The organism is Halomonas sp. N3-2A, assembly GCF_002216165.1.
In the GTDB taxonomy this organism is placed as follows: Bacteria; Pseudomonadota; Gammaproteobacteria; order Pseudomonadales; family Halomonadaceae; genus Vreelandella.
On the sequence record NZ_CP022286.1, the window covers coordinates 871,298 to 1,332,670 of the forward strand.

Genomic DNA, 461,373 nt, shown 5'->3' on the forward strand with positions numbered 1-461,373 from the left:
CTGTCCTGCGGCGCCGTGACGGTCAACTTCACGCTACTGTCGAAGTCCTCGATCTCGAAGGTGTCACTCTCGCCTGTAGAGGTCCAGGTTTGTTCACTACCTTCTGGCCCATAGGTGATCACGGCACCGGCTGGCGCTCCGGAAAGCGTGACTGTGAAGCTCTCGTTGGGATCTGAACTCTGTGGCCGAATACCCAGCGAAATCGGCTCATCTTCGTTGCCCTCGGCGGGCGAGGTGACGCTCATGGACACCTGATCGGCCACCGGTGTATCGATAAAGATGCCGTCAAGTGTCGCATTTCCCGAAATGGCCGATACCTCTTCCCCTGTATCTGGATCGGTATCCACCGTTTTGGCCTCGACGCGAATCTGGAACTCGCCCTTCTGGTTGCGCGGTGCCTTGAACTCCAGGGTGTCCAGGTATTCCACCGGCACTTCGATGGGCGAGCCGTTATAGGTTTGCTCGACCCAGGTGGCGCCACCATCCGTGGAATAGCGGAAGCTGGAGCCGATGGCGCTATTACCCTGGCCTGAGACCCGTTCTGGCGTCAGCAGCGCAAAGGTCTGCTCCGAGCCATCGGCGTCCTGGTTAGCCCAGCCGTCCGCCGGATTGAAGCCATCGGCGTTGAGCGCGAACCACTCGTCTTCGATACCGTCCACGCCCTTACCATAGGTATGGTTACCGTTCATGGTCAGATCGGGTTGACTATCGCCATCGCTATCGCCGCCGACCTTTTCGGCGACCGGTGTCACAGCGATATCCGCCGTGACGTTGTGGGTCTGGGTATCCGAACCGGTCGAGGCGGTGTCCACCACTTCCACCTGCAGCGACAGGCTTGCGTCCTCGCTGCTATGGGCTGGTGGCGTAATGGTGTAGCCGGTGTAGCTGCCGTCGGCCACATCGTTTGGATCGATCGTGAAGCCACCGCTGCCGTCACCGGTATGCAAGACAGTGCCGTCGCCATCCTTGATCACCCAGCCATCCGGTACGCTGTCGATACCGATGGCCGTGACCGTCTCGCTGCCATCGGTATCACTGACATCGAGATCCGCCAGGAAGGCGATCTCGATATCTTCAGGCCCCTCGGCGCTGATATCGGCCGGCTTATCGGCGACCGGCAGGGTGTCGATATTCAGCGTGACCGAGTCTTCCTCCACCGTACCGTTGTTATCACCCGCATCGCTGTCATGATCCTGAGCCTTGAGGGTGACGGTGATGCCATCAAGATCGCCACTGAAATCGGTCGGCGGTGTCAGTGTCAGGGACGACGGAATCTGCGTCGATGTGCCGGCGCCGAAGTCACCAAGGTCGCTTGCCGGAATAACGATTTTGCCATCGGCTCCCGCGGTGATGGTGCTACCGTTCACCGTCACGGACGTGCCTTCCGGCACACCGCTGATTTCAAGCCAGCGCTCCTCGCTGCCGTCGAGATCCTCGAAGCTGGCGCCGAGCAGGTTGCCAAGGTCCAGCGCACCGTCCTCGTCGACGGAGGCGGTATGGGTAACCCCGCCGTCGATGGTTAGATCGACACCGTCCGTCACCGCCTGCACACCAACCTCCACTTGGGCGGTGCTTTCCGCACCGTCCACGCCACTCAGCGGGTTACCGCTGGTGTCGACCTCGTAGCTGGTCACGCTGACATCGACGGTAAAGTTCTCGTGACTCTGGGCAAGCGGATTGACCTGCAGCGCCTCGTACTGCGCCTTGGTCATGGTCAGGTCACCAGTAGCCGTGGCGATATGATCGCCATCGGAGAGAACGATGGTGATATCCCTACCATCGCTTGTCCACAGCATGTTGCCGCTGCCATCCAGCAGCTCGGTGCCACTCGGAATACCGCTCAGGGTAATCTCGCTCAGCAGTTCCGGGTTGTCGCCAGCGGTGCCGGCACCGTTCTGGTCCATGGTATCGACAGGGCTCGGTGCTGCCAGATTCAGCGCGACCGCAGTGTCTTCATTGGTCTGGACATTGCCACCTTGCAGATCCGGCGCATCGGCAACCGGATTGACCGTCACGTTAACCGTAAAGGTCTTGGTTTCATTGTCGGTCGTCGTGGTGTAGGTAAAGGAATCCTCACCGCTGTAGTGTTCGTTTGGCTCGTAGGTAATGGTGCCATCGTCGTTTACCTTGGCCTTACCGTATGTCGTTTCTACCCAACCATCTGCATCCGGTGTGCCACCGTCAATGCCGGTATTGGTGCCCGTCGCATCGGCATTGGTATTGAAGGTATTCTCAGTCGACCCGACGTCCGAATCCTCCTCCACCGTGATGGCTTTAGGCGCAACGCTGGGATCATCATCGACAACGGTGATGGTGAAGTCGGTTTCAACCGTATCATTGTCACCGTCGATGACTGTCAGATGCTGCAGGTTGATATCGAGAGTCTCGGCCCCGCCGTCATGATCCAGCGGCCGATGCAGCGTGAACTCATAGCCAGGTGTTGCCGCGGTCGGGTTGAGTATCTCGACCGTGAAGACCTTGCCGCTTTCACTATGATCAGCACCGCGATAGCCCGTCAGGGTGTGGCCATCGTTACTAACGACATATTCTAGATCTTGTCCATCCGACGTCAGCTCGGCAGCTTCAAGAGCCGATACGGTCGAATCGACACCCCCTTCACTGAACTGGACATCCCCTGCACCATCGGTACCAAAATCCACTGCAAAGGTATCGGATACGCTAGTCGCTGGCACATCAGGATTACTACCCAGGGCCAGATTGGCTTCATAGACCGAGGCGCTAGAAGGCGGCGTTGTGATGGCAGGACCATCGTCACGGAAAGTGAACTGGCCACCGACATCGACGGCATCGCTGTCGACGCTATCACCATCGCCATCGACGGCAGTTGCCACCAGTTGGAGGGCACCGTCGTTCAGGGTGATCGCATCATCGTGATCACTGCTATCCGGGTGCTCCAAAGGACGAGTCTGCGTCAATGTCACGGCACCGCTATCACCATCAAGCGCGATACGGAAGGCGATCTCGCCAGCGGGATCATTGCCCACACGACCGACCACATCGTCACCGTCCATAAAGAGATGAACGGCTTCACCCGTGGCGGTATCCGTTACGCCGGATGCCACGCCATCGGTGACCTGCAGGCGATAGGTGGTGCTGTCTTCGCCATCGGCACCGTGATCGATCGCGAATACGCCGTCGATAAAGTCGGCATCGGTGGCGCTGACTTCCCCAGCGGAGAAGTCGCTCTCATCGACTTCAACGCTGCCCAGCTGGCCACTGTCGACGCTGATCACCGGCTGATCATCGACGATACCGATGGTCACGGTGTTGGTGACGGTATTGCCGTACTGATCGACTGCGGTGTACTCGAAGCTATCGGTCGGCGGCGTGCCGGAGTGATCCGCCTCATTGTTCAGGGTGTAATCGAAAGTGCCATCGGTATTGACCGTCCAGCTACCCCACGGCGTCGAGCCGCTCTGCGCTGACTCTACCGTCCAGCCATCCTGAAGATTTAGGTCAGCACCGCTGATGATCTCGCTGTCGGCGGACGCATCGGTACCATCCACCAAACCTGCCTCATCCACGCTGCCCGTGGTGTCGGTCGGGGTACCGGTGACATCGGTAACGTCGATGGTCAGGGTCGCGGTGCTTTCGTCACCATCGCCATCGCGCACCGTGTAGGTGAAGACATCCTGAACGTCGGCATTCGTACTATTCGGATCGGCTACGTAGGTGTAACTGCCGTCGGCATTGAGGGTCAGCGTGCCGTATTCACCCTCGATTACCAGCGTGCCATTGGTCTCGTCGGCCGTATTGCTTGGCACATTATTGCTGGTCACCGCGAAGACTGTGACGCCGTCGGCGCCTTCGGTGTCGGCGACATCCCCCGGCGAGACACCATCGCCGCCGATCACGTTGCCACTCGTATCGGCACCTTCGGTCACGGCGTTGGTATCATCTTCGGCGGTCGGCGCATCATCGACTATCTGGATATTCAGATCGCCGCTGTCGGTCGAGCCATCCTCATCGGTGGCGGTGACCTTGATGCTGTCCATCAAGCTATCGACGTCTTCCTCCGGCGCATTGGTCAGGAGGTAGTCATAGTCGAGGGTGATGGTGCCGTCAGCGGCCTGGCTGTAGCCGTTCAGGGTTAGCTCGCCGTATTGGGTGGTCAGCGTTTGCGGATCGCTGCCCAGCGCTTCCACCTGTGCCTTGCTCAGTTCGAGCGTGGCCTCGTCCCCATCCTCATTGGTGTAGGTCAGGCTGACAGCGCCATCTTCCTGCAGGCCGTCCAGAGCAGTCAGCGTCAGGCTGGATTCGACGCGGATGTCGGCGGCGTTCGGGCTGGAGCCGTCCGCCAGGCCGCTTTCGAACACCACCTGGTCGGTGATGTTGCCATCTGGCGTGGTGGCGTCATTGTTGTTAGGCACATCAACGATCACGCCGTCGTCGCTGCTGTTGACCGTGATGGTCAGCGTGGCGTCGTCGGCATCACTGTCGCCATCCGTCAGCGTATAAGTGAACGTCTCGGACAGCGTCTCACCGTCGCTTAGCCCCTGGACCTCTAGGTTGGCGTTGTCGAGCACGTAGATATAGCTGCCATCAGGATTGAGCGTCAGGGTGCCGTACTCACCCTCGATCACCAAGGTACCGCCGCTGTCGGTGGCGTCGTTGCCCGGTACGTTGTCGCTGGTCACGCCGGTCACCGTGGCACCGTCGGCGCCTTGGATATCGGCCACATCGCCCGGCGAGGCACCGCTATCGCCCAGCACATTACCGGTCGTGGTGAGAACGCTGTCTTCCGTCACTGCGTTGGTGTCGTCTTCGGCCACTGGCGCGTCGTCGACGATTTTGATGTTTAGATCGCCGCTGTCGGTCTGACCATCACGGTCGGAGGCGGTCACGGTGAGGCTGTCCACCAGGTCGTTGAGGTTCTCACTCGGTGCCGTAGTCAGCTCATAGCTGTAATCGAGAGTGATAGTGCCGTCAGCGGCTTGGCTGTAGCCATTCAGGGTCAGCTCGCCGTACTGGGTGGTCAGGCTCTGTGGGGTATCGCCCAGTGCTTCTACTTCGGCTCGGCTGAGTTCGAGGGACGCCTCATTTCCATCCACATCGGTGTAGGACAAAGTCACCGCACCCGTGTCTTGCAAGCCATCCAGGGCGGTCAGCGTCAGGCTGGACTCAACCCGAGTGTCGTCGGTGTTCGGGGCAGAACCATCGGCCAAGCCGCTTTCGAATACCACTTGGTCATTGATGTTGCCATCCGGCGCGGTGGCGTCATTATCGTTGGGCACATCGACGGTCACGCCGTCATCGCTGCCGTTGACCGTGATGGTCAGCGTGGCATCGTCTGCGTCACTGTCCCCATCGGTCAGCGTGTAGCTGAACACCTCGTCCAGTGTCTCACCGTCGGTCAGGCCTTGGACCGTGAGGTTGGCGTTGTCGAGTGTGTAGGTATAGCTACCATCCGCATTGATCGTCAGCGTGCCGTATTCACCGTCGATCACCAGCGTGCCGTCAGTCTCAGTGGCTTCGGCAGCGGGAACATTAGTGCTGGTCACCGCGGTGACCGTGGCACCGTCGGCGCCTTGGGAATCTTCGACATCACCCGACGAAGCATCACTACCACCGATCACATTACCACTGGTCTCGACAGTACTGGTGGTGTCATCGCCTTCGGTCACAGCGTTGGTGTCATCGGTCGCCGTCGGCGCATCATCGACGATCTTGATGTTCAGGTCGTCGCTGTTGCTCTGACCATCACGGTCGGTGGCGGTCACGGTGAGGCTGTCCATCAAGTCATCGACGTTCTCGCTCGGTGCCGTGGTCAGCTCATAGCTGTAGTCGAGAGTGATGGTGCCGTCGGCGGCCTGGCTGTAGCCGTTCAGGGTTAGCTCGCCGTACTGAGTGGTCAGCGTTTGCGGATCGCTGCCCAGCGCTTCCACCTGCGCCTTGCTCAGCTCGAGAGTCGCCGGATCACCGTTCTCGTCGGTATACGCCAGCGTCACCGCGCCCGTGTCCCGCAGGCCATCCGGGGCAGTGAGCGTCAGGCTGGATTGGACGCGGGTGTCATTGGTGTTAGGCGCGGAGCCATCCGCCAAGCCGCTTTCGAATACCACTTGGTCATTGATGTTGCCATCCGGCGCGGTGGCGTCATTATCGTTGGGCACATCGACGGTCACGCCGTCATCGCTGCCGTTGACCGTGATGGTCAGCGTGGCATCGTCTGCGTCACTGTCCCCATCGGTCAGCGTGTAGCTGAACACCTCGTCCAGTGTCTCACCGTCGGTCAGGCCTTGGACCGTGAGGTTGGTGTTGTCGAGCGTGTAGGTATAGCTACCATCCGCATTGATCGTCAGCGTGCCGTATTCACCGTCGATCACCAGCGTGCCGTCAGTCTCAGTGGCTTCGGCAGCGGGAACATTAGTGCTGGTCACCGCGGTGACCGTGGCACCGTCGGCGCCTTGGGAGTCTTCGACATCACCCGACGAAGCATCACTACCACCGATCACATTACCACTGGCCTCGACAGTACTGGTGGTGTCATCGCCTTCGGTCACAGCGTTGGTGTCATCGGTCGCCGTCGGCGCATCATCGACGATCTTGATGTTCAGGTCGTCGCTGTTGCTCTGACCATCACGGTCGGAGGCGGTCACGGTGATGCTGTCCACCAGGTCGTTGAGGTTCTCACTCGGTGCCGTAGTCAGCTCATAGCTGTAATCGAGAGTGATAGTGCCGTCATCGGCCTGGCTGTAGCCGTTAAGGGTTAGCTCGCCGTACTGAGTGGTCAGCGTTTGCGGATCGCTGCCCAGCGCTTCCACCTGCGCCTTGCTCAGCTCGAGAGTCGCCGGATCACCGTTCTCGTCGGTATACGCCAGCGTCACCGCGCCCGTGTCCCGCAGGCCATCCGGGGCAGTGAGCGTCAGGCTGGATTGGACGCGGGTGTCATTGGTGTTAGGCGCGGAGCCATCCGCCAAGCCGCTTTCGAATACCACTTGGTCATTGATGTTGCCATCCGGCGCGGTGGCGTCATTATCGTTGGGCACATCGACGGTCACGCCGTCATCGCTGCCGTTGACCGTGATGGTCAGCGTGGCATAGCGGAATACCGAAGCGGTCGCGGAATTTACGCAACGCCTCGTACTCCATGCTCTTGACCTGGTGGGACTCGTTGGCGGCTTCGCCATCGCCGCTGCCCATGCCGTAGCCTTTGACGGTGTGCGCCAGAATGACCGTGGGCTTACCGTTGGTCTGGTTGACCGCTTCGTGGTAGGCCGCGTAGACCTTGAACGGGTCGTGGCCACCGCGGTTGAGCTTCCAGATGTCTTCATCAGACAGATCGTTGACCATCGCTTCGGTTTCGGGGTACTTACCGAAGAAGTGCTCACGGGTGTACGAACCACCGTTGGCCTTGTAGTTCTGGTACTCACCGTCGACCGCTTCATCCATGCGCTTTTGCAGGATGCCTTTCTTGTCCTTCTCGAACAGCGGATCCCAGTGACGTCCCCAGACCACCTTGATGACGTTCCAACCGGCACCACGGAACACGCCTTCGAACTCATCCATGACGCGGGAGTTGCCGCGCACCGGACCGTCCAAGCGCTGCAGGTTGCAGTTGATAACGAAGATCAGGTTATCGAGGTTTTCACGCCCGGCCAGGGAAATCGCGCCCAGTGACTCTGGCTCATCACACTCGCCATCGCCCATGAAACACCAGATCTTACGGTCGTACATGTCTTTCAGCTCACGGTGATGCAGGTACTTCATCACGTGGGCTTGATAGATGGCCTGAATCGGGCCAAGGCCCATGGATACCGTGGGGAACTGCCAGTAGTCCGGCATCAGCCACGGGTGCGGGTAGGAAGACAGGCCATCGCCGTCGACTTCGCGACGGAATTTATCCATCTGCTCTTCTGATAAACGGCCTTCCAAGTAGGAACGCGCGTAAATCCCCGGGGCAACGTGGCCCTGGATGTAAATCAGGTCGCCTTCAAAGTCGCCTTTGGGGGCGCGGAAGAAGTGGTTAAAGCCGACATCGTACAGCGTAGCCGACGACATAAAGCTGGCAATGTGGCCGCCCAGCCCGGGGTTGGCGCGGTTATTACGGATGACCTGGGCAATGGCGTTGTAACGAATCAACGACCGAATGCGGCGCTCCATAAACAGATCGCCGGGCATCGGTGCTTCGCGATGCACAGGGATCGTATTCCGGTGCGGGGTTGTCACCGAGAAGGGTACCTTCATCCCGTCCCGGCGCAGGCGATCCGCCAAGCGGGTCATCAGGTAGCGGGCACGATCTTCGCCCTCACGATCCAGTACTGATTCCAGGGATTCCAGCCACTCCGTGGTTTCGAGCGGATCGAGATCTTCTCTTGTCTCCAGACTCATAGAGGTCTCTCCGAATGACGATAAAAGGTAAGCCTCACAGCCTGAAGGGCCGAGCACCACAGGTCAGGCTGAAAGGAAAATAGAAGCGCTAAGCGCGTGAGAATTACGCTGCCTCGGCCGCACGCATGTGCAGGCGAAAGCGCGCTATCTGGATGATTTGCTCAATAGCGGTTTGACGCTCGGTAGCGGCGTCGTTTTCAAGGCGCTTTTCGAACGCATAAAGGATGGCGTGTCGATCAAGCCCTTTAACAGCAATCACAAAGGGGAAGCCGAACTTATCTTGATAGGCCTGATTCAGGCGTTGAAAGCGTTCAAACTCTTCGGTTGAGCACTGATCTAGCCCCGCACCAGCCTGTTCGCGAGTGGAATCCTGGGTTAGCTCACCCGCGAGAGCTGCTTTCCCGGCAAGGTCTGGGTGAGCGCGGATGACAGCAATTTGCTGATCAATATCAGCACCCTTAAGCACATTGCCCATGCAGTCAGCTAGCACATCCGGGTCATCGTGTTGGTCGGTAAACCCTTGTTTCCAGGCGATTTTGGCTACCCAGGGTGAATGTTCAAAAACGTCCCCGTAATGCTCAAGAAAGGCGTCTGAGCCAAGGCGGCTGGGGCGAGCTGCTTCTAAAGTACGCGACATTGTATTCTCCGTTTGTATTTGTTTATCTGTTTTATTGTATACAATAAATATTGCTAAATGTACTCTAAGAAGTGCCGTTTCCGCAAAAAAATAGCTATCGCACCCGCGAAAAGCAGGCATAACGGCGTTAGGAAGGTCCTTATAGAAAGGTCTTTATAGAAGGGCCTTGATAGAGGGGCACTTAGAAAGATGTCTAAAAACAAAATCAAACAACAAAGGGTTTTGCATGTTGAAGAGCAATCGAGCAGTGGCAACGTATCTGGCGATAGGCGCTTCTCTTGGCACTATCTCGGCAGGTGCCCAGGCAGCGACATGGAGCGATACGTTCGTGGGGTATCGCTATGGAACGCAGTTTACCGAGCCGAATAACCCAGAGAACATAGAGAAGCACATTCTCCAGTTCACCCATGTTAGTGGTTACTCACTGGGCCAAAACTTTTTAAATCTGGACGTGCTTCAGTCCAGCAGCCAAGACCCGGCCAGTAACAGTGATTCAGGGGCGACGGAAGCTTATCTGACATACCGTCATCAACTCCATGGGGGCGGCGTATTCAATGAGCCCATCGCTTTCGGGCCCGTCAAAGACATGGCGCTGACGTTTGGGTTTGACCTAAACACCAAAAATACTGGCTTTGCACCACGTAAACGCCAATTAGTGGTGGGGCCAACGTTTAAATTTGATGTGCCGAGAGGCTTTGTGGATCTGAGCCTGTTCTATAGCCGTGAGTGGAACCACTGCGGCTTGCCACCTTGTGGACTGCCAGAAAATCAGAACAGCATTTCGTTTGATCCCTATTACCAAATTAACTTGGCCTGGGGGCTGCCGTTTGAAGCGGCGGCGTTACCGCTAAAATTCCAAGGGTTCTATAACTACAACAGCGAAAAAGGAGACGACTACTTTGGGGAAGCGACCGAGCCTGAGCAGTTAATGCGCACCTCGCTGATGCTAGACGTCGGGCAAGTTGCCTGGGGCACGGAAAATTCCTTATGGATGGGCGTTGGTTATGAGTATTGGCGCAACAAATTCGGAAACCACAGCCAACCGGGTGTCGATACCGATGCCATGACCTTTAATCTGGAATGGCACTTCTAAAACCAACCACTGCTACTGGCTTAACCGATACCCCTTGGCTCGAAAGTGCCAAGGGGTATTTTTTAGGTGAGCAGGTACGCGCTGTGTTCAATCAATAGGCACTATCAAACTGTAAAAGCGGATCAGCTTTTGCGGCAAATATCGCATTGATTTCTGATTTTATTGAATCACCACATATCAATCATGCGGTACGTCGACTATCGCTCTCCATGGTATTCTGACGTTATTACGATTAACAGGGACGCGTTATGGCGACTCATCACCATGATACGGGCTATAAAGAGCTATTTAGCCACCCCGAGTTCGTTGAGCAACTGATCGAAGGCTTTGCCCCGCCTGAAATTGCCGGGTTAATGAACTTCACGACGCTCAAGAAGCACAGTGGTCATTACATCTCACCGCTGTTCGAAGAGAAGATCGAAGACGTGGTGTGGTCGGTGGAAGTCACCTGGAAGGGCATGACGCAGGAGGTATTTTTGTACATCCTCCTAGAGTTCCAGTCAGCGGTTGATCGCAGCATGCCGATTCGGCTGATGCACTACGTCGCCTGCTTTTACAGTGAACTACTCAAACAGAAGGTCATTACGCCCAGCCAGGGCCTTCCACCGGTATTTCCGGTGGTGCTGTACAATGGCTCCAAGCCCTGGACAGCTCCGTTGGATATTTACGAGATGGTACAGCCGGAACCGCCGAGTTTTCTGCAGGTCTATCAACCGCGCCTGCGCTATTTTCTGGTCGATGAAGGGCGCTATACTAACGAAGAATTAGGCTTACGCCAGACACCGCTTAGCGGTGTATTCGGTGTGGAAAACGCCGGAGAAAGCTGGGAAGCGTTACAGAACGCTGTGGACCGGGTCGTCGCCATCATTCAGGCTGACCCCAATAAGGAACGCATCGACCGGATTATCACCCGCTGGCTCAAGCGGCATTTGTACCGGCTGGGCGCCGAGGTCAACCTGGATCGGCTCGACAGTCTGATGGAGGACAAAGATATGTTGGCAGAGAACTTAGAGAACTTGGTCAAGAAAGAACGCCTGGAAGGGCGGCAAGAAGGGCGTTTAGCTGAAGCACGTGAAACTATGCGCACATTGCTCACCTTAAAGTTTGGTGACGTGCCTGACTGGGTAGAAGCACAGCTTGTGAAAGCTGATCACGACCAACTGAAAGGCTGGATGCGCGATGTACTGTTCGCCAATCGCCTGGATGATATGTTCAAGCGCTAGCATTCTTACAGCCTGTAAGCCATCGACCGGGTAGTAGGCCTGTGCGTCGAACTGAAAAACGAGGCGATGTTGCTGACGTAACCGGTACCCCTTGGTTCGAAAGTGCCAAGGGGTATTTTTTTATGCCTCAGATGCTGTTATGTCGAATCCGAGCTTGCATGGCCTGGACATTGGTTTTGTGCTGTTAACATCTTCTCAACTAAAACCATTGCTTGGGGTACGGTTGCCCTGAAACAAACCGGTGATAGACGTATCCGAATCCCACAATTAAAAGGGCTCCAGACGCTACGGGAGTGATCAAAAAATGCCAGTGTTCTCCCGCTAGCATAATCAGTAGGGGATTAGCACCTGCAGGCGGGTGGATGGTGTGGGTAAGCATCATAGCGACTATCGATAAACCGACTGCCAAGCCCAGCGTCCATTCGTGCACGCCAAAGAAATGCGCCACCATCAGTCCTAATGCCGCCGTTATTAAGTGACCCGCAATCACGTTGCGTGGTTGGGCTAATGGGCTGGCGGGTAATCCAAACAGTATCACCATGGTGGCGCCAAAGGGGGCCATTAGCCATAACGCGTCACTGTGTGAACTTAGAAAGCTGAGTGCTGTGATGCATCCAGTCGCTCCAATGCCAGCGAGCAGGGCTGCTTTCTGTTGAGCAGGTAAATACAGGGAAATTCTCATAAATGCATCCTTGGGCGAAAGAGTTGAGGCAATGGAGACCGATCTGTCTCCTTTTTTGGCTATGGTAGACAGATCGGTCTCGGCGCGTCAATATTATGCTGCTCGTAAAATGAAGGTGAGGTTGTGCTGTGGACAGAAGAGAGCAGTTAGTTTCGGTCGCCTTTGGGCTGTTTTACCGCCACGGGGTGCATGCCATTGGTATTAACCGGATCATCGCTGAATCAGGCGTGGCAAAAAAAACGCTGTACCATCATTTTTCCAGCAAAGAAGCCCTGATCGCTGCAACGGTTGACTATCGTGATCGGCAATTTTTTTCCTGGGTTGAAGGGCGCACCCAGGGTGCACCTGATGGACAAAGCGCAATTTTTGCTTTGTTCGATGCGTTGGATGATTGGTTTAATGAGAGAGAAACGCTAATTTATCCTTTCCATGGCTGTTATTTCATCAATGTCAGTGCTGAATTCAGTGACTTAAATCATCCCGTACATCAACAGTGCGCTAGCCATAAAAGAGCCATGCTTGGCTTAATAAACCGGTATATGTCACAAATATTCGTTGATGAAAAGACGGTGACTACGTTGTCGGAAGCGGTAGCTACTTTAAAAGAAGGGGCGACAGTTCAGGCCCACGTGATGGGGGATTTAGCAGCTGCCGTAAAAGCCAAAGCAATCGCTAAGGAGTTGCTGAGAACAAGATTGGAGCCTTAGTGTTTTGGTTTTTTCAAGGCCGTGAGTAAGTAGCTTACTCGTAAACACTCTCTTGCAGCTCATGCGATAGTAGCTTTGCCTTGGGTTTTAAACGCTCTATTTCTAGGAGGTCTTGTGGCACTTCGCGCAATTTTGCTAGATCACGATGGGACAATCGTCAGTTCTGAACACATCCATTTTCAAATGTGGGTACACATTCTGAGTCAATATGGCTTGGAATTGTCTGAGCTGCAGTACAGAACCCACTATGCAGGCCTGCCAACGCGCGCCAATGCCCTGGATATGGTGCAGAGGTTTGGGATTGATGCGTCCCCTGATCAACTTATAGAAGCGAAGAACGCCGCGACGCAGGACTACCTTGCTAGCCAGGCATTCCCGTTAATGCCTGGCGTACGAGAGGCGATTGCTTACTTCCACAGTGCGGGTTTGAAGCTGGCAGTGGTGACAGGCGCTAGTGCAAATGGTGTTCAAAAAACACTGCAGGCCAATGGGTTTGAAGAGAAGTTCTCTACGATTGTTTCTAACGATGATGTCCGAAACAGCAAGCCCGCACCTGAATGCTATCTCCTGGCTCTGCAACGGCTTGGCGTTGCTGCTGATGAGTGTCTCGCCATTGAAGATACACAACATGGTCTTGAAGCCGCCTTTCGAGCTGGCATAAGCTGCTTGGCACTACCCACGGAAATGTCTCAACAGCAAAACTTTCATTCAGCGACAGCGGTGCTTAGTGGCATGGCTGAAGCCGTTGAGTATATACGCCATGGCTATGGCGTAGAGAGCAACTCTGCGCCTGTTTAAATCGAATGGGTAGTTAAAGCGCTGTTTGTCAGGAGAGCATAAGTGCATTTTCAAGCCATTCCGATTATACGAATTTTTGATGAATCTAAAGCCAAGGCGTTCTATCTTGAGTTTTTGGGGATGTCGCTTGATTGGGAGCATCGCTTCGAAGCAGACTTTCCTGTCTATATGCAGGTATCCCGAGGTGATCTGGTTTTTCATCTCAGTGAACATTCTGGGGATTGCTCCCCCGGCGCTAAAACGTTTGTGAATACTGATGATCTTGAAGGCTTGTACCGCGAGATCCTATCCCGTGGTTACAAGTATAGCCGCCCGGAAATAACCACAGCTCCGTGGGGCGATAGGGTGTTTGAAGTGGTCGATCCGTTTTCCAACAGAATATTGTTCAATGAGCCTACAGCAGCCTAACATTGGTTGGCATCACGATAGCGGCTGTCATGGGGGCTAACGGTAAAGGAGTTTGCGATGAAAGGCACATGTCTTTGCGGTTCCATCGAAGTGACTGCGCCTAACCACGAGCAGGTCAGTGTTTGTCATTGCTCACTATGTCGGCGCTGGTCGGGTGGGCCTATGTTCGCCGTGCATTGCGGTGGTCCGGTAGAGTTCTCTGGTGCTGAGCCTACCGCTTACCGCTCATCTGATTGGGCGGAGCGGGGTTTCTGTGCAACCTGCGGGACGCATCTGTTCTATCACCTGCTACCCAGCAATGAGTATATTCTCCCAGCAGGCCTGTTCCAGGATCAGACGTTCCAACTCACTAGCGAAATATTTATTGATGAGAAGCCCGATTATTACGAGTTTAACAACCAAACAGAGAAAATGACCGGACAGCAGGTCTTCGAGCAATTTGCGCCGGATTAATTTAGGCGGCTCGGGGCTTCTGATTGCCTTCAACCAGTGTCGATACTGGCATCAAAGATCAAACCAAAAACGCCTTGGCTGAAAAGCCAAGGCGTTTGTTTATCTAACGTTTACCCAACTCTCCGCTTAACGCTTCTTCCTAGCAGGCTTTTTATCAGCGCTGGCTGGCGCGCTTTGCTTTGCGCTGCTGTCGCCGGGAAAGTGGGCGCGTACCAGCTTCAGTAGACCTTGTGTTGAAGTGTCGAAGTCGGCGGCGTTGGTGTCGATGCGCTCACTGATTTCACCGGCAATGCGTTTGCCAAGCTGCACGCCCCACTGATCAAACGAGTTGATGTTCCAGATAACGCCCTGCACAAACACCTTGTGCTCGTAGAGGGCAATCAGCGCGCCTAGGTTTTTTGGTGTTAGCTCGTCCAGTAGTAGCGTGCTGGAAGGGCGGTTGCCGGGGCAACTGTAGGGGTCATGCTGGCTAAGCTCTTTGCTGTCCCCTTGGCTGCCTTCCATAAAGGCATTGGCCTGGGCGAGCATATTAGTCAGCAAGGCGAAGTGATGGTCTTCCACGCCGGGCTCGGGTTTCAGCGAGGCAATAAAATCAATCGGCACGTAGCGGGTGCCCTGGTGTAGTAGCTGGAAGAAAGCGTGCTGACCGTTGGAGCCTGTTTGCCCCCAGACAATCGGGCCGGTTTTGTAGTTAACCGGATGGCCGAAGATATCGACTGACTTGCCGTTAGACTCCATATCCAACTGCTGCAGGAACGAAGGTAGTTGGTTCAAGGCTTGATCGTAGGGCACGATGGCCTGGGTTTCGGCGCCAATAAAGTTGATGTACCAGATACCAATCAGCGCCATCAGTACTGGCATATTCTGCGCGAAGGGCGCTTCGATAAAGTGGCGGTCCATCTCATGCGCGCCTTCCAGCAGCTCGATAAACCCTTCAAAACCAACCGAAAGCGCAATCGGCAGCCCGATAGATGACCACATGGAGTAGCGGCCGCCCACCCAGGCCCAAAACTCGAACACGTTCTCCTCACGAATGCCGAACTCCATTGCCGCTTTGCGGTTAGTAGAAGCGGCAATAAAGTGGGCGCCTACGTCGGCATCTTCACCGGCATTTTCCACGAACCAGCGCCGTGCGGTTTTGGCGTTAAGCAGGGTTTCCTGGGTAGAGAAGGTTTTGGTGGAAACGATAAATAGCGTGGTCGCCGGGTCTAGTCGTGAAAGCACCTTCTGAATATGGGTGCCATCAACGTTGGACACGAAGTGGAAGTGCAGTTCCGGGTGGCGGTATTTGAGTAGCGCGCGTACGGCCATGTTGGGGCCGAGGTCTGAGCCACCAATGCCAATATTGACCACGTCTTTGATGCGTTGACCGTTATAGCCTTTCCACTCACCGCTTCTAACCGCTTCTGAGAACTGCTTGATTTGTTCCCGGGTGCGATTGATTTCCGGCATCACGTCGTTGCCGTCTACATGCACCGGTTCATCGCTTAAATTGCGCAGTGCGGTGTGGAGTACCGGGCGATTTTCGGTGACATTGATAATGTCGCCAGAGAACATCTGCGCTCGGCGCTGAACCAGGGCAGAGTGGTCGGCCAACTCAAGCAGCTTGGCGAGTACCTCATCAGAGACGTGATGTTTGGAGTAATCCAGGAACAGGCCACCCACCCGTAGGCTCATTTTTTCAAAGCGCTGCGGGTCATTGGTGAAGTAATCACGAATGCGGTCGTTGGCGGTTTTGTCGCGCAGGCGTTCAAGTGCCTGCCAAGTAACGCTGCGGGTGAGTTGAAACATAGAAGGCGGTCCTGTTGTTTTAGATCATTATTAAGTGACGAGCGCTATGTTGCTGGCTCGTGCTTTGTACTATTTATGGGTCTATTTAGGTAAAAATACTACATAAAACCCCAATTTAAGCAACTATTAAGCGATTGGTGGTTAAAAAATTAGTAATAAACCGTTGTTGATGTGGGGTTGAGGAGGGAGATGCGTAGCAAAAGAGGCGCTGAGCAGGTAGCCGCCTGCTCAGCACTGACGTTCAAGCGTTTAGCTGGTAACGGCGACGTGGGCGGCGCCGCGTTTGATAAAGGCATAGCCTAAACCGGTTACCAGCGAGCCGATGATAATCGCGCCAAGGTAGAGTAGTGCAGGAGTGATAGCGTTGGGAATCAGCAGGACAAAGATACCCCCGTGAGGTGCCATTAGTTTCGCGCCTACCAGCATGGAAAGCGCACCGGTGATCGCACCGCCCACCATGCACGCGGGGATAACCCGCAACGGGTCTTTCGCCGCGAAGGGAATGGCGCCTTCACTAATAAAGCAAAAGCCGAGTACAAACGAAGCTTTGCCTGCTTCCCGTTCTGGTTCAGAAAATTTATTGCGTGCTACGAAACTGGCAATACCCATGCCAATCGCTGGCACCATGCCTGCCGCCATAATGGCTGCCATTGGGCCGTAGGTTTCTGAAGCCAACAAGCCCACGCCGAAGGTATAGGCTGCTTTATTGACGGGGCCGCCCAAATCGAAGCACATCATGGCGCCCAATAGAATGCCCAGCAGCACTGCGTTAGTAGAACCCATTGAGGCCAGGAAGCTGGTCAGCGCATTCAGCAAAGCAGCGACAGGCTCGCCAATCACATAGATCATCGTCAGGCCGGTGACCAGACTGGCCACCAGTGGGATGATCAGAATAGGCTTGAGCGATTCAACGCTGGAAGGCAGCTTAACGTAGCGAGTAACCGCTAGGGCCACGTAGCCTGCCAGGAAGCCTGCCAAAATGCCGCCGATAAACCCGGAGCCAATGTCGGCCGCCAACATACCGCCAATCATACCTGGAGCAATACCGGGGCGGTCGGCGATGGAGTAGGCAATGTAACCCGCCAGAACAGGAATCATTAGCGCGAAGGCGGTGCCGCCGCCAATTTGCATGAGCGCAGCGGCCAGCGTGCCTTCCTGCTCAAAGGCTTCAATGCCGAACACAAACGAGAGCGCAATCAGCAAACCGCCCGCTACCACCATAGGCAGCATGAACGACACGCCAGTGAGGAGGTGCTTATAAACGCCTTTCTCTTTAACGCTCTTATTGGCGTTGCCCGAACCGCTGTTGGCGTTTTCTACGCTAGCATCAACAAGGGCGGCTTCCAGCGTGGGACGTGGCTTTTTTAGTGCATTGCCGGTTGAGGTGCGGTAGATACGCTTGCCTGCAAACCGCGCTGGGTCAACGTCGATATCGCAGGCCAGTACGACCACGTCGGCGTCGGCGATCTCTTGTTCGGTTAAATGATCCTGAGCGCCCACTGAGCCTTGGGTTTCCACGCGAATGTTATGCCCCATGGCTTTGCCTGCTTCGGCTAGCGCTTCAGCGGCCATAAAGGTATGGGCAACACCGGTGGGGCAAGCGGTAACAGCGACAATCTTCTTGCCACCCGTGTTGCTCGCCGGAGTAGCGGCGGCTGTAGGGATTGCAGGAGCAGTGTAAATCGGTGCTTCACGCTTGGCTTGAGTTAAAAAGGCGCTGGGGTCGGGCAGGGCGCTGGCAATCGGCGCCAGGAAAAGTCGTTTGCCTTCAAAACGTTCTGGGGCAGGAACGTGATCGGCAGCCACTACAATTAAATCGGCATTAGCAATTTGCTCGGCGGTGGCAGCCTGCAGCGGCGCAATCTCGCCGTGCATTTCCACATGGGCGCTCCAGCCCATCCGCGTGGCTGCTTGCTCAAGGCGCTTGGCGGCCAAAAAGGTGGTCGCCATGCCGCTGGGGCAGGCGGTAATTAGAATCAGGTTCATCGCGTGGCTCCCTCGGTGATGGTGTCGTCAAGACGCCGTACCAAAGTCTGTTGTTGGAGTAAGTCAAAGTCGTCGGCGTGGGGGGTGCCTACGCCGACGTGGCGAACCGCTTCGGCAGAGAGTGCCGTTGCGAAGCGAAGGGTGTCTGGTGGGGCGAAGTCGCTGAGCAGCCCATGAAGCATGCCAGCCACAAAGGTATCGCCCGCACAAACGGTATTGGTGGCGTTTACGCTAGGCGGTGTGGATTGCCAAGTGCCCTGTGCACTAACCCATAAAACGCCCTCTGAGCCTGCGGAGATCAGTGCGTGTTCGATGCCGCTGGCGTGCAGTCGCTCGGCGGCGAGCTGGCGCTGTTGATGTGAATCTAGCGCGCTGCCAGCCCAGTCGGCGAGTTCCGTTTCGTTAGGTTTTACAGCCGCAGGCTGAGCGGCAATGGCGGTCAGCAGTGCCGGGCCACTGGTGTCTATCCAAAGTGGTACGCCATAGCTTTTTAGGGTGGCCAGTAGTTCAGCAAACAGCGGCTGATCAATACCCGGTGGAAGACTACCGGCAACGACGACCGCTTGGGGCGGAGCGGAGCGCTGAAACAAATCGTCTAGGGTAGTTCGTAAGGCATTTAAGTGGGCAGCCTCAATCGGCATGCCGGGGCCGTTAATATCAGTGACGCGGCCACACTGTTCCGCCAGCTTGGCGTTAATGCGCGTGCTGCCGGGTACTCGTACAAAGGCATCTTCCACGCCGTAGTGGGGGAATGCCAAGCTGAACGGCGCGTCGTTATCCTGGCCGAGAAAGCCGCTAACAATCACTTGATGGCCTAAGCTGGCCAGCACGCGTGCTACGTTAACGCCTTTGCCCGCAGCTTCTAACTGGGCGCTGTGGGGGCGGTTCACATGACCGAGTGTCAGCGTTTCAAGGTTGAACGCTAAATCCAGCGCGGGGTTGAGTGTAATGCACACTACCTGAGCCATTAGCGGGCCTCCAGGGCGTCACGCACCTCATCGCTGGTGGCTTTGCTTAGCGCTAGCTGGGCAGTGGCTTTTGCATCGGCAAGATCAAATTCACGCAGGCGCGCTTTGACTAGCGGAATTTGTCGCGCACTGACGGAAAGCTCATCAACGCCTAAGCCTACCAGTACTGGCACGGCCATGGCGTCCGAGGCAAGCTCGCCACATACGCCGACCCATTTGCCGTGGGCATGGGCGGCATCGACGGTCATTTGAATCAAACGCAGCACGGCGGGGTGCAAGCCATCGGCCTGGGCAGAAAGCTCTGGGTGGCCGCGGTCGATGGCCAGGGTGTACTGAGTTAAATCGTTAGTGCCGACGGAGAAGAAGTCCACCTCGGCCGCCAGCGTAGGTGCTAGCAGTGCGCTGGAGGGCACTTCGATCATCACGCCTAGTTGCACATCAGTGGCGCGCTGCTGTGGTGGGATTTCGCTAAGCAGGCGGTCATAGATGACTTTGGCGGCGCGGAATTCAGCGACATCCTTAACCATCGGCAGCATGATGCGTAGCGGACGGCCGACAGCTGCCATCAGCAGCGCGCGGATTTGTGTTTCCAGCACTTCCGGCTCGGTCAGCGCGAGGCGAATGCCGCGTAGGCCAAGGAACGGGTTGTCTTCCTGGGGAACCGGCCAGTAGGGCAGCGGCTTGTCGCCACCCACATCCAAAGTACGCGCGACCAGCGGGCGGCCATCCAAGGCATCGGTGGCTTCGCGGTACTCGGCAATTTGGGTGGCTAGGTCCGGAGCGCTTGAGTAGGCCATAAACAGGAATTCAGTGCGCAGCAGGCCAACGCCTTCAGCACCGCGTTCAACCGCATCGGCGGCGTGGGCGGTGTTACCAAGATTGGCTGCCACTTCTACCCGATGCCCATCGCGGGTTTGGGCTTGCTCAAAGCGTAGCTCCCAGGCATCGGCTTCGCGCTGTTGCTGGTCGAGAAGCTGTTGTTCCGCGCGCTGCAGGCGCTCTTCGGAAGGTTGGGAGGTAACCCGCCCACGCTCACCGTCAAGAATCATCATGCCGCCGTTATGCAGTACCATCACGGCTTCACCAGCACCGACAACGGCTGGAATACCCAGCGCACGAGCCAGAATTGCACTGTGCGCGGTGGCGCCGCCGCGTACGGTCAGCAGGCCGCGTACGCGTGAGGTATCCAGGCGGGCAACGTCGGAAGGGCCGATGTCATCCATCACCAGAATATACGGGTGGTCAGGCGGCTCGGGCAGTTGGACATCGCACAATACCCCCAGCACGCGGCGGCCTACGTCGCGCAGGTCAGCGGCGCGCTCGGCCAGCAGGCGGTCGGCGAGCATTTCCTGGGCGTGGGCGGCGGTTTCAATGGCGTTCCACCAACCGGCTTCTGCTGAACGACCTTCACGAATCGCATCAATCGCAGCGTGATGCAGTTCGGGGTCGTCGAGCATCTCTTCGTGCATCGAGAGAATATCGGCCACTTCGCCGCCAGGGGCGTTGTGCACCAGTGCCTGTAATTGAGCGGCGCCTTCTTTGAGTGCCACTTCCAGGCGACTAATTTCATGTTCGGGGTCGTTGGCGTGTTCAGCATAGTCGAACTGCATCGGGCGAATCACAAACACCGGCGCAATGGCTAAGCCCGGCGAGGCGGCAACGCCGGTGTGGGGCGCATCAACGACTAACGGCTCAACGGGCTTGCTCGTGTTAGTCACCGACTTGGCATCAAAGCCGCCGTCGAACGGCGTTACTTTCTCGCCCAAGCCCTCTTCGATCGCAGCGGAAACGGCGTCCAGTGCAGCCCTTGCTTGCTCACCTTCGGCAGAAAGGATCAGCCACTGACCACGCCGTGCTCCTAAGCCGATCACTTTGGTTAGGCTGGCGGCTGAAACCGTGGAAGCACTGCCTTCTTCAAGGCGTACATTAATCGGCATTGATTGCGCGCGGGCGATCTGTACCAGCTGTTTTGCTGGGCGGGCGTGCAGGCCATGGGGGTTCAAGACGCGCACGCGACGAGTCTGAGTGTTGGCGGTTTCGCCCGCCAACGTGGCCAGCAGCTGTGCGCTGCTTTTGCCTACCAAGCTGTCGCTCTCGCCGTTCTCCAACACGGCTAATAGCTGTTCCAGCAGTGGGCGATGGGCATCGCCGCTGGCCGCTAAACAGAACAGCGCGTGGACAGGGTGGCCGCTATGCTCAAGTTTAGGATCGGCTGGCGTGGCAACGCCTAATGCGGGTTGTGTCACCCCTTGGGCGTGGCTTGCCAACCAAAATCCTTTGCCCAGCCATTGGGGGGAAGCACTGGCAATGGCGCTAATAAAAGCGTTATCAACGCAGCCACTTTGGCGCAGCCGAGCGGCAGCGGCCAGGGCGAGCTCTTGAGGGTCACGAGCAGGAAAGTTAATGCACAGCGTATCGGCATCCAGGCGTGGCTCAAGCGCTGGTTTGGAAAGTAAACGCGCTACCTCGACAGCCGAGCTGGCGCTGGCGAGCTGGTTGGCGACGCCTTCGCGGTCTAAGACGTGGGTTAATTGACGCAGGATGTCTAAATGTTCGTCATTTTGCGCGGCTATCGTCACCAAAACATAGACCGTCTGGCCGTCATGCCACTGAACGCCTTTGGGGAACTGCAGCACCCTCACGCCGGTATGTTTTACGTGCTGACGGCTTTCCGGCGTGCCGTGTGGAATGGCAATCGCGTTACCAAGATACGTGGACGACTGCGCTTCACGGGCATGGAGGCCATCACGGTACTCGGCCTCAACTAAGCCCGCATCCGTTAGCGCCTTAGCGGCGATGTCGAGTGCAGCTTGCCAGTCGTCCGCATGGCGGTCGAGCAAGATGTCATCTGGGCCGAGAGTTAACATAGGGTTCTCCTGTAAACGCTGTCAGCCAAGGGTAATGTCTGCAGCGTGATCATGCTTAAACGTTGGTCGTAGAGCGTTGAGCTTCGCTGGATGAATCGTGTCATCTGTGGTTAGTTGGCTATGCTGAATCGATTCACTTAAAGACACAAGGGTTGTCTTTCTAGACTTTAGTCTGGGTGGGGAGAAACGGCTGATAAACTACACCGGCAACCAGAGGGAGAATTGCATGACACTTGCCGACATTGCCCGGCTTGCGGGCGTATCGCGCACCACGGCGAGCTATGTAATTAATGGCCAGGCCGAGCAACGGCGTATTAGTAATGCCACCATTGAGAAAGTAATGGCGGTCGTGCGGCAGTATCGCTATCACATTGACCCGCAGGCAGCGGCGCTGCGTCGTGGGGCAAGTCGGCTGATTGGATTGATCGTGCCGGACCTTGAAAATATCAGCTATGCGCGGCTCGCGAAGCGCTTAGAGTGTGGCGCGAGAGAGCAGGGCTATCAGCTGTTGGTGGCTAGTTCAGATGACTGTGCCGATAGCGAGCGCGCCTTGGCATTGGCGCTTCGCGCGCAGCGTTGTGAGGTGCTTATTACCGCCAGCTGCCTTGCCGAAGAGGACTCCTTCTATTCTGATTTGGTAGATGAAGGTTGGTGCGTTGTGGGAATGGACCGTGGGCTTGCGCCGACGCGTTTTGCCAGTGTCGTCAGTAACGATCAAGACGCGGCATATGCGCTAACGCGCTCGGTCATTACGGGTAGCACGCGGCGGGTGGCGTGGTTAGAAGCGATGCCTAGCTTGTCGATCAGTCGCGAGCGGAGGGTGGGTTTTCAGTCAGCACTACAAGACACCTCTATCGAACCGGTTTTACTTAGCGGTACGCACTACGAGCGTAGCGAAGGCGCCCGTCTTGCCGCTCAACTGCTGGATGAGAAGGGCGGCGCTGATGCGTTGATCACCGCGTCTTATGTGCTGATGGAAGGGGTGTTTGACGTGTTTCTGGAGCGCGGTGGGCTACCAGAGAATATGCGGTTGGCCACCTTTGGCGACCACCGTTTGTTGGATTTTCTGCCGCAACCGGTGAATTCAGCCTTGCAAGATTATGATCGCATTGCTGAACTCACCCTACGCTGCGCCCTGAATGCCATGAACGGCGACTATCAGTGTGGGCAGCAGGTTGTGGCGCGCCACCTGCGTACCCGATAAGCCCCATTGATTCGTTCAGAACTTGAGTTGTTAAGAGCTTGAGTTGTTAAGAGCTATACCGTGCGGGCTTGAGCCCAGGCCTGTGCATCCGGAATAGACATATCGTAGCGTTCACTGAGGTAGGGCGACGACAGTAAAAAGTCGGCGCTCGCCGCATTGCATGCCACCGGCACGTTCCATAGCGCGGCTAAACGCAGCAGCGCTTTGACATCAGGATCGTGGGGCTGAGGGGCAAACGGATCCCAGAAGAAAATCAGCACGTCTAGCTGTTGTTCGGCAATCCGCGCACCAATTTGCTGATCACCGCCCAGCGGCCCGCTCATCAACCCCTCGACCTCTAGGCCAAGCGTATTTTTGAGCCGCCCTGCGGTAGTCCCCGTACCAATGAGAGTGTGCTGGCTGAGCGTTTCCTGCCAGCGTGTTGCCCACTCCAGCATTTCGGTTTTTTTGCCGTCGTGGGCAATTAGCGCAATGCGTTTACGCGGTTGCAGCGTACGAACGGCTTGGCGGGGTGGACGTGCATCGCTCATGGCATGGCTCTCCAGTTAACATTCCGGCTATTTCAGGTCACAGTTAGATTTACGCTTCTTCAACGGCCAGCACTTTCATGGTGTTAGTGCCGCCGTGGGCGTTCATGTGGTCGCCGCGGGTAAGAATGACATGATCGCCAGGGTGTGCCAAACCATGCGCTTGCAGTAGCTTGACGGCTTCTTGGTTGAGCTCTTTAGGGTCCATATGGGTGGTGTCGAAGGGGATCGACACGACGCCGCGATAAAGCGCCATGCGCCGTTGGGCAATCGGGCTATGTGCAAGTCCCACAATCGGCAGACCAGAGCGAATGCGTGAGGCAATCAGTGGCGTATAACCTGTCGAGGTCATACAGGCTATGGCGCGTACCCCGGTGAGGTGGTTAGCGGCATACATGGCAGAGAGGGCAATGGTTTCATCAATGCGCTCGAAGCCTTCATGAATGCGGTGGCCTGATGACTGAGCAATACGTTCGCGCTCAGCGCCGAGGCATACCCGATCCATCGCTTGAATAGTTTCTACCGGGTAGTCACCCGCGGCGGTTTCCGCAGAAAGCATGACGGCGTCGGTGGCATCAAGTACCGCGTTAGCCACGTCGAATACTTCCGCGCGGGTGGGCAGTGGCGACTCAATCATCGACTCCATCATTTGTGTGGCGGTAATGACCGCGCGGTTAAGCGTGCGAGCATGCTTGATGATGCGTTTTTGAGTGCCGATCAGTGCGGCATCGCCAATTTCTACGCCTAAGTCGCCTCGGGCGACCATCACGGCTTCAGAGGCTTCGATAATGCCATCCAGTGTCTCATCATCGGCAACCGCTTCGGCGCGCTCAAGCTTGGCAACCAGACCTATTTCCTTGCCTGCTTCGCCGAGCAGGTCACGCGCTTCTTGCATATCAGCAGCGCTGCGTGGGAACGATACCGCCAGGTAATCCACCCCGATATCGATCGCGGTTTTTAGGTCTTCTTTATCTTTTTCGGTAAGCGCCGGGGCGGATAGTCCGCCGCCTTGCTTGTTGATGCCTTTGTTATTGGAAAGCTTGCCACCTACGTGAACGCGTGTGTGGACTTCTTGACCAATAATCGAGGTGACGTCCAGCACGACACGGCCATCATCCAGCAGTAGCCGGTCACCAGGGGCGACATCGTCAATCAGCGACTTGTAATCACAGCCGACGCGCTCGGCCGTGCCGCTGTTGGCATCTAGCGCCATGTCGAGCACAAAGGCCTGGCCAATGTCCAAGTGAACGGCACCTTCGGCAAAGCGCGATATACGGATTTTTGGCCCTTGCAGGTCACCCAGGGCGGCAACGCTGCGATTTAGTCGCTGGGCGATCTCGCGTACCTCTTTTAAGCGGCGGCGATGGTCGTCTGCAGCGCCATGGGAGAAATTTAGCCGCACGACATCAACGCCCGCTTTTAGCATGGCTTCCAGCACGCCAGGGCGATCGCTTGCCGGGCCAAGCGTCGCGACAATCTTGGTGCGGCGAAGGGGAGTGGGAGATGTTGAGCGAGTCATAAACGTTACTCCTGTTGACCATCTTGGCGGTGATTGATTATTGGACTACGATAGCCTTTATATAGTAATTTTACTACATATTGGGATGTTATTAGCCTTTAAGGGCCGCTTGGGCAGCTAAAAATTGACCTAAAGGTGAATAAATACGTATTTTTAGTAATTTTTTTACTGGATACGCCATCGACTACCACTGCTTGATTGAGGTGCCATCATGACAATAAGAGTTGCTATTAACGGATTTGGACGGATTGGTCGTAACGTACTACGTGCGCTGTACGAAAATGGCTATCGGGATCGTGTCCGAGTGGTTGCGATTAATGATTTGGGTGATCCTTCCCTAAACTCGCACCTGCTGCGTCACGATACGGTTCACGGCCACTTTCCTTTTGCCGTTGAGCATGATGCCGAAAGTATTCGTGTGGATGGCGATCGCATCGCGATCTCTTCTGAGCGTGATCCTAGTCAGCTTTCTTGGGCATCCATGAACATTGATCTCGTCATGGAGTGCACAGGCTTGTTCACTAAGCGAGAAGCCGCTGCCAAGCATATAGAAGCGGGTGCTAAGCGTGTGTTGATCTCTGCACCCAGCCCCGATGCTGACGCTACTATCGTATATGGCGTTAATGACGATATTTTGACGGCTGAACACACGGTGGTCTCCAATGCGTCGTGCACGACTAACTGCTTGGCGCCTGTCGCCAAAGCGTTAAACGATGCTGTAGGCATTGAAAATGGCTTGATGACCACGGTTCATGCCTACACCAACGATCAGAACCTATCGGATGTTTATCACTCCGACCCTTACCGCGCGCGTAGTGCGACGCATTCGATGATTCCGACCAAAACAGGCGCAGCAGCGGCCGTTGGTTTGGTCTTGCCGGAGCTGGCAGGTAAGTTTGATGGGTTAGCCGTACGCGTGCCGGTGATCAACGTTTCCCTGGTAGATTTAACATTTACGGCAAGTCGCGATACCAGCAAAGAAGAGATCAACGCCATTGTTGAAAAAGCAGCGGCGAACTCGTCTGTGCTAGCGGTTAATGCACAACCGCTGGTGTCTATTGATTTCAATCATGATGCGCATTCATCTACTTTTGATGCTAATCACACCCGTGTGAATGGCCGCCTGGTGAAAATTATGGCGTGGTACGACAACGAGTGGGGTTTCTCCAACCGTATGTTAGATACCGCCCTTGCCATGCAGAAAACGGCCAAATAACACCTGACTGACCCTTATGGGCAAGTGTCGCCCAGCAGCAACTCTGTTTTGAGTAGCTGCTGGGTTTTGGGTATCCGTCCTAGAATCATTTTTGCCGCCACGCGGCCCTTGCCCGCACTGTCCTGGCGCACGGTCGTTAAACGCGGTGCTCTATATTGCCCTTCAGCAATGCCATCAAAGCCGGTAATTCTTAGCTCCCCCGGTACGTGAATGCCACGCTGTTCGGCCAGCGTCAGCGCGGTAAGTGCAATGCGGTCTGACATGCATAGCAGCAGATCCGGGCGCTGCGTGGCAGGCAGGTCGAGGATTTCTGTGATCACCGGTGAGCACACATCAAACACGTTCTCTTCGATATTCCATAGTGGGATCTGTTCAGCATCAAAGCCATGTTCGGTGAGTGCAGCATGAAATCCGGCCAGGCGCGCACGGCTGATGGTGCTGCTGTCTGGAAGTAGGGTGTGCTGATTGCTTATTCGGCCGTTGCAATACTCTTTTGTCAGACGAAGATTAACCACCGCAGGCCGCTGTGGACGCGTTTTTAACGCGTGCTGGGCAAGGTGGTAGCTCGCGTCTTGGTCATCGATATGCACAGTCGGGCTGCCATCAATGTCGAAATCCACAGACACCAGTGGCCGCTGCGCAGGCAGCTCGCTTAGCAGCTTGTTATTAGGCATCAGGCCGTAAACGATAAAGCCATCGGCAATGTTTGCAGACCCTGGCGGCTGGGAGGCATGACCCCGGCCAGGCAGTAGCAGCATGGTATGACCATGAGCATCAAGTACTTCAGCGACACCGGATAAAAATTCACTGGCGACAGCATCATTGAGGCTGTAGGTCAGGCTTTCGGCAAGAATAACCGCAACAATGCTGGAGCGCCCAGTACGCAGACTACGGGCCTTGGCATCAGGACCGTTATACCCCAGGCGTTTGGCCTCGCTTAAAATACGATCGCGTAGCAGAGGCGAAAGCTGGTCGGGGCGGTTGAAAGCGTTTGATATTGTCGCGGTGGAAACGCCGAGTTCTGTGGCAAGATCCTTGAGAGTCATTCGACGATGGGCAGTCACGGGTTTCCTATCCTGTTTAATTATTTGGGCGTTATTTTACATCGCAGGCTAATGAATTGAATCTGGCGCACAAAAATACGGCCTTGACGTTGTTTCCACTACCGTTGCTATACAGGTAGTAGCATCAAAGGCCGTTGTTCGCTCAGCAACAGCGCAGTCGATAGCGTTCGTTAAGCCGCAGAGCGTGCCTCAGAAAGCATCAACGCCTCACCGCTTTCATCAAATAGATGCACATGCTCAATGTCAGGCACCAGGGATACTTTTTGGCCTTCTTCCCACTTGCTTGGGGCTTCGCTGCGGTGGATAAGCAGTGTATCGCCCTCTTTGGGTTCTAGGTAGACATAGACCTCATTACCCAGGTACTCAACATTGAAAATTTCAAAGCAATTATCGCCCTTGGGTGCCTCTAAACGTAGGTGCTCGGGGCGTATGCCTAAGGTAAGCGAGCTGCCTGTGCGATAGCTATCTGCGGCTTGGGGAAGTGCGACCTCTCCCAAGCCTTTTGCAGTCACCCGGCAACCATCTGTTGAACCGCTGGCAAGCTCCGCGGGCATAAAGTTCATCGTCGGTGAACCGATAAAACCGGCGACAAACTTGGTGGCTGGGCGTTGATAAAGTTCATGTGGGCTGCCTACTTGCTCGATATGGCCGCCTTTTAGCACCACGATTTTATCTGCCAGGGTCATTGCTTCGACTTGGTCGTGGGTCACATAAATCATCGTAGAGCCCAGGCGATTGTGCAGCCTAGCGATCTCGTTGCGCATTTGTACTCGCAGCGACGCATCCAGGTTAGAAAGTGGCTCATCAAAAAGCAGAATGCGAGGTTCCCGAGCCATCGCACGGCCCATTGCAACACGCTGGCGCTGACCGCCCGACAGTGCTTTCGGCTTGCGGTGTAACAGGTCTTCAAGCTGCAAAATTTTAGCGGTACTCATTACCCGTTCATGGACCGTCTCTTTGTCTGTTTTGGCAAGCTTCAAGCCAAAGGCCATGTTGTCATAAACGGTCATGTGCGGGTAAAGAGCATACGACTGGAACACCATGCCCACACCACGTTCACGTGGGGGAAGGTCATTGACCAGCGTGTCACCAATGTTTAAGTCACCGTCGGTGATTGACTCAAGACCCGCGATAAGGCGCAGCAGCGTGGATTTGCCACAGCCGGATGGGCCAACAAAGACGACAAATTCACCATCGCCAATGGTCAGGTCAACGTCTTTAATAATGTGATCGCGACCAAATACTTTGTTGATCTTTTCAAGCGTAACACTTGCCATGGTTAGCTCCTTGTCGGCCTCAATGCTGCATTCCTCGTATCGGGCCGACTATCGTTATTGAATGTTGTTATTGAGTATTGCCATTGATTTGACTAAGCAACGTGCATGAAGGCGGCTTGATAGGCGGGCAGCGTCAGCACATTATCTTGACGTGCCGTAGTGAAGCCGTGTCCTTCTAGGTCACCGATGACGTCTAAGGGGAGTGCTGTTTGCAGCTCATTCCCCGTCAGGTTAAAGACACACAGCACTTTGTCTTGGTCATTTTGACGAATAAAGCCCAGTAACTCCTCGCCAACCTCAATCAGCTGTAAATCACCGTCAAACAGCGCGGAGTGCGCTTGGCGGAAAGCCAGCATCCGGCGCACACCGTTAAGCGTTGAGTCTGGGTCCGTTTGCTGTCGGCTAACCGCCAATGGCAGGTGGCGTTTTTCTACCGGGAGCCATGGCTCAATGGCCGAGAAACCTGCCTGGGTGCCATCGGTCCATGGCATCGGCGTGCGGCACCCGTCTCGGCCTTTAAACTCTGGCCAGAGCACTTTGCCGTAAGGGTCTTGAATGCGCTCGAAGGGCACGTCGGCTTCTGGCAGCCCTAACTCTTCCCCTTGATAAAGGCAGACGCTGCCGCGTAGGGAAAACAGCATGGCGAGCATCACTTTAGGATAAGCAATGGGATCTTCTTCAGCACCCCAGCGTGATGCGCTGCGTTCAACATCATGGTTGGATGTTGCCCAGCAGGGCCAGGCATCGCCCGCTAAGCGCTGAAAGCGCTCAATAACATGACGAATATAGCTGGCGGAGCGTGGCTTATTGAGCAAGTCAAAGGTGTAAGCCATGTGCAGTTTGTCACCGCCTGCGGTGTACTCAGCCATGCGCTCAAGTGGGTTGTCATCGCCTATTTCGCCCACGGTCGTAGTGCCGGGATACTCATCCATCAAGGCGCGTAAGTCTTTTAAGAAATCTACGTTTTCAGGGCGGCTAATATCGTAGACATGGCGCTGCCACGTGTAGGGGTTAGCCTCTGGGGCGCCCAGGGTTTTGGATTCACCTTTGGGCACCGGTGGGTTGTCACGCAGCTCGGTGTCGTGGAAGTAGAAGTTGACGGTATCAAGGCGGAAACCATCAACGCCAAGATCCAGCCAGAAGCGCATGTTGTCCAGCTGTGCCTGACGGGCTTCCGGGTTGTGGAAGTTGACATCCGGCTGGCTGGTCAAAAAGTTGTGTAGATAATACTGCTGGCGGCGTGAATCAAAGGTCCAGGCAGGGCCGCCAAAAATAGATAGCCAGTTATTAGGGGGTGTGCCATCGGGCTTAGGGTCTGCCCATACAAACCAATCGGCTTTGGGGTTGGTACGATTCTGGCGGCTCTCTTTAAACCAAGCGTGCTGTTCAGAGGTATGGCTGATGACTTGATCAATCATCACTTTCAGCCCAAGTGAATGGGCCTTGTCGAGCAACGCCTTGAAATCATCCAGGGTGCCAAACATTGGATCAACGTCACGGTAGTCGCTGACGTCATAGCCGAAATCGAGCATGGGAGACGTAAAGAAAGGCGACAGCCAGACACCGTCAACATTCAAAGAAGCGACGTAATCGAGCTTTTCGGTAATGCCTTTCAAGTCACCAATGCCGTCGCCACGGCTGTCTAGGAAGCTGCGCGGGTAAATTTGATAGATAACGCCGCCGCGCCACCAGGTCAGGTTGTCTTGCATGAATAAATCCTTAATAAAACGTAAATAACACCCACGCTTAGCCTTTAACTGCGCCCGCAGTTAAGCCTGAAACAATGCGACGTTGGAAAATGATGACCAAGATAACCAGGGGCACGGTGACGACGACCGACGCGGCCATGATTGGCCCCCAGGGCAGCTCGTAGGCGCTACCACCTGACAGCAGGGCAATGGCAACAGGCACGGTGCGCTGTGCATCAGTGAGTGTGAAGGTTAAGGCAAACAGAAACTCATTCCACGCAGCAATAAAGGCGAGCAGGCCAGTGGTTGCCATGGCGGGCCACATTAGCGGTAGGAAAACTTTAGTAATCGTAATCCAGGGCGTAGCGCCATCCATAATGGCGGCTTCTTCCAACTCCATGGGCAGTTCTTTCATGAAGGTGGTAAGTACCCAGACGGTGAAGGGCAGCGTGAAAATGGTGTAGCTCAGAATGAGACCAGCGGGATTGTTGTAGAGATTTAGTGCGCGAATCACCTCAAACAAACCTGAGAGCACCGCAACCTGAGGAAACATGGAAACCCCAAGAATGACCAGCATGACGGTCGAGCGACCACGGAAGCGAACTCGGCCCAGCGCATAGGAGGCGGTGATCCCCAGTAGCAGCGCGATGAAAACAACGCTAAATGCTACGACTATTGAGTTAAAAATCGCACGGATAAAGCTCGACTGGCTAAAAATCTGCGCATAGTTATCCAGGTTCCAATTTGAGGGCCAAAGTTCAACCCGGAAAAGCTCGCTGGAAGGTTTAAGTGAGGTAATGACCGCGTAATAAAATGGGAAAACGGCGTATACCATAATCAGCGCAATTAAGGCCCAAAAGCCGACGCGCTTGGCAATTTTGGCTAACTGACGTTGGTTCATCAGTCACCTCCTAGTTGTATTTTGTTACGGCCTAAATAGAGGTAAGCAACGGTGGCCAGGGCAATAATCAAGAACAACAGGGTAGAGGCAGCACTGCCGTAACCAACATCCTGGAACTCAACCAACTGCTGACGCGCATAGACTGACATCGACATCGTGCTGGTCGAGTTAGACGTCAGTACGTAGATCACGTCGAACACTCGCAGGGCATCTAGAAGGCGGAAAATCACCGCCACCATCAAGGCAGGCGTAATCAGCGGCAAGGTAACTTTGAAGAACACACGCACGGGATGAATGCCGTCTACTTCTGCGGCTTCGTAGCAGTCTTTTGGCAACATCTGTAGGGCGGCTAATACCAACAGAGCAACAAACGGAATTGTTTTCCAGACATCAACCATGATGACGGCCCACATTGAGTAAGTCGCGCTAGCCGTCCAGGCGATAGGATTATCGATAATCCCAACCGTCATTAGCAGGTGGTTGATGATGCCGAACTGATCGTTGAGCATCCATGCCCACATTTGCGCGGAAACGATAGTAGGGATTGCCCACGGAATCAGCACTGCCGCGCGAACAATCGTCCGACCTTTAAACTCCGCATTTAGAATCAGCGCCACAATGACACCGAAAATGACTTCTAAAGAGACAGATACCACCGAAAAATAAACCGTATTCCAAACAGATTGCCACCAGACTGGGTCAGCAAGCACCCCGAACCAGCGGCCATTGTCGTAAACCAGATAGTTTTCAAACCCGATTAGATTAGCCGCACCCAGGTCCGACAGTGAGGCATCGGTAAAGCTTAGAAAAAATGTTCGCATTAACGGCCAGCCAGCCACCAATGTTAATGCGATCAGCATGGGAGCCAAGAACAGCCAAGCCGCTTTGACCCGCTGACGGCGTACTTTAGTGCCGCGATGCCGACGCGCTGGCGCTGCGGCTGAGCGCGCCTCCAGGGGCGCGCTGTTGTTAGAAGAGGTCGACATAGGTATCTCCGCGGTTACCAGTTGCGACGCTTCAGGCGGAGTAAATCGCCTTCGAGGTCAGCGACGGCGTCAGCGCCAGTTTTAGTGCCCGAAAGCACATCATGGGAAGTGCTGAAAAAGGCATTGCTAACACGGCCATAGGCATCCCCGGTAGGTGCTGACGGACGGGCGACGGCGTTGGTGAAGGTGTCGTAAAGAGTGCCAAAGAATGGCACGGCTTCCAGTACCTCTTCATCTTGGTAAAGCGCATCGATGGTGGGGTTGTAGGACGCTTGGATAGCACGACGCTTTTGCTCTTCTTCACCGGTTAAGAAAGCGACCAGGTCAGCGGCAAGCTCGGGATGTTCGCTATAGCGGGATACTGCTAAGTTCCAACCGCCTAAGCCGGCTGCACTTCGACCGTCTTCTCCACCTGCGGGCAATTGGGTAACGCCGACGCTGCCACGTACATCGCTATCTTCGCTTTGAGCCAGTGACCAGGCGTATGGCCAGTTGCGCATAAATACGGCATTGCCGCCCTGGAAGACACCACGGGCTTCTTCTTCGGTATAGTTCAGCACGCCTTCCGGAGAGATATCGCCAATCCATGAGGCTGCTAAATTCAGCGCTTCAGCAGCTTTCTCGTTATTGATGGTGACTTCGCCATTCTGATCTACCACGGTGCCGCCACCGAAGCTTGATACCCACTCCAGTGCATTGACGGTAAGTCCTTCATAAGCACGCCCCTGGAAGACAAAACCCTGCATACGATCATTGCCTTCTGCGCGCTCGGCATCTTTGATATCACGCGCGATGTCGGTCAGTTCTTGCCACGTAGTCGGTACGTCATGGCCATGTTTCTCCAGCAAGTCCTCGCGGTAATACAGAACACCTGCGTCGGTAAACCAGGGCATCGCAACTAGGCGGCCATTGATAGTGTTGTTGGTGACAATGGTGTCGAAGTGGCCTGCCGCGGCGTCTTCACCAAGCACTTCGCTTAAATCAAGCAGGTGATTAGCGAGTAGGCCGGGCCAGACAACATCGATCTGCATGACATCAATGTCGCTAGAATTGGCGGATAAAATTTGTTGGTAGAGTGACAAACGTTCAGTAGATGAGTTTGGCGTTGAAACCACATCGACACTGTGGCCGGTCTTCTCTTCCCAGGCGCTCACACCTTCTTGGCAAAGAGTAAGTTCCGCACCAACAGCTCCACAAGAAATGGTTAACTCAGCCGCCTGGGCAGAGCCTGTGGCGCTAGCGAGACTAGCCAAAGCAATGGCAGAAGTGAGTAGTGTCTTTTTCATAGGGCGTTCCTCGGCATTTGTTGTTATGGGTAATGAGTGTTAAAAGCGCTTGTAGTGCCTACTTAAACGATTAAGTAAGGTGCCAGTTAGCCGTCTCCTCGTGACAAGTTCAATAGCGACTTTTGTCTAATGCCATTGCATCACTTTTTTCTAACCTAATGAACAGTTTAGACATTGGTCGATAATTAGTGATTTCTTGTTGGTTTACTACCTCTTAATCGATTAAGTTCTTTCTACCGTTATCTAGCGGGATAAAACGTAGTTGCTTTGCAACATAATCTGCTGGATTCGGTTCGCAGAACAGCGTTTAGCGCCACTCAGTGGGAGAGTCGTTGGGCGTGTTGATGAGCGTGGGCTATCCGTGCAGTAAAGCGACAGACTGATGGCTTTGGCTCGAAGGAAGGTTTAAAGCAAAAGCATCAGAAACTTACGTTTTCAACAAAATCTCAAAAATAAAAGATTTAAAGCCAAGTTTTTAAAGCGATTTTTAAAACGCTTTTCTTAAAGCATAGCTCTTAGGAACACAGCTCCTTGGAATACAGCTCTTAGGAATACAGCTTTTAAGAGCATGGGTTTTAAGGGTGTGGCTTTTAAAAACAAGGGCTTAATAAATTAGGGTTTAAAACAATGCACAAAATGACATTCAAAACACCTCTCGCCATTGCCATCGCCGCTGCCAGTTTTGGGCTGTGTGGCACTGCTAGCGCCGACACAACATTGGAAGAGCGATTTGCTCAGTTAGAAGCAAGAATTGCGGCTGCCGAGCAGCGGGCGGAGGCTGCAGAACGTCGCGCGGAGTTAGCTGAGCAGGGACATGCTGCACCATCGTCAAGTGCGCCCGCCACCAATGCTGATATTGAAGAACGCCTTGCCCGTGTAGAGCGCCAATCCAGCGGTGAAGAGGGATTCTCCTTTAATGTCTATGCGCGTTCCGGCCTGCTAATTGGTGAAGATGGCAAAAGCGCACCAGCTGGTCCTTATCTAACACCCGCGGGTGGCAATGGCGGTGCCGTTGGTCGTTTGGGCAACGAGCCGGATACATACTCTGAAGCCATTCTTAACTACCGCATGCAGTTTGATAACGGTGCAAAAGCCCGTTACACCACGATGTTGGCTGCTGGTACTAATTCCAGTAACGATTGGGTAGGTGACGATACCAACCTAAACGTGCGCCAGGTGTATGCCGAATTTAGTGACTTACCAAGCTTTACCGGCGCGTTTGAAAACGCTTCCATTTGGGCCGGTAAGCGTTTTGACCGCGATAACTTTGATATCCATTGGCTAGATAGCGATGTTGTCTTCCTCGCCGGTACCGGTGGCGGTATATACGACATGCAGCTAGCCGATAACTGGAAGAGTAACCTTTCAGTTTATGGCCGCAGCTTCAGCGACTATCCGATCGTCAACCGTGAAAATCCCGGTTTAGATGGAGAAAATAGCGATACGGATAACCTCGTGCTGACCTCTAATAATTACTTCGGTAACTGGCAGGTCATGGTCAACGGCATGTCTGCTGCTGATAACGATGAGCGTGATATTGGCGTGGGCCAAACCGCGGCTGATACCGGCTGGCATACCATGGTGGCTTACCACGGCGACAGTTTCTTCGGCATGGGCGAAGGTAACTTTAAGGCCGCTGTACTGCACGGCCAAGGCTTAGGGGCCGAAGTTAAAGGGTTGGGTAGCAACGGCGACCTGACGGATGATGCGACCGCAACGCGGCTGGCGCTATACGGAACGACCTATATTGCACCGACGTGGCGTATTGCACCGTCGATACTGGCTGAAACCAGTGAAGATCGTTTCGCTAACGGTGACAGCTATGATTGGGCTACGCTAAACGTGCGTCTGGCCAATGAAATCAATCAGAATTTCGAAATGCAGTACGAAGCTAGCTATCAGTGGATGGATTTAGATCCACAGGGTTACAGTGACCGTAACGCGGTTGATGGTGACTATATGAAGTTCACTATCGCACCGACTTTCAAGCCGGAAGTCGGTGGTTTCTGGAAGCGTCCTGAGATCCGTTTATTCACGACTTACAGCGACTGGGACGAGAGCCTTAATAGCTACGGTGCCAGCTCTCTAGGTAGCGATGGATTTACTGGCGGTGAATTTACCTTTGGCATACAAAGCGAGGTATGGTTCTAAGAAGAGGTTCTAAGCGTAAGCCGCTGCTCGCTAGCGAAAACTGTTTCTCCAATGCTGATTGCCCGCGACGTGTCGCGGGCTTTTTGTTAGGTAAAAGCACTGATATCGGGAGGCGCTGATGTCGTTACTCCAAGAAAAGCTAAAGGCTCCGCCGCTGCCGCTTAGTGTGGTGGCCCGGCCACGTCTAAATGATCATTTCGCCTTAAACGAGCGTACCCGCCTGCTAGTGCTGGCAGCGCCCTCGGGTTATGGCAAAACGACACTGTTGGCCGAACGGTTACCCGCGCTGGAGCAGGAGGCCGCTTGGTTACGATTGGATCAGCGTGATAACCAGCCAGCTCGCTTTCTAACCTACTGGCGGGCAGCGTTGAACAAACTGTTCGATGACACCTATGTGCTTTCGCCCATGGCTGACAATGCTGACTGCATCGAGCAGCTTGAACGCTGGTTGGGAGAGTTACCCGAACAACGTTCCCCGTGTCGTTTCGTCGTCGATGAATTTGAACACGTGACCCATCCCGATATTTTGGCGGGTGTCGCTCACTGGCTGCGTCATCAGCCGCCTTGGTTGACCTTGACACTGGCGAGCCGCTCGCGACCCGCGCTTGGTTTGGCGAGTTTGCGATTGAGAGGGGAGCTTGAAGAGATCGACCTTCATGGATTGGCCTTTGACAGCGAAGAAGCACACACCTTGTGTGCCGAACAGCTAAGTTTTCCGCCCACCCGAGTAAGCCTTGAACGTGCGTTGCGTAGAAGCGGTGGCTGGATTGTAGCGCTTAACTGGCTGGTTGAGCGAACCACCACGCGTGCGGGATTTGATGCGCTGGTAGAGCGTTTAGGCGGTGCGCATCCTGATTTTGTCGCTTGGTTTGATGAACTGCTCGCTGCCGCGCTTCCTGCTGAAGAGCGCGAGCTGATGCTTCAGTTGGGAGTATTAGAACGCTTTTCGCCCGAGCTAATGGCGCGCCTTTTGGAAGGGGAGCGATTAACTCAGCGCTTGGAAGCGTTTGAGCAAGCTGGGCTATTCATTGAACGCCCCGACCCGCATAGCCAGTGGTTTCGCTTTCAGCGACTGTTTGGCGAGTATCTTCGCCACCGCCGCCACGAGCTTGATTTAGCCACCCAGCGAAGGCTACACCAGCGTGCAAGCCAGGCGTGGTTAGCGCTAAATGATCCGGTCATGGCGCTGCGCCAGGCAATCTTAGCCGAGGAGCAAGAGGACGTTGCCAGCTTATTGACCGCGCAGGGCCCTGCATTACTAGCCAGTGGAGCTTATGCGTTATTAGCGCAAGGTTTTGCGCTGTTGGGCGAACCGCGACTTTCAAAACGTCCGGAGCATACGCTGCTCTATGGCTGGGTATCCCATGGGCAATTTCAGTTTGATATCACGGCACGAGTGATCGGATGGATAGAGGCGCAGCTGGATGAGCCCGAATGGCAGGCATTGAGTGCTGAATTTGCCACATTGCGTGCCCAATTGGCGATTAACCATGGTGATGCTGAGCGTGCAGCGCCACTGGCTGAGCAAGCGCTCGCGGCGCCTGCTCGCTATCTGGCGTCAACACCGCTAACCGCCACCGCTATTCTTAGTGAAGCACGCTTTGTTCTGGGTTATCTGGAAGAGTCGCTTCAGCGCGTTAGAGAAGTAGAGCGCCAAGCTCGTCAGCGTAACGATCATCAACTGCTGCTGTGGTCATACTGTCATCAGTCTGAAACCCTGGTGGCTCAGGGACGCTTGCAGGCCGCCTACGATATTCAAGAGCGCGCCTTTGCTCATCTAGAACGCGCCGAACTTGAACATTTGCCGGTCGCGGAGTTTTTGTACCGCATTCGCAGCCAGGTGCTTTGGGAGTGGCATCGCTTAGACGAAGCCGAGCAGGCAGCGTTGAAAGGTATTGCGGTGTTAGACAATCAAGGCGAGCGCTGGACACTTCAGTGCCATATTCAGCTCGCTAAAGTCGCCCAGAGCCGGGGAGACCAAGCGCAGTGTGCCGACCACATTCGTAGGCTGCGTAAAATTCTCTCAGAAGGGGATTACCACATTGATTGGGTAGCCAATGCCCATGCAACGCTGTTGGCGTGGTGGCAGTCGACACACGATATGGATGCGGTCGAGCGTTGGCGCCAAGAAGCGCCAGAACCACTTACCGAGCATGCCACCAATCACTTTTCCCAGTGCAACGTGCGTAACCATGCCCGTGCATTAACACTATTGGGGCGCTATGAAGAGGCCCGCGAACTGCTGGATGCCCTTGAAGAGCACACCCAGCGGCTGGGATTAGTGACTGATGCGAATCGCAACCAGCTGTGCTTAGCGGCGGTGGCTTGGCATCAGGGGAAAACCACTCAGGCAAGTAACCATATACAGCAGGCACTCCGTTTAGCTTCCCGCACCGCATTGGTAGGCAGCTTTTTACGGATAGGCAAACCACTTGGGGAGCTGCTGTCGACGTTATTAGCAAGTAACAGCTTAGCCCCCCTTGAACAGGCTCGCGCGGAGCGGTTGTTGACCTTAGCTGGCCGCCAAAAAGATTTTGGCAGCGCCCGGCGCTTGATGCTGGACGAGACAGTCATTGCCAACATTGTGGCACGGCCCGATGTGCCTGAACTTATCCGTACGTCGCCACTCACTCGCCGAGAGTGGCAAATCTTGGGGCTGATTCATGCTGGGCTCTCTAATGAGCAGATCGCTGAACAGCTATCGGTGGCGCCCACCACCATCAAAACGCATATCCGCAGCCTTTATCAAAAACAGAATATTCGGCGGCGGGATGAAGCTATTGCGCTGGCGGGGCAATTATTGGCGCATATTCAAGGAGAATAAGAGGCGAGTAAACAGTGCTTAAGGGCGGCGGTAGCGGCTACTCCTAACACCTACTCCTAACACCTACTCCTAATACCTACGCCCACCGCTACCTCTAGGGGAGGATTTTATCTTTCGATCAACGCTGCATCATGCCAATCAACAGGAAATGATAAGGACAATATAATGATGCAGGCATCTTCTACTTCCCACTACGTTGGCAGCCAAGGCGCTGACTGGTGGCGCGGCGCAGTGATTTACCAAATTTACCCGCGCAGCTTTATGGATAGCGACGGCAAGGGCGGCCAGAGCGATGGGATTGGTGACTTAAAAGGGCTGATCGATAAGCTGGATTACATTGCCTCGCTAAACGTCGATGCCATTTGGCTGTCGCCGTTTTTCACCTCGCCCATGAAAGACTTCGGCTACGATATTAGCGATTACCGTGGTGTTGACCCGATGTTTGGCACCCTGGAAGACTTTGAGCGCCTGGTTGAAGCTGCCCATGCCAGAGGGCTGAAGGTGACGATTGATCAGGTAATGTCACATACCTCTGACCAGCACGCCTGGTTTGAAGAGAGCCGCAAAAGTCGTGATAACCCGAAAGCAGACTGGTATGTCTGGGCCGATCCCAAACCTGATGGTGCGCCACCGACCAACTGGCAGTCGGTGTTTGGTGGTAGCGCCTGGCAGTGGGATACGCGCCGTTGCCAGTACTATCTGCATAACTTCCTGGCCAGTCAGCCGGATCTCAATTTCCGCACTCCCGCCGTGGTGGATGCCATTCTGGAAGAAGCGCGCTTTTGGCTGGAGCGGGGCGTCGATGGCTTCCGTCTTGATGCTGTGAATTTCTGCACCCACGGCGAGCTCAAGGATAATCCTCCGCGCGCAGCAGTAACCGAAAGCTTTTTAGGTGTTCGCCCGGACAACCCTTATGGCTACCAGCTGCATCAGCATGATAAAACCCAGCCGGAAAACGTGGTGTTTTTAGAACGCCTGCGCGGCCTGCTCGATGAGTACCCTGGCTCGACGAGCGTGGGAGAAGTTGGTGACGATGACGCCCTGGGCGTGATGGCGGAATACTCCCAAGGCGGCAATCGCCTGCACATGTGCTACTCCTTTAACCTGCTGACCGACAAAGCCGATCCTGGTTATTTGCATAAAACGCTCACCGAAATGGAAGCTCGGATTGGCGATGGTTGGCCCTGTTGGGCACTAGGAAATCACGATGTCACCCGCCTTGCCACCCGCTGGCAGGCTGAAGGACAGCTGGATAAGCTACGGCTTTATATGGTGTTTTTGCTTACCCAGCGGGGCAGTGTGTGCCTTTACCAAGGTGAAGAACTTGGTTTGCCAGAAGCCGAACTGACGTTTGAGCAGTTGGTTGACCCGGCGGGCATCACCTTTTGGCCTGCCTATAAAGGTCGCGATGGTTGCCGAACGCCACACCCTTGGCAAGCCGATGCGCGACACGCTGGCTTTAGCGATGTCACGCCCTGGCTGCCAGTGCCCGATTCGCACGCCAGTCTCGCCGTTGATCAGCAAGATAACGATGCCGGTTCGTTGCTCAATGCCTACCGTGATTTTTTAGCGTTTCGCCGCACCCAGCCTGCGCTAGTAAAAGGCCAGGTGCGCTATCACGCCGTGCATGATGAGGTGCTCTGTTTAGAGCGTACCTATCAACACTCACGTCTGCTGATTGCACTGAATTTTAGCGACCAAACCGTCACTCGCACGGCGCCTAAAAGCGCTGAATCTCTCAAGGGTTCGCCTGCTTGGCTAAACGGCGAGTGGCAGGATGGGCAACTTCGGCTGCCACCTTACGGCGTGGCGATTGCCTGCTGCCCACAGTCCGAGGAGGATGCACCATGGGACGTTTAACGCTTAGCGGTATTGGTAAATCCTTTGACGGTGTGGAAATCTCTCGGGATATCGATCTTACGATCGAAGATGGCGAGTTCGTGGTCTTCGTTGGCCCCTCTGGCTGCGGAAAATCCACCTTGCTACGTATGATCGCAGGCCTGGAAGACATCACCGAAGGCGATATGCAGCTTGATGGTCAGCGGATCAATGAGATTCCGCCCCAGGAGCGGGATATCGGCATGGTGTTCCAATCTTATGCGCTGTACCCGCACATGAGCGTGGCGGAAAACATGGCCTTTGGCTTAAAGTTGGCGCGCACTGATAAAGCCGAGATTCGTCGTCGCGTTCAGCATGCCGCTGACATGTTGCACTTGACTGAACTGCTGGAACGCAAACCTAAAGATCTTTCCGGTGGCCAGCGTCAGCGGGTAGCGATTGGCCGTACCTTGGTAAAAGAGCCCGCGGTTTTTTTGTTCGATGAGCCGCTTTCTAACCTGGATGCCGCGCTGCGGGTGGATATGCGGGTGCAAATTGCGGCGCTGCATAAGCGCCTGAACGCCACCATGATCTACGTGACCCACGATCAAGTGGAGGCGATGACGCTGGCTGACCGTATTGTGCTGCTTTCCCGTGGCCGTATCGCCCAGGTCGGCGCGCCGCTTTCGCTCTATCACTTCCCTAAAACCCTTGAAGTGGCCGAGTTCATCGGCTCGCCGCGGATTAATACCTTTCCCGTCACGGTGGTAGACCCAGGTGAACGTCAAACAGTCGTGCGTCTGCATAGCGGTGACACGCTGGCAGTGGCGGTCAATGGCAAGCATCTTCAGGCAGGGGATAGCGCAACGCTTGGGCTGCGGGCAGAAGATTTTGTCGCAGCCGAACAGGCAGAAGCCACACTGAGTGCGACCTTAATGGTGGCGGAAAAGCTGGGTTACGAAACGTTGGCGCATTGGCAGGTAGCAGGTATTAGCGTTCCGCTCACCCAGCGTTTAGATGGTTTGACCCATCTGGAAGAGGGCCAAACGGTGCGTTTGGGGCTTGCAGGCCAGCATTGCCACCTGTTTGATCACAGTGGCAATGCCTGCCCCCGGCAGGTTGCAGTAGATGGCGTTAGCCAATAATTAATCAGCTGATTTATATACATAAAAAGCGCCTCAAATTTTTTAGGCGCTTTTTTCTTAATTATTTTCTATAAAGAGTGCATCCAAAACGTCTTCTCGTGTGTATCCCCTATACAGCCACACTTTGTAGTGGTTGATACAAAACCCAAGGAGACTGAAATGACTATCCAACCTCTTACGCGTGCAGCACTCGCCGCTACCTTGATTGCATCCTTCAGTCACGTTGCGCTGGCCGATATGACGCCTGCCGACGTTCAAGTGCCCGATGGCAATACCGTCGCTCTGGAAACAGTGGGTGTGGGTGCGATTACCTACATGTGCGAAGCTAAAGGTGACGGTACTATGGGCTGGGTATTCAAAGGCCCCCACGCTGCGCTGAACGACAGTAATGGTGCTCAAGTTGGCAGCTACTATGGCCCGCCTGCTACTTGGGAAGCGTTGGATGGCTCCAAAGTTACCGGCACTCAGTTGGCAACTGCCGCGAATGGTGATGGCAATATCCCGTTGCAGCTCGTTGAAGCCAATCCTGCGGAAGGTGAGGGCGCAATGACTGGCGTTAGCTACATTCAACGCCTGAACACTCAAGGTGGTGTCGCACCCGATGTGGCTTGCGATGATGGCCATGACGGTGCCACTGCAGTCGTCACCTATCAAGCAGATTATATTTTCTGGACAGCTAACTAAGTCCTTTTATTGCTTAGTGGTAAGTAGCACTTTTGCTAAGCAATGTTTTTCTCAAGAAACACATCTAAGTAAGGCTAGAGGCTCGTCTCGCGAGTCTCTAGCCGCTATGCTAGCCAAAAGAGCGGCGATAACAGTAGTGGCGACTGTATCGGCGCGTCACCAGGGAGCTAGCAAGTGTCTGATATAGGCGTGTCTACGATAGCTAACGACTTCGATTATGCTGATGCACTTGCCCGCTGCGCGCGTGGTGAGCAAGCGGCACTACATCAGCTTTATCGTCAAGAGGGTGCCAAACTGCTTGGCGTTGTCATGCGCATTGTGAAAGACCGCGGCATGGCTGAGGACATTGTCCACGATGCTTGCCTGAACATCTGGCAGCGAGCCGATAGTTTCGACCCCGAACGGGGCTCTGCCCGTACCTGGATATTCAGTATTGCCCGCCACTTAGCATTAAACGCTATTCGCCAGCGCGACCGAGAAATCAGGGTGGATATCAACGACCCAGGCGAGCTAGCCGATGATGACACCTACCAACAGTCATTATCGACAACGGCGGAAGCCTTTGACTGGCAGACTGGCCAACAGATGGATGAGTGCTTGCAGCAATTGGAAACCGAGCGCCGCAACTGTGTGCTACATGCCTACGTGGATGGGTTAAGTCATGCCGAGATTTCTGCACACACTGGCGCGCCGCTAGGCACTGTTAAAGCCTGGATTAAGCGAAGTTTGCTTCGCCTGCGGGAGTGTATGTCATGACGCGTTCAAACGAAAATGATGACCTTTATGCACTTGCAGGGGAGTACGTGCTAGGTTCGTTACCCATCGCTGAGCGAGAAGCCTTTGAGGCACGCTTGGCCAACGATCCAGAATTACAAACCATCGTGGCTGACTGGGAAGAGAAGTTTTTCCCCTACACCGCGATCGTTGATCCTGTTACCCCATCAGATTATTTGTGGCCGCGCATAGAGCGCAGCATGCACGTCGCATCGAAAAGATCAGCGCGTGTTCCAAGGGTGGCACCAACGCCACGCCGCTTGGTGCACAGCCTACCATTTTGGCGCACCGCTACCGGCCTTGGTTTGGCTGCCGCGGTGACCATGGGCGTGATATTGACCAATGTCTCCACTGCACCAACAACGCCGGAATATATGGTGGTGCTGTTAGCGCCGCAAACTCAATCAGCCGGGTGGGTCGTACAGGCCGCCAACCGCCAGGAAATTCAACTGATCCCGTTAGGCGCTTTTGAAGTGCCCGAAGGCAAAGCACTGGAGTTCTGGACCAAGGCGGATGATTGGCAAGCGCCGGTTTCACTTGGTCTAGTAGAACCAGGGCAACCGCTGCGCCTGCGTTTAGACCAGTTACCGCCGCTTGAAAATAACCAGCTCTTTGAACTCACGCTAGAAGAGGACACCGGTTCGCCCACTGGTTTACCAACTGGCCCGATAGAGTTTATTGGCCGCGCGGTGGAGATTTAACGCATAGCATTATGAACGATGCTAACGACATCACAGGCGAGTTCCGGGTGGCTTAAAAGAACGTTAATCCCACTTGGAACAGCCGCTCCACGTCACGAATGCGCCGCTTATCAATCACGAACAGAATGACGTGGTCGCCGCTCTCTACCATCACATCCCCATGGCCAATCATGACCTCTTTGCCTCGCACAATGGCACCAATGGTGGTGCCTTCAGGCAGATTGATCTCAGCAATGGTCCGGCCCACCACTTTGGACGACTGCTTGTCACCGTGGGCGATCGCCTCGATGGCTTCCGCAGCGCCACGGCGCAGTGAGTGTACATTGACAATATCGCCGCGGCGGACGTGAGTAAGCAGGCTACCGATGGTTGCTTGCTGGGGTGAAATGGCGATATCGATTTCGCCCCCCTGAACCAAGTCCACGTAGGCAGCGTTGTTAATCAGCGTCAGTACCTTCTTGGCGCCCAAGCGTTTGGCCAGCAGCGACGACATAATATTGACCTCGTCGTCGTTGGTCAGAGCACAAAAGATATCGCAGTCTTCGATGTTCTCTTCTTCCAGCAGCCGCTTGCTGGTGGCGCTGCCGTGTAGCACCACCGTTCGGTCAAGCCGCTCGGAAAGCGCAGTACAGCGCTCTAAACTGTGCTCGATAATCTTGACCTGATGGCTGTGCTCCAGGTGTTCGGCTAAACGTTCACCGATATTGCCCCCACCGGCAATCACCACCCGCCGGAAATCCCGTTCAACGCGGCGTAGTTCGCTCATTACCGCGCGAATATCACGCCGTGCCGCCAGGAAAAACACCTCGTCGTCGGCTTCAATCACCGTATCGCCACGGGGAATAATCGGCCGATTGCGGCGATAAATTGCCGCCACGCGTGTTTCCACATTGGGCATGTGCTTGGCTAAAAAGGCTAAATCCTGTCCCACCAACGGGCCACCATAGAACGCCTTGACCGCCACCAGCTGCACCAAACCACCGGCAAACTCCAACACCTGCAACGCACCGGGGTGCTCAATCAGGCGGCGAACATGATCCGTGACCACTTGTTCAGGGCTGATCAGTACATCAATAGGGATCGCTTCGTGGGCAAACAGCCCCTTACGGGTGAGGTAGGCGGTTGAGCGTACGCGGGCAATTTTGGTAGGCGTGCGAAACAGCGTATGGGCGACTTGGCAGGCGATCATGTTGATTTCATCGGTGTTGGTCACCGCAATCAACATATCGGCGTCTTCACAGCCCGCCTGACGCAGCACAATGGGATATGACGCCGAGCCCGTCACGGTGCGGATATCCAGTTTGGTGTGCAGTTCGCGCAGTTTTGCGCCGTCGGTATCGACAACGGTGATGTCATTCTCTTCGCGGGCAAGGTGCTCCGCCAGGGTGGCACCAACTTGGCCGGCACCCAAAATAATAATCTTCATCGGTGGTTAGATCACTCTGGCGACATGTCACTGAAGATAGTCACCTATCTATAGGGAAGCTGTCGAGTGCAGCAATGGCAGGCAGCTCTCTTAATGGGCCAAAAGTTGTTTTTTTTACATCTTTTTGACGGCTAACGCCTTAAACGCCATCGATTTTTTACGCAGGCAATCTCTAAGCTCTGGGGGCCAATCAAAGGAGGCACATCGATGAATATTGCACTGTTGATAATCGCCACCGGCACAGCAGCGTACTTGTTTTACGCGCTATTTTGCCCCGAGCGTTTTTAGGAGATTGCCATGAACGACATGATCGCCATTTATGCCATCGTGGCATTACTTGGTGTGCCATTAGGGATATACATTGCCCGCGCGCTAAGTACTCAGCCCAGTCGAATCGACACGCTATTCAGAGTGATAGAAACGCCTATCTACCGATTAGCAGGCGTTAATAGTCAAAGCGTAATGACGTGGCAAGTCTATGCGCTAGCTATTCTGAAACTGCATGTAGGCTTGATACTGCTGGCATGGCTGGTGTTTATGTGTCAGGGCTTATTGCCCCTGAATCCTGACGGCATACCTGGTATGAAGTGGGATACAGCGCTGCATACGGCGGTATCGTTTGCCACCAACACTAACCAGCAGCACTACTCGGGCCAGGCGCAGCTTTCCCACCTAAGCCAAACCTTTGCCATTGTAACGCTGCAGTTTTTAACCCCCGCTACGGGGCTCGCTGTGCTAGTCGCCATAGCGCGTACTTTGCTAGTGGCTCGGCCTGCGGGAACGGTAAAAGGGGTTGGCAATTACTATCATGATATGACCCGCACGTTAGTGCGCGTTATGTTGCCGCTGGCAGCAGTGGTGGCGCTGTTACTGACCTCGCAAGGAGTACCTTCTAGCTACCAAGCGGCGCATCAGGTGGAAATGCTGGATTCGCAAGTGGAAGAGGTGCAGTCGATTCCCTTAGGGCCGGTTGCATCAATGGTTGCGATCAAACAGCTAGGCACCAATGGTGGTGGCTGGTATGGACCAAACTCTAGCGTTCCGCTCGAAAATCCAACGCCGTTGGCCAACGTGATTGAAACCGCTTCGCTGACGATTATTCCCTTCGCATTACTGATTGCCATCGCACTTATTATTGGCCGACGCCGATTAATGATGGGTATTGGTGCTGTGATGCTGACGTTTTCGCTGATTTCCACCTCGGTTGTGGTTTCTTCGGAACGTATGCCGAATGCTGCGCTTGTCGAGCTTTCCCAGCCCGGCGCTAATCTGGAAGGCAAAGAACTGCGTTTTGGTACCGATCTTTCCGCTTTGTGGGGCAGTTGGACGACACAAACATCGAACGGCTCAGTTAACGCCATGCACGACAGCTTCAACCCCATGGGCGGCATGATGGTGTTGATGGATATGTTTGTGAACGTCACCTTTGGTGGCATCGGTGTTGGGCTTATCGGTTTCTTTCTCTATCTGATGTTGGCGGCTTTCGTTGGCTCATTGATGGTTGGTAGAGCGCCTGAGCTGTTTGGCAAACCGCTAGAAACCCGTGAAATGCGCTGGATCTCTCTAGCGATCCTGGTACAGCCGTTAGTCATTCTTGGTCTCTCCGCGCTTACCGTAGCGATGCCTAACGCTGCTGGAACCTCAAATCCTGGTTTTCACGGCCTAACCCAAGTGCTTTACGAATTTGCCTCTGCATTTGCCAATAACGGCTCTGGTTTTGAAGGGCTTGGCGATGATACGCCGTGGTGGAACCTTGCCTGTGTTATCACCCTGATGGTCGGTCGATTCTTGCCCATGCTGGTGCCATTAGCGGTGGCCGGATGGCTGGCAGCGAAGCGCACTGCACCCGCGGGACGCGGCACCTTGCCGATGGATAGCCCGGCATTTATGGGATTGACCGCCGGTGTGATTGTGATTGTTAACCTGCTGGGCTTCTTACCGGCGTTAGTGCTTGGCCCGATTGCTGAAGCCGTGACGCAAGGCTTCTAGGAGAAACGAGATGTCACATACTGAGCTTGCTAAACAGCCGCGTCGTCCGCTACCCATTGGCCAGGTCGTCGCTGGGGCTGTGAAAGGACTTGCGCCTCAACAACTTGCGCGAAACCCCGTGATGGCCGTGGTCGCCATTGGTACCGTAGTGTGCTTTGGGCTGACGCCCATTGCTTTCGCCCAGGGAGAAAATGGCGGTTTTGCGTTGGCTATCGCGTTGTTGTTACTGGCCACCGTTCTGTTCGCCACGGGTGCCGAGTCGCTGGCAGAGTCACGTGGTAAAGCCCATGCTGGGGCGCTGCGTAAAACCAAGGGAGAGTTGAAGGCAGTTAAGCTGAACGCTGATGGTACGACGAGTAATGTTACGGCCGACTCTCTCCGCAAAGGCGATCGTGTGAAGGTTGTCGCGGGGGAGCTGATTCCCGCCGATGGCGATATCGTTGAAGGGGCTGCCTCGATCAATGAGTCGGCTGTCACCGGTGAATCTGCGCCCGTACTGCGTGAAGCGGGCACTGATAACAGCGGTGTCAGTGCCGGGACCAAAGTGCTGTCAGATCATCTGATTATTGAAGTTAGCGCTAACCCTGGCGAATCGTTGTTAGATCGCATGATTGCCTTGGTTGAAGGCGCCAACCGTCAGAAGACACCTTCCGAGCTGGCGCTATCGGTACTCTTGGCAATGCTAACGCTGGTGTTTTTGATCGTGGTCGTCACGTTGGTACCCATGGCGGCTTTCGTGGGCGTTGAAACCTCCACGGTTATGCTCGTGGCATTGCTGGTCTGTTTAATTCCGACCACTATTGGTGGCCTCTTGCCTGCTATCGGTATTGCGGGTATGGAGCGCGCTATGCGGGCTAACCTGGTGGCTAAATCAGGTAAAGCCGTCGAGATTGCTGGCAGCATCGACACCTTGCTGCTGGATAAAACCGGCACGATAACGCTTGGCGATCGCCGTGCGACGGAGTTTGCTCCTTGCCAACAGATTCCGCGTCAGCGAGTCCGTGACGTGGCGTTTTTAACGTCCCTGGAAGACCCTACGCCAGAAGGGCGTTCAATTGTGGAGCTAGCCACTGAGCAGGGCGTCGATGTCCAGCTTAGACAAGAAGCCGATGGTGCAACCTTTGAAGCGTTCAGTGCTGAAACACGCCTGTCAGGCGTTGATCTGTCCAGCGGTAAAAAGCTGCGTAAGGGAGCACCGAATGCGATTGCGGAATGGGTAAAAGCCCAGGGCGGTGATATACCCAGCGATTACGAACAGGTCATTGCGCGTATTTCACGGGATGGCGCAACCCCCATTGCGTTGGCTGAAGGCAGTCAGATTTTGGGCGTGGTGGCGCTGTCTGATGTGATTAAAAGCGGTATCGCGGAGAAGTTTGCTGAACTGCGTGCCATGGGTATCAAAACCGTAATGATTACGGGTGACAACCCGATTACGGCGTCGGCTATTGCCGCGACGGCAGGCGTGGACGACTACATTGCCGAAGCCACGCCAGAGCGCAAGCTAGCGTTGATTCGCGAAGAGCAGGCCAGTGGTCGCTTGGTTGCCATGGTGGGTGACGGTACTAACGATGCTCCCGCTCTTGCTCAAGCGGATCTAGGGTTGGCAATGAACTCAGGCACCCAGGCAGCCCGTGAAGCGGCCAATATGGTGGATCTGGACTCTGATCCTGGCAAGCTGATTAGTGCGGTGGAAATTGGCAAGCAGTTGCTGGTTACCCGAGGCGCGCTGACGACGTTTTCGCTGGCGAATGATGTGGCTAAATACTTTGTTATTTTGCCAGCGCTGTTTGCCGCCAGTTTCCCTGCGCTTGGCGTGCTCGATGTTATGAATTTGCACTCTCCGACCACGGCGGTGCTTGCAGCCGTGCTATTTAACGCATTAATCATTCCGGCATTGATTCCCTTTGCCTTGCGCGGTGTGTCTGTGAAAGCGGCATCGGCGACGGAGTTGTTACGTCGAAATCTGCTGATTTATGGCCTGGGTGGGCTGCTACTGCCATTCCCCGCCATCAAGCTTCTCGACATGCTGATTGCGTTATTTATCTAGGAGAAACGTGATGAATGTAGATATGAAACGCCAGATCGCAGTGAATGACGATGTGCTGCAGGCAAAGGCCTCCTGGGGCAATGCACTTCGCTTTATGGTGGTAATGGCCGTTCTTCTAGGGCTGATTTATCCGCTGGTTACCACAACACTGGGTGGCTGGTTATTCCCCGAACAGGCGCAAGGCAGTTTGGTTCGAGATGCCTCTGGTCGGGTGGTCGGGTCAAGCCTGGTATCTCAGACGTTTGTCAGCGATGAGTACTTTATTGGTCGTCCATCAGCGGCGGGCAATGACGCAGGTGGCGTCTCAGGTTCTAATCTGGCGCCGAGTAATGTATCGCTGCGCGAGCGTGCCCAGGCAGATGCAAATGCCATTGCTCAACGTGAAAACGTAAGTGTCGATCAAATCCCTGTTGATCTGATTACCGCGTCTGGCTCCGGTATCGACCCGCATATCTCCCCCGAGGCGGCTGAGCTACAGGTTGCCAGAGTAGCGCAAGCACGTGGCATCGACGAAGCTACTGTGACGGCGCTAATTGATCAAGCACTTGAAAACACAGGCTGGCTGGGCTCGCCGGTGGTGAATGTGTTGCGGCTGAATGTCAGTTTGGATGATCGTTTTCCAGTATCATCAACCACCGCAGCGCCATTAACCTCAGCACCCGTCACCCCGATGGCTTCAGACACCATGGAGTAAACCAATGTATTCAGCGGATCAGCGACCCGATCCCAATACATTGCTAAAAGCCGCGCGCCGAGAGGCGCGCGGCTGTTTGCGTGTATTTCTGGGAGCCGCACCCGGTGTCGGTAAAACATACACCATGCTTCGCACCGCCCGTGAACGGGCAGAGGAAGGTGAAGATATTGTCATTGGCGTGGTGGAATCGCACGGTCGCGCTGATACCGAAGCCTTGTGTGATGGGATGGCACGGCTTCCGCTAGCGCCTTTAAAGCACCATGGCCGAACCTTCTATGAGTTTGATATTGATGCCGCCCTGGAGCGGCGTCCCAGTATTTTGCTGGTGGACGAACTTGCCCACCGTAATATCCCCGGCAGTCGGCACCCGCGTCGTTACCAGGATATTGAAGAGCTGCTGGATGCAGGTATTGACGTGTGGACAACCGTTAACGTCCAGCATCTCGAAAGTTTGAATGATGATGTCGCGCGGATTACTGGGGTTCGCATGCGCGAAACGGTGCCTGATGCGCTGTTAGAGCGCGCCCGAGACGTATCGCTTGTTGACTTAACGCCCGACGAGCTCCTTGAGCGCTTAAGGCGTGGCAAAGTCTATATACCCGAACAAGCCCGTGCTGCCATGGAAGGTTACTTTAATGAATCCAATCTCAACGCGCTGCGTGAGCTGGCAATTCAAACCATGGCCGAGCGGGTGGATGCGGATGTTAAAGTGGCAATGGATGCGGGTGGTAGGGCAGGCCCCTGGCCGGTAAGACCGCACCTGTTGTTGGTGATTAATGGCAGTGAAGACGACGTATCGCTGGTTCGCGCGGCTCATCGGATGGCAGAGCGGCGCTTGGCGGTCTGGCGAGCGGTCTATGTTGATAAAGGAATTGCCTCCCCAGAGCAGCAACTGGCCATTGAACAAGTTTTCAGCCTGGTTACTCGGCTGGGTGGCGATTCAATACGTTTACAAGGGCATAGTCAGCTAAGCGAAGTTCTCAACTATGCACGTTCAATTAATGCGACCACCATTGTAGTCGGCCGCGAAGCGAAGCGTCGCTGGTGGAAGTGGTCACGGCCACTGGCCCAACGTTTGATGGCGCATGCCGAGGCGTTCGATATTGTTATAGTGGCACAAGGGGCCTTAAAACAACGTGCCAATAAATGGCGGCATGGCTGGAAACTGCATCCTCCCCAATTACTGGCCACTAGCTTGGCGGTAATGGCATCCCTAGGGGGGGCTGTCATGCTAGAGCCCTGGCTTGAGCTGGCCAACTTACCCTTAGTGTTTTTAGTGGCCGTACTGTTTAGTGCCGTATGGGCGGGTACCGCTATGGCGATGTTCAGTGCCATCGCGAGCTTTTTAGCATTCAACTTCTTCTTTACCGAGCCGCGTCTAACCTTTGCCATGGTGGAGCGTGGTCAACTGCTGACCGCAGTGTTCTTCTTGCTCGTCGCCGTGGTGGTTGGGCAGCTTGCGGGTAGGGGACGGCGGCGTTTAATTGCACTGCGCGCTAGCCGCGATCAGACCCAGCTTTTGTTGCGTTATGCCGAACAGCTATCAACCGCGACAGACAGCGCCAGTGCAGCAAAAATTGGCGTTGATACATTGGTGCAGTGCTTTGCGGTGCCCACGGTATTTATTGAAAGCGCCGAAAGCGCGAATGAAGTGCGAGTTGTGCAGGCGCTGCCGGATTCGGTGTGCTTAGACATGGCCGCTAAGCAAGCGGCGGTATGGAGTTGGCAGCATCAAAAGCCCAGTGGCCAGGGTACAGACACCCTGAGTCAACAGGCTTGGCGCTTAATACCCCTGACAGTGCAGGGCGAAAAAGTAGGGATGCTGGCGCTTAAACTGTCGGAAAGCCTAAAAGCGCTCACCTTCGAACGAGAGTCGTTAATGGATACGCTGGTGCGTCAGCTTAGTATGGCGCTAGAGCGTACCCGGCTAGTGGCAGAGCTGAATACAACCCGTGTCTCCGAAGAGAACGAACGCCTGCGCTCTGCGTTACTCTCATCGGTGTCTCATGACCTACGTACACCACTCTCTTCTATTATTGGCTCAGCCAGTTCGTTAATCGAACTCAAACCGCAGCTAAGCGATAGCGACCAGCGTGAGCTGCTTGATGGCATTTTGTCCGAAAGTGAGCGCCTCAATCGATACATACAAAACTTGTTGGATATGACCCGGCTAGGCCACGGCACGTTAAAAATTGAGCGAGACTGGGTAGCGTTTGACGACGTTATTAACTCAGCGCTCAAGCGCTTGGGTCAGTCGCTTAAGCATGTCGTTGTCCGCAAGTCTTGGCCTCCTTCGTTACCGCTACTTTATGTCCACCCTGCGCTGGTAGAACAAGCGTTAGTGAATGTCTTGGATAACGCTCAACGTTTTTCACCACCAGGGGGGGAATTGAGCATAAAGGCGCACTTTGACGAAGGTGACCCCGCAACGTTGGTGATTACTGTTGAAGATCAAGGCCCTGGTATTTCTCCCGAGCTGCGCGAGCAGGTATTCGATATGTTTTACAGCGGTGGCGACGGCGATAGAAGTGCCCACGGCAGCGGCCTTGGTTTAGCCATATGTCGTGGCATGATTGGTGCCCATGGCGGCACTATTATGGCCGGTACGGGCGAAAGTGGGCGAGGTACCGCGATTATTATAACGCTGCCACTGTTAGGTGCAGATATTAGGAGGAGTGATGAAGAGTGAAGGCAGCGGTCGCATTCTAATTGTTGATGATGAGCAGCAGATTCGGCGATTTCTGCGTATCAGTTTAGCCTCTCAGGGCTATGCAGTATTGGAAGCAGAGAATGGCGAGCAAGCGTTAGCCATGGTGTATACCCAAGCCCCTGACGTCGTGCTGCTCGATTTAGGCTTGCCGGATATGGATGGCCACGAAGTACTGCAGGGTATACGTGAGCACAGTACCGTGCCGGTCATTGTGGTATCTGTTCGTGATCGGGAAGAAGAGAAAGTCTTTTCGTTGGATAACGGTGCCAACGATTACGTTACTAAGCCCTTTGGCATTCAAGAGTTACTAGCGCGTATAAGAGCGGTATTGCGCTTGGCCCAGAAAGCTCGGGGAGAGCAAACATCAAGTTACTATGTCAGTCAGGGGTTAGCGATTGATCTGGAACTAAGGCGGGTCACACTACAGCAAGACGATGTGCATTTAACGCGCAAAGAGTTCGCTGTGTTAGCGCGCCTGTGCCGCTACGCCGGGCGGGTCGTTACCCAGACCCAGTTGTTAAAAGAAATTTGGGGGCCAACGCATGTTGATGATACGCACTATTTGCGCATCGTGATCAGCCGACTAAGGCAGAAACTGGGGGATGACCCACAAACACCCACCTTGCTTCAAACAGAAGCAGGCGTCGGATATCGATTGCTGGTAGAAGCCGCGCTACGCCCTGAAACGTAGCACGGTTCTAACAAGGTTAGCGTCGCCAGAACATCGGTGTGAGCAGCACCACGACCGTTAAAATTTCCAGGCGGCCCATTAACATGCCAAGGCACAGTAGCCATTTAGCGGCATCGGGTAGTGTTGCAAAGTTACCTGCCGGGCCAATGGTGTCACCGAGACCCGGGCCTACATTCGCCACCGCAGTGGCCGCACCGGAAAGGGCAGTGACTAAGTCCAGTCCCAATGCTGAAAGGCTCAAGGCAAGCACTGCAATCGTGATAAAAAAGAAGAAAGAGAAGGCCACTACGCTACGGGAAATATCGTTGGTCACCGGCTGCTGATTATAGCGCGTAGTGAAAACACCATTAGCGTGAATCAGATAGCGCAACTGATTACGCAGCATCAGCATAGCGATTTGGAACCGGAAAACTTTCATACCACCGCTGGTAGAGCCGCTACAGCCACCTATAAACGTAAGATAGAAGAACGCCGCGATGGGTAATGAACCCCACAGCGTATAGTCGTCGGATGCATAGCCAGTGGTGGTTACAACTGAAATGACGTTGAACGTGACGTGGGTGAGCGAGACAAACCAATCATCGCCTTGTAAAACGCGCCATGTGCTAAGAACTAAAATTGCCGCTAGCAGGAGTTTTAACAAACCACGCACCTGTTGGTCTTTCCACAGGGCGCTGCGGGAGGTGCGAATAAAGCGAATATATAAGACAAAGGGTAGCGCACCACTCAGCATAAAAAGACTACCCATCCATACCAACCACGGTTGCTCAGCGTAGGCACCAAACGAGGCGTCAGAGTTGGCAAAGCCACCGGTCGCCAGTGATGTCATCCCGTGAACCACGGCATCTAGTGGCAGCATTCCACCGACCCAATAGCTCAACATGGCCAGTAGTGTCAGCCCCACATAAATAGTTAGCGTCGCTTTTGCAATTCCTCCCGTACGGGGCATTACTTTATCGGACCAATCCGAAGATTCAGTATGGAATAGCCGCATGCCGCCTACTTTAAGAAACGGCAGAATAGCGATGCCCATGACGATAATGCCGATACCACCCATCCACTGCATTAAGCCTCGCCACAGCTTTAATCCGTCGGATAACTCTTCGATCCCCGTTAAAATGGTGGAACCGGTAGTGGTAATCGCGGAGACCGACTCAAAGACGGCATTCGTAACGCTAAGCTGGGGCGCACCTAAAATAAGTGGAAGGCTGGCAAAACAGCTAATGCTGGTCCAACTGCCCGCCGTCAATATAAACATTTGCCAGGGCTTCAACTCCAGCGATACTCGACGGGTTAGCAACCAAGTGATCAGCGTGGCGCTCAGAATAATGAGAAGCGACATCCCGAAAGCAGGAGCGTCAGGATCTTGTTCAATAACCAGAACAATCCAAGGCAGTGCCATAAACATGGCAAGCACTAACCATAGCACTGCCATGATTTTAAATATTTGTGCCCAATTGCGGTAAGCGTCTCGATAGTAAATCCCGCTGGGAAAGATGGTCATAGATCCGCTCTTAAATTGCCCTAATGTTTATCGCGATATAACACCATGGCAACCACAAAAAGTCCGTAAAATTTCTCTAAAAAAATACTCAAGTAATGAACACAATGATGAAAAAACCGGCCCCATCAATAGAGCCGGTGACGAGCAAGGTGCTCAAGCGAGGAATCGGGAGTACTGCACTTAGTAGTTAAATCCAGGAATTTAGCCTTTGACGCCCCCAGCGGTTAATCCGCCAATAATCCAGCGTTGGCAGATCAAGAACGCAACGGTAATGGGCAGGCCGGAAAGCACAGCAGCGGCGGCAAAGTTGCCCCAGCGCTGGTTGTGGTCGGCAAGGTATTGTTGGGCACCTACCGCCAGGGTGAGTTTGTGTTCATCCACCAGCAGTACTGAGGCCATGGGGTATTCCATGATACTCATCACGAAAGCCAGAATGAAAACCACCATCAAAATGGGAATCGACAGCGGCAGCAGAATGTAGCGGAACGCCTGCCAGGTGCTGGCGCCATCAACCATAGCCGCTTCTTCCAGCGAGCCATCAATCGACTCAAAGTAGCCTTTAATGGTCCAGATATGCAGCGCGACCGCGCCCAGTGATGCCACGATCAGCGCGCCGTGGGTGTTAATGCCTAACCAGCCAACAAACTGTCCCAGCCGATCAAACAGGGCGTAGAGCGCCACGAGTGACAGTACGGCTGGGAACATCTGGAAAATCAGCATGCCTTTCAAAAGCGGTTCTTTGCCTTTAAAACGCATGCGTGCGAAGGCGTAAGCGCTCGTCGTCGCGAGCATTAGAATCAGCACGGAAGACACCACCGCCACTTTTATCGAGTTCCACAGCCACAACAGCACGGGAAAGGGCGGTTGAACAATACTGCCATCCGGGCGTTCCCAGGGAATTCCCAGTGCTAGCGACCAGTGTTCCAACGAGAAATTCTCGGGAATTAAGCTGCCAGAGGCAAAGTTACCCTCGCGAAATGAGATTGAAATCACCAGCAACAGTGGGAAGACAATCAGCGAAACAAAGCAGATCAGTGCAAGGTGTGCGCCCAAGCGGCGCGCGCCCACAGAACGCGGTTGAACCATGGCCATGAGTAACCTCCTAAACCTTAACCTTGGAAAGGCGCAAATTAAGCAACGACATACCCGCGACCAAGAGGAAAATGAGCGTTGCGATGGCGGCTGCCAGCCCAAAGTTCTGTCCGGCATCCTGGAAGGCAATGCGGTAGGTGTAGCTGACCAATAGATCGGTGGTGCCTGCTGGGGTGCTGGCGCCCAAAATATCAGGGTTGCCGCCGGTTAATAGCGCAATTAGCACAAAGTTATTGAAGTTAAATGCAAAGGCGGCAATTAACAGCGGTGTTAGCGGTTTAATAATCAGTGGTAGGGTAATCTTGAATAGATTGGTAATGGGGCCGCCGCCATCGACTGCCGAGGCTTCGTAGAGATCTTGAGGGATAGCTTGGATTAGCCCCATGCACAGCAGCAACATATAGGGGTAGCCCAGCCAGGTATTAACAATCAATAGCATGGAGCGCGCTAGCCACGGGTCGGTAAACCACTCTGGCCGAACACCAAACAGCGTGTCCAGAATCATGTTCACTTCACCGAAGTGCTGATTAAACATGCCTTTAAAAATCAGAATGGAGATAAAGGCGGGCACGGCGTAGGGCAGAATTAACAGCGTGCGATAAACGGCTTTGCCCTTGAGTTGGTCCCACTGCAACAGTGACGCCAACACAAAGCCAACGGCCAGGGTGAAGACCACCGTCAGTGCGGCAAACACAAAGGTCCACACAAAGATCTGCATGAAGGGACCGCGAATGTCGGGATCGGTGAATATCTTCGTATAGTTGGTAAATCCTACATTGACTGGCCATCCAGGCGTGATGCTTTCGCCGTTATCAGCGACAAAAAATCCGCTAGCGGGGTCGGGGGTAAGAACGCGGTCATCGCGGCGATCATAAAGCGCGCCGTCTTCACGTGCTTCATAGCGATCTACCATAGGAGCAAACTGGCGTAACCCTGCCATACGCAGCTCCGCGCCATCCGGTGTCAGCAGCCTAAGCCCTTGCAGAGAATCACGTGCCTGGATAATAGCGCGCATTCCCAGTGGCTCTTGGGCAGGCGAAGCGTCTACTGCCTGAATGCCTATTTGGCGGGTTTCATGGTTGGCGAAGTTGAGCGGTGAAGAAACGAAACGCTGGGTCGTGTCTGCCTCACTGTTTTCCAGGTACAAGCGGACAAGCTCACCTGCTTGGTAAAGAGTTAGCTCAAACGCGTTGCCTTCCTGTTGATAGGTTTGGCTCATCAACTGGCCGCGCACGCGCTCTTCCGATAACAAGTTGCTTGAGCTGTAATTACTAAAGCTAATGCCGATGGTGTAAAGCAGCGGGAAAATAACAAATACACCCAGCCCCGCCACGGCAGGAAAAATATACCGGTGGCTCATTAACGTGCGTTTGGTAAACACCACGCCCAGCGAGGCGCCCAGCACTAGAAAGAGCAGCGCGAACATCCACTGGCCATTAAGGTGAAAGGCGACTACCAGCCATAACAGCGCGATTACCAAGGTGGCAATGACGCAGCGAAGTGTCCAGCGGGTGTAACGTTCGGTGAGATGGCGAGAGCGGTGGCGGGGAAGGCCACGAGAGGCGTTAGTGGTATACATAGTGACATCCTGAAAGCTGCCTGGTGGCATTGGCTACCGGGCAGAAGGGCAGAAAAAGCTTACTGGCGCATACGCCGCGCAGCGGCATCCAGCGCTTCTTGGGGCGATTGGCGTCCACTGCCGATGTTTTGCAGGGCGGGCTCCATGGCTGCCCAGAAAGCACCCATTTCAGGAATATTTGGCATGGGCATACCGACTTCGGCATTTTCAAGCGTCGCGGCAATGTTGGGGTTATCAGCAAGCTCAGCCTGATAATCGATATGAGCAACCGCTCCCAGTGAGCCGTCGCTGTTGAATGTGTGCATGCCCTCTTCGCTAAGCAGATAGTTTTCTAAAAACTCCACGGCGAGAAAATCATTGGGTGTGGCGGAGTTAATCATTGCCGTCATCACGCCAAACATGGGTTTAGCACGTTCATCGCCCACTTTCGGCAGTAGTGCGACGCCGTAGTCAATTCCGCTACGCTCCAGGTTCGGCCAAGCCCATGGGCCGCTAATCATGGTAGCCACTTCGCCCCGGTTAAAGCGGGTGTCCATCAAGTTGTAATCAGTGCCGCGGGGGAGTACATCGCTTTCGATCAACTCAACCAGCAGTTCTGCCCCTTGTAAGGCACCTTCGTTGTTAACGCCTATATCGCTGACGTCATAGCCGCTGTCAGTCTGCTTGAAAGGGTAGCCGCCGTTGGCCGCTAGCAGGGTCCAGCCGTAATACGGCTCACTATAATCAAATAGGATGGCCTTTTTGCCATCTTGAGAGAGCGTTTCGTCAAGCTCCATCAGTTCAGCAAAGCTTTCTGGTGGTGTTTCTACCAAGGCCTTGTTGTAAATGAGGCCCAGTGACTCTACCGATATCGGGTAGCCGTAGGTTTCACCATTCCACAGCGCAGCTTCCCAGGTGAAGTCGTAAAACGCCTCGCGGAAGCTGTCACTTGGGGCGACTTGTTTCAATAAGCCGCTTTGTGCCCACTCGCCCATGCGGTCGTGAGCCCAGATGACGATATCCGGTCCCTGGCCACTTCCCGCAGCCTGCTGAAAGCGGTCGGTAAGGTTATCGGGAAATACCACCTCAACTTCGATGCCGGTTTCTTCAAGAAACTGCTCGGCAACTGCGCGAATGCCTGCTTGACCTTTATTATCACCCATCCAGATAGTCAGGCGGTCGTCCTCAAACGCAACGGCGGGAAGGGCGGCACTGGCAGCCAGCGTGGCGGTTAGCAGCGGCATCATAATGGGGCGAGACGTTGCCATAATGTAAATACCTCACTGTTGTTGTCGTAGATTGTTGTTGTCGTAGAGTGCTGCGAATATTTTGATGAGCAGCGCTTTAGTCAGTGCCAGCGTCGCCAATTACGCGCAACGTCACCTCATCCTCAAGGGGCGTAGCGATGGCGTATCCAAGGGGCGTAGAGTGGAATGAAAGGTAACAATAAAGCGGTATAACGTTAGGTGTCGGCATCGGTACTGCTCAGGGTCGACACTGCTCAAATAGAGACGTAAATAACGTTTAAAGTTGTAATTGGGGAGGCAGTGCTATTTTTTTGTAGTAAAATTACATGTAATGTTGCGTATAATGCCCGATATCAGATAGATTTTAGGTAATCTAACTACATTAGATCATCTAATTATAAATAGGAGCTGAGATGAGCCAGTCACATTCCCCGCTGGGCGATCAGAAACACGCTATTGATTTAGCGCTGTTTGGGGCGCTGGGCGATCTTGCGATGCGCAAGCTGTTTCCTGCGCTTTATCACCTTGACCGTGAGGGCTTAATGCCCGCAAGCACGCGGATTATGGGGCTGGCACGTCAAGCGCATGACACCGCTGCATTCCGCCAATTGGTCAGCGGCGCGCTGCAAAAGCGGCTAAAAAAAGATGAGCAGGATAAAGAGAGTCTCGAGCGTTTTCTAAATCGGCTTGACTATTGCCAGCTGGATTTCAAAAAAGCTGAGGGCTTTGAGCAAATACGTGAATGGCGCGAAGGCTCTGATCGCCCCATGGTGGTTTACTTATCCGTTGGCGCCATGATCTACGGCGATATTTGCCGCAACCTTGAGGCGAGTGGCAGCCTGGATGAGCAAACGCGGGTCATCGTTGAGAAGCCCATCGGCTACGACTTAGTGTCATCAGAAGAAGTTAACGACGCTATTGGGGCCGTTTTTCCTGAGTCGCGTATTTACCGTATTGACCACTATTTAGGTAAAGAAACGGTACAGAACCTGATTGCGCTGCGCTTTGCTAACCCGTTATTCGGGACGCAATGGAATCAGAACCACATTTCCCATGTAGAAATTACCGTTGCAGAAAAGGTCGGCATTGAAGGGCGCTGGGGCTACTTCGATGATGCCGGGCAGCTTCGCGATATGGTGCAAAACCACTTGCTCCAATTGCTATGCTTGATTGCCATGGACCCGCCTTCCAACCTGGATGCCGACGCGATTCGTGATGAGAAAGTAAAAGTGCTTAAAGCCCTAAAGCCGTTTACCGGTGAAGCGCTGGGGCGTGATGTAGTACGTGGGCAATATACCGCGGGCACCAATGATGGTCAGCCGGTACCCGGCTACCTGGAAGAAGAAGGGGCGAATACCCAGAGCCAGACCGAAACCTTTGTGGCAATGAAAACCGAGGTTTCAAATTGGCGCTGGGCGGGTGTGCCGTTCTACCTGCGTACCGGTAAGCGCATGCCTGAAAAACTGTCCCAAATCGTGATCCACTTCCGCCAGCAGCCGCACTATATTTTTGATCCTGATCAGCGGGGGATTGCGTCTAACAAGCTGATCATTCGCCTGCAGCCGGATGAAGGGATCGCGCTTCAGGTGCTCACCAAAGACAGCGGTTTGCATAAAGGCATGCGCTTACGCCCTGGCCCGTTGCACCTGGACTTTAACAGCGCGTTCCCCAAATCACGTATCCCAGATGCCTATGAGCGCTTGCTGCTGGAAGTTATGAAAGGCCAACAGTATCTGTTCGTGCGCCGCGACGAAGTTGAGCACGCTTGGCGTTGGTGCGACCAGCTCATCGACGGTTGGAAAGCCCGTGAAACCCCGCCGCGCCGTTACCCGGCAGGCTCTTGGGGGCCAGTCGCCTCCATCGCCATGATTACCCAAGATGGCCGCAGTTGGTACGAGGACTATTAATATGAGCGAAGCACGTCAAGCGCTAGCACAACAGCTGGCAGAAGCGGTCTTCCAGGCATTGGCCGAAGACTTGAGCCGCCAAGAGCGCGCGCTACTGGTCGTCTCGGGTGGCTCTACGCCGGTGCCTTTTTTTAAAGCGCTGGCAGCCAAACCGCTGCCTTGGGAGCGCATTGATATCACCTTGGCCGACGAACGCTGGGTGGATGAGGGAAGTAGCGATAGCAATGCCAAGCTGGTGCGCGAAAACCTGCTTCAAGGAGCGGCGGCGAACGCCAACTTCGTACCGCTAACCTCGGATGCCTCGACGCCGGAAGAGGGGGTTGATGAGGTTGCCAAACGCACGGCATCTCTGCCTTGGCCCGCCAGCGTTGTGATCTTGGGAATGGGCGGCGATGGCCATACGGCGTCGCTGTTCCCCGACAGCCTAGAACTAGGTTTAGCGCTCTCTACCGATGAGCCGCTTGTCGCGGTACGCACGCCTAGTCAGCCGCAGCCGCGTATTACTTTCTCAGCAGATCGCCTGCATCAGGCGCATCGACATATTTTACATATTACTGGCGATGATAAGCGCAGCGTATTGGCAAACGCCATGAATGGTGATGATGTCCGTAAGCTACCTATTCGCGCGTTTTTATCTTGCCCGTTAGCGATCTACTGGGCGCCGTAACGCCTGGGCTTTCGCCAATAAACGTTTGCCAGTAACACCTGCTTGGAGACTCACTGATGACAATCGATAAACAGCTACCCTCAACACGTACTGCCGAGCTTGACAGCATTTGCTTAAAGGCTGAGGTCATTCCGGTGATTACCGTTGAGCGTCTTGAAGATGCGGTACCGCTAGGTCGCGCCTTGGTTGAAGGTGGCTTAAGCGTGTTGGAAATTACCTTGCGTACCGACTGCGCGTTGGAAGCAATTAAACGCATGAAAGAAGCGCTGCCGGGAGCCAGCATCGGTGTTGGTACCGTGTTGACGCCCGCGCAATACCGCCAAGCTGAACAGGTAGGTGCGGATTTTGTAGTGACACCTGGCGCGACGGAAGCGCTTTATCGCTATGGCGTAGAGAGCCCGGTGCCGATGTTGCCCGGCGTATCAACGATCTCTGAGCTGATGACAGGCTGGCAGTACGGCTATCGCCGCTTCAAGTTTTTCCCGGCTGAGTCCAGCGGTGGTGCCAAAGCCATTAAAGCCTTTGGCGCGCCGATTCCCGAAGCACGCTTTTGCCCAACCGGCGGTATCACGGTTGATAACGCTGAAACCTACCTGTCACTACCCAATGTTATGTGTGTAGGCGGTTCTTGGCTAACACCGAAAGCCATGGTTGAAGCAGAAGATTGGGACGGTATTCGCGAGCTGGCCCGTCAGGCCGCTGAGCGTTTTCACCACTAACGAATACGATGTAAATCGACACGAGCACTCTCGTTACTTGCCTCACTGATATCGGGTCGTGTGGGTAAGTCATTTGCCCGAGCATATTGCCATGCTCGGGCTTTTTTGTGGTGCGCCAGGTAGGGGCTACCGGCGCGACCTTTCCCAACCCGTGGCGAGTAGTGCCGTGATGGCACACAGTAATGCACTCTGGCCCATATTATTTAGCCAACTGCTGGCTCCGAGCCCTACTCCTATTAGCAGGTAGTAGCCGAGGCCGAATAGGGCGCCCGCGCTGCCCAATTGCTGCTGGTAGTTTTTAAGTGCTCGGCTGAGGATATTGGGAATAGCCACCGCAAACGCTGCTGCTATACCCATCATCGGTAACAGGAATAGCAAGGAAGATTGCAGGGTGTAGACGCCCAGGGCGCTGACCATCGCTAGTTGACAGGCTCGGACGATAAGTTGATGGGGGCTCCTGCCATTCTTCAGTAGCGTCTTGTTAGCATAGCTGCCAAGTATGCTGCCGGTTGCCAGCGCTAACCCGCTGTAACCGAACGCCTGCGCTCTCAGTCCAAGCCTATCAAATAGGAATGGGCCCTGTAGATAATAGCCAAACAGCAGCACGTTAAAGCAGGCCACCAGAATGACATCGCGCCATAGCGCAGCGTCTTTCACCATCTGTTTTCCTAGCGTGACTAGGTCAACAGGCACCTGTACCTTACGGGTTTCTGGCAGTATTTTAGCGGTGATGGCAAGCAGCAGGAGTGCCAGCACAAGCAGTGCGCTGAACACTGCCTGATGACCACCAAAGTTGACCAACTGCCCGCCAGCAAATAGACCGACCACCGGACTAAGGGCGATACCCATTCCCATGTAAGAGAAAATCTGCGCCAGTTTCGCTCCCTGCCAACGGTCACGCAAGATTGTCTGGCAGACCACTGAGCCGGTCGCTGCGCCAAAGGCGCTTAGCGCTCGGGCTAGCAGTAGCCAATGAAAATCGGGAGCGTAGATAGCAATGCCGGAACCGAGTGCGTAGCACCCCAGCCCAAGCAGCATAGCCGAGCGACGACCTAGCTTGTCCGCCATCATGCCCCAGAACACTACGCCGAAGGCGAACACTAAAAAATAGCAGGAGAGGGTCAGACCCGCAGTGGAGGCTGATACGCCGAAAAAGCTCGCCATCGACGGTAGTGCAGGGCTGTAGATAGTCTCGACCACCTGGGGGAACATCATCAGTGCCAGGATCAAATAAAGTAGCGGGTTCATCGTGACGATTCCATGTCTCTTGAAACGTGGTGCTAGCTTACTTAGTCTTGTGTTGTTCAAATAACGTTATTCAAACCAAATATGTCGAAAATAAGACAGTGGCACTGATCAACCAGCAGCAGTCTTTTGACCCGGACTTGGTAGTAGGCAACGTGGTGGGAATTGCCGCCGAGGTCGGTCGTCATGATTCAGGTATGCACAGTCACGCCAAAGGGCAGCTGTTGTATGCCCCACGTGGGTGTATGCGCATTGTGCTTGATGGTCAGCGATGCGTGTTGCCGCCAACTCGAGCGGCGTGGATCCCTGCTGGGGTTAAGCATCAGGCGATGATGACCAATGTGGTGTCATATCGCTCCGTCTACTTCAGCCTCGAGGTGTCTCAGTTACTTGGCCAGGAGGTGAAAGTGGTCGTGGTGAATGAGCTTTTGCGCGCACTGATCGAACGTATGGCCTGGTGGCCTTGGGATATAACGGATGTTAGTACGCACAACACGCTGGCATTGTTTATAGAAGAGATGCAGCAGGCTGAGCGTGAGTCACTGCAACTGACGCTACCGTTACACACGCGTTTGAAGGCGCTGGTTGAACGCTGGAGCCCTGAGGGGGAATTACCCCCAGCTCTGATCCCGCTTGCAGGACAGTTTGGTGCTAGTGCTAAGACAGTCAGCCGGATTTTTTGCCGTGAAACCGGGATGAGCTACCAGGCCTGGCGCCAGCAATGGCGTCTGCTTGCGGCTATCGAACTGCTATCAATGCAACGTCAGGTTAACGATGTGGCCTACCTGTTGGGGTTCTCTTCGGACAGCGCCTTTATTCATTTCTTCCGTCAGCACACAGGGATGACTCCACTGAAGTATATGCACGGGCAGTGGGAGGCTGAGCCTGGCAGGTCCACTGTCGACATTGCTTGAAGAACCTCTCGTGCCATGTCGACGTTTGAGTCTTTGAATCATCGTAAAGATCGACCCGGCTAGATCAACCTCTATTCAGTGCCATCGAGGAAGTGCAGGAATAGGCAGCGTGATGGTTTTTTGTTAATTTTTCCCTTGTTTAGCCTCCTTTAGCCGAGCTTTCGTACTAAACCTAGAGCCGGGAAGAAAAAAGCGTGATAGCCTCAACTTAATCGATTAAGTTAGGGTTTTTTACATTGAATCTCGTCAAATTTACTCCTCTTAGGCCAACGCTGCATTTTACGCCGTCTACTGGCTGGATGAATGACCCCAACGGGCTTGTATATTTCGAAGGGGAGTATCATCTCTTTTATCAATACCATCCCCACGGCACGGTATGGGGGCCCATGCACTGGGGGCATGCGGTAAGCACCGATCTCTGCCGTTGGGAGCACTTGCCTATTGCATTGATGCCAGACGCCCAAGGGGCGTGTTTTTCAGGTAGTGCCATCGTGGATGAGCATGATGTGACGGGCCTGTTTGACGGCCAGCGGGGGCTGCTAGCGTTTTATACCTGCCACCGAGTGCTTTCCGATGATCCTGAAGATTATGAGCAGTCACAGTGTTTGGCTTATAGCCGCGACAAGGGGCGCACTTGGCATCAGTACGCCAATAACCCAGTGCTACCCGCGCCAGGGTTTAAAGATTTTCGCGACCCAAAAGTGTTGTGGCATGCCGCTACCCAGCGTTGGGTAATGGCGCTGGCTTGTGGGCAGGAAATTCATTTTTACACCTCGCAAAACCTATTGGACTGGCAGTTTGCCAGTGCGTTTGGCGAGGGCCACGGCGCGCATACTCAGCACCCCTGGGAATGCCCCGATTTGTTCGAGCTACCAGTGGAAGGCGCTAGCAATGGGCAGCTATCTAGCCGCTGGGTATTAATCGTTGGCATTGGGGCTACGCCAGATAATGCCTTTGGCTCGTTCACGCAATATTTTGTGGGCGAGTTCGACGGCCAGCGTTTTACTAACGACCACTCGCCTGATGACGTCATGATGATGGACGAAGGACGTGACTTTTACGCTGTGCAGAGCTGGTCGAATACTTCGGGGCGCCGTTTAGCCGTGGCTTGGCTGAATAATTGGCAGTATGCCAATCATGCGCCTGAAGCTGGCTGGCGGGGAATGATGAGTCTGCCCAGAGAGTTAACCCTGCGTGCGACATCGAGCGGCATTCAGTTTTGCCAACGTATCGCCAGCGAGTGCCATGAGGCGCTGACAGCCGTACCGCATACTATCCCGCCACAGGCGATGCTGAGTGTTGGGCAATATAGCGTCTTAACCTCGTTGCCACCGGTAAGTCGTGGTGTGCTTGAACTGACCTTAACGGCTGGCAGCCGAGTGGCGCTGTCGCTTCAGCAGAGAGATCATCAACAGCTTACTCTTGAAGCGGGAGAAGAGGGCGTTGCACTTCGCTACACGCGTAACGGCGTGAACGGACAAGCAGCTTTCGATGACCATTTCGCCTGTGACCATGCAGCGGGCAGCGTTGATGGTTTAACGATCACGCTAGAGTGGTGGTGTGATCATGGCTCGCTGGAGATCCTGGTGAACGGTGATACGCAACAACGAGCGATTACTCAGGTGAGCTTTACAACTCAAACAACAGGCTCGATTGAGGTCAACGTATTGGAAGGCAGCGCAGGGTTGCTCGGTGGCAGTGTGGTATCGAGTAAAGGTGCGGTAGCGCGTTAGTAGGATTTAGCATGTAATTACATAGTTAAGGGGCGTGCTGTTGCACGCCCTTTTTTGCTACAGACGTTACGTATTTCTTAGCGCTTCAATATCACTATGGGTCGGCAGTGCGGCGTAGGCGCCTGGGCGTGTTACTGCGTGAGCACCACAGCGGCAGGCAATATCCACCGCGCGGGTTAGAAAGGCACTGTTGTCCTGGTACCAGTTCTCATCAATGCCGTGCCGTGAAAGCTCAGCCAGCAGGCCGCCAATAAACGCATCACCGCCAGCCGTGGTGTCAACAGCGGTCACCTGGGGTGGTGTGATGGTGTGGTCAAGGCCAACACCTTTCAGCACCACCTTGTTAGGGCCGTCGGTGATTAAAATTACTTTTACCCCGGCGGCTAGCCGCTGAGATATCCACGCTTCCTGAGAGTGCCCGCCACGAAGATAATCAAGCTCATCTAATGAGACTTTAACGAGCTCGGCGCTATCCAATAGCTCGGTTACCAGCCAGAGGTCGGCTGACCCTTCGGTCCACAGATTGTGGCGGAGGTTGGCATCCACGCTGACTAAACAGCCCGCGCGCTTTGCCATAGCGGCAATCGCTAAGGTGGTATCGGCAATCTCAGGGTCAGTCAAACTGTTGCTGCATAAGTGAACAATCGCCGGTTGTTCAAACACGCCGTGGGGCAGGTGCTCTAAGCGATAAAGCAGGTCGGCCGCCGGTGGGCGATAAAAATCAAACGTGCGCTCGCCGCTGCTGTCCCGAGAAACAAACGCCAGCGCAGTGCGTGCTTCTTTGGTCAACACCACACCCTGAGTATCCACACCATGGCTTTTTAGCTCACGAATCAGGAAGTGGCCAAACGTATCGTCACCCACCATGCCTAAAAACTGGCTGGGTACGTTAAGTCGGGCACAGGCAACCGCGACGTTAGCAGGCGCGCCGCCCGCGTAAGGCGTGAAGGTTTCTTGGCCAGTGTCATCGCCTAAGCGGCTGGACAACATATCAACCAAGGCTTCACCGAAAGCAATCACCGGCGTCATAAGTCATTCCTTGTCATTATATTATTAATTGATGAAGGGGTTACGCGACGCAGTGGCCTCGCGCGGCCTCTAATAGCTCGTACCATGTCTCTCTTGAGAGCGTCTCAGGCCCGTCGAGCATGTCAGCAATACGCTCAGGCTTCACACTGCCCACAACGGGAATCGGCCGACCAGGCAGTGACCGCAGCCAAGCCAGCGCTAACGCGTTAGAGGTGCCGTTTTGCTCTCGAGTTACGCGGTTAAGAACGTTACCGACGTCGCCTTGCATTAGTGTGCCGCCCGCTAGCGGTGACCACGCCATCGGCCAATGGCCGTCGGCGCATAGATCGTCAAAGCTACCATCAAACAGGGGGGCGTTATGGTTAATGGAAAGTTCGATTTGGTTGGCACGTAAAGGGTGGTGCATGGCGTTTTGCAGCCTACGCCACTGACTTGGCAAATGGTTAGAAATGCCCGCAGCGCCAATTTTGCCTGCATTGATAGCGTCATCAAGGGCACGGCCAGTTGCTTCTGCGTTCATTAATATGTCAGGGCGATGAATTAAAAAGTGATCTAGCCGCTCGACGCCAAGGCGGTTAAGTGCATTGTCAATGGCGCGGCTTAGATAATCCGGGCTGGCGTTGTAGTGTTTCACCTTGCCAGAGCCGTGGGCTGGGTTATCGTTGGCGATACTCGCTTTGGTCACCACCTTAAGCCGTTTTGACAGTCCGGGGCGCGTGTTTAGCGCGTGACCAAACAGCGTCTCGCACGCACCGTTCCCGTAAATGTCGGCATGGTCAAACCAGTGCAACCCCTGCTCGATACGGGCTTCGATCCAGTCGGCGAGATAACTCGCCTGGTGCATCTCTGGTGCTTCATGCAGGCGCATCATGCCGAGAACAAAAGGCACATCGAAGGTGTGAGCAGGCATGGACATTCCTAATAAGTTAAAAGACTTCTTCGTTATGCAGCGCTTCGGCGGCGCCGAGCAGCCCTGTCCACGGGTGAGTAACAATCCACACGGGAATATCGGCGTTATACGCGCCCATCCGGCCCTTGTTCGCAAAGCTATCACGCAGTTCGGATTTGGGTAGCCACTCCAGTAGGCGCGGTAAAATCCCGCCGCATAGATAAACGCCGCCTCTTGCGCCCATTGTTAGGGTCGCGTCGCCGCATACATCGCCGAGGATTTTTAAAAAGCGCAGTAGGCTGGCGGTGGCGATAGAGTCACCCTGGTTAGCGGCTTGGGTAACCTCGGCTGGCGTCGCGCAGCTAGGCGTTTGCTCGTTCAGAGCACAATGGGCCTGATACAGCTCCAGTAAGCCCTGGCCGCATAAAATACGTTCTACGCTGACCCGTTGGTAGCGCTGTAGAAAAACATCCAGCAGCGCCCGTTCGGTGCTGTCAGTGGGGGCGAACGTGACGTGGCCGCCCTCGGTGGGAAGCGGTATCCAGGCGTGTTGGCCGGGAAAAACGCCAGCAACGCCCAGGCCTGTGCCGGGGCCAATCACCAAGCGGGTAGAGTGAGACTGAGCCACACCTGCTTGCACTTCCACCAGATTGTCGGCGTCTACATGGGGTACGCCCAGTGCCTGTGCGGTAAAGTCATTAATCACTTTAAACAGCGATAGGTTCAGCGCCTGCTGAACATCGCTTTTCATAAAATCCCAGTGATTATTGGTCATCTTGACCCGCTCGGCGTGAACCGGGCAGGCAAACGCCAAGCAGGCTTCCACCGGTGCATTTTCACCCGTGGCGCCCACGCGCTCCAGGTAGTCCTGAATCGCGTCGATAACCCCAGGGTAGTCCGCGCAGGGAAGATTAATAATATCGTGGGGCGTCACCTCACCTGGCGTGACGAGCGCCAGGCGGGCATTGGTACCGCCAATATCACCAATTAAGGCCGGTCGCATTAGGCATCCTCTTGAAGAATCTGGCCCTGTTGGCGAGCGAGATCATCGGCTTCAAAGCCGCCCAGCGAGCCTGCGCCTTCTTCACCACGCATGGCCAGGTGGCGAAAGCCGCTAAACAGTTCGCGGCCTAGGCCAACGTGGTAGTGATCCAAATTCGCCACTACGCGCTCACGATCGGCCCAGGTAGCCGCCTCTACTTTGGCTTCCAGCGTACCTGCGTTGGCGTCCAGGCGCACAATGTCGCCGTCACGCAGTTTCGATAGCGGGCCACCGTCCAGTGCTTCTGGGCTGATATGAATCGCAGCGGGCACTTTACCTGACGCGCCAGACATACGGCCATCAGTCACCAGTGCCACTTTGAAGCCACGGTCCTGCAGTACGCCCAGGAACGGCGTCAGTTTGTGAAGTTCCGGCATGCCATTGGCTTTTGGCCCCTGGAAGCGCACCACAACGATGACATCGCGATCTAAATCGCCGGATTCAAACGCAGCCTTCATTTCGTTCTGGTCGGCGAAGATTTTCACCGGTGCTTCTACTACACGATGTTCGTCGGCAACGGCGGATACTTTGATCACGCCGCGTCCCAGGTTGCCTTTCATTACCGTTAGGCCGCCAGTCGCTGCGAAGGGGGTAGCGACTGGGCGTAAAACGTTTTCATCTAAGCTGCTTTCTGGACCTTCGCGCCAAACCACTTTGCCATTTTCCAGGAAGGGCTCTTGTGTGTAGGCCGTCAGGTCGGTGCCGAACACCGTCGGGATATCGCCGTGCAGCAAGCCAGCGCCCAGCAGTTCGCGGAACAGGTAACTCATGCCGCCTGCCGCCTGGAAGTGGTTAATGTCTGCTTGGCCGTTAGGGTATACCTGCATCAGGCTGGGCGTTACGGCGGAGAGGTCGGTGAAGTCGTCCCAGTTCAGCGTAATGCCCGACGCAGCGGCCATGGCAATCAAATGCATCGTATGGTTGGTTGAACCGCCAGATGCCAATAAACCTACCACCGCGTTGACGATGGCGCGTTCATCGATCTGCTTATAGAAAGGGCGGTAGTCGCCGCCAGGTTCAGTGTTGCGAATAGCCTGTTCGGTCGCGTAGCGGGTCAGGGCTTCGCGCATTTCCGTGCCTGGATTCACAAACGAGGTGCCTGGCAGGTGAAGCCCCATCACTTCCATCATCAGTTGGTTTGAGTTGGCAGTGCCGTAGAAGGTGCAGGTGCCTGGGCTATGATAGGAGTCAGACTCTGCTTGCAGCAGCTCTTCGCGGCCCACTTTGCCTTCTGCGTATAGCTGACGGATGCGCGCTTTCTCTTTGTTCGGCAGGCCGCTGGGCATTGGGCCGGCGGGTACGAACATAGCAGGCAGGTGACCAAAGCGTGCCGCTGCGATAAACAGACCAGGGATAATCTTGTCGCACACGCCCAGATAAAGGGCAGCATCAAACATGTTGTGTGAAAGCCCAACCGCAGCAGCCATCGCAATCACGTCGCGGGAAAACAGCGACAGTTCCATGCCCGGTTGCCCTTGGGTAACCCCATCACACATGGCAGGAACACCACCGGCAAACTGGGCGGTTGAGCCCATGGCGCTAGCAGCGGCTTTGATGGTTTCCGGAAAGGTTTCAAACGGCTGGTGGGCCGACAGCATATCGTTGTAAGAAGAAATGATCCCCAAGTTGGCGCTATTCATTAGCTTCAGGGAGTCTTTCTCTTGGGGGCTACACGCGGCAAAGCCGTGGGCCAGGTTACCGCAGGATAGCTCTGCACGGTGCACACCACGCTTATGTTGGTCCGCCATGCGTTGCTCATAGAGAGCACGCCGCTCAGCAGAGCGCTCACGAATGCGTTGGGTAACCTCAGCAACGGTAGGATTTAAAGTAGCGGGTGTTGAGCTCGGCATAGAGACCTCTGCATGGTAGAGACGGTGAGTCAAGTTTGTAGTTATTTTACATCTTTTTGTGTCGATATAAGAGACTTTACGGCAATAAAAACCATATTTGTAGTTTTATTACCCCTGGTTAATAGCAACTATCGTCGTAAATGATGATGCTTTTATGAACATTACCGCTAACAGGGCAATCCGTCCCCGGATGGGGTTGTTGCGTGTTGAAGCAGCTTAAAGCGCAAGTATAGCAGCCGCGCTTTTGCTACCATCTGGCGCAAAATGAATTCGATTGCTGCCCTGGAGCTGCTATGCATCCCATCGTTAACCAAGTCACGCCACTTGATAGCCACACTGGCGCATTAACGCTTCGCTATATTGATACGCTCACTAAGCCGCCGGGCAGCCTCGGCCAGTTAGAGGCATTGGCCGTTACGCTTAGTGAGATCACTGGTGAATGTCAGCCAAGCATCACGCCACCGGCGATCATTGTCTTTGCTGCTGATCACGGGGTTGCTGAAGAGGGCGTGTCGGCATTTCCACAAGAAGTGACGGCGCAAATGGTGGCTAACTTTGCCCATGGCGGGGCGGCGATCAATGTCTTTGCCAGACAAATTGGTGCCCAGATTGAGGTTGTGGATGTTGGTGTTGCGTCACCGCTGGCAATGCCTGGCGTGATTGATGCCAAAGTGCGCGCGGGCACCGCCAATATGGTGCTTGAAGATGCCATGAGCCGTGACGAAGCGCTGGCTGCGTTACAGGTAGGCTGCGAAGCCGTTGAGCGAGCCGTTCAGGCGGGAGCGAAATGCATCATTGTTGGTGAAATGGGCATTGCTAATACCACGGCAAGCAGCGCCATGCTGGCGGCGCTAACCGGTAAGCCAGTGGCCCAGTTAGTGGGCGCTGGCACCGGTATTAACAGCGCCCAGCAGGCCCATAAAGTAGCGGTGATCGAGCGGGCGCTAAAGGCACGCCAAGCCAATGCCGAAGACCCCATGGAGGTGCTAACCAAGCTCGGCGGGTTAGAGATTGCTGCCATAACAGGGGCTTATTTGGCCACGGCGGCAAACCGACTGCCTGCCATTGTGGATGGCTTTATTGCTACGGTAGCCGCCCTGACGGCCTGCCGTTTATGTCCGGCGGTGCGCGGTTATTTGATTTTTGGACATCGCTCTGAAGAGCCCGGCCATGCCACGGCCCTTGAGGCACTTGATGCCTCGCCGCTGTTAGCCTTGGGAATGCGCCTGGGAGAAGGCAGTGGCGCGGCATTGGCGTTTCCGTTATTGCAGGCTGCCGCCGCGATGCTCAGTGAAATGGCCACCTTTGCCGATGCGGGTATTCACGATAATAGTGCCCTATGAGTGAGCAAGAAACGCTTTCATTTAGCCAGCCGCTAACGTGGTCGCAAAGCGAGCACTGCTTGGTGGTGTCTGCTGCTGAGCCACTGTATACCCTGAGTAGCGCACTCGTGGGGGGCGGGTTTGGACATCGCCAACACTTCGCAAATTTTCACGTCGATAAAGATTACGATGGCCATCACCCAAAAGATGACCTGATTCGCTGGCTGGACAATCAGCGGCTACCGCTATGTGCTGTTGCGATGATGACGGCAGTGCGCCTGCGCAACGCATGTGTCGCCAGTGTGCCGCTAGTTAATACAGCCAATGGTGTACTGGCATTGGTGACAGCAGGTGTTGGCAATGCGGTAGATATTAGCGTTTCAAGTGATTCAGACCCCCGTTTAGTGCTGCGGAGCATATCCAAGGTGGGCACGATTAATACGTTCCTTTTTTTAGATGCCCATTTGACCGACGGTGCGCTGGTTAATGCTTCTCTCTCGGCAACGGAGGCGAAAGTTCAGGCGCTGAGAAAAGTGGGCGTTAATGATCCATTCAGTGATACGCCTGCAACTGGAACATCAACTGATAGCCTGTCTATTGCTGCTACTCAACGCGGTTGTCAGACCTCTTATGCAGGCTCTGGTACGGCGCTTGGACGGGCGATTGGACAAGCAGTGTATCGAGCAACGCTAGATTCGCTGAGCAAATCGCAGCAGGTTTCACCATGCTAGGGGTAGATACTGTTGGGTTAGTCGCGATGGCGATTGTCATTGATTTGATCGTGGGTGACCCGCGCCCATTGCCGCATCCAGTCGTCATCATTGGGCGTGCCATCAGCGTACTTGAGCAGCGCTGGAACCAGGGCAGTGACAAGCGCCGTCGGCTCTTAGGCTTTTTACTCACCGCCACCATTGTGCTGGGCACGTTTAGTTTCGCTTGGCTGAGTTTGGAGCTACTGACTTGGGTGCACCCTTGGCTTGGGCTAGCTGCCGAGCTTTGGTTGCTGGCGACAACGCTGGCTATAAAAGGCTTGGCGGAAGCGGGGCGCGCCATTGCCGTGCCGCTGGCTAGCGGTGATTTAGTATCGGCGCGAAAGGCACTTTCCATGGTGGTGGGGCGTGATACCGAGCAACTGGATGAAGCGGAAATTACCCGAGGAGCGGTGGAAACCATTGCAGAAAATACCGTGGATGGCATCACCTCGCCGCTATTCTTCGCGTTTATCGGCGGTGCGCCGCTGGCGCTGGCTTATAAAGCGATTAACACGCTGGATTCCATGGTGGGGTATCAAAACGAACGCTATAGCGACTTCGGCTATGCCTCGGCGAAGCTCGATGATATGGCTAACTGGCTGCCCGCCAGGCTGACCGCGCTCTGTTTGTGGGCTGCTGGGCTGCTAATCAGCTGGCAATCATCGACGCTCTATTGGCGCCGGGCCATATTGGCCACCTGCCGCGAAGCGCCCCGTCACCCAAGCCCTAATGCGGGGTGGCCAGAAGCCATGGTCGCGAACTTGTTAGGTGTGCAGTTGGGCGGCACTAATGTTTATCAGGGGGTGGTTTCCCATCGAGCAACCCTTGGCTCGCCACTGGAAACGCTGAGGTATTCGCATATCAACGCCACTATTAAATTAATGCACGGCGCTTGGCTGCTGTTTTTCTTGTTAATGGGCGTATTAACGGGCTTAACAAGCGCGGGGATTTCATGGCTATGAGTCGTCAAACCACTGTTCACGAGGCGACTGATTGGCCAAGCCATGGTGGCCAGGCCGCAGCGCTGCTGAAGCGTTTTGGATTAGCTGCCGATCATGTGATTGACGATGTAAGCGCTAACCTTAACCCGCTTGGGCCGCCCGAATGGCTGGCAGGCTGGTTGGTAACACGACTTGGTGGGCTTAGCCGCTATCCCTCGCCGGATTACGCCTCAGCCCGGCAGGCCATTGCGGCGCACAACGGTGTTCAGCCAGCACAAGTACTGCTGACCAATGGTGGGGCAGAGGCCATTTTTCTTGCCGCTGCGCTGCATGCCGGTGGCCGAGCCTTATTATTGGCTCCCAGCTTTGGTGAATATGCCAGAGCCTGTTCTGCCCACCGGATTGAAATGACCGAGCATGTATTGCGCGAGCCGCATTTCGCTTGTCAGATGGACGACCTGCTAGAGAACGCAGCAAACGCCGACGTGGTGTTTCTGTGTCGTCCGAATAACCCGACTGGTACGCTGATAGCCATCGATGCAGTAGAGGCACTGCTAGCACATACGCAGGCTACCGGAACCCAAGTGGTGGTCGACGAAGCCTTTATCGATCTATCAATAGGCGTCGAGGCGCTGACGCTGCTGCTTAAGCGTTACTGTCATTTAGTACTGCTACGCTCAATGACCAAGTTTTATACCTTGCCTGGGTTACGCCTAGGCTACGTGCTGGCTTCGAAAAACATAGTAGACACCATGAGTCACCACCAACCGCCTTGGAGTGTGAACCATCTTGCTGCTGAACTGGTGGCACCGCTGTTAGCGGATAGCGAGTTTGCACGGCTCACCCAGCAGTGGCTGGCCAGTGAGCAGCCACGCCTGGGCAAGGCGTTGCAGGCGCTAGGGCTTGAGGTGGTGCCCAGTCACAGCTGCTTTTTCCTTGTGCGGCCAGGTGTTTTACAGCGTGAACGCGGCGTGACCAGCGCAGACCTGTTTGAACGTATGCTTTATAAAGGACTACTGGCGAGGCATACCCACAGCTTTAAAGGGCTTGAGGGCAGTTGGTTACGTTTGGCACTGCGTGATGAGTCGGCAAATAACCGCTTGCTAAAGGTGCTGCATGATTGTCTTTGTTAGTGGGGGCGCTCGCTCAGGAAAAAGCCAAGTAGCGGAGCAGCGTGTGCTCAGCGCGGCGGGTGGCGCCAGCTGCTACTACATTGCCACCGCCAATGTTTACGACGCCGAAATGGCCGACCGGGTATCGCGCCACCAGGCACGCCGGGCAGGCCAATGGGTGACGCTAGAGGCGCCCCTGGCAATTGACCAAGCGATTGCACAAGTACCCGATCACCACGCGGTGCTACTCGATTGTTTAACTCTCTGGGCAGGACAAGTGCTGTTTGGCGCTGGGCCAAATGAAGAATTCAGTGATGAGCAAGGCCTAGCGCCGCTGGCTCGCTGCCTGGGTGATGCACAAGCTCGGGGGCTGACATTAGTAATTGTGTCGAACGATCTCAACGAAGAGCTGATTCCTGATCACTCCGCTACCTGGCACTACGTTGAGTTTATCCAGTGCTTACACCGTTGGTTAGCGCTGGAAGCTGACTCAGTGCTTGAAGTCATCGCGGGCTGTGCCAAGGAGTGGAAACGATGAAAAATGCGCTGTTCGGCCTAATACTCGCGCTGCAGTTTCTAACCCGAATTCCGCTTCCTGTTGCCTGCCCATGGACACCTGCCACCCGTCGCTGGGCAATTCGCGCTTATCCGTTGGTAGGGTTATTAATTGGCAGCGTGCTGGCGTTAAGCGCGCTGCTATTAAGTTTCATAGCGTCACCAGCGCCAATAACTGCGTTGCTACTGCTAAGCCTATGGGTAGCGCTTTCGGGTGGTTTGCATCTTGATGGCGTAATGGACCTTGCCGATGCGTTAGGCAGTAACCAGCCCCTTGAGCGGCGTTGGGAAATCATGAAGGACGCTCAGATAGGCAGTTTCGGCATCCTGGCATTGCTGTTTTTGCTGGCCTGGAAGGGCGTATTGCTTTGGGCACTGGTGGCTTATCAGGCGCCGCTGTGGTGGCTGGTGGCAGTGCCTGCATTAGGTCGATTTGCTGGGGTCGCACTGCTGATTTTTACCCCCTGTGCTCACTCGAAGGGGCTCGCATGGAGCTGGCAGCAGTCGCTAAGTGCCCGTGATGTTGGTTATGCCTTGCTACCGTTGGTGCTGGTTGTTGCGGTTTCACCGACATTGCTTGCCTGGGGGGTAGTCATCGTCGTGTGGGTAGCAATCGCCAGAAAGGCACTGCTGCGGCTATTTAACGGCATCAATGGCGATATGGTAGGTGCCACCATTGAAGGAGGAGAGCTTTGGCTACTGGTCTTAATGTGGAGTTGGTGGCAGTTCGCCACGGTATCACCGCCTGGAATTTAGAGCGCCGCTACCAAGGACAGCGCGATATTCCGCTGCTATTTCCTGATGCAGAAGTGGGGCTGCTGGCACTGCGTGACGCATTGGCAGAAGAGTGCTTTGACGCTGTTTATTCCAGTGATTTAAACCGCTGTCAGCAAACTCTTGAGTGGTCACAGGCGGCAAAGCCGGGTGTGCCGCTGTATCTAGAACCACGATTACGTGAGCTGGATTTTGGTGACTATGAAGGCAAAGTTTACGATGAACTAAAAGACTTACCCCATTATCGCGCCTGGATTGACAGCGTGGGTGAGCTGCAAATTCCCGGCGGCGAATCTTCTGGCCAGCTACGTGACCGTTTAAATGCTTGGCTTGAAGAGGTGGCTGTGCACGCCCGCGAACATCATTATCAAAAAGTGCTGGTTGTTACCCACGGCGGGGTAATACGCGAGTTGCGGCGTCGTTTCGAAACCATTGGCTTTTGGGAAGGCATCGTTCATCAAGCACAAGGACGGCGTTGGCAACTGACGTATCTAAAACGTGAAGATGGCAAAGGAGAGTGGCAATGCAGCTGTTCATCGGCGGTGCCTGCGCAGGTAAGCGCGATGTTGTAAAAGCACGCTTTCCCAGCGCTGTTTGGTGGCGGCTTTCTCCAGGGCAGCGTTTACACGAAGCGACCCACATCATGCAGCCTAATGTGCCGCTCGTTCTGCACGGTGTGTTTGAGTGGTTAGCGGCCGTGCTGCACTCGGACATGAGCAGCGATGCGTCGCGCGCGCAGTGGCGGGGAGATCTGGAAAGCTTGGCCACTGCCGCACAAACCCATGGCGTGACGCTGGTGGTCATTATGAATGAGTTAGGGCGGGGAATCGTCCCCATGGCCCGAGACCAGCGTCGCCTGCGCGATTTAAGCGGCTGGTTTAGCCAAGACGTTGCCGCCCAATCCGAGCAGGTCTGGCATGTACGACATGGGCTCGTGCAGGCGCTTAAAGCCTAGTCGGTTAAATTGACCAGCCCCTAACAAGTTGCTAGTTTACGCGCACTCTCAGGTGCTGGTGGCGATTACCGCCATCAGTTAAACGGGAAGTTGGTGAACACTAACGTGAATCCAGCGCTGCCCCCGCAACGGTGATCGAGATAAGAACGGCTAAAGATGCCACTGTGCTAATGCATGGGAAGGTGGTCGTTCGGAAAGGCAGGATGTTGTTATCTGCTTTTCGCTCGTCAGCCCGGAGACCGGCCTAAGAGGCATGGTTCTAAAGAACCACAACATGCCGAGACGCGGAGGGCGTGCTCAGGGTGATATCGCTAGCTTAGGCTGCCGATCTCCCCATCATCCCTCTGCCCGGTCAAAAAAATACGCTGTGCGGGTGAGCACAGTGAGCAAGGGATCTCCTCATGTCTTACCGTTTTCATTCTACTGCCACGCTGGCGGCATTTGCGATGGCCGCATTGCCCATGGCCGTTCAAGCCCAATCTAACGCGCAGTCTGCTGCGAATGCATTAAACCCCGTTGTTGTTACCGCCGCACTAGCCCCGCGTACTGCTAATGAAAGCCTGTCCTCGGTTACCGTACTGGATGAGGCAACGTTACGCCGTCAAGATCCGGTAAGTATTACCGACCTGTTCCGCGGCCAGCCCGGGGTGGATGTTTCCACCAACGGCAGCTTTGGCAAAAACAGCAGCGTGTTTATTCGCGGCAGCGGTAGCGGCCAAAATGTCCTGTTGATCGACGGTATTCGTCTTCGCTCCGCCACTAGTGGTGGTTCTGCTTGGCAGTATCTGGAGCCGCGTATGTTTGATCGCGCCGAAATTGTGCGTGGTCCGCGTGGCAGCCTTTATGGTGCCGACGCGATTGGCGGCGTTATTCAGCTGTTTACCCCCCAAGGCGAAGAGGAGGGTCCGCAGCCGCGTATTTCTGTCGGTGGTGGTTCGTTTAATACCCAGCGCCTGAGTGCCGGTATTAGCGGCAAAGAGGGCGGCACCCGCTATAGCTTTGCCGCTAGCCATTTCACCACAGATGGTCAACCGATTCGGCGCGATGGCGACGATAAGGGCTATGACAACACCACGGCGTTAGCGCGGGTTTCTCACACTTTTGCAAGTGGTGCAGAAGCGGGTGTGTTGGCGCTCCGTGCCCGTGGTCATAACGAATACGATGGCGGTGAAAACGACTTCGTTCAGCAGGTGGCGGGTATCTATGGCGAGCTGCCGATAACCGATAACTGGCGCAGCCGCTTAACGCTTAGCGAATCTCGTGATGAAAGCGATAACATCAATAGCTTTGGTGACTCAGTGTTTAACACCAAGGTGAGTACCGCGCGCTGGGAAAATACCTTAACAGCCGGTGCCCATGAGCTGATTGCAGGCGCTGAATACAGCGAAGACCGTGTTAAGAGCACCACGGCCTACGATGAAACTAGCCGTAGCAACGTGGCGGTATTTACCCAAGCCTTGCTCGATTTTGCACCCTTTACTGTGCAAGCCAGCTTGCGCTTTGATGACAATGAGGCTTACGGCGAAGAAGTCACCGGCAGCGTAGGCGTGGGCTATGACGTAGACGGCCACCACACCTTGCGTGCCAACTACGGTACAGCCTTTAACGCACCCACTTACAACCAGCTCTACTACCCAGGCTTTGGTAATCGCGACTTAGAGTCTGAAACGTCGCAAAGCATTGAGGTAGGCGTGCGCGGTCAGTATGCCCACTGGTTCTGGGATGCGGCACTCTATCAAACCGATATCGACAACTTGATTGCTGGTCAGGGGTTGCTGTTTAACGTACCCGAAACCCGTATTCGTGGAGCTGAGCTGGCTGCAGGCGTCGAGCTGGACGATTGGACGCTAGCCGCTGCGCTGACCTACACCGATCCTGAAAACCGCCTAACCGGTAAGCGCCTGCAAAACCGTGCCTCACAAAGTCTTCGCTTAGACGTAGACCGTGAACTGGGCGACTGGTCGGTGGGTGGCTCCTGGATTGCTCAAAACCACCGTTACCGCGATACGCAGAACCAAGATCGCCTCAGCGGTTACGGGCAGGTTAACCTGCGCGCAGGTTGGCAGTTTGCCCCGTTATGGAGTGCGCGTGTAACGTTGGAAAACGTGTTGGATCAAGATTACATTACAACGCGCTCGTTTGATGGTGCCGACTATCTTAACGCAGGCCGTGCAGGATTCTTAAGCGTTCACTATGGCCAATAAAACAGCGAATCAGACATTGTTTAAACATCGCGGGGCCACTGGCCCCGCACTGTTGTTAAGTCGATTGATACTAAGCTTATCGATGCTCAGTGGTGTGGTTGCAAACGTCGTATTGGCAGATGACCACAGCCGCTGCGCGGTGGATGATCGTGAGCGTGAAGTGTGTCTATACACGCCAGCTCAACGTATTGCCACGCTCTCGCCAGGGGCGACAGAGCTGACCTACGCTGCGGGCGCCGGGGATCAGGTGGTGGCTGTGGTTAGCTACAGTGATTATCCACCGGAGGCCAAAGAGGTTGCGTCTGTTGGCAGCCATACGCGCATTGATTTAGAAGCCCTGGTAGGGCTGGCGCCTGATTTAGTGATCGGCTGGGTAACCGGAAACCCCGCTGAACAGCTGGAAACCCTTGAAGCGCTGGGTATGCCGGTGTTCTATATTGAGCCTAGGAATTTTGAGGGAGTGGCCAGCGCAATTGAGCGTTTGGCGAGACTGGCTGGCACTGAAACTGCCGGGCAGTCAGTCGCTGATAATTTCCGGTCGAGGATGGCTGAGCTGGCAGTTCGTTATCGTGATCGGGAGCCAGTGCGCACCTTCTATCAGGTGTGGGACGAGCCGTTAATGAGTGTCAATGACGCACATCTTATCGGCCAGGTGATCGAGATCTGTGGCGGTGTAAATGTGTTTGGTGAGCAGGCGCGGCTAGTGCCACGTATCGATGATGAGGCTGTCCTGGCGGCAAACCCTGAAGCGATTGTTGCCGGAGGGATGGGGGAAGAGAATCGCCATTGGTTGACCCACTGGGAGCAGTACTCAAACGTAACGGCGGTTGCCGATGATAATCTCTTTTTTGTCCCGCCTTCTTTAATTCAGCGGCCTACTCCACGCTTGATGGAAGGCAGCCAAATTCTCTGCGAGAAGCTTGATATCGCCCGACAAAAACGCGAGCGCCATTAAATGTTAGCACGACTGGGCTTCCCGCTTGGCCTGTTGCTGCTGGTGGCACTGGCTTCTCTGATTATCGCCCTTGGTATTGGTAGTGCGCAGCTTTCCCCTGGGCAAGTTTGGCAAGTGCTTCTCGGTCATCTTGGTTATATCGGCCAGGACGAGGGCAATGCGCTGGCGCGTACTATGGTGCTGGAGCTGCGCTTGCCAAGAGCACTTTCGGCTTTTGCTGTCGGTGGATTGTTAGCGGTAGCGGGTGCTCTGATGCAAGTGCTGCTGCGTAATCCTCTTGCAGACCCTTATGTGCTCGGGCTTTCCGGTGGTGCCTCGATTGGTGCACTTGCTGCCATGCTGGGGGGGCTGGGCGGATTGGCGATTTCAGGCTCGGCGTTTGGCGGTGCGCTAGTTTCGACGTTATTAGTCTTCGGCTTGGCCCACGGCAGCGGTAGTTGGACCCCTTCGCGGTTACTGCTAACCGGGGTAGTGGTTGCGGCAGGCTGGGGCGCGGTGATCACTTTGATGTTGGCACTGAGCCCTGCTGAGCGGTTACCGGGCATGCTGTATTGGCTAATGGGCGATCTTTCCTACGCGCGCGCACCTTGGTCGCCGCTGCTGCTGTTACTGGCTACTTGTGTGGTACTGATGCCCCTTGGACGCAGCTTAAATGTGCTGGCCCGTGGCCCGCAGCAGGCTGCTGCGCTGGGCGTTGCCGTCCGGCCACTTGAGTGGTGCATCTATATTGTCGCCAGTTTGTTAACCGCCGCGGCTGTTACTACGGCGGGCAGCATTGGCTTTGTCGGCTTGGTAGTGCCACATATGCTGCGCCTATTGCTAGGTAATGATCAGCGGTTAATCTTACCGGCCTGTGCTCTGGCTGGGGGCACCTTACTGGTGCTGGCCGATACACTGGCGCGCACAATGATCGCGCCGGAACAGCTGCCGGTAGGAGTGATTACCGCGCTATTAGGTGTGCCGACGTTCCTCTTTCTGCTTTATCGGAGCCGCTGATGAGCCGTTTGGTTACCCAAGACCTGATCATCAACGTGCCAGGAAGAGGCGATGGCACGGCACTGAATATTGCCATCGAACCAGGGCAGGTCTGGGGCGTGCTCGGCCCCAACGGAGCGGGTAAAACGACGCTGCTGCACACTTTGGCAGGGCTAAACGCGCCGCGCTCCGGGCAAGTGCTGCTGGGGGAACAGCCCCTTGAGACGCTGAGCAGGCGGCAAGTTGCGCAAATGTTGGGAATTGTCTTCCAGGAACGCTTGGATGGTTTTCCCGCGACTGTGCTGGAAACCGCACTGATTGGTCGCCACCCCTATCTATCGCTGTGGCAAATGGAGGGAGCAGATGATTATGCCCAAGCCGAAGCAGCGCTTGAACGGTTAGACGTTGCGCACCTGCGCGACCGTTTGGTGAGTACGCTTTCTGGCGGTGAGCGCCAGCGTGTGGCGATGGCCACGGTACTGACTCAGGCTCCCAATATCTGGCTGGCTGACGAACCCACCAACCACCTCGACCTACACCACCAAAGCGCAGTGATGGCGCTGATGGCCCAGCAGGCAGCCCAGGGCAGTGCGGTGATGATGTGCCTGCACGATTTAAATCTAGCCGCCCGCTGGTGTGACCATCTTTTACTACTCTACCCAAATGGCGACGCCTATTGGGGCACGCGAGACAGCATGCTGGTGCCCAGTGCATTAGAACGCCTTTACCAGCAGCGGCTGGCGGTGGCCGAGGTTGAAGGGGCACCGGTATTCGTGCCCATAAAGGAGTGATGACAAGCTTAGCTAGCTCAACAGTTAGCGCTCGCTGCTACGTTAGCGGGCATCTAATAAGGGGGCTGGTTTTTGCTGTCGCTGGTTTGGTTGACGCTGGCGGGACATCAGAAACAGGCCTGAGCCCACCAAAACCCCGCCAATCACTTCATGCCATGCCGGGTGTTGTCCGATCAATATAAATGCAACCAGGGCGGCAAACAGTGGGCAGAGAAACAAGAAGCCGCTTGTATGTACGGAGCCGCCAATCTTTAATGCTGCAAACCAAAGCCCGATAGCCCCAGTCGATGCGGGAATTGCCAGCCACACAAACATTCCCCAGTGGTAAGCATCCGTCGGCAGGGAAAAAGGTTGTTTGCTGCAGGCAGCTATCACCATAAGCAGCAGGGAGCCAATCAACATCTGCCAGAAAGTGACTATCCAGGGTGAGAGCGTCATGGCAAATTTCTTACTTAACACGGTAGAACAGGCCCAGCAGGTAGATGCCAGCATCACCAATACTTCTCCACGCCCGACTCCGTGGTAGCCGTCAACGTCGATCCCAATACAAATAACTACTCCAATAAATGCAGAGGCTAAGCCGAATAAGGCAAACGTCGAGGAGCGCTCGCCTAAAATAAACCATGCCAAGACAACCACCAGTAGAGGATTACTGGCCATTAGAATGGCCGCTATTGAAGAGCTAGTCGCCGTTAGTCCGATGTTAAGTAGCGACATGACGCCGGCTGTTTGAAAACTACCAATTATTAGCAGTTTTACCCAAGGAAGCTCTTTAAGAGATAGTTTATGCCTGTGCATTTGGATAAAAACAAAAGGCGACAAGGATACTGCTGCGACCAGGAAGCGAGCAGACGCTGCCCATAACGGCGACATCTGCTCCATAACGAGCTTAGTGCTGACAAAAGAAGACCCTTGCAGGAATGTAGATGCGATTATCAGAACGTAATAGTGGTCAGTGAGTGACGTTAGTGAACGTTTCATATTCCTCTACCGATTATTTCAAGAAGTAGAGAAACGATATCAATCTCACTCGGATTCTATTCTTCCATGCGAGACAACTTTGTTTGAGAACAGGACAGATCGTTTAAATACTCGCGGGGAGATTTACCCGTGACACGTTTGAACATCACGGTAAACGCCCCTTGTGAAGCATATCCTAGATGCTCTGCAACTTGGCTAACGCGTTGCCCGGTGCTTAACCCCGACATGGCACTGACAATGCGTACCTGCTCTCGCCATTGAATAAAAGAAATACCTGTCTCAGTGCGAAATAGTCGGGATAGTGTCCGCGTCGTTGCTCCCACTTCATTCGCCCAATCTGCCAGTGAGCGCACATCCCCCGGATGTTCCAGCAACGTATCGCAGATCTTTTTCAAACGCTTATCTCTGCCCATGGGCAGTTTTAATCCACACTCGAAGGCCTGCTTCATCTCTTCTAATGCTAGCCGTAGCAAGCGCTCTTCGAAGCTGTCTGGATGATAGGTGATTGAAAAAGAGGAGGCCCTAATCAGCAGCTCGCGTAAAAGCGCAGTGACGCCTATTCCTACCGGATGACTGGGCAAGTTCAAGGTGAACGATTCGACATTGACATATAACGTCCGCAAACAAACCGCTGTGCTGGCGCGCATTTCATGTTCTACGTAAGGAGGCATCCATACGCCACGAAACGGAGGTAATAACCAGTATTCATCGCGGGTACACAGTCTCATCGTACCTGTGCTGGCATAGATTAACTGTCCACGCTGATGTTGATGGGGAGGGATGTGATGGCCCGCAGGGTACTCTTTAAACATCGACACCACAGGGTTTTTAGCATTTTCCCATTTGGCAAGATGCGCATTTGGTGGATGGTCAGTACTCATTTGGGCCCCAATATCTTAACCAAGAAAACGCCTCACTATACCCTGAGGTATCGCCACCTTTTACTTGGCTTTTACCTTATGTCATTTACCCCAAGTCATTGACCCTTTGCTAACGTTTCTAAACAGCATTGCGAAAACGCATGACCTGCTTGCCATCGACAGGGTCATCGATCACGTGGGCATGCACACCAAAGGTCTGTTGTAGCCTACTGGCGGTGAGTATGTCGTGGGGTGGGCCACTATCGATCAGGCGGCCGCTATCCATAACGCCGATTCGGTCGCACTCCATGGCTTGGTTAAGATCGTGCAGGGAAATAATCACCGTAATCGGCAGTTGCCTGACCAGTTCAAGAATCGACAGCTGGTGGCGAATATCCAGATGGTTGGTGGGTTCATCCAGCAGCAGGATCTTAGGCTGTTGGGCCAATGCCCGAGCAATATGCACGCGCTGGCGCTCACCGCCAGAAAGTGTATGCCAAAGCCGGTCTGCCATATGCGCCATATCAACATCTATCAGCGCTTTAGCCACGATGGCATCATCTTCAATCGACCAGGCGCGTAAGGCGGAAAGAAAAGGCGTGCGACCCAGCGCGACCACTTGGCGCACGGTAATTCTATCGGTGGTGTCAGCCTGTTGCTCAACCAAGGCAATAGACTGAGCGATAGTGCGTTGTTTGAGGGCGTGTAAAGGCTGGTTATCAATCCGCACCTGGCCTGTCTTTGGTTTGTTCAAACCGGCCAGCAGACGCAGCAGGGACGTTTTTCCCGAGCCGTTGGGCCCCACCAGACCAAAGGTCTGACTGGGCTCTACAGTCAGGGTGACGTCAATGACCAGTGGCGTGCCATGTACCGCCCAGGTGAGTTGTTCTGCGGATAATTGCATTAATGCCTCTTGCCACGGACAAGAATAAGCGCAAAAGCGGGTGCGCCGATTAGTGATGTAATCACCCCGATGGGAAGCACCTGACCAGACACTAGAGTGCGCGAAAGAATATCTGAACCGATTAAAAATACCGCGCCAGCAAGCGCGGTGGCGGGTATCAAACGCGTGTGTTGGCTGCCGACAATAAAGCGCATCGCATGGGGAATCACTAAGCCAACAAAGCCAATCGCTCCTACGATGGAAACCATTACCGCAGTGACCAGCGCCATCGCGATAATCAGCATACCGCGCACCGGGCGCACAGCAATGCCCATAGACGCGGCGCTATCGGCCCCGAAGGTAAACGCATCCAGGGAACGGCGGTGCCATAGGCAAACCACTAGCCCGAACAGCGCGGCAGGCACCGCTAGGGTAGCATCAGCCCAGCGCACCCCGGAGAGATTGCCCATCAGCCAAAACATAATGCCCCGCGCCTGTTCAGCACTTGCTGACTTGGTAATGATAAAAGCCGTCAGTGCATTAAACAGCTGCGAACCTGCAATCCCCGCCAGAATAATTGCTCCTGCTGCCTGAACGCCACGCCCACCACCAACACCGCTGTTGGCCGCATGGGCGAGCATCACTACGATGCCAAAGGCGAGAAGGGCGCCAGCGAAGGCACCCAACGATAACGACAGCATGCCAGCGCCTAACCCAGCAACTGCCACCGCAACGGCACCCGTAGAGGCTCCAGCAGAAATGCCCATTAAATAGGGGTCGGCTAGGGGATTGCGCAGCAGGGCCTGCAATACCACTCCCGCCAATGCCAAGCTGGTGCCGCAGCAAGCGGCAACGACGGCGCGACTGAGGCGGTAGTTCCAGATAATACCCTCGTCGATTCGGTCAACCGGGTAATCGCTGCCAAGTAGCTGGTTGGCAAGTACTTTGAGAATCGTATCAATGGGAATTGATGTCTCGCCGATGGCGGTGCCCGCGATGAGTGCGGCCACCAGCACAAGAGGCGTTACCCAAAGCCAGCGCAGCCCGAAGCGTCTAGCAGTCGGCCGTGTTAGCGCTATGCTCATGTGTTAAAAGCCATCTCAGTTGAAAGACATCGTCGACAGCGCTTCGGCGAGTGACTCAAGGCCGTAAATACTGCGCATAGTGGCGCTCATGGCATGGGCGTCCATCTCTACGATGCGGTTATTTCGAACCGCCGTCATTTCGCGGGTAACCGGGTCGTTGTGTAGAAACTCACGCTTTGCTTCGATGTCGTCAGCAGGAAAACGGCGACGATCCATGGCGGCGATAACAATCACATCGGGGTCAGCCTGGGCGATGCTTTCCCAGCCAACGGTGGGCCACTCTTCATCAGACTCAATGACATTGCGAATGCCCAGCTTGTCCATCATATAGCCGGGTGCGCCCAGTTGACCGGCAACAAAAGGGCTAACTCCCAGATCCGTTGATGAAAACCAAAAGACTGCCGACAGGTCTTCTGGCAAATCAAGGCTGCTTGCCAGGTTGATAGCGTGTTCTTCACGGGCGTTTAGGTCTGTCACCAGGGAGTCACCAGCGTCTTGAACATCGTAAATTTCGGCTAGCTCGGTGATCCCTTTATAGATCGATTCCGTCGAGAAAGCGGCGGTGCGGGTACCATCGCCACCGGTAGAGTTATCCTTGGTGTCGCAATCGGCGGGCATGATGTAGGTGGCGATACCAAGTTCATGAAACTGATCTCGGCTGGCCACGCTCCCGGTAGGCCCCACGTGCCACTCGTACTGCACCGCAACCAAGTCTGGGCGTTTATTGACCACGGCTTCGAAGCTGGGGTCGTCGTTAGCGATTCGCTCGATCTGTTCATTGACGTCAGTAAATTGCGGCAAGACCGGATTAAACCAGACTGAGGTGCCAACCACGCTATCAGCGAGCCCTAGTGAGTAAAGGATCTCTGTGGCCGATTGACCCACCGTTACCGTTTGCTCGGGGGGCGACGCCACACTTATCTCTACGCCGCAGTTGGTGAGTGTGAGGGGGTAATCGGTAGCGGCGTAAGCCGCTTGGCTAAGGCTTACAACACTGGCAGCTACCGCCGTGGTCAATCTCAACATCATGTACACTCCCGTGCATGATGAGCGATGCGTCCAGCCAGAAAAAAATATCTGGCCGAACTGTCTCGCTCGATTAATTAACATGGTCGGCAGGTCTCCTGACTGACGGGTCATGGCTAGCTCGCCTTCCCAGACAATACGTCCAGTGGCTCATTGAGCATCGCTAACCGCCTACAGTTGCGGGGGCAGTTCCGTTTCGCGGCTAAGCCGCAGCGGATTCTCTATTAAGTTCCGTGAGGAACACCGACGGCAGCTATTCTAGGTGGCGGGTAAGGGTAGAACAACAAAAAGCCCGATCTTTCGGCTAAATTTGACATTAAAGCCATTTTTTTCATTACGATAAGACAAACCAAATCTTCTGTGGCTTGGTATTCTTAAATGTCATATCAATTTGGCCTAGTGTCGAAATTAGGCCTGTCTTACCGTGTGCTAATAGGCACTGTCTTCTAGGGTATGCTTGGCACTAAGCTGGCTTCAAAGCCGCGCCTTCCTCTATACTGCAACGTTTTATTTCATCGCTTCCTTATGAATGGTTTTATCATTACTTACCAAATCATCATGAATAAAGTTCAAGCTTCGGGCATGCTCTGCATGGGAGGTTCGGTTGAGTGACTTTCCCTTTGTAGGTGTTGTCGGCCAAGAAGCGCTGAAAACCGCCTTGCTGCTGAATGCGATTAATCCGCGCATTGGCGGTGTGCTGATCAGCGGCCCTCGGGGCAGTGCGAAATCCACCCTGGCGCGGGCACTGGCGGCGGTTTTGCCTAACGACACCAATGGCAAAAAGCCACCCTTTGTCACCTTACCCCTCGGTGCCAGCGAAGACCGGCTAGTGGGAAGTCTTGATTTGCAAAAGGTGCTAGCCGAGCAGCAAGCCACTTTTCATGAAGGACTCCTCGCCAAAGCCCACGGCGGGGTGATGTATGTCGATGAAGTTAATCTGCTGCCGGATATGCTGGTTGACCTGCTGCTAGACGTGGCCGCTAGTGGGGTCAATATCGTTGAGCGTGATGGCATCAGCCACTCACACTCGGCGCGTTTTAGTTTGATTGGCACCATGAACCCTGATGAGGGCGAGCTGCGGCCGCAACTGCTCGACCGTTTTGGCCTCTGTATTGAACAGGCTGACCGTGTCAGCGTTAAACAGCGCATTGCGATTGTTCAGCAGCGCGAAGCCTTTGACCGCGACCCTGAGGCTTACATACAACAGTTTGCGGTAGAGCAGGCAGCGCTGACTCAGCAGCTTCACCATGCCCAACAGGCACTAGCGTCAGTGACTAGCCAAGACTGGGTGTACGAGACCATTGCTGCACGCTGCGAAGCCGCAGGTGTTGAAGGGCTACGGGCAGACGTTACCTGGCATCGAGCCGCTCAGGCTCATGCAGCCTGGCGGGGGGCGGAAAGCGTCAGCCAAGTAGATATCGATACGGTGGCGCCCTGGGTGCTGGCACATCGTCGAACCCAGCCGCCAGAGCAACATCCGCCGTCCTCCCCGCCTAATCAAACGCCTTCAAATGGGGAGGGCGGATCGTCGTCAGCTAATAAAGCGCCCACCGGCGGATCATCCCACCAAAATGGTGAGCAGGGCCAGTGGGGCGCTATGCCGCCTGTAGCACAGGAGTCCATTAACCAGTCAGCGGTTAACCTGCCCGAGAGCGATAGCTTTTCCCCGCGTGCGCAACGCGCCGATACGGCAGCTAGCACAGGCAAAGGAAGTGTTTCCGGTCGAGGGCGCTCTCAGGCGGAAACCTCGCGGCTAGACGGATTTGCGACGCTGATCGCCAATCGTGGCCAGTGGCCTTGGTGGCAGTTAAAAATGCGCAAATCTCGCGCAGGGCAGGCGATAGCCCATCTGGTGCTACTGGATACCTCTGGTTCCACCTTGGGGCAGCGCTTGTTAGGCCAAGCCAAAGGGCTGGTTGAGTCACTGGTCACCCAAGCTTATGCTGCGCGGGAGCAGGTCGCGGTGCTGGGGTTTGGTAATGGTGGCGTGGTGTCGCTACTGTCACGTCGTCGTGCTCCCAAAAACGCGCGGGGCACGCTTGATCATGCCAAGGGCGGCGGTGGCACGCCGCTGCGGGAAGCGATTGTTGAAGCCAAACGGCTAATTCAACAGTGGCAGCGCCGCGAGCCTGGCTTACAGGTACGTACTTATTTGATTACCGATGGCCGCACACGGGAATCTGTTGACGACCTCGCCCCGCTAGGTGATTGCCTGCTGATCGATACCGAGCAGTCGAGAGTTAAACGCGGGCAGGGCGTACGCATCGCCCAGCAATTAGGCGCCCGTTATTGGCCAGCCTCGTTTGGTAAACCCTCTTTGGCACATCCTGTTTTCGCACATTCTGTTTTTGCACATCAACCTGGGGAAAGCCCATGAGTGACGCTAGCCATCTAAACCGCATGCAGCGCAAAAAAGACGTGGTCGATGAGCGCATTAGCCGCGCCACCGAAGAGCGCGGCGTGCTGATACTGCTTAAAGGCAACGGCAAGGGCAAAAGCAGCTCGGCCTTTGGCACCATGGCGCGTTCATTAGGGCACGGTCAGCAGTGCGCGGTCATTCAGTTTATTAAAGGCCGCCGCGAAACCGGCGAATACCTGTTCTTTCGCGATCATCCCAAGCTTGATTGGCACATCATGGGCCATGGCTTTACCTGGGAAACCCAGAACCGTGAGCGGGATATCGCAGCCGCTCAAGCCGCCTGGGCCGTCGCCAAAGGGCTGCTGGAGAACCCTGCTTATCATATGATCGTGCTGGATGAGATGAGCTACATGTTCAAGTACGGCTATCTCGACCCCGAGCCGGTGGTAGAAGCGCTTAAATGCCGCCCGGCGCACCAGAACGTGATCATTACCGGGCGCACCATGGCCACGCCGCTCCAAGAGATCGCCGATACCATCAGCGTTGTTCAGGATGAGCGCCACGCGTTTCGCGGCGGTGTCAAAGCCCAGGCGGGGATCGAATACTAATGAGCACGCCAACCGCTCGCTGCCCCGCGCTGTTTATCGCTGCCCCGGCTTCTGGCCAGGGTAAAACTACCGTCACGGCGGGCTTGGCGCGGCTGCTGCGTAATCAGGGCAAGGTGGTGCGGGTGTTTAAAACCGGGCCTGATTATCTGGACCCGCAGATATTGGCTCAGGCGTCAGGTCAACCGGTAGATCAGTTAGATTTATGGATGGCAGGCGAAGCCTACTGCCGCCAGCGTTTTTATGATGCCGCCTGTGAAGCGGATTTGATTTTAGTGGAAGGTGCCATGGGGCTGTTTGATGGCGAGCCTTCTAGCGCTGATCTGGCGGCCTTGTTTGCTATTCCCATGGCAATTGTCATGGATGTAAAAGGTATGGCACAGACCGCTGCCGCGCTGGTCTCTGGGCTTGCCAGCTTTCGCGACGACATCCATATCGCCGGGCTTATCGCCAATGCCTGCGGCTCGCAGCGCCATCGCGAGCTGATCGAATCAGCGCTGCCAGCGACGATTCCTTTGCTGGCAGCTGTGCCACGAGACCCTGATTTAGCGCTCCCCGAACGCCATCTTGGGCTGGTGCAAGCTGCGGAGATTCGCGAGGATTTAGAGGCACGCTTTGAAGCGGGTGCCCGAGCGCTGGAAGCGGCGGGGCTGCTGGAAGCGCTTGCAGCACTGCCACCGGTGACTTTTGCCGCTCCGCAAGAGCAGCTTGCGGCCGTTAAGCCTGTACTTAAAGGCCGCACCATTGGCGTAGCTCGTGACGCCGCCTTTAGCTTTATCTATCAGGCCAATCTCGACCTGCTAGAGCAGATGGGCGCCACGCTGCGCTTCTTCTCGCCGCTGACGGATAGCCGCCTGCCGCAATGCGATGCGCTGTGGCTGCCGGGAGGCTACCCGGAGCTTCACGCCCAGCAACTGGCAGGTAACAGCGCCATGCGTTCGGCCATTGAGGCTTTCTATCGCGCCGGCAAGCCCATTCTGGCTGAGTGTGGCGGCCTGCTGTACTGCCTGGAAACCCTGACTGACTACGACGATATCATCCATCCCATGCTCGGCTTGCTGCCTGGGCAGGGGGCGATGCGCGGTCGGCGCGGCTGTCAGGGGATGCAAACTGCCGAATTGCCGGAAGGCCCGGTTCGCGGCCATGCGCACCACCGCTCTATGGCAGAAGGCACTCCCGAGCCGATTGCTCATGGCCGTCGCCAGCGCCACCCCGCACCGGGGGAAGCAATTTACCGCCAAAAGCGCTTAACGGCGACCTATTTACATCTGTTTTTCCCCAACAATCCTGACGCTGTGGCGAGGCTTTTTTCCGCCAGCCCGGCGCACTGCGAACTGCAGCACAGCGAGGCATTTACCCATGCAATTGAATAAGATTCCCGCCACGGTCGTCACCGGTTTTCTCGGCAGCGGCAAAACCACGCTGTTGGCCAATATTCTGCGCCAAGTCACCGGCAAGCGGATCGCCGTGATCGTCAATGAGTTCGGCGAGCAGGATATCGACTCTAGCCTTTTGCGCAGCTGTGCACTGGGGTGTGAAGAGGGTAATGAAGGCGGGCAGCTAGACGGGGAAGACGGCAGCATCTATGAGCTGGCCAATGGCTGTATCTGCTGCACCGTAGAAGAAGAGTTCCTGCCGGTGATGAAAAAGCTGGTTGCCCGCCGCAATGATATCGACCACATTCTGATCGAAACCAGCGGCTTGGCACTGCCCAAGCCGCTGGTGCAGGCGTTTAACTGGCCCGACGTGCGCCAGCACTGCACCGTCGATGCGATTATTACCGTGATTGATGGCCCCGCGGTAGCCGCTGGCCGTTATGCTAGTGATGTGGATAAGGTCGAAGCCCAACGCCGCGCTGATGAAAGCTTGGATCACGACCCCAGCCTGCGCGAGCTGCTTGATGACCAGCTAAGCGCGGCAGATCTGGTGCTGGTCAGCAAGGCGGACCTGCTTAGCCCGGAAGAGCGCACGCAGGTTGAAGCGGTAATTCAGTCACGGGTGAGCGAATCGGTAAAAACGCTGTTTATCGATCAGACCCAGACCACCGACACCGCCCAGTTGGAAGCACTGATGGGCATTGGTGCGGCCAGCGAAGAGCATATCGACAGCATCACCAATCACCACGATAAGCACCACGCTGAAGGCGCGCACCACGACCACGCCCACGATAACTTTGATTCCTGCGTGATTACCCTGGGTGAAGTGGATGGCGACGCCCTGGCCAGCAAGCTGCAGCAACTGCTGAAAAGCCACGAAATTTACCGCGCCAAAGGCTTTGCGGCAATTCCGGGCAAACCCATGCGCCGGGTTATTCAGGCGGTTGGCGAGCGTTTGGAAGGTTACTTCGATCGGCTTTGGAGCCAGGACGAGACGCGCCAGACCCAGCTAGTCATTATTGGCAAATCGCTGGATAGCGCCGCGCTGCGTGACGCGCTAACTGAGGCAGAGGTTCAAACGGCCAACTAATGCACTTATTTGCCGCCAAGCCCGGAGGCTTTGTCGATGATGAAGGCATTATCGACCTGCAACAGAGTCCCGCCGAGGTCGTGATAATGTCCGCCGCTGATAGCAATCTATCGGCACTGGCTCAGGCGGTTGACCGCCTGGGTGAAGCGTACCCCTCGGTACGGCTAGCCAACTGGATGAATCTAGTAAAACCGGCGGCCTACGATCTCTATGAAGATCGGGTGCTGGAGAACGCCCAACTGGTCGTCGTTTCACTGCTGGGCGGTAAAGCCTACTGGCAGTACGGCCATGAGCGCCTGCTGGCCTGGGCGGCAGCCAAACCCGAACGCCAGCTGATTTTGGTGCCGGGTTGCGACGCACCTGATGATGCCCTGTTAGAAGACTCCACCATCGCCTTTGATGGCGCTTACCGGGTGTGGCGCTATTTAAGAGAAGGCGGTGTGGATAACGCCGAGCAACTGCTGCGCTTTATCGCCAGCGAATGTTTTTCGCTTTCTCTAGCTTGGCAGGAGCCGAAAGTTATTCCGGCCGCGGTGATTTATGCGTCGCAAGACCAGCAGGCGCTAAGCCTTAGCGAGTGGCGCGATCGTCAGATACAAGGGCGGCCGGTGTGCCTGCTGCTGTTTTATCGCAGCCACTTGCAGGGGGCGAATACCGCTGTCCCAGACGGATTGTTGGCCGCGCTGAGAGAAAAAGGCCTAGAGCCGCTAGCGGTAGCCGTGGCGTCCCTGAAAGAGGGGCCATGCATTGATTTTATCAACCACCTGATTGAGCAGACCGGCGCCATGCTGGTGATTAATACCACCAGCTTTGCGGTCAATCGCAACGCCGACGGGCTGGATGCTCTGGGTGAAAAGCTACCCGACAGCCTGTTTGTTGGGCGACCCGTGGTACTTCAGGCGATTCTTGCCAGCAATACCTCGGAAGACTGGCAGGACATAGCCGCCGGACTGCATAGCCGCGATGTGGCGATGCAGGTGGTGCTCCCCGAGATGGATGGTCGCATTATCACCCGGGCGGTGGGGTTTAAAGCCGAAGCCCACTACAACCAGCGCTGCCAGCTGGCGGTGACCCACCACGTGATTCATCCAGAACGGGCCGCCTTTGTCGCTGAGCTGGCGCGGCGCATCTGTTCGCTACGGCTAACCCCCAATGGGCAGAAGCGTATCGCGCTGATTATGGCTAACTACCCCAATCGCGATGGCCGGATCGGTAACGGGGTCGGGCTGGATACGCCCGCGTCGACGCTGCAGATTCTAGGCGCCCTGAAAGAGACGGGTTATCCGTTAAGCGAGCTACCGGAAAATGGCGATGCGTTGATCCGCCAACTTCAGGGCGCGGTGACCAACGATCACGGCAGCCTCGACCAGCGCGCCTGCTGGCAGAGTATCAGCGTTGATGATTACCTAGCCTGGTTTAAAACCTTGCCCAGCGAGCTGCAAGAAACCGTATGTACGCGCTGGGGGACGCCTCACGAAGACCCCAAATGCCGCCAGGGGCGTTTGATGATCGCCGGTATTCGCTTAGGCGAAACCTTTGTGGGGATCCAGCCGGAACGCGATTTTATCGACGATCTCACCCAGTCCTATCACGATATGGAGCTGGTGCCGCCCCACAGCTATCTGGCGTTTTACTACTGGCTGCGCGAGCACTATCAAGTCGACGCGGTTATCCACGTGGGCAAGCATGGCAACTTAGAGTGGCTGCCGGGTAAAAGCATCGCCTTGAGCGCGGACTGCTGGCCGGATATTGCCCTGGGGCCGCTGCCGCACTTTTATCCGTTTATTGTTAATGACCCCGGCGAGGGTGCCCAGGCCAAGCGCCGCAGTCAGACGGTCATTATCGACCACCTGATGCCGCCGCTAGCACGAGCCGAACTCTACGGTGCTGTGGCCGAGCTTGAAGCGCTATGTGATGAGTATTATCAAGCGCTGGATATGGACCCGCGCCGGGAAGCGTTGATACGCAGCCAGATTCTCGCTCACCTGCGTGATACCGGTATCGATCAGGAACTGGCGCACGCCGTCGACGGTTGTGAAAACAGTACTGATGATGCCGACATTCTCAACGAGCTGGATACCTTTCTGTGCGATATCAAAGAGTCGCAGATTCGCCATGGCTTGCACATACTCGGCACGCTGCCGCCTGAAGAGAAGCGGGCGGGCACCTTGGTGGCGCTGCTACGGCTACCCCGTGGTGAAGCGGTGGCCAGCCGCGGACTGCTGCACAACCTGGCTAGCGACCTGGGTTTAGACTTTGATCCGTTAGCCGCTGGCAACGAACCTTGGCAGGAGCCTAAACCCGTTGTTCTAAGTGAGCTGCTCGATACCCCTTGGCGCACCGGCGCGGATACCCGCGAGCGCCTTGAACTGCTGGCCGAGCGCTGGGTGGCCGACTATGTATTAGCCCCTGGTTGCCTGGAGGAACTGGCCCAAGATTACCCCAACACGGCGGAGCAACTGCGCTATGCCCGCGACCAGCTATGGGTCGCTATGCAGCGCGGCGTCAAGATGGAGATTCAGTCGCTGCTCGACGGCCTAGAAGGTATCTTCGTTCCCGCTGGGCCTAGCGGTGCGCCCAGCCGAGGGCGGCTAGATACGCTGCCCACCGGGCGTAACTTTTTCAGCGTCGATAACCGTTCAATTCCATCGCCTGCCGCCTGGACGCTAGGGGAAAAGTCCGCCCAGGCGTTTGTTGAGCGCTACCTGCAGGATAACGGCGACTATCCGCGCCGTTTGGGGCTTTCGATTTGGGGAACCGCCACCATGCGTACCGGCGGCGATGACATCGCCCAGGCCTTCGCGCTGATGGGCGTGCGCCCTAAATGGTCGCTGGGCTCCCAGCGGGTGAGTGATTTCGAAGTGATCCCCTCGATGCTGCTCAATCGGCCAAGGGTTGATGTCACGCTGCGGGTGTCTGGGTTCTTCCGCGACGCTTTCCCCAATGTGATCCGTCTGTTTGACGCCGCCGTGCAAGCGGTGGCCAGTTATGAAGAGCCGGGTAACAGCAACACCATCCGCGAGGCGGTGCTTGCTCGCCAGCAAGCACTGGAAGACCAAGGGCTAAGCCCAGAGATGGCCGCCCAAGAGGCAAGCTACCGTATCTTCGGCAGCAAGCCCGGTGAGTATGGCGCGGGCTTGAACCGGCTAATTGAAAATCGTTCTTGGGACAGCGCCGACGATTTAGCCGAGGCCTACATGGATACAGGTGCCTACGCCTACGGCCAGTTCAAGGCTTCCGGCACTGCTGCGCGGGCGGCGTTCGAGCAGCAACTCCAAGGGCTGGATGCGGTGATGCAAAACCAGGATAACCGTGAGCACGATATTCTTGATTCCAATAGCTATTACGCTTTTCAGGGCGGCATGGCCAACGCCACGCGCTCGCTAAGCGGAAAAGCACCGACCATTTATCACGCCGACCACGCCAATCCCGCGGTGCCCAAGATTCGCACCTTGAAAGAGGAGCTGGCGAGGGTGATTCGCTCGCGCGTTTTGAATCCCAAGTGGATCAATGCCATGCGCGAGCACGGCTATAAAGGCGCGTTTGAAATGGCGGCCACGGTGGACTACCTGTTTGCTTACGATGCCACCACTGATCTAGTCGCCGACTACCAGTACGCCCAGGTGAGTGACGCCCTAGTGCTCGACGCTGCTAATCAGCAGTTCCTGCGTGAGCACAACCCCGCAGCCTTAGAAGAGATGGCCGAGCGCTTACTCGAAGCCGCCCAGCGAGGCATGTGGCAAGCCCCCGGCGAACATGGCCAGGCGCTACAAGATCTGCTGCTGGAAATGGATGAAGCCAAAGAGACGGGGCACTATGACCACCAGCCCGCGCATTAAAGGTTGGTGCCCCGGCGCGTGGCGGCCCATGGCTACTGGCGATGGCCTGTTGGTGCGTGTACGCCCACCGCTGGGCCAGCTTTCACGGCAGCAGGTAGTGGCACTGTGCGAAGCCGCCGAGACCTTTGGTAGTGGTTTAATCGAGCTAACCAGCCGGGCCAATATTCAACTACGGGGAGTGACCGAGGCCAGCTGGCCTCCGCTGATGGCCTTTCTGGTTGAGCATCAGTTGGTGAACGACGACCCGCAAGCAGAACGCCAGCCGCAACTGATGCTGGCACCTGCTTGGCAAGAGGGCGACGACACTCATACCATTGCCCGCCTGTTGCAAACGCGGGGCAGCGAATTAGCGCCCATGCCCGGCAAGATCGGCATTGCGATTGATACGGGAAAAGCCCCGGTGCTGTGCGATAGCGCTGCTGATTTTCGTATTGAGCGCTCGACAGAAGGCGGTTTGATAGTACGTGCCGATGGCTATGAGTGTGGCACGGCGGTGAACGAGCCCGAAGCCGCCGTTGAGCAGCTAATACGCCTGACCCACTGGTTTGTGGACAGCGGTGGCTGGGACTCTGGGCGCATGCGGCGGCACACAGCACCGCTGCCTGACTGGGCGACCGCTGATACTGCCCCCGCATCCCCTGGCGAGAAGCTGGCGCTGGGCGAACATAGCAACGGTATGGTGGTGGGGCTGCCTTTTGGCCGGGTAGCGGCTAATACGCTGCGTGAGACTGTCTCCCAGACAAGTGGCTCTTTAGTAAAGATCAGCGCTGTGCAGGTCACGCCCTGGCGGCGCTTATTGTTGAAAGATTGCGATACACTACCCGCGGTTGATGGCTTAATCCGTCATAATAGCGACCCGCGGTTAGCGATGGACGCCTGCCCCGGCGCACCTTATTGCGAACAGGCGAGTGTTGCCACCCAGCCGCTTGCCGAACGGCTAAGTGGCTGGGTGGCAGCAAGCGTACATATATCCGGGTGCGCCAAAGGCTGCGCCCGCCAACGGTCAGCAGCGCTGTGCCTAGCCGGCCGCGAAGGGCGCTTTGACGTGATTGTTAACGGTCGCGCCGATAGCGCACCGGTTAAGTCAGGCCTTACTGAGAGTGAGGCGTTGGATGTTATTAAAAAGCTCAGCGAAAGCCGTTAGGGAGCCTCTGATTAATGTGATGAGCGCAGGCCAGACAAGGCAAAAATTAACGAAAAAGCGGAGTTTACGAGTTGTAAATGAGCATTTTGAGGCGATTTTTAACGCAGTATGGCCAAGCGTAATAGTTAATCAGAGGTTGCTTAGGTTTATCGAGATTAAAAAAATAGTAGCTTATATGCTGGATAGCTGAGTGCCAGGGCAGGTTGTAGCGAGGGTCTTTCGACATGGATGTCGAAAGTAGCGCCCATGGATGGGTTCACAGCGCCCTCGCGGAAACCTGCCCTAGCACGGATGCCTTGCAGACCAGTAACTGCGAATTAGTTTATTTGGAGAGTTTGGGTGCCTCACGTTTATGAAACACACGGACCGGCGATTTACCGGCAGTCGTTTGCGATTATTCGCAATGAAGCTGAGCTTGATCGCTTTTCAGCGGAAGAAGAAACGGTTGCGGTACGCATGATTCACGCCGCCGGGCTGGTGGAGCTGGCTGCGCATATTCATTTTCAGAATGACGTGGTCAATCGAGCGCGTTCAGCGTTAGAGCAGGGCGCACCGATTCTTTGCGATGCTCGAATGGTCTCCGAAGGCATTACCCGCAAACGGCTGCCCGCTAATAACCAGATTATCTGTACTCTTAACGATGAGCGCACCCCTGGCCTTGCCCAGGAAATGGCCAATACCCGTTCAGCGGCAGCGCTGGAACTGTGGCGGCCGCACCTGGAAGGCGCGGTCGTCGCCATTGGCAACGCGCCCACCGCGCTGTTTCATCTACTTAATATGCTCGAAGACCCAGACTGCCCGCGCCCGGCGGCCATTATTGGCTGCCCGGTAGGCTTTGTTGGCGCGGCGGAATCCAAAGAAGCGCTGTTGGCTAACCCCGCGCTGCCCAGCTGTATCGTGCGTGGCCGCCTGGGTGGTAGCGCCGTCACGGTAGCGGCCATCAACGCCATGGCGGATCGTATCGAATGACCCAAGGAACCATTTACGGAGTGGGTTTAGGACCCGGCAGCCAAGACCTAATGAGCGTGCGTGCCGACCGCTTGATCCGTGGTGCCAGCCATGTGGCCTATTTTCGCAAGCAGGGCCGCAGCGGGCATGCGCGTACCATAGTGGAAGGACTGATCGCCCCCGGTGCAACCGAGCTGCCCATGGAGTATCCGGTTACCACGGAAATTCCGTTTGACGACCCTCGCTACAATGAACTGCTGTCGGCCTTTTACGAACGTAGCGTGGCCCAACTGATCGAGATGGCGGAAGCGGGATGCGATGTAGTGGTGCTCTGTGAAGGCGACCCGTTCTTCTACGGCTCCTTTATGCACCTCTACACGCGGCTGCTGAACCGCGTGCCGGTCTCGGTGGTGCCGGGTATTACCGGCATGTCGGCGGCCTGGACGGCGACCGCGCAGCCAATTACCTGGGGCGATGACATTATGACGGTGCTGATGGCCACGCTGCCGGAAGAGACGCTGGCCGAGCGCATCGCCCAAACCGATGCACTGGTGGTGATGAAAATTGGCCGCAACCTGACCAAACTACGCCGAGCGCTGACGCATGCTGGCCGTGAAGGTGAGGCGTGGCTGATCGAGTACGCCGCCATGACTCAGCAGCGTGTGCTGCCACTGAGTGAGGTTGGCGAAAGCGTGCCTTACTTCTCGATTGTGCTGATTCATGGCAACGGGAGGCGGCCATGAGCGGTTGGCTGAAAATCGTCGGCCTAGGGCCGGGTGCCGATGCCATGATTACTCCGGAGGTTTCGGCTGCGCTGCTGGAAGCCACCGACGTGGTGGGCTATGTGCCCTACGTTAATCGCGTGGCACCTAGGGCTGGATTAGTCCGCCATGGCTCAGATAACCGCGAAGAGATTCGCCGGGCGGAACAGGCGCTACAGCTGGCGCTTGAGGGCCACCGGGTAGTGGTTGTCTCCTCTGGTGATCCTGGCGTGTTCGCCATGGCCGCCGCGGTGTTCGAGGCCTTGGAAGCGGGCGATGCCCAGTGGCGCACGCTGGATATTCAGGTTCTACCGGGCATTTCTGCCATGCTGGCCGCCAGCGCAAGCGTCGGCGCACCGCTGGGGCACGACTTTTGCTGCATTAATCTATCCGACAACCTCAAACCCTGGGCGCTGATTGAGAAGCGCCTGCGTTTGGCTGCCGAGGCCGACTTCGCCATGGCGTTTTACAATCCGCGCTCCAAGGCACGGCCGGCGGGTTTTGAACGAACGCTAGAGGTACTGCGGGAAGCCTGCGGGCCGGATCGATTGATAATCTTCGCCCGCGCGGTTTCGACCCCCGAAGAAGCGATTCGAGTCACCACGCTAGGGCAAGCGACGCCGGATATGGCGGATATGCGCACGCTGGTCATCGTTGGTTCCCAGCAAACCCGCTTGATTGAACGCAGTGGCGTGCCGCTGGTTTATACGCCGCGTTCCTCCCAGTGAGTATGAAAGGGGTGAGGGCAGGTTGATGCGAGGGTCTTTTCCCATGGAGGGGAAAAGTAGCGCCCAAGGACGGGTTTACAGCGCCCTCGCAGCAGCCTGACCTCGCTACCAAGATGTGCCGCTGATGTAGGGTTAAGTTAGCCAGTTGATAACCTCATCAACAGTATGAGCTTCAAGACGAGATGGCAGATGAGGCCGCTCGATCATCACAATGGGTAGGCCGAGCATTCTCGCCGCGCTAAGTTTGGACGACGCACCTTCGCCGCCAGCGTTTTTACACACAATGCGCTGTATGCGCTGATTTTTCAGCAGGGCGAGATCGCTTTCTAGGGTAAACGGGCCTCTATCAATCACACTGCTGATATCCGGCAGTGGCAACGGGCTGGTCGGCGGATCAACCAAGCGCAGCACATAATGGTGCTGAGGCTGGGCGGCAAAGGCGCTAAGGTGCATTCGCCCAATCGCAAGCAGCACCCGTTGGGGCGGGCCAGCCAAGGCGTTAACGGCCTCATCAATACTTGCCACGCTTTGCCATTGGTCGCCGGTAACAGGCTGCCAGGCAGGCCGGGTAAAAGCGGTGGCCTTTACATCGCACTGCGCCGCCGCGGCTAACACGTTGCGGCTCATCTGTGCGGCAAACGGGTGGGTGGCATCAACAATATGGGTAATGCGCTGCTGGGCTAAAAACGTAACCAGCCCATTAACGCCACCAAAGCCGCCAATGCGGGTGGGTAGAGGCTGGGGTTTAGGCGTGTTAACGCGCCCTGCGTAGCTAAAAATGGCGGGAATGCCACGCTTGGCAACAGCGCTAGCCAGGGCGCTGGCCTCGCTGGTTCCCCCGAGAATTAGGATTTTGATCATGGCTGAGGTTAACAACGCTCCCTGGCTTACCCTTTTAGGCTGGGGAGAGGGTGGCACACAGGGGCTGACAGCGGCAAGTCGACAGGCATTGGAAAGTGCCGAGGTAGTGTTCGGCGCACGCCGTCACCTACGCCTTTTACTGCCGCTAAACGCCGAGGTGATTGAGTGGCCAGTGCCCTTTGCCGATGGCATTACAAAGCTGCTAAACCAGCGTGGCCGCCGGGTGGTGATGCTGGTCTCCAACGACCCGTTCTGGTTTGGGGCGGGGACGACATTAGCGCAGCATCTCAGCGCAAACGAGTGGCAGGCACTGCCAGCCCCTTCCACCTTTAGCCTGGCGGCTGCACGTTTGGGCTGGCCGTTGGAGCGTTGCACTTGCCTGGGGTTGCACGCCAAACCGCTATCGCGCATTCGGCCTTACCTGCATGTTGGTAGGCGGTTGCTGGTGTTGGTAAGAGACGGCGCGGCAGTGACCGAGCTAGCGGCGCTGGTAACTAGCCTTGGCTTTGGAGATACCCAGCTAACGCTGCTGGAATCTTTGGGCGGCGATAGCGAGCGTATTCGCCATTGCCGTAGCGACGCCAGCTTGCCCGACGACATTGCCCACCCGGTTGCGGTAGGGCTGGAAGTTGCTGGTAACGGCCCCGCCTTGCCGCTGACGCCCGGCCTGCCGGATCATTTTTTTGACCACGACGGCCAGATTACCAAACAGACCATTCGCGCCATCACTCTGTCGGCCCTTGCCCCCATGCCCGGCGAGCGGCTGTGGGATATCGGCACCGGTTCAGGCTCCGTTGCCATTGAGTGGCTGCTCGCCCATACGGATAATCAGGCGGTGGGCTTTGAGCAAAACGCTGAACGGGCAGCGCGAGCGCGCAGCAATGCAGAGAACTTGGGCGTTGACTGGCTAGAAGTAAAACAGGGCCGCGCGCCTGACGTACTAAACGATACGCCGCTACCCGATGCGGTATTTATCGGCGGCGGGTTATCCCAAGCGCTACTAGACGATTTATGGCAGCGCCTGCCTGAGGGCGTGCGTATCGTTGCCAATGCCGTCACTTTGGAATCCGAAGCGCTGCTGGCACACTGGCAACAAAAAGCAGGCGGCGAACTGCTGCGTTTAGAGCTTGCCAACGCAGCCCCCATTGGCACGCGGCGAGGCTGGAAAGCCAGCTACCCGATTGTTCAGTGGCGGGGCGTTCGATGAAGCCATCAATATTGAGAATTGCAGGGTTTGGTTTTCGCAGTGAAGCCACGCTTGAATCGCTTGTTCAAGCGTTAGATCAGCTTATCGACCAGTACGGTTCTGTCGACAAGTACGGCCTTATCAACCGGCTGGCGGCGGCGCGTTCTATGTTGCCGTTGGTAGAAGAGCTAGGCCGAGTGCGTAATATTGAAGTCATCGCCGTAGCGGATGCCGAGCTATCAACAGTGGCAACGCTTACTCATTCAACACAAAGTTTGCAGGCACGCGGCACAGGCAGCGTTGCCGAGGCCGTAGCGCTAATAGCCGCAGGCCCGAATGCGAGATTAGTGGGGCCCAGGATCATTTCAGCGGATAGACAGGCCACCGCCGCCCTGGCGTTGTTAGAAGTACCAGAAGGAGCCACCGAATGACCGTACACTTCATTGGCGCAGGCCCCGGCGCGCCGGATCTGCTTACCCTACGCGGGCGCGACTTAATCGCCGCCTGCCCGGTGTGCCTGTATGCGGGCTCTTTAGTGCCGGAGCAGATTCTGGAACACTGCCCGGCGGGGGCAAGGGTGATTAATACCGCGCCGCTCTCGCTGGATGAGATTATGCAGGAAATCAGCCGCGCCCACGCCGAAGGCCAGGATGTCGCCAGACTGCATTCGGGGGATCTCTCGGTATGGTCGGCCATGGGCGAGCAACTGCGTCGCCTGCGCGAGCTGAATATCCCCTACAGCATTACCCCCGGCGTGCCATCCTTTGCGGCAGCGGCGGCAACCTTAGGTCAGGAGTTAACTCTGCCCGGCGTGGCTCAGTCGGTGGTGCTCACCCGCACGCCGGGTCGTGCCAGCGCCATGCCCAGTCACGAGACGCTGGCCAATTTCGCCCGCAGCGGGGCAACGCTGGCCATTCATCTCTCCATCCATAACCTTTCCCAGGTAGTCGAAAGCCTGACGCCTTACTACGGAGCGCAGTGCCCGGTAGCGATTGTATGGCGGGCAAGCTGGCCCGACGAACGGGTCGTGCGTGGGCGGTTGGCGACTATAGAAGGGCTGATCGATGACGCTATGCAGCGCACCGCATTGATAGTGGTGGGGGCAGTGCTTGAAAGCGATGATTTCCAGGAGAGCAGCCTCTACGCAGTGGGCTACGACCGCCGCTTTCGCCCTCAGTCGGCGGATTCGCCTTTTGCCACGGCAAGCCAAGACCAAGAGAGCGATTCATGATCACGCTATCGCTAATAGGCATCGGCACCGGCAACCTTGATCACGTCACCCTGGCCGCAGTGCGCGCCCTCAATAGCGCCGACCTGATCCTGCTGCCCCGCAAGGGTGAGGCCAAGTCGGATCTAATCGATCTACGCCGCTTACTCTGCGAGCGCCTGTTAGAAGAACCGGTGACTACCAAAATCGTCGAGTTCGATCTCCCCAGTCGCGATGATCATAATGATTACCTTAGTGCGGTAGACGACTGGCACGCTGCGATTGCCAGCGCTTGGGCGCAGTTGATGGATGAACATCTGCCCAATGGCGGGCGGGTCGGCATGCTGGTGTGGGGCGACCCTTCGCTTTACGACAGCAGCCTGCGCATTACCCAGCGGCTAAACGCTGCGGGTAAGCAGGTGGATGTCGAGGTCGTGCCTGGCATCACCAGCCTGCAGGTGCTCACCGCTGAACATAAAGTTCCTCTCAATGCGCTCGCCGAGCCAGTACAAATCACCACCGGCCGCCGCCTGCGCGAGCGCGGCTGGCCGAACGATGCCGCCACGGTAGCCGTGATGCTGGATAGCGGCGGGGCGTTTACCACGCTGCCATTTGACGACACCTACATCTGGTGGGGCGCCTACCTGGGCATGGATAAACAGTGCTTAATCAAAGGCTGGCTAAGCGAGGTCAGCGACCAAATCATCCAACGCCGCGCAGAACTACGCGACGCCCACGGCTGGATTATGGATATTTACCTGCTCGCCAAAAAGCCGGAAAAATAAACCCAGGTATCAATATGGAATATTTTTCCATAAAATAATCCTGCCTATTAAATAACCAAGTTATCAGGAGCGACTATGAGCTTTTACGTCTATCTTTCTGGCGAAATCCACACCGATTGGCGCGAAGAGATTCAGCGCGGCGCTGATGCAGCGGGCCTGGATATCGTATTTACCGCACCCGTCACCGATCACGACGCCAGTGACGCCGCAGGCGATCATCTGGGCAAGCCGGAAAATGGCTTCTGGCGCGATCATCAGTCCTCCAAGGTCAACGCCATCCGCACACGTACCATGATCGAGCAAGCAGATCTGGTAGTTGTGCGCTTCGGCGACAAATACAAACAGTGGAACGCCGCTTTTGATGCAGGCTACTGCGCCGCACTCGCCAAGCCCTACATCACCCTGCACAGCGAAGACATCGTCCACCCGCTGAAAGAAGTCGACGCCCAAGCCCAGGCCTGGTGCACCACGACAGATCAAGTCGTCGAAACACTACGTTACGTCCTAAAAGCCTAAGCGCACAGCGCCCCCCGCAACGTCGTCACTGCATTAGTGATGTTGTGGGAGGGCGCTTCAGCCCGCGATGATCCCGCCCCATAAACAACCCCGCCACTGAACCGTTACTCTGCTCAAGTGTTGTAGAAGGGCGCTTCAGCCCGCGAAGATCCAGCCACATAAGCAACCCCCGCCTCTGAATTGATACTCTGCCCTAGTGTTGTAGGAGGGCGCTTCAGCGCGCGATGATCGAGCTACATAAGCAATCTAGCCACCCCGTAGCGCGGCGTAACGCTTGGCGAGGAACGAGCCAAAAGGCACCCGCAGCGGCGGCCCGGCGCGATGGCAGCGTCAGCTGCCCAAAGTCTTCTCCAGCTCAATTTTTCTTCAAAGCCACGTGACCTAAGCCAAATTTATCAATAAAGTATGATTAAATCGTAAAAACGAGCCAGCACGCGAATTTTGGATATGCCAGCCATGCTGGATAAATAAATCTATAAAAACAGTGATTTGTGATTTTTTGGGGTGGCTAGATAACACCAATAAACGTGCTGACATGTTCAAGGGTGTTGTGCAGCAGGCTATATAATCACTGTTAGGATTTTCCATGAGCGAGTCATCTAGGAGATGGGAGGATTTTCTTAATCCTGAGATCCTCAAAACGAAACTGATCTCCGCTTCGATATATCTTGCGGCATTTGAGATTCTCAAGGACTCAATCATGGAGCGGATTGAGACCTTCTTCACCGATGGTTTTGGGCCGCAGGGCAATATTCTCTCGCCAGAGTATGAGACCGAGGTTAAATCCAGACACAAAAGCAAGGTCAGAGCCTCCCTCGAATGGCTGAAGGAGCAAGAAGCAATAACTGCAGAGGATATTGAAGCATTTGATAAGATCCGTGAGTCTAGAAACGAAGTTGCTCACGAAATGCCCAATCTTCTTGGAGGAGAGAGCTCTGTTAATTTTGCTCAGCAGTTCGAGCAGATGGTGGCCTTGCTGAGAAAAATCGAGGTTTGGTGGATTGTAAATTTCGAACTCGCTATCAACCCAGACTTCCGAGATGCTGAGATCGATGAAGGCGGAATTATTCCAGGGCCTCTCCTGACGTTGCAGCTAATGCTTGAGATCGCACTGGGCGACCCTGAAAAGGCATCCTATTACTATGACGAATTCCGAAAATGATCCAACAAATCCTAACCAGTGGCAGCCGTCGGAACGTTTTTCCGCTCCTGCGTCGCTCCAAAACGTCCGCTGTGCCAAGCGTTAGTTGCTTCAAGGAAGCCAATGCATGCAGAGAGTAGAGCAGGAAATTCGAGTCATATTTGAGAAGGCTGACCTAGGAACTTGGCCGGATGGGCAAGTGAAATGTGACATGTCGGGTGGATCTGTAGGTCACACCGGAAGCATCACCTCTGGATTGTTAAAAAGAACTAAAACTGATATTACCCAAATACTGGAAAAGCTTGACCTAGAGTACGGAGATGATTTTGGTAGTAAGCTTTTCGAGCTGCGCGAAGAATCTAAAAAAGAAAGCTTAGGTCCAATTTATCGCTGTAATATCAATGTGAAAGGAAAAAATATTGAATTTGAGTATTTTTGGGAAGGCAGCCCGTTCAATTTTCTATCTGAAGTCGAGCCTGATATTAACGGCAGTTTGCCAAATTTTATTTACGAAAAAATGTTCACTAAAGAGTTAATATCTTACGTAGATAAATGGGAGCTAGATTCAGCAATCTTTATGTTTGTACCTGCTCAAAAGCAGAGAAACGAAGATATACCAGAAGACCTTCTCGATATGTATGCATTAGTTGATTGGCAGTGCGATACCGATAATGGAGGTTTAAATCAATACTTTGCAAGGGATGTTGACTGCTTTGGTTGCTACAACAGAGAGGAGCTTTATCCAAGAGTTCTACGGGCAATTAAAAAAGTAAATCACCTTGCTGCAGAGATCTTATATTCAGAAGCAATGGCATTATATTCCCACTTTTACGATCGGGTGAATCGTGCAAGAGAGGCAATGGATATTGCATCAATTGAAAAACAAGAGGAAAGCGATATTAATGATAGATACTTTCAAATGTATGATGATTTGGAATCAAAGAGACGTGATTTCGTCAAAGAGAACGCAGAGAAATTTGCAGTCAACAACTAACACATATGAGCCTTCTGTCTGTCAATAGACCGTAGTATTTTTATTGGCCGCGTAAGCGGTCAATATCAAGTCCCTGAGCCAGTGATCCTACTTCATCTGTCATCGTTGGCTGTGAGTGGCTTACAGCAAACACCTATTGAGGCTCTCTTAACGTGGTGGTTTACCACTGCCAAACCGAGTTGCTCCTTGCAGGTGGATCTGGGGCACTAGACATTCATCGGTTAACCAGCATCTGTCCTATTCAAAAAGCGGGTTACTTTACAGTCCCAGTTAATTTCAGGTTCAGTGCCGGTGTAAGCCCACTCGCTCAGGGTGTTGATGCACGCCAGCAGGATGGATAATCAAAGCGACGGACTTTGAGTTGGGTGTAGAAGTCGGGTTTCAGATCTCAAGATCAGTCAGCAGACACCCTGTTCAGCACACTCCATGATGATCCAGTTAGACGTTGATCATCATCCTGCTGCATGACTAACTCGTTAAAAGCGTTGTTCATCAAATACCTTTTCGTTCTTTAACATGAAATAGACTGCACGCCCCAACTTGTGGGCCAGGGCCGATAAGGCTTTGGCTTTACCCATGCGTTTCTGGAAGCGTTGCAACAGCTTTTGTGCACCTGGATTACCGCGTAGATAAAGCACCGCAGCCTCAGAAAATGCCCACTTTAGATGGGCATTACCAATCTTGTTGCCCTGGGTGCCATAGGTCTTACCGGCCGATTCGGCTTTGCACTTGATCAGTCGGGAATAGGAGGCAAACTTCTGAACAGATTCAAAACGTCGAATATCACCCACTTCATATAGAATGGTGAGGGCCAGAATACGGCCAACGCTGGGAGTGGTTGTTAATAAGTGGTAGTAGGTCGGCTGATGCTTTTTAGCCTGCTATTCCAATAGCCATTCCACCTGGCTTAGTTCCCGGTGGTAGCACTCTAAAACGGCCATATCTAGATCGATATTGCGCTGAACAAGCGGGTCATCAAAGGTTCTGCCCAATTGTTCTCTGGCACTGACATTCTTTAAATTGACCTTGTTGGGTGGCAGGTTGTACTGACTCGTTGTGTTGGCAACATGAGCTTTGAGATCAGCGCCGTGGCGAACGAGCCCAGTTCGGCGGCGAAGCAGGTCACGGGTAGTTCGCATGTTACGTGGGTAGACATAAGCGAGGGGGAAGTTGCCACCGCGAATAAGCGCGGCAATTTTGTAAGAATCCACGCGATCATTCTTGGTTTTACCGCCATGAATGGCCTTCATATAAAGGGCATGACCGAGAATGAAAGCAATGCCGTGGTCTTCACAGAAATCAGCGACCCAGTACCAGCAGTGCATGCATTCGACGCCGATCACTAGATCATCCAGGTAGGTGTCGATTAGCCGAAATAGAGGTTCTGGGCTAGCGGGAATCTCTTTATGCAACAGGGTTTCTCCCTGTTGATTGAGGATACAGACATAAAGGCTTCTGGCATGTAGATCAATGCCACAGTAGTGACGATGAATGCTATTGTAAAAGTTCATTGAGTCTTCTCCTGCTAGGTTTGGTCGCCTTTTCAGCTTAGCCAAACGGGCTGAGCTGGGGGAGAAGGCTCAATGAGTATCAAGGCCAGGCACAGCGACAGCTTTTTCGTTGTGGCTTCGCCTCCACTACAAAGCCGCGCATGCTGGCGGCGTTATGGCTCCTAAGAGATTTCAGCATGAGCATTTTGGGTAAAGAGGTCATTGGGCGTTTTATAGATGTCACACGATATCCACACCTGAGTAGTTCTATACCAGATAGGCAGTTGGAAATAATTGAAGTGATCGAATCGAAAGAGACATCAGAAATTCGCTCAAGGTACGAACAATTTCTAGGTGGTATAAGTGCTGCACCGGCGGCCGTTACGCTCGGAGATGAAATGATTTTTATCGGGGATAGCACAAATAACGAAGGTTGCGTGTACTACGTAGACATAGAGTTTGGTGTATTTAAGCTCCATGAGTCCATGGAAGAATTTCTGAATGCAATTAAGCCATAACAATCGCAGGCACAGGGACAAAATTTCCGCTGCGCTCCAATTTTCCCCGTGCTGCGGGTGTTACATTTAAAGGAGAGATAATGAGAAAGCCTATAGACAGCGCAATTTTCTTGGCTGCCTGTACAGCTCTTTTATATTCTTGGAGCACTGCGAACTATCATGGATTTCTGATAGCAGCGAGCTTGGATTCGGACATGATGGAACGAAGCTTCCATCAAGTAATATACGGTGGCCTAATTATATCGTTTGGCCCTATTATTTTAATGCTAATTGTAGCTTCGCTTTCATTGTTTTTCTGGTCTCATGCTGTTCTTCCCTCATATATTGACTGGGTGAGAGGTAGTATAAAATCTAAACGGCGAGTTATAAAAATTCGCCGATACTGGATAGGAAAGAGGGTATCATCAGGCATAGAAGATCAAGAAAAACGTAGGTTTAATCGTGTTGCACTTTACTCATTGGCTGGCATGGCATTCATACTTAGTCTTGTGTATTTCGAAAATAAAGGTCAGCAGCAAGCAAAGGAAATTATTGATAGGCATATGGCTAACGATAACAGTCCCGGCAGCATGGTTACTGTTTTGATTAATAAGAGCGAAAAGAAACTTCGCTATCTTGGTTGTGGAGCAAAGAACTGCGCTGGTATCGAGCGAAATACTAACAAGGTATATTACTTTTCTCAGTCTAGTGGCTACAGCTTTACCTATACACGTAAAAATGTAACAAGTGCGTCAAACGGATAAATTTTCCGTTGCTTCACACTTCAAATTTACCGCTTACGCAGGCGTTGAGCCTGTAGAAAAACTCCGCTGACGACTAAGTTTTGGTAGGATCGAGGAAACATACGAGGAGTGGTCAGCATGCCGCGCTTCAAGGCTTATAACTACGATCAGAACGCCATGGTGGTGATCAACTACCAAGATCAGCTCCGGCCAGGCACCTTTAGAACATGCTGTGCACTACCTGATCGAGCATAAACTCGACTTGTCAGTTTTCCATCCCCAGTATCGCAACGACGCGACCGGACGGCTGGCCTATGATCCTGCTATCTTGTTGAAGATCATCCTGTTTGCTTACTCAAAAGGCATCACCTCTAGCCGTGAAATACAGTGGAGCTGCGAGACCAATATTATTTTCAAAGCCCTTTCTTGCGATACCGTTCCCCACTTCACCACACTGGCCAGCTTCGTCAGTCGCCATGCCGATGAGATTGAAGCGCTATTCGAACAAGTGCTGCTGGTGTGCCATGAACAAGGCTTATTGGGCAACGAACTCTTTGCCATTGACGGCTGCAAGATGTCCTCCGATGCCTCCAAAGAGTGGTCGGGCACGTTCAAAGAATTGGGCGAGAAACGTGAGAAACTGAGAGGCCTGATTCGGCATCACCTACTGGAGCACTACGCGCGTGATGAGGCCGAGACGGAGGCCGATCTGGATAGGGATATCCGGCGGGCCAAGACGATTCTCTCGCTAGATGCCGCCATGAACAAAGTGGATCGTTTCCTAAAGCCGCACAGCCCAAACCTGGTGCACCACCACCGGCCAAGTCGTCGAAACCCTGCGTTACGTCCTCAAAGCCTAAACCTTAACGCCTCCTGCAACACCGCCACGGAATCGATACTCTACCCAAGTGTTGTGGGAGAGAGCTTCAGCCCGCGATGATCTCGCCCCATAAACAACTTCCGCCTCTGAATCGATATTCTGACCTGGTGTTGTGGGAGGGAGCTTCAGCTAGCGAAGACTCAGCCACATAAGCAATCTAGCCACCCCGTAGCGCGGCGTAACGCTTGGCGAGGAGCGAGCCAAAAGGCACCCGCAGCGGCGGCCCAGCGCGATGGCAGCACTGCTGCCCAAAGCTTGCTCCAGCTCAATTTCTCTTCAAAGCCACGTGACCTAAGCCAAATTTATCAATAAAGTATGATTAAATCGTAAAAACGAGCTGGCACGCGAATTTTGGATATGTTGCCACGCTGGATTTATAAATCTATAAAATCAGTGGTTTATGATTTTTTAACGGCTAGATAACACCAATAAACGTGCTGACATGCTCCAGGGTGTTATGCGGCAGGCTATATAATCACTGTTAGGTTCTTATGCAAACTATCTACAAAGTACGACTTATGTTTGAGTGGGGTGGTGGTTGCATCTGGTGTGGTAATGATGCTGCACTCGAAAGATTTGATGTTGGACCTATCGAAGAAAAGTTATCGCTGTCAGAGGCCACGCTTCAAGAACTCGACACATTATCGACCTGGCACGATAAAGCACTTAATTGGGAATACCCGCCTGACCCAAGTCCTTGGAGTCAGGCGGAATTCAAGGAGTTTGAGGCGGCCGCACTGAGCATGCGGGCAAAACTACAAGCAGAGCTCGGGGCGAGCTTTGAGGTGATCTATGAGCCAATTCCCTGAATCAGCACCTAACAATCGCAGGCACGGCGACAGCTTTTTCGTTGCGGCTTCGCCTTCACTACAAAGGTGCGCGTGCTGCGGGCGTTAGCCAATCAGGATTCCTATGTCAGATAATGTTGATCAATTTTCAATTTATGCCGCTAAGGTGTTCGAGATTTTGTATGACAGTTTTCCCGTTCCGAGCGCTATCGACCGGCGGGAAGTAATCGCGGAGTATTTGACCTTCGACAATGATGAAGAGCTAAAAAAGCTAAAGATCGCGCGTGATTTTGCTGAAATAGTTGATCACGTAGATGACGAAGAGCTGAAGGCGAAGGCCAAGGAAAAGCGTCCCGCTATTGAGGCGCGACTTGCGGAACTAGAACGTGACCAGCGTAATGATGTAGACCGGCAAGAACGAATTTTTAATGGCACCCTAGATTTTCTCTGCTGGGAAGGCCTCATACGTGACTGTGACAGTGGGTATCAGCTCACGGCGAAGGGATTTTCGCACCTGAACAAATCGTTCAAAGGTGGCGAAATAGCTGATGAGCAGGACAGGAATATCTCTGTGTTGAAGGCGGTATTCAAAAAGTCGTCAGATACCTCACTTCAGGTTGCAGCGGGAACCATGGTCAATGTTTTAACCAAGGTTCTGGGCTATGGCTAACCAATGCAGGCACGACGACGCCTATTACATTGCGCCTTCGGCTCCATTCCATGGGCGCGCATGCTGCAAACGTTATGTGTTTTGGCGAAGGTCTACTTACGATCCAGAACAAGGATAAGTATCAGTTTTTCTCGGTTAATTCCTCATTGTAGCGGATTATGGAATGGCCAAGTATAAGACTACTCTAGAGACCTAGGTGAACTAAATGAGTCAGAATATCGCAATACTCATAGGAAATACAAAATACGATGAATTATCGACGTTAAATTGTTGCGCTAACGATGTTCACCAAATGCGAGAGTTGCTATTAGCAGCTAAAAAGTTCAGTAGGATAGTAGAGTGTGTAGATAAGCCCGTTGACTTGGTTAAAGATGAGCTTAGAGAGTTGGCGGAATCTGGCGACGGATTTGAAGAGGTTTTTTTGTACTTCTCCGGCCACGGCCTATCAAACTCCGATGACTTTTTTATGTGCTTTTCAAATTTTAAAGAGTCTTCGCCTAATACCACTGGACTCTCAAGAAACGATGCATTTGAATTGATTCGCCAGTTCAAGGCCGAATTATCAGTGGTTGTTATAGATGCATGTGAGGCTGGTCGAAACTTAATCAAAAATCATGTAAAACCACTCTCATACACTTTGAAGACGAAGTTTTCCAACTTCGTTCAGTTTTCCTCTTGCACGGAAAGTCAGTTTTCACTTGCAGGGGACCGAATAAGCCTTTTCACCGATGAATTTATCAAGGCTTGCTTGAATAAAGAGAATGGCCCCGTCTACTATTCCGATGTTGAGAGCGCTCTTCGAGATGCTTTTTTGAGCCACTACAGTCAAACACCACATTTCATACGGCAGGGCACTTCGCAAGAAAAATTTTGCGCCGACGCCACCCACTTAAAAAATTTCCGAGAGACTTTTTTAGTCGTGCCCGGTAGCGATAACCAAATAGTGTCACCACCAGTTACAGAGTTTGCTTGTGCAAAGGCGGCTATTGAAGAGATTGAATCATTGATTCCATCGATGGCTAAAGCGCAGGAATTTATCAATGGCGTGTTCGAGAACACTGTAAGTGCTTCAGGAAAAACGCCGGAAATAAATGACTTGTTTGATATTCGAACTGTAAAATACGATGATTTTGAGCTAGTCCAAAATAAACGCTCAGTGATTGATCTTCTGAGGCGTCGAGGTGGATCGGATTCATTTGTCGAGAGCGATGTTGAAAAAACGAAACGGCGGCATCCATTTGGTATGACCGCAGCACTAGCAGCAGCCGCATTTGCATCAGAAGATGACTATGATACGACTTATAACATTTGGAATCATAGCAAATTGCAATCCGTTCATGTCGGCATTTATTTTGAGCCAAAATCTATGGCTCTCAATCGGGTTTTTTCCGAGATAGTCTTCCTGCCTCGTTTAACTGAGTGCTTGATCTTGACATGTAACTCTTATGAGAAGAGATCCAGTTGGGATTCATTCAACGAATTCGATGGTACAAAAAAATGGAAATGGTCTCACCACTCTTGGTTTGATGATCCTGCCGAAGTCGCGCAAGAGTATGTATCAGATCCCTATAGTTTCACCAAAAAATATGTTTTTTCATTTATTGAAAGCAATACATAACAAGTTGCTGCACGCGGATAAACTACTCGCTTCGCTCCTGATTTACCGGTGAGCAAAGTGTTATATGCAAGGAGAGTATCGTGATGCCACCAATCGTAAAATCAGGTGAATGGCTTACAGCAAACACCTATTGAGGCTCTCTAACGTGGTAGTTCACCACTGCCAAACCGAATTGCTCCTTGCAGGTGGGTCTGGGGCACTAGGCATTCATCGGTTAACCAGCCTCTGTCCTATTCAAATAGCGGGTTACTTTACAGTCCCAGTTAGTTTCAGGTTCAGCGCCGGTGTAAGCTCACTCGCTCAGGGTATTGGTGCACGCCAGCAGGATGGATAATTAAAGCGATGGCTTCGAATTGGGTGTAGGAATCGGGCTTCAGATCTCAAGGTCAGTCAGCAGATGCCCAATTTCAGCATCGATATTGCGCTAAGTTGTCGGATTGTGAGGGGTTTTACTCAGTTGTTCTCTGGCGCTGAAATTCTTCAAATTAACCTTGTTGGGTGGCAGGTTGTACTGACTCGTTGTGTTGGCAACATGAGCTTTGAGATCAGCGCCGTGGCGAACGAGCCCAGTACGGCGGCGAAGCAGGTCACGGGTAGCTCGCATGTTGCGTGGGTAGACATAAGCGAGGGGGAAGTTGCCACCGCGAATAAGCGCGGCAATTTTGTAAGAATCCACGCGATCATTCTTGGTTTTACCGCCATGAATGGCATTGAAAAGTACGTCCTGTACTTTTCCCTTCGGGCCAGCTAAAGCTGCCCAAATTCTTTCCAGAAGAATTTGTCATATCAAGGGCATGACCGAGAATGAAAGCAATGCCCTGGTCTTCTCAGAAATCAGTGACCCAGTACCAGCAGTGCATGCGTTCGACGCCGACCACTAGATCATCCAGGTAGGTGTCGATTAACCGAAGTAAGGGTTCTGGCCTAGCGGAAATCTCTTTATGTAACAGAGTTTCCCCCTGTTGATTAAGGATACAGACATAAAGGCTTCTGGCATGTAGATCAATGCCACAGTAGTGACGATGAATGCTATTGTAAAAGTTCATTGAGTCTTCTCCTGTTAGGTTTGGTCGCCTTTTCAGCTTAGCCAAGCGGGCTGAGCTGGGGGAGAAGGCTCAATGAGTATCAATGCCAATCACGGCGACAGCTTTTCCGTTGCGGCTTCGCCTTCACTACAAAGCCGCGCGTGTTGGCGGCGTTATGCGAGATAGTAGATGACCATTGTCGCAGCGATGAAATTCTCTGATCGGATCTGTGTCTTGTCGGATACGATGATTAGCAATAGAGAAGGTACAGGCAATAACATCATTCCTGGCCGCCTAAAATCTATAGTCCTTAATCATTGGCTAACCGTTTCCTATGCTGGTCTTTCAACACAGGCTATTGATGCCGTTAGAGAGCTTTATAGAAATAAAGATATTACCACTGAAGTGGCAATACAATTTTTGGCTGATGTTTCGAGATCCTATAGCGGAGATCTTGACTTTATTGTCTGCTCTCATGAAAAGAGCGTTAGAATGGTCAAAATTGCAAATGGTGTAGTTTATGAGGGTGGAGATGCATATTGGATAGGAAGTGCTCAAGCTGCCGCAGAACTATCAAAAGTAGAACTTCCAACTGCTAGTTATGAGAATTTACCAGGCTACATAAGTGTTAACGAAATGATGTTTAAAAACGCGTTTCATGATTTTATGAGAAATAATCGTTGTGAAGGTGTCGGAGGTGCAATCATAGACTGCTTATGCTCTCCATATGGACACTGCTATAACACACATGCAGGCGCGTTCTCGTGGGATACTATCGTATTAGGTGATGATGATCCGGCTCAAAGAGAAGTCACCAACAAAACAGGAATGTACCATTACGAGTATAACGTATGTTCAACATCAGCTAGAGGTCAAGCGATTGTTGGGTTTTATCTTGGGCAGTCTAGAGTTGGATTTATATACGATCCAATACACTATGACGAAGCCATGAAAATAGATGGCCGTAACATGTCTGAGTTTTCATATCTTGTTGATGATGTGGGTAAAGTCCAGCCTGGCGGCGCCTGACACTCGCTTCGCTCGGCCGCTCTTGGCGGCGTTAGAATTCAAGGAGGAACTTGATGAAATGTTTAGCGGTGGTTTCACACCCTTTAAAAGAGAGTTTATGCCACTATTTGATGGATCAAACAATTGCGCATTTAGAGTCTAAGGGGTATCAAGTTACATTACTTGACTTATACGAAAGCAATTTTTCACCTACGCTGACGGCTCGAGAAAGACACAGCTATTATCAGCCGGATTTTGACCATTCTTTGTTGGAACAGGAAATTTTCCAATTGCAGCAAGCAGAGTCTCTCGTGTTAGTTTTTCCTACTTGGTGGTTTGGTTTTCCTGCCATTTTAAAGGGGTGGTTTGATCGAGTGTGGGCTCCTGGGTACGCATACAATCATGCGTCAGATTTAGGTGCAATTACCCCTTGTCTAGATAAATTGCAAGAAGTAAAGGTTATCACTACGCTAGGTTCTCCTTGGTGGGTAGATAAGCTTGTTCTTTGGCAGCCAGTAAAGCGGATACTAAAAGTAGCTTTGCTAGGTGCGTGTACAAAAGGGTGTAAATTCGAGATGCTTTCATTTTATAAAAGTGAGAGTGCATCAACTTCAAGGGTTGAGTCTTTTGTAAAAAAGATACAGGCTAAGTTTTAGTGTTGATATTGAATTCTAATGAATTGCTTAAGAGTGATTCGTAACGCGTGGCATTTTTGGTATGCGGAGGCTTACGTGTTTAAGGTGCGGTAACTTTTGCATTGCGTTACTCACATCTTAGTAAGGCGTTAGGAGCAAGGCGCACCCAGGTGCTTTGCGATCCCCCAGTGTGACCTTATGGCCTCTCTGCTGCAGGTGCCAGGCAACGGATACTCCGACCATGCCCAGCACCCAGAACCAGCATCTCACGTGCCATAAATCCATTAATTTCTTATTGGGCTCGTGCAGTTTGTGCCTTGTGACTGTGCTTCATGCGTTGGCGCACCCAGGCAACGGTTATTGCGGTAATCAGGATGAACCCGATGTAGCCGAACACGGGATACACCATGCCGACCAGGCTGACAAATCCAAACATGCTGCAGGCATAGGCAATGATGCCCGCTATTAAGGATCCAACGCGGAAAGACGTGGTATCGGCCTGCAAGAATCGGGATGAAAAAGAATAGAGGCAGCCCACTGCGGTATTGAAAATCATCAGTAGAATGACGATCGACACCAGCGAGGAAAGCGCAGGGGAAACCTCTAGTGCCAAAGCCAGCATCGGCATAGGCGTATCGACCAGACTGTCCAGGCGCGACAGCATGGCCAGACTGATCGTCATCATCAGCGCACCCAGGGTAATGCCGCCAAGAATACCGCCCCAGGTTGCCTTGCGGCGGTTTTTTACAGCACCGCTGGAGATGGCAAGAATCGCGACGCAGCCGAAGATGTTATACGAAACGTACAGCATGGCGCCCAGTGCCCAATGGCTGGTGGCTGCGTTTTGGTCGAGTGCCAACTGGTTCAGTGTCGTCAGGTCGGTTTCTCGGGTTGCCAGTGCGTAGATCGCGATACCCAGTGCCACCAGAATCAGCAGAGGAGTGATGCTGCTGATCAGCGTGAGCACTTTTTTCAGTTTGAGACAGGTGGCTGCAATTACCAGCAGAGTCACCAGCGCGCTGCCCCAGGCTGCAGGCAGGCCCAGTTTTTGTTCCAGCAGTGCACCGGCACCGGCCAGCATCACTACGGCTATGGCAAACATGAAAAATGTCATCAGCAAATCGATGGGCTTGCTAAGCCAGGGGCCGCAGATAGCTCGCACAACTTCCTTGTGAGAAGTCGCTTGAAGCTCGCTACCCAGATTCGCCAGCGTCATGCCCAGGAAGATAAAAGCGGCAGTACTCAGCGCGATACCTGCTAGCCCCCAAACGCCGAAGCTAACGAAGAATTGAAGCAGCTCCTGGCCTGAAGCAAAGCCTGCTCCAACCAGAAATCCGACAAAAGCGCCTGCGATTTTCAATACATCTTTCATGATGCCAAGCCCTCAGTTTCTTATTTTTCTATGCCAGTTAGCTGGCTGAATCAGGCTTCACCGACCCAGGCTTGCACTTCTACTTCGACATCAACGCCCAGTGCTAGGCCTGCTGTCACGGTGGAGCGAACCGGCAGACCTGCTTCGAAATAGCGTTTGTAGACTTCGTTGAAACCCGCAAAGTGCTTCATGTCCGACAGCCAGACGGTCGCTTTAACGACCTGCGCAAAACTCGCGCCGCAGTGTTCAAGGGACTCGCCGATACGGGTCATGACCGCTTCGGTTTGCTCTTCAATACTGCCTTTGACGACTTCGCCTTCAGCAGTCATGGGTATTTGGCCTGAAAGCATCAGGAAACCTCCCACGCGAACGGCACGGGAGAATGGGAAGGGCAAGTCGCTGGGGATACGTTCGATTGAATTGGACATGAGGTTATATCTCGTTGATGGCTATTGAGTGGCCGAGCCGCACGCGCGGCACGATAGAATCACAAATTCTCTTAAATGATAATTCTCGTAAAAGGGAATATCAAATGTGAGAACCTTAAAGTCAAGCTGTTTTCGGGATACACTAGGACTTCGTATTCATAGCCAGGTCGAGCCGCGAAGCTTTCATGCCAACAGACTCTCAATCCCAGCCGTCCGATACATTGATCGACCGAGTACTGGTCGGCTCTCGCCTAAGGGCTCACCGTAAACAGCAGAAATTCACCCTGAAACAGGTGTCTGAGAAAAGTGGTGTTGCGCTTTCGACGCTGTCGAAAATGGAGTTGGGGCAGGCAACTGTCAGCTATGACAAGCTTGCTGCTGCCGCACGTGTTCTAAATGTCAGCCTGTCCCAGCTGTTCAACCCTGAATCGGGTGTAGACAGTTCAGCTAAGCCAACGGTGGTCACCAGCAAAATTTCTGAGGCGACTGGGTATGCTACTGGCAGCTATGAATATCATCCTATTGCGGGTGAGTTTCCCGGTCGGAGCATGATGCCGGTTTATGCTCGGATTCAGGCGCGTGATCTGGGTGAGTTTGAAGACTTCATCCGCCACCCCGGAGAGGAGTTTGCCATGGTGCTATCGGGGCGCGTCTGCATTCACTTTGAAAATGGTGAAAGCATCAGCCTGGGTGAACGAGAAACGGCTTACTTCAACAGTTCCATCGGGCATATTTATCTGGCCGAGGGTGATGAAGATGCAGAAGTAATAGCTGTGATGTCGGAACCCAAAGAGGGCGATCTCCAAGGCTGAACCAGCTATCCGGCTTCGCCAATTTCGTGAAAACACAGAATGTAAAGGGGGAGACCCTGGCAGGTTCCCCACCTCACCACACTGGCCAGCTTCGTCAGTCGGCATGCCGATGAGATTGAAGCGCTATTTGAACAAGTGCTGCTGGTGTGCCATTTGCAGAGCGGAATAAGTTACTTTATTAGGGCAAATACAGTTTTCAACTCACTTGAGCTGAGCGTTCAAGTGGCTGAATGCCGATATTAAGATGACTCAGCCGGATGACCGGCTGAGTAAACTAATAAGGAAAACAGGCGACGGAAACGGCTCGAAATCGGGCTTTTCTTCAGCCTCGTGATAGGTACTCATGACACTACACATTGAAACTCCTCTGATCGAATTCCGCACAATGAGCGTTACCACTGGACGTTCGGTCTGGATTAAACTTGATGCACTGCAGCCGCCCGGTTCATTCAAGATACGGGGCATTGGCCATGCGTGTGAAACCTATCTAGCTCGAGGTGCTCGAAGGTTCATTTCGTCATCTGGAGGAAATGCTGGCTTGGCTGTCGCCTACGCCGGTCGTCGGCTAGGTGTTCCGGTTACGGTTGTAGTGCCGGAAACCACCACTGAAAGAGCAAAAGAACTGCTGCGGTTGGAGAAAGCGGAGGTCATCGTGCATGGCGCCTCTTGGCAAGAAGCCAACGCCTTTGCACAATCGTTGATCGGCGCATCGGATGCATTTCTCCATCCCTTTGATGATCCGCTGCTTTGGCAGGGCCACGCCACGCTGATTGATGAAGTTTTTCGTTCCGGTCTTAAGCCCGACGCTGTCGTGCTTTCCGTTGGCGGAGGTGGTCTGCTTTCAGGTGTGGTAGAAGGGCTTCATCGTAACGGATGGAGTGATATCCCCGTTTTCGCCGTAGAAACTACGGGTGCCGCCTCATTTCATGCAGCCGTAAACGCCGGTCATACGGTTGAGTTGGAAAAGATAACAAGCATCGCCACCTCACTTGGTGCCAAACGTGTTTGCGAGAATGCTTTCCAATGGTCAAAAACTCACCCTATCCACAGCGTCGTGGTATCAGACCAAAGCGCACTGACTGCCTGCGAACGTTTCCTTGACGATCATCGCATCGTGGTAGAGCCTGCCTGCGGTGCGAGCCTGGCAATGGCGTATGAGAATGCATCAGAACTCGAAAGTTTCAGCAATATATTGGTCGTAGTATGTGGCGGCGCTACGTCCACGATTGATCAAATCAGGGATTGGAATAGCGACAAACACGCCCTATAACAAGGCCAAGCAGCTAAGATCAGTAACTGCCCGCCGCTAACGCTGGGCGTTCAATGTTGCCTAATAAGGCGACGGGAATGACTGCTTCTCTCCAGCTGTCATTCCCGCATGCTTTTAGCGGGAATCCATTTCGATTTAAGTACCCTAGCTTCGGCTGAAAAGGTCGAATTGGATTCCCGATAACCCCACTCGGGAATGACGGGGCTGAGGTGGTTCTGGAATGACAGGATTGAGGAGATTGGTTCATGCTCCTCTGCATTCGCGAAGCCCTACATCACCCGCTGAAATAAGTCGATGCCCAAGCCTGGTGCACCACGACAGATCAAGTCGTTGAAACCCTGCGTTACGTCCTCGAAGCCTAAGCTCATACGTCTCCCGCAACACCGGCACTGTATTAGTTGTAGGAGGGCGCTTCAGCGCGCGATGATCACGCCACATAAGCAATCTAGCCACCCCGTAGCGCGGCGTAACGCTTGGCGAGGAACGAGCCAAAAGGCACCCGCAGCGGCGGCCCGGCGCGATGGCAGCACTGCTGCCCAAAGCCTTCTCCAGCTCAATTTTTCTTCAAAGCCACGTGACCTAAGCAAAATTTATCAATAAAGTATGATTAAATCGTAAAAACGAGCCGGCACGCGAATTTTGGATATGTTGCCATGCTGGGTAAATAAGATTATAAAACAGTGGTTTAAGATTTTTGGGGTGGCTAGATAACACCAATAAACGCGCTGGCATGTTCAAGGGTGTTATGCAGCAGGCTATATAATCACTGTTGAACTAAACCGCTTCGCGGTAGCTATCGACGAACCACGTTTCTCGCCTCATCGGGCCACACTGTTGATTGACCCACGTGGGTCAATCAACAGGAGTGACGACGATGACTGCCTTGCGACAGAAGATGATCGCGGCCATGCGTCAGCGTGGCTTTTCGCAACGTACCCACAACACCTACCTGATGGTGATCACTGAGCTGGCACGATATTTCCACCGTTCGCCAGACACGTTGAGTACCGACGACCTACAACACTTTTTTAATCATCTGGTTCAGGAGCGCGGTTTGTCCGCGGCCAGCTGCCGTGTCTACCTACATGGCGTAAGGTTCCTGTACCTGCACGTGTTGCAGTGGCCGTCGTTTGATGTGCCGCTCACCGTCCCTAAAAAACCGCAGCGGATTCCAGAACTGCTGACCCGCGACGAGGTTCGGCGGATTCTGGCCGCCTGCCAAAACACCAAGCATCGCATGATGCTGGAGCTGTGCTACGGCTGCGGCTTACGCGTAAGTGAGGTCTGTCACTTGCGTGTCAGTGACATCGACAGTCAGCGTGGCCAGTTGCGTGTCGCTCAAGGCAAGGGCGCGAAAGATCGCATGGTGTTGCTTCCGGCGACCTTGATTGATCGCTTGCGCGATTACTGGCGAGCCTACCGTCCATCCACATGGCTCTTCCCGAGTGCGCTGTTTCCCGATCAAGCACTGCACCCCAGTGCGCCGCAGAAGGCCTTTACCCAGGCCAAACGCCTTGCCGAGGTTGAGCGGATAGGGGGCATCCACAGTCTGCGCCATGCGTATGCCACCCATGTCCTGGAGCAGGGCCTACCCGTTCACCAGCTTCAGCGACTGCTGGGCCATCGTAACCTCCAGTCGACGATGCGCTACCTACACTGGCTACCGAACCAGCAAGGGGTAAGTCAGCGCCATATCGACCTGGTGGCGACATTGGAGATGGGTCATGACTAAGACCGCTACTCTGCAACAGGCGCTGACCCGTTTTCTCGATCCAGCCGGTCTTGATCGCCACCGACAACGAGTGTGTACTCATCTGCTAGCCTGCCGAACGGAAGTGATGGGCGGGATGGTCTTGCAGTGCTCCGACTGCGCCCACGTACAGCCACACTACTTCGGTTGCCGAGATCGTCACTGCCCGCAGTGCCAGGGCCGCGCTATAGAGCAATGGGCCGAGCGTCAACAGGCCAATATCCTACCGGTGCGCTATTACCATGTCGTGTTCACACTGCCACACAGCCTTAATGGCTGGGTTCAGCTTCATCCCGAGGTGATCCACCGGCTGCTGTTCCAAAGTGCCTGGCACACGCTGCGCATGTTTGGGCGCGATCCTAAACGCCTTGACGGCCAGATGGGGATGATCGCCGTGCTTCACACCTGGGGCCAGAACCTGAGCCAGCATGTGCATCTGCATTGTTTGGTTCCAGGCGGTGCCTTGAGTGACGATGGCAACTGGCGTGAAGCGCGTAGTAACTACTTGTTCCCCGTGCGGGCCTTGTCACGCCACTTCCGTGGGCACATGGTGAGTGCTTTGCGCAAAGTCGCCACGGCAGGCGATCTTCACCGAGTCACTTGGCCCGGTGATGTCGATGAACAACTGAACACGTTGATGACCACTGAGTGGGTGGTTTACAGCAAGGACTGCCTTGAACACACCCCCGCCGTGGTTCGCTACCTCGCGCGCTATACGCGCCAGATCGCTATCAGCAATGCACGCATTCTGACCGTCGATGATCACCAGGTGATCTTACGCTACAAGGACTATCGTGACCGCGAGCGGCACAAGCCACTCATCCTTGATGGCAAGGAGTTCGTGCGCCGGTTCTTGCTCCACGTCCTGCCCAAGGGGCTGATGCGGGTACGCCATTACGGTTTTCTGGCCAATCGCTGTCGTCGGCAGCGTTTGGTACAGATCCGGCGCGCGTTAGCGGTTGTAGAGCCAGCACCGGATGCTGATATGGCTGCCAGCGAGGCGGAGCCGACCTACACCTGTCCACACTGTAGGCAACCCAGCTTGCAGATGATCGGCATACTCTCCCCTCAGCGCCCCTCCTGCGGTCCACCGCCTAACCACCAGGAGCAACGCTATCGAACCTAATGTAACGGCATACCACGATGAGGGACATGGTTCACCGACCCGCTGGCGGGTCACGGCTACCCTCGTCCCGGTGATGGATTTTAGCCGTCAGGCACGCTACATTGGGTTAACTTTGGTTCGGGAGTACTGACATGACGGTTAATCTCAGCATGAGAGCGCGTTACCAGCAACATGCCGATGCATGGCTTGGTGCCTCCGGCCACATGCCCGTCAATACAATCCCCTAGTAAATAGCCGCCTGCTGGACGCGCCTTAGTCCAACAGGCATTTATACGCCATGCTCCGCACGGCGAATAAATGCTTCACTGTTAGATTTTGGATGGAACGATGAGTCAAGGATACGTCTACATAGCAAGCAATCCATCCCTAAAAGGAAATCTGTTAAAAATTGGGCTTACCCATGAAAAACCTGAGAAAAGAATAGATTCTCTGAGTCGTAGTACTTCGATTCCTGAAGACTTCATCCTTGATCACTACAAGGAAGTTGACGACGCAGATGCGGCCGAATCGAGAATTCATCTTTTGCTTGCTGACTATCGATTAAATTCTAGCAAAGAGTTTTTCTCTATAGGATTGCGCGATGCAAAGTTGATTGTTGATCGTGTTGCATATTATCTAGAGGTGCATGAATATTACTCAGAGCGAATCGGCTTTAGCGATGAATATCTATTAGGAAATTTCGAAGGTAGTCTATCCACTACTCCGTATCGCTACATGTATTTGCTTGCGTCTTTGTCTATCGGGCAGCATCTCGCAGACCACCTCATGGGGTTTTCTGATGATGTTGTGTCTGGCTTCGCCAGCTCGGAGTTCTGCGCAAAGCAGTTCGGTACAACACGCTCTAGTGCAATGACGTTCATGCAAAGCTTCTGCAACAAATACGAGGGCTGCGTGTTCGTTACTGGAAGCAAAAAGCGCATTAAGGTTTTTAATTTCCTGAGATATCACAGAGGTCACATGGCGTGGAAGTATTCAGATGATTTTAGACCTCTTGTCCAAAACGAAAAGATCTAACAATTCGCGCCACGCGGATGGCCTTTTCCCCGCGTTGCTCCAAAAAGGCCACCGGTGCGCTTTGCGTTAGCCTCCATGGAGACTTATGAGTAAGCCTTTAATTTACGTCGATCAGAATATCATCGGACTGCAGTTGCAGGGCATTATCAGCTTAGCTAAGCGGGATGATGTAACTTGGGTTTACTCAAAGGAACACTTTGCGGAGATTAGACGTTCTGATGAACCCGCGAAATATTTAGATGTACTCGATGTTATAGACGCAAAATTATTGGATCTTGTTCTCGACGAGAGCTGGAAGATTACTGGTGAAGCCCGGTTAAATGAGAGCGGAACCCCTCATCAGCATTATGATGCCTATATTGAGGCAAACAGAGATGTGGATTTCGACGATGCTCTTTTTGACCCACTTCAGGTTTGGGTTAATGGTGGCGGAGACGAAGGGCCATTAAAGGATCTATCTGAAAAATTCGCACACCAAGTTCTCAGTCTAACTTCTGAGTTGCCTTTTGATACTACCGAAATGATCGGCAAAGTTAAGTCTATAAAGCCCAAATTTGATTCCATGATCGATGAAATGATCTTGAATGGAAATGGTATAGAGAAAACTAGGGCGGCTTTTGGCGATGAGAAAGGCGCTATCGGTAGCGTTTCAGGAGAAAAGGAGATCGAAAAAATATGGGAAATAATATCTCCAACAATGCAGGGAGCTGAGATTAGTTGCGATCAATTTTTTGGCTTTGATCCTATTGAAAAGCAAGGTTACGAGTCCTGGCCGATGTACCTCGGAATAATCGGATGCAATGCGGTACTTGATATATTAGGTTTTCAAGCAGAGAAAAAATGCCGAAAACTAAATAAAATTCATAACGTAAGAAGTGATGCCGGCCATATAGCCATGGGTGCGTACTGCTCAGCAATCCTATCAGAGGATAAGCGTTTGATAAAAAGAGCAAAAGCCATATACGGATATAAAAGTATAGGAACTTCCCCCATTTTGGTCACACGAGAGGCTAACAAGCTAATCCAGCCGACCGCTGACGCGGCGGCTGATTGAAGCGTTAGCCGTAATTCCACCGATAGGAGTTAGAATGAACGATCCACGTACGATTGAAATATGGGAACCGGAGGCGGCAGAATCGGAAACAAAGCACGCGTTGCCAACGTTTGGTAAATCTCGGGTCAAATCAACCGAGGTAGATTTGACCGTCCTTAGCGGTAACCTGAAGGAGGTCCTCGCCGACTTCCAGACTCTTCTTGATGAGCAACCTGAGTCGAAATCTGGCTATTATGTCGATGAGATAGAGCTTTCACTAGGTGTAAATGGCAAGGGGAGCGTCGCCTTGATTGGTAAACTGGAAGCGGGGATGCAAGCAAGTATCAAGGTCAAGATAAAACGTGACTCGAAATGACACCCAGTGACTACATCGCATCGATAAAGGCGGAAAACCCTATCGACGAGATCACAGAATCCAGTTTGCCCGACTGGCTGAAGACACAGTGGGTCATATCTGGACAAGATATCTCCGACCTAATTGCATCAGCAAACAAGTCTGACTGGGCGCAGAGTTTGCTCGAACATATAAAACCTCGGTTTCATCCTTCACTTGTTTCGCTTCTTGACTCCGATTACATCGCAATCGGAACAGTTGCCAACCCAACTCCAGATGTCTACGTAAAGAAACTTCCTTCAGGCTACGCGATCGTATTTCATACAGGTCTGAAAGATTTTATCTATCGCGTCGCAAGGGTTATCGCAACGCGTTCTCACCCTATGGGCACGGAAATCGACCCATCGATAGGTGACGGTTTACAAGAAACGGCTCGATTGATAGCCGAAGTGTTTTGGTGGTTTCAAGAAACAGGCCATGCATTCGGTCCACAGTATCCGATCGATGAGAATCAAATCCAATTTGCAAATATGTTGGCGATGGAAGCAGAAGCCTTTCTCGTTGCCCACGAAATCGGGCACATAATTGCCGATGTTTTCGAAAATGAAGAAAGGAAGCTGTTTGATCTTCCAGACGATATATCACCCCATCATCTCGATGAATTCACCGCTGATTTTCTCGGTGTTCAAATGGTTATGGAACTCCACAACGAGGATGCTAAGCGCGATGCCTTTAATACACAGCTTCAATATACCGCCGTTGAATTCGCACTTCAGATTTTTCGTGGGTTGGAGGAATTGGGGTTCGAGTTTCAGGATTCACACCCATTAGCTGGCGAAAGAATCGCACGGATCCGAAGCGAGATGCAGCGTAGATGCCAAGACGACGCCGTATGGAGCCGTTTGTCTGAGTTGGCATGCGCCATTGAGGGCATATTTACTCAAATCGTTCAAATCATAAACGAACCCGGCGAGCATGCCTCGTTCTTTGAACGAGAGGCTGAAAAAGTCGTGTCAGAACTTGATCAAGCGCTCGAAAAGTGCTCTGGTGAAACAGTGCCGAACTATGCTGAATTCTACCCAATCGTTAGTGAAATATTTAATCGCGGTTACTCACACAAAATTCTGGAACGCATTGCACAAGTTGCAGCAAATTTTTTCGGAGATGTTGACTCAACCAGCAAGGGTGACTCTAAGCCCGATCATTCTGAGTGGGTGCGTTTCCAAAAATTCAAACTGCTGTTCGGGTATATTAACCAGCTCAAAGAGCCAATGAAAAGTATATTCGTCAGCGCATTCGAAAGGCATAAGAGTGACGGCTAACAAGGCGCTGCTAGGGACAAACCTACGCTGTGCTACGCAAGGCGTTGTAGCTGTACTAAAAGCCGCTGATGCCTAGTTTTGGCATAGTCAGAAAACAGGCAGATAGTAATTAATCGGCGGCCTACAACATACATCCTGCTATAAGTGTCGCGTCTACCGCACACACTCAGCTACTGAGAGGAACCACGGAAGATTTAATAGGCAATGAGCAGATAGGGTCAGTAACAGCCCGCTGCTAACACTGGGCTTTCAACGTTGCCTGATGAGGCTCGGTGCCTAATAGGGCGACAGGAATGAATGCTTCTCTCCAGCTGTCATTCCCGCATGCCTTTAGCGGGAATCTATTTTGATTTAAGTACCTTGGCTTCGGCTGAAAAGGTCAAATTGGATTCCCGATAACCCCACTCGGGAATGACGGGGCTTAGGTGGCTCTGGAATGACGGGGCTGAGGTGGGGCGGAAATAATAGGAATGAGGGGAGCCGGTTCATACTCCTCGGAGCGAGCGTTCGAGCGCGAAAATCTCTCAAAAGTAGATTGAGATGCGTTTTCCAAGTTGGTCAATATGCTTGTTAATGCCGCATTGGAGAAGCATCATGGCTAGTCCCTAGAGAGTATTGCCCAGAACTTGCAAGAAGCTATCGACCTTAATCACGGGTGCAACGTTGCAGCTAAATTTTGTATTAGCGTCGCCACGTTAAGGCATTGGGAACTCGGTGATGGCCAGCCTTGGCGCTGTTGCATGTCGTCGCCAAAGAGCTACAAGCTGTCTTAAGAACCTTATCGTAACCCACCATCCAATGCGCCATTCAGTGAAGAAGCGCTCAGATGAAATTATTCTATTAATCCAGGTTATTCAAGGCGATCCATCAATATTATGGCGAGAAAAACACTCAGTTTGAAAACGAAAAGGCAGCTAGATGCCAAGCCCGCCGATGAAGTTGAAGATCCATTTCCTGATGATCCCGAAAAGCGTTTTTTAAATGGCGTGGCGATTCATCCTAGCCCACGCATTGTTTTAGAACTTGGTTCTACGCAGCGTAGTGTGCGCGCGATGGATTTGATTACGCCCATTGGAATGGGGCAACGTGGGTTGATTGTTGCGCCGCCGGGCTCTGGCAAAACGACGCTGTTAAAACATATCTGTCAGGCCGTGGCAGACGCGTATCCTGACATAAAGCTGTATGCCTTGCTGATTGATGAGCGCCCTGAAGAAGTGACCGATTTTAAGCGCAGTGTGTCGGCAGAAATGCATGCATCGTCTTCAGACGAAAGCTACTCACACCATGTGCATTTGGCAAATAAGCTTCTTGAGACGGCGCGTAAGCAGGCAGGCGAGGGGCATGATGTGATGATTGTGATCGATTCTCTTACGAGACTCGCGCGCGTTCATAATGCCGAGCAGCGCGGCAATGGTCGTACGATGTCGGGTGGGCTGGATAGCCGTGCGATGGAAATACCGCGAAAACTGTTTGGCGCTGCAAGAAAGATCGAAAACGGTGGATCGCTCACGATTCTAGCCACCGTGCTGGTGGATACGGGAAGCCGTATGGATCAGGTGATTTTCGAGGAGTTCAAGGGCACGGGCAATATGGAAATCGTGCTATCACGGGAAGTGGCGAATCAACGGATTTTCCCGGCGATAGATATTGCCAAAAGCAGTACCCGCCGAGAAGAGCTATTGATTGATGCGAAAGATATTGAAAAAGTACGCGCATTGCGTCGAGCGTTGACACATCTTAAGCCAGCAGAAGGCGCGCAGAAGTTGCTTGAGTTATTGGATAAATATCCAACCAATGCCGAGCTGTTAGATGCGTTTTCACCCGCCTCGTGAATGCATGTGATCAAGAAGCTCATTTTGTAAGAGGTGAGCTTCTTTGTTAAGGCTTAACGACTGCTTTTTTTAACATGGTTCAAGTTTGAGGCGGGGACGGCTTTTTTAACCGGGAAGCCCTCAACTTCTTTGCGCTCAATAATGTTTTTTAATCGCTTTTCAATCGCACAAAGGTTTTTAAAGTCACTGATGTCGACAAGAGAGATGGCTTCACCTGAGGCGCCTGCACGGCCGGTTCGGCCAATGCGGTGGATGTACTCTTCTGGCTGAAAAGGTAAATCGTAATTCACCACACGGCTCAGTTCACCGATATCCAACCCCCGAGCGGCTACACCCGTAGCCACTAGGTACTTCAGTTCGCCAGTTTTGAACTGATCTAACACCTTCTCGCGCATGGCCTGGCTTCTACCGCCATGGATGGAGTCTGCTTGAATGCCGCGCTTTTCCAGTTGAGCAACTAGCTTGGCTGCACTGTGTTTTTTCTCGACAAAAATAAGCGCCTGATCCCACGCTTGCTCGTTGATCAAGTGACTCAACAGGGCGGACTTGGTGTCCTTGTCTACCGTGATTAGCCACTGTTTGATATTGGCGGCGGCGCGGATATTGGGAGAGATGGAGATGTCAGCCGCCAGGTCGGTCATTTTACTATCTGAAAAACCGTAGGCGAGGGCGCGAACGTCGCCGGTCATGGTGGCTGAAAACAGTAGGTTCTGACGGTTTTCAGGCAGGCGTACTAAGATTTTGTGGATATCATCGACAAAACCCATGTCGACCATTCTGTCCGCTTCGTCCAACACCATGACTTGAAGTTCATCAAAGTGCAGCGCACGCTGATGCGCCAAATCCAGCAATCTGCCCGGCGTGGCGACTAGAATATCCACTCCTTCGATTAGCCGCTCTTTTTGAGGCGCAGTATCCACACCGCCGTACACCGCCATAGAGGTTAACTGCGTGTGCTTAGCGTATTGAGCCACATTGACTTCGACCTGAACCGCTAACTCGCGGGTCGGCACCAGAATCAGCGCGCGTATGCGCTTGCCGCGTAACGCTTCCGCTTTGCTGAATCGTTCTAGCAGTGGCAGAACAAAGGCCGCGGTTTTGCCTGTGCCTGTTTGTGCGGTGGCGATTAAGTCTTTGCCCGAAAGAATGGTAGGAATCGCTTGTTCCTGAATGGGCGTTGGCGTTTTGTAACCTAGTTCGGTAATCGCTTGAACAAGAGGACGGGATAAGCCTAGTTTTGAAAATGGCATGAGGTGCTCAGACAGATGGTCGTCAGGTGTGTCGAAAATTAAAGATGACGCAGTATAGCCTAAAAGCAGCCATTCATTACTCGAATAGAACAATTAGCTTCATAGTGCCGAATGGTGACTTTTATGATGAAATGACAGACATTAATTAAATGAATGGTAAGTGATATTTTGTAGTACGTTTTGTTTTTTATGATTTTTTTAATTTTGAACGCTGTGTGTTTGAATTATGATTAGCTTTAACTGAATAGATTAGCTTTTACTAAATAGCTGGCCACTGCAGCGGAGGCGCTTTCGGCCTCGCATATTTTCGAGCCACAATTGCGGGTGCGCTGCGCTTACCACGCACTACAAAATCAACCGATGGCATGTTTGTGCGCGGCGTAACGCTTGGCTAGGAGCGAGCCATAAGGCACCCACGATGGCAGCGCTGCGCATTCAATTAATATCTGATCGTGTGGTCTATTTAGTTAAGGTTGAAGGAGGGTATGTGAAAAAGGAGGAGACGTGCATCATTTAGCAGCTCAATGGATTGTGGGGTTACTGAGAGAAAGGAGTATTCCTTTTTTGATCTGCGGGGGGCTCGCAGCAAAGGGGTATGGCTCTGAGCGTGACCTTAATGACATTGACCTATTTGTCCCCGGCGAGCACTTTGCGTCAGTGGTTCAGGCCGGTCAGGAGTTTATATCCAAAGCTGCCGCTCACCGCCAGGAGGAAGGCTGGGATCTAACCTACGTCCAGTTCAAGTATGAAGGTATTAAAGTGGAGGTGGGTAACGCTGACGGCTCGCAAATTTTCGATGCAAGTCAAGAAACCTGGGTGCCGCTCAACATAGATTTTTCTCGCTATCTGACCGTACATTTACTGGGTCTTGAGCTTCCTCTTATGCTTAAGGATGATCTGGTGTGGTATAAATCTACACTCGCACGGCCGGTGGATATTGAAGATATCTGCGCTATCCGGGAGAACGAGGAGCCAAGCAGTTCACCGAGTGAAGGGGGGTAAGAGAGGGAGTGATGAAAATAGTCACTAGTGAAGAGCGGCTGCGCATGAATTTCAGTCAACTGTAGAGAAGTACGATGATCGTAGAAAATGTGCTTCCTGAAAATTATGCAGAAATGCTTAATGTTTGGGAAGAGTCAGTCCGAGCAACTCATGACTTTATAACGGAAGAAGATATTGAGTTTTTTAAACCAGTTATCATTGAGCAGGCGTTTCCCGCTGTTACATTGAGGTGCGTTAAAGATAAGCGTGGTTCAATTCTAGGTTTTTTGGGTGCCCAAAATTCAAAGATTGAAATGCTATTCATCTTGAATGAAGCGCGAGGGAAAGGCATTGGTAAGGCACTACTGAAATACGCAATTGAGCAGTTAGGTGCAACCAAAGTGGACGTCAATGAACAAAATCCACAGGCTGTTGGTTTTTACGAGCATATGGGTTTTAAAGTAGTTTCACGTTCACCCTTTGATGATATGGGAAAACCCTTTCCAATTCTGCATATGACACTTTAAGGCTAGATTTGTGGTAACCAGGCTTGCTAGAAGAAACGCCCGAGGCTAATAACCTTGGGCGTTTCCGTATGTGGTGGGAAAATCGTATAACAACGTGCTCAGGGCAGATTCGCAACGCTTGGCGGTTTTTTGGTTCCAGTCAGCTGTATAATGGTGGTCGTGTTGCTCACTGCTTGAAGCGGCATTAGGGCGCACTTATAACTTGAGGATTGTATGAATATTGAAACTCAGAACCTTATCATACGGCCATTCTTGTTTAGTGACGTGGAAGATGTTTTTGAATATATGTCTGACGCCGAAGCTACTCATTATTTGGCTGAAGGTGTAATGTCAAAAGAGGCGGTTAAATCATTTGTTAATGAAACTGAAAAGGCCTTCGCGATATACCATAAACAGGAAAAAAGGTTGGTTGGTCATATTGAATTTTATGCTTGGTTTGGAGATCATACCTATGAAGTCGGCTGGATCGTTAATCCTAAGTATCAAAAGCAAGGCATTGCTTATGAAGCGGCTTCTTGTGTGCTAAACCATGGTTTCACTAAACTTGGCCTTCACCGTGTGGTGGCGACTGCCCAGCCAGAAAATCCGGCTTCATATCTTTTGATGGAAAAACTGGGCATGGTTAGGGAAGGTTATTTTAGGCAATGCATTCCGAAAGGTGAGGGAGTATGGTGGGATGAATATTTCTATTCTATGCTCGATTCAGATTATAGAAACTCCTAATCTCCTTGCTCTAATAAGGCGTTTAGACGTTCATTCTCAATGCTTGGCATTTTAGGTTTTAATTGGCTTAAGTGTTTACGGCACAATGATCTAGGTAAAATGGTAGGTTGTTCGCACCTTAACGTGGCCTTAGCTGCTTGAGAGAAGAGCTGTTTGAAAGCAGAGTCGCTTAAAAGAAGAGCTATTTGAAAGAAGGAGAGTGCTAATGAAAAAAAGTGTTGAAAATACGGAACAGCTGGCCGCTGTAAATCAGAAAGTCGTTAGCGGTGGGGAAGTCCTCCCTTCAGTTCATCTAAAAGATGGCAGTAAGGTTCAGACAGGAACTGTTGCAACGATGCTCTATAACATTAATCTTTATAACGCTGGCGAGCGAGGCCAAGTAGAAAAAGAGCTTGAACTTGCCGTTCCAACGCTTGTGAAGGTTGGCCTGTTTGACCTTTTTCCTATTGAGGACTGGATAGCGGGTGATAATCCCGGTCGACGCTTTGTAGGTGAATGCGCAAAAGCGTATTTGGCTCGTGCTGGCAGCTAATATGGGCGTTTGCCGTAAGCTGCAGGTTTGAGAAGCTTTTGCCGTCCGCTGGCTAGCTCTTCATGGATGCAGTTCTTTATGGATACGCTGAGTGGCTTGGCTATCTTGTTGATCAACGCTCTTAGCCGCCACGAAGCGTATTGTGAAGATTACAGTAGCTCGTGCCGTTTCAAACCAACTGCGAAATATCGACCGCTACTCGTTGGTCCACCTTGTCCTCTCGCCACTGGTCCAGATCGAGCAACCATAGACTATGTGGGCGCATTTCATAGAATCGTCTTCGTCCGCCTTCGAGAAATTCTGTGAGTGGCAGTTGCCAGGTTTTTCTTAGCTCTGGATCGGGAAAGTTCAAGCGGTAGTACAAGGTATGGATAGCCTCTGCTTCTTCATCGGGTAGGGCACGTCCATCTCCAAGGAGCTGCAAACCATCTAAGCCTGCGGGAGGTGATAACTCGCCGAGATCGGTGCGAAAGATTGAACCTGATAGCATGGGTTGTCGCTCGATGTTAATCGAATGTTGAGCCTGGGTCATGGAGTACCAGATAAGGCGCAGTGGAGAGCGAAGCACCACATAGTTGACGGTGGATGCCCAAGGCGTTCCAGTATCGTTACAGGTGGCCAATGTGATGAAAGAGGCTGTATCCAGAAGTCGGTTCGCACGTGTGTGTAGCGTTGTTGTTGTATGCTCCGTCATTCTTAACTCTCCAGTTGAATATCGTTCATGAGTCGGGAGTCAATGATTTCCCACCATTTTTCCTGTTCGATCCGCCTTGCTTCCCACTCTGGATCCTTGGAGCGCTGTGAAACTGCCTTGCGGTAGGCGCCCCAGGCCGCTTCGTCTTCGAAAGCTACCGAGTGCTCCAGGCAGTGCACGTTATTACCGATAACGTAGTTGAACCAACGGGGCTCATGAACCATGTCCAAGCCATCGTAGAACCATGACTGGCGTGAGCGTATCCACTCCCAGAGCTCTTTTGTGTGGGTTCGTGCATGCTCGGTGGGCTGAAGAATATAGACTAGATGAAGCATGAATCTCTCCTATTATCAGATGATTCCATCGTCGAACCATTCCGAGGTCAGGTGTTTGCGAAACCTGTTCTGGTGACTGTCAACAACAGCGAAGTTGTGCTTCTTCACAAGGTCGTCCGCTAACTTTTCTTTTCTAAAAATTGCGACGGTGGCGAGCGGCTCGATGCATCCTCCACGTTTTGCTTTAGCATCCAAGGCTGAAACTGAGAGATGGGATGTTTTTAAGCCATATTTGGGTGCGTATCTTAAAGGTGCGTAGTAGCTGAGAACGAAGTAACGGAAGTCATCCTTTTCTTCCGTGTAGTCGGAACCGAAATATCGGGCGTGAAGCGAGTTTCCGAAACGATAAAATATGGTGGCAGCATTTATCTTCCCCTTGTTTCGAGAAAGGGCAACGATTGAGTGATCAATGGCTTTGGACTGGTGTTGACTCATGAAAACCTTGCGCATCCATGATTCTCCAGTGGTCGCGCCGTGTTTGGATCGATTCATGGCAACAAGGTTGACCAGTATTTCCTCTAGTGCTGGCGTAATGGGTGACCACTCTATTTGGTTTCCCTGATTGTGAAAGGCATTTATTTCGGCTCGTGTACGTGTTCTATAGTGTTTCTTCCAGGACGAGATGGTGTCGTCTAAGCCTCCTGGAGAGATGTGCTGGGAAGCTTCGGCATCATGTAGCAGCACTTGTGCATCAGGGTGGTATGAGGCTACATACAGCGCCCTTTTCAACGGCATATAGGGCAGTAGAACGCCAGCCAGCCCATCATGATTGGCTTTGTTTTGGAGCTCATGAAGCAGCAGTGCCAGCGCTTCTTGATGACGAGCCCCATGTCCGCAAATCAACTCATTATGCGTGGAGCGGTATGCCCCCACCCAAAGAAATTTCTCTTCCCACGGCCCTGGCAACCCTGTAAACCAGTGTGAGGGGGCAAACAGAGGATCGTCAGGCTGTCCTTCCCATATCGGGCAGCCTGCCAAGAGCCCACCTGGGCCGAAAACCGTCAAGACAGAGCGTGGTCGACTGAAGTATTCGAGAGACTGTAACCATCTGTAGCTATTAAAAAAATTGCTGTCTTCGACCAATGAGTCCCACTCGTGATGGTCAAGAGAGCTGATCGAATTGAACCAGCGGACCCAGACGGCTCCGAAGGGAGGCAGGGAGGTGCTGGTGGACACGGGAGGTGTCAGCACGTTCATGCTCCTTTGTGTCCTGAGAGAATGATTGAGTGTGGGCATGTTTGATAAGCCTCCCAGAAACTGCTCTTGTGAACTTCGTTGCCCTCATCGGTTACATGAAAGTTTTGCCATTCAATATTTTTCACCCCGGCGTGTTCCAAGGCGCTAGTTAATGCCTCACTCGACCAGTAGTAAGCCGTTACAAAGTCATCATAGGGGGGCTTGCACAAGTGAAGTGTCAGCGGTGTTTCGTCAGTTCTAGGAGTGGTAGTGCTGCTGATGAGGTCGAAACCGTAGGGGCGATAGTAAGATGTTTGTAGCGCGTAGTTCGGGTGAAGAGGAAGTGTTACGAGGCGACCGCCTGGGATTATGGGGCGCACCATATCACTGCATAATTCCATAAGGCCCGCTAGGTTTTTCGCGTAGGGTAAAGTATATACAGAAAGAACGATATCAAAGTGTTTCTCTGGGATATTGTCTTTATTATCAATATACGAGATGCCATGCTGCTCTTTCTCTTCGCGACGACGTGCGTAACTTATCATTCCTGAAGATATATCGTAGCCGACGACTTCCTTGGCGCCATGCTTTTTTAACAGCCGGGTATAGAAGCCACTTCCACAGCCGAAATCAAGAATAGAAAGCCCGCTAATATCTCCTAGAGCTTCAATAGTGGAAGGTATTTCGCAGTACTTTCGAAATGGCCATTCGGCCATTTTTTCATATAAGGCGGCAAGCTCGTCAAATTGTTGTGACATTTATCTACTCCCTACACATGGACACCTGAAGGTTCACTTTATTTAACATAGCAACAACCTTAAAATTTGATGTTTTTTTTTCTTTGCGTAATGTAATTTTTTAATTCATTGTCTAATAATGATTAAGTTAGGTTCTTGTCTTACTAATAGTTGTTGGGGTCAACCGCGAGGTCGACTCGCAGTGGCATCCATCAGTCTAGGGTTTTGTGTCTTTTCTTCAGTATTGTCGTTGATGAGTGCATCAATGCGCCTCAATTTGGAATATCGAGTAGCATTAGAGAATTTAAGCAACTTTATTAGTATTTGAGAGAATTCGTGCTATGAAGTGGTTAGCTTAGTTAAAGGCAACAGTAGGGAGCCCTTGCGCTGTTCTCTGGCTAACAGAGCGGAGACCTTGAGTTAATCGTAGAGAAGTGCTTTGATTTGTTCGATACCAAACAAAGCCCGTGCTGGAATACTTGGTGTTATCTACTTATGGAGACGTAGTTTGAACATTACAGATTTACCTTTTGGGGTGACAGATTGGTCTGAAGTTAAGCAGACTGAGCATTCCGGAGAAAGTGGCGTTGCTTATTGGAAGACCCGAAATTTTGGGGATATCCGGGTGCGTATGGTTGAATATAGTCCTGGCTATTTGGCGGATCATTGGTGTGCTAAGGGCCACATATTGCTCTGTCTTGAAGGTGAACTTCATACTGAGCTAGACGATGGACGCTGCTTTGTTCTCACGCCTGGTTCGAGCTATCAAGTTGCCGATAATGCCGAACTTCATCGCTCTTCGACAAAGCTAGGAGCTAAATTGTTTGTCGTTGATTAGTATCACAAGCCTGAGGGGGCACGGCGATGGTTACTTTATTGGGGAAAGTGCTACTGACTTTGCTGAACCCATTAAGTACAGAAGTTTTCACGCCGGGTGGCACAGTTCCGAATGTGGTAGAACCGCTCCTTAGCTCTTAGGCTTCCAGAAGTTGAGGGAGCCCCCTGTCCAGATTTCCATGATGAGCTGCTCACGGCCTGAAGCGTCGTGAGCCCGCTTCAATAGGATCTTCCGATCATCCTTGAGGGGCCCCCGTCGCTGGTTGGCCGTTAGCTCCTTTCTGAGTGCCTTGCGGACCTTCTCCAGATGCTCGTTGGTCGTACGCACAACATAGAACCTATCGATCATCCCTTGCCATGTCGTCAAATGACTATCTTTGCCGATGCCCAAGTGCCAGCGGAAGAGTGGTATGCGGGCCGGAGTCCGCCCCGCAAAAGGCTAGGCTGAGGAGGGCTCAAGCGAGGGTTGTGTCCGGTTTTGCCCGACCGCTTATTTCCTCGGATTTAAGTACATGTGGGGTATCGTAGGCGGCTTGATCGAGTTCACCTTCGCTGCGCGCGACCAAGCAGGTTACCGCGCAGTCGCCTACTACGTTCATCGACGTGCGCGCCATATCGAGGATTCGATCGATGCCCGCGATGATTGCGATGCCCTCGAGCGGAAGGCCGACTGAAGTCAGTACCAGTGATAGCATGATCAACCCGGCGCCGGGCACGCCGGCGGTACCGATGGAGGCCAGCGTCGCAGTCAGCACAATGGTCAGATATTGGCTGGTGCTAAGGTCGACGCCATAGGCCTGCGCTATGAATACAGCACATACGCCTTGGTAAATTGCTGTGCCATCCATGTTGATGGTGGCGCCTAACGGCAGGACGAAGCTCGAGATGCGGCGTGACACGCCTAAATTACGCTCGGTCGCCATCATCGTGACAGGTAGCGTTCCTGAACTGGATGTGTTGGTAAAGGCGACCATCATCGGTTCGATGCTGCCCTGGAAGAAGCGTACGGGGTTAAGCCGAGCGACGAACTTGATCAACCCCCCGTAAACCACAAGTGCATGGATGGCACAACCGAGATAGACCATGCCGATGACCTTGGCCAGCGGGGCCAGCATATCGAGACCATAGGTTCCGGCCACCCAGGCCATCAGCGCAAACACACCATAGGGGGCAAAGGAGATGATGATCGATGTCAGCCGATACATCACTTCAGCGGCTGAATCGAAGAAGTTTTTCACTGGCTTGGCGACGTCGCCAGCGAGAACAATCGCGATACCGAACAAGACGGCAAAAACGATAATCTGCAATACGTTACCGGTCGCGAACGCTTCAATGGGATTGGTCGGAACAAGGCCCAGGACGGTGTCGATAATGGTCGGTGCTTCGCTGGCATCAGCGTTTACGTTGCTGGTCTTGGACGTGCCTATATCGACGCCGACACCGGGTTTGAAGATGATCGATAAGGCGAGACCGATCGAAATCGCCACTGCTGTTAAAGCCAGGTACAGAGCAAATGTTTTTGCTCCGAGCCGCCCCATGGTTGCGAGATCCTGAAGTGAGGCGATGCCAGCGACCAGCGAAACGAAAATCAGCGGAACGATCAACATCTTGATCGCGCGGATAAAGAGATCGCCGATCGGCTTGATGCTGGTAGCAATATCTGCATTACCTGTTTGATTGAGCGCTATACCCAAAACCAGCCCCAGCGTTAGCGCGATGAATATTTTCTTCCAAAGTGGCATACCCCTCCATAATGCGAAGGGGCCACGACGAATGGGCGGATGAGAGACATGCTTTGTCATTGTTTTTCTCCTAGTTCTCCGACATTTCTTTGTTTCAAATTTGACGCCATCACCTCTGCGTGTCTGGCGAGCACAGGAACGCGAGAGTCGGAATTTTTGGCGCTTTTTGGGGTAAGGCCTCAATACACCATGCCCGATGCAAGCATGGCGCACGGCCGGACAGCACTTGAAGAATGCTCTAGTAGGCGGGCTTGCCCGCTGTGGCTTAAAAGATCTCCTCGTGGGAGCCGGTAGCGGGCTGGAGCAATGCGATGGCTTCAATTTCCACCGCAGTACCGAAGTGAAGTTCTTTGACTCCTGCAACAGATCGGGCAGGGCGATGATCACCAAGCCAGCTTGCATAAATTTCGTTGAACAGCGGCCAGTTGCTGATATCGGTGACGTAGATACGCACCTGTGTCAGCCTTGTCTTATCAAGGCCTACGCATGCAAGGCAGGCATCAACATTTTCAAGCACTTGACGGGCCTGTTCCTCGAATGAGCTATCGCTTAGAGGCGTGCCATCTTGTTGGATCGGGAGCTGGCCGGAAATGAAGACCTGACCTGCCGTTATGCAGACGTGGGAATAGTGGCCAGCAGGAGAAGAGAGCTCCAAACTGTTCGTGCAATAAATATCGGAGCGTTGGATGGCTTGATTCATGGTGAGCATTTCTCTGATTGTTGGACAAAGGAGTCCCTAACCCTCGATCGGAAGAGACCGGCGGCTGGGGGTGGAACGAAAATTGAAGCCCTAGTGTCTGGTTGGCGCGACGCTACGAAGACAGCAAACTGTTAAATCGCGCCATATCGACGTTGCCTCCGCTGACGAGCACACCGATGCGTTTGCCTTGCAGTTCGGCTTTCATCTGTCGAGCCGCGGCGAAGCCAAGGCAACCAGTGGGCCGGCTTCCTCGAACAGCGCCTGCAGCACGAATTCAGTCATGTTGAATGCGGCTCAAGAGCCTCACGCATTATCAGTGTGGCTGAGCCTGTACTCCAAAAGCTCAAGTTGCGGCTGTCACTTCGCATAGCTGTATACCGATGCGCGGGAGACTCCCAGGTGCGCGGCAATGATTTCCATCGCGCGACGTAACTCCAGCAAGCCCTCCGCCTTTAACTCCTTGACCAAAATACGACGGTCTTCCGCCTTGAGGGCTCGTGGCGTCGTGGCTAGGCGTGCCGCGAACTCATCAATACGGGCACGAATGGCGTCTGCGCCCGTAGGGTCCAGCGACTCTTTGGCGGGGGCATCTACCTGAATATCGACGAACTGATTCAACATGCCCTGAAAGCCCTGAAACACGGTGAGGTCAATATTCATGCAGAGTGCTGCAATGTATCGTCCTTCTGAATCCTTGATGCCGATCGAAGTACTCTTGATCTGGCGGCCATCAGAGAAGCTATTAGGATAGTTGGCGATGACCTGCTCGAACTTGGCGTCCATGATACGGGCAAGTCCGAGCTCGGTAGCTGGATGGCCGACTTCGCGGCCAGAAAGGTTGTTGTGAATCGCGAGCACAGCATGTGAGGGGTCCAGCAAGTCGTGCACCACGACCTCGCAGAAGGGCGCGAACGTCTTGGCGAGCCCCTCTGCTACCTGTTTGAGTTGTTCGAGCAGCAATCGCTGCTCCTGAGTACGTTGTGTCATGACAAGGGCCGGTGTTGTTGATGTTTTGACAGTTTGTATAAATATGGACAATCTGTCAATATGCAACTTCACCATGTTTACTGAGCGAGCTCCTCCCATGACCATCATGCAAGAACTTGGTACGCCCACCGCCCTCGTCGACACTCAGCGCATGCAGCGCAATATCGAGCGCATGCAGGAGCGCATGAACGCCCTCGGGGTGCGCTTCCGCCCACACGTCAAGACGAGCAAATGCCCGTCCGTCGCTAGGGCCCAGATTGCAGCCGGGGCGCAGGGCATCACCGTCTCGACACTTAAGGAGGCCGAGCAGTTTTTCGACGCGGGGATTACCGACATCCTGTATGCCGTTGGCATGGTACCGAGCAAGCTCCCGCAAGCGCTCGCGCTTCGTCAACGTGGCTGCGACCTGAAGATCATCGTGGACAATGTCGCGGTGGGCCGGGAAATCGGCAGCTTCGGTAAAGCGCATGAGGAAGTGTTTGAAGTATGGATCGAGATTGACACCGACGGTCACCGCTCGGGCATCAAGCCAGAAGAAGATGCCCTGCTGGAGGTGGCGAGTGTGCTTCATGATGCTGGCATGTGCCTGGGTGGCATCATGACCCATGCGGGATCCAGCTACGATTATGACAACCCCGCAGCCTTGCTGGCCATCGCTGAACAAGAACGGGCAGGCGCCGTGCGTGCGGCGCAGAGACTGTATGATGTTGGCTTGTCATGCCCTGTTGTTAGCGTCGGATCGACTCCGACGGCTTTGTCGGCCGAACACCTCGATGGTGTGACAGAGGTGCGTGCCGGCGTCTACGTGTTTTTCGACCTAGTGATGCGCAATGTAGGTGTGTGCACAGTAGACGACATCGCCCTAAGTGTCCTCACGACCGTCATTGGCCACCAAGAAGAGAAGGGGTGGGCCATCGTCGATGCCGGTTGGATGGCGATGAGCCGTGACCGCGGAACACAAAAACAGGCACAAGACTTCGGCTACGGGCAAGTATGCACCGAAGATGGAAAAGTGCTGGAGGGGTATATCTTGAGCGCTGCCAATCAGGAGCATGGGGTCCTGTCCCGTACCGGAGAGCCGGACCGAAGTATCGCGGAACGTTTCCCCATCGGCACGCGGTTGCGCATTCTGCCCAATCACGCTTGTGCTACCGGTACACAACATCCTGAGTACCAAGCTGTGCTGCCCGATGGCAATATCGAGACTTGGCCTCGCTTCTACGGCTGGTAAGCACGGAGTAATGTTATGAAAAACGAATAGCTGGCGGTTCCCGTCGCATCGCAGCCGTCCAAACCCGTTGTGCTTACCTGCGCGAAGCGCACCGCGACCTCGTCAATACCTGATGGGCCGCAAAATTTGTGCAACGAGCCGCCGTGGCACATCGGCATTGTTGCTACGGCGCTGGCGTGATCTACCTTAAGTAGCGTCAAGCGGGTGAACAGGTCAATCATAAGCGCGTAGAGTTTCTCTACGATTAAAACACGATACAGGAACTTCAGATTCTAAATTCGGATGCTGCTGAGAATGGGGTGACGTCGGATGGACGCTGCTTTGTTCTCACGCCTGGTTCGAGCTATCAAGTTGCCGATAATGCCGAACTTCATCGCTCATCGACAAAGCAAGGAGCTAAATTGTTTGTCGTTGATTAGTATCATAAGCCTGAAGAGGCACGGCGATGGTTACTTCATTGTCGTGCACCTTCAAGGAGATTTGCCAGGATGAGCTCGAAGCGCTACGCCACATTGTTTCCAGGTATCGCCAACGTATTCTGACTTGAATCGCCCATACGACACCAAACCATCAAATTCGTATTGGTTTGGTGTTTAGTGCCGACTACCGCAGGCTGACTGCAAGCATAAATCGCCTGCGCGGCTCAGATGAATGTCCAGGCCAATACTCTCGTAATCTTGTTTCCCTGCTTCATTTCTATTTCTCGTATATCAACTGCACCGAGCTTACCAATCAACTTCTTGGCAGGCTTAACATTGTCAGTTTTTGAAACTAGGCTAGTAAACCAGCGGCATTGAGTTGAATACAGCTTGCTTTCTTTTATTAGCTTTTTAAGAAACAGCTGTTCGCCGCCCTTGCACCAAAGCTCTGCTCCCAATCCGCCAAAATTCAGGGTGGGGGATTGGTTTTTTACCTTTTGTTCACCGCGACTACGAGCGAGGTTATTGAGTTTAAGCCGGCTACCTTTAAGAGCTTCATCAAGCGAGGCATGGAAAGGTGGGTTGCATACGCTGACGTCAAAGAATTCCCCAGCTTGAATGATCCCCTCAAAAATGTGGTTTTTATCGTGCTGTGTGCGCAGCGTGAAGCGTTCTTTGAGTGTGGGGTTGTTGGCGATAATCGTGGCTACGTTTTCAAGCGACTGAGGGTTAATGTCGCTACCAACACACTGCCAGCGGTAGATTTGGCAGGCTAGTATTGGGTAGATTCCATTTGCTCCCGTGCCGATATCGAGCAGCTTAATACTGCGCTGTTCTAGCCCAGGCCCAATTTCCAGCAAGTCAGCCATGTAATGGATATAGTCAGCTCTGCCTGGGATTGGCGGGCAAAGCGCGCCCTCTGGAATATCCCAGTCGACAATATTGTAGTGCCGGTTTAATAACGCGGCGTTGAGCGTTTTGACTGCCAATGGATCTGCGAAATCGATGGAAAGGTCGCCATGCACGTTCGGTTTCACATGGGAGGCTAGCGCTGGGTGGCTTGTTACGAGAGCCGGGAAGTCATAGCCTTGGTTATGTTGATTTCTCGGGTGTAGGCCTTTGCGAACAGGTCTAGCTTGGCTTTTTTCACTTCGATGGGAGATGCTCACAGTAATACGCCCGAGGCTTAGAGTTCGATAGTAGGGTGGGTCTGGCTTAGCCAGTGATTATAATCTTAATGGCTGTGACGTGCATGCTCGGCAGTTCGAGGGTAGCGACTATCCGCTAGTTTTCTCCTGTACCACTTCATATAGTTCTTTACTAACTGGAAGACTCAATGAACCCTGTTGTTCAAGAAGAAATATCCGGCTGTGGAATTGCTGCATGCGCCGCGCTTGCGGGCATTACTTATGCGCAGGCCAAAGCGACAGCCAATGCTTTGGGTATTTATGCCGAAGACACCGCGCTTTGGTCAGATACCGAGTATGTCCGTAGGTTGTTGTGTACCTTGGGTATCACGGCTGCGCCAACAGAAACGCCATTCGAGGCTTGGGCGACGCTTCCAGATAAGGCGTTGTTGGCGATCAAGTGGCGCACGGAGCAGGGCCGGCCTTTCTGGCACTGGGTGGTGTTTGTTAGAACTGAACGGGATACTGTCGTTCTGGATTCCAAGAAAGCCTTGAAAACCAATATCCGTCGAGACTTTGGGCGTATCAAACCCAAGTGGTTCATTGGTGTAGATTAAGACGTAAGAGCTGCTATTGAGGGCTACTTTAAGAGCTATGAACCAGCGTTTGGCTCTTGCTGGGTTCTGGCATTCTGCTCTGCCTGATCGAGCAGCACAGGGCCGCTACCTGATTTAGCCAGTTTGTCGTCGGGGTTATAGAGCGGGCAGCTAGTCATGCTGAGGCAGCCACAGCCGATACATCCCGCTAGGTTATCGCGCAGTTTTTGCAGGTAAGCAATTCGTCCATCTAGCATCTGCTGCCAGTTTTTTGAAAGCTGCTGCCAGTCTTCAACCGTTGGCGTGCGGTTATTCGGTAATGATTCAAAAGCCTGCTTTATTTCCTCCAGGCTGACGCCAACTCTCTGCGCTGCTTTTATCACCGAAATTCGCCTTAGCACTTCTGGTTTATAACGCCGCTGATTGCCTGCATTACGCCAGCTGTGGATCAGCCCTTGCTGCTCGTAAAAGTGCAGGGTGCTTACTTTAATGCCGCAGCGCTTGGCAACCTTACCAACACTCCAAATTGCTTCTGCCATTACTCACCTCATATTTTTGCCATTTTTTTCCATAAACCACTTTACCTCAACTTAAGTTGAGGTTTTACCCTGGCATCTCACATAGCGCAAGGAGTCTCTTATGTACTTAGAGCACGTTAATCTGGTGGTTACTGATATGGATGCCATGCTGGATTTTTACCGGGCAGTTTTTCCACATTGGCGGGTGCGGGACGAAGGTCATGGCGAGTGGTATGGCAAACCGCGTAAATGGGTGCACTTTGGTGACGATGAAAATTACTTGGCGTTAAGCGATCACGGCGAAGGGGAGAACCGCGATTTGAAAGGTCACTCCGTTGGGCTGGCTCATTTTGCATATGTGGTCGATAACCTTGATGCCGTTGTCGCTAGGCTCAATAAAGTGGGCTACGCCATCGCCAAACCTGGCGCTATAGAGCCGTTTCGGAAAAATGTCTATTTTGTCGATCCGGCTGGTTTTGAAGTGGAGTTTGTCGAGTACCTAAGCGATATCCCAGCCGAGCGAAATTTAAACCGCGATGCTCAGTAACCAGTAGTACCGTAACGCAAAGGGTCAGTGTAATGAACGTTGCCGCTGTGTTTCATTCTGCTTTGGGCAGTACTAAGCAACTCGCCCAGGCTGTCGCTGCTGGAGCGGCAGCACAGCCTAGCGCTATGTAATAGGAGGGTTCATGAAGGCGAATGTAGTCCGTTACGGAGTAATTCTTAATACTGAACACTACTTGGAGTGTGTCGCTTTCTATCGGGAGCTATTTGGCTTGCATCAGCTGTTTGAGAGAGACGAAGGCGGCTTTAAGCTAACCTGTTTAGAGTTTGGTCATGGTTATTTGATGGTCGAGCAGGGCGGTAAGGCAAAGAAAGGCGTCAAATCGCCAGAAGAAAGTAGTTTTAAATTGCGATTCAACGTTGATGACTTGGAAGAGGCGCTAAGGGTAATCAGGTCTTGGGGTATTCAAACCACCATTATTGAGAATGCTTGGGGTAGAACTATCAACATCGCCGACCCCGATGGCAACCGAGTTGGTATAAGGGATGAGACTGGCTTCGTAAATCAGATCAATACTTAAAAGATTGCCGCTGGTTTTACTATTGGTGCTAACTTAAGCGGCGACCAGTTGAATACCCTTCAGTACATGCAAGTGTTCGCGAATCAGCATGGCATGTGCTGGGTTGGCCTGGATATACCGGGCAACTACGATCCAGGTATGCGTAACCGGCTGGGAGCACAATCTGGGCTTATCGCTCATTCAATAGACGGCGTATTAAATGAAACGGACTTACTAGCCGCGCGTTATTTAGGCCAGCGGGTGGCGCAAGTCAGCAAAAAGTTTGCGGCATAAAGGTTGTTAACTTGGGCGTGCAGCAGGTGTTATTGCGACAGACCACCATTGCGGGTGTGTTACGCTTACCACGCAATAAAACACCGGCTAACTCAATCAGTGGCTAAATCGTAGCGCGGTGTAACGCAGGGTGAGAAACGAGCCTTAAGGAGCCCAAGAATAGCGAATAAAAACAAGCTATTGTATGCTCATCTGACCATCAATAAGGAACGTTTAGATGATTCGCAAATACCGACAGACGGATATTGACCAGATTTTGGAGATCTGGCTTTCAGCATCGATTAAAGCGCACGCTTTTGTTGAAGCGGAGTTTTGGGCGTCAAAGGTTAACGAAATGCGTGATGTTTATATCCCTGCCTCGGAAACTTTTGTGTTTGAGTCTGGCAATCAGATAGCGGGATTCTACAGTTTATACGGAAATACACTGGCTGCCGTTTTTGTATCTCCAAGCTTGCAGGGGCGAGGTGTGGGAGCCGCTATGCTTGATGATGCCAAGAGCAGAAGGGAGTGCTTGCAACTAACGGTTTACCGGGAAAATACTCCCAGTATCAACTTTTATAAAAAGCAGGGGTTTATTTCATTAGGTGAGCAAGTTGATAAACAAACAGGCCATCCTGAGTTAGTCATGGAGTGTTATTGTTAAGTGGTCGCCTGCGGCTGCTTAAATAGGTCATAAGTAAGGTATAGAGATGGATCATGAAGCGCTGATCAAGCAATGGATAATGAGTGATCCTGATCGCATGGCGGCGCTGACTACCGCAGCTGCGCAGAAGCTGCCGGGTTGGTGTCTCGCTGCAGGGTTCGTTAGAAACTTAGTGTGGGACAAGCTGCATGGCTTTGTAGCGAGTACGCCATTGAACGACATTGATTTAATTTACTTCGACTCGGACGATGTGGGTGATTCTCGTGATCGTGAGATTGAGCGAAGGTTAATGGGCGTTTCAACCTTACCCTGGTCAGTAAAGAACCAAGCAAGAATGCACGCGCGCAATGGCGATTATCCGTATACGTCAACCGAAGATGCCATGAGTTTCTGGGTAGAAGTAGAAACTGCTGTAGGCGCTGCGTTGGATGATCGCGGAGAGCTAATAATTATGGCTCCTTTTGGTGTTAAGCCACTGTTTAGCTACACCATTACATTAAATCCAAAACGGCCAAAACGAACGGATTTTGACGCTCGGGTATACAACAAGCGGTGGCTTCAAACTTGGCCAAAGTTGGTAGTAAGTGTTTAACACCAGCTGATTTAATGAGTGTTGAACTGTGCGCGGTGTAACGCATGGCGAGGAGTGGTGGCTTTATTGTTAACTGTTGGCAAATAGCAGGCTTAGATTCTAAGGACGTCCTCAAATGAACATTGGCATCTATATCTATGACCAAGCAGAAGTACTCGACTTCTCGGGTCCCTTTGAAGTTTTTACCACGGCCAGTCGCGTTAGTGATGAAGACGAGCCGTTTTCAGTATTTTTAATTGCTGAAAAAGACGGCCCAGTCACTGCCCGGGCGGGCTACCAGGTGCTGCCAAATGCCACCATCGATAATCACCCGCCCATTGATGTATTGATTGTTGTCGGTGGTGTTCACACGGGGGAGATGGCAAACGAAAAGGTAAAGGCCTGGATTGCACATCAAGCAGCCATAGTGCAGCAGGTAGCCACAGTGTGTACCGGCATCTTCTTAGTTGCTAATGCACAGCCTAGCCTGAAAGGCAGAGTAACTACTCACTGGGATGACCAAGGTGATTTAAAAGCTCAGTTTCCGCAGCTTGATGTGGTGGATGACGTGCGCTGGGTAGACGATGGCGGTGTCATTAGTTCAGGTGGCATCTCTGCGGGAATCGATATGTGCTTACACTTGGTCGCCAAGTTACGCAGCACCGAGCTTGCGGAGAAAACAGCGCGACAAATGGAGTATCGCTGGAATCGTTAGGATTACGCTTTCTGCAGCCAGGTCACAGTGATTGCCACCAGGATATTATTGCAACTTGTGGTGGTGCTATTTTTTGCTCAATCCCGTGCTAGTTAGAGCATGGAAAAAGCTTGTAACCGATTTAGGAATGACTGTAATGGACTCTTTTCAAGAGGGAACCGGTGACTACTTAGTACTGGTTCATGGGGCGCTCACCGATGGCGCTATGTGGCTTCCTCATATTGAATACCTGAAAGCTGACTATGAGGTGATTTCTGTTACTTTGAGGCACTTTGGCGAGCCTTGTTCAGGTGGTTTTGGTCTAAATACGCATGCCAATGATTTAGCTGAACTGCTGTCGAACTTGCCTAAAGATAAACCTATAAATACTGTTGGTTGGTCTTACGGGGCGGATGTCATCATTAATATGTTGGTGACACATGACTTAGCGTTGTCCAACGTGTTCCTGTACGAGCCTGGTTATCCAGGCTGCTTACAAGGAGAAAAAATGGAGGTTTGGCAGTCGGATGCCAGCGCCATGTTTAGTCCGGTTTTTGAAAATTTTCATGCTGAAAATATGCAATTAGCGGTTGAGCGCTTAATTGACGGTTCAGGCAATAGAGAAGGGTATTTTTCTACTCAGGACGAAAGTATCCAAGCGCTGCAGATATCTAAAGCGTACACGTTAACCCATCAACTGAATCAACAAGAGCAGCCAGCCATAAACGCTGAGTTGGTCTCCAAAATCAGTGCTCCAATCGTTATAGGTTATGGGGCGGAAACGCGTGATATGTTTAGACTTATTGCTCAACAAACCGCTCATTTGTTAGCCAACTCTGTGATTAACGAAGTTGTTGGCGAGGGGCATATGTTACCCCAAGAAAGTCCCGAAAAGTTCTCTACACACATTAAGTTGGCACTTGGTCATGGTTTGTAAATTACGGAGATGCGTATGAAGTGTTCTGTCTATATAGCAACAAGTGCTGACGGATATATTGCGACCCCAGACGGTGGCGTTGACTGGCTTCATACCGCTGGCAACTTAGAGGCAGATATGCGTGAGAACCCCGACATGGGCTTTCAGAGCTTTATTGACTCCGTTGACTGTATGGTGATGGGGCGTAAGTGCATGGACGTTATCTCGGGGATGAATTTAGCGCCTGATCAATGGCCCTATGGTGACCTTCATATTGTTGTGCTTAGTCATTCAGTCAGCGAGCCTCCTGAAAACCTGCAAGGCAAAGTGAAAATGTACGCTGGTGAGGTTCAGGACTTAATGGCTGACCTAGAAAGTAAAGGATTTGAACATGCCTATATAGATGGTGGGTCAACTATAACCTCGTTTCTCAATCTTGGGCTTATTGATGAAATGACCATTACAAAAGCACCTATTCTTTTAGGTGGCGGTATCGCTCTTTTTGGAAGCCTTAACCAACAGATTAGGCTTGAAGAGGCCGAAGCGATCGCATTCCCAAACAATTTTATTCAAACGAAATACAAGGTAACTTGATTTTCAAGGCTGCCTAAGCAGTACCGCAGCAACAGCGGCTTTGGTCATTGTGCACAAGGAGAAAATGGTGCAAATTTGTGAAACGGAGCGTCTGGTTATACGAACGTTGTCCTTAAACGATGTTCCCGAATTGACCAAGATCCTCAGTGATCCTGACGTCATGAAGCACTCGATCCGAGGCGTTTGTGATGAAGCCGCAACGCGGCGATTTATCGACTGGTGTTTGGAGTGCTATGCGTCTCATCGTATTGGGCCGTGGGCTTTGGTTGAGAAGGGAACCGATAAGCTGGTTGGCTTTTGCGGTGTTAGCCCCGAAGAGGTTAATGGTGTAGAAGAAATTGGGCTAGGTTATCGGCTGGCTAAACGGTACTGGGGCATGGGCTTGGCGACTGAAGCAGTGCAAGCGGTACTCAGTGTGGCATTTAGCCAGAAGCAACTCGCTTCCGTGGTGGTTATTATCGAGCCTGATAATGGTTCATCACTCAAGGTCGCAGAGAAGGCAGGGTTTAGTCAGTTTGATACTATCGAATTCCACGGTCGCCCAGTGAGGTTGTACCGGTTAACGTTGCCAGCAATGGTATGCATTACAAAATAAGGCAGGCAAAAGCGCAATGAAGATATGTGCCGCTCAACTTCGCCCCGTCGCTGGTGATGTGACAATGAATACCGCTAAGCACCTTGAGTTTATCAAGTTGGCGGTTGCCCAGCAGGCCGATGTAGTGTTTTTCCCTGAGCTTTCGCTTACTGGGTTTGAGCCCCGCCTAGCCAGTTCGCTGGCTGTTGAGTTAGCAGATCAGCAGTTCCATGTGTTTCAGGAATTAAGCGATCAACACCGCATACTTATAGGCGTTGGAATGCCTATCGCCGTCAAGGCAGGTGTGCAGATCGGTATGGTGTGGTTCACACCAAGTAAAGCGCGACAACTTTACGCTAAGCAGCAGCTGCATATTGATGAAATTCCTTATTTTATACCTGGTGATGAGCAACTGGTGCTCGAAAGAGGCGGTATGTTGCTTGCGCCTGCGATCTGCTACGAGTCACTCCAGATAGACCACGCTGATAAAGCGGTTGCGCTAGCTGCTGAGGTTTATCTGGCCAGCGTCGCCAAACCTGCGAATGGCATTGCTAGGGGAGCGGTGCATTATCCAGATGTGGCCCGACGACACACGATGCCGGTGATCATGGCGAATTGTATTGGACCGTGCGACAACTTCATCAGTGTAGGTCAGTCTGCTGCTTGGAATAACCAAGGTGAATTACTGGCGCAGATGGATAGCGAGTCAGAAGGGGTGGTTATACTGGATACCCAAAGCGAAAGTGCTAGCGTCATTGGTATTGCGTAGGGGCATCGCCTCTTATAGCCGCTAGGTAGCTAAAAACCCAGCGGCTATCTTAACGTCGAGTATTGGCTCAATTAGACGTATTTCTTGCCCGTATCTTTCATACCCATCGCGTAAATAATAAACATGATGAGTGAGCCCATCACAAAACACCATACGCCTACGGTTGCATAGAAAGCGCTGTCGGGTAGGAATAAAAGACTGCCAAAGAAAAAACATAAACTGGATAAGAGACCCAGAATATTAGGTAGCTGTTGACGCTGTTTCGTCACACTGTTCATTTTATTTACCCATCTGAAATTTTATTGTCAAGTAGCTAAGATGGCTTAGATACGGATGTCCGGTGCAAACTGAAAGCCCACCGATATCCGATTCCAGCTGTTGATTTGAACAATAATGGCAGTTAGGTCAATTAGCCCCTGCTCACCAAAGGCAGTTAACGCGTTTTGATAGGTGTCGTCGCTGATGGAGGGCTGTTGGCTGATGAGTGTGAGTGCTTCGGCCCAGGCGAGTGCGGCACGTTCTTGTGTGCTAAAGCAGGAGGCTTCCCGCCAGGCCGGTAACACGTCTAGGCGAACTTGATGCTCGCCGTCGTCTCTGGCCTCTTGGGAATGCATATGTTGGCAAAAGCAGCAGTGATTTATTTGCGAAACACGCAGGTTGACTAAGTGAACGATGGTGCGATTAAGCGTTGAATCTTCCGCAACGTTGCCTAATGCAGTCAGGTTTTTAGCTAGGCGTGGGACAAGGCGATACACTGACTGCTGAGATAGACGAGTAGACATGTGAGTGACCTCGGTGAGTAAGTTGAGAGCTCAGCTTAACGTCGAGGTTTTTTTACGCCTTGTAAATTTGCGACAGTTTACGCTTGCGATAGGCGGCGGGCGTTTCATAGGCGAGTGATTGAAAAGCGTGAGTGAAGTGGGCTTGGTCATAGTAGCCGCATTGCAGCGCTATTTCCGCTAGGGGCAGCGCAGTTTCAAGCAGTCTGTGACGGGCACGGTCTAGTCGGGCATAGGCGACTAATTGGCCTGGCGTAACGCCCACCTCGCGCTTTAATTTGCGTTCCAGGGTTCGCCTAGTCACCCCTAGTGTGGCGCCTAACTGTTGAGGGGGATGCTTTAGTTCCCCAATCGCTTGAACAATCCTGAGGGTGCGGCTATTGACCAGTGACTGGCTCTTTAGCCGGTGTAACAACCATGTTTCTAACAGGCGTAAACCCTGCTGTGCGTCCAGGCGGTAGAGGTGCTCCGCCACGGGCATTAACCCTTGTAACGCCGGTGTTTCAAGCTCGTTATCTAAGCGCTGCGGTTTATCTGCGAATGCTTCGGGTAGCAAGCCTAGCAGGCAGTGAACGCCTGTTGCTTTAAAGCGAATCCCCAGACAGGGAGTTTGGGCGTCGAGTGTTTCTATTAGCGTTCGCCTGTTAAAACAGAGCGTAATGATGGGGTGAGAGCTAGCTAGCTTGATACTGAGACTAGCGCCAGCATCGGGATAAAATTTTTCGGTTCTGGGGCCAGTAACATCCCCTGAGCCACCCATTGACCAAAGGCACTGTACCCACGGGGCTAAACGCTTATCAGGTAGGCGATGCCGAAAATTGAGGTAGTTAGCATTGCTTGGCAGGATAAGATCGGTCATGGGTTCAACCAGCGATATGTTTTCCTAATGGTAGCTCGTATTGTCTCAATCCAGCAGCTTTTGAGAACTAGCGCGACGCCATACACTCGGTGGTACTTTCTCATGGCGAGCCCAGATACGCCTTAGTTGCCGTTCATCACCAAATCCAGATGCTTCGGCCACCCTTGCTAGTGTCCATGGCGTCTCGGTCATTAATGTTTTAGCGCGTTGCAAGCGCAACCCCATAATGTATTCACCCACCAGCATGCCGGTGAGGCTTTTGAATCGGCGCCGAAAATGGCGCTCACTCATGGCTGCTTGAGTGGCTAATGTTTCAATACGCCAGGTTTGCGAGGGGGCGGCACATATAGCATCTTGAACGCGATGCAGCCGTTCATCCACATGATTGCGGCCCTCAAGCCAGGCTCCCAACTGGGGCTCCTGTCCACTGCGGCGAAGATATAGCACCATCTCTCGCGCCACCGCTAGCGCTAATGAATGGCCGCAAGCGCGGGTAAGCCAGTAGAGCATGGTATCTATACCGGTTGAAATCCCTGCGCTGGTTAAATAGCGGCCATCTTCAATAAAAATACAATCGCTTTGCACCTTGGCCTTTGGCGCTTTGGCCTGTAACTGCTCGATTAATGTGTGATGCGTCGTGCAGCGTCGCCCCTCCAGCAAACCTGCGTCAGCCAGTAATAGCGTGCCGGAGCAAACTGTCATCAGTGTGTCCGCATAGCATGCGTTTGCCTTAAGCCAACTAACACACTCTTGCTGTGCCAATGGCTCAACGCTATTGCGATACTGTCCTGGAATTAGCAGTAGGTGTTGAGGAGGAAGTTGTTCGGGTAACGGGTCAATGCCACTAAGCGTCAGCGGTCCTAACCACGGCATAGCGGTCTTTGGGCCGACATAGCAAACCTCAACATCGATTGATAGCCGGTCGGCACATTGTAAGACTTGAAGAGGCCCGACCAAGTCAAGTGGCACTTGGCCAGGCATCATCAATACCGCAATCCGCAGGGTGTTGGCTCTTTGGGAGAGCGGTTGACTGTTTTGTTGCTCTTTACTCACGCGTGTTTTGCCACTCATTGATCAAGTCTTGTGTGCTGATAATACGCGCAAAACGGTCTTCAAGTACCAGTTCGGTACGTGCCTTAATATCATCGGCTGACCATGTAATGCCGTTACGCGTCATAGGGAACGTCAGCGTTGCATCGCTGACAAAATCAACGCTAAAACCTAAATCTGACGCTATCCGGGTGGTTGTCTCGCAGCACTGTTCTGTACGAATACCGCTAATCGCAAGTTGCGTAATGCCGCGTTCGCGTAACCAATTTTCAAGCTCAGTATCGCTGAATGCATTATGGACACGCTTATGGAAGGTCATCGCCGCTTCATCGTCAAAACCATCAAGCGGGCGAATTAGGCCATTAGCGGGGTCAAAAGCGCCTTGGCTACCAGGTTCTTCATGAAAAATGCGCACAACAGGTATGTTATTTGCCTGCGCCGCGTCTAGCATCGCCCGCTGCTTGGGGCGCCATGCTTGCGCCAGAGATTCTACCCAATAATCGCGGGCGGGGAAGGAGGCTTGAACGTCAATTAATAGCAGAGCGGTTTTAGACTGGGTCATGGCTAATCTCATCGTGTTGAAGTGAGGCTACAGATTAGCTATTCCCATTTCAGCCAACGATACCTTGCGCGGTCTAAAAGCGGTCAATTTCGGCCACATAGCATTAATGGTGGCGGCAAACTAAGGCGGGGAAGCGACAATTTATGCACACGCCTCAAAAACGGCAGGCTTAATGTAATATTAAGGCATTTCCATTTAAGCTAATTATTCTTTTTTCGCGTAGTCGGCCGCCATGAAAATATTAATCATTGAAGATGACCGGGACTTGGCACTGGCTATTTCCGAGTACCTGGAATTGCACCGTGTCGAATGCGACTTTGCCTATACTGGAGCCAGCGGTATCACCCTGGCATCCCAGCAGCATTATGACGGTTTGATCCTGGATAACATGCTGCCGAAGGTGCAGGGCATCGATGTTTGTCGGCAATTGAGGGCTAATGGTGTTGATACGCCGATACTAATGCTGACCGCTTGCGATATGGAAGGCGATCAAATGGAGGGGTTTAATGCCGGTGTCGATGACTATGTCATCAAGCCTTGCACGATGCCGCTGCTCTTGGCCCGACTGAATGCGCTGTACCGCCGTCGTCACCCCGAGCGTGAATGTATACGGATTGCTGATCTCAGGATCTATCCAAAAGAGCACCGGGCCATCCGTGCTGAGCAGGAGCTGAAACTGACGCCGACCAGCTGGAAAATTCTGTTATTGCTTGCCCGTCGATCGCCCGCTGTGGTTTCGAGAAACGAAATTGTGGAGCATGTCTGGCCAGGTGAGGAGGTGGAGGAGGGAACCGTCAACGTGCACTTACACCAACTGCGTAAAGTGGTTGATAAGCCTTTTGAACAGCTCCTCATTCATACCCATGTCGGGGTTGGGCTGTCGCTGTTTGTGGAGACGCGCTGATGCCTTCCAATCCGGTTCGTAGTTTAGCCGCCCAGTCTCGACAGCACTTGCTGTATTTGGCCATTGCCATCTTTATTGGGCAGATTGCGCTGGTCACTATTTTCAGCTTTTATCAGGTGGGTCAGGCGGCTAAGTATTATATGCATCTTGATGCGATTAAGCTGCAGCAGGCGGCCAATAACAACCCCGACTATGTACTGCCGCAGCGAGGTGACGTGAGCGCCTACCGGGAGTGGGATGACATTCCCCTAGAGATCCGGCAGCTATTTTCTAGCAGTCAAATTCAACCCCTGGAGCCGCTGGAAATAGAGCGAGTTAATGAGCAGGGTATTCGTGAATACGGTTATTTGCTCTATTCGCACGTTCAGTCACAAGAGCCGTCTCAAGAACAGTCTCAAGAGCGGTCTCAAGAACAGCAGACCGGTGGCCTTTACCTGTTGGAGTTTGAAGAGGCCGACAAGATTGATGCCTTGGCCGAAGCTATTTTCAAGCAGGCATTGATCGAGGCTAGCCTGGTGACTGGGATATTTAGCCTGGTGCTATTTTTGGTTATCTCCTGGCTATTTAAGAGCGCAGTGAAGCCTCTATCGCTACTCGTGGAGTGGTCAAGTCGGGTCAAGCAGCATCCAGGCAGTGAGATTGATGTTCAGTTCTCAATCAGTGAGCTCAACCAAATTGCCAATCAACTGCTGTCGACACTACAACAGTTAAGAGAATACAACGAACGTGAGCAGCAGTTTTTGCGCCATGCTAGCCACGAGTTGAGAACCCCCCTGGCGATTATTCAGGCCTCCCTGGATACGTTAGGAGTGAGAACTGCCCCTGAGGATCCTAATTTCCCTTCTCTGTTGCGGGCTAGTCGCGCCTGCGCCAATATGATTTTGTTGTCGGAAGCCCTTTTGTGGCTGGCACGCCCATCCTCCAGACCTATTGGAAAGTCCATCGTCTGGCCAGGCGCATTGTGTAGCGAACTGTTGGTGGATATGCAGTACTTGGTTGAGAATAAAAATATTCAGGTGTCACTTAACGATCAGGCTAGCAGTATCAACATTGAACATGATCTGTTTCGCATTGTACTAGCCAACTTGATCCGTAATGCTTTCCAGCACACCAGTAGTGGGACGATTACCCTAGTGATTACAGATAACTCGTTGGTTATTTCAAACCCCGTAGATGCTGCTGGCAAATCTGAAACGGTCAGCTTCGGATTAGGCCTGCAGTTGGTTGAGCGTATAGCCAACCGGCTTGATTGGCAGTTTGAGTTCGTCCTTGACTACCCGAGGGCTTGCGTAACCCTACGCTGGTAATTATCGCCATTCCCACCTAACTATCTTAAGACCCGCTTAATACCCTCTGTCTGACAATCGACTCCGCAAACATCAGCCTCTCACTTCACCTTGAGTTACTGATTCAAAACGGAGTCAACCCAATGAAGATTCGTTCTCTCATTCCCCTGGCGACGGCTATTCTGGCCACCTATTCACCCTGGTCCTTCAGCCAGGAACAAGAAAGCGCCGACACCTTTGCTATCGGGCTTATTGCCTACACGGAACCGTCCCTTTACGTGGGCGGTAAGGACAATGCAGGTCTGCTGCCCTATATCGAGTGGGAGTCGGACAACTGGTTCTTTCGTGACTATTCACTGGGTAGCTATCTAGCGGGAGGAGACAATTGGGCCTTGTCCGCGGCGATTAGTTATGACGCCTTCGGCGATGTTGAGCGGGGTAACAGTCCTGAGCTCAAGGATATGAAGAAACTCGACGACATCTACACTGCCGCAGTGAGTGTCGACTGGTTTGGTTCACTGGGTTACCTGACATTAGGCTACCGGCAGGATATCTCCGGCAACCATAAGGGAGGCTCGGCCGTAATTGGCTACGGTTATCCCCTTGAGTTTCAGCAATGGCGTATTGAGCCGCATGTTTCACTGACCTACGCGGGCAGTCAGGTAGCACGCTATTACGTTGGGGTTGATGCTGATGATGCGAAGGTAGGGCGTCCTGCATACCGTCCTGAAGGTGCCTATCAATATCAGGCCGGTATTAGCCTATCCCGTTCGTTTGGCGAGTCCCACCGGCTGTTGATTGACTTTAGCCAGCGCCGTTTTTCCGACGAGGTTCACGATAGTCCTATCGTCGATAATGATCATCTGTGGTCTATCAGCGCAGGTTATCTCTATGCGTTTTAGAAGGCTGCTCAACAGCCGCGTTCTGGCCTTATTTCTGGCAATAGGCATTCTGTTAGCTGTCACTGGGCTGCTTGCTGAAGTTGAGAGCCCTAGTGGGGTTGAGCAACGCAACCAGGCACCGCTTCCGCCTCTCGTCAGTGTAGAGCAAGTCAGCCGTGGTGAGCAGCCTGTGCAGATTGAAGCCTATGCCGAGGTGACGTCACGTTGGGCAGTCGAACTGAAAGCGCAAGTCAGTGGTGCTGTTGTTAGGGTGCATGACCGCGCCTTGGCTGGCAGTCGCGTTAGTGAGGGAGAGCCACTGGTGGTCATTGACGATACCCGCTATCAGGCAGAACGGGCTGATGCCGAGCGCTTGCTCCGTGAGGCGGAGCTGGAACAGGAGCGGGCGGGATACGCTACCCAGGTGGCCAGGCGGCAGTTTGCAAGCGCCAGAGAACAACCGCCCAATGATTTGGCTCTGCACCTTCCTCAACGCCATATTGCCGATGCTGCGGTTGAAGCTTCCAGAGCCCGTGTTGATATGGCGCAGCGGGAACTCGACCAAACGGTGGTAAGAGCGCCCTATAGCGGCTTTATTGTCGAGCGCTATGTCAGCCCGGGGCAAATGCTAATGGCAGGTGATCCGGTCGCTCGGCTGATAGGTGATGCTCACTATGAGCTGGCCGCCAGTATCAGTAAGAGCGACTGGCAACGGCTTAATCATCCTATCCAGGGACAAAAAGTAGTGCTCTACAACGACCTGGGCCATCCCATTGGCGAGGCAGACATACGTGAGGGCGGTGGCTATCTTGATGCTACAACACGCCACTATATCGTGCATCTCGATCTCCAAAGTGCCGAGACTGCTGTTCTGGCAGGCGACTTCGTTAAAGCTAGCTTTCAAGGCCGCATAGAGGAGAACACCCTCAGCATCCCTGCATCGGCACTGACGGTCGATGGCTCGATCTGGTGGGTTGAAGAGGGCGGCAGTACCCTGGCTCGTAGCGTGGTCGATGTGTTGTCCCACCGCGATGACCGCGTGCTGGTAAGAGCGCCGTCCGATAACGATCAATGGCAAATCGTTGCTGTCCCGCTGTCCTCCTATCTACCGGGGCAGCGTGTACGGACAACCATCGGTGAGGCTTGGTGATGCACGTACTGACCGCTTGGTTTATCCGTAATCCGGTTGCCGCTAATCTACTGATGGCCTTTATCCTGTTAGTAGGCCTAGTCACACTGAACAACATGCGTATAGAGGGCTTTCCCCGCGTCGAGCCGGATAGCATTACTATTACTACCGTGTTTCCAGGCGCACCTCCCAACAAGGTCGATGCCCTGGTCAGCCAGAAAATTGAAACGGCTTTAGAGGGCTTGGAAGGGGTTCGCAGCCTTTCAGCGGTCTCCAGCGATGGCCTTTCTACAATTACGCTTAGACGAGCTAGTGGGCAAAGCCTTGATAGGCTGCTGGACAAGGTACGATTGCGAATGGATAGCGGGATCGAGTTACCCGCCAGGGCCGAAAGGCCGCAAATCGACGCCAGCGCCTTTGACTATCCGGCGCTCTATATCAACGTTTACGGTGATGCTGAGCAGGCTACCCTACATGAGCTTGCCAAGCGGTTAAGGTGGGCGCTCCTGGCACAGCCTGAACTATCGAGATTGAATGTCTGGGGGCTGCATAAACAGGAGCTGCGCATTGAAGTCGACAGCCGGAAGTTACGCCAGCTAAACCTGACCGTGCCCGATGTGATGGAACGTATTCGTGCCAGTTCGCTGGAATTTCAGGCTGGTTCCCTGAGAACTAGCGCGGGTCGAATCTATATCAGAACCGATGGTGACACTGAGTATGCGCCCGAATTCGGGGCCATTCCCATCGTCAAGGAGCATAACGGCGATCAAGTATTGCTACGGGACATCGCCGCTATCCAGGATACGACAGTCGAGGGTGACTATCGGTTTCGCTTTAATGGTCAGCCCACTTCGGGCATGGAAATATTAGTGGGTCAGCGTGAAAACCTGCTGCGTATTTCCGACGTTACTCATGATGTGCTGCATGACTTTCGCCGCCAATTGCCTCAGGGAGTTGAGGTGGTCGCCTGGGGCGATAGCGCTGACTACATCGCCGACCGTCTGGTCCTGCTAACCAAAAATGGTCTGCAAGGTTTAGTGCTGGTTGTGCTAATCCTAGCCCTGTTTCTTGATGTGAAGCTCGCCTTTTGGGTGGCCATGGGCATCCCTGTATCGTTATTGGGCGCTATCGCCGTGTCTGGCACTGGTTGGATGGATTACTCGCTGAATGATATCACCACGTTCGGTTTCATTCTGGCGTTGGGTATCCTGGTTGATGACGCCGTGGTCGTCGGGGAAAGCGTATTCGAGCAACGCCGTCTCAATAATAATCCCATCGCCGCCACTGAGGCTGGAGTGGCCAGGGTGTCGGTGGCCACCGTTTTCGGCGTGCTAACCACCATTGCCGCTTTTTTCCCGCTGCTTATCCTCGATAATCCCTTAGGTAAAGTGCTAGCGAGCTTTTCGGGGGTGGTCATTCTCGCGCTGCTGTTTTCACTGTTGGAAAGTAAGTTCATTTTACCTGTTCATCTTGCCAGCATTGATATGGGCAAGCCCCCACGGTGGATACTGGCTCGTCTCTGGCTGCCGGTGCAACTGGGCGCCCAAGCTGTGTTGTTTTTCCTGCGCGACCGCTGCTACGTGCCTCTGCTCACGTTGGCTGTCCGTCACCGCTATGCCGTGATCATCCTTTTTATCAGCGTCGCGGTATTCGTCTTGGGACTAACCATGAAAGGCCTGGTGAAAAGCGTGTTCTTCCCAGAGGTGCCCGGCCAGGTTGTCAGCATAACGCTGGAGATGGACCCTGGAGCGCCGTTTGAGCTGACTCGCGCCAATGTTGAGCGTATCCGCCGCGAAGGGGATGCTGTCAATGCGCTATTGCAACAGCAATATGGTCTGGATCAAGCCCCAGTGCGAACTATCTTTGAAGCGATTAGCAGTGCTGAATCCGCCAGTATTTATGCGGAGCTAACGCCGGTGGCAGAGCGTCCAGGTATCGATATCCAAGACGTTATTCAACGCTGGCGCCAGCAGGTTGGCCTGCTTGAAGGAAGCCTTGAATTACATTTTACGGGCTCTGAAGAGGTGGGTGGCGGTTTTCAGATCAAATTGACCAGTGGCGACCAGGCGACGTTGGTTGCGGCTGGCAACGTGCTCAAGGATTACCTGGGTAGTATTGATGGGGTGCATAACCCTCGTGACTCTATGGCTGGGGCACAGAGCGAACTTATGGTCACGCTTAAACCCACCGCCGAGAGCCTGGGATTTGATCAACAGGCCCTCGCGATGCAGGTGGGGTCTGCTTTCGGCGGCGCTGAGGTGCAGAAAGTTCAGCGTGATAACACTGAACTAACGGTCCTGGTGCAATATGTTATCGAGCAACGCAATACGATAGATGATCTATTGCAATCCCACGTCCGCAACCACCAGGGCCAGTGGTTTTTGCTCGCTGACATTGCCGACGTTGAGCGGATTCTCAAGCCCAAGGCGCTGTACAGGGAAAACAACAACTGGGTCAATCTGGTCTCGGCAACCATTGATCGTAACGTGGTTGCCCCTGAGGAGGTGGCACGGGCCGTGTTGAGCCAACTTGTGCCACAGCTCCAGCAGCAGTACCCGGACTTGGCGGTTCGTCCTGGAGGCGAGCTGGAAGAAATGGGTGAACTGCAGGGTGGTCTAAAGAAAGCGCTATTAATCGCTATGGTACTGATCTACGTGCTCATGGCGGTGCCGCTAAAATCCTACTGGCAACCCTTTATTATCCTGGCAATTATCCCGTTCGGTTTTGTTGGCGCCATTCTCGGCCACCTGTATCTCGACCTAGCCCTGTCGTTGCTATCGATGTTCGGCATGTTAGCCCTGGCCGGTGTGGTCGTGAACGATAGTCTAGTGATGCTGAGCCGCCACAACGAGCTTGTGGCCGACGGCATGGCCCCCTATGACGCTATTCAGGCTGCAGCCACTAGTCGGTTTCGGGCGATTTTTCTCACCACGACCACTACGGTGATTGGTTTGCTGCCGCTGCTCTCAGAAAGCTCCGAACAAGCCCAATACCTGAAGCCTGCTGCGGCCTCGCTAGCCTTTGGCGAGCTATTCTCCACCGTTCTAATGCTATTCCTAGTACCTGTGCTAATGGCTATTACCCAGGATCTGAAACGAACCCGCCAGGTCGCTCCGTCAATCAAACCGCCCAAGGAACCCCCATGCCACTCTTCTCAGTAAGTACTAAGAACACAAGTACTAAGAGCACAAGTGCTAGGCGTATTGCTGTTGTCTTGCTGCTGCTATGCCTGGGCTTAGGGGCAATTTTTATTATCGCTGATGATGACTCCTTGGTGCGTAGGGAGATCAGTTTCGTTCACGCTGGTCATACTCTGAAAGGCGTATTGGTACTGCCAAGCTCGACGGCTATGCCTGATTCATGCGTAGTTTTTGTTCACGGCTCCGGCGATATGCCGCGCGATGCTTATGGCTACTACGAACCCCTGTGGCGTCTGTTTGCGGAGCAAGGATGGTGCTCGCTGTCCTGGGACAAACCCGGGGTGGGTGAGTCCGAAGGCGATTGGCGACTGCAGTCAATGGCAGATCGGGCCGATGAAGTTGCAGAGGCTATTGAGTTTCTGCATACAAACGTTGGCCTGGGGGAGAGGCAAACTGGCCTGATTGGGTTTAGTCAGGCAGGCTGGGTGCTGCCCAAGGTCGCTAACTTGCGCGATGATATTACCTTCCTGATCTCGGTGTCGGGTGCGGTCAATTGGATGGATCAATCGCGTTATTCTGGACGTCAACGTATGATCGCAGAAGGCCTGGCAGAGCAGGAGATCAAGGCGGAAGAGTATGCCGCTGAACAGGTCAACGCATTAATACAGCGCAATGCACCTTATACAACCTATCTGGAGCATATCGAAGGTGAGGTAGACGTTGAGCCAATGAGCGAAGCTTTCTGGGGCTTCGCGAAACGCAACTGGCAAGCCGATGTGCGTAGCGACCTGCAGGCTATCAAGGTACCTATGTTGGCGCTCTTTGGTTCCCATGATGCCTATGTCGATCCGATTTCCAGCGCGACTGCTTATCGTCAACTGCTTGAGCGTTCAGCCGCACCGTTCTTCGAAGTTCACCGCGTTGACGACGCTGACCATAGCCTGATGAAGTCAGATCAGCTGAAACCTGACCATCAAGGCATGGATGCTTGGCTGAAACTATTCAAAATCTGGTTTCTTGGCGACGCTATTTTTGCCGACGGTGTGCTCGACAGTCTAGCCAGCTGGCTGAATAGGTTCCCCAAGGCGGAGACCCAGCCCACATCCGAAGGAAGATCCGCAGTAGATAGCAACTAAAGGTGTGTATCTCTCGGAAAACGTCACAAGGAAGTGAAAAGCCACCTTGCTGATATCGAAAGCGGTAAAATGATCACCCGGTGGTGCGCTATCAAAGGCTATAATAGCGTGATTATGGTGGAATACCGCTACCGTGACTTTTAACTATCGAGCTGGCGTCCATAGTTTTTATCGAAGATACCTATATAAGCCGGCTTGTTGGTTGATTTTGATGTTTGTTTTAATGAAAGGAAGGTGGCTGGTAATGATTAACACCAAAATATATAAAGCGGTTTATGAACTAGCTGAGCGGTTAATGAAAGCCGCGGCTAAAGATGACAGAGAAGCGTTTGATCCGCTCTATGCCGAGTTGCAGGCGATTTGCACCGACAACGAAAATACCGATAAAGACCACCCAGAGCAGTGGGAAACCTTGGCTGACTTTACCGAAGAGTTAGAGGATGCACTGCCGATTTACCAAAAGGCGCTTGAGAAAGCCATTGCTAAGAACTCGAAAGACCATATGGCCTCTATCGGTTTTTCCATGGCAACGTTGCACGTACAGTTAGGTCAAACGGATGACGCCATCGAAAGATTGCAACATGCGAAAGCCAGTGCCGATGGCATTGAAGACGACGAGCTGAAAACAGAAATCGACCAGCTGCTTGAAACGCTAACGACCCACTAGGAAGTCTATTTTGACCAATAATGATATTTTTCGCCGCATCCGCTACACCTTTGATTTAAAAGACGGCACCATCGTGAACATCTTCTCACTGGCTGACGTCAGTGTGAGTCAAGCGCAGGTGACGGCTTGGCTGAAAAAAGATGAAGATGATGCTTTTGTCACGATGAAAAATAGAGAGTTGGCGGCGTTTCTGAATGGCTTTATCAGCTTTAAACGTGGCAAGCGTGAAGGCCCGCAGCCTGTGCCTGAAGCACAACTAAACAATAATATGGTGTTCCAGAAGCTGCGCATTGCACTGAATTTAAAAGCAGACGATATCTTGGCAGTGTTTGAACAGGTGGGCTTACCGCTGAGCCAGCATGAACTCAGCGCCTTTTTCCGTAAGCCAAGCCATAAAAATTACCGTGAGTGTAAAGATCAAATGCTGCGTAATTTCTTACTCGGTATTCAGCGCCAGCTACGACCTGGTTCGGCCGATGCAGACGCAACACCTTAAGCCCTGAGCTTCTGCGCACTATCTGCTGTGAGGTAAAAGCAAGAGGGGCAACCTTGGCAGCCTCTCTGCTTTACCGATGTTAATGCTTCACGCAGACGAAAATCGCATTGCCTGAAAGGTTATCCCAAGGGGCAATGGTCTGGTAGTTGTGCTCAAATACATGCACCTCAAAATAAGGCGCCAGTAGGGCGGTTAATTCCGTAAAGCTGACCGCTACCATCGGATGCTCGTCATTCCAGACTTGCGTGGCGCCTGCGCTGGTTTTTTCAATACTCAGCCTAAGCGATTGCTTTTCGCCGTGCCCACCGTAGTGCCAACCCGAGCGGAACGTGAAGAGATTGTCATCTTGTCTGGCGCTGTGTTTAACGCATAAATCGTTATTGATTTTGTTTTTATCGACCACGTTAAAATAGAAAACGCCGCCCTGTGTTAGTGCGCGATGGGCGCTGGAAATACACCCTTTTAGCTTTTCAATCCCATCGTTGTAGTGGATCGAGTACAAAAAGCAGGTGATCAAGTCGAGGGGTTCGCTGGTTTCGAATGCACTCATATCTTGCCGTGAAAAAAACGCTTCTGGGCAACGCTTGGCGGCGATATCCAGCATGGGTTGGTTAATATCAAGACCACTGCTCAGATAACCAAAATCAATAAAATGGCGGACATGAGGGCCCGTGCCACAGGCTAAATCAAGGTGCGTGTGCCCGCCGTTGCCGAAAATCTGATGGAGCCGACGAATGGCGTTGCTTTGCGCTTGGTAGTCAATATCGACGCACATCAAATCGTAGTAACCAGATAGGTCGGTATAGAGTGCGTTGGCGGACAGATTGGCGGACATAGTAGCCTAATGGTGGGCGCTAAAATATTGGGGTGGCGCATAGTAAACGAGCGAGCAAGGTTTTAGAAGCGAGGACAAGGCGACACCCGCTTTTTTTCAAAAAGCGGGAGATACCATAGGTAAATTGTGTTTATTTAAGAGAGTTACTGCCGCCATTTTGCTCAGCTAACTGCTTAGCTTGCGTGTACCCTGTTAGCGCTAGATAGTCACGATTGCTATCAATAGCGCCGTCATTGCCGGCTTTAAAGAAAGTTTTTTCCAGCATTGCCTCTCGAGCTTCCATAAGTGTTTGCGCCATCTGCATGTGTTCGCTGACAATCTTGCAACCGCGCTCAATCTCTCCTTTACGCAACGCCTCTAATAATTGATGTTGATAATCATAGCCTTGGCGGCGTAACTCAGGGTTGGGCTGTGCGTAGATTCGCTGACAGACGGTCATATTCATCAGCAAACGCACTGGAAATCGGCACATCAAGGCCAATAGAGGGTTAGGGCAATAATCAATCAGAACTAAATGAAATTCCAATTCCTTCAATCGCTGCTCGCGCTCTTCTTCTAGCGATGCTGGCGGGTGGTCATAAAAGGTCATTACTGACGCCAGTCGATCAAAGGCATCCGCATCGAGCACACCTTCAAGACTCCTTACCAGGGCTGGCCAGAGCGCTTTACGTGCTTCATAGATGTCATGAATGGTGGGAGAGTGAAAGAAAAAATAGTTACCCAGCAAGGTCATCGCTCGATCATCACTGACTTCGCTGATAAAGGCACCGCCACCTGGGCCTGTTCGCGTTTGAACCAACCCTTGGGCTTCAAGTCCTTTGAGAGCTTCACGCACCGTACCTTTGGATGCATCTAACGCTTGGATCAGTTCTTGTTCCTGCGGAAGTCGATCGCCGGGCTTTAATTGATGTTGCGCAATGTATTCCTTTATCGCCTCACTGATTACGTCGGTACGCTTAGGTTTAGCAGGTTGGCGTGCTTGCTTCATGGTTGTCTCAGCTAACATTGAAAGAGGCTGTTTTAGTAAGAATCATCCCCTTGAAGTGGCGTGATGTCTAGCAAATGTCGCCTCGTGTATAGCTGCGTTAAGCCGCTAGAAGCGAGGTGAAAATAATTTATAATGATAAATTTAAAGACTCCTTCTACCTAATAATCGAGTAACCCATCATGACCTACAGTTTGATCGCACTGGATAAACAATCTGACACTTTCGGTATCGCATGTGCCACCGGAGGGCCTGCACTGGGTGGTTTTGTTCCCCATTTGCTACCGGGCATTGGTGCCGCTATTACCCAGGGCTTTAGCACCAATGTATTCAGTGCAGAACAAGGGCTGCAGCGCTTAGCCAACGGCGAAAAGGTGGCGGATATTATCGGTAGCCTGCAACAACAGGACAAAGGCGCTGCGTGGCGACAGGTGGCGTTAATGGATCGGCATGGCGTTGCCGCAGGCTGGACAGGCGATGAAAACGTCTCGGTTGCTGAGATGCGAATCAGCGATGGGTTGTTGATTGCAGGCAATATGTTGACCAGTCTAGATGTTATTCCCGCCATGGAGGCGGCTTATCTTGAGACTCGTCAGCGTAATGACATGGCTAGCGCTTTGATAGCCGCGCTGAGTGCTGCTCAGCAGCAGGGCGGGGATCATCGTGGCACGCTCTCAGCGGCTCTGAAAGTATGCGCCCCAGGTGGATTGCCCTACGATTTGCGTATCGATTATGCCCCGAACGCGATTACTGCACTGAGCGAACTTCACTTACGTATCGAGCAGGATGGTGATTTTCAGTCATTTCTTGCTCGTCTGCCCACCGCTGACAATCCGCATCGTCATTAACCACCACCACGTAATTTAGACATAAGTCTAAAAGCCGAGAATCCCCAAAAATTTAACCTTTTATTCTGACTGAGTTTTTTGTTTTCCCAGTCGGAATGCCTGCTCGTCCACCTCCTTAAGGGTTTGACAGCATGTTTGACGCTCTCATAGGCTATTTATCATGATAAATAGCCGTGCTGAGCAGCAGCCAAACAATAACCCCTTGAGGCAACCATGACGCTTTCTTTAACCCAGGCCGGAGAACAGGCGTGGAAGTGGCTAGAAGATGCCGCTAAGTTCAGTGAAACCGACAATATTGAACGCGATGGCGTTACCCGCCGCTGCGCCACCCCTGAACACCGCGCTGTGCTCGATGAACTTACAATGTGGATGAAAAGCGCGGGTATGTCTGTGCGCATGGATAACGCCGCGAACCTGATCGGTCGTTATGCCAGTCCACAAGCCGGTGCCAGGACGCTGTTGCTCGGATCGCATCAGGACACCGTTCCTAATGGAGGCAAGTACGATGGCATGATGGGCGTTATTCTGCCGCTTGCCTTGGTTAGCTACTTGCATGAAAACGCGATCGAAATGCCCTTTCACATTGATGTGGTGGCGTTTAGCGACGAGGAGGGGACACGCTTCAGTTCTACCTTACTTGGTTCTAAAGTGCTGGCGGGCACGCTTAATCCAGAGATGCTTAAAGCCCGCGATAGTCAGGACATAACCCTTGGGCAGGCGCTGGCTGACTTCGGTTGCGCCACTCAACGAATCGATGCGGATCGCTATCTACCGGAAGACGTGATTGCTTTTATCGAAACACATATCGAGCAGGGGCCTCAGCTTGAGCAGGCTGATGTGCCGCTGGGAGTAGTAAGTGCAATTACTGGGATCGAACGCCACGAGATAACGATCAAGGGCATGGCAGGTCACGCCGGCACCGTTCCGATGCACATGCGCCAGGATGCATTGGTGGGTGCTGCCCACGTTATCCAATTGGTCGATACGTTATGCAAAAGCACCGATGAACTCGTCGGTGTTGTGGGCAAAATTGAGAACGCACCTAATGGCGTCAATGTTATCCCTCAGACCACCACCTTGAGCATTGAGTTGCGCTCGCCGGATGATGCACTTCGCCGCCAAGCAAGAACTCAGCTGTTAAGCCAAATTGACACGTCTCTGAAAGCCTTGAATCTTGGCTTTGAGCATCGTCATACCTATGAACAACCTGCTGTTCAATGCGCCAAGCACCTTATCGATACCATGCAGAGTGCGCTTAAGGATGCGCGAATTGAGCCACGGGTACTATTCAGCGGCGCAGGCCATGATGGGTTAGCCATGGCTGACTTGTGTGACATCGGCATGCTGTTTGTTCGTTGTCGCGGCGGTATCAGCCACCACCCCAGCGAAGCTATCAAGCTTGAGGATCTCGGCGTTGCCATTGAGGTTCTCTTAAACACCTGCCAGCGACTTGCCCAACAGCAATAGCTGGCAGCCTTGTATCACGACGTTTGTCCAACTAGCTCAACATAAAGCCACAAAAATCATAAGGGTTGATTATGAGCCAACAACAGCAAGTTTCAGACACAAAAGCCCCTGCATCAGGTAAGTGGTACAAACAAATACCGGACCCGATGGTGCTGATTTTCTTCATTTTGGTCGCCGCCTACCTAATGACGTTTATTGTGCCCGCAGGCGAGTTTGAACGTCAGACTGTCGATGGTCGTACGACCGTTATTCCTGAATCTTTCATGTACTTGTCAGATGTTGCGAATCTGCATTTTTTCAAGATTTTCGTCGCCATACCGCAAGGTCTGATTAATGCGTCGCAATATCTGTTTATCGTGTTTATTGCTGGTGGGCTGTTTCATATTCTGCAGAAGACAGGCGCGCTGGAAAATGCCATTGGTGTCGCCGTTCATCGCGTCGGCGCTGAAAATAGCATTAAAAGCCGCAACCTGATTATTGCTGCTGGTACCTTTATCTATGGATTCTTTGGCGTTGCGGTTGGTTTCGAAAATAATATTGCGCTCGTACCCATTGGTGTACTGATAGCTTCTGCCATTGGCTGCTCTCGTTTAGTCGGCGTTGTGATGGCCGTGGGGGCATCGGCATTGGCTTCGCTTTGTCTCCAATCAATCCATATACCGTTGGCGTTGCGCAAGATATTGGTGAATTACCTACGTTTTCAGGCTGGTGGTTACGTACGCTGATGGTTGTTGCGTGTCTGGCTACCTTGACGCTTTTTATCTGCCGTTACGTTGTCAAAATGGACTACCACGATGACAACCCAGCCGAGCTAACCAAGCGTCTCGAAGACTATACCTTGACCCGCCAGAACATCATTACATTAGCTATTTTTATTGCTGGCCTGATTATCATGCTAATCGGTGTGTTTACTCGCGGTTGGTACATCAATGAAATTGCCGCCATGTTCTTGCTGATGGCGATTGTTATTGGACTCACTAACGGCCTGGGAGCCAATGCGCTGGTAAGACAGATGATGGAAGGCGCCTCATCGGTAACCGCCGGTGCCTTAGTGATTGGTGTTGCAGCCTCTATTCAGGTCATCCTTAAAGATGCCCAGATTATCGATACGATTGTTAATTCCCTTAGCGCTCTGGTGGGGGATATGCCTACCGCCGTGGCGGCTGTCGCTTCAAGTGTGATTCAAGGCGTGATCAACCTGTTTATTCCGGGCGGGTCGGGTCAAGCATTGGTTACCATGCCGATTTTGATCCCCTTAGCAGATTTAATTGGCATGAGCCGTCAGTTAATGATCACGTCCTTCCAGGTGGGAGATGGTTTGACTAACCTGATTGTGCCAACGTCTGGTGGCACCCTTGCCATGCTAGCGCTAGGCCGGGTTTCCTACGCGCAGTGGCTACGTGTTATTACCCCTTTATTGGTACTGGTTTACGTTATGTGCTGGGCAGCGCTGGTATTAGGCTATTACGTGGGTTATTAAGTGCTGTCGTTAAGCGGTTAACTAACGGTCGACGCAGCAGTGACAGGGGGAGAATCCAGAAGGATTTTCCCCCTTCGTTTTGCTGTTATGTGGTTTGATCCTAAAGAAATTCGGTCATTGTCCGATAATCACTTAACAGGTAAAAGCCACCAAGCCGTCACAGAGTCTGCCATGCCCAAATCACCTGCTTTCCTTCTTGCTGCGATACTGCTTAGCCTAGTCACCTATGCTCAGGCGTTTGCAAATACGGCTGAATCAGCGGCGCTCGCGTGGTTAGAGTCAATTGATAATGGTGAGGTTGAACAAGCCTGGGAGAGCTCATCACCGCTACTAAAAACGCCGCTATCGCCTAGCATGCTTAGGCGCATTATTGAGTTAGCACGTAATGAGTTTGGGCCGGTAGAATCACGTCGGCAAGTGCAAGTCTCTCACTACCGATCTATGCCGGGTGCGCCCGATGGCGACTACATGGTTTTTATCTTCCATACTCGGTTTGAACATAAAGCGAGAGGAGTAGAAACCGTAACACCTCATCTTGAAAATGGTGAGTGGCGAGTCAGTGGTTATTATGTGCAATAGCTCTGTGTAATAGTTCTGTGTAATGCTTCTTTGTAATAGGTATTTGTAAATGACTGATGCCGCACCCGGCGCGTACCAAAGTGGTGATGCTATGCCTAGTATTGCTAACACGCCCGAGCCGCCTTACTACGCGGTTATTTTTACCTCACAACGCACCGAGATCGATAACGGCTATGACGCAATGGCGGCCAGAATGGTTGAACTTGCAGCACAGCAGCCGGGATTCTTGGGAGTAGAGTCTGCCCGAAATGAAGTGGGTGTGACGGTGTCATACTGGGCTGATTTGGCCTCAATTAAAGCGTGGAAGGCCCACGCTGAGCATCAGGAAGCCCAGCGACTAGGCCATCAGCAGTGGTACCAGCATTTTAAGACGCGCATTGCCAAAGTCGAACGAGATTATGGTATTTAAACTATCAACGCAGCCTAGGTATTATGCCTAGGCTGCGTTGATAGTTTAATAAGTGCCTGACGGTGACTCCACCCCAGCCCTCGTCATTCCCGCAGGCTCTGCCACTTCGTCATTCCCGCAGGCCCTTAGCGGGAATCCATGTTGACCTGGGGTTTCGGGCTGCTGCAGGCCAAGGTCAAGGTGGATTCCCGATTACCCCACTCGGGAATGACGGTGCGGTGACTCGGGAGTGACGTGCGGTGCTCGCTTTGGGAGGTGGCCGCTTTGTTATATGGGGCTAGGGGATAGTGCCTGTCAGCCTTAACTGACAGGCATTACAGCCTAGGCAGGCTTTTTGCTGCTTAAATTTAAGAGGCTAACCTCAGAGCAAAGCCAATAATTAGCGTTCCAAATACCCAGCGTTGCAGGGTTTGCCTTTTTTGATGGCTGGCAAACCAGCGCTGCATCCGCGCTCCCAAGCAGGCATATAGCGCATCGTACACAAGCCCCACGCCCACTAGCACAGCCCCCAATAGCGTAAATTGAAGCGCAACGTCACCCTGTTGGGTGTGAACGAACTGGGGTAATAACACCGAACAAAACAGCAGCGATTTTGGGTTCAGCAGGTTCGTTAACAGACCTCGTCTCCAGGCTAAGTAATAGCTGCCGCTGAGCGATGCTTGCGGGTGGCTAGTATCAGTGCGCCGTTTGCTACGAATCAGCTGTACGCCCACCCAAATCAAGTAGGCCGCACCGAGATAACGAACAGCATCAAAAAGCCACGGAGCGGCGACAAATAGGGCGGCCAAGCCCAAACCGGCTAACGCCACATGCAGCCCTCGGGCGATGGCTAACCCTAGCGCGGTAGCTAGCCCATGCCCGCGGCCTAGCGTACTACTGGTATGCAGCACCAGTAGCATATCCGGGCCTGGAATCAGGTAAACAATGGCTAATGCGCTAATAAAAAGACCGATTTCCATCACCGCTCCCTCAAGATTTCACCTAGTGGCTTGATAAAGGGCATGGTACCGTTAAATTGGTGAGTGATTTCTTGCCATTTACGCTCATGAATTATCAATTATTGGTATTTTGTGCCAACTAAGAGTGGGGAAATGCTTACTTATGCCAAGTGGTCAGTTAGATGCTACCGACCGACGCATTCTTGCGTTGCTGCAGGGGGATGCTCGCTTAACCAATGTAGAGCTCGCAGAGAAAGTAAATTTGTCGCCGTCTCCCTGTTTACGCCGAGTGCGACGCTTGGAAGCAAGCGGCATTATTCGTGGCTACCACGCGGAGCTTGATCGTCGAAGCGTCGGGCTGGAGTTAACGGTGTTTGTGGGCATTAAGGTAGAGCGACATCATGAAGAGCAAGCCAATGCTTTCCGAGAAGCAGTGGTTAAACTGCCGGAAGTAGTCACTGCGCACCTAGTGTCTGGTGAGTCGGATTTTTTGCTACAGGTGGTAGTGCCTGGGTTGGCAGCTTACGAGGCGTTTTTAACGGGGACGTTGCTGCGCTTACCAGGAGTGAGCGATATTCGCAGCAACTTTGCTATTCAGCCAGTGAAAGAGTATGGCACATTGCCATTGGATAATAGCGATAAGGCTTAGTCCAGTCGAGAGATGGTGGAGGCATTTAAAAGCATTTTATGGTCTCTACATTTTGGTATTGATACAGCGATAAACGGCTGCTAAAAGGCTGTAGAGACCAAACACAAAAAGCCCCAGTGCGGCAAAGGCAAGCAACCACTGGCCAAAGGGCTGGCTTCCAAAAAGAGTAATAGCATCACGATGGCCGGTGCTTTTCCGGCGCGCCATACTGTGCGCGTGCTGTGCTATTGTTTAGCGTAGGTCAAGTTATCAGGCTATTCGCTATTTTTTAATGATGCGAGCAGAAGATGAGCCATAAGTCTCCAAGTGCCAAGTCTTTACATGCTAAATCTCGACAGACTGGGTCTCTACAAGCTGGGTCTCCGCGTGCTGGATCGCCGCCTGTTTTTTGGCGCGACTCGCGGCTGCCTTATGTCGAACTGCGTAAGATCAGTGATGCGAGGCAAGTGTGCTATGCCCCTCATAGCCATGTTCACTGGTCGGTCGGGGCTATTACGTCAGGCAGCAGTACGTTTTTCTATCGGGAATCGACTTACCCCATTAGCGCCGGTGACTTGGTTATGATGAATCCCGACTGGGTGCATGCCTGCAACCCCATTGAGAACGAACCTTGGGCATATTTGATGCTCTATGTGGATGCACAATGGCTAGCGGATTTACGCTATCAAATAGGCACGCTTGGTTCCCCGGTCTGGAGTGATATCGATACGGCGGTGGTCTCACAGCCAGCGCTGTATACTCATTATTGTGAAATGGCGGCTTGTTTATTGGATAAGCAATGCGCTCTCGCTACCAAGCACGCGTCGGTTACCGGGTTTCTTACCGCATTGATGCTGGCATTAGCGCACGAGACAACCGTCTCTAGGCCACAGCCGCCGGAGGGTTTGCAGGCTGCGGCTGCCTATTGTGACGTGAATGCGGCTTTTGATGTGTCATTGGAAACGCTGTGTCAGTTAACCGGCTATAGCGCTGGCCATCTTATCCGTGCGTTTAAGCAGCACTATGGGCTTACCCCCCATGCTTATTTGATTAATCGCCGTGTTCAGCTTGGCCAGCGGGCGCTTAGGCAGGGGGAGTCGATCGTTAATGCGGCTTTATTAGCCGGCTTTAACGACCAACCCCACTTCCAGAGAACATTTAAGCGGTTAGTGGCGGCAACACCCAACCAGTATCGCTATCCGCTACTCAAACAGCAGGAAAATAGCGCTGGCAGCTAGGCCAGCAGCCAGCGTGCGGTTAATGGTAAGCAGAATGAGTGGGCGGTGAATATAGCGTCTAAGAAAAGCGCCTGCATAAACCCAGCTGGCCAATGACAACCAACAAATGGGTAGGTAGAGAGCAGCGAACAGCCATAACTGGTAGGGGTCATTACTGCTGGTGTAAGCCCCAATGCCGGCGGCAGACGCCAGCCACGCCTTAGGGTTTAACCACTGCATCATCGCGCCGGTCATAAAGCCTGGTGGCTTATCGGTACTCTGGCCACGAACAGCGCCATCATGTTGGCAAAGCTGATAGCTTAAGTAGAGTAAGAAAAGTAGCCCCGCCCAGCGTAATATTTCCTCCAGCAGTGGCACTACGTTTAGCAGTGAGTAGAGCCCCGCGCCAATCGCCAGGAAAAGCACTAGAAACCCCAGGGTCGCACCCGTGACAAAAATAAGCCCTTTGGCAATAGGGTAGTGGGTGCCGCTACTCAGGCAAACAAGGTTGACCGGACCTGGGGAAATAGACGCGGCAAGGGCAAATGCTGACATCGGTAACAGTAGTGAAACGCTCATTGTTGTCCTCCTAAACAGAATCAAGAGCTTGCAAGAGCGCGAGAAAAGAGTATTGAACAAAATTGAGATGCCACGATATTGCGCAAGATTCGGGTAGGCCGGATGACGCGGTCTGGTTAAGCTTGTTCTATGTTCAGAGAGCCCTGTGCTTTTCCTCGTTTAGCTCCGGTGAGAACGTCTTTATGAATGACTATGCCCGTATCGAAAAAGCGATGTCCTACATGGTGGCCAATGCCGCTAGCCAGCCAAGTTTGGAAACGGTGGCGGCTCAGGTGCATTTGAGTGCTTACCATTTCCAGCGGCTGTTTTGTCGTTATGCGGGTATCAGCCCTAAGCGTTTTTTACAGGCGTTGACCTTGGAGCGGGGCAAACAACTGATCGCATCGTCAGAAAGTCTTGCCAATACCGTGCATGCGCTAGGACTAAGCGGCGGCTCGCGGCTTTATGATCACTTTGTGCAGCTAGAAGCGGTCACGCCGGGTGAGTTTAAGCGCCAAGGGGAGGGGGTTGAGATTGCCTATGGCGTGCACCCTACACCTTTCGGCGAAATATTGGTGGCGATGACGCCGAGAGGAATTTGCCGGATGGCCTTTGTGGCGTCTACCAGCCAGGAAGCGTTGCTGGCAGAACTCGTAAAACAGTGGCCACGCAGTACGCTGTGCCATCGCCCTGATGCCACCCGTTATGCGGTAAAAGCACTGTTTACAACATCTGCAGAAACGACCACAAAAGCGACATCTGCCACGCTATCGCTCCACGTGAGCGGCACTAATTTCCAGATTGCTGTATGGCGCGCGCTGCTCACTATTCCTGAAGGGCGGTTGGCGAGCTACTCGCAAATTGCCCAGGCTCTTGGCATGCCGAAATCATCTCGAGCCGTCGGCAATGCGGTGGGTGCTAACCCTATTGCGTTGTTGATTCCTTGCCATCGAGTGATTCAGCAAAGTGGTGCGCTAGGCGGTTATCGCTGGGGGGTTGAAACCAAACAACAGGTCCAGGCCTGGGAAGCGGCACAGCATTCTCCTCAGCTTGAGCCGCATTAGCCCTGACTTAGTGTCCAAATACCGACCAGCCGGTTTCTTGGGCAAACATTTCCAGGGCACGAGTTCCCAGTAGGCTATTGCCGTATTTATCCAACCCCGGTGACCATACGGCAAGCGAACCACGCCCAGGTGCAATAGCCAAAATTCCACCGCCTACGCCACTTTTGCCGGGCAGGCCAACGCGGAAAGCAAACTCCCCCGACGCGTCGTAGTGGCCGCACATCATCATCAATGAATTAATCCGTCGCGCTCGTTGGGGCGATACCACGCGTAAATCACTTGGCCGGTTGACACCGTCCGATGCCAAAAACAGTCCGGCGTGAGCAAGCTGTTCGCAGCTCATGGCAATTGCGCACTGGTGAAAGTAGGTGCCGAGCACTTTATCGACATCATGGCGCAGGCGACCAAAGGCTTTCATAAAATGCGCCAGAGAAGCATTGCGGTCTTTGTGCTGCATTTCGGAAGCCGCTACCTGATGGTCAAAACAGATACTGTTATCGTCGGCGATATAGCGCACAAAGCTAAGAATTTCCGCCAGTGTCTCTTTAGGCTCGTGACCCATCATGATGGCATCAACAATCGCAATCGCCCCGGCATTAATAAACGGATTGCGCGGTTTACCGCCTTCATGCTCAAGCTGCACGATAGAGTTGAACGGGTCGCCAGAAGGCTCACGCCCGACCCGTGACCACAATCCATCCCCCCATTTGCCCAACGCAATGGTTAGCGTAAAAACTTTGGAAATGCTCTGGATTGAGAACGGTGTGGTGGCGCAGCCCGCAGAGAAGCGCTGGCCGTCTACCGTAGCTAAACTGATAGCGAATTGGCTGGGGTCCACATGGGCAAGCTGGGGAATATAGTCAGCGACATTTCCGCGCTCGGTTTCAAGGGCCAGCTCGGCGGCAATCTTATTGAGTAACTCTTGCATGTAATACGAATTCGTTTGGCAGCGTGAGGCGCTACCCTAGCGGAAACGAGCAGGCTTGTCTGCTGGCGGTTGATACCGAAATGCCATGGGCTATGCACGTTGTTGAGAGGTTTTGTCCGTTGCTAACTAGCTGTTCGGCGGCTACAGTTCGGCTACTTTCAGCAAGGGCCGACGGGCATGACCACATTAATGATTCAAGGCACCACCTCGGATGCGGGCAAAAGCACTGTGGTGGCTGCCCTTTGCCGCGCGCTGGCAAGGCGCGGAGTATCGGTGGCGCCATTTAAACCGCAGAACATGGCACTGAATAGCGCCGTGACTAGTGATGGCGGTGAGATTGGCCGCTCCACTGCGTTACAGGCACAGGCGGCGGGTGTGGTTCCCCATAGTGATATGAATCCGGTGCTATTAAAGCCGGAGACGGATCGCGGAGCCCAAGTGATTTTACGCGGTAAAGTGCATGGCCACATGGATGCACTGGATTACCACGCGTTTAAGCGCACGGCGAAAGAGAGCGTCATGGCGGCATGGCAGGCCTTGGAAAGCCGCTTTGATGTGATCATTGCCGAAGGCGCGGGCAGTCCGGCGGAAATCAATCTGCGTAAAGGCGATATCGCTAATATGGGCTTTGCCGAAGCTGCCGACTGTCCGGTTTTGTTAGTAGGCGCTATTGACCGCGGCGGTGTGTTTGCTCAGCTAGTAGGAACGCTGGCGCTATTAAGCGACAGCGAGCAGGCACGCACGAAAGGATTTATTATTAACCGTTTCCGGGGCGATATTGGCCTTTTAGAGCCGGGGCTTGAGTGGTTAGAGGCCTATACTGGCAAGCCTGTTCTGGGCACCTTGCCTTACTTGCAGGGCCTACTGCTGGATGCTGAAGATAGCATTGGTCGGGTTCACGCTGAGAAAGCCAGTCACACCCTTAAGGTGATTGTTCCCGCGCTGCCGCGTATCAGCAATCATACGGATTTTGATCCGCTGCGCTTACACCCTCAGGTATCGCTTACCTTTGTAGGGCCAGATCAACCGATTCCACCTGCTGATGTAATAATACTGCCGGGGAGCAAAAGCACCGCCAGTGATTTAGCCTGGCTAACACGCCAGGGTTGGAGAGACGCGATTGCTCGCCATTTGCGCTACGGCGGCAAGGTGCTGGGGATTTGCGGTGGTTTTCAAATGCTAGGTGAGTGGGTAGATGACCCGGATGGCTTGGAAGGCGCGCCCGGGAAGGTAGCAGGCTTGGGGTTGTTGCAGGTATCCACGAGAATGGTCGCGGGCAAGCAGCTGCGCAATGTCAGCGGCGTTATGGTCGGGCAAAAAGCGGTAGTAACGGGCTATGAAATTCACAATGGTGTGAGCAACGGGGCTGCACTCAATCGGCCGTTGTTTGATTTAGGTAGCCACGTGGATGGCGCTATCAGTATCGATGGCCAAGTGATGGGCACTTACTTGCATGGGTTGTTTGATCATCCTGAAGCCTGCCAAGCGTTGCTTACTACGTTAGGGCTAGCAAGTGCGGCACCCGTCGATTATCGCGCCCACCGCGAGCAAGCGCTTGATCGACTGGCTGATACGCTGGAAGCGCACTTGGATATTGATGCGGTGTTGGCGATGGTAAGGGCGCATTAAGCGCCCAGAATGCTGAGTGTTTATTCTTGCGGCGGGCGCTTTGCCATCAAAGTGATTTCGACGGTGCTGCCCCCGCAAATATTTGGTGACTCGGTGCAGGTGCGGGCTGGGTAGCGGCCTGGTTCAAAAAACTCCGCGTAGATACTGTCTAATGCATTGATCTGCCTTAAGTCAGCAAGATGAATGTCGACTCTAACAATATCCGCTAGGCTGCCTCCCTGTTGTTTTAACATGCGTTCAAGTTCGCGCATGACGAGGCGAGTTTCTTCTTTGACATCTCCACGAGTGGCTTGGCCGTTAGAAAGATCCGTAACCGTTAGCCCTGAAATAAACACATAATGGTCATCGATAACCATGTGGCTACCAGGGAAACTCGGTTTGGGTAACGTGGGATCGTCGATATACTGTGGCATTGGCTCTCCTTAGCGACAAATAAGCGAGTCGCGATGGGTGCGACTCTGCTACTAGCGTGTAGTTCCTTTGAGGCAGAGGGTGGTGCTGGAGAAAGCTTTGCTCTAGGCTGGCCAACTTTTAAGGTTTCCCCGTTGTTGATGTGATTTTAAATTCTCATGAGAGAGCGTAATGAAGGTAGTTCATATTAGTCAGAGCGCCCCGCGTAATGCGTGTTTGGCAACCTTGTGTGCCAAGGTATACGGCCAGCAAGCTGGGTTAACGCCGCTGGTAATTTTTACCGGCACGAAAAACGTGCTGTTTGACCAAGAGGCAGCCCGTCTGTTGGCGGGTGTCGATGGCGATGGTAACCCCCTGGCGCTAGCATTGCTGGTGTTGGATGAGGCTGGCGAGGGGATGACGGTAACCCACGCTTGCGAGTTTGTTGATGGTGCTAAAGCGCGTCTAATCAGCGAGTTAAGCCTCAAGGCCCCGCTGCGCGTTGAGGTAAGTGATGCCACCCAAGAAGCGTTCTATCAGCAGTGTGGGTTTAAGCGCTGGTTTGATGGTGAGAAGGGGCAACGCATTGGTTTAGGCGCCCGCCATCCTGCTAAGCATAGTAATGACCTGACGCCCACCTTGAGCCTTGATGAAGCGCTAATACTGCGCCGATTTAAGCATGATCCTGCTGCATTTACTGAGGCCAAAGAGGCTTTTTTGTCAGGTTTAAACAACTTTCCGGCCACGCTGTAGGCTAAAAAACAACGAACCGTTCCATTTTATGCAACGAACTTGCACGCTGGTGTCATGATGTCGTCCACTTTCCTAGGTAAAATAGCGACAATATTTATCTTATATAAGAAGGGGAACCTATATGGCGCTGGCAATAATGGATACTAATATCCGCTATGGTGTCGTCAGTAAGGCGCTGCACTGGGGGATGGCACTGCTGTTTGTATGGCAGTTTTTGAGTGCCGGCGCGCATTTACTGTTGTCGGATACGCCCGTGGAAGAGTTTTTATGGGGCACCCACTACACCGTCGGAGTGTTGCTGCTGACGCTTGTAGTGATAAGAGCAGTTTGGTCACTACTTAATGCCTCCCGTCGCCCGCCATCGGTCAGTGTGATGGCAAAGCTAGGCCATCTGGCGCTCTATGGCTTGATGATTGCGGTGCCTACGATTGCACTGATTCGCCAGTATGGTTCCGGTCGTGCGCTGGATGTGCTGGGGATTAACTTAATGTCGGGCTTTGACGGCGAGGAAATCACGTGGATGACAGAGCTCGGCGGCTTATTACACGGTGAGCTTGGTTGGACGCTACTGGCGTTGATTGTGGGCCATGTCGTGATGGCGATCTTGCATCGTAAATTAACCAATCACGATGTCCTGTCGCGTATGTCCTAGCAAGAATCTGTTAGATGATTCAGTTTGTAAAAAGCGGCGCGTTCCATTGGACGCGCCGCTTTTGTTTAGAAGGCATGATGCCGCTACATAAGTAGCGCTACTTGGCTAGATCGCGCATTGCTGTTTCCAAGCCTTCCATGGTCATGGGATACATGCGGTCATCGATAACGTCACGAATTAACTGGGTCGAGTAGGTGTACTCCCAGGCACGGGGTGGCATGGGGTTTAACCACGCCAAACGTGGAAACGTATCAGCCAAGCGTTTTAGCCACACGCCGCCGGGTTCATCATTGAAGTGTTCCACGCTGCCACCCGAGTGGGTGACTTCGTAAGGCGACATAGCGGCATCACCGACAATCACCACCTGATAGTCCGCGCCGTAAGTGTGCAACACATCCATGGTCGGGATGCGTTCGTTACGGCGCCGCATATTGTTACGCCAAACCCCTTCGTAAAGGCAGTTGTGGAAGTAATAATGTTCCAAGTGTTTGAATTCGGAACGTGCCGCTGAGAATAACTCTTCGCAGACGCGAATATGATCATCCATCGACCCGCCGATATCTAAAAACAGCAGTACTTTAACCGCATTATGACGTTCGGGGCGCATTTGAATATTGAGTAACCCCGCATCCCGTGCGGTTTCGCGGATGGTGCTGTCTACATCAAACTCGTCCTGCGCTCCTTGGCGGGCAAACTTGCGCAGCCGCCGTAAGGCCATTTTGATATTGCGGGTGCCCAGTTCAAGCGAGTCATCGTAATCGCGAAAACGCCGCTCGTCCCAAACTTTGGTAGCGCGGCGGTGGCGTGAGCCATCCTGGCCAATACGTATGCCTTCGGGGTTGTAACCATACGCCCCAAAGGGGCTGGTGCCACCCGTGCCAATCCACTTGTTGCCGCCCGCATGGCGCTCTTTTTGCTCTTCCAGGCGTTTTTTAAAGGTCTCAATCAGCTCTTCAAGACCACCTAACGACTCAATTTTGGCTTTCTCTTCGTCGCTAAGCTGTTTTTCAAATTCGCGTCGCAGCCACTCATCGGGAATGAGCGCCTCGATTGCCGAATCCATATCTTCAAGGCCTTTAAACCAGGCGGCAAAGGCGCGATCAAAGCGGTCAAAGTAGCGCTCATCTTTGACCATGACAGTACGCGCCACTTGATAAAACGCTTCCATATCGGCAAACACGACGCCACGTTCGACCACCGCGTGCAGGTCGAGCAATTCGCGCAGAGAAACGGGCACACCGGCACGTTTGAGGGCATCAAACAGACCAATAAACATGGCTTAGCGCCCCGTACTCTTTTGGCGACGCATCATAAACGCCAGGCGCTCTAGCAGGTGAGTATCCTGCTCGTTTTTAACCAGTGCGCCCGCCATCGGCGGCAGGGCTTTGGCCGGGTCGCGGTTATAGAGTGCTTCCTGGGCCAGTTCGTCGGCCATTAGTAGCTTGAGCCAATCCACCAGCTCTGAGGTAGAGGGCTTCTTCTTGAGCCCTGGGGCGTTGCGCAGATCGAAAAACACTTCCAAGGCTTCGCCGACCAGCTTGGGAGCGATATCCGGGAAGTGAACATCCACAATCGCCTGCATAGTCTCGTGGTCGGGGAATTCGATGTAATGGAAAAAGCAGCGACGTAGGAAAGCGTCGGGCAGCTCTTTTTCGTTATTTGAGGTGATCACGATAATAGGGCGTTGTTCGGCGCGAATGGTTTCACCGGTTTCATAAACATGAAACTCCATACGATCCAGCTCTTGCAGCAGGTCGTTGGGAAACTCGATATCCGCTTTGTCGATTTCATCAATCAGCAGCACCACACGCTCGCCCGCGGTGAAAGCTTCCCACAGCTTGCCGGGCTTGATGTAGTTACCGACATTTTCCACCCCTTCAACGCCCAACTGGGAATCGCGTAGGCGGCTGACGGCATCATACTCATAAAGCCCCTGGGCGGCTTTGGTGCTGGACTTGATATGCCAAGTAATCAGCTTAGTGCCCAGGGATTCGGCGAGTTCCTCGGCCAGCAGCGTTTTGCCGGTACCGGGTTCACCTTTGATGAGTAGTGGACGCTGCAGCACAACAGCAGCATTGACTGCCTGTTTGAGTGCATCAGTTGCAATGTAAGAAGAGGTTGAATCAAACGCCATGGGGGAGCCTCGGCTTGTCGAAACGCGTTGTTTAAAAATAGATTCAAACAAGTGTACGTGAGGGTAAACCCCAAGGCCAACTAGTCGATAGCGCGATTGGCTTTCAGCCCTGCCAGTTGGGGGGCACAATCCCTTGGCGCTGCATTTGCCGATACACCGTGGGACGCGAAACGCCTAGCTCACGGGCAACCGCGCTGATATTCCAGTGATGTTGCTTAAGTAGGTGGATAAGCGAATCTGAAAGGGTTTCATTGGCGTTCGTTTCAAGTTGGGCCGCCGCGCTGTGAGTAATACGCTGACTAAGACACTGCTCTGGCAGGTCGTGAACGGTTATTTCGTCACTTTCTGAGGTGGCGAGGGCAAAGGCGAGGGCATTTTTGAGCTGACGGATATTACCGGGCCATGAATACGCGAGTAGCGCACTGATGGCATCTGCGCGAAGTCGCGGCGCTATTTGCGTGGCGCGTTCGGCGGCGACATCTTCAAACACGCGGCGAATAACAAACAGTTTATCGGCGCGTTCGCGTAGCGCTGGCAGTCGAAGCTGAGCACCGTTGAGCCGGTAATAGAGGTCTTCGCGGAATTCCCCTTGCTGGATCATTTCTTCGATATGGCGATGGGTGGCCGTAATAACGCGAATATCGATTTTAACTGGCGTGTTAGCCCCCAGTGGCATCACTTCCCGTTCGGACAGCACGCGCAGCAGTCGGGTTTGTAGCGCTAACGGCATATCCCCGATTTCGTCTAAAAACAGCGTGCCTCCATGGGCCTGCGGAATAAGCCCGCGCATCCCTTTTGAGCGGCCGCCGGTGAAGGCGCCTGGTTCGTAACCAAACAGTTCGCTTTCAATCAGTGACTCGGGAATGGCTGCACAGTTGACGGCAATAAACGGTTGTTTGGCGCGGTTGCCGCTTTCGTGCAGCGCCCGTGCAACGACCTCTTTGCCGGTGCCGGTTTCGCCGCTAATCAGTACGTTCACGTTAGCTTCATTGCGCAAGCGGTCGGCTAGTTTTTGCACTTTGCGCATCGCTGGGTCGTCGGCACCCAGCCGAGCTAAGGGGGCCGGCAGTTCAGAAGTAAGCGGTGTTGCCCGTTGCGCCATGCGGGGGCGGCGGGGTTCCAGCAAACTTATAAAGTGGATGGTGTTGCTGGCGCGAGCGCGGAAGGCACGCAATTGATCATCAGTACCGCTATTAATACTGAGTATATCGGCGATCTCACACTCGAACAGTTCACCCAGCATAGGGGTGTGATTTGCCGACCAAGGTGGCCAGCGGTGCTGGTGTTCGGCGATAAGCTCGCGGCCTACAGCGTTGGCAGCGATGACCTGTCCATTCTCTTCAATGGCGATTAAACCACGCCCGTTGACGTGCACAAATTCCCGCGAGGTATCTAGACGCACCATAAGGCAGTCGCGGTAGCGCTGCAGAAAATAGGCATCCTCAATCATGCGCGCATAAAGCGTTACCAGCGATAGGCTGAAATTCTGGCTTTCGTGCTGGGTAGGCGACTGCAGCGCGGAGATATCTAACACGGCCATCACATTACCCTGAGGGTCAGCAATAGGAGCGGCGGTGCAGGTCAGCGAGATATGGGATGCATCGAAGTGTTCTTGACGGTGGCAGATAATGGCCTGGCGATCATGCAAGCAGGTACCGACAGCGCAGGTGCCTGCAAAGCGTTCATCCCAGTCAGCCCCCAGGTAGAGGCCTGCTTTGCGTAATTGCTGGTCCTGGTTGGGGTCGCCGCGAAACTCAACGGTAATGCCACGGTGGTCGGTGACGAGTAGTACGTAGCCAAGCTGCGCTATTTGACCATAAAGCTGATCGACCCCGGCGCGGGCGACATGCAGTAATTCATCAACAGACTCGCGGTGCTCAATCAATGTTTGCTGCGGCACTACCCGTGCTGGGCGTGGATGAGTGGGGTCTAGCTGATACTCGTTCAGGCAGCGCAGCCAGGAGCGACGAATGGGGGCCTGCGCAGGCAAGCTGGGGGTATCTAGCCCTTCACCGAGCTGAAAAATATGCTCGATATGTTGACGTTGTTCAGATTGAAGCCGTGTAGGTGCAAGCGTGGAGTGCAGCATGGCGTTACTCGTTGGGCGCTGTCGTTATTGTTCTTTCAGCCTATGCGCTTTACCCCCAGAGTCAACGTGGTCTGCTTACGCCGTTAGTCGTGCGTTACACCTGTAACGTCAATCTGTAAACGGCGTGACAGGTGTACGGCACTTTTGCTGTCTTATCTATTTGTCTGTATGTGAATAAATTATATATTTTTCAGTTGCTTATTTTTTATATGGTTGGTTTGGCACGGCAGCTGCTATGTATTGGGTGCATCACAGTTAACTCAACAATAACAAATGCACATGGAGTACCCGCTATGTCAAAGATAACGGCACAAGTCCAGCAAACCCCCACGGAGACTGTTCAAGCGTGGCTGCAGGATTTCGATACTGCCCTTCAAACCCAGGATATTGAGCGAGTGCTGTCTCTGTTTGGAGACGAGTGCTACTGGCGTGACTTTCTTACGTTTACCTGGAATTTAAAAACCTGCGAAGGCAAAGATGAAATTCAGGCCATGCTCAATGCCACGCTCAATAACGCACAGCCTACGGACTGGCAGTTAGATGGCGAGGCCACTGAAAACGGCGACATCTACGATGCGTGGTTTACTTTCAATACCGCGGTTGCCCGCGGTAAAGGCTATTTGCGTCTTAAAGAAGGCAAGTGCTGGACGTTGTTAACTACCATGCAAGCACTGAACGACTACCCTGAGCAGTGCAATCACCATCGTCCCAAAGGAGCTGAGCACGGTGCCAATAAGCAGCGTGAAACGTGGTTGGAGTCACGGGAGCGTGAAGAAGCGGAGCTGGGCTACACCCAGCAACCTTACTGCGTGATTATTGGCGGTGGCCAAGGCGGTATTGGTTTAGGTGCACGGCTCAGGCAACTGGGTGTGCCAACGATCATCATTGAGCGAAACGAGCGCGCGGGAGACTCCTGGCGTAAGCGCTATAAGTCACTCTGCTTGCACGATCCAGTGTGGTACGACCACCTTCCCTATATCCCTTTCCCAGATAACTGGCCGGTATTCGCCCCGAAAGACAAAGTGGGTGATTGGCTGGAAATGTACACAAAAGTGATGGAGCTCAATTATTGGAGTTCCACCGAGTGTCAGAATGCTAGCTACGACGAAGCCGCAGGTGAGTGGGTGGTTAAGGTTAAGCGCAACGGCGAAGAGATCACGCTACGGCCCAAGCAGTTGGTAATGGCTACCGGTATGTCTGGGATGCCGAATGTACCTAAATTCCCAGGGGCAGAAAACTTTGCAGGCGAGCAGCAGCACTCTAGCCAACACCCCGGGCCGGATGCCTATAAAGGTAAGAAATGCGTCATCGTGGGCTCTAATAACTCGGCCCATGACATTGCCGCCGCGTTATGGGAGCACGATGCCGATGTCACCATGCTCCAGCGTTCATCTACTCATATTGTGAAGTCAGACTCACTGATGGAAGAGGTGTTAGGACCACTTTATTCGGAAGAGGCTGTGGCGAATGGCTTAACCCATGAAAAAGCCGATCTAGTGTTTGCTTCGATTCCGTACAAAGTATTACCGGATTTTCAGCGCCCCGCTTTTGAAGCGATTAAAAAGCGTGACGCCGAGTTTTACCAAAAGCTTGAGAGCGCAGGCTTTATGCTCGATTTCGGCGACGATGAATCTGGGCTGTTTTTGAAATATTTGCGCCGCGGTTCGGGCTATTACATCGATGTGGGAGCCTGTGATCTGGTGGCCAGTGGCGACATCAAACTGCGCAGCGGCGTGGGCATTGAGCGAATTAACCCTCACTCCATCACGCTGACTGATGGCAGCGAGCTTGATGCTGATTTGATTGTTTATGCCACCGGCTATGGCTCGATGAATGGCTGGGCGGCGCGGCTTATTTCTCAAGAAGTGGCCGATAAAGTCGGCAAGTGTTGGGGGCTAGGTTCCGACACCACCAAAGACCCGGGCCCATGGGAAGGTGAGCTGCGCAATATGTGGAAACCCACTCAGCAAGAGGCACTGTGGTTCCATGGCGGCAACCTACACCAGTCGCGGCACTACTCACGTTATTTAGCGCTGCAGTTAAAAGCACGCATGGAAGGGCTAGATACCCCTGTCTATGGCCTGCAGCCAGTTCATCACAGAGCATAAGACACAAATTGCATAACTAAGGGGTAGCTAATGAGCCAGTCAACAATGCAGGCAGCGGTTTGGTATGCAGCGAAAGATCTGCGTGTTGAGCAAATGCCGATACCGACGATTAACGGCCCTCATGAGGTAAAAGTTAAGGTGGCGGCGTGTGGTATTTGTGGTAGCGATTTGCACGAATACGCCGCTGGGCCGATTTTTATTCCGGTCGATAAGCCGCACCCCATTAGCGGTGAGCAAGCACCGATTATCATGGGGCACGAATTCGCTGGTGAAGTGGTAGAGGTAGGCGACAAAGTAACTCGGGTGAAAGTGGGGGATCGCGTCGCCATAGAACCGATTCTGTCACCTAACCAGAACGGTGCTTATCAAATGGAGCGCTACAACCTCACGCCGCTATTGGGTTTCCATGGCCTTTCTGGTGGCGGCGGTGGCTTCTCGGAGTTCACCGTGATGGGGGAGCATATGGTGCATAAGCTGCCGGATGACCTCAGCTTCGAGCAAGGGGCACTGGTAGAGCCAGCGGCGGTTGCTTTGCATGCCGTTCGTCAAAGTAGTTTGAAGGCTGGGGATAGCGCAGCAGTATTTGGCGCGGGCCCGATTGGCTTAATGACTATCGAGGCACTAAAAGCGGCAGGCGCCGCTCAAATTTACGCCGTCGAGGTAGCACCTTCACGTAAAGCGAAGGCCGAAGCGCTTGGCGCTATCGTGGTGGATCCGCAGCAAGAAGATGCAGTGGCTAAGCTACAAATGTTGAGCAACGGTGGCGTTGACGTAGCGTTCGAAGTGACCGGGATTCCAGCCGTACTGAATCAGTCCTTGCACAGCACTCACGAAGGCGGAGAAGCGATCGTGGTCAGTATTTGGGAAGGGGAGGCCAGTTTCCATCCCAACGATCTGGTCATTAAAGAGCGTACCATGAAGGGCATTATTGCCTATCGCCATGTTTATCCGGCGGTAATGGCACTCATGCAGCGAGGCTATTTCCGCGCTGAAGATATGGTAACCCAACGCATCCCGCTAGCAGATATTGTTGAAGAGGGATTCGAGGCACTGTTGAGTGATAAAGCGCAGGTGAAAATAATCGTCACGCCCTAGCGCTATACGGGCATCGACCAAAGGCCATCCTATGATGGCCTTTTTTTACACCTTTGGCGCATCGCGCTTATTGAAGTGGGAGGGGACCCGATCCATACTTCGATAACGTGATCGCTAAAATACACAGCACTAGACTACACTGCCAGTCAGCTAAGGCTTACTGGCATTATCCCCAAGCCCCATATAACAAAGCGGCCACCTCCCAAAACGAGCGCCGCACGTCATTCCCGAGTCACCACACCGTCATTCCCGAGTGGGGTAATCGGGAATCCACCTTGACCTTGGCCTGCAGCAGCCCGAAACCCCAGGTCAACATGGATTCCCGCTAAGGGCCTGCGGGAATGACGAGGGCGGCTCGGAGGGCTGGGGGGGAGTCACCGTCAGGCACTTATTAAACAAAAAACCAGCCCATCGGCTAATGCCAGCTAGGCTTAACTGACTGTCATTAGCACTAGGCTACGTCTTTTTTGGGAATATCTTGGGCAGCGAATCAAGTTCGTTGAAGAAGGAGTCTGGCAGGTCAGGTATCGCCAGCTTCAAGGCGCTGACAGGGTCATTCATAAATTGCTCCATGTGTGATTCGCTAGCCCCTAGCCATGCGAAAAAGCGCTTTTCATGTGTCAATAGTTCCTGGATTAATTGCTCCACATTGCTGGCTGCTTTGGAGTCAGTTTCTGCCAATTTCTGGACTAATGGATGATCTTGGGCAATTTGTAGCGTTTTAGGCGTTCTAGAGCTGAAGGTGATGTACTGCTCCTTCAGATTTGGGCTTTTCAATCGATATTTTACGAAGTGAGTAGAATCAGTTGCCATGACAATATCCTTCTGCTGAAGTTGCTAAGCAGTGACCTGAATAAATGGATCCCACGAGTAGTAGCCCTGAACAATGTTGTCCCGATCTGTGAGCATAAAATTGAACGCGTAGGTAATTTCCCCTTCAGCAACCGCTTGTGCCGACCAAAAATAACTGTTGATTGTTTGAGTCACAGGGTGAAGAGGATCACCAGGAACAGGAAGCGGGGTTTTGACTTCTGCGACAACTGGATAAGGTGTTGACAGAATGTTCTGTTTTCCACCCACGGGTTCGTATTGGTACAGAATTGCTGAGTATGTCGCATTTGCAGAAAGTGATGTCTCTCGCCATCTGAGGGTGTCTAGTGTACGAGCAGTTACTTTTAGCTCCCCCGTTCCCTCCCCGAAGGCCCCATTGTCTTGCCGGACGATCAAGTAAATCATCGTTTCGTCAATCGGCGTTGGCTTGGATGGGGTTCCAGGGAGGTAGTTTGATGCGATGGTATCCGCGTCGACCGCCATCAATATATCGATGATTTGTGGCGTGGTGCTTCGTTCCATGCAGCATTCTCCTTGTTGTATTTGTCCTCTTGGTTGAAAGAGGTTCAGAGAATAAAATCAGTCAGTGATCTGAATGAAGGGATCCCACCAATAGTAACCCTGTACATTATTATCACGATCAACAATCATGAACTTGAAGTGGTAGGTTACATTTCCGGCTCTGGTGACCGTGCAGTTCCAGAAATAGTCATTGATCGTCTGGGTTGATGGATGAAGGGGATCAGAAGCAACCGGTAAGGGGGTATCTACCTCTACAGTTATGGGCTGGGGAGGGGTGATCAGGCCGTCGCTATTGGTCGAATCGAACTCATAAAGTATGGTTGAGTAAGTGCCGTTTAGCGTCAACGAAGTTTCTCGCCAACGAATAACGTCTAGTGTCTGGGCCGCAATGGTCAACTCCGCGCCGCCGTTTCCAGAAACCGCTTCGTCACTACGCACAATCATGTAGATAAAATTCGCGCTGGTAGCGATCTGCTGAGGGTTATCAGAGTCTGTATTAGTTCCGTACTTTTGAATGACTGACTCGGCATCAATAGCGATCAGTACATCAATGATTTTTTCAGTATCAGCCATCATGGTTCTCCTGAATTAGCGTTGCGTGTGTTATACGAAGAGTGGATCTCCGCCCAGCTGTAAGGAAATATTTGGGTGTACATAATCAAGCTTGAACGAGTCACTTCCCGTCCATTTGATAGGATCAACGGCATTAATCAAAAGCAAATCCACAGAAGGTGATGTCTCTTTATTGACCGACTCAATGGCACCTGTTGCAATTTCTGAAGCACCCAATAGCAGCCCAATCACAAGCCCACCGATCACGAGTGATGCCCCCTCCGTCAGAGGGGCGCAAATCAAGGCCACTAGGCCGACAATGATCGATATGATGATCTCGGTAACGACGACCCCCGGATCCTGGTGAACTGTATACTGCTGGTCAGTTGGTTGTGTTTGTACGAAATTGATGGTTTGCCCATTATTTGAGCTACCGAGATTTAGCGTGTACCAGTTGGTTGCGGTTGTCTCTGATGTAATGCCAAAAGTGATGTAGGTGCTGGTTGTGCTGGTTACGATGAATGTTTCTCCATCGGTTTCTACTGTAAGGGATGTGAGTATAGGGTGATAAGTTGAACCATCATGTTCAACTGGAGGCATATCCACTGATACCCCCTGATCCAGATAAAGTTTGGTTTTATCATTGCTCATCAGGAAGTTATCGCTATTCAGCCCAGGGTAGGCAACCATGATGGCGGGTCGTACCAGATCGTATAAGGTTCTTTCCTGGGAGACGAGAAAACCGGCTTCGCTATTCGCTGGGATGGCATTAGGAGAAACCTGCTCGCTCAACGATTGCCCGGTTCGATCACCTGTCATCGTCAGCACGCCAAGAACGCTGTCGCTTAGCGAATTGCCATCTAGGTAAGCGTACTCTGTATAATTTGGTGTTACGAACCCCCACTGTCCCTGGTCAATCATTCGGTTGAGATCAACCACTGAAAATACATGGTTGAACTCGCTTAAATTAGCGCAGATCCAATCTAAAAGGGCTTGGCCAAATACGGCCTGAGTGACACTTCCAGGGTTGGGGGTGAGTGATACCTCTCCCACCAAAGCGGCTACTGGAGTTGAGGCATTGTCTGAGCTGGTTTTTGCAACCAGAGCAACCAAGTTCGATGAGTCGTCATTCGCGGCACTGTGGGGAATGTAGTGAAGGTTGATTTCTATCGTTGCGTTGCCAGCATCAACGGCAACCTTACTGCCACTGGTGTAGTCAACAACGATGTTGCTCATGGGGATGGAAATACGGATGTTTTTGCCATCCCCACCCATACAGACTTGCCAGTCCGAGAAATCAGCGGAGGCTGTGTAAGAACCTTCTGCCGTAACCGAGAAGCTGTGCGGTGATGACTGCTGATCCACAATGGTTTTATTGACGTCAGGAATCGGAATAGCAAAAGCGGTATCCCAATTATAGGTATTTGCGGCAGCATTTTGGGTGGACATGGCTGCTTTCCTTTGTCGCTGTTTACTTGGTTTTCAGGCCAATTTGTAAAGAATCGGCGAGCCATGCTGATTTGAGCTCATATCCATTGACACCAGGGAAGGTATAAGGCGCGATGGCATCGTTGGCAAACTCGTCAAAGCCAGGCACGTTTTCCCAATCGTTTTTGTATACAGACTCCAAAATAGCCGCCACGGTCATTTCAACACCATACGCTGCAGTCAAAGCTGCTGTGACACCACCGAATACTTTCCAGCGAGTCGAATTGAAAGCATTTTTGATCCGCGTCATTCGCCCTGTAGCTTGTTCAGCACCATTCGCCAGCGCATCTTCTTCGTTGGCGACATTTTGTTCTTCGCTCTCGCTGTCCTCACCAAGTGCACTGAAAAAGCTTTCTTCATCAAGAAGGGCCGAGCCTTCATCAACACTGGCAACTGTCACTTCTGCAGAGGCAGCAAGGCCATCCACAACCGGGCCAATAACAGCAATCAAGGCGAGGGACGCGGTGACCGCTCCCATGACAATTTCAAAGTCTATTTCGGCTTGGGTTTTTGTGACATTGACCGTCATATTGCGTACGGACTGGGTGAAATTGAAAATCTGTTTCGTGTCTCCGGAAGACGTCGTGACCGTTTTCAGACCTAGGCTCACCTGCTCGGTATAATTAATATGGACGTCGTATTGCCAACTTTGGTGGTAGGTTAAGTCAATGAATTTGATTTCCAGAAAACTGTGTTCCAAACTCATTTCAAACTGATTAGCTTCAATGGTGACTTGGGTGGCGGTGTATAATTCGAGTTTGCCGTCATTGAGATCTACGATGTACTCATCCCCGTTACCGCTTAGGAACCATTGACTTCCCTTGATGTTGACTTTAACTGAATCGTTTCGGAGGTCAGGGTTATAAATATATCCATACTGGCCCTGAGTCCTGAAGGCATTTACCAGCCCCTCAGGGAGAATCCCTTCGTCTAGTTGAGAGGAATAACCGTCGTCTGCCGTTGTGGCAGACGGGTCGTCATCCATCTTGAAGTAGCCGTAAGTCAACTTATTGACGTTTTTTACAGACAGACCATCATTAAATGTAGTGAAATCCTCGTCTGTCGCCTCGTCAAAGAGGTTCTTGGCACCCGCTAGGATCATATTCTTCACAAAGTTCGGGCCGCTAATCAGCAAGCCTGTATCGGCCCCGTTGGCATCCTCGCCTGTTGGAATGGCATTAGGTGACACCTGGTGATTTGATCCGGGAGTATTGTTCTGAATCATCGTCAATACACCCATCACCGAACTTTCCATGGTCTGCTCGTCCACCACGGCATAACTGGTGGCTGTGGGATCAATCCAGGTATAGTTGGGAGACTGGCCGAGCTGGGGAGTCAGATCTATTACTGAGAAAACGAAGTTAAAATAGCCAATATTGGTATTGAACCACTCACTAAGAAGCTCTGGTAATACCGCGTTACCGATACTGCCAGCATCTGGTGGATTGACGATGTTCATAACGACGACGGCAGCTGTTCCGCCAGCTTCCTGACTAAGGGCACGAAGCTGGCTCTGGAAGGAATCAGTGTATTGATAGACAGAGAGAAACTTATCCTGATCCTTGTCTTCACTATAAAACATGTAATAGAAAGAGCTGTCCTCCGCGGTCACCACCCAAGCGGCGCCTGGCGTAACGGTAGACAGCGCAGAATTACTGCTAATCGTGACACCGTTAGTTGCAAAATCCTCGATAAGCGCAGCATCCACAACGCTATTATCGAGATCGGCAACGATGGCACCAACCCCTTCGTTGATCACAAAAGCCTTCTGGTCTGGGTCTGGAATCCAATCCATATTAATTTGGATAATAACGCTCATCCCAAGCCCATCCAGTGAGTAACTTTGGCCACCTGCTAGGTAGTTACCACCAGAAACTGGAACGCTCATATTGATGTTCTTGCCATCGCCTCCGGTAGACAGCTGCCAAGCGTCCAAACTGGCTGTGAGTTGGTAGCTTGGATCATCGCTGGCTGACTGTGAGATGTTCTTGGCTCTATCATCAACACTGCTCCAGTTGTCAGTAAGTGCTCGGTTGGTCGTGTCAAAATGCAGTGCTACAACGGTATCCCAATTGTATGTCTCGGCAACCGCACGGGCGTCAATTTCCTTTACAGCAGCTGGGGCAAGTGAAGTGCTATCGGTCATGGTATTTCTCCTTCGTCACTGTATGAGTATTCACTCCAACTTATGCTCAGATCAGCTAAGAGGGGTGGTCAGGAAAGGTTTCCACGAAAATAGAGGGCTCCGTCTAGGCCTCCCTCGGTCAAGCTGAACGACTGGCCATCAATTTGCCAGTCGAGGAGGCTGGCTACGTTGACGACATCGTTATCAAAAGTTGATTGTACGGCGGCGTTAATATTAGCCATGCCCACAGCATTCACTTGGTCGCCATAATGGTTGACCGCATCGGTTATATCGGCAATCAGACCGGGGAGCGTTAAACCTAGCCCAACGAGGATGATGTAGTCATACCAAGGAATATCCTGATCATGCGTCGTCTGTGGGCTAGGGTCTTCTTCAAAAGTCATCACCCCGGTCGAATAATTTAAAGAAAGCGGATTGACAGTTTTTGACGTCCAGCTATAAGTGGCATCTGGCAAGTCGGCTAGACCAAAAAGGAAGGTAAGTGGGCCGCCGCCAGCAGAGGATGTCTGGAGTCCGTCACCAGCATCGGAAGGCCAAAGAGAAAAGGAGTCGGTGTTGATATTGTCGCCATCAATCTGCGCATCAAACGCCCCATTACTAGAAATAACCGAATGCTGGTTGGTTTGGTGTACAGAAAATGTTCCCTTGGGAAAGGTGTCTTCAATGCCGGGCAATAGCGTGTTTTTAAAAAAAGCTTGTTGAGAAATCAGTGCAACAGCGTTACAACCAGACGTCAGCGCTGTGGAATCAAACGCAGGGGTGGCAGGAAATGGCGAATCATCGAGCATCGACAGAAAGCAAAGTGCTTCAATATCACCAGATGCAACAAAGTATTGCCACTTATATGGGCGTAACCATGTGGTCGCCCCAGCAGGCACCGGAACGACACCTGCGAAGATGTACTGCAGATTATCCCGGCTTTCATAAAATGCTTGTTGCGCAATTTGTTTTAGCATGCCGGTGGCGGCACTTGTCATTTGTCCTGATGGGTCTGTTACAGTGAGAATAGCGATATAGCCGGGGTCATTGGGTGTGCTGGCTTCGGAGGGAGAGAAGACTAAGCTGGTCAGAGAGCCTTCGCCATCGAGTTCTTGTTGATTTCCGGGCCCAAGCCAGCCGAGCGTAATTTCCACCAGCAGTGAAACCCCAGTCATATCCCAACTGCCATTAACGCCTGGCAGGCCCGATATACTCATAAAACCTTCTTTAATCGGTATATTGAGCTTCATTAATCTGTTCTGCCCCCCATCTGCCATGCTCCATACGCCGAGGTTGACATTAATAGTGGTAATAGCACCTGTGACAGAGTCATGGTCTGTATAAACAAGGGGCATCGAAACCGATGCAAGGTTGGTACTCATGATGTCATTGACCTTGTCTTTGGTCAGTGCATAAGAGTAGTCGTACTGATAGGTATCCATGCACACTCCTTTATTGTGACCGACTCTTTTTTATCTCTCACGCCACATAAGTAAAATTAATCAAATGCTTAGTTAGGTAAGCCTTTAACAATCGATAAGGTTCTTCGAAAATGTAACAGAGTGAAAGTAAGATGTTATGTGTCTCAATAAAAACTTATAAGAGAAATAAAGTAGACATAAAAAATTATTTTTCGCCCTAATGAGAAGACCCGAAATGCTTAGAATAAAGCTGTTTGAACAGACAGTTACCTCCGCAGGGTTAAGTAGCTGCCGATTAGAATTCTGGTGATTCCAAATAGTTAAAAAGTATTAAGAATTAGCGTAGACCATCTTATTGCATTTTCCAGTGTTTTGGCTTTGCATTATTAAATTTAGTTGGTGGTAATGATTTATCTTAAAAATAACAGCCAATTAGGATGAGGGTTGTCTTGAAAGTTTACTGAAATTAGTGCTTGGTCAACGTGTTTCCAAGAGTATATTTTGTATTCAAGTGATTTAGAAATAAGGAATTTTTGAGATTGAAGATGCCCTCGAGGACAATCGTTTCAATTAAGTCACCGCAAATGCCTTATGGTTGGGGAGCACTGGGCAGGGGATACGTTGGTGGTTAAATGTTTGCAGCCTAAGCAATGATATCGGGGCAAGACAATTTACCGTTATATGGTGCGTTTTTTGCTAACCCGAGGGCCTAGCTGAACGGCTCTATGCATAATTGTGGGGTTAAATTAATTATTGGCGCGAGAATAGACATTTTGAGTGTTATCTTGAAAGGATGTGCGGGTTGATTTAAGTTGATGATTATAAAGTGATAGTTATCAGAGAAGGCCGAGTGTAAGTGCAGAATAATTGTCTAATCAGCGACAAAAGATGAATTAATGCATACATTTTACTAATCAAAACGATTTAAGCAGCATTGCTGCATGAATGACGCTATCCATTACCTAAGATGAGGGTGTCGCCATGGTAAAGGGTGAGCAAGCAAGGCTACAGGCATTGCGCCAACTAGCGCTTTTGGATACCCCGCCAGAAGAGCGTTTCGATAGAATTGTTCGGCTGGCAATTCAGTTTTTTGGTGTAGAGGCTGCGCTGGTAACGTTAGTCGATGAAGATCGCCAATGGTTTAAATCCCGACAAGGGATCGCGCTTACCCAAACGTGTCGCACAGAGTCGCTTTGTGCCCATACCATTCAGGAAGAAGGAATTTTTGAGATTGAAGATGCCAGCCAAGACAGTCGTTTTAAAGACTTTGTTTTGGTAAAAGTACATAGAGGCATACGCTTCTACGCGGGCATACCAATGACAACGGTGGATGGCTTCAGGATAGGAACGCTTTGTATTATTGACTCCGTGCCACGGCGTTTAAATGAGCAGCAGCGTCAGGTGTTAAAAGATTTAGCAGCATGTGCTGAAGACGAGATCAACCGATCACGCTAGAAGCACTTCTCTGCTCAACGTTAAACGGAATTTCCAATTGAGCGATTCGTTATGAGGCAAAACCAACCTGTCATGCGCATAGATGGTGCGCTTTGGCATTGGCAACAACGCCTTTCGATAAGTATTCAGTTTTAATTATTAATAAGATATTGTTTTTAATCATTAAAAATTAAATTGGCACGCAGTTCGCTATATATTAGGTAAGAAGCAAATGAACAGAGTTACCGGCGTTAAATGGGTGTCTCTTCCTTCTTTGCTACATCGCCCCGACAGAGATCGGTAAGCGATACACTGAGTGAGCTGGCGTGCTCCACCTGGGTCCCCTTCGGGGGACTTTTTTTATGTCTGTCCTTTGTGCTTGACTTTTATAACCAATTCTGTTTTTCGGCAGTGCTTGATATGTAAAACTTATATTAAAATAACACAATAAGTTTGGAAACGCTGTTCGATTGGTATATATTGTATAGGTAGCTGGAGTTACCGGCACCAATCCCGAGTAAGATGTAAGAGGATGACCCTGATGAGTAAATTAAAATTAGTTTCTGCTGCTGTTCTTACCGCTAGCGCATTGATCGCCAGCCAAGCAGCACTCGCTTACGAAGCAGGTGACGTTTTCGTACGTGGTGGTGTCGCCCAAACGGATACGGGTTCTGGAAATGGCAATGTTGGCGCGGCAGACCTAAACGTACAAAGCGCGCGAGGATTTACGTTTGGCGCGGGTTACCTGTTCACCGATAAGCTTGGCGCTGAACTGAACAGCTCCGAGAAGTTTGAACACGACCTCAACACCAGTCCTGGTGGCAGCGCAGGTAGCGTAGACCGCCTGCCGATTAATCTGTTGGTTAACTACTATCCGATGGGCGGTTTAGACTCTAAAGTTCAGCCTTATGTAGGCGTTGGCTTGAACTATACTCGCTTCTCAGGCGAGCCCACAGGCTTAAGCGTTGATGAAAGCTATGGTGCGATCGGTCAGGCGGGGGTTGATTTAGCGGTTACCGATAACATCATGTTAAACGGTTATGTTAGCTATGCAGACGTGAATGCCGACATCAATGCAGGTGGTAACAAGGTTGGTAAAGTAAACATGGAACCCGTTACTATCGGTGGTGGCGTCACCTACCGCTTCTAACGAGAAGTGCGCAGGGTGATCTTGCCCGCGATCTGATAGTCGCCCGGCCTGGGGAGTTAATCCTTGGGTCGGGCGTTTTGTTGATCAGGGGGTCAAGTTTTTGAAGCCACTCTCTGTGACAACGACGTTATCTTCAATACGGATGCCGCCACAGTTGGCTAACGAATCAACGACTTTCCAGTTAATCGGTAGTGCCTTGTCGCGCAATGGGGCCAGCAGCATAGGGATATAGTAGAACCCAGGCTCTATCGTTACTACCATGCTAGGGCGCAGCGTACGGGTTAAACGTAGCGCTGGGTGCTGCTCAGGAGCGGGTGAGGGCGTTCCATCTGGATGGCGAAGCCCTGCCACATCATGAACCTGCAGCCCCAACGAATGCCCTAAACCGTGTGGGCAAAAAGCTCGCGTGATTCCCTCATCAATTGCCTGTTCTGCGCTGCCCTGAAAAAGGTCATTGGCAATAAGGATATCTGCCAGCAAACGATGCATTTGCTCATGTAGCGCAATGAACTCGACGCCTGGAGCAACGCTTTCCACTAGCGTGTCTTTTACCTGGTGAATACCGTCAATTAAATCGCGATAGATGCCTGGCGCGTCAGGGCCTGCATAAGTGCGTGTAATATCTGCGCAGTAACCGCGAAAACGGCGACCAGCGTCAACCAATAGGCTATGTCGTTGCGTAGGGCTATTTAGATCATAGTGTTGGTAGTGCAATACGCCCGCATGATCATTTAGCCCAATAATGTTCTGATAGGGGACATCAGACTCCCGCTGTCTGCTGGCAGCCAGGTAGGCCAGCTGAATATCTAACTCCGCTGATGCGCCAATAAAAGCAGCCTGCGCGGCTTGATGCCCTGCGATGGCAAGCCGGTTGGCTTCGCTTAAACAGGCTATTTCATAAGCGGTCTTCAACATGCGCAGTTCATCGAGGGCCCTAACCAGCGGTTCGGGCTGATACTGCGCGTCTAGTGCTAGGCGTGTGGTGGCCTCAATATCACCGATCACTGCCGCGCGACCCGCTAACGTTGGTGTGGTCTTTTCGCTGCACAGGTGGATATCAAACTCAGTTACCCATGGCTCTTCAGGCAGGCGAGTAGGCAAATGCCAGAAATCTGCTGGCGCATACAAATACAGCTGCGGGCGCTTGCCGGGTTGAATCACCAGCCAACTGTGCTGAATATCGGCCATGCCTACCCAGTGCATAAAATGGCCGTACGTTTGGAAGGTTGGCGTTTGGTCGTCGCCAAAGTGTGCACTGGCGTGGCCGCTATAGATGGCTAAGCTATCGAGACCGTGTCTGGTCAACAGGTCTGCATAGGCTTGCTGTAAATGCGCTAAGTGTTTGCGCTGCAAGTTAAACAAAGAGGCTGACATGCAGGTGGTGTCCTTTTATCAATGGCGGCTTGGCTAGTGGCTCAGGGTACGGTATCAAGTCGGGCTAGTGCTTTAACTACGGGCTTAACTGCGTGGTGGAGCAAGCTCACTCCACAGGCTATCCAGCTCTGCGTGATGCTGGTTTTGGTGCCGATATAGTCGTAGCTCCATCGGGACATCCCAGCGGCTATCGCCGGCTCTGATTAATGTGCCGTTGGCGAGCTCAGCGGCTATATTGCGTTCGGGTAACCAGCTCATGCCGTAGCCGAGCAGCACTAGCTCTTTAATACCCGCCGCATAGAGGTTTTCACTTTGCGCCGTGAGGTAGGTGCTCTGCGGTAAGCGAGCGAGATGCGCCTTTACCGCTGAGCCCAATAAGCCGCGTTTTGGATAGGCCAGACAAGGCGCGGGTTGCTGGCGCGAGCCGGGTAGCAACGCGCAAGGTGTGCCATTCGCATCGAGGCCTGTGACAGGAATCAAGCGCTCGTGGCCAATGATCCGATACGTGCAGGCACTGGTATCGATATCTAAATCGCAACGTCCGATTGGCCAATAGCAGATAGCAAGATCGCACTCTGCCCGACCAAGTGCTTGAAAATAGTCGCTCGCCGCCCACCCGGTTGCTCGCAAATAGGGCTGTATGCGCTCTTGCCAACCCGTAGCAGCGAGCCATTCTGGCAAGAACTGCGGGAGTAAGCTCTGTGGAGCAGCCACCATGATACGGCGCTGCTGTCCGGCGCTGATTTCTCGCACGCGGTCACGGGTTAAGCGCACACGATCGGTTACCTGTTCGCACAGTGTCAGGAACTCCTCTCCCGCCGGGGTTAGCGAAAGTGGCAACGTCTGCCGGTTGATCAGCGTCACGCCCATCTCTTCCTCTAGCAATTTAATGCGCCGGGAAAAGGTGGGCTGTGTGACGTGCTGTTCATCCGCTGCGCGAGAGAAGTGTCGCGTTCTGGCCAGGGCGATAAAGTCTTCTAGCCAGCGAATTTCCATGCCTTACCTCGTCGTCCTGCCAAACGTGATGCTGTCGTTAAAATTGGCGTCATAGCCGGCCTTCTTCAACAGCGTGGCACGCAACGCGAGTGCCGTCACCCTGTGTTTGCAGGGTAGGGATTTCCTGATGACAGCGGGCGTTGGCATGGGGGCAGCGGCCATGGAAGACACAACCGCTCGGTAAGTTGACCGGCGTGGGCACTTCTCCGGTAAGACGAATATGCTGGGGGCGGTCATCTTTTAAGCGGGGAATAGCGGATAGTAGTGCTTGGGTATAGGGGTGGCGAGGTTTAGCAAATAGCGTTGCCGTTGTAGCCACTTCACACACCGTGCCTAAGTACATCACCGCTACGCGGGTGCCAAAGTGCTCGACCACTGCCAAATCGTGAGTGATAAATAGATAGGTCAGGTTACGCGCTTGTTGCGCTTCCATCAGCAGGTTGAGTACTTGTGCCTGAATGGAGACATCTAGTGCTGATATGGGCTCGTCGGCAACAATAAACTCAGGGTCAACGGCTAGGGCGCGTGCTATGGCGATACGCTGGCGCTGACCACCGGAAAACTCATGCCCAAAACGCTTGCCCCAATCGGGGTCTATCCCCACGGACCCCATAACGTCTTGGACCTTGTCGAGTATCTTCTCTCGGTTCCAGTCGGGGTGGTGCAAACGCAGCGGTTCTTCCAGCGTTTGTTGAATCGTCATCCGTGGGTTAAGCGAGGCATAAGGATTTTGGAAAATCATCTGCATGCGCTTGCGATAAGGTAATAACTGGCGAGAGCTCAAATTATCAATGCGCTGCCCGTCATAGCGAATCTCACCCTCTGTGGGGGTGAGTAAGCCCATTACCGTGCGTGCCACGGTGGACTTACCGCAGCCAGATTCACCGACCACACACAGCGCTTCACCGCGTTTGATATCAAGGTTAACACCATTAATCGCGTGTACATGCTCTTGATGACGCACCAGCTTGCCGCCTTTAAAGCGCAGCTGTTCCAAAAAATCCCCTGATAATGAAAAGCGCTTCTTAAGGCCACGAATTTGTAGTAACGATTCGCTGCTCTCTTCATTTTGCGTGGGCGCAGCGTTGCGAGTTTCGACCTGAGCACTCATTGTGTTTCCTCCTTCAGGCGACGATCTTCAAGCATTTCAGCCACCATATGGCAGGCGACACGGCAATTGCCGGATTCGACAAATTCAGGCACTTGCTGGGTGCAGGCAGGCCGTGGTTGACCATCTGCCCTATTGATGAAGTCGCAGCGAGGATGAAACGCGCAGCCGCTAGGTAAGTTAGAGAGTGATGGCATGCTGCCACGGATCTGGTTGAGCTTTTCACCTGGGGTCGCCATTTGCGGTAACGCGTTGATCAGTCCTTGGGTATAGGGGTGCTGAGGATCGTTGATAATTTCCCGTGTGAGGCCTTGCTCAATAACGCGACCGGCGTACATAACCAGCATGCGCTGGGTGACCTGACTCACTACCCCCAGGTCGTGGGTGATGAGAATCAGACCCACGTTGTGCTGTTCGCATAGCTCAAGCAACAGCGCCATGATTTCCGCTTGGATGGTCACGTCCAGGGCGGTAGTCGGTTCATCGGCAATGATAATATCGGGATCGAGCAGTAGGGCGATGGCGATAATAATACGCTGACGCATACCGCCAGAAAGCTCGTGGGGATATTGATCCAAGCGTGTTTCTGGCGATGGGATTTGTACCTGTTGCAGCTTGTCCAGGGCAATCGCGCGGGCTTCTTTGGTGGAGATCCGTCGATGGGCTTTTAAACACTCGACCATCTGCTCACCAATCGAGAGCACGGGGTTCAGCGTCATCATCGGATCTTGGAAGATCATCGAGATGCGGTTGCCGCGTATTTTGCGCAGGCCGCGCTCAGACATGGTGTTAAGCGTCTGGCCTTCAAACGTTATGCTGCCACCCGCTATAAAGCCGGGTTTGGCGATTAGGTTAAGTAGCGAGAAGGCAGCCACGGATTTACCCGCGCCAGATTCGCCTACGATGCCTAAGCGCTCGCCGCGCTCCAGGGTGAAATTGACATCGCGTAGAGCGCGCACTTCACCTTGGCGAAGGGCAAAGCGTACATCGAGTTGAGAGACTTCAAGTAGTGCCATGGTGTCCTCAGCCTTTATAGAGTCGTGGGTTCATGACATCACGTAGCCAATCGCCCAATAGATTGATAGACAGCACCAGCACAATGAGTACTGCTCCAGGAATTAGGGTGATCCACCAAGACCCCGATTGGATATAGTCAAAGCCCGATTTGATGAGTGACCCAAGCGATGGGTGGGTTTCGGGCATTCCCAAGCCTAAAAATGACAGCGCAGCCTCTGAAATAATCGCGTTGGCAATTTGCACCGTTGAGATAACAAAAATCGGCGACATGGTATTAGGCAGCACATGGCGGAACATAATGCGTTTGCTACGTAGCCCCATGACGCGTGCAGCATCGACGTACTCTTTGTTTTTCTCAGCCAGTACTGAAGCACGCACCGTACGTGCGTACTGTGGCCATTCGGCTAACCCGATAATCAAAATAAGCATGAGCACGGCATATTGGCTGTAAAACGCGCTGCCCATAGTGGCTTTCACTAGAGCGCCCACCACGATAGCGACCATCAGGGTAGAAAATGACAGCTGGATATCGGCCAAGCGCATTAGCAACGCGTCGACGCGGCCGCCTAGGTAGCCTGCCATTAAGCCGAACGTTACGCCGAGCAGTGCTTGAAGTATGACCGCGCCAAAGCCAATCAGTAGCGATACGCGGGTTCCGTAGAGAATAATCGACCACAAATCGCGCCCCTGGGCGTCGGTGCCTAGGCTGTAACGCTCATCGGTACCCTCAATCCAAAAGGGGGGCAGCTCGGACGACATAATGTCGATTTGAGCCAGATCATAAGGATCGGTAGGGGCTAGCAATGGGGCTGAAAACGCTGCGATCACTAAGCAAATAAATACTGCGAGGCACAGTTGAGCCGTGCGGTCGCGCTTAAAGCTGTACCATAAGTAAGAGTCGCGCAGGCGTTCCCAGCGGCTGGGTGCAGTCGTTGTTGTGGGCGTTGTCATGCGGGCTTACCTGTTAGTTTTACGGTGGGGTTAACGAAGCCGTAGATCAAATCCACAATGGTGTTCGTCACCACGAAAATGACGCCGACAATCATCAGGTAGGTAACAATCAGCGGTATATCGGCTCGGTTAATCGCATCAAGGAACATCAGTCCCATGCCCGGCCATTGGAAAACGGTTTCGGTCAAAATGGTGTAAGCCACCATGGTGCCGATCTGTACGCCGCCAACGGTGATAACCGGCAGCATGGTGTTCTTTAGCGCGTGCACAAAGTAAACGCGTCGCATTGAAATGCCTTTGGCTCGGGCATACTTCACGTACTCTGACTGCAGCACTTCCATCATTTCTGCGCGAATCAGGCGGATAAACAGCGGCAACATAATCGATGCGAGTGAAATCGCGGGCAATGCTAGGTGCTGTAAACCACTCCAGGTGGCTAAGTTAGTGTCCCAGTGGCCTACCACATGTACTAAATCATAGCCGCGACCAAACGACGGCATATTGCCTTCTGTCGATAGCAGGCCATTGAGCCAAGCTCCCCAACTGGTACTTTCAGGAAACGGCGTGATAGTGATGCCAATCGCAAAAATCTGAATCAATAAGATGGCGGTCAAAAACACCGGTATCGAAATGCCGATGATCGAAGCCCCCATAAAAAAACGTGATATAGGTGAGCGAGGTTTTATCGCGCTATAAACGCCAATCGGTACTGAGAAAAGCACAATAATCAGCGTAGCCGCAAACACCAGTTCAAGGGTTGCGGGCAAATGCCGGGCGATAACCTCCAGCGCAGGTTCACGATAAAAATAAGAGTCGCCAAAATCGCCTTGAACGGCGTTTTTCGCAAAGCGTACATACTGAACTAAAAACGGATCATTTAAGCCCAAGCGCTCGCGAATGGCTTCACGCTCGCTTTCGGGAACCGACTGACCGACCATCTGTTGTACAGGGTCACCCAGGTTATCCTGGATGGCGAAGGCCAGTACACTGATGACAAACATCACCAATATCGCGTGCATCAGGCGCTTGATTAAAAAAGCAATCATGGCGTACGCCACCTATGTCATAGGTTTAATAGAGAGTTAATTGCAAGTTAGGGCGAAGCCTATGATGAGGCTGTTAACCACATACAACGCTTCGTTCCCCAAAGCTTTGGGGAACGAAGCATCCTTGCACGTTTGAAAGTAAGCGTGGCAATTAGCGACTAATTACCAGATCACCTAGGTAGGGGAAGTCTAGGGCGTTAACAACCGGCTCGATATCAACGCCGTTAGCTGCACCATAGGCAAGGTTCTGCCAATGCAGCGTGATGTAGCCCACGTCTTCATAAAGCATGGCTTCGGCTTCACGCAGCATTTCATTGCGTTTTTCGAGATCGGTTTCGCTATCTGCCGCAGTCACAAGTGCGTCGATTTCTTCGTTGCAGTAGCTGCCGTAGTTGTACTGGCCAGCGCCAGTCTCTTCATCAATACAGAAAGAGAGGTACTGGAAGAAGTTGGCGGTGTCTTCGGTGTCAGCGTGCCAGCCAATCATCGCCATGTCGGAAGCGCGCTCATCGTACTCAGGCCAGTATTGAGCGAGGGGCATCGTGCGCAGATTAACGTTAATGTTAATTTGTGCCAGCATGTTTGCCACTGCTTGAGCGATCTGAGCATCGTTCACATAGCGGTTGTTGGGCGCGATCATGTCAACGCTGAACCCTTCCTCGTAGCCCGCTTCTGCCATCAGCTCTTTGGCGCGTTCAACGTCATAACGAGGCACTAAGTCAGGGTTGTGGCCGGAATAGCCTGCGGGAGAGAACTGGCTTGCAGGCGTGGCGAAGCCGCGCATTAAGCGGTCGGCAATACCCTCTTGGTTAATCGCCAGATCAACGGCTTGGCGCACACGTGCATCCTGGAAGGCTTCAACGCGCTCTTCGTTCATTTGGAAGCCAATGATGCGCGTACCATCCACTTCTACCAGGTTAGCGTTATCGGCTTCGCGAACACGGTCCAGATCGTTGGGCGGTACGGCATCGATAAAGTCAACGCCGCCTGACAGTAGTGCCGCCACGCGTGAGGCATTCTCAGCAATAGGGGTCAGGACAATTTTAGAAACGTTGCCTTCGCTTTCGGTATCCCAGTAATCCTCAAAGCGTTCAAAATCAACGCGGACACCTTGGCGGCGTTCAGTGATAATAAATGGGCCTGTGCCCGATGCATTTCGCGATGCAAATGAGTTGCCCGCTTTTACGATTTCTGCTTTTTCATTGCCGCTTTCCGTTTCTCCCGTGTAGAACTCGCTATCCATGGGGAAAATGTAAGTCGCAAGGTTGAGCAGTAGCGGGTAGGGCTCAGTGGTGGTAATTTCGACAGTGTAATCGTCAACTGCTTCGGCGCCTGCGACGGGCTCAAAAATAGCGCGATAATCGGGGCTCTCTTTCAGGCGCTCAATGGTCCATACCACGTCTTTGGCGGTGAAATCGTTACCTGAGTGAAACTTGACGCCTTCACGCAGCGTCATGCGTGTCGTGGTTTCGTCTACCTGTTCCCATTCGGTCGCCAGGCGCGGCTCAAACTCGAAATCTTTTGTCCAACGTACCAACGGGTCAAACGCTAAGTGTGAGAGGCGCAACATGCCGCCAGATAACTGCTCGTGGATATCGAGGGTTTCAGGATCGGCAGAGTAACCAATGCGCAGGGTTTCTGCGCTCGCGGTCATGGGCAGCATCGTCGTGCCTGCAACCACAGCACCAATAACAGAAGCCAGTAGCGTTTTCTTAAACGTCATAATGTTTCCCTTTGTATTGTTTATTGTTCACTTTGCTGGCCAAAGCAAGTGTGTTTAAAAACAGTGTGTTTAAAAGCTAAGTGCTCTTAAAAACCAGCAAAACAGACACGGTCAGCTTGTCAGCTGTTCTAACAATATTCTGTTCGCTATAAACATAGAGAGTGTGGGGCGCGTCATACAATCGAAATAATGAGAGGTATCATTCATCTGCTGAATGACTGGGCTGGGTACGGCCTTGCAAGGAGGGGAGGTTAGACGAAGGTGGAGGGAGTGTGAGCCGCTATTAAGGCGCTTTTGCTCAATAGCGGCATCTGTATAAATGTGTTTTAAGCAAAATGTTGGTGTAACCAGCGGTTAATGGCATCTGATTCGTAGAGCCACTCTTCCCGGCCGTCTTCATGATTAATTTTTAAGCAGGGAACTTTGACTTTGCCACCGCCTTCTTGAAGGGCTTTTTTATGAGCAGGGTCTAGCTGAGCATCGCGCAATTCGATCTTTAGGCCCAGCCGAGCGATCTCTTTGCGTACTTTGATGCAGAAAGGGCACGTCCGGAACTGGTAGAGGGCTAAGTGTTCACAGGCGGCATCGACTTTAGCTTGTTCTTCCTCGGTACGCTCGACCGATTTAGGGGTTGAAAGCTTCTCTGAGATCAACATGACGGGGGCTAAAATAAGGCGAACACCTCTGAAGAAATAGCGAATTAAAACACGCATCGTAAGCTCCCTCGGTAGCACTGACACTGGTCAGCGATAGGATATGTATGAATGATCGTATTTAAGAGATCATGAGCAAAAAGGTAGCCGCATCCTGCATCAAACTGGGCGTTTTGTCACTTCTGAACGAGCTTAGGCGCTAGTTTTAAAGCCCAGACCTGCCTTGAACTAGATGAGCCAGTTAACGTTGCATGCTAGTCTCAGCAGCTTAGTTAACTGGTTGAGTAAGGAGCGCTTCACCTATGCGTCTGCATATTATGGGTATCTGCGGCACTTTTATGGGGAGCCTGGCTTTGCTGGCGCGGGAGTTAGGGCATCAGGTGAGCGGCTCAGATACGAATGTGTATCCTCCCATGAGTACCCAGTTGGAAGAGGCAGGGATCACCTTGATGGAAGGGTATCGCGCCGAAAACCTTGCTGATCAGCCTGCACTTGTCATTGTAGGAAATGCGCTATCGCGGGGTAATCCGGAAGTCGAGGCGCTGCTAAATAGCGGTTTGCCCTATACCTCAGGCGCTCAGTGGCTGGCTGAACATGTACTGCCTGGCAGGCAAGTCATTGCCGTTGCAGGTACTCACGGTAAGACCACCACTGCCAGCCTTTTAGCATGGCTATTGGAAAGCGCTGGCTTAACGCCTGGATTTTTGATTGGCGGCGTGCCACGTAATTTTGGCGTGTCGGCACGCCTAGGTCATCACGACAGCCCCTTTATTGTCGAGGCTGACGAGTACGATACGGCGTTTTTTGATAAGCGCTCTAAGTTTGTTCACTACCGCCCCCAGATTGCGGTGATGAATAACTTGGAGTTTGACCATGCCGATATATTTCCTGACCTTGCAGCGATTGAGCGCCAGTTTCACCATTTGGTGCGAACTGTGCCGAGCCAAGGTTGCTTGCTGGTTGCTGATCAACAGCCAGCGCTGGAGCGTGTTCTGGAAATGGGAGCATGGTCGTCGGTCGAGCATTTCGGCACGTTAGAAAGTAGCGAGTGGCAACTGCGTTTGGAACGTGAGGATGGTAGTCGCTTTCAGGTGCTTCACATCGGGGCAAACAGCGAAGAGGACGGCGTGGTCGAGTGGGCGCTAACCGGTGAGCACAACGCGCGCAATGCACTCGCGGCACTTGCTGCAGCGAGCCGTTGTGGTGTGAATCTCGCTCGCGCTTGTGCCGCTCTCGCGCGTTTTAAAACGCCCCGTCGGCGTCAGGAAATCATCGGTGAAGTGGACGGCGTACAAGTTATTGATGACTTTGCCCATCATCCAACAGCAATTGCAGCGACCTTAAAAGGGCTGCGCGCAGCCACCACCAAAGGGCGACTACTCGCGGTGATTGAGCCACGTTCCAACACCATGCGTTTAGGCGCTCTACGTGCTCGACTAAACGAGAGCGTTGCCGATGCGGATGCAGTGTTCTGGTTTCAACCGGCAGGGCTTGACTGGTCAATGGAGGCGTTAGTGGCTGAACAAGGCGAACGCGCTGAGCTATATAGCGATATCGATGAACTTGTTAAGGCGGTTGTTACTCAAGCGTCACCACTCGACCGTATTGTTGTTATGTCCAATGGCGGTTTCGAGGGCGTTCACCAGCGTCTATTGAGTGCGCTGTCTGCCAAGGAGCAAACTGAGTGACAGACTTTAAACCTCCGGTGACGGTGGCGCTGACAGGTGCTTCAGGGGCGCAATATGGCCTGCGCTTGATCGACGTACTGGTGGCCTCAGGGCATGAAGTGTGGGTAATGATCTCCAAGGCGGCACACATGGTTATTGCCACTGAGACGGATGTGTCGTTACCTGCTCAGCCAAAACGCTTAGTAGAGGCGCTTACTGAGCAGAGTGGTGCCAAGCCCGGTCAAATCCGCTGTTTTGGGCGTGAAGACTGGATGGCGCCCGTGGCATCGGGGTCCGGCGCTCCCTCTGCGATGGTAATTTGCCCCTGCTCTACAGGTACGCTGTCAGCAGTCGCCACTGGCGCGAGCAATAACTTAATTGAGCGTGCTGCTGACGTTGCCATCAAAGAGCGGCGGACATTAGTCATCGTGCCGCGTGAAAGTCCATTTTCCCCTATTCACCTGGAGCACATGCTGGCGCTAAGCCGCCTGGGTGTCGTGATTTTGCCTGCGGCCCCCGGCTTTTATCATCGCCCAGAACGGATAGAAGATTTGATCGACTTTGTGGTCGCCCGAATACTCAACCAGTTAGGTATTGACCACCGCCTTGTACCGCGTTGGGGAGAGGGGTATGAAACCACGTCGAACGATACAGATAACGAAGTAAACAACACGGAAGAGTAATGATGATGTCATGGGCGACGCTGTCAGTGTTTGTACCCACTTTTTTATTCGTTTCACTAACGCCGGGGATGTGTATGACGCTGGCCATGGTGCTGGGCATGACCCAGGGAGTGAAGCGAACGCTGTGGATGATGATAGGCGAGTTAGTGGGTGTTGGTATTGTGGCCGCCGCTGCAGGTGCTGGTGTGGCCGCGTTAATGCTACGTCAGCCAGAGCTGTTCATTGCGTTTAAGTGGGTAGGCGGCGCTTACTTAGCTTATTTGGGCATTATGATGTGGCGCTCTAGAGGGCGTATGGCTATTCCTGCCGAACTGAATGCCGGGCCTGCTGCAGGACGTGTGCAGTTGGCCACTCAGGGATTAGTCACGGCAGTGGCCAACCCTAAAGGCTGGGCTTTTTTCATGGTGCTGTTGCCGCCGTTTTTAGATGGCAGTCGGCCACTTGCGCCTCAGTTAACCCTGCTGATTGCGGTTATTCTAGTGATCGAGTTTGCCAGCATGCTGGTCTACGCAACAGGGGGAAAAACGCTGCGTAATGTGCTGGGCAAAAGTGGCAATGTAAGGTTGCTTAATCGCATTGCCGGGACATTGATGATAGGCGTGGGGATCTGGCTGGCCCTGGGATAACCGCGAATGGCTAGACAGGTGGCATCAGCATAATCCGCAAAACTAGCAGCGCGGTGGTGGAAGCCACGAGTCTGCCCCATGGGCAATGAGGTAAAGGAGCTCTAACGCGTCGCTGCCAATTCAGCCGAATGAGGGCGCATACCAGCAAGCCCAAGAGGGCGCCGCCGATGAGATCACTTAGCCAATGAACGCCTAATATCAAGCGCGATAACGCCATGGGTGTTGCTAAGATAATGGCCAGCCAATAAACCCAAACGCGTTGTTTGCGGTGCAATTCTGCCGCAATAAAAGCCGCTGCTAGCCCTACAATAACAACCGTCGTGGAGGTGTGTGCACTTGGGTATGAAAATGAGCCAATTAAGTGCTCTGGTGTTGCTGGTCGAGTGCGCTCAAAAACCATTTTTCCTATTGTATTGAGCAGCGCAACGCCACCGATGGCAAAGACCCAGTGGCAGAAAGCATCGATGCGTTTATGGTGGATCAGCCAAACGGCCAAAGGCAAAAGTAGTGCGCTAACCCCAAGTGCATCCCCTGTTTTAGCTAAGGCTACGCTGATTAATTGAAGTGGTTCATTGGTTAACCAGTTAAACAGTCGCTGTGCTTGTAGGTCTATTGCCAGCGGGCCTTGGTGATTGATTACTAGCAGAGTCCAGGCGGAGACACTGGCCAACGTGATCAAAAACAGCAGTAACGAGGCTAGCGGCACTTCATCATTAAGGCTCATTGAGAGCCACGACCGACGCATAAAGGGGATACGGCGAATAAGACGTGCTGTTGCCAAGTAGATGAAACCGTGGCGTCCAACCTGGGCTCTTCCCCAGGAAAAAATCACTGCCAGCACGACGATACAGGCGCTTAATGTAATGATTGCCGTTTCTATATTTGGGGGGAGGTTGAGGTGCTGTTGCCAGGTTCTTCCTAGTAAGTAGCCAGGCAACACATAAGCGGGAGCCCACAGGGCTGCGGAGGTGATATTGGCCCACAAAAAAGTGCGCTTAGGCATCCGCATCATACCTGCAATAAGCGGAATAATGGGGCGGACTGGGCCTACGAATCGGCCAATAAATACTGAATGGATACCATAACGGTTAAAAAAACGTACGCCGCGTTCCAGCCATTCTGGGTGCATGGATAAAGGCCAACGGTTAGTGACCTGTTCACGATGGTGATAGCCGAGCAGGTAGCTAATGCTATCCCCCAAAATTGCGCCTATTAACGCAGCACCGATTAGCCATGGCAGGGCAATGGCTTCATGTCCCGCCACGGACGAAGCGGCGGTAATTAACACAACGCCAGGCACCAATAAGCCAACCAGCGCAAGGGATTCAAGCAGCGAAATCAGTGTAACCATCAGGAGTAACATGGCTGGCGAGAGTGACAGGGCAAAAAGCGTATCAGCCATGAAAAATACTGCTCCATTTAATCCGCATTAGGCGATAGATAATGCGTTTGCACGAGCTTCCAGGCGATTTATGTAGCGTTCAAAGCTCTCATTTCGGCATGGTAGGCAAACAGCAATACGGGTTTCTAACTGCCCCGTTTCTACTAGAACACGTTGTGATAGTGCGCGTTGAAGCCGCTCGCGCACCAACATAGCACCGCTCTCACTTGTGTCGGGCAGCACTAACCAGAACGTGGCATTGCCTGCCCGGCCTAACAGATCGTGGTCGCGGCAACGGCTATTGACTTCGTTACAGAGCGCACCCAGCAGCGCCGTTTTTGCGCGTGAACCAAATTGCTCTTCCGCCATATCAAGTTGGGGTAAATGCATCACTAAGACTGCTAAGCGCTTGTTGAGCATTGCTGCGCGCAGAAACTCATTGTGAAGACGCTCTTTTAGCGTATCAATATGGTAAGCATTGCAATCATTGTCGTTTGGGTCTGTTGCCCTCAGCAATGCTCTCTGTCGTGCGTGCTCCCATGGTGGTAAGGCCATCAGCAGAATGAGAGCGGTATAAGCAATAACTGTCTCTGAGGATGCATCGCTGTGACGGGTTAGTAGCCACCACAGGGGGCTGGAAAATACCGTTAGTAAGAAAGCGCTCGATAGCGGTAGTAAAAAAAATGCAGCGGCCGTGGGCAGTCCGATCCAAATCGTAGAGGTGCTAGGATGATTGTAGAAGGCGGCCAGGGTAATGACATAACTGCTACCCAGTAAAATAGCGCGGGGAATAACAGGCTTTAACGCCTGGCTGTGGTGCATTAACAACGCAGTAAGTAGCAGCAGTGTCACAAACATTGGCACTAAAAGGTCGTGATAATTGCCCATGCGATAAAGCCAGAATGTGTACCCTGCTACTAGGATCACACTCGCGGTGTAGGCAAAAGTCATCAGGTGTCTGTGCCGCAGTTGGTCAATCATTGTTACCTTCCCGTTGTTGAGGCGGGAGCTGAACTAGCGCCTCGACGGATAGACCCGATAGCTCTATATCCATTAGTGGTAGGTGGTGGGAGTGCTGTGTTTCTGGGAGGCCTGCGCAGAGAAGCTTGCGGCGTTGGGCGGCTTCCTTTGGGTTATGCGACAACATCAAGGCGGCAAGTGTCTGATTATTTAAGCGATAAACGTGTTCAAAGCTGTATATGAGGCTGCATAATTTTTGCGCCGACGACCAAAGCTGATGGCGTTTTACTTGGATAATTAATAACTCTGCATAGATGGCTTCACGTTCAGAACGGGTTTGTTCGCGGCTGAGGTCTCTCAGCAGCTGCCCGCTAGGCCATAGATTTAACCCGGGGATTAGCCGAAGGCGTTTGCGAATGGAGCCGTTAATATCGATTAACTGGCACGCTTTTGCGCTGGACAGCACGCCTAGTGTGATCAATGCCGCCAACAGTAGCAGCGCTTCGGGTAAGCTAAGAAGAGGGGCGATTAATGACCAGCTAATCAACGCGGCGCACGTATTGAACACGGCCACCCAGCGTTTCTGAGGCAGCATAAACATTGCCGCCCACGCCCATATTAAAAAGCTATGGCGCTCTGGAGCCACGGCAATTAGCCCCAGCAGTAGCGCCCCGGTGAGCACTTGCCAAGGTAGGCCTTTAGAACGACGATGGCTAAAGTCGAGCAATAGCGCAGTAACAAAAAGCCAGCCTACAGACAACCAAAGTACTAGCGCGGCCGCTGGCTGAGCCATATATGTCCAGGACGCTAATGCTAACGCCGCTGCGAACAAGTTGGCTCTTAGCAGGCGTATTTTGTACTTGTTTTGCATGGTGGCTTACTATTCACCTTTAATTCAAGATTGCCCATGGAGCACTTTGACCAGGCGTGGGCGTCGAAATGTAATCATTAATAGCGTCAGTATAACGCCCTAATGGCGTAACATACTGCCAAACACCTAGTACCACTACCATAGAATGCAACTTGCCTTGCATACGCAATAAGACAGGGAGAAAGTATGAGCGGTTCAAACGCACACCAAAACATAGCCCTACAGCAATTAGCTGCGGGGAATGTGCCCGCTTATATCCAGGTGCTCGGTCAAGGCGCTAGGGCTGCTGCTCGAGAGCTACGTCGTGCTGATACAGGATTGAAAAATCGTGCGCTCGAGGCAATGGCGTCGCGCCTGACGGCCTCTAGACAGTTAATACTGGAAGCTAATGCGCTTGATTTGCAGCGTGGCAAAGAAACTGGCCTAGACGCTGCACTGCTTGATCGTCTGGCGCTTAATGATGCGCGAATTGATGCCATGGTCGAAGGCCTTCACCAAGTGGCTGCGCTGCCAGATCCCGTTGGTGAAATTGACGATATGCGCTATCGCCCAAGCGGCATTCAAGTTGGCAAAATGCGCGTACCGCTAGGGGTTATTGGCATTATTTATGAATCTCGCCCGAACGTTACCCTTGAGGCAGCAAGCCTGTGCTTAAAATCGGGTAATGCTTGCTTGCTACGCGGCGGTTCTGAGGCCAGTGCGTCAAATGCGGCGATTAGCAGTTGTATCCAGGAGGGGCTAGCCGATGTTGGCTTGCCAGCTGAATCCGTACAGATTGTTGCCACCACCGATCGCGCTGCAGTGGGTGCGATGATAAGCATGCCCGAGTACGTCGACGTCATTATTCCAAGAGGTGGTAAGTCTCTGATCGAGCGCATTTCCCGCGAAGCAACGGTGCCGGTCATTAAACACCTCGACGGGGTTTGTCACGTTTACATCGACACTACGGCAGATCCCGCTAAAGCGCTGGCCATCGCGGTAAACGCCAAAACGCATCGCTATGGCACCTGCAATACGATGGAAACGCTGCTGGTGGATGCGCCGATTGCCGATCTCGTGCTGCCAGAGTTGGCTCGTGCCTACGCCGAGCACCATGTAGAGCTACGTGGCTGCGAGCGTACACGAGCATTGCTGCCCCAAGCAGCGTTGGCCACTGAAGAAGACTGGGGCGCTGAGTACCTTGCGCCGATTTTAGCGATTAAAGTCGTCGATGGAATGGATGAGGCGATTCAGCATATCGAGCAATATGGCTCCCATCATACCGATGCCATTGTGACTCAAGACATCAGTCTCGCGAGACGCTTCATGGCAGAGGTCGACTCAAGCTCAGTCATCGTAAATGCCTCTACGCGCTTTGCTGATGGCTTTGAGTATGGACTGGGTGCGGAAATTGGTATCTCAACCGATAAGCTGCATGCGCGCGGGCCGGTTGGATTAGAAGGGCTTACAACGCAAAAATATGTAGTCTTTGGTGATGGGCAAATCAGGCAATGAGTTCAACACCCATGCGAATAGGCATGCTGGGGGGCACATTTGATCCTGTACATCTGGGGCATTTGCGAAGCGCCGTTGAGGTTCGTGAAGCCCTTGGGCTTGATCGTTTGCATATGATTCCCGCACCTCAGCCGCCTCTGCGTGATACGCCTCAGGTGTCGCCGGAACAGCGTTTTGAGTTGTTAAGGCTAGGTATTAGCGACACGCCAGGTGTGATGGCTGATGATCGGGAGCTACGCCGCGAAGGGCCTTCTTATAGCGTGGATACGCTTGCTGAACTGCGGCAAGCGTATGGCGATAGCGCGAGTCTAGTGATGATTATTGGGTTCGATGCTTTTCTGCGGTTAGCCAAATGGCACAAAGCTAGTCAGATATTCTCTTTAGCACATCTCGTTGTGATCGCTCGACCTGGCTATAACGCACGTTGGCCTGAGGAATTAAGGGAACTGGTGGGTAATCGTGAAGTCGATAGTGTAGATGAACTGATGCGAAGCCCTAATGGTAATGTTCTGACGCTGGCCTTGCCCTCCATGATGGCGATTTCGGCTACTTATATAAGAGAGCGTTTAGAAAAGGGCAAAAGCGTTCGTTATCTACTGCCTGAGGCCGTCGAGGAAGCCATTCTGCGGCATGGTTTCTATCATTCTGATGAATAGCGCTGGCAGTCAGGAAAGAAGCCGTTACAATGGCCGGCTTATTGACTGAATATCACTGAGCTTGCTTTTGCTGAGCTTACGACAACAAGGGGTTGCCTTTAGGAGCCATGCACATCGATACACTTAAAAATCTAGCGGTTGATGCCCTAGAAGAACTTAAAGCACGAGATATTACGCAGTTAGATGTTTCCAAGCTGACTGAAGTTACTGATTTGATGCTGATCGCCAGTGGTACCTCTACTCGCCACGTGGCTGCCTTAGCGCAAAATGTTGTGGAAAAGGCCAAAGCGTCAGGCCTTGCGCCCCGAGGTGTTGAAGGTGGCGATAATGCTGACTGGGTATTGGTCGATTTAGGCGATGTGGTTGTCCATATTATGTTGCCTGAAGCCAGAGCCCTTTATGATCTTGAGCGCTTATGGGCAGACCTACCCAATGACGCTGGGGCTATTAGTGAATCGCTCAAACGGTTTGAAGAGCGAGCCACGATGTCATGAAGATCCGGCTGTTAGCGGTGGGCACCAAAATGCCTGCGTGGGTTGAGGAGGGCATTGAGACCTACCGCAAACGGCTGCCTCGAGACTTCTCGCTTGAAATTGAAGAGATTCCACTCGGTCAGCGTGGCAAAAATGCTGATATAGCTAAAGCGCGTGCGCAAGAAGCTCAGCGTATACGTGACAAGCTTCGTGGCGACGAGTATATCGTGGCACTTGAGGTTAAGGGTAAAACCTGGAGTACCGAGCAACTTGCTGACGAAGCCGACGCTTGGCGCATGTTGGGCAAAGATATTGTGTTGTTGGTGGGAGGACCTGATGGCTTGGAGCCATCCCTTTCAGCAATGGCTGATAAAGCGTGGTCTTTATCGCCTCTCACGTTGCCACACCCACTGGTACGCATCATGCTGGCTGAGCAACTTTACCGGGCGTGGACACTGCTAGTAGGTCATCCCTATCATCGATAATTGTTTTTTGTCTGATTTGAGAGTCATCGTTACCCATGCCTAAGCGCCATGACACGCTTAAAAACCCTGAGCAAGAATTGCGTATTTTTCGTGTCAGGGCGCTACTTGCCGTCTTAGTGGTGGTTGTTTTGACGGGATTGCTAACTGGACGATTAGCATACTTGCAGATCGTTCAGCACGATTTATATAGTACTCGCTCCGAAAAAAACCGTGTCCGTGTCGAACCGCTGCCCCCCAATCGGGGGTTGATTTATGACCGCAATGGCGTCCTCCTTGCCGAAAATCGCCCTACCTACAACCTCACGTTGGTGCGCGAACGCGTTGATGATTTAGATGAAACGCTGGCGCTGTTAGTTGAGCTTCTAGACTTGCCCGAAGATGATATTGAAGCGTTCAATGTCCGTTCACGGCAACGCCAACGCCCGTTTCAGCCTGCGCTTTTAATGAGTGATTTGAGTGAAGATCAAATCGCACGGCTAGCGGTGAATCGACATCGTCTACCTGGGGTCGAAGTAGAGGCGCAACTGCTCCGTTACTATCCTGATGCCGAAATGATGGCCCATTCGCTGGGCTACGTAGGGCGCATCAACGCAGAAGAGCTGCAAACCCTCGATGCTGGGCGATATGCGGGAACACACTTTATTGGTAAAACGGGGATTGAGCGTTTTTACGAGACGGAACTGCACGGGCAGGCGGGGCTGCGTAAAGTTGAAACGAATGCGCGTGGGCGTGTACTTAGAGAGCTTGGTCGTACTGATCCGGTACCTGGGGAAAACCTTACTTTAACGCTTGATAAGTCAATGCAAATGCTGGCTTACGAGCTGTTAGATGGCCGGCGTGGATCTATCGTCGCGATCGTTCCTGGGACGGGTGAAATCCTCGCTATGGTCTCGACGCCTGGCTTTGATAGTAATCAGTTTGTAACGGGAATTGATGTCGCTTCTTATCGCGGCTTGCAGGAAAATATCGACCTCCCGCTGTTTAATCGAGCAATTCGTGGCCATTATCCGCCAGGTTCAACCATTAAACCTTTTTTGGCGCTTGCGGGGCTAGTCGAGGGTGTTATCACACCCGATAGCACGATTAATGATCCTGGTTTTTATCAGTTGCCCAACGACTCCCGTCGCTATCGTAACTGGCTGCGCTGGGGGCATGGCCGAGTAGATATGGAGCGGTCTCTTGCCGTTTCAAACAATACTTATTATTACACCCTAGCCCATGATCTGGGCATCGATAATCTGCATGAACAAATGACCAATTTTGGCTTTGGCCAACGTGTTGCTCATGACGTGCAAGGCGAAAGCACCGGCCTGATGCCGTCTCGTGACTGGAAGCGGGCGCGTTTTAATCAGCCTTGGTATCCCGGTGAAACACTCTCTGTGGGAATCGGGCAGGGGTACTGGCAAGTAACTCCGTTACAGCTAGCGAGTGCAACGGCTACATTGGCTAATCGCGGTCATTGGATAAAGCCACGTCTTGCGTTAGCAATAGGTGACGAGCCCTTAGCGCTGGATTTGCCGGATACGCTGCCCGATATTCAGTTGGATAATGACAGCTGGTGGGACCGTGTTTTCAGCGGCATGGAAAAAGTAATCAGCGGGAGAGAAGGCACGGCACGCCGCACAGGGGTGGGGCTAGAGTATCGTATGGGGGGGAAATCAGGCACTGCCCAAGTGTTCTCGCTTGGGCAAGATCAGCGTTACAACGCCGCAGAACTTGAAGAGCGTTTACGCGATCACGCTCTTTTTATGGCGTTTGCGCCCATCGACGATCCACAAATTGCGGTCTCAGTTATTGTTGAAAATGCTGGGGGCGGGAGTACGCATGCCGCTCATTTGGCGCGTGCGATGACCGATGCATGGATATTAAGAGACGATGCTCCAGACGCTGAAGAAGTTAAAGAAGTATTGGAAGAAGATACTGCCAACGTGGAGGGCAACTAATGAGGTCATGGCAAACCCTCTCTCGCCCACTGCGTCGTTATCCAGTACGCCCACCCGATAGCGGTATTGCTCGGCGCAAAAGCATCTGGGAGCGGATTCACCTTGACCCGTGGCTGTTAGGTTTGCTGCTGTTGCTAATGGGGGGTGGCCTATTAGTGCTTTATAGCGCTTCCGGGCAGCGTATTGATACCGTGATTGCGCAAGCGATACGTTTCGGTGTTGCCATCGCTGTTATGGTGGTTATTGCTCAATTGTCGCCTTCCACGTTTCTGCGCTGGGCTCCCTTTGCCTACGGTCTGGGCTTAGCCATGTTGTTGGCAGTTGAAATAGCGGGCGATGTGGGGATGGGAGCAAAGCGGTGGCTTGAAATACCGGGCGTTATTCGATTTCAGCCATCTGAAATGATGAAGCTAGCGGTGCCACTGATGGTGGCTGCCTATCTGAATCGTTGCCAATTACCGCCACGTTTCAAGCATATTTTTGTTTGTGCGGTGATCATCGGCTTGCCGGTGGTGCTTACGGCTATTCAGCCGGATCTTGGAACGTCGCTTTTAGTGGCTAGCGCGGCGGTGATTGTTGTGCTTCTAGCAGGTTTGTCCTGGCGCTTGATTGGTTTGATTGGCGCCTTAATTGCGGCAGGACTACCTGTTCTATGGATGAATATGCACAACTATCAGCGTCAACGGGTTTTAACGTTCCTGGATCCGGATAGTGATCCCTTAGGGGCGGGTTGGAATATTATTCAATCAACAACCGCGATAGGCAGCGGTGGCTTATGGGGGAAGGGCTGGCTTGAAGGTACTCAGTCTCAATTAGAATTCCTGCCTGAGCGCCATACGGATTTTATTATTGCCGTGCTAGGTGAAGAGTTTGGCCTAGTGGGAATGCTGGTACTGTTATCCCTGTATGTCATGATTGTGGGGCGAGGTCTTTGGCTGGCAGCCTCTGCTCAGGACACCTTCGGGCGACTTTTTGCAGGCAGTATTATCCTGACGTTTTTTATATATGTGTTTGTCAATGTCGGCATGGTAAGTGGTATTTTGCCCGTTGTTGGCGTACCGCTGCCGCTAGTGAGCTATGGCGGGACTTCCAGCGTGACCTTGCTGGCAGGGTTCGGTATTCTCATGTCAATACATGCCCATCGGCGGTTGTTGCCGCGCTAGTATCGAATGGATAAGTAGCGGTGCTTTTTCACAGGAGTGGTAAGTTAATGAAATGGGCCCGAAGTAAAGCAAGCGGCTGCGTAGCAGCTATGTTATTGGCGTGCTCTTACACGGTTGCATGGGCTGACGACGCGTCGCCTTTTGATCCGCAGCAGCACGAAGGTACGCAACAGCTAGTTGACGAGTTAGCAGAACAAGGCATTCCTCGGCAATGGCTAACAGATGCCTTGAATCAAGCCAGCTTTAACCAATCTGTTTTGGACGCGATGGAAGGTGCGGCTGAACGCCGCTTACGTTGGTATGAGTATCGAGATATATTCTTAACTCAGCAGCGTATTGAGGAGGGAGCCGAGTTCATCAGTGAGTATGAGGATGCGTTTGCTCGGGCTGAGGACGTTTATGGTGTCCCGCCAGAGGTCATTGCTGCCATTATTGGTGTTGAAACCTATTACGGTAAACACAAAGGGCGCCACCTCGTATTAGACTCATTAGCAACATTAGCCTTCAACCATCCTGTTCGTGGTGGCTTTTTTCGCGGCGAACTGGCGGCTTTTTTGAAAATCGCTCATGAGCAAGGCGTTGAGGTTGACGAGCTGTATGGTTCGTATGCCGGCGCAATGGGGTATCCCCAGTTTATTCCCACAAGTTATCAAGCCTATGCCGTCGATTTTGACGATGATGGTAAACGAGATTTATGGGAGAATCCGGTCGATGCTATTGGCAGTGTGGCGAACTATTTTGCTGTACATGGTTGGCAGCGTGATGGGGCAATTTATCATGAGGCCGATGGCCCTGATTCAGCGCCTGATACGCTTCCTATTAACCAAACCAGTAAGCCTGAAGTGACTGTGTCTGAAGCGATTGAAGCTGGCATTGAACCACAGAGTGCACTGGATTCAGAGCTGCTTGTGGTGCCTTTAAGGCTCGAGCTTGCTGATGATAGTATCCAATATCGCTTGGGGGAATATAACTTTTACGTTATTACCCGCTATAACCACAGCCATCTCTATGCAATGGCAGTGACAGAACTGTCAGAGGCGATTGCACGGCAGGTTGAGGGCTAACTATGAGAACAGTGCTGTCTGAGGCTCGTGGCATAGGTGGTGCGGTGATCATCATAGCGTTGGTTAGCGGCTGTGCCAGCCATGAAGCTCAACAAAATAGCGCTAATCAGCCTGCTAGTAAGCCTGCTGGAAGTACGAGCGGTGCGCCCAGCAGTGGAGCAAGTAGTGATGGTGCATCATCGGGGGAGCGCTATGCAATGACGGGCGACGCCTATCCGCTAGAGCCGCCGGATGTGAGCAAAGTGCCAAACGCTGAGCCTCGCATAGAGCCGCCATCGCGTTCCGGTAATCGCTCCACTTATGAAGTGTGGGGGGAAACCTATCATGTGCTGCCGGATGCGGCGGGCTACGTGAAGCAAGGGACGGCCTCTTGGTACGGTGAAAAGTTTCATGGCTATGCCACATCAAACGGAGAGATTTATGACATGTATAAAATGTCTGCGGCTCACCGTTCGTTGCCACTGCCAACATTTGCTCGTGTCACCAGCTTAGACAGCGGTCAATCTGTTATCGTGCGCGTCAATGATAGGGGGCCATTTCATAGCGACCGTGAAATAGATCTTTCCTATGCAGCGGCTGCACGGCTAGGCTTTTTAGATAATGGCACTGGCGCCGTCCGGGTTGAGGCTATCGAGCCTGAGCAATGGCTGGCTCAGCAAGGTAGAAGTAGCCAGCCAGTTGGTGAGGTGTCTTCGGCGTCTTCTACTGTGAATGAACGGTCCGTTCGAGATGCTGCTGTTCAGCAGCCAGTGGCAGCAGATGATGCTATTTATCTACAAATTGCGGCATTGGGCAGTGAAGAAGGAGCCCAGCAGCTGCAGCAACGTCTGGTCAGTGAACTCCCGCATAACGTACGGGTGATGAGTGATGCTGACGTGCATCGTGTGCAAGTTGGGCCAGTGAGTCCTAAGCAGGAAACCCAAGCACGTGAAGAACTCCGTCGGGCGGGCTTCCCACAAGCGTTTATCGTGAGATAGTTCTCCCCAATTATTAGCTAAATTAAACGTGCTTCGTTGACGTTTTTTCTTTGTTGTGAGAAGTAAGAAATGAATGTATTGATGTCTATTCGCCGTACCGCAGGGCTTTGCTTGTTTGCGGTTTTTACCGTGGTGTCTTCGCCGGTCATGGCCCAGGTGATACCACAGCCGCAGACGATTATTCCTTCCGCTCCTCAGCTGGCGGCGAGCTCATGGATTCTAATGGATGCCAACAGCGGTCGCATTCTTGCTGAACATAATTCTGATGAACGCTTACCACCCGCCAGCCTGACTAAACTCATGACCGCCTATCTGGTCGAGCGTGAGTTAGATCGCGGTACAATTAGCTTGACGGATATGGTCAATATCAGTGAGAAAGCTTGGCGTACCGGCGGTTCCAAGATGTTCATTGAGGTAGGCGATCAAGTCTCGGTCGATAATTTGCTGCATGGCATCATTATTGTATCGGGTAACGATGCTAGCGTGGCAATGGCAGAGCACCTAGCGGGTGGTGAAGCGCCATTTGCTGATTTGATGAATCAGCATGCTACGCGCTTAGGGATGCACAATACGAATTTCCAAAATCCGACAGGTCTTCCTGGCGAGAATCACTACTCCACTGCTCGTGATATGGCACTGTTGTCACAGCATATTATTAATGATTACCCCGAACACTATACTATTTACTCTCAACGCAACTTCGCGTTTGGTGGTATCGATCAGACAAACCGTAACCGCTTGCTATGGCGTGACCCAAGTGTCGATGGTCTGAAAACCGGTTGGACAACGGAGGCGGGCTACTGTCTTGTCTCTTCGGCCGAGCGTGATGGCATGCGGCTAATTTCAGTCGTGATGGGTACTAATTCAGAAGAGGCAAGAGCGCAGGAAACGCAAAAGCTCCTTAGTTACGGTTTCCGCTTCTATGAAACGATGAAGCTCTATGAGCGTGGTGCGGTGCTTGCAACGCCACGAGTATGGGGGGGAGATATCAATGAACTGCGTGTTGGCGTTGACGGTGAAGTCTTTATGACGCTTCCGCGCAACCGTAACGAAGAGTTGCGTGCTCGCTTGAACCTGGATAGCGATCTTCAAGCGCCGATTGCCGTGGGTGATGATGTCGGTACGTTAGAAGTATATTTAGGCGAAGAAATGGTCGGCGAGCGCCAGCTAGTGGCGCTAGAAAGTGTTGAAGAGGGTGGCTTGTTTAAGCGGCTATTTGACCAAGTAAGGCGTTTCTTCAGTGGTTTGTTTAGTAGCTTTACTGATTAGTAGCTGTGAGCTTAAGCGCAGAATTTCTAATTTTTTTGCGCTTAAGCTATTAATCTTTTTAAGGCTTTACTGTATTCGTACCCTGAGCAAAAGTATCAATAAATTCCGTGTAAAGGTGAGCTATGAAAAAAGGCGCGAAAAATGGGCTAAGAGATTTACGTCAGCCTGAAGTAAACGAGCCACCTAAAATCACTTTTCCCTGCGATTACTCATTGAAAGTGGTTGGCGATGCCGCTGAGGATTTTCCAGCCTGCGTGTGCCAAGTGATTGTTAAACATTCCCCAGATTTTGATGAGACGTCACTTCAAGTCGTCGACAGCCGTAACGGCCGTTTTCAATCGGTGCGTGTCACTATTGTGGCCACTGGCGAACAGCAATTACGCCAGCTGTTCGATGATCTGAAGGCAACAGGTCGCGTACACATGGTGGTATAACCTTGGCTAGTCAACCTATTGAGCTGCATCAGCTTGGCCATCGTGCCTACTTGCCGGTGTGGAGCGCGATGCGCGAACTCACCGACACGCGGGACGAGACAACGCCTGATCAATTCTGGCTAGTTGAGCACGACCCCGTTTTTACTCAGGGCCAGGCGGGTAAGCCAGAGCATGTGTTAATGCCAGGTGATATCCCTGTCGTGAAAACGGATCGTGGGGGGCAGGTAACCTACCATGGCCCAGGCCAAATTGTCTTATATCCATTGCTGGACGTTCGTCGTGGCAAGATTGGTGTTCGTGAGTTAGTAACTGCGCTAGAAAATTCAGTGATTGACGTACTCGCTCTCTATGACGTGTCTGCCTGGGCGAAGCCAGATGCACCTGGCGTCTATGTTGATACGCAACAGGGCGAAGCGAAAATTGCCTCGCTAGGGTTACGAATTCGGCGGGGCGCAAGCTATCACGGGGTTGCGCTAAACGTAGACGGTGACTTATCCCCCTTCGGGCGCATCAATCCCTGTGGCTATGCAGGTATGCAAGTAACGCGATTGGCTGATTTAGTGGCGCTGCCTGCCGTTCATCAGGTGGGTGATCAACTAGCGTCTGCACTGGCCCAGCGGTTGGATCGGCAGTTGGTGGATGTGTCGTTTATCCAATCATGAGCGATCTGCACGCAAGGCACTGTTGTAACTGAGTTAGCTGTGCCAGTTGCGTGCAGATAGTGAGTGAATAGAGCTAGCGAAAATAGTCAATAAAAGGCCGCTAGCCTAGACGGTTTATCCGACGTTAAACGCAGGAATGCGGTTAGCGTCAGGCTCATGACCAGGAACCGCAGCAGGCGACGCGAGGCCCAAGTTGTTTTTCTCAAAAACACGGTCAGCGCGATAGCTAGAGCGAACCAGCGGCCCGGACGGCACTTCCATAAAGCCTTTTTCAAGGCCAAGCACGCGATAGCGATCAAACTCTTCTGGAGTGACCCAGCGCTCTACGGCTAGATGGTTTTTGGTTGGGCGCAAATATTGTCCAAGCGTCACGATATCAACGCCAATCTCTCTCAGGTCATCAAAGGTTTTAAGAATCTCTTCGTCTGTCTCACCTAATCCAAGCATCAAGCTTGTTTTGGTAATTATGTCTGGTCGATACTGTTTGGCATGCGCTAAGACATTCAGCGTTTTGCGATAACCTGCACGTGGGTCGCGTACTTTGCTGGTTAGTCGCTCTACCGTCTCTACGTTCTGTGCAAACACTTCCAAGCCCGAATCAACTACCCGCTCAATGGCGGCTTTATCAGCGTCAAAATCGGGTGTTAGAGCTTCTACAACCACTTCCGGCGTGCGGGATTTGATAGCTTTAATGCAGTTGGCGTAGTGCGTGGCGCCGCCGTCGTCCAAATCGTCTCGGTCAACGGAGGTCAATACGATGTAGCGCAGCCCCATCAGCTCGACTGATTTTGCCGTGTTCTCCGGCTCTTCTAGATCCAGCCAGCCTTTTGGGTTGCCTGTGTCCACTGCGCAGAAACGGCAGGCGCGTGTACATACAGACCCCATTAACATAATAGTGGCGGTGCCATTGCTCCAGCATTCGCCCATATTGGGGCAGTGCGACTCTGCACAAACAGTGCTAAGACGGTGCGTAGAAACATTCTTTTTGACGGCTTCGAAGCGTTCACCCCCAGGAATCTGTGCGCGCAACCATTTAGGTTTACGGTCAAGACTGGGGGACGCCTCATCTGACGACGTTTTACGTTGTTTCATGCCGTCTTTAATGACCGACATGCCATGCTCATTGCGGAATTTTTCGCCGCTAGGGACACGCGTTGTGGGGTTATTGCTCATAGGAAAGAGCCTCTCTACTGTGCGGCAGGCAATGCCCAAACGTCGTGGCGTCTAACCATATGCTGTGGCGATGGCGTTTAAATGCCATGGCGTTGACAGTTGGATCGCCTGCGCGAATACATGCCAAACCCTGAAGATTCTGAATGATACGTAGGTAGTAGGCTAATGTAACATATCTGTTGGTTAACAAGACACTAAGCCCCCTTCATCGAACCGCCAAACAGACAGTCCAACCAATCGATAGCCCACTATAGTGACAGTAAAGGTAGGCAGGAAACGCCGTGGCTAGGCAGTGGGCTAGAGGGGGCTTGGAAATACCGACGAAAATCTGGCAGGTGTTCCCGTGTAAAGCGTAAAAAAAGATCAGCGACTGGTGTCGGAAAATGATCGCGACGATACACCGTGCACCACGAGCGTCGAATGGGGAAGTTAGGTAAAGGGAGCGCGGATAGCAGCCCTTGCTCTAGTTCAAGTTGAACCGCCAAACGGGGCAAAACGGCAACGCCTAAATGGGCCATAACGCCTTGTTTAATGGCTTCATTAGTGCCTAATTCAATGCGGTGGGGAAGGCCGACTTCTTGGTCAACAGCCAGTTGCTCAAATGCGATACGTACCCCAGAACCTGGTTCACGCATCAATACATAATGGCGCGCAAAGTCGGCTAATGTGGGTGCTTCCATGTGAAGTAGTGGGTGGTCTGGCCATACGAGAGCGATGAGTTCATTTTCAAGAATGGGCATAACTACCAGGTCGTCGTCTTCAGGCACCATGGCCATAATCACAACATCATCTTTTTGTTCTGCCAGCCTTTCTAGCGCTTGACTGCGGTTGCATACCTTTAGACGAATGCGTACGTCGGGATAGCGTGCTCGAAACCGTGCTAGTAAATAAGGCACCACATATTGGGCTGAGGAGACTGCCGCGATGTTCAGCTCACCGCTAATGCTGCCATTAATCTCCGAGAGATTCATTTGCAGTCTAGAGAGCTGTCCGAAAATCTCGCGTGTGGAGAGCGCTAGGGTATCCGCGGCAGGTAGCACGTGAAGAGTTTTACCGGCATATTTAAACAGCGGCTGACCAACAGCGAGTTCTAACTGACGAATTTGTGCGCTAACCGCAGGTTGGGTAAGTCCTAGCTGCTCGGCTGCGCGCGAGTAGGAGCGCTGGCGGTGAACTGCCTGGAATACCTGTAATTGTCGGAAGGTCAAACGGTTGAGTAGTGTAAGGGATGACATAACAACCTCTAGGTATACACCCTCCGAAGATAGAAAGTGCCACAAAACAAAAAGTCTCAGCATTACGCTGGAAATGCTACCACTGATGTTGTGCGGCGTCTTTATGACAACAATGGTGAATTTGCAAAGGTAAGCATCGACGTTATGCAGCGAGTGGCCTAAACTATATTGCATTGCAGCATCAACGCTTCGGGACTGATGCTTTGCATCAACCCAATGGGAGAATTTATGAACTTTCTCGCTCATCCTTTGTTGCCTGGCAGCGCGCTGAAAAGCCTGTGGCCAGGAGCGTCTGATCAAATGGCTCCATTACCGGTCGGCGAGGCCTTTGCTAGCATGGTAGATCCGTTCGGATTCGGACGGGCTGCAGCGGGCTATTGGCGCGACAGTATTGAGCGTAGCGTCCTGTATTGGGATGTTATGCGCGAACGCGGAAATCAATATCTTGAGCATATGGAGCAAACCAAGCCGAACGTGCTTGGATTTGATACAGAGGTGCTCATGGATGGTCGCACGCTTCCCCATCCAACCAATTATGAGCTGCTGAGAGTTCTTCCCCCCAGCCATATTCAGATTGACCCTGAGAAACGACCGTTTGTTGTCGTGGACCCCAGAGCAGGTCATGGCCCTGGTATCGGCGGGTTCAAGCCTGATAGCGAGCTTGGGGTTGCTCTAAAGGCTGGTCACCCTTGCTATTTTATTGGTTTTTTGCCTTTTCCTGAACCAGGGCAAACCGTTGAGGATGTGGTAGAAGCGGAAATTGCGTTTTTGCGTCATGTTATCGCTCTGCACCCAGAAACAGCTGAAAAACCAATGGTGGTGGGGAACTGTCAGGCGGGTTGGCAAATAATGATGGCTGCAGCACTTGAGCCGGATGTGTTTGGTCCGATTCTTATTGCCGGTGCGCCGCTTTCTTACTGGGCCGGGGAACACGGTAAAGCGCCTATGCGCTATACCGGTGGTATGACCGGTGGAAGCTGGATTACTGCTTTAACGAGTGACATTGGTAACGGCCTGTTTGATGGTGCTTGGCTAGTACAGAACTTCGAGCGTCTCAATCCAGCCAATACCTACTGGAAAAAGCAGTACCATCTGTATGACAACATTGATACCGAATCCAAGCGCTATTTAGAGTTCGAGCGCTGGTGGGGCGGTCACGTTGTGTTAGGTGGCCAAGAGATCCAATATATTGTCGATAACCTATTTGTTGGTAATCGTCTCTCGACGGCCCAACTGGTGACTCGCGATGGTCGCCGTATTGATCTTCGCAATGTGCGCTCACCTGTTGTCGTATTCTGCTCGCGTGGTGACGACATAACGCCGCCGCCTCAGGCGCTGGGTTGGATTCGTGATTTATACGAAGGCGAAGAAGATATCATCGCCAACGAGCAGACGATCGTGTACTGCATGCACGACACAACAGGGCACTTAGGGATTTTTGTTTCCGGTAGTGTGTCGCGCAAAGAGCATGCTGAGTTCACGGCCAACATGGACTATATCGATGTTATGCCGCCCGGGCTGTATGAGACAACGGTCTCGCATGTCAGCGAGCGAGATGATGCGGAGTTACTTGAGCGTGATTATTTGCTTGAGTTCACATCGCGTAACTTTGAGGAGCTGGATCAGGATGTAATGCATATCCCAGAGGATGATCGTCGCTTTGCAACGGTTGCACGTATTTCCGAGATCAACCTTGGTTTCTATCGGTTATACGTTCAACCCTGGGTGCAGGCCATGATGACGCCAGAAGCGGCACGCTGGATTCGTCGTATGCATCCTATCCGGTTAGGCTACAAGCTTCTATCTGATCGTAATCCGCTGACAGTTCCGCTGCCGGTGATGGCTGAAGCAGTACGCAGCAATCGTCAGCAAGTGGGTCAAGATAATGTTTTCAAAGCATTAGAAACGATGTGCTCCGATCAAATCGTCGCCAATCTCAATGCCGTGCGAGATTTGCGCGATAGCACGACGGAAAGGCTGTTTATGGACATTTACGGACAGCCTCTATTGCAAGCAGCGGTAGGTTTGCATGGTGATGCGCATGTGCATCGTCGTCGTCCTGGAGCCGAGCCAGAGCATCAGCGTTTTGTTGAAAACCGCAAAAATGAGCTGCGCAATAAAATAGCCCAGGGTGGCGCTCACGAAGCAGTCATGCGCTCAGTTATCTATGTGTTAGGCGGAGCGCCAGCGACAGATGAACGCAATTTCAAACGGTTACGTGCTTCCCGTGCTGAACTAGAGCCTAGTTCAACGTTGAGTGAATTTAAGCGTTTGGTACGCGATCAGTTCTTTATCCTGAAATTAGATCGTGAGCGAGCGCTATCGTCATTGCCCGAGCTGTTAAAAGGGCAAAGCAGCAGTGACATCGACGGATATATTGAGCACCTTATGCATGTGTTCGCCGCGAGCGGTGAATTATCCGAGCACGCAGCAGAGCGTTTTGAACAGGTGAAGACGCTATTTGATCAAGCAAGGCCGCCGAAAGCCGCTCAACCAAAAGCTACTCAGCCAAAAGTCGTGAGCGCACCCGCTACTGACACTAAGCAAGCAGGTGACCAAGGGGCGGCTATTGATACGCAAACCGCTGCAAGCTCTCCAGCTGAAAGCGTGGTGACAGAAGCTGAAAGCGTGTCGACAGAGACAGCATCGACGGAAAAGGAGGCTACCCAACGCGCATCTACCGAAACGGTGCCTGCTACTAATAATGTAGCAGCAGATGCAGCTAAAGCAGCAAGCAAGCCTCGACCAAAAGCGGCATCGCGTAGGAAACCACCGCGCAAGCGCTAAGTGTTGTAACGTTTGTCTACGCCCCTGTTTTGATACAGGGGCGTTTTTTTGTTTCCGTATTTTGGGTTGCCGTCTGCGTATTGGCAGTCTAGTGTCTAGCTACTTCATTATGAAAAATAGTACGGATAGACACCTTGCGCTTCAGCATTAGTTTGTTACTTATGCGTCGGTTGTTACTGGCGCTTGTTGCAGGCCTGGGGTAGGGTAGGCGCATTTTTCTCATGGTCGTCAAGTGGTAACAACAGGCGACAACGTATTCAGAGCATGGGCGATAGCGCCTGAGCATTAGGAAAGTGGAGCACTATGGGCAAGTCACTGGTCATCGTCGAGTCGCCTGCGAAAGCGAAGACGATCAATAAGTATCTCGGCAACGATTTCATCGTAAAGTCGAGCGTGGGTCACATCCGTGACCTGCCGACCAGCGGCTCAGGTAAGGCAGCCTCCGACCCGAAGGAGCGCGCTCGCCAGGCTGCGGCAACACGCAAGATGTCGGCGGAAGAGAAAGCAGAGTACAAAAAACGTAAGGCTCATGATCAGTTAATTCGGCGGATGGGCATCGACCCGGATAACGGCTGGGAAGCGCGCTATGAGGTGCTCCCGGGTAAGGAAAAAGTCGTCGCTGAATTAAAGAAGCTGGCTGAAAAAGCTGATGCTGTTTATCTCGCAACGGATTTGGACCGCGAAGGGGAAGCAATTGCCTGGCATTTGCGCGAGACGATTGGTGGTGATAACAGTCGCTATAAGCGCGTTGTATTTAATGAAATAACCAAAAATGCCATTCAGGATGCGTTTAAGTCGCCAGGGGCGCTAAATATTCCCCGAGTGGAAGCGCAGCAGGCGCGCCGCTTCTTGGACCGCGTTGTTGGTTTTATGCTTTCACCGTTGCTGTGGGCCAAGATTGCCCGGGGCTTATCAGCAGGTCGTGTTCAATCTGTCGCGGTTCGCCTGATCGTTGAGCGTGAACGAGAAATTCGTGCGTTTATTCCTGAGGAGTTTTGGGATGTGCATGCAGATCTCGCTTCCCCGGATGGCGAGCTGGTTAGATTTGCGTTGGTGCGTCAGGATGGTAAGCCCTTCCGTCCTACCTCTGAAAAGGACACGCTGGCACGCATTGAGCAACTGCGCAAAGCCAAGCTTGCGATTACCTCCCGTGAAGACAAGCCGACGAGCTCCAAGCCTACCGCGCCGTTTATTACCTCAACACTGCAGCAGGCTGCCAGCGGCCGGTTAGGGTTCTCTGTTAAGAAAACCATGACCATGGCTCAGCGCCTCTACGAGGCCGGCTACATTACCTACATGCGTACCGACTCCACCAATCTTTCAAAGGATGCGGTAGAGAGTGTTCGCTCGTTTATTGGTGATGAGTACGGAGCACGCTATTTACCAGACTCTGCTAACCGTTACAGCAGCAAGGAGAGCGCCCAAGAAGCCCACGAGGCGATCAGGCCCTCTAGCGTTGAGCGCAAGGCCAGTGACCTCTCTGGAATGGAGCGTGATGCAGAGCGTCTCTACGAGCTGATTTGGCGTCAATTTGTGGCCTGTCAGATGACGCCTGCTGAGTACCTTTCCAGCACGCTGAGTGTTGAGGTTGATGGCTACGACTTGCGCGCCAAAGGGCGAGTGCTCAAGTTTGATGGTTACACGCGGGTGATGAAGCCATCAGGTAAAAATGAAGACCAAAGCCTGCCTGATTTGCCGAAGGGCACGGCGATGGCGCTTGAAAAGCTTGATCCCCAGCAGCACTTTACAAAACCGGCCCCGCGTTATACGGAAGCCAGCTTAGTAAAAGAGCTCGAGAAGCAGGGCATTGGCCGTCCTTCTACCTATGCTGCCATCATTTCCACGATTCAGGATCGTGGTTACGTGAAGCTGGAAAGTCGCCGTTTTTATGCTGAAAAATTGGGTGATATTGTCACCGAACGGCTGAAAGAGTCTTTCCCCGATTTGATGGATTATTCGTTCACGGCTCGAATGGAAGATAGCCTGGATGAAGTTGCGGAAGGTGAGCGTAACTGGCAAGCCTTGCTGGATGCTTTCTATGGTGAATTCAGCCAGGAGCTTAGCAAAGCCGAAAGCGACGAAGGAATGCGCCCTAATCAGCCGGTTCCTACGGATATTGACTGCCCAAGTTGCGGTCGCAAAATGCAAATTCGGACGGCTTCCACCGGTGTGTTCTTGGGTTGCAGTGGTTATAACTTGCCGCCCAAAGAGCGCTGTAAAACCACCATTGATTTAATTCCTGGTGAAGAAGCTGTTGCCGAAGATGCAGGCGAAGAAGCAGAAACCAACGCACTCCGTGCCAAGCGTCGTTGCCAGAAGTGCGGAACCGCCATGGATAACTATCTCATCGATGAGGGTCGCAAACTGCATATTTGCGGCAATAGCCCTGATTGTGATGGTTATGAGGTGGAAGCGGGCAAGTTCAAAATCAAAGGCTACGACGGCCCCATTATCGAATGCGATAAGTGTGGTTCTGAGATGCAGCTTAAGTCAGGTCGATTTGGCAAATATTTCGGCTGCACCAACAGCGAGTGTAAAAACACCCGCAAGTTGCTTCGTAGTGGTGAAGTGGCACCGCCCAAAATGGACCCCATTCCGATGCCGGAGCTGGCCTGCCAAAAGGTAGAGGATCACTACGTACTGCGCGATGGTGCCAGCGGCTTGTTCTTAGCGGCCAGCAAGTTCCCTAAAAACCGTGAAACTCGTCCACCGCTGGTAAAAGAGTTAAAAGCCCACGCCGACGAACTACCGGAAAAGTATCACTTTATCTTAAAGGCGCCCAGCGAAGACCCGGATGGCCGTCCTGCGCAAATTCGCTATTCACGGAAAAATAAAGAGCAGTACGTGATGACCGATGAAGAAGGCAAAGCAACCGGCTGGAAAGCCACGTTTGAGGCGGGTAAATGGCACGTGGAGGATAAGCGCAAGTGAGCCCACGTTCTCGTACCAACCAACTGCTTTATCAAGCTGAGCTTTTGGTTGGTCTTCCAACAGGTAATGACGAGCATGCTCAGGCTCGTCAAATGGCGATTGAAGAGAGCGCCTTGGCGCTCTTTGAGCTGGCATTAAACTCGCTGCTCAAAGAAGTGACCGAGCATGCGCGTCTTAACGAGCATGGCTGGCAAGTGCTCCTTAATGAGAAGGGCCCTGCCGTTGCTGAGCTGCAGCGCTTAAGAGATATGCTGCAGCAGCCGGATAGCTGGTTGCACTGGCTGGTGGGGCAAATTGAGAAGCTGCACAGTGACGAGGGGGCAAGTAAGCGCGCAGTGCAGAACCCCTCAATGATCGCTGTCGGCGGCCAGGTGAGTGTTGCTGAGCAGCTGTTAACTAACCTTCATGCTGCAAAACGCGATATTGCAGCGCTACGTGAAACTAGCCAAGAGTGGTAGTTATAACGTCAAACGTATTGCCTAGAGAGAGTGAGTCGCAAGAGGAGATATAGATGCGCTATAACCAAGTCAAAGACTTCGTTGAATGGGCCGCGGATTATCATGGGCGCATGGCGCGTCAGTATCGTGCCGCAGCCGATTCAAGTGACCATCAACGTCTTGCCATGGCGTTAACGTATTTAGCCGACAGCGAGCTCCGGATGAAGACTGGGCTAGAGGCGCTTTTTAGTGATGGCTTTAATCATAAAGAAGTGTTGGAAATATGGTTTGATGATCCTAATGACTTTCCTCAGCCTCCAGTGCTTGAGGCGCTTGCGCAACAAACGATAGCAGACTCAATTGATGAACTAACTCGCGTAGCGGTTGAGTCGCATCGCAAGCTACAGGACCTCTATGAGCACCGTGCATCACGGGCAAAAATAGAGCCAGAGGAAACTTTTTTTAACGCCTTGGCAGAAGGGCATCATGCTGAAGCGCGCAAGCTAGTAACGAGTATGCAAGAATTCGAAGATATCTAGGCGGGTATGTGAAGTGATTTAGCTACCGTTTAATAAGGGCGCGGTTGCCATATTGGCGCACTGGCTTGTTTTTTGGCTTTTTTGAAAGCACTGACATTTGGTGTGAGAATAAGGTATAACAACCGCCACAAATGCTTTGTTGGCTGGTGATGCTGGCCTATATAGAGAACGATAATGATGCCTGTAAACCGTCGCCGTTTTTTAGCGTTGGCGCTGGGCTGGCCTGCTGTGGCCAGTGCAGCGACTTCCGGTAGCTTAAATAATTATGAGCCCACAGATCTGGTTGAGACGCTGCTTTCGCGTGCGAGTATCCCGCGTCACAGCAATGAACTATGGGTGTTAATTGATGACAAAGACGCCACGTTGAGTGTCTACCGTGGTAATGCGTTGGTTGAGCACTACGCGCCCATATCCCTTGGGCGAGGTGGGGCGAAAACCCAACGGATTCGCGGTGATAACGTGACACCGCTTGGCGAGTTTCGAATTAATCGATTTAATTACGAAAGTCAGTGGCATATCTTTATTGGTATCGATTATCCTACGCCACCTCATGCGAGGATGGCGCTCGAAAAAGGCATTTACTCCCAAGCGGATTATGATGCTTATTTTGATCACTATCAGCGCCACGGCTCACCACCGCAGAATACGGCATTAGGCGGTGCCATTGGTATACATGGTATTGGTGAGGGTGATCCAGATATTCATGGCCGGTTCCATTGGACTCAGGGTTGTGTTGCTGTCACCAACGAGCAAATTGAGCGCGTTGCGTCGCTGGTAGGTGTTGGCACTCGCGTAGTGATCCGATAGGCTATGCTGTTGAAGGAAGTTAAAGGTTTTAAATACGTGGCTATAGACAACCGCTGTGGTCTATTATAAAACAGCGTTTGACTTGCGTGCATTGGTGTAATGCCATGGTACAAGTCGCTGTAAAGAACCTGCACCGCAGGTAGACAAAATTGAGCTAACGCTTTAGCCTTAAATTTGTCATACCCTTAACGTTGTACCCAAGGAAGACTCAAGGAGAACATTATGACTCTGAAGACTGCTCTGAAGATGACTGCCGCTGCCGCTTCACTGGCAATCCTGGCTGGCTGTGCTTCTACCAGCGCCCTGGAAGAAGTTCGCATGACTGCTGAATCTGCACAGGCTGATGCCGCAGAAGCACGCAGCATGGCTTCACAAGCAATGAACACTGCTAACCAAGCTCAGCGCGATGCGCAAGCTGCTCTGCAGATGTCTCAGCAGAACCGTGAAGAAATGAACCGCATGTTCCAGCGTTCCATGCAGAAGTAATTCTGCCTGGGCTCTAAGTGTTAAAACTTAGGGTTGCTGTAGATGTAAAAAAACCCCGCCTCGGCGGGGTTTTTTTATTTTGACTAAGGTTATGCCTCTTCCTCGGCTTGTGTCGCTGTTGTGAGCTCAATTTCTTCGAATAATCCATCAAGCTCCACAGGCTCTTCTTCAGCAGGGGCTGGCGCTGGTGCTTGAGGGCCATACAGCGCTATAAGGCGACCATCCGGATTTTCTACTGCTAGTTTTACCTGGGCATAGTCAACTTCTGCTTGGTCTTCAGCCAGTTCGCTTACTCGTTCGATGGCATTAAGCAGTGGCTCAAAATCGCCAACGTTTTCTTCAAGCTGAGGGTAAGACTGCACAAACAGTGTGCCGTCCGCTGCCCAGCCTGCTTTAAACGGTGCATCCATCAAGTTGACTTGAGTGCCGGTAGGCATGCGCTCGTAGAGCGATTTGATATCTTCGGGGAACATGCGGATGCAGCCGCGGCTGACCCGCATGCCCACGCCTTCAGGGCGGTTGGTACCATGAATCAGGTAGCTAGGCATCGCCAGCAATATAGCGTGACGACCCAGTGGGTTGTTGGGGCCAGCAGGCACAATAGACGGGGCTGGCTCGCCACGTGCAGCTGCTTCACGACGCATAGAGGCTGGCGGCGCCCAGGCAGGATCTTTTACCTTTACGGTCGTGCGGGTAATGCCGACCGGTGTGGCAAATTCCTCACGGCCAACACTGACAGGGTAGGTTTCAACAATGCCGGGGTTGTCAGCCGGATAATAATAGAGTCGCAGTTCAGACAAATTTACGACCACGCCTTCGCGGGGTGCAGGCGGTAAAATATAGCGCGCAGGTATAACGATTTCTGTGCCTTCCCCAGGTACCCACATGCTGACGCCTGGGTTGGCCATACGAATTTCTTCGTAGCCAATGTTATGGCGTCGCGCGATATCGATGAGTGTGTCTTCAGGATCTTCTACGACGACGGTGTAGTGTTCTCCAATAATGTCGCCTTCTTCAGGAAGACGAAAATGGCCGCGGGGTAGTTCTCTTTGCTCAGCGAGCTGGTCAGCGCTGGTAAGCACCTCTTCTGTAGCAGGGGTTGAGCCTTCAGCTGTATCGGCTGAGGGCTGTGCATAAATAGGGGTAGAGAGGCTTGCTGTAAGTAAGACAGCTAAGCTCGTTGGGCCCCAGGCGTTATATAGCTTACGAATGTTCATGGTGGTTCCTAATTAATTTATGCGCCACATTGCTGCAAACTAGCATTGTCATGGGCGGCAGTTAGAGGGCCGTGCGTAGGGCTTTCATACAAGTTTGCCCCAAGGTTCACGCCGCCGCTACTTTTTGATTGAGTGTTGTAAGCAGAGCTTCGACTTTATCAAAACGCTGTTCGGTAGTTTCCATTGGGAATTCAAACCGTAAAGTGTCTGAGCCATCCAGTCGGTAGTGCTGTGGCGATTTTTGAATGAGTGTCACAAGTGTTAATGGATCGACCTGGGTAGAGCCGTTGAAAAGTACTCGTCCACGGTTTTCACCGGCTTCAATGCGCGCGACACCTAGTTGTTCAGCGCGGTGGCGAAGCCTAGTCTGGCGTATCAGGTTCTTCAAGGGCTGAGGAAGGAGTCCAAAGCGATCAATAAGCTCGACTTGTAGCTCCTTAAGTTCAGCGTCGCTCTGGGTGTTGGCGATACGTTTATACATCACCAGGCGCTGTTGTACGTCGTGAATATAGTCATCTGGAATCAATGCTGGCAGATTGAGGCTAATCTCGACACCGGTGTTGAAGGGGGCGTCAATGTTAGGCGTTTTGCCCGCACGAATAGCCTTCACCGCGCGATCCAGCATCTCCATGTAAAGCGTGTAGCCGATGGTTTCCATTTGGCCGCTCTGCTCGTCGCCCAGGAGCTCGCCTGCGCCACGTATCTCCATGTCGTGACTTGCTAAGGTGAAACCAGCACCGAGATCATCGGAGGCGCTAATCGCTTCCAGGCGCTTTACGGCATCTCGTGTCATTGCCTTGGGGGGCGGTGTTAGTAGGTAAGCATATGCTTGGTGGTGGCTGCGTCCAACGCGGCCACGCAGTTGGTGTAGCTGGGCCAAGCCAAACTTATCGGCGCGCTCAATCAGAATCGTGTTGGCGCTGGGCACGTCAATGCCCGTTTCGATAATGGTAGAGCACACTAGTACATTGAAGCGACGATGATAGAAGTCTGACATGACTCGCTCAAGGCTGCGCTCGGGTAATTGGCCGTGAGCAACAGCAACCCGTGCCTCTGGCACCAGTTCACGAATCTGTTCAGCAGCATTTTCAATCGTTTTGACTTCATTGTGCAAAAAGTAGACTTGTCCGCCGCGTAATATTTCACGCAGCAGGGCTTCTTTAATGACGCTGCTGTCTCGCTGTTGCACAAACGTTTTGACCGATAAGCGCCGCGCGGGTGGAGTGGCAATAATCGAAAGATCTCGGATACCGCTCATGGCCATATTCAAGGTGCGCGGAATCGGTGTTGCCGTTAGCGTCAGAATGTCGATTTCGGCGCGCAGCGTTTTGAGTTTCTCTTTCTGTGCGACCCCAAAGCGGTGCTCTTCGTCGATAATTAAAAGCCCCATTTTGGGCAGCTCAACGCTTTTAGACAGCAGCTTATGGGTGCCGATTACGATGTCGGTTTGGCCATTTTTGATGCTTTCCAAGGTTTGCGTCATTTCCTTGCCGCCTGTGAAGCGCGAAATAAGACTAATATTCACAGCGGTGTCGGCAAAGCGGTCGCGGAAGTTTTCAAAGTGCTGGCGGGCTAACAGCGTGGTGGGCACAAGCACCACTACTTGGCGACCGGTTTGAACGGCCAGGAATGCAGCACGCATGGCGACTTCGGTCTTGCCAAAGCCTACATCGCCACAAACGACGCGATCCATTGGCTGAGGAGAGATCATGTCGCTTATAACTGCTTCAATGGCTGCCTGCTGGTCAGGGGTTTCTTCAAATGGGAAGCTGGCAGAGAAGCGAACGTATTCATCGCCCGGCGTATCATAAATGAAGCCTTCCTGAGCCTCCCGCCGGGCGTAGATGTCGAGTAGCTCAGCGGCAGTGTCTCGGATTTTCTCAGCCGCTTTACGGCGTGCCTTTTCCCACTGATCTGAGCCTAACCGATGCAGCGGAGCGAGTTCGTCATCAGCGCCGCTATAGCGAGAAATAAGATGCAGGCTATCGACCGGGACATAAAGCTTGGCACCGTCGGCATATGAAAGCGCCAGGAATTCGTTAGCTTGACCGCCAGCTTCAAGGGTTTCCAACCCCAAGTAGCGGCCGACGCCATGTGCTTGGTGAACAACTGGTGCGCCTTCTCGTAGCTCAGATAAATGGCGCACGGCCAATTCGTTGTCGTCGGTCGCTTTTTCTCGCCGCCGGCTCTGGCGCACGACATCGCCAAAGAGTTCGGTCTCGCTGATCACCGCGACATTCGGTTCGGTAAGCCACAAGCCGCTGCCTACCAAGCTTTCAGTAATGGCTATGCGGTCAGTGCTGCTTAAAAAGTCTTGGAAGCTATCAATATGGGGCAGGCTTAATTTAAGCGGCGCCAACACTTCTTCTAACGCTTCTCTGCGTCCCCGTGACTCGGCAACAAACAGTACCCGCGTAGCTTGCTGCGCATCCAGAAAGCTAGCCAGTTCGTTAAGGGGTTGCTTGGCGCGAGCGTTAATTGCCAGCGAGGGTAGCGCTTGGGCTTTCGGCGCCAGGGCATGGCGTTGCGTGTTGTCTTTGGTTAGTTCGATTCGGGGGCGAGCTTTGATCGCCGAAAAAACGTCATTAACGGGAATGAACGCGCGAAGCGGTGGTAAAAGGGGGCGTGTTGGGTCAACACCCAAATTCTCGTAGCGTGATTCAATAGACTGCCAGTGCTGCTCAGCTGCTTCGAATACACCTGGCAGCAGTGCTACACGGGTGTCATCGGTAACGTGCTCAAATAAAGAAGCGGTTTCGTCGAAGAACAGTGGCAAATATTGTTCCAAGCCCGGGGAGGGGATGGCTTTCAGTGCGTCGTTATAGAGAGGGCACTGGCGCGGATCAACATCAAAAAGCGTTTCAAACTGTTCCCGGAAGCAAGCAGTGGCGCTGCGGCTGAGTGAGTACTCATGAGCTGGGAGTAGCTCAATCACATCGACTTTATGGGTAGAGCGCTGATTGCCAGGGTCGAAATGGCGTAATGTATCGATTTCGTCATCAAACAAATCGATACGAATTGGCTCATCCATACCCATGGCGAAAAGGTCGATGATTGCGCCGCGCATGGCGTATTCGCCAGGCTCGTAGACCGTTTCTACGGCACGATAACCTGCCCGCGATAGCGATTCGCGAAATGTTTCCCGATTTAGTTTGGCGCCCGCTTTTAGCGTCATCACGCGCCCAGCGATGTATGATACGGGGGGCAAGCGCTGCATCAGCGTATTGATTGGCACCAGCACAATGCCGCGTACGCCATCCTGCAGTAAGCGCAGCGTGCGTAGGCGTGACGAGATAATATCCTGGTGCGGGGAGAAGCTGTCATAAGGCAGCGTTTCCCAATCTGGAAAGGGCAGGACGGGAACATTGCTATAGAATGCCAGATCCTGTTCCAGGCGCTGTGCGCTGGCAGTATTCGGCGTAATAACCAATAATGGTGCGCTTAACGCGACCTGAGCCAGCGCCAGGGCAGTTGCACTGCCCGGCGGCGCTGTTAGGTAGAGCGTGTCGCGAATCCCTTTGGGCTGGGGCGGTTCGAGCAGAGAAAAAGAGGACATAGTCACGGTATCGTTTTGCGCTGAAACGGAATCTGGATCATACACGATCAGTACTTTCAGGCAGAGGCCTGCGCAAAGCAACCACTAGTAGTTAAGTAAGCCTTGTGGTTCCGATACACTATTGTGGTTTGTAGTCAATCCGCTTTTTCTGTAATACCCCTACATGTTGTGCGACTATCCATTCATTGCGGCATGTAGGTAAGCCCAGGATAATGTTCTAAGAAATTTCTTTTCACTACCCAATGAGGCCGCACGTGAGTCAGCAAGCTCTCGAAAACGTTTTTCAGGAATGGCAAAGCAACGAAGCTCTGGCTGAGCAAATGATTCCACTGGTGGGCCAGCTGTATCGCCAAAACAATGTTGTCGCCACTATGTTCGGTCGCTCCCTGATTAAGCGGTCAGTCATTCGCATCCTCAAAGATCACCGCTTTGTACGCAAAATTGAAGGCACTGAGCTATCTGTTGAAGATACGTTCCCCATCGTAAAAGCGATGAGCGAGATGAACCTCGGGCCTGCTCATGTTGACGTTGGTAAGCTGGCCGTTAACTTTAAGCGCCAGGGTGGTAGTGATCTTGATGCTTTCCTGCGTGAAGAGCTTGCTGAAATTATTGATGGCTTTCAGCCGAATGGCAGTAAAGGCGAGCCTCAAGATGTAGTGCTTTATGGCTTTGGCCGTATTGGTCGTTTGCTGGCGCGAGTAATGGTCGAAAAAGCGGGCGGCGGTAATCTGTTGCGCTTGCGGGCCATTGTTGTGCGTGGCCGCGGCGATGTGGCAAAAGACCTTGAGAAGCGTGCCAGCCTACTGCGTCGTGATTCGGTACATGGGCCTTTCGATGGCACGATTACCGTCGACGTTGAAGCGCGTACACTGATTGTCAATGGTAATGTGATTCAGGTTATTTACGCCGATTCACCGAGTGAAATTGATTACACTGTCTACGGTATCGACAACGCTGTAATTGTTGATAACACCGGTATCTGGCGCGACGAGGCTGGCTTGGGTCAGCATCTTGAGTGCAAGGGTGCTAAGAAAGCATTGTTAACGGCTCCTGGCAAAGGCGATATCAAAAATATCGTATTCGGCATTAATCATGAAACGATTGGCGATAATGACCGTATTGTGTCGGCAGCGTCCTGTACTACCAACGCCATTGTGCCAGTGCTAAAAGCGCTAAATGATGAATATGGCGTAGTGACGGGGCATGTAGAGACCGTACACGCCTACACCAACGACCAAAACCTGATCGATAATTACCACAAAGGCGACCGTCGTGGACGTAGTGCGGCGCTGAATATGGTATTGACCGAAACAGGTGCAGCAAAAGCGGTCGCAAAAGCGCTACCTGAACTTGAAGGTAAGCTCACAGGTAACGCCATTCGCGTGCCTACGCCCAATGTTTCTATGGCTATTTTGAATTTAACCTTGGAAAAGGGCACCGATGCAGAGGCGTTGAACGATTACCTGCGTCGCGTATCGATTGATTCCTCCTACCAGAAGCAGATTGATTTCGTGGATTCAGCCGAAGTTGTATCGTCTGACTTTGTTGGCAATCGTCATGCGGGTATTGTCGATGCTAAAGCCACCATCGCAAACGGTAACCACGCCGTCGTTTATGTGTGGTATGACAATGAATTTGGCTATAGCTGCCAAGTTATTCGTATTCTTCAGCATATGTCTAATGTGAAGTTTTTGAAGCTGCCGCATTAAGCCGTTTGAGCATTAATGGCGTTTAAGCAGCAGTTAATGCGCTTTTAACCGCTAAGTTGTACCAAAAGCCACCTCCGGGTGGCTTTTTTGGTGTTGAAAGCGAGATCAGTTCAAGCGTCTATAGCACTTTAGGAGGCTGTCAGGGATGTGGTCATTGGCCGCGCTTATCTTTATAATACGATGGATTTTTCGGGGTGGTTCAAGCGTGCTTGAGCCTGACTGGTAACAATCTGAACAGACAATAAAAATTTACTGAACAGAAATAAGCATTCGAACCCCTTACCTTCGTATATCCGATCCATCAACTGGGCGAGACTATGATCGAAGTCAAAAAAGGCCTGGATCTCCCCATCACGGGAGCGCCCGAGCAGCGTATTGAAGATGCGCGGCCTGTGCGCCACGTGGCAATCCTGGGCACCGACTACGTTGGCATGAAGCCGACGATGGAAGTTCAGGAAGGGGATAAGGTCAAACTGGGCCAATTACTCTTCACCGATAAGAAAATTGATGGTGTACGCTTTACAGCGCCCGCCAGCGGTGAAGTCGTGGCTATTAACCGTGGCGAAAAGAGACGTCTGCTGTCTGTCGTTATTAAAGTCGATGAAAATGAAGAAGCGATGACATTTGCTTCTCATGATCGTGACGCTTTAGGGCAGCTTGAACGTCAATCTGTTGTTGATCAACTGGTTGAGTCAGGGCTTTGGACTGCTTTGCGCACCCGGCCTTTCTCTCGCACGCCAGCTATCGACAGCACACCTACCGATATTTTCGTTACTGCTGTGGATACTCATCCACTCAGCGCTGACCCTGCGGTAGTGATCAACGAAAACTCCCAGGCATTTGAAGACGGCCTCAAGGTGCTAACCCGCCTGACCGAGGGCAACGTTTTTCTGTGTACGGGTGCTAATGCTTCCATTCCTGGTGGTAATGTCAGCGGCGTAAAGACTGAGAGCTTTGCTGGCCCGCATCCGGCAGGTTTGGTAGGAACGCATATTCATTATCTTTCACCGGTAGCCCTGCACAAAAAAGTGTGGCACATCGGTTATCAGGATGTGATTGCGTTCGGCAAGCTGTTTGTAGAAGGCAAGCTTGATACAAGCCGTATTATTGCTGTCGGCGGCCCGCGTGCTGAAAATCCTCGTTTATTGCGCACCCGTATTGGTGCCAGTACGGAGGAGTTGTTAGCAGGTGAGGTCATCAAACCCGATGACACCCGTGTTATTTCAGGTTCTGTGTTCTCTGGTGCTTCCGCTGAAGGGAGTCTGACTTACTTGGGACGTTTCCATAACCAAGTAAGCTTGCTCGAGGAAGGTAACAAGCGCACCTTCTTGGGATGGATGTCTATGGGGGCTAATCGGCACTCAATCATGGGCATTTACATTTCTAAGATTAAAGGCCTGAGCAATTATGCACCAACCACGTCAACCAATGGCTCTGAACGTGCCATGGTACCGATCGGTGCATATGAAGCCATTATGCCTCTGGATGTTATGCCAACACAGCTGCTACGCACGCTGATCGTGGGTGACATTGAAGTTGCCATGCAACTTGGGTGTCTTGAGTTAGACGAAGAGGATTTGGCACTGTGTACCTATGTTTGCCCAGGCAAATACGAGTACGGCCCTATCCTGCGTGACAATCTCACCATGATCGAGAAAGAGGCCTGATGATGGGTATTCGACAAACACTCGATAATCTCGAGCCGCACTTCCATAAAGGTGGTAAGTACGAAAAGTTCTACCCGCTCTACGAAGCGGTAGATACTATTTTCTACTCGCCCCCCAGCGTTGCTAAAACCACCGCCCACGTGCGTGACGGTATCGATCTTAAGCGCATCATGATCACCGTTTGGCTGTGTACTTTCCCGGCGATGTTCTTCGGTATGTGGAACGCAGGCTGGCAGGCCAACACCGCCATTGATGCAGGCTATGCCTCAATGAACGGTTGGCGTGAAGCGATCATGATGACCCTGGCGGGTGGACATGATCCCAGCAGCTTATGGGCTAACTTTGTCCTTGGTGCGACCTACTTCCTGCCTATCTATCTTGTCACGTTTGCGGTGGGTGGTTTTTGGGAAGTACTGTTCGCAATCAAGCGTGGTCATGAGGTTAACGAAGGTTTCTTCGTAACGTCGGTACTGTTTGCGCTGATTCTGCCGGCGACAATTCCGCTTTGGCAGGTTGCTCTGGGTATCACCTTTGGTGTGGTAATCGGTAAAGAGATCTTCGGCGGCACGGGTAAAAACTTCTTGAACCCCGCGCTTACTGGCCGTGCGTTCCTTTACTTTGCCTATCCAGCGCAAATCTCAGGTGATGCCGTATGGGTAGCCGCTGATGGCTATACTGGTGCAACTGCGCTCTCCATGGCGTTCCAAGACGGTATGACAGCGCTGACTGATACCATGAGCTGGTGGGATGCTTTCCTTGGCTTTATCCCTGGTTCAGTGGGTGAGGTCTCGACACTGGCGATCTTCATTGGTGCGGCAGTACTGCTGTGGACGCGTATTGCATCATGGCGAATCATGCTGGGTGTTCTTCTGGGCATGGTCGTCACCAGTACGCTGTTTAATCTGATTGGTTCTGACAGCAACCCCATGTTTGCAATGCCCTGGTACTGGCATTTGGTGATTGGTGGCTTCGCTTTCGGCATGGTGTTTATGGCAACGGACCCGGTGTCTGCTTCCATGACTAACCAGGGGCGCTTGGTGTTTGGTGCGTTGATCGGTGTGATGACCGTTCTGATCCGTGTGGTAAACCCCGCCTTTCCTGAGGGCATCATGCTGGCCATTCTGTTCGCTAACTTATTTGCGCCGCTGATTGACCACATGTTCGTCCAGGCCAATATTAAACGCCGTCTCAAGCGGACTGGCGTAGCGGCCGAGGAGAATGCCTAATGGCACAAGGTAACAACTCCATCAAAAAGATCCTAACCGTAGCGTTTTCGCTGTGTATCGTGTGCTCGGTAATCGTTTCGACGGCTGCCGTTGCGCTGCGACCTATGCAGCAGCTCAACCAGGAATTGGATCGTAAAACCAACATTCTTAACGTGGCGGGTCTCTATGAGCCGGGCATGGATGTTGAGGAAGCGTTCAGCACGCAAATTACCGCACGTGTAGTTGAGCTGGATACCGGTGAGTACACCGATCAATTCGACCCAGCTACCTTCGATGGCTTTGAAGCCTCGAGTGATCCTGCAACGGGTCGTACGCTTTCCGGTGATCGCGACATTGCAGGCCTGTCTCGTGTTGAGAACTTCGCGACTGTTTATCTTGTCGGTGATGCTGAAAACCCCGAGCAGATTGTTCTGCCCATTCGTGGGCAAGGACTCTGGGGCCGTATGATGGGCTTCCTCGCGGTTGAAGGCGACGGTAACACTATCGTCAGTATCACTTACTACGACCATAGCGAAACGCCGGGTCTCGGTGCTGAGGTAAATAATCCGCGCTGGCAAGCTCAATGGGAAGGTAAGAAGATTTACGACGAAGAGGGCGACCTCTCACCGGAAATCCACCTGACCAAAGGTGGCGCAAGCAACGAGTACGAAGTTGATGCGCTTTCTGGTGCAACGCTAACCAGTAACGGCGTGACCAACATGCTGCAGTTCTGGTTCAGCGAAGAGGCTTTCGCTCCGTATTTGGCTAACTTCCGTAGTGGTACTGAACCAGAAGATGCCGAAGACACCGATACCGACTTCGACGACGTTGAGGGGGCTTGATCATGGCGGATGTAAATGCAAAAAGTGTTTTAACGGCGCCGATTTTTAAGAACAACCCCATTGCACTACAAATTTTGGGGATCTGTTCTGCTCTAGCGGTTACGACCAGCATGAGCGTATCGCTGGTAATGGCGCTAGCGGTTACTTTTGTAACGGCCTTTTCGAACTTGTTCGTATCGTTGATCCGGAACCATATTCCGTCTTCGATCCGTATCATTGTTCAAATGACCATTATTGCGTCGCTGGTTATCGTGGTTGACCAGATCCTCAAAGCTTACGCTTACGAAATGTCTAAGCAGCTGTCGGTCTTTGTGGGCCTGATCATCACCAACTGTATCGTAATGGGCCGTGCGGAAGGTTTTGCGATGTCCAATACGCCGAGCATGTCGTTCCTTGACGGTATCGGTAACGGCTTGGGCTACGGCTTAATCTTAATGATCGTTGGCTTCTTCCGTGAGTTGCTGGGTGCTGGCAGTATCTTTGGCTTTACCGTCCTACCAACAGTGCAAAATGGTGGTTGGTATGTGCCCAATGGTCTGCTGCTCCTGCCTCCCTCTGCCTTCTTTATTATCGGTTTACTGATCTGGGTTTTACGTTCAGTCAATCCTGAGCAGGTAGAAGAGAACGAGTTCAAAATGAAGCACAACACCAAGCCGAAGGAGGCCGTGTAACATGGAACACTATCTAAGCCTTTTCGTTGCTTCGGTTTTTGTTGAAAACTTGGCGCTGGCCTTCTTCTTAGGGATGTGTACATTCCTGGCGGTATCTAAGAAGGTTTCCGCTGCATTTGGCCTCGGGATTGCCGTTATTGTCGTACTGACAATCTCGGTTCCGGTCAACAATCTAGTGTTCAACCTGCTGCTGGCTGAAGGCGCTTTGTCTTGGACTGGCATAAGCGGTGCTGAAAACATCGATCTTTCATTCCTGGGTCTTCTGAGCTACATCGGCGTTATTGCCGCACTGGTTCAGATTCTGGAAATGTTCCTCGATAAATATGTTCCTGCGCTATACAACGCGCTGGGCGTATTCCTGCCGCTGATTACCGTTAACTGCGCCATCCTAGGTGGCGTACTGTTCATGGTTGAGCGTAACTACAACTTCGGTGAATCCGTAATCTACGGTTTCGGTTCTGGTGTTGGCTGGGCGCTTGCGATTACAGCGTTGGCTGGTATCCGTGAAAAGCTGAAGTATAGCGACGTGCCTGGCGGTCTTCAGGGTCTTGGCATCACGTTTATTACCGTTGGCTTAATGTCGTTGGGCTTTATGTCCTTCTCAGGCATTCAGCTTTAATCGGAGCCGGTTTTCTCGGCAGCTCAGGCTGCCGAGGTACAGAAAACCTTCAGCAATAGGAAACCGACATGGTTGATACATCTGTCATCTTGCTCGGTGTTGTCATGTTCACGATCATCGTTATTAGCTTAACGGCGATCATTCTGGCAGCGCGCAGCAAGCTAGTGAGTAGCGGGGACGTGACGATTGAAGTCAACGGCGACCCCGAGCACACCCTGCAGACTCAGGCTGGTGGTAAGCTTCTTAACACCTTAGCTGCAAACGGAATCTTTCTTTCCTCTGCCTGTGGTGGCGGCGGTTCTTGCGCTCAGTGTAAGTGCCGAGTAGAAGAGGGAGGCGGCTCTATTTTGCCGACGGAAGAGTCTCACTTCACTATGCGTGAGAAGAAAGAAGGCTGGCGTCTGTCTTGTCAGGTTCCTGTGAAGCAGGACATGAAAGTAGAAGTGCCTGAAGAAGTCTTCGGCGTTAAGAAGTGGGAGTGTGAAGTTACCGCGAACCCCAACGTCGCGACCTTTATTAAAGAGTTGAACCTGAAGCTGCCCGAAGGTGAGGAAGTTGCCTTCCGCGCCGGTGGTTATGTACAGCTGGTAGCGCCGCCTTACGATATTAAGTTCGCCGATTTTGACATCGAAGAAGAGTATCGTGGCGATTGGGAAAAATTTGATATGTTCAAAGTTTCCCATAAGAATAACGAGGAAGTTATCCGCGCTTACTCTATGGCTAACTACCCGGATGAAAAAGGCCTCCTCAAGTTCAATATTCGTATCGCGACGCCGCCTCCGGGTACAAGCCACCCGCCGGGCCTTATGTCGACCTACGTCTTCAATTTGAAGCCGGGCGACAAAGTGACCGTTATGGGGCCGTTTGGCGAGTTCTTTGCCAAAGACACTGATGCGGAAATGATCTTTGTTGGTGGTGGTGCGGGTATGGCGCCAATGCGTAGCCACATTTTCGATCAGCTCAAACGCTTGAAGTCAGATCGTAAAATTACTTTCTGGTACGGTGCGCGCTCTTGGCGTGAGACCTTCTACAATGAAGAGTATGATCAGCTAGCCGAAGAGTTCCCGAACTTTGAGTGGCACTTGGCGCTTTCCGATCCGCAGCCAGAAGATAATTGGGAAGGGCCGACAGGCTTCATCCACAACGTATTGTACGAAAACTATCTGAAGGACCACCCAGCTCCGGAAGATTGTGAGTACTACATGTGTGGGCCGCCCATGATGAACGCGTCTGTTATCAAGCTATTGCTCGATATGGGCGTGGAGCCGGAAAACATCCTGCTGGATGACTTCGGCGGTTAACAACGTGATTGTGTAAGTTGCCTTCGGGCATGAGCGGGGCTGGCCTTTTGGTCAGCCCCGTTTGTATGTGAATGGTTGAAAAACGATGAGTTGCCTGATCATTTTGAAGTGGCTGAGGTACAATAGGCATTAAAATTCTACGGCACTTAACGACATGACCGTTGTCAGCAGGTGAGCAGTTAATGCAATGCTGGGAGGTGAACATGACAATCTGGCTACTGGTATTTGGTTTTATGGCACTGGTAATGACGGCAATGGCCGTTGGCGTCTTAATGGGCCGCAAACCTATTGCGGGTTCCTGTGGTGGATTAAATCAGTTAGGCCTAAAAGAAGGCTGTGACATCTGCGGCGGTAAAGATGAGGTTTGCGAAGAAGAAAACCGCAAGCGTGGAAGTGTACGTCGGCGTAGCGATGAAAGCCGTGGAGCTGACCTAGGTTATGACGCAACGCGTCGTTAATCTAGCCATTGGCTGCTCAGACGTTCGCTTACCGCGAGCGTTTATGTAAATGCCATCGTTGAGAGCGCTTTTAAGTCAGGAATAAGGAGATCCAAGTCGTATGGCCGTTCACAATTACGATGTTGTGGTGATAGGTACTGGTCCCGCTGGGGAAAGCGCTGCTATTAACGCCGCAAAGCATGGTAAGCGAGTGGCGATTATTGAAAAGCAGGCCCAGGTGGGGGGCAACTGCACCCACTGGGGCACGATCCCTTCGAAAGCGCTGCGCCATCAGGTCAAACAGATCATGGCGTTCAATACCAACCGCATGTTCCGCGATATCGGTGAACCCCGCTGGTTTTCTTTTCCTAAAGTGATGGAGCGCTCGCGTGGCACCATCGATAAACAGGTCGAAATGCGCACGACGTTTTACGCGCGTAACCGCATTGATCTGTTTCATGGTGTGGCGCGTTTTAAAGATGAGCATACCGTGGTGGTGCGAGATCGACAGGAAGGCGTGGAAGAGCTGGTAGCCAAGAAAATTGTTATTTCTACCGGCTCTCGGCCTTATCGTCCGGCGGATATTAACTTTCGACATCCACGTATTTACTGCTCTGATACGATCCTCAGCCTTTCCCATACCCCGCGGACACTGGTGATCTTTGGGGCAGGTGTTATCGGTTGCGAGTACGCCTCTATCTTTTCGGGCCTTGGCGTTAAGGTTGATTTAATCAACAATCGCGATAGCCTGCTGTCATTTTTGGATGATGAAATCAGTGATGCGCTTTCCTACCATCTGCGTAAACACGGTGTGCTGATTCGCCATAACGAAGACTATAAAAGTGTCGAAGGTGATGAAGCTGGCGTAACCGTAAATCTGAAGTCGGGCAAGAAAATCCGCGCCGATGCGTTTCTTTGGGCGAATGGTCGTACCGGTAATACCGATAGCCTTGGACTTGAGAACATTGGCTTAGAGGCAAACGGCCGAGGCCAGCTTAGCGTTGATGAGCACTACCGCACCGCGATTTCGCATATTTACGCTGCAGGCGATGTGATTGGTTGGCCGAGTCTCGCCAGTGCTGCCTACGACCAGGGATTAAACTCCTGTAACGAGCTACTGGAAAAAGAGTATCGCTTTGTTAGTGATGTCCCCACCGGGATCTACACTATTCCTGAAATCAGCTCTTTCGGCCCCAACGAGCGTGAGCTGACCGAAGCCAAAGTGCCCTACGAAGTGGGTAAGGCCTTCTTTAAAGATACTGCTCGTGCGCAAATCACCGGCGATACGGTGGGAATGCTGAAGATTTTGTTCCACCAAGACACGCTGGAGATTCTGGGTATCCATTGCTTTGGTGACCAGGCGTCGGAAATTTTGCACATCGGCCAGGCCATTATGCAGCAGGAAGGGGATGCGAATACGGTGAAGTACTTCATCAATACGACCTTCAATTACCCCACCATGGCCGAAGCGTACCGGGTGGCGGCGCAAAATGGCTTAAACCGAGTGTTTTAAAATGTTTTAAGTAGGGGGGGGCTATGCCCCCATACTCACGCCTCACAAACCATCCAGCAGTTGCTGCGCGCGTGGCTGCCAGTCACCGTCTAAGGTGGCAGCCTGAGTGAGTGCTTCCCGCGCACCCTCCCTATTTTCCTGCTGAAGCCTGAGTATGGCGACATTGAGCCATGCAGCGCCCATGGCAGGGTCAAGCTGTGTGGCTGATTCGAAGGCTTCTAGCGCTGCTTGAGGTTGTTGATCGGCGTATAGCGCATTGCCAAGTGCAAATTGACCTAGCGGATTGGCAGGGAAGCGTTTTACAAAGGCTTGCCAGCTGGAAAGTGTTGCTACAGGCCCATGCTGCTCCTCGTAAGCGCTAATGGCTTCCAGTGCATTGCGGGCGGTAACGCCTTCGGGCAGGCTGCCTGGTTCGCTAACCACAAATCCCCAGCGCTCACTGCGTGCCCAGGTAGCATCAAAGCGGCTAAACGACATCGTATGTCGTTCGATTTCGCCACTACGTAAAATCAGCGTTTCATTAGGTAAATCAAAACCAATGGCTACCGCGTAGTGCCACATCGGGAAAGCTGGCAAGGCGAGGTTTTGCATCACCACTACAGGGTCACCTGCTTCCAAATGGCCAAGCAATGCATCCATGGTGCCACGAACGGGAATTGCCAACTGTTTATAGCGGCGCACAGTGGCTAGCATTTCAGGTTGGACGCTACCTTCTCGCCCAGGCAGAAATACCTGTGGGATTAACTGCTCAAGCCCTGCATCTACCCCCTGGTGATTGAGCGCCATTGCCAGTGTTGCTGGGCCACACTGATACGCCGTCTGGGCGTAAAACGGTACTTCGGTCAGCTCAGTTTGCGGTGCTAGGCTAGCTTTAGTGCTTTCTAACAGCACCGGGCTTCTGGCGCAGCCGCTAAGCAGAGTGGGCAGCAGCAGGGCAAGCAGTAAAACGCCCGCAAAGCGGGCGTTTAAAAGGTGTTTCATCATGGCAGTCAAATCAGCGAGTGAACGGATAAACATCGGTCAGGCCGAGAATGTCTGTCACCAGTAGGATAACGAATACCGCAAACAGGGCGCCAATCACGCCGGCGCCGGCGGGCAGCTGTTCGAGTTGTTCGGCCATTTGCTGCGCTTCTGCATCGCTTAGTGCGGCAACGCGGGCTTCAACGTCATCTAGATCGACACCCTGCTTGAGCAGCTCTTCTTGCACATCTGCACGGGCGAGAATTTCATTGATACGCTCGCGGTCAGCACCTGCGCGGTCGCCTGCTAAAACAGATTGGGTAGAGACTAAGTTTGTAGAGGCTAAGTCTGTAGAGGTAGCGTCCATACTCTGCGGGGCTGTGGGCGCAGCGGCAACAGGTAGGCTGGTAATGACTAACGCAGCGATCAGCAAGCTTGAGAGATAAGCACGCACTTTTTTCATTGTCTTCATCCTTAGACGTATCGGGGAGCAAGGTAATTTGTAACCTGAATCAATAGTATAGAAATAAACCGTACTGGATTTAAGGCGAAAACGAAAAGTGCTAATTATTTGCACTAATGCGGTAGGTCCAAGGGGATTCAGCTAACAGCCCTTTACCGCCCGCCATGGTCATGGCTAGGTCATGAAGCCCTGGCCATAAGGGCACCGCAGAAGCCCCTTTCACAGCAAGATCTAACCGTTGGGCCATCAGCAGGAGTTTGTGTAAACGTTTCATTGATAGGCGACTGATCGCTTTTTGGTAAGCGGGGCGGCGTTTATCAAAAATCATTGGTTTCTGAGTTTTACACGCGTGCTCAAAGCTTTGTCCCTGATCCAAATGCTGGTGCAGCGAAAGCAGGGTGCGTAGCTCGCGACTGAGTGCCCAAAGCACGATGGGAGCTTCAACCCCTTCACTGCGCAGCCCGTTAACGATACGCGAGGTCCGGCTTGGCTCTCCTTTTAAACAGGCATCCGCAAGGTTAAACACATCAAAGCGGGTGCTGTCTTCCACGCCTTGGGCAATGCTTTCAACATTAAGGCGAGTGTTAGGTGGATGAATCAGTGCGAGTTTTTGCAGCTCTTGATCAGCGGCCAACAGATTACCTTCGGTGCGCTCACCCAATAAACGAGCCGCTTCTAGGTCAATTTGCAAACCATGCAGCGATGCGCGATCCCGCAGCCAGTAGCCTAATCGCGAAGCATCAACGGGCCATACAGGTACAAATAAACCGTGTTTATCGAGTGCTTTAAACCAAGCGCTTTTTTGTTGCTTGGCGTCTAGCTTGCCCATGCTAATCAGCAGCAAGTCGTCACTGCCATCCATCAATTCCGCATACTGTGCCAGTGCTTTACTGCCATCTTGGCCAAGTTTGTGTGTCCCCAACCGCAGTTCCAGAAGCTTATTAGAGGCGAATAAAGAGAGGTTGCTGGCGGTTTCCAGCAGTCGGCCCCAGGCAAAGTTAGGCTCTACATCAAGCACTTCCCGCTCTTCAACACCCGCTTGCCGCGCGGCTGAGCGCACGGCATCGCAGGCATCACGATGTTGCAGTGGCTCATCACCGGCAACAATCACCACCTTAGGCAATTTTTTTGCTAAGGCCGCGGGAAGCTGATCCGAAAATACCTTCACTGAATGGCCTCAAGGTTCGCCAGTCTTTCGACAATGCGCTCAGCCAGTTGTCGCGTTAGCGTTTGTTCCGCTTCTTGAAAGAGGGTTTCGCGATTGAGCAGATCATCATCGCTGACCCGAATGCGTGTATCGGTCGTTATCGTTGCATTATTAAGCACATAAGCATTGTCCTCTCGCTGCTGCACGGAGAGAGACGTGCTTAGCGTTAGCTCATGTTCTTGGCTGGCACGTCCTTCGCTGCCAATACGGCGTTGGCGAAGCGTTGGTGAGCCCAGCGTGACCCGCCAGGGGGCGCCATCAGAAACCTCGCTGCTTTGCTGCAGTAACCGGATGCGTAGCTGTTGGGCCAAGGCACTTTTGTCGTCGCCCTCTAGTGACAGGGCCGGCAGGCGCGGCATTGAATCTAAACCGCGCAAGCGAAACCCGCAGCCGCTGAGCAACACCGCCGCTGAGGCGGCGATGCTGGTAGCGAGGAAACGACGGCGTGTAACGTGTTGGGATGGTTTCATCCACTCACCACAATGTTAACCAGCTTGCCGGGTACAACGATGACTTTACGAACCGTTTTACCTTCCAGATGGCGCTGGACGTTTTCGTTCTCCATCGCCAGTTGCTCGATGGCGGCTTTATCTGCGCTGGCCGGGGCTTCTAGGCGCGCGCGCAGTTTTCCGTTCACTTGCACGACGAGTTCGATACTGTCGCGGGTGAGCGCGGCTTCATCCACCTTCGGCCACTGAGCTTCAATGGCGGGCTGGTCATAGCCTAATTGTTGCCACAGCGTGTGGCACAGGTGCGGTGTAATGGGTGCTAGCAGCAGCACACATGCCTCAAGCGCTTCGCGACTGACCGCTAAGCCGAGCTCGGACGTGTCGTCGAACTTGGCCACTGCGTTAGAGAGTTCCATGACTGCGGCAATGGCGGTATTGAAGGTGGTGCGGCGGCCAATGTCATCACTAGCTTTCTTGATTGTCTCGTGGGTCTTACGACGCAGCGCTTTTTGGTCGTCGTTTAACGCATCAACCGTCAATTCGCCCGGTGTACCAGCAGCAAGGTGCTCGGTCACCTGACGCCAAATCCGTTTCAAGAAGCGGTGCGCACCTTCAACGCCTGAATCCGACCACTCCAGCGACTGCTCGGGCGGTGCGGCAAACATCATAAACAGACGGACAGTATCGGCACCAAACTTGTCGATCATCGACTGAGGATCAACACCGTTGTTTTTCGATTTAGACATCTTCTCGATGCCGCCCATCTCTACCGGCAGGCCGTCGCTGATCAGAACAGCGCTTAACGGACGACCTTTCTCATCGCGTTTTACTTCTACATCAGCGGGATTGAACCACTCCTTACCACCGTTATCTTTAAAGCGGTAGAAGGTTTCCGCGATGACCATGCCCTGAGTGAGCAGTTGCTGGAACGGCTCATCGGAATCCAGCATGCCGAAATCGCGCAGCAGCTTATGGAAGAAACGGGCGTAGAGCAGATGCAGAATCGCGTGTTCGATACCGCCGATATACAGGTCAACGGGCAGCCAGTAATTGGCGCGCTCGTCTAGCATGGCTTCGTGGTTATCCGCGCAGCAGAAGCGGGCAAAGTACCAGGACGATTCCATAAAGGTATCGAAGGTGTCGGTTTCGCGCACCCAACCATCGCCCAGTTCAGAAAACTCGGGCATTCTCTTCAGCGGCGAACCGGAAGCATCCACGGTGACTTCCATGGGTAGCGCTACCGGTAGTTCATCATCGGAGAGCGGCACGGTTTGGCCTTCCGGGCCGTATTTCACAGGAATTGGCGCACCCCAATAACGCTGGCGAGCAATACCCCAGTCACGCAGACGGTAATTGGTTTTTACTTCACCACGGCCAAGCTCAGTAAGCTTTGCGGCAATCGCATCAAACGCCGCCTGGAATTCCAGGCCATCAAATTCGCCTGAGTTAATTAGCGTGCCGTGCTCAACATAAGCACCTTCGGAAATATCCGGCTGGTTGCCGTTGGCATCGGCCACCACAGGCTTCAGCTCTACACCGTACTTGGTCGCAAATTCCCAGTCGCGCTGGTCGTGGGCGGGTACCGCCATCACCGCACCGGTACCAAACTCCATTAATACAAAGTTGGCCACAAACACCGGCACTTCATCACCGGTGAGCGGGTGAATCGCTTTGTGCCCAGTGAGCATGCCCAGTTTTTCTTTGGTAGCCATTTCGGCTTCCGACGTGCCACCTTTGGCGCACTCGTCACAAAACGCTGCCAGTTCGCTGTTTTGCGCGGCAGCCTGCTTAGCCAGCGGGTGACCAGCGGCGACGGCCACGTAGGTGACACCCAACAGCGTATCCGGGCGGGTGGTATACACCGCCAGCGGCTCGCAGGCGCTGCCGTCTTCCGCCTGAATATCAAAGGTCATCTCAACGCCGCGGGATTTACCAATCCAGTTGCGCTGCATGGTTTTGACCTGTTCGGGCCACTCGACATTATCAAGATCTGCCAGCAGTTCATCGGCGTAGTCGGTAATTTTCAAGAACCACAGCGGGATCTCTTTACGCTCTACCGGTGCCCCAGAACGCCAGCCGCAGCCGTCAATTACCTGCTCGTTAGCCAGTACCGTTTGGTCAACTGGGTCCCAGTTCACCGTGGACATTTTCTTATAGACCAAGCCTTTTTCGACCAGCTTGGTAAAGAACCACTGCTCCCAGCGGTAATAACTGGTATCGCAGGTAGCGAATTCGCGGCTCCAGTCGTAGGCAAAGCCAAGTGCCTTCAACTGGTTACGCATGTAATCAATGTTTTGATAGGTCCACTTCGCGGGCGGCACCTGGTTTTGAATCGCGGCATTTTCCGCAGGCATACCGAACGCATCCCAGCCCATGGGCTGCATGACATTTTTACCCTGCATGCGCTGGAAACGGGACACAACGTCGCCGATAGTATAGTTACGCACGTGACCCATATGCAGCTTGCCGCTGGGGTAGGGGAACATGGATAGGCAGTAGAACTTTTCGCGGTTAGCGTCTTCTACTGCTTTGAAGCACTGGTGTTTATCCCAGTACTGCTGAGCGTCACGTTCAATCTCACGGGGGCTGTAATGTGCGTCCATCGGTGTTTTCAATGCCTTGGGGTAATTCGCCCAAAAAGGGCGCAAAGTGAATAATGGATGACGGCTGTCAGATAAGTAACGTCGATTGTATCCTATGCAGGTGTATCCTTGAACGGTTAGCCGATGATAGGCCGCACCTTGGGTCGACAAAAGGAGAGGTACCATGGAACAACATAACGATCACCGTTTGCGCGAAGGCTACGAGCGCCTGCTAGAACGTATGCAGGACGGGGCTAACGATCTTACCTGGGATAATCTACAAAAGGATTTGGACGACGCCGTTGCCTTTGAAGCGGAGCTGGAAGAGTACACCAAAGATGAGTTAGCCCTGCTGCGTGCCTGGGTAGAACGTGACCTGAAAGATATGCGCTACTACATGGCGGATACCGGTAAACAGGTTGCTAGCTGGTTGGGCATCGATATCGACAACCTTTCACGGCGGGTAGCGGAATCGCTGCTTTCAATCGCCGACCGCAGCGTGGTGGAGCGCGAACGCTTCGAAGATGACTTGGAAGCTGCTCGTGCCGACTACTGCGAGGGTGAAGTTGCCGCACCGGGCCTGATGGCGTGCGTACACTGCGATGCCCAGGTGATGCTAGAAAGCGTCTCGCGCCTGGAACCATGCCACCAGTGTGGCCACCGCTATTTCTACCGCTTTCCCAGTAAAATCGTCGAAACCTAAGCGGCTAGCGCACTCATCACTTAATTGACCCAGATGCTCAGGCCTGCGATCGCGCCCAGCGAGAGCAGGCTCATCATGGCGGCATACAGTAAATTGTTTTTCATCATGCGGTAGCCGCTAATTCCGTAGCGCCCCTGCAGCGAAAGGTTAATGCCAGATAACGGCCCAACGCTGGTGCCTACCGCCCAGGCGCTCAGGGCAACAAAGGCAAACAGCGTTTGCTCACCACTTGCTAAATTCAAAATAGATGCCAGCACGGAAACGCCAATGATCGGGTGTAATCCCACCAGCGCACTCAGCGTAATCGCCGCAAAGCTCACCATGGCTTGCCACATGCCAAAGGTAGCAAATAGCGTCCATTCGTCACCTGCTGCGGCCGCTACCAGGGTAGAAAGCCCCAGCGTTAACAAGCCCGCCGCTAAAAACAGCGAAATTTCCCCGCGCATGGCGGGTAGCCTTGTGGTGGTGTGTTGGCGAATGCGCCGCAGGGTAAAGCGGGTGCCTTCCCGTAGGTTGCTCAGCACCGCTACCACTGGCAGTAAAAAGGTAATAATACTGACAATGGTGAGCGACGGCGTCAGCCAAAAATGAAACAGCATCACCAGTGCTGCCATGCTCGCCGGCATTAACAGGCTGCGTGGTGAAAGTGAAAAGCCGTCGATCTCGGTTAAATCAAACCGACGCCTCAACTCTAGGGTGGTTAATAGCCCCGATAGCATCGCCAACGGAAACCCAATCAGCGCAATCTGGCCGTACTGAACGTCGGGCGCTAAGGCAATCACCACCGCCATAGAGGCAAAGAAGGGCGACCACAATGCCGCACTTGAAAGCCCACGATTTAAGGCCAACAGCTGGGGCATGGTTAACGGAGAGCGCCTAGCTAAGCGGTCGCCCACCATAAAAATCGTCGAAAGATTCAGAATAGTGCCGAGAAAGTGCACCCCTAGCCACGTGCGCAGCACGCCATCTGCACCGGTCACTCGTTTACCCGGCGGGCGCTTATTACCCTGGGTGCCAATCAACGAAATAAAGCTAACGCCCACCAGCATCGTGGCCACAAACACATTGCCCTGAAGCATGGCAGGCCAATTGACATTGGCACCATAAATCACCTGCGCCACCACTAGCATCAGCACTCCAAGGGTAATCAATACCCCCGCCTGAATGCGCGAACGACGCGGAATATCCCGCCACAGCAGCGCCACCGCTATCCACAGCACATAGCTCACCGCCTGCGCCGTCGGTATCACACCGATAAAACCAATAATTTGAGCGAACAGCCCAAGCAGAATCAAAACACCCGCCACCCGCTGCCGCATCGTTGTCTCTTGCATCTCAATCCCTTGCTGGTTGAGTTAGCAGGCTAATAGGCTTTTCAACAATTGGCTAGCAGAAGGCGCGGGAAACTTCGCATAAACGTAACAATAAGTGCATTCATGTAGTGCGGTGCGTGCTGCTGCCCATAGGCCTCGAATTATTGTGGGAGGGCGCTTCAGCGCGCGATGATAATGCCGCCAACACTAGCCGTGCCGTTATAACCAATCAAAGCAACTTGTAGCGCGCGGTAACGAATATCGCGAGGAACGAGTGAATGAGGCTCCCGCGAAAGGACTTTGCCATACCGAAGAAAACTGAGTAATGTCAAAAATAGATAGTTTGCTTAACGTAATATCAGACAAGAAAAACACAGACGGTCGCCAGCGGAGCGTGTTAACGCAGCCCAGTTGTACCGGGGCGGTAGCGTGCCTTTTTTAACTAGCCGAAAGCGCTGCGGTAGCTCTAAGCTGTACCTGAGTGAAGCCATCAAGTGCATATCCTGGGACTAATGAGCTAGAACACGCTGTTATGCCCAACGTATGTTAGGTCAGAGCATGTCAATAGAATCTATCGTGGAAACAACTTGGCCTGAGATATTGAAACTGCAAGCAGAAGTTTACCATTTGGTTGAACCAGAGAGCCTAGAGGTGTTGCAGGATAAGTGGCTGAGGTCGCCAAGTAGCTGTTTTATTTATAGAGATAATGAGCGGCTAGCAGGATATGCATTAGCGCATTCTTGGAACAGTAAGATGCCACCGAAATTGTTCAACAAGCTACCGAAAGGGACAGAAGGATCAATTTTGTTCCTCCACGATTTAGCTGTGTCGAGTAATTCGTTTGGCAAAGGTATTGGTTCAAAAATGATGGCGCATTTAATGAACGTTGCCATCGTTTCAGGCTACAGAGAAATTCGGCTAGTGTCTGTTCAGAACTCAATGCAGTTTTGGCAAAAACAAGGTTTTACACCATTAGAACAAGAAGTGTGTAAAAGTTATGGTGATGGTGCGCAGCTAATGAAGCGAGTACTTTGGGCATAATCAACGGCTTAAGAGGAGTTATTAACGCACGGCGCTTCCAGTCACGTTGCACCGAAGTGGATACGGTTGTTGTATTTGTTAGCAGTGCGTTGCTAGCCCCTTAGGCGGGTGTTTAGACTGCAAAAAAACACCTTTGAGCATGCAATACACTACCTAGTCGAGTACAAGCTGGATCTGTTGGTTTTCTATCCCACGCACGCGCATTTTATAGCAGGCTTTAGGGCGGGAGATGGTGGTGTTTTTTTATCAATAGATTGGAATGCTTTTAGAGAGACAGGGCTTTCAGGATAATGCGCATGCGCACTAATAAACTGTTATATGAAAAAGATACATTGATGTAAGGGGGTTATTTTGACTAACGAAAAGATCATGTTGGAAAAATGTGATGTTAAAAGCCTTGACGAATTAGTTGAAGTTGGAAGGTCGACATATCTTGAAGCGTTTAAATCGTATTGTTCCGATGAAGTGATGAAGACTTATCTGGATCAAGCATTTGAACGAAATAAAATACGTCAAGAAATTATGAATGAAGATAGTGAGTTTTATTTTATTCGAGTAGATGATGAGCTTGCTGGTTACCTTAAGCTAAATGTCAATAGCGCTCAATCTGATTTAAAAAATGAAAATGGACTAGAAATCGAAAGGATCTATGTAAAGGCCCAATATAAATCTAGAGGCTTGGGTAAGATTATGCTCAGTCATGGGGTTAAAAGAGCAAAGGAATTAATTAAAAGCTTTGCTTGGTTAGGTGTTTGGGAGAAAAACTTAGCAGCAATAGATTTTTATAAGAAGAATGGTTTTTACGAATTTGGTTCACATCGCTTTATAATGGGTAATGAAGTGCAAAATGACTTCATCATGAAGAAAGAAATAAATTAACCAGAACCATTGATGAAGTTAGAAACTACATATAGCGCCTATGAGCCTTCTGCCTGTCAATAGGCCACAGTATTTTTATTGGCCGCGTAAGCGGTCAATATCAAGACCCTGAGCAGTGATACTGCTTTATCTGTCATCGTTGGCTGTTGATGGCTTACAGAAAAAATACCGCAAGGGTATTTCCTTCGGTCGCCTATTGAGGCTTCTCCTGTTAGGTTTGGTCGCCTTTTTAGCTTAGCCAAACGGGCTGGGTTGGGGGATCAGGCTCAAGGAATATCAAGTCGTTGGAAATAGATGTTTGCTCCGTAGGCTGTGTCTGCTCTACAAACGCCAATCAACTCAGGCGTTATGGGCAAGGGAGATAAAATGGAATTTATTTACTTAGAAAGCACGGATGAGTTATACAAAGAAGCATTGGATTTACGGTATGACTTATTTTTCCGAGCTCCTGGTCTTCCGCGAGAAATATTGTTTGATGCACTCGAAAGTAGTAGTTTTCATATCGCTGCAATTGAGAATGGTTCGTTGTGCGCATATGGTCGGCTAAGCGAAGCAATCCCACGAATCTTTAAGATATCTCAGATGGTAGTCCGCCCAGACATGCAAGGGCAGGGTTTAGGCACAAGTGTCCTAACGAAACTGACACATGAAGCGCTTGAAAAGGGAGCTGAAGAAATTTATTTAAATGCTAGGCTACATGCCGTATCAATGTATGAAAAGCTGGGCTTTAAGGTTTCAGGTCAATCCTACGTTGCTAAGAGTACGGGAATTTCTCACATTAAGATGGTCAGGCGCGTCAAAGTTGCCCATAACAAAAGCGTTTAAGACGGATTTTCAACGCTTGGTATTTTGGGTTTGAACTGCTTCAAATGTTTACGGCACGATGGTTTTGGTAGGATCGGGAAAAACAGATGAGGAGTGGTCAGCATGCCGCGCTTCAAGGCTTATAACCACGATCAGAATGCCATGGGGGATCAACTACCAAGACCAGCTCCCGTCAAGCATCTTTGAACACGCTATATCTGATCGAGCACAAGCTCGACTTGTCCGTTTTCCATCTCCCAGTACCGTAACGACGCGACCGGACGGCTGGCCTACGATCCGGCCATTCTTATGTATTTCGAACGTTGGCCCGCAAAACCAGAAATTAGGTGATTAAATATGAAGCCAAAACTTTCCGGAGGCCTAGTGCATGAATTGCCCGTTGATTTGGCCGTAGCATTAACTGAAAAAGGCCTCATTAATACTTGGGAAGCCTTATCGGCAATTGGCCGTAATGAGTTTATTTGTTGGGTTGAAGACGCCAAACAAGAGAAAACTAGAGTAAAACGGATAGCTCGAGCTACTGAAGAGCTTCTAAAAGGAAAAAAAAGACCTTGTTGCTGGGTAGGGTGTATACATCGCACTGACAAGAAACCTAGTAAATGGCAACAGGATGTTTTGATAGATAAAAAGAAAAAACCAGTAGCAAAATGAAACTAATGCATAACAAATTGCTCCATTTGATTCAGCGGTCTACGCTCCTTTTTATGCATTCACAATGTTCACTGTTGCACAAAAAATCGCTACAACCGTTGCGTAAATGAGCAAGGCGTTATCGAGAAGGTGGAGGTATACACCAATGCAATCAGACGTAGTTAATTTGTCCGAAAAATTCAGTAAGTTTGCTGAACACTGGTCGCCACGCGTTGTCGCGGAGATGAACGACTATCAGATCAAGCTGGCAAAGTTTCAGGGGGATTTTGTTTGGCATGATCATAAAGATACGGACGAGGTTTTTTTGGTAGTCAAAGGAGCAATGGGCATTGAACTCCGAGATGGTACTGTTCATCTATCAGAAGGAGAGATATATGTTGTTCCCAAGGGTGTGGAGCATCGGCCCTTCGCTGAAGATGAATGCCATGTCCTCCTTATTGAGCCTCAAGGCGTGGTCAATACAGGGGACTCCGGCGGCGAGCTTCGGGCGGAAAATGATGTGTGGATATAGCGATAGGCTATCTTTCGCTAACAATGCTAAGCACGGAGATGTATTTTTCGTTCCGGCTTCATCTCTCTTAAGGTGGACCCTCAAACGTCTGAATTCCAATATTATGACGATTCAGGCAGATAACTCGCTGAGTAAATAAATTAGGATGATAGGCGGTGGAGGCGGCTCGAAATGGGGTTTTCTACCGTCTCGTTAAACGATAAAATATACTGTATAGGCGTGAAATGGATTATTTGAGCATAAATAAAGAGGCGTGGGACAAAAGAACCAAAGTACACGTTGAATCGTCGTTCTACGATATTGAGTCATTCAAAAATGGTAAATGCTCGTTAAACCCAGTAGAGCTGAAACAGGTTGGAAATGTAGAGGGGAAATCTTTATTACATCTACAGTGTCATTTTGGTCAAGATACCCTGTCTTGGGCTCGTTTAGGTGCAGAGGTCACGGGTGTTGATTTGTCTGCTGATGCAATCGAACAGGCAAACTTACTGAAGCAGTCTTTAGGCTTAAAAGCAAATTTTATCGAAAGTGACGTTGTTCAATTTGGTCGTGAAAACACACAGAAATTTGATATCGTATTTACTTCATACGGAGTTTTGTGCTGGCTATCCAATTTGGCGGATTGGGCACAAACAGTCGCTAAATCATTAAAAACTGGTGGCGAATTTCATCTGATTGAGTTTCATGCTTTTTGCGACTTGTTGTCAGGTTACTCGTACTTCTCTCGCGGTGCCCCTGATGTTGAAGAGGAAGGTACTTATACCGAAAACTGCGATGGCACTAAATCAACTGTGGTGACTTGGTCCCATTCAATGAGTGAGGTTATAAGCGCTTTAATTGGTGCAGGGTTAGCTATAGAGTCTTTCTCTGAGCATCCCTATAGCCCTTATAATTGCTTTGATGGTTTAGAGTTGGTGCCAGACTTAGGGTATCAAATGTTATATAAGGGACAACAGGTTCCATTGTTGTACGCAATTAAAGCACGAAAAATCGCCTAACATGCTGCTCGAAAGCTATTATGTGATTTTCTCGGTTTAGTGTGTACCTTGGGCTAGTTCAGGCGAGGCGAAAAAATCCAGCATACAAGAAGTAGAAGAAGACACTGTTTGACGGGCATCATTGATGCTTACGTGAACACGTAAGCATCAACCAAGTAATGCTAAGTGTTGTCTAACCGTTACTCAGGGAAATGATTAGGGCGCTCAGTTATTGCCCCGCTTCAGCGCCTCTGCGTCGATTTCCAGGAAAGCCTGCTCGGAAGACTCATGTTGCCCAGTCGACTCAAAAGTCTTCAATAGTGACCACTCATAAAGTGGGGCGCCGGGGTGTTGGCTGGATTGTTGGATACCGTAAACCTCAAACGTAAAAGGCCCAGGCCCAAACAAATCCCTATTCTCAGTATGCTTTTTGGCGACCACTAGAAAAACGCCATTATCGGACTCGAAAAGGCGGTTGTCCCGAATCGTTATGGCGCCGGAGAAAATACGATGATCTAGCCAAGTGAATGTATCTCGATTGGCTGCTGGTATAATGCTGAGCTCGCCGTTAGGCAAGCGAATGAAGAAGGTCAGCGAATTATTACTATATGACATGTTTCTGTCATATATCGAGGCAATGACATAATCCTCCATACCGTTTCTGTTGAGATCAATACGGTTTACGCCATCGGTTAACTCAAGCTGAGAAAACGCCATGGCATTAGTGCTAAAAAAGTAAACCAGCAGGAAGAATAGGTGCTTACTCATCGACCGCTCTTATTAACCGGAAACCGATATCGGGCATTCCAAACCCCGGAGAATGTACATCACAACCTGATAGCACGTTAGTGACAGCCTGTTGATAGCTGCCACCACAAAAATAATACATGGGGATTCCCTGAGCGTAATGGTTTCTTTCATCAATCCACTCCGCCGCGTTACCGCTCATATCGTAAAGATCCAAAGTATTGGGAAGCTTAGAGCCTACGGGCAACGTACCCGATACGGCGCCATCTTCAGAGGGGAAGTTGGCGACTGTTTCCGGTTGTGGACTGCCTGAATGAGGGTAGCCATAGGAACCGTCTGCAATACCTTCATAGCCCCCTCTAGCCGCGACTTGCCATGCAACCATATCAGGTAAGCGGTACCCCGATGCTTTAGGCTCCCTTCGTATGCCGGAGCTATCATCGATTTCCGGTATGGCTTTAAGCGGCGCCCCCTCGGTGTCTAGGTAGTAGGGAGTCAGCCCTTGGTATTCGCTTAGGGCATTGGCAAATAAAATGGTATCCCACCAGGTGACATTAACGGCAGGGTGCTGGCCGCTACTCTGGTTGTCTGACCGACAGCCGTCAATTGTGGCGCCATCACAGGCGTCGCCCAATGAATAACCATGCTGGAATGCCCAGGACTGCACTTCCTGATAGAGCCGATACGGTACTTCCGTTTTCATTATCAAGAATGACGGGGTAGAAAGATTGGCATTGCCAGCATAATCTTGGTCGCCGAAAACTGTGCCGACGTAAAAGCTTCCACCCTCTACTTTAGCCTCGCCTGGCAAATGAAAACTATTCTGCGCAAACACAGGTGTACAAAAAAGAAAACACAAAATTCCAGCGACATTTTTCAAAATCTAAAGCCTCAGGTCTACTAGCGCTCAATTATATTTTTGGAAAAATACAAGTTTTTCGATTTTTACGTTACGCTCATTGTAGTTAATAATCTGCTTTAAAAGCCATCGCTAATTCATGACGGAAGCAAACCTCCCGTCGCATTGTGGGCTAGTCTTTGGGGAAGCAGAAAACGGTACCTCTGACCAAGGCCTCGCTACTGAGCGGAACAGCGACCGACCTGACATTATCGGTGGCGTTGACAACGACGCAGCCTATGCAGGCGTTCGCACCGTTACCTTCAAAGTAAAATCGGTCAAGGAAAGTAAGTAGCAAGGTGTTACTTATCTTGGTTGAAGCAGTTAAAGATGCAGGAGTAAAGCAGTGGAAACATATAAGCCTATACAGGTTCTTAAACCTGTTGCCAAAGATATTTGGATTGTGGATGGGCCACTCATAAAGTTTAAAGGGGTAAGCTTTCCTACTAGGATGACGATTGTTCGATTATCTTCTGGGGCATTATTTATACATTCTCCGGTCGAGCTTACTCAGCGGTTGAAAGAAGAAGTTGAAAAGCTAGGAGAAGTTAAACATCTTGTGTCTCCCAACAGAATTCACTACTGGTGGATTGGTGAATGGAAAACACTATATCCAAACGCAATATCCTGGGCATCTCCTGGTTCTCGTGACGCCGCGCGAAAAGCTGGTTGGGAATTTGATAAGGATCTTTCAGATGAGCCAGAAATTGAATGGCGAGGGGATATAGAGCAATTGATCGTTAAAGGGAGCAGGATTTTAGAAGAGGTAGTCTTTTACCATAAAGGTTCTAATACGCTTATCCTTGCTGATTTAATCGAGAACTTTGAGGCTCAAATGGAAAAATCACTAATTATTAGGATATTCATGTGGCTTGCCGGTAATTTGGATCCTGACGGCAAGCTTCCAATTGATTTGCGAATGGCATATATAGGGCGCCATAAGCAATTAAAAAAGGCGATTGATAAAATTCTGAAATGGAGTCCTGATAAGGTAATCATTGCCCATGGTCGTTGGTATGAAACGAATGGTGTTGCCGAATTAAAGCGTGCTTTTCGATGGGTAAAATAATCAATAGCCACACATGAAAAGTCAAGGCTGCCGGAGGCTTCGCGTCACAGCTTGAGGCATTAGCAGTCAGCAGTAAAAAGGAACTTTCAATGGATTTAAAGTATCGCTCAGCTAAATCTGAAGATCTGGAGAGTCTTGTAGCTTTGCTTTCAAATGATCTGCTTGGTAGTCAAAGAGAAGACTCAGCCATTACTTTGAATAGCGCATATATTGCTGCGTTCGAAGCGATTACACGAGACCCAAACAACGAATTGCTTGTCGTTGAGCTGGAAAATTCGCTAGTTGGGGTGCTTCAAATTACATTCATCCCTTATCTTACACATCTAGGTAGTTGGAGCTGCCTTATTGAAGGTGTTCGAATTCATAGCGACTATCGTGCTCAAAGCCTCGGTGAGCAAATGTTTGAATATGCTATAAAGTTGGCAAAAGATAAAGGCTGTACAATAGTTCAGTTGACAAGTGACAAGCAGCGCCAAGATGCAATCAGGTTTTATAAAAAACTCGGATTCAAAGCCACACATGAAGGGTTCAAACTTGTGCTGTAGGTCGCCTGCTAATAAAGGTTCTACTTTGGTAAATTTAAAAAACAAAAAGGGCAGGATTTATTTTTCCCTTCGGGCCAGCTAAAGCTGTCTAAATTCTTTCCAGAAGAATTTGTCATATAAAGGGCATGACCGAGAATGAAAGCAATGCCCTGGTCTTCACAGAAATCAGCGACCTAGTACCAGCAGTGCATGCATTCGACGCCGATCACTAGATCATCCAGGTAGGTTTCGATTAGCCGAAGTAGAGGTTCTGGGCTAGCGGGAATCTCTTTATGTAACAGGGTTTCCCTCTGTTGATTAAGGATGTAGGCATACAGGCTACGGGCATGCAGATCAATTCCACAGTAGTGACGATGAGTGCTACTGTAAAAGTTCATTGAGCCTTCTCCTGTCAGGTTTGGTCGCCTTTTCAGCTTAACCAAACGGTCTGAGCTGAGGGCAGTATCAAAGCATTGCAGCGGACAAACTGCTGAATGCGGCGTTAGATGTCACGGAGCCTCAAAAAGCGGACATAGGGAACTTACAATGCAACCAACTGTGGAAGAACGTCTTCGCTCGCTAGGTCTAGAACTACCCTCCGTCACCAAACCAAGGGGCAACTTTCGTCCCTACGTCATCTCGTCGACCACGCTCTATCTGTCTGGTAAGGGTGCTCCTCTGCGCGAAGACGCAGGCACTGTCCCAAAAGTAGGGGCGGAAGTGTCTGTCGAGCAGGGCCGGGTCTATGCTCAAGAGGTCGGACTGTACCTTCTGGCGCTCATCAAAGAGGCGCTTGGAAGCTTTGAGCGGGTGCAGCGTGTCGTCAAGGTTTTTGGCATGGTGAATGCCGACCCAAACTTTACTTCTCACACGGAAGTCATCAACGGCTGTTCTGACCTACTTGTCGCAGTGCTTGGTGAGCGCGGTGAGCATGCCCGTTCCGCCATTGGTGTTGGCTCATTGCCCAAGGGGTTTGCTGTGGAAATTGAGGCCATCGTTGAGTTCTCACCGCACCGTGACGTCTAACCATTCCATGGGGCGGACACCTTCCAGCGTGCTGCGCCCGCTTCCGGTCGTCACTCATATCAAACGTTAGGCGTAACCTAAGGAGCCAAGCTTGAGAATTGATTATCTTGAAGATGTTCCAGAGTTTGTCTCTCTGCTTGCACCTGCAATGGCAGATCACTGGAGAAATATAATCCCAGGAGAAAGCTACGATCGACGGTACGAGAAGCTGGTTTCTCACAAAAATCGAGACCAGTTACCACTCGCATGGGTAGCGCATGAGAATGGCGTTCCGTTGGGTACGAGTGCTTTGAGAGTTTGTGATTTAGAGGGGCGAGAAGACCTAGCACCTTGGCTTGCAGGAATCTTTGTAATGCCGGGTTACAGAGGCCGTGGAGTCGCAGCTAAACTTTGTGAAGTGGCAGAAAGGAAGGCGTGGGAATGGGGAGTTACGAGATTATATTTGCACACTCCAGACCAGCAAGGGCTCTATCGCAAGCTGGGTTGGCGTAGTTTAGAGCTGGCAGATTGGAATGGTGTTCAGACAGAAATTATGATCAAAGATCGTGAAGCCTAACAAGTCGCAGCTATTCACCGTGCCACTCCTCGACCGCGTTCTGTATGGCGGTATCACGGAGGAGTTGCTTTTACGGTTGGGGCTTATGACGGTACTCATTTGGAGGTTATTCGGCCTTCAAACTGAGCAATACGCCAATCACAATGAAGACGGCGGCAAGAGCGGACACCGAGGTAAAGCCTGCGACAGCATAGATTGGGCTCATAACCAGTGGCCCGGCAAAAACCGCTGAATAAGTTACTGCCGTGTTAAGTCCCATCACAGTGCCTCGCGCTTCTGCGGCGTGCTGGTTCAACGAAACGACCAATGCATTCAGCCCCAACTGGTTTAGCGCTCCCCAAATAAAGGCTGCTATAAGCGCGACTAGTCGAATGCCAAGTGCAAAATGCCAGCATGCATAACTTATTGCGATGCTGAACAGTACCAATAAGATATAACGATGTGTGATCTTTGGCGCGACGATCCCAAGCCCAATACCAACCAGACCAAACCCTAGTCCATAAGCCACTACAAATGCTCCGACACCTTCTGCTGAAAGGTGAAAAGCCTGCCGCATACCTTCGCCAAAAAAAGCAAAACTACCGTAAAAGGCGGTCATATAGGTAAACATCACCAAAAGCAGCCGCGTCACGCCCGGCAGCCGTAGTGCCCGCCAAGGAGGTGTACGTAATACAACACCACCGCGAACACCATGCAGACCCGTCACCAGCCCTAGGGCGGTCAGCACCGAAAGCCCGGCTAGCAGCGCATAGACCATTCTCCATCCGATCCTTTCGGCAATGAAGGCTGCCAATGGCACTGTCAATACCAGAGAAAGCGCCCAACCAGTAAGCACAATACCAAGTCTTGACGCTTCACGTCCCTTCGGGGCTGTCGCCACGGCCGTAGCATAGGCACCAGGCAGAAGAACACCGACCGCCATCCCCGCAACCGCCTGCGACAAGCAAAGCCAAATCCAGTTCTGACTTGATCCGCTTGATGCCTGCGCTAACCCCAACAGTAACGCGGCACTGCCCAAGACCCACCCGGCTGGCGCCCTGTCTATCAGCCCTGAAAGAGTCAGGGCCGAAATTGCGGTGGCCGCGCCAAAGGCAGAGATCGACCAAGCGATACGATAGGGTTCCGTTGCCAGCCCCTGGGCTACTTCCGAGAGGATTGGGGTCAGAACAAAGGCATTCGATCCAACAAGGAGAACGCCAGAAAGCAAAGCGATTACCTGGATTAACCTAATGCCGTTCGAAATAGTACCGTTTTTGTAATATGTCATATAGCAGTATCCTAGCTTTTGGTGCGGCTAAAGCAATTGAACTAGGGGATTGTGGCGATGAAAACGAATGGTATACGGCAAGGCACCTCGTATAGGTCAGGTCTTGACCGCATTGACCGAATGTTATTAAGGCTGCTCGCCGAGCGGGCGGATCGGTCTTATGTCGAACTGTCTGAACAAGTCCATCTATCGCCTCCGGCGGTGCATGAACGTGTAAAACGCCTGCGCCGCGAAGGAGTTATTCGGGGGACAGTGGCGAAGCTTGATGGCGAAAAAATCGGTTGCCCACTCTTATCCTTCATTCACGTCACGACCGAGGGCGGAGACATAACGGAATCCATCCTTGCCCTGCGGAAACTGGCCGATGTGGAAGAGATTCACACGGTTACAGGTGATACCTGCCTGATCCTTAAGTTGCGCTGCTCTGGGCCCGCCGGCCTTGAAAAGCTTCTGTCCCAGCTTCAGAAGATCAAGGGAGTACATTCAACCCACAGCTATGTTGTGCTTGGCACCTATCTGGAACGAGGACCGATGCCAGAGCTGCATTTCGAGCGAGATGAATGATGGAAAGGGCGACTCAGCCCAACCGCTGACAACCAGGCGGTAGTGAAACAGCTTGTGCGGCAAGGCCGATCCTGCAATGGTCACCGTTTCTCTAACCCAGGTGAAGCCAGCAATGCCCAGCTCTCCAGGCTTGTGGGCCGGGATAAACATGACCGGTTGGGCGGGTCAGTGTTATCGGAAAGGTCGATGCCACAGTAGTGACTATGAGTATCAAGGCGTTTCACACGGATAAATTACTCGCTACGCTTCTAATTTACTGATGAGCACAGCGTTAGAGATGAAAACTCATGAATAAAGAAACCGTCGCCCTTTTAATTATCGACATGCAGAAGGGCATGAGCAGTCCGGCTGTTGGAGAACGGAACAACCCAGATGCCGAAAGCAATATCAAGTATCTGCAGACTGCATGGAGAAAGAGCGGATTCCCGATCATCCACATTCGACATATCTCTCGAACTCCCGGCTCTCCATTTTGGCCGGGTCAGCCTGGCGCAGAGTTTCAAGAGGCGTTGGCGCCGCTAGCTGGCGAGCACGTAGTGGAGAAAAATGTCCCAGATGCGTTCGTTCATTCAGGGCTCGAAAGATGGTTGCATGTGCGGGGCATACGGCAAGTGGTGATAGTCGGGGTGAGCACCAATAATTCGGTGGAGGCGACTGCGCGCACGGCAGGTAATCTCGGGCTCAAAGTATATGTCGTGGCGGACGGTACATTCACCTTCCCAAAAACGGATTATTCAGGTGTCCTGCGGTCTGCAAGCGAGGTTCATGCTATGTCTCTCGCCAACCTGGATGGAGAGTATGCGTCTATTCTTCGCACTGAACAGGCACTGGATTTGTTCTAACACTGCTAACCACCGCGACGGCTACTAAACGTCTGCGCCTCCATTTCGTAGCCGCGCGTGCTGATCGGCGTTAAGCCCAGGAATTACTATGAGTTTAGTCGAAATATTAGCTCTGTTTACAGTGATGTCAGCTTTAGCGCTAGTTCCCAGCACTAGTGTCGCCTTGGTCGTTGCTCGCGCTTCTTCTGCCGGATTCTCGAACGGCTGTGCCGTGGCGGCGGGAATTGTAGTCGGTGATCTTATCTTTGTATTGCTAGCTGTTTTAGGGATGACTGCGCTGGCAGACGTTGTGGGTAGCTTTTTCTTGATATTGAGGTATTTGGCAGGCGCGTATTTGATCTGGTTTGGTATAAGTCTCATGAGATCGAAAGCTCCATTGCAGGTGGAGTATTCCGGCCGGTCAGCATCGAAATTATCAGCAAGCTTTTTCTCTGGCCTACTCCTCACTCTTGGTGATGTAAAAGCTATATTTTTCTACGCGAGCTTGTTCCCTACTTTTGTTGATTTGGCCACTATCCGGACATTGGATATCGCAGCAATTGCGATGATAACCATAGTCGCCGTGGGTGGTGTCAAATTAGGCTATGCATATTTCGCGGGGGCCGTTGCGTCATTTGTCATTAACCATAGAGCAGAACGAGCAGTTAAAGTGACGGCTGGTGGTTTAATGGTTGGAGCCGGATCGTATCTGATAGCAAAGGCTTAACATCTATGAATCTGATCGTTTGTGCGGACGAAACCCGGTTTTTGGGTTTTCGGGCCGGTCATGGAGAAGGTCTTGATGAGCTGACTCGGCAGATATAAACCAACCACAGTCGAAAACTGGACGTGCGCCGAAATGAGCTTCATAGAACTTCCAAGTTTTCGATAGTTTGTGAGTGATAATGGTCAAGCTCGCGGATTGAATGACCATAAAGCTTCCCCTCATAGATGGTTTAGTTATTCAGGCTTGATAAGGCAATTTAGTGCATAGTGAAGGTGGGTGTTTTGAATATTTCGGCCAAGTGTGGCCGGACGTAGAAGCATCTTTTAGCTTAGCTAAGAAAACTGAGTCAAGTGAGAAGGCTCAATGAGAATAAAATTCATGCAATCGATAAGCGTATGATGGCGAGTATTATGTGAAAATCTGAATTGGTCGTTTTTACTTTATTGGAAATAGGGAAAGTATGTACATAAATGAGTTAAGTGAAAAATTTCGCGAAGAATGTAGAGTCGCATTGAGCGAAGAACAAACAAAGAGTCTATCGGAAACGAATAACTGGTCTCATGTAGATCGAGCTAAAGTACATTCTGACTGGGACGTTCTTTATAAAAAGATGGTTTCTCATGTAGATGCTGCTGATCCTAGCAATGAAGGTGTTCAAAAGTTGATAGCTGAACACTATGAAATAGTCAGCCGCTTCTACGTTCCTAGTGAAAAAGCATATATTGGAATGGCGCTGTTTTACGGTGAGAATGAAGGTATGAAAATATTCCATACTGAGTACCATTCAAACATGATCAACTTTGTGGGTGATTCAATCTGCTTCTACGCGTATCAGAAGTTGAAAAACACATAACAAGCAAAGGCAGGCGGATACTTCGGGCGTTATTATTTGCCCCTTAACCCTCGAGGAGGTAGGGCTATAAACACTTCAAAGCTAGATATCTCGTTACGACTAGGCTGATGCCTTCCTGCTTGACATATGCGTTGGTAAGGTCCTAAAGTCTGCGGCTAAAGGTATCGGGCACCTGCCGCCTGCAGACGCAAGTCACGGTGAAGCCCGACGGTACGAACATACTCACTCTCGAAGCATTTCGTAGGTGGGCAATGCAGGCCCCCATCAAGAACGAAATGCCTCATTTGAGGAGTGAATGATGTCGTCCCGACACTCACCTGACAATCGTTTTTTGATTGCCCCCATAGGGCGAACTTTCTTAGCTAATGCATTTCCAATGATGCTCGTCATGACAATGAACGGGCTGCTGAATGTTGTCGACGCCACTTTTTTAGGGCACTTCGTCGGCACCAATGCCTTAGCTGCCGTCAGCATCGTCTTTCCGGCCTTTATGATCACCGTTGCCCTGTCGACTCTTGTCAGCGGTGGTATGTCGAGTCTTCTGGCCCGTCACCTGGGCGCGGACGCAAGAGATCAGGCTGCGGCAGTCTTCACCCGAGCACATGGGTTGGCACTCTGTATCTCACTCACTCTGATCGTGATCTTCCTGGTAGGAGGGCGTGCCGCCGTTGGCTACTTGACGGATGGGCAGAACGGCATCACTGGGATGGCCCACACTTATCTATCGATCATGATCTATGCGACGCCGTTACAGTTCCTGCTTGGGCTGCATGCGGATGCATTGCGCAATGAGGGCCGGGCGGGGTTCATTGCGCTAATGTCGGTTGGGGTGACGCTTGCTAATATTGCATTGAACTATGTGCTGATCGTTATTTTTGACCTCGGCGTCGCCGGGTCAGCCTGGGGCACGGTGCTAGCCCAGGGCCTGGGCTTGGGGCTATTGATTGGCCTGCGTGTGCGTGGAGACGGATTACTGCCGCTTTCATCGCTCGGCAGATATCGCTGGTCTGGGGGCTGGCGCCCTATACTAGCCCTTGGGGCACCTCTCAGTCTCAGCTTCATCGGTATCGCGCTTGTCTCGGCGACTCTGATCGCAACCCTGCGGCTGACAGCAGAGGTTGGCTATGCCGACACTATCGCGGCCTACGGGATCGTCACTCGGATCTTCAGCTTCATCTTTCTACCCTTGATGGCTATCGCGCTCGCAACCCAGAGTATTGTCGGGAACAATGTCGGCGCGGGGCTCTACCTTCGGTCGGATGCTGTACTGCGACTCGCACTCGGCACAGCACTGTTTTATTGCGTTGCAGTTGAGATCATTCTGCTCGGCAGCAGCCACTATATTGGGGCGGGCTTTGTCCGGGAACCCGTCGTAGTGGCCCAAGTGGGAGCGATCCTGCGTCCGATGATGTATTTTTACTTCGTCGTTGGTCCGCTTCTAGTACTAGCGCTCTATTTTCAAGCGGTGGGACAGCCGGGGAGAGCAGCGATTCTGACGTTAACCAAACCTTTCTTACTGAGTCCGGCACTGATTGTTGCGCTTGGGTTCACCAAAGACGCCGAGGCGATTTGGTTCGCGTTTCCAATTGCCGATGGCCTCATGGCTAGTCTTGCAGTTGTCATCGTGATTGCCAGCCTGAAACGGCATACCACCGGCTCCGGATTCGGGCTGGCAATACAGGGAGAACCGACATGAGCCTGAAAACGCTCGCGGAAGCCAAGGCGCAGGCAAAATCGCTGCGCCAAGCGCTTGCCGCTGCAGGAACACAGATTAGTCACGCTCAAGCGCTGGAGCTCATCGCCCAGCAAAACGGGGTGCGGGACTGGAACACGCTTTATGCTCGGCTGTCAGGTGCCGAACCAACGCCCTTCAATATCCATGAAGAGGTTCGTGGCCAGTACCTGGGGCAAAATTTTAGCGGCCGGATTGTTGCGATATCTAAGGTGGGAAAAAGCTATAGGCTTTCGATACAGCTGGACCAGCCAATCGATACCGTCCAATTTGCGAGCTTCTCCAACATGCGCCGTCGTATTAGGGGCGTCATTGATCAAGAAGGTCGGTCACCACAAAAGACGTCGGATGGCACGCCGCAATTAATCGTCGAGCCTCTCGTGCGCCGCAGGTAAATAGCGCCGGCACTTCAACCAGGTAATGTGGGCGGGAGTTGCGAACCGTCCACACCTCTACCTAGGTATGTTTGAGCGCACGCTACATTACCTGATCGAATAAAAGTTAGACTTATCGGTTTTCCATCCGAAGTATCGCAATGATCTTTACCCAAAACTAACCAACATGGAAGGTGGTAGATAGGGCTCGGAAATGGATTTTCTACAGCCTGTTAAGCCTCTATAATGACAGCATTTAGACAATAAGGAAGTCGAATGAAAAACATGTTTTTAACTTCATCTTTCGTAGATGTTGCCGATCTATTTGTGAAATTTACCAGCGCAAAATGTGTAGGAAAAACGGTTACGTTCATTCCTACTGCAAGTCTAGTCGAAGAGGTCAATTTTTATGTGGCCGCAGGCAGAGAAGCACTCGAGAAGTGTGGGCTAATTGTTGATGAGCTTGAGATTTCAACTGCTCCAAGTGAAGAGATAAACAGCAAGCTTCAAAAAAATGACTATATCTATGTCACTGGTGGAAATACTTTCTTTTTACTTCAAGAATTGAAGAGAACTGGTGCAGATAAAATCATAAAGGAACAAATAAGTTCAGGGAAAATGTATATCGGAGAGTCTGCAGGCTCTATCGTTATGTCACCTAACATCGAATATGTGAAAGACATGGACGATTTCACGGCGGCACCTAGTGTAGTCTCTTTTTCATCATTAAATATGGTTGATTTTTATCCGGTACCACACCATACCAACGCTCCTTTCAAGCAAGTCGTTGAAAGCATAATCACTAGCTATGATGAAAAAATAGACCTTTGCCCAATTAGTAATACGCAAGCAATTATCATCAATGGCGATGAGTTTGACGTCTGGACGGCCAAAACTTAACTAGACACAGCTGTTCGCTGACTGTGGTTACGAGGTGCTTGTTCCTCGCGCCGCTAAGCTTATTATAGAAGAACAAGGAAGTCGTAAATTGCCTGTCCGTAAAGCTAGGGAAGCTGATCTGAAAGCCATTTTCCAGCTTTCTAATGAGATCAATAGCATTCACTATTCGCATATGCCGCATGACTTTGCGAAGCCAGATGGAAGTAATCGTGATGAGCCATATTGGCGGGGATTCATGAATGTGGGTGACTCTGCGGTTTTCGTGACGGAGGACAATGGCGTATTAACAGGCGTCGTGGCTGTGTCGGTATCAACTTCAACGCCATACCCATTTCTGACTTCTCGGCCCCGTGGGCACGTAGCCACAATAGTAGTGGCCGAAAGCCATCGTGGAAGGGGGCTAGGCCGCGAGCTTATGTCTGCTGCTGAAACTTATGCAAAAGAGAAAGGTGCTGAGGATATCAAGCTAGAGGTAATGGAGTTCAATGCGGACGCTTTAAATTTCTATAGAGAATTGGGCTATGGAAACTTTTCGTTCCGCCTTTCAAAGCCTTTGCCCTGACAAGCGCAGTAATGGCGGCGGCAGTTCCTTGGGGTTTATATTTTGGAGTAGTTCGTGCCACATTGCATTGTTGAGCATTCCGCATCACTGGACGGTGAGTTGATATTACCATTGGTATTTTCAGGTGCCATGACGTCAGCGCTATTTGAGGCAGATGGTAGTGATATAAAAGTCAGATCAATCGCTTACCAAAGCTACCTGACGGGGCAGGCAACGTCTGAGTTTGTGCATGTGGTGTTAAAAATTCTGTCAGGTAGAACCCTTGCCCAAAAGCAAATGCTTTCAAGATCGGTATTAGCGCAATTGCAAACACTTGAGCTTCCACGTTGCTCGTTAACCGTCGAGGTTGTGGATATTGAGCGTGCCAGTTATTCAAAGTGGGTGAGTGAGTCATAGCAAGGTGAGGTATGCGCGACCTGCGGCCATTGTAATGCTCACAAGTTCGCATATCTGAAATGGGCGTTAATCAGAGTTAGAGAGCCATATGAGCATCAAGGAATATCTCGTTGTTAGTTCACATGAAAGTGAGTTTCCTAACCCAATCACTTTCAGAAAAGGTGACCCTCTTGTTGTTGGCGAGGAGTATGAGGGAGCTGAAGAGTGGGATAACTGGTTTTTCTGCAGTTCTCCCGGGCAGGAACCAGGCTGGGTGCCTGGGCAAGTTATTGAGCGACTAGGAAATTCAGTGGGGCGTGCACTTGATGACTACACAGCTAGAGAGCTTAATGTGCGGGAAGGTGAGCGACTAACTGGCGCAAGAATTTTGAATGGATGGCTATGGTGTGAAAAATCTACCAGCAAAGAATCAGGGTGGGTTCCATTAGAGAATTTGCAAGAGGTTGAAGAGTAGTCGCGGTGCTGGCAATGCCATCAATTTGCCGCCGGACGCTTGTTCCTCGCATCGTTTATGATGGTAGCCCAGTCGCAGGCTTTAGGGTGCGGCTATAAGCGTAACTACCATGCATATGTCTTCAGGCTGACGTTGAGTAGCAGGTGGAAGCTGATATAGAGGAGGTCATCACGAGACTTTATTTCCATCTGAATCAAGATCCACAATTGCTAATCTTAGGTGTTCCAAAAATACTCTCACTTTTTCCAGCGGGTATTTTTTTCCCGAGTAAAACGCATATAACACGAGATCCTCTGGCTGGCAGTTAAGATCAATCTTGATAAGCGATCCATTTTCTATATCTGCTTGGCATGCATGAGTGGGTAAAATAGCAAAGCCAAGTCCCTTCAGCGCGGCAGCTTTAGCCATGTAGCCACTGTTGACCTTATAGCTGGATTGCACCTGAATGGTCTGGTTATGCTTGAATCGCCAGGGCATGCCTTGCAGGACAGACAGGCTGGTAATGCAGGGCGCTTTGCTCAGTTCATCCAGTGAGCTCGGCAATCGGTGATGCTCAAGAAGCTGCGGCGCGGCAACTACGCAACTCGGCCAGCGTTGGATTTCTTTAGCGACCCAGCCAGAATCCTCCAATGGCCCTCTACCGAAACGTAATACTAGATCGAACCCTTCTAACAAGCCTTCCGAAGGGTTTAATTGGGTGTCGCAGCTTAGTTGTATTTGAGGATGCTGGAGGCAAAAATTTGCGGTGATTTCGGCCAGAAAGGGGAGGTCAGGCATGATGATCTTAAGGTGGCCGGATAAAGAGTCACCATGCAGTGAGGCTTCTTCAAGTGCGTCATTCATTGCTCGTGTGAGCGGCGTGATAGCTTGATAAAGTTGCTTGCCTGCAGCGGTTGGTATCATCTTGCGGGTGGTGCGCTCCAATAGTCGCAAGCTAAGTTGTTGCTCCAATAACGCGACATGGCGGCTGACATTGGATGTTGGCAATTGAAGCTGCTCCGCTGCACGCTTAAAGCTCAGCTGTTCATATACCGCCTGAAAGCTCAGTAGCCATTGAAGCTCGATTTTTTCAATCATAGATTCTCTCATAAAATGGGATTAATAACGCAATAATAGCGTGTTTATCCCCGAGAGTGGCTTTGTGACAATCTCTACCGAATTTAACTATTGAGGTAGGGTCGATGAAAAACACTAATCGTATTGCCATTGTTGGTGCAGGGGTTGCTGGAATAGCGCTGGCAATACTCGCCACACAACAAGGCTATCAAGTGAGCGTGTATGAGCGTGACAGTAAGGTCTCGTCCATTGGTGCTGGCGTGACTTTATGGCCAAATGCAATTTTTGTTCTGCAACAGATGGGGGTGGAAAAAGAGCTAAAACACCTGGGTGGTGCTCCCCGTTTAATGCGTCAGTTTGATCAATTTGGCGTTTGGCAGGGTGAGCTTGATATTGAGGAAGTGAACCTGCGGAGTGGCTTCTCCAGTATAACAATATTGCGCCGTGATCTTATGGGCATACTGGCCAAGAGGTTGGATGATTTGGGGGTAAAAATACACCTTGGTTGCCCAATGACGGCGCAGGATATTGACCGATTAAAGCAAGAGTTTGACGTGGTGGTAGGAGCCGATGGGAGAATGAATTCGGTGGTGCGTCACACGCTATATGCCGAAAAGGTGAGCCCCCGTTATCAAGGATTCATTAATATCATTGGTATCAGTCAGTTGAATGAAGGTGTTTTAGATAACGCCATCCATGATTTTCGTGGCTTGGGTGAGCGGTTTGGAATTGTCCCTATGAATAATGGGCTATGTTTCTGGGCTGGCGCATGGAATGCCGATATTGATAAACAACGGCCCTTATCTGCTTGGTATGATGAGCTGCATCAGCGTTTTCGCTGCTGGCCTGACCCGGTACGCAACGTGCTGAAATTCTATGATGCAGCATCGCTCAATCGCATTTTTGTTCATGATCTTGATCCCCTGCCTTATTGGCATCAAGACAATGTTGTCATTATTGGAGATGCGGCCCATGCGTCTTTACCAACATCTGGGCAGGGAGCATGTCAAGCGCTGGAAGATGCGTGGCATCTTGTCAGGCTTTTGGGAGAGCAAGGTGAGTTGGAAAGTGTTCTGACAAGTTTTTATCAGCAGCGAATCGTTAAGACGTCCTCAGCTCAAACCGTTGGAAGACAGGTGGCCGAGAGAATTTTTGGAACACAACTTGCGTCTCAGCCAGCGACTTTAGGCATTTCTGCTGAGCAATTAAGCCTGTTATGGATGCAGGGATTAGAAACGCAGTAGGCGTAGTTAAAGGAGTAAGAAATGAGTTCTTATGGAACGTTAATATTTTTCTGCGGAAAGATGGGCGCTGGAAAAAGCACGCTGTCTGCCAGCATTGCGCGTGAGCGCGGCGCCGTGCTGCTTTCAGAGGATGACTGGTTATCTGCTCTTTTTCCTGGCGAAATCAACGATTTCAACGACTACATCAGCTACTCGTCACGCCTTAAGCCATTGCTTAGGGAACACGTTGAGCAAATACTTTTGGCAGGCACCACTGTGGTTCTAGATTTCCCCGGCAATACCAGGAAGCAAAGGGCATGGTTTAAGGATATCTACTCGCCACGCGGGATACCCCACGAACTGTACTATGTGATGGCAGAAGACGAGGTTTGTCTAAAACAGCTGAAACAGCGCCAAAGGGAGCAGCCTGAGCGGGCGAGCTTCGATACCGAGGAGGTTTTCAGGATGGTAACGGGCTACTTTGAGCCTCCCGAAGAATCAGAGGGATTCAATGTCCAGGTTGTCGAGCGGGCGTTGACATAACGTCCGTGCTGTTTATCTAGATGCGTTTGGTGCCGTTTTATCTGCATTCGTGGGCCGACGTCCCTCCTTGGTTGAATTAGCTGAATACAACCTGAATATAGTCCAGTTAATTATCTGCCCCAGATTACGCTTTAGCGTAAGAAAGGTAGGCTTAACTTACCAACATGCGTAATGGTATCCACAGACCCATGGCGATCATTACCAGATTTTCGGTTAACGATACAAAGCCCAGCGGCACATTACTGTTTCCGCCTACGCAGGCACACTTCAGCTCCCGCTTGTCGATATACACGGCTTTAAACACAGAGACGGCACCTACCGTACCAACAAAGAGGGCAAGCGGCGCGGCGAACCAGGTTAATGCCCCGGCCAGCATAAGCAGGCCAGCTAGTGTTTCGGCATAGGGTAAACGTAGCTGTAGGGCACATAGCGCTGAGCCAGCAAATCGTAGTTCAAAAACATATTGCTGAAACTTTCGACATCCTGCAGTTTTTGTAGGCCAAGTAGCACCATAGCGGTAGCCACTGCATATTCCGGCATGCGCGCTGTGAGAAACGAACCCTGGACGGCCCAGCTAATCGATAGACCTATTAGTAGAGCGACGGCAAAAATCGCCAGCACGGGCCGATAAGTCTTTTCTTTTGAATTGGAAACGTTCAAACCTAAGTGTTTGCGTAGTTCTTCATAGCCTCCAATGCGGCTATCACCGATGTATACCTGGGGCGTGGTGTCGACGTTTTCTTGAGCCTTGAACGCGTCTATCTGATCACGGGAGGTTAACGTATGATCGTCAACCTCAAAGCCTTTACGCTTGAGTAGATCAACCGTTTTCAAACCGAACGGGCACATATGCTCGGCGGTTTTCATCCGGTAAACCCGTGCAGAGGTAGTAGGTGTTGACCTTGGCATTGTGCCTCCTTTGTTAAAAACATGGTGTTAATTAAAAGCATAGAACCTTTGTGCCGCACACAGGCAAGAGTTGTTGTCACTGCTTTCTTATACGGTATTAATCTGAAACGAGTCTGAACCCAGCGGGCAGAATATGATCCATAGCAACTTTTTTTCATTTTTCAATAGGTTACAAGGCTTTACCTTGAGGCAGCGGATGTTCTTCCCAATCCAGCGGTGCAGATAGACAGTGCGCAAGGGTTGAAGCTTTAGTTGCTAGAGGTTTTATAGTACCGAGAACAGATAGTTCTAGAGAGAGTAGCCGATGGGACATTATCATGATCATTCCCACATTGATCCTGCCTCTGGCGACCGGCGTGTCAGCATTTCCATATGGGCCAATGGACTCTTAACCATCGCTCAAATTGTCGGTGGCGTTATGGCGGGAAGCCTATCTCTGATCGCGGATGCATTACATAACTTATCTGACATGGCAGCGCTAGTTATTGCCTTTGCCGCTCGTAAAATCGCCAGGCGGCCCGCCGATGCGTACATGACCTTTGGCTATGGCCGCATCGAGATAGTGGCAGCACTCATCAACTACACCACCCTCATTATTGTCGGCGTCTATCTGATTTACGAAGGCGCTATGCGGATGATCGATCCTCCTGAGATAGAGGGATGGACGATCGTGATTATTGGTGGCGTCGCGCTTGTCGTTGATGCTCTTACCGCCGTGCTCACTTGGTCAATGCAAAAAGAGAGTGTCAATATCCGCGCTCTTTTTCTGCATAACTTATCGGATGCGTTTGCTTCCATCGCCGTGATTATCGGAGGTTCGCTTATTTTGCTGTATGACATGCGCTGGGTAGACCCCGCGATCACCATAGGAATTGCGCTATATATTCTTTACCTCGCTTTCTCTGAAATTGGTGGTCCTATCCGTACGCTAATGCTGGGTTCTCCCCCGAACATTGACGGGCAGGCTGTCGTTGAAGCGGTGCAAGATATCGACGGAGTCCAGGATATTCACCACGTGCATCTATGGCAGATGCAGGAAAATACAGTAGCCCTTGACTGCCACGTGGTTCTGACAGAAGCCGGTTGGCAGCAGCTTGAATCCGTCAAAGCAGAGATCAAGGAGGAGTTGAAAACGCGCTTCAGTATTGCTCATTCCAGCCTAGAGTTTGAGCATAGCGACCACGCGCATCAAAATGCCAATCTATATGGGCATGAGTGATAGACCGAGGCTGGCTCTGGGCTCAAGTTGGTAGCGGGCGGCCTACTCCCAGCGTAATTGGCTTATTTTTCAACTTGGCTTTCCACCCCATTGCTAAAAAAGAGAGAAAAAATGTTCAAGAAAGCGTCTTTTATCTTGGCCAGCACGTTAATGCTGGCCACTGCCATCGTCGCTGTATCGAAACCTGCGCTCTTAGACATACAAGCTCAGGCAGCAAATGAGAGCGGCGCCCAGGCCGACAACTCCTTGGTGCGTTCACATTCCCCCATCTTGGGGCGAGAAGATGCGCCGGTGACGATTGTGGAGTTCTTCGATCCAGCTTGTGAAGCCTGCCGTGCTTTCTATCCCCTGACAAAAAGCATTCTGGAGACCTACCCAGAAAAAGTGCGACTTATCGTGCGCTACACCCCTTTCCATGGCGACGTATCGGACAAGGCCATTCGGGTATTAGAAGCCGCCCGTCGGCAGGGCGTCTTTGAGCCGGTACTGGAGAGGCTGCTAGCTCACCAGGACCAATGGGCTTCGCATGGCAGCTTTGATGAATCTGCTATCCTCGATATCGCTAGCCAAGCGGGCCTTGATCGAGCGGCTGCGGAAAAACAATTGACCTCTGCTGAGGTGCAGGCGGTAATTGATCAAGACATGGCGGATGTCAGAGCTAATCAGATTCGCCAAACACCAACCTTTTTTGTCAATGACCAACCTTTAGACCCCTTTGGTATGCAAGAGCTGATTGATGCCGTTGAGAGTGAAGTAGCTGAAAATTCTGAGAAAGAGGGTGGTCAGTGATGCAGCGCTGGTATTTACTAAGCTTGGTGGGGTTTTACCCCTTGCTAGTGGAAGCTAATTGGCAAGCGCATCTTTCATTGCCACCGTCTAAACATAGTCTTGTCAGTTTACAAAAGGCTAGCGAGCAAGAAGGCCTTTTACCGCTTGATAGCGTTGATACCCTGACCTTTGGTCGTGATGTGATCATTGATACCACCCTCTACGAGGCTTTAGCAGCAGAAGATGTCCCTACGCGATTCGCCAGTAAATTAGAAATACTGCTCAGCGAGTTTATCGCAGCGCCGCTGGAGCTTTCAGGCAACGAACGTATTCAATTAGTGTGGGAGGAAGATCGACGCCAGGACGGCGCCCGTGTTGGGCCACCACGCCTCAATTATGCTGCTCTTCCTGACCAGACAGAGCCCTTAGAGGTTATCTGGCCAGAAACCCCAAAGGGTGATGTTGCTCTTTTCAAAAGCAATACCCTACTAGGCACGTTGCGGTTACCCGTGCTTAGTGCTCGCTTAACCTCTCGCTTTGGCAATCGACGACATCCTGTGTATGGAGGAGTCCGCCCTCACAATGGAATTGATTTGGCTGCACCAGCGGGGACGCCAGTTATCGCCATCGCACCTGGGCGCGTATCCTTTATGGGTCGCCAGGGGGGATATGGGCAGGTGGTTGAGGTGGAGCACGACACAGGGGTCGTTAGTCGCTATACACACCTTAGCCGATTCTCCTCCCAGTTAGTGGTTGGGGATTTAATCAACGCGGGAGAGCTGCTTGGAGAGGTAGGTGCCTCTGGGGTCACCACTGGCCCCAACCTGCATTATGAAGTGAGGATCAATAACCAACCTGTTGATCCCCTTGGCCAAGGTCAACGCATCATGCTAGGCGAACAACTGACTCAAAGTGAATATCAAACATCACTTTACGAGGCAAGAAATCGCTTGGAACAAGCTATCGGTACGGCGTCTATGTATGACTCGATCTCGTATAACTAGTTATAACCATCTGTGCTTAGCAACGTTGTATGGACTGTAAGTAATGTGAACGTGTGCTTGCTTCGTTTTGGAACCCGAGCCGTGTAATCACTCATCTATTGCAACACAGGTAAGTAGGTGTGGAAGAGGTTTCTCTTGCCACCATGCGGTGTTTGGTAAGCCTTGTGGCAGGCTTGATGACGGCTGTTGGTGTGCTCCACGTCTTGTTTACCTAAGCACCAAATCTTGGTGTTAGCGATTTAGCCTTGGGACCGCCGCTGGTGTCATGCTAGCGGCTTATTTCTTCTTGGGCGTGGGGCGTAGCGTTAGTTCTAACTCAAGTCGTTAGCACCTCCATGCGAGTTTTCAGTGATACAGAGCTGATGATCACTGATGACCTCAATGATTCGGCAGCTTTCCACTTTGCCACCGGCACACTGCGTGACCATTCGTTGAAGCTCCTCACGCAGTGCGGACAGTCGCTGAAGGCGGGATTCCACTTTCTTTAGGTGATGTGTGGCGATGGCATCGACTTCTTGGCAAGGCATCTCAGGTTGATCTGACATGGCCAAAAGCTCTCGCACTGATTCCACCGAAAAGCCAAAGTCTCGGGCATGACGAATGAAGGTCAAACGCCGCACCGCGTCGTCTCCATAGCGGCGCTGCCCCCCGTTGGTTCGTGTCGCATCGCGCAGTAGCCCAATACGCTCGTAATAACGAACTGTTTCAGGTTTGCAATCGGTTCGTCGTGCTAGCTCACCAATGCTGATACTTTGGCCGATCATCGACATGGTAAAACTCCTTATGCAGGGCTGAAGCTATAGTTGCTATAAGGTTTGCACTTCAAAACCATCGCTCATTGGGAGGAGCGGCACCACGATCATGGTGGCCCCTCGCAACAGGCCATTGAGGGCACTCCTAGCGAACTAGGCTATCAAGAGATTTCCCATGATGGCCAAGCACGCGCAGCTGGTTTTTTGTCCCCTTGGCGGCAAACCGCTAAAAAGCGCTTGGTCATTATCACAGGAAATCTACTGAAGGTATCGCCGACAACCCGATTTTTAACAGCGTGGCTGTGTCAGCCAATAGAAAGCGATATGAAGTTGAGCTGGGGCAATTTTAAGCAAAGCAATTGTCAGCATGGAAACGTACCTACTCCGCTATGATCGCAGTGTGGTTCGGGTGAGACGCTACCCGATCCAGCCATCGGCAAACGTTGGGATAATTCGCCAATGTGAACCCGCCATCTTCCGCTACATGGGTATAAGCGAAGAGAGCGATATCCGCGATGGTGTAGCGGCCTGCGACGAACCAATCCTGCCTTGCTAAGTGATCGTCCATAAGCGCTAACGCTTCGCGCCCTAGTGCTTGTTTACCTGCGAGCTGTGCTTGGCGTTCATCGTTCAGGCCAAGGTGAGTTAGCCAGAAGCGCGGTGTGGCGATGTTGGGTTCGTGGCTGTACTGTTCAAAGTTCATCCAGCGCAGGGCCTGGGCCTGGTCCCAGCGATCTTCCGGCCAATAATCACTCTCTTGGGCTAGATAGTAGAGAATGGCGTTCGACTCGCTGAGAAAGCGGCCGTCGTCGAGTTCCAGTACTGGAATCTTGCCGGAGGGGTTCTTCTGCAAGAATGCTGGAGTTCGCGTTTCTCCATGCACGATATCGTAATGGCGATAGTCATAAGTTCTATCCAGCAAATTCAGTAATAGGCGCACTTTGTAGCCGTTGCCGGAGGGTAGGTAGTCGTGCAATATCATCGTCGTCTCCTGTGAATTGAACGCGTGGGTGGCCGGTCTGGAATGCACACCCAAGCCATGGAGGACAGTGTTTCGCTTTCCGCGAAGTTCGACAAACGAATAGTACTGATATCAGCCATCAGTGGGGCTGATGAATAGAGGCCTCGTTACATGGATATGGATCTCCTGCGCACCTATATTGCCGTGGTTGATACCGGCAGCCTTACCCGTGCCGCGCGTCAGGTGCACCGAACTCAGGCCGCGCTCAGCATGCAAATGAAGCGGCTGGAAGAGCAGGTCGGCTGCAGCTTGTTCTTTAAAGAAGGCCGCAATCTAGAGCTCACCAACGAGGGCAAACGTCTTGTCAGCTACGCTCGCCGATTGCTGGCAATGCATGATGAGGCGCTAGTTCAACTGAGATCGAGCGCCGCTTTACCGACGTTGCGTATTGGCAGCCCCGATGACTACGCCCAGAGCCTGCTACCTTTGTTGGTAGATACCCTTCATGATCAACACCCTAGTGTTCAGCTACAGCTGATATGCGCGCCTACCATCACGTTGAGAAAGCAGCTGGATGAGGGAGCGCTGGACTTGGCTATCCTGACGCGAGCGGCCAACAGTGATGAGGGCCATGTACTGATGCTTGATAAGGGAATCTGGATACAGCACCCGGAATTTGACTGGCAGCAGCACGAAGCGTTGCCTTTGGCTCTGTATGAAGCCGACTGCAAATTTCACAGCTCGGCTCTGGATGGCCTAAACAAAACACGCCGCGCTTACCGCATTAAGGCGCTCAGCGCCAATACCGGAGCTTTGATGGGGCTGGTTCGGCAGGGCAAGGCCATCACTGCGGCGGCGACGGCTTCCTTGCCGAGTGATTTGGTCGAAGTCGATGCTGCCCATGAAATGCCGGCACTGCCTAGTATTGATATTGTGCTGGTCAGCTCTTCCTCTGGGCATCCTCTGGTGTCGGTGAGTTGGGCGGGTGAGTTGGCAAAAGCGTTATCGCTTAGGCTTCACGACGCACAGAAAATAACCGAGGTCTGTCGCTATGAGCGTTCAGTTTAGGCGTGGTAATAACATCGCCACAGTGATCGGACGGGTGTACATGGCCATGGTTATTTTTGATCAGGTTGATAGTGCAAGGGATAGTGACGATGGATGAAGCAGAGTCCCTTAACAGGGCGATTAATGAGGAAGTGGTAATCTTTCCATATGATGCTAACTGGCAACGAATGTTCGAGGAGGAGCGAGAGCGTCTCTTTGATTTGTTTCCAGATGATTTTTTGGCGATCGAACACGTTGGGAGTACAGCCGTACCGGGGCTTTCTGCCAAGCCAGTTATCGATATCTTGGCTGGAATGGACTCGATGTCACGTGCCGATAAATTAATGGAACCGTTGTGCCGCGCAGGCTATGCAACATCAATGGCGTTCAACGCTTCGCTAGTTGGTCGGCGTTGGCTTATGCGGTGGGCCAAGGGGCGTAGGACGCATCACTTACACCTCATGGTCTACGGTAGCCGTGAATGGGATCAGCGCTTGGCATTTCGAAACATACTGCGTACCAATGCTGAGCTAGCCCAACGGTATGAGAAGAATAAGCGGTTATGGGCGGCAGAATTTAAGTCAGATAGAGAAGCCTATACGGCTGCCAAAGCGGGTTTTATCCTGGAGGCACTGAAAAGTGCAATATAGGAAGTGCAATATAGATAGCTTAGGTGTGATAACCGCTTTACGTTGCGGCTTGTAAAGCTGCACGTGTTGGCGGCGTTATGCAAAAAAGGAGGCATAAATGTCAGAAGGGTTGTTTTTCCCAGTGATCGAAACCAAACGGCTAACACTGCGGCCATTAGCAGCCGCTGATTCAGAAAGCCTGCTAGACATATTTTCTTCCCCTGAAGTGATGAAATATTGGAATACGGCACCTTGGTCAGATATTCAGGACGCTTTGGATTTTGTTGATGTCAGCAACGCTTCGATGCTGCGTGAAGAGTCACTAGTGCTTGGGATATATCTAAAGTCAACAAGTGATCTGGTGGGTAAGTGCATGCTGTTTAGTTATGACAAAGAGTCTAAGCGTGCTGAGGTCGGCTTTGGCTTAGGCCAACGCTATTGGGGCAAAGGCTATATTAATGAGGCGGGTGAAGCCTTGATACAGTATGGCTTTAATGCACTGGGGCTTCGTCGTATTGAAGCTGAAATTGACCCAGATAACCACGCTTCAGCGAAAGCGCTTGAGAAGCTTGGCTTTACTCTAGAAGGGGTGCTTCGGCAGCGATGGGAAGTGAATGGTGTTGTCTCTGATTCCGCGTTGTATGGAAGGTTGGTAAGTGACCAGCCGCCAACTTCTCTCGATTAATAAACCTTCCAGGCCCTGTATGCGGCGGGCACCTTCTACCCTCATTATAGATTTTAAAAGGATGATGAAAGTGGATTGCAAACAACGAGTTTCGCGCTGGGTTATATCGATTTGCTTAATAGCGGTTCCTTCTGTGTTGATGGCTCAGGATGATAATTTGCTTACAGAGGTTGAGCGTATAGAGGAGCAGTTGGATGCACGCGTTGGTTTTGCAGCCTATGACCTGGAAACTGGGCAGCGCTGGGAATACAACGCAGACCAGCTGTTCGCGATGTCCAGCACTTTTAAAACCTTAGCGTGTGCATCGCTGCTGCAGCGTGTGGATGAAGGAAGTGAGCAACTCGAAAGACAAGTGAAAGTATCTGCTTCTGACATTGTCACCTATTCACCCGTTACCGAAGCGTATGCGGATAACCGGGCAATATCGCTGTTTGAACTCTGCGAAGCGACGATGACAACCAGCGATAACACCGCGGCTAACCTGATCTTACAGGCGATTGGTGGACCGCAGGCCGTGACGGCGTTTGTGAGAGACTTGGGGGATAGTGTCACGCGTTTGGACCGTTGGGAGACAGAGCTAAACGAGGCTGCTCCACATGATGAGCGTGATACCACCACGCCCAATGCAATGGTAAGTAACCTTGAGAAGCTGGTAGTGGGAAACGCGTTATCGCCCCAGTCGAAAAACCAGCTGCGTGAATGGTTGGTTAATAATGAAGTGGCTGATGGCTTGTTTAGGTCACAAATGCCTGATGAGTGGGTAATTGGAGATCGAACGGGAGCCGGTGGTTTTGGTTCAAGATCGATAACCGCTGTTATATGGCCGCCTGAGCGCGAGCCTACCATTGTGGCGTTTTATATCACCGAAACTGACGCATCCTTTGAAGAACGAAATAGCGCGATAGCTGAATTGGGCAGTGTGATCCGAGAGGTTGTGGAGACGGATAGCGCTTTGTAATTGTTCAGGCATCGCTTCGCGGGTGATTGATAGGCCCGCGTATCGCTTTCCCGCAACATTGGTGCGTGCCCACAACATTGGTGCGTGCGGCTAGTTGAGAGTGGCGTGGCGGGTGCTTTCCAGTTCTTCAATCATTTTTTTAGCGGCATTGGAAAGCGTACGGCTGGTGTGGACGAGATAGCCCAACGGGCGCTGGATGGGAGCGGTGTCTACATTGAGCTCGATGAGTTCGCTATCGATCATGTTTTCAGGTAGTAGGCTCCAGCCCAGGCCCACGCTACACATCATTTTCAGCGTTTCTAAATAGTTTGTCGCCATGCTGACGGGAAGCTGTAGGCCCACTTCGGCAAAACGTTGGCCAATCAAGGTGCGGGTAAAGGTTTTGGCACCTGGCAGCACGCAATTGAATTCACATAATTCAGTCAAGCTGAGCGGGCTGCTGGTGTGGCGGGTACGCTGCGCCAGTGGGTGGTCGGTGGCGCAGACAAAACACAGCCGGTCGCGCCATAGCTCTACCACGTGAAGCTGTTCAACGGGGTGGGGGGCGAGAGTGACTATTGCCATCTCCAGCGTGCCGTCGACCACGCCTTGGTAGGCTAGCTCTGAGTCCAGAAAGTGCAGGTCTAACGCCACTTCCGGGTGGCGGTGAGTGTATTGCTTTAAAAGCGGGGGCAGTCGGTGTAGGCCGATGTGGTGACTGGTGGCTAGCATTAGCTTACCGCCTACTTGGCCGGAAAGATTGGCGAGTGCTCGGCGGCTGTCTTCCACGGTAAACAGTATGTGCTGTGCTTTGGGAAGTAATACATTGCCCGCTTCGGTCAGCGCAATGCGCCGCCCGATGCGGTCAAATAACCGGGTGCCAAGTTGGTCTTCCAGAGTAGCGATACGTTTGCTTACCGCAGGCTGGGTTAAATACAGTTGTTCTGCCGCGCGGGAAAAGCTCTGGGTTTCGGCAACGGCCAGAAATGCTTGCAGGCTTTGAGTATCCACTTGCGACTCCCTGAACAGGTATTTCTAACTAGGTAGTTAATAGGTGCTACTGAATAAGTATTCCAGTTTGGAATCTAATCTATGAATAACATGAATTGCTTTTATGCGCGACTCGCGTGACACTGCCTGTATAGCCACATAAGCAGCACGTAGAGGCTGCCATACCGAACTAGCAGGGCAATGCCCAGGAGAGCAACATGTCAGGTCAAACGCTTTACGACAAACTCTGGAATCAACATTTGGTGAAACAGCGTGACGACGGCACGGCGTTGATCTATATCGACCGCCAGTTGCTTCACGAAGTCACCTCGCCCCAGGCGTTTGAAGGACTGCGCCTGGCTAATCGCAAGCCTTGGCGTTTAGATGCTAACTTGGCAACGCCTGACCACAACGTGCCTACGACGGTAAAAGAGCGCGCTGAAGGCAATAGCGGTATTAAAGACCCCGTGTCGTTAATCCAAGTACAAACCTTGGACGATAACTGCCTTGAGTACGGCATTGAAGAGTTCAAAATCAACGACCCGCGCCAGGGTATCGTGCACGTGGTAGGCCCAGAGCAGGGCGCAACGTTGCCTGGTATGACCGTGGTGTGCGGCGACTCCCACACCGCTACCCACGGTGCATTTGGTGCCTTGGCCCATGGTATTGGCACCTCAGAAGTTGAGCACGTCATGGCGACCCAGTGCTTGCTGGCGCAAAAAATGAAGAACATGCAAGTGCGCGTGGAAGGCGAACTTGGCCTGGGCGTGACCGCTAAAGACGTGGTGTTGGCGATTATTGGCAAGATTGGCACCGCTGGTGGTACGGGCTATGCCATTGAGTTTGCCGGTAGTGCGATTGAGTCGCTCTCTATGGAAGGCCGCATGACCGTATGCAATATGGCCATTGAAGCGGGTGCCCGTGTGGGCCTGATTGCCGTCGATGACACGACGATTGATTACCTGGCCGAGCGTCCCTTTGCGCCCACCACCCAGCAGTGGGAAGCCGCCGTAGCCGATTGGCGTAACCTGGTTTCCGATGCCGATGCGCAGTTCGATAAAGTAGTTACTCTGCGAGCTGAAGAGATCGAGCCTCAGGTCAGTTGGGGGACTAGCCCGGAAATGGTCACCGGTATTTCCGGCCAAGTGCCAGATCCCCAAGCCGCGCTGGATGACACCGTGCAGCGCAGCCATGCGCGTGCCCTCGAATATATGGGCTTGCAGGCAAACCAGAAAATTACCGATATCAAGCTCGATAAAGTATTTATCGGCTCCTGTACTAACTCGCGTATCGAAGATTTACGCGAAGCGGCCAAGGTAGCGAAAGGCAATAAAGTCGCTGGCTCGATTAAGCTTGCCATGGTGGTGCCGGGCTCTGGTTTGGTGAAACGCCAGGCGGAAGCAGAAGGCTTGGATAAAATCTTTATTGAAGCAGGCTTTGAATGGCGTGAGCCGGGTTGCTCAATGTGCTTGGCAATGAATGCCGACAAGTTGGGCGCTGGTGAACACTGTGCATCAACGTCTAACCGCAATTTTGAAGGTCGCCAGGGTTACGGCGGTCGCACACATCTGGTGAGCCCTGCGATGGCCGCGGCGGCAGCGATTGCTGGTCACTTTGTTGATGTACGTACCTTACCCGCTAACGACACTAGCCACGCGCAGGAGGCCTAAGCCATGAAAAAGTTTGAACGTTTAGAAGGAATCGTCGCGCCGCTTGACCGTGCTAATGTCGATACCGACCTGATTATTCCGAAGCAGTTTTTGAAGTCGATTAAGCGCACTGGCTTTGGCGTGAACTTGTTTGATGAACTGCGCTACCTGGATGAAGGCCAGCCAGGACAAGACTGTTCGCAGCGCCCGCTGAACCCAGATTTTGTCTTGAACCAACCGCGGTACCAAGGTGCTGAAGTATTGCTGGCGCGCCGCAACTTTGGCTGTGGTAGCTCCCGCGAGCACGCCCCGTGGGCGCTCGAAGATTTTGGTTTTAAAGCGGTGATTGCGCCAAGCTTTGCCGATATTTTCTACAACAATGCTTTCAAAAACGGCATTCTGCTGATTACCTTGGAAGAAGACGTTGTTGACCGCCTGTTTGCGGAAGTGGCAGGCAGCGAAGGCTATCAATTAGACGTAGATTTAGAAAATCAGCGGGTCATTACGCCCAGTGGCGAAATTCTCGAATTTGAGGTGGATGCGTTCCGTAAGCACTGCCTGCTGAACGGCTTGGACGATATTGGTATTACTCTGCAGGACGAAGACGCAATTCGCGCGTTTGAAGAAAAACACCGCCAGCAGCGTCCTTGGTTGTTCCGTCAGCCTGCGTAAGTGTTCATTCACCTTTAACGTTTGAAATGCTAAGGAAATTGCATGACTCATAAGGTATTACTGCTGCCGGGTGATGGTATTGGCCCTGAAATTGCGGCTCAGGCGGCTCGTTTGCTGAAGGCCTGCCAGGAAGCTGGTTTGGATATCGACGTCGAAGAAGGACTTGTCGGTGGCTCTGCTTACGATGTTCACGGTGAGCCACTGCCTGCTGAAACCCTTGAAAAAGCCAAGGCAGCCAGTGCTATTTTGCTGGGCGCTGTCGGTGGCCCCAAATGGGACACACTCGAAGACCTTTCCAAGCGTCCTGAAAAAGGCCTGTTAGGTCTGCGGAAAAACTTAGGTTTGTTCGGCAACCTGCGTCCGGCCATGCTTTATCCGCAGTTGGCTAGCGCCTCTAGCTTGAAGCCGGAGTTAGTGGCTGGGCTGGATATTATGATTGTCCGCGAGCTTACCGGTGGCATTTATTTCGGCCAGCCACGTGGCATTGAAGAGCGCAACGGCGAGCGGGTGGGTTTTAACACCTACATCTACTCTGAAAGCGAAATTGAGCGCATTGGTCGCGTCGCCTTTGAAATGGCTCAGAAGCGCGGCAAAAAACTCTGCTCGGTCGATAAAGCCAACGTATTGGAAGTCACTATTCTGTGGCGTGAAGTGATGGAGCGTTTAGCACCAGAGTACCCGGATGTTGAACTTTCCCATATGTATGTGGATAACGCCGCCATGCAGTTGGTGCGCGCGCCGAAACAGTTTGATGTGGTAGTGACGGGCAACATGTTTGGCGATATTCTTTCCGATGCCGCTGCCATGCTTACCGGCTCTATTGGCATGTTGCCTTCAGCGTCGCTAAACGAGAGTGGGCAGGGCATGTACGAGCCTTGCCACGGTAGCGCGCCGGATATCGCTGGGCAGAATATTGCTAACCCGTTAGCGATGATGCTGTCGGTCGCGATGATGTTACGCTATTCATTGAATGAAACCGCCATGGCTGAGCGCATTGAAGCCGCTGTTGGCAGTGTATTGGATGATGGCTTGCGTACTGCTGACATTGCCTCTGAAGGAACGCGCCGTGTCTCTACCGATGAGATGGGTGATGCCGTATTGGCGGCCTTCGCAAAAAATTAAATTATGTATAAAGCGTGCTAACTAATTGACGCTGAAAGGTATTAACAGTCGGCCACCCTAGGGGTGGCCGACGTTGTGTCTAATATTTGTGTATAATATCGCTCTCATTCTTAGTTGGAGGACTTCACATGTTGAAAGTCGGTTTCGTGGGATGGCGTGGCATGGTTGGCTCAGTGCTGATGCAGCGCATGCAGGAAGATGGTGATTTTAACGGTATTGAACCGGTATTTTTCACCACCTCCCAAGTTGGTCAGCCTGGCCCCGATATCGGCGTGGACGTGCCTCCACTGAAAGATGCGTTTGATATTGATGCGTTAAAAGCACTGGACGTGGTGGTTACCTGTCAAGGTGGCGACTATACCAAGCCGGTTTATAAAGATTTACGTGAGGCGGGCTGGAAAGGCTACTGGATTGATGCGGCCAGCACCCTGCGTATGGAAGACGAAGCGACCATTATTCTGGATCCGGTCAATCGTAAGGTGATCGATAACCAGTTAGCGAAGGGTGCTAAAACCTTTGTCGGCGGCAACTGCACCGTGAGCCTGATGCTGATGGGCTTGGGTGGCTTGTTCGAAGCAGACATGGTCGAGTGGATGACCTCCATGACATACCAAGCAGCTTCCGGTTCAGGCGCCAAGCACATGCGCGAGCTATTGAACCAGATGGGTCAACTGCGCGACAGCGTAGGCGAAGAGCTGAAAGATACCTCTAGCGCGATTCTGGATATCGACCGTAAAGTGACGGCTGCAATGCGTAGTGGTGACTTCCCCACGGATAATTTCGGTGCGCCGTTAGCGGGTAGCTTGCTGCCATGGATCGATACCAAGCTTGATAACGGCCAAAGCCGTGAAGAGTGGAAGGGCAGCGTTGAGACTAACAAGATCTTAGGTTTGCAAAACAACCCGATCCCCATCGATGGCCTTTGCGTGCGCATCGGTGCAATGCGTTCTCACAGCCAAGCGTTCACTATTAAGCTGAAGCAAGATGTGCCGCTTGACGAGATTGAAGATCGTATTGCTAAGCATAATGAGTGGGTTCAGCTGATCCCGAACGACAAAGACGCTACAGTTGCTGGCCTAACGCCCGCTGCTGCGACTGGCACGCTGCAAGTACCGGTCGGTCGTCTTCGCAAGCTGAATATGGGCGGCGAATACTTGTCAGCCTTCAGTGTTGGTGACCAGTTGTTATGGGGTGCTGCCGAGCCGCTCAAGCGTATGCTGAAGATCTTACGCGAGCAGTAGAGCACGCCACGCTTAAATAAAGGCGTTGATAAAAACGGGAAGCTGTACGCAGCTTCCCGTTTTTTTATTCTCTGGGTGTGGTAAAAAGGATGCAGAGTGTAATTTTGCTAAGTAAATGTAAGAAAGTGTGGCTTAGCCGCAATCAAATAAAAGGCAGCAGAGGCCTTTATGAGAAAACAGTTAACAGGGATGTTGGGGCTATCGCTGAGCGCTATTAGCCCGCTGGCAATGGCGCTTGGGTTGGGCCAGGCAACGGTAAGTTCGCCGTTAGATGCGCCGCTTGAAGCCACTGTGCCGCTTCAGGAAAGCGAGCATTTCGCGCTGAGTGATTTACGTGTCGACCTGGCAAACGAATCGGCGTTTAGAGCGCTGGGGTTGGAGTGGACACCCCTTACCGCAAGTATCAGTGTTCAGGTTCAGGAGCAGCCTGCCGGGCATCGACTTTTGCTGCGCTCTTCCCAGGCAGTTCATGAGCCATGGTTGGATCTACTGTTAACGATTTCTTCGCCAGAAGGGCGGCAGACGCGCGCTTTAACGCTGTTGTTTGATCCACCCGAATACGCGTTAGGTAGCCCTATTGACGCCATTGGCTCGGCCGAAGCGACCAGCAGCGCAGCCGCTTCTATGGCATCGGCCGCACGCGATATTGTCTACGTAGCCAGTGGCGATACTCTTTGGAGCGTTGCCGCAAGGGTGAAGCCAGCCGATGTAACCATTCAGCAAATGATGACGGCGCTCTTAGCCGCTAATCCTGCTGCGTTTCCCACTGGCAATGTAGATGAGCTCCGTGCAGGCCAGACGCTCAATATCCCTACCCGTCAACAGGTTGCGTCACGAACGTCCAGCAATGCTGCCCCGGCAATTCAAGCGATGCGCCAGCCTGTAGGCCGTCAGGCCGAGCCCCAAGAAAAACCTGAAACCCTTAGTGATTCGAGCATGGAGCAGGCGGGCGAGCCAACCATGGAAAGTGTCGACCAGGGCACTAATCCATCCCCGCAAACATCCGATACTGTCGCCATCGAGCAAATGCTCGCTGAACAGCTGTTGGAGGGTCAGGATAGGCTGCTAGCGGCGCTTGACGAGCGCGAAGAAATGCATGATGAGCTAGCGGTGCTGCGTCAAGAGGTGGCGTCGCTAGCACAAGCATTGAGTGCTTCTCAGCGCGAGCTTCAGCAAGCTCAAGCAGTATCTGATGTGCTGGCGGGGAGTGCCGCGCTGATGGCAAACAGCCATACAGCTAACGAGATGCTTAACCTGAACCGTTCGCAGAGTGCGTCAGACACGCTTGTTGAGCGCATTACTGCCTATCAATGGCCGCTTGCTAGTACTGCGTTAGCGCTTTTGTTGGGAGCGCTAGCCTGGTCGCGTAGGCGTCGTGAACGGCAGTGGGAAGATGTTGCACCCACTTCCTCAGTTTATAACGCTGATACGATGCCAACCGCTACGTCTTCACCTACTACGTCTTCACCTACTACGTTTTCAACTACCACGCCTTCTTCTACTACTGAGCCACCAGCGCGGGATTCATCAACGGCCGATACAGTACCTGCTAACAGTGAGCCAGGGCCGATAGTTGAGGCCGAACGGCAGGAGACGTCTTCACCTCCAGGCGTGGGACGCAACCAATATAGAGGAAAGAGCGTCGAGGAACGCTGGGAAGTCGAAGAGGTGGCATTTGAGCCTCGACGTCGGGATAATGGTACACCCTAACTATCTTCTATGTGACGTGGCTTCATGACGCTGTTTTACCATTTTGACGAAACAAAGCCCCTAACGGGGCGCCTAGCGATGGGCATTGAATATGATGGTACGCGCTTTTGCGGCTTTCAGCGTTTGAAACACGCAGCTTCTGTTCAACAAGCGGTGGAAGATGCGCTAGAGAAAGTGGCCAGCGCGCCAGTGCGTATTCATGCCAGTGGTCGAACCGATTCTGGCGTGCATGCCACTCGTCAGATCATCCATTTTGACCCGCCTGTTCAGCGTTCTGAGAAAGCCTGGATTTTTGGCAGTAATACCAATCTTCCTAGAGACGTCGCTGTGCGCTGGGTAAAACCTGTGTCCGATGACTTCCATTCCCGCTTGGGCGCACTTGGGCGTCGTTATCGTTATATTTTGTTGAATCAACTTAGTCGTCCGGTGTTAGAGCGCCACAACGTAACTTGGTGTCGAGATCCGTTAGATGCCGATGCCATGCATCGGGCTGCGCAGGCTCTGGTAGGCGAGCATGACTTCAGCAGCTTTCGAGCGGCGGGCTGCCAGTCCAAAACGCCTTGGCGGCAAATGCACTTTGTAGAAGTGAAACGCTATGGGCCAATAGTGGTCATTGATATTCAGGGCAATGCTTTTTTGCACCACATGATTCGCAATATTGCGGGGGCACTGGTTAGCGTAGGGCGCGGTTCACAAGATGAAGGGCACATTGCGCGCCTGCTGGCACTGAAGAATCGCCGAAAAGGCGATGTCACAGCGCCAGCCTGTGGCCTTCATTTTGTAGACTCACTTTATGATGAACGATTTGATCTGCCCAAAGAGCCGTTAGGCCCCAACCTGCTCGCATTTACCGGTGAGTGGACCGGGGAGCGTCAGTTACCTGATAATCCGCGCATTGCGGCACGGCGCAAGTTGACGTTTAAGAGTCAGACGCCTTTAAACCAAGAGTCAGCGCCTTCAGAGCAGCAGGAGGCCCCATTATGAACGCGCGTTCTGGTCGTACGCGGATTAAATTCTGTGGCTTAACTCGCCATGAGGACGTCGCGCTGGCAGCATCGCTGGGTGTGGACGCGCTTGGCTTCGTGATGTGGCCTAAGAGCGCCCGCAGCATAACGCCTGCTGTGCTGGAAGAGTTGGCAGTGGAAGTGCCTGCCTTTGTGACGCGAGTGGGATTGTTTGTTAATCAGCCCGCAGAATTCATTGAGCAGTGCTTACCTTACTTGGATTTAATTCAGTTTCATGGTGATGAGCCAGCCTCGTTCTGTCAGCAGTTTGGACGGCCTTGGATTAAAGCACTGCGCATGCGTGATGATATCGACCTGCATCAGGCGGCGGCTGACTACTCGCTTGCACAGGCGCTACTATTAGATGCCTATCGACCTGGTATCCCAGGGGGAACGGGAGAGACGTTTGATTGGTCTAGAATCCCCGCAACCTTAGAAAAACCTGTTATCCTGGCTGGTGGGTTAACGGCTGATAATGTGGCTTCTGCGGTTAACCAAGTAATGCCTTATGCTATTGATGTCTCTGGCGGTATAGAAATATCTCATGGCATAAAAGATGCCGAGTTAATGGCATCTTTTGTTCAAAATGTGGCGTTAGCCAGCGCCCATTAAGCTCATTGCGTAGCGTACCCAACAGGGTGACTACGCCTCATTGTTAGTTCATTTATTGTTTGCCTGTTCTGGCGATCTTGTGAGGTATGCCTGTGACTGTCTCAGCGACTGAAACCAAGTTCAGCGACCTGACCCGAATGCCGGATGCCCGTGGTCATTTTGGCCCCTACGGCGGCCGGTTTGTGTCGGAAACCCTGAGCTTTGCCCTGGAAGAGTTAGAGCAGACCTATTTGAGTCTGCGTGATGATCCCGATTTCCAGGCTGAGTTTGACCGTGACCTTGCCCATTATGTGGGGCGTCCATCGCCGCTTTACCATGCAGAGCGTTGGTCACAGTCGCTAGGTGGCGCGCAAATTTGGTTGAAGCGTGAAGACTTAAATCACACCGGTGCTCATAAGGTTAATAACACCATTGGCCAAGCGCTATTAGCCAAAAAAACCGGCAAGCCCAGGGTTATTGCTGAAACCGGAGCAGGCCAGCACGGTGTTGCTACGGCGACTGTGGCAGCTCGCTTAGGCCTGGAGTGTGACGTTTATATGGGGGCGGCAGACGTTCAGCGCCAGAAGCTGAACGTTTATCGTATGCGCCTATTGGGCGCACGTGTGATCCCGGTCGAATCAGGCACTCGTACGCTTAAAGACGCAATGAATGAAGCCTTGCGTGACTGGGTCACCAACGTTGATAACACGTTCTACATTATTGGCACTGTAGCGGGTCCGCACCCTTATCCGCAGTTGGTGCGTGATTTCAACTCGGTAGTGGGGCGTGAAGCGCGCCAACAGTCATTAGCGCAAATTGGGCGTTTGCCAGATGCGCTGATTGCCTGTGTGGGCGGTGGTTCCAACGCTTTGGGCCTATTCTATCCCTTCGTCGAAGATGATGCGGTGGCGATGTACGGTGTCGAAGCCGGTGGCGATGGTATCGAAACAGGCCGACATGCTGCGCCGCTTTCGACCAATGCGCCGCGTGGTGTTTTGCATGGCAACCGAACTTACTTAATGTCTGACGAAGCGGGACAAGTGTCAGACACGCACTCGATTTCTGCTGGCCTCGACTACCCAGGGGTTGGGCCTGAACACGCGCTATGGAAAGATGTTGGGCGAGTTAACTACGTAGCCGCAAACGATAAAGAAGTGCTGGAAGCGTTTCGTGAACTGACGCACATGGAAGGGATTATGCCAGCATTGGAATCCGCCCATGCGCTTGCTCATGCGAAGGTGCTGGCACCGACCATGCGCCCTGACCAGCATATCGTGGTCAACCTTTCTGGTCGTGGTGATAAAGATATCATGACCGTTGCGAACATCGATGGCATTGAGTTTTAAGGGCTAGCATGAACCGTATTGACCAGCGTTTTTCCGAATTAAAAGAGCAGGGTCGTAAGGCCCTGATTCCTTATATTACCGCCGGCGACCCTGCGCCTCAGTACACTGTGGGCTTTATGCATGCCCTGGTAGAGGCGGGGGCTGATATTATTGAGCTTGGCGTGCCGTTTTCAGACCCAATGGCCGATGGCCCGGTGATTCAAAAGGCCTGTGAGCGAGCGCTTAAGCAGGGCACTCGCTTGGTTGATCTGCTGGATATGGTCGCTGAGTTCCGCCAAGTGGATGCTAAAACGCCTATCGTGTTGATGGGGTATCTCAATCCGATAGAGCGGATTGGCTATGAAACGTTTGCTGATAAAGCGGCAAGCGTTGGCGTCGATGGCGTGCTCGTGGTAGATATGCCGCCTGAAGAGGCTGATGAGCTTGGCCCGCTGTTAAAAGCTCGCGATTTAGCAGCGATTTTCTTGGTTGCGCCTACCACTTCCAATGCTCGTGCCGCTACAATATGCGCCCACGGTGAGGGCTATCTCTATTATGTTTCGCTTAAGGGCGTTACCGGTGCTGCTACACTCAATGCTGACGATGTGGCAGAGCATCTCGCGCCCTTGCGCGAAATGACCGATTTGCCATTATGTGTTGGCTTCGGTATCCGCGATGGTGTGACCGCCGCTGAAGTGGCGAAAGTCGCTGATGGTGTGATTGTTGGCAGTGCGCTAGTGAACCGTATTGCAGAGAGCGTTGACGCACCTGAAACCATTGCTGGTCAGCTTAAAAGCGTGTTGGGCGACATGCGCACCGCGATGGATGCCTAAGCGCATTCCCTCATCGTCTACACTGAATTGATTGACGACACTCATCAAGCTTGGCGTTGCTAAGCATGACGTATACGGAAACTTTTTGATATGAGCTGGTTAGACAAGATTGTGCCCTCCATGGGGCGTATCCAGCGTAAAGACCGTCGCGCCAGCGTGCCCGATGGCCTCTGGCGTAAATGTCCCAAGTGCGAAGCGGTTCTCTATCTCCCTGAGCTTGAGAAGCACCACAGCGTCTGCCCCAAGTGCGACCACCATTTACGGTTGACCGCGCGTAAACGTTTGGACTGGTTTTTGGATAAAGAGAATCGCCAAGAGATTGCGGCTGAGATTGAGCCTAATGATCGCTTGAAATTTCGCGACTCTAAAAAATACAAAGATCGCTTAACGGCTGCCCAAAAAGAGACCGGTGAAAAAGATGCGCTGGTTGCTATGCGTGGCGAGCTAGACGGGCTTCCGGTTGTAGCTGTTGCGTTTGAATTTACCTTCATGGGTGGCTCAATGGGGGCGGTTGTGGGCGAGAAGTTTGTCCGCGCGGCAACCATTGCCCTTGAAGAGCGGCTTCCGCTGATCTGCTTTGCCGCTTCTGGTGGGGCACGGATGCAAGAAGCACTGTTTTCACTCATGCAGATGGCCAAAACCTCGGCAGCGCTTGAAAAGCTTAAGCAGTCGGGTGTGCCTTACATTTCTGTGCTGACAGATCCAGTGTTTGGCGGGGTATCCGCGTCGCTAGCGATGCTGGGCGATCTAAATATCGCCGAGCCCAATGCCTTGATTGGCTTTGCTGGCCCGCGCGTTATTGAGCAAACCGTCCGTGAAACGCTGCCGGAAGGTTTTCAGCGCAGTGAATTTCTGCTGGAACACGGCACCGTAGATATGATTGTGCATCGTCATGATATGCGTGCTCGTGTTGGTGGTGTGCTGCGTAAGCTGACGCATAATATCGCGCTGCCTAGCGAAGGTGATGTCAGTGACGACGCATCGATTGACGAGCCGTTGGTTGATGAAGCGCCAATAGCCGATGCTGTAGATGCAACAGACGTTGATACGCCTGAAACGCATAGCGAAGCCAGCACCGTTAAGAGCGACGATTCGACCCGCAATGTCTAAGTCTATAGCCCCTGAATCTTTAGCTTCTGACGCTTTAACTCCTGGGTCTTTAGCCGAATGGCTGCACTACCTTGAAACCCTGCACCCTGTAGGGATTGATATGGGGCTTGAGCGCGTAGCAGAAGTTGCCAAGCGCATGGGGTTGCTAAGTCGACCGATTGCAACACAGGTGATTACGGTGGCGGGTACGAATGGCAAGGGGTCAACCCTTGCCATGATGGATGCTGTCGCACGCACGCACGGTTTGCGGGTAGGTACTTATACTTCGCCCCATATAGTGCGCTATAACGAGCGCGTGACGATCAATGGTGACTATGCTGACGACCAGCGGCTAATGACTGGTTTCTCTCGCGTAGAGGAAGCTAGGCTACAAACGCCTGAAATTAGCTTAACCTATTTTGAGGCGGGAACGCTGTGCGCCCTCTGGTGCCTAGCACAGGAAAACCTCGACTTAGCGCTGCTCGAAGTTGGTCTGGGTGGGCGATTGGATGCCGTCAATATCATTGATGCAGACGTTGCTATTGTCACCACCATTGCTCAGGATCATGCCAATTTTTTGGGGTCTGATATTGCCCAAATTGGCCGGGAAAAAGCCGGCATCTTTCGTGCTGCAAAACCCGCCGTATTGGGCAGTCGACTGCTTCCCAGCAGTGTAGCAGAGGCTGCTGATGCGATTGCCGCTCCTGTTTACTGTCTTGGTGAGGCGTTTAGCCACTCAATTGCTGATGACTCTGCCGCTGATAGCCTGTCTGAATGGAGCTGGAGTGGACTGAGCTGCCAGGGAGAGGTTATTTCTCTGACAGACCTTCCTGATCCCGGTTTGCCGATTGATAATGCAGCAACGGCTCTCCAAGCATTGATACTTAGCGGATTAGCGGTGAATGCAGACGCATGCCGTCGTGCGCTTCATGAGGTGCAAGTGCCAGGACGTATGCAGTGGATAGGGCAGTGGTGCTTGGATGTCGGGCATAATCCTCATGCAGCCGATTATGTCGCTAGGCGACTCCCATCGGTGCCTGAAGGTGGCCGGCAGTGGGCGTTGATCGGCATGCTCAATGATAAAGACGCTGATGGTGTTATTAGCGCTTTGCTACCCCGCATTACTGACTGGGTATGCGTGACGTTGGAGGGTGAGCGTGGTCGGTCAGCTGCCGAATTGGCGGCGCGTATCACATCTCTGGGTGGGCGTGTACATCGTTGCGCCAGTTCCCCAGAGGCTGGAGTGCAGATAATGGCTGAGCAGTTGGCACCCTCCGACCGGGTGTTAGTTACCGGCTCGTTTTTTACAGTTGCGGCCTTGTTGGAAATAACACTGCCGCAAGCTTAATCGGCCTAACCGTTGTGCTCGCTAAGCTTGATGGAGAGGGATATGAAATACGGTAAAACGGAACGCATCAGTGGTATTGTCATTTTACTCGCGTTGCTGGCGATTTTCGTGCCGTGGTTGATGAGTGATCCTGCTCCCCGAGAAGAGCGCCCTCAGCCTACGTTTGTTATTGAACGGCCTGTTGAGGCAACACAGCAAGATGTTCCGGTTCCGCAAATGCCGTCATCTATCAACACGTCCTCAAGTGAAGGTCGTTCTGTAGATAGCGCGACCAATAGTGTGCCAATTGATGCCAATCCAAGGCAGCCACAAACCGATCAAGCCAGTAGTTCTAATGCTCAGAGTGCTGGAGCAGATGATCCAATTGCTGAGTTAATGGCTGCCAATAACCGTAATAATGCAACTACATCATCGAATGCTGCTGGCCCAACATCTTCTTCCCAAGGCGAGTGGGCCGTTCAAGTGGGCAGCTTTGGTGATGCGGGTAACGCAAGGCGACTAAGCGATCAGCTTACTCAGGCGGGGTTTAGCGCCTACCTACGTGAGCGCGATAATAACCTTACCTCTGTTTATGTTGGCCCTTATGCGACGTCTGAAGACGGCGAGTCTGCGATGGCGATTATTAAACAGCGTGCCAATGTACAGGGCCTGTTAGTGCGAGTGAGAAATTAACTTATGGCACTTACTTGGATAGACGCGCTTTTCCTGGCGGTGCTAGCACTTTCCATGCTGGCCGGCTTTATGCGCGGATTTGTCAGGGAAGCTCTTGGGCTGGCCGCATGGGTAGTCGCATTGTTGGTAGCGCGCGTCTTGGCAGAGCCGGTAGCAGATCTAATGAGCGGGTTCATCGACAGTTTCGATGCGCGCTTAGTGTTGGCATTTATTTTAGTGATTTTTGCAGTCATTTTACTTAGCGGGATTGTGATCCGCCTTGTTCATGCGGCGGTAGAGTGGGTCGGTATGGGGTTGCTTAACCGTTTTGCCGGTGCTGCTTTTGGGCTTACTCGTGGCGCTGTCATTTTATTGGTGGCAACCGTCCTTATTACACTAACGCCCTTGGCTGAGTTACAGGCTTGGCAAGAAGCTGAGCTACGGCCGACGTTTATTGAGCTGCGCGATTGGGCGGTAAGCCAGTTAGATCAATGGGAACGGGAGCTACCGCAAGCACCTGACTCGCTCCGCGATATTTCGTTGCCAGATTTCGGCGCTCAGGAAGAGCCAGTTCCACAGTCTTTTACGCCAACATCTGAAAATGGTGGCCAGTGAGTGCGCTGTTTAATGATGGCGCGACGTGATGTTTAGTTAGTAATACAGTTAGCTGCTGTCTACCAATGCCCGCTTTTGCGACCGAGAAATAGGCAGTGGCTTACATTCGTTTGATGAACGTACGGGTTTGCTACGGTGAACCATGGCACTAAAGCGAGGTAACTTGAATGTGCGGTATAGTGGGCCTTCTGGCCAAGCAGGCGGTAAATCAGGGAATCTATGATGCTCTGACCGTACTTCAGCATCGGGGTCAGGACGCTGCCGGCATGATGACTTGGAGCGAGGGACGCTTCCTACTGCGCAAGAGTAATGGGCTGGTTCGAGATGTGTTCCATACCCGCCACATGGCTCGCCTAAAAGGTAACCTTGGCATTGGTCACGTGCGTTATCCAACCGCAGGTTCCTCTAGCGAAGCTGAGTCTCAGCCGTTTTATGTCAACTCCCCCTACGGTATTGCGCTGGCTCACAACGGTAACCTGACTAACTCTGATCAGTTAAAGCAAGAACTTTTCTCGACGGACCTTCGTCACATCAATACCAGCTCTGACTCCGAAGTGTTGCTAAACGTATTTGCCCATGAGTTGGGCAAACAGGGTTTGCACCTGGAAGCCGAGGACATTTTTGATGCCGTTCGTAGAGTGCACCGGCGCTGCAAAGGCGGCTACGCGGCGGTCGCGATCATTAACGGTTTTGGTATGGTGGCATTTCGGGATCATCATGGCATTCGTCCTGTAGTGTTTGGTACTCGCCAAAGTGACGAGGGGCAGGAGGTCATGATTGCTTCGGAATCTGTCGCCTTAGATGTCGGCGGCTTTGAGCTGGAGCGTGACCTTTCGCCCGGTGAAGCGATTTTTGTCGACATGCAGGGGCAGATTCATACTCAGGTCTGTGCTGATCGACCTGTGCTGCGTTCCTGTATTTTTGAGCATGTCTATCTTGCGCGCCCCGACTCTATTCTTGATGGTGCCTACGTGTATGGCACGCGTATGCAGATGGGGCGCAAGCTTGGCGACCGCATTCTTAATGAATGGCCTGATCACGATATTGACGTTGTTATCCCAATTCCCGATACGTCGCGCACTTCTGCCCTTGAGATGGCGCAGCACTTAGGGGTGACCTATCGCGAAGGGTTTATGAAGAACCGCTATATTGGCCGCACGTTTATTATGCCTGGCCAAACGCAGCGTAAAAAATCGGTGCGTCAAAAACTGAATGCCATTGATGTCGAATTCAAAGGCAAAAATGTGCTGCTGGTGGATGACTCTATCGTGCGTGGAACCACCTGTAAGCAGATTATTCAGATGGCGCGCGATGCAGGGGCCCGTAAAGTGTATTTCGCCTCAGCTGCTCCGCCCGTTCGCTACCCTAATGTCTATGGCATTGATATGCCTGCGGCAAAAGAACTGATTGCGCATGGCCGCACAGAAGAAGAGGTTGGTCAGCTGATTGGTGCGGATCGAATTTTCTATCAAGACCTGGAAGATTTGAAAGCGGCTTGCCGTGAGGTTAATCCTGAAATGGATGAGTTTGACTGCTCTGTCTTCGACGGCAACTATGTCACTGGTGACATTGATGATGCCTACTTGGCGGTGCTTGAAGCGAGTCGTAATGACGCAGCCAAAGATCAAAGTGCGGGCGACCATGCGCTAGTGGGTATGCATAACCAAGATGATGACGATCTTGACGACTAATGCCGCGTATTAATAGCTCGTATTACAACTTTTATTGACGTTTTAAAGGTGCTCAGCCATGCATGATGATAGTCACCAGGACGATTGGTCGCTAGAGACCCTTGCCATTCGCGCGGGCCATCACCGTACGTTTGAGCAAGAGCATGCCGAGCCCATTTTTCCCACTTCAAGCTTTGTTTACGAAAGCGCGGCTGAAGCCGCGCGCAAGTTTGGGGGGCAGGAGCCGGGCAACGTCTATTCACGCTTTACTAATCCTACTGTGCATACGTTCGAGCGCCGTTTGGCGGCGCTTGAAGGTGGTGAGCGGTGCGTGGCAACAAGTTCGGGTATGTCGGCCATTTTATCGACGGCGTTGGCACTGCTAAGTGCCGGCGATGAAATCGTTGCATCGCGCTCGCTGTTTGGTTCTACCGTGAGTTTGTTTGACAAATACCTGGGCAAATTTGGTATCACGACTCGTTATGTAGAACTATCTAACGTTTCTGCCTGGGAAGAGGCCATCGGCCCAAATACCAAGCTGTTGTTTGCGGAAACACCGTCCAACCCGCTGTCTGAAGTCGCGGATATTCCAGCATTAGCCGAACTTGCTAAGCGAAGTGGTGCATTGTTGGCGATTGATAACTGCTTCTTAACACCGGCACTTCAGCAGCCAATTGCGCTTGGCGCTGACTTAGTCATCCATTCTGCAACGAAGTATCTGGATGGCCAGGGACGTGCTATTGGTGGCGCGGTGGTTGGTAAACACGACGTGTTGGAAGAAGTGTTTGGTGTGGTACGTACTTGCGGGCCTTGCCTGAGTCCCTTTAATGCGTGGATTTTCACCAAAGGGCTTGAAACCTTATCATTGCGCATGAAAGCACATTGCGAGAATGCGCTGACTTTGGCGCTCTGGCTAGATCAACACCCGGCCGTTAATAAAGTGCACTACAGTGGCTTAGAAGCCCATCCTCAGCATGCGCTTGCCAAAAAACAGCAGCAAGGGTTTGGTGCCGTATTGGGCTTTGAGGTGAAAGGTGGCCAGGAGGGAGCTTGGCAGGTCATTGATGCCACCAAAATGCTGTCTATAACGGGTAACCTCGGAGATGTTAAAACCACCATTACCCATCCAGCCACCACAACGCATGGACGTCTCTCCGATGTGCAGAAAGAAGCCGCAGGTATCGCCCCTGGGTTGATTCGCGTAGCGGTGGGGCTGGAAAGCCAGGCTGACATTCAGCGCGATCTTGCCGCTGGGTTGGATGCTTTGGCGGCTGGCTGAGCGATTCAAATAGCGTTTTGATAAGCCGGTCATTCGTGGCCGGTTTTTTTATTGCTTGCTTCGCTGACGGCGTTTTTGTAACTACAACATTTAGCAATGTTTTTAACAAACGTTTTTTACGAATGGTGTGTTCTGCTTTTTTCAGCAGTGTTTTGATCATTAAGACGGTATGCTTTAGGTAGAAATGTGCTTACAGCAGGCATGACCAATTGCTGTTTAGAACGAGGAAAGCAAGGATGTGGCGGAACACGCAGAGTGGATGGGGAGTCATTAGTATTGCTCTTCACTGGCTTAGTGCACTAACGATTGTGGGGTTGTTTGTTCTTGGCTGGTGGATGACAGATCTTGGTTACTACGATACATGGTATAACCAAGGGCCGTGGGTGCATCGCTCGATTGGTATCTTGTTGTTAATTGCTACCTTTGCTCGCTTGATATGGCGCTTAATTCAACCAACGCCTCATGCAGAGGGTAGTCGCTTTGAACGTCTAGCTGCCCATGCTGGCCACATAATGTTGTATGTCTTGTTATTGTTAGTGCTTGTTAGTGGCTATTTGATTTCTACCGCCAATGGGCGCGGAATTAGCGTGTTTGATTGGTTTGAAGTGCCGGCACTGCTTCACGGGCTTCCTGATCAAGCTAGTCTGGCAGGCGATGTGCACTGGTACAGCGCCCTGGCGCTTATGGTATTGGCCGCAGGGCATGCGCTAGCCGCGATGAAGCATCATTGGTGGGATCGCCACTCGACACTCGTGCGGATGGTTAATCCTGCTCATGGCCGCAAGCAATAATGGAATTTTTTTGTCCACTGCGCTGATAGTTTGCTCGTAGTGTTTATTAGGAAAATAAAGGAGATTTCCACGATGTTAAAGAAAACCGCTTTTGCTGCTGCAATTGCCGCCGCTTCGCTAGCGACGTTCAGCCAAGCGCAAGCAGCAGAATATCAAATTGATACTGAAGGCCAGCACGCCTTTGTTCAGTTCAAAATTAGCCACCTCGGCTTTTCCTATATTCTGGGTACTTTCGAAGAGTTTGACGGTCAATTTTCATATGACCCCGAGGATTTAGAAGCCTCTTCTGTAGAAATGGAAGTGCAGGTGGGAAGCCTGAGCACTAATCATGCAGAGCGTGATCGTCACTTCTTAAGCAGCGATTTTCTTGATGCCAGCGAATATCCTACGGCAACTTTCACTTCAACAGGTTTTGAATCAACGGGTGAAAATGAAGGCGTCGTAACCGGTGAGTTAACGCTTCATGGCGAGACGCAGGAAATTGAAATGCCTGTTACCTTGATGGGCGAAGGTGATGACCCCTGGGGCAATTACCGTGCAGGTTTTGAAGGCAGCACCATGTTAACGCTGGGTGATTTCGGTATTGATATGAGTGACTTCCCAGAAGCGATGCACGAGCTGGAGCTTTACGTGACGTTTGAAGGCATTCGTCAGTAAGCGAGCGTAAGCAGAAAGCGCCATCACCCTTGCCTGGGTGGTGGCGCTTTTGCGTTGGGAGTTACCAGAAACAACTTACATCTCGTAGGTTGTCAGTATTGTTAACTAGGTGGCGTTCACCGCTATCTACTCTGTTTTGAGGATTTCTCTTTGGCAGCGGTCATTATGCAGCAACGCGAGCTGGCGATAACCTTATGGCGTCAAACGTGGCCGATGGCCATTGGTGTGTTGGCGCTATTGGGTTTCCAGCTTGTAGATAGTGCTTTTATTGCCCGTTTGGGAACAGCGCCCTTGGCCGCTCAGTCGTTTACCTTTCCGTTGTCCTTTCTGATTATTGGCATTCAAGTGGGAATGGGGATCGCGATTGCGGCGCTTATTTCCCGCGCCTTAGGCGCTGGAGAAGACGTTCGAGCGAAGCGGTTAAGCAGCCTTGTGCTAATTGCCGGTGGGCTTGTCATCGGCCTACTAGTCATTGCGCTTTGGTTTCTTCAAGTGCCCATATTTAGGCTGTTAGGTGCCGATGATAGCGCGCTGGTTTATATACGCGCTTACTGGGGGCCACAGCTATTTTCAGCTTGGCTAGGCGCGCTGCTCTATTTTATCTATAGCGTGTTTCGTGCTCACGGCGATACACGGCTGCCAGGTAAGATGATGGTGCTCAGTAGCCTTATTAACCTGGGATTGGACCCGCTATTTATTTTTGGTATTGGTTCTTGGCAGGGCTGGGGGCTAGCGGGCGCGGCTTGGGCGACCGCCATTGCATTTTTTGTGGGGCTGTTATTCAGCAGTATTAAACTAAAGCATCAAAAGTGGACGACGAATACCGCGCTATGGCAAGAAGCTAGTCGCTCGTGGCGGCTTTTTACCGGTATCGCTGCTCCCGCGATGGTTAGTCAGTTAATGCCGCCACTGGCGGCGATGTTGGCGATTGCGGCTGTTGCTAGCCTAGGAGATACCCAGGTGGCGGCTTGGGGGCTTGCCAGCCGCCTAGAAACGGTTTCGCTGATGGTGATATTGGCGATGACGATGTCGCTACCACCATGGCTTGGGCGTTGCTATGGGGCGGGCGACTGGGGACAGATTCAGCAGCTGATGCGCTTGGCAGTGAATGTCGCGTTGATATGGCAGCTTAGCCTGGGGCTGTTGCTGGCGCTGGCTTCACCCTGGGTGGCTATGGTGTTAGCCGGGAACCAGGAGGTGCAAAGTGAGCTCGCGCTGCTAATTCGCTTTTTGTTGCCAAGTTATGCTGCGCTGGGCGTGTGTATGCTGGTGGTGTCTGCAGGTAACGCTCTCGGCTGGCCACTTAGAGCAATGCTGCTTTCAAGCGCACGCTTGTTTATTTGCTATCTACCATGTTTATGGTTGGGTGCGCAGTTGTTTGGCTGGACAGGCTTAGCCGCTGGCGCGGCATTGGGTAACGTGTTGGCAGGTATGGTTGCTTGGATAGTGCTCAAGCGCATTTTATCCCGCCCGCATCGGCAGGCGGGATTCAGCAAGTAATGCCGTTTAGTGCTTCTTAGGGGCTTCCTGGAATGAGAAGTACATAAACAGTAATGCCATGCCCAAGTAACCCATGACAAATTCAGGCGCCGCGTTAAAGGCCAGTTTTGGGGCGTGCATCAGTCCTACAAATGAGAAGCCTGCCGCAATGGCGGCGAATGCGGCTGCACGCCGGAACTGATGGTCGATCACCGACACTGTCATTGCCCCTAGGAAGATGGCCATAAACATCGCACCTTGTCCCATGACAACAATGGCACTGGAAATATCGCTGACGACGTCACCAGCACCCCGGTTGAAGCGTGTCATCACGTAGTTGGCAAAGTAGGGCAGCATCGCCAGCGCAATGGCCGGGTAATAGCGGGTATCGTTCGCTTGAAACGCAGTGGCTATCATCGACATGCCGACAAATACCAAGATAGGGGCCACTACTGAGACCGGAATAATGGCCGCTAAGGCAGCGATCAGGCCAAACATGGTGGCGAGGGCATAAACGGCACCGTTTAAAATGCTGTAGCCTCGTCCTGCGCCCATCCATTTCGCGCCCACCGTGGCGATATAAACAGTTGTCGGGAATACGCCGCCAAATAGAGCGCCGATCATCGTGCCTGCTCCATCCACTGCCTGGCACTCACGCACATCGTATTTATCGCCAGCCGCTTCCATCGCTTCAACGTTATTCATGGTTTCAATAGCGTTATAGAGGGTGATGGGGAGTACGACAGTAAGTACGGCCAGCATGCCGCTAAACAGCAAGCCTAACCCTTCATACCATGCCAAATTAGGCAGCAGGGGGTAGAACCCTAAATGGGTAAAAGCATCGCTAAAGCGTTCGCTGCCCGCATCGCCAATCAAATATGCCATCGCAGTACCGACCACAATGGCAAACAGCGATGTCGGTAGCTTAAACGGCATGCTGACGCGTGCCACAAGACCAACAATGATAATGCCGAGCACCAGAAGTCCAATGATAGGCATTTCCAAGGTTTTAAATAGCATCTCGCCGGCAATAAAGGTGAGTGCGACGCCAGCAACAGCGCCCAACATGGCGGCCCGTGGGAGGTGATACTGCACCCAGCGGCCAACGATGCTAATCAAGGCTTCTATTGCGCCACTAATAAAGCAGGCGGCCACGGCAACTTTCCAGGCTAACTCCGCGTCACCGGTTAACTGCTTGGCGGGGAGCAATACGCCGAATAGAAACACAAACATGACCGGCGTGGAGATGCCGTAGGAGAGCGCGGTGACATCACTGCGGTTTTCTTTTCGTGCGAGCCTAGCGGCACTCCATGCGTAATAAAAATTACCTGCCATGACTGCCACTGCGGCACCAGGCAACACCTGACCATACACAATGGATGTGGGGAACCCCATGCCCAGCATGGTAATTGCGATAATGACAAAGTTGGCAATATTGTTTTGAAACAGCGCGAAGAACGCGTCGGTGTCTTCTTTTTTGTACCACGGATAGTGAGTGCCGACAGCCGCCATGTTAGGCCTCTTAGTTATGGTGTGTTGTATACAAGGCTATGCTGAGTGTGCCGAAGATTTGACTGATCGGTCAAGCATTGCGTTGTAGCGGACGCCGCACGGGCGCCCCAGGCTCTGGCGGCAAGCGGGCAATTGTACATAACAATCGCTTGCCTGTTCAGTGGCTTATCTTCAATTCATCTACAAAAACGCCCAGGCAATTTGCCTGGGCGTTTTAGCTGTTGACACTAAGGTTAACAACTCACTGGCGTTATTCGTTAACGGCAGCGATGGCCTTAGCGAGGTAAGGTAAATTCTCGTGTGAGAATCCTGCAACGTTGGCACGGCCAGAGCGCACCATGTAAATACCGAACTCATCACGCAGGCGGTCTACTTGCTCCGGAGTTAAACCGGTGTAAGAGAACATGCCGCGCTGCTCTGCAACGCATGCATATTTTTCAGCAAGGCCGTAAGGCTTAAGGGCTTCAACGAAGTCGCGACGCAGCGTATTGATGCGATCACGCATTTCGGTCAGCTCTTCACGCCACATTGCAGACAGCTCAGCGTCGTGGAGAATTTCGCTAACAATCGCGCCGCCGTGGGCGGGAGGGTTAGAGTAGTTCTCACGGGCCACAATGGCAGCCTGAGAGCGAACGTTCTCCATCTGCTCGGCGTCTTTTGCAATTAGGATCAAGCAGCCAGTGCGTTCGCAGTAAATGCCAAAGTTCTTTGAGCAGGAGCTGGTGATGATAACTTCATCAAGGTTTTCGGCCAGCAGACGAACACCATAGGCATCTTCGTCCAGGCCTTCCCCGAAACCTTGGTAAGCAAAGTCAACCAATGGCAGCAGTTTGCGCTCGCTCAGTACTGCCATTACTTCATGCCACTGATCTTTAGACAGGTCAAAGCCGGTCGGGTTGTGGCAGCAGGCGTGAAGCACCACAACGTCGCCTTCAGGAATCTTTTTCAGTGCCGCTAACATGCCATCGAAATCAAGGCGGTTGTCAGCATCAACGTAGGGGTACTTGTGAAGCTCGATACCTGCAGCGGTGAAAATGCCGTGATGGTTTGGCCAAGTAGGATCGCTGACCCAGATTCCTTTTCCAGGAAGCTGGTGAGCAATAAAGTCAGCGGCTAAGCGTAGTGCACCTGTTCCACCAGGAGACTGGGTAGCGCTCGCGCGGTTGGCTTTCAATACGGAAGAATCTGCACCTAATACCATAGGCAGCACAGCATCACCGTAAGCAGGGGCACCGTGAGAGCCAATATAGGTCTTGGTGGTTTCATTCTTGAGCAGGCGAGCTTCTGCTTCCTTGACAGCGCGCATGACCGGCGTATTGCCTTGTGCATCGCGATATACGCCAACCCCTAAATCGACTTTCTGGGGATTGGTGTCTTTTTTGAAAGCTTCGATCAGCCCGAGAATGGCATCTCCTGGGACTCGCTCAATTTGCTCAAACATTTATTCGGCTACCTCGTCGGTTCTGGCGGCAAGAATGAAATCATTAAGATGCAGGCCCTTTATTGCATGAGACCACCATGTCACGGTGGTTTTACCCCACTCAGTAACAATGACAGGATGGTGCCCAGCCTGCTCTGCTATATCGCCAACGCGCTGGGTGAATGCCAGGGCATCGGCAAAGTTGCGAAACGTAAACTGTCTCGTCAGCTTCATGATGCCATCGTGGTCAACAATCTGCCACTCTGAAAGCGCTGCTAGATGGGGTTGGCATGCGCTATAAGTGAGCGGTATGGCATTACCACTGCAAGGTTCGCAGGTTTTCTGAGCTAGCGTTGTCATGGGTTGCCTCCTTTGGGTATTGCTCAAATCAGGATAGAAGGCATACGCAGTCGCGACCAACCTCTTTCGCGCTGTATAACGCTTGATCAGCGCGCTCTATTAAGTTGGCTAAAGGCTCACCGCACCGATACTCCGCTACACCAATGCTCACGGTTACTTGGCCGGCACCGATTCCAAAATCGTAGCTTGAGATGGCATGTCGGAGACGGTCAGCGAGTTTATGGCATTGCTGCAGCGGTGTAAGCGGCAACACGACCATAAACTCTTCACCGCCAAGTCTTGCCACCATATCTTCGCAGCGCAGGAGTTGCTGAGTTTGCACGGCAAGTTGTTCAAGTACGCTATCGCCCTGCAAGTGTCCCCAACGATCATTGAGCTGTTTAAAATGATCTATATCTACCATCATGATAGATAAAGGCGTCCCATGCCGCGTGCTTAATGAGGCTAGGTGCGTTAAGTGCACCATGAGTTTGCGACGGTTAGGCAATCCCGTTAAAGGGTCGGTGTCGCAGAGTTTTCTTAGTCGCTGCTCTTCAGCGACTTGATCAGTAATATCCATCATGATGCCGCTCCAGCGAACACCATTGGATGCCGGGGAGGGGTTAGCACTTACCGCAATCCAGTGCGGCTTTCCTTTAGGGAAGGGGAGGCGGAAGCGAGTCGTGAGCGGTAGCATCCAGCGTGCAGATCGCTCAATAGATGACATTATTTTGGGGTGATCGTGACCGGTTAGGTGTTCAATAAGTTGGCCAGCGTCATGCGCTAATTGTTGTCGGTCGATGTGTGCCAGCGCCTCGCCCCCGCCTTCCAGGTAGGGAAAGTGCATACGGCCGCAGTGTGATCGATAGAATTGAAAAATAACCCCAGGTATCTGGGATATCAGGCTATCAGTACTTTGCGGTACTGGGGCTGTATCATTCACGAGCATGCGTGAAGCTCCAAAGCATATGCCAAATAAAAATTAATCGTAAAGGTTAGCCCTAAAAACGTAACTAATATGTAAGCCATTACTGACAATGCTTGCTTTTTTTAAAATCAATTGATCTATATATATTCTATAAAGGAATTTTGGTGTGACGTTCAGTGTCTTCCATAGAAACTTTGGCGCGACACAGGAAGGCCTATTGCTTTTTAATAGATTGGATCATTTTTTATTGTCGGGGTGTTTCTTTGAGCGAAGTAAAAGCAGCCACTATAAAGACAGGCCACTCGGCTAGCGCTCAAAAAGTTGGCGGTGGTTTGGTAAGTTTGGTCGGTGCTGGCCCAGGGGATCCAGAGCTATTGACGTTGAAAGCGTATAAGCGGCTTCAGGTAGCAGAAGTGGTGCTCTACGACCGCCTCGTTAGCGATGAAGTGCTAGCCCTGATTGGGCCTAAGGCTGAGCGGTTTTACGTTGGCAAGGCGAAGGCGTTGCACAGCGTCCCTCAAAATGAAATTAACCAGACATTGGTGGCTTGGGCCAGGCAAGGTAAGCAAGTTGTGCGTCTCAAGGGGGGAGATCCCTTCATTTTTGGCCGAGGTGGAGAAGAATTAGAAACGCTCATGGCTGAAAATGTGGTGGTAGAAGTCATCCCGGGTATTACAGCGGCATCCGGTTGTGCCGCTTATGCAGGCATTCCTCTGACACACCGAGACCATGCGCAGTCGGTTCGCTTAGTCACGGGCCACTTGCAACATGGAGAGAGCACGCTTGATTGGCAGGCGTTAGCTAGCCCTGGACAAACCTTGGTATTTTATATGGGGCTGAGCAACTTAGAGGCCATTTGCCAGGCTTTGATGGACCATGGTCTCGCATCCAGCACCCCTTTGGCGCTGATTGAACAGGGCACAACACAGCACCAATGTACGCATATTGGTTCTTTGCAACAGCTGCCTGAAGCATTTCACCAAGGTGAGATTACGCCGCCTACGTTATTGATTATTGGTAGTGTTGTGTCGTTACACGCCACGCTTTCTTGGTTTGAGGTTGCCGCTGCGGATGCGATAGGCTTTAAGGAAAGTAACCACTAGGCTAACCAACAAGCGGCTAACCGTATGCGCCGTTAGTCATATACGTTGTTCGCTGGCTAGATGTTGCTAGATGTGTATGCTAGTAAAAGAATGTCAGGTGCTAAATGTCTATCAACGCTGCTGATATCGGTAGCCTAATAAAGAAGAGAGGGACGCAGTATGCCAGAAGCAAACCACTCGGATAATCAAGCGCCAGCGAGTAAGCCAGACATGAAAACGCTGTTTAAAGACAACCGTGTCAAAGGTATTGCTGGTATTGCCGCCATTGCTGTTATTTGGGCAATTATGGCGCAATCGAACTCGGGCACACGGCAAGAGCGTGTCGAAACGTTAGAGGGCCAGTTAGCCAGCGTCGAGCAAGATAATAACCAGCTTAGCCAGCGAATTGCGGAAGTTGAGCAAGCTGAGACCGATTTAAGTGCAATGCGTGAGGAAATGGCATCGCTGGAAGAGCAGCAGGCTCAGGCACAAAGCGATCTAGAGACCGCTCAGGGTGAGACAAATGCGGTGCAATCGCGTCTTGAAGAACTAGTCGCTGAGCGTGATGCACTTCAGCAAGAAGTCGATGCGTTAAGCGAGCAAGTAGAGAGCGCTGAAGCTGACCTGCAATCACTAAAAGAAGAACGTGATCAAGTGGTAAGCGCGCGAGACCAGGCTGAGTCTGCTCGCCAGGAAGCTGAAGAAGCTCGTCAAAGTGCCGAAGAGTCCCGCCAAGAAGCGGAATCGGCACGTCAGCAAGCTGAACAAGAGCGTCAGGAGGCCGTTGACGAGCTTCGTGCCGCTCAAGAGGAACTGTCGGGTTTAGAAACCCAGATTAGTGAAGCTAGCGAACAGCTGTCCGGTACTGAGGAAGAGGTGTCAGCCGTTCAAAGTGAATTAGATAATTTGCAAAGCGAGCGTGACTCGCTCACCAGTGAGCGGGATGAGTTGCAAAGCGAGGTTGATTCGTTAACTCAACTGCGTGAAGAAGAGCAACAGAGCCTCGACCAAGTGCGCAGCGAGATGGATGATCTCATGGTCGCGCTGGATATTGGTCGTGAAGAACTAGCTAACGTTGAAAGTGATATTGAGGCTCGTGAAGGTCAGCTTGCACGCCTGGAAACCCAGCTCAGTGACTGGCGTGACGAGCTTTCTTCGTTGGAGGGTCGCTTACATGTAAACGATGCGGCGAATGACGAAGTGCCTTCTTTGACAGATGAAGAGAGTGGCAGCGCTGATTCGAATGGTTCTGAGCAAGCTGAAGAAGCAAGTTCTGAAGAGCAGGGCCAACAAAACAGTAACTGATCTATACACTTGATCGTGCGCTGATTGCTAGCGTAATAAAGCGGATGTAGGCAGCCCCTGCATCCGCTTTTTGCATGTTGGTTTAGAAATGGGCCGCCTAGGAGTATCATTCAAACCACGGATAGATTAGTCGCAATAGACAGGAGTGCCATTGATGGACGGTGTAAAACATATAGTAGCAGTGGCATCGGGGAAAGGTGGAGTCGGCAAATCGACCGTTACTGTGAACTTGGCACTAGCGCTTTCTGCCCAGGGGTATCGTGTTGGCGTACTGGATGCTGATATTTACGGCCCTAGCCAAGCGCAAATGCTGGGTGTTAAAGAAGGCGTGCGGCCTCAGGCGACGGAGGACAATAAGTTTCTGCCGCTAGAAGCGCACGGCCTTCAAGCGATGTCGATGGCCTTTATGGTTAACACCCGTGAGGCGATGGTCTGGCGTGGCCCGATGGTCGTTGGTGCGTTTCAGCAAATGCTGACACAAACCCAATGGGATAATCTGGATTTCCTGCTGATTGATATGCCGCCAGGTACCGGCGATATCCAGCTGACGCTGGCGCAAAAAGTGCCTGTTTCAGGCGCCGTGATTGTCACCACGCCTCAGGATATTGCGCTCCTTGATGCCCGCAAAGGCATTGAGATGTTCCGTAAGGTCAATGTGCCAGTGCTTGGCGTGGTAGAGAACATGAGTCTTTATCATTGTGAAAATTGCGGCCACGAAGCGGCTATTTTTGGTACCGGTGGCGGCGATCGCATCGCGGAAGAGTATGATACGACAGTTCTTGGGCGGTTGCCGTTAACGCTCTCTATTCGTGAGCTAGCTGACTCTGGTCGCCCCAGCGTGATTTCCGAACCCGATAGCTCAGTGAGTCGCACGTTTGCAGATATTGCCAAACAAGTGGCGCAATCGGTAAATGCCAGCCATAGCGGCGGCCCCACTATTTCTTTTAGCGAGTGATGACGTAACAAATGAGTATTAAATCTGACAAGTGGATTCGTCGCATGGCACAAAGCGATGCCATGATTGAACCGTTTGAAGCTGAGCAGGTGCGCTATGTGAATGATCAGCGCGTTATTTCTTATGGCACGTCGAGCTACGGTTACGACGTTCGCTGTGCCGATGAATTTAAAGTGTTTACCAACATACATTCGGCTATTGTCGATCCCAAAGCGTTTGATGACAAAAGCTTTGTCGATGTTAAGGGTGATGTGTGTATTATCCCGCCGAATTCCTTCGCATTAGCACGCACGGTTGAGTATTTTCGTATTCCGCGCAGTGTGCTGACGATTTGCCTTGGAAAATCCACTTACGCGCGCTGTGGCATTATTGTCAACGTAACGCCGCTTGAGCCAGAGTGGGAAGGGCATGTGACGCTTGAATTTTCAAATACTACCAACCTGCCTGCCAAGATTTATGCCCATGAAGGGGTAGCTCAGATGCTGTTCCTTGAGTCGGATGAGATGTGTGAAACATCTTATAAAGATCGCGGTGGTAAATATATGGGACAACGAGGCGTTACGCTGCCTCGCACTTAATATCCGCAAGCTAAACAAAAAACGCCTTACGCGCTAATAGCGGTAAGGCGTTTTTTATGGTCAGAGCAGTGACATTTACGTGTTTTCGTCAAACTCTTCGTCTAGCTCTTCTGCAGCATCTGTGTGGGAGAGCCGCATACCATGGGGGGGCAGGGGGTGGCCATCCATGGTGGCGTTTTCAGCGCTATATTGCAGGCGGCCTTGCAGAAACCACTGAACGGCAATTGGGAAGATTAGGTGTTCACGAGCGTGCACCTTCTCCTTAAGCGTCTCAACGGTATCTTCATTTGTAACGTTCAGTTCTGCTTGTAGCACAACGGGCCCACCATCTAGCTCTTCAGTGACAAAATGCACGCTACAGCCATGCTGTTTGACACCGTCTGCCAGCGCTCGAGCATGGGTATTTAACCCTTGATAGGCGGGCAGTAGTGAAGGGTGGATGTTGAGCATTTTGCCTAAAAAACGCTGCACAAAGCGGGGCGTCAGAATGCGCATAAAGCCTGCTAAAACAATCAAGTCAGGCTCATGACGTTCGATGACTTTGATTAGCGCTCCGTCGTAAGCATCGCGGCTGTCATACTCGCGATGAGGTAGCGCAACGGCTTCAATACCCGCTTCTAGGGCGCGCTTCAAGCCATGGGCATCCGGCTCATTGGAAATAACAGCGACGATTTCCCCGCCAAGCCGATCATGGCTTTGCGCGTCAATCAGCGCCTGTAAATTACTGCCACTGCCAGAAATTAGCACCACAATACGTCGCGCCGCTGTTGGTTCTGGCGCCATGTCGTTTATGGTGTCGTTGAACGTGCCACTATTAAAGTCGGTACTGCTCATGCGCGAAGGTTCTCCAAAACGACGGCTTCCTCCTGGCGCTGAATAATCTGACCAATTCGATATACGGTCTCGCCTTGAGCTTGCAGATGCGCCATAGCGTCTTCAGCTTGGGCCTGGGGCACTACAACCACCATGCCGATGCCGCAGTTCAGTACGCGGTGCATTTCCGTTTCACTGACATTGCCTTGGGCTTGTAACCAGTTAAATACTTCTGGACGCTGCCAAGTAGCAAGATCAACGTGGGCTGCGAGGGTATCGGGCAGAACACGGGGAATGTTTTCCAGTAAACCACCACCCGTAATATGGGAGAGCGCGTGAACGGAAATATCTGTGCCGCGCATCATCGACAGCAACGACTTCACATAAATACGCGTCGGCGCCATTAATGCGTCGCCAAGCGGCTGCCCATCCACAGTATCATTGAGTGAAGCGTTGCTAACTTCCAAAATTTTGCGAATCAATGAATAGCCATTGGAGTGCGGGCCAGAAGAGGCCAATCCCAGCAGTACATCGCCTTCGGCTACCTTGCTGCCGTCCAAAATATCGGCCTTTTCAACAACGCCAACGCAGAAGCCTGCCAAATCGTAGTCATTGCCCTCGTACATACCGGGCATTTCGGCAGTTTCGCCGCCTACTAGTGCGCAACCAGCCAGTTCGCAACCAGCGCCAATGCCGGTCACGACATCTGCAGCGATATCCACATCCAGCTTACCCGTGGCATAGTAGTCAAGGAATAGCAGCGGTTCAGCACCAGCAACGATCAAATCGTTGACACACATAGCGACCAAGTCAATGCCAATGGTGTCATGCTTACCAAGGTCCATGGCAAGACGCAGCTTAGTGCCGACACCATCCGTGCCGGAGACCAGGACTGGCTGTTTATAACCAGCGGGAAGCTCACACAGTGCGCCAAACCCGCCAAGGCCACCCAGGACTTCAGGGCGTGTCGTGCGTTTGGCAACGTGTTTGATGCGATCAACTAGCGCGTTGCCGGCATCAATATCGACACCTGCGTCTTTATAGCTGAGTGAGGGAGTGGCCTGAGAAGTGGAGGTATCGGTCATGACAGATCCTGTGAAGCCTATAGCAATACGGGTAGTGCTGGCGAAATGGCCAGTGCTGGGGCGATAACGGAACGGATTGTAACACCCAGAGACGTAAGTCGCATCGATGTGCGGCGTTAACCGATGTTCAATACGCTACTTTTGTTACTATTCAGTACGCTAAGGGCGCTAACCATCTTTCCAGGAGGGATATAAAGAGCATGCGACATTCATGGTGGGGCGTTGTTTTTTTGGTGGTATTGGTGGGCTGCCTCTACTTATTAGATGCGGTACTGATGCCATTTATTGCGGGTTTAATTTTGGCCTATTTGGCTGACCCGCTTGCTAATTATTTCCAGCGGTTAGGCATGAAGCGGCCCTGGGCAGTTAGTAGCGTCTTTTTTGTCCTGTTACTGATCCTTATTTTAAGCCTGCTTATTTTGATCCCGTTGGTTGTGCAGCAAACAAAACAGCTGGGAGAGGCGTTGCCGAGTGTCTTCAACTGGATTGAGAACATATTAGCGCCACAAGTTCAGGAGTGGACGGGGTACGATTTAGGTGCTGAGCTAACAAACGTTAGAGAAACTTTGATCAAAAACTGGCGTGATGCAGGTAGCTATGCAGCTCAGGCGTTAAGTCAAATAGGTCGTTCTGGGATGGCTTTCGTTTCCTGGGTTACCTACGTTGCCCTGATTCCTGTCGTAACGTTCTATTTACTACTTGATTGGAGCCGGCTGATTTCTAGTCTTGCTGATTTGGTTCCTCGTCAATGGACAAGCGATGTTTCCCGCTTGGCTCAGCGCTGCGATGAAGTTCTATCAGCGTTTCTACGTGGGCAGTTACTGGTCATGCTGTGTTTGGGCATTATATATGCGGCGGGACTAACGTTGATGGGGCTGAACTTCGGACTGCTGATTGGTGCTGTGTCCGGGCTTGTCAGTATTGTGCCGTTCCTTGGCTTTATTGTGGGGTTAGTGGTGGCGCTTATCGTGGCGCTTTTCCAATTTGATACATGGTGGGCTGTGCTGGGCGTGATCGCGGTATTCGGTATCGGTCAGGCGGCAGAAAGTGTCATACTTCAGCCTAAGCTGTTAGGCGATAAGATCGGTTTGCATCCTGTTGCGGTTATCTTTGCGGTACTGGCGGGCGGTCATCTTTTCGGTCTGACGGGCGTACTCTTAGCATTGCCTGCCGCAGCGGTCATTATGGTGCTTTTAAGGGAAATTAAAGATCGCTATAAAGGCAGTGCTCTCTATGATGCCGAGCAACGTCCGCTAGAACAGCAACATTACAATGATGGACTGGGTCGTCACGACGAAAGGGAGTCACCATGAGCCGATTACCGGCACAGCTACCGCTTGGGGTAGGGTTGCGAGACGACGCGACATTTAATAATTACTATGCCTCACAAGCAAACGCTTCATTAATGGAGTACCTGAGCCGGCAGCTTAAGTCTGATGCTGAACCGTTTTTATATTTATGGGGCGCGCCGGGCAGTGGCCGTAGCCATCTTTTACAGGCGGCGTGTCATGCCGCCTCGGATGCAGATAAGCGGGCACTTTATCTTCCATTGGCAGACCTTGGTCATTTCCCACCGCTGATGCTGGAGGATATCGAGCGTCTGGATCTCGTCGCCATTGATGATCTTGAATATGTGATCGGGCGTAAGCGTTGGGAAGAGGCTCTGTTTCACGCCTTTAATCGGCTTCGCGACGCTGGAAAAGCCTTAGTGATTGCCGCCAATACGTCCCCACGCCAACTAGACGTTGCATTGCCGGACTTGGCATCACGGCTAACCTGGGGAGTTACGTTTCACCTGCATCCGTTGGATGATAACGAACGCCTAGCAGCGTTAAAGCTTCGCGCCAACGTACGTGGAATGCAGTTACCTGATGATGTAGGGCGCTACATTATGCACCGCGGACCGAGGGAGTTGGGGGATTTGTGCCATGCACTGGAAACGCTTGATCAAGCATCGTTATCCGCTAAACGGAAACTGACTATTCCTTTCGTCAAGTCTGCCCTTAATTGGTAAAGCGCAATTGCTAAAACACCCCTGCCAGATCACTGGCAGGGGTGTTTTAATGACAGCAAGTCAATAACTAACAGATTAAGCAGTTTTGCTCATTTTGCTAGCAGCAGCTTGCGCTTGCTTAACATTATCTTCTGTCAGTTTTTGGCCTTTCTGCAAGAAGTCTTGCTGAAGAGCAACAACTTTATCTGCATCGCCTTTTACACGCTCAGCGAGTTCTTTAGCCACTTTCTGCTGGCCTTCCATGTAGCTGCGCAGGCCGTTGGCGTCTTTCACGCTCATCAGCTGACGCATTTGGGTGATGCCAGTATCTACGTAAGATTTGTTGGCATCAAACTGTGCGTTAAGCATTTTTTCAGAGTAATCGATGCTTAGCGTCATGTATGCACGCACAGGTGCCATGAACATGTTGTCGAACTGCTGAGTCATTTCGTTGGTGTTAAATGTTTGCATGGTAAACACTCCTGTTCCATTGCTCACTAATCGGCCCATTGATTGGCGGTGCCGTTAGTGTTGGTTGATCAGCAACGGTTTTGTTAAGCGTCCACCGCGGCTGATATCTAGTTATCTTGCGTTGCAGCATAACAGGGCTTTTTGTGCGGTGCAACATTATGGTGAAGTGAATTTAAGGATCGTGTGAGTGTAGCTGTGTGAGTCGGTGATACGCACGGATTTACCTAACGCGCCGGTAGGACTAGGCTTAAGCGTATAGATAACCGTTATCACTAAAATAATCGTTGGGAAACGTGATGTTAGTGATGTGAGCGGCGTTGGCTAAGGCGTTTTTTAAAAGGAGTGCCAGGATGGATACACGTATTGAACGGGATAGCATGGGTGAGCTCGATGTACCTGCAAATGCGCTTTATGGCGCTCAAACCCAACGGGCTATCAACAACTTCCCTGTCTCGCATACACCCATGCCCACGGCATTTATTCACGCTGTCGCGCGAATAAAGCTCGCTGCTGCGCGAAGTAACTGTCAGTTGGGGTTGTTAGATAAACCCCGCGCAGAGGCGATTGAGAATGCGGCTCGGGCAGTGATTAGTGGCCAGCATGATGCGCATTTTCCTATCGATGTTTTCCAGACAGGCTCTGGTACGTCGACCAATATGAATGTCAATGAAGTGCTAGCGACGCTTGCCAGTCGTGAAGGGGTGGAAGTAACGCCAAATGATCACGTTAATATGGGGCAGTCGAGTAACGACGTTATCCCAACGGCCATTCACCTCTCGGCAGCGATAGCCGTTAATGAAGCGCTTCGTCCCGCATTGGTGACGCTGCAGGCCACGATTGATGGTAGGGCGAGTGAACTGGCCCATATTGTTAAAACAGGTCGTACCCATTTGATGGATGCCATGCCGCTGCGTATGGATCAAGAGCTAGGAGCGTGGTCGAGCCAAGTGGGGCAGGCCATCGAGCGTTTTGATAGCGCCATGACAAGGCTATGTCGATTAGCGCAAGGCGGCACGGCGGTGGGCACCGGTATTAACGCGCCTGAGGGGTTTGCCGAGCTAATGGTTGGCGATTTAAGTCAGCAAACAGGCCTACCTTTTGTGCCTAATGATAGCTTTTTTGCCAGTTTGGCATCCCAGGATGCTGCCGTAGAGTTATCGGGGCAGTTGAAAGGGTTGGCCTGTGTGGTTATGAAGATCGCTAACGATTTGCGCTGGATGAATTCGGGGCCGTTGGCGGGGTTGGGCGAGATTGAGCTTGAGGCACTACAGCCTGGTAGTTCCATTATGCCGGGTAAGGTAAACCCTGTGATTCCTGAGTCGGCCGCCCAAGCGGCAGCGCAAGTCATCGGCTTGGATGCCGCGGTAACGGTGGCGGGTCAGAGTGGAAATTTCCAGCTCAACGTGATGCTGCCGCTAGTGGCTTCGAATCTTCTCACATCGATTACATTGATGAGTAACACCGCCACCTTGTTGGGTGAGCGTGCTATCGCCACATTCAAAGTGCGTGACGATAATTTACAGGGGCCGCTCGCACGGAATCCTATTTTAGTCACGGCCCTTAATAGCGTGATTGGCTATAACGCCGCCGCCGCAGTGGCTAAAAAAGCCTATCAAGCTGGGCGCCCAATCATCGACGTTGCGGAGGAAGAGACCGATCTAGATCGCTCAACGCTCGAACGTTTGCTAGACCCTGCGGTACTAACGCAAGGAGGCATACCTGAGTAGCCTCTATTGAGATATTCAGAGGGCAGACGGTTAGGTTGCTTGCTTTTCCGTTTTGCCCTTTTGAATGGTTTCGTTCGCCTCTTGACGCTCCTCTGCACTGGCATCGGGCGTTTCGTGTTCATCTTGACGCGAAGGCCGATAGCAAAAAGTGGCCAATATAGGGAAGTGATCAGACCCGAACGCCCCAAGTCGTTGCATGTTGACGAGGGTGAAATGCTCGCTGACAAACGCGTGGTCGAGAGGCCAGCGCAATAGGGGGTAATTAGCGTGAAAGGTGCTGTACAAGCCGCGACCACGGCGTGGGTCCAACATACCCCCTATGCGACAAAAACGGCGTGTTGTACGTGACCAGGCAACATCATTCAGGTCGCCGGCAACGATAGTGGCCTTTGGGTGTCGATGTATCTCTTTGCCAATCCACAACAGCTCTGCATCACGCCATAAAGATTTTTCGCTTTCATTGGGTGCTGGTGGTCTTGGGTGAACGGCAAATAAGCGAATATGCTGGCCGCTTTTAAGCTCTACCTGGGTGTGAATCGAAGGTATGTCATCCTGGATAAGCCACTTAATCTCAGTATCTTTCAGTGCTAGGCGAGAGTAGAGGTGCATACCATAAAGGTTATCTAGGGGGATCTTAACGCTATGAGGCCACAGCGCATCTAATGCTGGGTCAAGTTGTTCTTGCCACCATTGGTCAGATTCTAACGTCAGAATCATGTCGGGCTGGTGGTGGGTTATCATCGCCAGTAACTCTTTTGACTGGCGGTTTGGTGTCAGTACATTGGCGATTAGCAGCGTAATCATCTGGTCTTTAGGGGCATTATGGGCGGCTTTTACCTGCACAGGCCAGAGTGTTGTCCATGGCAAAATGTAGCGCAGCTGAAGCGCTAGCGTGGCGAGTGAGGCCAGTGTCGCGGTAACCCGCCAGGGCCCTGGGTCTAATAACCACAGGCTAGCTAAGCCACACGCTAAAGCCAGTACGGCAATTTGCAGTCGAGGAAATTCAAAACTGCGCACCCACCACCAGCGCATAGGCACGCGGGCAATCAGTGTGGCGAGTAACAATGAGATGGCGATGCATCCTAGCAAAGGCCCAAGCAAGATTTTCCTCCTGGTTTAACCGTGAATAGTGGTTAATCTACGTTTAGCTTAGCGGTAACCGTAGATAAGTGTCGATAAGACATGAAAATTGAGGGGAGTTAATTCATTTACGTCATTTCAAAGTGCTAAAAACTACTTGCAATTCAGCTATGAAGCCGTAGAATACGCATCCGTTGCACAGCAGGACCATAGCTCAGTTGGTTAGAGCGCCACGTTGACATCGTGGAGGTCGGCGGTTCAAATCCGCCTGGTCCTACCATATTGCGTGTTACGTGCAGCTCGTTACTTATAGGACCATAGCTCAGTTGGTTAGAGCGCCACGTTGACATCGTGGAGGTCGGCGGTTCAAATCCGCCTGGTCCTACCAAATACTTAAAAGCCCCATGCTTCTTAGCATGGGGCTTTTTTTATGGCTAATCGATAAAGCTAGTCGATAAAGAGGGGGAGGTCAGTCTGGCGAATAAACGTCGCCACCAGTGCCTCAATACCCGTCTGATCTTCTTGACTAAAGCGTGCGTGCTGGGGGCTGTCTAGGTCGAGCACTCCCCAGAGATAGCCGTCGATCACGATGGGAACAACGAGCTCTGAGCGAGAGTCAGCATCGCAGGCGATGTGATCAGCAATAGCGTGAACGTCATCAACCCGTTGGGTAGCTTGTTGGCGGGCAGCAGCCCCGCAAACGCCTTTGCTGAAGGGGATCGGATGGCAGGCGGGTTTGCCCTGAAATGGGCCAAGGCTGAGTTGGTTGGGCTGGCGCTGCAAATAGAACCCCACCCAATTGATGTCGCTCAGTGTGTGTTGAATAAAGGCACAGGTTTGTGCGCTGTTGGTTAGCCAATCACGTGTGTCTAGCAGGGCTTCAAGCTGCCGATTAAGCAACGCATAATCAACACTATGCATACGAATTCCTTATAGGTTTAAACACATCAGGCCAGCCCTAAGGCTGGCCTGATTACATCGATAGAGAAAACCGTGCTGTTTATTCGATCCAGCCGGGTACAGCTGCGCCCTTAAACAGTTCTTCTGCTTTTTCGATGACCTCGTCGCGCTGATAAGCGTCAACAAGTTGACGGATTTCTTCACGATCTTCGTCTCCGCCCCGTACCGCAATCAAGTTAACGTAGGGAGATTCAGGACCTTCCTTGATTATCGCGTCACTCAGGCTCAAGCCAGCCGGTTGGGCGAACGTATTGTTAATGAACGCCATGTCGACGTCTGGTAGTACACGGGGGAGTTGTGCCGCTTCAATTTCGCGGAAACGGAAGTTGCGTGGATTTTCAGCGATGTCGATGGGGGTAGCTTCCAGGTTGCTCGGATCATTAAGTGTGATCAGGCCCTGGTTGTGCATCAGAATGAGTGCACGCCCTTCATTAGATGGGTCGTTGGGCAGCGCGATTTGAGCGCCATCGGGCAGCGCTTCGATGCTGTCGTATTTCTCAGAGTATGCGCCGATCGGGTAAACGAAGGTGTAGCCCGCAATGGCAAGATCATATCCACGGTCATTGACCATAGCCTGTAGGTACGGTTCGTGCTGATAAGCGTTCGCGTCTAAACTGCCATCGGCGAGGGCGGCATTCGGCGTGACGTAGTCGGTGAATTCAATGATCTCGACGTTTAGGTCATACTCTTCTTTGGCAATTCGAGCCGCCACTTCCATGACTTCGGTTTCTGGGCCTGCCACAGTGCCCATTTTGATGGTGCGTGTTTCCGCGTTGGCAACGTTAACTGCAAGGGCTAAGGCGGTCAGGCTGCCGATAAGTAGTTTTTGCATGGTGTCACTCCTGTGGCTCAGTAAAGGTTGGATGTGATTATGCGGCAATAAGAAATAAAATTCTAATGCGTTTTGGTTATATTCGACTGTGCCGATAAAAGATGCAGACTATCGTCACTTGCGATCGCTTTTGCGCACCAAATAGTCGCCCAGGCTTTGGAAGCCTTGAACCATCACCACCAGTATAACGACGGTAATTAACATAATGGTGGGGTTGAAGCGGTTGTAGCCATAGCGAATGCCTAAGTCGCCCAGGCCACCGCCACCTACGGCGCCCGCCATGGCAGAGTAACTGACCAGTGTCACTAACGTAATCGTTAGCCCCGTGATAATGCCGCCCCTTGCCTCAGGGATCAGTACCTTGGTAATGATCTGCCAAGGCGTTGCGCCCATTGATTGAGCAGATTCAATAAGCCCCGGCGATATCTCGTTAAGCGCCCCTTCGATTAGCCGAGCTACAAATGGAATAGCCGCAATAGTTAACGGCACTGAGGCCGCATTAATACCAATAGAGGTGCCGACCAGCATGCGGGTGAACGGGATGATCGCCACCATCAAAATGATGAACGGAATTGAGCGGCCAACATTGGTAACAATGCCTAGCACTTGATTGAGTGCTGGCATCGCTAATATCTGGCGAGGGCGAGTCACGTAGAGCATGACGCCAAGCGGCAAGCCGAGCAGGGTGGCGATCACGCCTGAAATAGCCACCATGTAGAGCGTATCCAGCGTGGCTTGTAAAATAAGATCAAACATTGCGCTGGACATGACCAAGTACCTCTACCTGTAGTTGATGTGCTTCTAAATAAGCCATTGCTTCCTGAGTTTGAGCGGGGCTGCCGAGCAGCTCTGCAATCATCAGCCCTAAGGTGCGGTCTTGAATGGACTCGACCTTTGCCTGGAGGATGCTGACATCAACGCTGCACTCCCGCGCTAAGCGTGAAATAAGCGGCGTCGAAACAGCATCACCCGAAAACGTTAGCCGCACGACGGGATGAGTATGTTCGCTCGGTGTATCGCTTAAACGCTCGATCAGTTCTTTAGGTGGGCTTAGCTGCAAAAAGTCGTTCAGGAATTCCCTACCCAACTGTGTGATAGGCGCAGTAAAGAAATCACCGACCTCAGCGTCTTCCACTAGCTCACCGTCGGAAATGAGGCTTACTCGGTGGCAAATAGATTTCACAACTTCCATTTCGTGAGTGATCAACAAAATGGTAATGCCGAGCTGCTGATTAATTTCTCTCAACAGCTCAAGAATAGAGCTGGTGGTCTGGGGGTCTAGTGCGGAAGTGGCTTCATCGCACAGTAAGACGTTGGGTTTGCTGGCCAGTGCGCGGGCGATGGCAACACGCTGCTTTTGACCACCAGACAGCTGGGCTGGGTATTGTTTGGCTTTATCAGCCAGGCCCACCAGCTCCAGCAGCGGCAAAACGCGCTCTTTTATAGCACTGCGGCTTTCGCCCATTAACTCAAGGGGAAGTGCCACATTATCAAATACCGTACGCGTTGTTAGCAGATTGAAATGCTGGAAAATCATTCCAATACGGTGTCGGGCACGGTTTAACTCGCCGCGACTAAGGCGGGTCATTTCCTGGCCATCGACTGATACGCTGCCAGTGCTTGGGCGTTCAAGTAGGTTGACACAGCGAATAAGGGTCGACTTACCTGCGCCCGAAAGGCCAATAACGCCGTGAATGGTGCCTTTGGGAATCGTTAAATTGACATCTTTTAGGGCATGAACGGCACTATTGCCAGTGCCATAGGTTTTACTAACGTTGCTAATTTCAATCATAGCGTCTGCCTTAACGGTAGGCCGAAGACGGAGTGCGAGGGAGCAAGCGTAGGGCGGGAAATAAAAAAAGGCCACCCTTGCGGGTGGCCATCAACGCTGGACACACCCTTTTAGCTGCACTTCACCAAGCCATTAGCTTGGTGGACGCCCGCAATCTGGGTACAAATCGGCGTCATTACATTTGCGGCGAAAGTCTAAAGAGTGGTGGGTGTCTTGTCAATTAGTGCCGTTCTATTTCATGTTTTAATGCAATAATTCAGGTTTATTTTCTGAGTCAATGATTTTTGTTAGTGATTGATTCTGATGAGTGCTAATGCGGCGCTTGTTATCAGAAAAAAAGCCGTTTCAACGTTTGTATCAAAGCTTCTGGCTGCACACGGGTTGGGTATTAGTAGTAAGCTTGCACAGAATTTTAGTACCTGTTTTGACTTTAATACGTTGAGAAAGAGGGCGTAGCAATATGTTTACTGGCATTGTGCAAGGCGTGGCTGAGGTCGTCGCTGTTAAAGAGCTGGAAGAGTTTCGCACCCACGTAGTCGCATTGCCGGAGGCGTTGCGTGAAGGGCTCACTCTTGGTGCGTCGGTAGCCCATAATGGTGTTTGCCTGACGGTAACCGCGATAGAAGATGGGAATGTCAGTTTTGATCTGATGCGTGAAACGTTGCGTTTGACAAATCTTGGTGCAATTGCACCAGGTCAGTGCGTCAACATAGAGCGCGCGGCGCGTTTTGGTGATGAAATTGGTGGCCACTCCATGTCAGGCCACATTATTTGTGTGGCCAATGTGGTGGCAATAGAAGAGGCGCCCAACAATCGTCGGCTTTGGTTTTCACTGCCTGAGAGAGTCGCTAAATTTGTATTCGAGAAGGGATACATTGGTGTTGATGGTATCAGCTTGACGGTTGGTGACGTGCGCCCCGCAGCCGATGGTGCTGGGGTTGAGTTCAGTGTCAACCTGATACCGGAGACGCTGGCGCGTACAGTTTTAAAAGATCGCTTGCTAGGCGACAAGGTCAATATCGAGATTGATCCGCAAACCCAGGTGATTGTTGAAACAGTCGAAAGGGTGTTGGCGAGTCGTCTTTAGTCGTGTTTTTTGTCTTACCGTTGACCAATCGGTTAGCTCATGGCCTGAAGTTTGCTATTCATAATAGATAGGTGGGGGAGTTCCCACCAACACTAGCGGCACACGAGGCGCTCGCAACGCGTAGAGCCTTTAGGTAGTATGTGCGGCTTTTCTCGCATCAAGGGACGCATTTAGCGTAAGCGCGAAGGATAAAAACGACATGAAACTTCTGGACAATTACTTCAAGCTCACCGAGCAGAAGACCAATGTAAAGACCGAGTTGATCGCAGGGTTCACCACGTTCCTCACGATGGCTTATATCATTTTCGTCAACCCGAGCATTCTCTCGGAAGCGGGGATGGATTACGGCGCGGTATTTGTGGCTACCTGTGTCGCTGCTGCCATCGGCTGTTTTGTTATGGGGCTTTGGGCAAACTATCCGATCGCGCAAGCACCTGGTATGGGGCTGAATGCTTTTTTCACCTACGGTGTGGTACTGGGAATGGGCTATACCTGGGAGGCGGCATTGGGGGCTGTCTTCTTCTCCGGCCTGACGTTCTTCCTGCTAAGTATTTTTAAGATCCGCGAGTGGATCATTAATTCTATTCCACTCTCATTGCGTTTGGGGATTGCTGCGGGTATTGGCTTGTTCCTAGCGATGATTGCACTTAAAAATGCCGGTATTGTGGTCGCTAATCCAGCCACCTATGTGGCGCTGGGTGATTTGTCCCAGCCACCCGCACTTTATGCCTTGTTGGGCTTTTTCGTTATTACGGCGCTTTCCTACCTGCGCGTGACCGGTGCGGTAATGATCGGTATTTTGGGCATCACGATCCTTGCGACGCTGTTCGGACATAACCAGTATGGCGGTATTATGTCGATGCCGCCTTCGATTGCGCCTACCTTTATGGCAATGGATCTAATGGGCGCACTGGATGTGGCGATGCTAAGCGTCATTTTTGCCTTCTTGTTTGTGGATCTGTTTGATACGTCAGGCACGTTGGTAGGGGTGGCTCACCGCGGCAAACTGCTGGATGAAAATGGCAAGCTGCCGCGCATTGGTCGCGCTATGATGGCCGACAGTACCGCGTCTATGGCGGGTGCTGCATTGGGTACTTCGACAACGACTAGCTATATTGAATCAACTGCGGGTATCGCTTCCGGTGGTCGTACGGGGTTAACGGCGGTTGTGGTTGGTGTGCTGTTTTTAATTAGCCTTTTCTTTGCGCCGTTAGCAGGTTCTATTCCGGCCTATGCGACAGCAGGGGCGCTGCTTTACGTGGCCGTTTTGATGGCGGGTAGCTTAGCCCACGCAAACTGGGAAGACCCAACCGACGCTGCGCCGGTACTGATCGCTGCCCTGGCTATGCCGCTGACGTTCTCAATTGCTGAGGGAATTGCGCTTGGCTTTATTAGCTATGTTGCGATTAAAGCGCTTTCGGGACGGTTCAGCGATTTGAACCCCGCCGTCATAACGCTGGCGCTACTGTTTGCAGCAAAATTTCTTTTCCTGGGTTAATTACCCGCTTTATCTTTAATCAATGAGAGACGCGATGAGCATCTACGGCGACTACATTAAGTCCGTTATTCGCACGGTTCCTGACTGGCCAGAGCAGGGCGTAAATTTTCGTGATATCACACCGCTCCTGCAAAATAGTGCTGCCTTTCGCAAGCTGATTGATAGCTTTGTGCATCGCTACCAGGAAATGAACTTAGATGCCATCGCGGCGATTGATGCCCGTGGCTTCATCATTGGTGCGCCCTTGGCCTACGAGTTAGGCTGCAGCTTTGTGCCCGTTCGCAAGAAGGGCAAGCTGCCTTTCAAGACGATCAGTGAGACTTACACGCTTGAGTACGGCCACTCTGAAGTTGAGCTTCATGCCGATGCTTTCCAGAAAAATGACCGTATCCTGCTGATGGATGATTTGATTGCCACTGGCGGTACTATGCTTGCAGCAGCGAATCTAATTCAACGCTCTGGTGGGCACGTGGTGGAAACCGCAACTATTATTGATCTGCCTGAGCTGGGCGGTTCCCAGAAAATTCGCGACGCTGGCTATAGCGTATTCGCGGTATGTTCATTCACCGAAGACGAGTAACGCCTCTTATGAGCAGCGAACGCTATCATCAGCACTTCACCATTTCCTGGGATCAACTGCACCGCGACGTGCGTCAACTTTGTCATCAGCTAATTGAACGAGATTTCAAAGGTATCGTCGCGATTACCCGTGGTGGATTAATACCTGCGGCGCTTATCGCCCGTGAACTTAATATTCGCTTGATCGATACCGTTTGTATCAAAAGCTATGATCATATGGATCAAGGCGGTTTAGACATCATGAAGGGCGTTGACCATGATGGTGATGGTTGGCTGTTGGTTGATGATCTGGTAGATACCGGTAAAACCGCCCGTGCCGTTCGTGAAATGCTGCCTAAGGCGCATTTCGTGACAATGTATGCCAAACCAGAAGGGCGCCCTCTGGTTGACCAATACCTTACCGAAGTGGCTCAGCAGTGTTGGATCCAGTTCCCTTGGGATATGGGCATTGCTTATGTTGAGCCGCTGGCGGATCAACTGAAGAAGTAATATGGCTAACCCGCTACCCGACGATTGGAATCAATGGCTTGGGCAAGAATTTCAGGCTGACTATATGTCAGCCCTGAAAGCATTTTTGGCCCAAGAAAAATCAGCCAAAAAAGTTATCTACCCGCACTCATCGCATTGGTTTCGCGCTTTTGAGCTGACACCTTTAGCCTCTGTGAAAGTCGTTATTCTAGGGCAAGACCCTTATCACGGCCCCAACCAAGCTCATGGATTGTGCTTTTCGGTGCAGCCGGGTATCCAAGTGCCTCCCTCTTTAGTCAATATTTATAAAGAATTAGCTGCTGATGTGGGGTTTACGCCCGTGCGACACGGCTTTTTGGAGTCTTGGGCAACCCAGGGTGTGCTGCTGCTTAACACTGCATTAACGGTTGAGCAGGGTAATGCCGCTTCTCATCGTGGCAAGGGGTGGGAACACTTCACCGACTGCGCGATTGAAACCGTCAGTCGGTATGCTGAACCGTGCGTTTTCTTGTTGTGGGGCAGCCATGCGCGCCAGAAGAAAGTCCTGATTGATCAGTCGCGCCACTTGGTGTTGGAATCCCCGCATCCTTCGCCACTCTCAGCGCATCGAGGCTTTTTTGGCAATCACCACTTTTCCCGTGCCAATCAGTTTTTAGCAGAGCATGGGCGTTCATCGATTGAGTGGCAATTGCCGGAAACCCCTTAACCTAGTGGTCAGTTGCGGGTAGAATGGCGCGCAATTTTGTAAGCTTGTCGATGCGACCTAGGTCGCCATCCTGAATCCCATGCAGTGAGGAAGTCCCATGAGTGTTTACGCCATTAATCATCCGCTTGTTCAACATAAGCTGGGACTGCTGCGCGAAGCCGATTTGAGCACCAAAAGCTTCCGGGAGCTAGCAGGCGAAGTGGCTAAGCTGCTGACCTATGAAGCAACAAAGGGGCTAGAGCTCGAGGATCATGAGATTCAAGGCTGGAACAACGAGCCTATTGCGACGCGTCGTTTAAAAGGGAAAAAAGTAACGGTTGTGCCAATTCTGCGAGCCGGTTTAGGTATGCTGGAGGGCGTCACTGACCTAATTCCTAGCGCACGTGTCAGCGTGGTGGGTCTTTATCGGGATGAAGAGACTCTTCAGCCGGTGCCTTATTTCGCTAAGTTCGCTAATGATATTGAAGAGCGCATGGCACTTGTCATCGACCCGATGCTTGCGACTGGTGGCTCAATGGTTGCGACGTTAGATATGTTGCGTGAGCGTGGTTGTGAGCATATGAAAGTCATCGTGCTGGTAGCTGCCCCTGAGGGCATTAAGCGTGTTCAGGACGCGTACCCAGATGTTGAGATTTACACCGCATCCGTTGATGACCGGCTAGATGAGCACGGTTACATCGTGCCTGGTTTGGGAGATGCAGGCGATAAAATCTTCGGAACGCGCTAAGCACTCCGACTAACAATGCCCCTTACGCTTCGCGTTGGGGGCATTTTTTTGGCTTACCACCGACAACGAAAACATTGGAAACGTTTAGATGAGACATTCAGCAAGTCATGAGTCTTGGCCCAAAATGCTGCTGACAGGTGCGCAAATGCTATTCGTAGCCTTTGGTGCACTGGTATTGGTTCCACTGCTGACTGGCCTAGATCCCAGTGTCGCACTATTTACCGCGGGTATTGGTACGCTGGTGTTCCACGGAATTACCAAGCAGACGGTGCCGGTATTCTTGGCGTCATCATTTGCGTTCATTGCTCCCATTCAAGGCTCGATAGCAAGCTTTGGCGTGTCAGCCACGCTGGGTGGCTTAATGGCAGCAGGGGTGGTGTACGTTGCCATTTCTCAAGTAGTACGTGTTAAAGGCACTGCTTGGCTGCACAGGCTGTTACCGCCTGTCGTGGTCGGACCAGTTATTATGGTGATTGGTTTAGCATTGGCGCCAGTCGCTGTCAGTATGGCAACAGGGGAGACAAGCGATAACATTGGCTATGGTCAAGCGATTTTCCTTTCCATGGCCAGTTTGCTGGTAACGCTGATATTAGCTGTCTTCGGGCGTGGAATTCTTCGCTTGGTGCCGATAATGGGTGGTATCGCGGTGGGGTATGGTTTGGCGCTTGTTATGGGCGTTGTCGATTTCACTGCGGTACGTGATGCTGCTTGGCTATCATTGCCAAACTTTACCGCGCCGAGTTTTCACTGGGCGGCTATTTTGTTCATGATTCCTGTCGCGATTGCTCCTGCGGTGGAACATATCGGCGATATGGTGGCGATAGGCTCAGTGACACGCAAAAACTATCTAGAGAAGCCTGGTCTTCATCGCACCTTGTTAGGCGATGGGCTGGCGACAATGGCGGCTGCGCTGTTTGGTGGTCCTCCCAATACAACCTACTCAGAAGTAACGGGGGCAGTGACGCTGACTAAGGCATTCAACCCCATGTACATGATCATCGCCGCGGTGATTGCGATTGTACTGGCCTTTGTAGGCAAGTTGGGTGCGTTACTGCAAACTATTCCAGGCCCTGTAATGGGCGGTATTATGACGCTGCTGTTTGGTTCGATCGCAGTGGTTGGTATGAATACCTTGGTGCGTGCAGGCCAGTCATTAACTGCGGCGCGTAATCTCGTGGTGGTTTCGTTAATTTTAGTATTTGGGATAGGTGGAATGCAGTTTGGAGGTGGTCAGTTCACTCTCCAGGGCGTGAGCTTAGCCGCGTTAGTTGGCATTGCGCTAAACTGGCTGTTACCCGCTGAAAAAGAGGGCGAATAGTCACTCAATCATAGCCACCGGTTGGTCATTGGGAGTTGTTAATGGAAGAGGCAATTGATAGTCCATTTCCTGTACTCGGCATTGCCGCGTGGAGTGGGACTGGTAAGACGACTCTGTTAGCGCAGCTTTTGCCTCGCCTGCGCGAAAAGGGGCTTAGGGTGGGGGTGATAAAGCATGCTCACCATAGCTTTGATGTCGATCAGCCAGGAAAAGATAGCTATAAACTTCGTCAGGCTGGCGCTGCGCCTATGCTGATTGCATCCCGAGAGCGTTTTGCCATGATGCAAGAGACACCTGGCCAAGAAGAACCGGATCTTGGCTATCTCTTGTCACTGATGATTACCCAGGCGCCAGATTTGGTCATTGTGGAAGGCTTTAAGGCGTGGCCAATTCCTAAGCTAGTCCTGTACCGTGCAGGAATTGGCGATGTTTCCATTGTCAGTGGTGACTGGGTACAGGCGGTAGCGTCAAGTGGTTCGCTGCCTCCATCAATTCGCCCAACAGCTAAGCGGCTGGACCTGAATAATATTGAAGCGATCACTGAGTGGGTAATCGAGTGGATGAATGCTCAACCCAATGCTGTGGCTAACTAAATTAGCAGCTCCCAAATCAGTATTTTTATAACACCGTGGCTTGATTAAAAAGGTAACGATATGCAGCTAACTCACCTCAATAAACACGGCGAAGCCAACATGGTCGATGTCGGAGATAAGCGAGAGACTCGCCGCGAGGCGGTAGCGTCTGGGCGTATCGTTATGCAGCCTAAAACGTTGCAGCTGTTGAGTGATGGCGAGTTGCCTAAAGGCGATGTACTGGCGACCGCGCGCATTGCGGGTATTCAGGCAGCAAAGCGCACGCATGAGTTGATCCCGTTGTGCCATTCATTAGCGCTTTCAAAAGTCTCTGTAGATTTCGATATTGATCACGCTAACGGCTGTGTTGAAGTCTCCGCGCTTTGCCGCCTTAACGGACAGACCGGGGTAGAAATGGAAGCTCTGACAGCCGTGTCAGTGGCTTGTCTGACGCTTTACGATATGTGTAAAGCGGTGGATAAAGAGATGCGCATTGACGCCATTCAATTGGAAAGTAAGCGGGGCGGTATTCGTGGCGACTATCAACGAGGTGTGCCAGAACCAATTGTGACTGGCGGTGGCGTTGCGGGAGAGGTTCGCTTAGGCGAGCGATGTGCATCCCCTTGCGTTCGGGTTAAGTTTCTTGCTGAGCTGCGTGAGCGGGTGGAAGAGAGTGACCTTGCCATTGGGCTTGATCAACTGCCAAGCCGAGATGTGGCGGGGTTGAAAGCGGCGTTAAGCACTATGGATGCACGCTTTAATGTGTTGTCAGAGCAGCGCACGTTGTGTGCTATCAATCAAGTGATGGCCAACGATAGTGCGCGCCTTACCGATGAGGATGAAGTGGCCTTCTTTCCTCCAGTGACGGGTGGGTAATCAGATGGCTGATATTACAGAGACTGAATTGGATATTGCTGTCAGGGTTCAAGAAGCAGCGTTTAAAATGGATGATGGCTATGAAAGTGCGCTGCGCAAGCGCACCGATATCGGCGCTATTGTCACCTTCACGGGATTTGTGCGTGACTTTAATGAATCCCCTGATGTTATTGGGCTGACTCTTGAGCACTACCCAGGGATGACCGAGCGCACATTAACGCAGATTGGTGAGCAGGCAGGTCAACGCTGGGCGCTACAGGCCGTACGGATTATCCACCGCATTGGTGATTTGACGCCGGGAGACCCTATTGTGCGCGTTCTGGTGGCCAGTGCTCATCGCCGCGATGCTTTCCAAGCCTGCGACTTTATTATGGACTTTTTAAAAACCCAGGCGCCGTTTTGGAAGAAAGAGCACTCCCGCCAGGGGGCTTACTGGGTAAAAGAGCGGCATACTGATCAGCAAGCTGCAGAACGCTGGTAGACGATATTGCCAACAGCATCAATATCGCCAATGGCTTTAACTATCGCTAATGGCTTCTGAAGAGGGCGTTTCGGTTGCCATTATTTGTAAATGTACGTCTGGCATATGCTGAAGGTGATTAGCGAGCCAATGAATTAGCCTCGGTTGCAGTGCTTGACGCAAATCGGCCAATGTCTCTGCTGCTATTTCTAATAACTGATCATCTAGCCATTCGCTGAAACTATCTTCATCGAGTGGGCTGGTACCGCTGGCATCCAGCATCAAACGACCAATGCGGCACCAGCCAGTGTCGGTAGCCGTAACGGGAAGCGCTAAGAACAAACTGCCGCGCCGCGATGAGTGAGAGCCGGTATCGAGCCCTGGATGAGGCACGACGCTGTTCTGATTAACGATGCAGGGCGGCTGGGGATAGCGTGCTTCGCAGCGTAAGCCTAGATTGTCGAACATCAACATGTCGCCGTTTACCGGTGCGAGCGGGGCATTAATGCCGAGGCTGGTGGCAATTTCTTGATGGGCAGCCTGATGGCGCGCCTCCCCATGCACCGGCAGCAATGTTTTTGGCCGAACCCATTGATACAGTTTTCTCAGCTCATCTTCGGCAGGATGCCCAGTCGCGTGTAATTCTGGGTGGTTCATCTCATCGAAAATTGACACCCCAAGCTGCGCTAGGCGTTTTTTCAGTTGTTCAATAGGGCGCTCGTTGCCTGGTATGGCTTTGGCAGAAAAAATGATGCTATCGCCTGGCTCAAGATCCACAAACGGGTGCCTCCGCTGTGCTAAGCGTTGCAGTGCTGCACGTGGTTCACCTTGGCTGCCCGTCGCAATAATCACCACCTCTTCTGGCGGCAGGTAGCCTAAATCATGGGGTGGTACTAGCGGTGGAAAGTCGTCTAGATACCCTAGGCCCTTCGCGACACTCACCATGCGTTCCATTGAACGGCCCATCAAGCTGACGCGTCGGCCGCACTGTTGGGCGGCAATTCCAATCGCTAATACGCGGGCAAGGTTGCTGGCAAAGCAAGATACCACCACGCGTCCTGTGCACTGTTTTAAGGTGTGAGCGAGTGCTTTAGCAACATCTCCTTCACTGCCCGAATGGCCGGGCATCGGGGCGTTAGTGGAGTCGCCTACGACGAGATCGATAGGCGCGAGCGCACGAAATTGAGCAGCGTTAATGGGCGAACCAATTAATGGGGTAGGGTCTAGTTTCCAGTCCCCGGTGTGTAGCACGCGATAGTCGCCTGCCTGCATTAGGATTGAGCAGCTTTCTGGAATCGAATGGGTAACGTGAAGGTAACGCAGCGTGAAGGGGCCGAGCTCCATTGCATCACCTGGTTCCACAACGTTTATAGCGGCGCTACTAAGCTGATGTTCTGCAAACTTATGGCGCAGCAATCCCGCCGCTAACGGCGTTGCAAAAATAGGGCAATTCCACCTGGGCCAGAGCCACGCCACGGCGCCAATATGATCTTCATGGCCATGGGTAATGTAGAGTGCCTTTGGGGTAATGTTGAGTGCTGCTAATGTATCTGTATTGGGCACCTGCAGCGGGGAATTGGGTAGATCTTGGCGAATCATCATGCCGCAGTCGACGGCGATCCACTCATCATCGTATCCATACAACGTAAGGTTCATTCCAATTTCACCACACCCACCTAGCGGCAGTAGGCGCAGGGGAGGGCGACGGCGGGGACGAAGTTGAACGCGTGGTGGGTGCATCAGTAATGAAAAGCCTAAAAAGTAAGACCTTAACTATACGGGAAGGCAGGGGCGGGTAACAATCATCGTGGCATTTGGCTGCGGTGCTTCCTTGATAAGCATAAGGTACACTATTTCGCCTATATACCGCTTCCCTACCGCTGGTAGGTGCTTGTCGAACGTGCCGTTAAAATATGTCAAGAGTGTTTATTTATGTCTCATTATTACCGTTTGGTGGTTTCTTGCCCTGATCAAGTGGGCATTGTGGCGCGTGTCTCAAGCTTTATTGCTCAACAAGGTGGTTCTATCACTGAAGCAAGTCAGCACTCTGATCTTGAGACCGGCCGATTCTTCATGCGATACGAAATTTTGGCAGATTCGTTGGGTATGTCGGCGGAGGCGTTACGTAGTGCGTTTGAGCCGGTGGCTAAAGCCTTCAATATGCAGTGGTCGCTCGTCGATACTCAAAAGCGTAGGCGTGTGGTGTTGATGGTGTCGCGGGAGTCTCACTGCCTGGTTGATCTGCTTTATCGTTGGCAGGCTGGGGAGCTTGATTGCGATATTGTCGGGGTTATTTCAAATCATGAGGATATGCGATCACTCACTGAGTGGTATGGCATTCCTTACCATCATGTGCCCGTAGATCCTGATAACAAGCAGGCTGCTTTCGAGCAGGTGCAAGCGCAGATTGATAGCGCAAGGGCTGACTGCGTTGTGCTGGCACGTTACATGCAAATTTTGCCACCTTCGCTCTGCTCGCGTTACGCGGGACGGGTGATTAACATCCACCACAGTTTCTTACCCTCTTTTGCCGGTGCTAAGCCCTACCATCAAGCTTACCAGCGTGGCGTTAAGCTAATCGGAGCTACCTGTCACTATGTCACTGAAGAACTGGATGCTGGGCCGATTATTGAACAAGATATTCATCGGGTAAGTCATTGCCATACGCCAACGGATCTCGTGCGCTTTGGGCGCGATGTCGAAAAAGCGGTATTGGCGCGTGGTTTACGATGGCATTTAGAAGACCGGGTATTAATCCATGGCAATAAGACCGTGGTGTTCAGCTGATCATGTTGTTTAGATACGCAGCGTTTTTAGTCAATTCGAGTTTACAGCTGGCTTGTCGTTAGCTGACGGGTAGATAGGGGCATCCATGTCTTTCGCGCAAAGTGTTTTAGCTCCCTGGGCATTGTTGCTGACGTGGTTGGTATCGTTGAGCGTACTTGCGTGGATGATATGGCTGCGCCCTTGGCGAGTGCTGATAGGCGATGTGGCTCTTCAGCATCGGTGGTTAGCCGCGACGCTCGCTGTGGTGTTGATGTGGCAACTGCGTGCTCAGGCAGTCGATTGGTTAACCCTGCACTTAGTCTTCACCGTCTTAATGACGTTGGTATTCAAAATGCCTCTCGCATTAATCAGCAATGTGCTGATTAATGTTGCGATGTCAGCCATTGGCCGTAACGAATGGGCGTTACTAGGCGCTAATGTGTTGGTAACCGGCATTGTACCTGCGGTCATTACCGGTCTGGTATGGCGATGGGTAGACCGGCGCCTGCCGGATAACTTGATGATCTTTTTATTCGTATGCGGCTTTTTTGGCGCAGCGCTGGCAACACTGGCAGGAGGGTTGTCGGTGGTCTTGCTAATCATGGTGGCGGGTACTGACTCTGAAGCTGTGTACTTAGCCCAAGAGTATGCGCGCTTCTTACCCCTGTTAATGCCCTCCGAGGCTTTTATCACAGGGATGTTACTCAGTATTTTATTGGTGTATCACCCGAGTTGGGTAGCTACGTTTAATGATCGTCGCTATATAGACTCTCAGTAACATTGCGATAGCCGGTGAGTATCTCTATCGAGTGCCTCACCGGCATTTACACTTACTCGCTTATCCCAGTGCTTGGCCGTTACCGCCACGTATGACACCAACTCCCACCCCTTCGATATCCAACTGCTGCGTACGCAGGTCAATTTCTATGGGCGCAAAGTCGCTGTTTTCAGCAATCAGCGTCACCGTATGGCCCTGTCGTTTAAAGCGTTTTACAGTGACTTCATCTTCTAACCTTGCCACCACGATTTGGCCATCACGAACCCGGTCGGTGCGATGCACGGCAAGAAGGTCGCCTTCCAGTATGCCAACATCCTTCATTGACAAGCCTCGCACCCGAAGAAGGTAATCCGCTTTGGGGGTAAAGTATTCAGCGGGGAGTGGGCAATAACGATCAATGTGTTCCGCTGCTAGAATCGGGCTTCCTGCGGCCACTTCGCCAATGACTGGTAAGCCATTCGGTAGTGGTTCTACGTTGGCGGCAGGCGCTGTTGCCGAGACATCACCGATATCCTGTGGTTCCTGATTAGGCAGTCGAATCCCCCGCGAGGTGTTACGGATAATGCGGATGGCACCTTTGCGCTCAAGCGCTCGTAAATGCTCTTCAGCAGCGTTAGGAGAACGAAAGCCTAGCGCTTTGGCAATTTCTGCGCGGGTCGGCGGATAGCCAAATTCAGACATCGTTTTAACAATAAAATCAAAAACATGCTGTTGACGAGCAGTAAGAGGACGCGACATAACAAACTCCAAAAAATTGAACAAGACAGTGGCTACATGTCGGCTTAAACAGTATGTGGTTAAGTATACAGTATGTTGCTCTGTCCAGTACATGCTAGAGCGTTTCGCTATGGCATGGCAGTCATTATGCGAATGGTGTCAGGAATGCAGATAGGAACGACGAGTGTGAGGGGCTCTGTCGACGGAGCGTCTGATGGCAGGTGTTTGAATAGGGGCCTAGGGTGCATTTGAGCGTTGGGTAAAAAGCTAAAGATAAGTGATTGAGCCAAATAGCGTTATGGCATAGTATTTAACGATGTTTTAAACACTCGTTTTCTGGAGGGCGCTATGGCGCAATCTGATACGGTAACACGTATCCTCGATACCGCTGAGGTGCTGTTTGCCGAGCGTGGTTTTGCCGAAACATCGCTACGCAATATCACCAGTAAAGCGCGGGTTAATTTGGCTGCCGTCAATTACCACTTTGGTTCTAAAAAGGCGCTTATCCAGGCGGTATTTGCGCGCTATTTAGATCCCTTCTCACAACGTTTTCACACGGCGCTTGATGAGCTGGAAGCGCAGTACAACGGTGATGTGATTCCGCTTGAAGTGCTGTTGGAAACAATGGCAAGCACGGTGCTGGCAGTGCCAGCTGAGCGCAATAGCCTGAAGGTGTTTATGCGTCTGCTAGGGTTGGCGTATAGCCAGGCACAAGGGCATTTACGCCGTTATATCCAACAGCAGTACGGAGACGTGTTTACCCGCTTTACTGAGTTGGTGCGCCAGGCAACGCCAGATTTACCTGATGCTGAGCGTTTTTGGCGACTGCATTTCATGCTGGGCACCGTGATTTTTACGCTGTCGGGTTTAGATGCGCTGCGTGACATTGCCGCGAAAGACTATAATGAGCAAGTAACCGTCAGGGATTTGGTAAGACGTTTACGCCCTGTCGTGGTTGCTGCCATGAATGCTCCGCTACCGCCTGCTGCTGATGAAGGACATTATGCGAACGCCCACGCTAGCTGAACTACCCCCGCAGAATGGTGGTTGGATAGACATCAATATCAAACACCAGCAGCTATGCTGGTGGCAAGGGCGCACGCTGCAGTACACGTGCGCTGTGTCCACCGGTGAAAAAGGCGTAGGGCAGCAGGAAGGCAGTGGTCAAACCCCCCTGGGATGGCATTATATCCGCGCATCGATAGGGGGCGGTTTAGCTGATAATGCTGTTTTTCGGGGGCGGCGGTGGACTGGGGAAGTGTTTACGTCGGCGCTTGCGGCGGAATTCCCTCATCGTGATTGGATCTTAACGCGCATTATGTGGCTCTGTGGTTTAGAGAGAGGAGTGAATCGAGGCGGGGATGTCGACACTCAGCGTCGTTTTATCTATCTTCATGGCACGCCACCTGATCAACCGATGGGCGTGGCCGCTTCACATGGGTGTATTCGGCTGCGCAATGATGATCTGCTTTATCTTTTTGAACATGCGCCGCCGGGCACACCCGTTTGGCTTCATAATGGCTAAGCGTAGGCAGCTTATTATTGATTTTTTGACACGAGAGATTGATCAACTAAAATTGACGGCCCTTTTGTTGGATCCATCACAATGACTCAATCTTTAGGCCCGGTCATGCTTGACCTTGAAGGGCCGCGATTAACCAAAGCTGAAAAACATCTTTTGATGGACCCTGCTGTGGGCGGTGTCATTTTATTCGCTAGAAATGTCGAGAATGCTTACCAGGTTAGAAAGCTTTGCAGTGATATTCGTCGTGTTCGCGGCGAGCTGTTACTTGGTATTGATCAAGAAGGCGGTCGCGTTCAGCGAATTAAAGAAGGCGTTACTCGCATGCCAGCCATGGCACGCATTGGTGATCAATTCGCTGAGGATTCGGCATCCGGTCTTGCACTAGCAAAAGACGCGGGTTGGTTGCTGGGCATGGAAATGGCTGCTTGCGGTCTGGATATCAGCTTTGCGCCTGTTTTAGATGTCGAAAGTGGCATCTCTAGTGTTATCGGTGATCGCAGCTTCAGCACCGACCCTGCACACGTCGCTGCGCTGGGTCAGTGTTTTATCAACGGTTTGCATGAAGCGGGTATGGCGGCGGTAGGTAAGCATTTTCCTGGCCATGGTGGCGTTGCCGCTGACTCCCATGTGGCGTTACCTGTGGATGACCGTCCGCTGGCGCTTATTAAACAGCGCGATCTTGTTCCGTTTAGCCAGCTTGCTACTCAGCTTGATGGTGTTATGCCTGCCCATGTTATTTATAGTGCGTTTGACTCACGTCCTGCTGGCTTCTCACCTAGTTGGTTGGGAATGTTAAGAGAGTCCCTGGGGTTTAAAGGTTGTATCTTTTCAGATGATTTAAGTATGGCGGGTGCTCATGAAGCGGGTGACCCGAAGGAGCGCGCCAGGGCTGCCCTTGCCGCAGGATGCGATATGCTATTGGTCTGTAATGACCGCTCTGCAGCGTTAGACGTTGTTGAAGCATGCCAAGGATTACACAGTAAACGACCAATCAAGCTACGCTATGGACGAGCCCGTCCAGACGTGGATGCGCTAACGGCACTTGGCCGCTGGCGTCGTACCCATGCCAAATTAGAAGCGTTGGCGAATTAACCCCATCTTTTCTTAAGTTATTTTCGTTTTTAAGTCACTGACTAGTTAACCCCTTCTTGGAGTAACCCGATGTCCAAACTGGATAAAGAGGCGCTTGAGTCGCTTGACTCAATGCGTGAGTTGATGGATAACGCTGACTGCTTGATTTCTCAACAACAAGTTGAGCGTGCACTGGATCGAATGGCTGAGGAAATTAGTAAAGATCTAGGGGATAAGTTACCGGTTTTTTACTGCGTTATGAATGGCGGCTTGATCACAACAGGGCACCTGCTAACCCGATTAGGTTTCCCTCTAGAAGTCGATTATCTGCATGCCACCCGTTATCGTAACGAGTTGCGAGGTGGCGAACTTTTTTGGCGCGTTTCTCCAGAAATTCCCATGGCAGGGCGCCACGTCGTCATTGTCGATGACATTCTTGATGAGGGCTCTACGTTAGCCGCTATTCTTGCCTACTGCGAGGAAGCCCAAGCGGCGAGCGTTACAACGGCCGTGCTGGTGGATAAGCAGCATGACCGTAAAGCGGTACCTGGCTTAAAAGCCGATTACTGTAGCCTAGAGGTTGCAGATCGTTACGTGTTCGGCTTTGGCATGGATTACAAAGGCTACTGGCGTAATGCCCCTGGAATATTTGCTCCCAAGGGCATGTAATGCTCTGGCCTAGCGGGGCGAGAAGCGCCTAGCTAGGCCTGTCTCTGCAATCATTCGGGTTGATATCTCTTCTACTGAAAAGCGTGTCGTATCGATAAACGGGATGTGCATCGAGCGATATAGCGACTCAGCCTGTTCAACTTCTTGCAAACACTGATCCATTGAACTGTAGCGACTGTTGGGACGGCGCTCGTTGCGTATTGCTGCTAGTCTGCGAGCATCAATTGTCAGACCAAACAGCTTGTGTCTATGAGGGGCGAGTGCCTTGGGTAGTTTTAAACTGCCATCTTCATCCAAGTCATCTTCGGTTAATGGGTAGTTAGCTGCTCGAATGCCAAATTGAAGCGCTAGATAAAGTGAGGTGGGTGTTTTGCCGCAACGTGAAACGCCAACCAGAATAATGTCGGCTTTATCGTATTGGTGCGTTCGTGCGCCATCATCATTATCTAGCGCAAAATGGACGGAATGGATGCGATCCATGTAAACATCATCGCTACCAATCGAGTGCGTTCTGCCGACGCTGTAAGAGGAGTGCGTCTCTAACTCTTGCTCTAGGGGTTCTAAAAAGGTAGAGAAGATATCCACCTTGAAGCCTGAGGCCTGTCGAATGACGTTACGGATATCCTGATCCACAATGGTATCAATGATAATCGGCCGATGGCCGTCACGGGCGGCGGTAGAGTCGATTATCTCCGCTAAAGCTCGAGCCTTTTCCAGCGTATCAATGTAGGGCTTTGTCAGCATGTTAATTTCAACATCACTAAATTGAGCTAACAGGCTACGCCCAAGGCTTTCTGCCGTAATGCCAGTACCATCAGAAATAAAAAAGGCTGTTCGCTTCATCACTAAATCCGTCAATAAATAAAATTGCTATTGTGGGGTGGGGCGTGGGTTAGCACAATCGTTGCCAAGCCATTCGCTTTTTGCAGTTCGTTTTAACGCTTATTTAATAAAAATTACCTCATTAAGACTACATAAAAAGCCCTTTATTGCACTTTGTTGTAAAAATCCTCCACTCCGTTCGCTATTAGACCAATGGCGAATGCGGCGGGGCGATGCTAGTGTGACATGGTCAATTAGAGTCGGCCTGTCAGGTCGCAAAGCAGTCTAAAAGCGAGGGGGTTGCGTGGAAGAGTACATTCTATGGTTCGATCAGCTAGGTATGGCAGACGTCGAACGTGTGGGTGGTAAAAACGCTTCGCTTGGCGAAATGATCTCGAACTTATCAGGTGTGGGCGTGACAGTGCCGGGTGGATTTGCCACGACGGCCCATGCCTATCGTGAGTTTCTCTCTCACGAAGGGTTAAATGACCGCATCAACGCCACCCTTGCTCGCCTGGATGTCGATGACGTTAAGGCGTTGGCAGAGGCTGGTAAGACTATCCGCCAGTGGATTATTGATACGCCACTTCCCCCTGCATTTGAACATGCTTTACGCGGTGCCTATGAGCAGCTTCAGGCTAAGCATCCCAGTTTGAAAGTTGCCGTACGCAGCTCCGCCACGGCAGAAGATCTGCCTGATGCGTCTTTTGCTGGTCAGCAGGAAACGTTCCTCAATATTGAAGGTTTTGACAATATTAAACAGGCGGTGCACGAAGTGTTTGCATCGCTATTCAACGACCGCGCGATCTCTTACCGCGTTCACCGTGGCTATGCCCATGAGAATGTGGCGCTGTCTGCGGGTGTGCAGAAGATGGTGCGTTCTGAGACAGGTGCTTCCGGGGTTATGTTTACGCTGGATACCGAGTCTGGATACCGCGACGCAGTGTTTGTCACTGCTTCCTGGGGGCTTGGTGAAACCGTCGTCCAGGGGGCTGTCAATCCTGATGAATTTTATGTGCACAAGCCCACGCTTGAGGCTGGCCGTCCCGCAGTGCTACGCCGGACGCTAGGCTCTAAACTGATCAAAATGATCTATGGGCAAGATGCCAGCGCTGGTAAATCGGTTGAAACTGTTGATGTGCCTCTGAACGATCGTGGGCGGTTCTGTATTAACGATGAGCAGATCATGGATCTTGCACGGCAAGCCATGACCATTGAAAAACATTACCAGCGCCCGATGGATATCGAGTGGGCACTGGATGGTGATGATGGTCAGCTTTACATCGTTCAAGCGCGTCCTGAAACCGTTGTTTCACAACAGGAAGGAGGAAAGTTAGAACGCTTCCACCTGCGTGAAAAAGGACGCACGCTGATTACAGGCCGGGCGATTGGTCAGCGGATTGGGCGTGGCACGGTAAAAACAGTGCTTAGCCCAGAAGAAATGGACAAGGTCCAAGAGGGTGATATCCTGGTGACAGACATGACCGACCCGGATTGGGAGCCGATCATGAAGCGTGCATCAGCGATTGTTACTAATCGCGGTGGACGAACCTGTCACGCGGCCATCATTGCCCGGGAACTGGGTATACCAGCGGTGGTCGGTTGCGGAGATGCGACCACTCAGCTTAAAGAGGGCATTGATGTCACGGTGTCCTGTGCCGAAGGTGACACGGGCCACGTATATGAAGGGCTTCTGGCATTTGACTGTAAGGTTTCAAGTGTCGATGCGATGCCTGAGATTCCCTTCAAGATTATGATGAATGTGGGTAACCCGGACCGTGCATTTGGCTTTGCTGGTTTACCCCACGCTGGGGTTGGTCTTGCTAGGCTGGAATTCATCATTAACCGTATGATCGGTGTTCACCCCAAAGCGCTGTTGGATTACGACACGCTGCCTGCTGATCTTCAGCAGGTCATCGATTTGCGTACTGCCGGTTACGATGATCCTGTTAGTTTCTATGTTGATAAGCTGGTTGAAGGCATCTCAACCCTGGCCGCTGCTTTCCATCCTCAGCGAGTGATCGTAAGGCTCTCTGATTTTAAATCAAATGAGTACGAAAACCTCATTGGTGGCAAGCTTTATGAGCCCGGTGAAGAGAACCCAATGCTTGGCTTCAGAGGGGCCTCGCGTTATATCTCGGATGCCTTTAGGCCCTGTTTTGAGCTGGAATGCCGAGCGCTGAAGCGGGTTCGTGAAGAAATGGGCTTTGATAACGTTGAAATCATGGTGCCCTTTGTTCGCACAACCGATGAAGCACGCGAGGTCGTAGAGTTGTTAGCGGCTAATGGCTTGCCGCGGGGCGGTGAGTCTAATCCTGATGGCTTAAAAGTTATCATGATGTGTGAGTTACCGGCTAACGCACTACTGGCTGATGAGTTCCTCGAGTACTTTGATGGTTTCTCGATTGGTTCCAACGATTTGACCCAGCTGACGCTTGGTCTTGATCGTGACTCGGGTATCGTTGCGCATCTGTTTGATGAACGAAATCCAGCGGTGAAAAAGCTATTAGCAATGGCCATCAAAGCCTGCAAAGCACAAGGCAAGTATGTTGGCATTTGTGGTCAAGGCCCTTCTGATCATCCTGATTTGGCCAAGTGGTTAATGGAACAGGGAATTGATTCTGTCTCCTTAAACCCAGATGCGGTGCTTGAAACCTGGTTTATGCTGGCGGGTGAAACCATCGAATAATACTGTCAGCTCGCAGGACTGGCTCGCAACACCAGTGAGTGACATAGTGGGTTGAGTTGCTTATCTTCGCCCGGCCATTGGCCGGGCGAAGAATCATAAAGAGATCTTTGCTATTGGCGTAGCCAATTGCGCAGTTTTACCAGCATTAGGCCGCCGTCGCTCAGCGCACGGCGGTCTTCTATTAGCTCGCTCAAACGGTCTGGATAGTCAGTGATTATCGCATCAACCCCAAGATCAATCAGTGCCGACATGCGCGTTTGGTCATTGACTGTCCAGGCATGTATTTCGTAGTTATAAAGCGCCGCCAATCGAATTTCTTGTGGTGTGATACGGTTATGACGCAGGCCTAAAGCATCGAATTGGCGTCGATCCAGTGTGCCAGCCAAGATCAGTTGGGCGAGTAAGGTAATGCGTAATTCGGGGGCTTGCTGTTTTAAATAAGTCACCATACTGGGCGACATGGTTGCCATGCGCATTTCCAGGAATACATTTGGAAACCCGCAGTTCGCGTTCGCATTGAGCGCGTTATCCTGGGTTGCCCAGCAGCGATAACGAATGTCACTTTCTGCCTCAAGGGTTGCTAATACGGCGCGAGCGAGTCTCTCTTCGTCGCCAGGCGAGGGCTTCATGTCAATCATTAAGCCTGCGCGTCCTCGCACTAGCGCCAAAGCATCATCCAAACCAGCAATCCTTTCGTCTTGAAAGGCATCGCCAAACCAGCTGCCGACATCAACTTTGCTCAACTCTGCTCTAGTGAGTGAATCAAATTCTCGCCGATCGCCTGTTAGCCGGGCCAAGCTGCGATCATGGTAAAGAAGCACCTGGTTGTCAGCACTCAGGCGAACATCCAGTTCTACCGCATCGGCACCGTCTTCAAGCGCTTGTTTTATCGCGGATAAGGTATTCTCCGGCGCTACCATCGAGCTTCCTCGGTGGGCGATGATCGCTACGTTATCGCGTATTTCAAAGCTGTTGAGTATCCACCATGCTTGTAGCCCCGCTAGTAGCAGTACGCTTAGTTCAATCGCCCACGCAAGGCGACCAGGATGGGCGTGTTCCGACCGAGGCGAAGGGCGTGTCTCTCGAAAAGCCAGTTGCAAGTATAAGCACGCTGATAGGAGGGCATTGGTGGCAATACCTAAAAATGTAATGGTTAACGTAACCAGTACGTAGCTGGTTAAATAAGCCAACATCGCTGGAATCAGCACGGCATTATGTTCGGGTAGCCCCCATAACAGAGGCGTCACGACACTATCAAATAGCCATGTAGAGATAATCGGCAGACTGATAATGACGATCAGGACTGTCAAGACCGCCACACCAATCGAACGGTGCCAGCCGCGAGTTAAGCGCACGCTACGCTTAAGTGCTTGGAAAGGGGAGCAGTTGTCCAACGCTACTAACGGTAGCGCTAGTAACCAACGCAGGTAGAGCCACGCAGCAAGCCCAAGCCAGATAATCAGTAACGGCAGTGCGCAAGCAATAAAATACCACAGCGAGGCTGGGCGGGTTTGTTGTAAATAGTAGGGATCTATACCGCTTAACCACACATCATAAAGCCACGCTAAGCCCATCATAAAAGGGGCTAGAAGCAACAAGTGGGCTCCTACCTGAAGAATGACCAGGCCCGCCAGTGCTGGTAAGCGGCGTGTGCTTAACCACAGTGCTTCAAAGGCGAGTCGATAGTGGTTGTCTTTAGGTCTGACGGCAACCAGCAGCATGCCTGCTTGTTGCCAATAAATCAGTAAGAATGCAAAACCAAGACCCACGAGCAACGCAACTAAGCCCAGTGGACTAAATAGCAGTGTAATCAGCGCATCATTGGTGACGACTGTTCGGTTGAGTTGCGCTAGTAAGGCCCGAGAGATCCACGCAATCAATGGCACTACAAGAGCAGAGGCTAATAGGGTGAAGAGCAGGTGATAGGCAATGAGAGGACGAAGATGGTCGCGTAGAGTGTGGAGTAGGGTGTAGCCCAATTGGTTAAGCGGCTGCATGGTCACAATTTTGTCAGAGTTGAATTACCAGGGTGGCACTAAGTACCACACCTGGCAAGCCCTTGCCTTAGGAGAGCTCAAGCGGTTTTTCGGCGATAATAATGCCGTTGTTATCTGCGTAAAGCCATTGTCCAGTGTGTAACGTGGCGCCTGCAAAGGTAATAGGTATATCGCGTTGTCCTTCGCCGCGCTTTTCGCTCTTGCGCGGATGGTTGCCTAACGCTTGAACGCCAAGTGGCAGTGTGACAAGAATATCGACGTCTCGTACACAGCCATACATCACCACACCAGCCCAGCCATTTTTAGCGGCTTGCTCGGCGAGCATATCACCAAGCATGGCACAGCGGTGTGACCCGCCAGCATCCACAACTAGCACTGCACCATCACCTGGTTCGGCAACAGCTTGCTTAACCATTGAGTTGTCTTCAAAACACTTAACGGTACGAATAGGGCCGTAAAAACTGTCGACGCCACCATAATTAGCAAACATCGGTTCAAGTACTATTACGTCAGGATTCGCATCACATAAATCTGGTGTGACAACAGGGGTTGCATATGTCATTACACGCTCCTATGAAGCATTATCTTCAAAATTAGCCCATGAAGATCCATTGTTGAAAGTCAGGCGGCCATAAAAAAACGCCCCAGCCTGCAAGCAGGTTGGGGCGTTCGGTCATCGGCTCAAAAAGGAGACATTGTCATCCTTCTTGCGATGTTGCGAGCATCGGCGATAAGTTCTCGGTACTGCAAAGAGCATTAAGCTTCTTGGGCAACCGGAATCACGTTCGAGGCGATTTTTTGATACTCCTCGATTTCGTGGAAGTTCATGTAACGATATATTTCTCCAGCGAGTGCGTCAAATTCACTCATATAGCGCTGGTACTCTTCCACGGTTGGAAGGCGGCCTTCCACGGCAGCGACGGCTGCGAGTTCCGCTGAGGCGAGGTATACATTTGCACCATCACCTAAGCGGTTCGGGAAGTTACGTGTAGACGTAGACACAACAGTGCTTTTCGCTGCAACGCGTGCCTGGTTACCCATACACAGTGAACATCCCGGCATTTCCATGCGGGCGCCAGCACGGCCATAAATGCCGTAATAGCCTTCTTCGGTAAGCTGGTGCTGATCCATTTTGGTCGGCGGTGCCAGCCAAAGGCGCGTTTTCAGGCTGCCCGCAGGCTGTTTTTCAAGTAGTTTACCGGCTGCACGGAAGTGGCCAATGTTGGTCATGCACGAACCGATAAATACTTCATCAATTTTTTCGCCAGCAACGTCTGATAGCAGACGAGCATCATCTGGATCATTAGGCGCACAAAGAACGGGTTCTTTAATTTCGCTCAAATCAATTTCGATGACTTCGGCGTAGTCAGCATCTTTGTCAGCACGCATCAAGCTTGGGTTATCAAGCCATGCTTCCATACCTTCGATACGACGGCTGATAGTGCGTTCGTCACCGTAGCCATTCGCAATCATCCACTTCAGCAGTGTGATGTTGGATTTAAGGTACTCGGTGACACTTTCTTCAGACAGGGTGATTGTACAACCTGCTGCACTGCGCTCTGCTGAAGCGTCGGAAAGCTCGAAAGCTTGCTCGACGGTCAGGTCTTCAAGACCTTCAATTTCCAATACACGGCCAGAGAAAGCGTTCTTCTTGCCGGATTTCTCAACGGTTAGCAGTCCCTGCTTGATGGCGTAGAGGGGAATAGCGTGAACCAGGTCGCGCAGTGTCACGCCCGGCTGGCGCTCACCTTTAAAGCGCACCAGTACGGATTCCGGCATGTCCAGCGGCATAACGCCAGTCGCAGCAGCAAACGCTACCAGACCAGAACCTGCTGGGAACGAAATGCCCAGCGGGAAACGGGTGTGAGAGTCACCGCCGGTACCCACTGTGTCGGGCAGCAGCATACGGTTCAGCCAGCTGTGGATGATGCCGTCGCCGGGGCGAAGAGAGACGCCGCCACGGTTCATGATGAAGTCAGGCAGTGTGTGGTGAGTATCCACATCGACAGGCTTTGGATAGGCCGCAGTGTGACAGAATGACTGCATGACCAAGTCGGCCTGGAAACCAAGGCACGCTAAGTCTTTCAGCTCGTCACGGGTCATCGGCCCGGTTGTGTCCTGAGAGCCAACGGTGGTCATCTTCGGCTCGCAGTACATGCCGGGGCGTACGCCGTCCAGGCCACACGCTTTACCGACCATTTTTTGAGCAAGGGTGAAGCCCTTACCAGTATCAACCGGCTGGTCTGGCAGGCGGAAAACATCAGAAGGCTCAAGGCCTAGCGATTCACGCGCTTTACCGGTTAAACCGCGACCGATAATCAGCGGAATGCGTCCACCTGCGCGCACTTCGTCAAGAATCAGTTGGGTTTTAAGTTCGAAGGTTGTCAGTACTTCGTCGGTACCGTGCTTGCACACTTTACCTTCGTATGGATAGACATCAATGATGTCGCCCATTTCCAGTTTGGCAACATCCATTTCAACCGGCAGTGCACCAGAATCTTCCATAGTATTGAAGAAGATCGGGGCGATCTTGGCACCAAAACAGAAGCCGCCAGCGCGCTTGTTGGGCACGTAAGGAATGTCGTCGCCGAAGAACCAGAGTACAGAGTTAGTGGCGGACTTGCGTGAAGAGCCAGTACCAACGACGTCGCCCACATAGGCAACGGGGAAGCCTTTCGCTTTAACTTCTTCAATTTGTTTCAGCGGGCCAGTCGTGCCTTGCACTTCGGGTTCAATACCTTCGCGCTCGTTTTTGAGCATGGCATTGGCATGCAGCGGGATGTCTGGGCGCGACCATGCGTCAGGCGCAGGAGAGAGGTCGTCAGTATTGGTTTCGCCAGGAACCTTAAAGACGGTTAAGGTGATTTTCTCTTCCAGTGCAGGCTTGGAGAGGAACCACTCTGCAGCAGCCCAAGACTGAATAACGTCTTTAGCAACAGCATTGCCATTTTTGGCGCGCTCTTCAACGTCATGGAACGCATCAAACATGAGAAGGGTATGCTTGAGCTGTTCGCCAGCTTCACGAGCAAGTTCTTCATTGTCTAATAGTTCGACCATGGAGACGATGTTATAACCGCCTTGCATGGTGCCGAGAAGTTTGACGGCATGGATCTTATCGATCAGCGGAGAGGTGGCTTCACCTTTAGCAATCGCGGTTAAGAAACCTGCTTTTACATAAGCAGCTTCATCAACGCCTGGGGGGACTCGGTTGGTGATTAGGTCAAGAATAAACTCTTCTTCACCGGCCGGCGGATTTTTAAGTAGCTCAAGTAAGGCAGCGACTTGTTCGGCGTTCAGGGGCTTGGGCGGTACGCCCTCTGCAGCGCGTTCCTCGACATGTTGGCGGTAAGCTTCAAGCACGTTGGGGCCCTCTCATCTTCTTAATGGTGACGAGCGCATACCCACACGGTATTGAGTATGTGCCCGGACACGTGACATACGCTTGACAAACAGCGTCTGGTGGATGAGGTGGATTCTACGGGAAACTGTCGACAATGTTAAGGCGGCAAGCTCCTGAGGGCCTTGTACTTTATGTTGAGGAGATGGTGTAGGGTTTCTTAATAGCGCGTTTTTTTCTTAATTAATCCAGCGGGTGGAAGTTTTTTACCGAACAGGCGTAATTGAGGGTGAGGGCGCGTGTGATTATTGTGATGCCGCGTTACCATACTGTTTGATTATTTCGTCGTATTATTATCACTACGACAGCTGAATCGCGGGTATTGTGGTGTGGAGCTTCAATATAAGCGTAATTTTATATTAGATATGTGCTATATAAAAAGTGTTGTTACGGCTCTTTCAACAGCGAGCGTAATGGCAGGGAACAAACGCCCAGGGCGTTTATATGTTGTACAATAGTGAGATAAGCGCTTGGTAATGGTGTTATGTCGATACAATTAAATATGTTGCAACCTGTAGGTCATGCGCTTCAAGCGGATGATTTACTGCCAGAATGTCTCCATCAGTTTCTTGCTTGCTCAACGCCTGATGCTTGGCTGCAATGGGCGCTGGATAACCCAGAGATACTTCTTGTTGATCATGCTCAGTGTGAGAAAAAAGCCGCTTCAACGGCAATGAGCTTGCTCTATCGTTACGTTGATCAGCCGTTACTATTAAGCAAGATGTCGCAACTGGCTCGAGAAGAACTACTGCATTTCGAGCAGGTAGTTGGCTTAATGGAGAAGCGAGGCGTGGCGTATAGTCACCTTACTGCGTCACGCTATGCCGAAGGCTTGCGCAAGCATGTGCGTAGCAATGATCCTGACCGTTTAATTGATGTGTTAATTATTGGTGCGCTCATTGAAGCACGTAGCTGCGAGCGCTTTGCGCGCTTAATTCCTTATTTAGATGAAGAGCTTGCCAAGTTCTATCGCACGTTAGTGAAGTCAGAAGGCCGTCACTTTGAAGACTATTTGCTGCTTGCAAGACAGCAAACATCGGCATCAATAGATGACAGAATCGCCTTTTTTGTGGCGCGTGAAGCGGAGTTGATTACTTCGCCAGATACGGCTTTTCGTTTTCATAGCGGTGTGCCTGCTTAAGCCACCGCTAGTCTAGGTAGGATATGTATCATGCGCGATGCTCGTGAGACAGACCAACTGACCCTGTTTGGCCATTTCTCTTTATCACAAGGAGAAGATGTGCTGACGCACTTCAGTTATGACAAGGTAAAAGCGCTGCTCGTTTATTTGTTGCTGCACCGACAGCCGGTCAACCGAGCTTCCCTCGCAGAGTTGCTTTGGCCAGACCAGGGGCTGTCATCGGGCAGAACCAACCTACGTCATGCGCTTCACTGTCTGCGTCAGTCGATGGGGGACAATGCCGAGCAAGTGTTGAACGTATCCCGCCAGACCATCGCTTTTCAGTTGCCCGCCCACTGGCGGGTTGACTTGCACGAATTACAGCAATTGTTGGAAGGCCCTCGAGATTTGGCGAACCTCGAAGAGGTGATGTCGTGTTATCAGGGGGATTTGATAGAAGAACTCCAGCTTGCCAACTGCAGCGAATTTCAACGCTGGTTAGTTCAGGTGCGCAATGAGTGGCGTCAGCGTGTTATTCGTTTCGCTGAACAGGTGCTGGATGCTCACGCAGATGTACCTGACAATCTATTGGAAGGTTTAGTCAGTCGCTTTTCTGGCTACGGTCCATTTCATGAACGTCTGGTACGTCAGTTGGCCGAGAAAAATCAGATGGCGGCTGCCCATGAACAGTACAACAGCTATTTACAGTTGTTAGCGCTTTCTGGACAGCAGCCCGAACCGAGCTTTCTACAGTTAGCTAATTATTGGTCAGATGGTCACCATGACCCGCGTGTATTGAGCCCGCAAGGCGCTTTTTCGCGCGTGTTGGCCGCGGATAGTAAGCCTCTTCGCGAAGATGAAATTGAGCTGCGCCAGTTATCTGTGATGGCTATCCGGCTTAAGTTACAAGGTGATTGGCAAGATCGCGCGGCTACCCGAAACTGCTTGGCGCTTCAATTAGAGCTACTGCGCTGGTTAGAACAGCAGTGTCATCACTTGGGTGGCTTCTGGTTGCCGGGCGCAACAGGTGGGCTTGGCTTGGCCTGCTTTGGTACCCATGGACCGGCTCATCAGTTGGCAGAGCTGGTTGCGCTTTATGAGCACTGCCGTCTGGCGTTGCCTTTAGAGTCCCAGCGCCACTGGGTCGGTGATGGTGATCCTCCAAAATTTGAGCTCGCCGCAGGTCTTAATAGCGGAAGAGTGGTTTATCTACCTGAACGTCAGCTAGCTGACCCGCTTGGCCAAGTAACCCAAGTATCGCTGGAGTTAATGAGTGCCGCAGAAGGCAGTGAGTTGGTAATTTCTCAAGAAGCCAGCCAGCACATGCCGCCTGCACTTGATTTGCAACCGCGGTTGGTATCTCGCTTAGTGGCTAGCGATGGCCGCGTCCGCTTGAGAGCGTTAGTCCTGGGAGTAAATGAGGGCGGTAGGGATGCGCTACCTCCCAGTTTAGTGGGTCGAGAAACATCACTACGCACGCTAAGAGACGCGCTGGCGAGGGCTGGCATTGGTTTGCGCCAGAGCGTGCTAGTACGTGGTGCATCCGGGATGGGTAAGTCTGCGCTAATGGTGGGGTTTCGCCAGTTAGAACTGAGTCGTGATGCTGCCATTTGTTGGCAGCCAACGACGCGGCTATCGGTGCTAGAGCCCTACGGTGTCGCACGTACTCTGCTCGCTTGGTATGTTGAAGCAACGCCAACTTGTGAAGCTGTTCGTCAATTGCAAGAAACGCTCTCCTTAGAGCCTCTGGAGGATGAGCGTCAGCAATTGCTTGAAGAAGCGCTCGGTGTGCGTGATGTTCAAGAAGTTGCTCAGTTAACTCAGAATGGTGAGGCTATTGAGCTAGTTGTAAAGCTGTTACACCGCTTAATCGATCATCTGGCCAGTTCACGGACATTGGTACTGATGATTGATGATCTGCAATGGCTTGATGAACCTTCATTCAAGGTGTTGGCAGGGTTACAAGCTCGGTTGCCGATCAATACAGCCTTCATGCTAGTCGCCAGTCACCATGGCCGAGAGTCACTTCCGGTCAAATTGCACTGGGATCAGCAAATTACGCTTGGAAGGCTGGATGCGCAACAGTCGTCTCGCTTGCTTTCTCAGTTATCCCGCCGGTATCGCATTCATTTAAGCCCACGGCTACGCAATCAAATCATTGAGCGTTGCGACGGGGTGCCGCTGTATATGCAAGAGATTTGTCGGCGTTTAGATATGGATCGCCGTGAAGGTCGCAGTGTACAGTTTGATGAGCTGCCCAAAGGGTTGTTAGGACTGCTGGCTAGCCGAATTGACCAGTTGGAGGGTGATCGGGAAATTGCCCACGTAGCGGCGGTATTAGGCAAGCGTTTCCGTCTTGATTTTCTGCAAGAGTGCAGTGGTTGGGAAAAGCCGCGGCTGTGCCAAGCAATTGAGCACATGCGTCAACTGGAAATTATCGAGCCAGTGGATAAAGACGGGGGGGAGCCAGAGCATCAGTTTAGCCACCAACTGCTGCAAGAAGCCGCTTATCTTTCGTGCCCTAGGGATGTGCGGGTTAAGCTTCATCAGCAGGTAGTCACGCTGATTGAAGAGCGCTTCCCTGTATGGATTAGCCGCCACCCAGGAGATTTTGCAACCCACCTACGCCGCAGCGGCCACTACGCCAGGGGCGCTCGTTACTTTGAACTGGCCGCGCGGGAAGCCCTCAAGGTGAGCGCTAACCGTACGGCACTGCGCATGGCAGACTTCGGACTTGCTAGCCTGCGTCATGTCGATCATGAAGTTGAGCGCGAAGTGAGTCTGCTGACCGTGCGTGGCCAAGCGGCCTTCGCCTTAGAGGGGCATGGTTCGCCCACTGCGCATGAGAGCTTCGTGCGTGCGAGGGAGTTGCTCCGCCAGTCGGGTGGCGCCGCCACGGAAGATCCCGAAGACCTTGAGCAAATATTTTTGGTTAAGTGGGGCTTATGGGTTGGCCGAAGTCAGCGCTATGCCCACGCCGATGCATTTGCACTCGCCTCGACGCTGGCAGACATTGCTGGGCGTTTAGAGGATCCGCGCTACCAAAGGCTGGCAGATTATGCGCGGGCGCATTGCGAATACTGGGCTGGACGCATTCAGCAAGCGCATGACCACCTGGACGAAATTGACCCGCTCAATGCGCAAATGATGATTGAATGGCTGCCATTCTCTGATCACCCGCAAGTAACCGCGGCTTCTTTCCAAGGCTGGGCGCTCTGCTTGCGTGGTGACTACCAGCGCGCAGAGCGGCATATCTCTTCCGCGATCCGATTAGCTGAAAAAATTGGCCATCCAGGTACGCTTGCCATGGCGTTGATGTTTTCCGCCGCGCTTTATCGGCAGCTTGGCCATGTACATCTAGCAGCACGACACGCTGAGCGTGCTGCTGCAATGACGGGTACGCCCGATTTGCAACTGTGGCAGATTTCTGCCCAGGGGATTCTTGGCTGGCAGCGAGCGCTGGCGGGCGATCAAGGGGGCTTAGTGCAGGTGCGGGACAGCCTGGACCAGATGGCAGAGCTGAATGGGCGTGATCGCTATCAGCGTCCGGTCCTATGGTACTCAGATGCATGTATTGAGCTTGGCGAGTTAAAAGCGGCTGAAGATTATCTGGATCAGTGTCTGGTCATTGCCAAAGAGCGCACAACGCTCTTTTTACCTGAGTTGGCAACGCAGTTAGCTAAAGTGCGTGATTTGCTCGGGCACCCTGCTAATGAAGTGAAAGCGCTGGCTGAAATGGCCATTAATCAGGCCCGGGAGCATGGCAATCGCCATCAGGAGCTTGCAGCGCTCGAGCTTTGGTTGACGCGTATTGCACCAAACGACTTGCAGGCCAAAGAAGCATTTAGGCGCTTATTGAGTGAAGTGAGCCATAGTGATGCGCCAGTGCTTGTTCGCTGGGTTAGTCTGCTTGATAGACGGTTGCCCCACGCGGTAAGTGTTGAAAACGAAACCTGAGCGGGTGACTAACGGGTTGATGTTTCCAGCCAGTTAAGTGTGGCGAGCGCCTCTTCTCGGTGCTCGCCACACACATCAGCATCATAGTCGAACCGCTCACACACAGCGGGACGGCTAGGATCGCCAAATAACCTGCATAGATTGTCATCACTTAGCTGTACGCATCGAACGCCCGCCGGCTTGCCATTTGGCATGCCGGGTATATAAGAGGTGATCGATGGTGCAATACAGCAAGCACCGCAGCCTGCTCGGCAGGCGGCGGTGTCTGTTGCGAAAACGTGACTACTCATGGCGAGGCTTCTGCCGTCGCGCCTTTATCAATCCCCTCAAAGGCTTGAACCAGTGTTTTATGGCCGCTGTGATCTGCAATACTCTTGGCAAGCCATAACGCAATATTCTCGACGGTTGTCGGCTTGGGCAGTACACAGCAGCGTTCTTGAGGCAGTGTGATCGAAAATGTGCCTTGTGCCGACTGATAACGGCAAGTCAGCTTTTCATCAATCTGGCTTTCAATATCGGCCTGTTCAAGCAGATATCGATTATCCAGCCATGCTGCCCAGCGCTGCTCAAGCGCTGGCTGACGTGCCTGCTGCTGCCAGATAAACAGGCGCGAGCGGTGGCCATGAGCAATCCGCTGACAGTTGCCGAGATGCCGTTTAAGTCCGTGAGTGTAGCCATAGGCAGCGCCGTCTATAGGCTCGTCACTCAGCGTTAGCGTGACACTGTGGACATTAGCTGGCCGTTGCTCTTGCTTCGTCAGCTGTGAGCTTAAATAGTGGGTGACACGCTCAACAGTGATGGTGTCCCAGGGGAGCAAGGTAAATGCTTGGGCTGGCCCGCGAACTTCCATTTCGTAAGGAGTCGCTGTTCTAATGCAGATACCTTCAGCGCAGTCAGTAACCTTAATGCCGGGCGCGTTGACAGGTACGAGCAGCGTATGGTCTAGGCCACTATCGAGTGTGCGTTTGATCCAAGGCTTAACTTCCCCGAAGTCAAAAAGCATACCATCTTCGCCTAGCTCCCCATCCAGTTGAGCATCTACTTGCCAGCTACAGCCTACCAACCCTTTTGTAGGGCACCACAGTGAAACATCAATATGGCTGAGACGATTTACAAATAACGCCATTACTCAAATCCTGCAATTTTGTGCGTTTGAAGCGATAGCCGCCACTGGGGGTTAGCCATGCAATACTTGGTGGTTGCCTGAACCGTCGCGTGATTTCTCTGCGCTATGCCGTGGTCCATCGGCTGCAAAAAAAAGTGGTTGAAGTCCAAATTGGCAAATTGAGTGGGTGGCGCTGCAGATTGTGGGAAAACCAGCTTTAACTCATCGCCACGGGTGACCACCAGTGGATTAGTGCCCTTCGGGCTAACACATAGCCAGTCAATTCCTGGCGGTGGTATGACCGTTCCATTCGTTTCAACAGCCACTTCAAATCCATCGCTGTGTAGTAGTGCGATCAGCGGGGTATCAAGCTGGAGTAATGGCTCGCCGCCCGTGAATACCACGTAGGGCGTTGCTCTCCCCGCATGAACTGGCCAAAGGGCTTTAATGTGATCAGCGAGTTCACGTGGTGTGTTAAAGCGCCCACCGTTAATGCCATCCGTACCGATAAAATCGGTGTCGCAAAAGGAGCATTTTGCGCTGGCGCGATCGATTTCACGCCCAGACCACAAATTGCAGCCGCTAAAGCGGCAAAACACGCTGGCACGGCCTGCCTGAGCACCTTCGCCCTGCAAGGTATAAAAGGCTTCTTTGACGTGATACATCAGCCGATAACCTGTGCAGGGGTCGATTCATACGCCAGTGGGTCTGAAGTATTGTTGGCTGCGAACGCCGCCAGACGTTCACGGCAGCTGCCACACTTGCCGCAAGCCAGTGGGCGTCCTTCATAGCAGGTCCAGGTATCACGGTAGTTCAGGCCCATTGCTAAGCCATCGCGCAAGATATCGGCTTTGCTCGATGCTAGATAAGGTGCATGCAGCGTTATCGGTTCAAAATTAGCGATGCCAGCGACCTGATTCATTGCGTGAACAAATTCAGGGCGGCAGTCAGGGTAGAGAATATGATCACCGCTGTGGGCGCCGTAATCGACACGCCCCGCACCGATATTAACTGCCTTAGCAATGGCTAACGAAAGCAGAATCATATTGCGGTTAGGGACAACGGTGGTAGTGAGGTTATCAGCAGTGTAGTCACCCTCAGGCATTGATATATCTGGGTTGGTCAGCGCTGAGTTATCAATTAAGCCGTGAATAGCACGTATATCAACGACTTGATGGGGAATATTGTGCTGCTTACAAACTGCTTTCGCTATGTCCAGTTCTTTGGCGTGGCGTTGGCCATAATCAAATGAGAGCGCATGAACCTCGAGCCCTTCTTTTATTGCGCGGTGAAGAACGGTATAGGAGTCCATACCGCCGGAATAAATCACAACGGTAGATGACGCGTCTGCGCCAGAGGTAGGGGGTAACGACATAATAATTACTCATTGGCCGGAGAATTTATTGAGTGCTTTAGCGTCGCGCTAAATGAGATTCCGGGGTCCGGTCCGGAAGGACGGCAGTTTACGCAATGCGGGCTTGCCTGGCCAGTGGTAGCGGCAATTGGTACCATTTTCTGTTCGGTATGCGCATGGGCCAACATGCTAAGCTAATCCTTCTAGTCGTAAGGGATGAATCCATGGCCACCATAGAACATAGCGAAATTATTAATGCTCAGCCTGAAAGAGTGTTTGAACTGCTGAGTCGAGTTGAAGATTTTGCTGACTATTCTGATCTCATTAGATCAATTGATACCTTAGGCGATAACCGTTATCGCTGGCATGTCCACGCGGTGGGTATGGATTGGTCATTTGATGTGGCAGTAACCGAGATCAAGCCACCTTATGTGCTGGCATGGGAATCATTGGAAGGCGTTAAAAACCAAGGTCGTTATCAATTGCGTGAAGTGCCGGAGGGGACAGAGGTATCGCTTACGCTGAGTTATGAAATCCGTAATCGATTGGTGGAAAAAGCGGTGAATCGTGCTGCAAAGCCATTAGTGGGAAAAGTGAGCAGGCAAATTCTTGAGCGCGTTGAAGCTCGCCTCAACAGTTAATGGCTACATTGGCGCCGTTAGTGAGCGGCGCGCAAAGAGGTGTTCAGCAGCAATCAAGCTCGTTTGTGCATCGAGGCATCAAGGTGGTCGACAACTTCGGCCCAGTCGGCATCATCTTCCACGGCCTCACGAAGAAAATCAGCTTGGCCTTCGTTCCAGCAGGGAGCCTCTGCGAGCGGCATTTCTTTGGGTAGGGGGGAGTGGCGCTGAATAAAGTGCTCAATGGACTCTGCATCCGAGCGTAGCCCGAGTTGTTCAAATAGCTCGCTAAAATGGTGTACAGGCCGTTCCATACGCTGCTTTCCTTTTTGGTTATTAACGTATGTTTAAACATAGCGTGTATAAGTGACTACGCCAGTGCGAATTGATCGACGTGCGGTGTTTAGCGCTCGCCGACAAGTGGCGTTAAAAATCGCTGGCGTCGAATGTCCATGGAAAGGGGTTGAGCCAGTAGGTGAACGAGTTTGGTGAAAGCGGCTTCCGGCGTCATGTTATCTCCAGACAGTAGGCCCGCTTCTGCTAGACCGTGGCCCGCTGCGTACTCGCCCATATGAATGCTGCCCTGGGGGCACTGGCTAACCGCGGCCAGCAGCTTTCCTTCGCCACTGGCGTTAGCAATGACATCAATGAGTGCAGGGTCGTTGGGTATATTACCTGCTCCCCAAAGCTGCAGTAGAGCCCCCTTAACGCGCGAATCACCGAGCAGAGCTTCCAATTGCCAAGGCGATATACCTGGCCACAATGCTAGTCTGATAACGGCGCCATCGGAGACGGCTTGATAGTCTGAAAGCTCAAAGCGGGGCGCGCCGCGTTGTTGAAACCCTAAACCTCTACTTGGGTAATAAATGAAGTCTTCGCCAACGCGTTCACCGATGCAGGGGTAGCTTGGTGAGATAAACGCATCTAATGACTCTGTATGCTGTTTAATCGCTCGTGAACCCCTCAGAAGGCGATTTGAAAAGTAGATCGCCACCTCTTGTAACTCAACGTTTGCAGCAAACCTTAATGCTCCGTAAAGGTTGCCGATCGCATCGCTATTAATCATTTCAAGAGGATGCATAGAGCCTGTTAACACAACCGGGCGGTCAATCCCCTGTAGCTGATAGGCAAGACTCGACGCGGTCCAGCTTAGGGTATCCGTGCCGTGGATAACGACAAATCCACGGTAGTTGGCTAAGTGGGCAGCAATATCGTTGGCAATCTGTTGCCAAGTCAGCGGCGTCGCTGCACTTGAGTCGATCAATGATGCATAACTAAGCACGTCATAAGCGGGAAGAGCATGTTGGTGCGATATAGGAAGCTGGCTTAGTGCGTCTGCCATGCGATCTTGAAAGTTCCCCCCTGGGGCTAGTCCCTTTACATTTGGCTGCATGCCAATGGTGCCGCCAGTATAGATGACCAGCACACGTTCTTGAGTGGGGGCGGCGTTTGCCAGGGGAGAAGTGATGCTCATAGCCGTTTCCTGAATTGGGCGAATCTAAAAGGGTCTTTCTCAATCGTAGCGTCTAAGTACGTGTGTCTAAGTACGTGTGTCTAAGTACGTGTGTCTAAGTGCTTGTGTCTAAGTACCTGTGCCTAAGTGTCCGTGCCTCTGTATGCTATTGAAACAGGCTCTGCAAACTGAGGCAGGTATTGCTATGCACGACGGCTAACCGCGATGTACTAACAACTCACCGCTATGATCGTCTAATTGGCGGTTACGCCCAGCCAATAAGGCAAATCCGCAACAAATAGCAATTAGCAGAATAAGCAGCCATGCTATGTGGGCTAACTCTGCTCCGGCTTGCAGCATCAGACCAACCCCAAAGGGGCCTAGCGCTGCCAACGTATAGCCGCCACCCTGTACTAAGCCAGAAAGCTGCCCCGCGAGACGCGAGTTAGCCGTTCGTAACACCAACAGGCTGAGTGCTAAGCTGAAGCTGCCGCCTTGACCAATACCAAGAAGTACCGCGCCGGGCCACTTCCAGGCTAGTGGCGCAATAAGCAACATCCAAAGCCCTAGTGCAGTGCTAAAAAGAACTAGTAGTAAGGCAGGGCGTTGATCGTGGGTTAAGCGGGCTAGCCAAGGTGCGCCCAGTGCTGAAACTAGCTGACACATGATTGAGATGGCCATTGTCCAGCCGGCCGCAGCTTCATCATAGCCTCTGTAGACTAATAAGGTGGGCAGCCAACCAAACACAATGTAAGCCATGGAAGACTGAATGCCCATGAACAGCATGACATGCCACGTAAGTGGCTTACGCATTAATTGGGCGAGCGAAGAAGAGCTTCTTGGCTTGAGTGGGGTGTGTTGGGCCGTTGGCATGTTGATCACCCATAGTGCCAGGGCTACTAATGCTAACAGTGACCAGCTCATTAGACTCAACTGCCAGCTGCCTAGCCATTGCATCAGCGGAACACTAAGACCAGCGCCTAAAGCACCGCCGAAACATAACGCCATGGTGTATAAACCAGTCAGAAGATCGGCGCTGTGGGGAAGCTCGCGTTTAACAAGCGCTGGTAGAAGGGTGCCTGCAAGGCCAATCGCGCTGCCTGCCATTGCTGAGCCAATAAAAAGCGCGCCAGGCACTGGCATGCCTCTTAAGATTAAACCGCAGGTTAATAAAAGCAGTGCACTGCTCAGGGCCCGTTCACTGCCCAACTGTTTAGCCAGTAGAGGAGCAAGTGGGGCTGACAAGCCTAAAAAAAGCACGGGCAACGTGGTTAGAATGCCCGCTGATGCAGGGTTTAGCCCTGCAGTTTCTTGCAGTCGGGAAAGCAGCGGCGCAACTGATGACATAGCAGGGCGTAAATTAAGCCCTACTACGAACATCAGAACAATAAAGGTGTATGTGCGACGAGAAGCCATGCTGACATTTACTTGAGGTGGGGGCGTAAGTCGCCGCGTACCGCATCAAGCAGGGTAATGAAATGATAATCTTGCTGCGTGTCTAAGCAGTCTACGCGCACCTCGGTACGCATCCCCTTATCAATATTCAGCTTGTCGTAGATTTCGAGGGTTAATTTACGTGCAGGTTTATCCCCAGGTGTAATAATGCCGTCTTCCAGCGTAAAGGTTTCCAGTAACGTTACCCGTACTCGCGTGCTGCTCTCTTCGCTAAGTACCCGTCGTACAAATAACCATCCTTCACAGGGTAGCGATTCGTTATCATTACGTTCACGTAAGAAAAGTGTGCGATAACAAGCGCCCTCTGTAGAGGCTTTTTCAGCCATGCTGCGATACGCCTGCAGCACTTGTCCAGCCGATGCCCGGGCATCTTCTAGCCGCTGTGAAATACCTTGGTGCTCACGGCTTAGTTGCTCCTGGCGTTGAAAGGTAAGCCACTGGCGGTAATCGTTAATAAGTTGAGACGACGCCATAATCACTCCATGAATAAGTTAAGCTGTGCCAGCGGAATACGCGAAGCGACAACCTTCGCATATTCCTAAGCTAAGGGCTAGCGACGGGCGCGACGACGACGTTCACCGCCTGTGTTCGCTGCTTGTCCTTCCGGTTTACGCTTGGCGCGGGGCTGCTTCTGACCGCGGCGGCCATTTTCAATCGGCTCGGGCTTGGCGTTGGGATCAGGTTCAAAACCGGGTTCGATACGTTTTGGCAGGTTTTGCTTGATAAGACGCTCAATCCCACTCAGCAAGCCGTGTTCGTCGACACATACGAGCGAAACTGCTTCTCCATCGCTGCCCGCTCGGCCGGTGCGTCCAATGCGGTGAACATAGTCCTCTGCCACATTGGGTAAGTCGAAATTAACGACATGGGGAAGTTCGTTGATATCTAGCCCGCGAGCGGCAATGTCAGTGGCGACAAGGACTTGCAAATCACCGCTTTTGAAAGCACCTAGTGCACGTGTTCTAGCCCCTTGGCTCTTATTGCCATGGATGGCCATGGCGGGTATGTCTTGCTTAGAGAGCTGCTCTGCTAAGCGGTTCGCGCCATGTTTGGTGCGTGTGAAAACGAGTACCTGAAACCAACCATGCTGCTGAATTAAATGGGCCAGCAGCTCGCGTTTTTTATCACGATCTACTCGGTAAATGGTTTGCTCAATTTTTTCAGCGGTCGTGTTGCGAGGTGCGACTTCTATTAACGCTGGGTTGTTGAGCAGCTGTTGCGCCAATAACTGTATGTCGTTGGAGAATGTTGCAGAGAACAGCAGGTTTTGACGCTGTTTCGGCACTAAGCGCAATAGACGCTTGATATCATGGATGAATCCCATGTCGAGCATGCGATCAGCTTCGTCGAGCACCAGGATTTCTACGGCCGATAGATCCACGTGGCCCTGCTGATGCAAGTCTAGTAGCCGACCTGGCGTGGCGACCAACACATCAAGCCCCGCTTTGAGTGCATCCACTTGTGGCTGTTGGCCAACACCGCCGAAAATAATATGCGAGCGTAAAGAGAGGTGCTTGCCGTAAGCGGTTACGCTTTCGCCTACCTGGGCAGCAAGCTCGCGCGTAGGCGTGAGCACTAACGCGCGTACTTGGCGTTTGCCGGGGCGCTTGCCATTCGCTAACCGCTGTAACATGGGCAACGTAAAGCCAGCGGTTTTGCCTGTGCCAGTTTGTGCACTGGCGAGCATGTCGCGACCTTCAAGTACAACGGGTATAGCTTTTTGTTGAATAGGGGTAGGCTGCGTATAGCCCTGCGCGGTAACCGCGCGTAGTAAATCGTCGTGCAGACCAAGTTCAGAAAAGCTCATGCGTTCTCCGCAATCGCTTAGTAAGTGACGCCGCTTGGCGTCGTCGTTACTGAGCGTAATGTTCAAAAAGCGAGGATGGTACACCTTCGCGGCAGCGAAGTTTGCCAGATAAAGCACGCTGCCGCGATGGTCATTTTTTTGCCGATCAAGACGGTGAAATAGGCATTGGCTTGAATCGGGGGTGACGTGGTGATGCTGAAAGATGACTCCTTTAGTATATCATGGATACTTCATTTCAGCGTTTAACCTAGAGGCTGGATGCCTTACTGATGTCACATCTGAAAATAATTTCCTTCGCGGATCTCGTTGGCGATTTGCAGGGCCACCTTATCCCAGCTTTCGCCAAGTGAGCGAACGAGAGCAGGGTAGCCGTCCTGCTGGAGCTCGGTCTCTGCAGAAAAACTTTTTAGCGCAAGTAGGTTGTTATCTGCGCCGCGTAACTGCCATTGGCCACTGGTGACCGCTCGCCCGTCGTGCCGCCCCTGAAATTGATCAACTTCAAGTAGTAATGTGAGCGCTTCAGGTGCATTGCCATCAGCATGAACGACCTGAATGGACGTGAGTTCTTGGGATAGTTGAGCACGTAATGCACGTTCTAATTGGCGTCCAATACTTTCAGCCCATTGGTGTTCGCGGGCTTCATTTAGGGTGATGTCATCAAGCTGCATGACGATGCCGTCCACATCCAGATAATGTGCTAAACGTGGTGCTCGCACCTGCAGTGTGCCGATCGGCTGGTTTGGCGAACTCACTGCATTTTCGCTTGGTAGCATGTAGCGAGAGGGTGGTGTGACACTGCTAGCGCAAGCACTTAGCTGTATGCAAAGGCCAAGTAGTGATAAATAGCGGATTGCCTTATAGCGCATAGTAAGCTCCTTCTTAGCGTGGTGCGCGAGGCACGGGATCTTGAGTATCCAGGTTGTCGAATAAGAGCGCTCTTGGGTTTTCATTTAATGTGCGAGTAAGTGGTTGTAAGTCGCGCATTAAGCGATCCAGCCGTTGAATAGCCGTTGTTAAATCCTGATAGGCTGGAGATGACGGTGATACACCTTGCAAGGTGTTACGCAGCTCCTCAAGAGTCGCATTTACGTTTCCGCCCACTGCCTGAGTATCGGGATCATTCAGCAACTGGTTGATGGAGGTGCTTACTTGGCGTATCTCGTTGAGCACACTTTCAGATGCTTGTAAGTTTCGGTCTAAACCTGCAAGTAATGGCTCAACTTCAAGCGCGTTTAATTTCTCAAGCAGGCTGGTTATCTGCGCTTGGATCTGTGCAAAGCCGCCAGCAACAGTAGGGAATACTGTCCTCTCGGAGAACGTTTCGGCGACATATTCATCAGCTAAATCGCGTTGAAAATTAAGATCAACGAAAAGTGCACCCGTTAATAGGCTGCCATTTTTGAGTGATGCACGTAGCCCTAAGCCGAAAAGGCGCTTAAAGCGTGAGTCCCATTGTTCTATGTCGATGTCGGCATTTTCAATGCCCAACCGCTGAGGCTCGATTCGAATCAGCACTGGGATGGCAAACTGAGAACGCGAGTCGGGCTGTGGAGCGGTAAAGTTCCAGGGTACCGACGCAACCGTACCGATTCTTACCCCGCGAAATTCAACGGGCGCACCTTTCGATAATCCGCGAACGGTATCATCAACCAATAGCACGTACTCTAAATACTGATTGAAGGTTCCTTCCCGGGCAGTATTTTCATCCGCATAGAGATTAAAGCGTGCATTGGGCTCTACGGGTTGCCCCATCGGCAAGTCTTCTGGCACGCCAAACGTAACGCCGCCTCCCAGTAATGCTTCAAGAGACTCCACGTTGACACGTACACCATCGGCATCTAGTTGGAAATCAACGCCGCTCGATGTCCAAAATCGAGTGCTATCCGTTACCAACTGGCCGTAGGGTTCTTCAATAAATACTTGGTGGTGCATGGTGCGAGATTCCGCGTCAAACCGAGTATCTTCAACTCGTCCTACGGTATAGCCCTGGTAAGAAACAGGGTCGCCTATACGCAGTGAGTTACCCAGTTGACTGACTAAGCTGATTTGCAAACCAGCCTGCCCAGCTGGGGCAACCGGTGGTGTATCACTTACCGTAAACTCGCGCTCAGGTTCATCCGACTGACCTGCCTCTAGCTGAATATAGGCACCCGACAATACCGTGCCCAGCCCGCTAATGCCCTCGCGGCCGATGCGCGGCTTTACCACCCAGAATCGGCTATCTTCCCTAAGCATCGCTTCCGCTTCTGGTTGTATGCGGGCGGTCATAACGGCGTGGGAAAGGTCATCAGATAAGCGAACGTTTTGGACTCTGCCTATTTCAACATTGCGGCTGCGAATAAGCGTGCTGCCCGCTTCGATACCTTCCGCACTGTCCATTGTTAGTGTGACGAGCGTGCCTCGGCTGGCGTAGTTGTCGTAGGCAAGCCAAAGCCCAATCACCACCGCTACGATTGGCACGATCCAAATCGGAGAGAGCCGTGTTTGCGGTGATGACTTCGCACGATGTAAATCGTTGTTGTCGTTGGTATCGGCTTTCTTTGGTGTTGAATCATTAGCCATCAACAGTTTCCTTGGTGGCCGTGTTACGGCGTGTAGAGCGAGGAGGCGGAGTGTCCCAAATTAAGCGCGGGTCAAACGTCATGGCTGCTAACATTGTGAGCACAACGACGGCAGCAAACGCGAGCGCCGCCGGCCCTGGTGTAATTGACATTAACGACCCTGCGCGAATCAGAGCGACTAATATTGAAACCACAAATACGTCAACCATTGACCATCGGCCTATAAATTCAGTCAGCCGATAAAGTCGAGTTCGGCTTTGTGCGTTGAGCTCGTTGCTATGCTTTATGACCATACAGAGCCAAACCAGTGCGACCAGCTTACCAACGGGAACAATAACACTCGCCACAAAGATAACCACGGCCACGGGCCAGGAGCCCATTTGGATCAGCTGCACAACCCCACCGATGATCGTTGAGGGTGATGAGTGCCCTAAGCTAGTCGTGGTCATAATAGGGTATACATTAGCAGGGATATACATCACCGCTGCTGCAAAAAGCAGTGCCCAGGTGCGTTGCAAGCTGTGTGGTAATCGTGGGTGGAGCTTTTCTTGGCAGCGCAGACAGTGCCCCTTGCCATGCTCATTAAGCCGATTAATTAGGCCGCAAGTTGGGCAGCCGGTTACCTCTTGGCTTGCCGCTGTCGTTCCTGTGAGAGTGCCTTCTGGCGCGAGGGGTTCTTTCTCTAAAGAGAACCACATCCAATCTGAATCAATGGATTGTGTCGTTAACAGTAAAAGGATGGCAAACGCGCTGAACGCCCAGAAAGAGATGCCTATTTCAATGTGTGCCATGCCAGCTATTTTTATCAAACTCACCAGCGCCCCAACGATGAAGACATCCGCCATCATCCATGGGGTAAGCCTCGCTAGTGAACGAGCGATGTCCCGACTAAACGGCATTGGATGGCCGCGAAGTAAGCCAAACTGAAGCCAGATCACGCTAATTAGATAAATAGCGGGCAGCACAACAATGGTCATAATGACAGCGATAGCGACAACAGGCTGATGAAAAGCGATGAGCGTAGTGGCAGTCTGTGAAAGTTCTATACGATTACCAATGCCACTGATGCTAAAGCTAACAAACGGAAATGATACTGCTGCAAGTAGCGCTATTAAGGATGAAAGCGCTAGCGCCATGCTTCTCTGAGCAGGATAGCGATGCCGCTTTACCAGCACATGTGAACAGCGTGGACAAGATGCTTTCTCTCCAGAGCCAAGCGGAGGAAGTGCAGACACCCAGTCACACTCATGACAGGCGCGTAAGCGTCTACGCTGGGCGCGAGATTCAGGAGGGCGGCAGTCGACCTGTGGTGAGTTCACCCGCAAAGAAGGTCGTTTGATAAACTGAAAATGAGGCAACTGCTAATTCTCAATACGTTGAGGAATCCAAATTAGTACGGTGGGCAGGTACTACTGTCAAATCGAGATTAATCTTCGCCCCGTAAAACAGCACTTGACCTAACCAACTAGTTAGACAAGGATGCCTCGGCAATGGTGCCTAATGATAGTGCCTAACATTACGTTATTAAGGAAATGAAATAATGTTGCTCCCTTTTTTGGCTGTAGTTTTGGGCTTGGTGCTTCTTGTATGGAGCGCTGAGAAATTTATCGATGGTGCTGCAGCTACCTCTAGGTGGTTAGGGCTATCGCCACTATTAATTGGCATGCTGGTTATTGGTTTTGGCACCTCTGCACCAGAAATGATGGTGTCAGTGTTGGCGGCCATGCAAGGAAACCCTGGTTTAGCGGTAGGTAACGCCTATGGTTCCAATATCGCTAATATTGGCCTTGTTTTAGGTTTTGTCGCGTTGATCGCTCCTTTAGCGGTGCATTCTGGTGTGATCCGTAAGGAGATGCCACTGTTGATAGGTGTCATGCTTTTGACGGGTTATATGCTTTATGACGGTTGGATTTCTCGCGGAGAAGCCGTCTTACTGCTAGGTGCGTTGGCGCTCTTTATTGGGGTTAGTATTGTCCGTTCACGAGGACAGCAAGATGATCCGCTAGTGGGTGAAGTAGCAGAAGCGCTGGATAGTAAGCCCATGTCTCGTGGCAAGGCGTTTATGTGGACGCTAGTTGGACTAGTCTTGTTGATCGCTAGTTCGCGCATACTGGTGTGGGGGGCGGTCGAAATAGCGGTAGCTTTTGGAGTTAGCGACTTAATTATTGGCTTAACCGTTGTAGCAATAGGAACATCCTTGCCAGAGCTTGCTTCTTCTATCAGCGCTTTGCGGCGCAAAGAGCATGATATGGTGCTGGGTAATGTCGTAGGTTCTAATTTATTTAACAGTTTGGCTGTGGTAGGTCTTGCTGGCGTTATTACACCGATTGAAGTGGGGCGCGAAGTGCTAATTCGTGATTGGAGCGTCATGACCTTTATGACCCTCATGATGGTGTTCTTTGCTTTCTCTTGGCGGGGGCGCCCGCGGCGTATAAACCGTATCGAGGGTGGCGTACTGTTCTCTATGTTCATTGCTTACACTGGCTACATGGTTAGCATCGTAGTGATGTCCTAACTGCGTCAATGCGACACAGTTTTGAAGAAGCGCTAGTAGTGTATAACGTTTGTCACAGCATCAAATGACAACACATTCGAATCTCAGGCTTAGTTGCTGTGTCGCTGCATCGTGCCTAGAGCCTATGCTCATTGCTAAAGTGCAGCACCAGTAAGGCTTAACTAAGCTTGTGTGGCCCAGCTTATCCAGGTCTTGGGAGAGTGTGATGGAGCTTGCCCTCTGCGTGCTATCGCGAATTCAGTTCGCCTTTGTGGAATATTTCCATGCAATTTTTCCAGTTTCTACTATCGGGCTGGTCTCCTATATAGCATTACTCCATGGGCTTTTCTTTAAAACCCAAAACCCAGCTTGGGACCGTCTTTCGCTATTTTGGACAAAAGTGTTTGCGGTTGTCTTTAGCTTGGATGTACCCATTGCTGGCAAGGCGCGACCATCAAATGAGGAGTGCCACTAACCTTATGGCTACCTCTCAATCAGGTCAGGTAATACCCTTAACTTCACGCTCATGGTTGAAATCTCTTGCTCGGCGTGAACACAAAAAGCTCACACTAGCCGCAATAGGTGGCGTGCTTGCAGGGGGGCTTACGGTTTTACTAGTGGTGGGGCTTGCATGGTGCATTGATCAGCTTGTCATTCATGGTCGCTCACCGGCATCACTGACAGTTGTTTTCTTGGGGTTGGTGGCAGTGGTGCTGTGTCGCTCACTACTTCAAGCATTGCAAGAAGCCAGTAGTGCAGAGGCAAGTCTTCGTATTCGCCAGCATGCGCGAGAGGCGTTGCTAAATAAGGTGGCGACGCTTGGGCCCGTTTGGCTTACTCGCCAACAGAGTGGGGCGATAGCGACTCAGGCGGTAGAGCATATTGACGCGTTAGACGGTTATTTCGCGCGTTTTTATCCTCAGATGAGGATTGTCGTCGCCTTACCGTTACTTATCCTTTGCATTGTTGGATGGCTGGACTACCTTGTGGCCATCTTTTTGTTGCTTTCTGCGCCACTTATCCCGCTTTTTATGGCGTTGGTAGGTATGGGCGCTGAGCGTTTGAATCGTGATCAATTCATGGCCGTGTCGCGTTTGTCGGCCCACTTTGTAGATCGAGTCAGAGGGATGACGACGCTCCAGCTGTTTGGCCATACCAAGTCAGCACAAAAAGATGTTTGGTATGCCACCGATGACTATCGACGACTAAGTATGCGCACGCTGCGTCTAGCGTTCCTATCATCCGCGGTGCTTGAGTTTTTTGCATCTGTGGCGATTGCGGTTGTGGCCATGTACGTCGGTTTTGGTCTACTTGGTTATATCGACTATGGGCCTTCCTCCTCTCTAACCCTCTTCACTGGGCTAGCCGTTTTATTGCTGGCACCCGAGTTTTTTCAGCCTCTACGAACACTATCCCAGCACTATCATGACCGCGCAGCAGCATTAGGGGCGGCTGAAAGTATCGTGGCAATACTGAACGAACCAGATCTGGTTCCTTCAGCCACATCAGTGCCTCGTTCGGAAAATACCGTTATTGAGCTGCGCGGGGCGGGTGTCGGATATGAGGGGCGTGCCACGGTCTTGTCCGACCTGAACGCTACCATCCGACGTGGTGACGTGGTTGTTATCACCGGTGAATCAGGTAGCGGTAAATCATCCATCCTAGCCTTAATGGCTGGTTTTATGATGCCTAGCAGCGGTGAGTGCCGCTATCGTCACAGTGGTCAGGTCGCGTGGCTGGATCAAACGCCTTGCATTATTCAGGGAACTCTTGCCGATAACCTGCGCTTAGCGGCTCCTGAGGCTGATCAGGTGTCAATGGTACGAGCACTGCAACGGGCAGGGCTGGGTGAGTTGTTATCCCAGCTACCAAATGGTCTGGAAAGCCTGGTAGGCGAGCGTGGTGTCGGGCTCTCCGGGGGACAAGCACAACGTCTTACGCTGGCGCGTGTCTACCTTAGCGAGGCGCAACTGGTTTTATTAGACGAACCGACGGCAAGCCTAGACGCTATCACTGAGAAGGCTGTCATTCAGGCACTACTAGATTGGGCAAAGGAAGGCCGTACGCTAGTTATTGCAACGCACCACCCTGCGCTGGTAGCCGTTGCTAATCGTCATTTTACCTGTGAAGCCGGTCAGCTTATTGAGGCGACGGTATGAAGCAGTTTTATCGCGATATGAAACCATGGCTGCTCATAATGCTGCGTCGTCGTCAGCGTTTCTTTATGGGGGCATTATTAGCGTTGGTGACGCTCCTGGCAGGTCTTGCACTGTTAGGGCTTTCGGGTTGGTTTATTGCCGCGTGTGCGTTGGCTGGCATCGCGTTGGCAGCTGGATTGCCCGTTACTTTGGATATTTATGTTCCCGGTGGCGGTATTCGTTTTTTTGCACTGCTGCGAACGGTGGCACGTTACGCGGAGCGTCTTTATAACCACAATACCGTACTGACATTATTAGCTGATTTGCGCTACCGCGTATTTGGCGATTTAACCAGGTTGGATGAGGCAACGCTTAAGCGCCGCCGCGCGAGTGAATGGCTAAGTCGCTTAACGTCGGATATTGATACGCTTGACAACCTGTATCTGCGCTTGCTTATCCCTCCGTTAGTTGGGCTGTTAAGCATCCTGGTGGTATCTGGCTTTATCGCTATTTGGGTGCCAGTGTTGGGTGGTTTGATAGCCGCTGTGTTGAGCGTGCTATGGCTTGTAGTGACGCTTGGCTATGCGTGGTTGGGGTTTGGTAATAGCCACCAGCAAGTTAGCGACCAAGAAGAGTTACGCCGTCTAGTGCTTGATCAAGTACAAGCGTCGGCTGAGCTAATGAGTTACCAAACTAATCCTTGGTACCGTACGCGGATTAATCAGCACGAAGACCAAGCGCTAAGTAATCAGCGTCAGCTTGCTTATAAGTCGGCCATTGGCAACGCGCTAGTATTAGCGGTGACCGGCGTATTGTTGGTGGGCGTATTATGGCTGGGCAGCTTCATTGTAGAGGCCGGCCACGTGGCGGGGCCTATCATTGTTATGGCGGTTATCGCTGTGCTGGGTATAAATGAAGTATTCACTACGTTGCCTAACGCCTTTCTAAAAGTCGGTGCTAGCTATGGCGCTGCTCGGCGATTAAATGCACTGAGCAGCATAATGACTGAGGCGCCGTCGTTGGCCTTGCCTGATGCTTCTCGCGGGCATCCAGTGGCGTTCAACAATGTTTTTTTTCGTTATCCCGATACAGCCTATTCGGTGCTGTCTGATACTACATTTACCTTGCCTGCCGGAGAGCGAGCAGTAGTGACGGGTATTTCAGGGGCGGGTAAGTCAACGTTGGCTAACCTTATTATGGGTAGAGTTTCGCCTTCAGAGGGGCAGGTTTACGTTGCCAGCTGTGCGCCTTCTAACGTTACTATGGAAAGCCGTGCCAAGCACTTTGCTTTGCTTACGCAGCAGGTTGATCTTTTTGATGGATCGTTAGCGGCGAATCTGCGTATCGCGAACCCTGAGGCAAGCGATGATCAACTGTGGGAAGCTCTCTCTCAAGTTGCCCTAAAGGATTGGGTAAAGCAGCAACCCAATCAGCTTATGACCCAAGTCGGCGAAATGGGGCAGCAGCTCTCAGGTGGGCAAGCGCGAAGAGTGGCATTGGCTCGTGTTTTTTTGCGGGATCCAGCAGTCGTGCTTTTAGACGAACCCTTTGCCGGTGTGGATGCCTTCACCGCTATGCATATTGCTAAATCTCTTGACCATTGGCTCACTGGACGAACAGCGATCTATTTTATTCACCAAGTAGAATGCCCGTCGTTGCTGCCTGGTGTTAACTACCACTGGCGACTTGCTGGGGGGAAGTTAAATACGGATACTCTTGATAATGTTGGAAATAATTTATCCTAATGACAGGAGTTTCGTATGCATGAATTTCTTCTTCAGCTCCCTAAGGTAGAGCTTCATTTGCATATCGAAGGCTCGCTAGAGCCTGAGTTAATGTTTGAACTTGCCAAGCGAAATGGTATTGAGCTTCCTTACGCTACGGTTAAAGAGGCAAAAGCGGCTTACGAGTTCGATGACCTACAGGGGTTCCTAAATCTTTATTATCAAGGCATGAACGTGCTGCGCACAGAGCAGGATTTTTATGACTTGGCGATGGATTATTTCAAGCGTGCTCGTGGGGAAGGGGTCGTGCACATTGATATGCATTTTGACCCTCAGGCCCATCTCCAGCGTGGCATTCCTCTTGACGTTGTGATGGCGGGATTACTTCGTGCGAAAGAAGAGGCAGAGGCTACGCTTGATCTGTCTGTTGGCATGATTATGGCCTTTTTGCGCGATCGTCCGGCTGAAGAAGCGCTCAGCGTGCTTGAAAATGCTGCTCCGTACTGGAAGTTTCTGGATGCGATTGGTTTAGATAGCGCAGAGCGTGGTAACCCTCCGGCAAAATTCCAGGCGCTCTTTGCGCGAGCAAAACAGCTTGGTTTGGTGCGTGTTGCCCACGCAGGAGAAGAAGGTCCTGCTGAATATATTGCTGAAGCACTGGATCTTCTCGATGTTCAGCGAATTGACCATGGGGTTCGCTGCCTCGAAAGTGACACGGTGGTTAAGCGACTCAGAGAGCGTCAAATCGTACTAACGGTTTGCCCGCTGTCTAATGTCAGTTTGAAAGTGGTTGATGATCTTCGAGATCACCCTCTTCCCCAGTTGTTGAAAGAAAACCTCAAGGTGACAATTAGCTCAGACGACCCGACTTATTTTGGCGGTGGGTTGCTGACAAATCATGTTGCCTGTGCTGAAGCATTTGGCTGGGATGCGGAGGTGTTCCGCATGCTGAACCGTAATGCAATTGAAGAAGCTTTTGTTGATGAGCCACGTCGCCAAGAGCTTTTGCAACGTCTTGAGTTGGTATGAAAGAACCGCCGACCTCGTGTTGATGGTGGCTTATGTAAATCGCTTCCCATTTCACCGTCGGCCAGCATAGGGTTGGTTGCTACCCGTAATGACGTCCCTACTAGACAAACTATCTTCTTAAGTAGTCGCCTATCTTCTTTCTAGGTGGCTATCAAACAAGATAAAAAAGTGTTGACGAATAAATAGAAATGGGTAGAATACGCCCCACATCGAACGGCAACGCCCTTCGGTAGCTCTTTAACAATTTGATCAGGTAATTCATGTGGGCGCTTGCCGATGAGGGTGATAAATCACCAAATATCAAGGCAAGCGGTCATGAGAACGACAGTTTTTAAACGTAAGTTTTTAAACAATAGTTGAATGAATTCGTTTGAACCTTGAGCCAAGTTTGATGCGCTTTTGTTGTTCGTAAACATTACGTTTTCGGGTGACGAGTAAGCATCACAATGATTTTAAACTGAAGAGTTTGATCATGGCTCAGATTGAACGCTGGCGGCAGGCCTAACACATGCAAGTCGAGCGGTAACAGGGGTAGCTTGCTACCCGCTGACGGCTGATCTGAATCGTACGTATTTTGCATACCAAGCCAATCAAATAGGTGAGTATGCGTGACTTTTAACACTTTTAGCGAAAAATGTCAATCGGCGTTTTCTTTTATGTCGTGCGAGATTCTGTGGCTACGCCGAGGCTGACCAGCGCACTCTCCGTTTATCGTTATGGACTAGCCCGATAAGCGCTAAGAAGCACAAGCTTAGCGTACGACTTTTTCCGTTTCGTGAACTGTCCCCATATTGAGCATCACACTGTTAATCACAGTCATGCTTTATATATCAGCGCTTGATGACATAAAAAAATCCGAGCGATATGCCCAGCGGTTTTATCAAATGCTGCCTGAATCAAAGCAGCAGGAAGTAATAGATGCCTGGGAGACGCGTCAAGAATTACTTGGCGACGCCTCCTAGCCTAATCGTTACTGAACAGCCTCCCCTGCTTGGTTGTAAAGCAGGTTAAAGAAATCTACCTCGCTATCCATCGCGTCTTCAATCTCGTCGAGCTGTTCGTCGCGCTCTTCAGGGGTAAAGCGGTCATCGGCTTCGATGGCGTCACGCACCTTGCGTAGCTCTGTCAGCGTTTTTTCAAGATCTTTCGCCATATCAAACAGTGCTATCTTGCCGCCATGCTCGTCATAGAAGCTGCGCGCCTCCTCCCTGGGGAGATTGATAAACTCCTCATGCAGCTGCCCAACTTCCGTGCGGCGCTCATAGAACGTTTGAATATCACCGTATTCATTAATCTCGGACTTGAAGCGACCCACAAACGGAATACGGTGAGCGTCGATGGTTTCGCCAGTCGCCGTGCGTTTAATGCTGTCGGCCACTTTCTCAGTAAACGACCAAGCTCCGCCACCGTAATAGTTGACCACATGCTGCAGTACATCAGGGCTAACGTCGACACCGCCAGATCGGTACTCACTGCCGCCGGTGAGCTCATTTATAAACTGGGCAAAGCTTTGGTACGCCGATGGCGTAGACCGGAAGGCGAGCGCGCTATCAGGCTTGGGCGTGCCAAACGGGAAGTTCTCTTTGAAGATCACACGGCCTGCAAAATCCTCATTCACAGCCACCTGAGTTACCGAGCCTAGCAGCGTGGGCGTTAAGTTTTTACCAATCATTACAGCCGCGTCATCAGAGTCTTGGAAGCCTATGGGTGAAAAACTGCCCAGAATGGCCAGCGTCATATCTTTGCCCGCATCCGTTAGTGATGACTTGCCTGACATAACAGACTCGGCATGCGTGCCGATATTTGAGAACACGTTGTATCCGTAAGGCAGTGGCAGCCGAACATAGTTTTGACCACCGGTCATCAGAATCAGATTGCGCTCTTTGACGTGCCCAGGAATCTTATCGTAGAACAGCTCGCCGTCATCATCCTCGTCTGACATCATGCGGTTAAACATTGCTAGGGCGTAGCTGCCCACCGCCATACCGACCGCCAACTTCTGCGCAGCGTTCATGCGCCCCCAGATATTCATCCGATTACCGCCCACCGGCGTATCCTTCACGGTTGCCATGGTGCGGGCGACGTTCATAGTGCCCTGGATGGAGGCATTGGCAAACATATAGATGGCGTTTAACCCCGTGCCTGCCTCGCCGCGCCGGTTAAAGTTGACCGTCAAGTTTTTGGCCAAGCTAGCCGCTTTCTTGCGACTGATACCCGTCCTGCGTGCATTTACGTAGGCGGATAGGCGCACCGCGTTTTCAACAGAGCCATTCATATTTTCAACGAAGTCAGCCACGGTCTTCTTCGCTTTCAGCATATTGCCCATGGTGCCGCCGTTCTCACGGCCAATAATTCTTTTGATCTCTTTGGCCTGGCCGGCCAAGTCCTTCATGTCGAAGTAGCCTGTTTTGGCCCCATCCTCGATAAACTCATCGAACCAGCGATCCCACTCAGTATTGCGCGGCGCGTCAGGGTCAGCCAGCCCGCGATAGGCTGCTTTCATGGCGCGGGGAATATCTCTAGCCGTCTGCCTGGCAATCTTCTCGCCTTTTATCTTGCCGTCATCCCGTGTCTGTTCTGCTGCAACATTGAGCAACGCCGTTTGCACGTCTCGGGCAAAGTTGGTCAGCATGAATTCAGGGTTATAGCTGGTCATCATCGCGGATAATGCGCGGGTACCAGCTCCAGCAATTCGGGTGATGAGCCAGTTGCTTTCCGGCCCTACATTGCGCATGGCGTTCAGCAGGCGCTGGTCGTTAATCTTGATGTAGTACGTCCGGCCCGCCTTCTTGGTTTTGAAGTAGCGCTCATTCATTTCCATAGCTACCGGGCGCTCTTCTACTTCGACACGCTTGGTACCGTCTGGATTAGTGCGCTCGACCTGAGTGCGCTGAGTATCCGGGTCGTTGTTAGTGAACACCTGCCACAAATCGGGGTTGGGGTTATCCGTAATCAGTGATAGCAGGGCGTTGCCGACTTCGTTCTTGCGCTTGCGAATAACAGACTCGGTGGTATCAACAATCGCTTGCGTAGAGGGTGACGCCGCTTTAGATAGGCGACCAAGCGCTGTTTTGGTTTCTCGCCCACCGATCTCATAGCCGCGACCAGAACGCATTCGACCATTGCCGTCCTGGCCTACAGGAACATCTTCATCATTCGCCCAGCCTTTTAGCGGTACGTAGTAATCGTAACTGGCGTCCCAGGCATCTAGCGTTTCATCAGATTCAAGCCCACCTTCGCGGATTATCTCGCGGCGATGAGCCAGCATGTCATCCACGATAGCGGCTAAGCGTTCAAGTCGGAGCTTCTTACCGCTGCTTTCAGCCTCTTGCATGATGGCAGCCGCTTCAGCGTTGGTCATACCTGAGCCACCATCTGCGTAGCGCGGATCATCAGGGTTAAGCTCAGCAATGCGGGCATTGCGCTCTGGCGCATGACGGGCGTAAAGATAGGCGTCTAGTTCTTCCTGTTGAATGCCGCGCGCTGCCATGCCCTTGGCTAGTTTTTCAACGTAGTTGCGGCTCAGCTCGTTCAGGTCGCGTTCTGTTTTGCCGTGAAACAACTCTTCGGCTAGGTAGACATCATTGTCTTCATTGATATTCCCGCCTGCTTTCTTGATAACCTCCTGAGTTACCTTGAGACGGTTCATCTTGTCAGCCATCTTTCGCAGCGCGGTCTGCTTTAGCGACTCGTCGGGCAGCGCGAAGTTGGTGCTGTCGCTGTCATAGTCACCGCCTGGCGTGGGGCTAAGACTGAAGAGCATGTCATCTGCCTGCTGAGAAGGTTCGCGATACATCCCCTCGCTTATTTCAAAATCTCGCTTTTTCCCCTTGTTATCGATAAAACCAAAGCGCTTATAGAAGTCACGCAGGCGTCGTGTATTGCCCCCAAAATCTGAGGAAGGAGTCAACGCAAGGGTGACTTCATTGGCGTCTGCCCAGCGAGCTAGGTGTTGCATCACTTGGGTGCCAGTACCTTCCTCTCGGCCATTGTCGGGCACCACAATGCGGGAAAGCGTTGCACGGCCACCCTTGCCCATCAAATCTAGCTTTAACCCAGGGTGTGCTTCGCGTAGTTGTGCGGCCACGTCTTGAGCGCTTAGTCCGCTCAGGGGACGATTAAGGCTGAATAGTGCTGCTTCGGAATCTCTGGCTTGCTGCTCGCGGCGCAAGTATTCTCGCGAACGCTCAGACAGCAGCATAACGTCCGCGTCTGTCCAGTTCATGCTAGGGAAGTAGCGACGTAGGAGCTCACGAATTTTGGCAACGGCGCGGCGCAGCACGTTAGGCCGCCAGCCCTTCTCAGTGAGGTGGGCCACCATCTCTTCAGCGATCGTTATCTGATGTTCAGGGTTGGACCGATCTAGGAAGGGATAGCTTTCCAGCACTTCGTTCAGCGCTTCACGTCCGCGTGGATCCAGCGGCAACGAGTTATAAACCTGGCGCATAACGGGGTCGATATCTGCGCCCAAAACACCACGAATCCCCTTATGCCCTACTGCTTCGTGAATGGCGGTTTGTACGCCTTCTTCTACGCTGGCGACATTGTCAGCGATCACATACAACTCATTACCAATGAACATGCCGCGAACATCGGCAGGGTTGACACTACGAAGCATCATGCCGATAAGCGCTGAAGGTGGTAGCTCAGTAGTTGACTGAATGACGTTAGTGTTAGTCAGCTCTGGGGTATCCGCTAGCGCAGCAGCAATATCAGTAGCGCGGGGGGCTGCTTGAGCGCTCTCCACGGCTTCACTGGCATTGCGTAGAGCCGTTTCGGTCGCATCTATGGATGATTGGGGTTCAGCGGATATCTCTTGAACCGCTGGCTGTTCACGCTGGAAGGAAGCTTGATCACTTTCGGGAAATGTTCTTTGCTGGCGTCGGCCTTCACGTATTTCTTTACTTATTGTGGATGCTAAATCGTGGAGCTCTGCACGGCTGAGAGGGTGCTTAGTAAGGCCTGCTTGGCGCATCGCGCGGTTAAGCTGTGAAAGCACACCATCCCAGGCAGCCCCAAAACGGCCTCTCTCCCGTTCAGCTAAATGTGCAAATACTTCTTCTGCGCGAACATCTGCCGATGTGGAATCAGCTGGGTAATGCTGATTAACGTGATCCCAAGCAGGCCTTAACGACGGGACTTCTTGCGTTTCAAGAACGCGATCAAGGATCTGCCTTTTGACTGTAGGCTCGAAGGTATTAAGTCCATAATGTCCAACCACCTCGTGCCGTAATGTTTTTCGCCCGTCTCGCGCGTCACGAAGGCTGGCAGCTGCAAGTACGAGCTTTCCTGATCCTGAGTGGTAGGCTCCTTTGATGACGCCGACGTTTTCTCGGGTTGCTGCGGGTCCATATACATCCTCTTGGCGATTCACCACCATTAAATCAAGCGGGATATTGCCATTGTAGTCTGCCATAAACTCATCAGCGATGCGTTGCGCTTCTTCTAGCTTCACGCCCTGTTCTTTGCCATCGCCACGCACCACGCTACGAAGGCTATACATTGCCTCTTGGTTACTCTGACCGCTTTCCTGTTCGGCCTTTGTCACTTCAGCAATTGGGGCTTTGGTGCGTCTGCTGGCATGCGTCCACTCTCCCTGGCTGATAAGCACAGAACTGCCACGCTCTACGTTGGTGGCTTGAAGTGTGCCGTCTTTATTGATCGAATCGACGGTATAGGAATCGCCAGCTTTGGAGTAACCGACATCAGTTGCTAGCTTGATCGTATTGCCTACCATGGCGCCGCCAAAAGCATCGCTAACCAGCTGCTGACGTGGTGTTAACTTTTTTGGTTTGCGCTGCTGGGAATCCTTTGGTGCCAGGGGCAACTCTGTGGTTTGGGCTGCAGGCTCAAGGGAAGGCGACGTGCTGAATATGTCGTTCTGCCCGCGCGATTCGGCAATATCAGCATTACGGTTACTGCCGCTTAGCACAAAGTCGTTAGCATCGCGGTCAGCTTGTGCGCGCTGCGTTGCTTGGTTGCGCTGGTCAGCGTCAGCTTGCTCGGCTTGTTGAACCTCTTGCTCTCGCTGGGCAAGGCTTTCTTCTGTTTGGGTTTCAAGGGTTAGATCATCTGATCGCTGTGTTGTAGGGCGCCCTGCAGTGACAGCGAACTGCTTTGCTTCTCGAAGCGTGTCTTTAGTCGCCAGCTGTATACCTTTATCGAAAGCATTGCGGTTTTCAAACACCATATACATGGGTAAACGTTTACCGCCAGAGCTAAATCCGTGGTCAGCAATGACCATGCCATTACTACCATTCCATACTTTGCTATTTTTACTTCGACGCTGCCAATTAACAGCTTGTCCTATCCCTCTGCCGGAACTTCCCAAGGGTTGGGTATTATTCTGCTCATTAATGACGGGGCTAGCAGTTTTTTGAGCAGTATTCTGCACATAAAAGCCCCACCCGCCATCTATTTCCACTGGCTGGGCGTTCGGCGTGTCACGGAAGCGCTTAGATAGCTCGACGGCTTTGCGTGTTTGGAAGGGCTTGCCATCAGCTTTTAGGGTTACCGCTGGTTCTGCTTGCGCTCCTGCTCCAGAAAGTGGGCGTTGTTCTCCTGCACGCGCTGTTCGTGCGTCGTTGACTGCAGGTACTGGTTCACTTCGTCCAGCGTCTTGCCCTGCTTGATTAGCCTGTCCGCTGCTAGGTGCTGGTGTACGTCGTTCGCTCGCTGCTGTGCTGTTAGGGCCATTCAGTAATGCCTCTTTAAGTTCTCGCGTCACGCTGGCGAGGGTTTCGCCTTCTTTTACCCTGCGCGCGGCGTCGTTGATCTGCTGGTTAATTTCCGGTGTGGTCGTTGCTCGCTCAAGTAGCGCAATGGCCTCTGCCGACGTTTCCTGCAAAGCGTTATTACGATCCTTGGCGATTCGATTACCAGCCTGCTCGGCTGTTTTGGCGTTATCGTTCAGCGTAGCGAATAAGCGTTTGTCTCGCACCAGAGTTTGGCGCAGGCCATCCATCACCTTCACACGTTCGCCAATAAGCGATTCTGCCGGGTCTTCGCCAAACAAACCGCCTTGTTCGCCCTGTCTTTCGGCAAAGCCTGCCTGGCGTACTTCATTAGCTAGCAGCTCGCGCTGATTATCGTTGGTCGGCTTCACGCGTTGGAATACGCCCACGGCAGCAAGCTGCTGATCGGGGTCTGAAAAAGACCGGCCAATGACTGCACCGTCCTTTTCGGTAATGACTTTGTTAAGTACTGAGCCAAACGGTTCAGTATCCAACTTGGCAATATCGGCACCGTCTCGCACAAGCTGAGTGCGCGGCAGATTACTCTCTCTGATAACCGTATCAATATCGCCATCACTGTTACGGAATACCTTGGCGGCATCCATCGCTGTGGCGCTACCTGCAGCGATATTCGCCTCGGCAGCTTCGCGACGTGCATCCTCAACGGTGACGCCATCGGCTTCACGAAGCACAATCGCGTTCACGTCTGGCTGCTGTAGCTGGCGGGCTAGGTTAATGCGGTGGTGGCCATCGGCGGCGTACACGCTGCCGTCGCTGCGCTCATGAAGAATTAGATTGCCAGCGCGTATATCGTCCCATTTCTTAATGCCCTCAAGGCGGCTATCTACACCCTGTTCATTAACCTCGGTGCGGAACTGATAGGCCTGGGGGTCTACCTGGATGCTTTCAACCGGCACGCGGCGCGGTGTTTTAGAATCAGGGTTTGGCGACGGCTGGCTAGGGGGCAGTACTGGTTCGGGCTGGGCTTCCTCTGACTGCTCTGGTTCCTGAGCTACTTCTTCTGCTTGCTCGTCTTGGCGCGTGGCATCCGGCGCAACTGGCGGCGCTAGTGACTCATCGGCCACTTGCTCGCCGTTGATGGTAACCGTTGTGTCGGGCAAGTCAGCATTTGGGTCGTAGTCAGCTATGCCGTCTTGGGCAGCCTGCTCACGCCATGCTTCTTCCCAACGGCGCTGAGCGCCCATATCCAAGCCTGCCGCTTGCTCTTGAGTGCCATCATTGTTGTCAGTGCTATTTAAGCGATCCATTACGCGCGTGAAGCGCTCAGAGACGCTTTGTAGCTGCTCACGAACAGGCATTAAAGCATCGCTATCGTTGCGGGACCGCGCGATGGTTTCAGCCTCAAGTGCGGCGGATATCTCGCTGCTAATGGCGTCCATTTCAGCAACGGCATCACTATCGCCACGCTCCTCAGCAGCAGTGCGCAGGGCTTTAAAGGCGTCACCGTAGCTGATGGAATCACGCACATCGCGCTCGGCGGATGACAGCTCAAAACGAGGCTTAGCGATTAGTTCGACAGCGGTGCCGACTGCCTCAGCATTAGCGGTTTCGGCTTCTGGAGTCGGCGTTTCCTCTGGAGCGGGGGAAGATTGCTCAGTAGGCGATTCGCTCGTCTCTGGTTGCTCGCTTCCCTGCTGATTATTTCCGCGCACCTCCATGGCAGCGGTACCAGCTCGCACAGCTCCCCCAGTGGGACCGCCTACAATAACGCCACCTGCCGCACGGCGCGAAGCGGTTGTAGCATCCCAGCCAGTCTCAGTACCAACAGACTCCCCCGTGTACTCAATGCCGCCTTCTTGAATCGCTTCAGTTACGCTTTCTGTAGCGGCAGCACGACCAACGGCACCAGGAATTTGACGGGCGCTGGCCACTGCATTTTTGCCGCCCGGCAGTAAACGGCCAAGAGCAAAGCGGTCTAGAAGCACTGAAGCGGCAGCCGTCGGGCCGGATACAGCATAGTCGCGCCCCTCCGGCATTCCTTCGCGGTTATCATTCTCTACGCGCCCTTCGCCAATCTCTTGTGTCCGGGCAGCTAGGTAAGCCGGTAGATTAACCACCAAACCCGCCATATCAGCCAGCGCAGCGGGCCCTTGCTCGGCAGCCGCGCCTGCAATGGTTTTAATGCTCGGCTCGTCTAGTGCGCGATCAATCGTGTAGTTAGACTGGTAGCCGAGGCTTATATCTTCTACCGCCTGTCCTGTATCGATAAGTCCGGTGCTTGTGTCTTCGGGCTTAGCGCGCATGGTAAAATCTAGGCCAAAGCCGCCTAACGCAATATCTGGCTTGTAGCCACGCTCGCGCATCTCGTCAACGCTGCCACCAATCACGCCAGGGTTAATCCCTCCAAGCGCCTCGGTAATTGCTTGCTCTCCACGATCTGCCACGTTACCGACGAACTGAAGCGCATTGCCTGCTAGATCAAGGCCCCGTTCGCCCGCGTTACGCAAGGCGTTACTGGCTAAATTGGGCGCTTCAGCCTGACTCTCATTATTACTCTGCTGTTTTTCACGCTTACCAAAAACATCGGCTTCAGTGCGGGTAAAAAACTGGCTTTGCACATCTTCGCGTAGCGACGCAGGCGTATTGGGCTCTATGGCGCGGCGATAAAACTCGCCGCGTACACGTTGCTTGGTTTCCCAATCAGCGGCTTGGAAGTCTGGATCGTTGGCGATATCTGTCCATTTGGGAGGTGTGCGATTTTCGGCGGCGTTCACACGCGGCTCCTTCTTGATTAGAAGTATTTGTTCAAAATAGCGGCGGCAGGATCTTCGTCAGCTTCTTCGCTAGGTGCTGGTCCAGGCCTTAAACCGCGCTCTCGCTCGGGCTCGGGCTGCGGCGGCTCAGTACTGGGGCTAGCCGCTGCTGAAGGCTGCCTTGATGCGGGTATGCTTAATCCTGCGGGCTGACGCCCAAAGGCACGGCTTTCTAACTCTGGCAACATATCCCGAATGGCCTGTCTTTCGCTTTGAAATTGAGCAAGCTCTTCATCATTCATAGCGTTAGCTGCGCCAGGCGCACTCAATATGCTTTCGATATCCTCTAAACGACCCGTGTAATATTTGAGCTCGTCACGAGATGAGTCATTGCTGCGATTCAGCATTTGCCAGGCCGCTTCGCGGCTAGGGGCTAAGCCATTATTTACAAGATATTCGATATCTTTTTGCGTGGCTGTTGGCCGATTCCAGTAATTACCTCCTGACTGCGGCGCCCGTCCTAGCACCTGCTTAGTTTCACCAGTCACCGTATTGCGTTGCAGAATTGATCCGCCCGGCCCTTGCACTTGCTCCCAGCGTTCGTTGCTATCACCGCGTAATAGGCCAAGCACCTGTGACGCACGTTGCTGAGCTTCTGGCGTGCGCATGGTATTGCGTAGCAAGCGCATGCCTTGCACCTGCTCTACCAGTGCTTCAACCGGCACGTACTTCACCAGGTCATCGTCAGCGGTACCGCGCCCTTCGGTCATCGGCGCTTGGTAGGTGTTGCCGTCTTCACCCACCACCTCAAGCTCTAGTGCAACGCTCTGGCCATCGGGTGCCGGATACATGCCCACCACACGTTTTTGCCCACCCTCGCCGCGGTTAATCTCAGCACCAAACATTTGGTTGAGCGCTTCCAGGCTTTCGGGATCGTTGGCATCTACGGTGGTGTTAGGGTCGATAACGTTCATCGCTTGATTGATCGATGCGTCTGTTTGAGGATCGAGCGCTGCCCAAAACTTGGGATACTTCCTCAGCGTTTCCAGCTCGTCCTCAGCCACATCCATGCCCGAACCAATTTTTCCCAACGTGAACTGTATGTTTTCCATATCGCGTTGGCGCTGCACATCTTCCTGCTGAGCGCTGAATTGCTCGCGCTGCATATCCATACGCTCTTGCTGCATGCCCATTTGCTGATCGGCGCGCTCATCAGCACGCTGACCGCGCTGGTACTGATTCATCAGCCCAAAGCCTTGAGCAAAGCCACTCGCCAAGCCGCGTGTATCTAGTCCTGCCATGGTGTTCTCCTAGAAGATTGAGCTTGCGAGAAAGCCAACGCCTGCGCCAATCGCCGCACCGACGGGGCCGCCTGCCATCATGCCGATGCCTGCACCGGTACCAACCGCACTCATTTTTTGAGCGCTCTCGGCCTGCTTCATTTGATCGGCTGCCACCTTCGCTTGGCGTTGCTGGCCTGCGAGGTCACCCAGCCCTTGCATGGCCTCGCCTTCCATTTTTTGACGCAGCCCTAGTAACCCGTAGCTCATTGGTTCATCACCCGATCAGGAATATTCGAAAGCCCCATACCGCCGGCGAGAATTGCTTGCTGTCGATCTTGGGCAGAGATGCGCGCTTCGTTACCTGCACTGACCATTGAGGCACTGCGCTCTAGGCTGGTGCGACGCTCTTCGGCGGCTTGCTGCTGGGGTGTCTGGCTTATGCCGTACCCTTGGCGCTGCTGGGCAAGCCCTTGCTGGCTACTGTCGAACGCCAAGCCCACCGCGTTACTAGCATTAGCAGCGGCAGTGCCCGGGGCATTGTTGTCTTGAGCCACGCGGGCCAGCTCATCGACGTACGGCGCAAAACGGTTCTTCCAGTCTGTCCATTGGGCACGGTTGAGCTGACCAAGTAGTTGTGAGGCTCCTTGGTCGCCGCGCATGGCTTGGTTTGGGTCAATGCGTTGCTGTGCCGTCTGGGAAGGAGCGTAATTAATCTGCCCTAGCGTGGGTTGGTATTGCATGATTACACCCCGCCTGTGCTGACTTGATCGTAAAGATTCAGCCCTTGGGGCTGGCTGGGTTGGTTGAGATAGTTGGCGGTACCCGCACCTGCCACCTGGCCAAGCAATTGAAGGTTGGCGCTACGGCGATTAAAGCGATTAGCAGCTGTTTGGCGGGCATCGACCGCAGACTGACTAGCAATGCTCGATAAACCTTGCTGTGCCTGTCCCGCTTGGCCCTGACCAATAGCCACAATGTTCTGCAGCCCTTGAACCTGCTGGTTCTCTTGCTCAAATTGAGCGCGCCCAAGGGTTTCGCCCCCGGCACTGGCACCACCTAACGCAATGCCGCTCATAGCGGATTGCGCGCGACCGCTAGACGGGTCGATGCCTGCTTGGCTTAACTGCAAACCTGCTTGGTCGCTTGCCTCGCTTACGGCCTGCTGCTGGCTTTGCAGTGTGCGGCCAGCGATATAGCTCATATTGGCGTCGCTGGTCATGTCGCCCACCGACTCCATGTAAGCGTTCTCAAGCGGTGCCAGCTTCTCTTGGGCAAAGTTCCACTTTTCGGCGGCTACTTGTGCAAGCTGGCGTTGTTCAGGTGTGTCTTTAATCGTGTTGCTGCCACCACCACCGCCGCTCACACCTCACCCCCATTAAGTGATTCGTCAACATCTTGCTGGTACATTTCGTCTTGCGTGGGGTCAAGTCCAGCCAGGTAGTCATCAAGCCCGTCTTCGTGAAAGTGATCGCGAATTGATAGGCTGACTTTGTTCATCCACTCATAACCGCCAATCAGATAGGCGCACTGCGTCACCACACCGGTAAGCTGGTCGCGAAGTACAAAGGCAAGGGTCTTGTAATGGCGGCTGTCAGAACGTTCTAGGCACGCGCTATCACGCCAATCTTGTAGTGCACTGGCCATTAGCGGGCGTAGGTAAGGTTCATGCTCTCGGTAAAACGGGTTAGCGGGCAGCTCAATTAGCGCTTCCCAGAACGTGCGGATCAGCGTTGTATCGGCTACTGGGTTATCTTTATCAACGAGGTCGTCGAGGGTTTGAGAAATACGAAACAGCATCTCGCAAAATTGTGCGGCCGCTTCGTTATTGCGGAGTACGCCACGTAAAAACGTAGCTTCATTCTGGCGGGGCATGCAGCACCTCACGGTGGGGCAATTTAAAGGGTTATTGTAGCAGGGTTAGCTGTTGCTTAAATTCCTTTACCGCTTCATACATCTCAGCGGCAGTATTGGCTTTACGAATATTTGCTTTTGCCTTTACTCGATCTAGCTCAATGTGATGGCTTCGCAGCTGCCTTTTTTCGTGCTGATGAAGAACGGCGTTAACTAAAACATCTAGTGGCATTCCTAATTCTTTAGCCTCTGACTCCAGTAATTCACCGCAGCCCTCTCGGGCTTCCTTTAACTTCTGTTTATAAACGTCAGCTTGAGCAGAATCGATATGCCGCGCGTTTGCCGCATGCATATCAATCATTGATAGATAGTGCTCTTCAGCATCGTCTCGACTCGCGAAAGTACTAGCTTTAAGGGTCGCCAACAGTCACTTCCTCTGTGTAGTCTAAATATTCAACTAGCCCACTTAGCCGGATTTGATATGTACCCGGTACGTCATAGCTTATCGCCATTGGCTCAGAATCGGTCACAGCACTAAATCCGTTAGTTTCAACGGTTAGACCGACCGGAAGGCCGGTTAAAGTAACCACCAATCCCTCAGCACCTAGGTCAAACAGTACCTCTTCTTTTTCTTTAATTACATTAGGGGTGACTGTTACGTCCACATAGTGAGTATCATCAGAAATGTCCGAGCCTTCTGGAACTTCTATATAGCGAGCACCACCTGTAATTAACTGAGAGATTTCACCATTAAACTTTGAAACTACGTAAGTAGGCATTTAGTTATCCTTTAACGTCAGTGTGCTAATCATCCGATGGGAAACCTGAAACTGTAGGCCGCTCTGAGTACCTGCGCCGCGTAAATAGAGCCTAAATGTCCGACCGCTACTTTTTGCTGGACGCTCTATTGTGAAAGATATTGCTTGCCGTGTGTAATCAAAAGCGGTGTTTGAATAGCCCGCTCTAAGTACTTCTGTTGCATAGCGACTCACCCCGTCTTCTTCTAATTTCGCGTACACAGGGAATTTACCTGTGGTGTCTACGAGCACCCTGAATGAGCATGTAATTTGAATGGGGCCAGGGGATTCAGGTAAATACAGGGCTTGAATTTGCTTCCAGTTAGTCCACCCTCCCACATCATTACTGCCCCCCGCCGCACCAAGAACTATCGTACCGCCGGTGTAAGCAGATGAAGGGATGGTTATTGCCTGCCCTTTAACCTGTAACGTATCTACATAGGCATCTCCCGTATAAATCTGATTACCATTGATGCGCGTCGAGCCAGGGCGCGTCCAGCCGTCGGTACGGCTTTTTGCGGCTGCGCCGCTATTAGCGCGCTCCAGTACAAGCGATGCAGTCGTGCCTGAAAGCCCTTCATAGGGCAGCGAATCCTTTGTCGCTAATGCCCCTGCACCCTGTACGTTGCCGATATTAACAACACCGTTAAACTGGCCTTGGTTAAACTCGACGTTTCCGTTTTGCCAGATACGCCAACCCCGTTGGCCTGCAATGTAGTTACCCGACTGCACATCAGCGTAAAAGCGCGCTGCTTCCGCCACGCTGAGATTATCAACGTCAATCGCATCAGCACGGATTAAGCCGCCTGCCGTGGTAACCGGCGTACCATCATCAAGAAAGAACTTACCGATCGTAATTGGGCCAAGATGCCCCTCTTGAATAGAGCCATTTCTAATCATTGCGTTGTTCATATAGACAACGTCATCATCAATGATAAACGGTTTTCTCTTATTCCCATTTGTGCGGCCAATCCAGAAGCGGTCAACATCAAAACCCGCATCTACTTCAGTGCCATCGTTATAAATAGCAAAGCCGCCGATCAGCCCATTTACTTGGACTTTCGCAGTGTATAACGCACCTATTTCTTCAAGCTCTCCATCGACGCGCTTGATATTAGTCGTGAGATTTTGTTGCACTGAAGCAATGTCATCATCCAGCGCAGATTGCGCTGTAGTAATTGCCCGAGCGTTAGCGCTTAACTCGTCGTCGATACGGCTAACGTTCGTCGAAAGATTTTGCTGGACGGTCGAAATATCGTCTTCTAACTGGGACTGAACCGTCGTAAGTGCTTGAGAAGCACTATCAACACGGCCATCTAGTCGGCTAACTTGAGTGTTTAAGCTCTGACGTACCCCCGCAACATCGCCTTCCAAATCGGAACGCACCTCTGTTACTGCCTGAGCGTTGCTATCTATTCGCCCGTCAAGCCGCGTAACCTCAGTATTAAAGTCTTGTTGCACGCCAGCCAATGCATCATCAGTAGCGCTTTGAACATCGGTAATTGCCCGAGCGTTAGCGCTTAACTCGTCGTCGATACGGCTAACGTTCGTCGTAAGGTTTTGCTGTACGGTCGAAATGTCACCTGATAGTTGCGATTGCACCGTGCTGATAGATTGCGCTGCACTGTCAACACGGCCATCCAAGCGGCTGACTTGAGTGTTGAAGTCCTGCTGAACAACAGACAAATTAGACTCATATCCTGATTGAACAGCAGTGATTGCCTGAGCGTTTGCCTTATAGGCTGCGGCAACGACTGATTGCTCACCTTTCAAGAATGACACTTCAGTATTAAAGTCTTGCCGAACGCCCGCCAGAGCATTATCCGTCTCTGACTGAACCGCCGTGACTGCTTGGGCCGTCGCATCAACGCGGCCATCTAGCCGCGTAACCTCAGTCGTAAACTCTTGCCGAGCCAAAGCCAGATCGTCTTCGAGCGTCGATTTGATCGTCGTTATCTGCCCAGACAGTGCCTGATTTTCGTCAGCGAGCAGGTTTTGCTCCAGCTCAATCGCAGAAATAGCATCACCAAATTGCACTTCTATGCCATCAATGCGCAATGCCGTCGCGGCGCTATCTTCAAGCCGCACTTCGTCCAAACTGTAAAGCGTTGCAGACGCGGTACTGCGCGATGCAGAGATAACGCGCTGAACGGCTGCAAGTAGATCATTCTCGGTGGCACGCACACGAGATTCATCGGTAATGCGGGCCTCGTTTTCTCCCACACGCGCAGACATATCCAGCACATCACTGGCAACTGCATCAACAGCAGACGACCACGCCTCACGCTCAGCCGCTATATCTGCAGCATTCTGCTCAGTGAGCGCGGTCATTGTCCCTATATCGCGAGCCAGCGCGTCGAACTGAGTTGCACGGGTTTCTGTTTCGTTATTGATAGCAGCTGTATTGCCTTCCAGTTGTGACAAATAACCTTGCAACTGGCTGGCGACAGCTTGTTCTTGGTCAACAAGCGCTTGCTGAATTTGCTCAATTGCTGCTGTGACTTCTGGGATATCCGTTTCAGCGAACGTAACTAGCAGGCGGTCGACCTCGATACCGCTTCCACCGCCCGACGTACTCCCCCAAATGGCAACCGCGTGCTCTACCCCTCCAGTGCCTTCGGGGATATCAACGACAACATCGTAAAACGCCCATTGGTCGGTTGGCGTAAAGCGGTGCCACTGTGTTGACTGACCGCCCACCTGGTAGGCCAATGCAAATTCAGATGCCGCGTCCGAAGCTGGCTGCTTGGCGTAAACCGCCAGACGAATTTCGTGCCCCGCAAACTCTACCGCTGTTTCGGGTGAGATAACGCGACGGACACCGCCTGTATTTGGGTTAGCGATACCGCTGGTCGATGTGACTAATGCTGACTGCAACCCGCTGTAAACATCACCAGTCGCTGGCGTGATAGAGCTTCCGCTTGTTGCATTCCAAGAATCAAAGTCCGCACCCGGCTCGAATCCTGAGTTGAGTGAAGGCCTTGTGTCGAGGCGTGCCGATAGAATACCGACCTGCGTTGCCAGCGAGCTGTTTTGATCTATGCGGATTTGACGCTCGTTCAGGATCAGCGCATTGTTATCTTCGACACTGCCATACAGCTGATCAATTTGATTAGCGAAGACTTCGTTGTCATTAATACGAACCTGTGACATCGAGTAAATTGACGCTGCGTTTGCGTCATAAGTCGCCGCCATAACATTCTGCTGCAATGCTAATAAGCTATCTTCTAGCTCCAGTTGCTCAACGGCTTGGGTAATTGCGGTGGTGCGGTTTTCTATCTCGTCTTGAATCGCTTGCGCTCGTGCCTGAGCCTCAAACGTCAGTCCGTCAATTCGCTCGGCTCTTTCTTCATCAAGTGCGTCGATTCGGTCTTCACGCTCAGCAGCAATACGACTTGCAACGCTACCATCCAGCGACTCAGGTCCACGCAATTCCGCCTCAATGGCTGGGATACGGTCGATAGCAGTTTCAATGGGGTCAAGCCGCTCGATATTGGATTCAAGCGCCGGTATCTTCTCAATTTCTTCTCGGAGGGACTGCGCTAAAACACCCGCGTCAATCTCGCCAGTTAGCAGTTCAATGACATATCCAAGATCTGCCAACGGCGCGGCGTAGGTGCCGTTCGGGCTGTTCGGCGGGCCCTCAATATCAGCAACAGAAGTAAACGTGATCCAGTAGTAGTACCCTTTTAGCTTTGTCGGATCGTCAGGATCAACCGCATCATCACGCACGTAGTCTGTGTAAAAACCGCCCGCTTCACGGCCAATGACTTCTGCGTTAGCAAAGTTGTCTTCTTCGCTTCGAAAGATGTTGGTATAGGCATGGTTGCGGTACTGCTGGCCGGGGATAGTCCAGCTTAGATTGATCATGCCGTAGAAGCCGCCTTGGGCGTCAAAATTGGCAGGCGCCGGCGGTATGCTTAAATCTGGCGCTGGCGGCAGTGCGCCAGAATCTAGGTTTCCGTCCTGACCTGGCCGCATACCAGGTCTTAGCCTGCCAATACCGCTATCAAGCAGGTCGCGCAACGTTACTTTTCTGTCTAAAGGATCGCCCCGGACGCCCTCACCGGTTTCTAAAATCTCGGTCATTGCAGCAATCAGGGGGCGTAACTCGCTCGGTGCCTTCGGTGGCACAGGCGGCAGTGTCCGACGGCGTCGGTTCATGGGCACCTCACGGTGAGCCTGAAAGAGTTAAATCAATTCGCTGGGAGAGGTCGCGACTTGTATGGACTGCACTTCGTTGTTGCCTTGAATCTCAACGTCCCAATCACGGCACAATGTAAAGCCTGCAGGAAGACGAAACATATCAGGGCTGGTAATCCCGGAATCAAGAACAGTATTTCCATCGGCGCGAATAATAAGCCGCACAGGGTAGTTAGACGCAATAAGCTTGCCGCAGGTAAATCCTGCGCTACCAGGAGGGAATTCATGAAGACGCGAGCGCCAGGTATAATTCATGAAGTTGCCCTTCCCCCACGCTTTAATGGCACTGTTCTGGATCAGGTAAAGTGTGCCCGCTGCAACATCGAGATACCCGCCACTAGCGGTGATATCCAAAAACTCGACGCCTTCGCCTGGTGTAAACACCATGCAGCCGCCGCTGTAGAAGGCAAGGTAACGGCCATCGTAACGGTAAGCGTGCATGGTGCTGGGGTTCAGCGCTTGCCACTGGTCCTTGGTAAACACCTCAGCCGTCACCACGCGGGCATCGCGGCCTCCGGCAGCGACTAACCCTTCGTGCCCTGCGTAGATAACGTACTCGCCCATGTCGACAAGTGAACGCTCGGATATACAGGGCTGGTCAACGTCTAGCTGCATGGGTGACATAGCTTCGGGACTGGCACCACTGACAAGGTAGGGCTGCCCCTGTGTGGCCACGACCAGACCCGACGACGTGGCACCAATAGCAACTATGTTGTCTTTGAAAGCCAGCTGATACGCCACTGGCCATGCATGAGGCAAGTACGCCTCGCTAAAGCACAGCGTGTTTTCAAAGAATCCTGCCAGAATGCCGCCAGGGAGCGCGGTTAGACCTTGCAGTCTTGGGTCTGGCATATCCCACTCGACAGATGGCAATGCACGGCCAAGCTGGGCACTGGTGTAACTATCAAGATATTCACTTGCAGATGCGTTTACATTGGCAACGTACTGATAGATGCCATTCGACTCAGCACGGTAGATTCGCTTTGCCACAATGCCATGGCTGCCACTCGGCACGCCTGGGAGCGATAACTGCACTTCACCGCCAGCAGGCGCGCCACCCGTCATATCCCATCTTTCAATGATATTGCTGGGCACACTGGGCGCACTTTCTTCGCCGAAACGCGACACCAGCGTCACGACATAGGATGTTTCCAATGTCGTGGGCGGACGCTCGTCAACGGGTGCGCGATTACTCGGCGCAGATGCAGTCGGCCCGCTGCTTGGTGCGGGAATCCCCAGTCGATAGCCACCACCAGGATACGGCGGGGTCCCACTGGTAATATCGCTAATACCGCCCATTTTCGGTGGACCATCCCCCGTCCAATACACGCGGGAAAAATCATCATTCGCTAGTGGTGACTTCACAACGTGAACATTTCGCCCCATTCCCCAGGTCAGCCAGAAGCCTTGCCCATTGTTTCCGCTGGGGTAGCGGTAAAGCGTGGATGGATTCGCCACCGTGCTAAGCGACTCAACAATCAAGGGTGCGCGCTCAGGCTTGAGGGTACCGCGTTTGAGGTAAACATTACGCGCCCGCTGTGCGTTGTTTTCTGGCAACAGTCGAGCGTCCATTATCGGCAGCTCGCCACGAAAAGCGTTATGCTGTATTTTCATATTTATCTCATGGAATAAAGCGACCGAAAGATGCAAGCCAGTTACTTATAGATATCTCTAACACACATAAAAGTAGTTAAAATTTTTTAATTAAAACCAACATCATAAATAATAGACACAATGTTCAATAAACTTAAAAAATGCCGCTTAGCCTTACGAGCAGCTAAACTAGAAAAAAGAATTGAAAATTTAGAATCATTTAAAGAGCATGCTAGCAAAGAGCTATCTAACATCAAAATAAAAGAGAGGGAAAACGCGAGATACAAATTCTCTCATATCTCGGCATCAATATTATTTTTTTCATTTGGGGTTCTTATTTTAATTTTCAATGATTCATTCAAAGGGAATGTATACTGGAGCTCAGTATTCCCTACTACTTTTCAAGTTTCTCTTTTATTTTCAGCAAAAGAAAGGGGTGGGCTCGCCCTGGGCCTAAGCATACTATCAGTTGCAGGTACCGCGATTTCTCTCTATCTAGTATCGACTGGTTTTTTTAATACCTAAAAAAATCATCTTGTAGCGCTAATACTCTATAGCTTTGGCAGCTTCTATACTCTGCGATGCACGCACCGCTTTTACCAGCCGCTGCCGTTTCCCGGTCAGCTGCTGGAAATGAGTGAATCGCTCAGCATTATCAATCACCGCGTCACATAACTCCTTCATCGTCTCTGTGCCGTCTTCGCCGTTCCGGCCTAGTAGTATCGCGTCCAACACAGGCGTTGATGGCCGCTCACTCTGCGGGTCTTCATGCCACGCCAAGAATGCGCGCGCCTCAGCTTCTTGCGCAAGCCACGTTTGCTGCTCTATCGCCGGATACTCTCTGATTAGCGGCTCAGCCTCTGCGGCATACGCGGCGTTTATCTCGCGTATTTTCGATGCCTGGGCATCTGCTAATAGCTCAGCGGAAGTTTTTGCTGGAATAAACCACGGCTCGTTCATGATGTTAGTTCCCCCACTGGTTGCGGTACTACGACTGTCCATCCGTTATCGCGTTTAACGTATTTCGCACCCTCTGGTGCGTTGGTAGCGACGATATAGCAGCGATCGGGATTGTAATTAGCGGCATCAATCCATTCGTTGGTGTCGGACCAGTCATGTGAGCCATTCGTCGACTGGCACTCATACGCAAGTCCGCACTGGCCTACGGTTACGTGTAGTTCACCATCAATACGCTCGACGTTATAGATTCCCTCTAAAAGAGTATCTTCGTTGCCAATGAACTTAGCGCCTTCTGGGAACTGGGAAAGATCGAAATTTCCAACTCTTTCTTCTCCCACATTTGAATTTAAAGCTATTGGCTTAACCCTAAAACGTAACTTCATTGTTGTTACTCCCTCCACCTTCCTGATGCAGTTAAAGTGACGATGACCGGTGCCTGTGTACCCAGCGCATTGCTTCCTCGATAAACTTGCACCCCTGACGCACGCGAATTACTGAGTGAATTAGCCACCACTGAGTTTATTCTTTCGCTTGCTATGGTAGTGCTACAAGTACAAAAGGATGCTACTTGAGGGGCACTTATGAAAAGTTTAGGAAAATCCCAGTTCCAGATGTTTGTGCGATAAGGATCAGTAAAAGTACCCGATCCGAATTCACCTATATCGGTTACCTCAAATGTTTTTCCGCACTCCATACTGCCATCTGCAAATTTACGGTAACGTCCATCTGGGGTATTACCTGTTTCAATAATCGCCCCAGTAGGAACACCAGCTAGATGTGAAACAGGGCCTAGAACATTTTTATCTGTGTATATACGAGAATCACTGTCCCAAATTGCTTCACCATCAGTAATAGTGCCTGTTCTAACCACTAACTCACTAGACGTAGAAAAAAGGCGAAGAGTGTTATAGACGCCAGGGCCAGACCTCCTGTTAACATTAATTAGAGGCCTGTACTGGGCACCAGCAGGGAAATTAATACCTTGAGAGCCAGTACCTCCAAAGAAACCAGAGGGAAGCGAAGCATTTCCATCTGTGACTACTGCGGAGTTACGGTCTGTGGAACCTAGACCAAACGCACCTACAGCCATCAAGTCATCGGTGCCGCCACCAACAACCCCTCGCCCAAGTAGCGGCCCCAGCTGATCAATCACGCTGTTCAGTTCATTCCTGTCAGGGAACTCAGCGATCAACTCGGCGCTAGATCCCTGACGGCGGTAGAGACGCATATAGGCACCGTTACCTGGAACGCTGAAATATTTACCATCAGCCGTGTTCTGACGCCCCTCTGTGATCGTTGAGTAGATCGCGTTAAGACCCATCGCTGCGTCGCGGAAACGCACTACTTCTTCTTGCAGCTTGGAGTTCGTTTGTTCTAGCTGTACGACAGCCTGCTCGAATGACATAGCGCCCCCTAGATAAATCGTCGTGGTTGAACGCGTGCGCCCTGCTGCTGCCCGTACACTGACAATCGGTAGGCATCGTTAATGCCCGCCGTAAAATGCGTTTCGTGATACGCCGCTTGCTCGACGTTTCTCCACGGTTGAGGCAGCAACAGCAGTCGATGAGTAGCGCCATGACGCAGGGTTTCAAAGTATTGGTCGCGTAGCTCGGCGGGTAGTGCATTGTCAGACGTTGGCTTGACCGCAATGCGCGCCGTGTAAGTGTCGGCATTGCGCTGCCGATGAATGGTCACTACGTCAGGCGCTGGCTGTCCATAGTCCGCGCCTGGCATCATGGCTCGGCCATTGCGGTACACGGCTAGTGCGCGCACGCAGGTAGTGTCAACAGGGGCCATAATGGCCCCCTCGCTGGTGACTGGCGCATCAACAATCCATGCATTGCCGTCCTGACACAGCCGAAACTCTGACCAGCGAATAGCATCACGCACGCTCATCAACGGCGCTTCTGGAACGTCCTGCACCACCGCTTGCAGCAAATCCATTACTGACGCGTCCGCGGTGGGTTAGATGAGTTATCAGGCGCGTTAGGCGAGATAGCGCGCGCGACTTCCACCTTCTGCCCCAGTGCGCCCATGTACGCCTGCATGTGCATTTGTGCGCGGTTCAGGTTCGCGGCGTGTTCAGCGTCTTTCGAATACGCGCGATACAAGATGTAATCGGTAATCACCGGGGCGTAGCTGTCGTTGAGACGAATCGGGTCTTCTTTCAAGCCATCCAATCCCAACGCAACATCGTGCGGTGTGGGTGTTGATGAATAGATCAGCTCGACTTCGGCACCCTCATCAGCAGGCGGGTACACATAAAACCGCGTAGGGTCTTGGTCATCGAATACGTACTGCTCAATGTTCACGCTAGGCTCGTCGGCGTGCCAGCTGCGGCGCGTGGTATCCAGTGCACGGCGACTGGTCACCAAAATACCTAGTTTATCGCTGAGGTCTGCCGTATTACGGACTACATCAATGAGGCGAAGACCATCGTCAGGTATCTCTTGCCGGGTTCCTGATACAAGTGGCACCGCTGCGTTGATTGAAGAGGCGTCGGGTTTAATCTGAACGATGGCCTGGTAGCTCTCGTTTAGCCAGCCGATCAGCTCCTCGTTGGTCCAGCGGGTACCGGCGGCCGTCACTTCCTGCAACACCAACTTGGTGTTACGAATGACGGTGCCTACAGTTGTGACGGCCATTACTTACACCTCCTGCATATAACGGTTTTTAGCCAGTGCAGCCGTCCACGGGAATGTGCGCCCGTTTTTCAGATGCTTGAGCATGCGCCCCTGATACTTAGGCTTTTCGGGCTCTTCAGGCTCGGTTGGCGTCTCGTTAGGTGTAAGCTCTTCAGGCGTGGTGATACCCTTTTCTGCCAGCGTTTCAGCGGCTTCAAGCAGCTCGGCGCGGATGGTCTCGACGCCTTGGCGCTTATTGAGTTCAACACCTAACTTCTCGGCTAGTGGGTCGAAATCATCCTTGGTCACTGCTTCTTCAATCTGCTCAATCAGTGTCTTGGTCATGCGTGTTTCCTCACGGAAAGTAAAACGCCACCCCGAAGGATGGCGTAGGTGGGCAATTAGGCGGCGCGTTGTGCGTACAGATGCCCCATAGCGTTGGGATCAATGACCTCATAGCCAAAGACATTCAAACCGCGCACCAACTGACCGAAGTCATTCGGGTTTTTCAGGTCTTCCATCTTGGTCATTTGCGACGCAAACGTGAGCGCCTTCTTATGACCAAAGATGCAGTTTGTGGCCTGCTTGGTGGTTGTTGCGTCTGTCACCTTCGACATGTTGTTACTGACATACACGTCGAAGCGGTCGAGCATGCCCACCTTGCCGTTACGGAATACCGAGGTGTTGTCACCCATGGCACTCGCGTCGCGTAGGTCCGATTTCTTGAGCATGCCGTTCATCCAGGCAGGAATGACAATCCAACGACCATCATCTGGGACGTTCTGCTCATCGAGTACTGAACCGCAATCCACAAATACATCGAGGATGTTGGTTTTGTTCACGTCCACCGGCGCACCGGCTTCGCCCATGTTGTAGCCACCGGACTCAAGACCCGCTTCAGTACCAGCGTTCTCAGCAGCCGCGTCAGCAAACACGTCTCCGAGAATCACCTTGTCGATGGCAATTTTCATCTGCTGGCCAGCATCATCTGACCAGTTATTCATCAGCTTGATGTCTGATTGGTACTCATCGACATTATTCACTTCAAAGGCAAAGTACTTTGCCTTATCAATGTGAAGCTCGACCATATCGCTGGTCGGTTTATCATAGCTGAGGCCACCGCCAATCTCGTAGTCTTTGATCGTGATCGACGGTGTGGTGCGGATCATCACCGTGTCGCCTTGCGACTTAATTTCTCCTTCATAATCCGTATTAGAAATTTCAGCGAAACACGTTCGCGTATACAACTTTTCAATCATCTTTCCCGACCAGACCTGTGGGATAAACCCGGAGGCGGACGTGCTGGAATAGTCGGGATGCGATGCGTCGCGTGCTGGACCTGCCATTGGAATAACCTCTTATCGCCTCACGGCGAGGAATCGGAACCGCCAGCCGGGTTATCGAACCCGGCCTTCACGTTGGGCGGCGAATATGTCGGCTTCCAGGCGTTGCGCTTCGTCAGCGGAGTAGCGGCCAGCGGTCTTGTCACGATAGAACTGGGTAATGTCGGCACCCGTCCACAGCTTCCCGCCTTGCGAACTCGGCGTTGGGGCTGCTTTCGTGGTGCGTGGCTCCACTTGTTCATCGGGGACTTGGCGCTGCTGCTGCGTTGGCTTCGCCTGGTTCAGATAGAGTTTGAAAACGTCAGCTACCCCTTTGGCGTCTAGCGAATGTTGCGCCTGACTGAGTGCCTGTTGGTACTGCTTGCCCGTTTGGGGATTGAATGTACTAAGGAATTGCAGGAACGCCGGTTCGCTATTGATTTGCTGATAGTTGGGCACCGCTTGCTCTAACCCGATCCAGAAACGCGCTTCTGCATCCTCTTGCTTCTCAGATTCAAGACGCTCAAGGCGTTGTGCGATCTCTGTGTTGGGCTGTTGTTGCTGGGAGCCGCTTAACCGCATCATTAGCGATACAAGGTCGTCGCCATACTCTTCTTTGTAGCGAGCTAGCTCTTCATCGCTTACACCTGGCAGCGACTGCTTAGGCGCGTCGGGTGCTTTACTGGCATCGGCTAGCTGCTGCTTTAGCTGTTCAACCTCTTTGCGCAGTGCTGGTACTTCGGTGTCGTACTTGCCGCGAATGACGTTAAAGCGGTGTTCCCAGTACAAAGCGTCTTTTGTCTCCGCTTTGGGTTCGGCTTTAGGTTCATCTTTCGGTGGCTCAGCGGGTTGCGTATCGGGTTTGTCAGTGTCCAGCGTATCAGCGTCGCGTGGCGGGTTTTGCTCGCTGCCAGGAGCCTTGGCTTTATCGGCGTCGGGATTCTCTGGTTCGCGGTCAAAGTGCTGTGCGGCGGCGTCAACTTGCGCCTGTACGGACTGGGGTAATGACATTTCAACTCCTATGACGCCTCTTGGCGTGTCTGTGAGCCGGACTTAGCCGGGGTTCACGATTCGGGTAACGGGTTCAACCTGCAGTGTTGAGCGTTGCCCACAAAAAAGCCGCCTCCGGAGAAGCGGCTTGCTTGTGAGGCCGGACGCATCCGGCTATTTAAAGCGCGCATCGACAAAGCGCGCATCGATCACGTCACGCGCGCTTTTTAATTTCTCAATCAAACCGGCCAACGCGGTCGCCTCGCCCTGCTTGCGCGCAATCTCATTACTGTCGCGGCATTGCTCCAGTTGGTTGCGACAGTCCTCGCGCTGGGAGTTGAGGATATCCAGCAGGTGCTGGCCCTCGGGGCTGTTGTGGATTCGCGACAGGGCTTTCCACTGCTGCTCGTTCATTCGCACCTCTCTGGGTTTCGGCTATCAACTTGGCAATCTGTGCTAGCAGATGTTGGGCATCCAGCGGTGCCATTTGCTGGGCGATTTGTGTGTCAGCTTGGGTTTCGGCAGCGTCGGCGCCGTACTTCTGTGCCTGCGCCTGCTTAACGGCCACTTCGGCTTGGGCCTTGGCTTGTTCGATCTGCTGCTGGGCTTCTAATTGCGCCTGCTGTGCCTTCTGCTGCTCGGCTAGGTTCTGCTCCATTTGCTCTTGCGTGGGGATCAAGCCGGGCATATCCAGCTTTTCGGCCACGCTATCCAGCAGTTTGCGACGGCCTTCCATACCTACAATTCCCATATCCATTTCATTCTGAGTGAGCTGCAGGAACTGCTGGCGTAGCATGTTCGTCTGTTCGCGTATCAACATGGCTGAGCTACCGCGCGCGACGACATTACAGTCACCCTTAATGCTCGGGTCTTCGCTGTACTGCATGTTGTGTAGCCATAAAGCTTCAATTACACGGCGCATCACGCCACGGTCAATGTGCCGTATAGCGTCTTTGATGCCTTTGTTTGCTGACTCCATCAGCATTGATAAGCCACTAGCGGTGTTACCAGCACCACCAACATTCTCATTGCCGTAGGTGTATCGTGGGATGTTAGTGGCATCGTCTGCGCGCCGCTCAAACTGATCGTAAACAGCGAGTAGTTCAGCAGCGTTACTGCTGGGCTGGTAGAAGCGAACAGCGGCGTTATTACCAGTGACCTGGCTGTCTTTAGTACGCCAGATTTTCCACGGATAAATGTTGGTCGGGTCCTCTTGCGGCTGCAGGCGATCTTCGTACACTTCCACCTGCGGCCCTGAACTAATAGCGAGGTTGTTCACTAGGCTTCGCGCGGTGGCGTTGCACACGTCTTGAATATCGGCCATGAGTTCAGGGATGGCTTGGCCCCAGAAACTGCCTGGTACTGGCTGGTAGCTCGCTTTGTGATAAGGGCGACGCTCTAGCGGGTCGCGGTTAATGCGAACGCGAATAACGTGCTGACCAATCAAGATGGCCTCAATCTCATACTCTGCCAGCGGGTCTTCAATATCGTCAGGGTTAACGCCCCACTGCAGCAGCGTCACGCCTTGTGCACCACCAGAATAAATAAGGCCGTCGATAGTTTCGCCGTGGGTCAGCCACTCATGGCCACGCCCTTCTAGCTCAGCACGCTCGCCGTCGGTCCATAGCCAATCACGCAAGCCGCCTTGGCCGTACTGCTCTAGCACGCGACGGATAGATTCTTCATTGAATGACGGCACACCAATCAGCTGGTTGAGCTGCATCCGAGTAAAGCGAGCTCGCTCAATGATGAACGCGCCGTCATCCACGTTTGTAGCGTCAGGACTGGGATACATATCGAACGGAGATACCCGCTCGAACTCAGGCCGGATAGTGGTGCTCTTGATCGGCTGCCAGCCTTCTAGCCATTCCAGTGTGGGCACGCGCCGTAGGATCGGCGCACGCACAAACGCGCCTGGGTAGGTAACGAAGTCATCAACGAACTGTTCAAATGCTTCAGACCAGCCGCCCTCGGCTAGCTGATCGGCAATCACGTCTTCATGGCGTTCGGCAGCTTCCTCTGCCTTCTCTTGCGCCATTTGCCGCACTTGCTCACGCGCTTGTTCGATCAACGCGGCCATATCAACCTGTTGGCCTTCCTGCTCCGCCTGCATGGCTTGCTGCTGCATCTGCTGGAATACAGGGGCAATGTACTCGTCGGGCACGTCTGCCACCGGTGTAGGCTGTAGGCCCCACGGCTGCTCATTCGCAGGCATCATAATGTCGCGAATCCAAGCCCCGGCAGCGCGGCACTTAGTGGCGGTCAACATCATGTAAATCTCGGCACCGCCTTCTTTGCGGATTGCCGACAGCTTGTTAGGGTCGTACTCGCCTTTACGACGACGCAGACAATCCAACAGTCGGTATTCAACTTCTTGCTTGGCTGTCTTGGCGGATTCCCATGACCGGCGAATGTGCGCACCCAGCGACGACTCCATGAGCTGACGACGGCGTTCCTCCTCGACCTGCATTTGCTGAGCTTCGGCGGCTTGCTCGGCGTGCATCTCAGTCGCCGACTTGTATTGCAGTAGCCCCAAACTAGCCATTAGCAGCACCCTGCGTTATCGCACGGTAAATAGCGGCATCAGCGGCACGCTTGTGGGTACGCATCCGTTGCACGTTGCGGCGCATTGGGCCTAGCTGCTTAAAGAGATCGGTCACGTAGCCAGCGGGATCGTCTAAGAACTCAAGCAGCTTGACGTTAAACGTCACGCCCATATTGCCCTCAACTTCAAACTGCAGGCGCATGCCTGGCTCTGGCGTCGTGACCTTCTCTTCGATGATGATCATATCGATCTGCACATAACCCACGTCCGGGCGAAAGCGCTTAGAGGGAATGGGGATACCGTGCTTCATCAACTCTTGCGCCATGCCCATGGCAGCATCGCGGGCAAACTTCTCAATTTCCCGGCTTTGCAGGCCTGACAAGCGCAATGCTGCCGTGCGCGCCCGCTGTTGCTGCGAGCCGTTCGGGGTGGTGTGGATCATAGCGCCTCCCGGCGGGGTGATTAAGTGTGTGCGCCCCAGCCACCGCGTGACGAGCGGTTAGCGGGCGTGGCGGGCAGTTGCGCCCTTGCAAACAGTGATGAACGCGCGAGGGTTTCTAGGGCCTTGGCACCGTGGGATGCCCAGTCATGGCGAGGCGTTGACTTGTACACACCGCGCTTGTCGTCCCATTCTTTCCGGTAGTTATCGAGGCATAGCACGCCCTGATGGCAGGCCTCTTCGTCAATCCAACACATTGGCAGGAATTGACGCGTCGCTTGAACACCCTCGGCGTGGTTGCTAATGCGCGGTACCGTTTCAAAGTTAATGCCGAAGCCCTTGGCAACGTCGGAACGACTCAGGCCAGTACCCAACTCTCTAACGGCTAGATCGTGAGGACCGAAGTGGCCACCGTAGCGATACCCCTTTTTGTTCAACAAGTCGGCGTAGTACTCAATGCCCTCGCCTTCACCTTCCAGATAGTCGACAAGATGCACTTCACGCCCAACGACTTGAGCAAACCAAATCGCCATCGTGTCATTCATCCCTAAATCCCAACCGGTATAAACCGGCAGACTGGGATTAACCTGCACTTCAGACGTGAGGCGCTTGTTCTTGCGCAGGAACTGCATTTGTGTGGCGAAGTAAGCGCCCTCAACAGACTGACTAAACGCTTCCTCTGGCGTGCTGGGATATTCCCGCTGCATATCATCCTGCAGCTTTTCCGCTTTCTTGGCGTACCACGCACGCTGGCCGTCGGTCGTATTGATGCCGTGCTTGTGTTCAAGCTGCTCGAAGTATTCCGCCAGACGCTGCGGTATCACGACGCCCTTGGGGCTCATCGTGTACGTAGGCTCTTGCCACCAAGGGAAGAAATGAAACTGAAAGTCCATTTCCGTCAGCGTGCGGCCCATTTCCTTGAGCTGCTGCGCGGTCTGCGAGTAGTCGAAGAAATATCCCTCGCGGCCTTCGGCGGTCGATTCCAGCGTTATTTGATTGCCAATACCGACGGCTTCAAACGCACCGGTGACGATCTCCTTGGCCTTATGTGGAAACTGGCGGCATATCTTGCCGAACTCAGATACGTGTAAACGCTGGAGCGTGCCGCCACGGTATGACGTGCTGACTTTGATGCTTGAGCCGTTATCGAAGACATAAGCGCCGCTACCACTCTTGTCACTGATTGCCTTGGGTATCTTGGTGCCCAGCATTTTCAGCAGTGCGTGCCAGGCGTCGTCGATATTCTCGTAAGCGAAGGTGATCTTGTTTCTGAAAATGTCCTGGGCATCTTCCAGTTTGTGACAGATACAGCCCGCCGCGAAGTTATCCTTGAACAGACAGTCATCCAGCGCGTCGATCATCTCGAACGTTGTGAAGCCCAACTGGCGAGCCTTCAGTATCAAGTCAAGGCAGTGGCCATTCAGGTAGCGCTCCCGCTGCGCCTTGTTAGGCTTGAAGCGCACTTTCTTACCTGACTTATTCTTGATCTTGTAGAGCGAATTGAGACGAAACCATTTGAGGCTAAGCGCGGCCAGCAAGTCAGCTTTATCGGTTAGCCTGCCTTTCGCGTGTGCTCGTAGGTATGCTTCTGCGCGCTTAACCTGGCGTGCCCGCTCACTCGGTGGCAGGATCATTAGGCGCGACCTCTGCCATGAGCTCTTCAAACGACTTCACGCCGTCGTCTTTGTCGTTGACATCAAGCCCGTAGTTCTGACGTTCCAGCTTGATAACGCGGTCTAACGCCTGGGTGCCGTGGCCCATGCACTTACCGACATACTCAAGCGGCACGTCTATTTCAGCAGTACCACCCGAGGGTAGCTCGACAGCGATCTTGCCTTCGGCTAGCTGGCTTTCCAGGAGCTCGGCATAGCGCTCAGCAATACCCCGCCAACGATCCAAATTCTTACGATGCCCCTTAACGACAGCAGCGTTTTCGTTCGCTGCATACTCAACGATTTGATCATCGTCATTGTCGAAAGCAGCTTGGGCCTCCGGCGACAGAGACGCTTTGGTGATTTTCTGCTGCGTCCGCTCACGTACCCGCTCAGTTAGATCCTTTTCCCAATTTCCCTTCTTTGCACGGCGGGAGATAGTGGAGCGATGAACGCCGTGGCGCTTTTCGAGCTGAGTCATCGAGAAACGACCAGTGCGGAATTCGCGCTCGATCAGCTCCCAGTCGTTTCGTTGGGCCATACAAAAAACGCCGCCCTTGCAGGCAGCGTCTCCATAGAATAGGTGCCGGACGCTTCACAGCGTGCGGCGAGGGTGGCACTGCCTCACGGCATGGCCGATGTGCAACGCTTCACAGCGTGGCGTGTCGCCTCACGGCGAGAAATCTAGTGCCTTCAAGAGGCAATGTTCACTCTTTATCAATACTAAGGTGCATCCAATGAGCCGCTTGATGGAGTACAGCTACAATCATTCCCCAACAAAGCCCCTCGGATTTAGCATCCTCAATTGCATCCCTAATTTTATTTTCGAAACGTTCAGATGCTGCCTCCCCTAACGGGGTTAGAGACTTTTGTCTAGAAAACTCAGAAATAGACATTTCAACACTCCAGCAGATGTACACTTACTAATGGTCGAAGATTAATTCGATCAACATGGTTTCACTAGCGAGGTGATCAACATGGCAACGAACCCTCCTTCAGGAGATGGCAAGCGTAACGGTGCGGTTAAGGGTCGATCTCAAACACAAACCCCTTCCGGCAACTGGGTTAAGCGGGACACTTCTACTGGACGATTCATGGATCAGAAGACAAGTGACCAGACGCCGTTCAAGGGAGTTAGAAAGGAGAAGAAGAAGTAATACCATTCCGGGCTGTTGTAGCAGTCCGGTTTAACAAGGGATATGTATCACAATTACTATTAAGCTCGGCTCTGAAGCTATCTCCCTTTAATCTCTCTATATAAACCTTGCGCTTTAGCTTGTTCTCGGGCCACTTGCCCACTTTGCCACGTTGAAATGCCTCGCTCAGCAGTCTGGCCAGCAATATAGCCACCAACACCTAGCGTCATGAGATTCCAGAGTGCGTCAGGTAATGGCAAGGTCAAACCCACGTCAAACATGGCTGATAGATACGGCGCGATCAGATAGTTGTTAGCAACGATAGCCACGATGGTAAGCATCAGAATCGGGCGCCAGTTGCGTTGCAGCCAGCTTTCCCCTGCCGCCTCTGCTAGTACAACTTGCATCTGAGCTTTAAGTGCGCTGTTTTCTGCATCAATCAACTGCGCCTGAATTTCATGCTTGAGGCGCGCCGCTTCGTCTTTGTCAGTAACAGCCTTGTCGATCACGCTGAACAGCGGACCGGTAATCACCGATAACGCTTTAGCTGCAATGCTCACTGCACACTCTCCAGCGCCGACACGCGGCTGTTCAGGTTGTTGATGCGGCTCTCAATCTCGTCAAGCTCACGGCGTGCATCAGTAGCGCGGTAATAAGTATCGCCCCAGCTTTTAAGCTCCTGGCGCATTTCTTGAAGCATTAAGCCCTGCATGGTTAGCCGCTCTTCTAAAACGACTGACTGTTGCCCCAGCTTCACTAATTCAGAGCCAGCCCAAATAATCAGCGCCACTAACAGCACTTGTATCCCTGTCTGCATATGCCGCTCGAATACGGATGGTTTCACGTCGCGCTCCTGGGGCATTACGCCGCCTCCCATTACCAGCGAGCCGGGCCATTGGAACGCGTATCAACGTGGGTAAACGTCGAGTAGCGACCAAGGCTGGCAGATGGAAAGTTGGCGGCCAGCCAGTCGTAAACGGCATCAGGTTGAACGCCAGAAACGCGAATATCAGCAGCTCGGCCAAAGGTGTGCTGGCTATTGGGCGCGCCGCCTACACGGCGGTTGTAATCTGGGCAACGGCAGCCGCTATTGATGATCACCGGCTTGCCGAAGTGAGTGCGCACGGCCTCAAGGATCACGAGCGTATCAACGTCTACGGTGTCGAAGCCGCATCCGCAGTTACAGGCGAACTCGGTGCGGTGAAAATGCTGGCTTATCTTATTGGGCATATAGGACTCCGGCGCCTCACGGCGGGGGAAATTGGTTTGACCCTCTTGTTAGAGTATTGCGCACTCCCTAATAAACTATGCTGAGAGGGCGTACTCAACAAAAGGCATTAGTTATGGCAACTAAAAAGAAGGTTATGTATGAACCAGGGCAGAAACCACCAAGCCCAGGCTTGTATCGAGAGGTAGGTCCTAGGGGTGGAGAGGTACCTAACGCTCGACAAGTGCAAACCACATCAGATGACGGCCATTTACCGCCCACTCAGGTTAAGGGGAATAACTGGGTGAAGGTGTAAAGGCAGAATGTTCGGTTGAACTGAAGAAGGCTTGGTGGGTGCTCCTGAGTCACCGTGCGACTGCATGCCGCCTCGGTTGGCTTCCCTTACTAACCAAGCCATCTCTAATGCAACCTAAACAAAAAGCCCGCTGAGTAGCAGGCTATTTTTTCAAGTAGTCCTCGATAGCTTTAATTTCTTGCAACAGCTCATCCCACTTTATGCTATTACCTGAGCTTTTGCTCCAATAATCAAGCTTCTCATGCAGGGTGGCAGGGATTTGAGGATAGTAATCATTAACCAATAGGTATAGCTCGCGGAATTGTATTAATGCTTCTTCTTCATCTCGCCTAAGGTTATTCGGTAAGGGCTTTTTTGGTTCAGTCCTTTTGATAGCATAATTTTCCTGGCTCTTTCTTTTAATTACTTCAGCATGGTGCTTGCATTCTTCACACAGCTTTAAAATTCGTTCTCGCTTTTCTTCAAGAGCAACTTTTTTTTGCGCTCTTGTAGCAGCCATGTAGCTAAAGTAGGCACCAAGCCCAGCCCCTATACCAGCACCAAGTAGTGTAAAAAAACCGCCAGCAATGACCGCCTTCCAATCGGTCTCGGGCGCTTCAACAACGATTTGCAATGGTAGGCTTAGGTATTCTGGCAGCAACGGCGGCACTCGCAGGGCCTCATAGCAAAACGCCCCGGCTCAAAGCCAGGGCGTAGAATTGGATAGTGAAGATAGATTAGCCATTTCAGGCACATCATGCAAGCACAACCTTTTTCACTATTAACAATGAGGTAGATTATCGAGGTTATTTGAACAGGAGGAATCAGGATTCGTCCGCAAATATTTATTTGATCCAGTGCCAACAACAAGTACGTTTGCTCGCCTCCCGTAAGAGTCTTCTACGTAGTAGGAGTGAGCCCGCGTTTCGATGTCATTAATTGCGTTAGCCTTGCTTCGCGGTGACCAAGTGCCTGCATAAGCTCCATTGCATAATCGGAGAATATCGCCATCGCGATCTTTGCCTGTAGCTGTAACTCTGCGCTCTGCCATTTGTATGTCCTTTCGTTAATTAATTTTAGGAGTTGCAGAGTCAGGGAACGATATATTCAACCTTATGGCAATGCCCCTTAGGGCGTAAGAGAATGCTTACAGCTTTTTTTTTAAGCAGCTCTTGGTATTAAAATCGCAACCGAGCCTAATACTTGGCACTCCCAGCGATCCAGCGTATCAAGCAACCGCTCCCACACGCCCCGCCAACAAGTACGCCCATGCGCAGACCAACGGCGCACCTCAATCTCTTCCCCATGCTCCTGCTCAATCCACGCAGCAATGCGCCGAGGGTTGTGCAACCCTGGCCTGTTATAGGGATATGTCGTCTCAGCGTGGTGGTGTATCGCAGCCGACACTATCCAACGCAACTGGCGCACCGCTTCCACTGATGGACGTTCATTTTGGCCTTGCCCAGGCAAGCGCATTTGCATGCCAACGTGCATCAACGCGGTGTGCAGCCACTCCCGATCTTCTGCGAGCTCATCCTTAGTAAATGGCCCGAAACAGTAGCGTGCCAAAGCCTGCAGGTGTTGCGGTTGGTTCTCGACGGCACTGATTACTTGGCCAGCCTCCAAGCCATGCACGATCTTCCAATCATTGTCGGGGCAAACGCCCTCATTACTCGACTTCGATACATCCTCAAGAGCAGTGCGCATTTCAGATAAGCGGCGTTCGCTATTTGCTACTGCCCGCTTCAGTTCATCGAGGTTTGCGTCAAAAGGCCCTGCGTTACTGAGCGCCTTCACGTTGCGTTTATGCTCTGCTATCAAACTGCGCAGCTTGGCACCGTTATCACCCACCTTTTCACGTATCCGTTTGAGGTTGTCGAACAAATCGGCAATAGGGCTGTTCCCGCGTCGCGTTTGATACGCCTGAAATATCATTGATCGTGCCGAGTCGTAACGCATCACTTCCCCCTACCGTTGCGTTTTCGTTGCGTTATGGCGCAACTGTTGCGTTTTGTTGCCTGCCGTGTTGCGTTTATCTCTGCAACCACTTCATTCCAAACGTCTTTTATCCGTTGCGGTGTTGCGTGCGGGAACTTCTTTTCCCACTGAGCGTGTACTGCTCTACGTTGCTCACTTGGTACCGCTAGCATTTGTCGTGCAATGAACTTCACCTCGCACTCTCTGGCCCATTCGTGCCACTCAGCTGGGTAGCCATTCACCCCACCAAGCGGGCGACCATCTGGCCATTGCGTTGGGCGCTCGATCACTCAAAAGCCTCCGTAGACCAACCACCGCCAGCTTTTTTGCTTTGCTTCTTCACAGCAATGAAACGGAACGGGAAAAGCTCAGCGGCCACTTTAATCTTTACCCTGGCGTCATCCCGCCAAAAGCCTTTCACTTCGTGCAGTTCGATCAGCCCATCAGCACGCATAACAGCGAAGTCAGGCGTGTAGCGAGTGTTGTCGGCCAGCTTGAACGTCATCCCCTCAAACGAGTACCAGACGATCTCACCCGCGTGCTTCAAAGATTCAAGCAGTGAGGCATAAGCCGCCTCTGTCTTATTCATCTTTCCGGCTTTCATGCGGCCTAGGGCTAAATCACTCATGATCAGTCTCCCTCAGCTTCGTGGTGGCGGTCTGCTATCAACTCGTCACCCAACTCGCTACCAGCAGCCGCTCTCTCGATCTGCGTCTTTTGCCATACCTCCCAATTTTCCTGGCTTGGGTATTTAACCCAATGATTAAGCGCCGCCAGCTCTGATGCTCGCGCTTTCGCCAACCGCTGCCCGGTCTTGCTGCTAATCATGATCATATCGGTACTCCAGCGGTTCGCCTTGGTCGTCGTAGCCGTCAGTCAGATAGAGGCCTAGCCCGAACAGGAAGGCGGCGCCCACAATGGCGACAGCGATTAGTATCCATGCGCTCATCACTTGGCCGCCTTAACCAGGCCACGCCTAGCTAGTTGATCTAGTGTTAGAACGATGGCCTCGTTCATACGCGCTCGACGCTCCTCACGGCTAAGGTGCTTACCGTTATCGATTTCACCGTGGCACTTTGGGCAAAGCGCAGCTGTTAATGCGTCGCTAGCCTTCTGCCCGCGACCACGGTGTTGGTTGCTATGGGCGGCTTGGATGCCCCAGGTACCGCAAAGCACGCAGCTATCTATCTCGTGCACGTTGCTCAACCACTGGCGGCAGCGGTGCGGTTTTGTCGGCAAGTAGCACTCGTTGGGCAGCATCAGGCAGTCACTCCAGGCATTGCTTGGGCCATAGCCTCAACCTGCTCGGGTGAACACTCAGGCCAATACTCATTAACGATATGGCTACAGATACCGCGCATGAACTGGTAAAACTCGCCTTGCTCCATGCAATCGAACGCCAGTGAACGCGGCTGCTTGTTTTCTAGCACCATGCCGAATTCTGGTAGCTCTGTACGTACCACGTCGCACTCAACGCCAGACTCAAACTGGAGACGCTTAAGCACTTCGTGATGATTCATGCCTGAAAACTTATCGATACTCTCAGCTACTAGGCCGCCTACTGCATGGGCGAGACGGTGGAACTCGATATTGCGCGGTCGCGTTATGTCACCCCTCACGATGTTGCCGATATTGATGCCACGCTCCTTGATGGTGTTAACGTCAGCAGCGCCTGCAGGAACAAATGCAGAGACCTCAGCGCCAGTGGCGGGATCAATCAGGCGTACGGCGCGAAAGTAAATAGGCTGGCGTTTATTCTTGCGCTTAGTCATGTCGCCCCCCTTCAATAACCTCTTGAGGCCCAGAAAGAAGCTCTTGCATCTTGTATTTTCGGCACTGCCATATCTCCCAGCCCGCAAAACCAAAACTTCCTTCACTTGGCCTCACGAAGCTAACTCCTCGCTCATCCACCTTAGTCACAACAACTGGGTTCCTAGGCTTTTCGTCTCCATAACTCCTGAATTGCACTCGGTCGCCAGGGCGAGGGTCGGTGTAAATGTCTCTGCTCATGCCGCACCTCCCGCTAAAGGCTCAGCCTTCCCAATCAGCTTAAATCGCTCGGGGCACCCAAATATGTCGTAGGGTGGGAGCAGCTTTATATTGTGACCATCCATATACAGGCGGTGGATGCAGGCAGCTATTTGGCAGCAGCTAAGATCCACTCCATCGAGAGTTAGATAGGCGTCGATGGTGGTGATCGTGTGGGCCTCTTGATCTCCCAAAACCTCCAACACCAGCTCGATTCCTTCTGCATCTGGCTCTGCAGGATCAACCCCAATAAGTTCTTTGAAGGCATCTCCTTCATAACGCCGCATCTTTCCCCACTGATTCATAGATTCGTGAATGCTCATGCATCATTTCCCCGTAGCAACCCTTTCAGCGCGGCAATGCCCTGCTCGCCACTCATGCGGCGACCGAATTTTGACTCAGCCTCGGCGGCGGCCTGTTCACGACCGTTGCGCTCTGCAATCTGTGCAGCGCTTAGCTGGCCGTCATGGCCCACCAGCCCACGCGCTTCAACCGTTCCACCGGCCATGACGCGATTCACCACGGCGTCGTACTGCTTGCGGAACGTCGAGCGCAGGGCACGAATCTTGGAGTCGCTGCTTGCCTGAGCCAGATCAAACCAGCCAGTTGCCTTACCCGCTTCACGCACGGCGGCGTGGCTCCAGCGGTGGCCAGCTGGGTTCTGGCTGTTCTGAATCGCCTCGCTGAATGCAATCTCCACGTCAGGCATTCCAAAATCCTCCGGCCTCGGCTTCAAAAACCTCACCAGACTGGCCACGCTCGGGGGCCATTCCCCACCTTCCGCCTTGATCCGCTCGACCGCTGCATCCACCGCTTGCGTTGTCGGCAGGGTTGACCACTTCGCCATCGAGGTAGCTACCTCCCGTTTGGCCAACGTCAGCATCTGATCCGTGCTGAACGCCGTTCGCCACGTCCTTGGGTATATCGCTTCCAGTCGCGTAAATACTCGGTTCACCAACTCCTGCAGCTGCGTCTTCTTCGAAGAGCCCATCCATCCAGCCGTCGTCGTTTGGGTTGGCGAGGCGTGCTGCGATTCGATCCTGTTCAGCGCGCTTTGCGTCAGTTCCTGAGCGGTTGGCATGGCGAGATTCCTTGTAAGCGATAACCTTCAGTTCGAGCTGATCCCACTTTTCGCGCAGCTTCGACGGGCACAGCACGTTGGTTTTCCAGAACGAGTCTCTGGAAACCCAGGTGATCAGGTAGCGGATTTGCTCGACGGTGCGACCATCACGAGTACGCATCAGGCGCATATCGTTGGCCCAGGCAGTCAGATTGGGTTTCTTGGGATTGGTCAGCTCAGCGGTGACGGTGGCGTGCATGAACTCGGCAAGCTCATGGTCAATTTCCTCGCCCCATTTTTTCGGAGAAGTTTTTTTCTTCGACGAAAATTTAGAACCTTTAGGTTCTAATCTATCTATCTCTCTATTGTGTGTCCCCAAATCGGTGACGCTTGGAGTCACCTTTTTGGTGACAGTGTCACCATTTGGAACTTCTTTGCGTTGAGGTGCTTTTTTTTCAGGGCGAGAACTAAAATCCCATTCACGGTGGTGCTTGTTAACCCCAATTTTTCTTCCGTCCGGAGAAAGCTTTAATACCTTCATCGCAAGCAGTTGAAGCTTGGCAGGGTTAATCTTTTGGCGCGGAATGGCAGTGTCTTCAGCCAGCTGCGTATCAGCTATCTCGTCCATGGTTTTGTTGAAACCATAGGTGCGCACAATAATGGCGTGTACGATCCTCAAGTGTGTTGCTGTACCAGGGAACGTATGGCGATTATTAATCACCTTGTACAACTCATCAGCTATTCGTGTATAGCCGTCTTCCACTTGTGGCCCCCTGCCAGAGCGCTCTGGCTCCGGCCTATCGACGTCTTCTCGACGTGGAAACTGGAAAATCTCAGCGGTATTAGTCATAATTAACTCACGTTGTTTACTTCAAAGCCCAGCACGCTCCCCAGCGTTTATTGCTGGGCTTTGTCGTTTCAGGACTGCCCTATCAGGGCCTAATGTCGAAAAGTCAGGCTTACGCCCGACCTCCCTCAATAACTTTTAACGCTGGCGTGACGCGACGCAGCGAATACAACTGGTCTTGAACCATTTCCAGATTCGCCTCCAGCACAACATCCTCAACACTCATGCGGCGCTTAACCGCTTCTGCCTCCGCTGCCTGACGCCCTTCTGGCGACATACTTGTCACCGCGAGCGCAATTACTTGGCGATCAATCACGAATTACTCCTCGGCCCTTTCAGGCCATTGCGCGCTGTGCCACCTTGTCTAGCAAATGACGTTCAGCGTTGCGGGCCATCAGATCGGCCAAAGCTTGGCGGGCGCTTTCGTCCAGCGTTCTTCCGTTCGCAAGATCGTCCAGCAACTTAGCTTGCTGAATACGGCGCGCTTCCAAGGCTTCCAAAGAAAGCTCATGAAGAAGCGGCGCAATACGTCCGCCGGTCGTCATTTCGGCCGCTTGCTCTATGTCGGCAAGCTCAGCATCGGTGAAGCGAACCTTCACCACGTTTGTTAAATGTTCGCCTTCCTGTTTACGGCGGCGATCATCAGGCAGGTATCGAGTCATGGAATTACCTCTGTACCGTGGGAATATCGCGGCCTTCACAGGCAGGCGGCAGGGACTAGGCGACCTGTGTTGTTGGATCGCCAAAAATATCGGGGCGCAAGCCTTCAATAGTCAGCTCACCATCAGTGGCGTCTTGAAGCCGCTTGGCCATTTCAAGTGATGCTTTCCTATGTCCACCCGAGAGCTGCCACAGATAGGCCACTGACGTTTCAGCGCTCTCTGCTACCAGCTGTCGTTGATCGGATGATGTTTTGCTAAGCCAAGTTCGTAATTGATGAGACATACGGCATCTCCTGTTTAATGCTAAACAATTTAGCTTTGCGCTAATTTAAAATCAAGCAAGGATTAGCATTTTGCATATTTATCATTCTGCTAAATACTGCGAGTATCCAGGTATGGACGCTTATCAAATTCGCAAAGAAAACTTGCTGAAACTCATGCAGACACGCACAAAAGCGGCGTGTGCTGACAAATGGGATACATCAGCCTCTACGCTCAGCCAGATAACCTCGAAAAAGTCAGTGAGGAATTTGGGGGATACGCTCGCGCGCAAAATAGAACGCGCGGAAGGCTTGCCTGTTGGCTGGTTGGATAGGACGCATGCTGATTCAGATATCGACAGCCATAATGCAGGTGCCAGGTTCATCAAGAAGGTGCCGGGGACCAATGAAATAGAGCTTCACACAGTAGAAATCATTGATGGTGAGGAGCCGCTCCGGCCCGATGAGGTCGAGCTACCCTGCTTCAGAGAGGTTGAATTTGCTGCAGGGGATGGCCGCACTCAAGTGGTTGAAAATCATGGGCACACCATGCGCTTCCCACTTTCAAAGCTTGCCAAGCTGGGTATCTCACCAGAAAACGCTGCATGTGCAACGTCAACTGGCACATCAATGATGCCCACTATCGCAGACGGCTCACCTATCGCGATTGATAAAGGCACACGACACATCATAGATAGCAAAATCTACGCCCTCGATCACGGCGGCATGCTCCGCATTAAGCGCCTTTACAAGCTACCGCTAGGTCGCGTCCGCTTAGTTAGTGATAACTCTGAAGAGTATCCAGAGGAAACCTATAGCCTCATGGGACCCGATGCCCCAAAGATCATCGGACGCGTATTCTGGTGGGAGGTGTTTGACTAGCGCTGTTGTCACACTCTTCTTGGACGGGGTATAAGTGGAGGTTAAATGCAGAATCAGATAAGAATTGACAGCCCGGCGGACCTTTATAGCCGCCCAAAATTTCAAGAGGAAGTTGACTTTTCCCCTGTTACTAATCGTAAGCTTAAATTTATATTGCAGGCTTACCAGTTCCCAGAAGATCAACAAATACCATGCGGAATCAGCTCATGCAGAACTAAGCACGGCAGGGGTTTTTTAGTGCTTACTAGCGACGGCTTGGAGACCAACATAGGTAACAGATGCGGCAAAAAACACTTGGGTGCTGACTTTGATTATGAGCGTAACCGCTTTAATGCTGAGCAGCGCAGAGCAAAAAACCGCCAAGCGGTTTCAGATTTTAGGAAAGACGCTTCGCAAAATAGCTCTTTATTAGATTCTGTAATTGAGCGCGCAAAACCTCTTCAAAAAAGAAAAAAACAGCAGATGCGTGAACACCCATCCGCTTGGTCTGAAGTCAAAAAACTATCAAAGCGTCGCGTCAGCTATATCGATAATGAGGACAGATTAAAAATTGAGGATGCTCGCACGCTGCATAAGAAACAGGGTACTCAGCTAAAATTTACGAAATGGTTTGATCGAGAGAAACCTACCGTTGCTGACTTGCGAATACGCTTGGATGGACTGCAAGCCGCTGGCTATGATTTCCATGAAGAGCTTGTAGCTGGACTTCAGTCTCCGTTAAGCGAGCTAATGGCTTTAACTGATGAAGCTATTGATGGAATGAATGACGCCACTCTTGATAAGTGGAGAAAACTCATACAACAGGTGCCAGCTAAAATATCGAAAGCTGAAGATATGATTATTGAAACTGGCAAGCTTCTTTCCCCTACCAATACGCTCAAGTTTCAATATCTACCAGGGTGCTACGCACCTGATGATGGCCTAGACCGCCACTCTAGGCCAGTCGCTAGAATCAAGCGCTGGTAGCTTGGCCCAGCATAAAAAATAATTCTTTTGATAGGGGGTGTTGCTTGCGAATGGGTAAAACTCACCTTTGAAAGCCACCACAACATGATATCCGTCGCAGGGGTTTAGCAGTAGATAGTCATCTCCGTCATCGTCAGGCTTTTGCGACATGGGCCGCCAATTCAAATTAGAATTAAACATAAATGATGCTCATAACGTGAACATTTCTCATGTTAATATTTGCTAGCTAGCTTTTTCAATCGCTTTCTCAAAACTTAACCCGCCCTTCAAGGCGGTTTTTTGCGCTAACGCTAGGCCTTCTTTGATACTCTTAGTGGAGTCATTAAGGCTAAAAACAATAATTTAAACAGGGGATCAATGATGGGGAAATTCATAGTTGCCATTTTTATAGCGCTGTTCGTAACGACGTCCGCTATAGCCAATGAACCCACTTCCAGCGCACCCTTTCAAGAAAGCCAGCAACAGCAAGTCTTTCAAGATATGTCAGTAACTAACGAGGCTAGCTGCCAAGAAATAATAGGAGAAATCCCTGCAGAGCTATCCATAGCTCAAGGCGGCTGCTGCAAAGTTTGTCGCAAAGGCAAGGCGTGTGGTAACTCATGCATTAGCCGGAACTACAACTGCACAAGGCCCCGCGGCTGCGCATGTGACGGCTAATAAACCAAAGATTGAATAACCGCCCTTCGGGGCGGTTTTTTTGTGCGCTAAATAAAAATTTAGCATTTTGCTATTGACGAATATTTAGCATCGAGCTAATTTTATTAGCACGAACACACCGCAACGTGTTCAGGCCCTAACAGGCCACGCTCTTTAACAACACGATGAGCCTAGCCAGCCGTAGCGGGTAACGCCGCGAGAGTTCGCTAGGAGTACGCCGCTCAGGGCTGTCGAAATGCTGGGACGAAATGGCCCATTCGAAGAGTGGGCATTCGGAAGCTCGCTGAAGCTGCATATGCAGAAAAGAATATACCGGCGTAAGCCGGGAGTCTGGGCGGATCGGACCCGGCGTGTTTCACGAATTACACAGGAGATCGTTTATGAGCGAAGAACTGAAGGAACTCTACCTCGCAGCCCAACAAAACCAAGAGGCTATACAGCAAAAAGAAAGTGAGATTACCAAGCTTAGAAAACAACAGCGAGACCTTGAGCAGGCGCTAATGAATAAGGTGGCCGCCACCGCAGGCGATGACAGCCAACCTTTTACGAATGCCGCATTATTCGTATTCAGTGGGGTATTTGCCGTCTCGAATAGCAAGTTGTTCTAACACTTGCATACGAGCGCTGAGGTTTGAGAGAAGGTTTGTTAGTGCCGAGCTGGCTCTTGTCACATCACTCATTCCTTCTGGACCAGCCTTGAAAGCCAAATCAGTCAAACAATTCATTAATTCTTCGTGCTGTTCAGCAAAGTCTACATCCGTCAGAGCCGCAATCCTCGGCAGTTTTGGTGGTTGTTCCATTTTTTAGCTCCTGGTGTGTGGAAACTTCAGGATAACTAAGACGCGGGAGCTGCGATAGTGCCACTTAATGCCTGCCGTCTGGGCTGAGAACACAGGCGGCATCGGTATGCTGCTTGCCCTGTATCTGCCATGGGCTATGGGGAAGCGCCAGGCAGCATATCGATGCACCCGCATCAACTCCCTGCTTGCCCGCGCCCAGCGGGCTTTTTTACGGCATGGCCTCTTGCCGAGTCGCCATGCCCGCGTCGCTTGAATTCCACTAACCGCATTGGCACTGCATTAGCGCAGGCGGCGCGCACTACACAGGAGGCTTTATGGCAACTCTACCCACTAAGGCAATTACAAAAAGCGAGCTAAACAGCCGCAACGATAAAGCTGCAGCTTTGCGTTACAGCCGTCGGCGCGAGATTGACCAGCGCAAAGCAGATAAGGCACTACGAGATCAGCTCCGAGAGGTGTGGGATGACCCGCTTTATTCTGCGTGAGCAGCATCTTCACTTGACTATCCCCCGCCTCGACCTGGGGCTTTTTTGTAGCCGCAAAAATGCTAAGCGAGCAGCTAAGCGTCGCGGCTACCCCTTTTCACTCATCTTCAAGGTGAAACGACATGAACGCCGCACTGATTGAGCAACGCGCACAACGACGCGCGAAGGGCTTTGCAGTAGGTCAACGCCCAAAACTGGCAAGCCGCCCTTTCCAGCCTGATTTAAGCAAAGCTTCAGACCGCGCAAACGCGGCAAGGCTGGAAGCATACGCAAGCCGCCGAGCCGGTGCAGCCGCCCCACTTCTTCAGCTTTGGAGCGCCTGATGAAACGCTCGACAAAAATTCAGTTACGCGCCGAATCACTGAGTGAATCGATACATGACGGTGACGCCGAAGGCATTGCGAGATTCGGCATATATTTGAATGAGGTTGGTGACTTAGCCAGCGCAGTCGAAGAGCTAACAGCATCAACAACGGTGGCGGATATGGTCGATGCCTATATCCAGTCCACTGCTGGTCAAAGCGTGTTGTACGCCTGGGCAAAAGACATCGCTGAAGATGAGCAGTTTAGTCTCGAAGAAGAACAGGCAGAAATGGAAGCAAGCTGGAGAGCCGCATGAGCGAATGGCGACTCACAGGCAAAGCGGGCTGGGATGAAGAGACTGGCGTGGCGGTTTACTACGTCACAAAGGGTAGCACCAGCTTGAACGTCAAGGACCACGTTGAGCTAGGCAAGCTGCTTGCAGAAGCACAGGACCAAGAGCCAAGCCGCGAAAACTAAAAAGCCCCATTCGTGCGCGAACACGTCAGGGGCCATTGATCGACGTCTGAGAAGATCATAGGGGAGTATAAACCATGAATTCATTTAATGAGAAGCCACGCATTCGCGTGCCTTCCGGACGCTATCGCGTTGTCGATAGCGCCGATCACTTAGAGCTATGGCGTGATGTTGATAAGACACCGACCACAGCTATTAAGGAAAAAGAAGTTAAGGGCCAAAAACTAACCGCTCTTGACGCTATGCACGTTATCGAACTAGCCACCAAAAAATTTGGCCCAATAGGTATCGGCTGGGGCTATCGAATTGAAGTAGATCGCTTTGATCAAGGTGCCCCCGTTTACGACCATAAAAGAGGCATGCTACTTGGCCACGAGCTAACGCACACAATTCGATTAGCTCTTTGGTACAAATGGAAAGGGGAACTGGGCGAAATTAGTCAGTATGGCCACACCCCCGCTGTTTATTACACAAGAGGCAACTACTGGGTAACAGACGAAGACCCCGCTAAAAAATCGGTTACCGATGCCATCAAGAAATGCCTAAGCCTTCTTGGATTCGCCGCTGACGTTTATTACGGCAAGTTCGACAAGAAGGACTACAAGGATGTCCAGCAGGCGGCAACCGCTATTCAGGTTGCCGAAGATAAAGACGCTGAGATAGAGCGATACAAAGACGAGTACCGCGATTGGCTCAAACGTGAAGCCGATACGCTGCGCAACAAAATCCCCCATCCAAAAAGCATCACTTTGGCGGCTGAGCGCGTACTTCAGCGTGTTGCAGATAAGGCCAAAATGGCTGGCATGGAACCGGATGATGGACGCAACGTAATCATCAAGGCACGCGATGAAGGTATCGCCCGCGTCTATGCCGAGCAAGAAAAAGCCAAACAGCAAAAAGAGGAAGCGAACCATGACTAACGCAGCCCCCGATATTGACTATAAAGGTGAACTTGTTGAGCTGAATGCTATTGAGCAGGCCCTGGCAGGGCTGCGAGAGCAATACGGCACAGTGCCAAACGTCCAAACAAAAGACGGTTACGAGCTATGCAAGAAAGGCATTAAGGAGCTGACTGGCTATCGCACCAAAACGGAAGAGCGCCGTAAAGCAACAACTAAGAAACACCGAGATTTTATTGAACAAGTAAATGGCTACGGCAAGTATTTAGTAGCTTCTTTAAAAGAAATAGAGCAGCCGCTTAAAGACGCCAAAAAATCAGAAGATGAGCGCGCCGAGCGTGAAAAGCAGGAACGCATCGCTAAGCTGCGAGAGCGTATTAATGTGGAAATTTGGAGCTTTCTGGATACTGCCGTTGGGCTTGATTCAAATGGCCTGGCTGATCTTCACGATGCCGCCGTGGCCATCGACGTAGACGGCTACTTTGATGTGACTGCGGAAGCTGAAGATGCCAAAGTCGAAGTGCTAAAGCGCATCAGCGAGCAACACGGACAAACGTTGGAACGTGAACGGCTTGCGGCAGAGCAAGCCCAGGTGGAAGCGGATCGTAAGCGCCTGCGTGAAGAAGAAGAGAAGCGCGCAGCTGATCAACGTGAGCTTGAAGAATTGCGCCGTGAGAAAGCTGAACGCGAAGCGGCAGAGAAGCGTAAGGCTCAACCTGAGCCAGAGCCAGAGCCAGAACCTGAACCAATGCCCGTCGCTGCTGAAAGCAAAAACCCGGCTTACCATGGTGTCGATTACGCTAGCGGGCCAGACAAAACGGTTAGCCAAACCTTCGATACCAGCCGCCTAAACACCGCTGCTAACAATTTCCAGCGTACTAGCGAGGTCAAAGCGTCGGAGCAGGTCACGATCAGCCGCAGCGAGTATGACCAGTTACTAGCCGACCAAGCCAAGCTGCGCGCCTTGGAGGCCATGGGCGTCGATAGCTGGTCTGGCTATTCCGCTGCGATGGATCAACTAGCCGCTTAACCAATTAATACTTCCCACCATGAGGGGCCGCAAGGCCCCTTTTCTTTGGAGTCTACTATGAACCCCGTTCTCTTCTTCGACACTGAAACCACTGGCCTACCCGACTGGAAATCTCCCAGCGAAAGTGAACACCAGCCGCACCTGGTGCAACTAGCCGCAATTCTGGCTGACACTGATACGCGTAAGGAGATCGCCACACTGGATTTGATCATTGCCCCTGACGGCTGGGAAATTCCTACAGAGGTATCTGATATTCACGGCATCTCACATGAGCATGCTGCCGCTGTCGGTGTAGACGAATCCCTCGCTCTCAACCTTTTCTTCCAACTTTGGGGCCGTTACCCACGGGTAGCCCACAACCGCACCTTTGATCAGCGCATCATTCGCATAGCCGCCAAACGCTATATGAGCGAAGGCGACGCAGAGGCTTGGGCCGATAAAGAGGAGTTTGCCGACACTATGCTTCTGGCCAAGCCGATTATGCAGATGCTTCCCAAAGGCCGATATGGCTACAAGTCGCCGAAGTTGTCAGAAGCTTACGAGTTCTTCACCGGTAAGCCGTTGGAAAATGCGCACAGCGCTATGGCCGATACCCGAGCTTGCATGGAGGTTTACTGGCACCTGCTCGACCACGAAGCCAAGGCCGCATGAAGTCGATCACTAAAACAGTCACTACCACCTACACGCCTGAGTGGATAAGGCAGGAATTCACGGTCTACGGGCCTGAATTTCGAAAGGCGCGTGAAAGACAACGAAAAAAGTATAACCGCTGCTTTGCCTGTAACACCCCTTTTCAAGATGGCGATGTTATGGCGCTTGGAGGGTTTGGCAAGCACGGCAATAAAGCACTTTGTCAGACGTGCGCCACCGATATTGCCCAAGAAGAGGACTCCTAAATGAAGTTACCCAACACACCAACCACCTTTCATATCCATATTCCTGTGAGCGTGTTGCTCAGTTATGGCGATAAACGCTTGGGCGATATCGTCACACATCCTGAAGGCGTGGACGGAGCTCGCAAAGAGCTTCGACAAATGCTCGCAGAAGGTAACCAAGTGTTGGTCTGTGATAGCAGTTGCGACAACCGCAATCCAGATGGCTCATGTGCAGGTCACCCCGCCGCGAAACCGGAAGCCGCTTAACTTATCCCATACCTTGGGGCCGCTGGCCCTACTCACCACACCTCAATGAGGTAACTCGTAATGTCTCATCCCACCGATGTGACCAAGTTCATCGAGGACTTGGACGGCGGCGTATTGGCTGAACGCCTGGGTAAAGTCCTTAGCCACGCAGCAGCGGCGGCAACGGACAATCCGAAAAAGAAAGCCAAAGTGTCGATTGAATTGACTGTCGAGAATATCGGCTCCGGTAGTCAGGTCAGCGTCACCCATAAGCTGGCATTTAAAGTGCCAACCAACCACGGCGACACCGCCGAAAACCACACCACTGAAACGGTCATGTACGTCAATACGGGCGGCGAAATGACGCTAGAGCCCAAGAACCAGTTCGACATGATCGGCCACCCGCACCGCAAAGATGCCCACCACGGAGAACAGCACTAATGTCACTGACCAAAGAAGCCCTGCAGCACATTGAAGCCAGCCACAAAACCGGTACCGAAGCCGCCGAAGGTCACGCGCTGATCGTGGGCGACAACTTCAAGCTGGTGGATATGGAGAAGTACCAAGACCAGCGCCGCCGCTTTCGTGGGCAATTCAAGACCAAGGGGTTGAAAGACTTCATTGCCTACGTGGCTGGTCGGCAGGCTGATGCACCGGTATTTATCGACCGAGACGCCATGGCTGCAAGTTCATATCTGGATATCGGCGACATCGATCTTCCCGGGCATTGTGACCATTCCGCCACTCTCACCCTACCCAAAACGCCAGAATTCACCGCTTTTCTTCGGGCCGATGCCAGCACCTTCGATCAAGAGGAAATGGTCGAGCTGGTAGAGGACTGGGGCCATCTGCTGACTTTTGAAAACACCGAAGGCGAAGCGCTGGAGCGTAGCAAGGTCCTTCACGCTTTCCGCAAGGTCAAATTGGACGACTTGACCAGTATCGAAAGCGACAAACAGGAGCATTCCAGCCGCGTGGGCGTGATGAATAGCGTCACCGTAAAGAATGCCGACCGACTGCCCACAGTGATTTACTGGACGGTTACACCTTACGAGGGGCTGACAGAGCGCACTCTGGCAATGCGTGTTTCCAGCAAAACCAAAGGCGGTCCATCGTTTGGGCTTCGCGCTATCGCGCTAGATGCCGCAAAAGAAGAGATCGCCGCCGAGTTCGCCAAGCTGGTGACCGATGGCCTGACAGAAAGCGAGTGCTTGCTGGGCACGTTCCAGCCTTAACTGCAGCACACAATCACGTAGGGCCTTCGGGCCCTTTTTATTTGGAGGTCACATGGCCCGAGGCATTAATAAAGTCATCTTGATTGGCAACCTGGGCCAAGACCCAGAAGTACGCTTCACTCAGGGCGGTACCGCCGTCGCCAATCTCAACATTGCCACAAGTGATAGCTGGCTAGATCGCAACAGCGGACAACGCCAAGAGCGGACCGAGTGGCATCGCGTCATCTTATTCAACAAAACGGCAGAGATTGCCCAGCAGTATTTAAAGAAAGGCAGCAAGGTCTACATCGAAGGCCGACTACAAACCCGCAAATGGCAAGACCAAAGCGGGCAAGATCGCTACACCACGGAAGTTGTCGCTAACGATATGCAAATGCTAGATAGCGGCGGACAGCAGCAAGCGCCACAACAAAGCGGGTACCAGCAACCGCCTCAGAATCAGCAGCGCAGTGGCTACCAACAGCCGCCGCCGAATAATTCAGGCTATGGCGGTGCGCAGCAGCCCCAGGGTCATCGACCACCACAAGGGCAGCAGCCGTATGGCGCGCCTGATCCTGGCCAGTACGCCAATTTTGAAGATTCATAAATACCGTTCTGATGAGGTGCTCTTATGGACTCAAAAACGCTATTGATCATTAAAGAAAGCTATTCCAGGCTAAAGAATCTCAAGCTAGTGGAGATTGAAACTGGGATTAAATGGCAAACTGTTTACTGGCACTTAAAGAAAGAAGGAGTGCCCATCACAGGAGATAAGGCTCGCTACGGCTCAGCTACTGATCGTCTGGCTGTATTTGGTGAGCAACTTTTCCAGCGCCTTGTACCTGACGCGATTGATAACAACGAGTTAAAGTGGCAGTCATCGATAGATTTTTCGGTTTACGGAGTGAAGGTTGATATTAAGACATCCCGTTTAATGCCAGCAGGCCGAAACTCTAGAGGAAAGTCTTTTTCAGCTCGATGGTGCTACTGCATTAGCAAGCAACAAGACATAGCGGATTACTTCGTGTTGCTGGCACTACCTGAAAACGATGATGAACCACGGCACATCTTCCTACTTCCAAAAGAACTAGCAACAGCCAAGACCACGATCTCAATCCCACTTACCATGAAAAGTAAGTGGGCCGATTACAAGGTGTCGGCGCAGGAGCTTCAGCAGTTCTTCACGGCGTATAAGAAACACCAAGCTAAATGTACAACACATCGGGCCTAACCGTTTGCACGTTGGTTCGGAGACGAATGGTTTATCTGTAGGCAAACCCGTAAGCTCCAATATAAAATGCAATTTATTTTTGATTGAAAGTAATTGAATGCTGAATTTTTTTGGAATCTATTTGAGAATAATCATTAGACATATAGTTATTGGCACTAATCCCATGTCGCTTTGAAGAATACCCCACTACATCAAAGTCAAATGAATCCATATCGGTGAAGGTAGGTAGCCAAAAAACCCAAACAATATCACACGCAATAAATTCACAAAATGCAGTTACATTATCATCCTTTTTAAAGAAAACAGTAATCCGAGGGCTTGCCTCCACCCCTTTAAATGCATTATAAGCCGGTGGCATAACTGCATTATAAACCGGTGGCAATTTCTCTTTTACGGGTGATTTTAGAAGCCATTTGAGGGTAATATTAAAATATTCCAGATGCGTATCAGGAATTACACTCATCGCATACTTAACTAAGGCTTTATAAACATTTTGATAAACCAACTCTCCCGACTCCGGAAAAATAATGTCATTATTTTCTGGATTATAAGGTGCATCTACCTTTACATTTACAACGTCATCCTCCTTTTTTAATTCGTATTTTCCAGCTTTAAATTTTGGGCTTCTTTTTTTACCGCCATCACCTACAACCATTCTCATGGGGCCAATCATGGCAACTATATCTTGCTCTAACTTATCACCAAAAAATCTGTTACAGTCATCACACTCTTCATTTAAAATAATTTTTTTATTCCCTAATGCCTCTGATATCGCATGAGCTTTCAATTTAAACTTTTCAGGTTTGTTTGGACCACACTTACAAAACCTACAAATTCTTTTATATTTTTCTTTTGCTCCTATCCTTTTCTCTACGTTTTGTCCGTAAAAAAAATACCTAAAACCCTCAATCCCAAGATTTTTTTCACGTTCTTTCATGTATGACTCAAAATCATTGAAACTTACAAACCCTAAATTTATTGCAGTTAACTCGTTTGAATAAAAATTACGGTCACTATAAGCTAGCTCTCCTGATTTAAAATAAAAAACCTCTCCATCCATTATATTCCCAAAAAAACTTCTAATTTTTTTCTTGTTAGAAAAATCAACATCACAATTTGCCAGATACCTTCTTAGCATTAAAGAAAATTTCTCATTTTTCTTAAGCTCTATGAAGTGATCAATAAATATTTCCGCCTCCTCGTTGACTCCGAATAAACTTAGAAAAAGAAGACATGGTTTTAAAAGCTCACCTTCATCATCCAGCTCAACCTTGTAAGTTAAACACTCGCTTTTAGAAATTATATTGAAATTTTGCACTAAATAACCTCGCAACATGACCAATGAGGACATCACTCCATGATTCAGTACAAAAGTGTAAGACATTTTCATGCATTTTGCGGCCTCGGAGGCTCAACCGGATTCAAAAACGGCCTTGCTCACATTAGAAAGCTGCCAAGAAAGCAGGGTTCTATCGCTTCGAGAAAGCCGACGATGCAGAAGCCGACACGCTTTTCGAACTCATCGACGCTTTGCCGAAAATCAAAGCAACTGGATCGCTAGTGGCCTAGGAGAGAAATGAGCTATTACCCAAAACCAACGATGTGCATGTCCTGCCGCCACGCCATTGCCGATTGTGGCCACCTGCCCTTTTCTTCAATGCCCATACTGAGCAAAAGCAAGCATCGCATTATCGTCAGCTGTAAGGAGTACCAAGATGCTCGACCAGCTCCCGAGCGCCAAGCGGATCGCCGAGATAGTCCGCAAACGGCGGCTTATTCCTAACACGCCTCACTGGCGATTATCGACCAGATTATTCAAAGACTACCGCCGCCAATGAGCGGTTTTTTAATACTCGGAGATTTTATGACTCAGCGAGAACGGTTTGAGGCGTGGGCAGTTAAGCCGCCACGTAATTGGTGGGTAGCGCGAGCGGACGAAAACCATAACTATTTGCTAGCAGGCGAATACTTAGATGAAGGCGTGCAGCGTGCCTGGGAGGGATGGCAAGCCGCTTGCCCCGAAGGCTACAGCTTGGTGCCTACCAAGATAACGGCTGAGTCTGGTCACAAGTACGCCCTCATGGGGGAGTTTTGCGAATCTGTAAAAATTACATGTCCAGAGTGCTGGAGTGACGATGAAGCCGATGTTGATTGCGAAATATGCTACGGCCACGGTGAGTTCACGCAACGCGTTCCTATTGAGTGGGACACCATCAAACGCATTCATGACCGCGTAGTAACTAAATCAACCCCGCCAGAAACGCCGTGTTAATTTTTCCCTCCGATTAGTAGGCCGCCAACTGGCGGTTTTTTTGTGCCTGTAGGCCCTGCTTGGGCCTCGCTGTCCACCAAAGGAGACGCCACTATGGACCTGTTATTAACACTAGGCGAGATAGAGACCCTGACTGGCCGCAAGCGAACCAAGGAGCAATGTGCCTCGCTTGATGCCATGGGAGTGCGCTGGAAGATTAATGCCAGTGGCGCACTTATTGTAGGCCGTCGGCATGTTGAGCAAGTGCTGTGCGGCGAAAATCTCAGCCAGGCGCCAGAAACCAAACGACCTAATTTTGAGGCCTTACACGCATGACGCAGGAAAACCCAGGCATTCCCAGGGTGTATTGGAAAAGTGGCGCATGGCGCTATAAATGCAACGCCCGCCAGAAAGCACTGGTGGGCAAAAGTTGGATACGACTAGGAGAAACAGCTAAGGAAGCCCTAGCAGCCTATGAGCAGTGGCAGGAGCGGCTATTCCCCAAAGCAGGCATGGGCCGCATATTCGACCGCTATGAAGCTGAGATCATCCCCGCCAAGCCTGCTGAAGCAACACGACGCTCCAACCTGCAGGAGCTTAAAAAGCTGCGCGCTGTGTTTGCCGATTGTGAGCCAAGCGATATATCGGTACACGACATTTATCGTTATATGGACGCCCGCGGTGTTCAGTCCAAAACGCAGGCCAACCACGAGTTGGCATTGCTCAAGCACATATTTAGGTACGCCCAGAGATGGGGAATTGTCGAACACAACCCCGCCGATCCGGTGACCAAGTTCAAGCTCAAGCCGCGTGACCGCTATATCACGCACGCAGAGTTTAGCCGCTTTCTGAAATTCACTTCCCCATGGGTACGCCGCTACGCCCTACTGAAATACAAAACCGGACTACGCCAACGTGACCTTCTCACTCTTCGTCTGGATCAACTCACGCCGGACGGTATCGTGCTACGCAGCAGTAAGGCAGGTAAGCAGGCCGTCATTCCCTGGGATGATGAGCTGAGGCGTTTAGTGCAGGAGATAAAGGCCGACAACCTAGGCCGTGGCAAGCAAGGCCCCACATTGTTCTGCAAGCGGGACGGTATGCCCTACAACAAGGATAAGTTTCACAGTCGCTGGCAATACGGAATGCGGAAGGCGATGCATGAAGGCCACGTCGAGCGATTCACCGAGCATGATATCCGGGCTAAGCATGCGACCGATGCTGATGAGCAAGGCTATGACGCCATGACTAATTTGCAGCACAGCGACCGTCGAACGACTGAGGTCTATCTACGTGCTAAGCGAGTGTTGACGGTAAGTACGTTAGGAGCGGAAGAGTTCTTAGAAGATTAGACATTCGTCTATTGTGCACTGGTCTAGCGAAAGCAGTATAACGGCAGGTGTTCCCCTCGTTATATTTTCGCCCTTTTTTGACGCCTAGAAACAAAAAAAGGAACCAGCTAAGTAGCTGATTCCCTTAATATTTTGGCGGAGGGACAGGGATTCGAACCCTGGATAGGCTATTAACCTATGCCGGTTTTCAAGACCGGTGCATTCAACCGCTCTGCCATCCCTCCGGCTTATGGGTGCGTATAATAACAGCTTTCCCTTGGAAGTCAACGCCTTTCCGATTAATTAGTAGAGCCTTAAGCCAACACGGGTAATGTTACCGCCTTCCATTTCACTAACCACCCAGTGAATGCCATGCCAGTCGACATCGTCGCCTACTACTGGGTGGCCGCCGACGCGTAGCGAGATAAACTCCGCAAGCGTCATGTCCTGCTCACCGGGGCTTAAGGTTAAACCGTAGGCTTGAGCTATATCCTGCATTTGCGCTTCGCCATCCAAGGTAAAGGTACCAAAGAAGGCCCGCTCTTGTTTGAGCTTTGCATCGCCGTTGAATAGGCGATTGAGCGCGACGAGGTCTTCGGTGCGACCAATGACACAAATGACATCATCAAGCTTTAGCCGCGTACTCCCTTTGGGGTGAAGCATCACGTGGTTGCGAAATAGCGCCGAAATCAATGCGCCCGAAGGGAAACGCAGTAGCCGGATAGGAACATCTTCTAAATCTTCGTTTTCGACCACGTAAACAAACATCTCAAAATCATTATCCGGCATTATGCCTAGCGGCCCTCGGCGGTTTGGCGTGGTACCTACGGGTACTTCTACTTTCAGCCATCGCGCCATAAGTGTTAGCGAACCGCCCTGAATAAGCAGCGACATCAGTACCACCGCAAACGCTACGTTAAAGTACAACGAAGCATTTTCCACCCCGCCGATTAACGGGAAGATAGCCAACACGATTGGTACCGCGCCCCGCAAGCCAACCCAGGCAATAAAGAAGGTTTCTCGCCAGCGGAATTTGAAAAATGGCTTAATAGTGATCAATACCGCCAGGGGGCGCGCGACAAAAATCAGTGCTAGCGCAACGAGTCCTGCTGGCAATGCCACGTCCCAGAGCTGGCTTGGAGTGACGAGTAAGCCCAGCACCAGGAACAAACCAATTTGGCTCAGCCAAGCCAACCCGTCGTGTACCGGAAGAATAAAGTTAAGATGGCGCCCAGGCTGATTACCAATCATCAGCCCTGCTAAATAAATGGCCAGGAAGCCGCTGCCGCCTAGCACGCTGGTTAACCCAAACACGCTAAACCCAAGCGCCAGCGCTAGCATGGCATAAAGGCCCGGGGCTAGATCTAACCAACGCAGCAGCTTGGCGCTTAGCCAGCCACCACCGATACCAACAACTAAACCAATACCAAACTGGGAAATGAAGAACAGCAGTGTTTCGCCAATGCCGCCAATATCACCAACCAACAGCTCGACTAACATCAGCGTGAGGAAAATGGCCATCGGGTCGTTGGTACCCGATTCAATTTCCAGCGTGGCCCCTACCCGCTCGTTGAGATTAACCCCACGGCCGCTAAGCATCGAGAACACGGCTGCGGCATCGGTGGAGCCAACAATTGCCCCAACAAGTAATCCTTGTACTAGGGAAAGATCAAACACCCACATGGAAATGACACCAACAATAGCGCTGGTGATAAAGACGCCAAAGGTGGCTAACGAGAGAGCTGGCCTAAAGCCGACACGGAACGTTTTTAATCGAGTGCGAAGGCCGCCATCCAGCAGAATCATCGCGAGCGCTAGATGGCCAATCGTGAACGCCATGGTGTAATCGTCAAACTCAACCCCTAGCAGGCCCTCTTCCCCCGCCAGCATGCCAAGTCCTAAGAAAATCAGTAGCAGCGGCACTCCCATCATTGAAGAAAGACGGCTCGCTAAAATGCTGAGCGCCATCAGGGAACCGCCTACTAAGAAGAACGTGTAAATTGCGTCCATGTCTCTCCGTCTCACCATCAATGCCGTTCTATTATTACATGCCACTGTACAATTTACTGGGCTTGTTAGGCTTGTCGCTTACAGGGGCTAGCCAGATCCTTCATCTCACAGCTAAACTCCGGCGTCATACCATCGGGAGTTAAGGTTATGTTGAACGCTTTTTGGCGTGTCGGTTCACTTGTATTCTTCACATTAAGCATTTTTTTATTATTTTCAATTTCAGCCACTTACGCAAATGAAGACAGCGAAACAGTTAGTAGCAGTGAGCCGCTTACGCTTGAGAGCGAGGTATCATTGCCCATTGGGCTATGGCCACCTATAGACAATGACGCAGCAGAAAATGAGCCGGAAGAAGCGCCCAGTATGGCGCTTATACCACCACCGCCATTAGAGCCGCCCCCCTTAAAGCAGCTTCGTCTAATGCTCGATTGGTATGTCAGCCCTCAGCACGCAGCCTTAATTGTGGCGAAGCAGCGTGGCCTGTTTGCTGCCCAAGGACTTGAACTTGAATTATTAACCCCCGCAGACCCATCCATCGCGATCAAACTGTTGACGGCGGGAGAAGTTGATCTGGCGTTAACGCGTCAGCCGCTGTTGCATTTACACGCTCACGATGGTGCCGCTATTACCCGTATTGGCACGCTGATTGAGACACCACTCAATGCTGTCATCGTGGCAGGAGACGTCCCAACAGGCGAAACTACCGATCAACTTGCAGGTTTGCACTATGGCTTTTCCACCCGCGAAGGGCGTGATGTGCTGGCAGATCAGCTGGTGCCTACCTCCTTTCGCCAAATCGACGATTTCGCCCCGCCGGAAAGCGTCCATTTTGATGCTGCCGGCGCCCTGCGAGAAGGCCGTGTTGATGCCATCGCCGATGGCTTTTATCACACGCTGCCACAACAGCTGGCGTCAGATGGCATTGTCACCCACACCGTGCGTTACAACGATGTTGACGTGCCGCGTCATGATGGTTTGATACTGCTGGCACATAGCGACTCAGTAACAAAACAAGCAGCCACTTGGTCACGTGTTCTTGTGGCCTTGGAAGAGGCGAGTAATTGGATTATTGAAAACCCGGATGCAGCATGGTCGTTGCTGATTGATAGCTACCCTGCACTGGATAATGCGATTAACGAAGCCGCCTGGGACGACCTATTACGCCGCATTGCCATTAGCCCGGCGGCTCTTGATGCCCGACGCTATGCATCATTCGAACACTATCTTGAGCAAGCAGGTATTATCGAAACAGCTTTGCCAGTTGCCCGACTAGCCGTCAATCCTCATACGTTGACCGATGTACGCTGAAATAAGGTAGTAATAACGCAAGCGCCATGAGCAACACGCCACTGATATTTATTGATGTTGAGACGACGGGCACCCGTGCGACGCGTGACCGCATTACTGAAATTGCTGCCTTAAAGGTAGTCAATGATCACATAACGGATCGCTGGGTCAGCCTGATTAATCCTGGCACCAGCGTGCCTTCTCACATCAGCCAGCTAACCGGCATTTATGATGATATGCTGATTGATGCGCCCTCTTTTAAGACCATTGCGCACAGCCTGCGAGAATGGCTCGGTGAAGACTGTCTTGTAGCCCACAATGCACGCTTTGATGCCAGCTTTCTGCGTAACGAGTTCAAGCGTGCCAGTATTACCTATCAGCCGCACCTCCTCTGCACACTGCGCATTTCCCGCCGCTTAATGCCTGAACTGCCCAAGCACAATCTCCGCGTCTTATTGGCGCATTTCAACATTCCACAAGCCCGCCAGCATCGGGCAGAGGATGATGCCACTGCGCTTTGGCAGCTTTGGAAAACCTGGCAACAGCAGTATGACGCTGCCAGCTGGCAAGCCGCTCTTGCCGATGAGCAGCGCCACCGAAGCCTGCCCGCACATTTACCCAGTGAGCAACTAACCGGGCTTCCTGCTTCACCAGGGGTTTATTTGTTTTATGGTCACAACCGCCTTCCCTTGTACGTTGGCAAAAGCATTAATTTACGCAGCCGCGTGCTTGGCCATTTCCAGCGCGACCACCAGGACGACAAAGAGATGCGCCTTGCCCAGCAAATACAGCACGTTGAGTGGGAAGAAACCGCTGGCGATTTAAGCGCCCAGCTAAGAGAGGCTCAACTGGTCAAAGAGCTGATGCCGATTATGAACCGACAGTTACGCCGTCAGGGGCATTTAAAAACGTGGTATTGGCCAACCGATCAACCTTGCCCAACACTGGTCAGCGGCAAAGCCATCAGCCAGCCTCAGCCGGGAAAGCTCTTTGGGCTGTTTCGCAGTGCCAAAGAAGCTAAAGATGCGCTGCGCAATATTGCCGAAACACATCAGCTTTGCCCGCAGGTGCTCGGATTAGATAAGGGAACAGGGCGGTGTTTTACTAATCAGTTAGGCAAGTGTCGAGGCGCCTGCTGCGGGCAGGAGCCACTTGAAAACCACACGCAGCGTGCTCAAGAAGCACTGGCATCTTTTCAAGTAAAAACATGGCCTTGGCCGGGGCGAATCATTATTCGCGAGAAAAGCCGTAAAAATGGCCCAACTAGCCACCATGTGGTCGATCACTGGTGCTATTTCGGCAGCGCCACGACCAAACAGCGTGCCTTGGGGCTAAAGGGAGTCGCTGCCAAATTTGATGTGGATACCTATCGCATCCTAAACCGCTTTTTACGCGAACCAGAGCGGCACAACCTGACGGTGTTGCCGCTCTAGCTCTCCGTTACTTAGCGTTGCCTTCAGGCTACGCGTGGGCGGCCATAAATGCATCAACGGCTTGCTGGAATGCTTCTGGTTGATCGGCGTGAAGCCAATGCCCGGCGTTTTTAAGTGTTACTACTCTTGCGCGTGGCAGTACTTCGCGTAGCGCTGGCAGCATGTCATCTGCGACGTAGTGCGAATCAGCGCCTTTAAGCACCAGTGTCGGCCCTTCGAAAGCGCGGTCACCATCAGGCTTGCCGATAATCGCTTCATAACCACGTTGAATTTCATCCAACCCAACGCGCACCTCCATCTCACCCTGCTCATTGCGCACTAAATTGGTGGCAAGAAACAGCCGAGTTGGACGGGAGTCAACATGCTCGGCCAATAAGGTGTCGGCTTCACGGCGGTTAGTGGGTTTACCCGCTTTTACCCGTTCGAGTGCAGCAAACACATCGTCGTGACCGTGCTGATAAGCCACCGGAGCAATATCTGCTACCATCAGTGACGCGCAGCACTCAGGACTCATACGCGCCAGCGTCATAGCCACCTTACCGCCCATGGAGTGACCCAATACATGTGCGCGTTCGATCCCAAGCTTATCGAGCGCCGCCAACACGTCTTGGCTCATCGCGGTATAGCTCATTCCTTCTGCATGAGGTGAACGACCGTGGTTGCGAAGATCCACAGCAATGACCCGCCTACTGCGCTGCCAAACCTTTAAATGCGAACGCCAGTTATCGGCGCTACCCAACAAACCGTGGATCACCACAAGAGGTAGTTGATCATCGCTACCTGATTCGTCGGGCAAATCGATCACATAAAGATCAACACGGGCATCATCAGACATGCGGGCTCCTCAGTCGTTACGCTTGGATTTATGCTTGGTCGTTAAGCCTAGCCGTTATGCGGTACGGGGTGATGCGTCAGTTTGCCCTGTCCACACGACTAGCCGACGCGTTAGCCACGCTAACAACAGACCATATAAAGGCAGGAAGAATAATAGACTAATGCCTAGCTTAATGGCGTAGTCGACCACGGCTATTTCTACCCAATGTTCGGCCATAAAAGGGTCTGGGCTGTTATAAAATGCGGTCGCAAAGAAAGCAAAGGTATCCGCTAGATTGCCCAATACAGTAGAGCAAACGGGAGCTACCCACCACGCCCACTGACGAAGACGATCAAACACTTGAACATCGAGTAACTGGCCTAGCACGTAAGCAAGGAAACTAGCCAACGCGATACGGGCAACAAATAGATTCCATTCACCCAAGGCTTCGATACCGACAAAGCTTCCCCGTGGAAAAATTACCGAAACAACGTAGGAAACCACCAACGCCGGAAACATGACCCGCAGTATAATTGAGCGAGCTGGCCCTTTCCCGAACAAACGAACCGTTAAGTCCGTTGCAAGAAAGATAAAGGGGAAACTGAACGCGCCCCAGGTAGTATGGAAACCAAACAGGGTAAATGGCAATTGAACCAAGTAGTTACTGGCGGCAATGATGCCAATATGAAACGCGACCATTACCAGAAGGCAACGGCGGTGCTGGGTGTCGGTTAATGCAAACATGCAGGTTGGCCTTTTTTTGCAAGTCCGAGGGGTTAGGGAACCCTCATTTAAGCGCGGTTAACGCCACTGGGGCGCGCATTATACGCCTTCCGCTAGGTAATTAAAGTCGCCCACCTGCCGGGGCGACTCTATTCATCACGCTATTAGCAACGTTTTAAACTAAACGTCTAGCGACTTAGCTTGGTCCGACGCGCCGACAGAACGCTCGCGCATCGCCGCATGCACGTCTTCTAAGCTAGTCGGATCATCAATGGTTGAGGGAATGCCGAACGACTTACCGTCGGCAATATTACGCAGCAACTTGCGCAAAATTTTACCCGAGCGGGTTTTAGGCAATCGATTGACGACCAACACCTGCTTAAAGCAAGCAATCGGCCCAATGTGCTCGCGTACTCGACTGATCAGCTCTGCTTCAAGCGTTGCTTCATCGCCATCGAAACCATCTTTAGTGATCACCAGCCCGATGGGTAGTTGGCCTTTTAGCTCGTCGTGAATACCAATCACGGCACACTCAGCCACCGCAGGGTGCGCACCGACGATTTCTTCCATTTCGCCGGTAGAAAGTCGATGCCCGGCAACGTTGATCACATCATCGGTTCTACCCATGATGAATAAGTACCCGTCTTCATCGAAGTAGCCACCATCGCCAGTCAGGTAATAACCTGGGTAGGCTGCCATGTAGGCACTATGAAAACGTTGGGGATCATGCCAGATACCGGAAAGGCAACCAGGTGGAAGCGGTTGCTTAATAACCACGCTGCCCTGCTGCATTGGGTCTGTTTGCTCACCGTCACGATCCAAAATTTGCACGTTAAAGCCAGGTACAGGAAAGGTAGCCGAGCCTGCTTTGGTGGGCGCAGACTCAATGCCAGGTAAGTTTGCCGCAATAGGCCAGCCGGTTTCAGTTTGCCACCAATGATCGATTACCGGTACATCCAGCAGGTCATCAAGCCAATGAAACGTCGGTGGGTCTAAGCGCTCACCGGCTACATATAAGTGTTCAAGACTGCTGATATCGTAATTAGCTAGCAGCTTGGCATCAGGGTCTTCTTTTTTGATTGCCCGGAAGGCAGTCGGTGCAGTGAAAAAGCTTTTAACCTTGTACTCGTCAATCAACCGCCAAAAGCCGCCTGCATCAGGTGTTTTAACGGGTTTCCCCTCATACACGATTGTGGTGCAGCCTCTTAGCAGTGGCGCATACACAATATAAGAGTGTCCCACTACCCACCCTACATCCGACGCCGTAAACATCACATCGCCAGGATTCAGGGCATAAATTGCTTCCATCGAATAGGCTAACGCTACCGCGTATCCGCCTGTGTCTCGCATAACCCCCTTGGGCTTACCTGTCGTGCCAGAGGTATACAGGATATAGAGTGGGTCGGTCGCTTTTACGGGAACACAATCAGCAAACGGCGCATCCGCTACCAGTGCTTGCCAATCATGGTCGCCTTGATGGAGTTCCGCACGATGGGCTTCACGTTGAAAAACGACGCAGGCATCCGGTTTAAAACTGCTGAGTGCAATGGCTTGATCAACAATAGGTTTGTAAGGAAGTACTTTATCAACTTCAATGCCACAGGAAGCAGCAATCACTACTTTTGGCTCAGCATCTTCAATGCGCACCGCCAGTTCATGGGGTGCGAAACCTCCAAACACAACCGAGTGAACCGCCCCTAATCGGGCACAGGCATACATTGCGATGAGCGCCTCAGTCACCATCGGCATGTAAATAACCACTCGATCCCCCTTTGTCACACCAAGGCGCGCAAGCCCTCCGGCAAACTGCGCAACACGATCACGCAACGCTTGATAGGTAATGGTTTGCTTTGACTGGGTAACGGGAGAATCCCATAGGATAGCAGGCTGGTCACCCCTGCCTTGCTCGACGTGGTAATCGATCGCCGCGTAGCAAATATTCAGCTCGCCATCGTCAAACCAACGGGCATGTTGCTGATCGTCATAGATAAGAGTTGTGGAAGGAAATTTGAACCAAGGTAGCCGCTTGGCCTGCTCAGCCCAGAATGTTTCGGGATGTTCAACTGAGTGCTGATACGTTTGCTGATAGAGGCTCATGGTGGGACCTGACTTTATTGTGTTATTGAAAGTTACCAATTGTTGACACTTTATAAAGTAAGCAGCCGCCACACCCTCATACTATGGGATAAATCGCGACTAAAGCGCTATACACCCAGCATCATTGTCGACAAAACACCACACCACTACCATTGATAGATCGTTAAACCAGCGTTTGGACAAATACCGCTAAATTACTGATCATTCAACAACTGATCCTCGCGACGCGACGATGCCTAAATAACCTATAACAACGCTGTCACAACCGTGTAGGCAAGGAGATCCTCATGTCTGCTTCTACTAGCGCCGCTGCCCGTTTACTGGAACATGATTGCCACGCCATTGAGGCGGGCACTAATCTACTTAAAGCATTGGCAAACGAAAAACGCCTCCAAATACTCTGTCTGCTGGCAGAAAAAGAGCTCTCAGTCACTCAAATCAATCAGCAACTGGAGCTAAGTCAGTCAGCGTTAAGCCAACACTTGGCAATTTTGCGCCGCGATCAGTTGGTCGACACTCGCCGCGAATCGCAAACCATTTACTACTCATTAAGTAGTGAAAGCGCCAAGGCAATCATTGACACCCTGGCGCACCACTACGCCGCCTAACTGCCAAACAGCTATTAACAGTAGCTATCGACTATCGACGCTGCCAACCAGCCGCATCGATTAAACCAAGCCCTTTAACAATGGCTTGCTCGACGCCCGCCGACATAGCCAAGCCTACCTTACGGCTGAGGGTTTTCGGCGGTTCAAGCTTCACGCTGTACACCTGAGCCTGCGCCATGCGCTCTACCAAATACGCCTCACTGGTACCAATGCTGTCGGTCAGTTTCTGTTCTAACGCTTCACTGCCGTACCAAATTTCACCCGTCGCTAGTGCATCAATGTCCATGTCAGGACGATGCTGAGAGACATACTCTTTAAACAACCGATGGGTATTTTCTAAATCATCAATAAATTTTTCACGACCCTCTTCGGTATTTTCCCCTAGCACGGTCAAGGTTCGTTTGTATTTGCCCGCCGTCAGCAGTTCGACATCAATATCATTGCGCTTTAGCAAGCGATGAATATTAGGCACCTGAGCCACAACGCCAATAGAGCCAATCACCGCAAACGGCGCAGCTTTAATATGGTTAGCTGTACACGCCATCATATAGCCGCCGCTGGCGGCCACTTTGTCGATACATACCGTTGTGGTTAAACCTGCCGCTTGAAGACGATCAAGCTGCGCTGCCGCTAAGCCATAGGCATGCACGAGCCCGCCCGCCGACTCTAACCGCACGACAACTTCATCCTCGGCTGCGGCAACATCAATAATCGCAGAAACTTCCTGAGCAAACTGCTCAGTTTGCGAAGCCTTGAGATCACCATGAAAGTCCAACACCCATACCTTCTGAGCGCTCTGAGCCTCTCCTTTGCCTTGCTTGGCAGCCTTATGCTTTGCTTTCTCTTCTTGGCGAAACGCTTTTACCAGTTTTTTGCGTGCACCTTGTTCTGTCGTAGTAACGCGCAGCCTGCGGCCACGAGAGCGCCGCTGGTCATTGAGAGACTCTACGCTTAGCTTAAGGCTATTATCCCCACTCTCCTTATTACGCAACACTAACGCCAGCACGATGCCCACCATCGCCATCAGCAAAGTGGCTTGAATCAAAAACGTGCCCATCTCTACCATCCAGTCACTCATACCTTCTCTCCTACTCGACAATCTAGCTTGATTAAAACACTTGTTTAAAATAACCTCGTTAATAGCGTCGTGAGAAACTAACTCACCTAACGCCTTACACCTGCTTGGTTAACGACCAAATAATTTTTTGGGAATTTATAATGTCATCGAACACGTTAGATAAACTTCAGTCGCGCTTTAATCCAGAAGCTGCCAAAGGAATGGATGAGGTATTTCAATTTCATTTCTCTGACGCAGGCAGCCATTACATGGTGATCCAAGATGGAACGCTGGACGCACACGAAGGCGAACACGACGATCCTTCTGTAAGCCTAAGCATGAGTTCAGATACGCTTAAAGGCATCATGAGCGGCGATATCAACGGCATGACGGCTTTTATGACGGGTAAGCTGAAAGCTACCGGCAATGTTATGCTGGCCACTAAGCTGACCAGCCTGTTTCCCAGTAAATAATGCCCGTTCTCGCCCGCGAGCATTCAACGCCAGCGGGCGAGATGCGCTTCGATAAGTTCACGTGAAATTGAGTACGGTGGTGGCAATGAAGGTAACTGCCTTGGCGAAAACCAAGCGGCATCACTAATCTCCACACCATCGATATGAATGCGCCGCGTCGTCGCTTCTGCAAAAAAACCAAACATTAGTGAATGCGGAAATGGCCACGCTTGGCTTTGGTGGTAACGAAGGTTTTCCACATGCACGCCCACCTCTTCGTATATCTCACGATGTACCGCTTCTTCAGCAGACTCTCCAGGCTCAATGAAGCCTGCAAGTGTCGAGTAACGTCCGGGCGGGAATCTTGGGCTTCGTGCTAACAGCATCGCCTCCCCACTGGTGACTAGCGTGATAATGCAGGGTGAAATGCGCGGATAGTTACGATGCCCACAGGCATGACAGTGCATCGCAAACTCAGCTTCCAACTTGGTTGCCTTCTCACCGCAACGCCCACAAAAACGATGGTTCTCTAACCAAGCACCGACCTGAAGCGCCGTCGATAGTAGGCTGAACCAGGAGGCAGTCAACTCCCCTAGCCACTGCCGTCCATCTATCCAGTCCTCACCCGGCTTACTTTCCACTAACAGCGCCACCGGCTCATCGTGCCAATAGCACAGCGGCTGCATCCGCTCGTCCCACGGTTGAGTCGGCTGTAACGGCGTCAACTCACCGCCTTCAGCCAACGGTGCTGGCGCTAGATGACTTCGGGACACGCGGATAACACGACCTTCTCGCGCATAATGGGGAATTTCTCGTCTAAGCATCGGCATTATTACCTTCAGACCAACCACCCTCGAACCAACGCAATTGATGCGCCTGACATTTAGCTTGGTGAGCGGCGCGCTCTTCCTCACTAGGCCGGACGACCCTCAGTTGCCCTGGCGTCAACGCTAAACGCTGTACCGACAGCCCTTCATTGGCTTGATTGTTTTGCTGCTCACCTGACGATGCTTCTGAATCAAGCGTCAGCGCCGTTTGCCCGCCGGTCATCGCCAAATAGACGTCGGCTAGGATCTCGGCATCAAGCAATGCGCCGTGCAACACACGATGACCGTTATCAATGTCGTAACGCTTGCATAACGCATCGAGGCTATTACGCTGGCCTGGGTGCATCTGACGAGCCATCACCAACGTATCAAGAATGCGGCAATGTTCACTAACAGGACCTAACGCGGGGGACCGTCGCCGCTGGTTTAACATGGTCAGCTCGTGATCAATAAACCCCACATCGAAGGGGGCGTTATGAATCACCAGCTCGGCTCCTGCTATAAATGCCCAGAAGTCATCGGCTATGTCGGCAAACACCGGTTCATTCGCCACCTTGGCGTCATCAATACCGTGAACCGCCACGACTTCAGCATCAATATGCCGTTCAGGATTGATATATTGATGATAGGAGCGCCCTGTAAACCGCCGGTTAATCATTTCAACGGCACCAATTTCCACTAATCGGTGACCATCTTTTGGGTCGATGCCGGTTGTTTCCGTATCCAAGATCACTTGGCGCATGCTGCTCTCCTGTTATGCTCATCAATGGCTTCGTTAGCCAACGCATCGGCGCGCTCATTACCGGGGTGCCCGCTATGCCCTTTTACCCAGTGCCACTCGACACGATGCCGCTGTGTTTCCTCGTGAAGGGTCTTCCAAAGCTCAGCGTTTTTAACCGGCTGCTTGGCCGCCGTCTTCCAGCCTCGCTTAATCCAATTGTGAATCCATTGAGTAATTCCTTGGCGCACATACTGGGAATCGGTCCAGAGAGCCACTTCACACGGCTTATTTAGCGTTCGCAACGCCATAATGGCCGCCATTAATTCCATACGATTGTTAGTGGTATCTGCTTCGAAGCCTTTTAACGTCTTCTCATGCTGCCCGCTTGACAGCACTACCCCCCAGCCACCTGGGCCCGGATTTCCTCGACAGGCCCCATCGGTATACACCGTAACGCGAGGCAACCCATCGGTTGCTTGCTTACTCACTTTCACTATCCTTTTCTAGACGACGTTGACCTGAGTGGTATCGCGCAGAAACACCGGTTCGTGTAGCTCCCAGAGAAGTGGGAGTGATCGGTGCACGCAACCCAAATTTAAGACGCTCTACCGGCGCATGGCGTTGTCGCCGCTGCGCTTGAATCATGTAACTTTCACCCAACGGTAAATTATGCCTGCGTCCCAACGCTTCCCAGCGCTCTCCACAGGTGGTGCTCATCGGCCCCCGAAAACAGCAGTAGTCTACGCGTTCTACGTCAAAATCGACAAACGCCAGCCAATCGCGCAAACGGCTAGCCGTCCGCCACTGTCCGCTCCAAGGGAAATTCCCTTGCTGCTTACGCCAACGCTGGGTTAACCCGTTCAATCCTAGCGGATTGAAACCAAACAGAACTAGCACACCGCTATCGGAAGTGACCCGGGCAGCCTCTTGTAATGTGTGATGTGCATCTGGCAAATGCTCTAGCCAGTGATGAATAACCACCACCTCTAAACTGCGGTCTGGTAAGGCAAAGTGATCTGGTGGGCAGACTAACGTGGACGAAGTCTCCGCCATTGCTCTCGTCGGTGACCAGCGAATGATATGAGGAATGGCCGACATCGTCATCAACGTCGGCCCCATACTCATCTCTAAACTGTGGCCACCTTTGCGCCCTTCAACCAGCGGCCCCAAACACGCTCGCTGCGTTTCCCATAGCGAACGGCCAGCCTCTGTTTGCCAGTACGCTTGGCTTTCCGCCATCTGCTGGGCGAGCCGAGTTGCCGTTGACGAAGTTGACATGAACAGCGCTTCCCTCCACAGTAAATGCTTTTTAACGTTTTGAACGCCAGCGTTAGCGCATTCGAAAGCGTCTAATTTAGCGTCTATTTTTTTGAACTAAAGGATCTCGCCCATGATGAGCGTGACACCGATTCCCGCACTTAGCGATAACTACATTTGGCTATTAAGACAGGATACCAGTCAAAGCGTTTGCGTGGTGGATCCCGGTGAAGCAGCACCTGTCATCGAGTTTCTTGAGCGTGAATCCTTAACGCTTGATACGATTTTAATCACTCATCACCACCATGATCATACGGGTGGCCTTACAGAGTTGATTAAGCGCTTCTCGCCCCGGGTTATTGGCCCCGCCAATCCTACTATTGAAGGTATTAATGAACAGGTAGGACACGGCGATGAAGTACGTATTATGGGGCGTCTTTTTGAAGTCATGGCCACGCCAGGGCATACATTAGATCACGTGAGTTACTTCACTCCAGGAATTCCTGCGCTACTTTTCTGCGGCGACACGCTGTTTTGTGGTGGGTGTGGCCGCTTATTTGAAGGGTCGCCAGAGCAAATGTTTGCATCTCTTCAAACCTTAGCGGAACTCCCAGAGGATACGCTGGTCTTTGCAGCGCATGAATATACGCAAGCGAATCTAACATTTGCTCGTGCTGCAGATCCTGATAACGAAGACGTTAAATATGCACTGCAGGAGTGTGAGAAGGCTCGGGCATTAGACCGACCTACCTTACCCAGCACGATAGGACGCGAGCTGAAGATCAACCCCTATTTGCGCGTGAGCACCGATAGTGTGCGTCAAGCAGTAGGTACACATGGGGTCAATGATGATGATCTCGCCACGTTCACCACTTTACGCGAGTGGAAGAACCGTTTTTAAGAACGCTATCGAGTAAAAACGAACCGACTATGACTTATCGAACGATTCGCCAGCGCTTATTACTAAGCGCTGGAAGCACTGTTATTGTGAGCCTATTTTTAGCCGCAGCGGCCAGCTCTCAAGCCTCTACTACCGAAGCATACCAGCCTAACAGCGCCCTCAATGACGCGCCCGCTTCACCCGACTTCCGCCCCAATGCCTTTCAGCATCACTTCTGGGAAGCGCTTGAGCTACAACCCCAAGATGCCTGGAGCACATTACGTGACAGCTTCCAGTGGCAGGAAAAAAATCTCCCCGCCGATGCTCAAGCACGTGTCGACAAGTGGATAGAGTACTACCGTTCCAGCCCGCAAAATATTGTCGCCATCACGGAACGAGCAACCCCCTGGCTTGCCTGGATCACCCAGCAAGTGAGCGAGCGTGGCCTTCCTGGTGAGATCGCGCTGATTCCGTTTGTTGAGAGTTCTTTCGACCCCAGCGCCCGAAGCCATCGAGGAGCCGCTGGGCTTTGGCAGTTTATGCCGGGCACCGGAGATGCATTAGGGCTGGTTCGCAACGGCAACTACGATGGACGTTTAGACGTCGTGACGTCTACCGCAGCAGCGCTTGATTACCTGGAAATGCAGGCAGATGAGTGGTACGAGGGTGACCTGATGCTCTCGCTGGCCGCTTACAATGCCGGGGCTGGCACCGTTAACCGCGCGCAACGTCAAGCTCAGGGCCAAGGCCTTGCAGGCGACTACTGGGAACTATCACTGCCCCACGAAACGATGCAGTACGTTCCCAAACTTAAAGCCATTGCGACGATCATCAACAATCCAGAACAGTACGGGGTTTCGCTTCCCGACATTCATCCTGATCCCGCTTTTGCCAAAGTTCAGCTTGAGCAGCCAGTTAGCCTGGCACAGGCCTCTCAGCTTCTGGATGTTAGTCAATCCGCGCTGGCCGAGCTAAACCCTGGCTTGCTAAATGGCAGCCTTGACCCACGCAGCGCCCAGACGTTACTTGTGCCTGAAGAAGTCGACACTCAGATGTTAGCTCAGCTTTCGCAATCAAACAGTACTGCATTAGCGTCAACCAGCACACCAAGCGTTCACCGCGTTGAAAGTGGCGATAACCTTTCAGTGATTGCGTCACGCTATAATGTCACTCAACAAGACTTGATCAGGTGGAATGCGATTGAACGCCCAGAGGTACTGAAGCCTGGTCAACTGCTGACGCTTTCAGGACGGTAATGTGGGGAATCTAACCAGGCTTTGTTAACTAGGTTTAAAACGCAGTCTTTATTAATCTTTCTTGGCCATGTCTCAGTTACTATTAGCGCCGCTACTGTGACTCAGCAGTTGTGTCTAAGGTTCTAAAGCCCAGGTCTAAGTTAAGGTGCTAAGCCCAGTTTCTAAGCCTTCGTTGCTACAGGAAGTTACCAATGCCACGCGGTGTGTTGTTTACCAAAGTACTTTTGTTAACCAGCGGCTTGCTGTTGAGCCTGTCGCTGTTGGCTTCTGAAAACGACGTCGAAAACAACACCGCCACCCCCGTCGAGACCGTACACGGGCTATCTCTCTACAATAGCCCGCAGCTACCTCCCGATTTTGCCTACTTCCCCCATGTTAATCCGTCCGCCCCCAAGGGCGGAACGATTACCCGTACCGCCGTGGGGGGCAGTTTCGACTCTACCAACCCGTTTATTATTCGCGGCACGCCTGCTACCGGTATTTCTCAAATTTATGACTCGTTGATGGCCAGTAATCCTGGCGAGCCCTTCAGTTTGTACGGGCTGCTGGCAGAAGGCGTCCGCCTGGATCCGGAACGTCGGTGGATAGAGTTCGATTTGCGCCCAGAGGCTCGCTTTCAGGACGGGGAGCCGGTAACGGCCTATGATGTGGTGTTCTCACTAAACCTGCTGCGTGAACAAGGTAACCCCTTCTACAGTAGCTATTACGCCGGTGTCGAACACGTTATCGCCTTAAACGATCATCAAGTGCGCTTTGAATTTAACGACACTGAGTCACGCGAGCTGCCACTGATTGTGGCCCAGTTGCCCATCTTACCCCGTCACTACTGGGAACCCCGCGACTTCAGCTCTCCGACTCTGGATGCACACCCTGGGTCAGGTCCCTATCGCATTAGCGAGGTAGACCCTGGACGGCGAATTGTCTATCAGCGAGATGACAACTATTGGGGTAAGAATTTGCCCGTCAATGTGGGTCGCTACAACATCGACCGTCTTGTTTATGAGTACTACCGCGACCGCGATATTGCCTGGGAAGCCTTCAAAGCAGGCCTTACCGACTTCAGGACTGATGCACGCGCTGCTACTTGGGCCATTGGCTATGATAATTTTCCTGCCTACCGAGACGGCTTAATTAAACGGATTACCGTGCCTGATGTTAACCCCTCCATGATGCAGGCGTTTGTCTTCAACTTACGCGAAGAAAAGTTTCAGGACCCAAGGGTGCGAGAAGCACTGAGCCTCACGTTTGATTTCCCCTGGCTCAACACCAATATTTTCTATGGCACCTATCGGCGCACGGAAAGCTTTTTTCAAAATTCTGAAATGGAAGCTACTGGAACGCCATCAGAAGAAGAACTTGCGCTACTCGAACCTTTTCGTGAAGCGTTGATAGACTCCCATCATTCAGAACGACTGTTCACCGACCCGCTGCCCATTGAACACCCCACAGAGCTGCGTGAACGCCTGCGGCTTGCGCTTGATCTGCTGCGCGAGGCTGGCTACCGCGTAGAAGATGGTGTGTTGGTGCACGGTGAAACAGGCCGACCGCTTACCCTGGAAGTACTGCTCTACGATGCTGGCCTGGAGCGTGTTGTGCAACCCATGCTACGCAATATGGCACGCCTTGGGGTTCAAACGTCGCTACGCATTGTCGATATCAATCAATATCTTAACCGAGTGCGCAGCTACGATTACGACATGGTCATCAGCCACTTCCCTCAGTCTAATAATCCTGGCAATGAACAGCGCGATTTTTGGACCAGTGCTGCCGCGGAGGCACCCCAAAGTCGTAATCGCATGGCCCTTGCCCACCCTGCTGTCGATGCGCTGGTGGAGCAGCTGATTCGTGCCGATGACCGTGAAACGCTAGATACCATTACACAAGCGCTTGATCGCGTGCTGCGCTGGGGCTTTTATGTCATTCCGCACTATCATTCAGGCGAAACGCGGATTGCTGTGTGGGATAAATTTGGCTACCCAGAACCGTTTCCAGCTTATGCCATGGATATAGACGCTTGGTGGGTAAACACCGACCGAGAAGCAGAACTACAACGCCGTCATCGACGCCGCTGATTCCGCCAACCTAGATTCATCAAACATAGATTCATTCAACATAGTTATAACAGCTTACCGGCAATAACTTTTGGCCCCCAATTACTCATGGAGCGCGCTGTGGCACGTTATACCTTACGCCGACTGCTACTGATGATCCCGACCCTGTTCGGCATCATGCTGCTTAACTTCATGATTGTTCAGGCTGCCCCTGGGGGACCCATTGACCAAATGTTGGCCCGCTTTGAAGGGGCCGATGCCATGGCAAGCACACGCCTGGATATGGGGGGCGCTGATGTACAAGTTAGCGATGACTCTAGGGGCGCACGTGGAATCGATCCACGCTTTATCGAGCAATTAGAGCAGCAATTTGGCTTTGACAAACCTGCTCATGAACGGTTTATCGGCATGATGGTGGACTATCTCACCTTCGATTTCGGCACCAGCTTTTTCCGTGACCGACCGGTGATTGAACTGATGATCGAGCGCCTGCCTGTCTCTATTTCATTAGGCTTATGGACAACGCTGCTGGTCTATCTCATTTCTATTCCTTTAGGCATCCGCAAAGCGCTACGACACGGCTCTCGCTTTGATGTCTGGACCTCAGGCCTAGTGATCGTAGGCTATGCCATTCCTGGCTTTTTGTTCGCCATTCTGCTTATTGTCGTGTTTGCTGGTGGCACTTACCTTGATTGGTTTCCTCTACGCGGCTTAACATCGCCCGATTTTTCCGAGCTATCCGCTTGGGGCAAAATTAAAGACTACTTCTGGCATATCACCCTACCGGTACTGGCTGCCGCGATTGGCAGTTTTGCCACCCTCACCATGCTGACCAAAAACAGCTTTTTGGATGAAATTCATAAGCAGTACGTGCTGACAGCCAGGGCCAAAGGTGCCGACGAGCAGCGTATTTTGTATGGCCATGTTTTCCGTAACGCCATGCTGATCATCATTGCGGGGTTACCCTCTGCAATGATTGGCATTTTCTTTACCGGCGCACTGCTCATCGAGGTAATTTTTTCCTTGGATGGCCTCGGTTTATTAGGCTTTGAGGCAGTAATGCAGCGAGACTACCCCGTCATTTTCGGAACACTATTTCTATATACGGTGATCGGGCTGCTGCTAAAGCTAATATCCGACTTGACCTATGTATGGGTAGACCCACGCATTGATTTTGCGTCGAGGGAGTCATAAACATGACATTTATCAGCTCGCGTCTTTCGCCGATTACGCTGCGTCGCCTAGCAGCATTTAAGGCCAATCGCCGCGCCCGAGTATCGCTGTGGCTATTTGGTGTTCTGTTTATTGTCAGCCTATTTGCTGAACTCATCGCCAACGACAAACCTCTCGTAATGAAATATGACGGACAGTGGTATATACCGCTACTGGTCGATTATCCGGAAACCGAATTCGGTGGTTTCTTACCCACCCGTACCGACTACTTAGACCCCTTTGTCCAACAGCAAATTAGCGACCACGGTTGGGCGCTATGGCCGATTATTCCCTACTCCTACCAAACCCTCGATATGCTGATGACACGACCTTCGCCTGCACCACCAGATAGGCGCCATTGGCTGGGTACCGATGATCAAGGGCGTGATGTATTAGCGCGAGTCATTTACGGGTTTCGACTATCGGTTGCCTTTGCTCTGGCGCTCACCGCAGGCTCCTTGGTCCTGGGCGTGGTGGCGGGCGGTGTGCAGGGTTATTTTGGCGGCAAAGTAGACCTCATCGGACAGCGCATCACAGAAATCTGGTCTGGGTTACCGGTGCTATTTCTGCTGATTATATTGGCCAGTTTTGTGCAGCCCGGTTTCTGGTGGTTACTGGGCATCATGCTGTTGTTTTCGTGGCTGGGACTGGTTGATATCGTACGCGCCGAGTTTTTGCGTGCACGCAATCTTGAGTACGTGCGTGCAGCCAAGGCCATGGGACTCCCTTCTCGGCTGATTATGTGGCGCCACGTGCTACCTAACGCGATGGTAGCCACGCTGACGTTTATCCCCTTCCTGTTCACTGGTGCCATTGGCACGCTCACCGCGCTGGACTTTTTAGGCTTTGGCCTGCCACCCGGCGCACCTTCACTTGGCGAACTAGCGGCACAGGGCAAAAACAACCTACATGCTCCATGGCTTGGCATCACCGCGTTTATGACGCTTGCCATTATGCTCTCACTACTGGTGTTTATTGGTGAAGGGCTTCGCGATGCCTTCGACCCGCGACATGTGAAGCAGCAACAGTCACCCGCCCAGGAAACCAAGCATGCCTAGTCACGCAAACAATGCCCAACCACTACTGCGCTTAAGCGAGTTTTGTGTTTCCTTCGATGGCAATGTCGTTGTCGATTCCCTCTCTCTCACTGTCAATGCGGGCGAAACGCTCGCTATCGTGGGGGAATCTGGCTCGGGCAAGTCGGTCTCTGCCCTGGGCGCGATTAATTTACTGCCTGACAACGCTAAGATAAGTGGTCAGCGCTGGTTAGAAGAGACCGATCTTAATCAACTAGGCAAACGTGATTGGAATGGTATACGCGGTAATCAGGTGGGATTTATTTTCCAAGAGCCGATGACGTCGCTCAACCCGCTTCACCGCATTGGCAAGCAAATAGGCGAAACCCTTCGTTTACACCAGGGCCTTAGCGGGCAGGCTGCACGTATACGGGCCAAGGCACTGTTAGAACAAGTCAAACTACCGCGTCCTGACGAACTGCTTGACGCTTGGCCACATCAACTTTCTGGCGGTCAGCGCCAGCGGGTAATGATCGCCATGGCCATTGCCAATAATCCGGCACTGCTGATTGCGGATGAGCCAACGACGGCGCTCGATGTGACCGTTCAGCAAGAGATTTTAGCCCTGCTGAAAGAACTCCGCGATCATCACGGTATGGGTGTGCTGTTTATCAGTCACGACTTAAATTTGGTACGCCGCCACGCAGACCGGATATGTGTCATGTATCAAGGGAAAATCCAGGAAACCGGTAGCGTTGCCGATGTATTTAATAATCCCCAAAGCGACTACACCAAAGCCCTCATTGCCGCCGAACCAGAAGGCCGGCCTGCTGAGCCTGCTGATACCACGCCGCTTTTGACCACACGCCAGCTTAGCGTGAGTTTCAAGCGCCCGAGAACAGGACTTTTTCAGCGCCAGCCACCCGCTTTTGAAGCCCTGAAAGCCACCGACCTAACCATCGCTCCTGGCGAAACGCTGGGCATTGTCGGCGAATCAGGCTCTGGAAAAACGACGCTGGCGTCAGCGGTTATGCGATTAGTCGCTAGCCAAGGTGAGGTGATACTGGGCAATGCCACGTTGAGTCAGCTCTCTGGCGACACGCTTCGACGCCAGCGCCATCGGCTACAAATGGTTTTTCAAGATCCTTACGGAGCGCTTTCTCCGCGCATGCCGGTATTTGATATTGTCAGTGAAGGCCTGCAGTTTCATTACCCTAACTTGACCAATGCAGAAGTCACCGAACGCGTGCATCGTACGCTGCGAGAAGTGGGTCTGCCGGAAAGCTGTGCTGCCCGTTACCCTCATGAGTTTTCGGGGGGACAGCGCCAGCGCATAGCGGTGGCACGGGCAATTATCCTAGAACCTGAGCTACTGGTACTGGACGAACCAACCTCAGCGTTAGATCGAACAGTACAAAAACAGCTGGTCACGCTGCTGCGCGAACTTCAGGCACGCCGCCAACTAAGCTACCTGTTTATCAGCCATGATCTTGCCGTGGTGCGCGCTATGGCCCACCGCATTATGGTGCTAAAAGATGGCGACGTAGTAGAACAAGGGGATTGCCTTGAAGTGCTCGCCGCCCCACAGCATCCCTATACCAAAGCATTGATAGAAGCTGCCCACTTGCACTAGCTACCTGGTAAACATAAACGTTTGTCTCGGCACTTTCCAAGCTGGCCACGCATGAACGCAGAAGCAAGATAACGGTATAAAAATTCATTGTTCATAATAAAAACGCCCCGGCCTTGGCACGGGTGTGTGCTGACCGGGGCGTTTTATCCACTAGCAGTGACGCTAAGTGTGTTTAGAAGCTGGCAATTTCTTCAGGCGTTAGCTCCCGCCATTCACCAGGTGCTAGGTCATCTGGCAACACCACATCACCAATCGAACGGCGATGAAGCGCATTGACGTGATTGCCTAGGGCTGCAAACATGCGCTTCACTTGATGATAGCGCCCTTCAGTAATGGTCAATTCCGCTTGCTGAGGAGTAATAAACCTCAGCACGGCAGGTTGCGTTGGCGTTTCTTCACCATCCAGTAGAAGTCCTTCCTCTACTTGGTTAATGGCCCACTCAGCGGCGCTACCTTCCATAGGCTCCGCCAACTCTGCAATGTATACCTTGGCACAGCGATGGCGCGGCGAGGTGACACGATGGGACCATTGGCCATCATCAGTGAGCAATAACAAGCCGGTGGTATCTACATCCAACCGCCCTACCGGCTGCAGTCGCTCTACTTTGGGTAGATCAATGAGGTCAATCACCCTTGGGTAGAGCCCACGGCGGGCAGTGCACTCTACTTCCAGCGGCTTATGCATCATCAGGTAACGCAACCCAACCAGCGCTAGCGTCTCACCATTGAACTTTACTTCGTCGTTCTGGGTGTCAATTTGGGTCGCCGACTGCTTGATGGGCTCGCCATTCAGGGTCACCTCGCCATTTTTTAACGCCCGCTTTGCTAGGCTGCGCGTCAACGGGGTTGTTTCACTCAAAAAGCGATCAAGGCGCATTATTGACCCACTCCTGGCAGAAGCGAAAAGCGGTCGGCATCTTGCCAGGCAGGAAATTTTTCTCGAAAAGCATCTAGGTCCGTTTTATTTAGCGTCCCCGTTTCAATAAACGGAGAGTTTGCAGGGTGGTCGATCAGCGGTTCCCCTTTGAAATCGACCAGCATGGAATCGCCGCTATAGGCGAGTCCTTTGGCATCTTCACCGACGCGGTTGACACCCACTACGTAAACTAGGTTTTCAACTGCACGCGCTTGTAAAAGCGTGCGCCATGGGTGACGCCGGGGTGCAGGCCAGTTCGCCACACACAGCGCGGCATCATACTCGAAATGTTCGCCCTCTGCTGGCTGCTGGCGCATCCAAACGGGAAACCTCAGGTCATAGCATACGCTCAATAGCAGCCTGAAACCTTTCAGTTCAACGATCTTCCGGCCATTGCCCATACCATAGCGTTCATGCTCTCCGGCCATACGAAATAAATGGCGTTTATCGTAGTACTGCAAGTCACCGCTGGGGGTAGCCCATACCATACGGTTGAAGTATTGCCCTTCATCGACAATGGCCACGCTGCCGGTCATTACACAGCCTCTCGCCTTGGCCTGCGTCTGTAACCAGGCAACGCTCTGGCTCGCGTTCATGGGCTGGGCCATTTCCCGTGAGTTCATTGTGAAGCCAGTCGCAAACATCTCTGGCAACACAATTAAATCGGTATCGCGGCTATCTAATTCGCCTAATAGCCGCTCAAGATGCGCATGGTTGGCCTGAGGATCTTCCCAGCGCAAATCGCACTGCACTAAGCTCGTTTTCAGTTGACTCATGCCATGTCTCCTTTGCATCAGTGTGTTCGTCAATTATGTGCTAGATTAGCATTTTTAATTAGTGAGGCTGCTATGTTTCCACCCGCATCAAGGGACCCTGAAGCGGTCAAGGGCGTTATGTTTGGCTTAACTGCCTACATTATGTGGGGCTGCTTCCCACTATTTTTCGCTCTGTTTGATGGCATTCCCGCATTTGAGATCCTGATACATCGGATTTTGTGGTCGTGCCTTTTCCTGGTCGGGCTAATCAGCATACTGCGCCGCTGGGCGCCAGTGGTTAGCGCACTTGTTGAGCCTAAGCGCTTGGGGCGCGTACTCGCTTGCGCGTTACTGATTGCCTTTAATTGGGGCCTCTATATCTATGCTGTTGAAAGCAAGCAGGTATTACAAGCCAGTTTAGGCTACTTTCTAACGCCGCTGGTAAACATTGCCTTGGGCGTACTGGTGCTACGCGAAGTAATGGCTCGCCTCCAGCTGGTTGCTCTTGGTTTGGCAAGTTTAGCGATTGCAATCCAGTTTGTGATGCTGGGTGAACTGCCGTGGATCAGCCTGCTACTAGCACTCAGCTTTGGTAGCTACGGATTATTTCGCAAGCAAGTGCCTCTTGATGGACTTTCAGGCCTGTTTGTGGAGACGCTGTTGCTATTCCCACTAGCACTAATAGCGCTCACTTGGCTCAGTTGGCAGGGGGAGTCTCACTTTATTCATAATGTGCCGATGAGCGCTCTGCTAATAATTAGCGGTGTGTTAACTGCCCTGCCGTTGATGGCCTTTGCTGGGGCTGCACGACGCTTACGGCTGGCAACGCTAGGGTTTCTGATGTATATCAATCCCAGCATTCAGTTTTTGATTGCAATCATCATCTTTGGCGAGCCTCTAGGGCTCATCCAGTTAGCGACTTTTGTGATGATCTGGGCGAGCTTAGCGCTATATTCCTGGTCCTCTTGGCAATCACGCCCGCGCCAGCAGGTGACTTCCTGAGGTTAACTCTTCCACTGGTTTTTCAATACTCACTGCACTGGTGTCATTTGTCTTTTCAGGCTGGTAACCCACGCGAAAGCCTCCCCAGTGCTTACCATTAATGTAAATGGGAACCGAAAGGTCGTGCATTATTTCACCAGTGTCACGCTTATAGGTTTGTAGCAACAACGGTTTCTCATGGGCGCCGCAACGACTGCCCGTCGGATCATCAAAAATGCGTTTGCTGCGGCAATACTTGAGATCGTGATCGTAATCACCGGTGGGCTCGCGGCTAACGGCTGCGTTATGGGTAGGCACATAGCCGTTGCGGTCACATGCAATGGCGTAACTCAACCCATACTCAGTAAGCAAAGGTTCTTGCAAGCTGGGTAACTGTAAGTCCGTGAATGCATCAAAGCCTGTATGGTAAAGCGGTGGCTGTGTCCCTGGCATGACCTTGTAATCAGGCTGGAACAGCGACGTTTCTGACAACTCACCGGAGGCAATCGCTTTCTCAAACGATTTACCAATACGGTTAGCCGCTTGGCGAGCAACGCTAAACACATGCTGATGACGCCCCTGTAAACGCTGCTGCGCCAGCTCGCCATCAACGCCTTCTGCAGCGTCCATTAACGCCCGAGCTTGCTGGGCTAAATCGCGCATATCGCGATTGCCCTCATCTACATCGTCTTCAAGCTGACGTAAGCTATCAGCAACTGTTTGGCTATGGACTTTGGTGCTTTCCATTGCTTCTGCGACGCTGGTGATTTCCTGCTCAACTTGATCGAACTGTTGCGTGATAGTGGCAAGACTGCCGCCCACCTGCTGCATCCCTTGAGAACGCTCTCTGATACGGTTCATCAGCGCTCCCATCGTACCAACAACACGTTGGCCACTCTGGTGCATATCTTTAACAAGCTCATCGACGCTTTGTGTCGCCGTTGACGTCTTTAGTGCCAAGTTGCGCACTTCGCCCGCGACCACCGCAAATCCTCGTCCATGCTCGCCCGCTCGAGCTGCCTCAATAGAAGCATTGAGTGATAACAGATGCGTTTGTTCTGCTATTCCCTCAATCATCGACGTCACGTTGCGGACGCGCTCAATTTTGTCGTTAAGCGCAGATAGCATTTCCAGCGCCTGATCAGAGCGCTCGGCAACATCACTCATATCGCCAATAATATCAGCCAGCTCATCATGATTGTGATGACTTGCCTGACGAGCGCTCTCGGCAAGCGAGGCGACATGGCTAGCACTGACACTCACTTGCATGATGGCGGTATTAATAGCGTTCATACTCGATGACGCGTCACTTGCCATGGCTTCCTGCTTAGTGAGGCGTTGCGCCATAAGATCAGCGTAATGAGAAACTTCTGCCGAGGCGATAGCCGTGCTACTTGCTCGATTCATCAACCGATAGGCCATCGCGCGAAGCGAACCATAGTCGCGAATGGGCTTGAAGCCACGAATGGGTTTCGTCAAACGCGCTTGATCAGCTGAGTAAACCAACATCATCGTTACGAGCATTAAACCTGCACCAGCTCCCGTCGCTAACAGCAGCGCAGCATAGGGAAAAGCACCATATTCAGTCATCATCCAAACAGAAACACCTAGCACTGCCAAGGGCACTAATAGCCAAAGTAGTCGCATGTGGGGTACTCTTTTTTATTTGACGTTATTGAGCAGTCAATCAATAAAAATAAAGCAGGAGCGATTAGCCACTTTTCAGTCAGCTTAACGGGTTATGCTAATGAATGAAGTAGCACTTTCGGGTCAGAACATGCTTTTGTTTGAAAGCAAAGGCCATCACTGCCCACTCAACACGTTAAACTGATGGACTCACCAGTGGTTGGGGTTTAAAAAAACGAAGCTGACGCCAGGAGCTTATGTTCAAGCGCTATTTTCCTATTCTTACATGGCTGCCCCACTACCATAAGCGCCTGCTAGGTGCCGATATATTAGCGGGACTCATCGTAACCGTGATGGTGATTCCGCAGTCATTAGCCTATGCCTTACTTGCTGGTTTGCCCGCGGTAGTGGGCCTATATGCCAGTATTTTGCCGCAACTTCTGTATACCTTTTTAGGCACCAGCCGTACCCTGGCCGTAGGGCCGGTGGCCATCATTGCATTAATGACGGGCGCTGCACTCTCCTCTGTAGCAACGCCCGGCAGCCCCGACTATTTACAAGCTGCGCTGGTACTTTCATTACTTTCTGGCGGTATATTGGTCGCGATGGGTGCCCTTAAAATGGGCTTTTTTAGCAATTTTTTAAGTCATCCGGTTATCTCGGGCTTTTTAACCGCATCGGGAATTCTGATTGCCGTTAGTCAACTGGGAAGCCTATTGGGTATCTCCAGCAGTGGCTTTACGCTGGTAGAGCGTGTGATAACCCTCTTACCTAATCTCCCCACCTTTAACCCCTATACGCTTGTAATCGGTGCTGGAACACTGTTTTTTCTCGTTATGATGCGGCGTTTTGGTAAGCAGAGCCTTAGTGCTATTGGTTTGCCTAGAGCGCTCGCCGAGTTAATCACCAAGGCGGGTCCTGTCTTTGCGGTGATTATTACCACGCTGGCTGCTTGGCATTGGCAGTTGGCCGACCAAGGCGTTGCCATTGTCGGCGCTATTCCCAGTGGGCTACCTGCGCTAAGTTTTCCCTGGGGAGATACGTCACTATGGCGCGCCCTGTTCATCCCTGCGCTACTGATTAGTTTGGTGGGGTTTGTCGAGTCTGTTTCCATGGGACAAATGTTGGCAGCAAAACGGCGCCAACGTATCTCCCCTAACCAGGAACTGATTGGCTTAGGCGCCGCTAATCTAGCCGCAGGGTTTACCAGCGGCATGCCGGTCACCGGTGGCCTTTCGCGCACGGTCATCAACTATGATGCTGGGGCACAAACACCCGCAGCCGGAGCCTTTGCAGCACTGGGAATAGCGTTGATAACGATGGCGTTTACTGGCTGGCTCTACTACCTGCCGATTGCTACGTTGGCCGCGACAATTACCGTGTCTATTTTAACCCTGGTCGATATCCCCATGTTGCGCCAAACGTGGCGCTATTCTCGCAGTGACTTCGCCGCGATGGCCGTCACCATCCTGGTAACCCTAGTTGAAGGTATCGAAGCAGGCATTATCGGCGGTGTTAGTCTTTCTATCGCGTTATTCTTGTATCGCACCAGCCGCCCCCATAGCGCATTGGTTGGCCGGGTGCCGGACACCGAGCACTTTCGAAATACCGAACGCCACGATGTTGAAACCGTCAGTAATGTGGCGTTACTGCGAATCGACGAAAGTCTCTATTTTGCGAACGCCCGCTACCTTGAAGATACCGTTTATAATTTAGTTGCCAGCTATCCTGAGCTGGAGCACGTCGTTCTTATCTGTTCAGCCGTTAATTTAATTGATGCATCAGCACTCGAGAGCCTGGATGCGATCAATGCGCGCTTAAAAGACTCCGATGTAAAACTACACCTGTCCGAGGTGAAGGGTCCCGTTATGGACCAGCTCAAAAAGAGTGATTTTTTAGAGGCCCTGACCGGGCGCGTTTTTCTTAGCACTTACGCCGCTTGGCGTGAATTTTCATAAGCATGTTTTCTTAAGCTTACAAAGCACCTTTAACTAACGCTCGTTTGAATGCATCATAGACTTCTAAACAAGTGCATCGATACCAAGAGCGCCAAGGAGTGGGGATGCCAAGCGAGTGGATAGCGTGTGATGATCAAACAGTCACCCTTAAAGGCGAGTGGACGCTTGCCAATTATCGCCTTATCAAAGCGGCGCTTCAGCACAGTGAAACTCACACTGAGCTTGGCAAGCCAACAGATGCGACGGTTTCACTTGACGCAATAACTCGCCTTGATACCGCCGGTGCCATACTCATTGTGGAGCTGATTGGCGTTGAGAAAGCGCAATCGGTAGCAGATTGGGCAGCAGAACTGCCGAAAGAGCAGCAGGCGTTGCTGGTGCGTATTGCCGAAGCCATGGAAGCGCCACTGGACGTTGATCCTCCTTCCTATTCGCGCATTAGCCAAGCGCTTGCCAGCGTGGGTCAGCACATGGTGGGGCTATGGTCTCAGCAGCGCCAGCTGTTGGCCTTTATTGGTCTCGTCGTGGCCACCCTCTTCCAACTGATATTGCGGCCACGCCACTGGCGCTTAACAGCCACCGTGGCCCATATCCAGCAGAGCGGTCTTAATGCCGTCCCCATCGTCGCGCTACTCACCTTTATGGTGGGCGCCGTCGTGGCTTTCCTTGGCGCTACCGTTTTGCAGGATTTTGGCGCCACAATTTATACCATTGATCTTGTGGCGTTCTCATTCTTGCGAGAGTTCGGCGTTTTGCTTGCTGCGATCCTACTCGCGGGACGAACCGCCAGTGCCTTTACCGCCCAAATTGGCGCCATGAAATCCAATGAAGAGATAGATGCCCTGCAGGCTCAGGGGCTTGATCCTATCGAGCTTTTGGTGCTCCCACGGGTAATGGCAATGTTAATTAGCCTGCCCATGCTCGCCTTTGTAGGTATGCTCAGTGGCTTAGCGGGCGGCGCCATGGTCACCTCTCTGTCACTGGATATTTCACTTACCCAGTTTATGGCCACGCTGCAAAAAGACGTATCGGTAACACACTTTTTGGTAGGACTAAGCAAAGCCCCGGTGTTTGCCTTCGTGATCGCCGTAATCGGCTGCCTGGAAGGCTTTAAGGTCAGCGGTAGCGCGCAGTCGGTGGGAGAACACACTACTTCAAGTGTCGTTCAATCGATTTTTATGGTGATTCTAATTGATGCCGTCGCCGCGCTATTCTTTATGGAGATGGGCTGGTGATCAATTCAGATAAACCGACAGAGCAAAATGACTTACCGGTTATTAAGGTTCGAGGCTTGGTGAACCGCTTTGGCACTCATGTGGTTCACGAAAATTTAGATCTGACCCTTGAACGCGGGGAAATCCTCGGCGTTGTAGGCGGTTCTGGTACCGGCAAATCAGTGCTGTTACGCAGCATCGTCGGTTTGAAACGACCCAATGACGGCACGGTTGAAGTCCTCGGCACAACGCTTAACGAGCTTAACGAGGCACAGCGCAGTCAAATAGAGCGACGCTTTGGCGTGCTGTTTCAGCGCGGTGCACTGTTCAGCTCGTTGAACCTGCAGGAGAATATTGCCCTACCGCTCATTGAGCATGCCAGGCTACCCCGTGAAGACGCCGAGCATCTTGCCAGGGTCAAGCTATCGTTGGTCGGGCTTCCGCCACAGGCCGCGCTGCAGTTTCCTGAGTCGCTGTCTGGCGGCATGGTCAAGCGCGCTGCCCTTGCCCGTGCCTTAGCGCTTGATCCTGACATCCTGTTTCTTGATGAGCCCACGGCGGGGCTCGACCCTATTGGCGCGGCGGCCTTCGATCAGTTGCTGGTCACCCTTCGCGATGCGCTGGGATTCAGCGTATTTCTGGTTACCCATGACCTGGATACGCTCTACGCTGCCTGCGATCGGGTCGCGGTACTCTCACAGAAACGTGTGCTGGTGGTGGATGCCATCGATAAAGTGGCGGATACCGACGATGAATGGATTCAAGACTACTTTCACGGCCCGCGTGGTCGAGCCGCTCAGCGTGCTCATACCGCCTTTTCAAATAACGCAAACGTCCAGGAGTGACTGCACATGGAAACCCGCGCGCATCACGTTTTGATAGGTTTGTTCACACTGGGAACCGCCGCGGCAGCGCTTCTGTTTGCGCTATGGATGAGCTATGCCGCCGGAGAGCGTAGCTACCAGCCTTACCGAATTCTGTTTGAGCGCAGTGTTAGTGGTTTATCAATTGGCAGTAAGGTGCAGTACAACGGCATTGAAGTTGGCGATGTTACCGAGCTGACACTAAACCCTGACGACCCACGCCAAGTTATTGCCAGTGTGCGAGTCTATGAAGACACCCCCGTCAAAACAGATACCCGAGCAAAGTTAGCCTTTGCCAGCATTACCGGCAGCATGTCGGTTCAGCTGTATGGAGGCACTCCAGAAAGCCCCCGCCTAGTAAACCAAACAGACAGTATGGCACCGTTTATCAACGCAGACCCTTCACCGATCGCCACGCTATTTGATGAAGGCGAAACAATGATTCAAAACATTAATTCTATTCTGATAAACGTTAATGAACTATTTAATGACGGCAATCGTGAACAAGCCGGCACTATTTTGACAAGTATTGCGCAGATCACAGAGATGATCGCCTCACAACAAACAGCGCTGGATCAAAATATGGCACTGTTCGGCGAAGTGTCACGCCAAGCCACAACGACCCTTGAAAGCATCGATACCCTCAGCCAAGAGGCGACACAGCTATTGCGTCAAGATGGCCAGCAAATGATGCAAAGTGCTGAAAGCGCCAGTCGTGATGTGGCCAGCGCCGCGCAACGAATTGAACAGCTCGTTAACGACAATGCCGGTGCTGTCGACAGTACGCTGCAGGGGGCACAAGACATTGCTCCCGCACTTTCAGCCCTACGTTCTACACTAACTAATCTTGAGCGTATTACTCGCCAGCTTGAAGAGAGTCCCACAGACTTCTTCCTGGGCCGAGATCAGGTAGAGGAGTTTCGTCCATGAGCTTGCGCTTTACGTTTAGCATCGTCCCATTAGCGGCGCTTGTATTAAGCGCCGGTTGTTCAATACTGCCCGAAAGTAATCCCGCAACGCTCTATCGGCTGCCATCGTCTGCCACGCAGTCTGAACACACGGCTGCCGCCACCCTCCCCGTAAGACTGGGCATTGCTACCCCGGGGGCAGGCCACTTGCTTAACAGCAACCGTATTGTGGTCTACCCAGAAGGCAATGTAGTCAATGTGTATGAGGGGGTACGCTGGCATGAAGACGCCCCAGAAATGCTTCAAGCGCGCTTAATTTCTGACCTGCAGCAGCGCCAACTATTCACTGGCGTAAGTAGCGACCGATTGCCTCACGATATACTGCTACTGAGCGAACTGCGCCATTTCCAAAGTGAGTACGACACTTCCCCACCCAGTATTCACCTTCAATTAGATGTCCAGCTTGTGAATACACAACACCGAAAACCACTAGCTACGACTAGTTTTGTTATCCGCACCCGCGCAGATAGTCCAGAGATTCCGGACGTCATCAATGCGTTTGGCGCGGCCAGCGATGCGCTAGCTGAGCAGCTTTCAACATGGATCGCGGTGCAATCAAGCAGTCTGAGGACCGCCGATTGACGGCGTCTTTCTTAAAAAATCACGCGGGTCTTTAGGATAAAAATGTTCAGGCTGGCACTCTAAATGGGTAAAAAATCGCGTGTCTTTATAAGGCATTTTCATAAAGCCGGACACGCCTAACCCCTCGATCTGGCTTACAGACGCCAACATCTGCGCCAGCAAAGCCCGAAACTCGGCCTCCCGGCTAGGGTCCAGTAGCCGATAATAGCTATGGATTTTAAGATGCTTTGGTAGTGACTCAAAGATAATCATGCCGGTGTGATGAATCTCATTCAGCCGTTGCAGTATGTGCATAATGGTGTCAGGTAGGACCAGTAGCTCTTCTGGATCAGGGCCGTCTTCAAAGTAGCTATGCTGGCGAGTGAGGTCTTCCATTTCTGGAACCGCGCTCAGCTCGTAGTCAATCGTGGTGTCAGGATCACAATGAAAAGGCTCTTCCGCACTCGCGCGCTCTAAATGCAGCGTTTGGCGGGCATTAAACAAGCAGCTTTTAAACACCCCTTGGCGATGAATGGCTCGCGCCAAGTGCACCATATTGTTGACGGCTTGAATGAACGCTGGCTTTAACGCGGGATCGTGTAGGTTAAGTGAGGAGTCTATATAGACGCCCTCTCGCTCCCAGCGTACTGCTAAACCACCGACAACCGGGTATTTTCCTAAGCGACTCACCGAGGCCAAAAACGCCTTTTCGGTTTCCCCCATGCCCTGCATAAATTGCTTGTAATAGCGGTCTAACTGCACATCATTAACATCATTAAGCGTCTCTTCCGCGTTCGCTTCGCGCAGAAACGCCTTCCGAGAGCTGTAAACGACCGTATCAATCTCTTGGTGCGCCGCACGGCCCCAAACAGGCACTAACGGTGTTTGTGTTGACGTAGGTAAATCTAACATCACCACTTTGGCCATGCGGGACATCGCCTGTAAATAGTGATCCCCTGCTTTATGGCGTATGTGTGGGTCGGGATCCAGCATGCCGTCCAAGGTGCGGGCAAACTCCAAAGGTAGCCCCAGCGAGCTAGCGGGAATGGCACGATGACCAAAGCGGCAAGATTGCGCAGAAGCTAATGCATATAGCGTGCCTGCGACCCCTTGCTCATCGAAACGAGGCGATGATAGCGCTCCATTTAGCTGCTCTTCACCAATAAAGTAGACATCGCCCAGTCGGGCGTTGGTTTGCTGCAGGTTGTCGGACATTAACTCCATCACGTTTGCCCCGACAAATTGGAGCTTTTCATCTAACTGGGCAAACACGGACGATCCCCAGTCAATCAACGCAATGGACTCGGTATCTGGATCAAATACCAAATTTGACGGCTTGATGTCGCCATGCACAACGGGACGTGCATTGGGCCCCGTTTCGCGGCGCAGTGCAGAAAGAATATCGGCCAACTGGCTGGCAATGTGGACCACTAACCGTGGAGAGAGACGGCCTTCTTTCAGTGACACCTGTTCAAGATTCCAACCAGGCGCACGCTCCATCACCAGAATTGACTGGCCTCGGGAGCGTTGGTAAGCCACCAGCTTTGGTATGCGGGGATGGGAAACCTGATCAAGCATAAACGCCTCTTCTTCAAGGCGTTCTTGTAAATGAGTCGGTAGCGTAATACGTGAGAATTTAAACACGTAGTGGGCAGGCACATCTTGGTGTTGCGCGCTGCCCGCAAATACAAAGCCATAGGCACCTTTACCCACCAACTCGATCCCCGTGTAGCCCAACTGGGCGAGCTGTGCCTGACACAGTGCTACCCAGTCTTTCAGCTTTCGGGCATCATGGTGGCTAAGTAGATATACCGACTGCTCTTCCGGTATATAAAACTGCTGGAGCGGTGCCTGAGACATTTCTCATTCCTTGCCAACCAACTTCGGGCTATTTAACCTCTTGCCATGCAATGCCTAGCAACCTTAGCCCAAGTGCAGCAGCATGGTTTCAGGCGCTTCCAAGTAGCCTTTCCAGGCATTGCAGAACCTAGCGATAGTACCGCCATCAATAAAGCGATGATCACCTGCCCAGGTGATGGTCATAATGGCTCGCCGCTGAACTTCTCCTTGCTCGTCGAAGCGCGGTAACCATTGGGTTTTACCAATTGCCACTATCGCCGCTTCCGGCGCATTGATAATCGGCGCGGCATAGGTTCCGCCCAACGCACCAATGTTAGAAATACTAATGGTGCCACCTTTGAGATCAGCCTGATCGACACGCCCTTCGCGGGCCGCAACGGTTAAACGCCCCACTTCACGAGCAATGTCTAGCAGCGTTAAACGCTCAACACCTTTCACATTGGGCACCAGCAAACCGGCTTTGCTATCCACCGCCATGCCGATATTGCACTGTTCGTAGTAGTGCAGCTCGTTGGCTTCTGCGTTTAGCTGGGCATTGATGATCGGCGCCTCAGCAACCGCTAGCGCCATGGCTTTCATGAAAAAGGGCATAAGTGTTAGCCGCTCACCAAGCGCTTCTACCCGAGGCTTTAGGCGCTCGCGCAGCGCCAGCAGATCGGTCACATCGATCTCTTCGCCATAGTGAAAATGCGGGATGGAGCTGGCTGCCTCAACCATTCTTTTCGCCATCACCGCGCGCACACCGCGAAGCGCTTCGACGCGAGGCAACTGTGTTCCTTGGGTGACTTGCGATGGTGCTTGGCTAGGGGCAGCAGAAGGTTGATTCAGGTGCGCCAGCACGTCTTCTTTTAATACCCGGCCATCTTTACCACTGCCAGCAATGGCAGTTAATTCAAGTTGATGTTCACGAACAAGACGTCGCACGGCTGGGCTGGCAGGTATTTTGCCGCTGCTCGTACTAAGGCTGCAGGTACTGGATGCCACAGCGGCTTGCTCAACTGCCTTGGCTGAGCCACTGTCAGCGTCAGCGACAGGTGATTGAGGCTCGTCAGCCTGTTCCGTCGCGCTGGCTTCTTGCGCGTCACTTTCTGCTTGGTAGGCATAAAGCGGTGCGTGTACTTTGGCAATTTTTCCTTGGGCAACATAAAGTTTGGTGACCACGCCTGCTTCGGGAGCGGTAATTTCCACGAGCGCTTTATCGGTCATCACCTCGACAATCGGCTGATCTTCCTCAATCCGATCACCCTCCGCAACGCGCCACTCCACCACTTCACATTCAACAATGCCTTCGCCGATATCCGGCAGCATGAAATCGCTCATTATTTTTCTCCCTGGCGCTAAAAGTTAACGCTTTCGCGAATCGCTTCAAAAATTTTCAGATGGTCGGGCAAGTACTCTTTTTCCAGCACTAGCGGGAAAGGCGTATCTAGCCCCGTTACCCGAGTAATCGGCGATTCAAGATAGAGAAAACAGCGCTCTTGGATCGTCGCGGCGATTTCACCCGCAAAGCCACCTGTTAACGGCGCTTCATGGCTGACGATCAAACGTCCTGTTTTTAGAACAGACTCAACGACAGTATCCGCATCCCATGGCAACAACGTACGCAGATCAATCACTTCACAGGCAATGCCCTGCTCTTCAGCAAGCTCAACGGCTTTGCCGATGACTTCCATTTGCGCGCCCCAGCCCACCAGCGTTATATCAGTCCCCTCTTTAATGACCTCCGCTTCACCAATAGGAAGCTGATAATCTTCTTGGGGCACCTCACCCACCGAGGCACGATAGAGACGCTTGGGTTCTAAAAAAAGCACCGGATCTGGATCGCGAATGGCAGCAAGCAGTAGCCCTTTCGCTTGGTAGGGATTGCGCGGTACAACGACTTTTAAACCGGGCGTGTGCGTAAAGTAAGCCTCTGGTGACTGCGAATGATAGAGCCCCCCCGCGATACCACCGCCATAGGGCGTGCGGATGGTTAATCCCCCCACATTGAATAAATCCCCCGAACGGTAGCGGAATTTCGCAGACTCATTAACGATTTGGTCAAAAGCGGGAAAGATGTAGTCGGCAAACTGTATTTCAGCAACGGGCACTGAGCCTTGGGCAGCCAGCCCATTAGCAAAACCTATGATGCCTTGTTCTACCAACGGCGTGTTAAAGCAGCGCGATTTACCATACTTTTCCTGTAAATGGCTGGTAGCACGGAATACGCCGCCAAAAACGCCAACATCTTCACCAAAACAGATAACTTTGTCATCTTCAGCCATGGCGATATCAAGCGCATTGTTGATCGCCTGGAGCATGTTCATTGTGGGCATGTTATGCCTCCCCCTGGGAATCTGTGGACGTATTCACCTCAAGGTCTAGCGACCGCGCTCCACGCGGGTAGGCCTCTGGATAGCGGCGAATATGGCGCTTAAGCTGATCAAATTGACGCTGTAACTCAGGGGTTATGTCGGCATAGACATCAGTAATCAGCGACTCCAGCGGTGGGGGTGAACGCTTTTCTGCCCGTTTCAAGGTATCCAGCACTTCGCGGCGCAACGTTTCCTGCTGACTAGTTTCCTCCTCCTCGCTCCACCAGCCTTTTTTCAGCAGCCATTTCTGCATGCGCAGTATGGGGTCTTTTAACCGCCATGCTTCTTCTTCACTTTTGGCACGATAGCCGGATGGGTCATCCGAAGAGGAGTGAGCAGCAAGACGGTAAGACATGGCTTCAATCAGCACCGGCTTGTTTTGTTCAACGGCAATCTGACGCGCTTGGCGTGTCGCTTCATAAACCGCCAGTGCATCGTTCCCGTCAACACGTATCACATGCATATGATAGCCAAACGCCCTCGGGGCAATGCCATCCGCTGCAAACTGCTCGCTTGATGGCGTCGAAATGGCATAGCCATTGTTGCGGCAGAAAAAAATCACCGGTACTTGATGGACTGATGCCATATTCAGCGCGGCGTGGAAATCACCTTCTGATGCAGCACCCTCACCGAAAAACGTTAAGGTACAATGCCCATCACCCGCTAATTTCTGACCGTATGCGTAGCCTGTCGCCTGAGGGATTTGCGTTGCAAGCGGAGAAGAGATGGTCATGTAGTGCAGCTTGCGTGATCCATAATGAATCGGCATTTGGCGGCCTTTACCGTAGTCGAGCTCGTTGCCAAATAGCTGATTCATAAACTCGTCAATGGAGAACCCGCGGTACATTAATGCGCCTTGCTCGCGGTATTGCGCCATGATCATATCGGCATCGTCTAGCGCAGCAGCGGCGCCAACAACGGCGGCTTCTTCACCCGTACTTTGCATATAGAAACTGAGCCGCCCCTGGCGTTGGGCAGCCATCATGCGCTCATCTAGGATACGGGTGGCCAGCATGGCTTGATAGAGCCGTCTGGCATGATCACGCGGTAGGTCTGGCTCTTTAGCACCTTCGTAAAGCTCGCCCTCTGGGTCGAGCAGGCTGAAGGTAGCCATTGAGAATTCGTCGCCGGTCATAAAGAGCGGCTGATGTACGTAGTTTGTCATGCTTATTATCCTTGTATTACCCCTTTTGAGGGCAGTGTTGTTGGTGTTGACCGTTTTTGCCAGTGGATTTATCTAGCATAGGTCAAGCTTGTCGAGGTTAGTGTCACCTCGATCAACGCAACACAAGGACAGTAACGCAGTCTGCTACTTTTAGGGATACAACTTAAGACGCAGATAGACGAGTGCGCAGCTGTTGTTGCAACGCATCAAATAGACTATCGACGGTCAACGCGAGTAACGCGATCAACAGCGCACCTTGTAAAACATACGCCATATTGCCATTCACGATACCTGCTATGATCGGGTCGCCTAAGTTACTGGCGCCTACCGTTGCCCCTATAGCCGCTGTGGCAATATTAATGGTTACCGATGTTCGGATACCGGCCAGAATTACTGGTGTGGCTAATGGAAGCTCAACGCGAGTTAATACCTGCCAAGGGGTCATCCCCATGGCAAACGCCGCCTGTTTAAGACTCGCATCTACATCCTGCAGCCCGGCAAGCGTGTTTCGCACAATCGGTAATAAGCCATAGAGCATTAGCGCCACGATAATCGGCAATGTTCCAAAACCCAATACAGGAACTGCCAGGGCAAGCACCGCCACAGGAGGAAAAGTCTGGCCCAGTGAAGCCAACTGCCCGACCAGAGGTAAGAAGTCTCGCCCCCATTGGCGAGTGACTGCGATGCCGGCCAATACGCCTAGACATATCGTAATGACAGCTGCGATTCCAACAACAAACACGTGCCTTGCCAGCAGAGAAGCAAAATCAGCGCGGGAATAAATCACCTGACGGGCGTCGGGCTCCAGCCAACGAAATACAGGCTCTAACGCCGAGATACCCAATACCCCTATCAGCAGCAAGAGTGCCCAACCAATAGGCCATAGCCAGCGCGGGCCTGCTGCAATTGATGATTCACCCCGGTTACGATCACGCGTCACGGTGACTCACCTTGTCTAACTGGGCCTCTTTGACCACTTTGCGCAGCGATAACTCACCAATCGGCATATCATGCTGGTCGACAACCGTCAGCCTATCGCAGTGGTCACGCAGCATCATTGAAAGCGCTTGGCGCAGTGAAAAATCACCCGGAATACGCGACTGGGCAGGCAGTGTCTGCCCAAGCGATGACATGTGGTCTTTAACGCGTGTTAAGGCAGCCTGCTTTAAACCACGCTCCAACCCTCCCAATAGCGACTCAACAAACGGATCGGCGGGGGTTTGAAGCAGCGCTAGCGGTGACCCCTGCTGCACAATACGCCCTTCGCGCATAACGACTAAATGATCTGCCAGTTTGAGCGCTTCATCCATATCGTGAGTCACGAACACCACGGTTTTATGCAGCCGCGCCTGAAGCTTTGCCAGCTCGTCCTGAAGCTTTTCTCGAGTAATCGGGTCTAGCGCTCCAAAAGGCTCATCCATCAGCAAAATATCAGGATCTGCCGCCAATGCGCGCGCAACGCCTACCCGCTGCGCCTGGCCGCCAGAGAGCTGGTGAGGATACTTATGGGCAAACTCTTCCGTGGGAAGGCCTAATAGACGCATTAACTCTTCGACGCGTGCTTTAACATCAGCGGCAGGCCATTTTAGCAAACGCGGTACCAGCCCAATGTTGTGCGCTACCGTCCAATGGGGAAACAGGCCAGTACTCTGGATCGCATAGCCGATACGGCGGCGAAGCTTAACCGGGTCATAGTGGCCTATTGCCTGTCCGTCGATGATAATGTCGCCGCTACTATGCTCAATCAAACGATTTATCATACGTAGCGTCGTTGATTTTCCGCAGCCTGACGACCCTACCAGCGCACA

439 protein-coding genes, 3 tRNA genes, 9 pseudogenes and 2 riboswitches (2 of these 453 only partly in view) are annotated in these 461,373 nt (G+C 52.2%); of the genes and pseudogenes, 261 read left to right on the forward strand and 190 right to left on the reverse strand.

The genetic code is table 11. From position 1 onward, the window contains the following. The 3 genes and pseudogenes from CEK60_RS04030 to uraD form a co-directional block, all read right to left on the reverse strand. Positions 1-7,019: the 5' portion of a VCBS domain-containing protein gene (locus tag CEK60_RS04030; RefSeq protein ID WP_198361458.1), read on the reverse strand. 3,265 nt of this gene lie to the left of the window's left edge; 7,019 of the gene's 10,284 nt are visible here — the first part of the coding sequence; its start codon is at positions 7,017-7,019; the stop codon falls past the left edge of the window. Positions 7,020-7,059: 40 nt separating this feature from the next. Beyond that, positions 7,060-8,349, reverse strand: a pseudogene (gene aceE, locus CEK60_RS04035) (pyruvate dehydrogenase (acetyl-transferring), homodimeric type); the annotation flags it as partial. 103 nt (positions 8,350-8,452) lie between these two features. Then, positions 8,453-8,986, reverse strand: a complete 534-nt coding sequence (gene uraD, locus CEK60_RS04040; protein ID WP_089037932.1) for a 2-oxo-4-hydroxy-4-carboxy-5-ureidoimidazoline decarboxylase — start codon at positions 8,984-8,986, stop codon at positions 8,453-8,455. Positions 8,987-9,212: 226 nt separating this feature from the next. Between uraD and CEK60_RS04045 the strand changes: the two genes are divergently transcribed. Together CEK60_RS04045 and CEK60_RS04050 are read left to right on the forward strand one after the other, a co-directional pair. Further along, positions 9,213-10,079, forward strand: a complete 867-nt coding sequence (locus tag CEK60_RS04045; protein WP_089037933.1) for a hypothetical protein — start codon at positions 9,213-9,215, stop codon at positions 10,077-10,079. 248 nt (positions 10,080-10,327) lie between these two features. Next, positions 10,328-11,302, forward strand: coding sequence for an Rpn family recombination-promoting nuclease/putative transposase (locus tag CEK60_RS04050; protein WP_089037934.1), 975 nt, complete (start codon positions 10,328-10,330; stop codon positions 11,300-11,302). A 199-nt stretch (positions 11,303-11,501) separates the two neighbouring features. Here CEK60_RS04050 and CEK60_RS04055 read toward each other — a convergent pair whose 3' ends face one another. Then, positions 11,502-11,984, reverse strand: a complete 483-nt coding sequence (locus CEK60_RS04055) for an HPP family protein (protein WP_038483211.1) — start codon at positions 11,982-11,984, stop codon at positions 11,502-11,504. A 128-nt stretch (positions 11,985-12,112) separates the two neighbouring features. Between CEK60_RS04055 and CEK60_RS04060 the strand changes: the two genes are divergently transcribed. The 4 genes from CEK60_RS04060 to CEK60_RS04075 all read left to right on the forward strand — a co-directional run bounded on the left by CEK60_RS04060 (position 12,113) and on the right by CEK60_RS04075 (position 14,350). Then, entirely contained in the window at positions 12,113-12,691 is a 579-nt protein-coding gene (locus CEK60_RS04060) for a TetR/AcrR family transcriptional regulator (RefSeq protein ID WP_089037935.1), read from the forward strand. A gap of 114 nt (positions 12,692-12,805) precedes the next feature. Continuing rightward, positions 12,806-13,489, forward strand: coding sequence for an HAD family hydrolase (locus CEK60_RS04065; RefSeq protein ID WP_157697998.1), 684 nt, complete (start codon positions 12,806-12,808; stop codon positions 13,487-13,489). A 42-nt stretch (positions 13,490-13,531) separates the two neighbouring features. Further along, entirely contained in the window at positions 13,532-13,897 is a 366-nt protein-coding gene (locus tag CEK60_RS04070) for a glyoxalase superfamily protein (RefSeq protein WP_089037937.1), read from the forward strand. 57 nt (positions 13,898-13,954) lie between these two features. Then, positions 13,955-14,350 carry a GFA family protein gene (locus CEK60_RS04075; RefSeq protein ID WP_089037938.1) on the forward strand — a complete coding sequence of 132 codons (396 nt, stop codon included), beginning with the start codon at positions 13,955-13,957 and terminating at the stop codon, positions 14,348-14,350. A 126-nt stretch (positions 14,351-14,476) separates the two neighbouring features. On the opposite strand, the gene pgi is transcribed toward CEK60_RS04075, so the two are convergent. The 4 genes from pgi to ptsP form a co-directional block, all read right to left on the reverse strand. Further along, on the reverse strand, positions 14,477-16,141 hold the full coding sequence (gene pgi, locus CEK60_RS04080; protein ID WP_089037939.1) for a glucose-6-phosphate isomerase: 1,665 nt from the start codon (positions 16,139-16,141) through the stop codon (positions 14,477-14,479). Between the two features lie 249 nt (positions 16,142-16,390). Continuing rightward, a complete protein-coding gene (locus CEK60_RS04085) occupies positions 16,391-18,127 on the reverse strand; it encodes a PTS fructose-like transporter subunit IIB (protein ID WP_089037940.1) in 1,737 nt (578 codons plus the stop codon). Then, complete coding sequence (pfkB, locus tag CEK60_RS04090) at positions 18,124-19,095, reverse strand: 1-phosphofructokinase (protein WP_089037941.1); 972 nt, start codon at positions 19,093-19,095, stop codon at positions 18,124-18,126. The genes CEK60_RS04085 and pfkB overlap by 4 nt, the downstream gene beginning before the upstream one ends. Next, positions 19,095-21,962 (reverse strand): phosphoenolpyruvate--protein phosphotransferase, encoded by a 2,868-nt coding sequence (gene ptsP, locus CEK60_RS04095; RefSeq protein WP_089037942.1) that lies wholly within the window; start codon positions 21,960-21,962, stop codon positions 19,095-19,097. Before ptsP ends, pfkB begins: the two co-directional genes overlap by 1 nt. Before the next feature lie 226 nt (positions 21,963-22,188). Between ptsP and cra the strand changes: the two genes are divergently transcribed. After that, the gene (gene cra, locus CEK60_RS04100) at positions 22,189-23,166 is read left to right on the forward strand and encodes a catabolite repressor/activator (protein WP_089037943.1); all 978 of its coding nucleotides are present in this window, start codon (positions 22,189-22,191) and stop codon (positions 23,164-23,166) included. 53 nt (positions 23,167-23,219) lie between these two features. Here the strand turns inward: cra and CEK60_RS04105 are convergent, their stop codons facing one another. Then, positions 23,220-23,696: a methylglyoxal synthase gene (locus CEK60_RS04105; RefSeq protein ID WP_089037944.1), complete on the reverse strand. Its 477-nt coding sequence runs from the start codon at positions 23,694-23,696 to the stop codon at positions 23,220-23,222. A gap of 49 nt (positions 23,697-23,745) precedes the next feature. Further along, complete coding sequence (gene pyk / locus CEK60_RS04110) at positions 23,746-25,212, reverse strand: pyruvate kinase (RefSeq protein ID WP_038483243.1); 1,467 nt, start codon at positions 25,210-25,212, stop codon at positions 23,746-23,748. A 211-nt stretch (positions 25,213-25,423) separates the two neighbouring features. On the opposite strand from pyk, the gene gap reads away from it, so the two are divergent. Continuing rightward, complete coding sequence (gap, locus tag CEK60_RS04115; protein ID WP_089037945.1) at positions 25,424-26,428, forward strand: type I glyceraldehyde-3-phosphate dehydrogenase; 1,005 nt, start codon at positions 25,424-25,426, stop codon at positions 26,426-26,428. A 14-nt stretch (positions 26,429-26,442) separates the two neighbouring features. Here the strand turns inward: gap and CEK60_RS04120 are convergent, their stop codons facing one another. The 6 genes from CEK60_RS04120 to CEK60_RS04145 form a co-directional block, all read right to left on the reverse strand. Beyond that, positions 26,443-27,474 (reverse strand): LacI family DNA-binding transcriptional regulator, encoded by a 1,032-nt coding sequence (locus tag CEK60_RS04120; protein WP_089037946.1) that lies wholly within the window; start codon positions 27,472-27,474, stop codon positions 26,443-26,445. 188 nt (positions 27,475-27,662) lie between these two features. Continuing rightward, complete coding sequence (locus CEK60_RS04125; protein ID WP_089037947.1) at positions 27,663-28,769, reverse strand: ABC transporter ATP-binding protein; 1,107 nt, start codon at positions 28,767-28,769, stop codon at positions 27,663-27,665. Positions 28,770-28,861: 92 nt separating this feature from the next. Continuing rightward, positions 28,862-30,478 (reverse strand): alpha-glucosidase family protein, encoded by a 1,617-nt coding sequence (locus CEK60_RS04130; RefSeq protein ID WP_089037948.1) that lies wholly within the window; start codon positions 30,476-30,478, stop codon positions 28,862-28,864. Between the two features lie 37 nt (positions 30,479-30,515). Further along, positions 30,516-31,358 (reverse strand): carbohydrate ABC transporter permease, encoded by an 843-nt coding sequence (locus tag CEK60_RS04135; RefSeq protein WP_038483259.1) that lies wholly within the window; start codon positions 31,356-31,358, stop codon positions 30,516-30,518. Beyond that, the gene (locus CEK60_RS04140) at positions 31,358-32,344 is read right to left on the reverse strand and encodes a carbohydrate ABC transporter permease (protein ID WP_038483262.1); all 987 of its coding nucleotides are present in this window, start codon (positions 32,342-32,344) and stop codon (positions 31,358-31,360) included. The genes CEK60_RS04135 and CEK60_RS04140 overlap by 1 nt, the downstream gene beginning before the upstream one ends. 14 nt (positions 32,345-32,358) lie before the next feature. Further along, positions 32,359-33,630, reverse strand: coding sequence for an ABC transporter substrate-binding protein (locus CEK60_RS04145; protein ID WP_089037949.1), 1,272 nt, complete (start codon positions 33,628-33,630; stop codon positions 32,359-32,361). Positions 33,631-34,257: 627 nt separating this feature from the next. Here CEK60_RS04145 and CEK60_RS04150 point away from each other — a divergent pair. From CEK60_RS04150 to CEK60_RS04180, 7 genes are all read left to right on the forward strand, one after another. After that, positions 34,258-35,781 carry a carbohydrate porin gene (locus CEK60_RS04150; RefSeq protein WP_089037950.1) on the forward strand — a complete coding sequence of 508 codons (1,524 nt, stop codon included), beginning with the start codon at positions 34,258-34,260 and terminating at the stop codon, positions 35,779-35,781. 118 nt (positions 35,782-35,899) lie between these two features. Further along, positions 35,900-38,605: an HTH-type transcriptional regulator MalT gene (malT, locus tag CEK60_RS04155; protein WP_089037951.1), complete on the forward strand. Its 2,706-nt coding sequence runs from the start codon at positions 35,900-35,902 to the stop codon at positions 38,603-38,605. 165 nt (positions 38,606-38,770) lie between these two features. Continuing rightward, positions 38,771-40,465, forward strand: a complete 1,695-nt coding sequence (locus CEK60_RS04160; protein WP_089037952.1) for an alpha-amylase family glycosyl hydrolase — start codon at positions 38,771-38,773, stop codon at positions 40,463-40,465. Then, positions 40,453-41,568: a sn-glycerol-3-phosphate ABC transporter ATP-binding protein UgpC gene (gene ugpC / locus CEK60_RS04165; RefSeq protein WP_089037953.1), complete on the forward strand. Its 1,116-nt coding sequence runs from the start codon at positions 40,453-40,455 to the stop codon at positions 41,566-41,568. Before CEK60_RS04160 ends, ugpC begins: the two co-directional genes overlap by 13 nt. A 159-nt stretch (positions 41,569-41,727) precedes the next feature. Next, entirely contained in the window at positions 41,728-42,252 is a 525-nt protein-coding gene (locus CEK60_RS04170) for a DUF3455 domain-containing protein (RefSeq protein ID WP_089037954.1), read from the forward strand. Between the two features lie 174 nt (positions 42,253-42,426). Further along, a complete protein-coding gene (locus CEK60_RS04175; RefSeq protein ID WP_232471466.1) occupies positions 42,427-43,008 on the forward strand; it encodes a sigma-70 family RNA polymerase sigma factor in 582 nt (193 codons plus the stop codon). Beyond that, entirely contained in the window at positions 43,005-43,727 is a 723-nt protein-coding gene (locus tag CEK60_RS04180; protein ID WP_089037955.1) for an anti-sigma factor, read from the forward strand. The genes CEK60_RS04175 and CEK60_RS04180 overlap by 4 nt, the downstream gene beginning before the upstream one ends. A 52-nt stretch (positions 43,728-43,779) precedes the next feature. Here the strand turns inward: CEK60_RS04180 and trkA are convergent, their stop codons facing one another. Continuing rightward, positions 43,780-45,153, reverse strand: a complete 1,374-nt coding sequence (gene trkA, locus CEK60_RS04185; RefSeq protein ID WP_089037956.1) for a Trk system potassium transporter TrkA — start codon at positions 45,151-45,153, stop codon at positions 43,780-43,782. A 207-nt stretch (positions 45,154-45,360) separates the two neighbouring features. Here trkA and kdpF point away from each other — a divergent pair, with 207 nt between their 5' ends. The 6 genes from kdpF to CEK60_RS04215 are packed head-to-tail and all read left to right on the forward strand — an operon-like array spanning position 45,361 to position 53,284. Next, positions 45,361-45,441, forward strand: a complete 81-nt coding sequence (gene kdpF, locus CEK60_RS22985) for a K(+)-transporting ATPase subunit F (protein ID WP_084183678.1) — start codon at positions 45,361-45,363, stop codon at positions 45,439-45,441. Positions 45,442-45,450: 9 nt separating this feature from the next. After that, on the forward strand, positions 45,451-47,142 hold the full coding sequence (gene kdpA, locus CEK60_RS04195; protein WP_089037957.1) for a potassium-transporting ATPase subunit KdpA: 1,692 nt from the start codon (positions 45,451-45,453) through the stop codon (positions 47,140-47,142). Between the two features lie 10 nt (positions 47,143-47,152). Next, complete coding sequence (kdpB, locus tag CEK60_RS04200) at positions 47,153-49,189, forward strand: potassium-transporting ATPase subunit KdpB (RefSeq protein ID WP_089037958.1); 2,037 nt, start codon at positions 47,153-47,155, stop codon at positions 49,187-49,189. Positions 49,190-49,199: 10 nt separating this feature from the next. After that, complete coding sequence (gene kdpC / locus CEK60_RS04205) at positions 49,200-49,883, forward strand: potassium-transporting ATPase subunit KdpC (RefSeq protein WP_232471467.1); 684 nt, start codon at positions 49,200-49,202, stop codon at positions 49,881-49,883. Positions 49,884-49,887: 4 nt separating this feature from the next. Further along, positions 49,888-52,572: a sensor histidine kinase gene (locus CEK60_RS04210; RefSeq protein ID WP_089037959.1), complete on the forward strand. Its 2,685-nt coding sequence runs from the start codon at positions 49,888-49,890 to the stop codon at positions 52,570-52,572. Further along, complete coding sequence (locus CEK60_RS04215; protein WP_089037960.1) at positions 52,562-53,284, forward strand: response regulator; 723 nt, start codon at positions 52,562-52,564, stop codon at positions 53,282-53,284. Before CEK60_RS04210 ends, CEK60_RS04215 begins: the two co-directional genes overlap by 11 nt. A gap of 16 nt (positions 53,285-53,300) precedes the next feature. Here CEK60_RS04215 and CEK60_RS04220 read toward each other — a convergent pair whose 3' ends face one another. The 4 genes from CEK60_RS04220 to malE all read right to left on the reverse strand — a co-directional run bounded on the left by CEK60_RS04220 (position 53,301) and on the right by malE (position 58,706). After that, positions 53,301-54,788, reverse strand: coding sequence for a TrkH family potassium uptake protein (locus CEK60_RS04220; protein ID WP_089037961.1), 1,488 nt, complete (start codon positions 54,786-54,788; stop codon positions 53,301-53,303). 201 nt (positions 54,789-54,989) lie between these two features. Continuing rightward, positions 54,990-55,880, reverse strand: a complete 891-nt coding sequence (malG, locus tag CEK60_RS04225; RefSeq protein ID WP_089037962.1) for a maltose ABC transporter permease MalG — start codon at positions 55,878-55,880, stop codon at positions 54,990-54,992. A gap of 10 nt (positions 55,881-55,890) precedes the next feature. Beyond that, positions 55,891-57,459: a maltose ABC transporter permease MalF gene (gene malF, locus CEK60_RS04230; RefSeq protein WP_089037963.1), complete on the reverse strand. Its 1,569-nt coding sequence runs from the start codon at positions 57,457-57,459 to the stop codon at positions 55,891-55,893. 59 nt (positions 57,460-57,518) lie between these two features. Next, positions 57,519-58,706, reverse strand: coding sequence for a maltose/maltodextrin ABC transporter substrate-binding protein MalE (malE, locus tag CEK60_RS04235; protein WP_089037964.1), 1,188 nt, complete (start codon positions 58,704-58,706; stop codon positions 57,519-57,521). 392 nt (positions 58,707-59,098) lie between these two features. Between malE and zwf the strand changes: the two genes are divergently transcribed. From zwf to CEK60_RS04250, 3 genes are read left to right on the forward strand one after another with little or no spacing between them, the layout of a single operon-like run. Beyond that, on the forward strand, positions 59,099-60,592 hold the full coding sequence (zwf, locus tag CEK60_RS04240; RefSeq protein ID WP_089037965.1) for a glucose-6-phosphate dehydrogenase: 1,494 nt from the start codon (positions 59,099-59,101) through the stop codon (positions 60,590-60,592). Between the two features lies 1 nt (position 60,593). After that, on the forward strand, positions 60,594-61,259 hold the full coding sequence (gene pgl, locus CEK60_RS04245) for a 6-phosphogluconolactonase (protein WP_089037966.1): 666 nt from the start codon (positions 60,594-60,596) through the stop codon (positions 61,257-61,259). 56 nt (positions 61,260-61,315) lie between these two features. Then, a complete protein-coding gene (locus CEK60_RS04250; protein WP_038483316.1) occupies positions 61,316-61,978 on the forward strand; it encodes a bifunctional 4-hydroxy-2-oxoglutarate aldolase/2-dehydro-3-deoxy-phosphogluconate aldolase in 663 nt (220 codons plus the stop codon). Positions 61,979-62,104: 126 nt separating this feature from the next. Here CEK60_RS04250 and CEK60_RS04255 read toward each other — a convergent pair whose 3' ends face one another. Next, on the reverse strand, positions 62,105-63,226 hold the full coding sequence (locus CEK60_RS04255) for a multidrug effflux MFS transporter (protein WP_089037967.1): 1,122 nt from the start codon (positions 63,224-63,226) through the stop codon (positions 62,105-62,107). Between the two features lie 98 nt (positions 63,227-63,324). On the opposite strand from CEK60_RS04255, the gene CEK60_RS04260 reads away from it, so the two are divergent. Together CEK60_RS04260 and CEK60_RS04265 are read left to right on the forward strand one after the other, a co-directional pair. Further along, positions 63,325-64,137 carry an AraC family transcriptional regulator gene (locus CEK60_RS04260; RefSeq protein ID WP_089040847.1) on the forward strand — a complete coding sequence of 271 codons (813 nt, stop codon included), beginning with the start codon at positions 63,325-63,327 and terminating at the stop codon, positions 64,135-64,137. 236 nt (positions 64,138-64,373) lie between these two features. After that, a complete protein-coding gene (locus CEK60_RS04265) occupies positions 64,374-65,870 on the forward strand; it encodes a glycoside hydrolase family 32 protein (RefSeq protein WP_232471468.1) in 1,497 nt (498 codons plus the stop codon). Between the two features lie 66 nt (positions 65,871-65,936). Here CEK60_RS04265 and CEK60_RS04270 read toward each other — a convergent pair whose 3' ends face one another. From CEK60_RS04270 to edd, 4 genes are read right to left on the reverse strand one after another with little or no spacing between them, the layout of a single operon-like run. Next, entirely contained in the window at positions 65,937-66,899 is a 963-nt protein-coding gene (locus CEK60_RS04270) for a carbohydrate kinase family protein (protein ID WP_089037969.1), read from the reverse strand. A 40-nt stretch (positions 66,900-66,939) separates the two neighbouring features. Then, on the reverse strand, positions 66,940-67,809 hold the full coding sequence (locus CEK60_RS04275) for an aldo/keto reductase (protein ID WP_089037970.1): 870 nt from the start codon (positions 67,807-67,809) through the stop codon (positions 66,940-66,942). 16 nt (positions 67,810-67,825) lie between these two features. Continuing rightward, positions 67,826-68,791, reverse strand: a complete 966-nt coding sequence (glk, locus tag CEK60_RS04280; protein WP_089037971.1) for a glucokinase — start codon at positions 68,789-68,791, stop codon at positions 67,826-67,828. Then, positions 68,791-70,680 carry a phosphogluconate dehydratase gene (edd, locus tag CEK60_RS04285; RefSeq protein WP_089037972.1) on the reverse strand — a complete coding sequence of 630 codons (1,890 nt, stop codon included), beginning with the start codon at positions 70,678-70,680 and terminating at the stop codon, positions 68,791-68,793. The genes glk and edd overlap by 1 nt, the downstream gene beginning before the upstream one ends. 293 nt (positions 70,681-70,973) lie before the next feature. Between edd and cobT the strand changes: the two genes are divergently transcribed. From cobT to CEK60_RS04345, 12 genes are all read left to right on the forward strand, one after another. Then, positions 70,974-72,023, forward strand: a complete 1,050-nt coding sequence (gene cobT, locus CEK60_RS04290) for a nicotinate-nucleotide--dimethylbenzimidazole phosphoribosyltransferase (RefSeq protein ID WP_089037973.1) — start codon at positions 70,974-70,976, stop codon at positions 72,021-72,023. Continuing rightward, positions 72,020-72,733 carry an adenosylcobinamide amidohydrolase gene (locus tag CEK60_RS04295; RefSeq protein WP_089037974.1) on the forward strand — a complete coding sequence of 238 codons (714 nt, stop codon included), beginning with the start codon at positions 72,020-72,022 and terminating at the stop codon, positions 72,731-72,733. The genes cobT and CEK60_RS04295 overlap by 4 nt, the downstream gene beginning before the upstream one ends. Continuing rightward, complete coding sequence (gene cbiB, locus CEK60_RS04300; protein ID WP_089037975.1) at positions 72,727-73,716, forward strand: adenosylcobinamide-phosphate synthase CbiB; 990 nt, start codon at positions 72,727-72,729, stop codon at positions 73,714-73,716. Before CEK60_RS04295 ends, cbiB begins: the two co-directional genes overlap by 7 nt. Beyond that, a complete protein-coding gene (gene cobD, locus CEK60_RS04305) occupies positions 73,713-74,828 on the forward strand; it encodes a threonine-phosphate decarboxylase CobD (protein WP_089037976.1) in 1,116 nt (371 codons plus the stop codon). Before cbiB ends, cobD begins: the two co-directional genes overlap by 4 nt. Beyond that, positions 74,812-75,345, forward strand: a complete 534-nt coding sequence (locus tag CEK60_RS04310) for a bifunctional adenosylcobinamide kinase/adenosylcobinamide-phosphate guanylyltransferase (protein WP_089037977.1) — start codon at positions 74,812-74,814, stop codon at positions 75,343-75,345. Before cobD ends, CEK60_RS04310 begins: the two co-directional genes overlap by 17 nt. Then, positions 75,342-76,118, forward strand: coding sequence for an adenosylcobinamide-GDP ribazoletransferase (cobS, locus tag CEK60_RS04315; RefSeq protein WP_089037978.1), 777 nt, complete (start codon positions 75,342-75,344; stop codon positions 76,116-76,118). The genes CEK60_RS04310 and cobS overlap by 4 nt, the downstream gene beginning before the upstream one ends. Further along, complete coding sequence (locus CEK60_RS04320; protein WP_089037979.1) at positions 76,055-76,708, forward strand: histidine phosphatase family protein; 654 nt, start codon at positions 76,055-76,057, stop codon at positions 76,706-76,708. Before cobS ends, CEK60_RS04320 begins: the two co-directional genes overlap by 64 nt. Further along, positions 76,660-77,091 carry a bifunctional adenosylcobinamide kinase/adenosylcobinamide-phosphate guanylyltransferase gene (locus tag CEK60_RS04325; protein WP_089037980.1) on the forward strand — a complete coding sequence of 144 codons (432 nt, stop codon included), beginning with the start codon at positions 76,660-76,662 and terminating at the stop codon, positions 77,089-77,091. The genes CEK60_RS04320 and CEK60_RS04325 overlap by 49 nt, the downstream gene beginning before the upstream one ends. A 33-nt stretch (positions 77,092-77,124) precedes the next feature. Next, positions 77,125-77,353, forward strand: a riboswitch (cobalamin riboswitch). Positions 77,354-77,492: 139 nt separating this feature from the next. Next, a complete protein-coding gene (locus tag CEK60_RS04330) occupies positions 77,493-79,295 on the forward strand; it encodes a TonB-dependent receptor domain-containing protein (RefSeq protein WP_089037981.1) in 1,803 nt (600 codons plus the stop codon). Then, the gene (locus CEK60_RS04335) at positions 79,285-80,250 is read left to right on the forward strand and encodes a cobalamin-binding protein (RefSeq protein WP_089037982.1); all 966 of its coding nucleotides are present in this window, start codon (positions 79,285-79,287) and stop codon (positions 80,248-80,250) included. The genes CEK60_RS04330 and CEK60_RS04335 overlap by 11 nt, the downstream gene beginning before the upstream one ends. Continuing rightward, positions 80,251-81,246: a FecCD family ABC transporter permease gene (locus CEK60_RS04340; RefSeq protein WP_089037983.1), complete on the forward strand. Its 996-nt coding sequence runs from the start codon at positions 80,251-80,253 to the stop codon at positions 81,244-81,246. Beyond that, positions 81,246-82,016 (forward strand): ABC transporter ATP-binding protein, encoded by a 771-nt coding sequence (locus CEK60_RS04345; protein ID WP_089037984.1) that lies wholly within the window; start codon positions 81,246-81,248, stop codon positions 82,014-82,016. Before CEK60_RS04340 ends, CEK60_RS04345 begins: the two co-directional genes overlap by 1 nt. A gap of 42 nt (positions 82,017-82,058) precedes the next feature. Here the strand turns inward: CEK60_RS04345 and CEK60_RS04350 are convergent, their stop codons facing one another. The 5 genes from CEK60_RS04350 to CEK60_RS04370 form a co-directional block, all read right to left on the reverse strand. Further along, entirely contained in the window at positions 82,059-82,997 is a 939-nt protein-coding gene (locus tag CEK60_RS04350; RefSeq protein ID WP_089037985.1) for a DMT family transporter, read from the reverse strand. Positions 82,998-83,053: 56 nt separating this feature from the next. Then, positions 83,054-83,878 carry an AraC family transcriptional regulator gene (locus tag CEK60_RS04355; protein ID WP_089037986.1) on the reverse strand — a complete coding sequence of 275 codons (825 nt, stop codon included), beginning with the start codon at positions 83,876-83,878 and terminating at the stop codon, positions 83,054-83,056. Between the two features lie 118 nt (positions 83,879-83,996). Then, positions 83,997-84,761, reverse strand: coding sequence for an ABC transporter ATP-binding protein (locus tag CEK60_RS04360; RefSeq protein WP_089037987.1), 765 nt, complete (start codon positions 84,759-84,761; stop codon positions 83,997-83,999). Beyond that, the gene (locus CEK60_RS04365) at positions 84,761-85,825 is read right to left on the reverse strand and encodes a FecCD family ABC transporter permease (RefSeq protein ID WP_089037988.1); all 1,065 of its coding nucleotides are present in this window, start codon (positions 85,823-85,825) and stop codon (positions 84,761-84,763) included. The genes CEK60_RS04360 and CEK60_RS04365 overlap by 1 nt, the downstream gene beginning before the upstream one ends. A gap of 15 nt (positions 85,826-85,840) precedes the next feature. After that, on the reverse strand, positions 85,841-86,854 hold the full coding sequence (locus CEK60_RS04370; RefSeq protein ID WP_089037989.1) for an ABC transporter substrate-binding protein: 1,014 nt from the start codon (positions 86,852-86,854) through the stop codon (positions 85,841-85,843). 68 nt (positions 86,855-86,922) lie between these two features. Continuing rightward, a riboswitch (cobalamin riboswitch) is annotated at positions 86,923-87,114 on the reverse strand. Positions 87,115-87,455: 341 nt separating this feature from the next. On the opposite strand from CEK60_RS04370, the gene CEK60_RS04375 reads away from it, so the two are divergent. The 9 genes from CEK60_RS04375 (at position 87,456) to cobJ (ending at position 99,701) form a co-directional block, all read left to right on the forward strand. Further along, on the forward strand, positions 87,456-89,228 hold the full coding sequence (locus tag CEK60_RS04375) for an AAA family ATPase (protein WP_089037990.1): 1,773 nt from the start codon (positions 87,456-87,458) through the stop codon (positions 89,226-89,228). Then, complete coding sequence (gene cobO, locus CEK60_RS04380; RefSeq protein ID WP_089037991.1) at positions 89,225-89,818, forward strand: cob(I)yrinic acid a,c-diamide adenosyltransferase; 594 nt, start codon at positions 89,225-89,227, stop codon at positions 89,816-89,818. Before CEK60_RS04375 ends, cobO begins: the two co-directional genes overlap by 4 nt. Continuing rightward, positions 89,818-91,188, forward strand: a complete 1,371-nt coding sequence (locus CEK60_RS04385; protein WP_089037992.1) for a cobyrinate a,c-diamide synthase — start codon at positions 89,818-89,820, stop codon at positions 91,186-91,188. Before cobO ends, CEK60_RS04385 begins: the two co-directional genes overlap by 1 nt. Beyond that, positions 91,175-92,281 carry a cobalamin biosynthesis protein CobW gene (gene cobW / locus CEK60_RS04390; protein ID WP_089037993.1) on the forward strand — a complete coding sequence of 369 codons (1,107 nt, stop codon included), beginning with the start codon at positions 91,175-91,177 and terminating at the stop codon, positions 92,279-92,281. The genes CEK60_RS04385 and cobW overlap by 14 nt, the downstream gene beginning before the upstream one ends. After that, positions 92,281-96,120: a cobaltochelatase subunit CobN gene (gene cobN, locus CEK60_RS04395; protein ID WP_089037994.1), complete on the forward strand. Its 3,840-nt coding sequence runs from the start codon at positions 92,281-92,283 to the stop codon at positions 96,118-96,120. The genes cobW and cobN overlap by 1 nt, the downstream gene beginning before the upstream one ends. Next, the gene (locus CEK60_RS04400; protein WP_089037995.1) at positions 96,098-97,264 is read left to right on the forward strand and encodes a cobalamin biosynthesis protein CobG; all 1,167 of its coding nucleotides are present in this window, start codon (positions 96,098-96,100) and stop codon (positions 97,262-97,264) included. Before cobN ends, CEK60_RS04400 begins: the two co-directional genes overlap by 23 nt. Before the next feature lie 339 nt (positions 97,265-97,603). After that, complete coding sequence (locus CEK60_RS04405; RefSeq protein WP_089037996.1) at positions 97,604-98,233, forward strand: precorrin-8X methylmutase; 630 nt, start codon at positions 97,604-97,606, stop codon at positions 98,231-98,233. Further along, a complete protein-coding gene (cobI, locus tag CEK60_RS04410; RefSeq protein ID WP_089037997.1) occupies positions 98,230-98,955 on the forward strand; it encodes a precorrin-2 C(20)-methyltransferase in 726 nt (241 codons plus the stop codon). Before CEK60_RS04405 ends, cobI begins: the two co-directional genes overlap by 4 nt. Then, complete coding sequence (gene cobJ, locus CEK60_RS04415; RefSeq protein ID WP_089037998.1) at positions 98,952-99,701, forward strand: precorrin-3B C(17)-methyltransferase; 750 nt, start codon at positions 98,952-98,954, stop codon at positions 99,699-99,701. Before cobI ends, cobJ begins: the two co-directional genes overlap by 4 nt. Before the next feature lie 132 nt (positions 99,702-99,833). Here the strand turns inward: cobJ and CEK60_RS04420 are convergent, their stop codons facing one another. Next, entirely contained in the window at positions 99,834-100,562 is a 729-nt protein-coding gene (locus CEK60_RS04420; RefSeq protein WP_089037999.1) for a cobalt-precorrin-6A reductase, read from the reverse strand. Here CEK60_RS04420 and cbiE point away from each other — a divergent pair. From cbiE to CEK60_RS04455, 7 genes are all read left to right on the forward strand, one after another. Further along, positions 100,561-101,769, forward strand: a complete 1,209-nt coding sequence (gene cbiE, locus CEK60_RS04425; protein ID WP_089038000.1) for a precorrin-6y C5,15-methyltransferase (decarboxylating) subunit CbiE — start codon at positions 100,561-100,563, stop codon at positions 101,767-101,769. The genes CEK60_RS04420 and cbiE overlap by 2 nt on opposite strands. After that, the gene (locus CEK60_RS04430; RefSeq protein ID WP_089038001.1) at positions 101,766-102,179 is read left to right on the forward strand and encodes a cobalamin biosynthesis protein; all 414 of its coding nucleotides are present in this window, start codon (positions 101,766-101,768) and stop codon (positions 102,177-102,179) included. Before cbiE ends, CEK60_RS04430 begins: the two co-directional genes overlap by 4 nt. Further along, positions 102,176-102,979 carry a precorrin-4 C(11)-methyltransferase gene (cobM, locus tag CEK60_RS04435; protein ID WP_089038002.1) on the forward strand — a complete coding sequence of 268 codons (804 nt, stop codon included), beginning with the start codon at positions 102,176-102,178 and terminating at the stop codon, positions 102,977-102,979. Before CEK60_RS04430 ends, cobM begins: the two co-directional genes overlap by 4 nt. After that, positions 102,976-103,740, forward strand: a complete 765-nt coding sequence (gene cobF / locus CEK60_RS04440) for a precorrin-6A synthase (deacetylating) (RefSeq protein ID WP_089038003.1) — start codon at positions 102,976-102,978, stop codon at positions 103,738-103,740. The genes cobM and cobF overlap by 4 nt, the downstream gene beginning before the upstream one ends. Positions 103,741-103,815: 75 nt before the next feature. After that, complete coding sequence (locus CEK60_RS04445) at positions 103,816-104,256, forward strand: YtoQ family protein (protein ID WP_009723617.1); 441 nt, start codon at positions 103,816-103,818, stop codon at positions 104,254-104,256. A gap of 586 nt (positions 104,257-104,842) precedes the next feature. Next, positions 104,843-105,418, forward strand: coding sequence for a hypothetical protein (locus CEK60_RS04450; RefSeq protein WP_089038004.1), 576 nt, complete (start codon positions 104,843-104,845; stop codon positions 105,416-105,418). Between the two features lie 106 nt (positions 105,419-105,524). Next, entirely contained in the window at positions 105,525-106,391 is an 867-nt protein-coding gene (locus CEK60_RS04455; protein WP_089038005.1) for a DMP19 family protein, read from the forward strand. 476 nt (positions 106,392-106,867) lie between these two features. Here the strand turns inward: CEK60_RS04455 and CEK60_RS04460 are convergent. Then, positions 106,868-107,902: pseudogene (locus CEK60_RS04460) on the reverse strand (IS110 family transposase). A gap of 176 nt (positions 107,903-108,078) precedes the next feature. On the opposite strand from CEK60_RS04460, the gene CEK60_RS04465 reads away from it, so the two are divergent. The 6 genes and pseudogenes from CEK60_RS04465 to CEK60_RS04490 all read left to right on the forward strand — a co-directional run bounded on the left by CEK60_RS04465 (position 108,079) and on the right by CEK60_RS04490 (position 113,077). Continuing rightward, complete coding sequence (locus CEK60_RS04465; protein WP_089038006.1) at positions 108,079-108,399, forward strand: hypothetical protein; 321 nt, start codon at positions 108,079-108,081, stop codon at positions 108,397-108,399. 80 nt (positions 108,400-108,479) lie between these two features. Next, positions 108,480-109,142 carry a hypothetical protein gene (locus tag CEK60_RS04470; protein ID WP_089038007.1) on the forward strand — a complete coding sequence of 221 codons (663 nt, stop codon included), beginning with the start codon at positions 108,480-108,482 and terminating at the stop codon, positions 109,140-109,142. 117 nt (positions 109,143-109,259) lie between these two features. Continuing rightward, a pseudogene (locus tag CEK60_RS22990) lies at positions 109,260-109,798 on the forward strand (transposase); the annotation flags it as partial. A 694-nt stretch (positions 109,799-110,492) separates the two neighbouring features. Continuing rightward, entirely contained in the window at positions 110,493-110,810 is a 318-nt protein-coding gene (locus CEK60_RS04480; RefSeq protein WP_089038008.1) for a hypothetical protein, read from the forward strand. 103 nt (positions 110,811-110,913) lie between these two features. After that, the gene (locus CEK60_RS04485; RefSeq protein WP_089038009.1) at positions 110,914-111,459 is read left to right on the forward strand and encodes a hypothetical protein; all 546 of its coding nucleotides are present in this window, start codon (positions 110,914-110,916) and stop codon (positions 111,457-111,459) included. A 205-nt stretch (positions 111,460-111,664) separates the two neighbouring features. Beyond that, entirely contained in the window at positions 111,665-113,077 is a 1,413-nt protein-coding gene (locus CEK60_RS04490; RefSeq protein ID WP_089038010.1) for a caspase family protein, read from the forward strand. Positions 113,078-113,510: 433 nt separating this feature from the next. Here the strand turns inward: CEK60_RS04490 and CEK60_RS22640 are convergent. After that, positions 113,511-114,123, reverse strand: a pseudogene (locus tag CEK60_RS22640) (hypothetical protein); the annotation flags it as partial. A 168-nt stretch (positions 114,124-114,291) separates the two neighbouring features. Between CEK60_RS22640 and CEK60_RS04500 the strand changes: the two are divergent. Then, entirely contained in the window at positions 114,292-115,131 is an 840-nt protein-coding gene (locus tag CEK60_RS04500) for a hypothetical protein (protein WP_089038011.1), read from the forward strand. 53 nt (positions 115,132-115,184) lie between these two features. Next, positions 115,185-115,766 (forward strand): NAD(P)H-dependent oxidoreductase, encoded by a 582-nt coding sequence (locus CEK60_RS04505; RefSeq protein WP_089038012.1) that lies wholly within the window; start codon positions 115,185-115,187, stop codon positions 115,764-115,766. A 144-nt stretch (positions 115,767-115,910) separates the two neighbouring features. Here the strand turns inward: CEK60_RS04505 and CEK60_RS22995 are convergent. The 3 genes and pseudogenes from CEK60_RS22995 to CEK60_RS04515 all read right to left on the reverse strand — a co-directional run. Continuing rightward, positions 115,911-116,022 (reverse strand): annotated as a pseudogene (locus CEK60_RS22995) (FAD-dependent oxidoreductase); the annotation flags it as partial. Between the two features lie 15 nt (positions 116,023-116,037). Next, positions 116,038-117,117 (reverse strand): YkvI family membrane protein, encoded by a 1,080-nt coding sequence (locus CEK60_RS04510; protein WP_089038013.1) that lies wholly within the window; start codon positions 117,115-117,117, stop codon positions 116,038-116,040. 50 nt (positions 117,118-117,167) lie between these two features. Then, positions 117,168-117,545 (reverse strand): RidA family protein, encoded by a 378-nt coding sequence (locus CEK60_RS04515; protein ID WP_038483437.1) that lies wholly within the window; start codon positions 117,543-117,545, stop codon positions 117,168-117,170. A 185-nt stretch (positions 117,546-117,730) separates the two neighbouring features. On the opposite strand from CEK60_RS04515, the gene CEK60_RS04520 reads away from it, so the two are divergent. The 9 genes from CEK60_RS04520 (at position 117,731) to rho (ending at position 128,059) form a co-directional block, all read left to right on the forward strand. Beyond that, a complete protein-coding gene (locus tag CEK60_RS04520) occupies positions 117,731-118,357 on the forward strand; it encodes a helix-turn-helix domain-containing protein (RefSeq protein WP_089038014.1) in 627 nt (208 codons plus the stop codon). A gap of 343 nt (positions 118,358-118,700) precedes the next feature. After that, a complete protein-coding gene (locus CEK60_RS04530) occupies positions 118,701-119,627 on the forward strand; it encodes a pyridoxal-phosphate dependent enzyme (RefSeq protein ID WP_089038015.1) in 927 nt (308 codons plus the stop codon). Between the two features lie 874 nt (positions 119,628-120,501). Further along, positions 120,502-121,359 carry a tyrosine-type recombinase/integrase gene (locus CEK60_RS04540; RefSeq protein ID WP_089038016.1) on the forward strand — a complete coding sequence of 286 codons (858 nt, stop codon included), beginning with the start codon at positions 120,502-120,504 and terminating at the stop codon, positions 121,357-121,359. Next, the gene (locus tag CEK60_RS04545; protein WP_089038017.1) at positions 121,352-122,503 is read left to right on the forward strand and encodes an IS91 family transposase; all 1,152 of its coding nucleotides are present in this window, start codon (positions 121,352-121,354) and stop codon (positions 122,501-122,503) included. The genes CEK60_RS04540 and CEK60_RS04545 overlap by 8 nt, the downstream gene beginning before the upstream one ends. Positions 122,504-122,830: 327 nt before the next feature. Continuing rightward, positions 122,831-123,517 (forward strand): GIY-YIG nuclease family protein, encoded by a 687-nt coding sequence (locus tag CEK60_RS04550; protein WP_089038018.1) that lies wholly within the window; start codon positions 122,831-122,833, stop codon positions 123,515-123,517. Between the two features lie 85 nt (positions 123,518-123,602). After that, positions 123,603-124,571: a hypothetical protein gene (locus CEK60_RS04555; RefSeq protein WP_089038019.1), complete on the forward strand. Its 969-nt coding sequence runs from the start codon at positions 123,603-123,605 to the stop codon at positions 124,569-124,571. Between the two features lie 34 nt (positions 124,572-124,605). Beyond that, the gene (locus CEK60_RS04560; RefSeq protein ID WP_089038020.1) at positions 124,606-124,926 is read left to right on the forward strand and encodes a Pepco domain-containing protein; all 321 of its coding nucleotides are present in this window, start codon (positions 124,606-124,608) and stop codon (positions 124,924-124,926) included. Further along, positions 124,923-126,227, forward strand: coding sequence for a hypothetical protein (locus CEK60_RS04565; protein WP_089038021.1), 1,305 nt, complete (start codon positions 124,923-124,925; stop codon positions 126,225-126,227). Before CEK60_RS04560 ends, CEK60_RS04565 begins: the two co-directional genes overlap by 4 nt. A gap of 875 nt (positions 126,228-127,102) precedes the next feature. Then, positions 127,103-128,059, forward strand: coding sequence for a transcription termination factor Rho (gene rho, locus CEK60_RS04575; RefSeq protein ID WP_089038022.1), 957 nt, complete (start codon positions 127,103-127,105; stop codon positions 128,057-128,059). Positions 128,060-128,112: 53 nt separating this feature from the next. Here the strand turns inward: rho and CEK60_RS04580 are convergent, their stop codons facing one another. After that, a complete protein-coding gene (locus tag CEK60_RS04580; protein WP_089040848.1) occupies positions 128,113-129,309 on the reverse strand; it encodes a DEAD/DEAH box helicase in 1,197 nt (398 codons plus the stop codon). 504 nt (positions 129,310-129,813) lie between these two features. Here CEK60_RS04580 and CEK60_RS04585 point away from each other — a divergent pair. The 4 genes from CEK60_RS04585 (at position 129,814) to CEK60_RS04600 (ending at position 132,072) form a co-directional block, all read left to right on the forward strand. Continuing rightward, positions 129,814-130,311 carry a nucleotidyltransferase gene (locus CEK60_RS04585; protein ID WP_198361461.1) on the forward strand — a complete coding sequence of 166 codons (498 nt, stop codon included), beginning with the start codon at positions 129,814-129,816 and terminating at the stop codon, positions 130,309-130,311. A gap of 74 nt (positions 130,312-130,385) precedes the next feature. Further along, a complete protein-coding gene (locus CEK60_RS04590) occupies positions 130,386-130,817 on the forward strand; it encodes a GNAT family N-acetyltransferase (RefSeq protein ID WP_089038023.1) in 432 nt (143 codons plus the stop codon). Between the two features lie 213 nt (positions 130,818-131,030). Further along, complete coding sequence (locus tag CEK60_RS04595) at positions 131,031-131,540, forward strand: GNAT family N-acetyltransferase (protein ID WP_089038024.1); 510 nt, start codon at positions 131,031-131,033, stop codon at positions 131,538-131,540. Positions 131,541-131,745: 205 nt separating this feature from the next. After that, entirely contained in the window at positions 131,746-132,072 is a 327-nt protein-coding gene (locus CEK60_RS04600) for a DUF7709 family protein (protein WP_089038025.1), read from the forward strand. A gap of 169 nt (positions 132,073-132,241) precedes the next feature. Here the strand turns inward: CEK60_RS04600 and CEK60_RS04605 are convergent, their stop codons facing one another. From CEK60_RS04605 to CEK60_RS04620, 4 genes are read right to left on the reverse strand one after another with little or no spacing between them, the layout of a single operon-like run. After that, the gene (locus tag CEK60_RS04605; protein ID WP_089038026.1) at positions 132,242-132,766 is read right to left on the reverse strand and encodes a pyridoxamine 5'-phosphate oxidase family protein; all 525 of its coding nucleotides are present in this window, start codon (positions 132,764-132,766) and stop codon (positions 132,242-132,244) included. Between the two features lie 2 nt (positions 132,767-132,768). Then, a complete protein-coding gene (locus CEK60_RS04610) occupies positions 132,769-133,101 on the reverse strand; it encodes a hypothetical protein (protein ID WP_089038027.1) in 333 nt (110 codons plus the stop codon). Between the two features lie 15 nt (positions 133,102-133,116). After that, positions 133,117-134,298, reverse strand: a complete 1,182-nt coding sequence (locus CEK60_RS04615; RefSeq protein ID WP_157697999.1) for a peptidogalycan biosysnthesis protein — start codon at positions 134,296-134,298, stop codon at positions 133,117-133,119. Further along, the gene (locus CEK60_RS04620) at positions 134,295-135,035 is read right to left on the reverse strand and encodes a class I SAM-dependent methyltransferase (RefSeq protein ID WP_089038029.1); all 741 of its coding nucleotides are present in this window, start codon (positions 135,033-135,035) and stop codon (positions 134,295-134,297) included. Before CEK60_RS04620 ends, CEK60_RS04615 begins: the two co-directional genes overlap by 4 nt. Before the next feature lie 487 nt (positions 135,036-135,522). Between CEK60_RS04620 and CEK60_RS04625 the strand changes: the two genes are divergently transcribed. Next, a complete protein-coding gene (locus CEK60_RS04625; RefSeq protein ID WP_089038030.1) occupies positions 135,523-135,852 on the forward strand; it encodes a DHCW motif cupin fold protein in 330 nt (109 codons plus the stop codon). An 86-nt stretch (positions 135,853-135,938) separates the two neighbouring features. Here the strand turns inward: CEK60_RS04625 and CEK60_RS04630 are convergent. The 4 genes and pseudogenes from CEK60_RS04630 to CEK60_RS04645 form a co-directional block, all read right to left on the reverse strand. Continuing rightward, a pseudogene (locus CEK60_RS04630) lies at positions 135,939-136,200 on the reverse strand (transposase); the annotation flags it as partial. 106 nt (positions 136,201-136,306) lie between these two features. Beyond that, positions 136,307-137,653: a dicarboxylate/amino acid:cation symporter gene (locus CEK60_RS04635; protein ID WP_232471470.1), complete on the reverse strand. Its 1,347-nt coding sequence runs from the start codon at positions 137,651-137,653 to the stop codon at positions 136,307-136,309. A 205-nt stretch (positions 137,654-137,858) separates the two neighbouring features. Then, positions 137,859-138,293, reverse strand: a complete 435-nt coding sequence (locus CEK60_RS04640) for a RidA family protein (RefSeq protein WP_089038033.1) — start codon at positions 138,291-138,293, stop codon at positions 137,859-137,861. A 357-nt stretch (positions 138,294-138,650) separates the two neighbouring features. Continuing rightward, positions 138,651-139,253: a helix-turn-helix transcriptional regulator gene (locus tag CEK60_RS04645; protein WP_232471471.1), complete on the reverse strand. Its 603-nt coding sequence runs from the start codon at positions 139,251-139,253 to the stop codon at positions 138,651-138,653. A 124-nt stretch (positions 139,254-139,377) separates the two neighbouring features. On the opposite strand from CEK60_RS04645, the gene CEK60_RS04650 reads away from it, so the two are divergent. Then, positions 139,378-140,511, forward strand: a complete 1,134-nt coding sequence (locus tag CEK60_RS04650) for a DSD1 family PLP-dependent enzyme (protein ID WP_089038034.1) — start codon at positions 139,378-139,380, stop codon at positions 140,509-140,511. A 643-nt stretch (positions 140,512-141,154) separates the two neighbouring features. Here the strand turns inward: CEK60_RS04650 and rlmF are convergent. After that, positions 141,155-142,099 carry a 23S rRNA (adenine(1618)-N(6))-methyltransferase RlmF gene (gene rlmF, locus CEK60_RS04665; RefSeq protein WP_089038036.1) on the reverse strand — a complete coding sequence of 315 codons (945 nt, stop codon included), beginning with the start codon at positions 142,097-142,099 and terminating at the stop codon, positions 141,155-141,157. 167 nt (positions 142,100-142,266) lie between these two features. On the opposite strand from rlmF, the gene CEK60_RS04670 reads away from it, so the two are divergent. Next, positions 142,267-142,674, forward strand: coding sequence for a hypothetical protein (locus tag CEK60_RS04670; RefSeq protein WP_089038037.1), 408 nt, complete (start codon positions 142,267-142,269; stop codon positions 142,672-142,674). Positions 142,675-142,709: 35 nt separating this feature from the next. On the opposite strand, the gene soxR is transcribed toward CEK60_RS04670, so the two are convergent. Beyond that, the gene (soxR, locus tag CEK60_RS04675; RefSeq protein ID WP_089038038.1) at positions 142,710-143,192 is read right to left on the reverse strand and encodes a redox-sensitive transcriptional activator SoxR; all 483 of its coding nucleotides are present in this window, start codon (positions 143,190-143,192) and stop codon (positions 142,710-142,712) included. A gap of 100 nt (positions 143,193-143,292) precedes the next feature. On the opposite strand from soxR, the gene CEK60_RS04680 reads away from it, so the two are divergent. The 10 genes from CEK60_RS04680 (at position 143,293) to CEK60_RS04725 (ending at position 149,290) form a co-directional block, all read left to right on the forward strand. After that, positions 143,293-143,718 carry a VOC family protein gene (locus CEK60_RS04680; RefSeq protein ID WP_089038039.1) on the forward strand — a complete coding sequence of 142 codons (426 nt, stop codon included), beginning with the start codon at positions 143,293-143,295 and terminating at the stop codon, positions 143,716-143,718. 142 nt (positions 143,719-143,860) lie between these two features. Further along, complete coding sequence (locus CEK60_RS04685) at positions 143,861-144,256, forward strand: VOC family protein (RefSeq protein ID WP_089038040.1); 396 nt, start codon at positions 143,861-143,863, stop codon at positions 144,254-144,256. Between the two features lie 48 nt (positions 144,257-144,304). After that, entirely contained in the window at positions 144,305-144,529 is a 225-nt protein-coding gene (locus CEK60_RS04690; protein WP_198361463.1) for a hypothetical protein, read from the forward strand. A gap of 217 nt (positions 144,530-144,746) precedes the next feature. Beyond that, positions 144,747-145,172, forward strand: a complete 426-nt coding sequence (locus tag CEK60_RS04695; RefSeq protein ID WP_089038041.1) for an N-acetyltransferase — start codon at positions 144,747-144,749, stop codon at positions 145,170-145,172. A gap of 46 nt (positions 145,173-145,218) precedes the next feature. Then, a complete protein-coding gene (locus CEK60_RS04700; RefSeq protein ID WP_089038042.1) occupies positions 145,219-145,764 on the forward strand; it encodes a nucleotidyltransferase family protein in 546 nt (181 codons plus the stop codon). 115 nt (positions 145,765-145,879) lie between these two features. Further along, positions 145,880-146,458: a DJ-1/PfpI family protein gene (locus tag CEK60_RS04705; RefSeq protein WP_089038043.1), complete on the forward strand. Its 579-nt coding sequence runs from the start codon at positions 145,880-145,882 to the stop codon at positions 146,456-146,458. A 136-nt stretch (positions 146,459-146,594) separates the two neighbouring features. Continuing rightward, complete coding sequence (locus tag CEK60_RS04710) at positions 146,595-147,374, forward strand: alpha/beta fold hydrolase (protein ID WP_089038044.1); 780 nt, start codon at positions 146,595-146,597, stop codon at positions 147,372-147,374. A gap of 15 nt (positions 147,375-147,389) precedes the next feature. After that, on the forward strand, positions 147,390-147,947 hold the full coding sequence (locus CEK60_RS04715; protein WP_089038045.1) for a dihydrofolate reductase family protein: 558 nt from the start codon (positions 147,390-147,392) through the stop codon (positions 147,945-147,947). Between the two features lie 64 nt (positions 147,948-148,011). After that, a complete protein-coding gene (locus tag CEK60_RS04720; RefSeq protein ID WP_089038046.1) occupies positions 148,012-148,542 on the forward strand; it encodes a GNAT family N-acetyltransferase in 531 nt (176 codons plus the stop codon). Positions 148,543-148,558: 16 nt separating this feature from the next. Then, on the forward strand, positions 148,559-149,290 hold the full coding sequence (locus CEK60_RS04725; RefSeq protein WP_089038047.1) for a carbon-nitrogen hydrolase family protein: 732 nt from the start codon (positions 148,559-148,561) through the stop codon (positions 149,288-149,290). Between the two features lie 71 nt (positions 149,291-149,361). Here the strand turns inward: CEK60_RS04725 and CEK60_RS04730 are convergent, their stop codons facing one another. From CEK60_RS04730 to CEK60_RS04750, 5 genes are read right to left on the reverse strand one after another with little or no spacing between them, the layout of a single operon-like run. Further along, positions 149,362-149,568: a YrhK family protein gene (locus tag CEK60_RS04730; RefSeq protein WP_089038048.1), complete on the reverse strand. Its 207-nt coding sequence runs from the start codon at positions 149,566-149,568 to the stop codon at positions 149,362-149,364. A 45-nt stretch (positions 149,569-149,613) separates the two neighbouring features. After that, positions 149,614-150,072, reverse strand: coding sequence for a carboxymuconolactone decarboxylase family protein (locus CEK60_RS04735; protein ID WP_089038049.1), 459 nt, complete (start codon positions 150,070-150,072; stop codon positions 149,614-149,616). A 52-nt stretch (positions 150,073-150,124) separates the two neighbouring features. Next, a complete protein-coding gene (locus CEK60_RS04740; RefSeq protein ID WP_232471472.1) occupies positions 150,125-150,928 on the reverse strand; it encodes a helix-turn-helix domain-containing protein in 804 nt (267 codons plus the stop codon). A gap of 45 nt (positions 150,929-150,973) precedes the next feature. Continuing rightward, the gene (locus CEK60_RS04745) at positions 150,974-151,999 is read right to left on the reverse strand and encodes a GlxA family transcriptional regulator (protein WP_232471473.1); all 1,026 of its coding nucleotides are present in this window, start codon (positions 151,997-151,999) and stop codon (positions 150,974-150,976) included. Next, a complete protein-coding gene (locus CEK60_RS04750) occupies positions 151,974-152,540 on the reverse strand; it encodes an isochorismatase family protein (protein ID WP_089038051.1) in 567 nt (188 codons plus the stop codon). The genes CEK60_RS04745 and CEK60_RS04750 overlap by 26 nt, the downstream gene beginning before the upstream one ends. Positions 152,541-152,772: 232 nt before the next feature. Here CEK60_RS04750 and CEK60_RS04755 point away from each other — a divergent pair, with 232 nt between their 5' ends. From CEK60_RS04755 to CEK60_RS04790, 8 genes are all read left to right on the forward strand, one after another. Then, positions 152,773-153,444, forward strand: coding sequence for a response regulator transcription factor (locus CEK60_RS04755; protein ID WP_089038052.1), 672 nt, complete (start codon positions 152,773-152,775; stop codon positions 153,442-153,444). After that, a complete protein-coding gene (locus CEK60_RS04760; RefSeq protein WP_089038053.1) occupies positions 153,444-154,751 on the forward strand; it encodes a sensor histidine kinase in 1,308 nt (435 codons plus the stop codon). The genes CEK60_RS04755 and CEK60_RS04760 overlap by 1 nt, the downstream gene beginning before the upstream one ends. A 122-nt stretch (positions 154,752-154,873) precedes the next feature. Further along, the gene (locus tag CEK60_RS04765) at positions 154,874-155,632 is read left to right on the forward strand and encodes a MipA/OmpV family protein (RefSeq protein ID WP_089038054.1); all 759 of its coding nucleotides are present in this window, start codon (positions 154,874-154,876) and stop codon (positions 155,630-155,632) included. Beyond that, the gene (locus tag CEK60_RS04770) at positions 155,622-156,761 is read left to right on the forward strand and encodes an efflux RND transporter periplasmic adaptor subunit (protein WP_157698001.1); all 1,140 of its coding nucleotides are present in this window, start codon (positions 155,622-155,624) and stop codon (positions 156,759-156,761) included. The genes CEK60_RS04765 and CEK60_RS04770 overlap by 11 nt, the downstream gene beginning before the upstream one ends. Next, a complete protein-coding gene (locus CEK60_RS04775) occupies positions 156,761-159,901 on the forward strand; it encodes an efflux RND transporter permease subunit (protein WP_089038056.1) in 3,141 nt (1,046 codons plus the stop codon). Before CEK60_RS04770 ends, CEK60_RS04775 begins: the two co-directional genes overlap by 1 nt. Then, positions 159,883-161,016, forward strand: coding sequence for an alpha/beta hydrolase family protein (locus CEK60_RS04780; protein WP_089038057.1), 1,134 nt, complete (start codon positions 159,883-159,885; stop codon positions 161,014-161,016). The genes CEK60_RS04775 and CEK60_RS04780 overlap by 19 nt, the downstream gene beginning before the upstream one ends. 244 nt (positions 161,017-161,260) lie before the next feature. Beyond that, positions 161,261-161,683: a Replicative DNA helicase gene (locus CEK60_RS04785; RefSeq protein ID WP_089038058.1), complete on the forward strand. Its 423-nt coding sequence runs from the start codon at positions 161,261-161,263 to the stop codon at positions 161,681-161,683. Positions 161,684-161,693: 10 nt separating this feature from the next. Then, positions 161,694-162,179: a DUF1456 family protein gene (locus tag CEK60_RS04790; RefSeq protein ID WP_089038059.1), complete on the forward strand. Its 486-nt coding sequence runs from the start codon at positions 161,694-161,696 to the stop codon at positions 162,177-162,179. 79 nt (positions 162,180-162,258) lie between these two features. Here CEK60_RS04790 and CEK60_RS04795 read toward each other — a convergent pair whose 3' ends face one another. Next, complete coding sequence (locus CEK60_RS04795) at positions 162,259-163,002, reverse strand: class I SAM-dependent DNA methyltransferase (protein ID WP_089040852.1); 744 nt, start codon at positions 163,000-163,002, stop codon at positions 162,259-162,261. Between the two features lie 142 nt (positions 163,003-163,144). Next, positions 163,145-164,002 (reverse strand): FadR/GntR family transcriptional regulator, encoded by an 858-nt coding sequence (locus CEK60_RS04800; RefSeq protein ID WP_198361464.1) that lies wholly within the window; start codon positions 164,000-164,002, stop codon positions 163,145-163,147. A gap of 179 nt (positions 164,003-164,181) precedes the next feature. On the opposite strand from CEK60_RS04800, the gene CEK60_RS04805 reads away from it, so the two are divergent. From CEK60_RS04805 to CEK60_RS04825, 5 genes and pseudogenes are all read left to right on the forward strand, one after another. Beyond that, positions 164,182-164,847, forward strand: coding sequence for a DUF1028 domain-containing protein (locus CEK60_RS04805; RefSeq protein WP_089038061.1), 666 nt, complete (start codon positions 164,182-164,184; stop codon positions 164,845-164,847). 213 nt (positions 164,848-165,060) lie between these two features. Further along, a complete protein-coding gene (locus CEK60_RS04810) occupies positions 165,061-166,314 on the forward strand; it encodes an allantoate amidohydrolase (RefSeq protein WP_089038062.1) in 1,254 nt (417 codons plus the stop codon). Positions 166,315-166,499: 185 nt separating this feature from the next. After that, a pseudogene (locus tag CEK60_RS04815) lies at positions 166,500-167,794 on the forward strand (YfcC family protein). A gap of 171 nt (positions 167,795-167,965) precedes the next feature. Then, positions 167,966-168,373 (forward strand): DUF4019 domain-containing protein, encoded by a 408-nt coding sequence (locus tag CEK60_RS04820; RefSeq protein ID WP_089040853.1) that lies wholly within the window; start codon positions 167,966-167,968, stop codon positions 168,371-168,373. Positions 168,374-168,464: 91 nt separating this feature from the next. Further along, a complete protein-coding gene (locus tag CEK60_RS04825) occupies positions 168,465-168,782 on the forward strand; it encodes an antibiotic biosynthesis monooxygenase family protein (protein ID WP_089040854.1) in 318 nt (105 codons plus the stop codon). A 347-nt stretch (positions 168,783-169,129) separates the two neighbouring features. On the opposite strand, the gene CEK60_RS04830 is transcribed toward CEK60_RS04825, so the two are convergent. Beyond that, positions 169,130-169,741 carry a LysE family translocator gene (locus tag CEK60_RS04830; protein WP_089038063.1) on the reverse strand — a complete coding sequence of 204 codons (612 nt, stop codon included), beginning with the start codon at positions 169,739-169,741 and terminating at the stop codon, positions 169,130-169,132. A 142-nt stretch (positions 169,742-169,883) separates the two neighbouring features. On the opposite strand from CEK60_RS04830, the gene CEK60_RS04835 reads away from it, so the two are divergent. Continuing rightward, a complete protein-coding gene (locus CEK60_RS04835) occupies positions 169,884-170,369 on the forward strand; it encodes an Lrp/AsnC family transcriptional regulator (protein WP_089038064.1) in 486 nt (161 codons plus the stop codon). Between the two features lie 45 nt (positions 170,370-170,414). Here the strand turns inward: CEK60_RS04835 and CEK60_RS04840 are convergent, their stop codons facing one another. Then, positions 170,415-170,576, reverse strand: a complete 162-nt coding sequence (locus tag CEK60_RS04840) for a DUF1206 domain-containing protein (protein WP_232471474.1) — start codon at positions 170,574-170,576, stop codon at positions 170,415-170,417. Between the two features lie 80 nt (positions 170,577-170,656). Here CEK60_RS04840 and CEK60_RS04845 point away from each other — a divergent pair, with 80 nt between their 5' ends. After that, the gene (locus tag CEK60_RS04845) at positions 170,657-171,586 is read left to right on the forward strand and encodes an AraC family transcriptional regulator (protein ID WP_232471475.1); all 930 of its coding nucleotides are present in this window, start codon (positions 170,657-170,659) and stop codon (positions 171,584-171,586) included. Here the strand turns inward: CEK60_RS04845 and CEK60_RS04850 are convergent. Continuing rightward, complete coding sequence (locus CEK60_RS04850; RefSeq protein WP_089038065.1) at positions 171,551-172,144, reverse strand: LysE family translocator; 594 nt, start codon at positions 172,142-172,144, stop codon at positions 171,551-171,553. The genes CEK60_RS04845 and CEK60_RS04850 overlap by 36 nt on opposite strands. 182 nt (positions 172,145-172,326) lie before the next feature. Here CEK60_RS04850 and CEK60_RS04855 point away from each other — a divergent pair, with 182 nt between their 5' ends. Next, positions 172,327-173,187 (forward strand): bifunctional transcriptional activator/DNA repair enzyme AdaA, encoded by an 861-nt coding sequence (locus CEK60_RS04855; RefSeq protein ID WP_089038066.1) that lies wholly within the window; start codon positions 172,327-172,329, stop codon positions 173,185-173,187. A 7-nt stretch (positions 173,188-173,194) separates the two neighbouring features. Here CEK60_RS04855 and CEK60_RS04860 read toward each other — a convergent pair whose 3' ends face one another. Then, positions 173,195-174,115: a glutaminase gene (locus CEK60_RS04860; protein WP_089038067.1), complete on the reverse strand. Its 921-nt coding sequence runs from the start codon at positions 174,113-174,115 to the stop codon at positions 173,195-173,197. Positions 174,116-174,292: 177 nt separating this feature from the next. Between CEK60_RS04860 and CEK60_RS04865 the strand changes: the two genes are divergently transcribed. Continuing rightward, a complete protein-coding gene (locus CEK60_RS04865; RefSeq protein WP_089038068.1) occupies positions 174,293-175,744 on the forward strand; it encodes a cobyric acid synthase in 1,452 nt (483 codons plus the stop codon). A gap of 20 nt (positions 175,745-175,764) precedes the next feature. Here the strand turns inward: CEK60_RS04865 and CEK60_RS04870 are convergent, their stop codons facing one another. After that, on the reverse strand, positions 175,765-176,157 hold the full coding sequence (locus tag CEK60_RS04870) for a RidA family protein (protein ID WP_089038069.1): 393 nt from the start codon (positions 176,155-176,157) through the stop codon (positions 175,765-175,767). A gap of 169 nt (positions 176,158-176,326) precedes the next feature. On the opposite strand from CEK60_RS04870, the gene CEK60_RS04875 reads away from it, so the two are divergent. Further along, positions 176,327-176,887, forward strand: coding sequence for a hypothetical protein (locus tag CEK60_RS04875; RefSeq protein ID WP_089038070.1), 561 nt, complete (start codon positions 176,327-176,329; stop codon positions 176,885-176,887). 121 nt (positions 176,888-177,008) lie between these two features. Next, a complete protein-coding gene (locus tag CEK60_RS04880; protein ID WP_089038071.1) occupies positions 177,009-177,539 on the forward strand; it encodes a cytochrome b in 531 nt (176 codons plus the stop codon). A gap of 97 nt (positions 177,540-177,636) precedes the next feature. Here the strand turns inward: CEK60_RS04880 and CEK60_RS04885 are convergent, their stop codons facing one another. The 3 genes from CEK60_RS04885 to CEK60_RS04895 form a co-directional block, all read right to left on the reverse strand. After that, positions 177,637-178,815 carry a vWA domain-containing protein gene (locus tag CEK60_RS04885; RefSeq protein ID WP_089038072.1) on the reverse strand — a complete coding sequence of 393 codons (1,179 nt, stop codon included), beginning with the start codon at positions 178,813-178,815 and terminating at the stop codon, positions 177,637-177,639. Between the two features lie 3 nt (positions 178,816-178,818). Then, a complete protein-coding gene (locus CEK60_RS04890; protein ID WP_089038073.1) occupies positions 178,819-179,673 on the reverse strand; it encodes an AAA family ATPase in 855 nt (284 codons plus the stop codon). 103 nt (positions 179,674-179,776) lie between these two features. Next, positions 179,777-181,762: a sigma-54-dependent Fis family transcriptional regulator gene (locus CEK60_RS04895; RefSeq protein ID WP_089038074.1), complete on the reverse strand. Its 1,986-nt coding sequence runs from the start codon at positions 181,760-181,762 to the stop codon at positions 179,777-179,779. A 293-nt stretch (positions 181,763-182,055) separates the two neighbouring features. Here CEK60_RS04895 and CEK60_RS04900 point away from each other — a divergent pair, with 293 nt between their 5' ends. Together CEK60_RS04900 and CEK60_RS04905 are read left to right on the forward strand one after the other, a co-directional pair. Beyond that, positions 182,056-183,870 (forward strand): NAD(P)/FAD-dependent oxidoreductase, encoded by a 1,815-nt coding sequence (locus CEK60_RS04900; RefSeq protein WP_089038075.1) that lies wholly within the window; start codon positions 182,056-182,058, stop codon positions 183,868-183,870. A 30-nt stretch (positions 183,871-183,900) separates the two neighbouring features. After that, on the forward strand, positions 183,901-184,965 hold the full coding sequence (locus CEK60_RS04905) for a 2,3-butanediol dehydrogenase (RefSeq protein WP_269768694.1): 1,065 nt from the start codon (positions 183,901-183,903) through the stop codon (positions 184,963-184,965). A gap of 456 nt (positions 184,966-185,421) precedes the next feature. Here CEK60_RS04905 and CEK60_RS04910 read toward each other — a convergent pair whose 3' ends face one another. From CEK60_RS04910 to CEK60_RS04935, 6 genes are all read right to left on the reverse strand, one after another. Then, positions 185,422-185,778: a hypothetical protein gene (locus tag CEK60_RS04910; RefSeq protein ID WP_089038076.1), complete on the reverse strand. Its 357-nt coding sequence runs from the start codon at positions 185,776-185,778 to the stop codon at positions 185,422-185,424. 24 nt (positions 185,779-185,802) lie between these two features. Further along, on the reverse strand, positions 185,803-186,318 hold the full coding sequence (locus CEK60_RS04915) for an AidA/PixA family protein (protein ID WP_089038077.1): 516 nt from the start codon (positions 186,316-186,318) through the stop codon (positions 185,803-185,805). Between the two features lie 57 nt (positions 186,319-186,375). Beyond that, positions 186,376-186,891, reverse strand: coding sequence for an inclusion body family protein (locus tag CEK60_RS04920; RefSeq protein WP_089038078.1), 516 nt, complete (start codon positions 186,889-186,891; stop codon positions 186,376-186,378). 30 nt (positions 186,892-186,921) lie between these two features. Beyond that, positions 186,922-188,319, reverse strand: coding sequence for a TULIP family P47-like protein (locus tag CEK60_RS04925; RefSeq protein WP_089038079.1), 1,398 nt, complete (start codon positions 188,317-188,319; stop codon positions 186,922-186,924). Positions 188,320-188,341: 22 nt separating this feature from the next. After that, positions 188,342-190,504 (reverse strand): TULIP family P47-like protein, encoded by a 2,163-nt coding sequence (locus tag CEK60_RS04930; protein ID WP_089038080.1) that lies wholly within the window; start codon positions 190,502-190,504, stop codon positions 188,342-188,344. Between the two features lie 68 nt (positions 190,505-190,572). Next, positions 190,573-191,925 carry a TULIP family P47-like protein gene (locus CEK60_RS04935; protein WP_089038081.1) on the reverse strand — a complete coding sequence of 451 codons (1,353 nt, stop codon included), beginning with the start codon at positions 191,923-191,925 and terminating at the stop codon, positions 190,573-190,575. A 960-nt stretch (positions 191,926-192,885) separates the two neighbouring features. On the opposite strand from CEK60_RS04935, the gene CEK60_RS04940 reads away from it, so the two are divergent. Continuing rightward, complete coding sequence (locus CEK60_RS04940) at positions 192,886-193,359, forward strand: GAF domain-containing protein (protein ID WP_089038082.1); 474 nt, start codon at positions 192,886-192,888, stop codon at positions 193,357-193,359. Positions 193,360-193,879: 520 nt separating this feature from the next. Beyond that, complete coding sequence (locus tag CEK60_RS04945; protein ID WP_198361465.1) at positions 193,880-194,488, forward strand: OmpW/AlkL family protein; 609 nt, start codon at positions 193,880-193,882, stop codon at positions 194,486-194,488. Between the two features lie 84 nt (positions 194,489-194,572). On the opposite strand, the gene pepQ is transcribed toward CEK60_RS04945, so the two are convergent. The 8 genes from pepQ to CEK60_RS04985 form a co-directional block, all read right to left on the reverse strand. Continuing rightward, on the reverse strand, positions 194,573-195,862 hold the full coding sequence (gene pepQ, locus CEK60_RS04950; RefSeq protein ID WP_089038084.1) for a Xaa-Pro dipeptidase: 1,290 nt from the start codon (positions 195,860-195,862) through the stop codon (positions 194,573-194,575). A gap of 84 nt (positions 195,863-195,946) precedes the next feature. Beyond that, positions 195,947-196,858, reverse strand: coding sequence for a LysR family transcriptional regulator (locus CEK60_RS04955; protein ID WP_089038085.1), 912 nt, complete (start codon positions 196,856-196,858; stop codon positions 195,947-195,949). A gap of 49 nt (positions 196,859-196,907) precedes the next feature. Beyond that, positions 196,908-197,969 (reverse strand): ABC transporter ATP-binding protein, encoded by a 1,062-nt coding sequence (locus CEK60_RS04960; RefSeq protein ID WP_089038086.1) that lies wholly within the window; start codon positions 197,967-197,969, stop codon positions 196,908-196,910. Continuing rightward, complete coding sequence (locus tag CEK60_RS04965) at positions 197,966-198,982, reverse strand: ABC transporter ATP-binding protein (protein ID WP_038483575.1); 1,017 nt, start codon at positions 198,980-198,982, stop codon at positions 197,966-197,968. The genes CEK60_RS04960 and CEK60_RS04965 overlap by 4 nt, the downstream gene beginning before the upstream one ends. Positions 198,983-198,989: 7 nt before the next feature. Next, entirely contained in the window at positions 198,990-199,934 is a 945-nt protein-coding gene (locus CEK60_RS04970) for an ABC transporter permease (protein WP_089038087.1), read from the reverse strand. After that, positions 199,931-200,980: an ABC transporter permease gene (locus CEK60_RS04975; RefSeq protein WP_089038088.1), complete on the reverse strand. Its 1,050-nt coding sequence runs from the start codon at positions 200,978-200,980 to the stop codon at positions 199,931-199,933. The genes CEK60_RS04970 and CEK60_RS04975 overlap by 4 nt, the downstream gene beginning before the upstream one ends. A gap of 151 nt (positions 200,981-201,131) precedes the next feature. Beyond that, complete coding sequence (locus CEK60_RS04980; RefSeq protein ID WP_089038089.1) at positions 201,132-202,703, reverse strand: ABC transporter substrate-binding protein; 1,572 nt, start codon at positions 202,701-202,703, stop codon at positions 201,132-201,134. 326 nt (positions 202,704-203,029) lie between these two features. Continuing rightward, positions 203,030-203,416: a glutaredoxin family protein gene (locus CEK60_RS04985; RefSeq protein WP_083003374.1), complete on the reverse strand. Its 387-nt coding sequence runs from the start codon at positions 203,414-203,416 to the stop codon at positions 203,030-203,032. Positions 203,417-203,658: 242 nt separating this feature from the next. Here CEK60_RS04985 and mpl point away from each other — a divergent pair, with 242 nt between their 5' ends. The 3 genes from mpl to CEK60_RS05000 are packed head-to-tail and all read left to right on the forward strand — an operon-like array spanning position 203,659 to position 206,332. Then, positions 203,659-205,044 carry a UDP-N-acetylmuramate:L-alanyl-gamma-D-glutamyl-meso-diaminopimelate ligase gene (mpl, locus tag CEK60_RS04990; RefSeq protein ID WP_089038090.1) on the forward strand — a complete coding sequence of 462 codons (1,386 nt, stop codon included), beginning with the start codon at positions 203,659-203,661 and terminating at the stop codon, positions 205,042-205,044. Next, positions 205,041-205,706 carry a flavin prenyltransferase UbiX gene (locus CEK60_RS04995; protein ID WP_089038091.1) on the forward strand — a complete coding sequence of 222 codons (666 nt, stop codon included), beginning with the start codon at positions 205,041-205,043 and terminating at the stop codon, positions 205,704-205,706. The genes mpl and CEK60_RS04995 overlap by 4 nt, the downstream gene beginning before the upstream one ends. Before the next feature lie 2 nt (positions 205,707-205,708). Then, a complete protein-coding gene (locus CEK60_RS05000) occupies positions 205,709-206,332 on the forward strand; it encodes a LysE family translocator (RefSeq protein ID WP_193059891.1) in 624 nt (207 codons plus the stop codon). Between the two features lie 10 nt (positions 206,333-206,342). Here the strand turns inward: CEK60_RS05000 and CEK60_RS05005 are convergent, their stop codons facing one another. The 3 genes from CEK60_RS05005 to CEK60_RS05015 are packed head-to-tail and all read right to left on the reverse strand — an operon-like array spanning position 206,343 to position 209,544. Then, positions 206,343-207,734, reverse strand: a complete 1,392-nt coding sequence (locus CEK60_RS05005; RefSeq protein WP_089038092.1) for a bifunctional DedA family/phosphatase PAP2 family protein — start codon at positions 207,732-207,734, stop codon at positions 206,343-206,345. Positions 207,735-207,761: 27 nt separating this feature from the next. Beyond that, positions 207,762-208,694 (reverse strand): GGDEF domain-containing protein, encoded by a 933-nt coding sequence (locus tag CEK60_RS05010; RefSeq protein WP_089038093.1) that lies wholly within the window; start codon positions 208,692-208,694, stop codon positions 207,762-207,764. Then, entirely contained in the window at positions 208,687-209,544 is an 858-nt protein-coding gene (locus CEK60_RS05015; RefSeq protein WP_089038094.1) for a hypothetical protein, read from the reverse strand. The genes CEK60_RS05010 and CEK60_RS05015 overlap by 8 nt, the downstream gene beginning before the upstream one ends. 186 nt (positions 209,545-209,730) lie before the next feature. Here CEK60_RS05015 and CEK60_RS05020 point away from each other — a divergent pair, with 186 nt between their 5' ends. From CEK60_RS05020 to lipB, 11 genes are all read left to right on the forward strand, one after another. Continuing rightward, positions 209,731-211,038, forward strand: coding sequence for a glutamate-5-semialdehyde dehydrogenase (locus CEK60_RS05020; RefSeq protein WP_089038095.1), 1,308 nt, complete (start codon positions 209,731-209,733; stop codon positions 211,036-211,038). After that, complete coding sequence (gene nadD / locus CEK60_RS05025) at positions 211,035-211,694, forward strand: nicotinate-nucleotide adenylyltransferase (protein ID WP_167457123.1); 660 nt, start codon at positions 211,035-211,037, stop codon at positions 211,692-211,694. The genes CEK60_RS05020 and nadD overlap by 4 nt, the downstream gene beginning before the upstream one ends. A gap of 107 nt (positions 211,695-211,801) precedes the next feature. Beyond that, complete coding sequence (gene rsfS / locus CEK60_RS05030) at positions 211,802-212,188, forward strand: ribosome silencing factor (RefSeq protein WP_038483599.1); 387 nt, start codon at positions 211,802-211,804, stop codon at positions 212,186-212,188. Beyond that, positions 212,185-212,652 carry a 23S rRNA (pseudouridine(1915)-N(3))-methyltransferase RlmH gene (rlmH, locus tag CEK60_RS05035; RefSeq protein WP_038483601.1) on the forward strand — a complete coding sequence of 156 codons (468 nt, stop codon included), beginning with the start codon at positions 212,185-212,187 and terminating at the stop codon, positions 212,650-212,652. Before rsfS ends, rlmH begins: the two co-directional genes overlap by 4 nt. Before the next feature lie 35 nt (positions 212,653-212,687). Next, positions 212,688-214,595: a penicillin-binding protein 2 gene (gene mrdA, locus CEK60_RS05040; RefSeq protein WP_089038097.1), complete on the forward strand. Its 1,908-nt coding sequence runs from the start codon at positions 212,688-212,690 to the stop codon at positions 214,593-214,595. Then, complete coding sequence (gene rodA / locus CEK60_RS05045; RefSeq protein WP_089038098.1) at positions 214,595-215,758, forward strand: rod shape-determining protein RodA; 1,164 nt, start codon at positions 214,595-214,597, stop codon at positions 215,756-215,758. The genes mrdA and rodA overlap by 1 nt, the downstream gene beginning before the upstream one ends. Before the next feature lie 47 nt (positions 215,759-215,805). Next, positions 215,806-216,822 (forward strand): lytic murein transglycosylase B, encoded by a 1,017-nt coding sequence (gene mltB, locus CEK60_RS05050; RefSeq protein ID WP_089038099.1) that lies wholly within the window; start codon positions 215,806-215,808, stop codon positions 216,820-216,822. A gap of 2 nt (positions 216,823-216,824) precedes the next feature. Beyond that, entirely contained in the window at positions 216,825-217,799 is a 975-nt protein-coding gene (locus tag CEK60_RS05055; RefSeq protein ID WP_089038100.1) for a septal ring lytic transglycosylase RlpA family protein, read from the forward strand. 69 nt (positions 217,800-217,868) lie between these two features. Beyond that, positions 217,869-219,068, forward strand: coding sequence for a D-alanyl-D-alanine carboxypeptidase family protein (locus CEK60_RS05060; protein ID WP_089038101.1), 1,200 nt, complete (start codon positions 217,869-217,871; stop codon positions 219,066-219,068). Between the two features lie 122 nt (positions 219,069-219,190). Beyond that, a complete protein-coding gene (locus CEK60_RS05065; RefSeq protein WP_089038102.1) occupies positions 219,191-219,502 on the forward strand; it encodes an HP0495 family protein in 312 nt (103 codons plus the stop codon). Between the two features lie 2 nt (positions 219,503-219,504). Beyond that, the gene (gene lipB, locus CEK60_RS05070) at positions 219,505-220,164 is read left to right on the forward strand and encodes a lipoyl(octanoyl) transferase LipB (RefSeq protein WP_089038103.1); all 660 of its coding nucleotides are present in this window, start codon (positions 219,505-219,507) and stop codon (positions 220,162-220,164) included. Positions 220,165-220,278: 114 nt separating this feature from the next. On the opposite strand, the gene lipA is transcribed toward lipB, so the two are convergent. Both lipA and CEK60_RS05080 read right to left on the reverse strand, forming a co-directional pair. Next, positions 220,279-221,337 carry a lipoyl synthase gene (gene lipA, locus CEK60_RS05075; RefSeq protein ID WP_089038104.1) on the reverse strand — a complete coding sequence of 353 codons (1,059 nt, stop codon included), beginning with the start codon at positions 221,335-221,337 and terminating at the stop codon, positions 220,279-220,281. Positions 221,338-221,585: 248 nt separating this feature from the next. Continuing rightward, positions 221,586-222,572 (reverse strand): LysR family transcriptional regulator, encoded by a 987-nt coding sequence (locus CEK60_RS05080; protein ID WP_089038105.1) that lies wholly within the window; start codon positions 222,570-222,572, stop codon positions 221,586-221,588. A gap of 228 nt (positions 222,573-222,800) precedes the next feature. On the opposite strand from CEK60_RS05080, the gene CEK60_RS05085 reads away from it, so the two are divergent. From CEK60_RS05085 to CEK60_RS05110, 6 genes are all read left to right on the forward strand, one after another. Further along, a complete protein-coding gene (locus CEK60_RS05085; protein WP_089038106.1) occupies positions 222,801-225,359 on the forward strand; it encodes a DUF3141 domain-containing protein in 2,559 nt (852 codons plus the stop codon). Positions 225,360-225,662: 303 nt separating this feature from the next. Next, a complete protein-coding gene (gene topA, locus CEK60_RS05090) occupies positions 225,663-228,290 on the forward strand; it encodes a type I DNA topoisomerase (protein WP_038483622.1) in 2,628 nt (875 codons plus the stop codon). Then, positions 228,287-228,748, forward strand: a complete 462-nt coding sequence (locus tag CEK60_RS05095; RefSeq protein WP_089038107.1) for a DUF6586 family protein — start codon at positions 228,287-228,289, stop codon at positions 228,746-228,748. Before topA ends, CEK60_RS05095 begins: the two co-directional genes overlap by 4 nt. 53 nt (positions 228,749-228,801) lie before the next feature. Next, positions 228,802-229,266 (forward strand): hypothetical protein, encoded by a 465-nt coding sequence (locus tag CEK60_RS05100; protein ID WP_089038108.1) that lies wholly within the window; start codon positions 228,802-228,804, stop codon positions 229,264-229,266. A 174-nt stretch (positions 229,267-229,440) separates the two neighbouring features. Next, entirely contained in the window at positions 229,441-230,073 is a 633-nt protein-coding gene (locus tag CEK60_RS05105) for a L,D-transpeptidase family protein (RefSeq protein ID WP_089038109.1), read from the forward strand. Positions 230,074-230,295: 222 nt separating this feature from the next. After that, complete coding sequence (locus CEK60_RS05110) at positions 230,296-230,559, forward strand: Lpp/OprI family alanine-zipper lipoprotein (protein ID WP_009723517.1); 264 nt, start codon at positions 230,296-230,298, stop codon at positions 230,557-230,559. Positions 230,560-230,648: 89 nt separating this feature from the next. Here CEK60_RS05110 and CEK60_RS05115 read toward each other — a convergent pair whose 3' ends face one another. Further along, a complete protein-coding gene (locus tag CEK60_RS05115) occupies positions 230,649-231,776 on the reverse strand; it encodes a L,D-transpeptidase family protein (RefSeq protein WP_089038110.1) in 1,128 nt (375 codons plus the stop codon). 106 nt (positions 231,777-231,882) lie between these two features. Beyond that, positions 231,883-235,332 carry a transcription-repair coupling factor gene (gene mfd, locus CEK60_RS05120; RefSeq protein ID WP_198361466.1) on the reverse strand — a complete coding sequence of 1,150 codons (3,450 nt, stop codon included), beginning with the start codon at positions 235,330-235,332 and terminating at the stop codon, positions 231,883-231,885. Between the two features lie 254 nt (positions 235,333-235,586). Between mfd and CEK60_RS05125 the strand changes: the two genes are divergently transcribed. From CEK60_RS05125 to sthA, 9 genes are all read left to right on the forward strand, one after another. Then, the gene (locus CEK60_RS05125; protein ID WP_089038112.1) at positions 235,587-237,041 is read left to right on the forward strand and encodes a glyceraldehyde-3-phosphate dehydrogenase; all 1,455 of its coding nucleotides are present in this window, start codon (positions 235,587-235,589) and stop codon (positions 237,039-237,041) included. A 317-nt stretch (positions 237,042-237,358) separates the two neighbouring features. After that, the gene (locus CEK60_RS05130) at positions 237,359-238,708 is read left to right on the forward strand and encodes a Na(+)-translocating NADH-quinone reductase subunit A (RefSeq protein ID WP_089038113.1); all 1,350 of its coding nucleotides are present in this window, start codon (positions 237,359-237,361) and stop codon (positions 238,706-238,708) included. Further along, positions 238,708-239,934: an NADH:ubiquinone reductase (Na(+)-transporting) subunit B gene (locus CEK60_RS05135; protein WP_089038114.1), complete on the forward strand. Its 1,227-nt coding sequence runs from the start codon at positions 238,708-238,710 to the stop codon at positions 239,932-239,934. The genes CEK60_RS05130 and CEK60_RS05135 overlap by 1 nt, the downstream gene beginning before the upstream one ends. Then, positions 239,934-240,755 carry a Na(+)-translocating NADH-quinone reductase subunit C gene (locus tag CEK60_RS05140; RefSeq protein WP_089038115.1) on the forward strand — a complete coding sequence of 274 codons (822 nt, stop codon included), beginning with the start codon at positions 239,934-239,936 and terminating at the stop codon, positions 240,753-240,755. Before CEK60_RS05135 ends, CEK60_RS05140 begins: the two co-directional genes overlap by 1 nt. Positions 240,756-240,757: 2 nt before the next feature. Next, complete coding sequence (locus CEK60_RS05145; RefSeq protein ID WP_089038116.1) at positions 240,758-241,426, forward strand: NADH:ubiquinone reductase (Na(+)-transporting) subunit D; 669 nt, start codon at positions 240,758-240,760, stop codon at positions 241,424-241,426. A gap of 1 nt (position 241,427) precedes the next feature. Next, a complete protein-coding gene (gene nqrE, locus CEK60_RS05150; protein WP_009723509.1) occupies positions 241,428-242,045 on the forward strand; it encodes an NADH:ubiquinone reductase (Na(+)-transporting) subunit E in 618 nt (205 codons plus the stop codon). Positions 242,046-242,113: 68 nt separating this feature from the next. Next, the gene (gene nqrF / locus CEK60_RS05155; RefSeq protein WP_089038117.1) at positions 242,114-243,346 is read left to right on the forward strand and encodes an NADH:ubiquinone reductase (Na(+)-transporting) subunit F; all 1,233 of its coding nucleotides are present in this window, start codon (positions 242,114-242,116) and stop codon (positions 243,344-243,346) included. Between the two features lie 203 nt (positions 243,347-243,549). Then, positions 243,550-243,804, forward strand: a complete 255-nt coding sequence (gene nqrM, locus CEK60_RS05160; protein ID WP_009723507.1) for a (Na+)-NQR maturation NqrM — start codon at positions 243,550-243,552, stop codon at positions 243,802-243,804. Positions 243,805-243,904: 100 nt separating this feature from the next. Then, the gene (gene sthA, locus CEK60_RS05165) at positions 243,905-245,296 is read left to right on the forward strand and encodes a Si-specific NAD(P)(+) transhydrogenase (protein ID WP_089038118.1); all 1,392 of its coding nucleotides are present in this window, start codon (positions 243,905-243,907) and stop codon (positions 245,294-245,296) included. A 42-nt stretch (positions 245,297-245,338) separates the two neighbouring features. On the opposite strand, the gene CEK60_RS05170 is transcribed toward sthA, so the two are convergent. The 5 genes from CEK60_RS05170 to leuS form a co-directional block, all read right to left on the reverse strand. Continuing rightward, positions 245,339-246,280, reverse strand: a complete 942-nt coding sequence (locus CEK60_RS05170; protein ID WP_446718651.1) for a PA2778 family cysteine peptidase — start codon at positions 246,278-246,280, stop codon at positions 245,339-245,341. A 10-nt stretch (positions 246,281-246,290) separates the two neighbouring features. After that, positions 246,291-246,719, reverse strand: coding sequence for a PA2779 family protein (locus tag CEK60_RS05175; protein ID WP_089038119.1), 429 nt, complete (start codon positions 246,717-246,719; stop codon positions 246,291-246,293). A 100-nt stretch (positions 246,720-246,819) separates the two neighbouring features. After that, complete coding sequence (holA, locus tag CEK60_RS05180; RefSeq protein ID WP_089038120.1) at positions 246,820-247,887, reverse strand: DNA polymerase III subunit delta; 1,068 nt, start codon at positions 247,885-247,887, stop codon at positions 246,820-246,822. Continuing rightward, positions 247,884-248,396: an LPS-assembly lipoprotein LptE gene (locus CEK60_RS05185; RefSeq protein ID WP_089038121.1), complete on the reverse strand. Its 513-nt coding sequence runs from the start codon at positions 248,394-248,396 to the stop codon at positions 247,884-247,886. Before CEK60_RS05185 ends, holA begins: the two co-directional genes overlap by 4 nt. After that, positions 248,393-250,978 (reverse strand): leucine--tRNA ligase, encoded by a 2,586-nt coding sequence (gene leuS / locus CEK60_RS05190; protein ID WP_089038122.1) that lies wholly within the window; start codon positions 250,976-250,978, stop codon positions 248,393-248,395. The genes CEK60_RS05185 and leuS overlap by 4 nt, the downstream gene beginning before the upstream one ends. 163 nt (positions 250,979-251,141) lie before the next feature. Here leuS and CEK60_RS05195 point away from each other — a divergent pair, with 163 nt between their 5' ends. Continuing rightward, the gene (locus CEK60_RS05195; RefSeq protein WP_089038123.1) at positions 251,142-251,660 is read left to right on the forward strand and encodes a zinc ribbon-containing protein; all 519 of its coding nucleotides are present in this window, start codon (positions 251,142-251,144) and stop codon (positions 251,658-251,660) included. A gap of 20 nt (positions 251,661-251,680) precedes the next feature. On the opposite strand, the gene CEK60_RS22365 is transcribed toward CEK60_RS05195, so the two are convergent. Continuing rightward, positions 251,681-252,994 (reverse strand): hypothetical protein, encoded by a 1,314-nt coding sequence (locus tag CEK60_RS22365; protein WP_089038124.1) that lies wholly within the window; start codon positions 252,992-252,994, stop codon positions 251,681-251,683. Between the two features lie 537 nt (positions 252,995-253,531). On the opposite strand from CEK60_RS22365, the gene CEK60_RS05205 reads away from it, so the two are divergent. The 6 genes from CEK60_RS05205 to CEK60_RS05230 all read left to right on the forward strand — a co-directional run bounded on the left by CEK60_RS05205 (position 253,532) and on the right by CEK60_RS05230 (position 257,878). Then, complete coding sequence (locus CEK60_RS05205; protein ID WP_089040859.1) at positions 253,532-254,014, forward strand: GNAT family N-acetyltransferase; 483 nt, start codon at positions 253,532-253,534, stop codon at positions 254,012-254,014. A gap of 351 nt (positions 254,015-254,365) precedes the next feature. Further along, positions 254,366-254,893 carry a GNAT family N-acetyltransferase gene (locus CEK60_RS05210; protein ID WP_198361467.1) on the forward strand — a complete coding sequence of 176 codons (528 nt, stop codon included), beginning with the start codon at positions 254,366-254,368 and terminating at the stop codon, positions 254,891-254,893. A 366-nt stretch (positions 254,894-255,259) separates the two neighbouring features. Then, complete coding sequence (locus CEK60_RS05215) at positions 255,260-255,718, forward strand: GNAT family N-acetyltransferase (RefSeq protein ID WP_089038126.1); 459 nt, start codon at positions 255,260-255,262, stop codon at positions 255,716-255,718. A gap of 336 nt (positions 255,719-256,054) precedes the next feature. Then, entirely contained in the window at positions 256,055-256,369 is a 315-nt protein-coding gene (locus CEK60_RS05220) for a YdeI/OmpD-associated family protein (protein WP_089038127.1), read from the forward strand. A gap of 145 nt (positions 256,370-256,514) precedes the next feature. Beyond that, positions 256,515-256,880 (forward strand): cupin domain-containing protein, encoded by a 366-nt coding sequence (locus tag CEK60_RS05225; RefSeq protein WP_089038128.1) that lies wholly within the window; start codon positions 256,515-256,517, stop codon positions 256,878-256,880. A gap of 224 nt (positions 256,881-257,104) precedes the next feature. Next, the gene (locus tag CEK60_RS05230) at positions 257,105-257,878 is read left to right on the forward strand and encodes a class I SAM-dependent methyltransferase (RefSeq protein WP_089038129.1); all 774 of its coding nucleotides are present in this window, start codon (positions 257,105-257,107) and stop codon (positions 257,876-257,878) included. A gap of 204 nt (positions 257,879-258,082) precedes the next feature. On the opposite strand, the gene CEK60_RS05235 is transcribed toward CEK60_RS05230, so the two are convergent. Both CEK60_RS05235 and CEK60_RS05240 read right to left on the reverse strand, forming a co-directional pair. After that, positions 258,083-258,625, reverse strand: a complete 543-nt coding sequence (locus CEK60_RS05235; RefSeq protein ID WP_089038130.1) for a carbapenem self-resistance protein CarG family protein — start codon at positions 258,623-258,625, stop codon at positions 258,083-258,085. Next, positions 258,618-259,439: an SUMF1/EgtB/PvdO family nonheme iron enzyme gene (locus CEK60_RS05240; protein ID WP_089038131.1), complete on the reverse strand. Its 822-nt coding sequence runs from the start codon at positions 259,437-259,439 to the stop codon at positions 258,618-258,620. The genes CEK60_RS05235 and CEK60_RS05240 overlap by 8 nt, the downstream gene beginning before the upstream one ends. A gap of 409 nt (positions 259,440-259,848) precedes the next feature. Here CEK60_RS05240 and CEK60_RS05245 point away from each other — a divergent pair, with 409 nt between their 5' ends. Beyond that, on the forward strand, positions 259,849-260,571 hold the full coding sequence (locus tag CEK60_RS05245) for a DUF4336 domain-containing protein (protein WP_089038132.1): 723 nt from the start codon (positions 259,849-259,851) through the stop codon (positions 260,569-260,571). Between the two features lie 89 nt (positions 260,572-260,660). Further along, positions 260,661-261,116, forward strand: coding sequence for a GNAT family N-acetyltransferase (locus CEK60_RS05250; protein ID WP_089038133.1), 456 nt, complete (start codon positions 260,661-260,663; stop codon positions 261,114-261,116). A gap of 173 nt (positions 261,117-261,289) precedes the next feature. Here the strand turns inward: CEK60_RS05250 and CEK60_RS05255 are convergent, their stop codons facing one another. Beyond that, positions 261,290-261,493, reverse strand: a complete 204-nt coding sequence (locus tag CEK60_RS05255) for a hypothetical protein (protein ID WP_198361468.1) — start codon at positions 261,491-261,493, stop codon at positions 261,290-261,292. Positions 261,494-261,641: 148 nt separating this feature from the next. On the opposite strand from CEK60_RS05255, the gene CEK60_RS05260 reads away from it, so the two are divergent. Together CEK60_RS05260 and CEK60_RS05265 are read left to right on the forward strand one after the other, a co-directional pair. Next, positions 261,642-262,121: a RidA family protein gene (locus tag CEK60_RS05260; protein ID WP_089038134.1), complete on the forward strand. Its 480-nt coding sequence runs from the start codon at positions 261,642-261,644 to the stop codon at positions 262,119-262,121. 91 nt (positions 262,122-262,212) lie between these two features. Beyond that, complete coding sequence (locus tag CEK60_RS05265) at positions 262,213-262,677, forward strand: GNAT family N-acetyltransferase (RefSeq protein ID WP_089038135.1); 465 nt, start codon at positions 262,213-262,215, stop codon at positions 262,675-262,677. A gap of 106 nt (positions 262,678-262,783) precedes the next feature. Here CEK60_RS05265 and CEK60_RS05270 read toward each other — a convergent pair whose 3' ends face one another. Continuing rightward, a complete protein-coding gene (locus CEK60_RS05270) occupies positions 262,784-263,944 on the reverse strand; it encodes an MFS transporter (protein WP_089038136.1) in 1,161 nt (386 codons plus the stop codon). 57 nt (positions 263,945-264,001) lie between these two features. Between CEK60_RS05270 and CEK60_RS05275 the strand changes: the two genes are divergently transcribed. The 10 genes from CEK60_RS05275 to CEK60_RS05320 all read left to right on the forward strand — a co-directional run bounded on the left by CEK60_RS05275 (position 264,002) and on the right by CEK60_RS05320 (position 271,327). Beyond that, positions 264,002-264,508, forward strand: coding sequence for an Lrp/AsnC family transcriptional regulator (locus tag CEK60_RS05275; protein ID WP_089038137.1), 507 nt, complete (start codon positions 264,002-264,004; stop codon positions 264,506-264,508). 287 nt (positions 264,509-264,795) lie between these two features. Beyond that, positions 264,796-265,350, forward strand: coding sequence for a cysteine hydrolase family protein (locus tag CEK60_RS05280; RefSeq protein WP_089038138.1), 555 nt, complete (start codon positions 264,796-264,798; stop codon positions 265,348-265,350). A gap of 88 nt (positions 265,351-265,438) precedes the next feature. After that, complete coding sequence (locus CEK60_RS05285; protein WP_232471476.1) at positions 265,439-266,056, forward strand: LysE family translocator; 618 nt, start codon at positions 265,439-265,441, stop codon at positions 266,054-266,056. Between the two features lie 460 nt (positions 266,057-266,516). After that, a complete protein-coding gene (locus CEK60_RS05290) occupies positions 266,517-266,909 on the forward strand; it encodes a TipAS antibiotic-recognition domain-containing protein (protein WP_089038139.1) in 393 nt (130 codons plus the stop codon). Positions 266,910-267,207: 298 nt separating this feature from the next. Continuing rightward, a complete protein-coding gene (locus tag CEK60_RS05295) occupies positions 267,208-268,605 on the forward strand; it encodes an MATE family efflux transporter (RefSeq protein WP_089038140.1) in 1,398 nt (465 codons plus the stop codon). Continuing rightward, the gene (locus tag CEK60_RS05300; protein ID WP_089038141.1) at positions 268,602-269,036 is read left to right on the forward strand and encodes a glyoxalase superfamily protein; all 435 of its coding nucleotides are present in this window, start codon (positions 268,602-268,604) and stop codon (positions 269,034-269,036) included. The genes CEK60_RS05295 and CEK60_RS05300 overlap by 4 nt, the downstream gene beginning before the upstream one ends. A 255-nt stretch (positions 269,037-269,291) precedes the next feature. Then, complete coding sequence (locus CEK60_RS05305; RefSeq protein WP_089038142.1) at positions 269,292-269,915, forward strand: peptidase E; 624 nt, start codon at positions 269,292-269,294, stop codon at positions 269,913-269,915. 34 nt (positions 269,916-269,949) lie between these two features. Next, a complete protein-coding gene (locus tag CEK60_RS05310) occupies positions 269,950-270,477 on the forward strand; it encodes a GNAT family N-acetyltransferase (RefSeq protein ID WP_157698002.1) in 528 nt (175 codons plus the stop codon). 54 nt (positions 270,478-270,531) lie between these two features. Beyond that, a complete protein-coding gene (locus CEK60_RS05315) occupies positions 270,532-270,873 on the forward strand; it encodes a 5-carboxymethyl-2-hydroxymuconate Delta-isomerase (protein ID WP_089038144.1) in 342 nt (113 codons plus the stop codon). Positions 270,874-270,961: 88 nt separating this feature from the next. Then, positions 270,962-271,327, forward strand: coding sequence for an SH3 domain-containing protein (locus CEK60_RS05320; protein ID WP_089038145.1), 366 nt, complete (start codon positions 270,962-270,964; stop codon positions 271,325-271,327). Positions 271,328-271,495: 168 nt separating this feature from the next. Here CEK60_RS05320 and CEK60_RS05325 read toward each other — a convergent pair whose 3' ends face one another. Further along, the gene (locus tag CEK60_RS05325; protein ID WP_089038146.1) at positions 271,496-272,404 is read right to left on the reverse strand and encodes a LysR family transcriptional regulator; all 909 of its coding nucleotides are present in this window, start codon (positions 272,402-272,404) and stop codon (positions 271,496-271,498) included. A gap of 104 nt (positions 272,405-272,508) precedes the next feature. On the opposite strand from CEK60_RS05325, the gene CEK60_RS05330 reads away from it, so the two are divergent. Further along, on the forward strand, positions 272,509-273,627 hold the full coding sequence (locus CEK60_RS05330; RefSeq protein ID WP_089038147.1) for an FAD-dependent monooxygenase: 1,119 nt from the start codon (positions 272,509-272,511) through the stop codon (positions 273,625-273,627). Between the two features lie 21 nt (positions 273,628-273,648). Continuing rightward, positions 273,649-274,149, forward strand: a complete 501-nt coding sequence (locus CEK60_RS05335; protein WP_089038148.1) for an AAA family ATPase — start codon at positions 273,649-273,651, stop codon at positions 274,147-274,149. 151 nt (positions 274,150-274,300) lie between these two features. On the opposite strand, the gene CEK60_RS23000 is transcribed toward CEK60_RS05335, so the two are convergent. Further along, positions 274,301-274,525 carry a hypothetical protein gene (locus tag CEK60_RS23000; protein ID WP_446718652.1) on the reverse strand — a complete coding sequence of 75 codons (225 nt, stop codon included), beginning with the start codon at positions 274,523-274,525 and terminating at the stop codon, positions 274,301-274,303. 11 nt (positions 274,526-274,536) lie between these two features. Continuing rightward, a complete protein-coding gene (locus CEK60_RS05340) occupies positions 274,537-275,058 on the reverse strand; it encodes a glutaredoxin domain-containing protein (RefSeq protein WP_446718653.1) in 522 nt (173 codons plus the stop codon). 304 nt (positions 275,059-275,362) lie between these two features. Here CEK60_RS05340 and CEK60_RS05345 point away from each other — a divergent pair, with 304 nt between their 5' ends. From CEK60_RS05345 to CEK60_RS05355, 3 genes are all read left to right on the forward strand, one after another. Beyond that, on the forward strand, positions 275,363-276,277 hold the full coding sequence (locus tag CEK60_RS05345) for a cation diffusion facilitator family transporter (RefSeq protein WP_089038149.1): 915 nt from the start codon (positions 275,363-275,365) through the stop codon (positions 276,275-276,277). A 111-nt stretch (positions 276,278-276,388) separates the two neighbouring features. Beyond that, positions 276,389-277,066, forward strand: coding sequence for a DsbA family protein (locus CEK60_RS05350; protein ID WP_089038150.1), 678 nt, complete (start codon positions 276,389-276,391; stop codon positions 277,064-277,066). Continuing rightward, on the forward strand, positions 277,066-278,049 hold the full coding sequence (locus CEK60_RS05355; protein WP_089038151.1) for a M23 family metallopeptidase: 984 nt from the start codon (positions 277,066-277,068) through the stop codon (positions 278,047-278,049). The genes CEK60_RS05350 and CEK60_RS05355 overlap by 1 nt, the downstream gene beginning before the upstream one ends. Before the next feature lie 311 nt (positions 278,050-278,360). On the opposite strand, the gene CEK60_RS05360 is transcribed toward CEK60_RS05355, so the two are convergent. Next, positions 278,361-278,819: a MerR family transcriptional regulator gene (locus tag CEK60_RS05360; protein WP_089038152.1), complete on the reverse strand. Its 459-nt coding sequence runs from the start codon at positions 278,817-278,819 to the stop codon at positions 278,361-278,363. A gap of 361 nt (positions 278,820-279,180) precedes the next feature. Further along, positions 279,181-279,783, reverse strand: coding sequence for a glutathione S-transferase family protein (locus CEK60_RS05370; protein WP_089038154.1), 603 nt, complete (start codon positions 279,781-279,783; stop codon positions 279,181-279,183). A gap of 150 nt (positions 279,784-279,933) precedes the next feature. Here CEK60_RS05370 and CEK60_RS05375 point away from each other — a divergent pair, with 150 nt between their 5' ends. The 4 genes from CEK60_RS05375 (at position 279,934) to bla (ending at position 283,081) form a co-directional block, all read left to right on the forward strand. Further along, positions 279,934-280,830 carry a LysR family transcriptional regulator gene (locus CEK60_RS05375; protein ID WP_089038155.1) on the forward strand — a complete coding sequence of 299 codons (897 nt, stop codon included), beginning with the start codon at positions 279,934-279,936 and terminating at the stop codon, positions 280,828-280,830. Positions 280,831-280,919: 89 nt separating this feature from the next. Then, positions 280,920-281,459 (forward strand): GrpB family protein, encoded by a 540-nt coding sequence (locus tag CEK60_RS05380; RefSeq protein ID WP_089038156.1) that lies wholly within the window; start codon positions 280,920-280,922, stop codon positions 281,457-281,459. A 97-nt stretch (positions 281,460-281,556) separates the two neighbouring features. Further along, entirely contained in the window at positions 281,557-282,123 is a 567-nt protein-coding gene (locus CEK60_RS05385) for a GNAT family N-acetyltransferase (RefSeq protein WP_089038157.1), read from the forward strand. 64 nt (positions 282,124-282,187) lie between these two features. Then, positions 282,188-283,081, forward strand: a complete 894-nt coding sequence (bla, locus tag CEK60_RS05390; RefSeq protein ID WP_089038158.1) for a class A beta-lactamase — start codon at positions 282,188-282,190, stop codon at positions 283,079-283,081. 90 nt (positions 283,082-283,171) lie between these two features. Here bla and CEK60_RS05395 read toward each other — a convergent pair whose 3' ends face one another. Then, positions 283,172-284,071: a LysR family transcriptional regulator gene (locus CEK60_RS05395; RefSeq protein ID WP_089038159.1), complete on the reverse strand. Its 900-nt coding sequence runs from the start codon at positions 284,069-284,071 to the stop codon at positions 283,172-283,174. 197 nt (positions 284,072-284,268) lie between these two features. Between CEK60_RS05395 and leuC the strand changes: the two genes are divergently transcribed. The 18 genes from leuC (at position 284,269) to CEK60_RS05485 (ending at position 303,797) form a co-directional block, all read left to right on the forward strand. Then, the gene (gene leuC, locus CEK60_RS05400) at positions 284,269-285,720 is read left to right on the forward strand and encodes a 3-isopropylmalate dehydratase large subunit (protein WP_089038160.1); all 1,452 of its coding nucleotides are present in this window, start codon (positions 284,269-284,271) and stop codon (positions 285,718-285,720) included. A gap of 3 nt (positions 285,721-285,723) precedes the next feature. Further along, entirely contained in the window at positions 285,724-286,371 is a 648-nt protein-coding gene (gene leuD, locus CEK60_RS05405; protein WP_089038161.1) for a 3-isopropylmalate dehydratase small subunit, read from the forward strand. A 42-nt stretch (positions 286,372-286,413) separates the two neighbouring features. Further along, entirely contained in the window at positions 286,414-287,493 is a 1,080-nt protein-coding gene (leuB, locus tag CEK60_RS05410) for a 3-isopropylmalate dehydrogenase (protein WP_038483705.1), read from the forward strand. A gap of 128 nt (positions 287,494-287,621) precedes the next feature. After that, positions 287,622-288,734, forward strand: a complete 1,113-nt coding sequence (gene asd, locus CEK60_RS05415) for an aspartate-semialdehyde dehydrogenase (protein ID WP_089038162.1) — start codon at positions 287,622-287,624, stop codon at positions 288,732-288,734. Between the two features lie 168 nt (positions 288,735-288,902). After that, positions 288,903-290,444, forward strand: coding sequence for a type IV pilus assembly protein FimV (locus tag CEK60_RS05420; RefSeq protein WP_089038163.1), 1,542 nt, complete (start codon positions 288,903-288,905; stop codon positions 290,442-290,444). A gap of 24 nt (positions 290,445-290,468) precedes the next feature. Beyond that, on the forward strand, positions 290,469-291,428 hold the full coding sequence (gene truA / locus CEK60_RS05425; RefSeq protein WP_089038164.1) for a tRNA pseudouridine(38-40) synthase TruA: 960 nt from the start codon (positions 290,469-290,471) through the stop codon (positions 291,426-291,428). Continuing rightward, positions 291,425-292,060 (forward strand): phosphoribosylanthranilate isomerase, encoded by a 636-nt coding sequence (locus CEK60_RS05430; RefSeq protein WP_089038165.1) that lies wholly within the window; start codon positions 291,425-291,427, stop codon positions 292,058-292,060. Before truA ends, CEK60_RS05430 begins: the two co-directional genes overlap by 4 nt. A gap of 86 nt (positions 292,061-292,146) precedes the next feature. Beyond that, complete coding sequence (gene trpB / locus CEK60_RS05435; RefSeq protein ID WP_038483713.1) at positions 292,147-293,385, forward strand: tryptophan synthase subunit beta; 1,239 nt, start codon at positions 292,147-292,149, stop codon at positions 293,383-293,385. An 8-nt stretch (positions 293,386-293,393) separates the two neighbouring features. Next, the gene (trpA, locus tag CEK60_RS05440) at positions 293,394-294,197 is read left to right on the forward strand and encodes a tryptophan synthase subunit alpha (RefSeq protein WP_089038166.1); all 804 of its coding nucleotides are present in this window, start codon (positions 293,394-293,396) and stop codon (positions 294,195-294,197) included. A 90-nt stretch (positions 294,198-294,287) separates the two neighbouring features. Further along, positions 294,288-295,307, forward strand: a complete 1,020-nt coding sequence (gene accD, locus CEK60_RS05445) for an acetyl-CoA carboxylase, carboxyltransferase subunit beta (protein ID WP_089038167.1) — start codon at positions 294,288-294,290, stop codon at positions 295,305-295,307. Next, positions 295,300-296,634 (forward strand): bifunctional tetrahydrofolate synthase/dihydrofolate synthase, encoded by a 1,335-nt coding sequence (gene folC / locus CEK60_RS05450; protein WP_089038168.1) that lies wholly within the window; start codon positions 295,300-295,302, stop codon positions 296,632-296,634. Before accD ends, folC begins: the two co-directional genes overlap by 8 nt. A gap of 42 nt (positions 296,635-296,676) precedes the next feature. Further along, positions 296,677-297,306, forward strand: coding sequence for an SPOR domain-containing protein (locus CEK60_RS05455; RefSeq protein ID WP_089038169.1), 630 nt, complete (start codon positions 296,677-296,679; stop codon positions 297,304-297,306). A gap of 3 nt (positions 297,307-297,309) precedes the next feature. Continuing rightward, positions 297,310-297,900, forward strand: coding sequence for a CvpA family protein (locus CEK60_RS05460; RefSeq protein ID WP_089038170.1), 591 nt, complete (start codon positions 297,310-297,312; stop codon positions 297,898-297,900). A gap of 167 nt (positions 297,901-298,067) precedes the next feature. Continuing rightward, complete coding sequence (gene purF, locus CEK60_RS05465) at positions 298,068-299,591, forward strand: amidophosphoribosyltransferase (RefSeq protein WP_089038171.1); 1,524 nt, start codon at positions 298,068-298,070, stop codon at positions 299,589-299,591. Between the two features lie 58 nt (positions 299,592-299,649). Next, positions 299,650-300,849: an O-succinylhomoserine sulfhydrylase gene (locus tag CEK60_RS05470; protein ID WP_089038172.1), complete on the forward strand. Its 1,200-nt coding sequence runs from the start codon at positions 299,650-299,652 to the stop codon at positions 300,847-300,849. A gap of 236 nt (positions 300,850-301,085) precedes the next feature. After that, entirely contained in the window at positions 301,086-301,640 is a 555-nt protein-coding gene (locus CEK60_RS05475) for a cytochrome b (protein ID WP_089038173.1), read from the forward strand. Between the two features lie 72 nt (positions 301,641-301,712). Continuing rightward, on the forward strand, positions 301,713-302,297 hold the full coding sequence (locus CEK60_RS05480; RefSeq protein ID WP_089038174.1) for a YceI family protein: 585 nt from the start codon (positions 301,713-301,715) through the stop codon (positions 302,295-302,297). 165 nt (positions 302,298-302,462) lie between these two features. Next, entirely contained in the window at positions 302,463-303,797 is a 1,335-nt protein-coding gene (locus tag CEK60_RS05485) for an MATE family efflux transporter (RefSeq protein ID WP_089040861.1), read from the forward strand. Between the two features lie 6 nt (positions 303,798-303,803). Here the strand turns inward: CEK60_RS05485 and CEK60_RS05490 are convergent, their stop codons facing one another. The 4 genes from CEK60_RS05490 to CEK60_RS05505 all read right to left on the reverse strand — a co-directional run bounded on the left by CEK60_RS05490 (position 303,804) and on the right by CEK60_RS05505 (position 307,996). After that, a complete protein-coding gene (locus CEK60_RS05490; RefSeq protein ID WP_089038175.1) occupies positions 303,804-305,288 on the reverse strand; it encodes a uracil permease in 1,485 nt (494 codons plus the stop codon). 250 nt (positions 305,289-305,538) lie between these two features. Then, positions 305,539-306,729 (reverse strand): amino acid aminotransferase, encoded by a 1,191-nt coding sequence (locus CEK60_RS05495; RefSeq protein ID WP_089038176.1) that lies wholly within the window; start codon positions 306,727-306,729, stop codon positions 305,539-305,541. Continuing rightward, on the reverse strand, positions 306,730-307,068 hold the full coding sequence (locus tag CEK60_RS05500; RefSeq protein WP_089038177.1) for a 4a-hydroxytetrahydrobiopterin dehydratase: 339 nt from the start codon (positions 307,066-307,068) through the stop codon (positions 306,730-306,732). A gap of 28 nt (positions 307,069-307,096) precedes the next feature. Continuing rightward, complete coding sequence (locus CEK60_RS05505; RefSeq protein WP_089038178.1) at positions 307,097-307,996, reverse strand: GGDEF domain-containing protein; 900 nt, start codon at positions 307,994-307,996, stop codon at positions 307,097-307,099. Positions 307,997-308,307: 311 nt separating this feature from the next. Here CEK60_RS05505 and cobA point away from each other — a divergent pair, with 311 nt between their 5' ends. The 4 genes from cobA (at position 308,308) to dcd (ending at position 311,895) form a co-directional block, all read left to right on the forward strand. Then, positions 308,308-309,078, forward strand: coding sequence for a uroporphyrinogen-III C-methyltransferase (gene cobA / locus CEK60_RS05510; RefSeq protein WP_089040862.1), 771 nt, complete (start codon positions 308,308-308,310; stop codon positions 309,076-309,078). A gap of 159 nt (positions 309,079-309,237) precedes the next feature. Then, positions 309,238-310,362 carry a kinesin gene (locus tag CEK60_RS05515; protein ID WP_089038179.1) on the forward strand — a complete coding sequence of 375 codons (1,125 nt, stop codon included), beginning with the start codon at positions 309,238-309,240 and terminating at the stop codon, positions 310,360-310,362. Between the two features lie 154 nt (positions 310,363-310,516). Next, the gene (apbC, locus tag CEK60_RS05520) at positions 310,517-311,317 is read left to right on the forward strand and encodes an iron-sulfur cluster carrier protein ApbC (protein WP_051626459.1); all 801 of its coding nucleotides are present in this window, start codon (positions 310,517-310,519) and stop codon (positions 311,315-311,317) included. An 11-nt stretch (positions 311,318-311,328) separates the two neighbouring features. Further along, the gene (dcd, locus tag CEK60_RS05525; protein WP_038483741.1) at positions 311,329-311,895 is read left to right on the forward strand and encodes a dCTP deaminase; all 567 of its coding nucleotides are present in this window, start codon (positions 311,329-311,331) and stop codon (positions 311,893-311,895) included. A 75-nt stretch (positions 311,896-311,970) separates the two neighbouring features. Here the strand turns inward: dcd and purN are convergent, their stop codons facing one another. Beyond that, complete coding sequence (gene purN, locus CEK60_RS05530) at positions 311,971-312,729, reverse strand: phosphoribosylglycinamide formyltransferase (RefSeq protein WP_089038180.1); 759 nt, start codon at positions 312,727-312,729, stop codon at positions 311,971-311,973. Further along, positions 312,726-313,793, reverse strand: coding sequence for a phosphoribosylformylglycinamidine cyclo-ligase (purM, locus tag CEK60_RS05535; RefSeq protein WP_089038181.1), 1,068 nt, complete (start codon positions 313,791-313,793; stop codon positions 312,726-312,728). The genes purN and purM overlap by 4 nt, the downstream gene beginning before the upstream one ends. Before the next feature lie 200 nt (positions 313,794-313,993). On the opposite strand from purM, the gene CEK60_RS05540 reads away from it, so the two are divergent. Together CEK60_RS05540 and hda are read left to right on the forward strand one after the other, a co-directional pair. Next, complete coding sequence (locus CEK60_RS05540) at positions 313,994-315,106, forward strand: AI-2E family transporter (RefSeq protein ID WP_089038182.1); 1,113 nt, start codon at positions 313,994-313,996, stop codon at positions 315,104-315,106. Then, positions 315,103-315,807 (forward strand): DnaA regulatory inactivator Hda, encoded by a 705-nt coding sequence (hda, locus tag CEK60_RS05545; RefSeq protein WP_038483749.1) that lies wholly within the window; start codon positions 315,103-315,105, stop codon positions 315,805-315,807. The genes CEK60_RS05540 and hda overlap by 4 nt, the downstream gene beginning before the upstream one ends. 75 nt (positions 315,808-315,882) lie before the next feature. On the opposite strand, the gene CEK60_RS05550 is transcribed toward hda, so the two are convergent. Further along, a complete protein-coding gene (locus tag CEK60_RS05550) occupies positions 315,883-316,257 on the reverse strand; it encodes a phasin family protein (RefSeq protein WP_089038183.1) in 375 nt (124 codons plus the stop codon). 350 nt (positions 316,258-316,607) lie between these two features. On the opposite strand from CEK60_RS05550, the gene CEK60_RS05555 reads away from it, so the two are divergent. Further along, positions 316,608-317,984, forward strand: coding sequence for a class II fumarate hydratase (locus CEK60_RS05555; protein WP_089038184.1), 1,377 nt, complete (start codon positions 316,608-316,610; stop codon positions 317,982-317,984). Between the two features lie 30 nt (positions 317,985-318,014). On the opposite strand, the gene CEK60_RS05560 is transcribed toward CEK60_RS05555, so the two are convergent. Next, positions 318,015-319,085 carry an endonuclease/exonuclease/phosphatase family protein gene (locus CEK60_RS05560; RefSeq protein ID WP_089038185.1) on the reverse strand — a complete coding sequence of 357 codons (1,071 nt, stop codon included), beginning with the start codon at positions 319,083-319,085 and terminating at the stop codon, positions 318,015-318,017. 182 nt (positions 319,086-319,267) lie between these two features. On the opposite strand from CEK60_RS05560, the gene CEK60_RS05565 reads away from it, so the two are divergent. Together CEK60_RS05565 and CEK60_RS05570 are read left to right on the forward strand one after the other, a co-directional pair. Continuing rightward, positions 319,268-319,344 (forward strand) — tRNA-Val (locus CEK60_RS05565). A gap of 31 nt (positions 319,345-319,375) precedes the next feature. Next, positions 319,376-319,452: transfer RNA gene (locus CEK60_RS05570), tRNA-Val, on the forward strand. 59 nt (positions 319,453-319,511) lie between these two features. On the opposite strand, the gene CEK60_RS05575 is transcribed toward CEK60_RS05570, so the two are convergent. From CEK60_RS05575 to CEK60_RS05590, 4 genes are all read right to left on the reverse strand, one after another. After that, on the reverse strand, positions 319,512-319,985 hold the full coding sequence (locus tag CEK60_RS05575; protein WP_089038186.1) for a GAF domain-containing protein: 474 nt from the start codon (positions 319,983-319,985) through the stop codon (positions 319,512-319,514). Positions 319,986-320,064: 79 nt separating this feature from the next. Then, positions 320,065-320,856, reverse strand: coding sequence for a MetQ/NlpA family ABC transporter substrate-binding protein (locus tag CEK60_RS05580; RefSeq protein WP_089038187.1), 792 nt, complete (start codon positions 320,854-320,856; stop codon positions 320,065-320,067). 114 nt (positions 320,857-320,970) lie between these two features. Continuing rightward, entirely contained in the window at positions 320,971-321,624 is a 654-nt protein-coding gene (locus CEK60_RS05585; RefSeq protein WP_089038188.1) for a methionine ABC transporter permease, read from the reverse strand. Beyond that, positions 321,605-322,648: a methionine ABC transporter ATP-binding protein gene (locus CEK60_RS05590; protein ID WP_089038189.1), complete on the reverse strand. Its 1,044-nt coding sequence runs from the start codon at positions 322,646-322,648 to the stop codon at positions 321,605-321,607. Before CEK60_RS05590 ends, CEK60_RS05585 begins: the two co-directional genes overlap by 20 nt. A gap of 460 nt (positions 322,649-323,108) precedes the next feature. Here CEK60_RS05590 and CEK60_RS05595 point away from each other — a divergent pair, with 460 nt between their 5' ends. The 10 genes from CEK60_RS05595 (at position 323,109) to moaE (ending at position 330,960) form a co-directional block, all read left to right on the forward strand. Further along, positions 323,109-323,735: a riboflavin synthase subunit alpha gene (locus CEK60_RS05595; protein WP_089038190.1), complete on the forward strand. Its 627-nt coding sequence runs from the start codon at positions 323,109-323,111 to the stop codon at positions 323,733-323,735. A 199-nt stretch (positions 323,736-323,934) separates the two neighbouring features. Continuing rightward, positions 323,935-325,233 (forward strand): NCS2 family permease, encoded by a 1,299-nt coding sequence (locus CEK60_RS05600; RefSeq protein ID WP_089038191.1) that lies wholly within the window; start codon positions 323,935-323,937, stop codon positions 325,231-325,233. A gap of 34 nt (positions 325,234-325,267) precedes the next feature. Further along, a complete protein-coding gene (locus CEK60_RS05605; RefSeq protein ID WP_089038192.1) occupies positions 325,268-325,813 on the forward strand; it encodes an adenine phosphoribosyltransferase in 546 nt (181 codons plus the stop codon). Between the two features lie 8 nt (positions 325,814-325,821). Next, positions 325,822-326,301 carry a xanthine phosphoribosyltransferase gene (gpt, locus tag CEK60_RS05610; RefSeq protein WP_009723428.1) on the forward strand — a complete coding sequence of 160 codons (480 nt, stop codon included), beginning with the start codon at positions 325,822-325,824 and terminating at the stop codon, positions 326,299-326,301. 1 nt (position 326,302) lies between these two features. Further along, a complete protein-coding gene (gene ung, locus CEK60_RS05615; protein WP_089038193.1) occupies positions 326,303-326,986 on the forward strand; it encodes a uracil-DNA glycosylase in 684 nt (227 codons plus the stop codon). Between the two features lie 97 nt (positions 326,987-327,083). Beyond that, on the forward strand, positions 327,084-327,713 hold the full coding sequence (gene upp / locus CEK60_RS05620) for a uracil phosphoribosyltransferase (protein ID WP_038483772.1): 630 nt from the start codon (positions 327,084-327,086) through the stop codon (positions 327,711-327,713). Positions 327,714-327,801: 88 nt separating this feature from the next. Continuing rightward, complete coding sequence (locus CEK60_RS05625; RefSeq protein WP_089038194.1) at positions 327,802-329,031, forward strand: uracil-xanthine permease family protein; 1,230 nt, start codon at positions 327,802-327,804, stop codon at positions 329,029-329,031. Positions 329,032-329,072: 41 nt separating this feature from the next. Next, complete coding sequence (gene mobB, locus CEK60_RS05630) at positions 329,073-329,624, forward strand: molybdopterin-guanine dinucleotide biosynthesis protein B (RefSeq protein WP_038483776.1); 552 nt, start codon at positions 329,073-329,075, stop codon at positions 329,622-329,624. A 60-nt stretch (positions 329,625-329,684) separates the two neighbouring features. Next, the gene (gene moaC / locus CEK60_RS05635) at positions 329,685-330,479 is read left to right on the forward strand and encodes a cyclic pyranopterin monophosphate synthase MoaC (RefSeq protein WP_089038195.1); all 795 of its coding nucleotides are present in this window, start codon (positions 329,685-329,687) and stop codon (positions 330,477-330,479) included. A gap of 4 nt (positions 330,480-330,483) precedes the next feature. Next, positions 330,484-330,960: a molybdopterin synthase catalytic subunit MoaE gene (gene moaE, locus CEK60_RS05640; protein ID WP_089038196.1), complete on the forward strand. Its 477-nt coding sequence runs from the start codon at positions 330,484-330,486 to the stop codon at positions 330,958-330,960. Positions 330,961-330,996: 36 nt separating this feature from the next. Here the strand turns inward: moaE and CEK60_RS05645 are convergent, their stop codons facing one another. Beyond that, positions 330,997-332,595, reverse strand: coding sequence for a ribonuclease J (locus CEK60_RS05645; RefSeq protein ID WP_089038197.1), 1,599 nt, complete (start codon positions 332,593-332,595; stop codon positions 330,997-330,999). 276 nt (positions 332,596-332,871) lie between these two features. Between CEK60_RS05645 and purU the strand changes: the two genes are divergently transcribed. Both purU and CEK60_RS05655 read left to right on the forward strand, forming a co-directional pair. Continuing rightward, positions 332,872-333,726 carry a formyltetrahydrofolate deformylase gene (gene purU / locus CEK60_RS05650; RefSeq protein WP_089038198.1) on the forward strand — a complete coding sequence of 285 codons (855 nt, stop codon included), beginning with the start codon at positions 332,872-332,874 and terminating at the stop codon, positions 333,724-333,726. 85 nt (positions 333,727-333,811) lie between these two features. Continuing rightward, entirely contained in the window at positions 333,812-334,483 is a 672-nt protein-coding gene (locus CEK60_RS05655) for an energy-coupling factor ABC transporter permease (protein ID WP_089038199.1), read from the forward strand. A gap of 60 nt (positions 334,484-334,543) precedes the next feature. On the opposite strand, the gene lexA is transcribed toward CEK60_RS05655, so the two are convergent. Continuing rightward, positions 334,544-335,221, reverse strand: coding sequence for a transcriptional repressor LexA (gene lexA / locus CEK60_RS05660; protein ID WP_089038200.1), 678 nt, complete (start codon positions 335,219-335,221; stop codon positions 334,544-334,546). Positions 335,222-335,548: 327 nt separating this feature from the next. Between lexA and CEK60_RS05665 the strand changes: the two genes are divergently transcribed. From CEK60_RS05665 to CEK60_RS05680, 4 genes are all read left to right on the forward strand, one after another. Further along, positions 335,549-336,226: a TetR/AcrR family transcriptional regulator gene (locus CEK60_RS05665; protein WP_038483793.1), complete on the forward strand. Its 678-nt coding sequence runs from the start codon at positions 335,549-335,551 to the stop codon at positions 336,224-336,226. Then, the gene (locus tag CEK60_RS05670) at positions 336,204-336,725 is read left to right on the forward strand and encodes a L,D-transpeptidase (RefSeq protein ID WP_089038201.1); all 522 of its coding nucleotides are present in this window, start codon (positions 336,204-336,206) and stop codon (positions 336,723-336,725) included. Before CEK60_RS05665 ends, CEK60_RS05670 begins: the two co-directional genes overlap by 23 nt. Before the next feature lie 81 nt (positions 336,726-336,806). Then, entirely contained in the window at positions 336,807-337,817 is a 1,011-nt protein-coding gene (gene nagZ, locus CEK60_RS05675) for a beta-N-acetylhexosaminidase (protein ID WP_089038202.1), read from the forward strand. 69 nt (positions 337,818-337,886) lie between these two features. After that, positions 337,887-338,465 carry a hypoxanthine-guanine phosphoribosyltransferase gene (locus CEK60_RS05680; protein ID WP_089038203.1) on the forward strand — a complete coding sequence of 193 codons (579 nt, stop codon included), beginning with the start codon at positions 337,887-337,889 and terminating at the stop codon, positions 338,463-338,465. 9 nt (positions 338,466-338,474) lie between these two features. On the opposite strand, the gene ppsR is transcribed toward CEK60_RS05680, so the two are convergent. Further along, on the reverse strand, positions 338,475-339,308 hold the full coding sequence (gene ppsR / locus CEK60_RS05685) for a posphoenolpyruvate synthetase regulatory kinase/phosphorylase PpsR (protein ID WP_089038204.1): 834 nt from the start codon (positions 339,306-339,308) through the stop codon (positions 338,475-338,477). Between the two features lie 283 nt (positions 339,309-339,591). On the opposite strand from ppsR, the gene ppsA reads away from it, so the two are divergent. Continuing rightward, the gene (ppsA, locus tag CEK60_RS05690; protein WP_089038205.1) at positions 339,592-341,976 is read left to right on the forward strand and encodes a phosphoenolpyruvate synthase; all 2,385 of its coding nucleotides are present in this window, start codon (positions 339,592-339,594) and stop codon (positions 341,974-341,976) included. A gap of 110 nt (positions 341,977-342,086) precedes the next feature. On the opposite strand, the gene CEK60_RS05695 is transcribed toward ppsA, so the two are convergent. From CEK60_RS05695 to acnB, 3 genes are all read right to left on the reverse strand, one after another. Beyond that, complete coding sequence (locus CEK60_RS05695) at positions 342,087-343,973, reverse strand: glycerophosphodiester phosphodiesterase family protein (protein WP_089038206.1); 1,887 nt, start codon at positions 343,971-343,973, stop codon at positions 342,087-342,089. A 67-nt stretch (positions 343,974-344,040) separates the two neighbouring features. Next, on the reverse strand, positions 344,041-344,535 hold the full coding sequence (gene rraA, locus CEK60_RS05700; RefSeq protein WP_038483805.1) for a ribonuclease E activity regulator RraA: 495 nt from the start codon (positions 344,533-344,535) through the stop codon (positions 344,041-344,043). Positions 344,536-344,729: 194 nt separating this feature from the next. Next, positions 344,730-347,333, reverse strand: a complete 2,604-nt coding sequence (gene acnB, locus CEK60_RS05705) for a bifunctional aconitate hydratase 2/2-methylisocitrate dehydratase (RefSeq protein ID WP_089038207.1) — start codon at positions 347,331-347,333, stop codon at positions 344,730-344,732. Between the two features lie 521 nt (positions 347,334-347,854). On the opposite strand from acnB, the gene miaE reads away from it, so the two are divergent. Both miaE and CEK60_RS05715 read left to right on the forward strand, forming a co-directional pair. Then, positions 347,855-348,511, forward strand: a complete 657-nt coding sequence (miaE, locus tag CEK60_RS05710) for a tRNA-(ms[2]io[6]A)-hydroxylase (protein ID WP_089038208.1) — start codon at positions 347,855-347,857, stop codon at positions 348,509-348,511. A gap of 30 nt (positions 348,512-348,541) precedes the next feature. Next, entirely contained in the window at positions 348,542-352,447 is a 3,906-nt protein-coding gene (locus CEK60_RS05715) for an AAA family ATPase (RefSeq protein WP_089038209.1), read from the forward strand. Between the two features lie 8 nt (positions 352,448-352,455). Here CEK60_RS05715 and CEK60_RS05720 read toward each other — a convergent pair whose 3' ends face one another. From CEK60_RS05720 to queC, 4 genes are read right to left on the reverse strand one after another with little or no spacing between them, the layout of a single operon-like run. Further along, a complete protein-coding gene (locus tag CEK60_RS05720; protein WP_089038210.1) occupies positions 352,456-352,737 on the reverse strand; it encodes a YkgJ family cysteine cluster protein in 282 nt (93 codons plus the stop codon). Then, the gene (locus tag CEK60_RS05725; protein ID WP_089038211.1) at positions 352,734-353,573 is read right to left on the reverse strand and encodes a 6-pyruvoyl trahydropterin synthase family protein; all 840 of its coding nucleotides are present in this window, start codon (positions 353,571-353,573) and stop codon (positions 352,734-352,736) included. Before CEK60_RS05725 ends, CEK60_RS05720 begins: the two co-directional genes overlap by 4 nt. Then, complete coding sequence (queE, locus tag CEK60_RS05730) at positions 353,573-354,217, reverse strand: 7-carboxy-7-deazaguanine synthase (protein WP_089038212.1); 645 nt, start codon at positions 354,215-354,217, stop codon at positions 353,573-353,575. Before queE ends, CEK60_RS05725 begins: the two co-directional genes overlap by 1 nt. Then, positions 354,217-354,927, reverse strand: a complete 711-nt coding sequence (gene queC / locus CEK60_RS05735; RefSeq protein ID WP_089038213.1) for a 7-cyano-7-deazaguanine synthase QueC — start codon at positions 354,925-354,927, stop codon at positions 354,217-354,219. Before queC ends, queE begins: the two co-directional genes overlap by 1 nt. A 203-nt stretch (positions 354,928-355,130) precedes the next feature. Between queC and CEK60_RS05740 the strand changes: the two genes are divergently transcribed. Continuing rightward, positions 355,131-355,547 carry an SRPBCC family protein gene (locus CEK60_RS05740; RefSeq protein WP_038483816.1) on the forward strand — a complete coding sequence of 139 codons (417 nt, stop codon included), beginning with the start codon at positions 355,131-355,133 and terminating at the stop codon, positions 355,545-355,547. A gap of 53 nt (positions 355,548-355,600) precedes the next feature. Here CEK60_RS05740 and CEK60_RS05745 read toward each other — a convergent pair whose 3' ends face one another. The 8 genes from CEK60_RS05745 to CEK60_RS05780 form a co-directional block, all read right to left on the reverse strand. Then, entirely contained in the window at positions 355,601-355,840 is a 240-nt protein-coding gene (locus tag CEK60_RS05745) for a DUF2789 domain-containing protein (RefSeq protein WP_038483819.1), read from the reverse strand. 89 nt (positions 355,841-355,929) lie between these two features. Continuing rightward, complete coding sequence (locus CEK60_RS05750; RefSeq protein WP_089038214.1) at positions 355,930-357,000, reverse strand: asparaginase; 1,071 nt, start codon at positions 356,998-357,000, stop codon at positions 355,930-355,932. 195 nt (positions 357,001-357,195) lie between these two features. Then, complete coding sequence (locus CEK60_RS05755) at positions 357,196-358,395, reverse strand: MFS transporter (protein ID WP_089038215.1); 1,200 nt, start codon at positions 358,393-358,395, stop codon at positions 357,196-357,198. Between the two features lie 8 nt (positions 358,396-358,403). Continuing rightward, on the reverse strand, positions 358,404-358,907 hold the full coding sequence (locus tag CEK60_RS05760; RefSeq protein ID WP_038483828.1) for a hypothetical protein: 504 nt from the start codon (positions 358,905-358,907) through the stop codon (positions 358,404-358,406). Between the two features lie 77 nt (positions 358,908-358,984). Beyond that, entirely contained in the window at positions 358,985-360,241 is a 1,257-nt protein-coding gene (locus CEK60_RS05765; RefSeq protein ID WP_089038216.1) for a DEAD/DEAH box helicase, read from the reverse strand. 272 nt (positions 360,242-360,513) lie between these two features. Next, the gene (locus tag CEK60_RS05770) at positions 360,514-361,107 is read right to left on the reverse strand and encodes a PqiC family protein (RefSeq protein ID WP_089038217.1); all 594 of its coding nucleotides are present in this window, start codon (positions 361,105-361,107) and stop codon (positions 360,514-360,516) included. A gap of 13 nt (positions 361,108-361,120) precedes the next feature. Continuing rightward, complete coding sequence (gene pqiB / locus CEK60_RS05775) at positions 361,121-362,803, reverse strand: intermembrane transport protein PqiB (RefSeq protein ID WP_089038218.1); 1,683 nt, start codon at positions 362,801-362,803, stop codon at positions 361,121-361,123. Next, complete coding sequence (locus CEK60_RS05780; protein ID WP_446718661.1) at positions 362,796-364,142, reverse strand: PqiA/YebS family transporter subunit; 1,347 nt, start codon at positions 364,140-364,142, stop codon at positions 362,796-362,798. The genes pqiB and CEK60_RS05780 overlap by 8 nt, the downstream gene beginning before the upstream one ends. 200 nt (positions 364,143-364,342) lie before the next feature. Here CEK60_RS05780 and CEK60_RS05785 point away from each other — a divergent pair, with 200 nt between their 5' ends. The 5 genes and pseudogenes from CEK60_RS05785 (at position 364,343) to CEK60_RS05805 (ending at position 370,187) form a co-directional block, all read left to right on the forward strand. Then, complete coding sequence (locus CEK60_RS05785; RefSeq protein WP_089038219.1) at positions 364,343-365,317, forward strand: calcium/sodium antiporter; 975 nt, start codon at positions 364,343-364,345, stop codon at positions 365,315-365,317. Between the two features lie 205 nt (positions 365,318-365,522). Continuing rightward, positions 365,523-365,726, forward strand: a pseudogene (locus CEK60_RS05790) (cytochrome ubiquinol oxidase subunit I); the annotation flags it as partial. Between the two features lie 49 nt (positions 365,727-365,775). Then, positions 365,776-367,455 (forward strand): thiol reductant ABC exporter subunit CydD, encoded by a 1,680-nt coding sequence (gene cydD, locus CEK60_RS05795; protein WP_089038220.1) that lies wholly within the window; start codon positions 365,776-365,778, stop codon positions 367,453-367,455. Beyond that, a complete protein-coding gene (cydC, locus tag CEK60_RS05800; protein ID WP_089038221.1) occupies positions 367,452-369,179 on the forward strand; it encodes a thiol reductant ABC exporter subunit CydC in 1,728 nt (575 codons plus the stop codon). Before cydD ends, cydC begins: the two co-directional genes overlap by 4 nt. A gap of 15 nt (positions 369,180-369,194) precedes the next feature. Continuing rightward, positions 369,195-370,187, forward strand: a complete 993-nt coding sequence (locus tag CEK60_RS05805) for an adenosine deaminase (protein ID WP_089038222.1) — start codon at positions 369,195-369,197, stop codon at positions 370,185-370,187. Between the two features lie 970 nt (positions 370,188-371,157). Here the strand turns inward: CEK60_RS05805 and CEK60_RS05810 are convergent. From CEK60_RS05810 to CEK60_RS05855, 10 genes are read right to left on the reverse strand one after another with little or no spacing between them, the layout of a single operon-like run. Beyond that, entirely contained in the window at positions 371,158-379,656 is an 8,499-nt protein-coding gene (locus CEK60_RS05810) for an LPD38 domain-containing protein (protein ID WP_089038223.1), read from the reverse strand. A 17-nt stretch (positions 379,657-379,673) separates the two neighbouring features. After that, positions 379,674-380,936, reverse strand: coding sequence for a hypothetical protein (locus CEK60_RS05815; RefSeq protein WP_089038224.1), 1,263 nt, complete (start codon positions 380,934-380,936; stop codon positions 379,674-379,676). 9 nt (positions 380,937-380,945) lie between these two features. Then, positions 380,946-381,185 (reverse strand): bacteriocin, encoded by a 240-nt coding sequence (locus tag CEK60_RS05820; protein ID WP_089038225.1) that lies wholly within the window; start codon positions 381,183-381,185, stop codon positions 380,946-380,948. Beyond that, complete coding sequence (locus tag CEK60_RS05825; RefSeq protein ID WP_198361470.1) at positions 381,182-381,658, reverse strand: hypothetical protein; 477 nt, start codon at positions 381,656-381,658, stop codon at positions 381,182-381,184. Before CEK60_RS05825 ends, CEK60_RS05820 begins: the two co-directional genes overlap by 4 nt. Positions 381,659-381,660: 2 nt before the next feature. After that, complete coding sequence (locus tag CEK60_RS05830; RefSeq protein WP_089038227.1) at positions 381,661-382,281, reverse strand: hypothetical protein; 621 nt, start codon at positions 382,279-382,281, stop codon at positions 381,661-381,663. Further along, positions 382,278-382,790, reverse strand: a complete 513-nt coding sequence (locus CEK60_RS05835; protein ID WP_089038228.1) for a hypothetical protein — start codon at positions 382,788-382,790, stop codon at positions 382,278-382,280. Before CEK60_RS05835 ends, CEK60_RS05830 begins: the two co-directional genes overlap by 4 nt. A 31-nt stretch (positions 382,791-382,821) precedes the next feature. Continuing rightward, positions 382,822-383,193 carry a hypothetical protein gene (locus CEK60_RS05840; protein WP_089038229.1) on the reverse strand — a complete coding sequence of 124 codons (372 nt, stop codon included), beginning with the start codon at positions 383,191-383,193 and terminating at the stop codon, positions 382,822-382,824. Continuing rightward, a complete protein-coding gene (locus CEK60_RS05845; RefSeq protein ID WP_089038230.1) occupies positions 383,180-383,548 on the reverse strand; it encodes a hypothetical protein in 369 nt (122 codons plus the stop codon). The genes CEK60_RS05840 and CEK60_RS05845 overlap by 14 nt, the downstream gene beginning before the upstream one ends. Continuing rightward, positions 383,549-387,730: a phage tail tip fiber protein gene (locus CEK60_RS05850; protein WP_089038231.1), complete on the reverse strand. Its 4,182-nt coding sequence runs from the start codon at positions 387,728-387,730 to the stop codon at positions 383,549-383,551. Between the two features lie 27 nt (positions 387,731-387,757). After that, entirely contained in the window at positions 387,758-389,383 is a 1,626-nt protein-coding gene (locus tag CEK60_RS05855) for a hypothetical protein (protein WP_089038232.1), read from the reverse strand. Positions 389,384-389,503: 120 nt separating this feature from the next. On the opposite strand from CEK60_RS05855, the gene CEK60_RS22060 reads away from it, so the two are divergent. Next, entirely contained in the window at positions 389,504-389,887 is a 384-nt protein-coding gene (locus CEK60_RS22060; protein ID WP_157698004.1) for a hypothetical protein, read from the forward strand. A gap of 18 nt (positions 389,888-389,905) precedes the next feature. On the opposite strand, the gene CEK60_RS05860 is transcribed toward CEK60_RS22060, so the two are convergent. The 16 genes from CEK60_RS05860 to CEK60_RS05940 form a co-directional block, all read right to left on the reverse strand. Next, positions 389,906-390,322: a hypothetical protein gene (locus CEK60_RS05860; protein WP_089038233.1), complete on the reverse strand. Its 417-nt coding sequence runs from the start codon at positions 390,320-390,322 to the stop codon at positions 389,906-389,908. Then, a complete protein-coding gene (locus CEK60_RS05865) occupies positions 390,319-390,705 on the reverse strand; it encodes a hypothetical protein (protein WP_089038234.1) in 387 nt (128 codons plus the stop codon). Before CEK60_RS05865 ends, CEK60_RS05860 begins: the two co-directional genes overlap by 4 nt. 5 nt (positions 390,706-390,710) lie before the next feature. Then, positions 390,711-391,727 carry a hypothetical protein gene (locus tag CEK60_RS05870; protein WP_089038235.1) on the reverse strand — a complete coding sequence of 339 codons (1,017 nt, stop codon included), beginning with the start codon at positions 391,725-391,727 and terminating at the stop codon, positions 390,711-390,713. An 8-nt stretch (positions 391,728-391,735) separates the two neighbouring features. Then, positions 391,736-392,266 carry a hypothetical protein gene (locus tag CEK60_RS05875; RefSeq protein ID WP_089038236.1) on the reverse strand — a complete coding sequence of 177 codons (531 nt, stop codon included), beginning with the start codon at positions 392,264-392,266 and terminating at the stop codon, positions 391,736-391,738. Next, entirely contained in the window at positions 392,266-392,967 is a 702-nt protein-coding gene (locus CEK60_RS05880) for a phage adaptor protein (RefSeq protein ID WP_089038237.1), read from the reverse strand. Before CEK60_RS05880 ends, CEK60_RS05875 begins: the two co-directional genes overlap by 1 nt. A 3-nt stretch (positions 392,968-392,970) precedes the next feature. After that, entirely contained in the window at positions 392,971-393,291 is a 321-nt protein-coding gene (locus tag CEK60_RS05885) for a hypothetical protein (RefSeq protein WP_089038238.1), read from the reverse strand. A gap of 56 nt (positions 393,292-393,347) precedes the next feature. After that, positions 393,348-394,292 (reverse strand): P22 phage major capsid protein family protein, encoded by a 945-nt coding sequence (locus tag CEK60_RS05890; protein ID WP_157698005.1) that lies wholly within the window; start codon positions 394,290-394,292, stop codon positions 393,348-393,350. Positions 394,293-394,343: 51 nt separating this feature from the next. Further along, on the reverse strand, positions 394,344-395,279 hold the full coding sequence (locus tag CEK60_RS05895; protein ID WP_089038239.1) for a hypothetical protein: 936 nt from the start codon (positions 395,277-395,279) through the stop codon (positions 394,344-394,346). A gap of 265 nt (positions 395,280-395,544) precedes the next feature. Beyond that, on the reverse strand, positions 395,545-397,803 hold the full coding sequence (locus tag CEK60_RS05900) for a portal protein (protein ID WP_198361471.1): 2,259 nt from the start codon (positions 397,801-397,803) through the stop codon (positions 395,545-395,547). Beyond that, entirely contained in the window at positions 397,796-398,245 is a 450-nt protein-coding gene (locus tag CEK60_RS05905; RefSeq protein WP_089038240.1) for a hypothetical protein, read from the reverse strand. The genes CEK60_RS05900 and CEK60_RS05905 overlap by 8 nt, the downstream gene beginning before the upstream one ends. Positions 398,246-398,265: 20 nt before the next feature. Continuing rightward, on the reverse strand, positions 398,266-399,876 hold the full coding sequence (locus CEK60_RS05910) for a terminase (RefSeq protein WP_198361472.1): 1,611 nt from the start codon (positions 399,874-399,876) through the stop codon (positions 398,266-398,268). Further along, positions 399,857-400,435 (reverse strand): hypothetical protein, encoded by a 579-nt coding sequence (locus CEK60_RS05915; RefSeq protein ID WP_089038241.1) that lies wholly within the window; start codon positions 400,433-400,435, stop codon positions 399,857-399,859. Before CEK60_RS05915 ends, CEK60_RS05910 begins: the two co-directional genes overlap by 20 nt. Before the next feature lie 166 nt (positions 400,436-400,601). Continuing rightward, a complete protein-coding gene (locus CEK60_RS05920; protein ID WP_089038242.1) occupies positions 400,602-400,790 on the reverse strand; it encodes a hypothetical protein in 189 nt (62 codons plus the stop codon). Between the two features lie 338 nt (positions 400,791-401,128). Beyond that, a complete protein-coding gene (locus CEK60_RS05930; RefSeq protein ID WP_089038244.1) occupies positions 401,129-401,590 on the reverse strand; it encodes a 3TM-type holin in 462 nt (153 codons plus the stop codon). Continuing rightward, positions 401,587-401,874, reverse strand: a complete 288-nt coding sequence (locus CEK60_RS05935) for a hypothetical protein (protein WP_157698007.1) — start codon at positions 401,872-401,874, stop codon at positions 401,587-401,589. The genes CEK60_RS05930 and CEK60_RS05935 overlap by 4 nt, the downstream gene beginning before the upstream one ends. Before the next feature lie 32 nt (positions 401,875-401,906). Beyond that, entirely contained in the window at positions 401,907-402,260 is a 354-nt protein-coding gene (locus CEK60_RS05940; protein WP_089038246.1) for a YcbK family protein, read from the reverse strand. A 134-nt stretch (positions 402,261-402,394) separates the two neighbouring features. Between CEK60_RS05940 and CEK60_RS05945 the strand changes: the two genes are divergently transcribed. Then, positions 402,395-402,553, forward strand: coding sequence for a YjzC family protein (locus CEK60_RS05945; RefSeq protein ID WP_089040865.1), 159 nt, complete (start codon positions 402,395-402,397; stop codon positions 402,551-402,553). 142 nt (positions 402,554-402,695) lie between these two features. Here CEK60_RS05945 and CEK60_RS05950 read toward each other — a convergent pair whose 3' ends face one another. The 14 genes and pseudogenes from CEK60_RS05950 to CEK60_RS06020 form a co-directional block, all read right to left on the reverse strand. Continuing rightward, entirely contained in the window at positions 402,696-403,202 is a 507-nt protein-coding gene (locus CEK60_RS05950) for a hypothetical protein (RefSeq protein WP_089038247.1), read from the reverse strand. 111 nt (positions 403,203-403,313) lie between these two features. Continuing rightward, a complete protein-coding gene (locus CEK60_RS05955) occupies positions 403,314-403,583 on the reverse strand; it encodes a DUF3892 domain-containing protein (protein ID WP_089038248.1) in 270 nt (89 codons plus the stop codon). Between the two features lie 110 nt (positions 403,584-403,693). Next, positions 403,694-404,491: a hypothetical protein gene (locus CEK60_RS05960; RefSeq protein ID WP_089038249.1), complete on the reverse strand. Its 798-nt coding sequence runs from the start codon at positions 404,489-404,491 to the stop codon at positions 403,694-403,696. Between the two features lie 304 nt (positions 404,492-404,795). After that, entirely contained in the window at positions 404,796-405,137 is a 342-nt protein-coding gene (locus tag CEK60_RS05970; protein ID WP_089038251.1) for a DUF1064 domain-containing protein, read from the reverse strand. 2 nt (positions 405,138-405,139) lie between these two features. Beyond that, the gene (locus CEK60_RS05975) at positions 405,140-405,343 is read right to left on the reverse strand and encodes a hypothetical protein (protein WP_089038252.1); all 204 of its coding nucleotides are present in this window, start codon (positions 405,341-405,343) and stop codon (positions 405,140-405,142) included. Next, positions 405,330-405,458 carry a hypothetical protein gene (locus tag CEK60_RS22780; protein WP_269768695.1) on the reverse strand — a complete coding sequence of 43 codons (129 nt, stop codon included), beginning with the start codon at positions 405,456-405,458 and terminating at the stop codon, positions 405,330-405,332. Before CEK60_RS22780 ends, CEK60_RS05975 begins: the two co-directional genes overlap by 14 nt. After that, the gene (locus CEK60_RS05980; RefSeq protein ID WP_089038253.1) at positions 405,458-405,769 is read right to left on the reverse strand and encodes a hypothetical protein; all 312 of its coding nucleotides are present in this window, start codon (positions 405,767-405,769) and stop codon (positions 405,458-405,460) included. Before CEK60_RS05980 ends, CEK60_RS22780 begins: the two co-directional genes overlap by 1 nt. Further along, positions 405,769-406,281 (reverse strand): hypothetical protein, encoded by a 513-nt coding sequence (locus CEK60_RS05985; protein ID WP_089038254.1) that lies wholly within the window; start codon positions 406,279-406,281, stop codon positions 405,769-405,771. Before CEK60_RS05985 ends, CEK60_RS05980 begins: the two co-directional genes overlap by 1 nt. 234 nt (positions 406,282-406,515) lie before the next feature. Next, positions 406,516-406,860: a hypothetical protein gene (locus CEK60_RS05995; RefSeq protein WP_089038256.1), complete on the reverse strand. Its 345-nt coding sequence runs from the start codon at positions 406,858-406,860 to the stop codon at positions 406,516-406,518. Beyond that, positions 406,857-407,618, reverse strand: coding sequence for a replication protein P (locus CEK60_RS22645; protein ID WP_332459894.1), 762 nt, complete (start codon positions 407,616-407,618; stop codon positions 406,857-406,859). The genes CEK60_RS05995 and CEK60_RS22645 overlap by 4 nt, the downstream gene beginning before the upstream one ends. A 466-nt stretch (positions 407,619-408,084) precedes the next feature. After that, positions 408,085-408,447 (reverse strand): annotated as a pseudogene (locus CEK60_RS22655) (replication protein); the annotation flags it as partial. 109 nt (positions 408,448-408,556) lie between these two features. Next, complete coding sequence (locus tag CEK60_RS06010) at positions 408,557-408,760, reverse strand: hypothetical protein (RefSeq protein WP_089038259.1); 204 nt, start codon at positions 408,758-408,760, stop codon at positions 408,557-408,559. 19 nt (positions 408,761-408,779) lie between these two features. Further along, on the reverse strand, positions 408,780-409,106 hold the full coding sequence (locus CEK60_RS06015) for a hypothetical protein (protein ID WP_089038260.1): 327 nt from the start codon (positions 409,104-409,106) through the stop codon (positions 408,780-408,782). 55 nt (positions 409,107-409,161) lie between these two features. Further along, the gene (locus CEK60_RS06020) at positions 409,162-409,389 is read right to left on the reverse strand and encodes a hypothetical protein (RefSeq protein ID WP_089038261.1); all 228 of its coding nucleotides are present in this window, start codon (positions 409,387-409,389) and stop codon (positions 409,162-409,164) included. 70 nt (positions 409,390-409,459) lie between these two features. Between CEK60_RS06020 and CEK60_RS06025 the strand changes: the two genes are divergently transcribed. The 17 genes from CEK60_RS06025 to CEK60_RS06090 all read left to right on the forward strand — a co-directional run bounded on the left by CEK60_RS06025 (position 409,460) and on the right by CEK60_RS06090 (position 419,428). Further along, positions 409,460-410,248: a S24 family peptidase gene (locus tag CEK60_RS06025; RefSeq protein ID WP_157698009.1), complete on the forward strand. Its 789-nt coding sequence runs from the start codon at positions 409,460-409,462 to the stop codon at positions 410,246-410,248. A gap of 45 nt (positions 410,249-410,293) precedes the next feature. Further along, entirely contained in the window at positions 410,294-411,214 is a 921-nt protein-coding gene (locus tag CEK60_RS06030) for a hypothetical protein (RefSeq protein ID WP_089038263.1), read from the forward strand. A gap of 1,037 nt (positions 411,215-412,251) precedes the next feature. Further along, entirely contained in the window at positions 412,252-412,479 is a 228-nt protein-coding gene (locus tag CEK60_RS06035) for a hypothetical protein (RefSeq protein ID WP_089038264.1), read from the forward strand. 259 nt (positions 412,480-412,738) lie between these two features. Next, the gene (locus CEK60_RS22070; RefSeq protein ID WP_157698010.1) at positions 412,739-412,924 is read left to right on the forward strand and encodes a hypothetical protein; all 186 of its coding nucleotides are present in this window, start codon (positions 412,739-412,741) and stop codon (positions 412,922-412,924) included. 61 nt (positions 412,925-412,985) lie between these two features. After that, on the forward strand, positions 412,986-413,156 hold the full coding sequence (locus CEK60_RS22075) for a hypothetical protein (RefSeq protein ID WP_157698011.1): 171 nt from the start codon (positions 412,986-412,988) through the stop codon (positions 413,154-413,156). A gap of 122 nt (positions 413,157-413,278) precedes the next feature. After that, positions 413,279-413,479, forward strand: coding sequence for a hypothetical protein (locus CEK60_RS06040; RefSeq protein WP_089038265.1), 201 nt, complete (start codon positions 413,279-413,281; stop codon positions 413,477-413,479). Beyond that, entirely contained in the window at positions 413,479-413,775 is a 297-nt protein-coding gene (locus tag CEK60_RS06045; protein WP_089038266.1) for a hypothetical protein, read from the forward strand. The genes CEK60_RS06040 and CEK60_RS06045 overlap by 1 nt, the downstream gene beginning before the upstream one ends. Further along, positions 413,772-413,936 carry a hypothetical protein gene (locus tag CEK60_RS22080; RefSeq protein ID WP_157698012.1) on the forward strand — a complete coding sequence of 55 codons (165 nt, stop codon included), beginning with the start codon at positions 413,772-413,774 and terminating at the stop codon, positions 413,934-413,936. The genes CEK60_RS06045 and CEK60_RS22080 overlap by 4 nt, the downstream gene beginning before the upstream one ends. Before the next feature lie 74 nt (positions 413,937-414,010). Next, complete coding sequence (locus CEK60_RS06050) at positions 414,011-414,853, forward strand: hypothetical protein (protein WP_089038267.1); 843 nt, start codon at positions 414,011-414,013, stop codon at positions 414,851-414,853. Next, positions 414,846-415,862 (forward strand): hypothetical protein, encoded by a 1,017-nt coding sequence (locus CEK60_RS06055; protein WP_089038268.1) that lies wholly within the window; start codon positions 414,846-414,848, stop codon positions 415,860-415,862. Before CEK60_RS06050 ends, CEK60_RS06055 begins: the two co-directional genes overlap by 8 nt. A 57-nt stretch (positions 415,863-415,919) precedes the next feature. Then, positions 415,920-416,513: a 3'-5' exonuclease gene (locus CEK60_RS06060; protein ID WP_089038269.1), complete on the forward strand. Its 594-nt coding sequence runs from the start codon at positions 415,920-415,922 to the stop codon at positions 416,511-416,513. Further along, positions 416,510-416,758: a hypothetical protein gene (locus CEK60_RS06065; protein ID WP_089038270.1), complete on the forward strand. Its 249-nt coding sequence runs from the start codon at positions 416,510-416,512 to the stop codon at positions 416,756-416,758. Before CEK60_RS06060 ends, CEK60_RS06065 begins: the two co-directional genes overlap by 4 nt. Beyond that, entirely contained in the window at positions 416,759-417,004 is a 246-nt protein-coding gene (locus CEK60_RS06070) for a hypothetical protein (RefSeq protein ID WP_089038271.1), read from the forward strand. 60 nt (positions 417,005-417,064) lie between these two features. Next, a complete protein-coding gene (locus CEK60_RS06075) occupies positions 417,065-417,424 on the forward strand; it encodes a hypothetical protein (protein WP_089038272.1) in 360 nt (119 codons plus the stop codon). After that, positions 417,424-418,218 (forward strand): DUF2303 family protein, encoded by a 795-nt coding sequence (locus tag CEK60_RS06080; RefSeq protein ID WP_089038273.1) that lies wholly within the window; start codon positions 417,424-417,426, stop codon positions 418,216-418,218. Before CEK60_RS06075 ends, CEK60_RS06080 begins: the two co-directional genes overlap by 1 nt. A 52-nt stretch (positions 418,219-418,270) precedes the next feature. After that, the gene (gene ssb / locus CEK60_RS06085) at positions 418,271-418,804 is read left to right on the forward strand and encodes a single-stranded DNA-binding protein (protein WP_089038274.1); all 534 of its coding nucleotides are present in this window, start codon (positions 418,271-418,273) and stop codon (positions 418,802-418,804) included. A gap of 24 nt (positions 418,805-418,828) precedes the next feature. Beyond that, the gene (locus CEK60_RS06090) at positions 418,829-419,428 is read left to right on the forward strand and encodes a hypothetical protein (protein WP_089038275.1); all 600 of its coding nucleotides are present in this window, start codon (positions 418,829-418,831) and stop codon (positions 419,426-419,428) included. A 73-nt stretch (positions 419,429-419,501) separates the two neighbouring features. On the opposite strand, the gene CEK60_RS06095 is transcribed toward CEK60_RS06090, so the two are convergent. Continuing rightward, positions 419,502-420,818 (reverse strand): hypothetical protein, encoded by a 1,317-nt coding sequence (locus CEK60_RS06095; protein ID WP_157698013.1) that lies wholly within the window; start codon positions 420,816-420,818, stop codon positions 419,502-419,504. A gap of 186 nt (positions 420,819-421,004) precedes the next feature. On the opposite strand from CEK60_RS06095, the gene CEK60_RS22085 reads away from it, so the two are divergent. The 4 genes from CEK60_RS22085 (at position 421,005) to CEK60_RS06110 (ending at position 423,031) form a co-directional block, all read left to right on the forward strand. Continuing rightward, positions 421,005-421,211: a hypothetical protein gene (locus tag CEK60_RS22085; RefSeq protein ID WP_157698014.1), complete on the forward strand. Its 207-nt coding sequence runs from the start codon at positions 421,005-421,007 to the stop codon at positions 421,209-421,211. An 81-nt stretch (positions 421,212-421,292) separates the two neighbouring features. Beyond that, complete coding sequence (locus tag CEK60_RS06100) at positions 421,293-421,700, forward strand: hypothetical protein (RefSeq protein ID WP_089038277.1); 408 nt, start codon at positions 421,293-421,295, stop codon at positions 421,698-421,700. A gap of 93 nt (positions 421,701-421,793) precedes the next feature. After that, positions 421,794-422,015, forward strand: a complete 222-nt coding sequence (locus CEK60_RS06105; protein ID WP_089038278.1) for a DUF4224 domain-containing protein — start codon at positions 421,794-421,796, stop codon at positions 422,013-422,015. Continuing rightward, positions 422,012-423,031 (forward strand): tyrosine-type recombinase/integrase, encoded by a 1,020-nt coding sequence (locus CEK60_RS06110; protein ID WP_089038279.1) that lies wholly within the window; start codon positions 422,012-422,014, stop codon positions 423,029-423,031. The genes CEK60_RS06105 and CEK60_RS06110 overlap by 4 nt, the downstream gene beginning before the upstream one ends. Before the next feature lie 133 nt (positions 423,032-423,164). Here the strand turns inward: CEK60_RS06110 and CEK60_RS06115 are convergent. Continuing rightward, a tRNA-Ser gene (locus CEK60_RS06115) sits at positions 423,165-423,255 on the reverse strand. 58 nt (positions 423,256-423,313) lie between these two features. Then, positions 423,314-425,020 (reverse strand): potassium/proton antiporter, encoded by a 1,707-nt coding sequence (locus CEK60_RS06120; RefSeq protein ID WP_089038280.1) that lies wholly within the window; start codon positions 425,018-425,020, stop codon positions 423,314-423,316. Positions 425,021-425,167: 147 nt separating this feature from the next. Here CEK60_RS06120 and CEK60_RS06125 point away from each other — a divergent pair, with 147 nt between their 5' ends. Together CEK60_RS06125 and CEK60_RS06130 are read left to right on the forward strand one after the other, a co-directional pair. Continuing rightward, on the forward strand, positions 425,168-426,328 hold the full coding sequence (locus tag CEK60_RS06125) for an ABC transporter substrate-binding protein (protein ID WP_089038281.1): 1,161 nt from the start codon (positions 425,168-425,170) through the stop codon (positions 426,326-426,328). 26 nt (positions 426,329-426,354) lie between these two features. Next, positions 426,355-427,740, forward strand: a complete 1,386-nt coding sequence (locus CEK60_RS06130) for a 3'-5' exonuclease family protein (RefSeq protein WP_089038282.1) — start codon at positions 426,355-426,357, stop codon at positions 427,738-427,740. Positions 427,741-427,768: 28 nt separating this feature from the next. On the opposite strand, the gene CEK60_RS06135 is transcribed toward CEK60_RS06130, so the two are convergent. The 3 genes from CEK60_RS06135 to CEK60_RS06145 all read right to left on the reverse strand — a co-directional run bounded on the left by CEK60_RS06135 (position 427,769) and on the right by CEK60_RS06145 (position 431,374). Beyond that, positions 427,769-428,575 (reverse strand): alpha/beta fold hydrolase, encoded by an 807-nt coding sequence (locus CEK60_RS06135; protein WP_089038283.1) that lies wholly within the window; start codon positions 428,573-428,575, stop codon positions 427,769-427,771. A 54-nt stretch (positions 428,576-428,629) separates the two neighbouring features. Beyond that, positions 428,630-429,298 carry a 7-cyano-7-deazaguanine/7-aminomethyl-7-deazaguanine transporter gene (locus CEK60_RS06140; protein WP_089038284.1) on the reverse strand — a complete coding sequence of 223 codons (669 nt, stop codon included), beginning with the start codon at positions 429,296-429,298 and terminating at the stop codon, positions 428,630-428,632. Positions 429,299-429,457: 159 nt separating this feature from the next. Beyond that, a complete protein-coding gene (locus CEK60_RS06145) occupies positions 429,458-431,374 on the reverse strand; it encodes a propionyl-CoA synthetase (RefSeq protein ID WP_089038285.1) in 1,917 nt (638 codons plus the stop codon). Between the two features lie 287 nt (positions 431,375-431,661). On the opposite strand from CEK60_RS06145, the gene CEK60_RS06150 reads away from it, so the two are divergent. Beyond that, on the forward strand, positions 431,662-431,982 hold the full coding sequence (locus CEK60_RS06150) for an ArsR/SmtB family transcription factor (protein WP_083004010.1): 321 nt from the start codon (positions 431,662-431,664) through the stop codon (positions 431,980-431,982). A 31-nt stretch (positions 431,983-432,013) separates the two neighbouring features. Here the strand turns inward: CEK60_RS06150 and sohB are convergent, their stop codons facing one another. Continuing rightward, positions 432,014-433,060 (reverse strand): protease SohB, encoded by a 1,047-nt coding sequence (sohB, locus tag CEK60_RS06155; protein ID WP_089038286.1) that lies wholly within the window; start codon positions 433,058-433,060, stop codon positions 432,014-432,016. Between the two features lie 140 nt (positions 433,061-433,200). On the opposite strand from sohB, the gene CEK60_RS06160 reads away from it, so the two are divergent. Continuing rightward, positions 433,201-433,512 carry an SCP2 sterol-binding domain-containing protein gene (locus CEK60_RS06160; protein ID WP_038484038.1) on the forward strand — a complete coding sequence of 104 codons (312 nt, stop codon included), beginning with the start codon at positions 433,201-433,203 and terminating at the stop codon, positions 433,510-433,512. A 23-nt stretch (positions 433,513-433,535) separates the two neighbouring features. On the opposite strand, the gene nudC is transcribed toward CEK60_RS06160, so the two are convergent. From nudC to CEK60_RS06180, 4 genes are read right to left on the reverse strand one after another with little or no spacing between them, the layout of a single operon-like run. After that, positions 433,536-434,315, reverse strand: coding sequence for an NAD(+) diphosphatase (gene nudC, locus CEK60_RS06165; RefSeq protein WP_038484035.1), 780 nt, complete (start codon positions 434,313-434,315; stop codon positions 433,536-433,538). After that, the gene (gene dnaQ, locus CEK60_RS06170) at positions 434,308-435,060 is read right to left on the reverse strand and encodes a DNA polymerase III subunit epsilon (RefSeq protein ID WP_089038287.1); all 753 of its coding nucleotides are present in this window, start codon (positions 435,058-435,060) and stop codon (positions 434,308-434,310) included. Before dnaQ ends, nudC begins: the two co-directional genes overlap by 8 nt. Beyond that, on the reverse strand, positions 435,048-435,527 hold the full coding sequence (gene rnhA, locus CEK60_RS06175) for a ribonuclease HI (protein WP_038484029.1): 480 nt from the start codon (positions 435,525-435,527) through the stop codon (positions 435,048-435,050). Before rnhA ends, dnaQ begins: the two co-directional genes overlap by 13 nt. Next, a complete protein-coding gene (locus CEK60_RS06180; protein WP_089038288.1) occupies positions 435,520-436,317 on the reverse strand; it encodes a class I SAM-dependent methyltransferase in 798 nt (265 codons plus the stop codon). The genes rnhA and CEK60_RS06180 overlap by 8 nt, the downstream gene beginning before the upstream one ends. Positions 436,318-436,429: 112 nt before the next feature. Here CEK60_RS06180 and gloB point away from each other — a divergent pair, with 112 nt between their 5' ends. The 6 genes from gloB to CEK60_RS06210 all read left to right on the forward strand — a co-directional run bounded on the left by gloB (position 436,430) and on the right by CEK60_RS06210 (position 444,344). Beyond that, the gene (gene gloB / locus CEK60_RS06185) at positions 436,430-437,197 is read left to right on the forward strand and encodes a hydroxyacylglutathione hydrolase (protein WP_089038289.1); all 768 of its coding nucleotides are present in this window, start codon (positions 436,430-436,432) and stop codon (positions 437,195-437,197) included. A gap of 29 nt (positions 437,198-437,226) precedes the next feature. Further along, positions 437,227-438,432 (forward strand): transglycosylase SLT domain-containing protein, encoded by a 1,206-nt coding sequence (locus CEK60_RS06190; RefSeq protein WP_089038290.1) that lies wholly within the window; start codon positions 437,227-437,229, stop codon positions 438,430-438,432. 191 nt (positions 438,433-438,623) lie between these two features. Then, complete coding sequence (locus CEK60_RS06195; RefSeq protein WP_089038291.1) at positions 438,624-440,504, forward strand: extracellular solute-binding protein; 1,881 nt, start codon at positions 438,624-438,626, stop codon at positions 440,502-440,504. Between the two features lie 99 nt (positions 440,505-440,603). Further along, on the forward strand, positions 440,604-441,677 hold the full coding sequence (locus CEK60_RS06200) for a microcin C ABC transporter permease YejB (RefSeq protein WP_089038292.1): 1,074 nt from the start codon (positions 440,604-440,606) through the stop codon (positions 441,675-441,677). A 2-nt stretch (positions 441,678-441,679) separates the two neighbouring features. Then, positions 441,680-442,753: an ABC transporter permease gene (locus tag CEK60_RS06205; RefSeq protein ID WP_089038293.1), complete on the forward strand. Its 1,074-nt coding sequence runs from the start codon at positions 441,680-441,682 to the stop codon at positions 442,751-442,753. Further along, a complete protein-coding gene (locus tag CEK60_RS06210) occupies positions 442,746-444,344 on the forward strand; it encodes an ABC transporter ATP-binding protein (RefSeq protein ID WP_089038294.1) in 1,599 nt (532 codons plus the stop codon). Before CEK60_RS06205 ends, CEK60_RS06210 begins: the two co-directional genes overlap by 8 nt. Before the next feature lie 172 nt (positions 444,345-444,516). Here the strand turns inward: CEK60_RS06210 and CEK60_RS06215 are convergent, their stop codons facing one another. Then, entirely contained in the window at positions 444,517-445,221 is a 705-nt protein-coding gene (locus tag CEK60_RS06215; RefSeq protein ID WP_089038295.1) for a pseudouridine synthase, read from the reverse strand. Further along, on the reverse strand, positions 445,221-446,036 hold the full coding sequence (locus tag CEK60_RS06220) for an amidohydrolase (protein WP_089038296.1): 816 nt from the start codon (positions 446,034-446,036) through the stop codon (positions 445,221-445,223). The genes CEK60_RS06215 and CEK60_RS06220 overlap by 1 nt, the downstream gene beginning before the upstream one ends. 72 nt (positions 446,037-446,108) lie before the next feature. Between CEK60_RS06220 and rarD the strand changes: the two genes are divergently transcribed. After that, positions 446,109-447,017 (forward strand): EamA family transporter RarD, encoded by a 909-nt coding sequence (rarD, locus tag CEK60_RS06225; protein WP_089038297.1) that lies wholly within the window; start codon positions 446,109-446,111, stop codon positions 447,015-447,017. Here the strand turns inward: rarD and CEK60_RS06230 are convergent. Further along, complete coding sequence (locus CEK60_RS06230) at positions 446,988-448,643, reverse strand: methyl-accepting chemotaxis protein (RefSeq protein WP_089038298.1); 1,656 nt, start codon at positions 448,641-448,643, stop codon at positions 446,988-446,990. The two genes, rarD and CEK60_RS06230, sit on opposite strands and share 30 nt — an antisense overlap. 236 nt (positions 448,644-448,879) lie before the next feature. Between CEK60_RS06230 and CEK60_RS06235 the strand changes: the two genes are divergently transcribed. The 5 genes from CEK60_RS06235 to CEK60_RS06255 all read left to right on the forward strand — a co-directional run bounded on the left by CEK60_RS06235 (position 448,880) and on the right by CEK60_RS06255 (position 454,207). Further along, the gene (locus CEK60_RS06235) at positions 448,880-450,580 is read left to right on the forward strand and encodes a SulP family inorganic anion transporter (RefSeq protein ID WP_089038299.1); all 1,701 of its coding nucleotides are present in this window, start codon (positions 448,880-448,882) and stop codon (positions 450,578-450,580) included. A gap of 104 nt (positions 450,581-450,684) precedes the next feature. Continuing rightward, positions 450,685-451,815: an MlaE family ABC transporter permease gene (locus tag CEK60_RS06240; RefSeq protein ID WP_089038300.1), complete on the forward strand. Its 1,131-nt coding sequence runs from the start codon at positions 450,685-450,687 to the stop codon at positions 451,813-451,815. Beyond that, a complete protein-coding gene (locus CEK60_RS06245; RefSeq protein ID WP_089040866.1) occupies positions 451,815-452,639 on the forward strand; it encodes an ABC transporter ATP-binding protein in 825 nt (274 codons plus the stop codon). Before CEK60_RS06240 ends, CEK60_RS06245 begins: the two co-directional genes overlap by 1 nt. Before the next feature lie 6 nt (positions 452,640-452,645). Then, on the forward strand, positions 452,646-453,587 hold the full coding sequence (locus CEK60_RS06250; RefSeq protein ID WP_089038301.1) for an MlaD family protein: 942 nt from the start codon (positions 452,646-452,648) through the stop codon (positions 453,585-453,587). Next, complete coding sequence (locus CEK60_RS06255; protein ID WP_089038302.1) at positions 453,584-454,207, forward strand: ABC-type transport auxiliary lipoprotein family protein; 624 nt, start codon at positions 453,584-453,586, stop codon at positions 454,205-454,207. The genes CEK60_RS06250 and CEK60_RS06255 overlap by 4 nt, the downstream gene beginning before the upstream one ends. On the opposite strand, the gene CEK60_RS06260 is transcribed toward CEK60_RS06255, so the two are convergent. From CEK60_RS06260 to CEK60_RS06285, 6 genes are all read right to left on the reverse strand, one after another. Further along, positions 454,181-456,046, reverse strand: coding sequence for a protein kinase domain-containing protein (locus CEK60_RS06260; RefSeq protein WP_089038303.1), 1,866 nt, complete (start codon positions 456,044-456,046; stop codon positions 454,181-454,183). The two genes, CEK60_RS06255 and CEK60_RS06260, sit on opposite strands and share 27 nt — an antisense overlap. Positions 456,047-456,109: 63 nt before the next feature. Next, positions 456,110-457,366: a 2-oxo acid dehydrogenase subunit E2 gene (locus tag CEK60_RS06265; protein ID WP_089038304.1), complete on the reverse strand. Its 1,257-nt coding sequence runs from the start codon at positions 457,364-457,366 to the stop codon at positions 456,110-456,112. A gap of 17 nt (positions 457,367-457,383) precedes the next feature. Continuing rightward, positions 457,384-458,361 (reverse strand): alpha-ketoacid dehydrogenase subunit beta, encoded by a 978-nt coding sequence (locus CEK60_RS06270; RefSeq protein WP_089038305.1) that lies wholly within the window; start codon positions 458,359-458,361, stop codon positions 457,384-457,386. Between the two features lies 1 nt (position 458,362). Continuing rightward, positions 458,363-459,565: a thiamine pyrophosphate-dependent dehydrogenase E1 component subunit alpha gene (locus CEK60_RS06275; protein ID WP_089038306.1), complete on the reverse strand. Its 1,203-nt coding sequence runs from the start codon at positions 459,563-459,565 to the stop codon at positions 458,363-458,365. A 163-nt stretch (positions 459,566-459,728) separates the two neighbouring features. After that, positions 459,729-460,505 carry an ABC transporter permease gene (locus tag CEK60_RS06280; RefSeq protein WP_232471479.1) on the reverse strand — a complete coding sequence of 259 codons (777 nt, stop codon included), beginning with the start codon at positions 460,503-460,505 and terminating at the stop codon, positions 459,729-459,731. Then, positions 460,495-461,373: the 3' portion of an ABC transporter ATP-binding protein gene (locus tag CEK60_RS06285; protein ID WP_089038307.1), read on the reverse strand. 87 nt of this gene lie beyond the right edge of the window; 879 of the gene's 966 nt are visible here — the last part of the coding sequence; its start codon lies beyond the right edge, outside the window; it ends in the stop codon at positions 460,495-460,497. Before CEK60_RS06285 ends, CEK60_RS06280 begins: the two co-directional genes overlap by 11 nt.

Coding starts and splice junctions, on each gene's coding strand:
- uraD (WP_089037932.1), bottom strand. CDS start 8,986: ATGTCGCGTACTTTAGAAGCAGCTCGCCCCAGCCGCCTTGGCTCAGAC.
- CEK60_RS04045 (WP_089037933.1), top strand. CDS start 9,213: ATGTTGAAGAGCAATCGAGCAGTGGCAACGTATCTGGCGATAGGCGCT.
- CEK60_RS04050 (WP_089037934.1), top strand. CDS start 10,328: ATGGCGACTCATCACCATGATACGGGCTATAAAGAGCTATTTAGCCAC.
- CEK60_RS04055 (WP_038483211.1), bottom strand. CDS start 11,984: ATGAGAATTTCCCTGTATTTACCTGCTCAACAGAAAGCAGCCCTGCTC.
- CEK60_RS04075 (WP_089037938.1), top strand. CDS start 13,955: ATGAAAGGCACATGTCTTTGCGGTTCCATCGAAGTGACTGCGCCTAAC.
- pgi (WP_089037939.1), bottom strand. CDS start 16,141: ATGTTTCAACTCACCCGCAGCGTTACTTGGCAGGCACTTGAACGCCTG.
- CEK60_RS04085 (WP_089037940.1), bottom strand. CDS start 18,127: ATGAACCTGATTCTAATTACCGCCTGCCCCAGCGGCATGGCGACCACC.
- pfkB (WP_089037941.1), bottom strand. CDS start 19,095: ATGGCTCAGGTAGTGTGCATTACACTCAACCCCGCGCTGGATTTAGCG.
- ptsP (WP_089037942.1), bottom strand. CDS start 21,962: ATGTTAACTCTCGGCCCAGATGACATCTTGCTCGACCGCCATGCGGAC.
- cra (WP_089037943.1), top strand. CDS start 22,189: ATGACACTTGCCGACATTGCCCGGCTTGCGGGCGTATCGCGCACCACG.
- CEK60_RS04105 (WP_089037944.1), bottom strand. CDS start 23,696: ATGAGCGATGCACGTCCACCCCGCCAAGCCGTTCGTACGCTGCAACCG.
- pyk (WP_038483243.1), bottom strand. CDS start 25,212: ATGACTCGCTCAACATCTCCCACTCCCCTTCGCCGCACCAAGATTGTC.
- gap (WP_089037945.1), top strand. CDS start 25,424: ATGACAATAAGAGTTGCTATTAACGGATTTGGACGGATTGGTCGTAAC.
- CEK60_RS04120 (WP_089037946.1), bottom strand. CDS start 27,474: ATGACTCTCAAGGATCTTGCCACAGAACTCGGCGTTTCCACCGCGACA.
- CEK60_RS04125 (WP_089037947.1), bottom strand. CDS start 28,769: ATGGCAAGTGTTACGCTTGAAAAGATCAACAAAGTATTTGGTCGCGAT.
- CEK60_RS04130 (WP_089037948.1), bottom strand. CDS start 30,478: ATGCAAGACAACCTGACCTGGTGGCGCGGCGGCGTTATCTATCAAATT.
- CEK60_RS04135 (WP_038483259.1), bottom strand. CDS start 31,358: ATGAACCAACGTCAGTTAGCCAAAATTGCCAAGCGCGTCGGCTTTTGG.
- CEK60_RS04140 (WP_038483262.1), bottom strand. CDS start 32,344: ATGTCGACCTCTTCTAACAACAGCGCGCCCCTGGAGGCGCGCTCAGCC.
- CEK60_RS04145 (WP_089037949.1), bottom strand. CDS start 33,630: ATGAAAAAGACACTACTCACTTCTGCCATTGCTTTGGCTAGTCTCGCT.
- CEK60_RS04150 (WP_089037950.1), top strand. CDS start 34,258: ATGCACAAAATGACATTCAAAACACCTCTCGCCATTGCCATCGCCGCT.
- malT (WP_089037951.1), top strand. CDS start 35,900: ATGTCGTTACTCCAAGAAAAGCTAAAGGCTCCGCCGCTGCCGCTTAGT.
- CEK60_RS04160 (WP_089037952.1), top strand. CDS start 38,771: ATGATGCAGGCATCTTCTACTTCCCACTACGTTGGCAGCCAAGGCGCT.
- ugpC (WP_089037953.1), top strand. CDS start 40,453: ATGGGACGTTTAACGCTTAGCGGTATTGGTAAATCCTTTGACGGTGTG.
- CEK60_RS04170 (WP_089037954.1), top strand. CDS start 41,728: ATGACTATCCAACCTCTTACGCGTGCAGCACTCGCCGCTACCTTGATT.
- CEK60_RS04180 (WP_089037955.1), top strand. CDS start 43,005: ATGACGCGTTCAAACGAAAATGATGACCTTTATGCACTTGCAGGGGAG.
- trkA (WP_089037956.1), bottom strand. CDS start 45,153: ATGAAGATTATTATTTTGGGTGCCGGCCAAGTTGGTGCCACCCTGGCG.
- kdpF (WP_084183678.1), top strand. CDS start 45,361: ATGAATATTGCACTGTTGATAATCGCCACCGGCACAGCAGCGTACTTG.
- kdpA (WP_089037957.1), top strand. CDS start 45,451: ATGAACGACATGATCGCCATTTATGCCATCGTGGCATTACTTGGTGTG.
- kdpB (WP_089037958.1), top strand. CDS start 47,153: ATGTCACATACTGAGCTTGCTAAACAGCCGCGTCGTCCGCTACCCATT.
- kdpC (WP_232471467.1), top strand. CDS start 49,200: ATGAATGTAGATATGAAACGCCAGATCGCAGTGAATGACGATGTGCTG.
- CEK60_RS04210 (WP_089037959.1), top strand. CDS start 49,888: ATGTATTCAGCGGATCAGCGACCCGATCCCAATACATTGCTAAAAGCC.
- CEK60_RS04215 (WP_089037960.1), top strand. CDS start 52,562: ATGAAGAGTGAAGGCAGCGGTCGCATTCTAATTGTTGATGATGAGCAG.
- CEK60_RS04220 (WP_089037961.1), bottom strand. CDS start 54,788: ATGACCATCTTTCCCAGCGGGATTTACTATCGAGACGCTTACCGCAAT.
- malG (WP_089037962.1), bottom strand. CDS start 55,880: ATGGCCATGGTTCAACCGCGTTCTGTGGGCGCGCGCCGCTTGGGCGCA.
- malF (WP_089037963.1), bottom strand. CDS start 57,459: ATGTATACCACTAACGCCTCTCGTGGCCTTCCCCGCCACCGCTCTCGC.
- malE (WP_089037964.1), bottom strand. CDS start 58,706: ATGGCAACGTCTCGCCCCATTATGATGCCGCTGCTAACCGCCACGCTG.
- zwf (WP_089037965.1), top strand. CDS start 59,099: ATGAGCCAGTCACATTCCCCGCTGGGCGATCAGAAACACGCTATTGAT.
- pgl (WP_089037966.1), top strand. CDS start 60,594: ATGAGCGAAGCACGTCAAGCGCTAGCACAACAGCTGGCAGAAGCGGTC.
- CEK60_RS04250 (WP_038483316.1), top strand. CDS start 61,316: ATGACAATCGATAAACAGCTACCCTCAACACGTACTGCCGAGCTTGAC.
- CEK60_RS04255 (WP_089037967.1), bottom strand. CDS start 63,226: ATGAACCCGCTACTTTATTTGATCCTGGCACTGATGATGTTCCCCCAG.
- CEK60_RS04270 (WP_089037969.1), bottom strand. CDS start 66,899: ATGACGCCGGTGATTGCTTTCGGTGAAGCCTTGGTTGATATGTTGTCC.
- CEK60_RS04275 (WP_089037970.1), bottom strand. CDS start 67,809: ATGCCTGCTCACACCTTCGATGTGCCTTTTGTTCTCGGCATGATGCGC.
- glk (WP_089037971.1), bottom strand. CDS start 68,791: ATGCGACCGGCCTTAATTGGTGATATTGGCGGTACCAATGCCCGCCTG.
- edd (WP_089037972.1), bottom strand. CDS start 70,680: ATGCCGAGCTCAACACCCGCTACTTTAAATCCTACCGTTGCTGAGGTT.
- cobT (WP_089037973.1), top strand. CDS start 70,974: ATGCATCCCATCGTTAACCAAGTCACGCCACTTGATAGCCACACTGGC.
- CEK60_RS04295 (WP_089037974.1), top strand. CDS start 72,020: ATGAGTGAGCAAGAAACGCTTTCATTTAGCCAGCCGCTAACGTGGTCG.
- cbiB (WP_089037975.1), top strand. CDS start 72,727: ATGCTAGGGGTAGATACTGTTGGGTTAGTCGCGATGGCGATTGTCATT.
- cobD (WP_089037976.1), top strand. CDS start 73,713: ATGAGTCGTCAAACCACTGTTCACGAGGCGACTGATTGGCCAAGCCAT.
- CEK60_RS04310 (WP_089037977.1), top strand. CDS start 74,812: ATGATTGTCTTTGTTAGTGGGGGCGCTCGCTCAGGAAAAAGCCAAGTA.
- cobS (WP_089037978.1), top strand. CDS start 75,342: ATGAAAAATGCGCTGTTCGGCCTAATACTCGCGCTGCAGTTTCTAACC.
- CEK60_RS04325 (WP_089037980.1), top strand. CDS start 76,660: ATGCAGCTGTTCATCGGCGGTGCCTGCGCAGGTAAGCGCGATGTTGTA.
- CEK60_RS04330 (WP_089037981.1), top strand. CDS start 77,493: ATGTCTTACCGTTTTCATTCTACTGCCACGCTGGCGGCATTTGCGATG.
- CEK60_RS04335 (WP_089037982.1), top strand. CDS start 79,285: ATGGCCAATAAAACAGCGAATCAGACATTGTTTAAACATCGCGGGGCC.
- CEK60_RS04340 (WP_089037983.1), top strand. CDS start 80,251: ATGTTAGCACGACTGGGCTTCCCGCTTGGCCTGTTGCTGCTGGTGGCA.
- CEK60_RS04345 (WP_089037984.1), top strand. CDS start 81,246: ATGAGCCGTTTGGTTACCCAAGACCTGATCATCAACGTGCCAGGAAGA.
- CEK60_RS04350 (WP_089037985.1), bottom strand. CDS start 82,997: ATGAAACGTTCACTAACGTCACTCACTGACCACTATTACGTTCTGATA.
- CEK60_RS04355 (WP_089037986.1), bottom strand. CDS start 83,878: ATGAGTACTGACCATCCACCAAATGCGCATCTTGCCAAATGGGAAAAT.
- CEK60_RS04360 (WP_089037987.1), bottom strand. CDS start 84,761: ATGCAATTATCCGCAGAACAACTCACCTGGGCGGTACATGGCACGCCA.
- CEK60_RS04365 (WP_089037988.1), bottom strand. CDS start 85,825: ATGAGCATAGCGCTAACACGGCCGACTGCTAGACGCTTCGGGCTGCGC.
- CEK60_RS04370 (WP_089037989.1), bottom strand. CDS start 86,854: ATGATGTTGAGATTGACCACGGCGGTAGCTGCCAGTGTTGTAAGCCTT.
- cobO (WP_089037991.1), top strand. CDS start 89,225: ATGAGTGACGCTAGCCATCTAAACCGCATGCAGCGCAAAAAAGACGTG.
- CEK60_RS04385 (WP_089037992.1), top strand. CDS start 89,818: ATGAGCACGCCAACCGCTCGCTGCCCCGCGCTGTTTATCGCTGCCCCG.
- cobW (WP_089037993.1), top strand. CDS start 91,175: ATGCAATTGAATAAGATTCCCGCCACGGTCGTCACCGGTTTTCTCGGC.
- cobN (WP_089037994.1), top strand. CDS start 92,281: ATGCACTTATTTGCCGCCAAGCCCGGAGGCTTTGTCGATGATGAAGGC.
- CEK60_RS04400 (WP_089037995.1), top strand. CDS start 96,098: ATGACCACCAGCCCGCGCATTAAAGGTTGGTGCCCCGGCGCGTGGCGG.
- cobI (WP_089037997.1), top strand. CDS start 98,230: ATGACCCAAGGAACCATTTACGGAGTGGGTTTAGGACCCGGCAGCCAA.
- cobJ (WP_089037998.1), top strand. CDS start 98,952: ATGAGCGGTTGGCTGAAAATCGTCGGCCTAGGGCCGGGTGCCGATGCC.
- cbiE (WP_089038000.1), top strand. CDS start 100,561: ATGGCTGAGGTTAACAACGCTCCCTGGCTTACCCTTTTAGGCTGGGGA.
- CEK60_RS04420 (WP_089037999.1), bottom strand. CDS start 100,562: ATGATCAAAATCCTAATTCTCGGGGGAACCAGCGAGGCCAGCGCCCTG.
- CEK60_RS04430 (WP_089038001.1), top strand. CDS start 101,766: ATGAAGCCATCAATATTGAGAATTGCAGGGTTTGGTTTTCGCAGTGAA.
- cobM (WP_089038002.1), top strand. CDS start 102,176: ATGACCGTACACTTCATTGGCGCAGGCCCCGGCGCGCCGGATCTGCTT.
- cobF (WP_089038003.1), top strand. CDS start 102,976: ATGATCACGCTATCGCTAATAGGCATCGGCACCGGCAACCTTGATCAC.
- CEK60_RS04445 (WP_009723617.1), top strand. CDS start 103,816: ATGAGCTTTTACGTCTATCTTTCTGGCGAAATCCACACCGATTGGCGC.
- CEK60_RS04450 (WP_089038004.1), top strand. CDS start 104,843: ATGAGCGAGTCATCTAGGAGATGGGAGGATTTTCTTAATCCTGAGATC.
- CEK60_RS04455 (WP_089038005.1), top strand. CDS start 105,525: ATGCAGAGAGTAGAGCAGGAAATTCGAGTCATATTTGAGAAGGCTGAC.
- CEK60_RS04465 (WP_089038006.1), top strand. CDS start 108,079: ATGAGCATTTTGGGTAAAGAGGTCATTGGGCGTTTTATAGATGTCACA.
- CEK60_RS04470 (WP_089038007.1), top strand. CDS start 108,480: ATGAGAAAGCCTATAGACAGCGCAATTTTCTTGGCTGCCTGTACAGCT.
- CEK60_RS04480 (WP_089038008.1), top strand. CDS start 110,493: ATGCAAACTATCTACAAAGTACGACTTATGTTTGAGTGGGGTGGTGGT.
- CEK60_RS04485 (WP_089038009.1), top strand. CDS start 110,914: ATGTCAGATAATGTTGATCAATTTTCAATTTATGCCGCTAAGGTGTTC.
- CEK60_RS04490 (WP_089038010.1), top strand. CDS start 111,665: ATGAGTCAGAATATCGCAATACTCATAGGAAATACAAAATACGATGAA.
- CEK60_RS04500 (WP_089038011.1), top strand. CDS start 114,292: ATGACCATTGTCGCAGCGATGAAATTCTCTGATCGGATCTGTGTCTTG.
- CEK60_RS04505 (WP_089038012.1), top strand. CDS start 115,185: ATGAAATGTTTAGCGGTGGTTTCACACCCTTTAAAAGAGAGTTTATGC.
- CEK60_RS04510 (WP_089038013.1), bottom strand. CDS start 117,117: ATGAAAGATGTATTGAAAATCGCAGGCGCTTTTGTCGGATTTCTGGTT.
- CEK60_RS04515 (WP_038483437.1), bottom strand. CDS start 117,545: ATGTCCAATTCAATCGAACGTATCCCCAGCGACTTGCCCTTCCCATTC.
- CEK60_RS04520 (WP_089038014.1), top strand. CDS start 117,731: ATGCCAACAGACTCTCAATCCCAGCCGTCCGATACATTGATCGACCGA.
- CEK60_RS04530 (WP_089038015.1), top strand. CDS start 118,701: ATGACACTACACATTGAAACTCCTCTGATCGAATTCCGCACAATGAGC.
- CEK60_RS04540 (WP_089038016.1), top strand. CDS start 120,502: ATGACTGCCTTGCGACAGAAGATGATCGCGGCCATGCGTCAGCGTGGC.
- CEK60_RS04545 (WP_089038017.1), top strand. CDS start 121,352: ATGACTAAGACCGCTACTCTGCAACAGGCGCTGACCCGTTTTCTCGAT.
- CEK60_RS04550 (WP_089038018.1), top strand. CDS start 122,831: ATGAGTCAAGGATACGTCTACATAGCAAGCAATCCATCCCTAAAAGGA.
- CEK60_RS04555 (WP_089038019.1), top strand. CDS start 123,603: ATGAGTAAGCCTTTAATTTACGTCGATCAGAATATCATCGGACTGCAG.
- CEK60_RS04560 (WP_089038020.1), top strand. CDS start 124,606: ATGAACGATCCACGTACGATTGAAATATGGGAACCGGAGGCGGCAGAA.
- CEK60_RS04565 (WP_089038021.1), top strand. CDS start 124,923: ATGACACCCAGTGACTACATCGCATCGATAAAGGCGGAAAACCCTATC.
- rho (WP_089038022.1), top strand. CDS start 127,103: ATGGCGAGAAAAACACTCAGTTTGAAAACGAAAAGGCAGCTAGATGCC.
- CEK60_RS04580 (WP_089040848.1), bottom strand. CDS start 129,309: ATGCCATTTTCAAAACTAGGCTTATCCCGTCCTCTTGTTCAAGCGATT.
- CEK60_RS04590 (WP_089038023.1), top strand. CDS start 130,386: ATGATCGTAGAAAATGTGCTTCCTGAAAATTATGCAGAAATGCTTAAT.
- CEK60_RS04595 (WP_089038024.1), top strand. CDS start 131,031: ATGAATATTGAAACTCAGAACCTTATCATACGGCCATTCTTGTTTAGT.
- CEK60_RS04600 (WP_089038025.1), top strand. CDS start 131,746: ATGAAAAAAAGTGTTGAAAATACGGAACAGCTGGCCGCTGTAAATCAG.
- CEK60_RS04605 (WP_089038026.1), bottom strand. CDS start 132,766: ATGACGGAGCATACAACAACAACGCTACACACACGTGCGAACCGACTT.
- CEK60_RS04610 (WP_089038027.1), bottom strand. CDS start 133,101: ATGCTTCATCTAGTCTATATTCTTCAGCCCACCGAGCATGCACGAACC.
- CEK60_RS04615 (WP_157697999.1), bottom strand. CDS start 134,298: ATGAACGTGCTGACACCTCCCGTGTCCACCAGCACCTCCCTGCCTCCC.
- CEK60_RS04620 (WP_089038029.1), bottom strand. CDS start 135,035: ATGTCACAACAATTTGACGAGCTTGCCGCCTTATATGAAAAAATGGCC.
- CEK60_RS04635 (WP_232471470.1), bottom strand. CDS start 137,653: ATGACAAAGCATGTCTCTCATCCGCCCATTCGTCGTGGCCCCTTCGCA.
- CEK60_RS04640 (WP_089038033.1), bottom strand. CDS start 138,293: ATGAATCAAGCCATCCAACGCTCCGATATTTATTGCACGAACAGTTTG.
- CEK60_RS04650 (WP_089038034.1), top strand. CDS start 139,378: ATGACCATCATGCAAGAACTTGGTACGCCCACCGCCCTCGTCGACACT.
- CEK60_RS04670 (WP_089038037.1), top strand. CDS start 142,267: ATGAACCCTGTTGTTCAAGAAGAAATATCCGGCTGTGGAATTGCTGCA.
- soxR (WP_089038038.1), bottom strand. CDS start 143,192: ATGGCAGAAGCAATTTGGAGTGTTGGTAAGGTTGCCAAGCGCTGCGGC.
- CEK60_RS04680 (WP_089038039.1), top strand. CDS start 143,293: ATGTACTTAGAGCACGTTAATCTGGTGGTTACTGATATGGATGCCATG.
- CEK60_RS04685 (WP_089038040.1), top strand. CDS start 143,861: ATGAAGGCGAATGTAGTCCGTTACGGAGTAATTCTTAATACTGAACAC.
- CEK60_RS04695 (WP_089038041.1), top strand. CDS start 144,747: ATGATTCGCAAATACCGACAGACGGATATTGACCAGATTTTGGAGATC.
- CEK60_RS04700 (WP_089038042.1), top strand. CDS start 145,219: ATGGATCATGAAGCGCTGATCAAGCAATGGATAATGAGTGATCCTGAT.
- CEK60_RS04705 (WP_089038043.1), top strand. CDS start 145,880: ATGAACATTGGCATCTATATCTATGACCAAGCAGAAGTACTCGACTTC.
- CEK60_RS04710 (WP_089038044.1), top strand. CDS start 146,595: ATGGACTCTTTTCAAGAGGGAACCGGTGACTACTTAGTACTGGTTCAT.
- CEK60_RS04715 (WP_089038045.1), top strand. CDS start 147,390: ATGAAGTGTTCTGTCTATATAGCAACAAGTGCTGACGGATATATTGCG.
- CEK60_RS04720 (WP_089038046.1), top strand. CDS start 148,012: ATGGTGCAAATTTGTGAAACGGAGCGTCTGGTTATACGAACGTTGTCC.
- CEK60_RS04725 (WP_089038047.1), top strand. CDS start 148,559: ATGAAGATATGTGCCGCTCAACTTCGCCCCGTCGCTGGTGATGTGACA.
- CEK60_RS04730 (WP_089038048.1), bottom strand. CDS start 149,568: ATGAACAGTGTGACGAAACAGCGTCAACAGCTACCTAATATTCTGGGT.
- CEK60_RS04735 (WP_089038049.1), bottom strand. CDS start 150,072: ATGTCTACTCGTCTATCTCAGCAGTCAGTGTATCGCCTTGTCCCACGC.
- CEK60_RS04740 (WP_232471472.1), bottom strand. CDS start 150,928: ATGACCGATCTTATCCTGCCAAGCAATGCTAACTACCTCAATTTTCGG.
- CEK60_RS04745 (WP_232471473.1), bottom strand. CDS start 151,999: ATGAGTGGCAAAACACGCGTGAGTAAAGAGCAACAAAACAGTCAACCG.
- CEK60_RS04750 (WP_089038051.1), bottom strand. CDS start 152,540: ATGACCCAGTCTAAAACCGCTCTGCTATTAATTGACGTTCAAGCCTCC.
- CEK60_RS04755 (WP_089038052.1), top strand. CDS start 152,773: ATGAAAATATTAATCATTGAAGATGACCGGGACTTGGCACTGGCTATT.
- CEK60_RS04760 (WP_089038053.1), top strand. CDS start 153,444: ATGCCTTCCAATCCGGTTCGTAGTTTAGCCGCCCAGTCTCGACAGCAC.
- CEK60_RS04765 (WP_089038054.1), top strand. CDS start 154,874: ATGAAGATTCGTTCTCTCATTCCCCTGGCGACGGCTATTCTGGCCACC.
- CEK60_RS04770 (WP_157698001.1), top strand. CDS start 155,622: ATGCGTTTTAGAAGGCTGCTCAACAGCCGCGTTCTGGCCTTATTTCTG.
- CEK60_RS04775 (WP_089038056.1), top strand. CDS start 156,761: ATGCACGTACTGACCGCTTGGTTTATCCGTAATCCGGTTGCCGCTAAT.
- CEK60_RS04780 (WP_089038057.1), top strand. CDS start 159,883: ATGCCACTCTTCTCAGTAAGTACTAAGAACACAAGTACTAAGAGCACA.
- CEK60_RS04785 (WP_089038058.1), top strand. CDS start 161,261: ATGATTAACACCAAAATATATAAAGCGGTTTATGAACTAGCTGAGCGG.
- CEK60_RS04800 (WP_198361464.1), bottom strand. CDS start 164,002: ATGAAGCAAGCACGCCAACCTGCTAAACCTAAGCGTACCGACGTAATC.
- CEK60_RS04805 (WP_089038061.1), top strand. CDS start 164,182: ATGACCTACAGTTTGATCGCACTGGATAAACAATCTGACACTTTCGGT.
- CEK60_RS04810 (WP_089038062.1), top strand. CDS start 165,061: ATGACGCTTTCTTTAACCCAGGCCGGAGAACAGGCGTGGAAGTGGCTA.
- CEK60_RS04820 (WP_089040853.1), top strand. CDS start 167,966: ATGCCCAAATCACCTGCTTTCCTTCTTGCTGCGATACTGCTTAGCCTA.
- CEK60_RS04825 (WP_089040854.1), top strand. CDS start 168,465: ATGCCTAGTATTGCTAACACGCCCGAGCCGCCTTACTACGCGGTTATT.
- CEK60_RS04830 (WP_089038063.1), bottom strand. CDS start 169,741: ATGGAAATCGGTCTTTTTATTAGCGCATTAGCCATTGTTTACCTGATT.
- CEK60_RS04835 (WP_089038064.1), top strand. CDS start 169,884: ATGCCAAGTGGTCAGTTAGATGCTACCGACCGACGCATTCTTGCGTTG.
- CEK60_RS04840 (WP_232471474.1), bottom strand. CDS start 170,576: ATGGCGCGCCGGAAAAGCACCGGCCATCGTGATGCTATTACTCTTTTT.
- CEK60_RS04845 (WP_232471475.1), top strand. CDS start 170,657: ATGAGCCATAAGTCTCCAAGTGCCAAGTCTTTACATGCTAAATCTCGA.
- CEK60_RS04850 (WP_089038065.1), bottom strand. CDS start 172,144: ATGAGCGTTTCACTACTGTTACCGATGTCAGCATTTGCCCTTGCCGCG.
- CEK60_RS04855 (WP_089038066.1), top strand. CDS start 172,327: ATGAATGACTATGCCCGTATCGAAAAAGCGATGTCCTACATGGTGGCC.
- CEK60_RS04860 (WP_089038067.1), bottom strand. CDS start 174,115: ATGCAAGAGTTACTCAATAAGATTGCCGCCGAGCTGGCCCTTGAAACC.
- CEK60_RS04865 (WP_089038068.1), top strand. CDS start 174,293: ATGACCACATTAATGATTCAAGGCACCACCTCGGATGCGGGCAAAAGC.
- CEK60_RS04870 (WP_089038069.1), bottom strand. CDS start 176,157: ATGCCACAGTATATCGACGATCCCACGTTACCCAAACCGAGTTTCCCT.
- CEK60_RS04875 (WP_089038070.1), top strand. CDS start 176,327: ATGAAGGTAGTTCATATTAGTCAGAGCGCCCCGCGTAATGCGTGTTTG.
- CEK60_RS04880 (WP_089038071.1), top strand. CDS start 177,009: ATGGCGCTGGCAATAATGGATACTAATATCCGCTATGGTGTCGTCAGT.
- CEK60_RS04885 (WP_089038072.1), bottom strand. CDS start 178,815: ATGTTTATTGGTCTGTTTGATGCCCTCAAACGTGCCGGTGTGCCCGTT.
- CEK60_RS04890 (WP_089038073.1), bottom strand. CDS start 179,673: ATGGCGTTTGATTCAACCTCTTCTTACATTGCAACTGATGCACTCAAA.
- CEK60_RS04895 (WP_089038074.1), bottom strand. CDS start 181,762: ATGCTGCACTCCACGCTTGCACCTACACGGCTTCAATCTGAACAACGT.
- CEK60_RS04900 (WP_089038075.1), top strand. CDS start 182,056: ATGTCAAAGATAACGGCACAAGTCCAGCAAACCCCCACGGAGACTGTT.
- CEK60_RS04905 (WP_269768694.1), top strand. CDS start 183,901: ATGAGCCAGTCAACAATGCAGGCAGCGGTTTGGTATGCAGCGAAAGAT.
- CEK60_RS04910 (WP_089038076.1), bottom strand. CDS start 185,778: ATGGCAACTGATTCTACTCACTTCGTAAAATATCGATTGAAAAGCCCA.
- CEK60_RS04915 (WP_089038077.1), bottom strand. CDS start 186,318: ATGGAACGAAGCACCACGCCACAAATCATCGATATATTGATGGCGGTC.
- CEK60_RS04920 (WP_089038078.1), bottom strand. CDS start 186,891: ATGGCTGATACTGAAAAAATCATTGATGTACTGATCGCTATTGATGCC.
- CEK60_RS04925 (WP_089038079.1), bottom strand. CDS start 188,319: ATGTCCACCCAAAATGCTGCCGCAAATACCTATAATTGGGATACCGCT.
- CEK60_RS04930 (WP_089038080.1), bottom strand. CDS start 190,504: ATGACCGATAGCACTTCACTTGCCCCAGCTGCTGTAAAGGAAATTGAC.
- CEK60_RS04935 (WP_089038081.1), bottom strand. CDS start 191,925: ATGGATACCTATCAGTACGACTACTCTTATGCACTGACCAAAGACAAG.
- CEK60_RS04940 (WP_089038082.1), top strand. CDS start 192,886: ATGGTAAAGGGTGAGCAAGCAAGGCTACAGGCATTGCGCCAACTAGCG.
- CEK60_RS04945 (WP_198361465.1), top strand. CDS start 193,880: ATGAGTAAATTAAAATTAGTTTCTGCTGCTGTTCTTACCGCTAGCGCA.
- pepQ (WP_089038084.1), bottom strand. CDS start 195,862: ATGTCAGCCTCTTTGTTTAACTTGCAGCGCAAACACTTAGCGCATTTA.
- CEK60_RS04955 (WP_089038085.1), bottom strand. CDS start 196,858: ATGGAAATTCGCTGGCTAGAAGACTTTATCGCCCTGGCCAGAACGCGA.
- CEK60_RS04960 (WP_089038086.1), bottom strand. CDS start 197,969: ATGAGTGCTCAGGTCGAAACTCGCAACGCTGCGCCCACGCAAAATGAA.
- CEK60_RS04965 (WP_038483575.1), bottom strand. CDS start 198,982: ATGGCACTACTTGAAGTCTCTCAACTCGATGTACGCTTTGCCCTTCGC.
- CEK60_RS04970 (WP_089038087.1), bottom strand. CDS start 199,934: ATGACAACGCCCACAACAACGACTGCACCCAGCCGCTGGGAACGCCTG.
- CEK60_RS04975 (WP_089038088.1), bottom strand. CDS start 200,980: ATGATTGCTTTTTTAATCAAGCGCCTGATGCACGCGATATTGGTGATG.
- CEK60_RS04980 (WP_089038089.1), bottom strand. CDS start 202,703: ATGACGTTTAAGAAAACGCTACTGGCTTCTGTTATTGGTGCTGTGGTT.
- CEK60_RS04985 (WP_083003374.1), bottom strand. CDS start 203,416: ATGCGTGTTTTAATTCGCTATTTCTTCAGAGGTGTTCGCCTTATTTTA.
- mpl (WP_089038090.1), top strand. CDS start 203,659: ATGCGTCTGCATATTATGGGTATCTGCGGCACTTTTATGGGGAGCCTG.
- CEK60_RS05000 (WP_193059891.1), top strand. CDS start 205,709: ATGATGTCATGGGCGACGCTGTCAGTGTTTGTACCCACTTTTTTATTC.
- CEK60_RS05005 (WP_089038092.1), bottom strand. CDS start 207,734: ATGGCTGATACGCTTTTTGCCCTGTCACTCTCGCCAGCCATGTTACTC.
- CEK60_RS05010 (WP_089038093.1), bottom strand. CDS start 208,694: ATGATTGACCAACTGCGGCACAGACACCTGATGACTTTTGCCTACACC.
- CEK60_RS05015 (WP_089038094.1), bottom strand. CDS start 209,544: ATGCAAAACAAGTACAAAATACGCCTGCTAAGAGCCAACTTGTTCGCA.
- CEK60_RS05020 (WP_089038095.1), top strand. CDS start 209,731: ATGAGCGGTTCAAACGCACACCAAAACATAGCCCTACAGCAATTAGCT.
- nadD (WP_167457123.1), top strand. CDS start 211,035: ATGAGTTCAACACCCATGCGAATAGGCATGCTGGGGGGCACATTTGAT.
- rsfS (WP_038483599.1), top strand. CDS start 211,802: ATGCACATCGATACACTTAAAAATCTAGCGGTTGATGCCCTAGAAGAA.
- rlmH (WP_038483601.1), top strand. CDS start 212,185: ATGAAGATCCGGCTGTTAGCGGTGGGCACCAAAATGCCTGCGTGGGTT.
- mrdA (WP_089038097.1), top strand. CDS start 212,688: ATGCCTAAGCGCCATGACACGCTTAAAAACCCTGAGCAAGAATTGCGT.
- rodA (WP_089038098.1), top strand. CDS start 214,595: ATGAGGTCATGGCAAACCCTCTCTCGCCCACTGCGTCGTTATCCAGTA.
- mltB (WP_089038099.1), top strand. CDS start 215,806: ATGAAATGGGCCCGAAGTAAAGCAAGCGGCTGCGTAGCAGCTATGTTA.
- CEK60_RS05055 (WP_089038100.1), top strand. CDS start 216,825: ATGAGAACAGTGCTGTCTGAGGCTCGTGGCATAGGTGGTGCGGTGATC.
- CEK60_RS05060 (WP_089038101.1), top strand. CDS start 217,869: ATGAATGTATTGATGTCTATTCGCCGTACCGCAGGGCTTTGCTTGTTT.
- CEK60_RS05065 (WP_089038102.1), top strand. CDS start 219,191: ATGAAAAAAGGCGCGAAAAATGGGCTAAGAGATTTACGTCAGCCTGAA.
- lipA (WP_089038104.1), bottom strand. CDS start 221,337: ATGAGCAATAACCCCACAACGCGTGTCCCTAGCGGCGAAAAATTCCGC.
- CEK60_RS05080 (WP_089038105.1), bottom strand. CDS start 222,572: ATGTCATCCCTTACACTACTCAACCGTTTGACCTTCCGACAATTACAG.
- CEK60_RS05085 (WP_089038106.1), top strand. CDS start 222,801: ATGAACTTTCTCGCTCATCCTTTGTTGCCTGGCAGCGCGCTGAAAAGC.
- topA (WP_038483622.1), top strand. CDS start 225,663: ATGGGCAAGTCACTGGTCATCGTCGAGTCGCCTGCGAAAGCGAAGACG.
- CEK60_RS05100 (WP_089038108.1), top strand. CDS start 228,802: ATGCGCTATAACCAAGTCAAAGACTTCGTTGAATGGGCCGCGGATTAT.
- CEK60_RS05105 (WP_089038109.1), top strand. CDS start 229,441: ATGATGCCTGTAAACCGTCGCCGTTTTTTAGCGTTGGCGCTGGGCTGG.
- CEK60_RS05110 (WP_009723517.1), top strand. CDS start 230,296: ATGACTCTGAAGACTGCTCTGAAGATGACTGCCGCTGCCGCTTCACTG.
- CEK60_RS05115 (WP_089038110.1), bottom strand. CDS start 231,776: ATGAACATTCGTAAGCTATATAACGCCTGGGGCCCAACGAGCTTAGCT.
- mfd (WP_198361466.1), bottom strand. CDS start 235,332: ATGTCCTCTTTTTCTCTGCTCGAACCGCCCCAGCCCAAAGGGATTCGC.
- CEK60_RS05130 (WP_089038113.1), top strand. CDS start 237,359: ATGATCGAAGTCAAAAAAGGCCTGGATCTCCCCATCACGGGAGCGCCC.
- CEK60_RS05135 (WP_089038114.1), top strand. CDS start 238,708: ATGATGGGTATTCGACAAACACTCGATAATCTCGAGCCGCACTTCCAT.
- CEK60_RS05140 (WP_089038115.1), top strand. CDS start 239,934: ATGGCACAAGGTAACAACTCCATCAAAAAGATCCTAACCGTAGCGTTT.
- CEK60_RS05145 (WP_089038116.1), top strand. CDS start 240,758: ATGGCGGATGTAAATGCAAAAAGTGTTTTAACGGCGCCGATTTTTAAG.
- nqrE (WP_009723509.1), top strand. CDS start 241,428: ATGGAACACTATCTAAGCCTTTTCGTTGCTTCGGTTTTTGTTGAAAAC.
- nqrF (WP_089038117.1), top strand. CDS start 242,114: ATGGTTGATACATCTGTCATCTTGCTCGGTGTTGTCATGTTCACGATC.
- nqrM (WP_009723507.1), top strand. CDS start 243,550: ATGACAATCTGGCTACTGGTATTTGGTTTTATGGCACTGGTAATGACG.
- sthA (WP_089038118.1), top strand. CDS start 243,905: ATGGCCGTTCACAATTACGATGTTGTGGTGATAGGTACTGGTCCCGCT.
- CEK60_RS05170 (WP_446718651.1), bottom strand. CDS start 246,280: ATGATGAAACACCTTTTAAACGCCCGCTTTGCGGGCGTTTTACTGCTT.
- CEK60_RS05175 (WP_089038119.1), bottom strand. CDS start 246,719: ATGAAAAAAGTGCGTGCTTATCTCTCAAGCTTGCTGATCGCTGCGTTA.
- CEK60_RS05185 (WP_089038121.1), bottom strand. CDS start 248,396: ATGAAACCATCCCAACACGTTACACGCCGTCGTTTCCTCGCTACCAGC.
- leuS (WP_089038122.1), bottom strand. CDS start 250,978: ATGGACGCACATTACAGCCCCCGTGAGATTGAACGTGACGCTCAGCAG.
- CEK60_RS05195 (WP_089038123.1), top strand. CDS start 251,142: ATGGAACAACATAACGATCACCGTTTGCGCGAAGGCTACGAGCGCCTG.
- CEK60_RS22365 (WP_089038124.1), bottom strand. CDS start 252,994: ATGCAAGAGACAACGATGCGGCAGCGGGTGGCGGGTGTTTTGATTCTG.
- CEK60_RS05205 (WP_089040859.1), top strand. CDS start 253,532: ATGTCAATAGAATCTATCGTGGAAACAACTTGGCCTGAGATATTGAAA.
- CEK60_RS05215 (WP_089038126.1), top strand. CDS start 255,260: ATGGAATTTATTTACTTAGAAAGCACGGATGAGTTATACAAAGAAGCA.
- CEK60_RS05220 (WP_089038127.1), top strand. CDS start 256,055: ATGAAGCCAAAACTTTCCGGAGGCCTAGTGCATGAATTGCCCGTTGAT.
- CEK60_RS05225 (WP_089038128.1), top strand. CDS start 256,515: ATGCAATCAGACGTAGTTAATTTGTCCGAAAAATTCAGTAAGTTTGCT.
- CEK60_RS05230 (WP_089038129.1), top strand. CDS start 257,105: ATGGATTATTTGAGCATAAATAAAGAGGCGTGGGACAAAAGAACCAAA.
- CEK60_RS05235 (WP_089038130.1), bottom strand. CDS start 258,625: ATGAGTAAGCACCTATTCTTCCTGCTGGTTTACTTTTTTAGCACTAAT.
- CEK60_RS05250 (WP_089038133.1), top strand. CDS start 260,661: ATGGATTTAAAGTATCGCTCAGCTAAATCTGAAGATCTGGAGAGTCTT.
- CEK60_RS05255 (WP_198361468.1), bottom strand. CDS start 261,493: ATGAACTTTTACAGTAGCACTCATCGTCACTACTGTGGAATTGATCTG.
- CEK60_RS05260 (WP_089038134.1), top strand. CDS start 261,642: ATGCAACCAACTGTGGAAGAACGTCTTCGCTCGCTAGGTCTAGAACTA.
- CEK60_RS05270 (WP_089038136.1), bottom strand. CDS start 263,944: ATGACATATTACAAAAACGGTACTATTTCGAACGGCATTAGGTTAATC.
- CEK60_RS05275 (WP_089038137.1), top strand. CDS start 264,002: ATGAAAACGAATGGTATACGGCAAGGCACCTCGTATAGGTCAGGTCTT.
- CEK60_RS05280 (WP_089038138.1), top strand. CDS start 264,796: ATGAATAAAGAAACCGTCGCCCTTTTAATTATCGACATGCAGAAGGGC.
- CEK60_RS05285 (WP_232471476.1), top strand. CDS start 265,439: ATGAGTTTAGTCGAAATATTAGCTCTGTTTACAGTGATGTCAGCTTTA.
- CEK60_RS05290 (WP_089038139.1), top strand. CDS start 266,517: ATGTACATAAATGAGTTAAGTGAAAAATTTCGCGAAGAATGTAGAGTC.
- CEK60_RS05295 (WP_089038140.1), top strand. CDS start 267,208: ATGTCGTCCCGACACTCACCTGACAATCGTTTTTTGATTGCCCCCATA.
- CEK60_RS05300 (WP_089038141.1), top strand. CDS start 268,602: ATGAGCCTGAAAACGCTCGCGGAAGCCAAGGCGCAGGCAAAATCGCTG.
- CEK60_RS05305 (WP_089038142.1), top strand. CDS start 269,292: ATGAAAAACATGTTTTTAACTTCATCTTTCGTAGATGTTGCCGATCTA.
- CEK60_RS05320 (WP_089038145.1), top strand. CDS start 270,962: ATGAGCATCAAGGAATATCTCGTTGTTAGTTCACATGAAAGTGAGTTT.
- CEK60_RS05325 (WP_089038146.1), bottom strand. CDS start 272,404: ATGATTGAAAAAATCGAGCTTCAATGGCTACTGAGCTTTCAGGCGGTA.
- CEK60_RS05330 (WP_089038147.1), top strand. CDS start 272,509: ATGAAAAACACTAATCGTATTGCCATTGTTGGTGCAGGGGTTGCTGGA.
- CEK60_RS05335 (WP_089038148.1), top strand. CDS start 273,649: ATGAGTTCTTATGGAACGTTAATATTTTTCTGCGGAAAGATGGGCGCT.
- CEK60_RS23000 (WP_446718652.1), bottom strand. CDS start 274,525: ATGCTGGCCGGGGCATTAACCTGGTTCGCCGCGCCGCTTGCCCTCTTT.
- CEK60_RS05340 (WP_446718653.1), bottom strand. CDS start 275,058: ATGCCAAGGTCAACACCTACTACCTCTGCACGGGTTTACCGGATGAAA.
- CEK60_RS05345 (WP_089038149.1), top strand. CDS start 275,363: ATGGGACATTATCATGATCATTCCCACATTGATCCTGCCTCTGGCGAC.
- CEK60_RS05350 (WP_089038150.1), top strand. CDS start 276,389: ATGTTCAAGAAAGCGTCTTTTATCTTGGCCAGCACGTTAATGCTGGCC.
- CEK60_RS05355 (WP_089038151.1), top strand. CDS start 277,066: ATGCAGCGCTGGTATTTACTAAGCTTGGTGGGGTTTTACCCCTTGCTA.
- CEK60_RS05360 (WP_089038152.1), bottom strand. CDS start 278,819: ATGTCGATGATCGGCCAAAGTATCAGCATTGGTGAGCTAGCACGACGA.
- CEK60_RS05370 (WP_089038154.1), bottom strand. CDS start 279,783: ATGATATTGCACGACTACCTACCCTCCGGCAACGGCTACAAAGTGCGC.
- CEK60_RS05375 (WP_089038155.1), top strand. CDS start 279,934: ATGGATATGGATCTCCTGCGCACCTATATTGCCGTGGTTGATACCGGC.
- CEK60_RS05380 (WP_089038156.1), top strand. CDS start 280,920: ATGGATGAAGCAGAGTCCCTTAACAGGGCGATTAATGAGGAAGTGGTA.
- CEK60_RS05385 (WP_089038157.1), top strand. CDS start 281,557: ATGTCAGAAGGGTTGTTTTTCCCAGTGATCGAAACCAAACGGCTAACA.
- bla (WP_089038158.1), top strand. CDS start 282,188: ATGAAAGTGGATTGCAAACAACGAGTTTCGCGCTGGGTTATATCGATT.
- leuC (WP_089038160.1), top strand. CDS start 284,269: ATGTCAGGTCAAACGCTTTACGACAAACTCTGGAATCAACATTTGGTG.
- leuD (WP_089038161.1), top strand. CDS start 285,724: ATGAAAAAGTTTGAACGTTTAGAAGGAATCGTCGCGCCGCTTGACCGT.
- leuB (WP_038483705.1), top strand. CDS start 286,414: ATGACTCATAAGGTATTACTGCTGCCGGGTGATGGTATTGGCCCTGAA.
- asd (WP_089038162.1), top strand. CDS start 287,622: ATGTTGAAAGTCGGTTTCGTGGGATGGCGTGGCATGGTTGGCTCAGTG.
- CEK60_RS05420 (WP_089038163.1), top strand. CDS start 288,903: ATGAGAAAACAGTTAACAGGGATGTTGGGGCTATCGCTGAGCGCTATT.
- truA (WP_089038164.1), top strand. CDS start 290,469: ATGACGCTGTTTTACCATTTTGACGAAACAAAGCCCCTAACGGGGCGC.
- CEK60_RS05430 (WP_089038165.1), top strand. CDS start 291,425: ATGAACGCGCGTTCTGGTCGTACGCGGATTAAATTCTGTGGCTTAACT.
- trpB (WP_038483713.1), top strand. CDS start 292,147: ATGCCTGTGACTGTCTCAGCGACTGAAACCAAGTTCAGCGACCTGACC.
- trpA (WP_089038166.1), top strand. CDS start 293,394: ATGAACCGTATTGACCAGCGTTTTTCCGAATTAAAAGAGCAGGGTCGT.
- accD (WP_089038167.1), top strand. CDS start 294,288: ATGAGCTGGTTAGACAAGATTGTGCCCTCCATGGGGCGTATCCAGCGT.
- folC (WP_089038168.1), top strand. CDS start 295,300: ATGTCTAAGTCTATAGCCCCTGAATCTTTAGCTTCTGACGCTTTAACT.
- CEK60_RS05455 (WP_089038169.1), top strand. CDS start 296,677: ATGAAATACGGTAAAACGGAACGCATCAGTGGTATTGTCATTTTACTC.
- CEK60_RS05460 (WP_089038170.1), top strand. CDS start 297,310: ATGGCACTTACTTGGATAGACGCGCTTTTCCTGGCGGTGCTAGCACTT.
- purF (WP_089038171.1), top strand. CDS start 298,068: ATGTGCGGTATAGTGGGCCTTCTGGCCAAGCAGGCGGTAAATCAGGGA.
- CEK60_RS05470 (WP_089038172.1), top strand. CDS start 299,650: ATGCATGATGATAGTCACCAGGACGATTGGTCGCTAGAGACCCTTGCC.
- CEK60_RS05475 (WP_089038173.1), top strand. CDS start 301,086: ATGTGGCGGAACACGCAGAGTGGATGGGGAGTCATTAGTATTGCTCTT.
- CEK60_RS05480 (WP_089038174.1), top strand. CDS start 301,713: ATGTTAAAGAAAACCGCTTTTGCTGCTGCAATTGCCGCCGCTTCGCTA.
- CEK60_RS05485 (WP_089040861.1), top strand. CDS start 302,463: ATGCAGCAACGCGAGCTGGCGATAACCTTATGGCGTCAAACGTGGCCG.
- CEK60_RS05490 (WP_089038175.1), bottom strand. CDS start 305,288: ATGGCGGCTGTCGGCACTCACTATCCGTGGTACAAAAAAGAAGACACC.
- CEK60_RS05495 (WP_089038176.1), bottom strand. CDS start 306,729: ATGTTTGAGCAAATTGAGCGAGTCCCAGGAGATGCCATTCTCGGGCTG.
- CEK60_RS05500 (WP_089038177.1), bottom strand. CDS start 307,068: ATGACAACGCTAGCTCAGAAAACCTGCGAACCTTGCAGTGGTAATGCC.
- CEK60_RS05505 (WP_089038178.1), bottom strand. CDS start 307,996: ATGCTCGTGAATGATACAGCCCCAGTACCGCAAAGTACTGATAGCCTG.
- CEK60_RS05515 (WP_089038179.1), top strand. CDS start 309,238: ATGCCAGAAGCAAACCACTCGGATAATCAAGCGCCAGCGAGTAAGCCA.
- apbC (WP_051626459.1), top strand. CDS start 310,517: ATGGACGGTGTAAAACATATAGTAGCAGTGGCATCGGGGAAAGGTGGA.
- dcd (WP_038483741.1), top strand. CDS start 311,329: ATGAGTATTAAATCTGACAAGTGGATTCGTCGCATGGCACAAAGCGAT.
- purN (WP_089038180.1), bottom strand. CDS start 312,729: ATGAGCAGTACCGACTTTAATAGTGGCACGTTCAACGACACCATAAAC.
- purM (WP_089038181.1), bottom strand. CDS start 313,793: ATGACCGATACCTCCACTTCTCAGGCCACTCCCTCACTCAGCTATAAA.
- CEK60_RS05540 (WP_089038182.1), top strand. CDS start 313,994: ATGCGACATTCATGGTGGGGCGTTGTTTTTTTGGTGGTATTGGTGGGC.
- hda (WP_038483749.1), top strand. CDS start 315,103: ATGAGCCGATTACCGGCACAGCTACCGCTTGGGGTAGGGTTGCGAGAC.
- CEK60_RS05550 (WP_089038183.1), bottom strand. CDS start 316,257: ATGCAAACATTTAACACCAACGAAATGACTCAGCAGTTCGACAACATG.
- CEK60_RS05555 (WP_089038184.1), top strand. CDS start 316,608: ATGGATACACGTATTGAACGGGATAGCATGGGTGAGCTCGATGTACCT.
- CEK60_RS05575 (WP_089038186.1), bottom strand. CDS start 319,985: ATGCATAGTGTTGATTATGCGTTGCTTAATCGGCAGCTTGAAGCCCTG.
- CEK60_RS05580 (WP_089038187.1), bottom strand. CDS start 320,856: ATGCAAAAACTACTTATCGGCAGCCTGACCGCCTTAGCCCTTGCAGTT.
- CEK60_RS05585 (WP_089038188.1), bottom strand. CDS start 321,624: ATGTCCAGCGCAATGTTTGATCTTATTTTACAAGCCACGCTGGATACG.
- CEK60_RS05590 (WP_089038189.1), bottom strand. CDS start 322,648: ATGATTGAAATTAGCAACGTTAGTAAAACCTATGGCACTGGCAATAGT.
- CEK60_RS05595 (WP_089038190.1), top strand. CDS start 323,109: ATGTTTACTGGCATTGTGCAAGGCGTGGCTGAGGTCGTCGCTGTTAAA.
- CEK60_RS05600 (WP_089038191.1), top strand. CDS start 323,935: ATGAAACTTCTGGACAATTACTTCAAGCTCACCGAGCAGAAGACCAAT.
- CEK60_RS05605 (WP_089038192.1), top strand. CDS start 325,268: ATGAGCATCTACGGCGACTACATTAAGTCCGTTATTCGCACGGTTCCT.
- gpt (WP_009723428.1), top strand. CDS start 325,822: ATGAGCAGCGAACGCTATCATCAGCACTTCACCATTTCCTGGGATCAA.
- ung (WP_089038193.1), top strand. CDS start 326,303: ATGGCTAACCCGCTACCCGACGATTGGAATCAATGGCTTGGGCAAGAA.
- upp (WP_038483772.1), top strand. CDS start 327,084: ATGAGTGTTTACGCCATTAATCATCCGCTTGTTCAACATAAGCTGGGA.
- CEK60_RS05625 (WP_089038194.1), top strand. CDS start 327,802: ATGAGACATTCAGCAAGTCATGAGTCTTGGCCCAAAATGCTGCTGACA.
- mobB (WP_038483776.1), top strand. CDS start 329,073: ATGGAAGAGGCAATTGATAGTCCATTTCCTGTACTCGGCATTGCCGCG.
- moaC (WP_089038195.1), top strand. CDS start 329,685: ATGCAGCTAACTCACCTCAATAAACACGGCGAAGCCAACATGGTCGAT.
- moaE (WP_089038196.1), top strand. CDS start 330,484: ATGGCTGATATTACAGAGACTGAATTGGATATTGCTGTCAGGGTTCAA.
- CEK60_RS05645 (WP_089038197.1), bottom strand. CDS start 332,595: ATGAACCTTACGTTGTATGGATACGATGATGAGTGGATCGCCGTCGAC.
- purU (WP_089038198.1), top strand. CDS start 332,872: ATGTCTCATTATTACCGTTTGGTGGTTTCTTGCCCTGATCAAGTGGGC.
- CEK60_RS05655 (WP_089038199.1), top strand. CDS start 333,812: ATGTCTTTCGCGCAAAGTGTTTTAGCTCCCTGGGCATTGTTGCTGACG.
- lexA (WP_089038200.1), bottom strand. CDS start 335,221: ATGTCGCGTCCTCTTACTGCTCGTCAACAGCATGTTTTTGATTTTATT.
- CEK60_RS05665 (WP_038483793.1), top strand. CDS start 335,549: ATGGCGCAATCTGATACGGTAACACGTATCCTCGATACCGCTGAGGTG.
- CEK60_RS05670 (WP_089038201.1), top strand. CDS start 336,204: ATGCGAACGCCCACGCTAGCTGAACTACCCCCGCAGAATGGTGGTTGG.
- nagZ (WP_089038202.1), top strand. CDS start 336,807: ATGACTCAATCTTTAGGCCCGGTCATGCTTGACCTTGAAGGGCCGCGA.
- CEK60_RS05680 (WP_089038203.1), top strand. CDS start 337,887: ATGTCCAAACTGGATAAAGAGGCGCTTGAGTCGCTTGACTCAATGCGT.
- ppsR (WP_089038204.1), bottom strand. CDS start 339,308: ATGAAGCGAACAGCCTTTTTTATTTCTGATGGTACTGGCATTACGGCA.
- CEK60_RS05695 (WP_089038206.1), bottom strand. CDS start 343,973: ATGCAGCCGCTTAACCAATTGGGCTACACCCTACTCCACACTCTACGC.
- rraA (WP_038483805.1), bottom strand. CDS start 344,535: ATGACATATGCAACCCCTGTTGTCACACCAGATTTATGTGATGCGAAT.
- miaE (WP_089038208.1), top strand. CDS start 347,855: ATGTCGATACAATTAAATATGTTGCAACCTGTAGGTCATGCGCTTCAA.
- CEK60_RS05715 (WP_089038209.1), top strand. CDS start 348,542: ATGCGCGATGCTCGTGAGACAGACCAACTGACCCTGTTTGGCCATTTC.
- CEK60_RS05720 (WP_089038210.1), bottom strand. CDS start 352,737: ATGAGTAGTCACGTTTTCGCAACAGACACCGCCGCCTGCCGAGCAGGC.
- CEK60_RS05725 (WP_089038211.1), bottom strand. CDS start 353,573: ATGGCGTTATTTGTAAATCGTCTCAGCCATATTGATGTTTCACTGTGG.
- queE (WP_089038212.1), bottom strand. CDS start 354,217: ATGTATCACGTCAAAGAAGCCTTTTATACCTTGCAGGGCGAAGGTGCT.
- queC (WP_089038213.1), bottom strand. CDS start 354,927: ATGTCGTTACCCCCTACCTCTGGCGCAGACGCGTCATCTACCGTTGTG.
- CEK60_RS05740 (WP_038483816.1), top strand. CDS start 355,131: ATGGCCACCATAGAACATAGCGAAATTATTAATGCTCAGCCTGAAAGA.
- CEK60_RS05745 (WP_038483819.1), bottom strand. CDS start 355,840: ATGGAACGGCCTGTACACCATTTTAGCGAGCTATTTGAACAACTCGGG.
- CEK60_RS05750 (WP_089038214.1), bottom strand. CDS start 357,000: ATGAGCATCACTTCTCCCCTGGCAAACGCCGCCCCCACTCAAGAACGT.
- CEK60_RS05755 (WP_089038215.1), bottom strand. CDS start 358,395: ATGGCTTCTCGTCGCACATACACCTTTATTGTTCTGATGTTCGTAGTA.
- CEK60_RS05760 (WP_038483828.1), bottom strand. CDS start 358,907: ATGGCGTCGTCTCAACTTATTAACGATTACCGCCAGTGGCTTACCTTT.
- CEK60_RS05765 (WP_089038216.1), bottom strand. CDS start 360,241: ATGAGCTTTTCTGAACTTGGTCTGCACGACGATTTACTACGCGCGGTT.
- CEK60_RS05770 (WP_089038217.1), bottom strand. CDS start 361,107: ATGCGCTATAAGGCAATCCGCTATTTATCACTACTTGGCCTTTGCATA.
- pqiB (WP_089038218.1), bottom strand. CDS start 362,803: ATGGCTAATGATTCAACACCAAAGAAAGCCGATACCAACGACAACAAC.
- CEK60_RS05785 (WP_089038219.1), top strand. CDS start 364,343: ATGTTGCTCCCTTTTTTGGCTGTAGTTTTGGGCTTGGTGCTTCTTGTA.
- cydD (WP_089038220.1), top strand. CDS start 365,776: ATGGCTACCTCTCAATCAGGTCAGGTAATACCCTTAACTTCACGCTCA.
- cydC (WP_089038221.1), top strand. CDS start 367,452: ATGAAGCAGTTTTATCGCGATATGAAACCATGGCTGCTCATAATGCTG.
- CEK60_RS05805 (WP_089038222.1), top strand. CDS start 369,195: ATGCATGAATTTCTTCTTCAGCTCCCTAAGGTAGAGCTTCATTTGCAT.
- CEK60_RS05815 (WP_089038224.1), bottom strand. CDS start 380,936: ATGGCAGGACTAGATACACGCGGCTTGGCGAGTGGCTTTGCTCAAGGC.
- CEK60_RS05820 (WP_089038225.1), bottom strand. CDS start 381,185: ATGAGCTACGGGTTACTAGGGCTGCGTCAAAAAATGGAAGGCGAGGCC.
- CEK60_RS05825 (WP_198361470.1), bottom strand. CDS start 381,658: ATGCAATACCAACCCACGCTAGGGCAGATTAATTACGCTCCTTCCCAG.
- CEK60_RS05835 (WP_089038228.1), bottom strand. CDS start 382,790: ATGCCCCGCCAGAATGAAGCTACGTTTTTACGTGGCGTACTCCGCAAT.
- CEK60_RS05845 (WP_089038230.1), bottom strand. CDS start 383,548: ATGCCTACTTACGTAGTTTCAAAGTTTAATGGTGAAATCTCTCAGTTA.
- CEK60_RS05850 (WP_089038231.1), bottom strand. CDS start 387,730: ATGAACCGACGCCGTCGGACACTGCCGCCTGTGCCACCGAAGGCACCG.
- CEK60_RS05855 (WP_089038232.1), bottom strand. CDS start 389,383: ATGAAAATACAGCATAACGCTTTTCGTGGCGAGCTGCCGATAATGGAC.
- CEK60_RS22060 (WP_157698004.1), top strand. CDS start 389,504: ATGTTCAATAAACTTAAAAAATGCCGCTTAGCCTTACGAGCAGCTAAA.
- CEK60_RS05860 (WP_089038233.1), bottom strand. CDS start 390,322: ATGAACGAGCCGTGGTTTATTCCAGCAAAAACTTCCGCTGAGCTATTA.
- CEK60_RS05865 (WP_089038234.1), bottom strand. CDS start 390,705: ATGAAGTTACGTTTTAGGGTTAAGCCAATAGCTTTAAATTCAAATGTG.
- CEK60_RS05870 (WP_089038235.1), bottom strand. CDS start 391,727: ATGTCATTCGAGCAGGCTGTCGTACAGCTAGAACAAACGAACTCCAAG.
- CEK60_RS05875 (WP_089038236.1), bottom strand. CDS start 392,266: ATGGATTTGCTGCAAGCGGTGGTGCAGGACGTTCCAGAAGCGCCGTTG.
- CEK60_RS05880 (WP_089038237.1), bottom strand. CDS start 392,967: ATGGCCGTCACAACTGTAGGCACCGTCATTCGTAACACCAAGTTGGTG.
- CEK60_RS05885 (WP_089038238.1), bottom strand. CDS start 393,291: ATGACCAAGACACTGATTGAGCAGATTGAAGAAGCAGTGACCAAGGAT.
- CEK60_RS05890 (WP_157698005.1), bottom strand. CDS start 394,292: ATGGCAGGTCCAGCACGCGACGCATCGCATCCCGACTATTCCAGCACG.
- CEK60_RS05895 (WP_089038239.1), bottom strand. CDS start 395,279: ATGTCATTACCCCAGTCCGTACAGGCGCAAGTTGACGCCGCCGCACAG.
- CEK60_RS05900 (WP_198361471.1), bottom strand. CDS start 397,803: ATGGCTAGTTTGGGGCTACTGCAATACAAGTCGGCGACTGAGATGCAC.
- CEK60_RS05905 (WP_089038240.1), bottom strand. CDS start 398,245: ATGATCCACACCACCCCGAACGGCTCGCAGCAACAGCGGGCGCGCACG.
- CEK60_RS05910 (WP_198361472.1), bottom strand. CDS start 399,876: ATGATCCTGCCACCGAGTGAGCGGGCACGCCAGGTTAAGCGCGCAGAA.
- CEK60_RS05915 (WP_089038241.1), bottom strand. CDS start 400,435: ATGGCCCAACGAAACGACTGGGAGCTGATCGAGCGCGAATTCCGCACT.
- CEK60_RS05920 (WP_089038242.1), bottom strand. CDS start 400,790: ATGTCTATTTCTGAGTTTTCTAGACAAAAGTCTCTAACCCCGTTAGGG.
- CEK60_RS05940 (WP_089038246.1), bottom strand. CDS start 402,260: ATGCCCAATAAGATAAGCCAGCATTTTCACCGCACCGAGTTCGCCTGT.
- CEK60_RS05945 (WP_089040865.1), top strand. CDS start 402,395: ATGTATGAACCAGGGCAGAAACCACCAAGCCCAGGCTTGTATCGAGAG.
- CEK60_RS05955 (WP_089038248.1), bottom strand. CDS start 403,583: ATGGCAGAGCGCAGAGTTACAGCTACAGGCAAAGATCGCGATGGCGAT.
- CEK60_RS05960 (WP_089038249.1), bottom strand. CDS start 404,491: ATGCGTTACGACTCGGCACGATCAATGATATTTCAGGCGTATCAAACG.
- CEK60_RS05970 (WP_089038251.1), bottom strand. CDS start 405,137: ATGAGTGATTTAGCCCTAGGCCGCATGAAAGCCGGAAAGATGAATAAG.
- CEK60_RS05975 (WP_089038252.1), bottom strand. CDS start 405,343: ATGATCATGATTAGCAGCAAGACCGGGCAGCGGTTGGCGAAAGCGCGA.
- CEK60_RS22780 (WP_269768695.1), bottom strand. CDS start 405,458: ATGAGCGCATGGATACTAATCGCTGTCGCCATTGTGGGCGCCGCCTTC.
- CEK60_RS05980 (WP_089038253.1), bottom strand. CDS start 405,769: ATGCTGCCCAACGAGTGCTACTTGCCGACAAAACCGCACCGCTGCCGC.
- CEK60_RS05985 (WP_089038254.1), bottom strand. CDS start 406,281: ATGACTAAGCGCAAGAATAAACGCCAGCCTATTTACTTTCGCGCCGTA.
- CEK60_RS05995 (WP_089038256.1), bottom strand. CDS start 406,860: ATGAGCATTCACGAATCTATGAATCAGTGGGGAAAGATGCGGCGTTAT.
- CEK60_RS22645 (WP_332459894.1), bottom strand. CDS start 407,618: ATGCCAACCGCTCAGGAACTGACGCAAAGCGCGCTGAACAGGATCGAA.
- CEK60_RS06015 (WP_089038260.1), bottom strand. CDS start 409,106: ATGACTCGATACCTGCCTGATGATCGCCGCCGTAAACAGGAAGGCGAA.
- CEK60_RS06020 (WP_089038261.1), bottom strand. CDS start 409,389: ATGTCTCATCAATTACGAACTTGGCTTAGCAAAACATCATCCGATCAA.
- CEK60_RS06030 (WP_089038263.1), top strand. CDS start 410,294: ATGCAGAATCAGATAAGAATTGACAGCCCGGCGGACCTTTATAGCCGC.
- CEK60_RS06035 (WP_089038264.1), top strand. CDS start 412,252: ATGAGCGAAGAACTGAAGGAACTCTACCTCGCAGCCCAACAAAACCAA.
- CEK60_RS22070 (WP_157698010.1), top strand. CDS start 412,739: ATGCCTGCCGTCTGGGCTGAGAACACAGGCGGCATCGGTATGCTGCTT.
- CEK60_RS22075 (WP_157698011.1), top strand. CDS start 412,986: ATGGCAACTCTACCCACTAAGGCAATTACAAAAAGCGAGCTAAACAGC.
- CEK60_RS06040 (WP_089038265.1), top strand. CDS start 413,279: ATGAACGCCGCACTGATTGAGCAACGCGCACAACGACGCGCGAAGGGC.
- CEK60_RS06045 (WP_089038266.1), top strand. CDS start 413,479: ATGAAACGCTCGACAAAAATTCAGTTACGCGCCGAATCACTGAGTGAA.
- CEK60_RS22080 (WP_157698012.1), top strand. CDS start 413,772: ATGAGCGAATGGCGACTCACAGGCAAAGCGGGCTGGGATGAAGAGACT.
- CEK60_RS06050 (WP_089038267.1), top strand. CDS start 414,011: ATGAATTCATTTAATGAGAAGCCACGCATTCGCGTGCCTTCCGGACGC.
- CEK60_RS06055 (WP_089038268.1), top strand. CDS start 414,846: ATGACTAACGCAGCCCCCGATATTGACTATAAAGGTGAACTTGTTGAG.
- CEK60_RS06060 (WP_089038269.1), top strand. CDS start 415,920: ATGAACCCCGTTCTCTTCTTCGACACTGAAACCACTGGCCTACCCGAC.
- CEK60_RS06065 (WP_089038270.1), top strand. CDS start 416,510: ATGAAGTCGATCACTAAAACAGTCACTACCACCTACACGCCTGAGTGG.
- CEK60_RS06070 (WP_089038271.1), top strand. CDS start 416,759: ATGAAGTTACCCAACACACCAACCACCTTTCATATCCATATTCCTGTG.
- CEK60_RS06075 (WP_089038272.1), top strand. CDS start 417,065: ATGTCTCATCCCACCGATGTGACCAAGTTCATCGAGGACTTGGACGGC.
- CEK60_RS06080 (WP_089038273.1), top strand. CDS start 417,424: ATGTCACTGACCAAAGAAGCCCTGCAGCACATTGAAGCCAGCCACAAA.
- ssb (WP_089038274.1), top strand. CDS start 418,271: ATGGCCCGAGGCATTAATAAAGTCATCTTGATTGGCAACCTGGGCCAA.
- CEK60_RS06090 (WP_089038275.1), top strand. CDS start 418,829: ATGGACTCAAAAACGCTATTGATCATTAAAGAAAGCTATTCCAGGCTA.
- CEK60_RS06095 (WP_157698013.1), bottom strand. CDS start 420,818: ATGAAAATGTCTTACACTTTTGTACTGAATCATGGAGTGATGTCCTCA.
- CEK60_RS22085 (WP_157698014.1), top strand. CDS start 421,005: ATGAGCTATTACCCAAAACCAACGATGTGCATGTCCTGCCGCCACGCC.
- CEK60_RS06100 (WP_089038277.1), top strand. CDS start 421,293: ATGACTCAGCGAGAACGGTTTGAGGCGTGGGCAGTTAAGCCGCCACGT.
- CEK60_RS06105 (WP_089038278.1), top strand. CDS start 421,794: ATGGACCTGTTATTAACACTAGGCGAGATAGAGACCCTGACTGGCCGC.
- CEK60_RS06110 (WP_089038279.1), top strand. CDS start 422,012: ATGACGCAGGAAAACCCAGGCATTCCCAGGGTGTATTGGAAAAGTGGC.
- CEK60_RS06120 (WP_089038280.1), bottom strand. CDS start 425,020: ATGGACGCAATTTACACGTTCTTCTTAGTAGGCGGTTCCCTGATGGCG.
- CEK60_RS06125 (WP_089038281.1), top strand. CDS start 425,168: ATGTTGAACGCTTTTTGGCGTGTCGGTTCACTTGTATTCTTCACATTA.
- CEK60_RS06130 (WP_089038282.1), top strand. CDS start 426,355: ATGAGCAACACGCCACTGATATTTATTGATGTTGAGACGACGGGCACC.
- CEK60_RS06135 (WP_089038283.1), bottom strand. CDS start 428,575: ATGTCTGATGATGCCCGTGTTGATCTTTATGTGATCGATTTGCCCGAC.
- CEK60_RS06140 (WP_089038284.1), bottom strand. CDS start 429,298: ATGTTTGCATTAACCGACACCCAGCACCGCCGTTGCCTTCTGGTAATG.
- CEK60_RS06145 (WP_089038285.1), bottom strand. CDS start 431,374: ATGAGCCTCTATCAGCAAACGTATCAGCACTCAGTTGAACATCCCGAA.
- CEK60_RS06150 (WP_083004010.1), top strand. CDS start 431,662: ATGTCTGCTTCTACTAGCGCCGCTGCCCGTTTACTGGAACATGATTGC.
- sohB (WP_089038286.1), bottom strand. CDS start 433,060: ATGAGTGACTGGATGGTAGAGATGGGCACGTTTTTGATTCAAGCCACT.
- CEK60_RS06160 (WP_038484038.1), top strand. CDS start 433,201: ATGTCATCGAACACGTTAGATAAACTTCAGTCGCGCTTTAATCCAGAA.
- nudC (WP_038484035.1), bottom strand. CDS start 434,315: ATGCTTAGACGAGAAATTCCCCATTATGCGCGAGAAGGTCGTGTTATC.
- dnaQ (WP_089038287.1), bottom strand. CDS start 435,060: ATGCGCCAAGTGATCTTGGATACGGAAACAACCGGCATCGACCCAAAA.
- CEK60_RS06180 (WP_089038288.1), bottom strand. CDS start 436,317: ATGTCAACTTCGTCAACGGCAACTCGGCTCGCCCAGCAGATGGCGGAA.
- gloB (WP_089038289.1), top strand. CDS start 436,430: ATGATGAGCGTGACACCGATTCCCGCACTTAGCGATAACTACATTTGG.
- CEK60_RS06190 (WP_089038290.1), top strand. CDS start 437,227: ATGACTTATCGAACGATTCGCCAGCGCTTATTACTAAGCGCTGGAAGC.
- CEK60_RS06195 (WP_089038291.1), top strand. CDS start 438,624: ATGCCACGCGGTGTGTTGTTTACCAAAGTACTTTTGTTAACCAGCGGC.
- CEK60_RS06205 (WP_089038293.1), top strand. CDS start 441,680: ATGACATTTATCAGCTCGCGTCTTTCGCCGATTACGCTGCGTCGCCTA.
- CEK60_RS06210 (WP_089038294.1), top strand. CDS start 442,746: ATGCCTAGTCACGCAAACAATGCCCAACCACTACTGCGCTTAAGCGAG.
- CEK60_RS06215 (WP_089038295.1), bottom strand. CDS start 445,221: ATGCGCCTTGATCGCTTTTTGAGTGAAACAACCCCGTTGACGCGCAGC.
- CEK60_RS06220 (WP_089038296.1), bottom strand. CDS start 446,036: ATGAGTCAACTGAAAACGAGCTTAGTGCAGTGCGATTTGCGCTGGGAA.
- rarD (WP_089038297.1), top strand. CDS start 446,109: ATGTTTCCACCCGCATCAAGGGACCCTGAAGCGGTCAAGGGCGTTATG.
- CEK60_RS06230 (WP_089038298.1), bottom strand. CDS start 448,643: ATGCGACTACTTTGGCTATTAGTGCCCTTGGCAGTGCTAGGTGTTTCT.
- CEK60_RS06235 (WP_089038299.1), top strand. CDS start 448,880: ATGTTCAAGCGCTATTTTCCTATTCTTACATGGCTGCCCCACTACCAT.
- CEK60_RS06240 (WP_089038300.1), top strand. CDS start 450,685: ATGCCAAGCGAGTGGATAGCGTGTGATGATCAAACAGTCACCCTTAAA.
- CEK60_RS06250 (WP_089038301.1), top strand. CDS start 452,646: ATGGAAACCCGCGCGCATCACGTTTTGATAGGTTTGTTCACACTGGGA.
- CEK60_RS06255 (WP_089038302.1), top strand. CDS start 453,584: ATGAGCTTGCGCTTTACGTTTAGCATCGTCCCATTAGCGGCGCTTGTA.
- CEK60_RS06260 (WP_089038303.1), bottom strand. CDS start 456,046: ATGTCTCAGGCACCGCTCCAGCAGTTTTATATACCGGAAGAGCAGTCG.
- CEK60_RS06265 (WP_089038304.1), bottom strand. CDS start 457,366: ATGAGCGATTTCATGCTGCCGGATATCGGCGAAGGCATTGTTGAATGT.
- CEK60_RS06270 (WP_089038305.1), bottom strand. CDS start 458,361: ATGCCCACAATGAACATGCTCCAGGCGATCAACAATGCGCTTGATATC.
- CEK60_RS06275 (WP_089038306.1), bottom strand. CDS start 459,565: ATGACAAACTACGTACATCAGCCGCTCTTTATGACCGGCGACGAATTC.